Annotated in this window: 415 protein-coding genes, 6 tRNA genes, 3 pseudogenes and 1 riboswitch (2 of these 425 cut by a window edge); of the genes and pseudogenes, 219 read left to right on the forward strand and 205 right to left on the reverse strand. The window is 67.5% G+C overall.

The window, feature by feature from the left end; genetic code table 11:
- Positions 1-215 carry the 3' end of a TM2 domain-containing protein gene (locus tag SPI01S_RS00245; RefSeq protein ID WP_066716421.1) on the forward strand. Its footprint begins 217 nt before the window's first position, so only the last 215 of its 432 coding nucleotides appear in the window; its start codon lies off the left edge, out of view; its stop codon occupies positions 213-215.
- Here the strand turns inward: SPI01S_RS00245 and SPI01S_RS00250 are convergent, their stop codons facing one another.
- From SPI01S_RS00250 to SPI01S_RS00260, 3 genes are read right to left on the reverse strand one after another with little or no spacing between them, the layout of a single operon-like run.
- Complete coding sequence (locus tag SPI01S_RS00250) at positions 216-1,457, reverse strand: adenosylmethionine--8-amino-7-oxononanoate transaminase (RefSeq protein WP_066716425.1); 1,242 nt, start codon at positions 1,455-1,457, stop codon at positions 216-218. It abuts the gene before it with no gap.
- On the reverse strand, positions 1,457-2,083 hold the full coding sequence (bioD, locus tag SPI01S_RS00255) for a dethiobiotin synthase (RefSeq protein WP_066716427.1): 627 nt from the start codon (positions 2,081-2,083) through the stop codon (positions 1,457-1,459). The genes SPI01S_RS00250 and bioD overlap by 1 nt, the downstream gene beginning before the upstream one ends.
- Positions 2,080-3,222 carry an 8-amino-7-oxononanoate synthase gene (locus SPI01S_RS00260; protein ID WP_066716430.1) on the reverse strand — a complete coding sequence of 381 codons (1,143 nt, stop codon included), beginning with the start codon at positions 3,220-3,222 and terminating at the stop codon, positions 2,080-2,082. The genes bioD and SPI01S_RS00260 overlap by 4 nt, the downstream gene beginning before the upstream one ends.
- Positions 3,223-3,555: 333 nt before the next feature.
- On the opposite strand from SPI01S_RS00260, the gene SPI01S_RS00265 reads away from it, so the two are divergent.
- A complete protein-coding gene (locus SPI01S_RS00265) occupies positions 3,556-4,926 on the forward strand; it encodes a class II 3-deoxy-7-phosphoheptulonate synthase (RefSeq protein WP_174539058.1) in 1,371 nt (456 codons plus the stop codon).
- Positions 4,927-4,960: 34 nt separating this feature from the next.
- On the opposite strand, the gene SPI01S_RS00270 is transcribed toward SPI01S_RS00265, so the two are convergent.
- Together SPI01S_RS00270 and SPI01S_RS00275 are read right to left on the reverse strand one after the other, a co-directional pair.
- Positions 4,961-5,476, reverse strand: a complete 516-nt coding sequence (locus SPI01S_RS00270) for a PilZ domain-containing protein (protein WP_066716442.1) — start codon at positions 5,474-5,476, stop codon at positions 4,961-4,963.
- Between the two features lie 228 nt (positions 5,477-5,704).
- Positions 5,705-6,184, reverse strand: coding sequence for a DUF488 domain-containing protein (locus SPI01S_RS00275; RefSeq protein WP_066716444.1), 480 nt, complete (start codon positions 6,182-6,184; stop codon positions 5,705-5,707).
- 129 nt (positions 6,185-6,313) lie between these two features.
- Here SPI01S_RS00275 and SPI01S_RS00280 point away from each other — a divergent pair, with 129 nt between their 5' ends.
- From SPI01S_RS00280 to trmFO, 3 genes are read left to right on the forward strand one after another with little or no spacing between them, the layout of a single operon-like run.
- Positions 6,314-6,853, forward strand: a complete 540-nt coding sequence (locus SPI01S_RS00280) for a GbsR/MarR family transcriptional regulator (protein ID WP_373278287.1) — start codon at positions 6,314-6,316, stop codon at positions 6,851-6,853.
- Positions 6,854-6,881: 28 nt separating this feature from the next.
- Complete coding sequence (locus SPI01S_RS00285; protein WP_066717556.1) at positions 6,882-7,895, forward strand: SRPBCC family protein; 1,014 nt, start codon at positions 6,882-6,884, stop codon at positions 7,893-7,895.
- Between the two features lie 53 nt (positions 7,896-7,948).
- Positions 7,949-9,265, forward strand: coding sequence for a methylenetetrahydrofolate--tRNA-(uracil(54)-C(5))-methyltransferase (FADH(2)-oxidizing) TrmFO (trmFO, locus tag SPI01S_RS00290; RefSeq protein WP_066716447.1), 1,317 nt, complete (start codon positions 7,949-7,951; stop codon positions 9,263-9,265).
- Positions 9,266-9,397: 132 nt separating this feature from the next.
- Here the strand turns inward: trmFO and SPI01S_RS00295 are convergent, their stop codons facing one another.
- The 4 genes from SPI01S_RS00295 to SPI01S_RS00310 are packed head-to-tail and all read right to left on the reverse strand — an operon-like array spanning position 9,398 to position 14,919.
- On the reverse strand, positions 9,398-10,894 hold the full coding sequence (locus tag SPI01S_RS00295; protein ID WP_066716450.1) for a Ppx/GppA phosphatase family protein: 1,497 nt from the start codon (positions 10,892-10,894) through the stop codon (positions 9,398-9,400).
- Positions 10,895-10,898: 4 nt separating this feature from the next.
- Positions 10,899-13,070, reverse strand: a complete 2,172-nt coding sequence (locus SPI01S_RS00300) for an RNA degradosome polyphosphate kinase (RefSeq protein WP_066716453.1) — start codon at positions 13,068-13,070, stop codon at positions 10,899-10,901.
- A complete protein-coding gene (locus SPI01S_RS00305; protein WP_066716456.1) occupies positions 13,067-13,681 on the reverse strand; it encodes a P-loop NTPase family protein in 615 nt (204 codons plus the stop codon). The genes SPI01S_RS00300 and SPI01S_RS00305 overlap by 4 nt, the downstream gene beginning before the upstream one ends.
- Positions 13,678-14,919 (reverse strand): hypothetical protein, encoded by a 1,242-nt coding sequence (locus SPI01S_RS00310; protein WP_066716459.1) that lies wholly within the window; start codon positions 14,917-14,919, stop codon positions 13,678-13,680. Before SPI01S_RS00310 ends, SPI01S_RS00305 begins: the two co-directional genes overlap by 4 nt.
- 63 nt (positions 14,920-14,982) lie before the next feature.
- On the opposite strand from SPI01S_RS00310, the gene purM reads away from it, so the two are divergent.
- The 14 genes from purM to SPI01S_RS00380 all read left to right on the forward strand — a co-directional run bounded on the left by purM (position 14,983) and on the right by SPI01S_RS00380 (position 27,073).
- Entirely contained in the window at positions 14,983-16,089 is a 1,107-nt protein-coding gene (gene purM / locus SPI01S_RS00315; protein ID WP_066716462.1) for a phosphoribosylformylglycinamidine cyclo-ligase, read from the forward strand.
- The gene (purN, locus tag SPI01S_RS00320) at positions 16,082-16,675 is read left to right on the forward strand and encodes a phosphoribosylglycinamide formyltransferase (RefSeq protein WP_066716465.1); all 594 of its coding nucleotides are present in this window, start codon (positions 16,082-16,084) and stop codon (positions 16,673-16,675) included. The genes purM and purN overlap by 8 nt, the downstream gene beginning before the upstream one ends.
- 69 nt (positions 16,676-16,744) lie before the next feature.
- The gene (locus tag SPI01S_RS00325; RefSeq protein ID WP_066716468.1) at positions 16,745-16,942 is read left to right on the forward strand and encodes a hypothetical protein; all 198 of its coding nucleotides are present in this window, start codon (positions 16,745-16,747) and stop codon (positions 16,940-16,942) included.
- Between the two features lie 41 nt (positions 16,943-16,983).
- Positions 16,984-17,676: an endonuclease/exonuclease/phosphatase family protein gene (locus SPI01S_RS00330; RefSeq protein WP_066716471.1), complete on the forward strand. Its 693-nt coding sequence runs from the start codon at positions 16,984-16,986 to the stop codon at positions 17,674-17,676.
- Complete coding sequence (locus tag SPI01S_RS00335; RefSeq protein WP_066716474.1) at positions 17,676-19,952, forward strand: patatin-like protein; 2,277 nt, start codon at positions 17,676-17,678, stop codon at positions 19,950-19,952. The genes SPI01S_RS00330 and SPI01S_RS00335 overlap by 1 nt, the downstream gene beginning before the upstream one ends.
- 64 nt (positions 19,953-20,016) lie before the next feature.
- Positions 20,017-20,340, forward strand: coding sequence for a LapA family protein (locus SPI01S_RS00340; RefSeq protein ID WP_066716476.1), 324 nt, complete (start codon positions 20,017-20,019; stop codon positions 20,338-20,340).
- Positions 20,337-21,011 (forward strand): orotidine-5'-phosphate decarboxylase, encoded by a 675-nt coding sequence (gene pyrF, locus SPI01S_RS00345; RefSeq protein ID WP_066716479.1) that lies wholly within the window; start codon positions 20,337-20,339, stop codon positions 21,009-21,011. The genes SPI01S_RS00340 and pyrF overlap by 4 nt, the downstream gene beginning before the upstream one ends.
- 50 nt (positions 21,012-21,061) lie before the next feature.
- The gene (locus SPI01S_RS00350) at positions 21,062-21,568 is read left to right on the forward strand and encodes a GNAT family N-acetyltransferase (protein ID WP_066716482.1); all 507 of its coding nucleotides are present in this window, start codon (positions 21,062-21,064) and stop codon (positions 21,566-21,568) included.
- 17 nt (positions 21,569-21,585) lie between these two features.
- The gene (locus SPI01S_RS00355; protein WP_066716485.1) at positions 21,586-22,224 is read left to right on the forward strand and encodes a phosphoribosylanthranilate isomerase; all 639 of its coding nucleotides are present in this window, start codon (positions 21,586-21,588) and stop codon (positions 22,222-22,224) included.
- The gene (gene trpB, locus SPI01S_RS00360; RefSeq protein ID WP_066716488.1) at positions 22,221-23,450 is read left to right on the forward strand and encodes a tryptophan synthase subunit beta; all 1,230 of its coding nucleotides are present in this window, start codon (positions 22,221-22,223) and stop codon (positions 23,448-23,450) included. Before SPI01S_RS00355 ends, trpB begins: the two co-directional genes overlap by 4 nt.
- Positions 23,447-24,259 carry a tryptophan synthase subunit alpha gene (gene trpA, locus SPI01S_RS00365; RefSeq protein WP_066716490.1) on the forward strand — a complete coding sequence of 271 codons (813 nt, stop codon included), beginning with the start codon at positions 23,447-23,449 and terminating at the stop codon, positions 24,257-24,259. The genes trpB and trpA overlap by 4 nt, the downstream gene beginning before the upstream one ends.
- A complete protein-coding gene (gene accD, locus SPI01S_RS00370) occupies positions 24,256-25,116 on the forward strand; it encodes an acetyl-CoA carboxylase, carboxyltransferase subunit beta (protein WP_066716493.1) in 861 nt (286 codons plus the stop codon). The genes trpA and accD overlap by 4 nt, the downstream gene beginning before the upstream one ends.
- Before the next feature lie 129 nt (positions 25,117-25,245).
- A complete protein-coding gene (locus SPI01S_RS00375) occupies positions 25,246-26,562 on the forward strand; it encodes a bifunctional folylpolyglutamate synthase/dihydrofolate synthase (protein ID WP_066716496.1) in 1,317 nt (438 codons plus the stop codon).
- 79 nt (positions 26,563-26,641) lie between these two features.
- The gene (locus SPI01S_RS00380; RefSeq protein WP_066716499.1) at positions 26,642-27,073 is read left to right on the forward strand and encodes a DUF6628 family protein; all 432 of its coding nucleotides are present in this window, start codon (positions 26,642-26,644) and stop codon (positions 27,071-27,073) included.
- A 4-nt stretch (positions 27,074-27,077) separates the two neighbouring features.
- On the opposite strand, the gene SPI01S_RS00385 is transcribed toward SPI01S_RS00380, so the two are convergent.
- A complete protein-coding gene (locus SPI01S_RS00385) occupies positions 27,078-28,400 on the reverse strand; it encodes an MFS transporter (RefSeq protein ID WP_373278295.1) in 1,323 nt (440 codons plus the stop codon).
- A 460-nt stretch (positions 28,401-28,860) separates the two neighbouring features.
- Between SPI01S_RS00385 and SPI01S_RS00390 the strand changes: the two genes are divergently transcribed.
- Both SPI01S_RS00390 and SPI01S_RS23200 read left to right on the forward strand, forming a co-directional pair.
- On the forward strand, positions 28,861-30,054 hold the full coding sequence (locus tag SPI01S_RS00390) for an aromatic ring-hydroxylating oxygenase subunit alpha (protein WP_066716501.1): 1,194 nt from the start codon (positions 28,861-28,863) through the stop codon (positions 30,052-30,054).
- 27 nt (positions 30,055-30,081) lie between these two features.
- Positions 30,082-30,213: a hypothetical protein gene (locus SPI01S_RS23200; protein WP_281179408.1), complete on the forward strand. Its 132-nt coding sequence runs from the start codon at positions 30,082-30,084 to the stop codon at positions 30,211-30,213.
- 6 nt (positions 30,214-30,219) lie between these two features.
- On the opposite strand, the gene SPI01S_RS00395 is transcribed toward SPI01S_RS23200, so the two are convergent.
- Complete coding sequence (locus tag SPI01S_RS00395; RefSeq protein ID WP_066716503.1) at positions 30,220-30,651, reverse strand: response regulator; 432 nt, start codon at positions 30,649-30,651, stop codon at positions 30,220-30,222.
- Here SPI01S_RS00395 and SPI01S_RS22050 point away from each other — a divergent pair.
- The 3 genes and pseudogenes from SPI01S_RS22050 to SPI01S_RS00410 all read left to right on the forward strand — a co-directional run.
- Positions 30,623-31,504 (forward strand): annotated as a pseudogene (locus SPI01S_RS22050) (pseudouridine synthase); the annotation flags it as partial. The gene SPI01S_RS00395 and the pseudogene SPI01S_RS22050 overlap by 29 nt on opposite strands.
- 998 nt (positions 31,505-32,502) lie before the next feature.
- Positions 32,503-33,042: a 16S rRNA (guanine(966)-N(2))-methyltransferase RsmD gene (gene rsmD / locus SPI01S_RS00405; protein ID WP_066716509.1), complete on the forward strand. Its 540-nt coding sequence runs from the start codon at positions 32,503-32,505 to the stop codon at positions 33,040-33,042.
- Positions 33,043-33,070: 28 nt separating this feature from the next.
- On the forward strand, positions 33,071-33,694 hold the full coding sequence (locus tag SPI01S_RS00410) for a GNAT family N-acetyltransferase (RefSeq protein ID WP_066716512.1): 624 nt from the start codon (positions 33,071-33,073) through the stop codon (positions 33,692-33,694).
- On the opposite strand, the gene SPI01S_RS00415 is transcribed toward SPI01S_RS00410, so the two are convergent.
- Positions 33,691-34,953, reverse strand: a complete 1,263-nt coding sequence (locus SPI01S_RS00415) for an MFS transporter (RefSeq protein ID WP_066716515.1) — start codon at positions 34,951-34,953, stop codon at positions 33,691-33,693. The genes SPI01S_RS00410 and SPI01S_RS00415 overlap by 4 nt on opposite strands.
- A 125-nt stretch (positions 34,954-35,078) precedes the next feature.
- On the opposite strand from SPI01S_RS00415, the gene SPI01S_RS22555 reads away from it, so the two are divergent.
- Complete coding sequence (locus tag SPI01S_RS22555) at positions 35,079-35,252, forward strand: hypothetical protein (protein ID WP_169804434.1); 174 nt, start codon at positions 35,079-35,081, stop codon at positions 35,250-35,252.
- 53 nt (positions 35,253-35,305) lie between these two features.
- On the opposite strand, the gene SPI01S_RS00420 is transcribed toward SPI01S_RS22555, so the two are convergent.
- Together SPI01S_RS00420 and SPI01S_RS22055 are read right to left on the reverse strand one after the other, a co-directional pair.
- Positions 35,306-36,946 carry an inorganic phosphate transporter gene (locus SPI01S_RS00420; RefSeq protein WP_084253190.1) on the reverse strand — a complete coding sequence of 547 codons (1,641 nt, stop codon included), beginning with the start codon at positions 36,944-36,946 and terminating at the stop codon, positions 35,306-35,308.
- Between the two features lie 62 nt (positions 36,947-37,008).
- Positions 37,009-37,200: a hypothetical protein gene (locus SPI01S_RS22055; protein ID WP_157084500.1), complete on the reverse strand. Its 192-nt coding sequence runs from the start codon at positions 37,198-37,200 to the stop codon at positions 37,009-37,011.
- A 168-nt stretch (positions 37,201-37,368) separates the two neighbouring features.
- Between SPI01S_RS22055 and SPI01S_RS00425 the strand changes: the two genes are divergently transcribed.
- The gene (locus SPI01S_RS00425; RefSeq protein ID WP_066716521.1) at positions 37,369-39,678 is read left to right on the forward strand and encodes an ATP-dependent helicase; all 2,310 of its coding nucleotides are present in this window, start codon (positions 37,369-37,371) and stop codon (positions 39,676-39,678) included.
- A gap of 9 nt (positions 39,679-39,687) precedes the next feature.
- Here SPI01S_RS00425 and SPI01S_RS00430 read toward each other — a convergent pair whose 3' ends face one another.
- A complete protein-coding gene (locus SPI01S_RS00430) occupies positions 39,688-40,011 on the reverse strand; it encodes a WYL domain-containing protein (protein WP_245653409.1) in 324 nt (107 codons plus the stop codon).
- A gap of 195 nt (positions 40,012-40,206) precedes the next feature.
- Here SPI01S_RS00430 and SPI01S_RS00435 point away from each other — a divergent pair, with 195 nt between their 5' ends.
- From SPI01S_RS00435 to cysK, 5 genes are all read left to right on the forward strand, one after another.
- Positions 40,207-40,728 carry a glycine zipper 2TM domain-containing protein gene (locus SPI01S_RS00435; RefSeq protein WP_066717575.1) on the forward strand — a complete coding sequence of 174 codons (522 nt, stop codon included), beginning with the start codon at positions 40,207-40,209 and terminating at the stop codon, positions 40,726-40,728.
- Positions 40,729-40,967: 239 nt separating this feature from the next.
- A complete protein-coding gene (locus SPI01S_RS00440; protein WP_245653410.1) occupies positions 40,968-41,162 on the forward strand; it encodes an HP1242/YdcH family protein in 195 nt (64 codons plus the stop codon).
- Between the two features lie 231 nt (positions 41,163-41,393).
- The gene (locus SPI01S_RS00445) at positions 41,394-42,788 is read left to right on the forward strand and encodes an MFS transporter (protein WP_066716526.1); all 1,395 of its coding nucleotides are present in this window, start codon (positions 41,394-41,396) and stop codon (positions 42,786-42,788) included.
- 65 nt (positions 42,789-42,853) lie between these two features.
- Positions 42,854-44,176, forward strand: a complete 1,323-nt coding sequence (locus tag SPI01S_RS00450; protein WP_066716528.1) for an MFS transporter — start codon at positions 42,854-42,856, stop codon at positions 44,174-44,176.
- A complete protein-coding gene (gene cysK, locus SPI01S_RS00455) occupies positions 44,173-45,093 on the forward strand; it encodes a cysteine synthase A (RefSeq protein ID WP_066716530.1) in 921 nt (306 codons plus the stop codon). The genes SPI01S_RS00450 and cysK overlap by 4 nt, the downstream gene beginning before the upstream one ends.
- Positions 45,094-45,231: 138 nt before the next feature.
- Here the strand turns inward: cysK and SPI01S_RS00460 are convergent, their stop codons facing one another.
- Both SPI01S_RS00460 and SPI01S_RS00465 read right to left on the reverse strand, forming a co-directional pair.
- Entirely contained in the window at positions 45,232-45,867 is a 636-nt protein-coding gene (locus SPI01S_RS00460) for an OmpA family protein (RefSeq protein ID WP_066716532.1), read from the reverse strand.
- Entirely contained in the window at positions 45,864-47,681 is a 1,818-nt protein-coding gene (locus tag SPI01S_RS00465) for a cation:proton antiporter (RefSeq protein WP_066716534.1), read from the reverse strand. The genes SPI01S_RS00460 and SPI01S_RS00465 overlap by 4 nt, the downstream gene beginning before the upstream one ends.
- A gap of 163 nt (positions 47,682-47,844) precedes the next feature.
- Here SPI01S_RS00465 and SPI01S_RS00470 point away from each other — a divergent pair, with 163 nt between their 5' ends.
- Positions 47,845-49,179, forward strand: a complete 1,335-nt coding sequence (locus SPI01S_RS00470; RefSeq protein WP_066716536.1) for a cell wall hydrolase — start codon at positions 47,845-47,847, stop codon at positions 49,177-49,179.
- On the opposite strand, the gene SPI01S_RS00475 is transcribed toward SPI01S_RS00470, so the two are convergent.
- The 5 genes from SPI01S_RS00475 to hisI form a co-directional block, all read right to left on the reverse strand.
- Positions 49,176-50,978: an acyl-CoA dehydrogenase C-terminal domain-containing protein gene (locus SPI01S_RS00475; RefSeq protein ID WP_066716539.1), complete on the reverse strand. Its 1,803-nt coding sequence runs from the start codon at positions 50,976-50,978 to the stop codon at positions 49,176-49,178. The genes SPI01S_RS00470 and SPI01S_RS00475 overlap by 4 nt on opposite strands.
- A gap of 26 nt (positions 50,979-51,004) precedes the next feature.
- On the reverse strand, positions 51,005-51,433 hold the full coding sequence (locus SPI01S_RS00480; protein ID WP_066716546.1) for a MerR family transcriptional regulator: 429 nt from the start codon (positions 51,431-51,433) through the stop codon (positions 51,005-51,007).
- A 43-nt stretch (positions 51,434-51,476) separates the two neighbouring features.
- Complete coding sequence (locus SPI01S_RS00485; RefSeq protein WP_066716549.1) at positions 51,477-51,845, reverse strand: hypothetical protein; 369 nt, start codon at positions 51,843-51,845, stop codon at positions 51,477-51,479.
- Between the two features lie 72 nt (positions 51,846-51,917).
- Positions 51,918-52,418 carry a hypothetical protein gene (locus tag SPI01S_RS00490; RefSeq protein WP_066716552.1) on the reverse strand — a complete coding sequence of 167 codons (501 nt, stop codon included), beginning with the start codon at positions 52,416-52,418 and terminating at the stop codon, positions 51,918-51,920.
- Positions 52,415-52,777, reverse strand: a complete 363-nt coding sequence (hisI, locus tag SPI01S_RS00495; RefSeq protein WP_066716557.1) for a phosphoribosyl-AMP cyclohydrolase — start codon at positions 52,775-52,777, stop codon at positions 52,415-52,417. Before hisI ends, SPI01S_RS00490 begins: the two co-directional genes overlap by 4 nt.
- Before the next feature lie 88 nt (positions 52,778-52,865).
- On the opposite strand from hisI, the gene SPI01S_RS00500 reads away from it, so the two are divergent.
- Positions 52,866-53,789, forward strand: a complete 924-nt coding sequence (locus SPI01S_RS00500; protein ID WP_066716560.1) for a hypothetical protein — start codon at positions 52,866-52,868, stop codon at positions 53,787-53,789.
- A gap of 27 nt (positions 53,790-53,816) precedes the next feature.
- On the opposite strand, the gene SPI01S_RS00505 is transcribed toward SPI01S_RS00500, so the two are convergent.
- Positions 53,817-54,065 carry a DUF7218 family protein gene (locus SPI01S_RS00505; protein WP_066716563.1) on the reverse strand — a complete coding sequence of 83 codons (249 nt, stop codon included), beginning with the start codon at positions 54,063-54,065 and terminating at the stop codon, positions 53,817-53,819.
- A 132-nt stretch (positions 54,066-54,197) separates the two neighbouring features.
- Between SPI01S_RS00505 and purF the strand changes: the two genes are divergently transcribed.
- Together purF and SPI01S_RS00515 are read left to right on the forward strand one after the other, a co-directional pair.
- A complete protein-coding gene (purF, locus tag SPI01S_RS00510) occupies positions 54,198-55,661 on the forward strand; it encodes an amidophosphoribosyltransferase (RefSeq protein WP_066716565.1) in 1,464 nt (487 codons plus the stop codon).
- Between the two features lie 4 nt (positions 55,662-55,665).
- Positions 55,666-56,376: an SDR family NAD(P)-dependent oxidoreductase gene (locus SPI01S_RS00515; RefSeq protein WP_066716566.1), complete on the forward strand. Its 711-nt coding sequence runs from the start codon at positions 55,666-55,668 to the stop codon at positions 56,374-56,376.
- Positions 56,377-56,380: 4 nt separating this feature from the next.
- Here the strand turns inward: SPI01S_RS00515 and SPI01S_RS00520 are convergent, their stop codons facing one another.
- Both SPI01S_RS00520 and SPI01S_RS00525 read right to left on the reverse strand, forming a co-directional pair.
- Positions 56,381-56,872 (reverse strand): EF-hand domain-containing protein, encoded by a 492-nt coding sequence (locus SPI01S_RS00520; RefSeq protein ID WP_066716569.1) that lies wholly within the window; start codon positions 56,870-56,872, stop codon positions 56,381-56,383.
- A gap of 59 nt (positions 56,873-56,931) precedes the next feature.
- Positions 56,932-57,612, reverse strand: coding sequence for a squalene/phytoene synthase family protein (locus SPI01S_RS00525; protein WP_066716572.1), 681 nt, complete (start codon positions 57,610-57,612; stop codon positions 56,932-56,934).
- A 75-nt stretch (positions 57,613-57,687) separates the two neighbouring features.
- Between SPI01S_RS00525 and SPI01S_RS00530 the strand changes: the two genes are divergently transcribed.
- From SPI01S_RS00530 to SPI01S_RS00540, 3 genes are read left to right on the forward strand one after another with little or no spacing between them, the layout of a single operon-like run.
- The gene (locus tag SPI01S_RS00530) at positions 57,688-59,631 is read left to right on the forward strand and encodes a TadE/TadG family type IV pilus assembly protein (protein WP_066716574.1); all 1,944 of its coding nucleotides are present in this window, start codon (positions 57,688-57,690) and stop codon (positions 59,629-59,631) included.
- The gene (locus SPI01S_RS00535; protein WP_066716577.1) at positions 59,628-60,203 is read left to right on the forward strand and encodes a TadE/TadG family type IV pilus assembly protein; all 576 of its coding nucleotides are present in this window, start codon (positions 59,628-59,630) and stop codon (positions 60,201-60,203) included. Before SPI01S_RS00530 ends, SPI01S_RS00535 begins: the two co-directional genes overlap by 4 nt.
- Entirely contained in the window at positions 60,200-60,934 is a 735-nt protein-coding gene (locus SPI01S_RS00540; protein WP_066716579.1) for a TadE/TadG family type IV pilus assembly protein, read from the forward strand. The genes SPI01S_RS00535 and SPI01S_RS00540 overlap by 4 nt, the downstream gene beginning before the upstream one ends.
- Positions 60,935-60,994: 60 nt before the next feature.
- On the opposite strand, the gene SPI01S_RS00545 is transcribed toward SPI01S_RS00540, so the two are convergent.
- From SPI01S_RS00545 to eno, 4 genes are all read right to left on the reverse strand, one after another.
- The gene (locus SPI01S_RS00545; protein WP_066716582.1) at positions 60,995-62,377 is read right to left on the reverse strand and encodes a pyruvate dehydrogenase complex E1 component subunit beta; all 1,383 of its coding nucleotides are present in this window, start codon (positions 62,375-62,377) and stop codon (positions 60,995-60,997) included.
- A 1-nt stretch (position 62,378) separates the two neighbouring features.
- A complete protein-coding gene (pdhA, locus tag SPI01S_RS00550; protein ID WP_019367919.1) occupies positions 62,379-63,428 on the reverse strand; it encodes a pyruvate dehydrogenase (acetyl-transferring) E1 component subunit alpha in 1,050 nt (349 codons plus the stop codon).
- Positions 63,429-63,575: 147 nt separating this feature from the next.
- Positions 63,576-63,878 (reverse strand): FtsB family cell division protein, encoded by a 303-nt coding sequence (locus SPI01S_RS00555; RefSeq protein WP_066717578.1) that lies wholly within the window; start codon positions 63,876-63,878, stop codon positions 63,576-63,578.
- A 75-nt stretch (positions 63,879-63,953) separates the two neighbouring features.
- Positions 63,954-65,234 (reverse strand): phosphopyruvate hydratase, encoded by a 1,281-nt coding sequence (gene eno, locus SPI01S_RS00560; RefSeq protein WP_066716585.1) that lies wholly within the window; start codon positions 65,232-65,234, stop codon positions 63,954-63,956.
- A gap of 114 nt (positions 65,235-65,348) precedes the next feature.
- Between eno and SPI01S_RS00565 the strand changes: the two genes are divergently transcribed.
- The 5 genes from SPI01S_RS00565 to SPI01S_RS00585 all read left to right on the forward strand — a co-directional run bounded on the left by SPI01S_RS00565 (position 65,349) and on the right by SPI01S_RS00585 (position 67,256).
- Positions 65,349-65,954, forward strand: coding sequence for a hypothetical protein (locus SPI01S_RS00565; protein ID WP_066716587.1), 606 nt, complete (start codon positions 65,349-65,351; stop codon positions 65,952-65,954).
- 18 nt (positions 65,955-65,972) lie between these two features.
- The gene (locus SPI01S_RS00570; RefSeq protein WP_066716590.1) at positions 65,973-66,314 is read left to right on the forward strand and encodes a phage holin family protein; all 342 of its coding nucleotides are present in this window, start codon (positions 65,973-65,975) and stop codon (positions 66,312-66,314) included.
- On the forward strand, positions 66,311-66,640 hold the full coding sequence (locus tag SPI01S_RS00575) for a DUF3618 domain-containing protein (RefSeq protein WP_066716594.1): 330 nt from the start codon (positions 66,311-66,313) through the stop codon (positions 66,638-66,640). The genes SPI01S_RS00570 and SPI01S_RS00575 overlap by 4 nt, the downstream gene beginning before the upstream one ends.
- A gap of 4 nt (positions 66,641-66,644) precedes the next feature.
- A complete protein-coding gene (locus tag SPI01S_RS00580) occupies positions 66,645-66,950 on the forward strand; it encodes a hypothetical protein (protein ID WP_066716597.1) in 306 nt (101 codons plus the stop codon).
- A 75-nt stretch (positions 66,951-67,025) separates the two neighbouring features.
- Positions 67,026-67,256 (forward strand): DUF4170 domain-containing protein, encoded by a 231-nt coding sequence (locus SPI01S_RS00585; RefSeq protein WP_066716599.1) that lies wholly within the window; start codon positions 67,026-67,028, stop codon positions 67,254-67,256.
- Positions 67,257-67,384: 128 nt separating this feature from the next.
- Here the strand turns inward: SPI01S_RS00585 and SPI01S_RS00590 are convergent, their stop codons facing one another.
- Positions 67,385-67,696: a hypothetical protein gene (locus SPI01S_RS00590; RefSeq protein WP_306305011.1), complete on the reverse strand. Its 312-nt coding sequence runs from the start codon at positions 67,694-67,696 to the stop codon at positions 67,385-67,387.
- Positions 67,697-67,833: 137 nt separating this feature from the next.
- Positions 67,834-69,435 carry a phosphoenolpyruvate carboxykinase gene (locus SPI01S_RS00595; protein ID WP_066716604.1) on the reverse strand — a complete coding sequence of 534 codons (1,602 nt, stop codon included), beginning with the start codon at positions 69,433-69,435 and terminating at the stop codon, positions 67,834-67,836.
- 206 nt (positions 69,436-69,641) lie between these two features.
- Between SPI01S_RS00595 and SPI01S_RS00600 the strand changes: the two genes are divergently transcribed.
- The 7 genes from SPI01S_RS00600 (at position 69,642) to SPI01S_RS00630 (ending at position 75,005) form a co-directional block, all read left to right on the forward strand.
- A complete protein-coding gene (locus SPI01S_RS00600) occupies positions 69,642-70,352 on the forward strand; it encodes a response regulator transcription factor (protein WP_066716607.1) in 711 nt (236 codons plus the stop codon).
- On the forward strand, positions 70,321-71,895 hold the full coding sequence (locus SPI01S_RS00605; protein ID WP_066716610.1) for a sensor histidine kinase: 1,575 nt from the start codon (positions 70,321-70,323) through the stop codon (positions 71,893-71,895). The genes SPI01S_RS00600 and SPI01S_RS00605 overlap by 32 nt, the downstream gene beginning before the upstream one ends.
- 38 nt (positions 71,896-71,933) lie before the next feature.
- Complete coding sequence (gene rapZ, locus SPI01S_RS00610; protein WP_066717581.1) at positions 71,934-72,866, forward strand: RNase adapter RapZ; 933 nt, start codon at positions 71,934-71,936, stop codon at positions 72,864-72,866.
- 1 nt (position 72,867) lies between these two features.
- A complete protein-coding gene (locus SPI01S_RS00615) occupies positions 72,868-73,272 on the forward strand; it encodes a PTS sugar transporter subunit IIA (RefSeq protein ID WP_010544989.1) in 405 nt (134 codons plus the stop codon).
- Positions 73,269-73,541, forward strand: coding sequence for an HPr family phosphocarrier protein (locus SPI01S_RS00620; protein WP_064312097.1), 273 nt, complete (start codon positions 73,269-73,271; stop codon positions 73,539-73,541). Before SPI01S_RS00615 ends, SPI01S_RS00620 begins: the two co-directional genes overlap by 4 nt.
- Positions 73,542-73,714: 173 nt before the next feature.
- Entirely contained in the window at positions 73,715-74,518 is an 804-nt protein-coding gene (locus SPI01S_RS00625; RefSeq protein WP_066716613.1) for a TrmH family RNA methyltransferase, read from the forward strand.
- Entirely contained in the window at positions 74,511-75,005 is a 495-nt protein-coding gene (locus SPI01S_RS00630) for an META domain-containing protein (protein ID WP_245653412.1), read from the forward strand. Before SPI01S_RS00625 ends, SPI01S_RS00630 begins: the two co-directional genes overlap by 8 nt.
- Position 75,006: 1 nt before the next feature.
- Here SPI01S_RS00630 and SPI01S_RS00635 read toward each other — a convergent pair whose 3' ends face one another.
- Positions 75,007-75,903 carry a LysR family transcriptional regulator gene (locus SPI01S_RS00635; RefSeq protein WP_066716617.1) on the reverse strand — a complete coding sequence of 299 codons (897 nt, stop codon included), beginning with the start codon at positions 75,901-75,903 and terminating at the stop codon, positions 75,007-75,009.
- Here SPI01S_RS00635 and SPI01S_RS00640 point away from each other — a divergent pair.
- Positions 75,890-76,948, forward strand: a complete 1,059-nt coding sequence (locus SPI01S_RS00640) for an NAD-dependent epimerase/dehydratase family protein (protein ID WP_245653413.1) — start codon at positions 75,890-75,892, stop codon at positions 76,946-76,948. The genes SPI01S_RS00635 and SPI01S_RS00640 overlap by 14 nt on opposite strands.
- 58 nt (positions 76,949-77,006) lie before the next feature.
- Here SPI01S_RS00640 and SPI01S_RS00645 read toward each other — a convergent pair whose 3' ends face one another.
- The 3 genes from SPI01S_RS00645 to recR all read right to left on the reverse strand — a co-directional run bounded on the left by SPI01S_RS00645 (position 77,007) and on the right by recR (position 79,815).
- Positions 77,007-78,410 (reverse strand): DNA recombination protein RmuC, encoded by a 1,404-nt coding sequence (locus SPI01S_RS00645; protein ID WP_174539059.1) that lies wholly within the window; start codon positions 78,408-78,410, stop codon positions 77,007-77,009.
- 252 nt (positions 78,411-78,662) lie between these two features.
- Positions 78,663-79,187, reverse strand: a complete 525-nt coding sequence (gene def / locus SPI01S_RS00650) for a peptide deformylase (protein ID WP_066716621.1) — start codon at positions 79,185-79,187, stop codon at positions 78,663-78,665.
- 31 nt (positions 79,188-79,218) lie between these two features.
- A complete protein-coding gene (recR, locus tag SPI01S_RS00655; protein ID WP_066717590.1) occupies positions 79,219-79,815 on the reverse strand; it encodes a recombination mediator RecR in 597 nt (198 codons plus the stop codon).
- 54 nt (positions 79,816-79,869) lie between these two features.
- Between recR and fmt the strand changes: the two genes are divergently transcribed.
- A complete protein-coding gene (gene fmt, locus SPI01S_RS00660; RefSeq protein ID WP_066717593.1) occupies positions 79,870-80,772 on the forward strand; it encodes a methionyl-tRNA formyltransferase in 903 nt (300 codons plus the stop codon).
- Positions 80,769-81,515: a tRNA pseudouridine(38-40) synthase TruA gene (gene truA / locus SPI01S_RS00665; protein ID WP_066716623.1), complete on the forward strand. Its 747-nt coding sequence runs from the start codon at positions 80,769-80,771 to the stop codon at positions 81,513-81,515. The genes fmt and truA overlap by 4 nt, the downstream gene beginning before the upstream one ends.
- Here truA and SPI01S_RS00670 read toward each other — a convergent pair.
- The 9 genes from SPI01S_RS00670 to SPI01S_RS00710 all read right to left on the reverse strand — a co-directional run bounded on the left by SPI01S_RS00670 (position 81,505) and on the right by SPI01S_RS00710 (position 91,837).
- Positions 81,505-82,695 carry a class I SAM-dependent RNA methyltransferase gene (locus tag SPI01S_RS00670; RefSeq protein ID WP_174539054.1) on the reverse strand — a complete coding sequence of 397 codons (1,191 nt, stop codon included), beginning with the start codon at positions 82,693-82,695 and terminating at the stop codon, positions 81,505-81,507. The genes truA and SPI01S_RS00670 overlap by 11 nt on opposite strands.
- Complete coding sequence (locus tag SPI01S_RS00675; protein ID WP_066716627.1) at positions 82,692-84,095, reverse strand: bifunctional ADP-dependent NAD(P)H-hydrate dehydratase/NAD(P)H-hydrate epimerase; 1,404 nt, start codon at positions 84,093-84,095, stop codon at positions 82,692-82,694. Before SPI01S_RS00675 ends, SPI01S_RS00670 begins: the two co-directional genes overlap by 4 nt.
- On the reverse strand, positions 84,092-84,403 hold the full coding sequence (locus SPI01S_RS00680; protein ID WP_066716629.1) for a hypothetical protein: 312 nt from the start codon (positions 84,401-84,403) through the stop codon (positions 84,092-84,094). The genes SPI01S_RS00675 and SPI01S_RS00680 overlap by 4 nt, the downstream gene beginning before the upstream one ends.
- A 10-nt stretch (positions 84,404-84,413) precedes the next feature.
- A complete protein-coding gene (gene ilvD, locus SPI01S_RS00685) occupies positions 84,414-86,135 on the reverse strand; it encodes a dihydroxy-acid dehydratase (RefSeq protein WP_066716631.1) in 1,722 nt (573 codons plus the stop codon).
- A gap of 11 nt (positions 86,136-86,146) precedes the next feature.
- Positions 86,147-86,878 (reverse strand): N-formylglutamate amidohydrolase, encoded by a 732-nt coding sequence (locus SPI01S_RS00690; protein ID WP_066716633.1) that lies wholly within the window; start codon positions 86,876-86,878, stop codon positions 86,147-86,149.
- The gene (locus SPI01S_RS00695) at positions 86,875-87,609 is read right to left on the reverse strand and encodes an enoyl-CoA hydratase/isomerase family protein (RefSeq protein WP_066716635.1); all 735 of its coding nucleotides are present in this window, start codon (positions 87,607-87,609) and stop codon (positions 86,875-86,877) included. Before SPI01S_RS00695 ends, SPI01S_RS00690 begins: the two co-directional genes overlap by 4 nt.
- Positions 87,610-87,767: 158 nt before the next feature.
- Positions 87,768-88,604, reverse strand: coding sequence for a 4-(cytidine 5'-diphospho)-2-C-methyl-D-erythritol kinase (locus tag SPI01S_RS00700; protein WP_066716638.1), 837 nt, complete (start codon positions 88,602-88,604; stop codon positions 87,768-87,770).
- A gap of 19 nt (positions 88,605-88,623) precedes the next feature.
- Positions 88,624-90,210: a tetratricopeptide repeat protein gene (locus tag SPI01S_RS00705; RefSeq protein ID WP_245653414.1), complete on the reverse strand. Its 1,587-nt coding sequence runs from the start codon at positions 90,208-90,210 to the stop codon at positions 88,624-88,626.
- Positions 90,185-91,837: an electron transfer flavoprotein-ubiquinone oxidoreductase gene (locus SPI01S_RS00710; RefSeq protein WP_066716640.1), complete on the reverse strand. Its 1,653-nt coding sequence runs from the start codon at positions 91,835-91,837 to the stop codon at positions 90,185-90,187. The genes SPI01S_RS00705 and SPI01S_RS00710 overlap by 26 nt, the downstream gene beginning before the upstream one ends.
- A 131-nt stretch (positions 91,838-91,968) precedes the next feature.
- Here SPI01S_RS00710 and SPI01S_RS00715 point away from each other — a divergent pair, with 131 nt between their 5' ends.
- Genes SPI01S_RS00715 through moaB form a run of 3 tightly spaced genes read left to right on the forward strand, consistent with a single transcriptional unit; the run spans position 91,969 to position 95,130 of the window.
- The gene (locus tag SPI01S_RS00715; RefSeq protein ID WP_066716643.1) at positions 91,969-92,691 is read left to right on the forward strand and encodes a uracil-DNA glycosylase family protein; all 723 of its coding nucleotides are present in this window, start codon (positions 91,969-91,971) and stop codon (positions 92,689-92,691) included.
- Positions 92,688-94,613 (forward strand): lytic transglycosylase domain-containing protein, encoded by a 1,926-nt coding sequence (locus tag SPI01S_RS00720; RefSeq protein WP_066716646.1) that lies wholly within the window; start codon positions 92,688-92,690, stop codon positions 94,611-94,613. Before SPI01S_RS00715 ends, SPI01S_RS00720 begins: the two co-directional genes overlap by 4 nt.
- Entirely contained in the window at positions 94,603-95,130 is a 528-nt protein-coding gene (gene moaB / locus SPI01S_RS00725; protein ID WP_066716649.1) for a molybdenum cofactor biosynthesis protein B, read from the forward strand. The genes SPI01S_RS00720 and moaB overlap by 11 nt, the downstream gene beginning before the upstream one ends.
- A gap of 137 nt (positions 95,131-95,267) precedes the next feature.
- On the opposite strand, the gene SPI01S_RS00730 is transcribed toward moaB, so the two are convergent.
- Complete coding sequence (locus SPI01S_RS00730) at positions 95,268-95,603, reverse strand: VOC family protein (RefSeq protein WP_066716651.1); 336 nt, start codon at positions 95,601-95,603, stop codon at positions 95,268-95,270.
- A gap of 56 nt (positions 95,604-95,659) precedes the next feature.
- On the opposite strand from SPI01S_RS00730, the gene SPI01S_RS00735 reads away from it, so the two are divergent.
- A complete protein-coding gene (locus SPI01S_RS00735; protein ID WP_066716653.1) occupies positions 95,660-96,730 on the forward strand; it encodes a PA0069 family radical SAM protein in 1,071 nt (356 codons plus the stop codon).
- 132 nt (positions 96,731-96,862) lie between these two features.
- Here SPI01S_RS00735 and SPI01S_RS00740 read toward each other — a convergent pair.
- Together SPI01S_RS00740 and SPI01S_RS00745 are read right to left on the reverse strand one after the other, a co-directional pair.
- A pseudogene (locus tag SPI01S_RS00740) lies at positions 96,863-97,201 on the reverse strand (DUF3470 domain-containing protein); the annotation flags it as partial.
- A gap of 67 nt (positions 97,202-97,268) precedes the next feature.
- Positions 97,269-98,495 carry an SGNH/GDSL hydrolase family protein gene (locus tag SPI01S_RS00745; protein ID WP_157084502.1) on the reverse strand — a complete coding sequence of 409 codons (1,227 nt, stop codon included), beginning with the start codon at positions 98,493-98,495 and terminating at the stop codon, positions 97,269-97,271.
- Positions 98,496-98,631: 136 nt separating this feature from the next.
- On the opposite strand from SPI01S_RS00745, the gene SPI01S_RS00750 reads away from it, so the two are divergent.
- Positions 98,632-101,244 (forward strand): M1 family metallopeptidase, encoded by a 2,613-nt coding sequence (locus SPI01S_RS00750; RefSeq protein ID WP_066716659.1) that lies wholly within the window; start codon positions 98,632-98,634, stop codon positions 101,242-101,244.
- Between the two features lie 209 nt (positions 101,245-101,453).
- On the opposite strand, the gene SPI01S_RS00755 is transcribed toward SPI01S_RS00750, so the two are convergent.
- From SPI01S_RS00755 to SPI01S_RS00780, 6 genes are all read right to left on the reverse strand, one after another.
- Entirely contained in the window at positions 101,454-103,046 is a 1,593-nt protein-coding gene (locus SPI01S_RS00755; RefSeq protein WP_174539055.1) for a long-chain fatty acid--CoA ligase, read from the reverse strand.
- A gap of 297 nt (positions 103,047-103,343) precedes the next feature.
- Positions 103,344-106,823, reverse strand: coding sequence for a DNA polymerase III subunit alpha (gene dnaE / locus SPI01S_RS00760; RefSeq protein ID WP_066716664.1), 3,480 nt, complete (start codon positions 106,821-106,823; stop codon positions 103,344-103,346).
- Positions 106,824-107,022: 199 nt separating this feature from the next.
- Complete coding sequence (locus SPI01S_RS00765) at positions 107,023-107,505, reverse strand: glutathione peroxidase (protein ID WP_066716666.1); 483 nt, start codon at positions 107,503-107,505, stop codon at positions 107,023-107,025.
- The gene (locus SPI01S_RS00770; protein WP_066716668.1) at positions 107,502-108,185 is read right to left on the reverse strand and encodes an ABC transporter ATP-binding protein; all 684 of its coding nucleotides are present in this window, start codon (positions 108,183-108,185) and stop codon (positions 107,502-107,504) included. Before SPI01S_RS00770 ends, SPI01S_RS00765 begins: the two co-directional genes overlap by 4 nt.
- On the reverse strand, positions 108,178-109,428 hold the full coding sequence (locus SPI01S_RS00775; RefSeq protein WP_066716671.1) for a lipoprotein-releasing ABC transporter permease subunit: 1,251 nt from the start codon (positions 109,426-109,428) through the stop codon (positions 108,178-108,180). The genes SPI01S_RS00770 and SPI01S_RS00775 overlap by 8 nt, the downstream gene beginning before the upstream one ends.
- A 539-nt stretch (positions 109,429-109,967) precedes the next feature.
- Positions 109,968-112,340, reverse strand: a complete 2,373-nt coding sequence (locus SPI01S_RS00780) for a TonB-dependent receptor (RefSeq protein WP_066716673.1) — start codon at positions 112,338-112,340, stop codon at positions 109,968-109,970.
- Positions 112,341-112,564: 224 nt separating this feature from the next.
- Between SPI01S_RS00780 and SPI01S_RS00785 the strand changes: the two genes are divergently transcribed.
- Positions 112,565-113,035 carry an Hsp20 family protein gene (locus SPI01S_RS00785; RefSeq protein ID WP_066716676.1) on the forward strand — a complete coding sequence of 157 codons (471 nt, stop codon included), beginning with the start codon at positions 112,565-112,567 and terminating at the stop codon, positions 113,033-113,035.
- An 89-nt stretch (positions 113,036-113,124) separates the two neighbouring features.
- Here SPI01S_RS00785 and SPI01S_RS00790 read toward each other — a convergent pair whose 3' ends face one another.
- The 4 genes from SPI01S_RS00790 to secG all read right to left on the reverse strand — a co-directional run bounded on the left by SPI01S_RS00790 (position 113,125) and on the right by secG (position 117,910).
- Positions 113,125-114,972, reverse strand: a complete 1,848-nt coding sequence (locus SPI01S_RS00790) for a HAMP domain-containing methyl-accepting chemotaxis protein (RefSeq protein ID WP_157084503.1) — start codon at positions 114,970-114,972, stop codon at positions 113,125-113,127.
- A gap of 178 nt (positions 114,973-115,150) precedes the next feature.
- The gene (locus SPI01S_RS00795; protein WP_066716678.1) at positions 115,151-115,810 is read right to left on the reverse strand and encodes a peptidylprolyl isomerase; all 660 of its coding nucleotides are present in this window, start codon (positions 115,808-115,810) and stop codon (positions 115,151-115,153) included.
- Between the two features lie 4 nt (positions 115,811-115,814).
- Positions 115,815-117,446 (reverse strand): CTP synthase, encoded by a 1,632-nt coding sequence (pyrG, locus tag SPI01S_RS00800; RefSeq protein ID WP_066716681.1) that lies wholly within the window; start codon positions 117,444-117,446, stop codon positions 115,815-115,817.
- Positions 117,447-117,553: 107 nt separating this feature from the next.
- Positions 117,554-117,910, reverse strand: coding sequence for a preprotein translocase subunit SecG (gene secG / locus SPI01S_RS00805; protein WP_066716683.1), 357 nt, complete (start codon positions 117,908-117,910; stop codon positions 117,554-117,556).
- Positions 117,911-118,134: 224 nt separating this feature from the next.
- Between secG and SPI01S_RS00810 the strand changes: the two genes are divergently transcribed.
- The 8 genes from SPI01S_RS00810 (at position 118,135) to eda (ending at position 125,909) form a co-directional block, all read left to right on the forward strand.
- Positions 118,135-118,503 carry a MarR family transcriptional regulator gene (locus SPI01S_RS00810; protein ID WP_066716685.1) on the forward strand — a complete coding sequence of 123 codons (369 nt, stop codon included), beginning with the start codon at positions 118,135-118,137 and terminating at the stop codon, positions 118,501-118,503.
- Between the two features lie 43 nt (positions 118,504-118,546).
- Complete coding sequence (locus SPI01S_RS00815) at positions 118,547-118,813, forward strand: SH3 domain-containing protein (protein ID WP_245653415.1); 267 nt, start codon at positions 118,547-118,549, stop codon at positions 118,811-118,813.
- Entirely contained in the window at positions 118,810-119,748 is a 939-nt protein-coding gene (gene argC / locus SPI01S_RS00820; protein WP_066716687.1) for an N-acetyl-gamma-glutamyl-phosphate reductase, read from the forward strand. Before SPI01S_RS00815 ends, argC begins: the two co-directional genes overlap by 4 nt.
- Before the next feature lie 241 nt (positions 119,749-119,989).
- Positions 119,990-121,450, forward strand: a complete 1,461-nt coding sequence (zwf, locus tag SPI01S_RS00825; RefSeq protein WP_066716689.1) for a glucose-6-phosphate dehydrogenase — start codon at positions 119,990-119,992, stop codon at positions 121,448-121,450.
- Positions 121,451-121,667: 217 nt separating this feature from the next.
- Positions 121,668-122,375, forward strand: a complete 708-nt coding sequence (gene pgl, locus SPI01S_RS00830) for a 6-phosphogluconolactonase (protein WP_066716692.1) — start codon at positions 121,668-121,670, stop codon at positions 122,373-122,375.
- Entirely contained in the window at positions 122,376-124,199 is a 1,824-nt protein-coding gene (gene edd, locus SPI01S_RS00835) for a phosphogluconate dehydratase (protein WP_066716695.1), read from the forward strand. It begins immediately after the preceding gene.
- 127 nt (positions 124,200-124,326) lie between these two features.
- Complete coding sequence (locus SPI01S_RS00840; protein WP_066716698.1) at positions 124,327-125,295, forward strand: glucokinase; 969 nt, start codon at positions 124,327-124,329, stop codon at positions 125,293-125,295.
- A 29-nt stretch (positions 125,296-125,324) separates the two neighbouring features.
- Positions 125,325-125,909, forward strand: coding sequence for a bifunctional 4-hydroxy-2-oxoglutarate aldolase/2-dehydro-3-deoxy-phosphogluconate aldolase (gene eda / locus SPI01S_RS00845; RefSeq protein ID WP_066717603.1), 585 nt, complete (start codon positions 125,325-125,327; stop codon positions 125,907-125,909).
- A gap of 53 nt (positions 125,910-125,962) precedes the next feature.
- On the opposite strand, the gene SPI01S_RS00850 is transcribed toward eda, so the two are convergent.
- A complete protein-coding gene (locus tag SPI01S_RS00850) occupies positions 125,963-126,730 on the reverse strand; it encodes a hypothetical protein (protein ID WP_245653416.1) in 768 nt (255 codons plus the stop codon).
- Positions 126,731-126,962: 232 nt separating this feature from the next.
- Here SPI01S_RS00850 and SPI01S_RS00855 point away from each other — a divergent pair, with 232 nt between their 5' ends.
- The 5 genes from SPI01S_RS00855 (at position 126,963) to SPI01S_RS00870 (ending at position 128,732) form a co-directional block, all read left to right on the forward strand.
- A complete protein-coding gene (locus SPI01S_RS00855) occupies positions 126,963-127,169 on the forward strand; it encodes a ParD-like family protein (RefSeq protein WP_066717606.1) in 207 nt (68 codons plus the stop codon).
- Between the two features lies 1 nt (position 127,170).
- On the forward strand, positions 127,171-127,938 hold the full coding sequence (map, locus tag SPI01S_RS00860) for a type I methionyl aminopeptidase (RefSeq protein WP_066716702.1): 768 nt from the start codon (positions 127,171-127,173) through the stop codon (positions 127,936-127,938).
- A 126-nt stretch (positions 127,939-128,064) separates the two neighbouring features.
- Complete coding sequence (locus SPI01S_RS22560) at positions 128,065-128,235, forward strand: hypothetical protein (protein ID WP_169804435.1); 171 nt, start codon at positions 128,065-128,067, stop codon at positions 128,233-128,235.
- Positions 128,235-128,510: a hypothetical protein gene (locus SPI01S_RS00865; RefSeq protein ID WP_066716704.1), complete on the forward strand. Its 276-nt coding sequence runs from the start codon at positions 128,235-128,237 to the stop codon at positions 128,508-128,510. Before SPI01S_RS22560 ends, SPI01S_RS00865 begins: the two co-directional genes overlap by 1 nt.
- Before the next feature lie 42 nt (positions 128,511-128,552).
- Positions 128,553-128,732, forward strand: coding sequence for a hypothetical protein (locus SPI01S_RS00870; protein ID WP_066716708.1), 180 nt, complete (start codon positions 128,553-128,555; stop codon positions 128,730-128,732).
- A 19-nt stretch (positions 128,733-128,751) separates the two neighbouring features.
- Here SPI01S_RS00870 and SPI01S_RS22935 read toward each other — a convergent pair whose 3' ends face one another.
- The 11 genes from SPI01S_RS22935 to fabD form a co-directional block, all read right to left on the reverse strand.
- Complete coding sequence (locus SPI01S_RS22935) at positions 128,752-129,435, reverse strand: PEPxxWA-CTERM sorting domain-containing protein (RefSeq protein ID WP_066716711.1); 684 nt, start codon at positions 129,433-129,435, stop codon at positions 128,752-128,754.
- A gap of 149 nt (positions 129,436-129,584) precedes the next feature.
- The gene (locus SPI01S_RS00880) at positions 129,585-130,055 is read right to left on the reverse strand and encodes a YaiI/YqxD family protein (protein WP_066716713.1); all 471 of its coding nucleotides are present in this window, start codon (positions 130,053-130,055) and stop codon (positions 129,585-129,587) included.
- A gap of 194 nt (positions 130,056-130,249) precedes the next feature.
- Entirely contained in the window at positions 130,250-131,827 is a 1,578-nt protein-coding gene (locus SPI01S_RS00885) for an alginate export family protein (protein ID WP_157084504.1), read from the reverse strand.
- A 149-nt stretch (positions 131,828-131,976) separates the two neighbouring features.
- Positions 131,977-133,848: a methyl-accepting chemotaxis protein gene (locus SPI01S_RS00890; RefSeq protein WP_066716715.1), complete on the reverse strand. Its 1,872-nt coding sequence runs from the start codon at positions 133,846-133,848 to the stop codon at positions 131,977-131,979.
- A 180-nt stretch (positions 133,849-134,028) separates the two neighbouring features.
- Entirely contained in the window at positions 134,029-135,642 is a 1,614-nt protein-coding gene (locus tag SPI01S_RS00895; protein ID WP_066716717.1) for a S10 family peptidase, read from the reverse strand.
- A gap of 78 nt (positions 135,643-135,720) precedes the next feature.
- Entirely contained in the window at positions 135,721-136,737 is a 1,017-nt protein-coding gene (mltG, locus tag SPI01S_RS00900; RefSeq protein WP_066716718.1) for an endolytic transglycosylase MltG, read from the reverse strand.
- Between the two features lie 4 nt (positions 136,738-136,741).
- Positions 136,742-138,001, reverse strand: coding sequence for a beta-ketoacyl-ACP synthase II (gene fabF / locus SPI01S_RS00905; protein WP_066716721.1), 1,260 nt, complete (start codon positions 137,999-138,001; stop codon positions 136,742-136,744).
- Between the two features lie 136 nt (positions 138,002-138,137).
- Positions 138,138-138,386, reverse strand: a complete 249-nt coding sequence (locus tag SPI01S_RS00910; RefSeq protein WP_010543822.1) for an acyl carrier protein — start codon at positions 138,384-138,386, stop codon at positions 138,138-138,140.
- Positions 138,387-138,486: 100 nt separating this feature from the next.
- Positions 138,487-139,020, reverse strand: coding sequence for a hypothetical protein (locus SPI01S_RS00915; RefSeq protein WP_066716724.1), 534 nt, complete (start codon positions 139,018-139,020; stop codon positions 138,487-138,489).
- Between the two features lie 33 nt (positions 139,021-139,053).
- Positions 139,054-139,794 (reverse strand): 3-oxoacyl-[acyl-carrier-protein] reductase, encoded by a 741-nt coding sequence (fabG, locus tag SPI01S_RS00920; RefSeq protein WP_064312943.1) that lies wholly within the window; start codon positions 139,792-139,794, stop codon positions 139,054-139,056.
- A 13-nt stretch (positions 139,795-139,807) separates the two neighbouring features.
- The gene (gene fabD / locus SPI01S_RS00925; protein ID WP_066716727.1) at positions 139,808-140,743 is read right to left on the reverse strand and encodes an ACP S-malonyltransferase; all 936 of its coding nucleotides are present in this window, start codon (positions 140,741-140,743) and stop codon (positions 139,808-139,810) included.
- A 748-nt stretch (positions 140,744-141,491) separates the two neighbouring features.
- On the opposite strand from fabD, the pseudogene SPI01S_RS23330 reads away from it, so the two are divergent.
- The 5 genes and pseudogenes from SPI01S_RS23330 to SPI01S_RS00950 form a co-directional block, all read left to right on the forward strand.
- Positions 141,492-141,617: pseudogene (locus SPI01S_RS23330) on the forward strand (PEPxxWA-CTERM sorting domain-containing protein); the annotation flags it as partial.
- A gap of 150 nt (positions 141,618-141,767) precedes the next feature.
- Positions 141,768-142,142 (forward strand): 30S ribosomal protein S6, encoded by a 375-nt coding sequence (rpsF, locus tag SPI01S_RS00935; protein ID WP_066716733.1) that lies wholly within the window; start codon positions 141,768-141,770, stop codon positions 142,140-142,142.
- A gap of 14 nt (positions 142,143-142,156) precedes the next feature.
- Complete coding sequence (rpsR, locus tag SPI01S_RS00940) at positions 142,157-142,381, forward strand: 30S ribosomal protein S18 (RefSeq protein ID WP_010543816.1); 225 nt, start codon at positions 142,157-142,159, stop codon at positions 142,379-142,381.
- A gap of 11 nt (positions 142,382-142,392) precedes the next feature.
- A complete protein-coding gene (gene rplI / locus SPI01S_RS00945; protein ID WP_066716740.1) occupies positions 142,393-142,986 on the forward strand; it encodes a 50S ribosomal protein L9 in 594 nt (197 codons plus the stop codon).
- 137 nt (positions 142,987-143,123) lie between these two features.
- Positions 143,124-145,082, forward strand: a complete 1,959-nt coding sequence (locus SPI01S_RS00950; protein WP_373278288.1) for a potassium transporter Kup — start codon at positions 143,124-143,126, stop codon at positions 145,080-145,082.
- A 60-nt stretch (positions 145,083-145,142) separates the two neighbouring features.
- Here SPI01S_RS00950 and SPI01S_RS00955 read toward each other — a convergent pair whose 3' ends face one another.
- The 4 genes from SPI01S_RS00955 to SPI01S_RS00970 form a co-directional block, all read right to left on the reverse strand.
- Positions 145,143-146,654 (reverse strand): SulP family inorganic anion transporter, encoded by a 1,512-nt coding sequence (locus SPI01S_RS00955; RefSeq protein ID WP_066716743.1) that lies wholly within the window; start codon positions 146,652-146,654, stop codon positions 145,143-145,145.
- Positions 146,651-147,346, reverse strand: coding sequence for a carbonic anhydrase (locus SPI01S_RS00960; protein ID WP_066716751.1), 696 nt, complete (start codon positions 147,344-147,346; stop codon positions 146,651-146,653). The genes SPI01S_RS00955 and SPI01S_RS00960 overlap by 4 nt, the downstream gene beginning before the upstream one ends.
- Positions 147,347-147,447: 101 nt before the next feature.
- Positions 147,448-148,773 (reverse strand): ATP-binding protein, encoded by a 1,326-nt coding sequence (locus SPI01S_RS00965; RefSeq protein ID WP_066716752.1) that lies wholly within the window; start codon positions 148,771-148,773, stop codon positions 147,448-147,450.
- Positions 148,770-149,501, reverse strand: coding sequence for a response regulator transcription factor (locus SPI01S_RS00970; RefSeq protein WP_066716757.1), 732 nt, complete (start codon positions 149,499-149,501; stop codon positions 148,770-148,772). The genes SPI01S_RS00965 and SPI01S_RS00970 overlap by 4 nt, the downstream gene beginning before the upstream one ends.
- 125 nt (positions 149,502-149,626) lie before the next feature.
- On the opposite strand from SPI01S_RS00970, the gene SPI01S_RS00975 reads away from it, so the two are divergent.
- From SPI01S_RS00975 to pncB, 15 genes are all read left to right on the forward strand, one after another.
- Positions 149,627-150,085: a hypothetical protein gene (locus SPI01S_RS00975; protein WP_157084505.1), complete on the forward strand. Its 459-nt coding sequence runs from the start codon at positions 149,627-149,629 to the stop codon at positions 150,083-150,085.
- Between the two features lie 55 nt (positions 150,086-150,140).
- A riboswitch (cobalamin riboswitch) is annotated at positions 150,141-150,339 on the forward strand.
- 160 nt (positions 150,340-150,499) lie between these two features.
- Positions 150,500-151,516, forward strand: a complete 1,017-nt coding sequence (cobT, locus tag SPI01S_RS00980) for a nicotinate-nucleotide--dimethylbenzimidazole phosphoribosyltransferase (RefSeq protein WP_066716762.1) — start codon at positions 150,500-150,502, stop codon at positions 151,514-151,516.
- Positions 151,513-152,079 (forward strand): histidine phosphatase family protein, encoded by a 567-nt coding sequence (locus SPI01S_RS00985; protein WP_066716764.1) that lies wholly within the window; start codon positions 151,513-151,515, stop codon positions 152,077-152,079. Before cobT ends, SPI01S_RS00985 begins: the two co-directional genes overlap by 4 nt.
- Positions 152,076-152,798: an adenosylcobinamide-GDP ribazoletransferase gene (locus SPI01S_RS00990; protein WP_066716767.1), complete on the forward strand. Its 723-nt coding sequence runs from the start codon at positions 152,076-152,078 to the stop codon at positions 152,796-152,798. The genes SPI01S_RS00985 and SPI01S_RS00990 overlap by 4 nt, the downstream gene beginning before the upstream one ends.
- Positions 152,795-153,772, forward strand: a complete 978-nt coding sequence (locus tag SPI01S_RS00995; protein ID WP_066716774.1) for an aminotransferase class I/II-fold pyridoxal phosphate-dependent enzyme — start codon at positions 152,795-152,797, stop codon at positions 153,770-153,772. The genes SPI01S_RS00990 and SPI01S_RS00995 overlap by 4 nt, the downstream gene beginning before the upstream one ends.
- On the forward strand, positions 153,765-154,697 hold the full coding sequence (cbiB, locus tag SPI01S_RS01000) for an adenosylcobinamide-phosphate synthase CbiB (RefSeq protein WP_066717618.1): 933 nt from the start codon (positions 153,765-153,767) through the stop codon (positions 154,695-154,697). The genes SPI01S_RS00995 and cbiB overlap by 8 nt, the downstream gene beginning before the upstream one ends.
- The gene (locus tag SPI01S_RS01005; protein WP_066716776.1) at positions 154,685-156,139 is read left to right on the forward strand and encodes a cobyric acid synthase; all 1,455 of its coding nucleotides are present in this window, start codon (positions 154,685-154,687) and stop codon (positions 156,137-156,139) included. The genes cbiB and SPI01S_RS01005 overlap by 13 nt, the downstream gene beginning before the upstream one ends.
- Positions 156,139-156,645, forward strand: a complete 507-nt coding sequence (cobU, locus tag SPI01S_RS01010; protein WP_066716779.1) for a bifunctional adenosylcobinamide kinase/adenosylcobinamide-phosphate guanylyltransferase — start codon at positions 156,139-156,141, stop codon at positions 156,643-156,645. Before SPI01S_RS01005 ends, cobU begins: the two co-directional genes overlap by 1 nt.
- A 68-nt stretch (positions 156,646-156,713) precedes the next feature.
- Positions 156,714-157,892: a dipeptidase gene (locus SPI01S_RS01015; RefSeq protein WP_066716780.1), complete on the forward strand. Its 1,179-nt coding sequence runs from the start codon at positions 156,714-156,716 to the stop codon at positions 157,890-157,892.
- Positions 157,893-157,998: 106 nt separating this feature from the next.
- The gene (locus SPI01S_RS01020; RefSeq protein ID WP_084253226.1) at positions 157,999-158,409 is read left to right on the forward strand and encodes a MarR family transcriptional regulator; all 411 of its coding nucleotides are present in this window, start codon (positions 157,999-158,001) and stop codon (positions 158,407-158,409) included.
- Positions 158,406-160,451 (forward strand): FUSC family protein, encoded by a 2,046-nt coding sequence (locus SPI01S_RS01025; protein ID WP_066716800.1) that lies wholly within the window; start codon positions 158,406-158,408, stop codon positions 160,449-160,451. Before SPI01S_RS01020 ends, SPI01S_RS01025 begins: the two co-directional genes overlap by 4 nt.
- Entirely contained in the window at positions 160,448-160,663 is a 216-nt protein-coding gene (locus tag SPI01S_RS01030; protein ID WP_066716802.1) for a DUF1656 domain-containing protein, read from the forward strand. Before SPI01S_RS01025 ends, SPI01S_RS01030 begins: the two co-directional genes overlap by 4 nt.
- A complete protein-coding gene (locus SPI01S_RS01035; RefSeq protein ID WP_066716804.1) occupies positions 160,660-161,619 on the forward strand; it encodes an efflux RND transporter periplasmic adaptor subunit in 960 nt (319 codons plus the stop codon). The genes SPI01S_RS01030 and SPI01S_RS01035 overlap by 4 nt, the downstream gene beginning before the upstream one ends.
- Positions 161,620-161,621: 2 nt before the next feature.
- Positions 161,622-163,019, forward strand: a complete 1,398-nt coding sequence (locus SPI01S_RS01040) for an efflux transporter outer membrane subunit (protein ID WP_066716808.1) — start codon at positions 161,622-161,624, stop codon at positions 163,017-163,019.
- Between the two features lie 10 nt (positions 163,020-163,029).
- Positions 163,030-164,334 (forward strand): nicotinate phosphoribosyltransferase, encoded by a 1,305-nt coding sequence (pncB, locus tag SPI01S_RS01045; RefSeq protein ID WP_066716810.1) that lies wholly within the window; start codon positions 163,030-163,032, stop codon positions 164,332-164,334.
- On the opposite strand, the gene SPI01S_RS01050 is transcribed toward pncB, so the two are convergent.
- From SPI01S_RS01050 to SPI01S_RS01060, 3 genes are all read right to left on the reverse strand, one after another.
- Complete coding sequence (locus SPI01S_RS01050; RefSeq protein ID WP_066716812.1) at positions 164,331-165,374, reverse strand: DUF2332 domain-containing protein; 1,044 nt, start codon at positions 165,372-165,374, stop codon at positions 164,331-164,333. The genes pncB and SPI01S_RS01050 overlap by 4 nt on opposite strands.
- 106 nt (positions 165,375-165,480) lie before the next feature.
- Positions 165,481-167,343: a methyl-accepting chemotaxis protein gene (locus SPI01S_RS01055; protein ID WP_066716815.1), complete on the reverse strand. Its 1,863-nt coding sequence runs from the start codon at positions 167,341-167,343 to the stop codon at positions 165,481-165,483.
- A 518-nt stretch (positions 167,344-167,861) separates the two neighbouring features.
- The gene (locus SPI01S_RS01060; RefSeq protein ID WP_245653419.1) at positions 167,862-168,077 is read right to left on the reverse strand and encodes a hypothetical protein; all 216 of its coding nucleotides are present in this window, start codon (positions 168,075-168,077) and stop codon (positions 167,862-167,864) included.
- Positions 168,078-168,194: 117 nt separating this feature from the next.
- Between SPI01S_RS01060 and SPI01S_RS01065 the strand changes: the two genes are divergently transcribed.
- The gene (locus SPI01S_RS01065) at positions 168,195-169,349 is read left to right on the forward strand and encodes an aminotransferase (RefSeq protein WP_066716819.1); all 1,155 of its coding nucleotides are present in this window, start codon (positions 168,195-168,197) and stop codon (positions 169,347-169,349) included.
- A 4-nt stretch (positions 169,350-169,353) separates the two neighbouring features.
- Here SPI01S_RS01065 and mtnA read toward each other — a convergent pair whose 3' ends face one another.
- The 4 genes from mtnA to SPI01S_RS01085 are packed head-to-tail and all read right to left on the reverse strand — an operon-like array spanning position 169,354 to position 172,222.
- Positions 169,354-170,400 (reverse strand): S-methyl-5-thioribose-1-phosphate isomerase, encoded by a 1,047-nt coding sequence (gene mtnA, locus SPI01S_RS01070; protein ID WP_066716829.1) that lies wholly within the window; start codon positions 170,398-170,400, stop codon positions 169,354-169,356.
- On the reverse strand, positions 170,397-171,029 hold the full coding sequence (gene mtnC / locus SPI01S_RS01075; protein ID WP_066716831.1) for an acireductone synthase: 633 nt from the start codon (positions 171,027-171,029) through the stop codon (positions 170,397-170,399). The genes mtnA and mtnC overlap by 4 nt, the downstream gene beginning before the upstream one ends.
- Positions 171,030-171,050: 21 nt before the next feature.
- A complete protein-coding gene (locus tag SPI01S_RS01080; protein ID WP_084253195.1) occupies positions 171,051-171,608 on the reverse strand; it encodes a 1,2-dihydroxy-3-keto-5-methylthiopentene dioxygenase in 558 nt (185 codons plus the stop codon).
- A complete protein-coding gene (locus tag SPI01S_RS01085) occupies positions 171,596-172,222 on the reverse strand; it encodes a methylthioribulose 1-phosphate dehydratase (RefSeq protein WP_066716834.1) in 627 nt (208 codons plus the stop codon). Before SPI01S_RS01085 ends, SPI01S_RS01080 begins: the two co-directional genes overlap by 13 nt.
- Before the next feature lie 321 nt (positions 172,223-172,543).
- Between SPI01S_RS01085 and SPI01S_RS01090 the strand changes: the two genes are divergently transcribed.
- Positions 172,544-173,206 (forward strand): murein L,D-transpeptidase catalytic domain family protein, encoded by a 663-nt coding sequence (locus tag SPI01S_RS01090; RefSeq protein ID WP_084253196.1) that lies wholly within the window; start codon positions 172,544-172,546, stop codon positions 173,204-173,206.
- Between the two features lie 244 nt (positions 173,207-173,450).
- Complete coding sequence (locus SPI01S_RS01095) at positions 173,451-175,502, forward strand: NAD(+) synthase (protein WP_066716838.1); 2,052 nt, start codon at positions 173,451-173,453, stop codon at positions 175,500-175,502.
- Between the two features lie 6 nt (positions 175,503-175,508).
- On the opposite strand, the gene SPI01S_RS01100 is transcribed toward SPI01S_RS01095, so the two are convergent.
- The 3 genes from SPI01S_RS01100 to fdhD all read right to left on the reverse strand — a co-directional run bounded on the left by SPI01S_RS01100 (position 175,509) and on the right by fdhD (position 178,460).
- Positions 175,509-177,110, reverse strand: coding sequence for a response regulator (locus tag SPI01S_RS01100; RefSeq protein ID WP_066716841.1), 1,602 nt, complete (start codon positions 177,108-177,110; stop codon positions 175,509-175,511).
- Positions 177,111-177,183: 73 nt separating this feature from the next.
- A complete protein-coding gene (gene mobA, locus SPI01S_RS01105; protein WP_066716843.1) occupies positions 177,184-177,714 on the reverse strand; it encodes a molybdenum cofactor guanylyltransferase in 531 nt (176 codons plus the stop codon).
- The gene (fdhD, locus tag SPI01S_RS01110; RefSeq protein WP_066716845.1) at positions 177,711-178,460 is read right to left on the reverse strand and encodes a formate dehydrogenase accessory sulfurtransferase FdhD; all 750 of its coding nucleotides are present in this window, start codon (positions 178,458-178,460) and stop codon (positions 177,711-177,713) included. Before fdhD ends, mobA begins: the two co-directional genes overlap by 4 nt.
- 66 nt (positions 178,461-178,526) lie before the next feature.
- Between fdhD and SPI01S_RS01115 the strand changes: the two genes are divergently transcribed.
- Positions 178,527-180,788, forward strand: a complete 2,262-nt coding sequence (locus SPI01S_RS01115) for an FdhF/YdeP family oxidoreductase (RefSeq protein ID WP_066716846.1) — start codon at positions 178,527-178,529, stop codon at positions 180,786-180,788.
- Positions 180,789-180,891: 103 nt separating this feature from the next.
- Complete coding sequence (locus tag SPI01S_RS01120) at positions 180,892-183,111, forward strand: beta-glucosidase family protein (protein WP_066716848.1); 2,220 nt, start codon at positions 180,892-180,894, stop codon at positions 183,109-183,111.
- Between the two features lie 46 nt (positions 183,112-183,157).
- Here the strand turns inward: SPI01S_RS01120 and SPI01S_RS01125 are convergent, their stop codons facing one another.
- The 3 genes from SPI01S_RS01125 to SPI01S_RS01135 all read right to left on the reverse strand — a co-directional run bounded on the left by SPI01S_RS01125 (position 183,158) and on the right by SPI01S_RS01135 (position 185,703).
- Positions 183,158-184,177: an oxidoreductase gene (locus SPI01S_RS01125; protein WP_066716849.1), complete on the reverse strand. Its 1,020-nt coding sequence runs from the start codon at positions 184,175-184,177 to the stop codon at positions 183,158-183,160.
- A gap of 93 nt (positions 184,178-184,270) precedes the next feature.
- Positions 184,271-184,783, reverse strand: coding sequence for a GAF domain-containing protein (locus tag SPI01S_RS01130; protein ID WP_066716851.1), 513 nt, complete (start codon positions 184,781-184,783; stop codon positions 184,271-184,273).
- Positions 184,780-185,703 carry a GGDEF domain-containing protein gene (locus SPI01S_RS01135; RefSeq protein WP_245653420.1) on the reverse strand — a complete coding sequence of 308 codons (924 nt, stop codon included), beginning with the start codon at positions 185,701-185,703 and terminating at the stop codon, positions 184,780-184,782. The genes SPI01S_RS01130 and SPI01S_RS01135 overlap by 4 nt, the downstream gene beginning before the upstream one ends.
- Positions 185,704-185,873: 170 nt before the next feature.
- Here SPI01S_RS01135 and SPI01S_RS01140 point away from each other — a divergent pair, with 170 nt between their 5' ends.
- The 4 genes from SPI01S_RS01140 (at position 185,874) to SPI01S_RS01155 (ending at position 189,280) form a co-directional block, all read left to right on the forward strand.
- Entirely contained in the window at positions 185,874-187,334 is a 1,461-nt protein-coding gene (locus SPI01S_RS01140) for a UxaA family hydrolase (RefSeq protein WP_066716853.1), read from the forward strand.
- A 126-nt stretch (positions 187,335-187,460) separates the two neighbouring features.
- Entirely contained in the window at positions 187,461-187,691 is a 231-nt protein-coding gene (locus tag SPI01S_RS01145; RefSeq protein WP_066716854.1) for a hypothetical protein, read from the forward strand.
- A 5-nt stretch (positions 187,692-187,696) separates the two neighbouring features.
- Complete coding sequence (locus SPI01S_RS01150) at positions 187,697-188,221, forward strand: gamma carbonic anhydrase family protein (protein WP_066716855.1); 525 nt, start codon at positions 187,697-187,699, stop codon at positions 188,219-188,221.
- Positions 188,222-188,335: 114 nt separating this feature from the next.
- On the forward strand, positions 188,336-189,280 hold the full coding sequence (locus SPI01S_RS01155; RefSeq protein ID WP_066716858.1) for an NAD(P)H-dependent flavin oxidoreductase: 945 nt from the start codon (positions 188,336-188,338) through the stop codon (positions 189,278-189,280).
- A 4-nt stretch (positions 189,281-189,284) separates the two neighbouring features.
- Here the strand turns inward: SPI01S_RS01155 and SPI01S_RS01160 are convergent, their stop codons facing one another.
- Together SPI01S_RS01160 and SPI01S_RS01165 are read right to left on the reverse strand one after the other, a co-directional pair.
- Positions 189,285-189,746 (reverse strand): DUF1465 family protein, encoded by a 462-nt coding sequence (locus tag SPI01S_RS01160; protein ID WP_066716861.1) that lies wholly within the window; start codon positions 189,744-189,746, stop codon positions 189,285-189,287.
- 73 nt (positions 189,747-189,819) lie between these two features.
- Positions 189,820-190,017 (reverse strand): YdcH family protein, encoded by a 198-nt coding sequence (locus SPI01S_RS01165; protein WP_066716864.1) that lies wholly within the window; start codon positions 190,015-190,017, stop codon positions 189,820-189,822.
- 161 nt (positions 190,018-190,178) lie between these two features.
- Here SPI01S_RS01165 and SPI01S_RS21645 point away from each other — a divergent pair, with 161 nt between their 5' ends.
- Positions 190,179-190,331 carry a YdcH family protein gene (locus tag SPI01S_RS21645; protein WP_084253228.1) on the forward strand — a complete coding sequence of 51 codons (153 nt, stop codon included), beginning with the start codon at positions 190,179-190,181 and terminating at the stop codon, positions 190,329-190,331.
- 147 nt (positions 190,332-190,478) lie between these two features.
- Here the strand turns inward: SPI01S_RS21645 and SPI01S_RS01170 are convergent, their stop codons facing one another.
- From SPI01S_RS01170 to SPI01S_RS01180, 3 genes are all read right to left on the reverse strand, one after another.
- On the reverse strand, positions 190,479-190,853 hold the full coding sequence (locus SPI01S_RS01170) for a PilZ domain-containing protein (protein WP_066716867.1): 375 nt from the start codon (positions 190,851-190,853) through the stop codon (positions 190,479-190,481).
- Between the two features lie 114 nt (positions 190,854-190,967).
- Positions 190,968-191,435, reverse strand: a complete 468-nt coding sequence (dksA, locus tag SPI01S_RS01175) for an RNA polymerase-binding protein DksA (protein WP_066716870.1) — start codon at positions 191,433-191,435, stop codon at positions 190,968-190,970.
- A gap of 312 nt (positions 191,436-191,747) precedes the next feature.
- Positions 191,748-192,257: a host attachment family protein gene (locus SPI01S_RS01180; protein WP_066717627.1), complete on the reverse strand. Its 510-nt coding sequence runs from the start codon at positions 192,255-192,257 to the stop codon at positions 191,748-191,750.
- A 94-nt stretch (positions 192,258-192,351) separates the two neighbouring features.
- Between SPI01S_RS01180 and serS the strand changes: the two genes are divergently transcribed.
- The 4 genes from serS to SPI01S_RS22065 are packed head-to-tail and all read left to right on the forward strand — an operon-like array spanning position 192,352 to position 194,991.
- Complete coding sequence (gene serS, locus SPI01S_RS01185; protein ID WP_066716873.1) at positions 192,352-193,683, forward strand: serine--tRNA ligase; 1,332 nt, start codon at positions 192,352-192,354, stop codon at positions 193,681-193,683.
- Complete coding sequence (surE, locus tag SPI01S_RS01190) at positions 193,683-194,450, forward strand: 5'/3'-nucleotidase SurE (RefSeq protein WP_066716875.1); 768 nt, start codon at positions 193,683-193,685, stop codon at positions 194,448-194,450. The genes serS and surE overlap by 1 nt, the downstream gene beginning before the upstream one ends.
- Positions 194,451-194,456: 6 nt before the next feature.
- Positions 194,457-194,807, forward strand: coding sequence for a DMT family protein (locus tag SPI01S_RS01195; RefSeq protein ID WP_373278290.1), 351 nt, complete (start codon positions 194,457-194,459; stop codon positions 194,805-194,807).
- Positions 194,808-194,850: 43 nt separating this feature from the next.
- Positions 194,851-194,991, forward strand: coding sequence for a hypothetical protein (locus tag SPI01S_RS22065; protein ID WP_157084506.1), 141 nt, complete (start codon positions 194,851-194,853; stop codon positions 194,989-194,991).
- Between the two features lie 100 nt (positions 194,992-195,091).
- Here SPI01S_RS22065 and SPI01S_RS01200 read toward each other — a convergent pair whose 3' ends face one another.
- Genes SPI01S_RS01200 through SPI01S_RS01215 form a run of 4 tightly spaced genes read right to left on the reverse strand, consistent with a single transcriptional unit; the run spans position 195,092 to position 198,983 of the window.
- Positions 195,092-195,853: an SIMPL domain-containing protein gene (locus tag SPI01S_RS01200; protein WP_084253197.1), complete on the reverse strand. Its 762-nt coding sequence runs from the start codon at positions 195,851-195,853 to the stop codon at positions 195,092-195,094.
- Positions 195,854-195,912: 59 nt separating this feature from the next.
- Entirely contained in the window at positions 195,913-197,739 is a 1,827-nt protein-coding gene (locus SPI01S_RS01205) for a M2 family metallopeptidase (RefSeq protein WP_066716881.1), read from the reverse strand.
- A 58-nt stretch (positions 197,740-197,797) separates the two neighbouring features.
- On the reverse strand, positions 197,798-198,559 hold the full coding sequence (locus SPI01S_RS01210; RefSeq protein WP_066716884.1) for an alpha/beta fold hydrolase: 762 nt from the start codon (positions 198,557-198,559) through the stop codon (positions 197,798-197,800).
- Entirely contained in the window at positions 198,540-198,983 is a 444-nt protein-coding gene (locus tag SPI01S_RS01215; RefSeq protein WP_066716887.1) for a GFA family protein, read from the reverse strand. Before SPI01S_RS01215 ends, SPI01S_RS01210 begins: the two co-directional genes overlap by 20 nt.
- Positions 198,984-199,140: 157 nt before the next feature.
- On the opposite strand from SPI01S_RS01215, the gene SPI01S_RS01220 reads away from it, so the two are divergent.
- Positions 199,141-200,991, forward strand: coding sequence for a methyl-accepting chemotaxis protein (locus SPI01S_RS01220; RefSeq protein ID WP_066717633.1), 1,851 nt, complete (start codon positions 199,141-199,143; stop codon positions 200,989-200,991).
- A 697-nt stretch (positions 200,992-201,688) separates the two neighbouring features.
- Here the strand turns inward: SPI01S_RS01220 and SPI01S_RS01225 are convergent.
- From SPI01S_RS01225 to SPI01S_RS01245, 5 genes are all read right to left on the reverse strand, one after another.
- Positions 201,689-202,045: a tetratricopeptide repeat protein gene (locus SPI01S_RS01225; protein WP_066716890.1), complete on the reverse strand. Its 357-nt coding sequence runs from the start codon at positions 202,043-202,045 to the stop codon at positions 201,689-201,691.
- Positions 202,046-202,503: 458 nt separating this feature from the next.
- Positions 202,504-202,929 (reverse strand): ExbD/TolR family protein, encoded by a 426-nt coding sequence (locus SPI01S_RS01230; protein WP_066716893.1) that lies wholly within the window; start codon positions 202,927-202,929, stop codon positions 202,504-202,506.
- A gap of 26 nt (positions 202,930-202,955) precedes the next feature.
- Positions 202,956-203,435, reverse strand: coding sequence for an ExbD/TolR family protein (locus SPI01S_RS01235; protein ID WP_066716896.1), 480 nt, complete (start codon positions 203,433-203,435; stop codon positions 202,956-202,958).
- An 83-nt stretch (positions 203,436-203,518) separates the two neighbouring features.
- Positions 203,519-204,322, reverse strand: coding sequence for a MotA/TolQ/ExbB proton channel family protein (locus SPI01S_RS01240; protein ID WP_066716905.1), 804 nt, complete (start codon positions 204,320-204,322; stop codon positions 203,519-203,521).
- A 60-nt stretch (positions 204,323-204,382) separates the two neighbouring features.
- Positions 204,383-205,060 (reverse strand): energy transducer TonB, encoded by a 678-nt coding sequence (locus SPI01S_RS01245; protein ID WP_066716908.1) that lies wholly within the window; start codon positions 205,058-205,060, stop codon positions 204,383-204,385.
- A 380-nt stretch (positions 205,061-205,440) separates the two neighbouring features.
- On the opposite strand from SPI01S_RS01245, the gene SPI01S_RS01250 reads away from it, so the two are divergent.
- A complete protein-coding gene (locus SPI01S_RS01250; protein ID WP_245653421.1) occupies positions 205,441-206,124 on the forward strand; it encodes a hypothetical protein in 684 nt (227 codons plus the stop codon).
- Between the two features lie 21 nt (positions 206,125-206,145).
- Here the strand turns inward: SPI01S_RS01250 and SPI01S_RS01255 are convergent, their stop codons facing one another.
- Positions 206,146-206,517, reverse strand: a complete 372-nt coding sequence (locus tag SPI01S_RS01255; protein ID WP_066716911.1) for a dihydroneopterin aldolase — start codon at positions 206,515-206,517, stop codon at positions 206,146-206,148.
- Between the two features lie 181 nt (positions 206,518-206,698).
- Here SPI01S_RS01255 and SPI01S_RS01260 point away from each other — a divergent pair, with 181 nt between their 5' ends.
- Genes SPI01S_RS01260 through SPI01S_RS01275 form a run of 4 tightly spaced genes read left to right on the forward strand, consistent with a single transcriptional unit; the run spans position 206,699 to position 209,653 of the window.
- Positions 206,699-207,220: a GNAT family N-acetyltransferase gene (locus SPI01S_RS01260; protein ID WP_066716914.1), complete on the forward strand. Its 522-nt coding sequence runs from the start codon at positions 206,699-206,701 to the stop codon at positions 207,218-207,220.
- Between the two features lie 38 nt (positions 207,221-207,258).
- Positions 207,259-207,825, forward strand: coding sequence for a DUF1285 domain-containing protein (locus SPI01S_RS01265; RefSeq protein ID WP_066716917.1), 567 nt, complete (start codon positions 207,259-207,261; stop codon positions 207,823-207,825).
- Positions 207,822-208,418 carry a CoA pyrophosphatase gene (locus SPI01S_RS01270; protein WP_066716920.1) on the forward strand — a complete coding sequence of 199 codons (597 nt, stop codon included), beginning with the start codon at positions 207,822-207,824 and terminating at the stop codon, positions 208,416-208,418. Before SPI01S_RS01265 ends, SPI01S_RS01270 begins: the two co-directional genes overlap by 4 nt.
- A complete protein-coding gene (locus tag SPI01S_RS01275; RefSeq protein ID WP_066716922.1) occupies positions 208,406-209,653 on the forward strand; it encodes a CCA tRNA nucleotidyltransferase in 1,248 nt (415 codons plus the stop codon). The genes SPI01S_RS01270 and SPI01S_RS01275 overlap by 13 nt, the downstream gene beginning before the upstream one ends.
- On the opposite strand, the gene SPI01S_RS01280 is transcribed toward SPI01S_RS01275, so the two are convergent.
- Complete coding sequence (locus SPI01S_RS01280; protein WP_066716924.1) at positions 209,593-211,191, reverse strand: putative bifunctional diguanylate cyclase/phosphodiesterase; 1,599 nt, start codon at positions 211,189-211,191, stop codon at positions 209,593-209,595. The two genes, SPI01S_RS01275 and SPI01S_RS01280, sit on opposite strands and share 61 nt — an antisense overlap.
- Before the next feature lie 181 nt (positions 211,192-211,372).
- Positions 211,373-213,613 (reverse strand): DNA topoisomerase IV subunit A, encoded by a 2,241-nt coding sequence (parC, locus tag SPI01S_RS01285; protein ID WP_066716926.1) that lies wholly within the window; start codon positions 213,611-213,613, stop codon positions 211,373-211,375.
- Positions 213,614-214,071: 458 nt separating this feature from the next.
- On the opposite strand from parC, the gene SPI01S_RS01290 reads away from it, so the two are divergent.
- From SPI01S_RS01290 to purQ, 4 genes are all read left to right on the forward strand, one after another.
- The gene (locus SPI01S_RS01290) at positions 214,072-214,905 is read left to right on the forward strand and encodes a DUF4349 domain-containing protein (protein ID WP_066717637.1); all 834 of its coding nucleotides are present in this window, start codon (positions 214,072-214,074) and stop codon (positions 214,903-214,905) included.
- A 142-nt stretch (positions 214,906-215,047) separates the two neighbouring features.
- The gene (gene purC / locus SPI01S_RS01295) at positions 215,048-215,827 is read left to right on the forward strand and encodes a phosphoribosylaminoimidazolesuccinocarboxamide synthase (protein ID WP_010543438.1); all 780 of its coding nucleotides are present in this window, start codon (positions 215,048-215,050) and stop codon (positions 215,825-215,827) included.
- A 218-nt stretch (positions 215,828-216,045) separates the two neighbouring features.
- Positions 216,046-216,276: a phosphoribosylformylglycinamidine synthase subunit PurS gene (purS, locus tag SPI01S_RS01300; protein WP_066716929.1), complete on the forward strand. Its 231-nt coding sequence runs from the start codon at positions 216,046-216,048 to the stop codon at positions 216,274-216,276.
- Positions 216,273-216,938, forward strand: a complete 666-nt coding sequence (gene purQ, locus SPI01S_RS01305) for a phosphoribosylformylglycinamidine synthase subunit PurQ (RefSeq protein ID WP_066716933.1) — start codon at positions 216,273-216,275, stop codon at positions 216,936-216,938. Before purS ends, purQ begins: the two co-directional genes overlap by 4 nt.
- 55 nt (positions 216,939-216,993) lie before the next feature.
- Here purQ and SPI01S_RS01310 read toward each other — a convergent pair whose 3' ends face one another.
- Together SPI01S_RS01310 and SPI01S_RS01315 are read right to left on the reverse strand one after the other, a co-directional pair.
- Positions 216,994-217,773: a sulfite exporter TauE/SafE family protein gene (locus SPI01S_RS01310; protein ID WP_084253200.1), complete on the reverse strand. Its 780-nt coding sequence runs from the start codon at positions 217,771-217,773 to the stop codon at positions 216,994-216,996.
- A gap of 108 nt (positions 217,774-217,881) precedes the next feature.
- Positions 217,882-218,625, reverse strand: a complete 744-nt coding sequence (locus SPI01S_RS01315; protein WP_066716936.1) for a queuosine precursor transporter — start codon at positions 218,623-218,625, stop codon at positions 217,882-217,884.
- 62 nt (positions 218,626-218,687) lie between these two features.
- Between SPI01S_RS01315 and SPI01S_RS01320 the strand changes: the two genes are divergently transcribed.
- Positions 218,688-218,764: transfer RNA gene (locus SPI01S_RS01320), tRNA-Arg, on the forward strand.
- 193 nt (positions 218,765-218,957) lie between these two features.
- Here the strand turns inward: SPI01S_RS01320 and SPI01S_RS01325 are convergent.
- The 4 genes from SPI01S_RS01325 to SPI01S_RS01340 all read right to left on the reverse strand — a co-directional run bounded on the left by SPI01S_RS01325 (position 218,958) and on the right by SPI01S_RS01340 (position 225,087).
- Entirely contained in the window at positions 218,958-220,256 is a 1,299-nt protein-coding gene (locus SPI01S_RS01325) for an MFS transporter (protein ID WP_066716941.1), read from the reverse strand.
- A 234-nt stretch (positions 220,257-220,490) separates the two neighbouring features.
- Positions 220,491-221,324 (reverse strand): shikimate dehydrogenase, encoded by an 834-nt coding sequence (gene aroE, locus SPI01S_RS01330; RefSeq protein WP_084253201.1) that lies wholly within the window; start codon positions 221,322-221,324, stop codon positions 220,491-220,493.
- Positions 221,325-221,376: 52 nt separating this feature from the next.
- Entirely contained in the window at positions 221,377-224,310 is a 2,934-nt protein-coding gene (locus SPI01S_RS01335; RefSeq protein WP_066716947.1) for a TonB-dependent receptor domain-containing protein, read from the reverse strand.
- A gap of 84 nt (positions 224,311-224,394) precedes the next feature.
- A complete protein-coding gene (locus SPI01S_RS01340; RefSeq protein ID WP_066716950.1) occupies positions 224,395-225,087 on the reverse strand; it encodes a TetR/AcrR family transcriptional regulator in 693 nt (230 codons plus the stop codon).
- 162 nt (positions 225,088-225,249) lie between these two features.
- Between SPI01S_RS01340 and SPI01S_RS01345 the strand changes: the two genes are divergently transcribed.
- Genes SPI01S_RS01345 through SPI01S_RS01360 form a run of 4 tightly spaced genes read left to right on the forward strand, consistent with a single transcriptional unit; the run spans position 225,250 to position 230,733 of the window.
- Positions 225,250-226,227, forward strand: a complete 978-nt coding sequence (locus tag SPI01S_RS01345) for an alpha/beta hydrolase (protein WP_066716953.1) — start codon at positions 225,250-225,252, stop codon at positions 226,225-226,227.
- Positions 226,224-227,807, forward strand: a complete 1,584-nt coding sequence (locus SPI01S_RS01350) for a carboxylesterase/lipase family protein (protein ID WP_245653422.1) — start codon at positions 226,224-226,226, stop codon at positions 227,805-227,807. Before SPI01S_RS01345 ends, SPI01S_RS01350 begins: the two co-directional genes overlap by 4 nt.
- A complete protein-coding gene (locus tag SPI01S_RS01355) occupies positions 227,804-228,874 on the forward strand; it encodes an SMP-30/gluconolactonase/LRE family protein (protein WP_157084507.1) in 1,071 nt (356 codons plus the stop codon). Before SPI01S_RS01350 ends, SPI01S_RS01355 begins: the two co-directional genes overlap by 4 nt.
- Positions 228,871-230,733: a bifunctional sugar phosphate isomerase/epimerase/4-hydroxyphenylpyruvate dioxygenase family protein gene (locus SPI01S_RS01360; RefSeq protein ID WP_245653423.1), complete on the forward strand. Its 1,863-nt coding sequence runs from the start codon at positions 228,871-228,873 to the stop codon at positions 230,731-230,733. The genes SPI01S_RS01355 and SPI01S_RS01360 overlap by 4 nt, the downstream gene beginning before the upstream one ends.
- Positions 230,734-230,737: 4 nt before the next feature.
- Here SPI01S_RS01360 and SPI01S_RS01365 read toward each other — a convergent pair whose 3' ends face one another.
- The 6 genes from SPI01S_RS01365 to SPI01S_RS01390 all read right to left on the reverse strand — a co-directional run bounded on the left by SPI01S_RS01365 (position 230,738) and on the right by SPI01S_RS01390 (position 246,572).
- Complete coding sequence (locus SPI01S_RS01365) at positions 230,738-232,027, reverse strand: MFS transporter (RefSeq protein ID WP_066716960.1); 1,290 nt, start codon at positions 232,025-232,027, stop codon at positions 230,738-230,740.
- A gap of 479 nt (positions 232,028-232,506) precedes the next feature.
- Positions 232,507-240,732: a hypothetical protein gene (locus SPI01S_RS01370; RefSeq protein WP_157084508.1), complete on the reverse strand. Its 8,226-nt coding sequence runs from the start codon at positions 240,730-240,732 to the stop codon at positions 232,507-232,509.
- A gap of 265 nt (positions 240,733-240,997) precedes the next feature.
- On the reverse strand, positions 240,998-242,182 hold the full coding sequence (locus SPI01S_RS01375) for a tetratricopeptide repeat protein (RefSeq protein ID WP_245653424.1): 1,185 nt from the start codon (positions 242,180-242,182) through the stop codon (positions 240,998-241,000).
- 8 nt (positions 242,183-242,190) lie between these two features.
- Positions 242,191-244,359 carry a tetratricopeptide repeat-containing sulfotransferase family protein gene (locus SPI01S_RS01380; RefSeq protein ID WP_066716967.1) on the reverse strand — a complete coding sequence of 723 codons (2,169 nt, stop codon included), beginning with the start codon at positions 244,357-244,359 and terminating at the stop codon, positions 242,191-242,193.
- Between the two features lie 60 nt (positions 244,360-244,419).
- On the reverse strand, positions 244,420-245,838 hold the full coding sequence (rfaE2, locus tag SPI01S_RS01385) for a D-glycero-beta-D-manno-heptose 1-phosphate adenylyltransferase (RefSeq protein WP_066716970.1): 1,419 nt from the start codon (positions 245,836-245,838) through the stop codon (positions 244,420-244,422).
- Complete coding sequence (locus tag SPI01S_RS01390) at positions 245,835-246,572, reverse strand: hypothetical protein (protein ID WP_245653425.1); 738 nt, start codon at positions 246,570-246,572, stop codon at positions 245,835-245,837. The genes rfaE2 and SPI01S_RS01390 overlap by 4 nt, the downstream gene beginning before the upstream one ends.
- Positions 246,573-246,809: 237 nt before the next feature.
- Here SPI01S_RS01390 and SPI01S_RS01395 point away from each other — a divergent pair, with 237 nt between their 5' ends.
- Complete coding sequence (locus SPI01S_RS01395) at positions 246,810-247,355, forward strand: D-glycero-alpha-D-manno-heptose-1,7-bisphosphate 7-phosphatase (protein ID WP_066716976.1); 546 nt, start codon at positions 246,810-246,812, stop codon at positions 247,353-247,355.
- Positions 247,352-248,428, forward strand: coding sequence for an AGE family epimerase/isomerase (locus SPI01S_RS01400; protein ID WP_066716979.1), 1,077 nt, complete (start codon positions 247,352-247,354; stop codon positions 248,426-248,428). The genes SPI01S_RS01395 and SPI01S_RS01400 overlap by 4 nt, the downstream gene beginning before the upstream one ends.
- A 69-nt stretch (positions 248,429-248,497) precedes the next feature.
- On the opposite strand, the gene speD is transcribed toward SPI01S_RS01400, so the two are convergent.
- From speD to SPI01S_RS01450, 11 genes are all read right to left on the reverse strand, one after another.
- Entirely contained in the window at positions 248,498-248,839 is a 342-nt protein-coding gene (gene speD, locus SPI01S_RS01405; RefSeq protein WP_157084509.1) for an adenosylmethionine decarboxylase, read from the reverse strand.
- Complete coding sequence (locus SPI01S_RS01410) at positions 248,836-250,446, reverse strand: FAD-dependent oxidoreductase (protein ID WP_066716981.1); 1,611 nt, start codon at positions 250,444-250,446, stop codon at positions 248,836-248,838. Before SPI01S_RS01410 ends, speD begins: the two co-directional genes overlap by 4 nt.
- Positions 250,436-251,983, reverse strand: a complete 1,548-nt coding sequence (locus SPI01S_RS01415; RefSeq protein WP_066716983.1) for a polyamine aminopropyltransferase — start codon at positions 251,981-251,983, stop codon at positions 250,436-250,438. Before SPI01S_RS01415 ends, SPI01S_RS01410 begins: the two co-directional genes overlap by 11 nt.
- Positions 251,976-252,188 carry a DUF350 domain-containing protein gene (locus SPI01S_RS01420; protein WP_066716985.1) on the reverse strand — a complete coding sequence of 71 codons (213 nt, stop codon included), beginning with the start codon at positions 252,186-252,188 and terminating at the stop codon, positions 251,976-251,978. The genes SPI01S_RS01415 and SPI01S_RS01420 overlap by 8 nt, the downstream gene beginning before the upstream one ends.
- A 10-nt stretch (positions 252,189-252,198) precedes the next feature.
- The gene (locus tag SPI01S_RS22070) at positions 252,199-252,375 is read right to left on the reverse strand and encodes a hypothetical protein (protein WP_157084510.1); all 177 of its coding nucleotides are present in this window, start codon (positions 252,373-252,375) and stop codon (positions 252,199-252,201) included.
- Complete coding sequence (locus SPI01S_RS01425; RefSeq protein ID WP_066716988.1) at positions 252,375-253,694, reverse strand: DUF4178 domain-containing protein; 1,320 nt, start codon at positions 253,692-253,694, stop codon at positions 252,375-252,377. The genes SPI01S_RS22070 and SPI01S_RS01425 overlap by 1 nt, the downstream gene beginning before the upstream one ends.
- Positions 253,684-254,358 carry a DUF4178 domain-containing protein gene (locus tag SPI01S_RS01430; RefSeq protein WP_066716991.1) on the reverse strand — a complete coding sequence of 225 codons (675 nt, stop codon included), beginning with the start codon at positions 254,356-254,358 and terminating at the stop codon, positions 253,684-253,686. Before SPI01S_RS01430 ends, SPI01S_RS01425 begins: the two co-directional genes overlap by 11 nt.
- A 7-nt stretch (positions 254,359-254,365) precedes the next feature.
- Positions 254,366-255,235 carry an SPFH domain-containing protein gene (locus tag SPI01S_RS01435; protein ID WP_066716994.1) on the reverse strand — a complete coding sequence of 290 codons (870 nt, stop codon included), beginning with the start codon at positions 255,233-255,235 and terminating at the stop codon, positions 254,366-254,368.
- 70 nt (positions 255,236-255,305) lie between these two features.
- On the reverse strand, positions 255,306-256,322 hold the full coding sequence (gene rtcA / locus SPI01S_RS01440; protein WP_066716997.1) for an RNA 3'-terminal phosphate cyclase: 1,017 nt from the start codon (positions 256,320-256,322) through the stop codon (positions 255,306-255,308).
- Between the two features lie 36 nt (positions 256,323-256,358).
- Positions 256,359-257,582, reverse strand: coding sequence for an RtcB family protein (locus SPI01S_RS01445; protein ID WP_066716998.1), 1,224 nt, complete (start codon positions 257,580-257,582; stop codon positions 256,359-256,361).
- 465 nt (positions 257,583-258,047) lie between these two features.
- Positions 258,048-259,595 carry a vWA domain-containing protein gene (locus SPI01S_RS01450; protein ID WP_066717000.1) on the reverse strand — a complete coding sequence of 516 codons (1,548 nt, stop codon included), beginning with the start codon at positions 259,593-259,595 and terminating at the stop codon, positions 258,048-258,050.
- A gap of 270 nt (positions 259,596-259,865) precedes the next feature.
- Between SPI01S_RS01450 and rtcR the strand changes: the two genes are divergently transcribed.
- Positions 259,866-261,464, forward strand: a complete 1,599-nt coding sequence (gene rtcR, locus SPI01S_RS01455; RefSeq protein WP_066717002.1) for an RNA repair transcriptional activator RtcR — start codon at positions 259,866-259,868, stop codon at positions 261,462-261,464.
- Between the two features lie 260 nt (positions 261,465-261,724).
- On the opposite strand, the gene SPI01S_RS01460 is transcribed toward rtcR, so the two are convergent.
- A complete protein-coding gene (locus tag SPI01S_RS01460; RefSeq protein ID WP_066717005.1) occupies positions 261,725-262,534 on the reverse strand; it encodes an oxidoreductase in 810 nt (269 codons plus the stop codon).
- Between the two features lie 80 nt (positions 262,535-262,614).
- Positions 262,615-264,075 (reverse strand): efflux transporter outer membrane subunit, encoded by a 1,461-nt coding sequence (locus tag SPI01S_RS01465; protein WP_066717012.1) that lies wholly within the window; start codon positions 264,073-264,075, stop codon positions 262,615-262,617.
- A gap of 81 nt (positions 264,076-264,156) precedes the next feature.
- Between SPI01S_RS01465 and SPI01S_RS01470 the strand changes: the two genes are divergently transcribed.
- From SPI01S_RS01470 to SPI01S_RS01480, 3 genes are all read left to right on the forward strand, one after another.
- Entirely contained in the window at positions 264,157-264,777 is a 621-nt protein-coding gene (locus tag SPI01S_RS01470; RefSeq protein WP_245653426.1) for a TetR/AcrR family transcriptional regulator, read from the forward strand.
- A 71-nt stretch (positions 264,778-264,848) separates the two neighbouring features.
- A complete protein-coding gene (locus tag SPI01S_RS01475; protein WP_066717016.1) occupies positions 264,849-265,931 on the forward strand; it encodes an efflux RND transporter periplasmic adaptor subunit in 1,083 nt (360 codons plus the stop codon).
- Positions 265,928-269,044 (forward strand): efflux RND transporter permease subunit, encoded by a 3,117-nt coding sequence (locus SPI01S_RS01480; RefSeq protein WP_066717018.1) that lies wholly within the window; start codon positions 265,928-265,930, stop codon positions 269,042-269,044. The genes SPI01S_RS01475 and SPI01S_RS01480 overlap by 4 nt, the downstream gene beginning before the upstream one ends.
- A 355-nt stretch (positions 269,045-269,399) precedes the next feature.
- Here the strand turns inward: SPI01S_RS01480 and SPI01S_RS01485 are convergent, their stop codons facing one another.
- The 7 genes from SPI01S_RS01485 to SPI01S_RS01515 all read right to left on the reverse strand — a co-directional run bounded on the left by SPI01S_RS01485 (position 269,400) and on the right by SPI01S_RS01515 (position 276,257).
- A complete protein-coding gene (locus tag SPI01S_RS01485; RefSeq protein WP_066717020.1) occupies positions 269,400-269,978 on the reverse strand; it encodes a PEPxxWA-CTERM sorting domain-containing protein in 579 nt (192 codons plus the stop codon).
- A gap of 1,017 nt (positions 269,979-270,995) precedes the next feature.
- Positions 270,996-271,403 carry a TadE/TadG family type IV pilus assembly protein gene (locus SPI01S_RS01490; protein ID WP_245653427.1) on the reverse strand — a complete coding sequence of 136 codons (408 nt, stop codon included), beginning with the start codon at positions 271,401-271,403 and terminating at the stop codon, positions 270,996-270,998.
- Complete coding sequence (locus tag SPI01S_RS01495; protein ID WP_066717024.1) at positions 271,403-271,906, reverse strand: TadE/TadG family type IV pilus assembly protein; 504 nt, start codon at positions 271,904-271,906, stop codon at positions 271,403-271,405. The genes SPI01S_RS01490 and SPI01S_RS01495 overlap by 1 nt, the downstream gene beginning before the upstream one ends.
- Positions 271,903-273,939 carry a hypothetical protein gene (locus tag SPI01S_RS01500; protein ID WP_066717026.1) on the reverse strand — a complete coding sequence of 679 codons (2,037 nt, stop codon included), beginning with the start codon at positions 273,937-273,939 and terminating at the stop codon, positions 271,903-271,905. The genes SPI01S_RS01495 and SPI01S_RS01500 overlap by 4 nt, the downstream gene beginning before the upstream one ends.
- Before the next feature lie 402 nt (positions 273,940-274,341).
- Positions 274,342-274,418, reverse strand: a tRNA-Pro gene (locus SPI01S_RS01505).
- Between the two features lie 59 nt (positions 274,419-274,477).
- Positions 274,478-274,553 (reverse strand) — tRNA-Ile (locus tag SPI01S_RS01510).
- An 81-nt stretch (positions 274,554-274,634) separates the two neighbouring features.
- Positions 274,635-276,257: a histidine kinase dimerization/phospho-acceptor domain-containing protein gene (locus SPI01S_RS01515; RefSeq protein WP_157084511.1), complete on the reverse strand. Its 1,623-nt coding sequence runs from the start codon at positions 276,255-276,257 to the stop codon at positions 274,635-274,637.
- Between the two features lie 181 nt (positions 276,258-276,438).
- Here SPI01S_RS01515 and SPI01S_RS01520 point away from each other — a divergent pair, with 181 nt between their 5' ends.
- Positions 276,439-276,912, forward strand: coding sequence for an Lrp/AsnC family transcriptional regulator (locus tag SPI01S_RS01520; protein WP_066717028.1), 474 nt, complete (start codon positions 276,439-276,441; stop codon positions 276,910-276,912).
- Between the two features lie 90 nt (positions 276,913-277,002).
- Here SPI01S_RS01520 and SPI01S_RS01525 read toward each other — a convergent pair whose 3' ends face one another.
- Positions 277,003-278,286 carry a hypothetical protein gene (locus SPI01S_RS01525; RefSeq protein WP_066717030.1) on the reverse strand — a complete coding sequence of 428 codons (1,284 nt, stop codon included), beginning with the start codon at positions 278,284-278,286 and terminating at the stop codon, positions 277,003-277,005.
- A gap of 257 nt (positions 278,287-278,543) precedes the next feature.
- Here SPI01S_RS01525 and gyrA point away from each other — a divergent pair, with 257 nt between their 5' ends.
- From gyrA to SPI01S_RS01570, 9 genes are all read left to right on the forward strand, one after another.
- Complete coding sequence (gene gyrA, locus SPI01S_RS01530; protein WP_066717032.1) at positions 278,544-281,288, forward strand: DNA gyrase subunit A; 2,745 nt, start codon at positions 278,544-278,546, stop codon at positions 281,286-281,288.
- Positions 281,289-281,291: 3 nt separating this feature from the next.
- Entirely contained in the window at positions 281,292-281,645 is a 354-nt protein-coding gene (locus tag SPI01S_RS01535; RefSeq protein WP_066717034.1) for a DUF952 domain-containing protein, read from the forward strand.
- A gap of 67 nt (positions 281,646-281,712) precedes the next feature.
- A tRNA-Glu gene (locus tag SPI01S_RS01540) sits at positions 281,713-281,787 on the forward strand.
- A 625-nt stretch (positions 281,788-282,412) separates the two neighbouring features.
- Entirely contained in the window at positions 282,413-283,387 is a 975-nt protein-coding gene (locus SPI01S_RS01545) for a CobW family GTP-binding protein (protein WP_066717037.1), read from the forward strand.
- Positions 283,387-284,418, forward strand: coding sequence for a WD40 repeat domain-containing protein (locus SPI01S_RS01550; protein WP_066717040.1), 1,032 nt, complete (start codon positions 283,387-283,389; stop codon positions 284,416-284,418). Before SPI01S_RS01545 ends, SPI01S_RS01550 begins: the two co-directional genes overlap by 1 nt.
- Positions 284,415-284,612: a DUF1289 domain-containing protein gene (locus tag SPI01S_RS01555; RefSeq protein WP_066717043.1), complete on the forward strand. Its 198-nt coding sequence runs from the start codon at positions 284,415-284,417 to the stop codon at positions 284,610-284,612. Before SPI01S_RS01550 ends, SPI01S_RS01555 begins: the two co-directional genes overlap by 4 nt.
- Positions 284,609-285,403 (forward strand): HoxN/HupN/NixA family nickel/cobalt transporter, encoded by a 795-nt coding sequence (locus tag SPI01S_RS01560; RefSeq protein ID WP_066717046.1) that lies wholly within the window; start codon positions 284,609-284,611, stop codon positions 285,401-285,403. Before SPI01S_RS01555 ends, SPI01S_RS01560 begins: the two co-directional genes overlap by 4 nt.
- A 35-nt stretch (positions 285,404-285,438) precedes the next feature.
- Complete coding sequence (locus tag SPI01S_RS01565) at positions 285,439-287,607, forward strand: TonB-dependent receptor (RefSeq protein ID WP_066717049.1); 2,169 nt, start codon at positions 285,439-285,441, stop codon at positions 287,605-287,607.
- Positions 287,594-289,123, forward strand: coding sequence for a PepSY domain-containing protein (locus SPI01S_RS01570; RefSeq protein WP_245653428.1), 1,530 nt, complete (start codon positions 287,594-287,596; stop codon positions 289,121-289,123). The genes SPI01S_RS01565 and SPI01S_RS01570 overlap by 14 nt, the downstream gene beginning before the upstream one ends.
- Here the strand turns inward: SPI01S_RS01570 and dmeF are convergent.
- Both dmeF and SPI01S_RS01580 read right to left on the reverse strand, forming a co-directional pair.
- Positions 289,038-289,970, reverse strand: coding sequence for a CDF family Co(II)/Ni(II) efflux transporter DmeF (dmeF, locus tag SPI01S_RS01575; RefSeq protein ID WP_066717053.1), 933 nt, complete (start codon positions 289,968-289,970; stop codon positions 289,038-289,040). The two genes, SPI01S_RS01570 and dmeF, sit on opposite strands and share 86 nt — an antisense overlap.
- A gap of 9 nt (positions 289,971-289,979) precedes the next feature.
- A complete protein-coding gene (locus tag SPI01S_RS01580; protein ID WP_066717055.1) occupies positions 289,980-290,255 on the reverse strand; it encodes a metal/formaldehyde-sensitive transcriptional repressor in 276 nt (91 codons plus the stop codon).
- Between the two features lie 98 nt (positions 290,256-290,353).
- Here SPI01S_RS01580 and SPI01S_RS01585 point away from each other — a divergent pair, with 98 nt between their 5' ends.
- Positions 290,354-292,327, forward strand: a complete 1,974-nt coding sequence (locus tag SPI01S_RS01585; RefSeq protein WP_157084512.1) for a M1 family metallopeptidase — start codon at positions 290,354-290,356, stop codon at positions 292,325-292,327.
- A gap of 24 nt (positions 292,328-292,351) precedes the next feature.
- Here the strand turns inward: SPI01S_RS01585 and SPI01S_RS01590 are convergent, their stop codons facing one another.
- From SPI01S_RS01590 to SPI01S_RS01625, 8 genes are all read right to left on the reverse strand, one after another.
- Positions 292,352-293,506: a CobW family GTP-binding protein gene (locus tag SPI01S_RS01590; RefSeq protein ID WP_066717057.1), complete on the reverse strand. Its 1,155-nt coding sequence runs from the start codon at positions 293,504-293,506 to the stop codon at positions 292,352-292,354.
- Positions 293,503-294,126, reverse strand: coding sequence for a DUF1826 domain-containing protein (locus SPI01S_RS01595; RefSeq protein WP_066717060.1), 624 nt, complete (start codon positions 294,124-294,126; stop codon positions 293,503-293,505). The genes SPI01S_RS01590 and SPI01S_RS01595 overlap by 4 nt, the downstream gene beginning before the upstream one ends.
- Before the next feature lie 314 nt (positions 294,127-294,440).
- Complete coding sequence (locus SPI01S_RS01600) at positions 294,441-295,628, reverse strand: PepSY-associated TM helix domain-containing protein (RefSeq protein WP_245653429.1); 1,188 nt, start codon at positions 295,626-295,628, stop codon at positions 294,441-294,443.
- A 2-nt stretch (positions 295,629-295,630) separates the two neighbouring features.
- A complete protein-coding gene (locus SPI01S_RS01605; protein WP_245653430.1) occupies positions 295,631-297,676 on the reverse strand; it encodes a TonB-dependent siderophore receptor in 2,046 nt (681 codons plus the stop codon).
- Between the two features lie 148 nt (positions 297,677-297,824).
- A complete protein-coding gene (locus tag SPI01S_RS01610; RefSeq protein ID WP_066717067.1) occupies positions 297,825-299,000 on the reverse strand; it encodes a hybrid sensor histidine kinase/response regulator in 1,176 nt (391 codons plus the stop codon).
- A 5-nt stretch (positions 299,001-299,005) separates the two neighbouring features.
- Positions 299,006-299,563, reverse strand: a complete 558-nt coding sequence (locus SPI01S_RS01615; RefSeq protein ID WP_066717069.1) for a chemotaxis protein CheB — start codon at positions 299,561-299,563, stop codon at positions 299,006-299,008.
- Positions 299,560-300,399 carry a CheR family methyltransferase gene (locus tag SPI01S_RS01620; RefSeq protein WP_066717657.1) on the reverse strand — a complete coding sequence of 280 codons (840 nt, stop codon included), beginning with the start codon at positions 300,397-300,399 and terminating at the stop codon, positions 299,560-299,562. Before SPI01S_RS01620 ends, SPI01S_RS01615 begins: the two co-directional genes overlap by 4 nt.
- A complete protein-coding gene (locus SPI01S_RS01625) occupies positions 300,396-303,842 on the reverse strand; it encodes a response regulator (protein ID WP_066717071.1) in 3,447 nt (1,148 codons plus the stop codon). The genes SPI01S_RS01620 and SPI01S_RS01625 overlap by 4 nt, the downstream gene beginning before the upstream one ends.
- A gap of 456 nt (positions 303,843-304,298) precedes the next feature.
- Here SPI01S_RS01625 and SPI01S_RS01630 point away from each other — a divergent pair, with 456 nt between their 5' ends.
- The 5 genes from SPI01S_RS01630 to SPI01S_RS22075 all read left to right on the forward strand — a co-directional run bounded on the left by SPI01S_RS01630 (position 304,299) and on the right by SPI01S_RS22075 (position 311,286).
- A complete protein-coding gene (locus tag SPI01S_RS01630) occupies positions 304,299-305,378 on the forward strand; it encodes a hypothetical protein (protein WP_218017568.1) in 1,080 nt (359 codons plus the stop codon).
- A 152-nt stretch (positions 305,379-305,530) separates the two neighbouring features.
- The gene (locus SPI01S_RS01635; RefSeq protein WP_066717078.1) at positions 305,531-308,254 is read left to right on the forward strand and encodes a TonB-dependent receptor; all 2,724 of its coding nucleotides are present in this window, start codon (positions 305,531-305,533) and stop codon (positions 308,252-308,254) included.
- A 109-nt stretch (positions 308,255-308,363) separates the two neighbouring features.
- Positions 308,364-309,728 (forward strand): MFS transporter, encoded by a 1,365-nt coding sequence (locus SPI01S_RS01640; RefSeq protein WP_066717081.1) that lies wholly within the window; start codon positions 308,364-308,366, stop codon positions 309,726-309,728.
- Between the two features lie 218 nt (positions 309,729-309,946).
- On the forward strand, positions 309,947-310,639 hold the full coding sequence (locus SPI01S_RS01645; RefSeq protein ID WP_066717083.1) for a VIT1/CCC1 transporter family protein: 693 nt from the start codon (positions 309,947-309,949) through the stop codon (positions 310,637-310,639).
- 65 nt (positions 310,640-310,704) lie between these two features.
- A complete protein-coding gene (locus SPI01S_RS22075) occupies positions 310,705-311,286 on the forward strand; it encodes a hypothetical protein (protein ID WP_157084513.1) in 582 nt (193 codons plus the stop codon).
- Positions 311,287-311,435: 149 nt separating this feature from the next.
- On the opposite strand, the gene SPI01S_RS01650 is transcribed toward SPI01S_RS22075, so the two are convergent.
- Positions 311,436-312,932, reverse strand: a complete 1,497-nt coding sequence (locus SPI01S_RS01650; RefSeq protein WP_066717660.1) for a replicative DNA helicase — start codon at positions 312,930-312,932, stop codon at positions 311,436-311,438.
- 82 nt (positions 312,933-313,014) lie between these two features.
- Between SPI01S_RS01650 and SPI01S_RS01655 the strand changes: the two genes are divergently transcribed.
- The 3 genes from SPI01S_RS01655 (at position 313,015) to dcd (ending at position 314,695) form a co-directional block, all read left to right on the forward strand.
- On the forward strand, positions 313,015-313,497 hold the full coding sequence (locus SPI01S_RS01655; protein ID WP_066717085.1) for a UPF0262 family protein: 483 nt from the start codon (positions 313,015-313,017) through the stop codon (positions 313,495-313,497).
- Positions 313,498-313,502: 5 nt separating this feature from the next.
- Complete coding sequence (locus SPI01S_RS01660) at positions 313,503-313,952, forward strand: cytidine deaminase (RefSeq protein WP_066717663.1); 450 nt, start codon at positions 313,503-313,505, stop codon at positions 313,950-313,952.
- 188 nt (positions 313,953-314,140) lie between these two features.
- A complete protein-coding gene (gene dcd, locus SPI01S_RS01665; protein WP_066717087.1) occupies positions 314,141-314,695 on the forward strand; it encodes a dCTP deaminase in 555 nt (184 codons plus the stop codon).
- A gap of 48 nt (positions 314,696-314,743) precedes the next feature.
- On the opposite strand, the gene SPI01S_RS01670 is transcribed toward dcd, so the two are convergent.
- From SPI01S_RS01670 to SPI01S_RS01685, 4 genes are all read right to left on the reverse strand, one after another.
- Positions 314,744-315,769, reverse strand: a complete 1,026-nt coding sequence (locus SPI01S_RS01670) for an aspartate-semialdehyde dehydrogenase (RefSeq protein ID WP_066717090.1) — start codon at positions 315,767-315,769, stop codon at positions 314,744-314,746.
- 224 nt (positions 315,770-315,993) lie between these two features.
- Entirely contained in the window at positions 315,994-317,343 is a 1,350-nt protein-coding gene (locus SPI01S_RS01675; protein ID WP_066717093.1) for a DUF418 domain-containing protein, read from the reverse strand.
- A gap of 74 nt (positions 317,344-317,417) precedes the next feature.
- Positions 317,418-319,280 (reverse strand): methyl-accepting chemotaxis protein, encoded by a 1,863-nt coding sequence (locus SPI01S_RS01680; protein WP_245653431.1) that lies wholly within the window; start codon positions 319,278-319,280, stop codon positions 317,418-317,420.
- Positions 319,281-319,408: 128 nt separating this feature from the next.
- Positions 319,409-321,586: a S9 family peptidase gene (locus SPI01S_RS01685; RefSeq protein ID WP_245653432.1), complete on the reverse strand. Its 2,178-nt coding sequence runs from the start codon at positions 321,584-321,586 to the stop codon at positions 319,409-319,411.
- Positions 321,587-321,977: 391 nt separating this feature from the next.
- Between SPI01S_RS01685 and SPI01S_RS01690 the strand changes: the two genes are divergently transcribed.
- The gene (locus SPI01S_RS01690; RefSeq protein WP_066717667.1) at positions 321,978-322,271 is read left to right on the forward strand and encodes a hypothetical protein; all 294 of its coding nucleotides are present in this window, start codon (positions 321,978-321,980) and stop codon (positions 322,269-322,271) included.
- 30 nt (positions 322,272-322,301) lie between these two features.
- Here the strand turns inward: SPI01S_RS01690 and SPI01S_RS01695 are convergent, their stop codons facing one another.
- Complete coding sequence (locus tag SPI01S_RS01695) at positions 322,302-322,694, reverse strand: GAF domain-containing protein (RefSeq protein ID WP_084253203.1); 393 nt, start codon at positions 322,692-322,694, stop codon at positions 322,302-322,304.
- 392 nt (positions 322,695-323,086) lie between these two features.
- Here SPI01S_RS01695 and SPI01S_RS01700 point away from each other — a divergent pair, with 392 nt between their 5' ends.
- The gene (locus SPI01S_RS01700) at positions 323,087-323,395 is read left to right on the forward strand and encodes a hypothetical protein (RefSeq protein WP_245653433.1); all 309 of its coding nucleotides are present in this window, start codon (positions 323,087-323,089) and stop codon (positions 323,393-323,395) included.
- A gap of 362 nt (positions 323,396-323,757) precedes the next feature.
- Here the strand turns inward: SPI01S_RS01700 and rplS are convergent, their stop codons facing one another.
- Genes rplS through SPI01S_RS01725 form a run of 5 tightly spaced genes read right to left on the reverse strand, consistent with a single transcriptional unit; the run spans position 323,758 to position 325,938 of the window.
- Positions 323,758-324,144: a 50S ribosomal protein L19 gene (gene rplS / locus SPI01S_RS01705; protein WP_066717104.1), complete on the reverse strand. Its 387-nt coding sequence runs from the start codon at positions 324,142-324,144 to the stop codon at positions 323,758-323,760.
- Position 324,145: 1 nt separating this feature from the next.
- Complete coding sequence (trmD, locus tag SPI01S_RS01710) at positions 324,146-324,880, reverse strand: tRNA (guanosine(37)-N1)-methyltransferase TrmD (protein WP_066717107.1); 735 nt, start codon at positions 324,878-324,880, stop codon at positions 324,146-324,148.
- Positions 324,877-325,254 carry a type II toxin-antitoxin system VapC family toxin gene (locus SPI01S_RS01715; RefSeq protein ID WP_066717110.1) on the reverse strand — a complete coding sequence of 126 codons (378 nt, stop codon included), beginning with the start codon at positions 325,252-325,254 and terminating at the stop codon, positions 324,877-324,879. Before SPI01S_RS01715 ends, trmD begins: the two co-directional genes overlap by 4 nt.
- Positions 325,247-325,516: an AbrB/MazE/SpoVT family DNA-binding domain-containing protein gene (locus tag SPI01S_RS01720; protein ID WP_066717112.1), complete on the reverse strand. Its 270-nt coding sequence runs from the start codon at positions 325,514-325,516 to the stop codon at positions 325,247-325,249. Before SPI01S_RS01720 ends, SPI01S_RS01715 begins: the two co-directional genes overlap by 8 nt.
- A gap of 56 nt (positions 325,517-325,572) precedes the next feature.
- On the reverse strand, positions 325,573-325,938 hold the full coding sequence (locus SPI01S_RS01725) for a PIN domain-containing protein (RefSeq protein ID WP_066717115.1): 366 nt from the start codon (positions 325,936-325,938) through the stop codon (positions 325,573-325,575).
- A gap of 55 nt (positions 325,939-325,993) precedes the next feature.
- Between SPI01S_RS01725 and SPI01S_RS01730 the strand changes: the two genes are divergently transcribed.
- The gene (locus tag SPI01S_RS01730) at positions 325,994-326,896 is read left to right on the forward strand and encodes an NAD(P)/FAD-dependent oxidoreductase (protein ID WP_066717118.1); all 903 of its coding nucleotides are present in this window, start codon (positions 325,994-325,996) and stop codon (positions 326,894-326,896) included.
- Between the two features lie 12 nt (positions 326,897-326,908).
- Here SPI01S_RS01730 and SPI01S_RS01735 read toward each other — a convergent pair whose 3' ends face one another.
- From SPI01S_RS01735 to ffh, 4 genes are all read right to left on the reverse strand, one after another.
- Entirely contained in the window at positions 326,909-328,300 is a 1,392-nt protein-coding gene (locus SPI01S_RS01735) for an aspartyl protease family protein (protein WP_169804438.1), read from the reverse strand.
- A 131-nt stretch (positions 328,301-328,431) separates the two neighbouring features.
- Positions 328,432-328,920, reverse strand: coding sequence for a ribosome maturation factor RimM (gene rimM / locus SPI01S_RS01740; RefSeq protein WP_066717124.1), 489 nt, complete (start codon positions 328,918-328,920; stop codon positions 328,432-328,434).
- 72 nt (positions 328,921-328,992) lie between these two features.
- Entirely contained in the window at positions 328,993-329,379 is a 387-nt protein-coding gene (rpsP, locus tag SPI01S_RS01745; protein ID WP_174539056.1) for a 30S ribosomal protein S16, read from the reverse strand.
- A gap of 48 nt (positions 329,380-329,427) precedes the next feature.
- Positions 329,428-330,909: a signal recognition particle protein gene (gene ffh / locus SPI01S_RS01750; protein ID WP_066717129.1), complete on the reverse strand. Its 1,482-nt coding sequence runs from the start codon at positions 330,907-330,909 to the stop codon at positions 329,428-329,430.
- 237 nt (positions 330,910-331,146) lie between these two features.
- Between ffh and SPI01S_RS01755 the strand changes: the two genes are divergently transcribed.
- Positions 331,147-332,745, forward strand: coding sequence for a putative bifunctional diguanylate cyclase/phosphodiesterase (locus SPI01S_RS01755; protein WP_066717132.1), 1,599 nt, complete (start codon positions 331,147-331,149; stop codon positions 332,743-332,745).
- Here the strand turns inward: SPI01S_RS01755 and SPI01S_RS01760 are convergent.
- Positions 332,720-333,244 carry a DUF924 family protein gene (locus tag SPI01S_RS01760; RefSeq protein WP_066717134.1) on the reverse strand — a complete coding sequence of 175 codons (525 nt, stop codon included), beginning with the start codon at positions 333,242-333,244 and terminating at the stop codon, positions 332,720-332,722. The two genes, SPI01S_RS01755 and SPI01S_RS01760, sit on opposite strands and share 26 nt — an antisense overlap.
- 53 nt (positions 333,245-333,297) lie before the next feature.
- Between SPI01S_RS01760 and mtaB the strand changes: the two genes are divergently transcribed.
- Genes mtaB through SPI01S_RS01780 form a run of 4 tightly spaced genes read left to right on the forward strand, consistent with a single transcriptional unit; the run spans position 333,298 to position 337,837 of the window.
- Complete coding sequence (mtaB, locus tag SPI01S_RS01765; protein ID WP_066717137.1) at positions 333,298-334,524, forward strand: tRNA (N(6)-L-threonylcarbamoyladenosine(37)-C(2))-methylthiotransferase MtaB; 1,227 nt, start codon at positions 333,298-333,300, stop codon at positions 334,522-334,524.
- Entirely contained in the window at positions 334,521-335,456 is a 936-nt protein-coding gene (gene ftsY, locus SPI01S_RS01770; protein ID WP_066717140.1) for a signal recognition particle-docking protein FtsY, read from the forward strand. Before mtaB ends, ftsY begins: the two co-directional genes overlap by 4 nt.
- Positions 335,449-336,072: a septation protein A gene (locus SPI01S_RS01775; protein WP_084253205.1), complete on the forward strand. Its 624-nt coding sequence runs from the start codon at positions 335,449-335,451 to the stop codon at positions 336,070-336,072. Before ftsY ends, SPI01S_RS01775 begins: the two co-directional genes overlap by 8 nt.
- 7 nt (positions 336,073-336,079) lie before the next feature.
- Positions 336,080-337,837 (forward strand): chloride channel protein, encoded by a 1,758-nt coding sequence (locus SPI01S_RS01780; RefSeq protein WP_066717142.1) that lies wholly within the window; start codon positions 336,080-336,082, stop codon positions 337,835-337,837.
- A 40-nt stretch (positions 337,838-337,877) separates the two neighbouring features.
- On the opposite strand, the gene SPI01S_RS01785 is transcribed toward SPI01S_RS01780, so the two are convergent.
- From SPI01S_RS01785 to SPI01S_RS01800, 4 genes are all read right to left on the reverse strand, one after another.
- Positions 337,878-338,501: a superoxide dismutase gene (locus SPI01S_RS01785; protein WP_066717145.1), complete on the reverse strand. Its 624-nt coding sequence runs from the start codon at positions 338,499-338,501 to the stop codon at positions 337,878-337,880.
- Between the two features lie 102 nt (positions 338,502-338,603).
- Positions 338,604-339,959 (reverse strand): family 43 glycosylhydrolase, encoded by a 1,356-nt coding sequence (locus SPI01S_RS01790; RefSeq protein WP_245653434.1) that lies wholly within the window; start codon positions 339,957-339,959, stop codon positions 338,604-338,606.
- Complete coding sequence (locus SPI01S_RS01795) at positions 339,956-341,494, reverse strand: alpha-N-arabinofuranosidase (RefSeq protein WP_084253206.1); 1,539 nt, start codon at positions 341,492-341,494, stop codon at positions 339,956-339,958. Before SPI01S_RS01795 ends, SPI01S_RS01790 begins: the two co-directional genes overlap by 4 nt.
- The gene (locus SPI01S_RS01800) at positions 341,494-344,745 is read right to left on the reverse strand and encodes a glycoside hydrolase family 2 TIM barrel-domain containing protein (protein WP_066717151.1); all 3,252 of its coding nucleotides are present in this window, start codon (positions 344,743-344,745) and stop codon (positions 341,494-341,496) included. Before SPI01S_RS01800 ends, SPI01S_RS01795 begins: the two co-directional genes overlap by 1 nt.
- 330 nt (positions 344,746-345,075) lie before the next feature.
- Between SPI01S_RS01800 and SPI01S_RS01805 the strand changes: the two genes are divergently transcribed.
- Complete coding sequence (locus SPI01S_RS01805; protein ID WP_066717153.1) at positions 345,076-346,440, forward strand: glycoside hydrolase family 27 protein; 1,365 nt, start codon at positions 345,076-345,078, stop codon at positions 346,438-346,440.
- Positions 346,437-347,921 carry a glycoside hydrolase gene (locus SPI01S_RS01810; protein ID WP_066717157.1) on the forward strand — a complete coding sequence of 495 codons (1,485 nt, stop codon included), beginning with the start codon at positions 346,437-346,439 and terminating at the stop codon, positions 347,919-347,921. The genes SPI01S_RS01805 and SPI01S_RS01810 overlap by 4 nt, the downstream gene beginning before the upstream one ends.
- 103 nt (positions 347,922-348,024) lie before the next feature.
- Here the strand turns inward: SPI01S_RS01810 and tig are convergent, their stop codons facing one another.
- The gene (gene tig, locus SPI01S_RS01815) at positions 348,025-349,632 is read right to left on the reverse strand and encodes a trigger factor (protein WP_066717160.1); all 1,608 of its coding nucleotides are present in this window, start codon (positions 349,630-349,632) and stop codon (positions 348,025-348,027) included.
- A gap of 58 nt (positions 349,633-349,690) precedes the next feature.
- Positions 349,691-349,775: transfer RNA gene (locus SPI01S_RS01820), tRNA-Leu, on the reverse strand.
- A 111-nt stretch (positions 349,776-349,886) separates the two neighbouring features.
- Between SPI01S_RS01820 and SPI01S_RS01825 the strand changes: the two genes are divergently transcribed.
- The 3 genes from SPI01S_RS01825 (at position 349,887) to SPI01S_RS01835 (ending at position 351,076) form a co-directional block, all read left to right on the forward strand.
- Positions 349,887-350,069, forward strand: coding sequence for a hypothetical protein (locus tag SPI01S_RS01825; protein ID WP_066717164.1), 183 nt, complete (start codon positions 349,887-349,889; stop codon positions 350,067-350,069).
- Between the two features lie 16 nt (positions 350,070-350,085).
- The gene (locus tag SPI01S_RS01830) at positions 350,086-350,274 is read left to right on the forward strand and encodes a hypothetical protein (RefSeq protein WP_066717167.1); all 189 of its coding nucleotides are present in this window, start codon (positions 350,086-350,088) and stop codon (positions 350,272-350,274) included.
- 82 nt (positions 350,275-350,356) lie between these two features.
- Positions 350,357-351,076 carry a Crp/Fnr family transcriptional regulator gene (locus tag SPI01S_RS01835; protein WP_066717170.1) on the forward strand — a complete coding sequence of 240 codons (720 nt, stop codon included), beginning with the start codon at positions 350,357-350,359 and terminating at the stop codon, positions 351,074-351,076.
- Between the two features lie 6 nt (positions 351,077-351,082).
- Here the strand turns inward: SPI01S_RS01835 and SPI01S_RS01840 are convergent, their stop codons facing one another.
- Positions 351,083-351,700, reverse strand: a complete 618-nt coding sequence (locus SPI01S_RS01840; protein WP_169804444.1) for a peptidylprolyl isomerase — start codon at positions 351,698-351,700, stop codon at positions 351,083-351,085.
- Between the two features lie 159 nt (positions 351,701-351,859).
- Between SPI01S_RS01840 and SPI01S_RS01845 the strand changes: the two genes are divergently transcribed.
- A complete protein-coding gene (locus tag SPI01S_RS01845; protein WP_066717179.1) occupies positions 351,860-352,495 on the forward strand; it encodes a hypothetical protein in 636 nt (211 codons plus the stop codon).
- A 50-nt stretch (positions 352,496-352,545) separates the two neighbouring features.
- Complete coding sequence (locus SPI01S_RS01850; protein ID WP_157084515.1) at positions 352,546-353,202, forward strand: hypothetical protein; 657 nt, start codon at positions 352,546-352,548, stop codon at positions 353,200-353,202.
- A gap of 44 nt (positions 353,203-353,246) precedes the next feature.
- Here the strand turns inward: SPI01S_RS01850 and gatB are convergent, their stop codons facing one another.
- On the reverse strand, positions 353,247-354,758 hold the full coding sequence (gene gatB / locus SPI01S_RS01855) for an Asp-tRNA(Asn)/Glu-tRNA(Gln) amidotransferase subunit GatB (RefSeq protein ID WP_066717185.1): 1,512 nt from the start codon (positions 354,756-354,758) through the stop codon (positions 353,247-353,249).
- Positions 354,759-354,995: 237 nt separating this feature from the next.
- Here gatB and SPI01S_RS01860 point away from each other — a divergent pair, with 237 nt between their 5' ends.
- Positions 354,996-355,955: a glycosyltransferase family 2 protein gene (locus SPI01S_RS01860; RefSeq protein ID WP_066717191.1), complete on the forward strand. Its 960-nt coding sequence runs from the start codon at positions 354,996-354,998 to the stop codon at positions 355,953-355,955.
- A 148-nt stretch (positions 355,956-356,103) separates the two neighbouring features.
- Positions 356,104-357,417 carry a hypothetical protein gene (locus SPI01S_RS01865; protein ID WP_066717193.1) on the forward strand — a complete coding sequence of 438 codons (1,314 nt, stop codon included), beginning with the start codon at positions 356,104-356,106 and terminating at the stop codon, positions 357,415-357,417.
- Positions 357,418-357,469: 52 nt separating this feature from the next.
- Here SPI01S_RS01865 and gatA read toward each other — a convergent pair whose 3' ends face one another.
- A complete protein-coding gene (gene gatA / locus SPI01S_RS01870) occupies positions 357,470-358,951 on the reverse strand; it encodes an Asp-tRNA(Asn)/Glu-tRNA(Gln) amidotransferase subunit GatA (protein ID WP_066717196.1) in 1,482 nt (493 codons plus the stop codon).
- The gene (gatC, locus tag SPI01S_RS01875) at positions 358,948-359,235 is read right to left on the reverse strand and encodes an Asp-tRNA(Asn)/Glu-tRNA(Gln) amidotransferase subunit GatC (protein WP_066717199.1); all 288 of its coding nucleotides are present in this window, start codon (positions 359,233-359,235) and stop codon (positions 358,948-358,950) included. Before gatC ends, gatA begins: the two co-directional genes overlap by 4 nt.
- Positions 359,236-359,380: 145 nt before the next feature.
- Here gatC and SPI01S_RS01880 point away from each other — a divergent pair, with 145 nt between their 5' ends.
- Positions 359,381-360,493, forward strand: coding sequence for a DUF3089 domain-containing protein (locus SPI01S_RS01880; protein ID WP_066717202.1), 1,113 nt, complete (start codon positions 359,381-359,383; stop codon positions 360,491-360,493).
- A gap of 3 nt (positions 360,494-360,496) precedes the next feature.
- Here SPI01S_RS01880 and SPI01S_RS01885 read toward each other — a convergent pair whose 3' ends face one another.
- The gene (locus SPI01S_RS01885; protein WP_066717205.1) at positions 360,497-361,558 is read right to left on the reverse strand and encodes a Glu/Leu/Phe/Val family dehydrogenase; all 1,062 of its coding nucleotides are present in this window, start codon (positions 361,556-361,558) and stop codon (positions 360,497-360,499) included.
- A gap of 128 nt (positions 361,559-361,686) precedes the next feature.
- Here SPI01S_RS01885 and SPI01S_RS01890 point away from each other — a divergent pair, with 128 nt between their 5' ends.
- The 5 genes from SPI01S_RS01890 to SPI01S_RS01910 all read left to right on the forward strand — a co-directional run bounded on the left by SPI01S_RS01890 (position 361,687) and on the right by SPI01S_RS01910 (position 366,391).
- A complete protein-coding gene (locus SPI01S_RS01890; RefSeq protein WP_066717208.1) occupies positions 361,687-362,148 on the forward strand; it encodes an Lrp/AsnC family transcriptional regulator in 462 nt (153 codons plus the stop codon).
- Between the two features lie 38 nt (positions 362,149-362,186).
- Complete coding sequence (gene ruvX, locus SPI01S_RS01895; RefSeq protein ID WP_066717211.1) at positions 362,187-362,648, forward strand: Holliday junction resolvase RuvX; 462 nt, start codon at positions 362,187-362,189, stop codon at positions 362,646-362,648.
- An 85-nt stretch (positions 362,649-362,733) separates the two neighbouring features.
- Positions 362,734-364,122, forward strand: a complete 1,389-nt coding sequence (locus SPI01S_RS23205; protein ID WP_066717214.1) for a flagellin N-terminal helical domain-containing protein — start codon at positions 362,734-362,736, stop codon at positions 364,120-364,122.
- A gap of 62 nt (positions 364,123-364,184) precedes the next feature.
- Entirely contained in the window at positions 364,185-365,174 is a 990-nt protein-coding gene (locus SPI01S_RS01905) for an aspartate carbamoyltransferase catalytic subunit (RefSeq protein WP_066717217.1), read from the forward strand.
- Entirely contained in the window at positions 365,171-366,391 is a 1,221-nt protein-coding gene (locus SPI01S_RS01910) for a dihydroorotase (RefSeq protein ID WP_066717220.1), read from the forward strand. The genes SPI01S_RS01905 and SPI01S_RS01910 overlap by 4 nt, the downstream gene beginning before the upstream one ends.
- Before the next feature lie 4 nt (positions 366,392-366,395).
- On the opposite strand, the gene SPI01S_RS01915 is transcribed toward SPI01S_RS01910, so the two are convergent.
- The 3 genes from SPI01S_RS01915 to SPI01S_RS01925 are packed head-to-tail and all read right to left on the reverse strand — an operon-like array spanning position 366,396 to position 368,706.
- Entirely contained in the window at positions 366,396-367,643 is a 1,248-nt protein-coding gene (locus tag SPI01S_RS01915; protein ID WP_084253208.1) for an SPOR domain-containing protein, read from the reverse strand.
- On the reverse strand, positions 367,640-367,996 hold the full coding sequence (locus SPI01S_RS01920) for a hypothetical protein (protein WP_066717227.1): 357 nt from the start codon (positions 367,994-367,996) through the stop codon (positions 367,640-367,642). The genes SPI01S_RS01915 and SPI01S_RS01920 overlap by 4 nt, the downstream gene beginning before the upstream one ends.
- Positions 367,993-368,706, reverse strand: coding sequence for an AAA family ATPase (locus SPI01S_RS01925; RefSeq protein ID WP_066717230.1), 714 nt, complete (start codon positions 368,704-368,706; stop codon positions 367,993-367,995). The genes SPI01S_RS01920 and SPI01S_RS01925 overlap by 4 nt, the downstream gene beginning before the upstream one ends.
- Positions 368,707-368,861: 155 nt before the next feature.
- Here SPI01S_RS01925 and SPI01S_RS01930 point away from each other — a divergent pair, with 155 nt between their 5' ends.
- Together SPI01S_RS01930 and SPI01S_RS01935 are read left to right on the forward strand one after the other, a co-directional pair.
- Positions 368,862-369,791 (forward strand): SPOR domain-containing protein, encoded by a 930-nt coding sequence (locus SPI01S_RS01930; protein WP_306305013.1) that lies wholly within the window; start codon positions 368,862-368,864, stop codon positions 369,789-369,791.
- A 14-nt stretch (positions 369,792-369,805) separates the two neighbouring features.
- On the forward strand, positions 369,806-370,597 hold the full coding sequence (locus tag SPI01S_RS01935) for a MipA/OmpV family protein (RefSeq protein WP_169804439.1): 792 nt from the start codon (positions 369,806-369,808) through the stop codon (positions 370,595-370,597).
- A 4-nt stretch (positions 370,598-370,601) separates the two neighbouring features.
- On the opposite strand, the gene serB is transcribed toward SPI01S_RS01935, so the two are convergent.
- Positions 370,602-371,480 (reverse strand): phosphoserine phosphatase SerB, encoded by an 879-nt coding sequence (gene serB / locus SPI01S_RS01940; protein WP_066717237.1) that lies wholly within the window; start codon positions 371,478-371,480, stop codon positions 370,602-370,604.
- Between serB and miaA the strand changes: the two genes are divergently transcribed.
- The 10 genes from miaA to SPI01S_RS01990 all read left to right on the forward strand — a co-directional run bounded on the left by miaA (position 371,479) and on the right by SPI01S_RS01990 (position 380,943).
- Positions 371,479-372,405 carry a tRNA (adenosine(37)-N6)-dimethylallyltransferase MiaA gene (miaA, locus tag SPI01S_RS01945; protein ID WP_066717684.1) on the forward strand — a complete coding sequence of 309 codons (927 nt, stop codon included), beginning with the start codon at positions 371,479-371,481 and terminating at the stop codon, positions 372,403-372,405. The genes serB and miaA overlap by 2 nt on opposite strands.
- A gap of 92 nt (positions 372,406-372,497) precedes the next feature.
- The gene (locus tag SPI01S_RS01950; RefSeq protein ID WP_066717687.1) at positions 372,498-374,243 is read left to right on the forward strand and encodes an acetolactate synthase 3 large subunit; all 1,746 of its coding nucleotides are present in this window, start codon (positions 372,498-372,500) and stop codon (positions 374,241-374,243) included.
- Positions 374,244-374,289: 46 nt separating this feature from the next.
- On the forward strand, positions 374,290-374,805 hold the full coding sequence (gene ilvN, locus SPI01S_RS01955) for an acetolactate synthase small subunit (protein ID WP_066717241.1): 516 nt from the start codon (positions 374,290-374,292) through the stop codon (positions 374,803-374,805).
- 50 nt (positions 374,806-374,855) lie between these two features.
- Complete coding sequence (gene ilvC / locus SPI01S_RS01960; protein WP_066717690.1) at positions 374,856-375,875, forward strand: ketol-acid reductoisomerase; 1,020 nt, start codon at positions 374,856-374,858, stop codon at positions 375,873-375,875.
- A 96-nt stretch (positions 375,876-375,971) separates the two neighbouring features.
- Positions 375,972-376,571 carry a YceI family protein gene (locus SPI01S_RS01965; protein WP_066717245.1) on the forward strand — a complete coding sequence of 200 codons (600 nt, stop codon included), beginning with the start codon at positions 375,972-375,974 and terminating at the stop codon, positions 376,569-376,571.
- Positions 376,572-376,635: 64 nt separating this feature from the next.
- Positions 376,636-377,235, forward strand: a complete 600-nt coding sequence (locus tag SPI01S_RS01970) for a TMEM175 family protein (protein WP_066717248.1) — start codon at positions 376,636-376,638, stop codon at positions 377,233-377,235.
- A gap of 80 nt (positions 377,236-377,315) precedes the next feature.
- Positions 377,316-377,936 carry a GTP cyclohydrolase I FolE gene (gene folE / locus SPI01S_RS01975; RefSeq protein ID WP_066717692.1) on the forward strand — a complete coding sequence of 207 codons (621 nt, stop codon included), beginning with the start codon at positions 377,316-377,318 and terminating at the stop codon, positions 377,934-377,936.
- Complete coding sequence (locus SPI01S_RS01980) at positions 377,936-378,709, forward strand: SDR family oxidoreductase (protein WP_066717251.1); 774 nt, start codon at positions 377,936-377,938, stop codon at positions 378,707-378,709. The genes folE and SPI01S_RS01980 overlap by 1 nt, the downstream gene beginning before the upstream one ends.
- Entirely contained in the window at positions 378,702-379,067 is a 366-nt protein-coding gene (locus SPI01S_RS01985) for a dihydroneopterin aldolase (RefSeq protein ID WP_066717253.1), read from the forward strand. Before SPI01S_RS01980 ends, SPI01S_RS01985 begins: the two co-directional genes overlap by 8 nt.
- Positions 379,068-379,176: 109 nt before the next feature.
- On the forward strand, positions 379,177-380,943 hold the full coding sequence (locus tag SPI01S_RS01990) for a methyl-accepting chemotaxis protein (protein ID WP_066717254.1): 1,767 nt from the start codon (positions 379,177-379,179) through the stop codon (positions 380,941-380,943).
- Positions 380,944-381,064: 121 nt separating this feature from the next.
- On the opposite strand, the gene leuA is transcribed toward SPI01S_RS01990, so the two are convergent.
- On the reverse strand, positions 381,065-382,723 hold the full coding sequence (gene leuA / locus SPI01S_RS01995) for a 2-isopropylmalate synthase (RefSeq protein ID WP_066717256.1): 1,659 nt from the start codon (positions 382,721-382,723) through the stop codon (positions 381,065-381,067).
- A 283-nt stretch (positions 382,724-383,006) separates the two neighbouring features.
- On the opposite strand from leuA, the gene SPI01S_RS02000 reads away from it, so the two are divergent.
- Together SPI01S_RS02000 and SPI01S_RS02005 are read left to right on the forward strand one after the other, a co-directional pair.
- Positions 383,007-383,402 (forward strand): BLUF domain-containing protein, encoded by a 396-nt coding sequence (locus tag SPI01S_RS02000; protein WP_066717259.1) that lies wholly within the window; start codon positions 383,007-383,009, stop codon positions 383,400-383,402.
- Between the two features lie 261 nt (positions 383,403-383,663).
- Positions 383,664-383,921, forward strand: a complete 258-nt coding sequence (locus SPI01S_RS02005; RefSeq protein WP_066717263.1) for an SWIB/MDM2 domain-containing protein — start codon at positions 383,664-383,666, stop codon at positions 383,919-383,921.
- A gap of 114 nt (positions 383,922-384,035) precedes the next feature.
- Here SPI01S_RS02005 and SPI01S_RS02010 read toward each other — a convergent pair whose 3' ends face one another.
- Complete coding sequence (locus SPI01S_RS02010) at positions 384,036-384,836, reverse strand: universal stress protein (RefSeq protein ID WP_066717695.1); 801 nt, start codon at positions 384,834-384,836, stop codon at positions 384,036-384,038.
- 80 nt (positions 384,837-384,916) lie between these two features.
- Positions 384,917-385,651 carry a Crp/Fnr family transcriptional regulator gene (locus tag SPI01S_RS02015; protein ID WP_066717265.1) on the reverse strand — a complete coding sequence of 245 codons (735 nt, stop codon included), beginning with the start codon at positions 385,649-385,651 and terminating at the stop codon, positions 384,917-384,919.
- Positions 385,652-385,819: 168 nt separating this feature from the next.
- Between SPI01S_RS02015 and SPI01S_RS02020 the strand changes: the two genes are divergently transcribed.
- Complete coding sequence (locus tag SPI01S_RS02020) at positions 385,820-386,494, forward strand: OmpW/AlkL family protein (protein WP_066717269.1); 675 nt, start codon at positions 385,820-385,822, stop codon at positions 386,492-386,494.
- An 897-nt stretch (positions 386,495-387,391) separates the two neighbouring features.
- Positions 387,392-388,615, forward strand: a complete 1,224-nt coding sequence (locus SPI01S_RS22080) for a hypothetical protein (protein ID WP_157084516.1) — start codon at positions 387,392-387,394, stop codon at positions 388,613-388,615.
- A 226-nt stretch (positions 388,616-388,841) separates the two neighbouring features.
- On the opposite strand, the gene SPI01S_RS22085 is transcribed toward SPI01S_RS22080, so the two are convergent.
- The 6 genes from SPI01S_RS22085 to SPI01S_RS02050 form a co-directional block, all read right to left on the reverse strand.
- A complete protein-coding gene (locus SPI01S_RS22085; RefSeq protein WP_157084517.1) occupies positions 388,842-389,252 on the reverse strand; it encodes a hypothetical protein in 411 nt (136 codons plus the stop codon).
- A 416-nt stretch (positions 389,253-389,668) separates the two neighbouring features.
- A tRNA-Arg gene (locus SPI01S_RS02030) sits at positions 389,669-389,745 on the reverse strand.
- Between the two features lie 34 nt (positions 389,746-389,779).
- Positions 389,780-390,217, reverse strand: coding sequence for a DUF1178 family protein (locus SPI01S_RS02035; RefSeq protein WP_066717275.1), 438 nt, complete (start codon positions 390,215-390,217; stop codon positions 389,780-389,782).
- Complete coding sequence (locus SPI01S_RS02040; RefSeq protein WP_066717276.1) at positions 390,214-391,038, reverse strand: carbon-nitrogen hydrolase family protein; 825 nt, start codon at positions 391,036-391,038, stop codon at positions 390,214-390,216. The genes SPI01S_RS02035 and SPI01S_RS02040 overlap by 4 nt, the downstream gene beginning before the upstream one ends.
- On the reverse strand, positions 391,035-391,292 hold the full coding sequence (gene grxC, locus SPI01S_RS02045; RefSeq protein WP_066717277.1) for a glutaredoxin 3: 258 nt from the start codon (positions 391,290-391,292) through the stop codon (positions 391,035-391,037). Before grxC ends, SPI01S_RS02040 begins: the two co-directional genes overlap by 4 nt.
- Positions 391,293-391,327: 35 nt before the next feature.
- Positions 391,328-392,074, reverse strand: coding sequence for a ComF family protein (locus tag SPI01S_RS02050; RefSeq protein ID WP_245653435.1), 747 nt, complete (start codon positions 392,072-392,074; stop codon positions 391,328-391,330).
- A 27-nt stretch (positions 392,075-392,101) separates the two neighbouring features.
- Here SPI01S_RS02050 and SPI01S_RS02055 point away from each other — a divergent pair, with 27 nt between their 5' ends.
- Both SPI01S_RS02055 and SPI01S_RS02060 read left to right on the forward strand, forming a co-directional pair.
- Positions 392,102-392,929 (forward strand): methyltransferase domain-containing protein, encoded by an 828-nt coding sequence (locus SPI01S_RS02055; protein WP_084253211.1) that lies wholly within the window; start codon positions 392,102-392,104, stop codon positions 392,927-392,929.
- A gap of 5 nt (positions 392,930-392,934) precedes the next feature.
- Complete coding sequence (locus SPI01S_RS02060; RefSeq protein WP_245653436.1) at positions 392,935-393,543, forward strand: class I SAM-dependent methyltransferase; 609 nt, start codon at positions 392,935-392,937, stop codon at positions 393,541-393,543.
- Here the strand turns inward: SPI01S_RS02060 and SPI01S_RS02065 are convergent.
- Positions 393,504-393,914: a (deoxy)nucleoside triphosphate pyrophosphohydrolase gene (locus SPI01S_RS02065; RefSeq protein ID WP_066717281.1), complete on the reverse strand. Its 411-nt coding sequence runs from the start codon at positions 393,912-393,914 to the stop codon at positions 393,504-393,506. The genes SPI01S_RS02060 and SPI01S_RS02065 overlap by 40 nt on opposite strands.
- 100 nt (positions 393,915-394,014) lie before the next feature.
- Here SPI01S_RS02065 and SPI01S_RS02070 point away from each other — a divergent pair, with 100 nt between their 5' ends.
- The 3 genes from SPI01S_RS02070 (at position 394,015) to SPI01S_RS02080 (ending at position 394,740) form a co-directional block, all read left to right on the forward strand.
- Positions 394,015-394,209 (forward strand): Flp family type IVb pilin, encoded by a 195-nt coding sequence (locus tag SPI01S_RS02070; RefSeq protein ID WP_066717283.1) that lies wholly within the window; start codon positions 394,015-394,017, stop codon positions 394,207-394,209.
- Positions 394,210-394,326: 117 nt separating this feature from the next.
- Entirely contained in the window at positions 394,327-394,491 is a 165-nt protein-coding gene (locus SPI01S_RS02075; RefSeq protein ID WP_066717285.1) for a Flp family type IVb pilin, read from the forward strand.
- A gap of 81 nt (positions 394,492-394,572) precedes the next feature.
- Positions 394,573-394,740: a Flp family type IVb pilin gene (locus SPI01S_RS02080; RefSeq protein ID WP_066717702.1), complete on the forward strand. Its 168-nt coding sequence runs from the start codon at positions 394,573-394,575 to the stop codon at positions 394,738-394,740.
- A gap of 61 nt (positions 394,741-394,801) precedes the next feature.
- On the opposite strand, the gene SPI01S_RS02085 is transcribed toward SPI01S_RS02080, so the two are convergent.
- From SPI01S_RS02085 to SPI01S_RS22565, 4 genes are read right to left on the reverse strand one after another with little or no spacing between them, the layout of a single operon-like run.
- Complete coding sequence (locus tag SPI01S_RS02085) at positions 394,802-395,749, reverse strand: acetyl-CoA carboxylase carboxyltransferase subunit alpha (protein ID WP_066717287.1); 948 nt, start codon at positions 395,747-395,749, stop codon at positions 394,802-394,804.
- Between the two features lie 10 nt (positions 395,750-395,759).
- Positions 395,760-396,671, reverse strand: coding sequence for a tyrosine-type recombinase/integrase (locus SPI01S_RS02090; RefSeq protein WP_084253212.1), 912 nt, complete (start codon positions 396,669-396,671; stop codon positions 395,760-395,762).
- A complete protein-coding gene (locus tag SPI01S_RS02095; protein WP_245653437.1) occupies positions 396,668-398,473 on the reverse strand; it encodes a hypothetical protein in 1,806 nt (601 codons plus the stop codon). Before SPI01S_RS02095 ends, SPI01S_RS02090 begins: the two co-directional genes overlap by 4 nt.
- Positions 398,454-398,591, reverse strand: coding sequence for a hypothetical protein (locus tag SPI01S_RS22565; protein WP_169804440.1), 138 nt, complete (start codon positions 398,589-398,591; stop codon positions 398,454-398,456). The genes SPI01S_RS02095 and SPI01S_RS22565 overlap by 20 nt, the downstream gene beginning before the upstream one ends.
- A gap of 74 nt (positions 398,592-398,665) precedes the next feature.
- On the opposite strand from SPI01S_RS22565, the gene SPI01S_RS02100 reads away from it, so the two are divergent.
- Together SPI01S_RS02100 and aroB are read left to right on the forward strand one after the other, a co-directional pair.
- Complete coding sequence (locus SPI01S_RS02100) at positions 398,666-399,205, forward strand: shikimate kinase (protein ID WP_066717290.1); 540 nt, start codon at positions 398,666-398,668, stop codon at positions 399,203-399,205.
- Positions 399,202-400,302 (forward strand): 3-dehydroquinate synthase, encoded by a 1,101-nt coding sequence (gene aroB / locus SPI01S_RS02105; RefSeq protein ID WP_066717293.1) that lies wholly within the window; start codon positions 399,202-399,204, stop codon positions 400,300-400,302. The genes SPI01S_RS02100 and aroB overlap by 4 nt, the downstream gene beginning before the upstream one ends.
- Before the next feature lie 25 nt (positions 400,303-400,327).
- On the opposite strand, the gene SPI01S_RS02110 is transcribed toward aroB, so the two are convergent.
- The gene (locus SPI01S_RS02110) at positions 400,328-401,296 is read right to left on the reverse strand and encodes a methyltransferase (protein ID WP_066717296.1); all 969 of its coding nucleotides are present in this window, start codon (positions 401,294-401,296) and stop codon (positions 400,328-400,330) included.
- A gap of 158 nt (positions 401,297-401,454) precedes the next feature.
- Here SPI01S_RS02110 and SPI01S_RS02115 point away from each other — a divergent pair, with 158 nt between their 5' ends.
- Entirely contained in the window at positions 401,455-403,332 is a 1,878-nt protein-coding gene (locus tag SPI01S_RS02115) for a M1 family metallopeptidase (RefSeq protein ID WP_066717299.1), read from the forward strand.
- A gap of 4 nt (positions 403,333-403,336) precedes the next feature.
- Entirely contained in the window at positions 403,337-403,480 is a 144-nt protein-coding gene (locus tag SPI01S_RS21650) for a DUF2256 domain-containing protein (RefSeq protein ID WP_084253213.1), read from the forward strand.
- Positions 403,481-403,534: 54 nt separating this feature from the next.
- Here the strand turns inward: SPI01S_RS21650 and SPI01S_RS02120 are convergent, their stop codons facing one another.
- From SPI01S_RS02120 to SPI01S_RS02140, 5 genes are all read right to left on the reverse strand, one after another.
- On the reverse strand, positions 403,535-403,936 hold the full coding sequence (locus SPI01S_RS02120; protein WP_373278292.1) for a hypothetical protein: 402 nt from the start codon (positions 403,934-403,936) through the stop codon (positions 403,535-403,537).
- Positions 403,891-404,232, reverse strand: a complete 342-nt coding sequence (locus tag SPI01S_RS02125) for a DUF423 domain-containing protein (protein ID WP_066717302.1) — start codon at positions 404,230-404,232, stop codon at positions 403,891-403,893. Before SPI01S_RS02125 ends, SPI01S_RS02120 begins: the two co-directional genes overlap by 46 nt.
- 15 nt (positions 404,233-404,247) lie before the next feature.
- Positions 404,248-406,029, reverse strand: coding sequence for a cation:proton antiporter domain-containing protein (locus tag SPI01S_RS02130; RefSeq protein WP_066717304.1), 1,782 nt, complete (start codon positions 406,027-406,029; stop codon positions 404,248-404,250).
- Positions 406,029-406,463 (reverse strand): iron-sulfur cluster assembly scaffold protein, encoded by a 435-nt coding sequence (locus SPI01S_RS02135; RefSeq protein WP_066717306.1) that lies wholly within the window; start codon positions 406,461-406,463, stop codon positions 406,029-406,031. The genes SPI01S_RS02130 and SPI01S_RS02135 overlap by 1 nt, the downstream gene beginning before the upstream one ends.
- 97 nt (positions 406,464-406,560) lie before the next feature.
- Positions 406,561-407,139 carry a CvpA family protein gene (locus SPI01S_RS02140; RefSeq protein ID WP_066717309.1) on the reverse strand — a complete coding sequence of 193 codons (579 nt, stop codon included), beginning with the start codon at positions 407,137-407,139 and terminating at the stop codon, positions 406,561-406,563.
- A 102-nt stretch (positions 407,140-407,241) separates the two neighbouring features.
- Here SPI01S_RS02140 and radA point away from each other — a divergent pair, with 102 nt between their 5' ends.
- From radA to SPI01S_RS02150, 3 genes are all read left to right on the forward strand, one after another.
- Positions 407,242-408,621: a DNA repair protein RadA gene (gene radA, locus SPI01S_RS02145; RefSeq protein ID WP_066717319.1), complete on the forward strand. Its 1,380-nt coding sequence runs from the start codon at positions 407,242-407,244 to the stop codon at positions 408,619-408,621.
- A gap of 259 nt (positions 408,622-408,880) precedes the next feature.
- Positions 408,881-409,669 (forward strand): PEP-CTERM sorting domain-containing protein, encoded by a 789-nt coding sequence (locus SPI01S_RS22570; protein WP_169804441.1) that lies wholly within the window; start codon positions 408,881-408,883, stop codon positions 409,667-409,669.
- Positions 409,669-410,292 carry a L,D-transpeptidase gene (locus SPI01S_RS02150; RefSeq protein ID WP_066717322.1) on the forward strand — a complete coding sequence of 208 codons (624 nt, stop codon included), beginning with the start codon at positions 409,669-409,671 and terminating at the stop codon, positions 410,290-410,292. The genes SPI01S_RS22570 and SPI01S_RS02150 overlap by 1 nt, the downstream gene beginning before the upstream one ends.
- A 98-nt stretch (positions 410,293-410,390) precedes the next feature.
- Here the strand turns inward: SPI01S_RS02150 and SPI01S_RS02155 are convergent, their stop codons facing one another.
- A complete protein-coding gene (locus tag SPI01S_RS02155) occupies positions 410,391-411,089 on the reverse strand; it encodes a CAP domain-containing protein (RefSeq protein ID WP_245653438.1) in 699 nt (232 codons plus the stop codon).
- Positions 411,090-411,316: 227 nt separating this feature from the next.
- Between SPI01S_RS02155 and SPI01S_RS02160 the strand changes: the two genes are divergently transcribed.
- Together SPI01S_RS02160 and SPI01S_RS02165 are read left to right on the forward strand one after the other, a co-directional pair.
- Positions 411,317-411,829: a GNAT family N-acetyltransferase gene (locus tag SPI01S_RS02160; protein ID WP_066717327.1), complete on the forward strand. Its 513-nt coding sequence runs from the start codon at positions 411,317-411,319 to the stop codon at positions 411,827-411,829.
- Positions 411,830-411,887: 58 nt separating this feature from the next.
- Positions 411,888-413,393: a S10 family peptidase gene (locus SPI01S_RS02165; RefSeq protein ID WP_066717329.1), complete on the forward strand. Its 1,506-nt coding sequence runs from the start codon at positions 411,888-411,890 to the stop codon at positions 413,391-413,393.
- A gap of 41 nt (positions 413,394-413,434) precedes the next feature.
- Here SPI01S_RS02165 and SPI01S_RS02170 read toward each other — a convergent pair whose 3' ends face one another.
- Entirely contained in the window at positions 413,435-413,653 is a 219-nt protein-coding gene (locus SPI01S_RS02170) for a hypervirulence associated TUDOR domain-containing protein (RefSeq protein WP_066717331.1), read from the reverse strand.
- 95 nt (positions 413,654-413,748) lie between these two features.
- On the opposite strand from SPI01S_RS02170, the gene SPI01S_RS02175 reads away from it, so the two are divergent.
- Entirely contained in the window at positions 413,749-414,897 is a 1,149-nt protein-coding gene (locus SPI01S_RS02175) for a glycosyltransferase family 4 protein (RefSeq protein WP_066717334.1), read from the forward strand.
- On the opposite strand, the gene SPI01S_RS02180 is transcribed toward SPI01S_RS02175, so the two are convergent.
- Positions 414,894-416,177 (reverse strand): ATP-binding protein, encoded by a 1,284-nt coding sequence (locus SPI01S_RS02180; protein WP_066717337.1) that lies wholly within the window; start codon positions 416,175-416,177, stop codon positions 414,894-414,896. The two genes, SPI01S_RS02175 and SPI01S_RS02180, sit on opposite strands and share 4 nt — an antisense overlap.
- A gap of 250 nt (positions 416,178-416,427) precedes the next feature.
- Between SPI01S_RS02180 and SPI01S_RS02185 the strand changes: the two genes are divergently transcribed.
- Positions 416,428-418,941, forward strand: coding sequence for a TonB-dependent receptor domain-containing protein (locus tag SPI01S_RS02185; RefSeq protein ID WP_066717339.1), 2,514 nt, complete (start codon positions 416,428-416,430; stop codon positions 418,939-418,941).
- Positions 418,942-418,997: 56 nt separating this feature from the next.
- On the opposite strand, the gene SPI01S_RS02190 is transcribed toward SPI01S_RS02185, so the two are convergent.
- The 3 genes from SPI01S_RS02190 to ubiM form a co-directional block, all read right to left on the reverse strand.
- Positions 418,998-419,321 (reverse strand): DUF2218 domain-containing protein, encoded by a 324-nt coding sequence (locus tag SPI01S_RS02190; RefSeq protein WP_066717713.1) that lies wholly within the window; start codon positions 419,319-419,321, stop codon positions 418,998-419,000.
- Between the two features lie 72 nt (positions 419,322-419,393).
- Positions 419,394-420,005, reverse strand: a complete 612-nt coding sequence (locus tag SPI01S_RS02195; RefSeq protein ID WP_066717342.1) for a PadR family transcriptional regulator — start codon at positions 420,003-420,005, stop codon at positions 419,394-419,396.
- A gap of 122 nt (positions 420,006-420,127) precedes the next feature.
- A complete protein-coding gene (ubiM, locus tag SPI01S_RS02200) occupies positions 420,128-421,297 on the reverse strand; it encodes a 5-demethoxyubiquinol-8 5-hydroxylase UbiM (protein WP_066717344.1) in 1,170 nt (389 codons plus the stop codon).
- 252 nt (positions 421,298-421,549) lie between these two features.
- Between ubiM and SPI01S_RS02205 the strand changes: the two genes are divergently transcribed.
- The 9 genes from SPI01S_RS02205 to SPI01S_RS22090 all read left to right on the forward strand — a co-directional run bounded on the left by SPI01S_RS02205 (position 421,550) and on the right by SPI01S_RS22090 (position 431,839).
- Positions 421,550-422,869 (forward strand): replication-associated recombination protein A, encoded by a 1,320-nt coding sequence (locus SPI01S_RS02205; protein WP_066717346.1) that lies wholly within the window; start codon positions 421,550-421,552, stop codon positions 422,867-422,869.
- Complete coding sequence (locus SPI01S_RS02210) at positions 422,862-423,209, forward strand: MmcQ/YjbR family DNA-binding protein (RefSeq protein WP_066717348.1); 348 nt, start codon at positions 422,862-422,864, stop codon at positions 423,207-423,209. The genes SPI01S_RS02205 and SPI01S_RS02210 overlap by 8 nt, the downstream gene beginning before the upstream one ends.
- On the forward strand, positions 423,152-424,066 hold the full coding sequence (locus SPI01S_RS02215) for a hypothetical protein (RefSeq protein ID WP_084253215.1): 915 nt from the start codon (positions 423,152-423,154) through the stop codon (positions 424,064-424,066). The genes SPI01S_RS02210 and SPI01S_RS02215 overlap by 58 nt, the downstream gene beginning before the upstream one ends.
- Before the next feature lie 45 nt (positions 424,067-424,111).
- Positions 424,112-424,852: a copper homeostasis protein CutC gene (locus SPI01S_RS02220; protein WP_066717349.1), complete on the forward strand. Its 741-nt coding sequence runs from the start codon at positions 424,112-424,114 to the stop codon at positions 424,850-424,852.
- Between the two features lie 60 nt (positions 424,853-424,912).
- Positions 424,913-425,962: an SIS domain-containing protein gene (locus SPI01S_RS02225; protein WP_066717351.1), complete on the forward strand. Its 1,050-nt coding sequence runs from the start codon at positions 424,913-424,915 to the stop codon at positions 425,960-425,962.
- The gene (nagA, locus tag SPI01S_RS02230) at positions 425,959-427,092 is read left to right on the forward strand and encodes an N-acetylglucosamine-6-phosphate deacetylase (RefSeq protein ID WP_066717363.1); all 1,134 of its coding nucleotides are present in this window, start codon (positions 425,959-425,961) and stop codon (positions 427,090-427,092) included. The genes SPI01S_RS02225 and nagA overlap by 4 nt, the downstream gene beginning before the upstream one ends.
- Positions 427,093-427,178: 86 nt before the next feature.
- Positions 427,179-429,656: a phosphoenolpyruvate--protein phosphotransferase gene (gene ptsP, locus SPI01S_RS02235; RefSeq protein WP_066717365.1), complete on the forward strand. Its 2,478-nt coding sequence runs from the start codon at positions 427,179-427,181 to the stop codon at positions 429,654-429,656.
- Entirely contained in the window at positions 429,653-431,374 is a 1,722-nt protein-coding gene (nagE, locus tag SPI01S_RS02240; protein WP_066717368.1) for an N-acetylglucosamine-specific PTS transporter subunit IIBC, read from the forward strand. Before ptsP ends, nagE begins: the two co-directional genes overlap by 4 nt.
- Before the next feature lie 42 nt (positions 431,375-431,416).
- The gene (locus SPI01S_RS22090; protein WP_157084518.1) at positions 431,417-431,839 is read left to right on the forward strand and encodes a hypothetical protein; all 423 of its coding nucleotides are present in this window, start codon (positions 431,417-431,419) and stop codon (positions 431,837-431,839) included.
- Positions 431,840-432,020: 181 nt separating this feature from the next.
- On the opposite strand, the gene galA is transcribed toward SPI01S_RS22090, so the two are convergent.
- Positions 432,021-434,906, reverse strand: coding sequence for a beta-galactosidase GalA (gene galA / locus SPI01S_RS02245; RefSeq protein ID WP_066717370.1), 2,886 nt, complete (start codon positions 434,904-434,906; stop codon positions 432,021-432,023).
- A 34-nt stretch (positions 434,907-434,940) separates the two neighbouring features.
- Complete coding sequence (locus tag SPI01S_RS02250; protein ID WP_066717373.1) at positions 434,941-435,678, reverse strand: GntR family transcriptional regulator; 738 nt, start codon at positions 435,676-435,678, stop codon at positions 434,941-434,943.
- A gap of 251 nt (positions 435,679-435,929) precedes the next feature.
- Here SPI01S_RS02250 and SPI01S_RS02255 point away from each other — a divergent pair, with 251 nt between their 5' ends.
- The 9 genes from SPI01S_RS02255 to SPI01S_RS02295 form a co-directional block, all read left to right on the forward strand.
- Entirely contained in the window at positions 435,930-438,251 is a 2,322-nt protein-coding gene (locus tag SPI01S_RS02255) for a beta-N-acetylhexosaminidase (RefSeq protein WP_066717375.1), read from the forward strand.
- A complete protein-coding gene (locus SPI01S_RS02260) occupies positions 438,248-440,836 on the forward strand; it encodes a beta-mannosidase (protein ID WP_066717377.1) in 2,589 nt (862 codons plus the stop codon). The genes SPI01S_RS02255 and SPI01S_RS02260 overlap by 4 nt, the downstream gene beginning before the upstream one ends.
- The gene (locus tag SPI01S_RS02265; protein WP_066717380.1) at positions 440,836-443,397 is read left to right on the forward strand and encodes a glycoside hydrolase family 3 C-terminal domain-containing protein; all 2,562 of its coding nucleotides are present in this window, start codon (positions 440,836-440,838) and stop codon (positions 443,395-443,397) included. Before SPI01S_RS02260 ends, SPI01S_RS02265 begins: the two co-directional genes overlap by 1 nt.
- The gene (locus SPI01S_RS02270) at positions 443,394-444,824 is read left to right on the forward strand and encodes a glycoside hydrolase family 125 protein (RefSeq protein WP_066717383.1); all 1,431 of its coding nucleotides are present in this window, start codon (positions 443,394-443,396) and stop codon (positions 444,822-444,824) included. The genes SPI01S_RS02265 and SPI01S_RS02270 overlap by 4 nt, the downstream gene beginning before the upstream one ends.
- On the forward strand, positions 444,824-447,145 hold the full coding sequence (locus tag SPI01S_RS02275) for a GH92 family glycosyl hydrolase (protein WP_066717719.1): 2,322 nt from the start codon (positions 444,824-444,826) through the stop codon (positions 447,143-447,145). Before SPI01S_RS02270 ends, SPI01S_RS02275 begins: the two co-directional genes overlap by 1 nt.
- Positions 447,145-449,346, forward strand: coding sequence for a hypothetical protein (locus tag SPI01S_RS02280; RefSeq protein ID WP_066717385.1), 2,202 nt, complete (start codon positions 447,145-447,147; stop codon positions 449,344-449,346). Before SPI01S_RS02275 ends, SPI01S_RS02280 begins: the two co-directional genes overlap by 1 nt.
- Positions 449,343-451,265, forward strand: coding sequence for an alpha-L-fucosidase (locus SPI01S_RS02285; protein WP_066717391.1), 1,923 nt, complete (start codon positions 449,343-449,345; stop codon positions 451,263-451,265). The genes SPI01S_RS02280 and SPI01S_RS02285 overlap by 4 nt, the downstream gene beginning before the upstream one ends.
- A gap of 256 nt (positions 451,266-451,521) precedes the next feature.
- Entirely contained in the window at positions 451,522-452,526 is a 1,005-nt protein-coding gene (locus SPI01S_RS02290) for a glycosylasparaginase (RefSeq protein WP_066717392.1), read from the forward strand.
- 24 nt (positions 452,527-452,550) lie between these two features.
- Positions 452,551-453,533, forward strand: the 5' end (the start) of a protein-coding gene (locus SPI01S_RS02295) for a TonB-dependent receptor (protein ID WP_066717720.1). The gene runs 1,786 nt beyond the window's last position; 983 of the gene's 2,769 nt are visible here — the first part of the coding sequence; it begins with the start codon at positions 452,551-452,553; its stop codon lies beyond the right edge, outside the window.

Consider the following 453,533-nt stretch of genomic DNA (forward strand, 5'->3'; position numbering starts at 1 on the left):
GCAACAAGGTCGTGGCGGCGGTGCTCGCCTTCTTCCTCGGCACGCTCGGCATCCATCGCTTCTATCTGGGCCGCACCGGTTCGGGCGTGGTGATGCTGCTGCTCACCTGTACCATCGTCGGCGCGCTGATCACCGGCATCTGGGCCTTCGTCGACGCGATCCGTTACCTGCTGATGAGTGACACCGAGTTCGCCCAGCGCTACCCGCGCCGCTGATCAGCGGCCGAGGAACGCCGGCACCAGCTCCCAGACCTGCGCCAGCTGTTCGCGCGTGATGCTGTAGGGCGGCATCACATAGACCGTATTGCCGAGCGGGCGGAGCAGCACGCCGTTTTCGCGCGCGAACGCCATCAGCCGAGGCGCGATGGCGGAGAGGTAGCCGTTCTCAGGCTGCTCGATCTCCAGCGCGGCGATCGTGCCCATGCGACGATGGCCGACCAGGCCGGGCAGGTCGGCGAGCCCGTCGAGCGCCGCCTGCTGCCACGCCCCGAGCCGGGAGATCCGCTCCAGCACCGGCTCGTCGCGCCAGATCGCAAGGTTCGCGACGGCCGCTGCGCATGCGATCGGGTTGGCGGTGTAGCTGGAGGAATGGAAGAACATCCGCGCCCGGTCCTCGGACCAGTGCGCCTCGAAGATCGGCGCGGTCGCCAGCGTCACCGCGAGGGGGATCGCGCCGCCGGTGATGCCCTTGGACAGGCAGAGGATGTCGGGCACCACACCGGCCTGCTCGCAGGCGGTGAGCGTGCCGGTGCGGCCCCAGCCGGTCATCACTTCGTCGGCAATGAACAGCACGTGGTGACGGGCGCAGATCGCGCGCATCTCGGCGAGGAGCGCGGGCGTGTAGAACAGCATGCCCCCTGCCCCCAGCACCAGCGGCTCGACGATGAACGCCGCGGCGCCGGCCCGGCATTCAGCCTCCAGCGCATCGAGTGTCGCCTGTTCCGTGCCAGCAACCGGAAACGGGATCGTGCCGACGTCGAACAGCAACGGCTGGTACGGCCGGTTGAACACGCCGCGCGCGCCGACCGACATGCCCCCGATCGTGTCGCCGTGATAGCTGTGTTCGAGGACCAGCAGGCGCTGCCGGTCCTCGCCGCGATTGTGCCAATAGCCGAGCGCCATCTTGAGTGCGACTTCGACCGCGGTTGAGCCGCTGTCGCTGAAGAACACGTGTTCGAGCGCGTCCGGCAGGATCGCGCGCAAGCCCGCGGCCAGCATTTCAGCCGGTTCGTGCGTCCAGCCGGCGAAGATGATCTGGTCGAGCTTGCCCGCCTGTTCGGCGATCGCCGCCATGATGCGCGGGTTGCAGTGCCCGTGCGTCGTCACCCACCAGGACGAGACCGCATCGATGAAGCTGCGGCCGTCGGCGGTGTGGATCACCGCATCCCTGGCGTGGCTGACCATCGGGATCGGCTCGCCCAGGCCATGCTGGGTGAAGGGATGCCAGACCGACGACATCAGGCGAAGTCCGCCAGATCGAAGGCATCGGCAAACGCCCGCGCCAGCGCGTCGGGTGTAAGATCAGGGAGCAGCGGCAGCCGGCCGAGCCGCCTGACCTTGCCGATCGCGGCGATCGTCGCCTCGCTGTCCTCGACGGCTTCGCCGACGAACGCGACACCGTGGATCGGAACGCCGCGCGCGCGCAATGCCTCGATCGAAAGCAGGCTGTGGTTGATCGTGCCGAGCGCGGTGCGCGCGACCAGCACCACCGGCCTGGACCAGCGGGCGAACAGATCGGCGTAGAGGATTTCGCGGGTGACCGGCACCAGCGCACCGCCGGCGCCTTCCACCACGAGCGGGCCTTCCACTACCGGCAGCATGAGGCGATCGGTATCGATGGCCACACCGTCGATTTCGGCCGCGCGGTGCGGCGAGCAGGGCGTGACCAGGCGATAGGCTTCGGGCAGGATGTGCCCGGCGGGCAGGCCGGAAAGCAGCGCGGTGCGCTCGCTGTCGCTGCCGTCGTCCACCCCCGCCTGGATCGGCTTCCAGTAGCGGGCGCCGAGCGCGCCGGCGAGCGCGGCGGCGAACACGGTCTTGCCGATGCCGGTGTCCGTACCGGTGACGATGAAGGTCTGGGTCATGCTGCAATGGGCTCGGTTGCGGGGATCAACGTTGCCAGCCGTTCCGCGAGCGCGGCGATGTCGGCATGCGAGACGTTGTTGGTGATCGATATGCGCAGGCGCGAGGTGCCCGCGGGCACGGTCGGCGGACGGATGCCGCGGACGTCGAACCCGCTTTCCTGCAGCGCCCCGGCAATCGCCATGGTGCGCACGTCGTCACCGAGGATCAGCGGCAGGATCTGAGTCTCGCCGGCGGACACGCCGAGCGGACCGAGCGCATGGCGGGCCATTGCGATCCGTTCGAACAACCCGGTGCGCAGCGCATCGCTCGCCGCGACGATCCGCAGCGCGGCGCGAACCGCAGCCGCCATCAACGGCGACGGCGCGGTCGAGAAGATGAAGGCGCGGCCCCGGTTGACGAGGAAGTCGCGGACGATCGCCGGGCCGGTGATCAGCGCCCCTTCGCAGCCAAGCGCCTTGCCGCAAGTGTGCAGCGTGATCAGGTTCGCAGTCGGGAGGCCATAAGCGAGCCCCTGGCCCTGCGGCCCGTAGATGCCGGTGGCGTGCGCCTCGTCGACCAGCAGGATCGCGCCCTCGGCCTCGGCGAGCGCCGCCAGCGCGGCAAGCGGGGCGACGTCGCCGTCCATGCTGTAGAGGCTTTCGACGGCAATCCACACGCGCCCCGTCCCGCCGTCGCGCCGCCAGCCGGCGATCGCATCGGCGAAGGCGCCCACGTCGTTGTGCGCTGCCTGCCGTATCTCCGCCCGCCCGAGCCGCATGCCCTCATGCGCACTGGCGTGGACGAGTGCGTCGAACAGGACGAGGTCGCCGCGCTGTGGCAAGGTCGCCAGCAACGCCGCGTTGGCCGCATAGCCGCTGGAGAAATACAGCGCTGACTCGCGACCGAAATACGCAGCGGCTTCGGCTTCCAGCGCTTCGTGTTCGGGATGGTTGCCGCGGAGCAGTCGCGATCCGCCCGATCCGATCGGCACCCCACGGGCAAGCGCCGCCTCCACCGCCGCGCGCAGCAGTGGGGAGTTGGCGAGGCCGAGATAGTCATTGGACGCGAAATCGGCGCCCTCACGGCTGATCAGCCGCCGTTCCCGGCCGCGCGCCGCCAGGCCTGCGAGGTCCTGCGCCTGTGCTTCGAAGTGCTGCATCGGCTCGCCCGCTACACCGCCCGTACACCCCGTGCAATTCGTGCGCGCAACGTTACCCCGACGGGGTAAGAATTCGCTTGCATCAATTTACCCCGCGCGGGTAAGGCCCTGCCCATGACGACGCTAGCTGCTTCCAAGATCCGCCTGTACCGCGAAGAACGTGCCCTTACCCGGGCCGCATTCGGCGCCTGGTTCGACACGCCCGGCTCCACGGTGCAGGGCTGGGAAACCGACGGCAAGCGCGCCAACACCAAGGTGATGAACCAGATTGCGGCGATGGGAATCGCCGATCATGCGGACTGGCACGTCGCCGTCCGCGACGTGGAGAGTGCAATGGCGAGCTGGACCCCCGATAGCTGGACGCGCGCCGAAGCGCGCCAGATGCCGCAATATCCCGACCAGGGTGCGCTCGACGCGGCGACGCGACAACTGAGCAGCTATCCCCCGCTGGTCTTCGCCGGCGAGGCGCGCGACCTTACCGGTGCGCTCGCCAAGGTGTCTCGCGGCGAGGCATTCCTGCTTCAGGGCGGTGACTGCGCCGAAAGCTTCGCCGAATTCCATCCCAACAACATCCGCGACACGTTCCGCGTGATCCTACAGATGGCGGTGGTGCTCACCTTCGCGTCGAAGCTGCCGACGGTGAAGCTGGGCCGCATGGCGGGCCAGTTCGCCAAGCCGCGCTCCGCCGATACCGAGGTGATCGATGGCGTCGAGCTGCCGAGCTACCGCGGCGACAACGTCAACGACATCGCCTTCACGCCCGAATCGCGGATCCCCGATCCGGCGCGGATGGTGCAGGGCTACAGCCAGTCGGCAGCGACGCTGAACCTGCTGCGCGCCTTCGCGGGCGGCGGCTATGCGAATCTGCACCAGGTCCACAAATGGACGCTCGACTTCATGGGCAAGAGCCCCTGGTCGGCCAAGTTCGCCGACGTGGCGGACCGGATCGGCGAGGCGCTCGACTTCATGGAGGCGTGCGGGATCAACCCCGATACCGTGCCGCAGCTGAAGCGCACCGATTTCTACACCAGCCACGAGGCACTGCTCCTCCCCTATGAGCAGGCGCTGACCCGGCAGGACAGTCTGACCGGCGACTGGTACGATACCTCGGCACACTTCCTGTGGATCGGCGACCGCACGCGTTTCGAGAATTCGGCCCATGTCGAGTTCCTGCGCGGCATCGGCAACCCGATCGGCATGAAGTGCGGGCCCAGCCTCGAGCCCGATGCGCTGCTGCGGCTGCTCGATACGCTCAACCCGGGTCGCATCCCCGGCCGGATGACGCTGATCACCCGCTATGGCCATGACAAAATCGAGGCGGGGCTGCCCAAGCTGGTCCGCGCGGTGAAGCGCGAGGGGCATCCGGTGGTGTGGAGCTGCGACCCGATGCACGGCAACGTCGTCAAGGCGGCGAACGGCTACAAGACGCGGCCGTTCGACCGTATCCTGGCCGAAGTGCGCGGCTTCTTCGCCGTTCACCGGGCCGAGGGCACCTTCGCCGGCGGCATTCATGCCGAGATGACCGGGCAGAACGTGACGGAGTGCACCGGCGGCGCGATCGCGATCACCGAGCAGGGGCTGGCCGATCGCTACCACACGCATTGCGATCCGCGCCTCAACGCGGGTCAGAGCCTGGAACTGGCGTTCCTGCTCGCCGAAATGCTCAACGACGAGATGGCCGAGCGCCGCAAGGCTGCGGCCTGATCCCCGGCGGGGCGTTCTCAGCGCGAGGCGTTGCTCAGCGGAGCAGCGCCCCCGCCAGCGCCCACAGGCCATAGCCCAGCGCGAACACCAGCATCCAGGCTAGCACCGCGCTACCGACGATGATCGCCAGGCGGGTGCGGACCGAGAATTTCTCCTCCTGGGCTGGCGCACGCCAGCCCTCGACCACCGGCGGCGTTGCCTGCGGCGTTGGCAACGGCGTCTTGGGAAAAGCGATCGGCGTCGCCACGGGCCCGGAGACGGCGGTGCGCAGGTCGGCGTCGGTTAACGGTGCCACGAATTCGCAGCCATAGATGCCGGCGGTACCCCACACGACCTTTGCCTCGCGCGTGCCGATGCCGGCGATCCCGAGCGCGATCGCGTCGCCCACCTTGAGCTCGGCGCCCGCGACGACGCGGAAGCCGCCATGCGACAGGTCCTCGATCGTCACGTCGACCGGCGCCCAGTCCGAATCGCGCAGCGTCGCTTCCAGCTCGACGGCGTGCCGTTCGGCCCAGCGTCCGTCCTGATACAGTCGTGCCGCGATACCCATAAGCGCTCCACTGGCGTGCATTGGGCCCCGCTTTGCACTCCCAGGCGTTGCGAGGGGGTAAACGCGACGGAAATTATCTTAAGATTTGATGGTTAACGAAGCCTTCCAGGGTCGGATGCCACAAATTTCCCGCGCAGCCGCAACGAAGCGACACGCGGTTGCAACATGGCGGCGGCAGAGGGACCGGGTCGGCGCGTTTTGTTCCCCCTCGCGTCGACTCTCCCCGAACTAGCGGGGCAGCCGTTTGCGGCTGCCCCGGCCTTTTTGGAGAGTCGGTCCGGCGTAGAGGTCGACCACCTCCGCCCCCGCGCCCTCCGCTTCGAGCAGCAGCGTGCGGTGGCAATGGCACGGATCGCGCTCATAGCAGAGCAGCGCGCTCCGCTTCTCGGCCGCGAGCGCGCGCATCCGGGCTGCCTGCGCCTGCGCCTCCGGCAGACCGAGCTGCACGTCATACACCTCCCGAAGCGTCGCTACGTCGCCCTTCTTCGCCGCATCGCGTCCCCGTTTCGGCGTGCCGAGCTGCTTGAGATGGACATAGTCGATCCCGGCATCGGCCAGACTCGCCGCGAGCGTCGATTTGGAGAAGCCGGGTCGCCGAGATAGCGGAAGCGCCCGCACGTCGATCACGCGCTCGACCCCGGCTCCGGTTAGCGCGGCGAGGAACTCGGCCATCGTCGTCGCTTCATAGCCAATGGTGAAGATCTTCATCGCAACTCCTTTTGGCGAAGAATGCATGGCGCGCGCGCTTCGCCGCAATCGCGCGTCGATCGCACGCGCCGCATTGACGTCGTTCCCGAATCATGTAATTTCTGAAATTACAGAAATAGAGGAAGCAGCGTGATCAGCGACCACCCCGATGCCAAAGCCTTCATCCTCCATTGGGGGGAGATGGGCACCCATTGGGGGGTCAACCGCTCGGTCGCGCAGATCCATGCGCTGCTCTATCTCTCCAACGCACCGCTGCCTGCCGAAGACATCGCCGAGGCGCTGGGTCTCGCGCGCTCCAACATTTCCACCGCGCTCAAGGAGCTGATGGCGTATGCCATTGTCAGGCGGGTCCATATCGAAGGCGATCGCCGCGATCATTTCGTCGCCGAGACCGACTTGTGGGAGCTGCTGCTGCGCATCTCCGCCGAGCGCAAGCGCCGCGAGATCGACCCGACGCTGGCGCTGCTGGCGGAGCTCTCCGAGCGGCTTGCCACGGATAAAACCGCCCCCGAGCAGCTCCGCGAGCGGATCACGCGGATGCACACGTTCATCACCACGCTCGGCGACTGGTATGATCAGATGCGCCAGCTACCCAAGCCCACCCTGGTCACGCTGATGAAGCTGGGCCGCAAGATCGCAACCTTCCTCCCCGGCAAGCGCGACGGATAACGCCCGGACGCGCCGAAAGGAGTTCATGATGACCGAACTGTCTCCACGTCGCCTTAGGGCGGCGATCAGGATCGCGTGCGCGCTCGCCGCGGGCCTAGCCTTCTGCCTCGCCGTCTATCTGCTACTGACCGCAGCCAATCCGAGCGGGCTGATCAGCTTCTCGTTCCTGGTGATCCTGCCCGCCGCGACGACTGCCTTCGTCCTCGGCCTTGCCGATCCGTTTCGCGAGCGCTCGCGTGCCTTCTATGTCCGCAAGATCCCCGTGGTCATGCTGGCTGCAGTGGTGTCGACCTCGATCGTGTTCCTGTACGAAGGTATCCTCTGCATCGTCATGCTCGCGCCGATCTGGTTCGGCCTCAGTACGCTCGGCGGGTATCTGGCATGGCGCTGCTTCGGCCCGCGCGACGACGATGCGGGACAGGGGTTGCGCTCCACCGCGCTGCTGATCGTGCCGGTGCTGGCAATGCAGGTCGAGCCCTATGTGCCGCTGCCGGTCGCCGAGGCGGTGGTGCGCCGATCGATCGTGGTGGCGGCGGATCCCGCGGCGATCTGGCCGCTGGCGCGGGGTGTTGGAATGGTGGCGCCCGACGAGGGCACCTGGAACCTCTCGCAGGACGTGATCCGCCTGCCCCGCCCGGTCAGCGCCAGGCTGGCCGGCACCGGGCGGGGCGCGATCCGCTATGTCCGCTGGCAGCAGGGGCTCTCGTTCAAGGAAGTGATCACCGACTGGCAGCCCGGCAGGCGGCTGTGGTGGCGCTTCCGCTTCGACAAGGACGAGATGGACGGCTGGAAGCTGCAGGACCGCCACCTGATGCCCGACAGTGCCTATTATCGAATTACGGACGGCGGATACACGCTGGAGCCGCTGGGGAACGGCCGCACGCGGCTGACGCTGACGACGCGCTATTGGGTTCGCACACCGGTGAACTGGTATGCAAGGCTCTGGGGTGAGCTGTTCCTTGGCGACGTCTCCGACAATGTGCTGGCGGTGATCGCGAAACGGGCGGAGGCCGCAGTCCCGGCGGCGGGGGTTGCGCGATGAGCCGCGGGGACTATGTCCGCCTGCTTCCCCATTGCAACAGCTAGAGTATGCCCATGCCCGGCCACGACATCCATATCATCGGCGGCGGCCTCGCCGGTTCGGAAGCCGCGTGGCAGCTGGCGCAGGCCGGGCACAAGGTCCGCCTGTCGGAGATGCGAGGCTCGGGCGAGATGACCCCCGCGCACCAGAGCGATCGGCTGGCCGAACTCGTCTGCTCGAACAGCTTCCGCTCGGACGATGCCGACAGCAACGCGGTCGGGCTGCTCCACCAGGAGATGCGCGCGCTCGGCTCGCTGATCCTGACCCAGGGCGATATCCACAAGGTTCCCGCCGGCTCGGCGCTGGCGGTGGATCGCGACGGGTTCGCCGACGGCGTGACCGCGGCGCTGGAGCAGCATCCCAACATCACCATCGTCCGCGAGCGCGTCGATGCGCTGCCGAGCGAGGGCCGCACCATCGTCGCGACAGGCCCCCTCACCGCGCCGATGCTGGCCGAGAGCATTGGTCGGGCGACGGGCAAGGACAGCCTCGCCTTTTTCGACGCGATCGCGCCGATCGTCCACCGCGAGTCGATCGACATGGACATCGCCTGGTTCCAGAGCCGGTGGAACAAGGGATCGGGCAAGGATTACATCAACTGCCCGATGTCGAAGGAACAGTATCTCGAGTTCCACGCCGCGCTGATGGCCGGCGAGAAGACCGAGTTCCGCGAGTGGGAGAACGTCCCATATTTCGAAGGCTGCATGCCGATCGAGGTGATGGCGGAACGCGGGCTCGATACGCCGCGCTACGGGCCGATGAAGGGCGTCGGGCTCGACGATCCGCGCACCGGCCGCTGGCCCTATGCGGTGGTGCAGCTGCGCCAGGACAATGCCAGCGGCACGCTGTGGAACATGGTCGGCTTCCAGACCAAGCTCAAATATGCAGAGCAGGTGCGGCTGTTCCGGACGATCCCGGGGCTGGAGAATGCCGAATTCGCCCGGCTGGGCGGGCTGCACCGCAACACCTTCCTGCGCTCGCCCGAGCTGCTGGACGGGACGCTGCGGCTGAAGAGCGCGCCGAACATCCGTTTCGCCGGCCAGATCACCGGCTGCGAAGGTTATGTCGAGAGCGCGGCGATCGGGATGCTCGCCGGGCGCTTCGCTGCCGCCGAGATCGCGGGCACCGAACTGCCGGCACCGCCGCGCGAGACGGCGCTGGGCGCACTCCTTTCGCACATCACCGGCGAGGCGGAGATCGAGACCTATCAGCCGATGAACGTCAATTTCGGCTTGTTCCCGCCGATCGAGGGCCGCACCAAGAAGGCCGATCGCAAGCGGATGTACACCGATCGCGCCCGGGCCGCGCTGAAGGATTGGCTGGCGGCGTAGCGGTCCGCCACTTCCTCCTCCCGTCATCCCGACGAAAGTCGGGATCCAGGCGCCTCGAGGCTCCAGATCGAGCCGAGACCGCCAGGGCATGGATCCCGGCTTCCGCCGGGATGACGGCTTAGAGCGTGGTCCTCACGTCTCCAGCACCGGCTCCTTTGCCATCGCCACCGCCAGCGCGCGGTGGCGCTTCTCCACCGCCTCGCCGTACAGCGGCTCGTCGCCGTCGGCGAGGCTGAGTACCAGCGACGGGCCCTCCAGCCGCAGCCGCGAACGCTTGAGCGGGCGCGCGACGCCGCCGCTCAGCCGCTGGCCGAGCCGCATCGCCAGGCCCCAGCGCTTGGCCTCGGCCAGCGCTTCGGGCGAAGCGAGGCGTTCGAGCGGCGCCGGGCTGTCGGTCGCGCCGCCCAGCGAGGTGTAGAGCGCCTGCGCCACGATCGCCCGACCGACGGCGTCGATGCCGACCCAGTTGCCGTGCAGCCCGATCTCCATGCCGCGTTCGGCGCGGAACTCGGGGTTCGCACGCCAGCCCACATCCGCCAGCAGGCACGCGGCATGGCGCAGCCGCGCCCAGTCCGGTCCGTCGCGGAACAGCGGCGCCAGCCAGGCATCGAGCAGATCGCCATGTTCGGGGAAGCGACCCGAGCGCTGGCCCTCCTCGCGTGCGGCGACGATCAGCGGGTCCTGCAACCGCTCTTCGGTCGACAGGCGCTGGAACAACAGGCCCTCGCGCAGCCCATAGGCCGAGACGATCGTCCCGCTGCTGCCGAGCTGCTTCGTCACCGCCACCAGCAATGCAGCGGCATCGGCCAGCGAGGGGATGCGCGCGCTCGACAGGTCGGGCACGGTCTTGAGATCGGCCTTGGTCGCGCCTTCGACGCGGCGGCCTAGTTCCTCCACCCGGTCGATCGCCAGCGGGTAGTGGTGAACGATCGGCAGCGGATAGTTGGTGAGGTGCATGTCGAGCTTGGCGAGCGAGCGCCAGGAACCGCCGACCATGTAGAAGGGCAAGCCCTTCCCCCGCCCCTTCCAGCCTGCCGTCTCGATCATGCGGGTGACGTCGCGCTCCAGCACGCCCTTGCCCCGCGCCCGGATCGCGCCGAGGCGGAGCACGCCGAGCGGGAAGGAGACGCGGTCGGTAACGGTGCCGGCGACGACACGCACCAGCTCGAGGCTGCCCCCGCCAAGGTCGCCGACCACGCCGTCGGCTTCCGGAATGCCCGAGAGGACGCCGAAGCCGGCGGCGGTCGCCTCCTCCACACCCGACAGCAGCTCGACCTCCAGCCCGCAGGCCTCCGCCATCGCCATCAGTTCGCCGCCGTTCGACGCGTCGCGCACCGCGGCGGTGGCGACGGTGCGGAGCTCGCTGACCTGCATCTCGCGGGCGAGCAGCGCAAAGCGGCCCAGCGCCGCCCGCGCGCTGGCGAGCCCGCCGGCATGGATCGCGCCGGTTTCGGCCAGCCCCTTGCCCAGCCCCGCCATCACCTTCTCGTTGAACAGGATCGCGGGCAGCCGCGCCGGGCCTTCGTAGACGACGAGGCGGATCGAATTGGAACCGATATCGATGATCGCCGTGCGCGGCCGTGCGCCGTCCGACTCGGCGCGCGGCTTGCGGAAAAAGGCTGTCGCCACCCGCTCAGCCGCCCTTCGCGGCGGCGAGGCGGCGCTTGCGCGGCGACAGCTTCGGCACCGGCTTGCGCGCGTCCACCGCGGCGCCGCGGCCGGAGAGCGAAGGATTGGTCATGAAATAACGATGCAGGTTGAATTCCCCTTCGTCGCTCGGGACGATCCGGTCGTAATGGCCGTCGGGCGCGAGCAGCCAGCTCTGTTCGTTGTCGAGCAGGTTGGCGACCATCACCTGGTCGAGCACCTGATCGTGCACGGTCTTGTTGAGCAGCGGCAACATGAACTCGACGCGGCGATCGAAGTTGCGCTGCATCCAGTCGGCCGAGGAGATATAGAGCTTGGCATCGTCGTTGGGCAGCGCCTTGCCGTTGCCGAACGCCCAGATGCGGCTGTGCTCCAGAAAGCGGCCGACGATTGATTTCACCCGGATGTTCTCGCTCACCCCCGCCACGCCGGGACGCAGGCAGCAAATGCCGCGCACGATCAGCTCGATCTGCACGCCGGCGGTGCTCGCCTGGTAGAGCTTCTCGATGATCGCGGGATCGACCAGCGAGTTCATCTTCGCCCAGATCGTGCCGGGGCGTCCGGCGCGGACATGCTCGATCTCTTCCTCGATCAGCGCGGTCAGCCGGCGGCGCAGGTCGCGCGGCGAAATGCCGAGCAGCTCGAGATGCTGCGGTTCGACATAGCCCGTGACATAATTGAAGATCTGCGCCGCATCGCGCCCCATCCGCGGATCCGCGGTGAAGAAGCTGAGATCGGTATAGATGCGCGCGGTGATCGGGTGGTAGTTTCCGGTGCCGAAATGGCAGTAGGTGCGATAGCGGTCGCCCTCGCGCCGCACGACCATCGAAACCTTGGCGTGGGTCTTCCAGTCGATGAAGCCGTAGACCACCTGCACGCCCGCACGCTCCAGCGCGGTTGCCCAGTAGAGGTTCTGCTCCTCGTCGAACCGCGCCTTGAGCTCGACCACCGCCGTCACCGATTTGCCCGCCTCGGCGGCCGCGATCAGCGCGTTGATGACCGCGGGCTGCTTGCCGGCACGGTAGAGCGTCTGCTTGATGGCGACCACGTCCGGGTCCGCCGCCGCCTGCTGGAGGAAGCTGAGCACCACGTCGAACGTCTCGTACGGGTGGTGGACGATGATGTCCTTGGCGCGGATCGCCGCGAAGCAATCGCCGCCATACTCGCGGATCCGCTCGGGGAAGCGCGCCGAGAAGGGCGTGAACTTGAGGTCCGGCCGGTCCTCGTCGACCAGCATCGAAAGGTCGCCGACGCCGAGGAAGCCGCCGGTCTCGGTGAGCAGCGCGTCGCTGCCGCCCAGTTCCTCCTTGAGCACCGCTTCGAGATCGGGGGCGATGCCCTCCTCCATCTCCAGGCGGATGACCCGGCCGCGACGGCGCCGCTTGATCGCCGAGCGGAAGGTGAGGACGAGATCCTCGGCCTCTTCCTCGATTTCGATGTCGCTGTCGCGCAGCACGCGGAAGGTGGCAGCGCTGATCATTTCATAGCCTGGGAAGAGCAGACCGTGGAAATGCTTGATCAGCGTTTCGATCGCCACATAGCGCGCGGGGCTCCCGGGCAGGCGCGCGAAACGCTTCAACGTCGTCGGCAGCATCACCAGTTCCTGGATCGGCTCGCGATCCGAGGTGCGGACGAGGTTGAAGATCACGCTCGATCCCTGATTCGGGATGAACGGGAACGGATGCGCGGGGTCGAGCGCCTGGGGCGTGAGGATCGGGAATATCTGCTCGCGGAAATGGTTGGCGAGCCATTCCTCGGTTTCGCCGGTGATCGCATCGGCTTCCAGCACGAAGATATTGGCGAGCGCGAGCTGGGCGCGAATGTCCACCCATACCGCCTGCTGCTCGTCCGCCAGCGTCGCGGCCTCGGCCGAGATCGCTTCCAGTTGCTGGGCGGGGGTAAGGCCGTCGGCCGAGCGCGTGTCGATGTTCTGGAGCTGCTGGCCCATCAGGCCCGCCACGCGGACCATGAAGAATTCGTCGAAATTGCTGCCCGAGATCGAGAGGAAGCGCAGCCGCTCCAGCAGCGGATGCGCGGGGTTGCAGGCCTCCTCCATCACGCGGCGGTTGAAGGCCAGCCAGGAGAGCTCGCGGTTGAAGTAGCGCGCTTCGGTGGGATCGGCGGGGGCGATGGTCGCAGGTGCGGCGGATTCGGTCATTCGCTCTCGCTATCGTCGGAATGCGTCAAAAGGCTTGCAGCCTGAAGTGTAGACTTCGCCACCGGGATCGACAAACGACCGTCGGTCTCCGTCTCCAGCACGTCGGCAACGCGCAGGATCGCGACATGGCTGCGCTCGATCCGTTTGGCGATCCAGGCGATCACCGCCGGTGTCGCGTGGAGCAGGTGCCGGGTGAAGGCGCGTTCGAGCAGCAGCGGGATCAGCGCATCGTCGGGCGGGCCGATCTCGAGCAGCGGCGAGGCGGCGAGGCGAGAACGCAGATCGGGCAGCGTCACCTCCCACAGCGGCGGCGCGGCATCGGCGACGATCAGCAGCGGGCGACGCTCGCCCTGGGCGCGGTTCCAGGCGTGGAAGATGCCTTCCTCGTCCGCCCGCTCGGCATCGTCGATGATCGTCGCGCCGTTCTTGGCGGCGAAGATGCGCGCGAGCAGGCTGCGGCCGGACTTGCGCGGGCCGACCAGCAGCGCGGCCATCACCGGCCAGGTGGCCCAATGTTCGAGCTGATGGACGGCGCGGGCGTTCGAGTCGCTGACCAGGAAGTCCGTCTCGCTCGCTTCGGGCAGGCCCAGCGGCAGGCGGAGCTGGCTCATTGTGCCTTGGGGGTCGGCGATGCCTGGGGCGAAGCGCCGCGGCGGATGCGAAGCACGCCGGGCCCTTCCTGCACGCTCCAGCCGCGCGACTCGAGCGCGGCGCGCAGAGCGGCCTGCGATCCGTCGAACGACACGCGCATCACCGAGATGCCGCCCAGCGCCAGACTGGTCGTGGTGGCGCTGCGCACGCCCGGTACGCCGCGCACGGCGCTTTCCGAGGCGTTGACGGCGGCGGCGTTGGGTGTTTCGACCTGCACCGACAGCGATGCGGTCGTGGCGGCAGGCGTGCCTTCGACACTCGGCAGCGGCGTGGGCAGCGGCGTCTCCTCAGACACAGGCGCGGCCGGCTGGGCAACCGGCGGCCGGGCCGCGAGCACGGCATCGGTATGCAGCCGGCCATCGGAAAGCGCCGCCTGATAGGCCTTGTCGATCCGCGCTACGGCGGTATCGAACAGCGTGTCGATCGCGTCGCCATTGTCGATCCGCAGCGCGAAGCTGGTGATCGGCAGCTTGTCCGGCCCGTGCGTCGCGGAGAAGATGCCGACGATCGGCCCGCCCGGATAGTCGCGACGCAGTTGCACCTCGGCGACGAGCATGTCGACGGCGCCGTACTGGTCGAGGATCGTCCGCCACCAGTTGCGGCCATGGCGCAGCGTCTGGCCGGTATTGACCAGCAGCCGGTCGGCGCCGGTACCGCGCAGCCGAATATAGTCGATCGTGCTGCCAGCGGCGCGCAGCCGGTTCCAGGCGCGCGCCCAGGCAGTGTCGCGCTCGAACACCTGGCCGACGCCGCCCGAATATTGCAGCGGCACCAAGAGCATCGGCGGCGAATGGGTAACCGCGATCGAGACACCGAGGATCGAGCCGGCCTTGGCGCGATCGAACTGCACGCCCAGGCTGGCGATGTAACGATTGGGGCCGATCTGCTCGCGCTCGACGACGATGCCGGTCACGATGGCGTCCAATGCCGAGTCGGAGAGCGCGCCGGGCTTGCCGGTAAGCTGCTGCGACAGCATCGACCAGCCCTTGCGCTGCGCGATCCGCCAGCCGCCCTGGCGTGCGATGTCGGCGCTCTTGCCTGACACGTCGACCTTCACGCCGCTCACTTCGAAGCTGCCGGCCGTGCCCGCAGGCGCCGCGGGCGCCCCGCCCTGCCCGCGTGCCGCCACGATGCCCGCACCGGCGAGCGCGAGCGCCGAAAGGGCGCCAAGGACGGTTTTGGGACGGCGAAACTGCATGCGGGCGCCCTTTTGGCGAACCGGGCGTGGAAATCCAAGCGCGTTGTGGCTAGGGCGTCGGCCATGAGCGAGACCAAGGCGGGCGACGGCCCTTACACCTATGCCCAGGCGGGCGTTTCGATTGCGGCAGGCAACGCGCTGGTACGCGCGATCGGCCCGCTTGCCCGTTCCACCCGGCGCGCCGGCGCGGACGCCGATCTGGGCGGCTTCGGCGGCATCTTCGACCTGAAGGCGGCGGGCTTCACCGATCCGCTGCTGGTCGCGGCGAACGACGGCGTCGGCACCAAGCTGAAGCTGGCGATCGAGCACAATCATCACGACGGCGTCGGCATCGACCTTGTCGCGATGTGCGCCAACGATCTGATCGTGCAGGGCGCCGAGCCGCTGTTTTTCCTCGACTATTATGCGAGCGGCAAGCTCGACAACGCGGTCGCCGAGCGCGTCATCGCGTCGATCGCCGAGGGCTGCCGCCAGGCCGGCTGCGCGCTGATCGGCGGCGAGACCGCCGAGATGCCGGGCATGTATGCCGATGGTGATTACGACCTCGCCGGCTTCTGCGTCGGCGCGGTCGAGCGCGACCGGCTGCTCGACGGCAAGAAGATCGCGCCTGGCGACGTGCTGCTCGGCCTCGCCTCGAACGGCGTGCACTCGAACGGCTTCTCGCTGGTGCGGCGACTCGCGGCGGACAAGGGCTGGAAGCTCGATCGTCCGGCGCTGTTCGATCAGGAGCGGTTGCTGATCGACGCGCTGATGGCGCCGACTCGGATCTATGTCGCCAGCCTGCTGCCGGAACTCCGCAAGGGCACGATCCACGGCCTCGCCCACATCACCGGCGGCGGTCTTCTCGAGAATGTCCCGCGCGTTCTGCCCGAGGGCACCCATGCGCGCATCGACGCGGGCGCCTGGCCGCAGTCGCGGCTGATGGCGTTCCTGCAGGCGCAGGGCAATATCGAGCCCGAAGAGATGGCGCGCACCTTCAACTGCGGTGTCGGCATGGTCGCGGTGGTCGCCGCCGAAGAGGCTGAAGCCGTGGCGGCGGCGCTGACCGCAGCCGGCGAGACGGTGTTCACTATCGGCGCGATCGAAGCGGGTGAGCGCGGCTGTACCGTGTACGGCGCGGACGAGACCTGGAGCGCCCGTGGGGCGTGGAGCGCTACCCACCATGGCTGAGGCGTCCGTTGGCGCCTCCAGCAAGAAGCGACTCGGCATCCTGATCTCGGGCCGCGGATCGAACATGGCCGCGCTGGTCGAAGCTGCCGGGGCGCCGGATTGCCCGTACACGGTCGCGCTGGTCGCCAGCGACAAGCCGGAAGCGGCCGGGCTCGCTTGGGCTGCCGAGCGGGGCGTGCCGACCTTTGCCCAGTCGCCCAAGGGCATGCCCAAGGCCGACTATGAAGCGAAGATCGACGCGGCACTGCGCGACGCGGGCGTCGAGGCGATTGCGCTCGCCGGCTATATGCGGCTGCTATCGGACGATTTCGTCTCGCGCTGGCGCGGGCGGATCGTCAATATCCACCCCTCGCTGCTGCCAAAGTACAAGGGCCTCGACACCCATGCCCGGGCGATCGAGGCCGGTGATGCGGAGGCCGGTGCCTCGGTCCATATCGTCACCGAAGAACTCGATGGCGGCGACGTGCTCGGCCAGGCCCGCGTGGCGATCCTGCCGGGCGACACTGCCGATTCGCTCGCGGCGCGCGTGTTAGCGGAAGAGCACCAGCTCTATCCGAAAACCCTCGCCGCATGGCTTTGCGGCTGAAATCCGAGGATATTTGGCCGCGATGCGGCGTTCTCCCCGGTCAATACTCCAGAACGGGAAGCGACGGACATGGCCAAGCACTCGGCGCTTACGCCGGAGGAAGTGGGCGGAATCGCCACCGCTGAGCTCGGCCTTGTGCTGCTCGATGGCCCCGACGGCGTCGCGGTGGCGATGACGCCGGAAGCCGCCGAGGCCACTGGCCGCAGCCTGCTCGCAGCGGCCGAAATCGCCGCCGGGCAGCGCGAGCGGGGCGAAACGGGTTATTGAGACTTGTGCTGCGATAATGCTCGCGCCGATAAGGGGCGCGGATGATCAAGGTCGCCAGCTACAACATGCGGAAGTCGATCGGCACCGACCGACGGCGCCGCCCGGAGAGGACGCTCGAGGTACTGCTCGAGGTCGACGCCGATGTGATCGCCTTGCAGGAGGCCGATCGACGCTTCGGTGCGCGTGAGGCGGTGCTTGCGCAACATCTGCTCGCCGAACACAGTCCGTGGAAAGCGGTGCAGTTCGGCATGCGCGCGCGGTCGATGGGCTGGCATGGCAATGCGCTGCTGGTCCGCAAAGAGGCCGAGATTCTCGCCTGCGCGGCGCTGCACCTGCCCACGCTCGAACCGCGCGGTGCGGTGATGGCGGACCTTCGGATCAACGGGCAGCCGCTGCGCGTCGTCGGCATGCACCTCGACCTGTCGGGCCTGTGGCGGCGGCGGCAGGCGCATGCGATCCTCACCCAGCTTGCCGGCTGCCCAGCGATGCCGACCGTGATGATGGGCGACCTCAACGAATGGAGCGCGGAGCGCGGTTGCCTGCGCGATTTCGCCCAGCATTTCGCCTTCGCGCCCACCGGCAAGAGCTTCCACGCACGCCGCCCGATGGCGCGGCTGGACCGGATCATGGCCTCGCCCGACCTGGCGATCGGCGACGCCGGGGTGCATCACAGCCTCGCGGCCCGCACCGCCTCCGATCACCTTCCGGTCTGGGCGGAGGTGCGGCACCGCTGATGCAGGAAGGGCAGGAAAAGGAACTGCGGCTGGCGCTGGTCTGCTATGGCGGGATCAGCCTTGCGGTGTACATGCACGGCATCACCAAGGAGGTGTGGCACCTCGCCCGCGCGAGTTGCGCCGAGCGCGAGGGAACGCCGCTCCACAGCGTCTATCGCGACCTGCTTGAGGAAATCCGCGAGCGCAGCGGCCTCAATTTGCGCGTGCTTGTCGACATCCTCTCGGGTGCCAGCGCCGGCGGAATCAACGCCGTATTCCTCGCCCAGGCGATCGCCACCGGACAGTCGCTCGATCCGCTGACGGCGATGTGGCTGGACTATGCCGATGTCGATGCGTTGCTCGCGCCCAGCCAGGGTCCGTCGCATCGCTTCGCCAAGGTGTGGGCCAAGCCGATCGCATGGATGGTCTCGAACCGATCGCAGGCGATCGACGAGACGGTGGAAGCCGGTGCCCGCGCAGAAGTGCGGGAGAAGCTGGAACGCTTCGTGCGCTCGCGTTGGTTCGAACCTCCCTTCGGTGGCGCGCAGCTGCTCCATACCCTGATGAACGCATTCGACGCGATGGCGAACGGGCCGGCCGAGCGCCGGCTGCTGCCCGATGGCCAGCCGCTCGACCTGTTCGTTACCGCCACCGATTTCCGCGGCCATGCGGAAACCTTGCGGCTCAATACGCCGCCCGAGGTGGTGGAAACCGAACACCGCCTGGTCTTCGGCTTCAGCGATCATGGGCGGGGGACCGGCGTGGCGCATCCGGCTGCGCTCGCCTTTGCCGCGCGGGCGACTTCCAGCTTCCCGGGCGCCTTCCCCCCACTGATGGTGGAAGAGCTCGACAAGGTGCTGGCAGAACGCAGCGAAACCTGGTTCGGGCGCGATGCCTTCCTCCAGCGCGCGCTGCCCGAGCAATGGTCGGAGAGCCGGGCGGAGAAGGCGGTACTCATCGATGGTTCCGTTCTCGCCAACGCGCCTTTCGGCCCGGCGATGGCGGCGCTGCGCGAGCGCCCTGCCCGCCGCCAAGTCGACCGGCGGTTCGTGTTCCTCGATCCCACGCCGGACATGCGGTTCGACTTCTACGGTCCGCGGCAGGAACGCCCCGGCTTCTTCTCGACGATCATCGGCGCCCTTTCCGAGCTGCCGCGCAAGCAGCCGATCCGGGACAATCTGGATGCCATCGCCGATCGTTCGGATCGCATCGAGCGCATGCTCGCCATCGTTGCCGAGATCCGGGCGGAGGTGGAGGCGCAGGTCGAGTCGCTGTTCGGCTATACGCTGTGGCTCGATTACCCCACGCCCAAGCGCCTCGCCGCGTGGCGCAAGCGCGCCCAGGTCGCCGCTGCCGCCAAGGCCGGCTATGGCCATACCGCGTACGCGCTGCTCAAGGTGGACGGTGCGGTAGACCGCACCGCGAGGCTGCTCCAGTCGCTGAGCGGCCAGCAGGACGGCCAGCGACTCCGCACGGTGGCGCGCCAGTTGCGCGACACCGTCCGCGTGCGGGGCGCCGACAGGTTCGGGGCTGCGCTGCCAGGCGGCGCATCGCCCGAAGCGCTGGATTTTCTGCGCGGCCATGATCTCGGTTTCCGCATTCGCCGCTTGCGCCTGCTCGCGCGGCGTCTCTCGGAAATGGAGCATTCGGCGCCGCGCGGCGCGATGCGGCCGATGCGAGACGCGATCTACGGCGCGCTCGCCGCCTATCTCGAGCTCAAACGCTCGGATACCTTTGCGGATCTGCGCGATCGCACCGGAGAGGACCGCGGCGCGCTGCTCGATGCCCTTGCGGAACGGATGCAGCTGCGCACGCTCGACCGGCAGACCGACGAGGCCCTCTCGGCCGGGTTCAGCGCGCTGTCGAAGGAGCTGCGGCGACCGATGCTGCTCGCCTATCTAGGCTTCCCCTTCTTCGACATCGCCACGCTGCCGCTGCTGCAGGGCGAGGGGATGGACGAATTCGATCCCATCCGCGTCGATCGCATCTCGCCGGAAGATGCCAGGGCGATCCGCACCGGCGGCGTCGCCGCGATGCTGAAAGGCAACCAGTTCAACAATTTCGGCGCATTCTTCAGCCGCGCCTATCGCGAGAATGATTATCTTTGGGGTCGCCTGAACGGCGCGGACCGACTGATCGACATCGTGCTGTCCACGCTTGATCCGGAAGCCCGGCCCGACGTCGAACATGTTGCAGCGCTCAAGCGTCGCGCGTTCCACGCGATCCTCGACGAGGAAGCACCCAGCCTCACCGCGATCCCCGGCTTGGTCGCCGAGTTGCGGGGCGAAATCGGCTGAGCCTTGGCAAGCGGGCCCGCTCGGGCCTAGAAGGCCGCTCAGGGTTTGCCAGGAAGGGAGCGGAATGCGGTTTCTGAAGGTGCTGTTGTGGCTCCTGCTCGGCGGCGTGATCGCCGGGTTCGTGATCTACAATGGCGAGCAGCGCGTGAGCATCCAGCTCTGGGGCGGACTCGTCGCCGATATCAGCCTGCCGCTCTTGCTGATCGTCGTGTTCCTCGCCGGTTTCCTGCCGATGCTGGTCGCGTATCAGACGCTGCGCTGGCGGATGCGCCAGCGTTTCGCCGGACTGGAGCGCGCACTGGCCGATCTGCGGTCGATCCCCGCCACAGCGGCGCCCCGCTTCGAGCCGGTGGCGGAAACGCCCGCGATCGAGGATCCGCGCGCATGAGCAGCCGGATCTACGTCGCGCTCGACACGCCCGAGCTCGAAAAGGCAAAGGCGCTCGCCCAGAGGGTCCGCCACCATGTCGGCGGCATCAAGCTGGGACTCGAATTCTTCATGGCGAACGGGCGCCATGGCGTGCACGAGATGGCGGAGATCGGCGTGCCGATCTTCCTCGACCTCAAGTTCCACGACATCCCCAACACCGTTGCCAAGGCGATCCAGGCACTGCGGCCGCTCAACCCGGCGATCCTAACCGTCCACGCCGCGGGTGGCCGGGCGATGCTGGAAGATGCCAAGGCGGCGGCACCCGAAGGCACCAAGGTCGTTGCTGTGACCATGCTCACCAGCCTGGATGGCAGCGACATGACCTCGATCGGCCTCAAGCCCGACCCGCACGAGCAGGTCATGCGCCTAGCGGAGCTGGCGCGCTCGGCGGGCGTCGACGGCATCGTCTGCTCGGGCGAAGAGGTGAAGGCGGCGCATGCAGCGTGGAAGGACGGCTTCTTCGTCGTCCCCGGCGTGCGACCGGCCGACGCGCATGTCGGTGACCAGAAACGCGTGGTGACGCCGCGAAGCGCGGTGGATGCGGGCGCATCGATCCTGGTCATCGGCCGCCCGATCACCCAGGCCGAGGATCCCGATCAGGCTGCCCGCGCAATCGCCGCGACCCTTTGACATAGAACGGCATTTCCCTCCTACAAGGGAGGGAAATGTCCGGAAGTTCCATGCCCCTCACCCTCCGTCCCGCCACGCTTGCGGAGCTGCCCGCGCTCCACCCCGTGATCGAACGCGCCTATCGCGGCGAGACCGCGCGCCAAGGCTGGACGCATGAGGCGGACCTGATTGAAGGCCCCCGCACCAGCCTGGAAACGCTGGCGGGCATCGTCGCAGATCCGCTCCAGGTGCTGCTGAGCGCGTGGGAGGGCGGCGTTGCGCTCGGCTGCGTCAATGTCGCCAAGCGGGGCGGTGGCACCGCCTATCTGGGCCTGCTCTGCATCGAGCCGCTGCGCCAAGCCAGCGGGCTCGGCCGCCAGCTGATTACCGCTGCCGAGGCGTATGCGCGCAACGTCTTCGGCTGCACGCGGATCGAGATGACCGTGATCGAGGAGCGCCGCAAGCTGATCGAATATTATGTCCGCCGCGGCTATGCCGAGACCGGCGCGCGCCGCGACTTTCCGATCCCGCTGGACCCGCCGCTGTTCATGACGGTGCTGGCCAAGCCGCTCGTCTAGCGCCTACAGGGCTGCCCATGCCCGCAACCGCAAAAATCTGTGGCCTGTCCACGCCCGAGACGCTCGATGCCGCCACCACCGGCGGGGCAAGCCATGTCGGTTTCGTCTTCTTCCCCCCCAGCCCCCGCCATCTGCCTTTCGAGAAGGCGCAGGGTCTTGCCGCGCGGGTGCCAGGGCATGTCGCGCGCGTCGGCGTGTTCGTCGATCCTGACGACGGGCTGCTGGACGCCGCGATTGTCGCCGGTCGGCTGGACGTGATCCAGCTCCACAAGGTCACGCCCGAACGCGCGGCCGCGGTGAAGGCGCGTACCGGTCGCGAGACTTGGGCCGCACTTGCGGTAAAGACCCGTGCCGATCTCGTCCCCGCCGCCGGCTTCCGAGGGGCGGTCGATCGGTTGCTCTACGACGCCAAGGCCCCGGATGGCGCGAAGGTGCCCGGCGGCACCGGCCTGCGCTTCGATTGGAACCTGCTCGACGGCTTCGCCCACCCCCTGCCCTGGATCCTGTCCGGCGGGCTCGATGCCGGCAATGCCGACGAAGCGATCCGGGTGACCGGCGCGCCGCTGGTGGATGTCTCTTCGGGCATCGAGACGGCGCCGGGCGTCAAGGATGTGGACAAGATCGCAGCATTCCTTAAAGCCGTTGCCCGATCATGAACGCACCAAACTCCTTCCGCGCCCAGCCCGACGACCGCGGGCATTTCGGCCAGTTCGGCGGCCGCTTCGTCGCCGAGACGCTGATGCCGCTGGTTCTCGACCTCGAGCGCGAATACACCGCCGCCAAGGCCGATCCCGCCTTCCAGGCAGAGTTCGACGACCTGCTCGAACATTATGTCGGCCGCCCCAGCCCGCTTTATTATGCCGAGCGGCTGACCGACGCCCTGCGCGAAAACGCGCCCGAGGGCATGGGCGCCGAGATCTGGTTCAAGCGCGACGAGCTGAACCACACCGGCGCGCACAAGATCAATAACTGCATCGGTCAGATCCTGCTTGCTCGCCGGATGGGCAAGACGCGGATCATCGCCGAGACCGGCGCGGGCCAGCACGGCGTGGCCACCGCCACCGTCTGCGCGCGCTTCGGGCTGCCCTGCGTGATCTACATGGGTGCTACCGACGTGGCGCGCCAGCAGCCCAACGTGTTCCGCATGAAGCTGCTCGGCGCCGAAGTGGTGCCGGTGACCAGTGGTGCTGCGACGCTCAAGGACGCGATGAACGAGGGCCTGCGCGACTGGGTCGCCAATGTCGAGGACACCTTCTACATCATCGGCACCGCCGCCGGCCCGCACCCCTATCCGGAGCTGGTCCGCGACTTCCAGTCGGTGATCGGCCGCGAGGCGCGCGAGCAGATGCTCAAGCGCACCGGCAAGCTGCCCGACCTGCTGGTCGCCGCGATCGGCGGCGGATCGAACGCCATCGGCCTGTTCCACCCGTTCCTCGACGATGCCGAGGTGCAGATGCTCGGCGTCGAAGCGGCGGGCGAAGGGCTGGAGAAGCGCCATGCCGCCAGCCTCGCTGGCGGCTCGCCCGGCATCCTCCACGGCAATCGCACCTATCTGCTGCAGGACGAGGACGGCCAGATCACCGAGGCGCATTCGATCTCGGCGGGCCTCGACTATCCGGGCATCGGCCCCGAGCACGCCTGGCTGCGCGACATCGGTCGCGTTGACTATACGTCGGTGACCGATACCGAGGCGCTCGACGCCTTCCAGCTGCTCTGCCGCACCGAGGGGATCATCCCCGCGCTCGAGCCGAGCCACGCCATTGCGGCGGTCGCCAAGATCGCCCGCACGATGCCGCGCGACAAGGTGATCCTCGCCAACCTCTGCGGTCGCGGCGACAAGGACATCTTCACCGTCGCCGAGGCGCTGGGAGTGTCGATGTGACCCGCCTCGCCAACGCCTTTGCCCGCGCCGCCGATCAGGGTCGCGCCGCGCTGGTGACCTTTGTCACCGCCGGTGACCCCATGCCGAGCGCGACCGCCGCGATCCTCGACGCGCTCGTCGCGGGCGGCGCCGACGTGATCGAGCTCGGCATGCCGTTCACCGATCCGATGGCGGACGGCCCGGCGATCCAGGCGGCGAATCTGCGCAGCCTCGCCGCCGGCACCACCACGGCGGACGTGCTCGCCATCGCCGCCGCGTTCCGCGCCCGCCACCCCGAGGTGCCGCTGGTGCTGATGGGCTATGCCAATCCGATGACGCGGCGCGGGCCCGAATGGTTCGCCAATGCCGCCCGCGACGCCGGTGTCGACGGCGCGATCTGCGTCGACATTCCCGCCGAGGAAGACGACAGCCTGGGCGAAGCGCTCCGCGCCGCCGGGCTCGGCAATGTCCGCCTCGCCACGCCCACCACCGATGCGGCACGGCTGCCGGCGGTGCTGGAGGGCGCGTCGGGGTTCCTCTATTACGTCTCGGTCGCCGGAATCACCGGGCTGCAACAGGCCGCCACGGCCTCGATCGAAGCCGCGGTGGCCCGCCTCAAGGCCGCCACCGATTTGCCGATCGCGGTCGGCTTCGGCGTTCGCACTCCCGAACAGGCCGCCGCCATCGGTCGCGTCGCCGATGGCGTGGTTGTGGGCAGCGCAATCGTCGAGCTGGTCGGCCGCCACGGTGCGGATGCGGCGGAGCCCGTCCGTGCCTATATCGATACGCTGAAGACGGCGCTGGTCGCCGCACGCAAGGAAGTCGCATGAGCTGGATTTCGCGCGTCCGTAACGCGCTCGCCTATGTCACCACCCGTGGTGAGGAAAGCCCCGACAATCTCTGGCACAAGTGCAAGGGTTGCGGGCAGATGGTGTTCATGAAGGAGTTCGAGGACAACCAGAATGTTTGTCCGCACTGCGACTATCATGACCGGATCGGCGCGACGAAGCGGTTCGAGCAGCTGTTCGACGACGGCGCGTTCAAGCTGCTGTCGAGCCCGAAGGTTGCCGAGGATCCGCTGAAGTTCCGCGATTCGAAGCCTTACACGGCGCGGATCAAGGCGGCGCGGGCGAACACCGGCGAGCAGGATGCGTTCCAGAACGCCAGCGGCACGATCCACGGCCATAAGGCGGTGATCGGCGTGCAGGACTTCGCCTTCATGGGCGGATCGATGGGCCAGGCCGTCGGCGAGGCGTTCATCGCCGGCGTCGAGACCGCGATCGCGTCGCGCTCGCCCTACATCGTCTTCACCGCCTCGGGCGGCGCGCGCATGCAGGAAGGCATTCTCAGCCTGATGCAGATGCCGCGCACCACCGTGGCGATCGAGATGCTGCATGACGCGGGCCTGCCCTATATCGTGGTGCTTACCGACCCGACCTCGGGCGGCGTGATGGCGGCCTATGCGATGCTGGGCGATGTCCAGATCGCCGAGCCGGGCGCCACGCTCGCCTTCACCGGCCGCCGCGTGATCGAGAACACGATCCGCGAGAAGCTGCCCGACGACTTCCAGACCAGCGAATATTATCGCGACCACGGCCTGGTCGACATGGTCACGCACCGCCGTGACCTGCGCGACACGCTGGGCCAGCTGATCGGCCTGCTGTGCGAGGCACGCGCGGCGGCGTGAATTTCAGCCTTCCTTAGCCCCTCCTCCTTGTGGGAGGGGTTGGGGTGGGGCCGTGTCTCGCCGAGACAAACGCACGTTCTGGAATCCCTCCACCCCAGCCCCTCCTCCGAGGAGGGGCTTGAGATCGCAATGCCCGACTTCGCTCGCTCCACCGATCCCGCCGTCCAGGCCCAGCTCGACCGGCTGACGCTGCTTTCCCCCGGCGCCGATATCCTTGGCCTGGAGCGCATCACCCGGCTGCTCGACCGCGTCGGCAATCCGCATCTGCGGCTGCCGCCGGTGCTGCATGTCGCCGGCACCAACGGCAAGGGATCGACCTGCGCGTTCCTGCGCGCTGCGCTCGAAGCGGCGGGCTTGCGCGTGCACGTCTATTCCAGCCCGCACCTCGTCCGCTTCAACGAGCGCATCCGCCTTGCCGGCACGCTGATCGACGACGCCACCCTCGCGCCCCTGCTGGCCGAGGTGCTGGACGCCGGCGGCGACATCGGTGCGAGCTTCTTCGAGGTAACCACCGCCGCCGCTTTCCTTGCATTTGCCCGCACGCCGGCCGATGCCTGCGTGATCGAAGTGGGCCTTGGCGGTCGGCTGGATGCCACCAATGTGGTCCCCGCGCCGATCGCTACTGCGATCGCCCAGCTCGGCATCGACCATCAGGCCTTTCTCGGCGACACGCTGCCGCAGATCGCCCGCGAAAAGGCCGGCATCGCCAAGCCCGGGGTGCCGCTGGTCACCATGCGCTACGACGCCGAGATTGCCGCCGTCGTCGCAGCCACCGGTTCGCCGGTGCTCGCGGAGGGCGCGGCCTGGAACTATGCCGTGGAAGGCGATCGCCTCGTCTATCACGACGCGAAGGGCACGCTGGCGACGCCGCTGCCGGCGCTCTCCGGCCCGCACCAGCCCGGGAACCTCGCGCTCGCCATCGCAATGCTGCGGCACCAGGCCGCGCTGGCGATCCCGGACGCGGCCTTCGCCGCCGCGGCAACGGGCGCGCGCTGGCCGGCCCGGATGCAGCGACTTGGCAACGGTACGCTGACCGCGCTGCTGCCCCAGGGAACGCCGGTCTGGCTCGACGGCGGCCACAACGCCGCCGCCGGGACCGCCATCGCGGACACCGTCGCGGCTGTCGCCGCCGACCGGTCCTGCCACCTCGTGCTCGGCATGCTGGCCAACAAGGATCCGGAGGGACTGCTCACCCCCCTCGCCGGGCGGCTGGCTAGCGTGACCACCGTGCCCATCCCCGGGCATGCCCATCACGCCCCTGTCGAACTCGCGGCGCTGGTCCGGCGCCTCGGCGTGCCGCTGGCAGGGACTGCCGAGGACGTGCCCGACGCCCTGCGGGGCATCGCCGCGCGTCTGGACGGGGCGACACCGAGTGCCGTCCTTATCCTGGGCTCGCTCTATCTCGCCGGGGTGGTGCTGGAGGCGAATGGCGAATTGCCCGACTGAGCGCACATCGCGGCTTATTGCGATTGACTATTAATAACAGAATGCGATGATCCTCCCGACGCCCATCGGGAGAATCGCATTGCAGCCGTCCGTCCAGACCCTCGTCACCGCCCTGCCCCAGCTCCAGCCCGAAGATCCGGGCGTGCGGCTGCTGCTGTTCGGCGTCCGCCAGACAGGCGGCAACGGACTGCACGATGCCAGCACCGCGCACGCCTTCCTCGTCGCGTTCGGCAAGGGCTTTCGTCGCCCCCTGATGCTGCTGCGCACGCTGATGCACGAGATGTCGGGCATGGCGACGGGGCCGGTGCAGATCGCCCCCTGGTGCTGCCCGCGGATGACCGCGGCGGAGGCGGCGCTGGTCGGCGCACTCGGCAAGGTCCGTACCAATCCGGAGGCCGCGGCGTTGCTGCTCGCCGACCTGATCGGGGTCCGCGACGCGACCGGCCTGCTGCCGACCGCGCACGCACTGGCGCAGAGCTTCGCCGATCTCGCGCTACCGCTGGAGCCTTGAGCGGCTAGCGTTCCTGCCCTGCGCTGCCGATCGAGCGGTCGACGAGGCCGCTGCGCATCATCCACCAGTAGAGCGCCACGCCGGGCAGCGCGATGACCGTCGTGAAGAGGTAGAAGTTCACATAGCCCATCGCCTCGATCAGGCTGCCCGCCGTCGTGCCGGTGATGAACCGGCCGACGATGCTCGCCCCCGCCGAGATGAGGGCATATTGGGCGGCGGTGAAGCGCAGATCGGTCAGTGCCGAGAAATAGGCGATCACCACCACGCCGCCGATGCCGCTGGCGATGTTCTCGAACCCGATCGCGCCGGCCATGCCGATATTGGAGTGCCCTGCCGCGGCCAGCGCCGCGAAGCTGAGGTTGGAAACCGCCATGAGGATCAGGCTGAGCATCACCGATCGCTTCATCCCCATACGCGCATACAGCACACCGCCGAGGAAGATGCCCAGCATATATGCCAGGAAGCCCAGCGAGACGTCGTAAAAGGCGATCTCGTCATTGGAGAAGCCGAGATCGTTGAACAGCAGCCGAAAGGTGAGGTTCGCCAGCGTGTCGCCGATCTTGTGGACGAGGATGAACAGCAGCACGATCAGCGCGCCTTCGCGGGCGAAGAACTGCACGAACGGCCTCCAGATGCCCGCCAGCACGGTGGCGATGCTCCGGCGTTCTGCGGGCGCACGGTGGCGCTCGGGCTCGCCGACGATCAGGCCGGTGAGGATCGCGGGCAGCGCGAACACGGCACAGGCGGCATAGCCCGCCGTCCAGCCCGCCTGCCCCGCCACCACCAGCGCGATGGCTCCGGCCGCGACCGAACCGATCCGCCAGCCATATTGCGACATGCCCGAGCCATAGCCGAGCTCGTGCGGTTGCAGCACTTCGATGCGATAGCCATCGATGACGATGTCATAGGTAGCGCCCGCTGCCCCCATCAGCACCGCGGCGGTCACCGTCGGCCAGATGTTGGACGGATCGGGCACGACCAGCGCCAGGTTGATCGTCGCCGCGACCACCAGCACGCCTGCGACGATCAGCCAGGAGACGCGCTGCCCCAGCCGCCCGAGCAGCGGGATCGGGACGCTGTCGACGATCCACGCCCAGAGGAACTTGAAGTTGTAGACCAGGATCGCGAGCGTGAAGGCGGTGACGGTCGACTTGTCGATGCCGGTCTGGGCGAGGCGCGTGGTGAGCGTCGCCCCGATCATTGCGAAGGGGAAGCCGGACGAGACGCCGAGCGCGAAGGAGGCCAGCGGTCCCTTCGCGAAATACGGCCGTACGCCATCAGGCAGGTCCGCACGCCAGTCGATCGGCGCGGCGGCACGGCCGAGCAGGAACGCCACGATCAGCGCGGCCAGCGCAGCGCCGCCGCCCCACGCGAGAGACAGCCCCGCCCCGCCGAGCGACTTGGGCGGCGAGAACAGCGTGAACAGCACCGCGAGCGCCAGCAGCGCCGCGCCGACCAGACTGCCCGCGATGATCAGGCTCGCCCCGCCCTTGCGCCGCCATGCGACGCTCATCGCCAGCGTGGCGCCCAGCGCGAGCAGGCCGAGCAGGAAGGTCATCGACGGCGCAAGTTTGGCGGCACCATCGCTCCATCCCGCCGCGAAGCCGAATCCCGGTAGCGCCGCGCCGTTCACGCGCATCCAGGGGGCCGTGAGCAGCACAAGCCCGCCGGCGAGCGCCAGCTGGGCGAGGACATAGAAAGTGCTGGCGCGGCCGCGCGCCGCGATGGGGGCTTGTTCGTTGGGCATGGAAGGCGGAAACTAGCCGAAAATTCGGGAGAGGATAGCCATGAACGCACCGACCCAGGGCCAGCGCGCGCTGGCGGCGATGCTGGCGCAGGGCGGCGACTCCGGCACGGGACCGATAAGTCGCATCGACGCAAGCGTTTACACCAGCCCCGAACGCTTCGCCGCCGAGCAGGCGCGCATCTTCGCACATGCGCCACTGGTGCTCGCACCGTCGGCGCTGCTGCCGGAGCCCGGCATGGCGGTGCCACATGACGGCTTCGGCAAGCCGCTCCTCATCACGCGCGACAAGCAGGGGCACGTGCATGTCTTCCTCAACGTCTGCCGGCATCGCGGCACGCGGCTGGTGGAAGGCTGCGCAGCGGTGAACGCCCCCCGGCTCGTTTGCCCCTACCACGCCTGGAGCTATGCGCTGGACGGTCGCCTCGCCGGCATCCCCCGCGCCGAGGCGTTCCCCGGCCTCGACAAGGCGGATTTCGCGCTTCGCCGCCTGCCTGCCCGCGAAGCAGGCGGGCTGATCTGGTTCGCCTTCGACGATGCCGCCGATTTCACCCATGCCGATGCGCTGGCGCAGGACTTCGCCGCCTTCGATCTCGCCGGCCAGCATTGCTTCCGCCGTCGTACCCACCGGGTGCCCGCCAACTGGAAGCTGGTGATGGACGCCTTCCTGGAAAGCTATCATATCCAGCGGCTCCATGCGGACAGCATCGCACCGTTCTTCCAGGACGGCATTTCCGCCGCCGACCGGATCGGCCCGCACCAGCGATCGGCCGTCGGCCGTGCCGCCAGCATCGCCGAACTCGAGTCGGACGACTGGCCGACGCTGCGCGGCGCGATCACCTATACCTACCAGATGTTTCCCGGCGCGGTGCTGGCGGTGAGCCCGGACTATATCAACCTGATGGTGCTGATGCCGCAGGCGGTGGACGCGGTGCTGGTCGAGGATTTCATGCTGATCCCCGGGCCCCCGGCCACCGAAAAGGCCCGCGACCATTGGGAGCGCAGTTGGGAGCTGCTCGACGGGGGCGTATTTGCGTCGGAGGATTTCCGCGCCTGTGCCCTTGCCCAGCAGGGGCTCGCGGCCGGCGCGATCGACACGGTGACGCTCGGCAATCTCGAACAGGGGGTCCGCGTTTTCCACGATGCGGTCGATGCGTGGGTTTCATGCGACGATGCGTCTGCAATCGGCGCGACTCGCCCCTTCGGTCAGGCTTCTGTTCAGGAAGGGGTGCTATAACACCGGCGTCGCACAAAGGAGTTCACCATGTCCCGTACCCGCACCCGCGCTGCCGTCGCCGCAAACCAGGCCTCGCCGTCGGAAACGGTCGCGCACCTCGCGGTGCTCGCCTCGGTGTTCGCCTGGGCCGGGGTGGTCGTTTCGCTGTTCGTCCACTGATCGGCGTCAGTCGCCGAGGAACAGGTTGAAGCTTCCGGGCAGGCGGCGAGGAACCTTGCCGCCTTCCAGCACGGCCTCGATCGCGTCGATCGCCTGCAAAAGATCACGCTGCGCATAGGGCTTGGAAAGGCATCCCGCCGCCAGCGCGCGCGCGTCTGCCGGGCAGGCACCCGTGACGAACAGCACCGGAACCCCGCGGCCGAACGCCGTTCGCGCCACTTCTATCCCGCTGCCGTCGGCCAGGTTGATGTCCGCAAGGACGAGGTCGAGCGCCTCCTGCCCGTCCAGGATCCTGGTCGCGTCCGCCACCGAATCGACCGTGGCGACGATGGTGAAGCCCGACTCGCGGAGGAAATGCTCGGTATCGAACGCCACCAGCGGCTCGTCCTCGACGACGAGCAGGTGTTCGATCCGCCGCTTCTTCCTTCCGAACAACATCCTGTTTGGGCCCCCGAATCAACCGCTTGGCAAAGCCCGTAACGCGCCAGTCACGAACTGGCACCGCATAAATTTTTGCCAGCCCCGCCATTATCGCTATAGCGCTGCAGTGTCTGACTCCAAGCCCCAGAAAACCGCCGGCGCGCCGCAGCGTATCGCCAAGCTCCTCGCCCGTGCCGGCATCGCCTCGCGCCGCGAGATCGAGCGGATGATCGAAGAGGGGCGTATCGCCCTGAACGGCACCACGCTCGATACCCCCGCAACCATTCTCACCTCGCTCCACGGCGTCACCGTCGACGGCAATCCCGTGGCCGAAGCGTCGCCGGCGCGGCTGTTCCGCTATCACAAGGCCGCAGGCCTGCTCACCGCCGAGCGCGACTTCACCGGCCGCCCGACCATTTATGATCGCATGCCCGAGGGCTTGCCGCGCGTGATGCCCGTCGGCCGACTCGACCTCAACACCGAGGGCCTGCTGCTGCTCACCACGGACGGCGAACTGAAGCGCGAGATGGAGCTGCCGGCGAGCGGCGTCGAGCGGACCTACCGCGCCCGCGCCTATGGCCAGGTGAGCCAGGAACAGCTGGAAGATCTGATGCTCGGCATCGAGATCGAGGGCGTCCGCTACGGCCCGATCAACGCGAACATCGAGCGGCGGACCGGCGCCAATCTCTGGATCGAGATGACGCTGACCGAAGGCAAGAACCGCGAAGTCCGCCGCGTGCTGGAATTCCTGGGCCTGCAGGTCAGCCGCCTGATCCGCACCCGCTATGGCCCCTTCTACCTGAACGACCTGCCTGCCGGCGACGTCGACGAGATCCGCCAGGCCGATCTGATCACCTTCCGCACCGTGTTGGGCAAGGCCGGCGGCGGCAAGGCGGCGTCCAACCTGCAGTTCGCCACCCGCCAGCGCGCGGTCGAGCCGGTGGAGAAGCCCGCCATGGTCGAACCCGCAGGCCGCCGCCGTCTGCCCAAGCCTGTGCCCGTCGCGAAGGGGCCGGTGTTCACCGCCCGCGCCACGCCCAAGGCGAAGCCGAAGGACGGCGAGGAACAGCCGCGCACCGCCGGCCGTCTCGGCGTGCGTGAGGGCAGCGGGGACGGCGTTGGCAAGCCCGCGCGTGCTGCCCGCGCCAAGTCCTTCCGCGATGGCCGCGAGCCGCGTGCCGGGGATCTGGTCGATCGGCCGCGGGGCCGTCGCGACGCACGGGGCGAACAGGGGGCCGAGCGCCCGCGCGCGCCGCGGGACGGTGAGCGGACTTGGTCGCGCGGCGGCGATGGCGGCGAGCGCGCGCGCACAGGCGGCCCGTCGCGGTTTGGCGGCACGGACGGCGATCGTCCGCGCGGCCCGCGCACGGCGCGACCGGGAGGAGACTCACCCGATCGCGGTCGTGCACAGCGTCCCTCGCGGTTCGGCGGAGACGAGGCCGAACGTCCACGCGGTCCGCGGGCAGCACGGCCCGGCGGCGACTCGTCCGAACGTGGTCGCACGCCGCGCCCCTCGCGGTTCGGCGGGGACGAGGCCGAGCGCCCGCGCGGTCCTCGGGCAGCACGGCCCGGCGGCGACTCGCCCGAACGCGGCCGCACGCCGCGTCCCTCGCGGTTCGGCGGGGACGAGGCCGAGCGCCCACGCGGTCCGCGGGCAGCACGGCCTGGCGGCGACTCACCCGAACGTAGTCGCACGCCGCGTCCCTCGCGGTTCGGCGGAGACGAGGCCGAGCGTCCGCGGGGTCCGCGGACCCCGCGACCGGGCGGCAACACCGCGTCGGATCGTCCGCGCACGCCGAGGCCCGGCGGCAGCGGTAATCGCCCGCAGCATCCCGGCGGCCCCGGCCGTCCGCCGCGGGGGCGCGGCTGATGCGGATCATCGCTGGAGAATGGCGCGGCCGTCCGCTGGCAGCGCCCAAGGGCGACACCACCCGTCCTACCGCCGATCGCACGCGCGAGGCGCTGTTTTCGATGCTTGCCTCGCGGCTCGGCAGCTTCGAGGAACTCGCCGTGGGTGATTTCTTCGCCGGATCCGGCGCGCTGGGTCTGGAGGCCCTGTCCCGCGGCGCGGCGTCGTGCCTGTTCGTCGAGCAGGATCGCGCGGCGCTGGACGTGCTCAAGGCCAATGTCGCCAAGCTCGGCGCCAAGGGCGCGGACGTGCGGCCGGGCTCGGTAATGGCGCTGGGGCCCGCCCGTGCGCCGCTCGACCTGATCCTGATGGACCCGCCGTACGGCACCGGCGCCGGCGTGGTCGCACTCGACAAGCTGGCGCGGCTGGGCTGGACCGGCCCTGGCACCTGGATCAGCATCGAGACCGCGAAGGACGAGGACGTGGCACTGCCCGGCTTCGTCGTCGATGCGGATCGGATCCACGGCAAGGCGCGGCTGCGCCTGCTGCGCGCCGAGTGACGGAGGCCGGGGCATCGGCGCGGACGCGATGACCCCCGCCCTGCTCCACGCCTGGCTGTCCGGCAGATCGCGCGCACGCGGCCTGCCGGCGCCGGTGGCGGACCGTGGCGGCTTTCGGGTGGATACGCGCTCCGACACCGAATTTTGCCGCTGGGTCTTCGCGACGCCGGGCTGGGAGATCTCCGATCTCGCGCGCGAGATCGAGCAGCCGGGGCGGCTGATCAAGCTCTGCGGCTCGCCCGGCAAGTTGCGGGCGCTGTTGCCGGCGCACTGGAACGTGGATCCACCGGCATTCTTCATGCAGGCCGGGCGCTGGCCTGCCCCGCGTCCGCTGCCGGTGGGCTATTGCTCCCGAACCTCGGGTGACGGGTCCGCGCTCTGCGTCACCATTGTCGACGAGACGGGCACAGCCGCTGCATCCGGTTTCGCTGCGGAAACCCCTGAAGCGTTCGTCTATGACCGCATCGTCACGGCACCCGGGCACCGGCGCAAGGGCCTGGGCGGCGCAGTGATGGCAGCTTTGCATGCCACCAAAGCCGGCCGCGACACGCCCGAACTGCTGGTCGCGACCGAAGCCGGCCGTCTGCTCTACGAGCGCCTGGGCTGGCGCGTCCTGTCGCCCTACGCGACGGCCTCGCTTCCGCCGGCCTAGCGCCGGCGGGTAAGCTGCAGGCCGATCAGGCTCAGCCCCGCGGCTCCGGCGAGGCACCAGCCGACCATGCCGATACCGCCGCGCTCGACCAGCGCCTGGGCGATCAGCGGGGTCAGTCCGCCGCCGAGGATGCCGCCCAGGTTGAAGGTCACCGACACGCCCGTGTAGCGGACCTGCGCCGGAAACAGGCTGGGGAGCCACCCGCCGAGCGGCCCGTAGACGAAGCCCATCACGAACAGTCCGGCGGCGAGCCAAAGGAATACGGCCGCCAGCGATCCCGGCACCAGCAGCGCCGGCATGGCGAGGCCGAGCGGGACCATGCCGATGCAGCCGAGCGCGAGGACCAGCGTCGCCCCGCGCTTGTCCGCCAGCCAACCGGCGACGCCGATGCCCAGCGCCATGAACAGGATCGCCGCAAGCTCGGCGCCGAGAAACGCGGCGCGCGGATAGCCGAGCGTCTTGGTACCGAAACCGATCGCGAACAACGTCGCAACATAGAACAGCGCGAAGCAGGCGACCGTGCCCAGCGTCCCCGCCAGCGTGGCGCCGAGATGCTCACGCAGCAGCACGCCCAGCGGCACCTGCGGCGGCGGCGCATGTTCTGCGGCCTCGACGAAGGCAGGCGTCTCGGCGATGCGCAGGCGCACCCAGAGCCCGAGCCCGACCAACGCAGCGCTCGCAAGGAACGGCAGCCGCCAGCCCCAGTCGCGGAAGGCCTCGTCGGTGAGGAAGGCACCCAGCAGCAGGAACAGGCCATTGGCGGCGATGAACCCCACCGGGGCCCCCAGCGGCGGGAAGCTGCCGTAGCGATAGGCCCATCCCTTGGGCGCATATTCCACCGCCAGCAGGCTCGCCCCGCCCCATTCGCCGCCCAGCCCCAGCCCCTGGCCGAAGCGCAGCAGGCAGAGGAGCAATGGCGCGCCCCAGCCGATCATCGCGTGACCGGGCAGGCAGCCGATCAGTACGGTCGAGAGCCCCATCAGCATCAGCGAGGCGACCAGCGTCGACTTGCGCCCCAGCCGGTCGCCGAAATGGCCGAACACCAGCCCGCCGAGCGGCCGCGCGAAAAAGGCGACGCTGAAGCTGGCATAGGCAGCCACCTGCTGCAGCCATGGCTCCTGCGCGGGGAAGAACAGCGGGCCGAACACCAGCGCCGTTGCTGTCGCATAGATGTAGAAATCGTAGAACTCGACCGACGTTCCCACCAGGCTCGCGAACAGGATGCGGCGGTGGGATGCGGGCGCGGCGGCGTTGGCCATGAGCGATCCTCCCGCCGCCTCCCTCGGGCCAGTTGTCGCCCCGGTCAAGCCGCGTTCAGCGGAGCGACAGTTTCGGCACGGTATCGAAGTGCTGCACTCGCTATACCGCAACGAGGGAGTCGGATATGCGCGAATCGCCCATCAAGCGCGTGGTCTATGCGGCCTTTTTCAGCCTGCTCGCGGGCGTGCTGGTCGCGGCCTACAACCCCGTGGAGCATGTGAAGGCGGATCTGCGCGCCGATACCAGCGGCGTGAAGGCCGGCCTGCACCTCGCGGTCCACGATCTGCTGCGCGGCTGACACGAATGGGCGGGACGTTCCTCCCGCCCCCGTGATCCCTGCAAGCGCGATCCCTACAGGCCGAAGATCCGCACCCCGTTCAGCATCAGCCAGTAGAGGCTGCCGGACAGCAGCATCGCGGCGGGCAGCGTCATCAGCCAGGCCAGCGCCATGTTGCGGATGGTCCGGAACTGCAGCCCTGCGCCGCTGCCCACCGAAGCACCCGCCACGCCCGAGGACAGGATGTGGGTGGTCGAAACAGGGACGCCGAGATGGTCGGCGCCCATGATCGTCGCGGCGGCGACGATCTCGGCCGCGGCGCCCATGCCATAGGTCATGTGCTGCTTGCCGATCTTCTCGCCCACCGTCACCACGATACGCTTCCACCCGATCATCGTGCCGAGCCCCAGCGCGATTGCGACGACGATCTTCACCCAGAGCGGAATGAAGCGCGTGCCGCCCTCCAGATCGTCCTGATAGGCCTTGAGCGCATCCCGCTCGGCCGGCGCGAAGCCCTCGGGCTTCTTCGTGGCGAGCCGGGTGGTGTCGAGCACCAGATACATGTCGTTGCGCACGTTGGAACTCGCCCGCGCCGGCACCTTGCTCAGCGAACCATAGCCCGAAACCTGCTCGATAAGATTGTTCGACAGCGAATCCAGCGCGGCATAGACCTTGGCGCCCTCTGCCTTGCGGTGCTGAAGCGCGTCGGTGAGCGTCGACCGCGCCTGCACCGGTGTCATGCTCAGGCCGTTGCCACGCGCATGGAACACCATATTGGCAGCGTGCGAGGTCTGGACGAACGCCGCGGTCGCGCTCGCCGGGAGCGTGCGATTAAGGGCATAGGCGGTGGGCGCGCAGCCGATCAGGATCAGCATGATCAGCCCCATGCCCTTCTGGCCGTCGTTCGAGCCGTGGAAGAACGAGACGGCGGTGCAAGTGCCGATCAACAAGGCGCGGATGCCACGCGGCGGCGGCGTGTTGCCCGCCGGGGCCTGGAACAGCTGCGGGCGCTTCAGGAACACCAGCCGCATCGCCAGCAGCAATAGCAGCGCACCCGCGAACCCGAGCATCGGGCTCCAGAGCAGCGCGGAGAAGACCTTGACCGCCTGGCTCCAGTCGACGCCGGCCGTGCCGCCGCGCGAGCCGCCGAGGATCAGCTGGTTGGCGAGGCCGACACCCAGCACCGATCCGATCAGCGCGTGGCTGGAGGAATTGGGCAGGCCGACATACCAGGTCGCGAGGTTCCAGAGGACTGCGGCGAACAGCAGGGCGAAGATCATCGAGAAGCCGGCCGCGGAGCCGACGTTGAGGATCAGGTCCACCGGCAGCAGCGTAATGATCGCATAGGCGACGGCGCCGCTGGACAGCATCACGCCCAGGAAATTGAAGAAGCCGGACCACACCACCGCGAGCTGTGCGGGCATCGAGTTGGTGTAGATCACCGTCGCGACGGCATTGGCGGTGTCATGGAAGCCGTTCACGAACTCGAACGCGAGCGCGATCACCAGCGCGAGGCCGAGAAACGCGAAGACGCCCAGCGCCATCTGTTCCCCCGCCGCACGCGTATCCACCAGGATGCTCCAGCCCGCAAAGGCCAGGCCACCGACCAGCAACGCCGCGAAGAGCAGCTTGGCGAGAGGGTGCGTTTTTTCGTTGAATCGAGGACTTCGCGGCACCTCTGCCGTCGAAGCCTGTTCCATTGCGAGCGTCGCCATGATGTTAGCGCCTTTGGGGTTGGCTTATGACAGGATAATGACAAGGGTGGTGGCGCATGCGATCAGCGCAGGCATTCGGTGTGCGTGATCCGCACGAGCTTGCCGCTCGCATCGCGTTCCTCGTGCCGCCCCGGCGTGCACGCACCATCACGCACCGGCGCCGAACGCCAGGCGACGACCGCCGCGATGATCGCGAGCGTCAGCACGACTGCAAGGCGCACCTTCAGTCGGCGGGAGGCTTTGGAACTTGTCATGGGTTGATCTCGCGGCACCCCATAGTCGCCCGGCGGATGGGAGGCAATGCGGGCCTCCGTAGTTTTCCGGTAGGGCGCCTGTCCCGAACCGGCATGGCGCGCGCGCCGGGCGCCCCCTCGGTCGCCTAGAGCTTGCGGGCGGCGGTATCGTTCCCTAGTTGTTCACGGATGTCGCTTGCCCCTTCTCCCCAGGACGCCCCCTATCTCCAGGGCCTGAACGACCCCCAGCGCGAGGCCGTGCTGACCACCGAAGGCCCGGTGCTGGTGCTGGCCGGCGCGGGCACGGGCAAGACCGCCGCGCTCACCGCGCGGCTGGCGCACCTGCTGTGGACTCGCCGCGCCTATCCCTCGGAGATCCTGGCCGTCACCTTCACCAACAAGGCCGCGCGCGAGATGAAGGAGCGGGTCGGCCGGCTGGTCGGCGACGCGGTGGAGGGGATGCCCTGGCTCGGCACCTTCCATGCGATCGGCGCGAAGATGCTCCGCCGCCATGCCGAGCTGGTCGGGCTGCAGAGCAACTTCACCATTCTCGATACCGACGACCAGCTCCGCCTGCTCAAGCAGCTGATCCTCGCCAACGACCTCGACGAGAAGCGCTGGCCCGCCCGCCAGCTCGCGGGCCTGATCGACGGGTGGAAGAATCGCGGCCTGATCCCGGCCGATCTCGATGCCGGCGAGTCCGAGCGCTACGCCAATGGCCGCGGCCAGTCGCTCTACGCCCAGTATCAGGAGCGGCTGCGGCTGCTCAACGCTTGCGACTTCGGCGATCTTCTCCTCCACATGCTCACCATTCTTAAGACCGATCGTGAGGTGCTGGAGCAGTATCAGAAGCGCTTCCGCTACATCATGGTGGACGAGTATCAGGATACCAACGCTGTCCAGTATCTGTGGCTTCGGCTGCTCGCGCAGGAACGGAAGAACATCTGCTGCGTCGGCGACGACGACCAGTCGATCTACAGCTGGCGCGGTGCGCAGGTGGAAAATATCCTGAAGTTCGAGAAGGACTTCTCCGGCGCTGTTGTAATCAAGTTGGAACAGAATTACCGCTCGACGCCGCACATTCTGGGCGCAGCCTCGGGCGTGATCGCCAATAATGGCGGGCGCCTGGGCAAGACGCTGTGGACCGAAGTCGATGTCGGCGAGAAGGTGAAGGTGCTCGGCGTGTGGGACGGGCCCGAGGAGGCCCGCCGCGTCGGCGAGGAGATCGAGGGGCTGCAGCGCGGCGGCCTCAGCCTCGACGCCACCGCGATCCTGGTCCGCGCCCAGCACCAGACCCGTGAGTTCGAAGACCGGTTCATCGCGATCGGCCTGCCCTATCGCATCATCGGCGGCTTCCGCTTCTATGAGCGGCAGGAAATCCGCGACGCGCTCGCCTATCTGCGCGTCGTCGCGCAACCAGCCGACGACCTCGCCTTCGAGCGCATCGTCAACGTGCCCAAGCGCGGACTGGGCGACAAGGCGCTCTCCAAGGTCCACCAATATGCCCGGTCCCAGGGCATTCCGCTGACCACTGCCGCCGCGCGCATCCTCGATACCGACGAACTGACCCCGCAGGCGCGGCGCTCGCTCGGCAACCTGATCGGCGACATGGCGCGGTGGCGCAGCATGGGCGACGACCTACAACACCCGGACCTTGCCCGCATCATCCTGGACGAAAGCGGCTATACTGCGCTGTGGCAGGCCGATCGCACAGCCGAGGCGGCAGGCCGGCTGGAGAATCTCAACGAACTCGTCCGCGCCATGGAGGAATATGAGAGCCTCTCGGCCTTCCTGGAACATGTCAGCCTGGTGATGGACAACGAGGCGTCCGCCGAGGAGCCCAAGGTCACGATCATGACCATCCACGCCGCCAAGGGGCTGGAGTTCGATACGGTGTTCCTCGCCGGCTGGGAGGAAGGCATCTTCCCGTCGCAGCGCGCGCTCGACGAAGGCGGGCTGGCCAGCCTCGAGGAGGAGCGACGGCTCGCCTATGTCGCGATCACCCGCGCGCGGCGCCGGGCGATCATCCTCCATGCCGCCAATCGCCGCATCTACGGCCAGTGGACGTCGAGCCTGCCGAGCCGCTTCGTCGGCGAGCTGCCCCCCGAGCATGTCGAATCGGAAAGCTCGATGACCGGCGGCGAGAGCCTGTGGCGGGCGAACTGGAGCGAGCGGAGCGACCCCTTCGCCGACGTAGCGCGCGGCGCCGGGCGCGGGCCCGGCTGGCAGCGCGCGGCGGGCGTCGATCCGAAGAACCCGGGCGGCGCGTTCACCGCCCGCACCTTCACCCGCGACCAGCCGCGCGTGCTGGAAAGCCGCGCCTCGGCGGTGAGCTTCGGCGCCAAGCCGCGGAGCGACCTCACGCTCGGCATGCGCGTGTTCCACCAGAAGTTCGGCTATGGCACGATCGCGGAGATCGAAGGCAACAAGCTCGAGATCGATTTCGAGCAGGCCGGCCGCAAGCGCGTGATGGACAGCTTCGTCAGCCTCAACGACTGACGGGGAAGCTCAGGCCTCGGGCTCGACCTTCATCAGCGTCAAGCCGACATATTTGTCGAGTTCCGGATCGAACAGCTCGCTGATCTCGAACGCGCGGTCGAGCACCGATACTTCCTTGAGGCCATCGACCTTGAAGGTGGCGATCTTCGGTTCGCGCGGCAGCATGCCCTCGCGCGACACGATGAACGCATCGGCGTAGAGCGACTCGTTGCGCGTGTAGAGGATGTGGGGCGCCACGATCATCCGGGTGCGGTTATACGTCACCTGCAGGCAGCGCAGGCGCACGATGCCTTCAAGGACGAACGGGGTGTTGTTCACAGGAGCTTCGGTCACGACAGCGCTAACGTTCATGGGACAAATATGATACCAATGCTGCAGAGCAGCAAGCGCAAAGCGCATATACCATGGGACACCCCTCTCCCAGTGTTGTTCAGAAGGCCAGCTTCGTTCAGCCGCGCTTCACGCGCAAGACCGGAAGAGGGCCGCGTTCCCGGCGGCAGCGCCGGCGTGTTGATGAAGGAGACTCGCATGAAGCATGTCCTGGCCCTGGTCGCCCTGGCGACCGCCGGCCTCTCGGTCGCCGCACCGGCATCGGCGCAGCAATATGCCTCGCCCGATCAGGAGCGCGCCCGGTTCGAGGCAGCGCGCGATCGCTTCGACCGCGAATATCGTCTGTTCCAGCAGGCGTCCGAGCGCTACGCCGATTACAGCGACTGGCTGGCACACGCGCCGCCCCCGCCGCGCGTGGACATCCGCGACGAAGGCGACTGGGAGCCCTCCCGCTATTATCGCCCCGGCAGCAACGAGCGCGTGCTGACCCGCGACGACCGCGTCTATCGCGGTGACGACGGCCGCTATTATTGCAAGCGCCCCGACGGCACGACCGGCCTGATCGTCGGCGCCGCGGCGGGCGGCCTGTTCGGCAACGTCATCTCCAGCCGCCGTTCCAGCACGGTGGGCACGCTGCTGGGCGCGATTGCGGGCGGCGCGATCGGCAATTCGGTCGATCGCAACAACCAGATGAACAACCAGGATGTGCGCTGCCGCTGATGCGCGCTTTCGGGGCTTCGCACCGTTCGTCGCGAAGCCCCTTGTACCCACGGCCGATGCGCCTATGTTGATGGGGCGGGACCGGGCCCCTCTGGCGGCGGCTTCATCTGAAGCGTCGTGATGTCGGACCGCATCGAGCGTGCTCGGTGCAGGATCGATGGTGTGTTCCCACCCCCCGCACCTCCCCGCGACACCGGGCCGCTCGATCGATGCACATCCATCGATTCGGAGCCATGACCATGACGATTGTTGAACGGTTGATCGCCACCCACCGGATGCTCGAGCGCGAGATCCGCAGCGAACTGCGCCGCCGCATGCCGGACGCATTTCGGGTATCGCAGCTCAAGAAGCACAAGCTGGCCGTGAAGGACCGGCTGCACCTGCATCTCCCGGCCCCTGCAGCGCGGCTGGCGCTGGTGCCCAGCCGCCGTTGACGCGGCCGTTGACGATGACCGGGGCCTGGCGCGCGCGCCGGACCCCGCCATCCTCAATGCCAGAACAGAAGCAGCAGGATGATGATCGGGATCGGAATGCCCACCAGCCACATCAGAATGCCCTTGCCCATCTCGTCCTCCCGGAAAGTGTCGTTTCGGTTTTGCCTAACCCTTAGGTTAGTCCGGTAGTTCCGACTGGGAACCGAGCGCGCGCTGATGCACTAAGCCGCGATGCAAACCGACGGCCTCCCCATGCCCCGCCGCCTGACCGCCATCGCCGCCGTGTCGTTCGGCACGGCGCTGGTGGTGATCGACGGCGCCATCGCCACCGTGGCACTTCCCACCATCGCGCACGACCTGCGCGTCGATTCCTCCGCCGCCGTGGCAGTGGTGACGGTGTACCAGCTGGTGCTGGTGATGCTGCTGCTGCCCTTTTCCGGACTGGGCAACCGGATCGGCCTGAAGCGGCTGTACCAATGGGGGCAGATCGTCTTCACCGTGGCGACGATCCTCTGCTTCTTCGCCAAGAGCCTGCCCTTCCTGCTGATCGTCCGCGCGGCGCAGGCCGCGGGCGCGGCGGCGGCGCTCAGCGTCTCCTCGGCGCTGGTGCGGCAGATCTATCCCGCGAAGCAGCTCGGCCGCGGGCTCGGCGTCAACTCGGTGGTGGTGTCGGTCTCCGCCGCGATCGCGCCGACATTGGGCGGGCTGGTCCTCGCGGTGGGCCCCTGGCCCTGGGTGTTCGCATCGGCCGTACCCTTCGCGATCGCCAGCCTGTTGCTCGGACGTTCGCTGCCCGACATTCCCCGCTCCAAGGCGCCGTTCGACGTGCTTGGCGCCGTGCTGTGCGCGGCGATGTTCGGGCTGGTCATCGGCGGCGCGGAAAGCGCGGTGCATGGCGACAGCCCGGTCGTGTCCGCCGCGGTGGTGCTTGCGGGCATCGCGATCGGGGTGCTCTTCGTCCGCCGCGAGCAGGGCGAGGCCGAACCGATCCTGCCGGTCGACCTGCTCGCCCGGCCGGTACTGGCGCTCTCCACCATCGGCGCCTTCACCGCCTTCATCGCGACGATGACGCTGCTCCTTTCGCTGCCCTTCCGGCTCCAGCACGGCTATGGCTTCGCGCCCTCCGAGGTGGGGGCGGTGATCGCCCCCTGGCCGCTGACGACGATGTTCGTCGCGCCGCTCGCCGGTACGCTGTCCGACAAATATCCGGCGGGCGCGCTGGGCGGGATCGGGATGACGATCGCGATCGCCGGCCTCGTCGCCCTCGCCTTCCTGCCGCACGATCCCAGCTATTTCGACATCGCCTGGCGCATGTCGCTGACCGGCGCGGGCTTCGGCATGTTCCTCTCGCCCAATGCGCGGCTGATCATCGGTTCGGCACCGGTCGAGCGCGCCGCGGCCGCCGGCGGCCTCATCTCCACCACGCGGATGGTGGGGCAGACCACCGGCGCGACTCTGGTCGCCGCGCTGCTGGCACTGGGCGTCGGCGCGGGCATGACCCCCGCCCTGGTCGCCGCCGGCCTGGCGCTGGTCGCCGGCCTGTGCAGCCTCGCCCGCCTGCGACCCTCCATCCGCAATCCCGGCAAGACGGAAGCGGATCAGGCCCAGCCAGCCCAGATGGGGTAAAGCTTTAGCAGCCCCAAATCATCGAAGCATTGCGCGGGGACCGACCGCGCGCCAAGAGCGGAAACATGGCCCAACATCCCTTCGCCATCGGCAATTTCCGCGCCTATTTCGTCGCCCGTCTCGCCGCCACACTGGGGCAGATGGCGATGGTGATCGTGATCGGCTGGCAGGTCTACGACATCGCCCGCCGCACGATGAGCATCAAGGAAGCCGCCTTCCAGCTCGGCATGATCGGCGTCGCGCAGTTCCTGCCGCTGCTGTTCCTGTCGCTGTTCGCCGGCTGGGTGGCGGACCGGATCGACCGGCGCTGGATCGCGCGCGCCGCCGTGGCGCTGGAGGCATTTTGCGCGCTCGCGCTCGCCTGGCTGACCTGGCGGCACACCATCACCCTGCCCGCCTTGTTCGGCATCGCCGCACTGCTTGGTGTCGCCCGCGCGTTCGTGAGCCCGGCGCTGGGCGCGCTGGCCCCGAATCTGGTGCCCAAGGCGGTGCTGCCCACGGCGATCGCGCTCAGCTCGCTCGCCTGGCAGAGCGGCACCGTGATCGGCCCGGCGATGGGCGGCTATCTCTATGCCGCGGCGTCGTGGCTGGCCTATGCCGTTTCGGGCGGGCTGTTCCTGGTCTCGTTGCTGATGCTGTTCCTGATCGGTCCGGTGCCCACCGCCGCGCGCAAGTTCACCGGCAGCCCGTTGTCGCAGATGGTCGACGGCCTCCATTATGTCCGCCGCAACCGGCTGGTGCTGGGCGCGATCTCGCTCGACCTGTTCGCGGTGCTGCTCGGCGGCGCTACGGCGATGCTGCCGGTCTATGCGCGCGACATCCTGCAGGTGGGATCGGAAGGGCTCGGGCACCTTCGCGCCGCGCCTGCGTTGGGTGCGGTGGTGACGGCCCTGTTCTTCTCGTGGCGCCCGCTCAGGACCAATGTGGGCGTGAAGATGCTGGTCGCGGTCGCGCTGTTCGGCGTGGCAACGGTGGTGTTCGGCGCGGCCGCCCCGCTGCTGGTGCCGGTGCTCGGCCCCAAGGCGGTCGGCACCGATCTCTCCCCCGCCGTGCTCGTCTCGCTCGCCGCTTTGTTCGTGCTGGGTGCTGCCGACATGGTCTCGGTCTATGTCCGCCAGTCGCTGATCCAGCTCTACACGCCGGACGAGATGCGCGGCCGCGTCGGTGCGGTCTCCACCCTGTTCATTTCCGGCTCGAACGAGCTGGGCGAAGCCGAAAGCGGCTTCCTCGCCGCGCTGATCGGCCCGGTCGCCGCGGTGATCGGCGGCGGCATCGGCGCGATCCTTGTCACGGCCCTGTGGGCGAAGCTATTCCCCGAACTCAAGCGGGCTCGAACCTTCGATCCCCCGGCCACCCTCGAAGTTCCTCCGAAGGAGATGACGACATGAAGGCCAATACGATCCTCGAAACGATCGGCAACACGCCGCACGTCCGTATCAACAAGCTGTTCCCCGGCGCCGAGGTGTGGATCAAGTCCGAGCGCTCGAACCCGGGCGGCTCGATCAAGGACCGCATCGCGCTGGCGATGGTCGAGGCCGCCGAGAAGGACGGCAGCCTCCAGCCCGGCGGCACGATCGTCGAGCCGACCAGCGGCAATACCGGCGTCGGCCTGGCGATGGTCGCGGCGGTGAAGGGCTACAAGCTGGTCCTGGTGATGCCCGAGAGCATGTCGCTCGAACGCCGCCGGCTGATGCTGGCCTATGGCGCCAGCTTCGACCTGACGCCGCGCGAGAAGGGCATGAAGGGCGCGATCGAGCGCGCACTCGAAATCGTCGAGAGCACGCCGGGTGCGTGGATGCCGCAGCAGTTCGAAAACGCTGCGAACATCGAGGTGCATGTACGGACCACCGCACAGGAAATCCTCAACGACTTCCGCGACACGCCGATCGACGTGATCATCACCGGTGTCGGCACCGGCGGCCACATCACCGGCGTCGCCGAGGCGCTGAAGAAGGAATGGCCGGACCTCAAGGTCTACGCGGTCGAGCCCGAGCTTTCGCCGGTCATTTCGGGCGGCCAGCCGGGACCGCACCCGATCCAGGGCATCGGCGCGGGCTTCGTGCCGAAGAACCTGCACACCGATGCGATCGACGGCGTGATCAAGGTCGATGCCGCCGTCGCCAAGGACATGGCGCGCCGCTCGGCCGCCGAAGAGGGCATGCTGGTCGGCATCTCCTCGGGTGGCACGCTCGCCGCCATCCTGCAGAAGCTGCCCGACCTGCCCGACGGTGTGCGCGTACTCGGCTTCAACTACGATACCGGCGAGCGCTATCTGAGCGTGCCGGACTTCCTGCCCGAGAGCTGATCGATACCGGGGTGGGGATGCCCCCACCCCCGTCATCCCGGCGAAAGCCGGGATCCATTCGCCACTCGGTTGTAGCAGGAGCCGTGACGCTGAGGGCAATGGATCCCGGCTTTCGCCGGGATGACAGTCCGTTGTTGCCTATTGCTGAGACTTAGGATCAACCGACGGAGCCTCGCCGGTTCCATTGTCCGGTGTAGCCTCTGGCGTCTCCTCAGAGCCAGGCAACGCCACCTGCACCTCGACCCGCCGGTTCTTCGCCCGCGCATCCGGATCGTCGCTGCCATCCGCTTTGGCATTCGGCACCAGCGCGCGGGTTTCGCCGAATGCAATCACCGTCATCCGCTCGGCCGGCACGCCCTTCGACAGCAGATAGTCGCGCACCGCTTCGGCCCGCTTGCGCGAGGAGACCAGGTTGTCGCGGTCGTTGCCGCGCGTGTCGCTGTGGCCGCCGATGGTGATCGGGCCGCCGGCGGCCATGGTCGCAGTGCCGAGCATCTCGTCCAGTGCCCTCCTGCCGGCATCATCCAGCTTCAGCCCCGAAACGCCGAACGGCACCACGAGATCCAGCGGCTTGAGCGCGCGCTTTTCGGGTTCGTCGGGCACGACCTCCGGCCGCAGGATCGACTTGGGCGCCTCGGCGGCGCTGTTGTTCGCGAGGCTGTCCTCCTCGGCAACGATGCTCTTGTTCTCGGCCGCCGCATTGTCGCGCGGGGCCTCACGGGCATCGCAGCCCGCCAGCAATCCCATGAGCGCCAGCATCGCCCATCTGCTCATGCAACCTCCTCCTGAAGCCGTCGCGCCGCCGGCATGGGGGGCACGTACGAGATGATCGTGTCGCCAGGCTGCGGCGTCGGCCGGCTGGCGTGCGAGAAGAAGCGGAGCAGCCCGCCCTTGCGCACCAGCAGCAGCATGTCCGCCGCGTCGGGCAGGTCGGCCTTGGCGGCGTCGAAGTCGAACTGCTCGGTCAGCCGCGTCTTGCGGAAGCTCCAGCCCTCGCTGTCGCGCGCGACGATCTCCTCGACGCCGTGCCCGCTGGTGAACAGCGCGCGGCCGCGGAGCGACTCGGGCAGCGCCCGCGCGTCCTCGTCGTCGCCGCCGCTGCCGAGCTGGTAGACATTGTCGCGGCCCATCTCATGGGCGAATTCGTTGCAGACCAGCGCGTTATACGCCTCGTTGTCGCTGGTCGCAGCGAGCACCTGGAACTGCGACATGTCCAGCCGATCCTCGGTCGCCTCGGCGAGGATTTCGCCGTGATAGGTGGAGATGCCGGCCGAGCGTGCAGGCCGCAGCCGTTGCCAGCTGGTGTCGCAGATCGTCACGGGTACCTCGATCTGGCGGAGTTGCTCGGCGAGCGCGAGGCTCCACGGCGTGCCGCCGACGATCAGCAGGCCGCGCTCCGTCGCACCGGTCACCTTGAGCAGCTTGGCGACGGGCCCGATCGAGAAGCCGTGCGCGACGATCGTCGCGACGACGACCGCGAAGGAGAGCGTTACCAGGATCGAGCCATCGCTATATCCCAATTTGTCGAGCCGCAGCGCGAACAGGCCGGAGATCGCCACCGCGACGATGCCGCGCGGCGCGATCCACGCGACCAGCAACCGTTCGTTCCACGGCACCTTGGTGAAGGCGAGGCTCAGCAGCACGGTGATCGGCCGCACGAGGAACAGCAGCGCCGCGAGGAAGGCGAGGAAGCGCCATTCGAAATGGCGCAGCACCTCGAAATCGAGCGAGGCGGAAAGCAGCACGAACACGCCCGAGATGAGGAGAACGGTGACGTTCTCCTTGAACGGATGGATGTCGCGCAGCGAATCGAGCCGCATATTGGCGAGCGCCACGCCCATGACGGTGACGGTGATTAGCCCGGTCTCCTGCTGGATCAGGTTCGATCCGACGAACACGCCGATCACGGCGACGAGCAGCACCGGCGCCTTGAGATACTCCGGCACATGCCCACGCTGGAAGGCCCAGCCGATCGCCCTGGCGACCACGAAGCCGATGAGCCCGGCGACAAGGCTGGCGGCAAGCAACGAGCCCAGCACGCTGATTAGCGTACCGCCGTCGCCCGCGCGGCGGAGATATTCATAGGTGACCAGCCCGCACAGCGCACCGATCGGATCGTTGACGATCGCTTCCCATTTCAGAATGGCGCGTGGCCGCTGCGCGACGTTGCTCTGGCGGAGCAACGGCAGGACCACCGTCGGCCCGGTGACGACCAGGATGCCGGCGAACAGCGTCGCCACCGGCCACACCAGCCCGGCAGCATAGTAAAGCGCCAGCGTCCCCAGCCCCCAGCCGATCGGCACGCCCAGCAGCACCAGCCGGGTCACCGCGCCGTCGGTGCGCCGCAGCTCGCGAAAGTTGAGGCTGAGGCCGCCCTCGAACAGGATCAGCGCGACGGCGATCGAGACGATCGGTTCGAGCAGTTCGCCGAACACTGCGTGCGGCTCGATCACTCCGGCCACCGGCCCGGCGAGCACACCGGCGACGAGCATCAGCGCGATTGCCGGCCAGCCGGTGCGCCAGGCGATCCACTGCGCACCGATGCCCAGCGCACCGATCAGCGCAATGACGAGCGCGGGTTGATGCATGCTAGAAAACCTATCTTCATTCGTTCGCAGGAAAACGTGCCCCGCCACAATACGGTTGCGGCACCGTATCGGTTCCGTTCAGCCGTCCGGCGCGCGCCTGTTTCCTTGGCCGATGCTTTGGGATAAGGGCGACCACCCTCGATCGAGAACGCCACAACCGCCTGTGACGCCCAGCAATTCCTCCGCTCCCACGCCTGCCTGGCTTCGCCTGGTACTCGGCATCCTCGCGCTCGCTGCGCTCGTGATCCCCACCTTGCTGGTGGTGAACGCGCCCAAAGTGTCGCATCGGCACCACCGCGTGCCGCCCGTGGCGCTGCCCAACCGGGTGGTGCCGAAGGAGGAGCTGCCGCCGGTCGAGCCGATCGCCATTGCCGATCTCACGCCCGACGATGCGCGCGCGTTCAACGAGTCGATCCCGTTTTCGACCGATCCCAACCCCGCCGCCCGGCCCTTTCACCTCGTCGGCGCGGCCGACAGCCAGGAGCGCGCGGTCGATTGCCTGGCCGCGGCCGAAGTCTATGAGGCGGGTGACGATGCGCAGGGCGAACGCGCGGTGGCGCAGGTCATCCTGAACCGTGTACGCCACCCCGCCTTCCCGAAGACCGTGTGCGGCGTGGTGTTCCAGGGATCGGAGCGCAGCACCGGCTGCCAGTTCACCTTCAGCTGCGACGGCGCCCTGCTGCGCTGGTCACCGACCCCCGCCGCCTGGGCGCGCGCCCGCGAGATCGCCACGATGGCGCTGCACGGCGCGGTGTTCCGTCCGGTCGGTCACGCGACCCATTACCATACCGATTGGGTGGTGCCCTATTGGAGTGCGAGCCTCGACAAGATCGTCGCGCTGCACACCCATCTGTTCTTCCGCTGGGCAGGCTGGTGGGGCACCCCGCCCGCCTTCAACCGCGCCTATTTGGCGAACGAGCCCAACATCGCGTTGTTGGGCAAGCTGTCGCCCGCGCACCAGGGCGAAGCGCCGCCGCTGGAGGAAGCGAGCAACCTGCCCGTGGATCTCGCAACCCGCATGGCGGCGATCCCGGCCAGTGCAGTTCCGGCGCCGGTGGCCGGCGACCCCAACGTGTTCCTGATCCTGCTCCCCAAGAGCGTAGCGGCGGAGAGCTTTCCGGCGCTGGCAATGAAGGCATGCGGCGAGCGGCCCTATTGCAAGTTCATGGCCTGGAGCGACCCCGCCAAGCGCCCGCCACGCCTTCCTCCGACCGGCGAGCAGGCCATGGCGATGAGCTTCAGCTATCTCCGCGACGACTCGGTGAAATATGCGAAGGCGCTTTGGAACTGCGAGCAGTTCCCACGTCCGGCCATCACGCAGTGCATGCGCCGGGCGCTCCCGCCGCTGCCCTCGCCCACGCCGACGGTCGCAGCGATCCCGGCGCCGAGCACGGAACCCGCACCGCTGGACGGCGTCCGCCGCAGGACACCGGCACAGAACAAGGCCGGCGCTGCGGCTCCCGCAACGCCGGCCTCGTCGAGCGCGAGCAGCGATTAGGCTGCCTTGAACATTTCGGGATCGAGCGCCATCACCGCCTCGCTGCCCGCCTCGATCTTGCGGCGCAGGCCGCTCGCATCGGGCAGGAACCGCTCGGCATAGAAGCGCGCGGTGACCAGCTTGGCCTCGAGGAAGGCGACGTCCTCGGCGCCCTGCTCCAGCGCTTCGGCAGCGGCCTTGGCCATGCGCAGCCACATCAGGCCCAGCGCCACCGTGCCGGTGAGCTGCATGTACGAATAGGCGCCAGCGCCGACCTCGTTCGGGTTCTTGAAGCCGTTCTGCGCCAGCCACATCGTCGCGCCCTGCAGGTGCCCCAGCGCCTTTTCCAGCGCCTCGGCGAAGCCGGCGAGCTTGGCATGGCCCTTGGCGACGGCGATTTCCTCGCTCACCACGCGGAACAGCGCCTGCACCGCGCGGCCGCCGTTGAGCGCCAGCTTGCGGCCGACCAGGTCCATCGCCTGCACGCCGTTGGTGCCTTCGTAGATCATCGCGATACGGGCATCGCGGACATACTGCTCCATGCCCCATTCGGCAATGTAGCCGTGGCCGCCATAGACCTGCTGGCAATCGGTCGCGACCTTGTAGCCGATATCGGTGCCGACGCCCTTGATCACCGGGGTGAGCAGCCCGATCAGGTCCCCGGCGAGCTGGCGCTCTTCCTCGGTCGCGGCGGCATGCTCCATGTCGACCTGGAGCGCACCCCACAGGCAGAGCGCGCGCAGGCCCTCGATCTGGGCCTTGGCCTCCATCAGCATGCGGCGGACGTCGGGGTGGACGAACAGCGTGTCGGCCTTCTCGGTCGGCTCCTTGGGGCCGGTCAGCGCGCGGCCCTGGCGACGGTCGCCGGCGTACTGGACGGCGTTCTGCATCGCGACTTCGGCGATGCCGAGGCCCTGCAGGCCGACGCCGAGGCGCGCGGCGTTCATCATGATGAACATGGCCGCCAAGCCCTTCATCTCGTCGCCGACCAGCCAGCCCTTGGCGCCGTCATAGTTCATCACGCAGGTCGAATTGGCGTGGATGCCCATCTTGTGCTCGATCGAGCCGCACGACACCGGGTTGCGCTCGCCCAGCGAGCCGTCGTCGTTCACCAGGAACTTCGGCACCACGAACAGCGAGATGCCCTTGGTGCTGTCCGGCGCGCCGGGCGTCTTGGCCAGCACCAGATGGATGATGTTGCTGGTCAGGTCGTGCTCGCCCGACGAGATGAAGATCTTGGTGCCGGTGATGCTGTAGGAACCGTCGGCATTGGGCTCGGCCTTGGTCTTGATCAGGCCCAGATCGGTGCCGCACTGCGGCTCCGTCAGGTTCATCGTGCCGCCCCATTCGCCCGAGACCATCTTGGGGACGTACTTGGCCTTCTGCTCGTCCGAGCCCTTGACCAGAAGGGCGGCGATCGCGCCGTGGGTGAGGCCGGGGTACATGGCGAAGGCCATGTTGGCCGATATCATGTACTCTTGGAACGCAGTGGAGACGACGTGCGGCATGCCCTGCCCGCCATATTCGGCCGGCGCGCTCAGCGTGCCCCAGCCGCTCTCGACGAACTGCTGGTAGGCGTGCCTGAAGCCTTCCGGCGTCGTCACGCTGCCATCGGCATGGCGGGTGCAGCCCTGCTGGTCGCCGCTATGGTTGATCGGGAACAGCACCTCGGCGACGAACTTGCCGCCCTCCTCCAGCACCGCATCGACCACGTCGGGCGTCGCTGCCTGGAAGTGCGGCAGGTTGGTATAGCGATCGAGCCCGATGACCCGATCCAGAACGAAGCGCGTGTCGCGCACGGGGGGCGTAAACTGCGGCATTTCAGGTTCCTCAGTGCTCGTTGGCTTTAGTGCTCGTTGTCTTTGCTTTTGATCAGGTCGACGAACTGCGCGAGCTCGGCAATGTGCGCATCGATGTCGCGCTTCTGCGCTTCCAGATGGGCGATGCGGTCCATGCAGCGCTCCACCGTCACCTGGCGCTGCACGCGCCTGCCGTCGCCCAGATCGTAGAGATCGATCATTTCCTTGATCTCGCCCAGGCTGAAGCCGACGCGCTTGCCGCGCAGGATCCAGGCGAGCCGGGCGCGATCACGATGCGTGTAGATGCGCTGGGTGCCGCGCCGCTCGGGCGAGATCAGCCCCTCGTCCTCATAGAAACGCAACGCGCGGGGCGTGACGGCGAACTCGGCGCACAGGTCGGAAATCGAAAAGGCGTCCCGGTCCGGACGCGGTTCGATCGGCGCCAGGGCCTCGATCGGAAAGGCAGCAGCGGTCATGCAGCCTTTGTAGTTTCCCTTTACGTGAACGTCAAGCGGGAGGCTATCTGCTTTTCGGTCGATTGCTGTCGTTGAAGCGGGCGCGCACGATATCCTCATGGAGCAGCATGGCGCGCGTGTTGAGCTCCGCCGCCTCGGACTCGGTGAGGCCGTCGCGGGAAAGACGCGACGCGATATCGGCGTTGACGGTAACGACCCGCCGCAGCTGCCGCGCCTCCCGGCGGGTGAGCTGGCCGCTCCGCTCCCCGGCGCGAATCTCGCTGCGCGCGGAGCGGGGCTGCGGCGCGACCTGGATGCCGCGACCGGCAAAGCTGCCGCCGGCGCCGGCGGGAACGGGACCACCCCAGATCTGGGCGGAACAAGGAAGCGCAGCCAGCAGACCGACCGCACTTGCAAGAACCAGCACCCGCATGGGCTCTCTCCTTCAGGGGCAAGCCGCGCCAGGGCGGCTGCCGAAGGAGGCTATCACATCCCTGCCCCGCGTCTACTCGCCGCAAAGCGCCTTGCCGTGCACATCGCGCATCGCCTGCGCCTCGGCGATCGATTCGCCCAGCCGAACGAACTGCGTGCCGGCCAAGGCAGCGCGACCGGTGCAGAGCTGCGAGCAGACCTTGGGCAAGGCGCCCGGCAGCGCGAGGTGATCGCCGTCATACCGGACAGCAAAGCGGCAGGCGCCGTCCGGGCCGAGCGTCAGTTCCAGCCCCTCCGCTGCCCGCCGGGCGGTGCCGGTTGCGCGGCAGCCATTGTCCTCGCCATAGTCGATGACGATGCCGATCCGGTGGCCGCCGCCGGCGGGCACGATGCAAAGCCGATCGGATCCGCGCGCGTAAGCGCCGGCAATGCTTCCACCGCGCGGGTCGCGCACCAGGCCCCGCTGGATCGCCGCTGCCTCGAGATCGACGGCGGCGCCGCCGCTCGGCGCCGGCGAGGGAGCGCCGCATGCAGCAAGCCCCAGCAGCAGCAGCGCCACCCCCGCCCGCTTCATGCGTCGCGCACCAGCACTCCGTTCTCGATCCGGCGGTAGAAGCAGCTCGGTGCGCCGGTGTGGCAAGCCGGACCATGCGGCTCCACACGCAGCCACAGCGCGTCCTGATCGCAGTCGATACGCGCCTCGACGACGTGGAGGAAGTGGCCCGAAGTCTCGCCCTTGGTCCACAGCCGGTTGCGACTGCGGGACCAGAAGGTGGCCTTGCCGGTTTCCAGCGTCACCGCCAACGCCTCGGCATTCATATGCGCGAGCATCAGCACCTCGCCGGTGGTGGCGTGGGTGGCGACGGCGGTGATCAGGCCGTTGGCATCATATTTCGGGTCGAGCGCGGCGCCCGTTTCGCGGAGATCGGTCACGGGGGCGCTGTAGCGGAGCCCGGCCGCCTCGTCATCTCCCGACGCAGGACCGCTTGCGTCGCAAGAAAAGGCATGCAAGCCTCCATGCATGAGCCTGCTCGCCGCACTGCTTCTCGCCCTTCACCCTCCGGTTCCGGCAGCATCGGAGCAGCAATGCACGCCGCCGGAAGGCTGGGAGGCAGTGGAGAAGCTGGATCCGAAGTTCGTGATCTTCGGCGAGATCCATGGCAGCGTGGAATCGCCCGCTTTTATCGGCGACGTTGCCTGCGGGCTTCTCGCGCAGGGCAAAAGAATATTAGTCGGCATCGAGTTTCATGCGACTCTGGACGGCCAGCTCCAGGCGGCTTGGCAGCTTCCTGATGTCGAGTTCCGCAAGCAGCTGTCGACGATCGGCTGGGCCGGCCGAACGGATGGGGTCGCGAGCCACGCCATGTTCGACCTGTTACTGCGGCTCCATTCGCTGAAGGACAAGGGAGCCGCGATCGACATCGTCGCGTTCAGCGGCCCGCGCGATATAGCCCAGCAAGTCCGCTTCGAGAGGCTTCCCCGCCAGGGCCCCCATGAAGCCGCACAGGCCGAGAACATCGCGAATGCGGCGAAGAAGGCCGCCTACGATGTGGTGCTGGTGCTTGTCGGGGATTTCCATGCCCGGCGACGCATGGTCGGCGAAGGACCGGATCAATTCGAGCCGATGGCATTGCGACTCGCGCCTTCAGGCCGACTGGTCAGCCTGCAACTGCGTCATGCAGGCGGCACAAGCTGGAATTGCCAGCTGAAGCCAGGCCTTCAGCTTCGCCCCGGCGACCCTGTTCCGGCCGATGCCATTGCATGCGGCGCATATCCGGTGGCGGGGAGCGCGGACCTGCACCACGCACCCTTCCTGCAGCTTGGCCCCGGTCCAGGCGATGCCGCCAGCGCCGACTTTGACGGCTTCTTCTGGTTGGGCCCTCTTACGGCGTCTCCGCCCCAGATACCGGCCGTCGATATGAGGGCTGCACCAGCAAGGAAGTGACATCGGGCGCCCCGCAGCGATCAGCCCTCAATGCTTGCGGATTGCCTTCACCAGCGCATCCTTGGCCATCTTGGAGCGCCCCTCGATGCCGATCGCCTTCGCCTCGTCATACAGCTCGGCCTTGCTGCGCTCCTCGAGCTTGCCGCCACCCGAATCGAGGCTGCCGTTCGCCTGTGCATTGGCGATCCGCGCCGCCTTCTCCTTCGAGGCGCCTTCGTCCCGCAGCTTCTCGTACACCGCGTCGTTCTTGATCTGGGCGCCGTGATCCTTGGCCATGATCACTCTCCTTTCTCAGGGGGTTAACCTGCAAAAAGGGTAAACGGTCCTTTTCCCTGTGACAGACCGGAGACAAAGCGGGATGAAGCGCCTATATGCCCGCTCAACCGTTGCCGTTCCCCCCGAGGGCCAATGCTTACCACACACCCGTTCGATGACGACAAGCTGCGCGAAGAGTGCGGCATTTTCGGCGTTTCCAACAGCGAAGGCGCGGCCGCGATGGTCGCGCTTGGGCTGCACGCGCTACAGCACCGCGGCCAGGAGGCGGCGGGCATAACCAGTTGGGACGGCCATCAGTTCCATTCGCACCGCGCGATGGGCCATGTCGCCGGCAATTTCGATCGCGACGACGTGATCCGTTCGCTCCCGGGCCTGGTCGCCTGCGGCCATGTCCGCTACGCGACCACCGGCGGCTCGGCGATCCGCAACGTCCAGCCGCTCTATGCGGAACTGGCCAGCGGCGGCTTCGCCATTGCCCATAACGGCAATATTTCCAACGCGATGCGGCTGCGGCGCGATCTCGTCCGCCGCGGCGCGATCTTCCAGTCGACCTCGGATACCGAGGTGATCATCCACCTCGTCGCCACGTCGCAGTATCGCACGCTGATCGATCGGTTCATCGACGCGCTGAAGCAGGTCGAAGGCGCCTATTCGCTGATCGTGATGACGCCCGAGGGCATGATCGCCTGCCGCGATCCGCTCGGCATCCGTCCGCTGGTGATGGGCCGCCAGGGCGAGTCGGTGGTCTTCGCCTCCGAAACCGTCGCGCTCGACGTGTGCGACGCCGAATATGTCCGCGACGTCGAGCCGGGCGAGCTGGTGATCGTCAAGGCCAATGGCGAGATCAGCAGCCACAAGCCGTTCGCACCGCAGGCCGCCCGCCCCTGCATCTTCGAATATGTCTATTTCTCGCGGCCCGATTCGATCAGCGACAATCGTTCGGTCTATTCGGTGCGCAAGGCGATCGGCGCACAGCTGGCGATCGAGTCGCCCGTCGAGGCCGATCTGGTCGTGCCGGTGCCCGATTCGGGCGTGCCGGCGGCGATCGGCTATGCCCAGCAGTCGGGCATTCCGTTCGAGCTCGGCATCATCCGCTCGCACTATGTCGGCCGCACCTTCATCCAGCCGGGCGACAAGGTCCGCCACCTCGGCGTCAAGCTGAAGCACAACGCCAATCGCGAGCTGATCGCTGGCAAGCGCATCGTGCTGATCGACGATTCGATCGTGCGCGGCACCACCAGCCTCAAGATCGTGCAGATGATGCACGATGCCGGCGCGAAGGAGGTGCATATGCGCATTGCCTCGCCGCCGACGCGCCACAGCTGCTTCTACGGCGTCGACACGCCCGAGCGCGCCAAGCTGCTCGCCGCGAAGCTGGACGTGAACGGCATGACCGACTTCATCCATGCCGACAGCCTGGCCTTCGTCTCGATCGACGGCCTGTACAAGGCACTGGGCGAGGCGCGCCGCGCCGATATTCATCCGAAATATTGCGACGCCTGCTTCACCGGCGACTATCCGACGACGCTGACGGACCAGGATGAACTGGCCCCGCCGCCGGACCAGCTGGCACTGCTCGCCGAGAAGGTCGGCTGAGCCGGTGAGCGAAATACCGCTCGCGGGACAGACCGCGCTCGTTACCGGCGCCAGCCGCGGGATCGGTGCGGCGACGGCGATCGCGCTGGGCGCCGCCGGTGCCCATGTCATCCTCACCGCCCGCACCGCGGGTGGGCTCGAGGAAGTCGAGGATGCGATCTTCCAGGCGGGCGGCAGCGCGACGATCGCACCGCTCGATCTGGCCGAGCATGACGCGATCGGTCGCCTCGCCAGCGCGATCGGCGAGCGCTGGCCGACGCTCGACATGCTGGTGCTCAACGCTGGGATGCTCGGCACGCTGAGCGCGGTGAACGCGATCGACTTCGCCGAGTTCGCCAAGGTGCTGACGCTCAACGTCGCCGCACAGGGCGCGATGCTGGCGGCGTTCGATCCGATGCTGCGCCGTGCGCCCTCGGCGCGGGTGCTCGGCATCACGTCCAGCGTCGGCCGGACGCCGCGCGCCTATTGGGGCGTCTACGGCGCGTCCAAGGCAGCGTTCGAGAATCTGCTGCTCAGCTATGGCCACGAGCTGGAGAATGTTTCCCAGGTTCGGGTCGGCATCGTCGATCCGGGCGCCACGCGCACCAAGATGCGCGCGCGTGCCTTTCCGGGCGAGGATCCGGCAAGCGTGAAGGCGCCCGAGGTGGTCGCCGAGCGGATTGTCGCGCTGATGGCAGGCAGCTTCGAACGCGGCCATTTCGAACGGGTCGGCTGACCGCCTAGTTGTCCTCGTCCTCGCCCTTGGCGGCGGGGGTCGGGGCCGGCGCGGGCTTGCCGCAGGCGCAGCGCGCGCTCGGCGCCCGGCGCGGCGGTGCCGTCGTCGTGAATTCGGTGCGGGTGAGCGTGCCCGACTTGTCGGCATCGGCGCCGGTGAACTTGGCAATCGACTTGGCCGCCCATTCCTCGAAGCTCAGCCTGCCGTCGCCGTTCGTGTCGAGCCTGGCGAACGCCTTGTGGCGCGCCGCAAAATACTCGTCGCGGCTCACTGCATCGTTACGGTCCTTGTCATAGCGGTCGAAGCGCTTCTGCTCGCGGGTCTTGGCATCGGCCTCCGGCGCAGCATCGGGCAACGGCGTGACCGCACCCGCCGTCGCCGGCGCGGGCTGCAGGACAGCGGCGAGCGGCGTCCGCGCCGGTCCGCGTCCGAACAGCAAAAATCCCCCGAACGCCAGCAACAGCGCCGCACCGGCGCCCACCGCATATCGCCACATGCCAAGCTCCCCCCGGAACGTCGCCCGAACCTACACCTTCAAGGCGGTGCAGCCAAGTCCTAACGGCCGCTGAGCCGATGCCAGAGCAGGCGCGCGACTCGACGGGGAGCGCCGATCGGCAGGAGCGCGTCGGCGGGCAGATCGAGATCCATCCTCGCCCGGTGCGCGAGCGCGCCCAGCGCACGGCCGTTCCGGCTCCAGCGCGCAGCCAACGCCTGGGCAAGGCGCGGCGCGGCCGCGCTGCGGGCCGCGTCAGCCTCCGCGCCGTCGCCCAGATGGCGGGCCAGATCCGCGAGTGCCCAGCCCTCGCCGCCCAGCACCAGCGGGTCGCCCTCCGCACCCAGCGCGGTGCCGGCCGCGACGAACAGGCTCCCCCGCCCCGCCGCATAGCGGGCAAGCGCCAGCCCATCGAGCGCCTCTTCCTCGACCAGCACTTCCCAGCCGTGCACGATCGGCACCAGTGACGCGCCGGTAACGCCGCGCGGCAGCACCTCGGCGGCGAGGCCGCGCAGCACCGGTTCGGCGGGCGGCGGCGCGGTGTCCAGCTTGGCCAGCGCCTCGCGCCACCAGGCGAGCCGCAACTGCCCCACCGCCGGCTGGCTGGTGGTCCGCAGCAACAGCGCCAGCGCCTCGTCCAGCGCGAGCAGGGCTGCGAGCGCGGGGCGGCCCGGGGCAGGCGCGTAGGACAGGATCAGCGCCCGCTCGGGGTCTTCGGGCGGCGTGTTTAGGGAAGCGTTCACCCGTTCCCTCTATGGCGGGAGGATCGGCGAAGGAAGAGCCGGCGCTTCCTCGCCAGGGGGTTTTGATCGATCGCGATGCGCAGAACGGTTCTCGAGCGGATTCAGCGATGCTTTCCCCGGCCCCGCGGCCGGGTCGGCCTGCTTGCCCGGCTGCGTGACAACCGCGCGGGCAACGTGCTGGCGATGATGGCGATCGCCCTGATACCCCTGCTGTTCATCGCCGGATCTGCCGTCGACACGGCGCGCCTGTACATGGTCAAGAACCGACTGCAGCAGGCCTGCGACGCGGGCGCGCTGGCAGGGCGCCGGTTCATGGTCTCGACCAGCGCGACCACGCTGGACAGCGCCGCCGTCACCCAGGCGAACGCCTTCTTCGCCAACAACTTCAAGGTCGGGCTGTTCGGCACCAAGGCGGTCGGCTTCACGCCGACCAAGACCAGCGAGAACCAGGTCGCCGCCACGGCCACCGCCACCGTGCCGATGACGATGACCAGGATGATGGGCTTTGGCGACCAGGCGCTGACGGTGACCTGCGAGGCGCGCTACGACGTGGCGGATACCGATATCATGTTCGTGCTGGACACGACGGGATCGATGGCCTGCACGACGGCAGACGGTACCGCCGGGTGCAGCCAGTCGGTCTATAACTATGTCCGGCCTGCGCCGGACGGCACGACCGGCTATGCCGTGACTGAAAAGTCCGGGTCTAAGATTGCCGGTCTGCGCCAAGCCGTGATCAACTTCTACACCACCCTCGCTGCCGCGGTCGATCCGGCGACACACCTCCGATACGGCTTCGTAACCTATTCCTCGACGGTGAACGCGGGCAAGGCAATCCGCGATCTTTCGCCGAGCTATATCGTCGACAGCTGGACCTATGACAGCCGGGTGTCGTACGATCTCAACGTCGGCAACGCCTCGTCCGCTTCCTACACCAACGAAACCAAAAGCACCTGCGATGCCCGCGGCGGCCGTTCGCCGGCAAGCGGCTACACCACTAGCGGCACGGCATCCAACGCCGACGCCAGCTGGGCCCCGAACAGCCCGAACGCGACGAAGGGAACATGCACGGTCTCGACGCAGCAGATTCGCGTCGCCTGGACCTACAAGCAGCGAAGCCTCGACACGAGCCAGTACAAGCTGGGCAACACCGTGCCGGACCCCAGCAAGATCACCGGTGCCACCTCGCGCTGGCAGGGCTGCCTCGAGGAACGCCGCACCAGCAAGACCCTGCCGATCGACTATCAGCACCTGCCAGCCGATCTCGATCCGGACCTGGTACCGATCAACGACGATACGCGCTGGCGGCCGATGTGGCCGGACGTCATCTACTACAGGGGCAGCAAGGCGAGCGCCAACGACAGCGGGAACAGCACCAATCCCTATGGCGACTATGTCCCCCCGAACGATCCCAATTACTCGCTCGCAGCGTTCACGCCGATGAGTTTCTACTACAACATCGCCAATGGCTGGGTTTCCTGCGGGAAGCCGGTACAGCGGCTCGACACGCTGACGGAGGCGCAAATTCGCGCCTATGTGAACGCGCCGGACTTCGTGCCGCAGGGCGGTACCTATCATGACACCGGCATGATCTGGGGCACGCGGCTGATTTCGCCCACCGGCCTGTTCGCCGCGGATACGGCGGCATGGCCGGGTCGCAATCCGCCCAGGCGCTACATCGTGTTCATGACCGATGGCGACATGTCGCCGAGCATGTGCCTCTACGGCATGTACGGGATCGAATCGTACGACCAGCGCGTCACCAGTTCCGGGGGCCTGTCGTGTGCGACCAACCCCGACCAGCTCACCGCGCACAATGCCCGCTTCGTCGCCGCTTGCGCGGCAGCCAAGGCGCGCAATATCTCGATCTTCGTCGTCGGCTTCGGGCAAACGCTGACCAAGCAGCTGACGGACTGCGCGTCCTCGGGCCAGGCATTCTATGCGGCGGACAACACGGCACTCAACGCCGCCTTCCAGACAATCGCAAAGCGCGTTGCAATGCTGCGGCTGAGCCGATGAAGCAGGCACTGGAACAGGACGAGAGCGGCGCGACGCTTGTGGAGTTCGCGATCCTGCTGCCGGTGCTGCTCGGCCTGCTGATGGGACTGATGGACCTGTGCTATCAGGCCTATGTCCAGGCGGTGCTCGAAGGCGCGGTGCAGAAGGCGGCGCGCGATGCCACAATCGAGGCCGCCAACACCACCACCATCGACGACCGGGTGATCGCCGCCGTCCGCCAGGTCGCGGGCAAGGCGACCGTCACCCCCAGCCGGCTCTTCTACGCCAGCTTCTCGGTGATCAAGCCCGAGGACTTCATCGACGGCAACGGCAACGGCAGATATGATCCCGGCGAGTGCTTCACCGACATCAACGGCAACGGCCAATGGGACATGGATCCCGGTCGCGCCGGCCAGGGCGGTGCGAGCGACGTGACGGTGTACAAGGTAAGGGCCAGCTATACGCGGATCTTCCCGGTCGCCCGGCTGATCGGTCTGAGCAACAATGTGGTGCTCACCGCCGCGACCCGGTTCAAAAACCAGCCCTACGCCACCCAGTCGATCCCTGCGCCGCAGCAGATTTCATGCCAATGAGCGCGCTCCCCCTGCTCCACCGCTTGCGCGCCGCCCGCTCCGGCGCTGTCCTGCTGGAATTCGCCCTCGGCCTGCCGATCGTGCTGACCGCCGGGCTCTGGGCGGCCGAGCTGACCAATTATGCGATCACCAACCAGCGGCTGAGCCAGATCGCGCTGGCGCTGGCCGACAATGCCAGCCGGGTCGGCGAGTTCAAGGGCACCGGCTTCACCCAACTGCGCGAGGTCGACCTCAACGACGTGCTGCTCGCCGCCAAGCAGCAGGGCACGCCGCTCAACCTCACCGCGAACGGCAGGATCACGCTCTCCAGCCTGGAGAATAGCGGCGGCACGCAGCGCATCCACTGGCAGCGCTGCATCGGCCTCAAGGGCGGCGCCAGCTACGACTCGCATTATGGCAAGACGGTAAGGGCGGACGGCGTCACCTACGATCCAACCGCCGGCGTGAATACCGCAAGCTCGGGCGACAACAGCGCCCAGCACCCCGGCACGCTCGCCCCCAGCGGCATGGGCGAGAACGGCGCGCAAGTGAACGCGCCCACCGACTCCGGCGTGATGTTCGTCGAGATCAACTATCTCTACACGCCGCTGGTGGGGAAAGGCTGGTTCACCAGTACCAAGACGATGCGCTACGTCGCCTCGTTCGTGGTCCGCGACAACCGCGATTACGGCCAGGTCTACAATCCCGCGCCGACCTCGAACCGCGCGACCTGCGATCTCTATTCCGCCTGACGAAAAAGGCCCGCCCGACAGGATGTCGGACGGGCCTGTTTTCTGCTCGGAAGCAGAAGATCAGCGATAGGTGACCTTCTTCACGACCGCCACGGCCTTGTCCGCCGTCACCATCGCGAGCTTCTCGAGGTTCGCGGCGTAGGGCAGCGGCACGTCCTCGTTGGTCACGCGCAGCACCGGCGCGTCGAGGTCGTCGAAGCCCTCTTCCATCACGAACGCGGCGACTTCCGACGCGATCGAGCAGGTGGGCCAGCCTTCCTCGACCACCACGATGCGGTTGGTCTTCTTCAGGCTCTCCAGCACCGTCTGCTTGTCGAGCGGGCGCAGCGTGCGCAGGTCGATCACTTCGGCGTCGACACCTTCGGCCGCCAGCTTCTCGGCGGCTTCGAGGGCCACGCCCACGCCGATCGAGTAGCTGACCAGCGTCACGTCCTTGCCCTCGCGCATGATGCGGGCCTTGCCGATCGGCAGGACGTAATCGTCGAGCTTCGGCACCTCGAAGCTGCGGCCGTACATCAACTCGTTCTCGAGGAACACGACCGGATCCTGGCTGCGGATCGCGGCCTTGAGCAGGCCCTTGGCATCGGCCGCGTCATAGGGCGCGATCACGATCAGGCCGGGGACGCTGGCATACCAGGGGGCATAGTTCTGGCTGTGCTGCGCGCCGACGCGGCTTGCCGAACCGTTGGGACCGCGGAACACGATCGGGCAGCGCATCTGGCCGCCGGACATGTAGTTGGTCTTGGCTGCCGAGTTGATGATGTGGTCGATCGCCTGCATGGCGAAGTTGAACGTCATGAACTCGATGATCGGCTTCAGGCCACCCATCGCCGCACCGGTGCCGACGCCGGCAAAGCCGTATTCGGTAATCGGCGTGTCGATGACGCGCTTGGGGCCGAATTCGTCGAGCAGGCCCTGGGTCACCTTGTAGGCGCCCTGATACTCGGCAACTTCCTCGCCCATCACGAAGATGCGCGGATCGCTCCGCATTTCCTCGGCCATCGCATCGCGCAGCGCTTCGCGAACCGTGGTCTTCACCATTTCGGTGCCGGCGGGCACGGCCGGATCAGCAGGACGGGTCTTCTCGACCGCGGCGGTCAGCTGGGCGGTGCCGGTTTCCGGAGCCTTGGCGGGCGCCGGGGTCGGCTCGGTCTGCTGGCTCGCCGGGACCGGCGCGGCGGCGGCGGTCGAGGCGTCCTCGCCCTCACCCGCGATCAGCGCGATCACGGTGCCGACCTTCACGTTATCCGTGCCTTCGGTCACCAGGATCTTGGCGACCGTGCCTTCGTCGACGGCTTCGAATTCCATCGTCGCCTTGTCGGTCTCGATCTCGGCGAGGATGTCGCCGGACTTCACGACATCGCCTTCCTTGACGAGCCACTTGGCGAGCGTGCCCTCTTCCATGGTCGGCGAGAGTGCCGGCATCTTGAGTTCGATCGCCATCTCAGTAGGTCTCCACCAGCACGTCGGTATAGAGTTCGGCCGGATCGGGCTCCGGCGTCTGTTCGGCGAAGTCCGCCGATTCGTTCACGATCTTGCGGATCTCGGCCTCGAGCGGCTTCAGCTGCTCTTCGGTGACGCCCATCGTCTCGAGCTCGCGCTTCACCGCCTCGATCGGATCGGACTTGTCGCGGACCGACTGGACTTCCTCGCGGCTGCGATACTTGGCCGGATCGGACATCGAGTGGCCGCGATAGCGATAGGTCTTCATCTCGAGGATGATCGGGCCCTTGCCGGCGCGCACCCAGGCGAGCGCTTCCTCAGCGGCACCGCGGCAGGCGAGCACGTCCATGCCGTCGACCTGGATGCCGGGGATGCGGAAGCTCTCGCCGCGCTTGTACAGCTGGTCTTCGGCCGAGGAGCGGTTGACGCTGGTGCCCATGGCGTACTGGTTGTTCTCGATCACGTAGATGATCGGGAGCTTCCACAGCTCGGCCATGTTGAACGATTCGTACACCTGGCCCTGGTTCGCGGCGCCGTCGCCGAAATAGGCCATGGCGACGCCGCCATCCTCGTTATACTTGTGCGCGAAGGCGAGGCCCGTGCCGAGCGAGACCTGCGCGCCGACGATGCCGTGGCCGCCGTAGAACTTCTTCTCGGTCGAGAACATGTGCATCGAGCCGCCCTTGCCGCGCGAGATACCCGCGCCGCGGCCGGTCAGCTCGGCCATGATCACCTTGGGATCGATACCATAGGCGAGCATGTGGCCATGGTCGCGATAGCCGGTGATCACCGAGTCCTTCTCGCCGTCCAGCGCCGACTGCAGGCCCACCGCAACGGCTTCCTGGCCGATGTAGAGGTGGCAGAAGCCGCCGATGAAGCCGAGGCCGTAGAGCTGGCCCGCCTTCTCTTCGAAGCGGCGGATCAGCAGCATCTGGCGATAGAATTCGAGCAGCTGTTCCTTCGACGCCTTGAACCGTTCCGGTTCGCTGGGCCGCTCGCGATTCGGTACGGCGGGTGGGGTCGGTGCGTTGCGTGCCGGTGCTTTGGCCACGATCAGATATTCCTCATCCGGGGAGGGGAAAGGCGGGTGCCTATACGCGCGTTTTCGCAAAGCTTGCAACCAACGCGCGGTCCAGGAACCGCGTTCATCCGCCCTAAGACGCTCGGCCGCGGCTGGCAACAGGTGCCGCCATGGCCCTCACTTCTTGTCGAGCGGGATGATCACTTCGTCGGGGCGGACGACGTTGAGCTGCTTGCGGGCAAGCTCGTCGACCATGTCGGGATCGGCGCCGTGCCGCGGATCGAGCAGGTCGACTCGATTCTTGAGCTCGGCACGCTTCTTGTCGAGCAGCGCATAGTCGCGCTGCTTGGCGGCAAGTTCGTGCTGCACTTCCTTGGCGGCGACGATCCCGTTGGGCCCCAGAACCGCGTTATAGGCGAAGAAGCCGATGGCGATCAGCGCCGCGGCGGGAAGCCCCGCGCGGCGCAGCAGCGTGGACATGGGCGAAGCGCGCTTCATGCCCGTGTTTTTCGCTGATCGATCGGCTCTTAGCAAGCTTGCGGTTCCTACCTAGGGTCAGGCGCGGCGCAGCACCGAACGGCCGGCATAGATCGCCGCGTCGCCCAGCTCTTCCTCGATGCGGATCAGCTGGTTGTACTTGGCGAGCCGGTCCGAGCGCGCGAGGCTGCCGGTCTTGATCTGGCCGCAGTTGGTGGCGACCGCGAGATCGGCGATCGTCGCGTCCTCGGTCTCGCCCGAACGGTGCGACATCACCGCGGTGTAGGACGAACGCTGGGCGAGGCTGACGGCCTCCAGCGTCTCGGTCAGCGTGCCGATCTGGTTGACCTTGACGAGCAGCGAGTTGGCATAGCCGCCCTCGATGCCGCGCAGCAGACGCTCGGGGTTGGTGACGAACAGATCGTCGCCGACCAGCTGCACCTTGTTGCCGAGCAGGTCGGTCAGCGCCTTCCAGCCTTCCCAGTCGTCCTCGGCCATGCCGTCCTCGATCGAGAAGATCGGGTAGCGCGCGGCGAGGTCCGCCAGGAACGCGGCGTTCTCGGCCGAGGAGAGCGTCTTGCCCTCACCCACCATCTTGTACACGCCGTCCTTGAAATATTCGGTGGCGGCGCAGTCGAGCGCGAGCATCACGTCGTCGCCGGGCGTGTAGCCGGCGGCTTCGATGCTGCTCATGATGAAATCGAGCGCTTCGGTGGTCGAGGCGATGTTCGGCGCGAAGCCGCCCTCGTCGCCCACGCCGGTCGCCAGGCCCTTTTCGTGCAGCTTCTTCTTCAGCGTGTGGAAGATTTCCGAACCGCAGCGCACCGCCTCGACGATGTTCTCGGCGCCGACCGGCACGATCATGAATTCCTGGAAATCGATCGGATTGTCGGCATGCTCGCCGCCGTTGATGATGTTCATCATCGGCACCGGCAGGACGTGGGCGTTGACGCCGCCGACATAGCGATAGAGCGGCAGGCCGCGCGCATCGGCCGCGGCCTTGGCGGCGGCGAGGCTGACGCCGAGGATCGCGTTGGCGCCCAGGCGGCCCTTGTTGGCGGTGCCGTCCAGCTCGATCATGGTCCGGTCGAGATCGGCCTGATCTTCGGCGTCGAGGCCGAGAACCGCCTCGGCAATCTCTCCGTTCACCGCATCGACGGCGCCTTCGACGCCCTTGCCCATCCAGCGCGACTTGTCGCCGTCGCGCTTTTCCACGGCCTCATGGGCACCGGTGGAGGCGCCCGAGGGCACGGCGGCGCGGCCGAAGCTGCCATCGTCCAGCAGGACGTCCACTTCCACCGTGGGGTTGCCACGGCTGTCAAGAATTTGGCGGGCGTGGACGTCGATGATTGCGGTCACGTGATGGTCTCCGTAACATGTCAGGAATGAGGCGCGCGGTGCCTCTAGCCGTTCCTTAGGGAACTCGCAAACGGGGCCGTGGTTGTTTCGACCAGGCATGGAGGCTTTTTGATCATGGCAGACGAAACGACGAGCATCGCCGGCGATCCGCTGGCGGGGAACATGGGTTCGACCGGCGCGGCAAGCGGCGGGACGGAGAGCGGCAGCGGTGCGGAAGGCGGCAGCTTCACCCGCAACGCCTCCGACACGATTCGCGAGGAAGCGTCCAAATACGCCGATCAGGCCAAGGAGCATATCCTGGGCTTCGCCGGCACCGGCAAGGAACGCGCGACCAGCGCGCTCGACGAAGTGGCCGAGATGATGCGCACCGCGGCCGGCGATGTCGATTCCAAGCTGGGCGAGCAGTACGGCCAGTACGCCCGCAGCGCGGCGGACGGCATCGCGGGCTTCGCGGAGTCGCTGCGCGGCAAGGAAGTGAACGAACTGCTCGGGGAAGCGACCGAGTTCGTGAAGAAGAGCCCGGCGATCGCCGTCGGCACGGCGGCCGCGCTCGGCTTCGTGCTGGCGCGGGTGATCAAGTCGGGCATCGAGGCGGCCGGCACCGACACCACCGGTACCACGGGCGCCAGCGGCAACACGCCGTCGACCGACGATCTCAAGGTCGAGCCGGTCGGCTTCGGCACCGGCCCGTCGGCATCGCCCGGCACGACCCAGAGCTAAGGACGGACGGCACAGGGCATGGACGCCCCCCGAATGGAAGACGCCGGCATCGGTGAGCTGATCGGCCAGCTCACCGAGGACGCCAAGGATTATGCCCGCGCAGAGGTCGACTATTTCAAGGCGGTCGCCGCGGCCAAGGTGGCCGAGGTCAAGGGCGCGGCGATCGCCGCCGTGCTCGCCCTCGCGCTCGCGCTGGCGGCGGCGATCGGGCTGATCGTCGGCGCGATCCTGACGCTGGCGACGCTGGTCGGGCCCGGCTGGGCGACGCTGATCGTCGTGGGCATCAGCCTCGTCGTGGCGGCGTTGCTCGGCTGGGTGGCGGCGCGCGGCATCCGCAAGGCAATGGGAACGCAAGCATGACGGTACCCCGCGATCCCGACGCCGCCCGGGCGCGCGCCCGTGCGGCGCGCGACAAGCTGATGGCGACGGTCGGCACCGTCCAGGAACGGCTGAAGCCGCGCAACATCGCGCACGAAGCCATGGAGAATGCCAAGCAGAGCGTCACGACCATCGCGCGCGAAGGCACCGAGGCCGTCCGCACCCGCCCGTGGCTCGCCGCGGCGGTGACGAGCGGCATCGGCCTGGTGCTCGCCCGCGGCTGGATCGTCGACATCTTCCGCAAGGGCAAAGACGAAACCGAAGGACCCACCAAGGGTTCGGAAAAACCAGACAGCACAGAAGGATGACGCCATGAGCACCGAAACCGAAACCGGATCGCGCCTCACCGAAAACCCCGCGCTGCTGCTCGCCGGCGGCGTCGCGGTGGGCGTGCTGATCGGCATGCTGCTGCCACGCTTCGACCGCGAAAAGGCGGCGCTGGAGCCGATCGGCCGCAAGCTGGCGGACGGCGCCGCAGCTGCGGTGCATGCCGCCAAGGAAAGCGGCCGCGAGCAGATCGAATCGCTGATCCCGAACAGCGATGCGACCAAGGAACGCGTCTCCGCGCTGTTCGGCACGGTGATCGACGCGGCCAAGGACGCAACCGCCAAGCGCTGAGCGGCCTATAAGGGGTTGAGTGCTATGCTGCAGTGCCGGTAAGGGCTGCAGCATATCCCCACCCCAGGAGGCCCAATGAGCAAGCTTCACCTGGTCTTCGGCGGCCGCGTGGCCGATCCGACGACCCTCGATTTCGTCGATCCCTCCAAGCTCGACGTGGTCGGCATCTTCCCCGATTATGCCAGTGCCGAAAAGGCGTGGCGCGCCGCCGCCCAGCGCACCGTCGACGATGCCGAGATGCGCTACGTGGTGGTCCACCTCCACCGCATGCTCGACCCCGACGTCGAGGCATCGACCAAGGCCTGAACCAGGGCTGCGACGCGGACGCTCGCGGGAGTTCGCGCTCGCCAACAACACAACCACCGTCATCCCCGCCTTCGCGGGGATAACGGTGGTTTGGGTATGCTGCAGTCCCGCCAGTCGGGCCGGAGCGCTCACGGCAACGGCGCCAGATCCGGTTCCACAAAGTCGCGCCGCGCCTCGACCGAGAAGAGCCGCTCCCTGCTGTAGAAGCGCAGCGGCCAGTCGCGCCGCCCCATCGGCGACTCCAGTAGCCCGTTCACCCGCGCCAGCAGGTCTTCTTCCGCCGCTTGCGCGAGATACCACCGTACGCCCGCGACATAAGCGCGCGTGATCGTCTCGTGATAGCCGTGATGATCGTCGTTGATACCGCCGACGCTTGCGTTGAAGCGCCGGATGATCCCGCCGATCTCCGCATCGACATCCACGTCCGGCCGCGCGCTCAAAAGATAACAGCAGGCCGCCAGATGCGCCTCGTGCGTCCAGTCCTCACGCGGCAGCGTGCAGGCGAGCAGCCCCTCCCCGATCCGGACGATCGCCGCGACGCTGGGAAAGCATCGCGGCGGAAGGGCTGCCGCTTCGGTCAGGCGATCGCCCGTACCTTGGGCGCCGCAGCGAGAACGCCGGCCTCCACATGGCCCTCGAACTGCGCAAAGTTCTCGACGAACTGGTCGACCAGCTTCTCGGCGGTCGCGTCATAGTCCGCCTTGTCCGGCCAGGTCTCGCGCGGATCGAGAATGGCCGAGTCGACCCCCGGCACCGCCACGGGCACTTCGAAGACGAAATTCGGATCGACCCGGAACTCGGCCTGGTTGAGGCTGCCGTCGAGCGCCGCGTTGAGCAGCGCCCGCGTCGCCTTGATCGGCATACGGTGCCCGACGCCGTATTTGCCGCCGGTCCAGCCGGTGTTGACCAGCCAGCAGGCGACATTGCCCTCGGCGATCCGCTTCTTGAGCAGATTGCCATAGACCGAGGGATGCCGCGGCATGAACGGCGCACCGAAGCAGGTCGAGAAGGTCGCCTCGGGCTCGGTCACGCCGATCTCGGTGCCCGCCACGCGGGCGGTATAGCCCGAGAGGAAATGGTACATCGCCTGTTCGGGCGTAAGCCGCGCGATCGGCGGCAGCACGCCGTACGCATCGGCGGTGAGGAAAATCATGTTCTTCGGCACCGGGCCGAGATTGTCGACCGAGGCATTGGGGATGAAATCGATCGGATAGGAGCCGCGGCTGTTCTCCGCCAGGGTCGCATCGTCGAGGTCGAGCGCGCGGGTGACCGGGTCCATCACAACATTCTCCAGCACCGTGCCAAAGCGCCTGGTGGTGGCGAAGATCTCCGGCTCCGCTTCGGCGGACAAGCGGATCATCTTGGCGTAGCAGCCGCCTTCGAAGTTGAAGACCGCCGTATCCGACCAGCCATGCTCGTCGTCGCCGATCAGCGTGCGGGAAGCGTCGGCCGAGAGCGTCGTCTTGCCGGTGCCCGAGAGGCCGAAGAAGATCGCGGTATCGCCCTGCGGACCGATATTGGCCGAGCAGTGCATCGGCATGATGCCCTGTTCCGGCAGCAGATAGTTGAGCAGGCCGAACACGCTCTTCTTCATCTCGCCGGCATAGGCGGTGCCGCCGATCAGGATGAGCTTGTCGGTGAAGTTCACCGCGATCACCGTCTCGCCGCGCGTGCCGTGGCGCGCGGGATCGGCGCGGAAGCTCGGCAGGTCGATGATCGTGTATTCGGGGATGAAGTCCGCCAGCGCCTCGGCCTCGGGCCGCACCAGCAGCGTGCGGATGAACAGATTGTGCCAGGCAAGCTCGTTGATCACGCGGACCCGCACGCGGTGCTCAGGCTGTGAGCCGCCGTACAGGTCCTGCACGAACAGTTCGTCGCGCTTGCCCAGCTCGGCGAGTAAATCGGCCTTGAGCGCAGCGAAATGCTCGGGCGTCATCGCCTGGTTGGTCTTGCCCCACCACACGCTGGTATTGGTCTCGGCGTCACGGACGATGAACTTGTCCTTGGCGGAGCGGCCGGTGTGTTTCCCGGTAGCAACCACCAGCGGTCCGTCGGCGGCAAGGCTGCCCTCGCCACGACGGATCGCGTGCTCGACCAGCGGCGCGGTAATCAGGTTCCAGTGCAGGGTCGCCGACGTGGCAATCCCCTGCTCGCCCAGACCATGGCGCGATTGACGCATGCTCACTACACCCTCCTCAAAGTCTATCGCGCTATTTATATGACAAAGCAGATGATTGCTTTGACGCGCAACTTTATTTCCGATCTTCCCTCGCATGGCGATGCGAAGGGGGTCAATCCGGGTAAGCGTTGTCGGTCGGTTGAGGCGGAAGAAACTTTGGTCTAACGGGTGGTGATGCTGATTTTGCGCCAGCCCCGGGTTGCCGGATGACCGCCACGATCGCGCTGGTCGACGACGACCGCAACATCCTCACCTCGGTATCGATCGCCCTCCAAACCGAAGGCTTTCTCACCCGCGTTTATTCGGACGGCGAGAGCGCGCTGAAGGCGCTGATCGAGAACCCGCCAGAGCTGGCCGTGCTCGACATCAAGATGCCCAAGATGGACGGACTGGAACTGCTTCGCCGCCTGCGCGAGAAGAGCCAGATCCCGGTGATCTTCCTCACCAGCAAGGACGATGAACTCGACGAGGCGCTGGGCCTCGCCATGGGCGCGGACGACTATATCGCCAAGCCCTTCTCGCAGCGCCTGCTGATCGCCCGCATCCGCGCCATCCTGCGCCGCACCGAAACGCCCGCGCCGGTCGTGGAAGGCGCCGCCCCGGCCGAGCCGGCCGAAGCGCTGGAGCGCGGCCGCCTCAGCATGGACCCCGCCCGCCACAAGGTCACCTGGGGCGGCGTGAACGTCACGCTGACGGTCACCGAATTCCTGATCCTGGAGACGCTCGCCCAGCGCCCCGGCATCGTCAAGACGCGCAACCAGCTGATGGACGCCGCGTACCAGGACGACATCTATGTCGACGACCGCACGATCGACAGCCACATCAAGCGCGTCCGCCGCAAGTTCCGGCAGGTAGATCCGGAGTTCGACGCGATCGAGACGCTGTATGGCGCCGGATACCGCTTTTCGGATGAATGACGAGCGCGACCTGGCGCTGCGATGGTCGGGCCGGGTCAGCCTCACGCCGCGGATCCTCGCGGTCAACATCTTCGCGCTGGCGCTGCTGTGCGGCGGGTTCTTCTATTTGGACAGCTATCGCAGCCGCATCGTCGACAGCCGCGTCGAGCAGACCAGCCGCGAGGTGCGGCTGATCGCCCAGGCACTCGCCTCGGCCACCGACAAGCGCCGCGACCTGCTGGTCCTGAGCCTTGCCCGCGACATGGGCACGCGCATCCGCCTCTACGACCCGCAGGGCAAGCTGCTGAGCGACAGCCGCGAGCTCGGCCTGCGCAACCTGGTGCTGCGCGATCCGGACAAGGATCCGGTCGGCCAGACGATCGCGCGCTTCCTCGATGCGGTGATCGACAAGGTCGCCGGCGCCGATCGCGCCCCGCTGTATCGCGAACGCCCGCGCGATGCCGGGCTCGACTGGCCCGACGTGCGGACCGCGCTGGAGACACACGCCGCCGCTGCTTCGGTGTGGCGCGCACCCGATCGTACCCCCGTGATCACCGCCGCCGCGCCGATCACCGGCCTGGGCGTGGTGCTGACCGCGTTCAACGCGCGCGACATCACCCAGACGGTGCGGATCGAGCGCTATCGGCTCGGCGTGGTGCTCGCGATCGTCTCGCTGGTATCGGTGCTGCTGTCGCTGTTTCTTGCCCGCACCATCGTGCGGCCCTTGCGGCGGCTGGCGCTTGCGGCGATCCGCGTGCGGCTGGGCCGCGCCCGCGAAGTGGTGGTGCCCCGCCTGCCCGAGCGCGGCGACGAGATCGGCATGCTCGCCCGTGCGCTGTCGGACATGAGCGGGGCACTCCGCGCCCGCATCGACGCGACCGAGACCTTCGCCGCCGACGTCACCCATGAGCTCAAGAACCCCCTCGCCTCGCTCCGCTCCGCCGTCGAGGGGCTGTCAAGCGTCAAGGATCCGGCCTTGCGCGACCAGCTGCTCGACATCGTCCGCGACGACGTCCACCGGCTCGACCGGCTGATCACCGATATTTCGGAGGCCTCGCGCATCGATGCGCAGCTCAGCCGCACCACCTTCGAGGCGTTCGATCTGGGCGGGCTGATCGCCGCGCTGATCGGCCAACGCGAGACGCGCGGCGTGCCGGAAGAGATCCGTCTCCGCTTCGATCGCCCCCGCGGGCTATCGATGGAGGTGATGGGCGACCCCACCCGGCTCGAGCGCGTGTTCGAGAATTTGATCGAGAACGCCCTGTCCTTCTCGCCCCCCGGCGGCCTGATCGCGATTTCGGCCGAGGAAGAGGACGACACGCTCGCCATCTGGGTCGAGGACGAAGGCCCCGGTGTTCCCGAGGAGGCGCGCGAGGCGATCTTCCGGCGCTTCCACTCGGTGCGCCCCTCCAGTGAGGCGTTCGGCCAGCATTCGGGCCTCGGGCTTGCCATTGCCCGCACCATCGTCGAAGGCCATCAGGGAAGCATAACGGTGGAATCGCGGGAGGATCGATCGCAGGGCGCACGCTTCGTGGTGCGGCTGCCGCTGGCGGCCCGCGCATGACCGCCCCCGTCGACCCGACCGCGCGAAGCGAGAACAACATGCAACGGCGTCGCCCCAAACATATCCTGCTCGTCACCGGCATGTCCGGCGCCGGCAAGTCGACCGTGCTGCGCACGCTCGAGGATCTCGGCTGGGAGGTGGTCGATAACCTGCCCCTCCTCCTCCTCAACCGCCTGCTCGATACTGCCCCCGGCGCCGATGGCGGCGACGACGAGCGGCCGCTGGCGCTCGGTCTCGGCACCCAGACGCGCGGCTTCGACGCCGAGAGCATCGTCCAGCGCATCAAGAAATTGCGCGAGGAGCAGGGACTGGATGTCGGCACGCTGTTCCTCGAATGCAGCGGCGCCGAACTGCTCCGGCGCTTCTCCGAGACGCGCCGCCGCCACCCGCTCGCGCAGGACCGCCCTGCCGAGGACGGCATCGCCCGTGAACGCGAGCTGCTGGGCCCCCTGCGCCGCTGGGCCAACCGGCTGATCGACACCACCGACATGAAGTCGAACCAGCTGTCCCAGGCGATCCGCCAGATCTTCTCGGCGGACGGCGGCAAGACGACCTTCAGCGTCACCTCGTTCGGATTTTCCCGCGGGCTGCCGCGCGATGCCGACCTCGTCCTCGACATGCGCTTCCTGCGCAATCCGCACTGGGACACGCAGCTTCGTCCCGGCACGGGACTCGATGCCGACGTCTCGGCCTATATCGCCGCCGACCCGGCCTATGCTGCCGCGATGGCGCAGATCGAGTCGCTGCTGCTGCTGCTCCTCCCCCGCTATCAGGCGGAGGGAAAGGCCTATGTCACGATCGCGTTCGGCTGCACCGGCGGACGGCATCGCTCGGTGCATGTCGCCGAACGGATGGCCGCCCGGTTGCGCGACGAAGGATTTTCGCCCACGGTGACACACAGAGATTTGCAGACCGCGCCACAGGACTCCCTGGAGGGGGCGCCGGTGTCCATGGCTAGGGGCGGAGAATAGAATGATCGGGTTGGTGCTCGTGACGCACGGACGACTCGCCGAGGAGTTCGTCGTCGCGATGGAACATGTGGTGGGGAAGCAGGAGCAGGTCGCCGCGATCTGCATCGGCCCCGAGGACGACATGGAAGGCCGCCGGGCCGACATCGCCGCCGCCATCGGCGCGGTCGATTCGGGCGAAGGCGTGATCGTGCTGAGCGACCTGTTCGGCGGCACCCCCTCCAATCTCGCCATTTCGCTGATGAAGGCGGGCAAGGTCGAGGTGATCGCCGGCATCAGCCTGCCGATGCTGATCCGCCTGGGCAGCGCCCGCAAGACCATGTCCGTCACCGACGCGGTGCTCGCCGCGCGCGACGCCGGCCGCAAGTACGTGACGGTCGCGTCGGAAATGCTGGGGCCGCCGCAATGAGCCGGGTGTCGCGCGAGGTCCTGATCGAGAACCGCCGCGGCCTCCATGCCCGCGCCAGCATGGCGTTCGTCACGCTCGCCAGCACCCAGCCCTGCGAACTCACCGTCGAGAAGGACGGCAACAGCGCCGCCGGCACCTCGATCCTCGACCTGATGATGCTCGGCGCCGCCAAGGGCGACACGATCACGATCTGGGCCGAAGGCGACGGTGCCGAGGGCGCGGTGCAGGCGCTGGTCGAGCTGGTCGAGGCGCGGTTCAACGAGGAGTGACGCCCTTCTCTTAAGCCCCTCCCCTTCAGGGGAGGGGTTGGGGTGGGGCAGTGTCTCACAGAGACCAGCAGACGTTCTGGAATCCCTCCACCCCCAACCCCTCCTCCAAGGAGGAGGGGCTAAGCAAGGCGGCCAATCTAGCCCCCGTCCCCATCCGGCCCTATAGCGCCGGCATGCCACGCGAAATCACCGCCTATTCCAACCCCCTCATCAAGCGCATGCGCAACCTGCGCGACAAGCGCCACCGCCGCGAAGAGGGGCTGTTCCTCGCCGAGGGCCTGCGCATCCTCACCGAAGCGCGCGAGGCCGGGCGGATCCCCGAATACCTCTTCTACACCGCCGAAACCGCCCGCCACCCGCTGGTCGTCGCCCTCGTCACCGCCACCGAGCGCCAAGGCGGCGAGGCGATCGAGACCAATGCCGACATCCTCTCCAAGCTCTCCGGCAAGGACAATCCGGGCGCGGTCGTCGGCGTCTATCCCGAATTCGCGCTGGAGCTTTCGGCCATCGACCGCAGCACCGCGCCGATCTGGCTGGTCGCCGAGCGCCTGCGCGATCCCGGCAATCTCGGCACCATCCTGCGCACCGGCGACGCGGTGGGCGCCGGCGGGCTGATCCTGCTCGACGACTGCGTCGACCCCTTCTCGGTCGAGGCGGTGCGCGCGAGCATGGGCGCCTTGTTCACCGTGCCCGTCGCCCGCGCGCGCTGGGAGGAATTCGAGCCCTGGCTGCGCGCCGGCCCCGGCCAGCTCGTCGGCCTCAGCCTCGATACGGACCACGACTATCAGGCCCCGCGCTACGCCGCGCCCGTCTTCCTGCTCACCGGCAACGAGGCGCAGGGCATGCCGCCGCATATGGAAGCCGCCTGCGATCTTCTGGTAAAGATCCCCATGCTCGGCAAGGCAGACAGCCTCAATGCGGCAGTGGCAACGGCGGTGATGGCCTATGAAGTACGCAACCAGTTCCGGAATGCTTGAGCGGACGCGCCGCGCCGCCGCGACCCTCGCGCTGGCCTGTGCCTTGGGCTGGGCGCTGGGCGCCGCCCTCCCCGCCGCGGCGCAAGCGCCCGAGCCGCTGCCGCCCCGGGAACAGCCCCGCGCCGAGGCACCGCCGCTCGACGCCGAGGAACAACTGCTGCTGGGCGACTGGCGCGTGACCGGTATCGACGGGCATCCGGTGGTGACCGGCAGCCGCGCCCGGCTGAAGCTGGAGGGGCTGCGGATCAGCGGCTATACCGGCTGCAACGCGCTGGGCGGCAACTACCGGGTTGAGCGCGGCTACCTCACCACCGGCGGCGTGATCACCACCCGTCGCGCCTGCTCGGCGGCGCTGATGCGGCAGGAAAAGGCGCTGCTCGCGCTGCTCGACCAGCGCCTGGCGGTCCGCCAGAGCCATCGCGGGCGGCTGCTGCTGACGGGGCGGGATGGGACGACGCTGGTGCTGGTGCGAGCGGTGGCTAGCTGAGCTAAACGTCCGCTTCCGCGACGCCCTTCAGCCCTTCCGCAAGGGCGTCGAACACCACCCGGTAGCGGGTGCTGCGGCGCAGATCCTCGTGCATCACGATCCAGATCGGCAGCTGCAGATCGAACGCATCCGGCAACACCCGGATCAGTGCCGGATCGCGACGCGCAACGACCGTCTGGCAAATTCCGATGCCGAACCCCGCACGCATCGCCTCGAACTGGGCCGCATCATTGTCCACCCGCAGCGCGAACATCGATCGATCCAGGTCCGGCAGCGACCGCATCGCCGCGCGGGTGAACGCCGTCTCGACATCGAAGCCGATCACGTCGTGCGCGGCGAGATCGCGCAGCGACCGCGGGACGCCGCGCCGCGCCAGATAGGCCTGATGCGCGTGGAAGCCGATCTGCACCGAACCCACACGCTTCGCCACCAGCGCCTTCTGCACCGGCTCAGTCATCCGCACCGCAACGTCGGCACGACGCTGCAGCAGGTCGTCGATCTGGTCCGAAAGCGCCAGTTCGAAAGCCAACGCCGGATGCGCCTGGCGCAGGCCAGCCAGGATCGGCGGTAGATGCACCACGCCCACCGTCTGGCTGGCGCTGATCCGGACCACACCCTCGGCCTGGTGCGGCCGGCCTCTCCCACCCCGTTCCAGCGCCGCCGACGCAGCCACCAGCGCTTCGGCATGCGGTTGCAGAACCAGGGCATGCTCGGTTGGGGACAAGCCCCGCTGCGAGCGCACGAACAGGTCCTCCCCCAGCGAGCGCTCCAGCGCGTCGATATGCCGCGCAATGCTCGGCTGCGTCATGCCGAGCAGCCGCGCGGCACCCGACAGCGTTCCTGCCCGCAGCACGGCAGCGAAACTTCGATAGACGTCCCAGCTGATGTTCGAGTTCATCTATTTTCGTATAGACAATATCCGCTTTTATGCAATTTTCGTTGATCTTCCAAAGGGCCATTCCGGTGCGACGCAAGCTAGAGAATGGAGACACAGGATGACCAATCGATCTGCCCTGATACTGGGCGCTACCGGCGGCATTGGCGGAGCCGTGATGGAAACCCTGGAAGCCAGGGGCTGGCACGTGAAGGCATTGCTCCGCAGGCCAGACGCAAAGCTGGCCGGGGCATGCGAGCGGATCGCCGGCGATGCGATGGATCCGAACGCGGTGGCGGCCGCGGCCAAGGGTGCCGATGTGATCGTCCACGCCGTCAACCCGCCGGGCTACCGCGACTGGGACAAGCTGGTGTTACCGATGCTGGAGAACACGATCGCGGCTGCGCGGGCGACGGGTGCCCGCATCGTCCTGCCCGGCACCGTCTACAATTTCGGACCGGATGCGTTCCCGACTATCGACGAGGAGGCACCGCAACGGCCCTTGACCCGCAAGGGCGCGATCCGCGTCGAAATGGAACGACGGCTCCGCGCCGCCGCCGATGCCGGAGACGCGCGGGTGCTGATCGTCCGCGCCGGCGATTATTTCGGCCCCAACGCTGCGAACAACTGGTTCTCGCAAGGCATGATCGTAGCGGGAAAGCGCCCGTCGATCGTCCGCCAACCGGGCCTCGCCGGCGTCGGACACCAATGGGCTTATCTGCCCGACGTGGCCGAAACCATGGTCCGGCTGCTTGAACGCCCTGCGTTGCCGGACTTCGCCCGTTTCCATATGCAGGGGCATTGGGATCCGGATGGCCGCCAAATGGCCGAGGCGATCACTGTTGCACTCGGCGCCCCCGCCACCCCGATCCGCGCGCTCGCTTGGTGGCAATTGCGTCTGGCCGCCCCGTTCCTGGTCACCGCGCGCGAACTGATGGAGATGCGCTATCTGTGGAAGGTGCCGCTCCGCTTGACGAACGACCGTCTGGTCGCCGCGCTCGGCACCGAGCCGCACACTCCCTTGGCGGATGCCGTCCGCACGACACTCGCAGGGCTTGGCTGCCTGTGAAGAGGATGGAAGCGATCGCGATCGGCAAGGTGGAGGGCTTTCGGCCCTCCGGCCCCCGTCACTCCGCCGCAGCCGCTTCCTCCACCTCGCCCTCACCCGGCGCCGGCAGTTCCGCCGTCGGCGCCCGCGCGATCACGTCGACCGTGTCGATCGCGTCCAGCGCGCTGTTGCCGGTATCCACGTTGAGCGCCTGGAAGCGCCGCGCGGAGACCATCACCCGGCCTTCGAAGCTCGCGACGAACTTGTTGTAATTCTCCACGGCGCTGTTCAGCCCGCCGCCGACGCGCTTGAGGTGGCCCGCCGCCGTCGCCAGCCGCTCGTACAGTTCCTTGCCCAGCTTGCCGACTTCGCGGGCATCCTCGGTCAGCTTCTGCTGGCGCCACATCGCCGCCACGGTGCGGGCGAGCGGCAGGAAGGCCGAGGGGCCGGCGATGATCACCCGGTTGCGCGCCGCGCGCTCCCACAGCTCCATGTCCACTTCCAGCGCGCTGGACAGGAAATTGTCGCCCGGAATGTACATGATCACGAAATCCGGCGCCTTTTCGAACTGCGCCCAATAGGCCTTGCGCGACAGCGCGTCGGCATGGGTGCCCATTGCCCTGGCATGGGATTTCAGCGCGGCGGCGCGCTCCTCCGCCGTCACCGCCTCGGCCGCCTGGAGATAGCCGTCGAGCACGCACTTCACGTCGACGATCAGCTGCTGGTCGCCCGGCAGGCGGATGATGAAGTCCGGCCGCAGCATGCCGTCCTCGGTGGTCACCGAGACTTCGGACGCGAAATCGACATGGCCGGACAGCCCGGCGATCTCGATCAGGTTGCGGAACTGCTGCTCGCCCCAGCGGCCGCGCGTCTTGGGCGCGGCGCGGAGTGCGTTGACCAGCTTGGAGGTTTCGTCGCGCGTCTCGCCCAGGCTGGCATGGACGGCGGTGATCGCCTCGCGCAGCTGGCCATAGCTGTCGTGGCGGTCCTTCTCGACGCGCTGCAGCCCTTCCTCATAGCGCTTGAGCGTGGTGTCGATCGGCAGCAGCAGCGTGCGCAGCCGCTCCTCGTTCTTCTCGCCCGCCTGGTGGAAGCGCGCCTCGGCGCGTTCGAGGAAGGCGCGCTGCGTCTCGTCGAGCATCTTGGCGGCGGATTCGCGGAACTGACCGGCCATCATCTCGCGCGCGTTGACGAATTCGGTCAGCCGCTCCTCGAACGACCCCGCCTTGGCCTTGAGCTCGGCGAGCTCGATCCGCGCGGCGTCGCGCTCGTTGCGGAGCATCGCGGCTTCCTCGCGCAGCCGGGGGAGCTGGGCGACGCGTTCCTCGGCCATGGCGAGATCGGTGATGGCAGCCTTGAAATCGGCCTCGCGCCGGGCGCTCTCCGCCCGCGCCTCGCTCGTGCCGCGCGCACCGATCAGCCAGCCGACCACCACGCCCGCCACCAGGGCCACCATCACGAAACCAACGACGAACGGATCCAACACCACATCTCCCGGGAACAGGACGCGAACTTACCTCCCGGCGGACGGCGCCGCAAGGGCGGTAGCGGTCGGTTCGGCGCGGGTTGGGGCGCGTTCGGTGGATAAGTGGCGGACGTCCGTCGCCCCAACCATCGTCATTCCGGCGAAAGCCGGAATCCATTGAGGTCGCCGTCTTGGTTTCGGCCGCGACGTGGTGGCGAATGGATCCCGGCTTTCGCCGGGATGACGGCAATTAGGGAGTGCGCGCCGCCCTCAGGCCGCCTTGCGCGCCTTGTTGAGCTTCTTCAGCAGCATGTCGCGCTTCAGCCGCGAGAGATGGTCGAGGAACACGATGCCCTCCAGATGGTCCATCTCGTGCTGGATGCAGGTGGCGAGCAGACCCTCGAAGACCTCGTCATGGGCCTCGCCCTTCTCGTCGAGCCAGGTCACGCGGCAGCGCGCGGGGCGCTCGACATCGGCGAACTGGTCGGGGACGGACAGGCAGCCCTCGGTATAGACCGAATAGTCCTCGGCGGGCTCGTGGATCTCGGGGTTGATGAAGACGCGCGGGTGCCGGATCGGCTTGCCCTCCTCATCCTCTTCCTCCTGCAGGTCCATCACGATCAGCCGCTTGGGCACGCCAACCTGGATGGCGGCGAGGCCGATGCCGGGGGCATCGTACATCGTATCGAACATGTCGCCGATCAGCGCGCGAACGTCGTCATCGACGTTTCCGACAGGGGTGGAGACGAGACGCAGACGCGGATCGGGTACTTCGACGATAGGAAGGATGGCCATCGCCCAAATTTAGGAGCGCGGCCCCAAGGCGTCAAGCAACCGGGCGGCGCGCACGGAGCGCCTGGGCGAGCGTGCCTTCGTCAAGATAGTCGAGCTCGCCCCCCACCGGCAGGCCGTGCGCGAGCTGGGTGACGCGGATCGGGAAGGACTCCAGCCGTTCCGAGACATAGTGCGCGGTGGTCTGGCCCTCGAGCGTGGCGTTCATCGCCAGGACGACCTCGTCGATGCCGCCCGCGCTCACGCGGCGGACCAGCGCATCGATGCGCAAATCCTCGGGCCGCACCCCGTCGAGCGCGGAGAGCTTGCCGCCGAGCACATGGAAGCGGCCGGGGAACAGCCGCGCACGGTCGAGCGCCCAGAGGTCGGCAACTTCCTCCACCACGCACAGCGACCGGTCGTCGCGGCGCGGATCGGCGCAGATCGCGCACGGGTCGTGCGTGTCGACATTGCCGCAGATGTGGCACGTCGTGAGCTTCTGGCTGACCGCGCTCAGGGCGGCGAGCAGCGGGTCGAGCGTCGTCTCGCGCTTCTTCAGGAGGTGCAGCACCGCCCGCCGCGCCGATCGCGGCCCGAAACCGGGCAGCCGCGACAGGGCCTGGGTCAAAGCTTCGATTTCGGGAGACGCCATCTGCATGACATAGGGGCTTGCATGCGCGCCTGCCAAGCGGTTGAGGGGGGCATGATGCGCATCGTCTTCATGGGAACCCCCGATTTCGCCGTGCCGGTACTCGACGCGCTTGTCGAAGAAGGTCACGAAATCGTCACCGCCTACAGCCAGCCGCCCCGCCCCGGCGGCCGGCGCGGCAAGGTACTGACCCCCTCCCCGGTCCACGCCCGCGCCGAGGCGCTGGGGATCGAGGTGCGCACGCCGCTCAGCCTCAAGGGCGCGGAGGAGCAGGCGGCGCTGGCGGCGCTCGATGCCGATGTCGCGGTGGTCGCTGCGTACGGCCTGATCCTGCCCAGGGCGGTGCTGGCGGCGCCGCGGCTGGGGTGCCTCAACGTTCATGGCTCGCTGCTCCCGCGCTGGCGCGGCGCGGCGCCGATCGAGCGCGCGATCCTCGCCGGGGATGCGGAGACCGGCGTCGGCATCATGCAGATGGAGGCCGGGCTCGATACCGGCCCGGTGCGGCTGGAGGGCCGTACGCCGATCGAACGCAAGACCGCCGGCGAGCTCCGCGCCGAGTTGAGCGCGCTGGGCGCACGGCTGATGGTGGCGGTGCTCGCCGATTTCGAGGGGCACCCGGCGCGGCCGCAGCCCGAGGACGGCATCACCTATGCGTCGAAGATCGACAAGGCCGAGGCGCGGCTGGATTTCACCCGCAGCGCGGTCGAGGTCGAGCGCGCGGTGCGGGCATTCAACCCGGCGCCGGGTGCGTTCTTCGAGCTGAACGGCGAACGCTTCCGCATCCACGCCGCCGATCTGGTGGACGCGAGCGGCCCGGCGGGCGTCGTGGGTGAAGACCTGCTGATCCATTGCGGCGAGGGTGCGATCCGGCCGACGCTGATCCAGCGCGCCGGCCGCGGCGTGATGACGGTCGCCGAGCTGTTGCGCGGCTTGCCGATCCCGGCGGGAACGCAGCTTTGACCCGCTTCGCCCTGACGGTGGAGTTCGACGGCCGCCCCTTCATGGGCTGGCAGCGGCAGGATCACGGCCCCAGCGTCCAGCAGGCGATCGAGGACGCAGCCTATGCGGTGACTGGCGAGGACGTGGTGGTCCATGCCGCCGGCCGCACCGATGCCGGCGTGCACGGGCTGGGCATGCGCGCGCATGTCGACATCGCCAAGCCGATCGCGCCGTTCCGGCTGATGGAGGCGCTGAATGCGCGGGTACGCCCCCACCCGGTGGCGATCCTCGCCTGCGAAGAAGTGCCAGACGATTGGCACGCGCGTTTCTCGTGCCTTAGCCGCCATTATGAATATCGGATCGTAATGCGGCGCGCGCCTCTCACCTGGGAAAAGGGGCTTGCCTGGCGCCTGTCCGGGCCGCTCGACCTAGCGGCGATGCAGGCGGCGGCGGCCTATCTGGTCGGCCGCCACGACTTCACCACCTTCCGCTCGGCGCATTGCCAGGCGGAGAGCCCCGTGCGCACGCTCGACCGGCTGGACGTGGTGCAGACGGGTGAGCGGATCAGCGTGTTCGCCTCGGCGCGCTCGTTCCTGCACCATCAGGTGCGATCGATGGTCGGATGCCTGTCGCTGGTCGGCCAGGGCAAATGGGCGCCGGAGGACGTGCGCGACGCGCTGGAGGCACAGGACCGAACCACGCTGGGCCTGAACGCGCCACCAGACGGCCTGTTTTTCCTTCGGGCAGAATATCCTAGCGCGTGAACTTCGCCGCCAGCTCGACATGGGTAGACCAGCGGAACTGCCCTACCGGCTGGACCCAGTCGAGCCGATAGCCGCCCTTGCACAAAACCTCCGCATCGCGCGCGAAGGTGCTGGGATTGCAGGAAACATAGGCGATGATCGGCGCCTTGGAAGCTGCCAGTTCGCCCACCTGCTCGCGCGCCCCTGCCCGCGGCGGATCCAGCACCACGGCGTCGAACCGGTCCAGCTCCGCGCTCGTCACCGGCCGCCGGAAAAGGTCGCGGTGATCGCCGAATACTTGCCGCCCCGCCGCCCCGGCCGCCGCCTTGAGCGACAGGATCGCGTCGCGCGCCGCCTCGCCGGCATAGACCCGCGCCTTGTCCAGCGCGAAGGTGAAGGTGCCGAGGCCGGCGAACAGATCCGCCACGGTCCGGGCCTCGCCGACGATGTCGCACACTGCCGCCACCAGTGCCGCCTCGCCCTCGGGCGTGGCCTGGAGGAAGCTGCCGCTCGGCATCGGTACGGCAACGCCGCCCAGCGTGATCGTGACCGGCACCGGCTCCCAGCGCGCGGTCGGGCCGAAGCCCTCGTCGATCGCGAAGCGTGCCAGCCGCTCGGCCTGCGCGAACGCCGTGATCGCCTCCGCCGCCGCCAGTCCCTCGGGATCGATGCCCTCGACCAGCACGTCGCGACCCTGGTCGCTCAGCGCGAGGTGGACGTTCACCCGCCGCGCATCGGGCAACAGCGTCGCGAACAGGCGGCGCAGCGGCGCCAGCAGCGCGAACAACTCGGGCGCCAGCACATGGCATTCGGTGAGGTCGATCAGCTTGTGGCTGCCCGCTTCGGTAAAGCCGATCCGCACCTGCTTGCCGCGCCGCTCGGCGTGGAGCGTGGCCCGGCGGCGCGTGTGCGGCGGCGAGAGCAACGGCGTGCGGATCTCCGTGTCGAGCCCTTGCGCGGCAAGCGCGGTACCGATGCGTTCGCCGAGGAAGCGGCTCCACGCCGCATCGTCGAGGTGCTGGAGCTGGCAGCCGCCGCAGCTCGGGAAGTGCTGGCAGGGGGGCGTCTGGTGATGCGGGCCGAAGCGGATCGCGCCGTTCTCGCCCACCCAGTCGCCCGGCGCGGTGAGGGGGAAATGCCGGCCGTCGCTGGTAACCCCATCGCCTCGCGCGGCGACGCGCACCACTTCGACTTCGCTCACAGACATTCCGAACACGCTTCCGCCAGTTGAGCGACGAGCTGATCGGCGAAAAAGGCCGGGCCCGCAAGCTGCGCCGCGCGCCCGTGCAGCCAGACTGCCGCCGCCGCGGGTTCGACGCCGCTGCCGCCCTGCCCGATCTGCGCCCCCAACACTCCGGCGAGCACGTCGCCGGTCCCCGCCGTCGAGAGCCAGGAAGAGGCGCCGGCAAGCACGCGGACGCTGCCGTCCGGACCCGCAATCACCGTGTCTCCGCCCTTGTGGATCACCGTTGCGCCGCTGGCCGCTGCGGCCTGGAGGGTGCGATCGATCTTGCTGCCCGATCCGCCGAACATCCGGTCGAACTCGCCGGCATGCGGGGTGATCCACACCGGCGCCTCGCGCGCCGCCAGCGCTGCGGCGGCACCGGTGCCGAGCAGACTCAGCGCATCGCCGTCCAGCACCATCGGCTTGTCGGCAGCGAGCCCGACGCGCAGGAACGCCTCCGCCCGCCGATCACGGCCCAGGCCGGGGCCGAGCACCACGGCATCGATCCGGTCGCCGGCGAGGAAGTCGGCAAGGTCGTCGGCATCGTCGATCGTCCGGCGGACCAGCGCGTCCGGCGCCGGCCCGGCCGGCTCAGGCCCGGCGAGCATCACATAGCCTGCGCCGCTTGCCATTGCCGCGCGCGCCGCGAGCCGCCCCGCTCCGGGCATCGCGCCTTCGACCACGGCGACGAGCCCCCGGCTGTACTTGTGGCTCTGCGGTCCCGGCGTCGCCAGTTTCGGCCTGCAGACGGTGCGCCAGCCGGATTCCACGGGAATGCCGATATCAGCCAGCAGCACATGGCCGCAGCGCGACAGCCCGTCGTCCAGCACATGCGCCGGCTTGAGCGCGCCGAGCGCCACCGTCGCATGCACTCCGCGCGGCGCGCCGAGTTCGGCACCACTGTCGGTATCCATGCCCGATAGCAGGTCGATCGCGAGCGTGAAGTCGGCGCCGCGCACCAGTTCGGCAAGGACGGCAGCGATGCTGCGCTCCAGCGGCCGGGTGATGCCGATGCCGAACAGCCCGTCGATCACCACGGGCCGCACCGGCGCGCCGTAGAGCGACGTGGTCGGCCCGTCCCAGCGCGCGTGCATCCTTTCGGCGGCGCCGGGCTTGGGCGATCCCGACGCGGCAACCAGCACGTCGAGCCCGGCTTCCTGCAAATATCGAGCAACGACATAGGCGTCGCCGCCATTGTTGCCGGGCCCTGCGAGCACCAGCACCGGGCGCCCCATGGCAAAGCGCAGCGCTTCACGGGCGACGGCGGCACCGGCGCGCTCCATCGCTTCGTCCTGGGACATGCCGCGCGCGAACGCAGCCTCCTCGGCGGCACGCATCGCATCGGCAGTAAGGATCGGGGCGTCGGGCGGGATCATCGCCCCGCTGTACCGGGCTTTCCCGGGAGTCGATAGCGCATCCCGCCGATCGTCACCTCGATCGCTGCCGCGCGGCGCGCAACCGTCGCCACCTCGGCACCATCGGCGGCGGAAATCAGGTTGCCCTGCAGCTGCAGCCGGCGAAAGCCCCCGTCGGGGTGGTGGAGGATCAACAAGCCGCCCGCTTCGCGCTCGACGGTGCAGACCGGCAGCAGCGTCTCGCCCACCGGCCCGCACGACACCGTCTCGCCCGCTTGCGCAGCGGGCTGCGACGCCGGATCGGCACCGCAGCCCGCCACCCCAAGCATCAAGGCAAGACTAGATATCCGCGTAGACATGGCGCTCGGCCTTGGCGCCCGGGTGCGTCACCGCGCCCTGATAGGCCGGGCCGACATTCTGCGCATAGCGATAGAGCGCGCCCGACTGATAGTCGTTCACCCGCGGCTGCCACCGCGCGCGGCGCTCGGCCAGCACGTCGGCTTCGACCAGGATGTCGATCGTGCCGGCTTCGGCGTCGATACGGATGGTATCGCCATTCTCGACCAAAGCGATCGGGCCGCCCTCGGCCGCTTCGGGGCCGACATGGCCGATGCAGAAGCCGCGCGTGCCGCCCGAGAAGCGGCCATCGGTGATCAGCGCCACCTTCTCGCCCATGCCCAGGCCGTAGAGCGCCGCGGTGGTCGACAGCATCTCGCGCATGCCCGGTCCGCCCTTGGGACCCTCGTACCGGATGATGATCACCTCGCCCTCGTTGATCTGGCGGTTCTCGACCGCCTGGAAGGCATCCTCCTCGCAATCGAACACGCGCGCCGGGCCCTCGAACTGGAGCCGGTGCATGCCCGCCACCTTCACGATCGCACCCTCCGGCGCGAGCGAGCCGCGCAGGCCGACGACGCCGCCGGTGGGCGTGATCGGGGTCTTCACGTCGTAGATGACCTTCTGGTCCGGGTTCCAGGTGACCTCGTCGATATTCTCGCCCAGCGTCTTGCCCGTCACGGTCATGCAGCTGCCGTCGAGCAGACCGTTGGTCAGCATCGTCTTCATCAGCATGTAGACGCCGCCTGCCGCGTGCATGTCCTTGGCGACATACTTCCCACCCGGTTTCAGGTCAGCAATGTAAGGCGTTGATTTAAAAGCCTCGGCGACGTCATGCAGGTCGAAGTCGATCCCCGCTTCGTTGGCCATTGCCGGCAGATGCAGCGCGGCGTTGGTCGAACCGCCGGTCGCCGCCACCACGCGGGCGGCATTGATGAAGGCGGCGCGCGTGGCAATGTCGCGCGGACGCAGGTTCATCTCCAGCAGGTTCATCACTTGGTGGCCCGCCGCGATCGCGATCTCTTCACGGCTCTTGTACGGAGCGGGAACCATGTTGCTGTTCGGCAACGACAATCCCATCGCCTCTCCGACGCAGGCCATCGTGTTGGCGGTGAACTGGCCGCCGCAGGCGCCGTGCCCGGGGCATGCGACCTTTTCGAGCGCGGTCAGGTCCTTGAGCGGGCAGTTGCCGGCGGCGAACTTGCCGACTGCCTCGAACACGTCGACCACGGTGACGTCGCGGTCCTCGAAGCGGCCCGGCAGGATCGAGCCGCCATAGACGAAGATCGACGGGATGTTGAGGCGCAGCATCGCCATCATCATGCCGGGCAGCGACTTGTCGCAGCCGGCGAACGCGACCAGCGCGTCATAGCAGTGCCCGCGGACGCTAAGCTCCACCGAGTCGGCGATCACCTCGCGGCTGACGAGGGAGGATTTCATCCCCTGGTGGCCCATGGCGATGCCGTCGGTCACCGTGATGGTGTTGAACCGGCGCGGCATGCCGCCATTGGCGATCACGCCCTGGCGGGCGGCATCCGCCTGGAAATCGAGCGTGGTGTTGCACGGCGCGCTGTCGTTGCCGGCGCTGGCGACGGCGACGAACGGCTTGGCGATATCCTCCTCGGGAATCCCCATGGCGTAGTAATAGCTGCGGTGCGGCGCGCGCTCGGGCCCCACGGAGACGTGGCGGCTGGGGAGCTTGGACTTGTCGAATCGGTTGGTCATGGCGCGCAAGCCTATGTCGCGAGAACACCCTTTCGCGCAAGAGTGTTGCGCAGAAAAAGCACAAGCGCGTGCAGCTGTGCTGACCAACGCGCCACACCGGTGGCGTCGCGGATCAGATCGTTGCGGATCTCGATGGCGATCGAGGGAATGCCTTGCGCCTCGGCATGGCGGTTGAGCGTCGCGTTCAGCAGGCGGCCCGAATAGGGCTCGTTGTCGCCGGTCACGATGCCCTGCGCGCGAAACCAGGCGACGGCCGGATGCGCGGCGCGCGCGTCGCGATTGTAGAGGATGCCGACCTCCCAGGGGCGCGACAACCCGCCCTGCTCCAGCTTCGGCGTGAAGCTGTGGATCGAGAGTATCAGCGCAGGCCGCTGGCGCCGCACCTGGGCGCGCAGCAGGCGATGATAGGGCGCATGGAATCGGGCGATCCGCTGCGCCCGATCGGCATCCACGTTGCCGGGCACCGGGTGGCCGTCGCTGGTCGCGGGGATCAGCCCGGCATGGTCCGGCTCCCGGTGCAGGTCGATCACCAGCCGCGATACCGTCGCGAGGATCGCCGGCGCATCCAGGGTCGCGGCGAGCGCGCGCGTCACCTCGGCCGCGCCGATATCGACGCCGATGTGCAGATCCAGCAGCCGCGGATCGATGCCGAGGTCGATATCCGCGGGCACGGCGTTGGACGCGTGGTCGCACAACAGCAGCACATCCTGCGCACTTCCGGAGAGGATTTCGGCCCCGCTCACGGGAACACCGGCCGCCGGCGGCCCTGAAAGGCAGCAAGCCCCTCGGCGAGTTCGGTACCCCCGAACGCCGCTTCGAACGCGGCATCGAGCGCGGTATCGGCTGGATGATGCAGCGCGCGCTTGAGCTGGCGGACGGCGTTCGGCGCGTTCTCGGCGATGCGCTGGGCAAGCGTGAGGGCGGCAGGCGCGGCCTGAGGCGCACGACGCTCCACCAGGTTGATGCCCGCGGCGGCGTCGGCATCGATCGTCTCGCCGGTGAACAGCAGCGCGCCGGCCTGCCCGTGCCCGACCTGCGCCGCGAGCCGGGCGACGTCCTCGCGCGGATAGCCGAGGCCGAGCCGCGCCGGGGTGACGGCGAACTGTGCCGCGTCGCCTGCGATGCGAAGGTCGGCGGCCAGGATCAGCGCAACCGCCGCGCCGAAACAGCCGCCATCGACCGCGGCGAGTACCGGCATCGGCAGCGCCGCCACCGCGTCGATCGCCGCGCGCATGCCCATGCGAAAGCGGGACCGCGCGGCAGGATCGGTTTGCAGCTGGGCGAATTCGCCAATGTCGGCGCCGGCCGAGAACATCGCCGGCATGGCCGATCGCAGGATCACCACCCGTGCATCGCGCAGATCGGCAGCGTGCGCCGCAAGTCGTTCCCACCCGGCGACCGGCACCGCGTTGCGCGCCGAGCCCCGCGCGAGCGCGATCGTGGCGATCGGCCCATCCCAATCAACGTCGATCATGTGGCAGCTGTGCCCGATCCGCGCGGCCAAGTCACGCGATGGCGCGCGGGGGGACTTCCGGCAAGGAAGCGCCCCCGCGGGCCAAGGACGGACGTTCGCGTCGCGCCAGATCCGTCGACACCGAAATGTCCCGAAACGGTAAAGATTCGATTACCTGCTCATCGCAAATGTGTCGCGGCAAGCCACCAGCCGCGGCCTTCCAGCGCCGCCGCCGCCGCGTCGCGAGCGACTTCGGTATCGAAGAGCCCGAAGCAGGTCGCCCCGGATCCGGACATGCGCGCGAACACCCCGCCCGGTTGGGCCGCCAGCGCCGCGAGCACCGCATCGATTTCGGGAGCAAGCACGCGCGCTGGCGGCTCGAGATCGTTGCGGCCCGCGCGCGCCACGGCGAGCAGGTCGCCAGTGCCGATCGGGCCGCGGTCAACACCGTCCCAGCCCTTGAACACCGCTGCGGTCGAGACGCCGATACCCGGATTGACCAGCAGTGTCGGCATGCCCGCAAGTCCCTCCAGCGGCGCCAGCTGTTCGCCCCGGCCGCGCCCCAGCGCGGTGCGTCCGAGCAGACAGGCGGGCACGTCCGAGCCCAGGCCGTCGGCAATGGCGAACAGCCTGGGGTCCTCCAGCGCCACCCCGTGGAGCGCGGCCAGGGCGCGAAGCGTAGCCGCCGCATCCGCCGAGCCGCCACCGATGCCCGAAGCGACGGGCAGGTGCTTCTCGAGCGCAATCGCATGCGCGCCGCCGCCGAACACGTCGCGAAACCGGGCGGCCGCCCGTGTGACCAGATTGTCCCCCTCGCCCGCCAGCACCCCCGCGAAGGGGCCGGTCAGCGTGAACCGGTCCGCGTCGGCCGTTGTCACGCGCACCAGGTCGCCATGCTCGACAAAGGCGAACAGCGTCTCCAGTTCGTGATAGCCGTCCGGCCGACGATGGCGGACGTGCAGCGCGAGGTTGAGCTTGGCGCGGGCGGGTTCGATGACGGTGCGGAGATCAGGCATCGCCGCCGCCCTAGCGCGTTCAGGAGGCGCGCGTCAGCCCCTCGCGCAGCTTGCGGGCGATCCGCTCGGCATCGGCCGGCGCGGCGTGGATCGCCGCTGCCCGCCAGGCATAGCGTGCCTCGAACTGGCGGCCGAGCTGCCAATAGGCATCGCCCAGATGCTCGTTGGCCGTGGTGCCGGCCGGATCATCACGCGCAGCGGTTTCCAGCAACAGCGCGCCGCGCGCGACCTCGCCCTGGCGCACATAGGCCCAGCCCAGTGCGTCTGCGACCTCGGCGTCGTCGGGCGCGACCTTGCGGGCGCGTTCCAGCAGGCGCAGCGCTTCCGCACCATCCCCGCCGTGCGCGATCAGCGCCGCGCCCAGCGTGCGGAGCGCATCGGCCCGATTGGGTGCGAGCGCCACCGCCTTGCGGAGTTGGGGCAGCGCCTCCTCCCAGCGATCCGCCCTTTCGAGCGCCAGCCCGAGATCGAGATGCAGGTCCGCGCTGCCCGCGCCGCCTCGGCGGATGGCATCGGCATAGGCGCGCGCCGCAGCATCGTGCCGACCGGTATCGCTGAGGAGCCGGGCATAGCGCTCCACCTCGATCGGCGTAGCGCCGCGATCCTCGGCGAGCGCCCTGGCATCTGCCAGCGCCGCATCGGCACGGCCGGCATCCCGGAGCACGCCGATGCGCGCACCGGCGGCACGGCGGGCGAACGGGCTGTCCTTCGGGATCGCCGCCAGCGTCTGCAGCGCAAGATCCGCCGCACCATTGGCGTCGAGCGCCTGGGCGAGCAGGATCCGCGAACGCGCCTCGGCAGGATCGAGGATCAGCGCGCAACGACTCAGCACGATCGTCAGCGTCGCCATCCGGTCCCCGCCCAGATCGGCGGCCAAGGCGCGGAACATACGCGAGAGCGCATAGCCGATCGTTACCGTTTGCGGGCCTCCGAGCGACCGCGCCACCGCCTCCAGCTCGGAGTCCCCGCCGTCGAGCAGGAAGCGCCCGCCATCGCGGCCGCGCACGGTCGCCAGATCGATGCGCATGTCGGCATCGCCGTCCCCGGCAAGCGCCGCCATCGCGCCGAGCGCGGCGGAATCGTCCTTGCCCTGTGCCATCAGCATCAGCGCACGCTGGGGCGCGGCATAACGGCGGGCGAGCGCGCCCATGTCGAGGCTGTCGATCACCGCCACGCCGTCCAGGCCGCGCGCCTGTGCCAGCCAGGCGGTGAAAATGGGCATCAGGAAGTCGAACGGGGTGCCCTTCAGCCGCTTCACGGCGTCGGCGGCGCGGGGCTGGTCGCCGGCGGCGAGCGCCACCGCCATGTCGACCAGCGCCGCATCGGGCGGCGCGACGCCGGCCTTTTCCATCACTGCCGCCGCACGGCTGGCGAGCGGCATGTCGCCCACCATCAGCGCCTGGCGATAGGCGCGCAGCGCGATCACCGGATCGTCGGGCGTCACTGCCAGCGCGCGGCCATAGCCCTGCGCCGCCACGCCCGCCGCCCCTGCCGCATCGGCGGCGCGGGCGCGGACATAATCGGCCAGGTCGGCCGTCTGCGCCGCTGCGGGCACCGCCAGCAGCAGCGCGAGCGCGGCGCTACATGTTCGGATAATTGGGGCCACCCCCGCCTTCGGGCACCACCCAGTTGATGTTCTGGGTGGGATCCTTGATGTCGCAGGTCTTGCAGTGCACGCAATTCTGCGCGTTGATCTGGAACCGCAGATCATCGCCTTCCCCTACGACCTCATACACACCCGCCGGACAATAACGCTGCGCAGGCTCCGCGTACATCGGCAGATTGTAGCCGATGGGAATATCCTTGTCCTTCAGCGTCAGATGGACCGGCTGGTCCTCCTCGTGATTGGTGTTCGAGACGAACACCGACGAGAGCCGGTCGAAGGTGAGCACGCCGTCGGGCTTGGGATAGTCGATCTTCGGCGCCTGGTCGGCACGCAGCAGTCCCTCGTTATCGGGCTTGTGCTTCATCGTGATCGGCCAGCGCAGGCCCAGATGCTCGCTCCACATCGCCACGCCCGAGAGCAGAGTGCCCCAGGTATCACCGAACTTCTTGACGAGCGGCGCCACGTTGCGGACGCCGCGCAGCTCCTTGTACACCCAGCTCGCTTCGTACGCTTCCGGATAGGCGGTGAGTTCGTCGCTCGTGCGCCCGGCCTGCACGGCCGCGAACGCTGCCTCTGCCGCCATCATCCCGCTCTTCATCGCGGTGTGCGTGCCCTTGATCCGCGGCACGTTCAGGAAGCCGGCCGAATCGCCGATCAGCGCCAGGCCCGGCGCGACCAGCTTCGGCACGGACTGCCAGCCGCCATCGGAAATCGCGCGCGCGCCGTAGGAGACGCGCTTGGCGCCCTTCAGCAGCGCGGCGATCTCGGGGTGCGTCTTCCAGCGCTGCATCTCCTGGAAGGGCGAGAGCCACGGGTTCTTGTAGCCCAGCCACACGACGAAGCCGATCGCGACCTGCCCATCCGCCTGGTGATAGATGAACCCGCCGCCATTGGCGCCGTCGGTCAGCGGCCAGCCCTGGGTGTGGATCACGCGGCCCGGCACATGCTTGGCGGGATCCACGTCCCACAATTCCTTGATGCCGATGCCATAGACCTGCGGCTGGCACTCGGCGTCCAGCGCGAACTGGCGGATCATCTGCTTCGACAGGTGGCCGCGGCAGCCTTCGGAGAGGAAGGTGTATTTGGCGTGGATCTCGAGGCCCGGCTGGTAGTCCGGCTTGTGCTCGCCGTCCTTCGCCACGCCCATGTCGCCGGTGGCGACGCCCTTCACGCTGCCATCGTCGTTGTACAGGATTTCGGCGGCGGCGAAGCCGGGGAAGATCTCCACGCCCAGCTCGCCGGCCTTCTCGGCCATCCAGCGGCAGAGATTGCCGAGGCTGCCGGTATAGGTGCCCTTGTTGTGCAGATAGGGCGGCGTGAGGAACTCGGGGTACGCGGACCTGCCGGTCTCGCTCAGCACCCAGTGACGGTTCTCCGTCACCGGCGTGCGCGCCAGCGGGCAGCCGTCGTCGCGCCACGTCGGCAGCAGCTCGTCGAGCGACTTGGGATCGACCACCGCGCCCGACAGGATGTGCGCGCCGACCTCGGAGCCCTTCTCCAGCACGCACACCGAAAGCTCGGCGCCGGCTTCGTTCGCCAGCTGCTTCAGCCGGATCGCCGCGGAAAGACCGGCAGGCCCCGCGCCGACGATCACGACGTCATAGGGCATCGACTCCCGTTCGCTCATCCTTGTTCCCCTAAGTCCTTCGTACTAACACGGCCCTCGCGGCCACCTGTCGTCGCGCGCGCGCAACGTTCTGTCTATCCGGCGATGAAGCCAGATTGACCCCGCCGTCAACTGGGATTCAAAGAATGGGTATGGGGGTAGAACCAGACAATAGCTGGCACAAGTCGCTCGCGAGCGCGCTCGAATGGTGGGATGCCGCCGGGGTCGACGTGCTGGTGGAAGACGAGGTGCGCGACTGGTTCGCCAAGCCCGCGCCGCTCCGCGCCGAGCCGCTGCCCGAGCCTGCCGTAACGGCCGCGCCTGCTGCCTTGCCCCAGACGCTGCCGGAATTCCTCGGCTGGCGCACCGGCGAAGCGGCGCCCGAAGCCGGGTGGCACACCCCCGTCATCGCCCCTGCGATCGTCGCGGATCCGGCCTGGACGATTTTTGTCGACATGCCCGAGCCCGAGGACACCGACACGCTGTGGAGCGGCCCGGCAGGCGCCCTGCTCGACCGGATGCTTGCGGCGGTGGGCCTCTCGCGCGACTCGGTGCAGCTGGTGCCGCTGTGTTTCGCCCGGCCGATGACCGGCCAGGTGCCGGCCGATGCAGCGCCCAAGCTGGTCGAGCTCGCCACCCATTTCCTGTCGTTCGTCCGACCGAAGAAGCTTCTGCTGCTCGGCCATGCGGCGACCCGTGCGGTTCTCGGGCCGGAAGCCTGGCCGCCGGAACTTCGTTCGCACGACGTTAACCGCTATGAGACGACAACGCAGGTGGTGGCGACCTATCACCCGCGCTCGCTGATCGAGCGTCCGGCCGCCAAGAGCGAAACCTGGAAACATCTGTTGCTGCTGAGCCGGGGACCGAGCCTTTGACCTTGCGCATCCTGCTTGCCGCCACACTGATGACGGCGCCGATCGCCACGCCGGCCCTGGCCGCGTTGCCCGACGACACCAGCCCGGCGGTCATCGACGAGGACGCCCCCGCCCCTGCCAACGCCAAGCGCGCCGGCGAAGGCATCCCGCCGCAGCTCGATGCCGACCAGCGCGCCGATTACCGGTTCGTGTTCGATGCGATCCGCACCGGCCGCTGGGTCGATGCCCAGATCAAGCTCGATTCGATGAAGCCGGGCCCGCTCCACGCGATCGCCCGCGCCCAGCTCTATACCGCGAAGGGCTCGCCCCGCGTCGAGGCCGACCAGCTGGTCGCGCTGATCACCGAAGCGCCCGAGTTGCCCCAGGCCGAACAGCTCGTCCGCCTCGCCAAGACGCGCGGCGTGAACGACCTGCCGATGCTGCCGGTGGCGCAGCGGCTGATCTGGTTCGACGGCGCCCCGATCCGCAAGCGTGCCCGCTCGATCCGCAGCGACAATGCCGCGACCGAAGTCGCGATCCTGATGTCGCCCTACGTCAAGACCGACAACGGCCCCGCCGCCGAGGCCGTGGTCGCGCGTTTCGCCAATGATCTGACGCCCGAGGCGCTGACCGAATGGCAGCAGAAGGTGGCGTGGATCTATTATGTCGCCGGCGACGACGCCAACGCCCGGCGCATGGCCGCCAAGGCCGAGCAAGGCATGGGCGAATGGGCGGCGCAGGCCGACTGGGCCGATGGCCTCGCCGCGTGGCGCCAGCAGGATTGCGCCGGTGCCACCGCCGCCTTCGAGCGCGTCGCCACCCGCGCCAGCGACACCGAACTGCGCTCCGCCGGCCTGTTCTGGGGCTCGCGCGCCGAGATGGCGTGCGGCCGTCCGGACCGCGTCGCCGCCAAGCTGCGCGCCGCCAGCCAATATGGCGAGACCTTCTACGGCTTGCTCGCCCGCTCCAGCCTCGGCATCGAGGAGAAGCGGCTCGAGGGCGACCGGATGATCAGCAAGGATTGGGCGGCGCTCGAACGTCGTCCCAATATCCGCGTCGCCGCCGCGCTTGCCGAGATCGGCGAGACGTCGCTCGCCGACCAGGTGCTGCGCCATCAGGCCAAGTTCTGCACGCCGGACGATCACGGCGCGCTCACCCGCCTCGCTGCAGAGCTGAGCCTGCCGCAGACCGAGCTTTGGCTCGCGCATAACGGCCCGGCCGGCGCCAAGCCGATCGTCGAGGCACGCTATCCGGTGCCGAACTGGTCGCCCGACGGCGGCTGGCGGGTCGATCGCTCGCTGGTGTTCGCGCACACGTTGCAGGAGTCGAACTTCCGCACCGAAGTCCGCAGCGCGGCGGGCGCGATGGGGCTGATGCAGGTGAAGACAGGTGCTGCGATCGACGTCGGCCGCCGCCGCGGCGTGACCTATGCAGCGTCCGACCTCACCAAGCCGTCGGTCAACATGGAGATCGGCCAGTCCTATCTCGAGCAGCTGCGCGACATGCCGCAGACGCAGGGCCTGCTGCCCAAGGTGATCGCCGCATACAATGCCGGGCCGAGCCCTGTGGACGCCTGGAACAAGGCCTCACGCGACAGCGGCGATCCGCTGCTCTATATCGAGAGCATCCCCTATTGGGAGACACGCGGCTATGTCGTGACGGTGCTGCGCAACTACTGGATGTACGAGCTGCATGACGGCAAGCCCTCGCCGAGCCGCGTCGCGCTGGCCGGCGGCATGTGGCCGCGCTTTCCCGGCATGGCCGGCGCCAAGGCGGTCAAGCTCAGTACCCGGCGCGCGCCGGCGCTCAGCTTCCCGGCACCGCAGCCGATCGTGCCGCCGCAGCCCTCGCCGCTCCAGCAGCAGCTCCAGCTGCCGGGCACCGGCACCAGCGTGACGATCAGCGCCGCCAAGCTGCCGAGCGAGGTCGCGCGTGGCAATTGACGAGAGCATCGCCTTCCGCCCCGTCCGCATCGCCGTCCTCACCGTCTCCGACACCCGTACATTGGCCGACGACCGTTCGGGCGACCGGCTGGTCGAGCGGCTGACCGAAGCCGGCCACCTCCTCACCGACCGCATGATCCTGCGCGACGATGTCGATGCGATCGCGGCGCAGTTCGAAGCATGGATCGCCGCGCCGGGCATCGAGGTGATCCTCGCAACCGGCGGTACCGGCGTGACCGGCCGCGACGTCACGCCCGAGGCACTCGCCCGCGTGTGGGACAAGGAGATCCCCGGCTTCGGCGAGCTGTTCCGCTGGCTGAGCTACGCCAAGATCGGCACCTCGACGATCCAGTCGCGCGCCACCGCCGGGGTTGCGCGCGGCACCTATATCTTCGCGCTGCCGGGTTCGACCGGCGCGGTCACCGACGCGTGGGACGGCATCCTCGCCACCCAGCTCGACATCCGCCACAAGCCCTGCAACTTCGTCGAGCTGATGGGGCGGCTGCAGGAGCGCTGAACGCCCAGCCCAACTTGCGTGCCCCTGCGGTCCCGTGCCCCTGCGAAAGCAGGGGCCCAGGGTAGGATAGGACGTCGCGCGTGGCCCTGGGCCCCTGCTTTCGCAGGGGAACGGGTACTTCGATCACCGCGAGAAGTTCACTCCTCCATCACCCACGCCGCCAGCTCATGCCCCTGCGGATCGCGGAAGTGGAACCTGCGCCCACCGGGAAAGCCGAAGATCGGCACCGTGACCGTGCCGCCCGCCGCTTCCACCGAAGCCAGCGTCGCCTCCAGATCGTCCACCGCGATCACCGGCAGCAGCTGGGTGCGCCCCAGCGCATCGCCATCGAGCCCGACATCGGTGTCTCCGCTCATCGTCGACGCATAGCTCGGCCCGAACTCGGTGAACTGCCAGTCGAACACCTGCCCGTAGAATGCCTTGAGCGCGCCCATGTCACCCACCGGCAGTTCGAGATAGTTCAATCGCGCCATAGGTGTTCCCCTTCAATGTTCTTGCTTCGTTCTACTTTGCCGCCTAGCATCGCGCAATGGCAAAGAGTCGCCCTGTCCGCGGTGCCACGTTCAACGATGCGAGCGCGCGCTTCAACCTCCCCGCCCGCGAGGCCGATGGCGACTGGCTCGACGCGCAGGAAGTGATCGACGGCGCCCCGCCGCCGCTGCGCACCACGGTGACGGTGGAGACGCCGCGCACGATCATCAGCCGCAACCAATCGCCCGACATCAGCTTCGAACAGTCGATCAACCCCTATCGCGGCTGCGAGCATGGCTGCATCTACTGCTTCGCCCGACCGAGCCACGCCTATCTCGATCTCTCCCCCGGCCTCGACTTCGAGAGCAAGCTGTTCGCCAAGCCGACCGCCCCCGACCTGCTCCGCGCCGAATTGGGCAAGCGCGGCTATGTCTGCAAGCCGATCGCCTTCGGCACCAATACCGATCCCTATCAGCCGATCGAATCGACCTGGCGGATCACCCGCGGCTGCCTCGAACTGCTCGCCGAGTGCCGGCATCCGGTGACGATCACCACCAAGTCGAACCGCGTGGTGCGCGACCTCGATCTGCTCGCGCCGATGGCGGCGCAGGGGCTGGCGGCGGTGATGCTGTCGGTCACCTCGCTCGACCCGAAGATCGCGATGACGGTGGAGCCGCGCGCGCCCCATCCCGAGCGCCGGCTCGCGGCGATCCGCACGCTCACCGATGCCGGCGTGCCGGTCTTCGTCTCGATGTCACCGGTGATCCCGCACGTCACCGATCACGAGATGGAACACATCCTGGAACGCGCGGCCGAGGCGGGTGCGCGCGGCGCCTTCTTCCTGCCGGTGCGGCTGCCCTGGGAAGTCGCGCCGCTGTTTCGCGCCTGGCTCGACGCGCATTTCCCCGATCGCGCCGCCAAGGTGATGGCGACGATCCAGTCGATCCGCGGCGGCAAGGACAATGACCCCGGCTTCTTCACCCGGATGCGCGGCCAGGGTCCCTGGGCCGAGTTGCTCCAGACCCGCTTCGCCCGCGCGGTGAAGCGCTACGGCCTCGACGGCGAACGCATGCGCCTGCGGACAGACCTGTTCCGCCCGCCGGCCGGACCGCAGGGCGAGCTGTTCTAGCGGCGGGATCACGGAGACGCCTCAGCCCGTAGCGCCGAACAAGCGCCGGAGCGCCTTGCGCCAGCGATCCAGCAGCGTCTCCCCGCGGCAATGGGCGCATGCAGCACGAATAGCTGCAACGCGGTCGGCCGGGTCGCCTGGGCCGGGAGCAGCCGAGAAATAGCGCGGATATTTATCGACTATGTGGTGGAAGTCCGCCGCATCCGCAGGGGTCTGGCCCGCCTTGACCGTGACGTTGGGCCAAATCTCGGAATAGGCAGCGTTGAGGCCCAGCCAGGGCGCGGCTCGGGGTTCGGTGTCGAACACGATCGCGTCGATCGGACACGCCTCGATACAGCAGCTGCAATCCACGCACTCGCGCGGATTGATAACCAGCATCGTTTCGCCTTCGTAAAAGGCATCGACGGGGCAGACCTCCACACAATCCATGTGTTTGCACTTGATGCACGCGTCCGTGATCACCCCCGTCATGGTGCAACCGCCCTCTTTACGCTCTCGGGCAGGGAGGTTGCACATGCCAAGCGTGTCGGCAAGCTGGCTAGCGCAGCAACGCCAGCGGCACCGCCTGCGCCATCGCCGCATAGCCGGCAACCGAGGGATGCAACCCGTCGCCGCTGTCATAGTCCTTGCGCAGCCGCTTCGGATCGGCCGGATCGCGCATCGCCGCGTCGAGATCGATCACCGCATCGAAATTGCCGGGCGTGCGGATCCAGCGGTTCACCGCCTGGCGATCGGCCTCGTTCTGCGCGTCCGGATGGTAATAGCCCGAACCCGCATACGGCATGATCGTCGCGCCCAGGACCTTGATGCCGCGGGCATGGGACCGGGCAATGATCTGGCGATAGGCGTCGATCATCCGCGCGACCAGCGCGGCATGCGCCTCGGGCGGCACCGGCGCCTCGCGGGTAAGCGTACCGAGATCGTTTACGCCCTCCAGCACGATCAGGTGGGTCACCCCCGGCTGGCCGATCACGTCATGGTCGAACCGGGCAAGCGCATTCGGGCCCAGTCCGTCGTTGAGCAGCCGGTTGCCACCGATCCCCGCGTTGAGCACCGCAACCGCGCCCATCCCCGGCACGGCACGCAGTCGGCGCTGGAGAGCATCGGTCCAGCGGGCATTAGTATTGGCTTTCACGCCGTAGCCGTCGGTGATCGAATCGCCGAACGCCACGACCGCCCGCGCCTTCGCCGCGACCGCTTCGATCCCGGCGATCTGGAACCAATGGTCCACCGTCTTCGCGCCCGGAAGGTCGGCGTCGCTGCCATGATCGCCGTGCACGACATAGGAAGTCGCACGCGATCCGGGGTGCCCGGTCTGCTGCGCGGGCGGCTGGGCGATATGGAGCGAGATGGCAAGATCGGTGCCCGGCGCCGCCCGCAGTTCCACCGGATCGCTCCAGTAATCCGCACCCGCCGGGATCGTCACGGACGTCGCCCCGCCGAACCGCAGCGGCCGGAGCGTCGATGGATCGATCCTTGCGCTGGCGGCATCGACTGCGCGGGCGACGGTGGCCCCGTCTAGGACAAAGGGCGCTGTCCCGAAGCGATTGGAGAAGCGCACCCGTAGCCGCGTCGCCGGCCCCTGCAGCCGCACCACCTGGCGCAGCGTCGCGTCGGTCAGGTCGGCCGCCGGCAGCGCATTCGCGCCCTCGAGCGCGAGTTGCGACGTCCACCAGGCCGTCGTCCAGCGGTCGCCCGGCGTCGCCTGCGCGGTTGCCGCCGCCAACAGCCCAGCGGCAACCCAGTGCAGCATGCGTCGTGCCATCCGATCCTCCCCAAGCTTGTCGGTGTTACCCTGACGGCGCGTACGGCCAAGGGCAAGCACTCGCCAGCTTGAGTGTGCTATTGCAGCAAGGCAGCGGCCGACCTAAGCATCCCGCATCCTCGATCAAGGAACCTCGATGCGCGCGCTTCTCTTCGCTTCCTCTGCCCTGTTGCTGCCTGTCGCTGCCCTCGCCCAGACGCCCGCGCAGCCGACCGGCAAGCTCTCCGACGCCGCCACCCCGATCGCCTATCGCCTGGACTTCACCATCCTGCCCGAGAACGAGCGGTTCAACGGGCATACGGAGATCGACATCGAGCTGAAGGCGCCCGCGCGCAGCATCTGGATGCACGGGCGCGACCTGCACGTCGCCAAGGCCGTGGCGCGCACGGGCAGCAAGGCCGTCGCCGCCACCTTCACGCAGAAGAGCCCTACTGGCCTGGCCCAGCTCGACTTCGGCAAGACGCTCCCCGCCGGCCGCGTGACGCTGGTGTTCGACTATGATGCCGCGTTCGGCACCGGCACGCAGGGGATCTACCATGTGAAGGTCGACGATGCCTGGTACAGCTGGACCCAGTTCGAATCGATCGAGGCGCGCGCCGCCTTCCCGTCGTTCGACCAGCCCGGCTACAAGACGCCGTTCACCGTCTCGATCACGACCAAGCCCGGCTTTACCGCAGTAAGCAATGCGCCCGAGAGCGGCACCAGCAAGGCAGGCGAACTGGTCCGCCACCAGTTCGCAGCCACCAAGCCGCTGCCCACGTACCTGGTCGCGCTGGTCACCGGTCCCTTCGCCACCGCCGCGACGATGATCCCGCCGACGCCGCAGCGTGCGCAGCCGATGCCGCTCGGCGTGATCGGCACCAAGCCCAATGCCGGCCAACTCGATTTCGCGCTGAAGGAATCGGGCAAGATCGTGTCGCTGCTCGAGAATTATTTCGGCCAGCCCTTCCCCTTCCCCAAGCTCGACCAGATCGGCTCGCCGATCATGCCGGGCGCGATGGAGAATGCCGGTGCCGACATCTATGGCGACGGCATCCTGTTCCTCGACGAGAAGGACAGCAGCGAGCGCAAGCAGGCGTTCGGCATGGTCGTCGCGCACGAGCTGGCGCACCAGTGGTTCGGCGATCTCGTCACGCCCGCATGGTGGGACGACATCTGGCTCAACGAGAGCTTCGCCAACTGGATGGGCTATCGCATCGGCAACGAATGGCGGCCGGGCCTCCAGATCGAGCTGAACGCGATCGAGGAAGGCTTCGACGCGATGGACCTCGACGCGCTTGCCGCCGGCCGGCCGATCCACCAGCCGATCCCGAACGACGGCGACATCGACGCCGCGTTCGACCAGATAACCTATGGCAAGGGTGGCCAGGTCGTCGCGATGATCGCCGCCTATATGGGCGACGAGGCCTTCCGCGACGGCGTGCGGCTGCACATGAAGCGGCATGCCTATGGGAATGCCAGCACCGACCAGTTCTTCGCCTCGCTGGCCGATGCGGCGCATGATCCGCGCGTGCTCGCCTCGCTGAAGAGCTTCGTCGACCAGCAGGGCGTACCGGTGGTGACGCTGCACCGCGATGGGACCACGCTCACCGCTACCCAGTCGCGCTACGGCTTCTTCGGCGCCAACCTGCCCGCCGAGCAATGGGTCGTGCCGCTGTGTCTCCGCCAGGGCGAGACGAAGAGCTGCGCGCTGCTCGACAAGCCGAGCATGACCGTCTCCGCCAAGGGCAGCGGCGCGATCGTGCCCAATGCCGGCGGCTGGGGCTATTACCGCTTCGAGCTGGATCCGGCCGATTGGGACGCGCTGATCGCCGCCACGCCCAGTCTGCCTGCCGCCGAACTGCTCGCCATCGACGACAGCGCCTGGGCCAGCTTCTATGCCGGTCGCAGCCCGGTGACCCGCCCGATCGCACTGACCCGCGCGACCGCGACGCACGGCTCGACCAAGATCGTCTTCGACAATGCCCATCGCCTGCGTGACCTGGAGAAGCGCGGGCTGATCAGCGCGCAGGCGCTGCCCGCCTATCGCAAGCTGTTCGTCGAGCTGTACGGGCCGATGCTGGCCAAGATGGGCTTCGATCCGGCGGCCGGCGCCTATGCCAAGGAGGAGGCAGACCAACGCGAGCTGCGCAAGGATCTGGTCAATCTGGTGGCGGTGACCGGCCATGATGCGGCGCTTCGCGGGAAGCTGACCGCCGCGTTCGACGCCTTTGTCGCCGGCGACGACAAGGCGCTCGATCCCGAATATCGCGGCGTCGCCGCTGCGATTGCGATCAACGAACGGGGCGTACCGCTGGTCGAGCAGCTGGTCACGAAGGCCAAGGATCGGCCGGCGCTGTTCCAGGCGCTGGGCCAGGGCGTGACCGGCTCGGGCAACCCGGAGGTCGCGCGCTGGTTCCTCAACGACTTCAAGGATCCGCGCATCAACGCCCGCCAGCGGCTGTTCACCGTCGCCGGCTTCCTGAAATCGCCCTACACGCGCGATGTCGCCAGCGACTTCATGATCACGCACTTCGACGAGTTCGTGAAGAATGGCGGCGGCGGGGGCGTGTTCTCCGGTCGCGCGGCGCAGATGTTCGGCGCGCTGTGCTCGAACGCGCAGGCGGACGCGGTGGACGCCAAGCTGCGACCAACGACGAAGGGCAGCACGCTCAGCCTCGATCGCGCGATCGAGACCATCCGCACCTGCGCCCGCTTCCGCGACGCGAAGGCCGACGAAGTGAGCGCGGCGATCGCAGCGGGCAAGTAAACACGATGGGGGTGGGGGCCGACCGCCCTCCCCCTACCGTCATCCCGGCGAAAGCCGGGATCCATTCGCCCCTCGCTATCACCAAGAGCCGATGCGGAGGCCCCAATGGATCCCGGCCTCCGCCGGGATGACGGCTCAATGGGTGTGTCCGCCTTCTTGTTCGAGCGGCTCGGCAGATGGATCGCCGACGCAATTCCGGGCGCGGGCCCTCACGCCGCCTTGAGCGCATAATCCTTGTAGCGCTTGCGGATTTCCATCTTGAGCAGCTTGCCCGTCGCCGTATGCGGCAGGCTGTCGACGAAGTGGATCTCGTCGGGCAGCCACCATTTGGCGACATGCTGCCCCAGATGGGCGAGGATCTCCGCCTCGCTCACCTTGCTGTCGGGCTTGCGGACAACGAGCAGGATCGGCCGTTCCTCCCAGCGCGGATGATAGACCCCTATTGCCGCGGCCTCGGCGACGCCCTCGCAGCCGACCGCGCAATTCTCCAGCTCGACGGAGCTGATCCATTCGCCGCCGGACTTGATCACGTCCTTCGCCCGATCGGTGATCTGCATCACGCCGTCGGGGTGCAGCACCGCGACGTCGCCGGTGTCGAACCAGTTGTCGGCATCGACCGCGGGCTGTTCCTCCCGATAATATTGCCCGATCACCCAGGGCCCGCGCACCTGCAGCCGGCCGGACGTCTTGCCGTCCCGCGGCAGAAGGTTGCCTTCCTCATCAACCGTGCGCAGCTCGACGCCGTACGGCACCTTGCCCTGCTTGCTCACCTGATCGACCTGCGCCTCGAAGCTCAGTTCGTCCCAATCGGCCGACGGCGCACCCATGGTGCCGATCGGGCTGGTCTCGGTCATGCCCCAGGCGTGGTTGACCCGCATGCCCATCCGCATCAGCCGCTCGATCATCGCGCGCGGCGCCGCCGATCCGCCGATGGTGACGATCTTGAGATACTTGGGCGTCTCGCCGGTCGCGTCGATATGCTGGAACATCGCGAACCACACCGTCGGCACGCCGGCCGAGTGCGTCACCTTCTCGCGGTTCATCAGCTCGCACAGGATCCTGGGATCGTTGAGCGCAGAGAACACCATCTTCGCGCCCACCGCCGGCGCCGCCCAGGGCAGGCCCCAGCCGACCGCATGGAACATCGGCACGATCGGCATCGCGACGGACTGGGTGGACAGATCGAACTCGGCCGGCTGCAATTCCGTGAGCGCGTGAATCACCGTCGAGCGGTGCGTGTACACCACGCCCTTCGGATTGCCGGTGGTGCCGCTGGTATAGCATAGCATCATCGGCTCGCGCTCGTCACCGGTCACCCAGGCATAGTCGCCGTCCTCGTCGCCGATCCACGCCTCGAACCCGTCGGGGCCGAGATCGTCGAAGCAGATATAATGCTCGATCGTCGTCCAATGCGGCTTCAGCCGCTCGACCACGGGCGCGAACATCCGGTCGTAGAGCAGCACCCGATCCTCGGCATGGTTGCCGATAAAGGCGAGCTGGTCGTCGAACAGTCGGGGGTTGATCGTGTGGATCAGGGCGCCCATGCCGGTCACGCCGTACCAGGCGACCAGATGGCGGCTGTGGTTCATCGCCAGCGTCGCGACACGATCCCCTTTTTGGATACCGAGCCGTTCCAGCGCCTGCGCCATTCGCCGCGCGTCGTGCGCGATGCCCGCCCAGTTGGTCCGCGTTTCGCTGCCGTCCGCCCAGCGGGTGACGATCTCACGCGGACCGTGTTCCCGCGCCGCGTGATCGAGCAGGGTGGATACCCGAAGCTCGAAATCCTGCATGCCGCCCAGCATATGCCTCTCCATTGCGTGGCTGTTTGGCGGCAGGATACGCCTTCAACGACCGAAGTCGAGAGGTGGAGGCGTTACATCCTGTTGCTGCAGCTTTGCGACATACCTGTTCGTCGATCAGACGGGCGCCCCCTCCACCACGCTGCTGGCGCAGCGCGCCCCCTCCCCCGGCTTCGCCGAGGGAGGAGACGCTAGAGGGCGATGTGGTAAAGCGTTTCCTCCCCCGGAGCATGGCTCCAGGGGAGGGGGACCATGCGCGCCAGCGAATGGTGGAGGGGGCCCTTTCCCCAACCCAAAAACTCAGGCCGCCGCCGCCAGCTTCATGCTCGCCGGCATCAGCGACGCCGCCTTCACGCCCGGCATGCTCTCGATCTGCGCCGCCAGCTCGGTATCGAGCCGGAAGCCCCGGCCGAGCATCACCGTCGCCTCGCCCTCCTCGATCGGCGCGTGGAGCAGGATCTCGCCCCGGCCCCCGCCGCGCAGCTCACCGACCAGCGCAGCCAGTTGAGCCGGCACCGTCGGATCCTCGATGCGGATCTCCATCACCAGCTGGGTCGTGCCCGCCAGCGTGTCGAACGGCTGCACGCGCTTCACCGCCGCGCGCGGGGTATCCTCGCCGGGCCGCTTGTCCAGCTCCAGCGTCAGGATCGCGCAGCCGGTGCCGGCGGCGCAGGCTTCCATGTCCTTGGCGATCAGCTCCTCGAAGCACGAGGTCTGGATCTGTGCGCTGCGGTCCGAGATCGTCGCCATCAGATAGCGATTGCCGCGCGCCGAGGTGCGGTAGCGGCAATCCTCGATCAGCGCGGCGATCTGCGCGTTCACCCGCGCCCCCTCCGGGATCTGCATGTCGGGCAAGGTCCCGATGTCGCGCACGCCCTGGCCGCGGAACAGATGCTCGTAGCGATCGAGCGGATGCGCCGAGAAATAATAGCCAAAGGCATCCTTCTCGGCGTTGATCTTGTCGGACATCGACCAGACCGCGTCCTTCGGCACGGTGATCCCGCCGCCCGCCGGCTCGGCATCGCCGAACAGCCCGCCCTGCCCGCTCATCCGGCTGGCATGGTCTCGCTGGGCGACCGCGAGGATCGTCTCCGCCGCGGCATGCACGCCGGCGCGGTTCGGCTCGATGCTGTCGAACGCGCCGGCCGAGGCGAGCGTTTCCAGCTGCCGCTTGTTGAGCACGCGCGGATCGACGCGCTTGGCGAAATCGTCGAGGCTGGCGAAGCGGCCGTTCGCCTCGCGCTCCTCGACCAGCAGCTCCATCGCCCGCTCGCCCACGCCCTTCAGCGCGCCGAGCGCATAGCGCACCGCCAGGCCTTCCTCGTGCGCCTGCACGGTGAAGTCGGCCTCGCTGGCGTTGATGTCGGGCGACAGCGCCTCGATGCCGAGGCGCCGCATGTCGTCGGCGAATACCGCCAGCTTGTCGGTCTGGTGGATGTCGTAGGCCATCGATGCGGCAAAGAATTCGTGCGGATGGTGCGCCTTGAGCCACGCCGTCTGGTACGCCAGCAAGGCGTAGGCGGCCGCGTGCGACTTGTTGAAGCCGTACCCTGCGAACTTGTCGATCAAGTCGAACAGCTCGTTCGCCTTGGCGGCGGAGATGTCGTTCACCTCCTTGCAGCCCTTCACGAAGATGCTGCGCTGGGCATCCATCTCCGCCTTGACCTTCTTGCCCATCGCGCGCCGCAGCATGTCTGCGCCGCCGAGCGTATAGCCGGCGAGGATCTGCGCGGCCTGCATCACCTGTTCCTGGTAGACGAAGATCCCGTAGGTCTCGCCCAGGATCGGCTCGAGCAGATCGTGCGGATAGACGATCGGCTCGCGCCCTGCCTTGCGCGCGCCGAACATCGGGATGTTGTCCATCGGGCCCGGGCGATAGAGCGAGACGAGCGCGACGATGTCGCCGAAATTGGTCGGCCGCACCGCGGTCAGCGTCCGGCGCATGCCTTCGGATTCCAGCTGGAACACGCCCACCGTGTCGCCGCGCTGAAGCAGGGCATAGACGCCCTCGTCGTCCCAATCGAGCCGATCGAGGTTCACGTCGATGCCGCGCTTGGCGAGCAGCACCACCGCCTTCTTCAGCACCGACAGCGTCTTGAGGCCGAGAAAGTCGAACTTCACCAGCCCCGCGCCCTCGACATTCTTCATGTCGAACTGGGTCACCGGCATGTCCGAGCGCGGATCGCGATAGAGCGGCACCAGCTGCGCCAGCGGCCGGTCGCCGATCACCACGCCGGCGGCGTGGGTCGAGCTGTGGCGCGGCAGGCCTTCCATCCGCATCGACAGGTCGACGAGGCGCTTCACATCCTCGTTGCCGGTATACTCGGCATGGAATTCGCTCACGCCGTTCAGCGTGCGCTCCAGCGTCCAGGGGTCGGTCGGGTGGTTCGGGATCTGCTTGGCGAGGCGATCGACCTGGCCATAGCTCATCTGCAGCACGCGGCCGACGTCCTTGATCACCGCGCGCGCCTTCATCGTCCCGAAGGTGATGATCTGCGCGACGTGATCGCGGCCGTATTTCTCCTGGACGTAGCGGATCACTTCGCCGCGCCGGGTTTCGCAGAAGTCGATGTCGAAGTCGGGCATCGAGACGCGTTCCGGATTGAGGAAGCGTTCGAACAGCAGGCCCAACTTGAGCGGATCGAGATCGGTGATGGTCAGCGCCCAGGCGACCGCCGAGCCCGCACCCGAACCACGGCCCGGCCCAACCGGAATGTCGTTCGACTTGGCCCATTGGATGAAGTCGGCCACGATCAGGAAGTAGCCCGGGAACCCCATCTGGATGATGATGTCGAGCTCGAACTGGAGGCGCTGGTTATATACCTCCACTTCGGCGGGATCGGTGATGCCAGCGAAATCGAGTCGGTCCTTCAGCCCCGCCCAGCTCAGGTCGCGCAGCATCTTCGCCTCGCCCTCGCGGTCGCCGGCGAGGCTGGGCAGGATCGGCTTGCGCTTCGGCGCGGCATAGGCGCAGCGTTGGGCGACGACGAGCGTGTTCTCGATCGCCTCGGGCAGGTCGGCGAAATCGGTCTTCATCGTCTCGGCCGGCTTCAGCCAGGTCTCGGGCGAGGAGCGCGGGCGATCGTCGGTTTCGAGATAGGTCGAGTTGGCAATGCACAGCATCGCATCGTGCGCACTGTAGAAATCGGCTTCGGCGAAGCAGGCCGGGTTCGTCCCCACCAGCGGCAGGTCGCGCGCATAGGCGAGGTCGATCAGCTTCGCTTCCGCGCGCGTCTCGATGTCGTTGTTGCGGCGGGCGATCTCGACATAGAGCCGCTCCGGGAACAGCGCCTCGAGCTGTGCGACATAGGCCTCGGCGGTCTTGTCCTGTCCGTCGGCATAAAGCCGGGCGAGCGCGCCCTCGGCCCCCGCGGTGAGGCAGATCAGACCGTCGGTATGGCCGGTGAGTGCCGCGAAGGGGACATGCGCATCCTCCTCGATCGGGCGATCGAGATGCGCCTGCGACACCAGATGGCAGAGATTTTCATAGCCGGTCTGGTCCTGCGCATAGAGCGCCAGCCAGTCGATCGGCACGTTCAGCCCCTCGGCCAGGTTCGAGCGCTTCACCGCCAGCAGCGTGCCGACGATCGGCTGGACGCCGGCCTTCTTTGCGGCATCCGAAAAGCTCATCGCGGCGTAGAGGCCGTTGCGATCGGCGACGGCGATAGCGGGGAAGCCGTGGTTCTTGGCGTGCTTGGCAATCGCCTTGGGGTCGATCGCCCCTTCGAGCATGGTGTAGCAGGAGAAAACCCGAAGCGGGACGAAACCGGAATGCGCCATGCCCGAACCTAGGAGCGCCCGGGGCGAATTGCCAACCCGGCGCGGCGCTTCTCCACAGCTTTTGCGTTCGGTCGAGAGATCCCGCCGAAACGGACCCATCCAAACCTGCAACGATACGCAGATATGGTAAACGAGAGGTGCGGCCGGGACATCCACACACCTCCCGTTCCGGCCGTGCTTTTTCCTACATCGCCGGGCTTCAGAGCAGTGCTTCGATATCCGCGCCGATCGCGCTCGGCGCAGTCGTCGGCGCGTAGCGCTCCACCACCTTGCCGGCGCGGTTCACCAGGAATTTGGTGAAGTTCCACTTGATCGCCTGGGTGCCCAGCACCCCCGGGGCCTGCGCCTTCAGCGCTTGGAACAAGGGTGCGGCGTTGCTGCCGTTGACGTCGACCTTCGCGAAGATCGGGAAGCTGACGTCATAGCTGAGCGAGCAGAAACTCGCGATTTCCTCGGCATTGCCGGGTTCCTGCGCGCCGAACTGGTTGCACGGGAAGGCCAGCACCGCGAAGCCGCGGTCGCGATAGGCGCGCCACAGCTGCTCCAGCTCCTTGTACTGGGGCGTGAACCCGCATTTGGACGCGGTGTTGACGACCAGCAGCACCTGACCGGTGAACTGCGACAGGTCGCTGGTGGTGCCGTCCGGCAGCGTCACCGGAAGCTGCGTGATCGCGTCGCTCATGCCAATTCCTCCAGTCGTCCCTCGTGCAGCCGCACCACGCGGTCCATCCGCGCCGCCAGCCGTTCGTTGTGCGTGGCGACCAGCGCCGCCGAGCCTTCGTTGCGGACGAGGTTGACGAACTCTCCGAACACGCGGTCGGAGGTCGCCTCGTCGAGATTGCCGGTCGGCTCGTCCGCCAGCACCAGCGGCGGGCGGTTGGCGAGCGCGCGCGCCACCGCCACACGCTGCTGCTCGCCGCCCGACAGCTGGTTCGGCCGGTGCGTCAGCCGGTGGCCGAGCCCGAGCTGGGTGAGCAGCTCGGTCGCCCGCGCCTGCGCCGCCGGCCGCGTCGCGCCGTGGATCAGTTGCGGCAGAACGACATTCTCGGTCGCGTCGAAATCGGGCAGCAGATGGTGGAACTGGTAGATGAAGGCCAGCTTGTCGCGCCGCATCGCAGTCCGCCCCCCGGCCGGCAGCTTCGCCGCCTCCTCGCCGACGATGCGGATCGATCCCTCGAACCCGCCTTCGAGCAGGCCCACCGCCTGCAGCAGCGTCGACTTGCCCGAACCCGAGGGGCCGAGCAGCGCGACGATCTCGCCCCGCTGCACGTCGAGGTCGACGCCGCGCAGCACGTCGATCCGCACCCCGCCCTGCTCGAAGCTGCGGCGCAGGTCGCGCGTCTGGAGAACCGGTTCATTCATAGCGCAGCACCTGGACGGGATCGGTGCTCGCCGCCTTCCACGCAGGGTAGAGGGTGGCGAGGAAGGTGAACAGCAGCGCCGTCGCGCAGATCGCGAAGGTCTGCAGCGGATCGGTCTTGGCGGGAAGCTCGGTGAGGAAGCGCATCTGCGGGTCCCACACCTTCTGGCCGGTCACCGCGCCGATCGCCCATACCACCTGCTCGCGGAAGGTGATGAAGAAGAAGGCGAGCACGCCCCCTGCCCCCACGCCCAGCGCGCCGATGGTGGTGCCGACGGTTACGAAGATGCGCATCAGCCCGCCGCGCGTCGCGCCCATCGTCCGCAGCACGGCGATGTCGCGCGTCTTGGCGCGCACCAGCATGATCAGCGACGAGATGATGTTGAACGACGCCACGACGAGGATGATCGACACGATGGTGAACGAGACGATCCGGTCGACCGACAGCGCCTCGAACAGTTCGCGGTTCATCTGCCGCCAGTCGGTGATCTGGCCGATATTCGCCACCTTGTCGGCAAGCGGGCGGACGACCTCGTCGATCTTGTCGGGATTGTTGGTGTCGATGCGGATCATCTGGACGCTGTCGCCGAGCAGCAGCAGCGTCTGCGCATCCTCCATCGGCATGAAGATATAGGCCTTGTCGTAATCGTAGACGCCCACCTCGAAGATCGCGGCGATGCGGTACTTCACGATCCGCGGCATCGTGCCGAACGGCGTGGCCGAGCCCTGCGGGTTGATGATCGAGATCTCCGACCCGATCGAGGCCCCCAGCGATTCTGCCAGCCGCGAGCCGATCGCGATCTGCTCGCCGCCCGGCTTGAGGTTCTTGAACGAGCCGAGGATCTCCTTGCCCTTCAGCGTCGGGTTGCCGAGGATGTCCTCCATCCTCAGGCCCCGCACCAGCGCGAACTCCACGCGGCCGTTATAGCTGGCGAACAGCGGCTGCTCGACCAGCGGCGTCGCCGCGGTGACGCCGGGGATCGCCTTGGCCTCGTCGGCGATGCGGCGCCAGTCGCGCAGCTGGCCGTTATAGCCTTGCACCACCGCATGGCCGTTCAGCCCGGAGATCTTGTCGAACAGTTCGGCGCGAAACCCGTTCATGATGCTCATCACCACGATCAGCGCGGCGACGCCGAGCATCACGGCGACCAGGCTGAAGCCGGCGACGACGGCGATGAAGGCTTCGCTGCGCCCGGGCAGCAGATAGCGGCGGGCGATCATTCGCTCGTAGCGAGAGAGTAGCATGGCGATCCTCTAGGGCCAGTCAGGCGGCGTGGGAAGCGTTCTGTTGCCGATTCGACACAGGCTTGCCGCAATCTGCTGACGCGAAGCTGTCGACCGGTGACAAAGGCCGTCCAGCCTTCTACCAAGAAACCGTCGAAGCGCAGGCGCAAAAAGGCCACGGTTCGGGGAGGTTCCCAGCTCCACATGCGAACAAACGCAAGTGTTTGAAGCGGGATCCTATCAAGGGGGCTGACGAGCATTCGTCACGCAGGCGCCCGGGCCGGCAACGGTCCGGGCGTTTTCGTTTTCGGACTGGTTGTCGTGGCCGACCCGCCCGGCTTCAGCTTGCCCTTACTTGGTTTTCAGCCAGTCGGTCTGCAAGGCGTGTGCTCCCGCGCCCTACGCCGATCCGTCATTCCGGCTTTCGCCGGGATGACAAACTGGAAGAGGTATTCCTGTCGGTACGGCTTGGCCTTCCCACCGCTATCGGGCGGAGCGGGTCGCCCCACCCCGCCCGCCAACCTCCCCCGGCCATGGCGGGAGGCCAGCCCGTGCCACGATCAGAACGAGCCGCTGATCGTGAAACCCCAGGTACGCGGATCGCCCGGCTGGCCGATGATCAGGCCGGTATTGCCCGACTGGACCGAGAGCAGCTCGAAATAATGCTGGTCGAACGCGTTCCGCACCCAGGCGAAGGCGTTCACCTTGCCCTTGCGATAGCCGAGCCGGAAGTTGGACAGCGCATAGCCGTTGATCCAGGTGTAGGCCGAGGGCGACGGGTTGGACGAGAAGCGCGACCGCCAGCTGCCGTCATAGCCGAGATAGACCTGCCCGCCTTCGACCGGGGCATTGACCTCGCCGCCGAAGCCGAGCGCCCATTTGGAGATGCCCGGCAGCACCTGGCCCGAAATGTCGCAATTGGCCGGGCTCACCCCGCCCGGCGTGCCCGGCGCGCTCGGCGTCGCGCCGGTGCTGCCGCCTGCAAGCTCGGGCGGGCACGGCGCGTCGCGGAAGCGGACGTACTTGGCATCGGTATAGGCGCCGTTGACGTAGAGCTTGAAGCGGTCGGTCGGCTGGAAGTTCGAATCGAACTCGACGCCGCGCACCCGCACCTTGTCGGCATTGGCGAGATAGCCGCGGATCACCCCCAGCTGGCCGTTGGTCACGGTCGCCTGATAGTCCCTCACCTCGGTCCAGAAGCCCGCGAGGTTGAAGGTCGCGCGACGATCGAGGAACTGCGTCTTCAGGCCCAGCTCGAAGTGATTGACCTTCTCCGGCTTGACCGAGGCGGCGCCGAGGATCGGATTGTTGTTCGCATCGAGCGGCAGGCCGGACAGGTTGATGCCGCCCGACTTGAAGCTGCGCGCATAGGTCGCATAGCCGTGCACGTCGCGGTCGAAGTCATAGGAGAGCGTCGCGTCGCCCGAGACGTTCCAGTCGCTGAACCGCGCCGAATAATTCTGCGGCGCCAGCACCCCGCGCTGGTCGGCGGTGAGCGTTGTGCTCCCAGCGCCGTTGGTGACGACCGCGAGGTACGACCCGGTCTTCTTGTCGTAGTTCAGCCGCAGGCCGGGCTGGAACCGCAGCTTCGGCACCACTTCCCAGTTGAGCTTGCCGAACACCGCGAAGCTGGTGTTGTCGAACCCGATCGTGTTCTTCGAGGTCAGCCCGTTCAGCGTCGCCGGGTTGTTCGCCGCAGCACTGGTCGGGTTGAGCAGCCAGCGGCTCGCCGCCGATCCCTGCACCTGCGAGCCCTGGGTGTCGATGGTCTGGTGAAACACGAACACGCCGGCCGTGTAGTCGAGCTTGTTCTTGCCGTTCGACGCGATCCGCAGCTCCTGCGTCACCTGCTTCTGCTGCGACGGGTTCTGCGAGACGGTGGTGATCGGCAGGCCGATAAAGTCTCGGTCGTTGGCCGGCTGCCAGTCCCAATAGCGCCAGGCGCTGACCGAGGTGATCGTCGCCGCCCCCAGATCCCAGTTCGCCACCAGCGAGGCGCCGCCGATTTCCTGCCGCGAATTGATGTCGGCATCGAGGTCGGTGCGGCGGTCGAACGGGTCGGTGCTCGGCGGCGTGTAGCCGAACGCCGCGGCGAGCGCGGCATATTGCCGGTTGAGCGGCCGCTGGGTGGCACCGGTGCGGACGTAATATTGCACGCAGCACAACGGGTTCTGCAGGTTGAAGTCGCCCGAAAGGGTCAGGTCGAGGTTCGGCGCCGCGCGCCACAGCAGCTGGCCGCGCACCCCGTAATTGTCGAGCCGGTGGAGGTTGGTATCCGACCGCGTGTTGTAGATCGTGCCCTGGCGATTGGTAATCGAGGTCGAGATCCGCACCGCCAGCGTGTCGTTGGCGATCGGCGCCGAGGCGGAAGCCTTGAGCTGGAGGAAGTTGTAGTTGCCGGCGCTCGCCTCATAGCGGACCTCCGGCGTGAAGCTCGGCTTGCGCGTGGTGATGTTGATCGCGCCGGCCGTGGTGTTCTTGCCGTAGAGCGTGCCCTGCGGTCCGCGCAGCACCTCCACCCGCTCGACATCGACGAAGTCGAAGGTCGAGGCGCCGACACGGCCGATATAGACGCCGTCGACATAGAAGCCGACGCCCTGCTCGATCCCGTCATTGGTCAGGCCGAACGGCGCGCCGAGGCCCCGGATGTTGATCGCGGTGTTGCGCGGGTTGCTCGAATAGAATTGGAGGGCCGGCTGCGACTGCTGGATGCGGGCGACGTTGAACGCCCCGGCCTCGGCCAGCGTCGCCCCGCTCAGCACCGAAATGGCCACCGGCACTTCCTGGACCCGCTCCTCGCGCCGCCGTGCGGTCACCACGACGTCGCCGTCCTGGCGCTGCGGCTCCTCGGCGACGGGCTTCGGCACCTCGGGATCGGGTGCGGCGGGCATCGCACTGGACAGCAGCAACAGCGGAATCAGCGGCAGGCTCATGATGTTCCCCTAGATCGTTGCGGCAATCTCCACTGTATCGATGGGTTTTAGCTAGGAAGGAGATGTTTAGCGGGGGCTAGCCCGGATTGGGGCACCTCTTGAAACGCTCAACCGCAACACCAGATGAAGGGAGCGAGGCGCCGAACGGGCTTCGCACCGGTGCCGCGGCAGTTGTCCGGGCTCCGAATGTTAGACGTTCAAATTGCTCACAGGAGGATCTGAAGATGCGTCAGTTAGACTTTGCACCCTTCCGTCGCTCGGCGATCGGGTTCGACCGGCTTTTCGACTTGCTCGAAGCCAGCGCCCGTCAGACGAGTTCGGAAAACTACCCCCCCTTCAACCTCGAGCGACTTGCCGAGGATCGCTATCGCATCACCATCGCGGTGGCCGGCTTCAAGGCGGACGAGATCGACATCACCGCGCAGCAGAACCTGCTGCTGGTCGCCGGCAAGAAGGCCGGGGAGAATGAGAACAATCAGGGCAATTACCTGCACCTGGGCATCGCCAATCGCAGCTTCGAACGCCGCTTCGAACTCGCCGACTTCGTGCGGGTGGAGAATGCGAACCTGGCCGACGGCCTGCTGACGATCGAGCTGCTGCGCGAAGTGCCCGAGGCGATGAAGCCCAAGAAGATCCAGGTGGGGTCCGGCAGCGTGGCCGAAGCGATCGACCATCGCACGGCGGACGCGGCCTAACTCACCAAGAGCTCGCGGCGTCTCCCTCCCTTTGGCGCAGCGACGGGGCGCTCGGGCTTCGGCCCGGGCGCCTTTTTCTCATGGCGACGTCAGAAGGAGGCCCAGTTGTCGGCGGTCGCCGATGCCGGCACCGGGGCCGCCAGCGGCTTGACCGGCGAAACATAGCCGTCAGCGCGCTGGGCTGGAGCGACAGGCCGCCGTGCCGGGCTACCACTCGTCCGCGCACCGACGTCGAACTTCGATGCCTGATCGATCAGGGCCTCGACCTCACCGGTCAGGTTCCGCGCTGCGGCGGACGTCTGCTCCACCATGGCGGCATTCTGCTGCGTGGACTTATCCATGGTGCTGACGGCTACCGCAATTTCCGTGACGGTGCTCGACTGGGCGTGATTGTCCTTTGCCATGCTTGCCAGCAATTCGTGTACGTCGTGCACATCGGTGGCGATGCCGGCCAGTGCGCCGTCCACTTTCTGCACCATGTCCACCGCGGCAACGATATCGGTCTGCGTCGCGGTGAGCTGATCACGGGCGCGGCCCGCTTCCTCCTCTGCACGCATCGCCAACGCGGAGACCAGATCGGCAACCACAGCAAAGCCGCGACCCGCTTCGCCCGCGCGACCGGCTTCGACGGCAGCGTTCATCGCGAGCACCCGCGTCTGGAACGCGATCTTGTCGAGGCCTTCGATCACGCTGTCGATGCCCTTCGCGCTGTCTGCAACCCGGGTCATCGCCTGCACGGCAGCGTCGGTGACGGCACGCCCGCCCTCCACCGTCACGCTTGCGCCATCGGCGCGGCCCACCGTCTGCCCAGCCGACGACGCCGTCGCCTTGAATCGCTGGTCCATCTGGGTGATGGCAGCGGCAGTCTGTTCCAGGCTGGCGGCATTGGCTTCGGTGCGCCGCGCCAGATCTTCGGACGCGCGCGCGATCTGGCCGGAGCCGCTGCTGATCGAAGCAGCACTCTCCAGCACCGCTCCGATCAACGCGCGCAGGCTGTGCAGCACCGCGTTGAAGTCCTGCCGCACCGGTTCATAGTCTGTCGGAAAAGGATCGCGGATGTCCTTGGTAAGATCGCCCGCCGAGATGGCCGAGATTGCCCCCCGCAGCGCGCTCGTCACCTGCACCTGGGTGGCGGCATTCTCTTCCTCCGCACGTGCCCGATCGGCCGCGGCAAGCCGGAAGATTTCGCACGCGCGCGCCATGCGGCCGATCTCGTCGATCTGTCCGGTATAGGGGATCGAGACCTCCTGTGCGGCGGCCAGCGACTCCATCGTATCAGCCAGCGTGCCGATCGGCCGTATGATGCTCTTGCGCGCAATCTGCAGTGCGAACAGCCAGACCGCCGCCACCACCACGGCAATGGCCAGCGCAACCCATCCGACCCAGCGGTTCACGGCGCCGGCATCGGTAGTCACCTGTTCCGAAATCAGGATCTGTTCGGAAGCCAGGGCCGACATGGTATCCGAAACCGGGTCGATTGCCGGGTACAGCCGATCGATGACGAAGCGGTCCAGCGCCCCACGATCGCCCCGCTTCAGAATGGCTTCCAATGCCTCCACCTGGGCATCCGCCGTGCGCATCCGCACTTCGGCCTCGCTCGCCAACTTCGCCTCGTTGCCCTCGATCAACGTTGCGCGATAGGCTTTCCAGCTCTGGGCGATCCGCGCGCGTCCCTCGGCGATCTGATGCGCCGCGTCGGCGAGCGTAATGTTGCCGTTGCGAGCCTTGTGCGAGGCATCGACGATGCTGACGGCATAGGCGTCCGCGATCGTCTTGATGTCCCGAAGCGGCTGGATCCGATCGATCAACAACGTATTGAAACTGGCCCGGTTGGAACGAACGCTGAGGTTCAACGTAGCAATCGTACCGACGAAAGCGGCTGCAAACAGCACAAGGCAGAACATGAGCTTCGCACGGATGGTGTAGCTGAGCAGCATGCGATCGATTTCTCCAACACGCGCAGTTATGCCTTGACCCGGCGGCATCTACGGCAGTGATTGGAAACGTTATAGACGGAGGCATGTCGAACCAGCTGATCCGGCCCGGGATTAACCTCTATCTTTGCGCAGAAAGTATTTTTACGGAGGCCGGTGGCCCCTGTCCTGCCTGGATCGTCTACGTTGCCGGTTTCAACCCCAGCAACCACGGCTTCACCCGCCCCGTCGGCTTGGCAACCCCGTCCAGCCGCTCGGCCCGCACGATCGTCACCGGTTTGAGGATCATCTGGCCCTTCATCACGTCGCGCCCGCCGCCGCTGGGCAGCGCGAGGATCCGCTGGACCACGTCCATGCCGCCCACCACCTGGCCGAACGCCGCGAACCCCAGGTTTTGCCCACGTGCGTCGAGCCCCGGATTGTCGCCGACCATGATCGAGAAATTGCCGTTGGCCGAATTGGGGTTCGGCCCGTGCGCCATCGAGATGGTGCCGTTCAGGTGTTTCAGCCCGGTCTTGCTGGTCGGCTCCAGCGGCAGCGGATCGAGCATCCGGCGCGCGTCGGTGCCGACGCCGCCCTGGATGAAGCCCCGGGTCGGCTCGGTCTTGCGCCGCGCGGTGCGGTAGAAATCGGTGCCCTCCAGCCGCCCGTCATCGACATAGGCGAGGAAGTTGGCGACGGTCTTGGGCGCGCGCTTCGCATCCAGTGCGAGGGTGATCGCGCCCATGCTCGTCACCAGCCGCACGCGGACCTGGCCGGGCGCCGGCCGAGGCTGCTGCGGTGCGGGCGCTGCGGACACCGCCAGCAGCGCCAGCCCGGCGACGAAAACCCGCCGCAGCACGCGCCTAGACGAGCCGCGAATGCTTGACGGCGGCTTCGATGAAGCCCGCGAACAGCGGGTGCGGATCGAACGGCTTGGACTTGAGCTCGGGGTGGAACTGCACGCCGACGAACCAGGGATGGTCCGGCCGCTCCACGATTTCGGGCAGCGTGCCGTCGGGCGACATGCCCGAGAAGACCAGCCCGCCCTCTTCGAGCACCGGCTTGTAGGCGGTGTTCACCTCATAGCGGTGGCGGTGGCGTTCGCTGATCGAATCGGTGCCGTAGATCGACGCGACGACGCTGTTGCCGCCCAGCTTCGCCGGATAGGCACCGAGCCGCATCGTGCCGCCCAGGTCGCCGCCGGCTTCGCGCTTCTGCAGCCCGTCGGAAGTCATCCACTCGGTAATCATGCCGACCACCGGCTCTTCCGTAGGGCCGAACTCGGTGGTCGAGGCATTGGCGACGCCCTGGGCGCGGACGCCCTCGATGCACGCCATCTGCATGCCGAGGCAGATGCCGAAGAACGGCACGCTCCGCTCGCGCGCGAAGCGGACGCCGGCGATCTTGCCCTCGCTGCCGCGCTCGCCGAACCCGCCGGGCACGAGGATGCCGTGCATCGGCTCCAGCATCGCGGCGACTTCGGCCTCTTCCTGCTCGAACAATTCGGCGTCGAGCCAGCGGATGTTGACCTTCACCCGGTTGGCGATTCCGCCATGCACCAGCGCCTCGGTAAGCGACTTATAGGCGTCGGGGACGCCCATATACTTGCCGACCACGCCGATCGTGACTTCGCCTTCCGGATTCTCGAGCCGCTCGACGATGCCGCTCCAGCGGCTGAGGTCGGGCGACGGGCCCGGCTCGATACCGAACGCCTTGAGCACTTCGCCGTCCAGACCCTCGCCGTGATACTGCAGCGGCACCGCATAGATGCTCTTGGCGTCGAGCGCGGGGATCACCGCCGAGGTCGGCACGTTGCAGAACTGCGCGATCTTGGCGCGCTCGCCGGCCGGCAGCGGCCGCTCGGAGCGGCATACCAGCACGTCTGGCTGCACGCCCAGCGCGGCCAGCTCGCGCACGCTATGCTGGGTAGGCTTGGTCTTCAGCTCGCCCGCGGCGGCGATGTAGGGCACCAGGGTCACGTGGATGCTGACGGTCTGGCCGCGGCCGAGATCGTTGCGGAGCTGGCGAATCGCTTCGATGAACGGCAGCGACTCGATGTCGCCCACGGTGCCGCCGATCTCGCACAGCACGAAATCCAGATCCTCGGTTTCCGCCTGGGCGAACGCCTTGATCGCGTCGGTCACGTGCGGGACGACCTGCACGGTGGCGCCCAGATAGTCACCGCGGCGCTCGCGCTCGATGATCGTCTTGTAGATCCGGCCCGAGGTGACGTTGTCGGCCTGGCGCGCGGTCACGCCGGTGAAGCGCTCGTAATGGCCGAGGTCGAGATCGGTCTCGGCGCCATCGTCGGTGACGTAGACCTCACCATGCTGGTGCGGCGACATCGTGCCGGGATCGACGTTGAGATAGGGATCGAACTTGCGGATGCGGACTCGATAGCCACGGGCCTGGAGCAACGCCGCGAGGCTCGCTGCCATGAGACCCTTGCCGAGCGAGGAGACCACGCCGCCGGTGATGAAGATGTACCGCGCCATGGGAGAAAACGCCTAACGTCAAAGGGCGCAGACCGGCAAGCGTAAGAATCCGCCGGTTGCGCAAATTTTACGGTTAATCCGCCGCAAGCGCGGCGAACTACGGATGCTTACTGGCTGAACGGAACCGCGCTGTTGCCGGTCGGGGCCGTTTCGTTGCCGACCGGCGCGGGTACGCTCGGGATCGCGAGCGGGGCGACGGCGGCGGGCGCCTTCTGCAGGCCTGCGTCGATCTTGGTGGAGTGCCGGGTCGCCGCGAGGAAGGCCAGCACGATGCTCATCAGGATGAACGCGGTTGCGAGGATCGCGGTGAGACGCGTCAGGAAATCGGCCGCGCCGCGTGCCGACATGAGACCGGCCGGGCTGCCGCCCGTGGTGAGGCCGCCGCCCTCCGACTTCTGAACGAGGATCACCCCCACCAGCAGGGCAGCGATGATGAACTGTACGACGAGGAGGAAGGTGAACATGAAATCCGGTGCCCGTTAGCGAAGCCGGCGACATAGGCGAGGCCGCCCGTGCAATCAACCGCCTGTTCCGGCTCCGACTCCAACGCGTGCGGGCAAACCCATGCGCCGTCAGCATTTTCATCGCGCTTTTCGCACAACATTTCGCCCGCGCACTGAAACCTAGTTGCAAAATGCGCGTTTGTTTCATCGGTTCGATGCCGTGCCGGGCCTGAAACGAACGAGTGATGCTTGTGAACGCTATGTCCGAACAGACCCTGTGGGGATGGAAAAATACGCTGATCGATTATGTGCGCTCGGGAGAACCCGATCTCACCAATCGGCAGATGGCGCTGCTGATGCTTGTATATCTGGACCCCGGCCCCCATACGGTGCGCGGTCTGGCACGAGCGCTCAACGTCTCGAAGCCGGTGGTCACGCGCGCCTTGAATCGACTGGGCACGCTCGGCTATCTGCGCCGCCAGCGCGACGACACCGACAAGCGCAACATCTTTGTAGCGCGCACCGCGGAAGGGGCAGAGTTTCTTGCAGAGTTCGGGCATTTCCTCGCTGGCAACACCATCAGCGAGCCAGTCCCAGAGCGCGCCGACGCGTAAGCGTCTGGCGCTTGGCGGCCGATCGGTCGCGATTGATCCACGGGTGGACGCGGTCCGCCCCGACATCGCCGATATCCGCCTGGCCGGCCGCGTCTTCGCGCCGCATTATGCCGCGCCGATGCCCCGGGTGATCCATTTCGAGACAGCGCTGCGCGTCTCCGCCAAGGGCGACGAACCGGCGCTGGCCACCCTGCAGAAGGGGGACGTCTTCGAGGTGCTCGAAGTAGCGGGGAGCAACGCCTGGGGAGTCGCTCCGGGCCCAGGACTGGTCGGCTATGTCGACGCATCGGCCCTGGGGGAAACCGAATGATCGCGCGCGTCTTCATCGACGGCGCCGCCGGCACCACCGGCCTCGAGATTCGGGAGCGCCTCGCCGGCCGCTCCGAGATCGACGTGATGGTCCTCGACGACCAGGACCGCAAGGATCCGAAGAAGCGCGAGGAGGCGCTGAACGCCGCCGATTTCGTCATCCTCTGCCTGCCAGACGACGCGGCGCGCGAGGCGGTGGCGATGATCCGCAACGACCGCACGCGGGTGATCGATGCCTCGACCGCCTACCGCACCGCGCCCGACTGGACCTATGGCTTCGCCGAGCTCGAACCCGGCCAGGCGGCGGCGATTGCCGAGGCGGCGCGGGTCAGCAACCCCGGCTGCTACCCCACCGGTTTCCTCGCACTGGTCCGCCCGTTGATCCGCGCCGGGCTGATCCCGCATGACTTCCCGCTCAGCGTCAACGCGGTGTCCGGCTATTCGGGCGGCGGTCGCGCGATGATCGCCGAGTTCGAGGGCAATGGCCCTGAGGCGACGGAAACCGCCTTCCGTCCCTATGGCCTCTCGCTCGCGCACAAGCATGTGCCCGAGATGCAGAAGCATGCCCGCATCGAGCATCCGCCGATCTTCCTGCCATCGGTCGCGCGCACGTATCGCGGCATGATCGTGGAAGTGCCGCTGCCGCTGTTCGCCTTCACCCGCAAGCCCTCGGTAGAGGCACTGGAGACGGTGCTGCGCGACGCCTATCGCGACTCGCCGGTCGTGCAGGTGCTGCCCGCCGACGTCGCGACCGTATCGATCGAGGAAAATGCCGGTACCGATCGCCTGTCGGTCCGCGTGTTCGGCAATGACGAGGCGCGCCAGGCGCGGCTGATCGCCACGCTCGACAATCTCGGCAAGGGTGCGGCCGGTGCGGCGGTGCAGAACCTGAACATCATGGCCGGGCTGGACCCCACCGCCGGGCTGGTGCTGTAAGCGGCTTCCCATTCCCCGACCACTCGCGGGAGCGGTCGGGGAAGGATGTGGCGTGGCGGCGCTTCCTTCCACGATATCACGCGCGAACGCCACACACCTCCTCTGCCTCCTCCCCGCAATCGGGAGGGGAATTCCGGGAACAATCCTTCAAATTTTCCCGCTTCCGCATACCTATTCACCCCCTCCGGCTTGATCTTTCGATCGCATTGGTGTCTCGCGGGGCGAACCAATCGAGAGGGAAATGATGCAGCAGCCTGTCGGCAAATTGCTTCTGTTCGGTGCCACCGGTGATCTGGCGCAGCGTATGCTGCTCCCCTCGCTGTATGCGCTGCACGCCGATGGCCTGCTTCCCGATGGCCTCACCATTACCGGTACTGCCCGCTCCGAGCATGACGACGAGGGCTACCGCGCCTTCGCCGCCAAGGCGCTCGACCAGTTCCTGCCGGCCGATCGGAAAGACGACAGCGCTGTCGCCAGCTTCCTGCAACGCGTCCATTACCAGACGCTCGATGCCTCGCAGACCGAAGGCTATGCCGCGCTGAAGGACAAGCTGGGCGACATTTCCGGCGGCCTCGCCATCTTCCTGTCGACCGCGCCCTGGCTGTTCGGCCCGACCATCAAGGGCCTCGAATCGGCCGGCCTGGCGGGCGAGAATGTCCGCATCAGCCTGGAGAAGCCGCTCGGCCGCGACCTCGCCTCCAGCCGCGAGATCAACGACATCGTCGCCGAAGCCTTTCCGGAAGAGCGCACCTTCCGCATCGACCATTATCTCGGCAAGGAGACGGTGCAGAACATCCTCGCGCTGCGCTTCGGCAATTCGCTGTTCGAGCCGGTGTGGAACGCCCGCGGCATCGACAGCGTGCAGATCACCGTCTCCGAGACGGTCGGCCTCGAAGGCCGCGCCGGCTTCTACGAGGATACCGGCGCGCTGCGCGACATGGTGCAGAACCACATGCTCCAGCTCGTTGCGCTGATCGCGATGGAGCCCCCTGCCCGCTTCGACGGCACCTCGATCCGCGACGAGAAGGTCAAGGTACTCCGCTCGCTCCGCAAGATCGCGGCGGCGGATGCGCCCAACCTCACCGTGGTCGGCCAATATGGCGGCGGCGCGGTGAAGGGGCAGATCGTCCGCGACTATGCCACCGATCTCGGCAAGGACTCGCGCACCGAGACCTTCGTCGCGATCAAGGCGCATGTCGACAATTGGCGCTGGCAGGGCGTGCCCTTCTACCTGCGCACCGGCAAGCGCCTCGCCGAGCGCCGCTCCGAAATCGTCATCCAGTTCAAGCCGGTGCCGCATTCGATCTTCGCCGAGCGTGGCGGCATGCTCCAGCCCAACGCGCTGGTGATCCGCCTCCAGCCGGAGGAATATGTCCAGCTGCTGGTGATGGCCAAGCAGCCCGGGCTCGACCGCGAGGGCTATCGCCTGCGCGAAGTGCCGCTCAACCTCAGCCTCGACGCCGAATTCGCCGGCACCACGCGCCGCATCGCCTATGAACGCCTGCTGCTCGACCTGATCGAGGGCGATCCCACGCTGTTCGTGCGCCGCGACGAGGTGGAAGCGCAGTGGGAGTGGATCGATGCGATCCGCGCCGGCTGGGACGCCAACGATCTCAAGCCCAAGCCCTATGCCTCGGGCAGCTGGGGCCCCTCGCTCTCGATCGCGCTCACCGAGCGCGACGGGGTGCACTGGCACGAATGAACGGGGCGAGCGCCTTTTCTACACACGTCACCCCGGCGAAAGCCGGGATCCATTGCCCTCACCGTCCCGGCTCCATCCCCAGCGCCGCTGTGAAACGGATCCCGGCTTCCGCCGGGATGACGGTTGAAGGGCGAGCGAACCCGCAAACCATTTCCTATATCGGACCCGCGCGGCCGCCCGGCCGCCGCCCCGGTCCCACCAAACCCAAGGAGCTGACATGACGACCGAAATCGAATGGTGGGACTATGACGACACCGCCGAGATGGGCGACGCGCTCGCCGGCGACGTCCAGTTCATCATCGAAAGCGCGATCGACGCGCGCGGCGCCGCGGTCATCGCGCTCGCCGGCGGTCGCACCCCCGGCCCGATCTACGCCAAGTTGAGCAAGGCCAAGCTCGACTGGAAGCGCGTGACGATCATCCCCACCGACGATCGCATCGTGCCGATGGGCGATCCGATGTCGAACGTGACCGGCCTCGCCAAGGTGTTCCTGCCGCTCGGCGCGCGGGTAATCCCGGTCGTCAGCGAGAAGGCCGACGACTACAAGGCCGCCGGCCGCGCCGCCGATGCGCGTCTCCAGGACTTCCACTGGCCGCTCGACCTCTGCCTGCTCGGCATGGGCGCCGATGGCCACACCGCGTCGATCTTCCCCGGCCCCGACCTCGCCGAGGCGCTGACCGGCCGCAAGGAGCGCCGCGCGCTGGGCGTGATGCCCGATCCGCTGCCCCCAGAGGCACCGGTCCCGCGCGTCTCGCTGTCGCTTGCCGCCATCGTGTCGGCGCGCGCGCTGATGATCGCGATCACCGGCCAGGAAAAGAAGGACGTGCTGGAGCGCGCTATTTCCGAAGGCGCCGGCTCGACGCTGCCGATCGGCCGCGTGCTCGCCGAAACCGAACTGCCCGTCGACATCCACTGGAGCCTGTAAATGGCCAATCTGCACGCCGAAATCGCAGCCGTCACTGACCGGGTGATCGAGCGGTCCAAGGCGGGCCGCGCTGCCTATCTCGACCTGATCCGCCGCGAGCGCGAATCGGGGAATGACCGGCCGAAGCTCGGCTGCGCCAACCTCGCCCATGCCTATGCGGGCACCGAGGAACAGCGCGAGCAGCTCAAGACCGGTGCGCGGATGAACATCGGCATCGTCACGTCGTACAACGACATGCTGTCGGCCCATGCCCCCTATTACCGCTACCCCGAGCAGATGAAGATCTGGGCGCTCGAAGCCGGCGCCACCGCGCAGGTCGCGGGCGGCGTGCCCGCGATGTGCGACGGCGTGACCCAGGGCTATCAGGGCATGGAATTGTCGCTGTTCAGCCGCGACACCATCGCCATGTCCACCGCCGTGTCGCTCAGCCACCGCGTGTTCGAAGGCGCGGCACTGCTCGGCATCTGCGACAAGATCGTGCCGGGCCTGCTGATGGGCGCGCTGCGCTTCGGGCATCTGCCGATGGTGCTGATCCCCGGCGGCCCGATGCGTTCGGGCCTGCCGAACAAGGAAAAGGCCGCCGTCCGCGAACGCTTTGCCGAGGGCAAGGCGACCCGCGAGGAACTGCTCGAGGCGGAGATCGCCGCCTATCACGGCAAGGGCACCTGCACCTTCTACGGCACGGCGAACTCGAACCAGATGATGATGGAGGCGATGGGCCTCCATGTCCCTGGCTCGGCCTTCGCCAATCCGGGCACCAAGCTGCGCCAGGAACTCACCCGCTACGCCGTCCACCGCCTGACGGAGATCGGCTGGAACGGTGACGATTATCGCCCGATCGGCCATGTCGTCGACGAGAAGGCGATCGTGAACGCCGCGATCGTGCTGCTCGCCACCGGCGGCTCGACCAACCACCTGATCCACGTCCCCGCCTTCGCGCGCGCGGCCGGCATCGTCATCGACTGGGACGATTTCGATCGCCTGTCGCGCGCGGTGCCGCTGATGACCCGCGTCTATCCGAACGGTTCGGCCGACGTGAACCAGTTCGAGGATGCCGGCGGCCCGTCCTTCGTTATCAAGGAACTGCTCCGCGCCGGTCTGATGCACGGCGACGCGCTCACCATCGCCAAGGACGGCATGGCCGCCTATGGCCGCAAGCCCGACATCGAGGGCGACGCGCTGGTCTGGACCGAGCACGGCGAAAAGAGCAACGACGAGAGCATCGTCCGCACGGTCGAGACCGCCTTCTCCCCCGAGGGCGGCTTCCGCATCCTCAAGGGCAATATCGGCCGCGCCTGCATCAAGGTCTCGGCGGTCGAGCGCGAGCGCTGGGTCATCGAGGCCCCGGCCCGCGTCTTCGCCGACCAGTCCGAAGTGCTCGCCGCGTTCAAGGCCGGCGAACTCGAGCAGGATGTCGTGGTCGTCGTCCGCTTCCAGGGCCCGCGCGCCAACGGCATGCCCGAGTTGCACAAGCTCACGCCCCAGCTGGGCGTCCTGCAGAACCGCGGCTTCAAGGTGGCATTGGTCACCGATGGCCGCATGTCGGGTGCCAGCGGCAAGGTGCCGGCGGCGATCCACCTCTCGCCCGAGGCGCTGGGCGGCGGCCCGATCGGCAAGGTGCGCGACGGCGACATCATCCGCCTCGACGCCGAGAACGGCGTGCTGGAGGCGCTGGTCCCCGCCGACGAGTGGGACGCGCGCGAGCATGCCGTCGCTCCGCCGCCTGCCATCGGTACCGGCCGCGAGCTGTTCGCCATGCTGCGCCATCATTGCGACGAAGCCGAAAAGGGCGCGTCGGCGATGCTGCACGAAGCGGGCCTGTGAGACTGTAACACCTGTAAATCATACCCGGTGGCGCCGCGCGGACTTTACTTCCGCGCGGCGGACGGGAAGAAGGACCGCCGCCCACTGGCAACGTTGACAGGGGCTGCAGAGAGAGGATCGAAATCGGATGGAAGTCGTCGCCGTCGACATCGGGGGGACCCACGCGCGCTTCGCCGTAGCGGAGGTCGCGGAAGGTCGCGTCGTCTCGCTCAGCGAGCCGATCACCCAGAAGGTGGCCGAACATCCCAGCCTGCAGCTCGCCTGGCGCGCGTTCGGCGAGCAGCTTGGCCGTCCGGTGCCCAAGGCCGCGGCGATCGCCGTCGCCTCGCCGATCAACAACGATCTGATCAAGCTTACCAACAATCCCTGGATCATTCGCCCGCAGTTGATCCCCGATCGGCTGGGCGCGGACACCTGGACCCTCGTCAATGATTTCGAGGCGATCGGCCACGCGGTCGCCCAGTTGGAAGACGAAGCCTTCCTCCACCTCTGCGGACCCGACACCGCGCTGCCGGGCAAGGGCTCGATCACGGTCTGCGGCCCGGGCACCGGGCTCGGCGTGGCTCAGGTGTTCCGCCATGGTGGTGGCTACGACATCATCGCTACCGAAGGTGGCCACAGCGACTTCGCGCCACTCGACGCGATCGAGGATGCGCTGGTCAAGCGCCTGCGTCGCACCTACCAGCGCGTCTCCAAGGAACGCATCGTAGCCGGCCCGGCGATCGTCTCGATCTACGAGACGCTCGCCGATCTGGAGGGCGTGCCCGTCCCCCGGCTTGACGACAAGGCGATCTGGACGCTGGCGCTGGAGGGCAAGGACAGCCTGGCGGTCGCCGCGCTCGATCGCTTCTGCCTCAGCCTCGGGGCGGTGGCGGGCGACCTTGCGCTCGGCCATGGCCCCGCCGCGGTGGTGATCGCCGGCGGTCTGGGCTTGCGCCTGAAGGACCATCTGCTGCAATCGGGCTTCGGCGAGCGATTCGTCGCCAAGGGGCGCTTCCGCTCCCTGATGGCGACGATCCCCGTCAAACTGATCACCCATCCCCAGCCGGGCCTGTACGGCGCAGCCGCCGCCTTCGCCCAGGAGCATGCACAGTGAGCGACACCCGCCCTTCGATCGAAGCCATCATGCGCACCGCACCCGTCATCCCGGTGCTGGTGATCGACGACGCCGCCAAGGCGCGTCCGCTTGCCGAGGCGCTGGTGAAGGGCGGCCTGCGCGTGCTCGAAGTGACGATGCGCACGCCTGCCGCGCTCGACGCGATCCGGGAGATGAAGCAGGTGCCCGGCGCGATCGTCGGCGCCGGCACGGTGGTGAACACCGCGCAGTTCGAGCAGGTGATGAAGGAGGATGCCGAGTTCATCGTCTCCCCCGGCCTCACCGATCGCCTGGGCGACGCGATCGTCAAGAGCGGCGTGCCGTACCTCCCGGGCATCGCCAATGCCGGCGACATCATGCGCGGGCTCGACCTGGGCCTCAGCCACTTCAAGTTCTTCCCGGCCGAGACCTCGGGCGGCCTCAAGGCGCTGAAGGCGCTCGCCGCGCCCTTCTACCAGGCGAAATTCTGCCCCACCGGCGGCATCAGCCTGGCGAGCGCGCCCGAGTGGCTCGCCTTCGATCCGGTGCTCTGCGTCGGCGGCAGCTGGATCGCCAGCGGTTCGCTCGAAGAAGTCGAAGCCAAGGCACGCGAGGCCGCCGCGCTGCCGCGGTAATCGTTACGCTTCATCCCCTCCTCCGAGGAGGAGGGGATCAGCCGGTGCATCCCTCAAAACTTGTTGCGGCTTCCGCTCCAATCGCCCTGGTCGCAGCTGCCGCGAAACTTCTCGATGCCATCGATCGCGATGCGCCCGATCCGCCGGTCGATATCGACCCGCGGCTTGTTGAGCCCGTTCAGCCGATATTGCGCGGTGATCCGGTCCCGCGTCATCCGGACATCGTCCAGATCCCACCAGCCATCGCGGCCGCCCGAATGGATCGGCGGGATCAGCTTGCCCGCCAGTCGGATGCGTCCGCCATCGCCCCACAGCTCCACCTGCACCGTCGAATCGAAACGCTGGGTACCGCTCTCGACGGCACTGTAGGATTCGTAGCGATGGGTCCGGTCGTTCCACACATAGCCCGAGCGGTAGCTGCTGCCCGGTTTTTGCCCTTCGCCCCAGCAGATCAGCGTCAGTTGCTCGCGCGGGCGCTCTCCCAGCGGCGGGCCACCCGGGCGCGGCCGGTTTCCGGCCTCCTGGCCACCGCTCGCGCAGGCCGAAGGCGGGCTCGCCACGATCGCGGCATAGCGCCCATCCTTGGTGGTGATGGTCGCACAGCTGCGGGTGCCGGCGTTCCACCAGCTGCTCCACTTGCGGTCTGGTCCGCTTTCGGTGCGCACCCACGCATAGCCGCGCCGCCCGAGCTCGGCTTCCGCCTGCCCACCGCGCGCGCCGACGAGATCCTGCAAGTCGCGCGGCGTATCCTGCGCGGCCGCCGGATACGGGCCGATCCCGCACATCAGGACCACCACTGCCGACGTAAATCCATGGCGCACGACACATCTCCCCCGTAGATACGATGCCACCCATCTTACAGCGACCCTTATGCCATGAGGAGCGATGCGAACCAATACTGCTCCAATGGCTAAGCTTTCTTGGCAATGAGGAGCAGCAACATGCTGATGTTGCACATCTCACTGGCGCGATATCGCGACCGGTGCGACAACGGTTGACGCGTTCAACATACGAACCATATACGCTTCACTTGCAAAGCAGATGGAGCAGCAGATGGGCATCGTGAAAATCGCCGACGACCTCCACGCGGAGGCCCGCCGCGCCAGTGCCGTGATGTGCCGTTCGATCAATGCCCAGGCCGAATATTGGATGAAGATCGGCATGCTCGCCGAGGCGAACCCCACCCTCGCCTTCCACGAGATCGTCCGCCGCCAGCTCGCCGAAGCGCAGGTCGGCACCGCCGCGCTCGAGGCTGCCTGAGATGGTCAAGACGCCCGCAGAACTCGATCTGATGCGCGAAGCCGGGCGGCTGCTCGCCCAGGTGTTCGCCATGCTCGATCGCCAGCCGCTCGCCGGCATGTCGACGCTGGAAATCGACACGCTGGTCGACAACTACATCACCCATGATCTCGCCGCCCGCCCCGCCAGCAAGGGGCAATATGGCTATGGCTTCGTGCTCAACTGCTCGATCAACCATGTCGTCTGCCACGGCGTGCCCGATGCCGAGACGATCGTCCGCGACGGCGACATCATCAACCTCGACATCACGCTGGAAAAGAACGGCTTCATCGCCGATTCGAGCAAGACCTACATGGTCGGCAGCGTATCGCCCCAGGCCCGCCGGCTGGTGCAGGTGACGCAGGAGGCGATGTGGAAGGGCATCGCCCAGGTCCGCCCCGGCGCCACGCTTGGCGACATCGGCGCGGCGATCGAGCGGCATGCCAGGCAGCACGGCTATGCGGTGGTGCGCGATTATTGCGGCCACGGCATCGGCCGCAAGATGCACGAGGAGCCCTCGGTGCTCCATTTCGGCCGTGCCGGCACCGGGATGAAACTGCGCGAAGGCATGACCTTCACGATCGAGCCAATGCTCAACCAGGGTACCCGCAAGGTGACGACGCTTGACGATGGCTGGACGGTGGTCACCAACGATCGCAAGCTCTCCGCCCAGTTCGAGCATACCGTCGCGGTTACCGCCGACGGCGTCGAGGTGCTGACGCTGCGCAATGACGAGCGCGTGCCCGCCTGACGCCGGTGGCGGGGCGGTTGCGAAACGAGCGGGCAATCCCCATCTTGTAACCATCGTCGGCTTTCAACCCGTAAGCGCCGGCGGCTGGGTCCGTGATGTTCTCGCTTGCACCGCAGGGGTGTCCCCATGGACCTCGACTATTTCGTCTCGCGACATCGCGAATCGCTGCTCCGCGCAGGCAATGCCCCGTGCGTGTCCTCGCGCGCTTCGCACCGCGCGCTCGCAGCCGGCTATGCCGAGCGGATCCGCCAGTTGCGCGAGGCATCCGTAACCGCCACCCTGGCGATTGCCGCCTGATGGGGGCGATTACCCGGATCGCCGTCGGCGCAACGTCCGACGAACTCGACCGCAAGCGCTTCCGCGGCGCAGCGCGAACGAAGCTGGCGCCCGACGTGATCGCCCGGCAGTCGCGTATCGCGCTGCTCGCCTTCCAGTGCCTGCCCGACCGCGAGACCGCGCTGGCATTCCTCAACAATGTCGACGAGACCCTGGGCGGCCGCCCGGTCGACATTGCCAGCACGAACGAGGAAGGCGCGGAACGCGTCGCTGCCGCGTTGCGCGCACGCGCCTGATCCCCCCATGTTCCAAACGACGAAGATCGACTAAGCAGCGCCATGGCCGAACGCTTTGAACGACATCGCCAGCCGTGGCGCCCCGACGAGCTGCAAAAGCTCCACACCCTCGCGAAGAAGGGGATGCCGCTGCGCGCGATCGCCAAGGCGCTCACCCGCAGCGAGGAATCGGTGAAGGAACGCGCCAAGCTCGACGGGCTGGCGATCGCCAAGCTGCACTGAGCCGGGCGGGTCGTCCCGCTCAGGCGTAGCGGACGGTGGTCCGCCGCCGCCGCGCGCGGAGCGCGCCGCCCATCAGCCCGAAGCCGCCGAGCATCAACGTCCAGGCCGCTGGCTCGGGCACGGCGCTGGCGGTCAGACGCGCGCCGACGGTGAAGGGGCCGACGCCGTAATAGGCAGCGTTGATCGCATCGACGCCGGCCTGGTTCAGGTCGATCGTGTAGCCCGCAGCCGCGCCGTTCACGGTGATCTTGCCGAGCACAATGCCCGATCCGAGATCGTCGAAGATCCCCTTGGCACCATTATATTGCTGCAGCCCCACGATCGAGCTGGTGACGTCGTACAGCGTCAGCTCCAGCGGCCGCCCCATATCGTTGCCATAGCCGGTAGCGAGCGCGTTGCCGATGGTCAGCGATGCGCTGGTGACCGGCCCGATCGGAAAGAAGCTGAAGAACGAGCGATACTCGGTCGTCGTGCCCCAGTTGGTGAGGCTGCCGGTGAAGTAGTTGGTCCAGGCGTTATAGTGAGACCCGTTGCTGTCGAACCAGCCGGTCTGGAACGCCGCGATGCTGGTGCCGCCGTTGACCGTGAGCTTCGTGGATCCGGTCGGCGAATCGTTGAAGAGGTAGAAGTCCGCCGCGATGGCAGGACTGGTACAAGCAACCGCCAGCAGCATCGCCGCACCCGACAAGAACCGGTAGTTCATCGCGATACTCCCCCTCTATGCACCCCAATGCATTGATAGTTAACGCTGGATTAGTATCAGCTGCTCGCGAGTCAAGGGACCTCCCCGCGCGGCACTGTCTCCCTATTGGGCACTTCCGAAGCACATCGACACAGGAATCGCCCGTGCCGTTACCCTGCGAGCGCGCGCTTGGCCTGTACGAGCGCCGTATCGAGCGCGGACAGGAAGCGCGAACGATCTTCCTTCGCGAAGGGCGGCGGCCCGCCGATCCGGTCGCCGCCAGCGCGCAGATCGGCCATGATCGCCCGCACCGCCACCGCACTGCCGATCGAGCTGGTGGTGAACGGCTTGCCGGTGGGCGCGAGCACCGCCGCCGCGCCGGCCTTCAGGCAGCGATCCGCCAGCAGGATGTCGGCGGTGATCACCACCGCCGCCGCGTCGGTATGCTCGGCGATCCAGTCGTCGGCGGCGTCGAACCCGTCGCTCACCACCACGCGCGTGATCAGCGGGTGCTGGGGAACGCGCAAATGGGCGTTGCTCACCACCGTCACCGGCACCTCCAGGCGCCAGGCGACCTTGTAGATCTCGTCCTTGACGGGGCAGGCATCGGCATCGACGAGAATGTGCGGGAGGATCGGCATCCTGCTGCCCCTGCCACAGCTTCCACCGAAAAGCGAAATCAGCGCCAACGCCGCCCGCTTCGCCCGCGCCCAGCACGCGGTAGCGATGCAGCGCTACGAACACCCAGCGGCGGCGGCATGCACACCGGAGCCCCCTCGTCACCGCTGGACTTACGCCGGTGGCGCGATCCCGCAACCTCGCAGCTCTCGCCCCATCAGAAGCGGACGCTGATCCAGCCGGCGAGAAAATGCGATCCCTTCGACCCCACCGCCTTCAGCACCGCACCGGGTTCGAAATACTCATAGCGGCCGACCACCGAGATGCGGGGGCTCACCTTCCACGTCGCCTGCAGCCGCGCCGCGTCGCCGACATGCGCGCCCTTCACCAGCTGGGTGCCGGCATAAGCGGTGCCCGCGCCGCGATACACCGCGTCATTCTCGTTCACCCGCAGGCTGTGCTGCAGCTCGGCGGTGAGGTCGATCGACTTGCTCGGCGAGATCGTCAGGTTGGGCGAGACCTGGAAAAGGTTCGTCAGGTTGAGCACCAGCTGATAGCTGTAGGCGATCGAGCCGGCGGTGACGACACGCGTGTTGCGGATCGTGCCGGTGCCATAGGCCCCGCCGCCGCTGCCAAAGTCGAAATGGATGCCCGGCTTCGGCTTCAGCCCCTTGTTGCTCAGGCTGTAGGTCTGCGCCGCCTGGAGGAACCAGGCGTCGATCGGGCGGCCTGCGAAGTCGCCGCCCTGATGGTTGACCAGCCAATCGAAGGTCAGGCGATCGATGCTGCCCCACAGCCGCGCGCCGTAATAATGGCGCACCTCCAGCCCGGTGGTCTTGCCCCATTTCAGGGCGTCGTTGCGTTCGCGCCAGAAGAACGGGTCGAAGAAGATCTTGCGCTTGGGCGCGTTGGCGAGGACGGCGCCGAAGGTGACACCCGAAAAGCGGGTGCCGTCGTCGATCCGGTCGTCGCCGCCGCCGCCAATGCCGAGCGTGGTCTGCTTGAAATCGAAGACGTCCGCTCGGAACTGCGCGAAGGACACCCAGGCGCGGGCGCCGTTGAGCTCGGTATGCAGCGAGTTGTCGTCCTTCACCGAGATCAGCCCCGGCGCGCCGTCGGTGAATTCCTGCCGGCCGTACCGCACGCCAGCGGCCAGGCCCGGCGCGATGGTGCCGCTCAGCTCGGCGAAATACTGCTGCACGAACAGGTCGTTGCGGGATTTTCCCGCCGGCGTACCGATATTGTAGCCAGCAAGGCCGCCATGCGCGAGCTCACCATAGACCCGCAGCGGGCCGACATGCGCGTCGGCTCCCGCGAAGATACGCAGCAGTTGCTCCTGGCGATGCGGCCCCACCGCGAGGCCCGGGTGCGACAGGTAATTCTCCCGCAGCCGTATCTCGCCCGAGAGCGTGACATAGGCAACGCCGTCGGCATCGATCGGGAGATATTTCAGCCGGTCGAGCGGATCGTCGCGCTTCTTGGGATTGCGCATGCCGCGCCAGTCTTCCGCCCAGCGCGAGGTGTTGTAGCCACCCAGCTTGATGCCGAAGCCGTCTGCTTGCGACGGGTAGGTGAACGTCGCCGGAGACGACGGCGCGCGCGGCGTCACCGCCTCGGCCGGCGGCGTGGACCTTTGCGGCGGGATGTTCTGCTGGGTGCCGTCCTGGGACCTGCCGGCGATGACCAGCAGCGCGGCGGGTTCGATCTGCTCCTGCGTCTGCGCGGCGGTCGGCGAAGCGGCGAGCGAAAGACCCAGGCTGGCGAGCAGGGGCAGGAACAAGTGGGTACGCGACATGACGATGGTCCATGCTGGCAAGGCGCTGCGGTGCCCCGCCCCTGTCCCTGTGAACGGAGCAACGCCGAGCCTTGGGAAGGAAGTCCGCCTTCCTTCCGGAATTGATGTGAAGGTGGCGGGCGGGCCGAACCGGCGCCGCCCGCGGCCACTCAGAAGCTGGACCACTCCTCCGCGGCACCTGCCATGGCGGGCGCTGCCCGCGGTGCCGGTGCGGATCGCGAGGGGGCCCCCGCAGTTCGCACGGGCGACCGCATCGGCGAACCATTGTCGATCTTGAACCGCGCCGCCTGGCGGGTGAGGCCGTTGACTTCGCCGGCCAGGTTACGCGCGGCGGCGGAGGTCTGCTCCACCATCGCGGCGTTCTGCTGGGTGGAATGGTCCATCACCCCCACCGCGGTGGCGATCTCGCTGATCGCGGTCGACTGGGCGCGATTGTCGACCGCGACCACTTCGACGAACTCGTGGACCTGGCTGACGCTGGTGGTGATGTTGGCGAGCGCCGCATCGACCTTCTTCACCGAATCGACCGCGACGACGATGTCGGCTTGGGTGGTGGTGAGCTGTTCGCGGGCGCGGCGGGCCTCCTCTTCGGCGCGCATCGCCAGTGCGGAGACAAGGTCGGCGACGACGGCGAAGCCCCGCCCCGCCTCGCCTGCCCGCCCCGCTTCGACGGCGGCGTTCATCGCGAGAACCCGGGTCTGGAACGCGATCTTGTCGAGGCCTTCGATGACGTTGTCGATGCCGCGGGCGCTTTCGGAAACACGGTCCATCGCCGAGGTCGCCTCGGTTGCCGTGGTACGGCCGGAGTCGACGATGCCGATCGCCTCCTGGGTGAAGCCCACCGTTCGGTCGGCAGCGTCGGCGCTCGACTTCAGGCGATCGTTCATCTGCTGGAGCGCGGCCGAGGTCTGCTCGAGGCTGGCCGCATTGCTCTCGGTGCGGCGGGCGAGATCGTCCGATGCAGCCGAGATTTCGGTCGAGCCGGTCTCGATGCTGCGCGAGGCTTCCGACAGCACGCTGATCAGTTCGCGCAGATTGTCGAGCGCGGTGTTGAAGTTGTCGCGGAGCGTACCATAGGCGGGCGGCACCGGCGTGGTGATCGAACTGGTCAGATCGCCTTCGGACATCGCATGGAGCTTCTCCGAAAGCAGCTGGACGATCGCCTGCTGGTCGGCGTCGGCGGCCGCCTTCGCGACCTCTGCGTGCAGCTTCGCCTCGGCATTCTGGCGGAAGACCTCCAGCGCGCCGGCCATGCCGCCAATCTCGTCCTTGCGGTCCGAGCCCGGGATCGTCGCCGCGGTGTCACCGCCGGCGAGGCTGCGCATGCGGCCGGTAATGGCTGCGAGCGGCACCGTGATCGAGCGGCTGACGAAGAGCACCGCCGCGGCAAGGACCAGCACGATCAACACCACCGCCATGCCGAGCTTGATCTCGGCATCGCGCACTGCCGCCTGGATTTCCTCGTTATACACGCCGGTGACGACGATCCAGCCCCAGGGCTTGAAGGCACGGACATAGGAAATCTTCGGCTTCACGCCCTTGCCGCCGGGCACTTCATAGTCATAGGAGACGAGACCGGCCCCTTTGTCGACGGCCGTCTTCACCATGTCTCGATAGTGGAACTTGCCCGCAGCATCGGTGCTGTCGAAGGTGGACTTGCCCACCTTCTCCGGCTTGACCGGATGCATCACCATCATGTGGTTGTTGTCGAGAAGGAAGAAATAGTCGAGCTCGCCGAAGCGCATCGAAGCGATGACCTTCTTGGCCGCAGCCTGTGCGTCGGCCTGGTTCATCCGGCCGGCGCGCTCCTCGCCCTCGTAGAACTCGAGCTGGCTATAGGCGATGTCAACCGCTTGCTTGGTACGCGCAGCAAAGCTTTTATTGAGCGAACTATTCAGCTGGCTCACCGAAAGAAGAATGACCAGCACCAGGCCAACCAGAGATGCCGCGCCAATGATAAACAGTCGTTTACCAATGCTGATGTCATTCAATAAACGCACTACGACCTCCGGTAAATCCATTCCGGAATGTTATAGAACATTGTCAGGCCAAATTTTCGGTTCGTCGCACGTTTATCTTCGCGACGCGGCACGCGGATTGACGTGCATGAACATCCTAAGAATGTTCAAATTGGATGCTAGGTGCATGTCCCTAGGCGACCATCCGGGGGTGAAGCGAGGGATCGCTCCACCCCCGCGGCATCAGTTCTGCGCAGCCTTCGCCTCTGGTCGCGCCGGCGGCCGGCTCGAGGCTGCGGCACGCAAGGCATCGTCGTACCAGGCCGCAAGGTCGCGGTGCATCTGCGGCATGGTCGACGGGTTCAGATACACCATGTGCCCGGCGTCATAATAGGTGAAGCGGATGTTCTTCTGCAGTTGCGGGTCGAGCAACATGTGGTTCACGTCGAACTCGGCGCCGTAGAAGGGCGTCGCGAAGTCGTAATAGCCGTTCATGAAGAGCACCTTCAGATACGGGTTGGTCCGCATCGTATAGGCAAGGTCGGCGGCGCTGTTCGGCATCAGATGCGTGCCGCTGCCGTCGGGCGCGCGGTGTTTCCAGTCCCAATCGAAACCGGGGCCGCGCGCGGTCATGCGATAGGGCATGTCGGTCTTGTAGCCGAGCACGCGCGTCGCATAGTCCTGGAACGTCGCGACGAAGGCGCCGGTGACCGCGGTCGACGCCGGATCGTCGCTCGGGCTGTCGGCATTGGCATCGGTGACGTTCAGCAGATAACGCGAGTCCAGCCGCCCGACCGCCAGGCGCCGATCGCGCAGCAGTTCGGTCTGGAAGCGCGGAAGCGTGAGGCGCAGGTCGGCGCGCAGGATATAGGCTTCGCTGATGCCCGTATATTCCGACATCTTCCTGGCGATCGCCGCCTTTTCCTCGGCCGAGATGGTCGAGCCCTTGGCCAGCGCCGCGGCATAGGGCCCGCTGGTGAACGCACGGACTTCGGCGAGGAAGGCCGGCAGATCGGCTGGGCGGTTCTGCAGCCGGTTATGGTACCAGGCGGTCGCCGCCATGGTCGGGAACAGCGTGAGGAAATTCTGGTCGTAGCCGGGCTGGCGCACGCCATAGTTCATGATCGTGGAGAACTGGACCATGCCGTTCAGGCTCAGCCCGGCATCCTCCAGCTTGGCGGCGACCACCGGGTTGCGCAGCGTGCCATAGCTTTCGCCGAACAGGAATTTCGGGCTGGGCCAGCGATCGAACTTGCTGGTGTAGCGCAGGATGGCGCGGGCGAAGCCGTCGGCATCCTGGTCGACCCCCCAGAAGTCCTTGCCGGTCTTGTCGCCCAGCGGGCGCGACCAGCCGGCCCCGAGCGCATCGATGAAGACGAGGTCGCTCTTGTCGATCAGCGAATCCGGATTGGGACCAAACCCATAGGGTGCGGGACGGATATATTCCGGGTTGGCGGTGGTGACGCGCACCGGCGCGAAGCTGCCCATGTGCAGCCAGATTGTCGGCGACCCCGGCCCGCCATTGTAGAAGAAGGTCACCGGGCGCTGCTCGCGCACCGAACCGTCGCGGGTATAGGCGGTGTAGAAATAGGAGGCGGTCGGCTTGCCGTCGTCGTCGCGAATGGTCAGCGTGCCCGCCGTGGCGGTATAGGCGATGCGCTGGCCGGCGACCGTGACCGCGCCGTGGCTGACGGCCGCTGCTTCCTCGACCGAGGGCTTGGCCCAGGCGGCCTCCGCTTCGGCCTTCATCTGCTCGCGATGATCGCCCTTGGCAGCCGCTTCCTTCGGCTTTTCCTGAGCCCAGGCCGGGCCGGCGGTAGTGGCGAGCAACAGGCACAACAAGGCGGCACGGCGCATTCAATCCCCCTGGATTTTTGGATCAGGGAGACTTTGTTACATGCCAAAGACGTCGAAACAAGTCGGGAAGCGGAAGGACTACATCTCTCCGCGCGCACGGCGGATGGCGTACCATTTCGCCACGTTCGCCTGGTGCTGCGCGTAAGTCTCGGCGAACACATGCCCGCCGCTGCCGTCCGCGACGAAGTACAGCGCCTTGGACTGCGCCGGGTGCAGCACCGCGTCGATCGAGGCGCGGCCTGGATTCGCGATCGGGCCTTCAGGCAGGCCGCGCATCGCGTAGGTGTTGTAGCCGTTCTTCGCGCGCAATTCCGATTGCAGGATGCGGCGGCCGAGCGGCTTGCCTTTGGTGATCGGATAGATGATCGTGGGATCGGCCTGGAGCGGCATCCCTGCCTTCAGCCGATTGGCATAGACGGCGGCAACGGTGGTCCGCTCGGCCGGCTTGCCCGTTTCCTTCTCGACGATCGAGGCCAGGATGACCGCTTCGCGCGGGGTGGTCACTACCAGCCCCTTGTCGCGCATGCCCCAAGCCTTTGCGAGATACTCGGTCATCGCCTTCTGCATCCGCGCCAGCACGGCCGCACGCGGCTCGTCGCGCAAATAGGCATAGCTGTCCGGCAGCACGGAGCCTTCTTCCGGCACCTTCGCCTCGCCGGTCAGCCCCGGCGCCTTGGCCAGCGCCTCGGCCACGAGGATCGCGGGCATGCCCTCGGGCACCGTCACCAGCCGCTGCAGCGTCTTGCCGTCCTGCAGCATGGCCAGGATCTGCCGCGCGCTGGTGCGCGGCTCGATCCGGTACTCGCCGGCCCGGATGGTGCCGCCGCGACCGAAGACCCTGGCAAAGGCGAGGAAAGTCTGGCGCGAATGGATCGCCCCCGCCTTTTCCAGCGCCCCGGCGGCGCGGGAGAGCGTCGCCCCCTCCGGCACCACCACGCTCAGTTCCTGTGCGGCCGGACCGGGCCCCGCCCACAGGAACCAGCCGCCGCCAAAGGCGGCGACGACCAGCAGGGCAATGATCAGCAGGACGCGCGGCCCCCGGCTCCGGCGCTTGGGAGCGCGGGTGCGGGCACGGGAGCGCGCGTCCTGCGGCATGGCCTCAGAGCGCCTTCATCACCAGGCTGGCATTGGTGCCGCCGAAGCCAAACGAGTTGTTCAGCACGGCCTTCACCTTCCGCTCCTTGGCGACGTGCGGCACGAGGTCGACACCCGCGCAATTCTCGCTCGGATTGTCGAGGTTGAGCGTCGGCGGCACGATCTGGTCGCGCAGCGCCAGGATGCAGAAGATGCTCTCCACCGCACCGGCGCCGCCGAGCAGATGCCCGATCGCCGACTTGGTCGAGCTCATCGACAGGCTGCCGAGCGCATCACCGAACAGGCGGCGGACCGCGCCGAGCTCCAGCTCGTCACCCATCGGCGTCGAGGTGCCGTGCGCGTTGATGTAATCGATGTCTTCAAGCGTGAGGCCCGACTTGCGAACCGCCATCTGCATCGAACGGAACGCGCCCGAACCCTCGGGGTGCGGCGCGGTCACGTGATAGGCGTCGCCTGACAGGCCATAGCCGACCACTTCGGCATAGATCTTCGCGCCGCGCGCCTTGGCATGCTCATATTCCTCGAGCACGACCACGCCCGCGCCCTCGCCCATCACGAAGCCGTCGCGGCCCTGGTCCCAGGGGCGGCTCGCCTTGGTGGGATCGTCGCGGAAGCCGGTGGAAAGCGCGCGCGCCTGGCCGAAGCCGGCGATGCCGATCGGGCAGACGGTGCTTTCCGCACCACCCGCGAGCATGATGTCGGCATCGTCCATAGCGATCATCCGCGCGGCGTCGCCGATCGAGTGGGCACCGGTCGAGCAGGCGGTGACCACCGCGTGGTTCGGACCCATCAGGCCGTACTTGATCGAGACCTGGCCCGAGATCAGGTTGATCAGGCGGCCATGGACGAAGTGCGGCGAAACCCGCTTGGGGCCCTTTTCGGCGAGGACGAGCGATTCGCTCTCGATGCCCGGCAGGCCGCCGATGCCCGAACCGATCGAGCAGCCGGCGCGGAAACGCATTTCCTCGGGCATGTCGAGCAGGCCGGCATCCTCGATCGCCTGGCCCGCGGCGTCGATGCCGTAGACGATGAACGGGTCGACCTGGCGCTGGATCTTGTGATCGACGCGCTTGCCCGCATCGAAGCCATATTCATGGCCGGCAGGCTTCACTTCGCAGGCATAGTTGCTCTGGAAATCCGTCGCATCGAACTTGGTGATCGTGCCCGCGCCGGACTTGCTGGCGAGGATGTTCTTCCAGGCGGTTTCGACATCGGCCCCCAGCGGGGTGACGAGGCCCAGGCCGGTCACGACTACGCGGCGCATGGCAGTTCTCCAGTCAATTTCAGTTCGGTTCGTTCGTAATACAAAACGGCTCCCCGTCCGCATCGCCAGAGGCACGGGACGGGAAGCCGCCTAGTCGCAATTCCGGCCCATCTGGGCTGGTATCGCCGTTCGAGCGTCAGCCCTGCTGATGCTCGGAGATGTAGGCAACGGCGTCGCCGACGGTGCTGATCTTCTCCGCGGCGTCGTCCGGGATCTCGACCCCGAACTCTTCCTCGAAGGCCATCACCAGCTCGACGATGTCGAGGCTGTCCGCGCCGAGGTCATCGGTGAAGCTCGCGGTCGGCACCACGTCCTTGGCGTCGACGCCCAGATGGTCGACAACGAGCGCCTGCACGCGGGTGGTGATCTCTTCCTGGTTGGCCATGGTCCCTGTTTTCCTTTGTGATGGGGCTCTGAATCCGTTTTCCCGCACCTAGAATGCCGCCGTGGCGGTTGCAAGAGGGAGCCGCAAGGGCCCCGTCCCGCTATCGGGAAAAGTCGGCTGAAGCATATTCCAGCGTGTTGAGAAACGCAAAATATTGCGCAAGCAGTTCCGCATTGGCGCGGGTCTGCTGCGCCTCGTCGGTCACTGCGGCGCGGATCAGGTCCTGCGTCGCCTTGGGGGTCAGTGGCTTGCGGCGCACCTCTTCCGGCAATGCGGCAAACTGCTGGTCCAGCGCGGCGGGATCGAATCCCTTCGCCTGCACCACCCGCTTGGCGACCGGCAGGCCGACCGCCGCCAACGCATAGACGCCCGAGGCCGCGGCAGCCGGACCACTCCAGCCACGCTCGTTGGCGCAGGCGGTGGTCGCATCATTGAGACCGCGGGTGACCGCCGAAGAGTATTTCGGCCGCTCGCCCGGCGTGCCGAGGTTCCGCTCGACATCGGCCGCAAGCTGGGCCTTCACAGCGGCGTCGAGCTTCTGCCCGACACAACCGATCGTGACGGGATCCGCCGGCGCAGCGAGCGCCGGGGTTGCGGTGGCGAGTGCAAATGCTGCGGCAAGGACCAAACGCATATTCTTCCTACTCCACGCCCCCGGATTCTCGGCTCAGAGCATCGCCATCCCGCCGTTCACGTGCAAGGTCTGGCCCGTCACATAGGCCGCTTCCTTGCTGGCGAGATAGACGACCGCCGCGCCGATATCCTCGCCCTCGCCCAGCTTTCCGGCAGGAATACGGCCAAGCAGCGCCTCTTTCTGCGCATCCGGCAGAACGTCCGTCATCGCCGACCGGATGAAGCCCGGGGCGACGCAGTTGACGGTGATGTTGCGGCTGGCGAGTTCCTGCGCCAGTGCCTTGGACATCCCGACCAGGCCCGCCTTGGACGCGGCATAGTTGGCCTGGCCCGGATTGCCGGTGGCGCCGACCACCGAGGTGATCGAGATCATGCGGCCGAAGCGCGCCTTCATCATCGGCTTGGCCGCGGCGCGCATCAGGCGGAACGCGGCTTCCAGATTGACCTGGATCACCTGCTCCCACTCCTCGTCCTTCATCCGCATCGCAAGGTTGTCGCGGGTGACGCCGGCATTGTTGACGAGGATGTCGAGCTTGCCGCCCAGCGCTTCCACCGCCTGCGGCACCAGCGCGTCGACCGCTGCGCGATCGGAGAGGTTGCAGGTCAGCGCGACATGCTCGCCCCCGAGACCGGCGCGGAAGGCTTCCAGCTTCTCGGCATTGGAGCCCGACACCGCGAGCTTCGCGCCCTGTGCCGCGAGCGCCTTGGCGATCGCCGAACCGATACCGCCCGAGGCGCCCGTGACGAGCGCAGTCATTCCCGTAAGATCGAACATTTCCCGTATCTCCTCAGAGCGCCTTCACGAGCGCTTCAATGTCATCCATCGTCACCACGCTGGTCACCGTCGCATCGGGGCTGATCCGCTTGACCATGCCGCCGAGCACCTTGCCGCCCAGCTCGACGAACCCATGCACGCCGCCGTCGAACATCGCCGACACCGATTCGCGCCAGCGGACCATGCCGGTCACCTGCTCCACCAGCAGCGTGCGGATCGTTGCCGGGTCCGTGACCGGCGCGGCGGTGACGTTGGCATAGATCGGCACCAGCGGCGCCTGGATCGCGACGTCGGCGAGCGCGGCGGCCATCGCGTCCGCCGCGGGCTGCATCAGCGGGCAGTGGAACGGTGCGGACACCGGCAGCAGCAGCGCGCGCTTCGCACCGTGATCCTTGGCGATCGCCACCGCACGCTCGATGGCGCCGCGTGCGCCGGAGATCACCACCTGGGTGGGGTCGTTGTCGTTCGCCACGGTGCACACCTCGCCCTCGGCTGCGGCATCGGCGATCGCCTGCGCCTTGACGAGGTCGGCGCCGAGCAGCGCCGCCATCGCCCCCTCGCCTACCGGCACCGCCGACTGCATCGCGTCGCCGCGCTTGCGGAGCAGCTTCGCCGTGGTGGACAGGTCCAGCGCGCCCGCGGCGCAGAGCGCCGTATATTCGCCGAGCGAATGGCCTGCGACAAAGTCCGCCTTGTCGGCGAGACGAACGCCGCCTTCCTTCTCGAGCACGCGCAGCACGGCGATCGCGTTAGCCATGATGGCTGGCTGCGCATTGGCGGTGAGCGTCAGATCGCCCTCCGGGCCCTCGCTCATCAGCTTGAACAGGTGCTGACCCAGCGCCTCGTCCACCTCCTGGAACACTTCGCGCGCAGCCGCACTCGCTTCGAAAAGCGCCTTGCCCATGCCGACAGCCTGGCTGCCCTGGCCTGGAAAAATGAACGCGCGCATACATGTCTCTCCTGCGAAAGCGCCGTGAATGGGCGAGCGCGTTACGGCGAGACATGGCCCCGACGCAAGCCTGCCGCTCGCTATGCCGGAAACCGGCTCGGCAACGACTGAAATCCATCGCTCAAGTGAAACTTCAGATCCGGCTGAGTTCCTTGCCGCGTCAATATGGAACAGATGACCGCATTTGACACAGTTAACCTAAACCGTTGTCATTGTTGAACTTCCCGGCAACTCGTACCTTCCCTTCAAGTCAATTGATCTACGAGTGGGAGGACGTGGGATGAATTTGAAGACGATTCTGGCCGGAGCGACCATCATGATGGCGGCGGCACCTTGCACGGCAAATGCCTCCATCATCGTGATCGGAAAGTGCAGCTCGGTCGCGTCACCGAGCGGCTGCCTGTTCCTGGGAAACATCAACGGCAACGACAATGTGTTCAACTCCAACAGCTACAAGCAGGCGGAGCTGGTGTACAACGTCTACAACAATTTCGTGCCGAGCGCCGGTCCGAACATCACGCTCAACTATCTGTTCGACACGAACACGACCGCAGGCCTGATTAACGGTGCCGGGACCGCTTCGGGTAGCTGGGCGACCCCGGGCTACGTGATCGACTATATGGCGGTGAAGGCGGGCAGCTATTTCACGCTCTACAAGGTCGCCGATCTGAGCAGCGGCAGCTGGAGCACCTTCGACATCCCGCATGGCAGGAACGCCAAGGACCTGTCGCACATCGTGTTCTTTGGCTCGGAGGCCGCGGCCGGGGTGCCGGAGCCGGCGACCTGGGGCATGATGATCGCCGGTGTCGGCATGGCGGGCGGCGCATTGCGGCGTCGTCGCGCCCGCCAGCAGGTCCGCTTCGCCACGGCCTGATTGCGCTTGCATTCCGCCCCTACCTTGCAGTAAGGGCAACCGATCGGAGCGGAGCAGCAATGCGTCCGCTCCGTTTGCTTTATCGAGACGACAGCCGGAGGGGCGACCGCATGGGGCGGCGTCAGCGATCGGCCAACAGGAAGAGAACCTATGGCTCTGTACGAGCATGTGTTCCTTGCGCGCCAGGATTTGGCACAGGCGCAAGTGGACGCGCTGGCGGAAACCGCCACCAAGATCATCGAAGACAACAACGGCAAGGTCGTCAAGACCGAGACCTGGGGTCTTCGCAGCCTCGCCTATCGCATCGCGAAGAACCGCAAGGCGCACTACGTGATGCTCGAAATCGACGCGCCGGCCGGCGTGGTCGCCGAGCTCGAGCGCCAGACGCAGATCAACGAAGACGTGATCCGCTACATGACCGTCAAGGTTGACGGCCACGAGGCAGGTCCCTCGGTGATGATGCGCAAGGGCGACCGCGAGCGCCGCGGCCGTCGTGACCGCGATGGCAATTTCGAAGGCGAATAAGGAGCGTATAGACCATGGCACGACCCTTTTTCCGCCGCCGCAAGAGCTGCCCGTTCTCCGCGAAGGACGCCCCCCGGATCGACTATAAGGACGTCCGGCTGCTGCAGGGCTTCGTCTCCGAGCGCGGCAAGATCGTCCCCTCGCGCATCACTTCGGTGAGCGCGAAGAAGCAGCGCGAGCTGGCCCAGGCCATCAAGCGCGCCCGTCACCTGGGCCTGCTGCCCTACATCGTCAAGTAAGGAGCGGATCCATGGAAGTCATTCTGCTGGAGCGCGTCGAGAAGCTCGGCCACATCGGCGACGTGGTGAAGGTGAAGGACGGCTTTGCCCGTAACTTCCTCCTGCCGCGCAAGAAGGCGCTGCGCGCCAACGAAGCCAACCGCAAGGTCTTCGAAGCCAATCGCGAGCGCATCGAGTCCGAGAACGCGACCCGTCGCGTCGAGGCCGAGAAGGAATCGAAGACGCTCGAGGGCGTTTCGGTCACCCTGATCCGCCAGGCGTCGAACGTCGGCCAGCTGTACGGCTCGGTCGCGGTGCGCGACCTGGTCGACGTGCTGACCGCCGAAGGCCACAAGGTCAACAAGGCGCAGGTCGTTCTCGACCGTCCGATCAAGGCGATCGGCGTGTACGAAGTCCGCGTCGCGCTGCACCCGGAAGTCGCGGTGACCGTCAAGGTCAACGTCGCACGTTCGCCGGAAGAAGCCGAGATGCAGGCGCAGGGCGTCGACGTCATGACGGCGATGTTCGAGCGCGAAGAGACCGGCTTCACCGAGGAGTACGATCCCAACGCCGAGCCGGGCGAGATCGCGACCGAAGCCCCCGCCGCGGAAGACGCGCAGGGCTGAGTCGACCGACTCCGACCAAAAGGCAGGGGCCGTACCGAGCGATCGGTGCGGCCCTTTTCTTTCGTGCGCGAGCAACTGCGCCACACCTGTCCTGAAATCGCCAAACCGGCCTGCCGCCCTGCACCGAAGCCACTGGCATGCGGAAATACGCAGGCGTACCGCGTGGCACCCCGAATCGGTCGGGACGGAGACCTGTAGTGGAGCAGTTGGCGAGCGACGGGGATGTCCCCGCGCATGCGCATGAAGAGCGGTTCGCCGCGCTGGCGATCGGCGCGATCGGCGTCGTGTTCGGCGACATAGGCACCTCGCCGCTCTATTCGCTCAAGGAAAGCTTCATCGGCCACCACCAGCTGGCCCTGGATCCGGCGCACATTTACGGGGTGCTCTCGCTGATCTTCTGGACGATGACCTCGATCGTCACCGTCAAATATGTCGCGCTGATCCTGCGCGCGGACAATCGCGGCGAAGGCGGCAGCCTGGCGCTGCTGGCGCTGATCACCCGGGTGATGGGCAACACGCGCTGGCGGGTGGCAATCACCATGACCGGCGTGATCGCCACGGCGCTCTTCTATGGCGATGCGATCATCACGCCGGCGGTATCGGTGCTGTCCGCGGTCGAGGGACTGACGACCGTCGAGCAGGGCTTCGCGCCGCTGGTGCTGCCGGTGACGGTCGCTATCCTGGTCGCGCTGTTCGCCATCCAGTCGCGCGGGACGGCGGCAGTCGGCAAGCTGTTCGGGCCGGTGATGCTGGTCTATTTCGCCGTGATCGCGGTGCTTGGCATCGGCGGGATCGTCGCCGCGCCCGAAATCCTCTGGGCGCTCAATCCCTGGTACGCCCTGAAATTCTTCCTGCTCGATCCCGGCCTCGCCTTCCTGGCGCTCGGCTCGGTGGTGCTCGCCGTCACCGGCGCGGAGGCGCTCTACGCGGACATGGGCCATTTCGGGCGCCGCGCGATCATGGTGTCGTGGCTCTACATCGCATTCCCCTGCCTGATGCTCAATTATCTGGGACAGTCGGCGGCGATCCTGCGCAACCCGGCGATGATCGAGAACCCGTTCTTCCTGATGGCACCCGAATGGGGCCGCCTGCCGCTTGTCATCCTCGCCACCATGGCGACGGTGATCGCCAGCCAGGCGGTGATCTCGGGCGCCTTCTCGGTCTCGCAACAGGCGGTGCAGCTCGGCTTCCTGCCACGCCTGCGCATTCTCCACACCAGCGCCAAGGCGGCGGGGCAGATCTATGTTCCGCTGGTCAACTGGGGCCTGCTGGTGATGGTGGTGCTGCTGGCGCTGGGCTTCCGCAGCTCGAGCAACCTCGCCTCGGCCTATGGCATCGCGGTGACGGGCACGATGTTCATCACCGCCTGCATGCTGGGCGTGCTGACCTTCGCGGTGTGGAAATGGCATCCGCTGCTCGCAGGCTCCGTCACCGGCATCTTCCTGCTGATCGACGGCGCCTATTTCGCGTCGAACCTCACCAAGATCCCCGATGGCGGCTGGTTCCCGCTGCTGGTCGCCGCCGTGGCGTTCGTGCTGCTGACCACCTGGTCGCGCGGGCGCCGGCTGGTGCTGGCACGGTTGCAGGAAGGCGCGATGCCGATCGCCTTGTTCATCCGCTCCGCCGCGCAGTCGGCAACGCGGGTGAAGGGCACCGCGGTGTTCCTTACCTCCACGCCGGACAGCATTCCCCCGGCACTGCTCCACAACCTCAAGCACAACAAGGTGCTGCACGAGCGGATCGTGTTGCTGACCGTCGCGATCGAGCAGGTCCCGCATGTCCGCGGTACCGAATGCACCACGATGGAGCCGCTGGGCGACGGCTTCTTCCGCGTGGTGCTTCACTATGGCTTCATGGACGAAGTCGATGTGCCCGCCGCGCTCGCCGCGATCCAGGACTGCGGCGCGCCGTTCCGGCCGATGGAAACGAGCTATTTCCTCGCGCGGCAGACGCTGCTGCCCTCGTCGCGACCGGGCATGGCGATCTGGCGGGAGAAGCTGTTCGCCTGGATGGTGCGGAATGCCGAAAGCGCGATGGAGTTCTTCAAGCTTCCCACCAACCGCGTGGTCGAACTGGGCAGCCAGCTGGAAATCTGAGCAAAAAAATGGGGCGGCTTCCGCAAGGAAAGCCGCCCCAGGTCTTCGGGGTGTGCCCGTTCAGCCGGCTAGGACCGCGGTCTTGCCGCTGGCGCCCTGAAGCTCAACCGGCGAACCGCCTGCGCGACGACGCTGCAGCCAGTCCTTCAGCAGTTCGGCGCAGCTGTGGTCGACCGCGTCCAGGCGGGAGACGTCGAGCAGCACCGACTTGCCGCCCGGCACCGACTCCAGCCGATCCGAAAGCTTCGGCAGCGTGATGAACGTAGCCGAACCTGCCAGCGCGATGCGGTGCGCACCGGCTTCCTCCTGCTGATCGACCTTGAGGCCGAGGCGACGGAGGTTCGGCACGAGTTCGAGCAGCGAAAGCGCGATGCCGACGAGAACGCCGGTCAGCAGGTCCTGGGTCACCACCAGCGCGCAGGTGACGGCCCAGATCGCCGCCGGAAGCACGCCGTAATGGGCAAACAGGTGGCGGACATGCTTGAGGTTGACCAGCTTGGCGCCGGTAACGACCAGCACCGCACCCAGCGCCGCCATCGGGATCTCGCGCAGCAGCCAGGGCAGCAGTGCCACGAAGCCGAGGATCCAGGCGCCGTGCAGGACAGCGGACCAGCGGGTCTGCGCACCAGCCTGGACGTTGGCCGAGCTTCGGACGATCACGCCCGTCATCGGCAGCGCACCGGCGACGCCGCACAGCAGGTTGCCGATGCCCTGCGCGCGCAGTTCCTTGTTGTAGTTGGTGCGAACGCCGTCGTGCATGCGGTCGACCGCGGCGGCCGACAGCAGCGTCTCGGCGCTGGCGATGAAGGCGAGTGCGATCGCTGCGGTGATCACGCCCGGGTCCATCCACTTGGCGAAGAAGCCGTTCTCCGGCAGCGCGATCGCCGAGACGATGTTCGAGGGGACGGTCACGCGGGTCACGTCGAGCCCGAGGCTGAACGCCACCAGCGTTGCCGCGACCACGCCGACCAGCGCGCCGGGGACGAGCTTCACCGCAGCGGGCTTGAACTTGTCCCAGCCGAGCATCGTCGCGATGGTCAGCAGGCCGAGACCCAGCGCCATTTCGGCGGCGGCGAGGTCGGTCGAAAGGCCAAACAGGCGGCCCGGCATGGCCGCGACGTTGGCAAGACCGCTCGACAGCGGCTTGGCGTCGAACAGCACGTGATACTGGCCGACCACGATCAGGATGCCGATGCCGGCGAGCATGCCGTGGACGACCGCCGGGGAAATCGCACGGAACCAGCCGCCGACCCGCAGCACGCCCGCGACCACCTGGATGGCGCCGGCGAGCATCAGGATGGGGCCAAGCGCCGACAGGCCCTGCTCACGGACCAGCTCGAACACGATGACGGCAAGACCCGCCGCCGGGCCGCTCACCTGGAGCGGCGAACCGGCGAGCAGGCCGACGACCAGGCCGCCGATGATGCCGGTGACCAGGCCCTTTTCGGGCGGAACGCCCGAGGCGATGGCGATGCCCATGCAGAGCGGCATCGCCACGAGGAACACGACGATCGACGCCGTGAAGTCGCGCACGAAGCTCTTGGGCTTCGGTGCTTCAGCGACCGTGCTCATTCGGCGGCCTCCGCATATTCGATGTCGCGCGCAAGCCGCTGGCCGTGCGGCAGCGCCACCGGCATCGGGCGATCCTCGCGGATCGGCACGAAGCGACCGCTCTCGCCGTCGAGGCCGAGCACCATGCCGGCGCCGATATCGACGAACCAGCCGTGCAGCGCGATCTCGCCGCGGGCGATACCCGCCGCGACCGACGGATGGGTGCGCAGATGGGCGAGCTGGACGACGACGTTCTCGAGCGCGGCGGTGCGCACCGCATCGGCGCCTTGCAGATTGTCATAGCCTCCGTCGACGACGCACTTGGCGGCGTGGCTGTGGCGCAGCCAGGCAGTGACGTTCGGCATGCCTTCGAGCATTTCCGGGTTCATCAGCGCCTTCATCGCGCCGCAGTCCGAATGACCGCAGACGATGATGTCGCGCACGCCAAGCGCCGCCACGGCATATTCCACCGTCGACGACACGCCGCCATTCTGCGTGGCGAAGGGCGGCACGATGTTGCCGGCGTTGCGGCAGACGAACAGGTCTCCCGGGTTCGCCTGGATGATGTGCTCGGGCACCACGCGCGAATCGGCGCACGAGATCATCAGCGCCTTCGGGCTCTGCCCATCCGCGGCGAGCTTGGAATAAAGGGCGTGCTGGTTCGGGAAGACCTGCTTCTCGAAATCGACGACGCGTCCGATCACTTCGTTCACGGCTTGCTCCTGTAACAGACCCGCGGCGCGGGCATCTCTTCAGGATCGCAAACTACGGACCGGCAATTGCTGCATCGCGGCGCATTCGTAAGAAAACGTTGCTAAGCCGCTGTATCGCCCATCGGCAGGAGGATTTCGGCGCACAGGCCCCCGCCCTCGCGATTGGCGAGCCGGAAGCTGCCGCCCTCCGCCTCCGCCGCGCGTGCGACGATCGACAGGCCCAGCCCGAATCCCACCGTGTCGCGCGAGCGTGCGTCGTCCAGCCGGACGAAGGGCTGCATCACCCGCTGCAGGTCCTCCTCGGGAATGCCCGGCCCCTTGTCCTCCACCCGAATGGCGACGGCATCGCCCTCGGGCACGAGCCGAATGCAGCACTGGCCGGCATAATGGACCGCATTGTCGACGAGGTTGTTGAGCGCGCGCTTGAGCATCAGCGGCCGCAGAACATGCTCGAAATGGTCCGGGCCGTCATATTCGACGTCGCGGCCGTGATCGGCGTTGTCGTCGGCGATGGTGGCGCACAGCACGGCAAGGTCGACGCGCGCCGGCATCTCCTTGTCCCCTTCCCCGCCCAGGAATGCGAGCAGCGAGGAAATCATCGCTTCCATCTCGGTGATGTCGGTTTCCACCGCGGCGTGGACCTCCGGATCGGCGATGGCATCGGCGCGGAGACGCAGTCTGGCAAGCGGCGTGCGCATGTCGTGGCCGACGGCGGCAAGCGCCTGGGTACGGTCGGCGATGAGCCGCTGGATACGCGACTGCATCCGGTTGAAGGCACTGATGACCCGGCGCAGTTCCTTCGGGCCCGCTTCCTCCACCTCCAGGATGCCGCCCGTACCGAAGCGATCGGCGGCAATCGCGAGCCGGCGCATCGGCAGCAGCATCCGCCGCAGCAGGATCCCGCTGATGAGGATGAGCGCGAGCGCGGGCGCCAGTGCGAGCAGGATGCGGGAGAGGCCCAGATCCGCTGCGTGAACATGCTCGCGCGTTCGGAAATACATCCAGCTGCCGTCGGGCATCGGCACCGCACCGAGGATCAGCGCCTTGCTCCCCTGCGAGGTCAGCCGAAGGCGCAGTCCGTCGGACGCGAGCGTCGGCTCCCACAGCACCACCTGCTCGTACAGGCGGTCCAGATCGGGCTGCTCGCGCAGGCCGTTGGGCAGCTGGGCCATCCAGCGCACTTCATAGCGCGAGGTCGTGAACTCCAGCGCGAGATCCTCGCGGCGCGCAGGCGGCTGTTCGGCGAGCAGCTTGCGCGCGATCACCAGATGCTCGGCCAGCCGCCGCGCCTCGTCGTCGCGCACGGCGAACTGGCTGGCGCGCTCGTAGAGCAGGGTCGACACGGCGAATTCAATCAGGATGGTCAGCAGCAGGATCGCGAAGACCTGCCCGATCAGCCCGGAGGGACGCTTCAGAAACGCCCTCAACTGCGCGTCACGGGCACGTTGAGCGTGTAGCCGATGCCGCGCACCGTCACGATCGGCGCCTGATGGCCCGCATCGGAGAGCTTGCGCCGCAGCCGGCTGACCAGCACGTCGATACTGCGATCCGAACTGTCCCCCAGCCGCGTCCGCGACAGTTCGATCAGCCGCTCGCGCGAGATTACCCGCCCCGAATGGTCGCACAGCGTGACCAGCAGGTCGAACTCCGCCCCGGTGAGGTCGACCACCGCGCCGGTCGGCGACAGCAGCTCGCGACGCGGGAGATTGACCGTCCAGCCGTCGAACTGGATTTCGCCCTTGGGGCGCTCGGCGGTATCGCGTTCGCCGGCGCCGCGGCGGAGCACCGCGCGCACCCGCGCGACCAGCTCGCGCGTGCCGAACGGCTTGGGGAGATAGTCGTCGGCGCCCAGTTCGAGGCCGACGACTCGATCGGTCTCGCTGCCCTTGGCCGAGATGAAGATGATCGGCACCGAGCTCTTCTGCCGGATGGCGCGGCAGAGGTCGATGCCACTGGTACCGGGCAGCATCACGTCGAGCAGCACGAGGTCGACAGGGCCCTGTTCCAGCGCCAGCCACATCTCCGGGGCAGAAGAAGCGGGACGCACCGTATAGCCGTTTTCCTGGAGCGCGCGGGCAGTCAGCGTGCGCAGCTGGGGATCGTCCTCGACCAGTACGATCGTGGGAAGGCTAAGCGTGGGTTCACCGGCATACATCGCACGGAAACCTAGGGACGACGATCCGGAGGGTCAACGGCATCGCCGCCGCGCGCGGCGTGACGGGCGTCACGGCCGGTGCGGTACGCGCACGGTACAAGGCAGCATATCGTGGGGGAGTTACCATGCAGATGCCGCGCCTCAATCGTTCCGTTCTGCCCGGACGCTCGCGTGCGAATCGCGGCACGCTGGCAGCCATCCAGCTCGACGGCCTGGCGCAGGACCTCGCGCCCGCGCCGGGGGATGCAGCCTTCGGCCCCCGCCACCTGCTCGCGGCGCTCGACGGCCTTTCCGCAGCCGTGATCGAAGCGACGGGAAGCTGGGCGTTCCTCACCGCCGAGCGCATCCAGCTGATCGACGCGGCACACAAGCTGGCCTGGCTGCTGGTGCGGGTAAACCGGAACGAATCGATGATGGTCCGCGCACCCGATATCGCCGGCACCACGCGCGCGGTGGTTTCGGCCACCTATCAGCTGCGCGCGGTACAGGAGCTCGGCGAGGGCGGCACGGCGATCCAGCCGCTGTTCGACCTGATCGTCCGCATCGACCAGCTGCTGCCGCGCACCGCCCAGCTCTACCAATAAGCCGCGGCGGCTCTGGCGTACCGCCGCCGCCGACGCTAGAGCGGGCGCGAAGGTTCACCTTCAAACCCATGCCGGTGCCCGTTCGCGGGCGAAAAGGGAATGCGGTGCGGGCGCTTGCGCGTCCCATGCCGCAGCTGCCCCTGCAACTGTATGCGGAGAGCGGCCGGACAAGCGCCATTGGGAGCGATCCCGAGAAGGCGTCCGGATCGCGGCGACCCGCAAGCCAGGAGACCTGCCGGCACGGGGTCGCTCACACCAGGTCCAGGGTGCGGCCATGGTGCGGTATCGTCCGTTCGAGCGACAGGAAAGCGGGCCGGGCGTGCAATCGCGCGTCCGGGCCGATTGTCATTGCGGGACCGCGGAGCAACCAGACGTGCATTTCATTCTTCCTTTCAGCGGCCGGAAAGCCGGGGCATGATCGATCTTTCGAGCGTGGCAGCGTTCGATCGCGCCCTTGCCGCATTGCCTGCCGCCGACCCGGCAGCCGCCGAGGCCGCGCGGGTGCGGCAGCAGCAGCTCACCAAGCCGCCGGGGTCGCTGGGGCGGCTGGAAGACCTCGCGATCTTCCTGGCGAGCTGGCAGGGCAGCGCGCGTCCGTCGCTCGCGGCCGCACGGGCGGTCATCTTCGCGGGCAACCACGGCGTCGCCGCGCAGGGCGTCAGTGCCTTTCCGCCGGAAGTGACGGCGCAGATGGTCGCCAATTTCGCCGCCGGCGGCGCGGCGATCAATGCCCTGACCGATGCGATCGGCATGCCGCTCGAGGTGGTCGCGCTCGATCTGGAGCGGCCGACCGATGATTTCACCACCGGCCCCGCGATGGAAGCGGAAACATGCCTCTCCGCACTGATGCGGGGCGCCGCGGCCGTGACGCCGGATACGCACCTGCTGCTGCTCGGCGAGATGGGAATTGCCAACTCCACGGCGGCGGCGGCGCTGTGCCTGCGCAGCTTCGGCGGAAGCGCCGCCGACTGGGTTGGACCCGGCACCGGGCTCGACCCTCACGGCGTCAGCCACAAGGGCACGGTGATCGAACGGGCCATCGCGCTGCATGCGTCGGCGCCGATGACTCCGTTCGAGACGCTCCGGCGGGTCGGCGGACGCGAGCTGGCGGCGATCGCCGGCGCCGTTCTCGCGGCGCGCCACGCCGGGGTTCCGGTCCTGCTCGACGGCTTCATCTGCTGCGCTGCGATCGCACCGCTGGCGGCAGCGGCGCCGGGGATCGTCGACCATTGCATCGCCGGCCATTGCTCGGTCGAACCGGGCCATGCCCGCCTGCTCGCGCGGCTGGGGCTGGAGCCGCTGCTGCGGCTTGGCATGCGCTTGGGCGAAGGCAGCGGGGCGGCGGTGGCGGCGGCGGTGATCCGCTCGGCGCTCGCCGCGCACAACGGCATGGCGACCTTTGCCGAAGCGGGTGTCGCCGGCAGCGCATGAGCGGAATCGTCCTGCACCTGCTCCGCCACGGCGTCACCGAAGCCGAGGGCCGACTGATCGGTCGCACCGATGCGCAGCCGCTGGCGAGCGGCGTGGCGGCGTGCGTCGCGCGCAGCGCCGGACTGGCGGTCGAGGCGGTACGCAGCTCGGACCTGGTCCGCGCGCGCGCGCCGGCGCGGCAGATCGCAGAGAGGCTCGCGCTCCCCGTGGACGAGGACGCGCGCTGGCGCGAGCTCGATTTAGGCAGCTGGGACGGCATGGCGATGGATGCAATCGACGCGGACGCGCTCGCCGCATTCCAGGCGGATCCTGCCCGCCACGTCCCCCCCGGTGGCGAAGCCTGGCCAGCGCTGGTTGCCCGGGTGACGGCCGCGCTGGACGCCGTCGACCGCCCTACCCTGGTCCTCACCCATGCCGGTGCGATGCGGGCGGCGCTCGCCAGCCTGTGCGCCATCGATTTCCCCCAACTCTGGAACATCGCCTTGCCCCACGCCGCGCTGCTCAGCGTACGCATCTGGCCCGGCACCCCGCGCGTCGGCCAGATCATCGGACTTTTGACATGAAAGAACTGCTCCTCGCCCTCCAGTTCCTGACGCGCCTGCCGCTGCCGCCGGTCGTGGCGGACGACGCGACCTTCGCGCGTTCGATGCGCTGGTTCCCGGCCGCGGGACTGGCCGTGGGCCTGGTCCTGCTGCTCGGCCTGTGGCTGGGCAGCCTGCTCGATCCCTGGACCGGCGCACTGCTCGGGCTGGCGGCGTGGGTGGGCGTCACCGGCGCGCTGCATCTGGACGGGCTGGCCGACCTCGCCGACGCAGGCGGCGCGCTGCACAAGGGGCGCGAGCAGCTGCGGGCGGTGCTTGCCGATCCGCATGTCGGCAGCTTCGGCGTCGTGGCGCTCGGCGTGCAGCTGCTCGCCAAGCTGGTGCTGCTCCACGCACTGCTTGCCGTTCCGGGCTGGTGGGTCGTGCTGTTCGTACCGGCCGCGGCACGCTTCGGGCCGCTGGTCTGGACACGCTGGCTGCCGCCACTGCATGAGGGACTGGCGAGCCGCTTCCGCAACGCCGTCCGCCCGGCGGATCTGATCGTCTGGCTGGTGATGCTCGCCTTCACAGGCCTGCTGGCAGCGCCTGCACTGCTCGTGGCGCTGCCGCTGATCGCGGCCTGGGGATGGCGCGTACGCCGTCTGCTCGGCGGCATCTGCGGGGACGCGCACGGCGCCGGAATTGAACTGGTCGAGACCGGACTGCTGCTGGCGCTCATGATCGCTCCGCGTCTGGGATGAGCGATCCGCTGCGCCACCATGGCGGCAACCTCGCCGCCGCCCGCGCCCGCTTCGGTGAAGGACCGTGGCTGGATCTTTCGACCGGCATCAATCCGGTCGCCTGGCCGGTGCCGGCGGAGCTGACGGCCGATCTCGGCCCGCTGCCCGATCCTGCCGCGCTGGCGCAACTCGAAGCAGCGGCGGCGGCGCATTTCGGTGTGTCCCCCGCGCTGGTCTGCGCGCTGCCGGGCAGCGAGATGGGGCTGCGGCTGCTCGGGCCGCTGCTGGGGGGGCTCGCCTGCCACCGCGTGCCCGGCTATCGGACGCATGGCGCAGCCTTTGCCGACAGCCTGCCCCTGTCCCCCGCCGCGCCGGTGCCAGGCGATGCCGCCCTGCTGCTCGCCAACCCCAACAACCCTTGCGGCACGCTGCTCGATCGAGCGGCGCTCGCGGCGCTGCTGGCGGAACGCACCGCTGCCGGCGGCTGGCTGATCGTCGACGAAGCCTTTGTAGACGCCCATCCCGAGGCGAGCATCGCGCCGCTGGTAGGCGATGGACGACGGCTGATCGTCTTCCGCTCCTTCGGCAAGTTCTTCGGGCTCGCCGGGCTGCGGCTGGGCTTCGTGATCGCGCCCCCGGCGCTTGTGACCCGCTATCGCGCCCTGCTCGGCGACTGGCCGATCGACGCGACGGCGCTGGCGATCGGCACCCGTGCCTATCGCGACTGCGCCTGGATCGAAGCGACCCGCGCCGCGCTGGCCCGCCGCGCGGCGGCATTTGACGCGCTGCTGCGTCGCCACGGCCTTGCGCCCGAGGGGGCGTCCCCGCTGTTCCGGCTGGTCGCGCACCCGAATGCCGCGGACATCTTCGAGCGCATGGCACGCGCCCATATCCTTGCCCGGCCGTTCGACTATGCCCCGCGCTGGCTTCGTTTCGGCGTACCCGCCGATCCGCAGGTGCTCGACCGGCTCGATCGTGCGCTTCGCCATGGCTGAGCCGGTGGCGCTCGCCGCGCTGGCGCTGGAGGCGGCATTCGGCTGGCCAGGCTGGCTCTACGCCCGGATCGGCCACCCGGTCGGAGGCTTCGCGCGGCTGATCGCGGCGTGCGAGCGGCGATGGAACCGGACCGACCTGCCCGAGCATCGCCGCCGCATCTTCGGGGTGGTGACCGTGGCGCTGCTGCTGTCCGTCGCGATCGGCGGCGGCATCGCAATCGAAGCGGTCGCTGCACGCGCCTCAACGGGATGGCTGGTGCTGGCGCTGGCCGCCGTCCCGGGGCTCGCCCAGCGCAGCCTGTACGTGCATGTGCGGCCCGTGGCATCGGCGCTGGCCCGCGGCGATCTTGCCGCGGCGCGTGTGGCGGTCGGCTATATCGTGGGGCGGGATACGGCGCGGCTGGACCCGCCCGGCGTGGCCCGCGCCGCCATCGAGAGCCTCGCCGAGAGCTTTTGCGACGGCGTCGTCGCACCGCTGTTCTGGCTGCTGGTCGGCGGCGTTCCAGGACTATGGGCGTACAAGGCGATCAATACCGCCGACAGCCTGATCGGGCACCGCGAGCCACGCTGGCGCGCGTTCGGCTGGGCGGCGGCACGCACCGACGATCTCCTCAACCTGGTGCCCGCTCGCCTCTCCGGCCTGTTGCTGTGCCTGGCGGCCGGGCGTGGCTGGCGAACGATGTGGCGGGATGCCGGCAACCACGCCTCGCCCAATGCCGGCTGGCCCGAAGCGGCGATGGCGGGTGCGCTGGGGCTGCGTCTCGCCGGACCGATCGCCTATGACGGCGCGGTGCACGACAAGCCCTGGATCGGCGACGGCCGCCCCGATGCCGCCGCGCGCGACATCCGGCAGGCGCTCGCCATCTATGTCGGCGCCTGCGGGCTGCTATGGCTGATCGCGGGAGGAGTCGCATGGCTGCGCTGATGCTGCAGGGGACCGGGTCGGACGTCGGCAAGTCGGTGCTGGTCGCCGGGCTCTGCCGCGCGCTGTCCAATCGCGGCCTGAACGTCCGCCCGTTCAAGCCGCAGAACATGTCCAACAACGCGGCGGTGACCGAGAACGGCGGCGAGATCGGCCGCGCCCAGGCACTGCAAGCGCTCGCCTGCCGGGTCGCGCCCCACACCGACATGAACCCGGTGCTCCTCAAGCCGCAGGCCGATCGCACCTCGCAACTGGTGGTCCACGGCAAGGTGCGGGGCACGCTTCACGCAGGCAATTACCGTGAAGCCCGCAAGGCGCTGCTCGGGGACGTGATGACGAGCTATCGCCGCCTCCGAGCCGGGTGCGACCTGGTGCTGGTGGAAGGCGCGGGCTCTCCGGCCGAAATCAACCTGCGCGCGGGCGACATCGCCAATATGGGCTTTGCGCGTGCGGCGGACGTGCCCGTCATCCTGGTGGGCGACATCGATCGCGGCGGCGTGATTGCGGCGGTGGTCGGCACCCGCGCGGTGCTGGATCCGGCGGACGCCGCAATGATCCGCGGCTTCCTCATCAACAAGTTTCGCGGCGATCCCGCGCTGTTCGCCGATGGCTATGCCCAGATCGAGGAACGTTCCGGCTGGCGCGGCCATGGACTGATCCCATGGCTCCGCGACGCCGCGCGGCTGCCAAGCGAGGATGCGGTCGTGCTCGAACGGGGTCTGCCGGGGCACGGCGGCGGCAAGCTGATCGCCTGCCCGATGCTGCCGCGTATCGCCAATTTCGACGATCTCGATCCGTTGAAGCTCGAACCCGGCGTGACGGTGGCGATGATCCCGCCGGGGCAGCCGCTCCCCGGCGATGCCGCGCTGGTGATCCTGCCGGGTTCCAAGGCGACGATTGCCGATCTCGCGGGCTTGCGGGAACAGGGTTGGGACATCGACCTGCTCGCCCATCACCGGCGCGGCGGCGCGATCCTGGGGATTTGCGGCGGCTACCAAATGCTCGGCCGCACCATCGCCGATCCCCACGGGATCGAGGGTCCGCCGGGCAGCGCGGCGGGCCTGGGCCTGCTCGACGTGGAAACCGAACTCACCCGCAACAAGGCGCTGCGACCCGCGCAGGGCATGGCGCTGGGGGCGGAGATCAGCGGGTATGAGATGCACATGGGCGTCACCACCGGCGCCGACACCGCCTCGCCCTTTGCACTGCTGAACACCGGCCCGGACGGCGCAGTGGCGCCTGGCGGACGCGTGCTCGGCACCTATCTGCACGGCCTGTTCGCCAGCACCGGCCTGCGGCGCGCCGTGCTGGACCGGATCGGCGTCGCTTCCACCGGATCCGATTACGCCGGGGCGGTCGACGCCGCGCTCGACGCGGTTGCCGGCGAGCTCGAAACCCATGTCGACATTCCTGCACTGATCGCCCTCGCCCAGGAGGCATCTTGATGACCAGCCTGCTCGTCCTCGGCGGTGCCCGTTCGGGAAAAAGCCGCTATGCCCAGGCACGCGCGGAGTCCCATGCCGGTGACTTGTTCTATCTCGCCACTGCGCAGGCCTTCGATACCGAGATGGAGGATCGCATCGCGCGCCACGTCGCGGATCGGGGTCCGCGCTGGTCGACGCTGGACGTGCCGCTGGATCTTCCCGCCGCGATCCTCGCCCATGCCGCGCCGGATCGGGCGCTGCTGGTCGACTGCCTGACGCTGTGGACGTCCAACCTGATGTTCGCCGAGCGGGACCTCGATGCCGAAACCGAGGCGCTGGCACAGGCGGTGGTGCAGGCGCATGGCCCCGTGATCCTCGTCGCCAACGAAGTCGGCCTCGGCATCGTGCCGGACAACGCCCTAGCCCGCCGCTTCCGCGACGAGGCGGGCCGGCTGAACCAGGCGATCGCCGCGGCGGCGGACGAAGTGCAGTTCATCGCCGCAGGGCTGCCGCTGCGGCTGAAATAGCCGTTGGTTGACGCCGGGGGGCGGGCGGACGACGCTGGGGGTACGCAACGCCTCCGGGAGCCTCGCCGATGAAGCCGATCCTCGCCCTGCCCCTGCTGCTCGCGATCGCACCGGTGGAGGATGTCACGCCCGCCGATCGCCTCGCCCATGAACAGATGCTGGTGCTCGACACCCATCTCGACACGCCGGAACTGTTCGAGCACCCCGGCTGGGACTTCAGCCGGTGGCATGATCGGGCCTTCGACGGCAGCCAGGTGGACATCCCCCGCATGGAACAGGGTGGCCTGGATGGCGGGTTCTTCGTGATCTACACGCCGCAAGGGCCGCTGACGCGCGAAGGCTATGCGGCCGCCCGCAACGCTGCGCTCACCCGCGCCACCTGGATCCAGCGCGTCGTCGCTGCCCATGCCGACAAGCTGGAACTGGCAACCACCCCCGATGACGCCCGCCGCATCGCCGCCAGCGGCAGGAGGAGCGTCTTCCAAAGCATCGAGAACAGCTATCCGTTGGGCGAGGACCTCGGCCTGCTCGCCCATTTCCACGATCTGGGCGTGCGTCTCGCCGGGCCGGTGCATTTCCGCAACAACCAGTTCGCCGATAGCGCCACCGATACGCCGCGCTGGCACGGGTTCAGCCCGCTCGGCAGACAGTGGGTGGTGGAGATGAACCGGCTGGGCATGGTGATCGACGTCAGCCATGCCTCCGACGCGGTGTTCGACCAGGCGCTGGCCCTCTCCAAGACGCCCATCCTCGCCTCGCACTCCGGCCCCAGGGCGATCTTCGATCATCCCCGGAACCTCGACGACGCCCGGATGCGCAAGCTGGCGGCTGCCGGCGGCGTATTGCAGATCAATAGCGTGTATCTCGCACCCTCGGCATCGGTTCCCGGCGGCGAGGCGCTGGGCGAGCGGCAGCGGCGATGGTGGGTGCTGCCGCCTGCGGAGCAGCGGCGGCTGATCGCCGACATCGCCGCCCTCGGTCCCCGGGAGGGCACCGCCGACTTCGAGCTGTTCGCGCGTAGCCTGCTGCACGCCATTCGGGTGATGGGCGTCGATCATGTCGGCATCGGCGCCGACTGGGACGGCGGCGGCGGGGTTCGCGGCATGGAGGACATCACTGCCCTGCCCCGCATCACCGCCCGCCTGCGTCGCGAAGGCTTCAGCGATGCCGATATCGAGAAGATCTGGAGCGGCAACGCGCTGCGGGTACTCAAGGCCGCGGAGGACTGGGCGGCAGCACATCGCTGAAATTTCCGGGGCGGCGTAGCGGAAGGGCTTGATCGATTTAGTTAGCGTCCTAACTAAACGCACCATGGTCGATCGGCACTCCCTGGAACGCGCGCTTGCGACGCGGATGAACCCGACATCGCGGGCATGGCAGCGGCTGGCCGATGCCACGCTCGCCTCGCTAGACATCTCCAACTCGACCGGATGGGCGCTCGTCTACCTCCAGCGGCTGGGGGAGGAGACGCGCCAGGCCGATCTCGCCCGGGCGATCGGCGTGACCGAAGCGTCGCTCGTCCGCACGCTGCACGCGCTGGAAGATGCCGGGCTCGTCCAGCGGGTCGTGGACGCGCAAGATCGGCGCGCGAACCGGCTGCGGCTCACCCATTCCGGTGTTTCGCTGGCGTTACGGATCGACACCCGGCTTGCTACGTTGCGCAGCGAGTTGCTCGATGGGGTGAGCGACGCGGCGCTGGAGACGACCTTGCAGGTACTGGATCATCTGGCTGCGCGCCTCGCCGAACGGCGGCCCCAGTCATGAAGGACCGCTGGGGCATCGATGCAGCCGTCTTCTCGCTGAAATCCTATGCGGCGGGCATGCTCGCCATCTACCTCGCGCTGTCGATCGGGCTGGACCGGCCCTATTGGTCGTTCCTGACCGCCTATATCGTCGCGCAGCCGCTGGCAGGCGCGGTCTTCTCCAAGGCGCTGTTCCGCGTGATCGGCACCGTCGTCGGCGCGGCCGCCGCCGTGGCGATGGTGCCGCCGCTGATCAACACGCCGGAGCTGCTGGTGCTCGCCATTTCGGGATGGCTGGCGCTGTGCGTGTTCGTCTCGCTGCTCGATCGCACGCCCCGCTCCTACATGTTCGTGCTGGCCGGTTACAGTGCCGTGCTGATCGTGCTGCCCAGCGTGGATGCGCCGGGTTCGATCTTCACCGTGGCGAGCCTGCGCGTACAGGAGATCACGCTGGGCATCCTGTGCGGCAGCCTGGTGCACGGCATCGTCCTGCCTCGCTCGGTGGCGGGCTTCCTGCTCACCCGTGTTTCGACGATCCTCAAGGACGCCGAGCGCTGGTCGCATGACTCGCTCTCGCTGGAACCGGTGCCGGGTGTCGATGCGGAGCGCCGGAGACTGGCTGCCGACATCACTGAACTGCACCAGCTTTCCATCCATCTCCCCTATGAGACCGCGCGCACCACCCCGCGCGTACGCACCGTCCGCGCGTTGCAGGACCAGCTTTCGCTGCTGATGCCGCTGGGCGCCGCCGTCGATGATCGTACCGTCGGGCTCCAGGCGCATGGCGGCCTCCCGGACGAGGTGGCGACGCTGCTCGCCGACACTCAGGTCTGGCTCAAGACACTGGACGGGGAACGCGACGCGCGCGCCGCAGAGGCCGCGGCGCTGGAGGCGCGCTGCGCGGCGCTGGAGCCGGACATTCATGAGGGCAGTTCGTGGCACGATTTGCTGCTGCTCAGCCTGCTCTCGCGGCTCGCGACCCTGATTGCCGCGCACCGCGACTGCCGGGAGCTCGCCGAACAGCTCGCCACGCTCGACCGTCGGCCGGTCAGCCCTCGCGTCGCCGAACTGCTGGAAGGTCGCCGTGGCCGCGAGCTCCACATCGACTGGGTGGGCGCGATGCGCGGCGCCATCGGCGCCTTTCTGACGCTCGCGGTCGGCTCGGCGATCTGGATCGCCAGCGGCTGGGCCGACGGCTCGACGGCAGTGATGCTGGCCGGAGTGTTCCTCGCCTTGTTCGCCGCCGCCCCCGATCCACTGCTGCCGCTGCGCTCCTTCTTCTGGGGTACGCTGGTGGCAACGATCCTGGGCGCGATCTATGGCTATGCGATCATGCCGCGGCTCGACGGGTTCGGCCAGCTCGCCGCAGCGATGGCGCCGCCGCTGCTGATCCTCGGCGCGATGATGCACTCGCCGAAATGGATGGGGCTGGCGCTGCCGACCCTGCTCGGTCTCGGCAGTCCGCTGCTGATTTCGGCCCGCTACACCAGTGCCTTCGCCAGCTTCGTCAACGGCGCGATCGCACAGCTGATGGGGGTGGCCTTCGCGATCCTGATGGCGCGGCTGCTGCAGTCGGCAGGCATCGAACAGGCGATTCGCCGGACCGTCCGCGCGGGCTGGGCCGATATTGCCGAAAGGAGCAACCTGATGACCCCGCCCGACGTCCGCGGCTGGATCAACCGCATGCTGGACCGGATCGCGCTGCTCGCGCCACGCCTGGCCCTGGCCGGGCGCGCGCCGGGCAAGCCGCTCTACGACGCGCTGCGCGACCTGCGCACCGGCGTCGCGATCGGCGAATTGCGGGCGTTGCGCCTCGAACTCCCGCCCGAGCGTGCCGCCCCGCTCACCGACGTGTTGCGCGACGTGGGCGACTATTACCGCCGCCTCGAACCGGACGCCGAGAAGCCCGACGACCCCGTCCTGCTCGCCCATATCGACCACGCTTTGCACGCCATCGCGCGGGACGACGACGCGGCCGTGCGTCGCACCGGCGCGCTCGGCCTGCTGGGGTTGCGCCGCAACCTCTTCCCCAATGCCGATCCGGCGCCGGAGGCCGTGGTATGACCGGGGAAGTCGCCATCGACGGCGTCTATGTGCCGACGATGCTGCTGCTGGGCGTGATCGCCATGCTGCTGACCATCGCGCTCGCGCGGCTGCTCAACGCCTTCGGCCTCTACCGCTTCGTCGCCTATCGCGCCCTGGTCGATCTCTGCCTGTTCATCCTCCTGCTGGGCTTGCTCGCCTGGGCCACCCCCTCGATCGGATTCCACCCATGAAACGCTACCTCCCCGCCCTTGGCCGCAGCGCCGCGACGATCCTGATCGTGGTCGCCGCCGCTTTCGTCGCGATGTGGTTGTGGCAGCATTACGCGCGCAGCCCGTGGACGCGGGACGGCCGCGTTCGGGCGGACGTGGTGCGGGTGACGCCCGACATCGGCGGCCTGGTGACGGCGGTGGCGGTCCACGACAACCAGCAGGTAAAGGCGGGCGACCTGCTCTTCGTGATTGACCAGCCGCGCTACTCGCTGGCGCTCGCCCAGGCCCGCGCCGGCGTGGAAAGCGCCCGTGCCACGCTGACCCAGGCGCAGCGCGAAGCGCGACGCGATCTCGCGCTCGGCAACCTCGTCGCCGCGGAGACGCACGAGCAGAATGTCGCGCGCGTGGCCACCGCACAGGCGGCGCTCGCCCAGGCCCTCACCTCGGTGCAGAGCGCCGAGCTGAACGTCTCGCGCACCCGGGTGAAGGCGTCGGTCAACGGCACGGTGACCAACCTCGATCTGCATCCAGGCGACTATGTCGCGGCGGGCCAGCAGGCGATGGCGCTGGTCGACGCGGACAGCATTCGCGTGGAGGGCTATTTCGAGGAAACCAAGCTCCCCAGCATCCGGATCGGCGCGCCGGTGACGGTGGAACTGATGGGCGAGCCCCGCATGCTCCAGGGCGTCGTCGAGAGCATCGCGGCGGGCATCAACGACACCACGCGGAGCAACGCCGGAAACCTGCTGCCGAATGTCGACCCGACCTTCACCTGGGTACGCCTCGCCCAGCGCATTCCGGTCCGCGTGAAGTTGACCCGGGTGCCGCCCGACATCCGCCTGATCGCCGGGCGTACCGCGACGGTGACGGTGCAGCCGAACGCCGCCGCGCAACCGGCCGCAGCCCGCCCGGTGGCCACGCCGTCGTCGACGCCCGTCACGGCCCCGGCGCCAACCCCGTCTGCCAAGGCCCGCTGATCATGCGCCGCCTCCCGCTCCTCGCCGCGCTTGCGCTCGTCGCCGGCTGCACCCGCGCCGGCCCGGACTATCACCCGCCGGTCAGCGGCCCGGCGAGCGCGCCGTCGGCCACCGGCAGCTTCCTGTCCGCGCAGAATCCCGCCTTTTCCGACGCGCCGCTGCCGGACCATTGGTGGCGCCTCTATGCCGATCCGCGGCTCGACACGCTGGTCGAGCAGGCGCTCGCCGCCAATGCCGACCTGCGGGCCGCCGATGCCAATCTTCGCCGCGCCGAGGCCGTCGTCCGCCAGGCCGAGGCCTCGCGTCAGCTGACGACCGATCTGTCCGGCGGCAGCACGCTGGCCCGCCCCGCAGGCACCGGGGCCGCCTTGCCCGGCACGCTCGGCTACAATCTGGGCATCTCGGTCGGCTATCCGCTCGACGTGCGCGGCAAGATCGCTCGCGCGATCGAGGCGAGCCTGGCGGACCGCGACGCCGTAGCCGCCGCCCGCGACGCCGTCCGCATCAGCGTCGCGGCCGCCACCGCGCGCGCTTATGCCGATGTGTGCGCCGCCAATTTCCGCCTCGCTGCCACCCAGCGGATCGTGACGCTCCAGCGCCAGACCTTCGGCGCCACCCAGCGGCTGCAGCGTGCCGGGCGCGGCACTGCCTTCGACGTCAGCCGCGCCCAGGCCGCGGTGCAGACAAGCGAGGCGAACCTGCCGCTCTTCGCTGCCCAGCGCCGGGCCGGGCTCTACACGCTTGCCGCGCTGCTCGGCCGCCCCGCCGCCGAGTATCCGCGCGAAATCGAAAGCTGCGCGGCACTTCCCATCCTGCCCCGCCCGATGCCGGTGGGCGACGGTGCCGCACTGATCCGCCGCCGGCCGGACATCCGCCAGGCCGAACGCGTGATCGCCGGCGACACCGCCCGAATCGGGGTCGCCACCGCGGACCTCTATCCGCAGATCAGCCTGGGCGGCTCGGCCGGGCTCAGCGGCGCGCTCGACAAGCTGGGCAGCCCCAGCTCGTTCGGCTTCAGCCTCGGCCCGCTGATCAGTTGGAGCTTCCCGAACCGCCCCGCCGTACGAGCCCGGATCGATGCGGCCGGCGCACAGGTGGATGCCGACATCGCGAGGTTCGATTCGACGGTGCTCGGCGCGCTGCGCGATACCGAGACCGCGCTTGAAACCTATGCGCGAGACCGCGATCAGGCCGAAGCGCTCCGTCAGGCACGCGACAGCGCGGCGCTGGCTGCGGACCAGGCCGGCAGGCTGTTCCGCTTCGGCCGCAGCGATTTCCTGGCGCTGCTCCAGGCGCAGAGCAGCCTCGCCCAGGCGGAGGCGAGCTATGCCAGCGCCCAGGCCCGCCTGCCTGACGACCAGATCGCGATCTTTCTCGCGCTCGGCGGCGGCTGGGAATAAGAGCACGCCCATGACCTTCACCGATATCGCCAGCCGGACCTACAATCATAATTTCCGGCTCGATCCGATCGTCCGCAGCCTGCTCGATACGGATTTCTACAAGCTGCTGATGCTGCAGATGATCCGGCGGCTCCATCCCGAGACGCAGGTCACCTTCTCGCTGATCAACCGGACGAAGTCGGTTCGGCTGGCGGACGTGATCGACGAGGGCGAACTGCGCGCGCAGCTCGATCATGCGCGCTCCCTGCGCTTCGCCAAGAAGGAGCTGATCTGGCTGGCCGGCAACAGCTTCTACGGCAAGACCCAGATGTTCGCGCCGGACTTCATCGCCTGGCTCGCCGATTTCCAATTGCCGCCCTATGAGCTGGAGCGCCGCGACGGCCAGTTCGTGCTCCATTTCCACGGCCCCTGGACCCACACGACCATGTGGGAAATCCCGGCGCTGACCATCGTCAACGAACTCCGTTCGCGCGCGGCGATGCGCGGGCGCGACCGGTTCGCGCTGGACGTGCTCTATGCTCGTGCCAAGGCCAAGCTGTGGGACAAGGTCGAGCGGCTGCGCGGACTGCCCGATCTGGTGCTGTCGGACTTCGGCACCCGCCGCCGTCACGGCTTCCTGTGGCAGCGCTGGTGCGTCGAGGCGCTGAAGGAAGGCCTGGGCCAGCGCTTCATCGGCACGTCGAATGTGCTGTTGGCGATGGATGCGGATCTGGAGGCGATCGGCACCAATGCCCACGAACTGCCGATGGTGGAAGCCGCGCTCTCCCCCGACGATGCCAGCCTGGCGGATGCGCCCTATCGCGTGCTCGAGCAGTGGCGCGCGCATTATGGCGGCAACCTGCTGATCGCGCTGCCCGATGCGTTCGGTACCACCTCGTTCCTTGCCCGCGCGCCGGACTGGGTTGCGGACTGGACCGGCTTTCGGCCGGACAGCGCGCCACCCATCCCTGGCGGCGAGCAGATCCTGCGCTGGTGGCAGGACCATGGCCGCGACCCGCGCGAGAAGTTGCTGATCTTTTCCGACGGCATGGACGTCGAATCGATCGAGGCTAGCTATCGCCATTTCAACGGGCGGGTGCGGATGAGCTTCGGCTGGGGCACCAACCTCACCAACGATTTCCGCGGCTGCGATCCCGATGGCGAAGCCGGGCTGGAGCCGATCTCGCTGGTCTGCAAGGTGGTGGCGGCGAACGGCCGGCCCGCGGTCAAGCTCTCCGACAATCCGGCCAAGGCGACCGGCGAACCGGCCGAGATCGCACGCTATCTGCGGGTGTTCGGCGATGCGGGGCGGACCGAACAGGCGGTGCAGGTCTAGCCGCGCCAGTGCACCGAATTGCCGTAGGGATGGCATGTCGCCAGGATGCGGCGCTCTTCCCCGCCGGGGAACCAGCTGAGCGACAGGCGGACTTCGCTGCGCGTTTCGGTCCATTCGAAGCCGACCCAGGCGAGCGGCCGATCCGGCGTGGCATATTGCCCGGCATCGTGGATCATCGCCACCACCGCCGCGCGGTTGCGGGGCGGCAGATATTGCAGCACCATCGAATGCATGATGACGCGGCAGACGCCCTCCTGCTGCGGCTGGGCAAGCTGGTGGGCCAGCCATTCCGATGCATCGCCCTGCTCCACCTGCGGCGGGTGGCGGCGCGCCATCCCCAGCGCCTCCTCCAGCCGGTGCAGCCGCAGCGGCTGGTCGGCGAAGATATAGGCCATCAGCCGTTCGCAGGTCGCGGGATCATCGGCGCTGAGCGGGTTGAGATCGACACCGCGCGCGGAAATCACCTCCAGCGGCGCAGGCAGGGGCGCCGGGCCATGCCACTCGGGCGCCACCTGCACTGGTGAGTGCCGGTCGCCAGCGAGCACGCCGCCAAGATCGAAGCCGTAACGCCCGAGGTTGAGATTGAGGCCGCAGCTGGACCCGATCTCGAGCAGCTCGAACGGCAGCCCGAAGCGTCGGCGGACCTGCATCAGCGCGGCGACCATCACGCCGGAGCGGCCGACTTCGTTGGTCTGCGGCGTACGGCGAAGGAAGCCGGCGATCAGATCGTCCTGGGCCGCCAGCGCCTCGCCGATCGCGCCGTCGAAATCGTCATGCTCGTGGCGGTAGAGCGCGGCCAGTGCCGGCGGATTGCCGCGGCGGGCGAGGAAGTGGAGCGCGGCATTGAAGCGCATCGCCAGCGCTGCCGAAGCAGGATCGCCTTCCCAATGCGTGATCACCGCCTGGCAGTGGGGGCCGCGGCCCAGCTGCCGCAGGCCTGCGGCAAGCACCGCGCCGATGAAGGGTGATCCGAGGTCGATGGCGACCCGCGCCATGCGCGAGATCTCCGCAATACCCGTCCGGGGAGCGATCATGTTCATTACCATTTTCCCGGGCAGAAACCGCCGCGTCGGATCTTGTCGCCGGGGGCCGTTCGATTCGCAATCGGATCGAACGGCCATGCCGGGGTATCGGGCACTTCTGGGATCAGAAGCTCTGCCAGTCGTCGTCGGCGCCGCCGTTGCTGCGCACCAACGCCGAGACCGCGGCGGCCGGAAGCGGCTTCACGCTGCCGCCATTGAACCGGGCCGGGGCCACGCGCGAGGTCGCCATCGGCATGCCGCCGCCGCTGCCCACATTGAAGCGGCTGGCCTGCTCCGAAAGGACGCTGACTTCGCTCGCCAGGTTGCGGGCCGCGGCCGAGGTTTCTTCCACCATCGCGGCATTCTGCTGGGTCGACTGGTCCATCGAGCCGAGCGCGGCGCTGATCTCGGTGACGGCGGTCGACTGTGCGCTGTTGTCCGATGCCATGTTGCCGAGCAGCTGGTGCACTTCGCCCACGCCGGTGGAGATATCCGCCAGCGCACCATCGACACGCTGCACGGCCTGCACCGCGGTAACGATGTCGCTCTGCGTCGCGGTGAGCTGGTCGCGAGCGCGGCCGGCTTCCTCTTCAGCGCGCATCGCCAGCGCCGAGACGAGGTCGGCAACGACCGCGAAGCCGCGGCCCGCTTCACCTGCACGACCTGCTTCCACCGCCGCATTCATCGCGAGAACGCGGGTCTGGAACGCGATCTTGTCGAGGCCTTCGATGACGCTGTCGATGCCCTTGGCGCTGTCCGAAACGCGGGTCATCGCCTGCACTGCTTCGTCCGCGGTGCTGCGGCCGTTATCGACCGTGGCCATCGTGCCGTCGGCGCGCTCCACCGTGCGGCCGGCAGCGGCGGCAGTGGCCTTCAGGCGCTGGTCCATCTGGGTGACGGCGGCAGCCGTCTCTTCCAGGCTGGCCGCGTTGGCTTCGGTGCGGCGCGCGAGATCCTCGCTCGCCTGCGCGATCTCGTTGGAGCCGGTGCGGATCGACGTGGTCGCCTCGATCACCGACGCGATCAGCTCGCGCAGGCTCGACAGAGCGTTGTTGAAGTTGGTCTTGACGACGCTGTATTCGCCCGGGAATTCGGCGTTGATCTGCGCGGTCAGATTGCCCTGCGCCAGTTCGGCGAGGTGCGAGGAGACGGTCTCGACGACCATCTTCTGCGTCGCCTCGGCCTTGGCGTTGGCGGCGTCCGAGGCTTCCTTCGCGAGTGCGGCGTCACGGAACACCAGCACGGCACGGGCCATGTCGCCCAGTTCGTCGCCGCGGGTCGTCGCCGGCACTTCGACATGATTCCGGCCGGCAGCCAGATCCGCCATGGTGCGGGTCAGCTGGCTGATCGGACGCGCGATGATGCTGCTGAGCATGACGGCGAGACCGATGGCAATGCCGATCAGCGCGATCGCGCCGATGATCAGCACGGTGGTTGCCGTGCTGATGGCGCTTTCCTGGCGGGTGCCGTTCTTTTCGATGGCTTCGGCCTGGGCGTCCTTGATCGAGCGCAGCGGCAGCACGGCGGCGGAGACGAGCACTGCCTTGCCGGCGCCGCGAACCTGCGCCTGTGCTTCCTCGCGCCGGCCCGCCTTCACGTCGGCAATCAGGCGGTCGCCCCACTTCTCGCGCCAGGACAGCGTCTCAGCGCGCGACTTGCGCAGCGCGTCGAGCAGCGCGGGATCGACCAGCAGCTTCTCGAGCTCGGCAGAGGTCTCGTCATATTCCGTGCGACCTTCGTCATACGACTTCAGGTAGGTCGGATCGGCGGTGACCAGGAAGCCGCGCAGCTGGCTGTTCTGGCGCAGCAGCGCCGTTTCGAGCGTCAGCGTCTTCGAGTGGATCTGCTGGCTGAGATTGTTCTGATCGGTCACCGAACGGATCATCGAGATGTTCATGAAGAACACGAGCATCACGATCGCCGCCGACGCGCAGATCAGCAGGAACGACAGTGCGAGCTTCCTCGGAATTTTCATCGATGCAATCATTGCTGGTCTTTCCGATACCTTTTGGCGCGCCCGAACGTGCTGGTGTCGATCGCGGCCTGCGCTGGGGCCGAACCGATCGCCGAAATGAAGGGAAGGGAAAGGATCACGCGCGTCCCGGGACTGCTGCCAGCCGCAGGACCATGGCGGCGGAAAGAGCCGCCGAGCTGCTGGCAATGGCAAGAAACCGATGACTCATGCGTATTCCCAATCCCGTTCCCGGTCTGTGGTTCATCGCATTATAGGAACGATCTCTTACCGATCGGTCACCGGGCGCAGAAACAAATCCCCCGTAGAACCGCGTAAAGGGCTACGGGAAAACACCAGCTTCAGCATGCAACCGGCGGCATCAAGGGGCGCCGATGTCCGGTAGACCTTCGCGCTAAGACGATAACGAAGGGGGTTGTACGTAGCGGCGCAGACGTTCTGCGCGCCATCGCACCGCGCTTCTGCCGCGCGGCGCGGAACAGCCAGCGTGGCAGCGGTCTCGCCGCCCCACGCTGCCAGACCGGATCGACAGGTTACTTGCGGTCCTTGCGACCGCCCTTCCAGTAAAGCAGCCCCGCGACGATCGCCGCCGAGCCGATGCCGATCGCGGCGCCCATGCCGATCTGGCGCGTGCTCGGCCCGCGCCGCCGCGCGGCGTCGGCCATCTCCTTGGCGACGGCCAGAGCCTCCCCTTCCCCTCCATGCGGCGCTTCGGCAATGGGATAGGGCGACTGCGATTCAGCGGGCACAGGCGGTTTCTTGCTCATCTTCTTCCTTCGACACACGCGGTCATCAACCGCCCTCACCATGCGGCGATTGCCCCTTGGCTTGCAAGGCGCATCCATCCTCCGCATTAGCGGTATGCGATGAACCCGATCTATTCTTCGATGGGCACCACCATCTTCGAAGCCATGTCCGCGCGCGCGCGGGCGAACGGCGCGATCAACCTCGGCCAGGGTTTTGCCGACGGCCGCGGGCCGGAGGCAGTGCTTGCGGCAGCAGCGGATGCCGTGCTGCAAAAGTCGAACCAATATCCGCCGATGGCAGGCCTGCCGGAGCTCCGCCAGGCGGTGGCGGACCATTATGCCCGGCACCAAGGACTGAACCTCGCCGCCGAGGAAGTGATCGTCACCTCGGGCGCCACCGAAGCGCTTGCCGCGACGCTGCTCGCGCTGATCGAGCCTGGCGACGAAGTGCTGTGCTTCCAGCCGCTCTACGACGCCTATGTACCGCTGATCCGCCGCGCAGGCGGCATACCGCGCTTCGTCCGGCTCAGCCCGCCCGAATGGCGGATCGAGCGCGCCGCGCTGGAGGCGGCGGTGACGGCGAAGATCCGGCTGATCCTGCTCAACAACCCGCTCAACCCCGCCGCCACGATGACCAGCGCCGAGGATCTCGCGATGCTCGCCGATTTCTGCGTGGCGCACGACCTCGTCGCCATCTGCGACGAGGTTTGGGAGCATGTCACCTTCGACGGTTTGCGCCATCTGCCGCTGATCGGCTTCCCCGGCATGCGCGAGCGCACCGTCAAGATCGGCAGCGCAGGCAAGATCTTCGCGCTCACCGGTTTCAAGGTCGGCTGGATGTGCGCGGCGCCGGCCATCGCCCGCGTAGTGGCCAAGGCACACCAGTTCCTTACTTTCACCACCCCGCCCAACCTGCAATGGGCGGTGGCCGAGGGACTGGCGACGCAGGATGGCTGGGTGCAGGACGCCCGTCACCGCTTCCAGGCAGGCCGCGACCGGCTCGCCACCGGCCTGCGCGCCGCAGGCTTCGCGGTACTGCCGAGCGCCGCCACCTACTTCCTCTCGGTCGACCTCGCCGCTTCGGGCCTGGCGATGGACGACGTCACCTTCAGCGAGCGTCTGGTGGATGAAGCGAAGGTCGCGACGATCCCCGTGTCCGCCTTCTACGCCGAGGACCCGGTGACCAACGTGGTCCGCTTCTGCTTCGTCAAGGAAGACGCGGTGCTCGACGAGGCAATCGTGCGGGTGAAGGCGTGGCGCGAGCGCGTGGCCTGACGCTTCAGATGCAGTCGAGCACCCCGCGCTCGGTGATGTAGCCCGTGACCAGCCGCGCCGGCGTCACGTCGAACGCGGGGTTGAGCGCGGGCGAATCCGTCACTCGGATCGTCGCGAGGCGGCCGGTCTCGTCCGGCCCCGTCAGCCGCGTCACTTCCTCGGCCGCGCGCGCCTCGATCGGGATGTCGGCGCCGCTCGTGGTCGCCGGATCGAAGGTCGTGTTGGGCAGCGCGACATAGAAGGGCACGCCATTGTCGCGCGCCGCCAGCGCCTTGAGATAGGTGCCAATCTTGTTGCAGACGTCGCCATTGGCGGTCACCCGGTCGGTCCCGACGATCACCGCGTCCACCTGGCCCTGCATCATCAACAACCCGCCGGCATTGTCGGCTATCACGGTGTGCGGCACGCCGTGGTTGCGCAGTTCGAACGCGGTTAGGAGGGCGCCCTGGTTGCGGGGGCGGGTCTCGTCTACCCAGACGTGGATCGGAATGCCCCCGTCATGGGCGAGGTAGATGGGTGCGGTGGCGGTGCCATAGTCCACCGTCGCCAGCCAGCCGGCGTTGCAGTGGGTGAGGATGTTGAGCGGCCGCCCCGGGTTTTGCGCGTGCAGGTCGCGCAGCAACGCCAGGCCATGCTCGCCGATCGCACGGCAGAGCGCCGCATCCTCGTCGCAGATCGCATCGGCGCGGGCGAAGGCAGCGTCGGCACGCGACGCCTCCGGCAGGTCCTGGACGGCAGCGCGCACCTGATCGAGCGCCCAGCGCAGGTTGATCGCGGTGGGCCGGGTCTCGAGCAGCGTCGCATAGGCCGCATCGAGCGCCGCATCGCCCGCATCCGCCGCCAGCGCCATGGCGAGCCCATAGGCAGCCGTCGCGCCGATCATCGGCGCACCGCGGGTCCACATCTCGCGAATGGCGACCGCTGCGGCATCCAGATCGCGCAGTTCGACCCAGCGGATTTCCCACGGAAGCTGCCGCTGGTCGAGAATGCGGATCCCCTGCCCATCGGCGGTACGGGCGATCGAGCGGGTGGGCCGGCCTTCGAGGATCACAGGCGAATCTCCGCGAGCGAGTGAATGTCGGCAGGTCCGCCCTTGCGATCGATCAGCAGGGCGCCCAGCCCTGCCGCGCGCGCCGCATCAACCTCTGCCCGGACATCCGATACGAACAGGATTTCCTTGGCATCGAAACCGGTTGCGGCCGATATCTTGGCATAGCTGTCAGCTTCGCGCTTCGGACCCGTGGTGGTGTCGAAATAGCCGGAGAGCATCGGGGTAAGGTCGCCGGCCACCGAGTGGCCGAAGATCAGCTTCTGCGCCGCCACCGATCCCGAGGAATAGATGTAGATCGCCACCCCGGCGGTATACCAGCGATGCAGCGCCTCCGGCGTGTCGGGATAGACATGGCCCTGCAGCGTACCATCCGCATAGCCCCGCGCCCACACGAGCCCCTGCAGCGTCTTGAGCGGGGTGGCCTTGCGATCCTCGGCGATCCAGTCGAGCAATGTCGCCACCTTGTCCTCGCCCGGCACATCGGCGAGGATCGGCGCCACCGCCTCCGAATGATCCGCAATATAGTCAGCCAAGTGATTGGCTGCATAAGGAAAAAGCACATCAGCCACGAACGCGATGCTGCTTGTGGTCCCCTCGATGTCGAGCAGGACGGCCTTGGGCTGGGTCATGGTGTCTCTCGGTGCGCCGCGTCAGGCGGTGACGGGCTCGTGGCGCGGAAAGCGATCGGCGATGGTGTCGCCGGTGAACTGCGCGATCCAGCCGTCCGGGTTGGTGAAGAGCCGAATCGCGGTGAAGCGCGGGCGCGGCCCCATGTCGAACCAGTGGGGCGTGCCGGCCGGCACCGAGATCAGGTCGCCTGCACAACAAAGAACAGCATAGACGCGATCATTAAGATGCAGTGTGAAGAGCCCCTCCCCTTCTACGAAGAAGCGCACCTCATCCTCGGCATGGCGATGTTCCGACAGGAATTTGGTTCGCAGCGCCTCCTTTTCGGGATGATCGGGGACCATCCGGATCACGTCGACCGAGCCATAGCCCTGCTCGGCCTTCAGCCGCGCCACTTCCGGCGCGAAGGCGGCAAGCACGGCGTCCTGATCGGCATCGGCGGCGATCGCACGCGACGGCCAGCGTTCGAAGCGCACGCCGCGCATCGCCAGCTCCTCGGCGATCGTGATCGGGTCGGCGGTTTCGAGCAGCGGCGTCGCGCCGTTCTCGGCGAAGATACGAAGTCTGCTCATCGTGCCCATGCCTGCCTGAAACCGGCTTCGGCGAGCTCGGCGGCGATCATCCATTCGGTCGCCTCCAGCACGCGCTCGGCCTCGTCCACATCCTTGCCCCAGGCATAGAGCCCGTGGCTGCGGATCAGATACGCCGGAATGGCCCCGGGCGCCAGCAGCGCCGGGCGGATCGCGGCTTCGATGACCGCCATGTCCTGGCTGTTCTCGACGATCGGCAGTTGCACTTCGGCTTGATGCGTCGCGTGGCCGGGATAGGCCTTGAGCATCTCGTGCCCGGCCAGCGTCCAGGCGGCGGCATCGGTCGCGCGGCTGAGCCCCACCGCCTGCGGCGAATGGCCATGCAGCACCGCCCCCACTTCCGGGAACAGGCGGTAGATCGCCAGATGGAGGTCGGTTTCGGCCGAAGGCTTGCCCGCGGTGAGCGGTTGCCCGTCCAGGTCCACCCGCATGATGCCGTCGCCGGCCAGCCGCCCCTTGTGCCGGCCCGAGACGGTCAGCGCGATGCTGCCATCGTCCAGCCGCGCCGAATAGTTGCCGGACGTGGCAGGCGCCCAGCCGCGCGCGTCGAGGCGCCTGCCGGCCTCGATCAGCGCCGCGACGGCCTGTTCATAGGACATGGTCATGCGCGCGCCTCTAGCGCTTCGCACGCCGCGCGCGACACCAAATTTTTCCGCATGGCAGAGAAGCAAAGGATGTGCCCTGCACCGCCCCCGCGATTCGCAATCGTGAAGACCGCCCGTCCCGAAACGACATGACACCTCGGCGAACCGGGCAGCAGGTGCGCCGAAACGCACCATAACCGGGCAGAACCGGGACCATCGTTAACGCTGCTTCTGCTATACGGTTTCCGGGCAATGACAGAAATTTGCGGGCGCAGAACAAAGATCATGGATTCGAACGCTTCGGTACAATCGCGTCGAGCTTTGCTTAAATCGGCGCTGGTAATGGCGAGTGGCGCGGCCGTTTCGGCCTGCGCCTCACGCACGATCGGGACCACGCTGGCCGCCGCGCCGCCGCCACCGCGCATTCAGCCTGCCCCGGTCGCCTCGCTGACCCCGGCACCGAAGGTTGCCGCCCAGGCGCGGATCGTGCCGGCAGGCATCCGACCCGAACTGTTCAAGCGCGCGACTGCGGCGCTGGATCGCCACTCCATGCATGTCGACACGCATGACCGGATCGCCATCGCCGACTTCTCGCTGCCCTCGTCGCAGCCGCGCTTCTTCCTGGTCAACATGGGCACCGGCGAAGTCGAGCCGCTGCTCGTCGCGCACGGCATCGGCTCCGATCCCGGGCATACGGGCGTGCTCCAGCGCTTCTCGAACCAGATCAACTCGGAGGCGACCTGCGAGGGCGCGTTCCTCACCGCCGATTATTATGTCGGCAAGCATGGGGATTCGCAGCGCCTGATCGGACTGGATCCCACCAACAACAACGCGCTTGCCCGCGCCATCGTGGTCCACTCGGCCTGGTACGCCAACCCGGACATGGTTTCCAAGCACGGCAAGCTGGGCCGCAGCCAGGGCTGCTTCGCGGTCGGCGAACGGCAGCTGGCCAAGGTGTTCGACCGCCTCGGCCCCGGCCGCCTGATCTACGCGACCAAGGCGTAAACGCGCCTTAGTCCGCCCCTCCTGGGAGCGTCAGGTGGACCGCGCCCCGCGCGGTTCAGGTCATGCCGGGGGCATGACCGACCTGACGCTGGGTTGGGGTGTGGCCGTAGCGCACCGACACGGGCGGAGATCCCGGATCCCGCCACCCCGCCCCTCCGTCCAGGAGGAGGAGCTTGACGGTTTCCCCGGATACATCGGGCCCTCTCGGGGTTGGCAGGCCATGGTCCTCGACATAGGAACAGGCATGGCCGATCCACACCCGTTCTTCGCCCTCCATCGCCACGGCATGATCCGTGCGGGCGTCTGCACGCCCGTCGGCACCGTCGCCGATCCCGCCGCCAATGCCCGCGCGACGATCGCGCTGGCACGCCAGGGCGATGCCGCCGGCGCGGACATCCTGGTCTTCCCGGAACTCAACGTCACCAGCTACGCGATCGACGACCTGCACCTGCAGGATGCGATCCTGGCCTCCACGCTGGCGGGCATCGCCGCCATCGTCGAGGCGAGCCGCGACCTGAAGCCGGTGCTGCTGGTCGGCGCCGCGCTGCAACGGAACGGAAGGCTCTACAACTGCGCCGTCGCCATCGCCCGCGGCCGCATTCTGGGCGTAGTGCCGAAGACCTATCTGCCCAATTACCGCGAATATTACGAGAAGCGCTGGTTCGCTTCGGGTTCGGGCCTGCGCGATCTCAGCATCACGGTTGCCGGGCAGACGGTGCCCTTCGGCCCCGATCTGCTGTTCGCCGCCGAGGACCTGGCGGACTTTGTCTTCCATATCGAGATCTGTGAGGATTACTGGGCACCGCAGCCCCCCTCCACCGAAGGGGCGATGGCCGGCGCGCTGGTGCTGTGCAACCTTTCCGCCTCGAACATCGTGATCGGCAAGGGCCGCGAGCGCGAACTGCTTTGCGCGTCGCAGAGTTCGCGGACGATCTCGGCCTATCTCTATTCCGCTTCCGGGCCCGGCGAGAGCACCACCGATCTCGCCTGGGACGGCCAGGGCCTGATCTATGAGTTCGGCGAGAAGCTGGCCGGCTCGCAGCGCTTCGAGCTGGCCGACGCGATCACCTATGCCGATCTCGACCTCGAGCGGCTGCGGCTGGAGCGGATGCGCGACGGCACGTTCAACGACAATGCCCGCAACGCCGGCATGCCCGAGACGCGCTTTCGCCGGATTGCCTTTGCGCACCAGCCCGATTTCGCCGATCGCGGCCTGATGCGGCCGCTGCGCCGCTTCCCCTTCGTGCCCAATACGCCGGCAGCGCTGGAAGAGGATTGCTACGAGGCGTTCAACATCCAGGTGGAAGGCCTGCGCCAGCGCCTCGCCTCGACCAAGAGCAAGACGCTCGTCATCGGCATCTCGGGCGGGCTCGATTCCACCCATGCGCTGATCGTCGCCGCCAAGGCGATGGACCGGCTGGGCCGTCCGCGCACCGACATTCTCGGCTACACCATGCCCGGCTTCGCGACGAGCGAGGGCACCAGGTCCAACGCCTGGGCGCTGATGCGCGCGATCGGCATCACCGCCGCCGAGATCGACATTCGGCCGACCGCGCGGCAGATGCTCGCCGATATCGGTCACCCGTTCGCCAGCGGCGAGCCGGTGTATGACGTGACGTTCGAGAACGTCCAGGCGGGCCTGCGCACCGATTACCTGTTCCGCCTGGCCAATCGCAACAGCGGCTTCGTGCTCGGCACCGGCGATCTTTCGGAGCTCGCGCTGGGCTGGTCCACCTACGGCGTCGGCGACCAGATGAGCCATTACGGCGTCAATGCCGGTGTGCCGAAGACGCTGATCCAGTATCTGATCCGCTGGAGCTTGGAGAGCGGGCAGTTCGACGGCGAGGCCGCGACGGTGCTGCTCTCGATCCTCGATACCGAGATTTCGCCCGAACTCGTCCCGGCCGATGCCGACGGCAAGATGCAGAGCACGCAGGACCGGATCGGCCCGTACGAACTGCACGATTTCTTCCTGCACCACATCGCGCGCTTCGGGCTCAAGCCGTCCAAGGTGGCGTTCCTCGCCTGGCACGCGTGGAAGGATGCCGAGGCGGGGCTGTGGCCGATCGGCTTCCCGGCGGAAGGGCGCAACGCGTACGCGCTGGAGACGATTGCGAAGTGGCTGGAAACCTTCCTGTTCCGCTTCTTCCAGATCAGCCAGTTCAAGCGCTCGGCGCTTCCCAACGGGCCGAAGGTTTCGGGCGCTGCCGCGCTCAGCCCCCGCGGGGACTGGCGCGCGCCGTCGGACAGCGTCGCGACCGCCTGGATCGAGGAACTACGCGCCGCCCTGCCCTGAGCGCGCTCAGCGGCGGGCGACCGCGCGGATCCTGCGCAGCAGTTCCTGCGATTCGAACGGCTTGCGCAGCACGGTGACGTTGGGCGTGGCGATCGCGTCCAGCTTGTTCGAATCCGCGAAGCCGGTGATGAGGATCACCGGCAGCTGCGGATCGGAGGCCGCGACCTGGGTCGCGACTTCGCTGCCGCTCAGCTCGGGCATGGCGAAATCGACGACCAGCGCGTCGAAGCGCCTGGTCTGCACCAGCGCCACGCCGGCGCTCCCGTCGGCGGCTTCCTCCACCGTCGCGCCCGCGGTCCGCAGCATTTCGGCGAGCGACGCGCGGACATGGGGATCGTCATCCACCAGCGCGATCGTCTTGCCCGCCAGGCTGACGCGTTCGTCACGAGCGGCATCGTCCTGCACGTCGCGGCGCGGCTCCATCGTCGCGAGCGGCAGCAGCAGGGTGATCTCGGTGCCCTGGCCGGGTGTGCTGTCGATCAGCAAGGTGCCGCCCGATTGGCGCAGCACGCCGAACGCCATCGAAAGCCCCATGCCGGTGCCCCGGCCGACGCCCTTGGTGGAGAAGAACGGCTCCACCGCGCGCGCCGCCACCTCCGGCGGCATGCCCAGGCCCGTGTCGGCGACCCGCAGCGCCACATAGTCGCCCATCGGGAGCTCGGGTGCGACCTTGCCGCTGCGCAGCTCCGCCGAAATCGTCAGCACGCCGCCTTCCGGCATCGCATCGCGGGCGTTGAACGCAAGGTTCAGTACCGCCAGCTCGAGCTGCAACGCATCGGTCTGGACGTTCCACACCGGGTCGATCCGGTCGATGCGGACGCGGCTGAGCGGCGCGACGGCGCGCTCGACCAGTCCCGCCATGCCGTCGATCAGTTCCGCCAGCCGCACCGACTTCACGTCCAGCCGCTGCTTGCTCGAAAAGGCGAGAAGCTGGCCGGTGAGCTGGCGCCCGCGCTCTACCGCATCGAGCGCGCTGGACGTCCAGCGGATGACGCGATCGGCATCGTCGGGCTTGCGGGCGACCAGCTCCAGATTTCCCGCGATCGCCTGCAGCAGGTTATTGAAATCATGCGCTATTCCACCAGTGAGCTGCCCTACCGCCTCCAGCTTCTGCGCCTGCAGCAGCGCCGCTTCGACATTCTCGCGCTGGGCCACCTCGGTCTTGAGCTCGGCAAGGGCGGCGTCGCGCTCGGCGACCATCGCGGCGAGCTCGCCATTGGCTTCCTTGAGCTTTTCCGACGAGGGGATGCGCACCAGCAGCGGCAGCAACGGCCAGAGCAGCGCCGCCGTCGTCACCGATGCGACCGCCGTGGCCAGCTTGATCACCGCCTCCAGCCCGTAGAGCGGATAGAACAAGGTGACCACGCCCATCACATGGGTCATCCCGCAGGCGAGGATGAACAGCGCGAAGCACCAGAACACCCAGCCGAAGGCAAGATCCCTGCGACTGCGCACCAGCGCCACCAGCGCGATCGGAATGGAGAAATAGGCCAGCGCGATCAGCGTGTCGGCGATGACATGGGTCCACAGCAACTGCGGCTGCCACAAGAGGCAATAGCCGTGCGGCGAGTAATTGCCGCTCCAGAAGGCTGCAAACAGGCTTTCCATCCGTCCCCCTGCCGCCGGCCGCTAGCCGACAGAAAATTACGCTTTCACTAGCCCATGCGAATGAGAAGCGGAACTAAGGAAAAAACCCGGTAAGGCCCGAAAGATCGTCGGGAGAGTTGATGTTCGCGATCGGCGGCGCCCAATCGATTGCCGCAGCGCCGGCATGGGCCGCCCACGCCTGCATCGATGCGCGCGCGCCCGCCGCGAAATAGGCGTCGCACACCGGGGCAAGCACTGCTTCCCAGATGCCCAGCACGGGCAGTTGCGCGACGAAACACGACCCCGCGCTCCCCGCCAGCCTTGCCAGCAGCGCCTGCGGCAACAACGGGGTGTCGCACGGTGCCAGCAGCACGCGCGCCGCGCCCCGCGATGCCGCCGCGTGCAGCGCCGCGTTGAGCCCGCCGAGCGGCCCCAGCCCGCCCCGCGGCCGATCCGGCACGCCGCCCTCGCCGGACCGCCCGCACAGGATCAAGCCGTCGCAATGGGGCGCAAGCTGCGCTGCCACATGGTCGATCAGCGCGCGGCCGTCGAAGCGGGCCAGCGCCTTGTCCGATCCGAAACGGCGGGCCTCCCCGCCCGCCAGAATGGCGCCCAGCGGCTTCATGGGACCAGCTGCAACAAGGCGTCGGACCGCACCAGCGCGGCGAGGCGCAGCCCGGCCCCGCGTGCCCGCTCCGCCGCCAGCGCCGTCGGTGCCGAGATCGCGGCGAGCAGCGGGCAGCCGGCAAGCACCGCCTTTTCCACCAGTTCGAACGAGCAGCGCGCGCTGATCAACGCAAACCCCCCGTCCCAGCCCAGCCGCTGCCGCGCCATCGCCCCCACCAGCTTGTCGAAGGCGTTGTGACGGCCGACGTCCTCACGCACCAGGCGGATGTCTCCATCCGCCGAGCAGAGCGCCGCTGCATGGGCCGCGCCCGTCGCGCGATTGAGCGGCTGGTGGTCGCGCAGCGCCCCGGCGGCCCGGAAGATCGCCGCAGGGGTCGCGATGCTCTCCACCTGCACCGTCGGCAGCGGTCGCAATGCCGCTTCCAGATTGTCGATACCGCACAAGCCGCAGCTGGAATCCGTCGTCCGATGGCGCACGCGCTCGATCACGGTTGCCGGGTCGGCGAGCGTCACCCGCAGCACCACGCCGCGCTCGACCTGGTGGCTATCTACCTCGACCGCCTCCCCCAGCCGCTCCGCCGCGACGAACCCGGTCGCGAAATCCTCCAGGTCGGTGGGCGTCGCCATCATCACGGCATAGCCCAAACCGTTGATTTCGATGGCGACCGGCACTTCCGCGATCAGGCTGCGTTGAAGCCGGGTCTCCGACCCGTCGGGCGTCACGCGATCGAACCAAATTTCCATGGGTTCAGGATAGGCGGGCGACTTTCGCGGGTATAGGGAAAAGGCAAGGTTTGAAGGAGCGTGGCGATGGCCCGGGCGAAAGACGGAACGATCCATTATGCAGGGGCCGAAGGCGGCTGGGGCTCGATGCGCGGCATGGCGCTCGTCGCCGGCGCCGAGCGCCCGAGCGCCGACGCGCTGAAGACGCTCGCCCGCCAGAACAAGCCCGGCGGCATGATGTGCACCTCCTGCGCCTGGACCAAGCCGGCCAAGCCGCACATGTTCGAATTCTGCGAGAACGGCGCCAAGGCGACCCTGTGGGACCTCACCACCCGCCGCGCGACGCCCGAGTTCTTCGCCCAGCACACCCTCACCGAGCTGAAGGGCTGGAGCGACTACGATCTCGAACAGGCCGGCCGCCTGACCAATCCGATGCGCTACGACCGCGCGACCGACAAATACCTCCCCTGCACCTGGGACGAAGCCTATCACGCGATCGGCAAGAAGCTGCGCGGCTATGATCCCAAGCGCACGATCTTCTACGCATCGGGCAAGGCCAGCCTGGAGACAAGCTATGCCTGGGCGCTGTTCGCCCGGCTGTACGGCCACAACAACCTGCCCGACAGTTCGAACATGTGCCACGAGACGACCTCGGTCGCGCTCAAGTCGACCATCGGGGCGCCGGTGGGCACCTGCCTGCTCGAGGATTTCGAGCATTGCGACGCGATCTTCTTCTTCGGCCAGAACACCGGCACCAACAGCCCGCGCTTCATCCACACGCTGACCGCGGCGCGGAAGCGCGGCGCCAAGATCGTGACGTTCAACCCGATCCGCGAAAAGGGCCTGCTCGAGTTCCGCAACCCGCAGAGCATCCAGATGGTCACCGGCGGCAAGACCAAGATTTCGGACCAATATTACCAGCTGAAGCCGGGTAGCGACATCTCCGCCATGCTCGGCATCGCCAAGCATGTGCTGGCCGAGGAGGATCGCCGCGGCGGCGTGCTCGATCATGCCTTCATCGCCGAACACACGCATGGCTTCGAAGCCTTCGCCGAGAAGGTACGCGCCACCAGCTGGGAAACGATCGAGGCCGAGACCGGTCTGCCACGCGCCGACCTGATCGCCGCGGCGGAGGTATATATCGGTGCCGAGAGCGCGATCGGCATCTGGGGCATGGGCCTCACCCAGCATGTCGGTGGCTATGACAATGTCGCGGGCGTGGTGAACCTGATGCTGCTGCGCGGGAATATCGGCCGGCTGGGCGCGGGCGTCTCGCCGGTGCGCGGCCATTCGAACGTGCAGGGCCAGCGCACCGTCGGCATTTCGGAAAAGCCGGAACTGGTGCCGCTCGACCAGTTGTCCGAGCAGTACGGCTTCCAGCCGCCGCGCGACGAGGGGCACACCACGGTCACCGCGTGCGAGGCGATCGCCAAGGGCGAGATCGACGCATTCCTGGGCCTGGGCGGCAATTTCCTGCGCGCCATTCCTGACCATCGCGTGATGGAGAAGGCATGGACCGGCATGGGCCTCACCGTCCAGATCGCCACCAAGCTCAATCGCGGCCATCTGTTCTGCGGCGACACCGCCTATCTGCTCCCCACCCTCGTCCGCTCCGAGCGCGACGTGCGCGACGGCAGCCCGCAGGTGGTGACGATGGAGGACAGTCTCAGCTGCATCCACGGCTCGATCGGCGAGGCCAAGCCTGCCTCCCCGCACCTCCAGCCCGAGATGGCGATCGTCGCCGGGATCGCCGAGGCAACGCTCGATCCGAACCCCTATGTCCCCTGGGATGCCTGGGCAAACGACTATGCGCTGGTCCGCGACGCGATCGAGACGACCTATCCGGACAAGTTCAAGGACTTCAACCAGCGGCTGTTCACGCCGGGGGGCTTCTTCAAGGGCAACAGCGCCCGCGACCGCAACTGGCAGACCAAGAGCGGCAAGGCCGAGTTCACCGTGCCGGCGCACCTCAACGCCACCGGCTTCGCCGATGCGGACGGCGTGTACCGGCTGATGACGCTGCGTTCTAACGACCAGTTCAACACCACCGTCTACGGCTATTCGGACCGCCTGCGCGGCATCGAGGGCAAGCGCGACGTGCTGCTGATCAGCCCTAAGGAGATGGCGCGCGCGGGCCTGAAGGAAGGCCAGCGGGTGACGCTGGTAGGCGACGAATCGGACGGCGTCGACCGCAGGGTCGAGGGGCTGGAGGTCCTGCCCTTCAACCTGCCCGAAGGCTGTGTCGCCGGCTATTATCCGGAGCTCAACCCGCTGATCGCGCTGCGCCATCACGACAGCGCCTCCAAGACGCCGGCGGCGAAATCGGTGCCCGTGCGCATCCGCGCCTGATATAGAAGCCGGGCAACAAACACGGTCGCCGGCTCTTGTCGGAGGCCGCGCTTGTGCTTAGGCGACGACAACGTTGACAAACGATCCGGGAGGAGAGGACGACATGAAGCGACGTACCCTGGCCCTTGCCGCGCCGCTGCTGGCGCTGGCCGCAACCACCGCCATCACCGCACCCGCGCTGGCCCAGCAGCAGGCATCGCGCCCCTGGACCAACGCCAAGCTTTCGCCCGATGCCCGCGCCAAGGCGATCCTCGCGCAGATGACCGAGGACGAGAAGCTGACGCTGGTGTTCGGCCTGTTCGGCACCGATTTCGCGCCGAAGAACTTCAAGACGCCGGCAGAGGCGCGCCCCGGCTCGGCCGGCTACATTCCCGCCATTCCGCGCCTCGGCATCCCCGCCCAGTGGCAGACCGATGCCGGCGTCGGCGTTGCGACGCAGGGCAGCGCGGTGAACAAGCGCGGTCGCACCTCGCTTCCCTCGGGCATCGCCACCGCCGCGACCTGGGATCCGGCGCTTGCCTTCAAGGGCGGCGCGATGATCGGCGCGGAAGCGCGCGCCTCGGGCTTCAACGTGATGCTCGCGGGCGGGGTGAACCTGCTGCGCGAGCCGCGCAACGGCCGCAACTTCGAATATGGCGGCGAGGATCCGCTGCTCGCCGGCACGATCGTCGGCGCGCAGATGGCGGGCATCCAGTCGAACCACATCATCTCCACCGTCAAACACTATGCGATCAACGACCAGGAGACCGATCGCAACAAGATGGACGCGGTGCTCGATCGCACCGCGGCGCGGATGAGCGACCTGCTGGCCTTCAACATCGCCATCGAAAAGGGTGATCCCGGCTCGGTGATGTGCAGCTACAACAAGGTCGACGGGCTCTGGGCCTGCGAACAGCCCTGGCTGCTCACCGACGTGCTGCGCCGCGACTGGGGCTGGAAGGGCTTCGTGATGTCGGACTGGGGCGCCACCCACTCCACCGTCGCCGCCGCCAATGCCGGCCTGGAGCAGGAATCGGGCTGGCCGTTCGACGAGCAGCCCTATTTCCGCGAGCCGCTCAAGGCCGCGATCGTCAAGGGCGAAGTGAGCAAGGCGCGCCTCGACGAGATGGCGCACCGGATCCTCCGCTCGATGTTCGCGCACGGCCTGTTCGATCACCCGATCACCGCCGCACCGCTCGATCTCGCCCCGGCGATGCTGAAGGCGCATGCCGACGTCACCCGCGCCGATGCAGAGGCGGGCATCGTCCTCCTTCAGAACAAGGGCGACGTGCTGCCGCTGGCAGCCACCGCCAAGCGAATCGTCGTGATCGGCGGCCATGCCGACAAGGGCGTGCTGGCGGGCGGCGGCTCGTCGCTGGTCTATCCGGTCGGCGGCAATGCGGTACCGGGGCTCGAGCCGAAGATCTGGCCTGGCCCGGTGATGTACCACCCCTCCTCGCCGGTGGAGGCGCTGCGCCGCCAGCTGCCGGGCGCGCAGATCAGCTATGTCGACGGCACCAATCCCGCCGCCGCAGCCGCTGCGGCGAAGCAGGCCGACATCGCCGTCGTCTTCGCCACCCAGTGGGCGGGCGAGGCGTTCGACGTGTCGCTGAGCCTCACCGACAACCAGGACGCGCTGATCGACGCGGTCGCAGGCGCCAATGCCAAGACGGTGGTCGTGCTGGAAACCGGCGGGCCGGTGCTCACCCCCTGGGCGGACAAGACCGCCGCGATCCTCGAGGCCTGGTATCCGGGCACGGCCGGCGGCGAAGCGATCGCCAACGTGCTGACCGGCAAGGTGAACCCCTCGGGCCACCTGCCCGCCAGCTTCCCGCGCAGCGTATCGCAGCTGCCCAAGCCGAGCGCCCCGAACGAGGGCGAGACCCGCTACACCGAAGGCGCGGCGGTCGGCTACAAATGGTATGACGCGAAGGGCGACAAGCCGCAGTTCGCGTTCGGCCATGGCCTGTCCTACACCCGCTTCGCCTATTCGGGCCTGAAGGCCACCGCGCCCAAGGGCCAGGTGACCGTCAGCTTCACGCTCCGCAACACCGGCAAGCGCGCCGGCGCGGACGTGGCGCAGGTCTATGTCTCGGGCGCGGGCTGGGAAGCGCCGAAGCGGCTGGGTGCGTTCCAGAAGGTGTCGCTGGCACCGGGTGCCTCGAAGACCGTCTCGGTCACCGTCGATCCGCGCCTGCTCGCGGTGTTCGACGGCGCGGGGCACCAGTGGAAGATCGCCGGCGGCAGCTACAAGGTGCTGCTCGGCCAGTCGGCCGAGGACATCGTCGCCACCACCACCGTCACCCTGCCCGCGCGCACGCTGCCGGTGAGCTGGCACCCCTGATCGCCGCCTCCCCGCACGCCTTCACAGGGCGTGCGGGGAGCGACCTTCAACCGATTGAAATCCTGCGGCCTTCCGCGGCACTCCGCCGCGCCAGCTCGATCAGCCTCAGCCCGGCCAGCGCATCCGCCGCGGCCACCGGCGCAGCCGCTCCCTCGCGGATCGCCGCCGCCACTCCCGCATAGAAACGCCGATAGTCGCCCCGTTCGGAGGGGATGCAGTCCTGCGTTCCGTCGGGCAGCGTCAGCACGCCGTGCTGGGCCGGATCCTCCAGCCCATGCGCGGGATCGCGTAGCGATCCGCCGGCACGCATCGCCGCCTCCTGCGGATCGAGCCCGTACTTCACGAAGCTGCCGCCGCGCCCGTGCAGGGCGAAGCGCGGCCGCGCCGCCGCGATCATCCGCGAGCTCGCCAGCACCACCCGGCGTACGCCGTAGAACAGCGTGACGGCGAAGTAATCGTCGACCGGGCTGTTGCCCCGCTGGCCCACGACATCGCCCTGCACCGCGTCCGGCATGCCGAACAGCACCAGCGCCTGGTCGAGCATGTGCGGCCCCAGGTCGAGCAGCTGCCCCGCCCCGTCCGCTTCCTTCCAGGCCTGGGAAAGCTCGGGGCGGAACCGGTCCCAATGCGCCTCGAACAGCAGGATCTCGCCCAGCCTTCCGCTGTCCAGCAGCGCCTGCACCGCCAGGAAGTCGCTGTCCCAGCGGCGATTGTGAAAGGGCACGAGCAGCCGCCCTTGGCTCTCGGCAAGCGCGATCAGCGCCTCGGCTTCGGCGGCAGTGGGCGTCAGCGGCTTGTCGATCACGACATGCTTGCCCGCCCTCAGCGCCGCCTGCGCCAGGCTGAAATGGGTCGGGTTCGGCGTGGAAACCACCACCAGCTCGATCGTGGGATCGGCGACCAGGGCCTCGGCTGCTACCGCCGGAACGCCCGGATAGGCCGTCGCCACCGCCTCCTGGCGCGAGGTGCCGACGGCTGCCAGTTCGAACCCGTCGACCGCCTCGATCAAGGGTGCGTGAAAGGCGGTGCCGCCTAGGCCGAAGCCGATAAGGCCGGTGCGGATCATGCGGTTCTCCCGTTGCCGTGAGGCCGCGACCTACCGGCAACCCGCTGCCTTTCCAAGCAACGCCCGCTCGCCCGGTACGAAAATCCGTCGAGTTCAGTCGAAGTCCGGTCCGGCACCGATGCGATCGGCGACGGCGGTGGCGAGCCGGCGCAGCTCCGCCCGCTGCCGGAACGAGGCGGGCCCGTGCGGCCGCAGATCGACGCCGCAGAGCGCGCCGATCGGGAACGACCCGATCCGCACCGCCGCGCCGGTATAATGGCGCGCGCGGGGTCCGCCGGTCACCAGCGGGTTGGCGCGGAAGCGCGGATCGGCGCGCAGGTCCGGCACGCTCAGAAATTCCTCCGATGCCGCGATGGTGTGCGAGCAGAACGCAACCGAGCGGGGCAGCGACATCGGCTCGATCCCGATGGCATCGACGATGCGCTGGACGTCGCCATCGGTGAGGGTGATCATCGCGATCGGGGTGCGCAGCACGTCGCAGGTCGCCGCCAGCAGCGCGCGCAGCACCGGATCGCCGGCCCGGATGGACGGGAGGCCATCGACCACGCGCTGGCGCCCCCCTTCGTCCTCGGGCCGGAAGGCGGCGGAGAAGAAATGCAGCGTCATGCCGCCCGCCGCACCGCGTCCGGCGTATCGAAGGCGATCCGAATCGCGTTCTTGCCGTTGCGCTTCACTTCCAGCATCGCCTCGTCCGCCAGTCCGATCATGCGTTCGGTATCGTGCGCGGCCGCCGCATCGATCACCACCGCGCCCATGCTGCAGGTCACGGCATGGCCGGTCGAATGCAGCGCCTCGCTCAGCCGCGCATGCAGGCTCTCGGCCACCTGCTCCGGCGCGACGCCCCGTTCGATGGCGAGGAAAGCGCAGAATTCGTCGCCGCCCAGCCGGGCGAACAGATCATCGGGGCGCATCCGGGCGCGCGCCTCGTCGGCAAAGCGCCGCAGCACCGTGTCGCCCGCGGCATGGCCATGCCGATCATTGACCGCCTTGAAGCCGTCCAGATCCATGTACAGCAGCAAGAGGGTCGAATTTCGCCTGCGACCGACCTGCGCCATGCGATCGATCTGGCTGCGGAAGGCGCCGCCGTTCAGGGAACGGGTGAGATAGTCGGTGGAGGCGCGCCACAGCTCGCCATCGATGGTATGCCGCAGCGTCGCCACCATCAGCACGATCATGATGGCGCCCGCCGCGCGCGTCGTCGTGTTCCAGATCGCCACCGATGTCGAAAGGCCATTCTGCTCCACGGCCGGAATCGTGCCGAACCCGTTCACGACCGACCCCAGCGCAATCGACGCCAGCACGATGCCGATGCCGGCACGCTCGCGCAGCGTCCACGCCGCCAGGACGTCGACGAAGAGATAGCCGATGGTCATCGAGACCTTGGGGCCGCTGACCCAGTCGGCGAACACGGTGGTGAACATCGCGGCACACACCACAACAGCGGCCTGCGCGGTGGTCAGCCGCATCGTCCAGCGGAAACTTCGCATCATCGTCTTGATCAAAGCCGACTTCGGCGGCGGTGCCATCACGCGATCCAACTCCCCCACTCCCTGGATACCCCCTAGCGCCCAATGGCTTAACACCCCCGAAACACAAGCTGTCGCAACTCGCCGCTCCGGAAAACTACGGGCAGGGCAACTATTCCACCGCGCGGGCCCTCTAGGAGCAGCTGGCATACGCGCGTATACCGGCCGCGATGACCGCAGCCTTGTTCCAGATCGATCCGCGCGACCCCGTGGCCACCGCGCTCCGTCCCCTGCCTGCCGGTGAGCATGCGCTCGGCGTCACCGTCGCGGCCGACATTCCCCAGGGCCACAAGGTCGCGCTGCGCCCGATCGCCGCGGGTGAGGCGGTCCACAAGTTCGGCTTCCCGATCGGCCGCGCGACCCGCGCGATCGCGCCAGGCGAGCATGTTCACACCCACAATGTCGCGACGGCGCTCGAGACGAGCGGCAGCTATGCGTATCGTCCGGCCGCCGAAGCGACCGAACCGGCGCGGCAGGCCACGTTCCTCGGCTATCGTCGCGCGGACGGCCGGGTCGGCACCCGCAACGAAATATGGATTCTCCCGACCGTCGGCTGTGTCGGTCGAACCGCGCAGAAGATCGCGGAACGGGCTGCACAGCGCTTCGCCGGTCGCGTCGACGGCATCCATGCCTTCGCCCATCCGTTCGGCTGCTCGCAGCTCGGCGACGACCTGCAGGGCACGCGCGCGATCCTCAGCGCGCTGGCCAACCACCCCAATGCCGGCGGCGTCCTGCTGGTCGGCCTGGGCTGCGAATCCAATCAGATGCGCGACATGCTTGCCGGTATTTCGCAACCGAACCTGCGAACGATCGGCGCCCAATCCGCCAGCGACGAGATCGAAGAAGGAATCGCCCTGATAGAAGAGCTTGTCGCACATGCCGAACAGTCGGTGCGAACATGCGAGCCGATGTCCGAGCTCGTGCTGGGGGTCAAGTGCGGTGGTTCAGACGGATTCTCAGGATTGACCGCCAACCCCCTCGTAGGCCGCATGAGCGACGCGGTTACCGCATCGGGCGGCACCGCGATCCTCACCGAAATCCCGGAGATCTTCGGCGCCGAACAACTGCTGATGGCGCGCGCCGAGAGCGAAGCCGTGTTCGAGCGCATCGTCGGCATGGTCAACGGCTTCAAGGCCTATTTCACCCGGCACGGCGAGCCGGTTTCGGAAAACCCCTCCCCCGGCAATCTCGCGGGCGGCATCACCACCCTGGAGGAAAAGTCGCTGGGAGCCGTCCAGAAGGCCGGCCACGCGACCGTGACCGACGTTCTCGACTATGGCGACCGCGTCCGGCACCGCGGCCTGGCCCTGCTCGAAGCACCGGGGAACGATGCCGTCTCCAGCACGGCGCTCGCGGCGGCGGGGGCAACGGTGATCCTGTTCACCACCGGGCGCGGCACACCGCTCGGCTTTCCGGTACCCACCGTGAAGATCGCCTCCAACAGCGATCTCGCCGCGCGCAAGCCGGGCTGGATCGATTTCGATGCAGGCCAGGTATTGGCAGCGAGCATGGACGAGGCGCGCGACGCGCTGCTCGATCGCATCCTCGTCATCGCCTCCGGCGCATCGACGGCTGCAGAGCGCAACGGCGAACGCGAGATCGCGATCTGGAAGCGCGGCGTCACGCTTTGAGCCCGGCTTTGTTCCCCGCCGATGCGGCCAATGCATGCTGCATCGCGGCGATCCGCATTTCCCCTGGATTGATGCCCCAACCTGAACGGGTTAGGCCTTGAAGCGGGCAGAGATCGGGTGGATGCAATGGCTGAATTCTTCGTGTTCCTGTATGCAATGGCTTCCGGCTTCGTGCTGCTGACGATGCAGCGCAACCGTCGCGAACAGCGCGCCGATGCGCCGATCGTGACCATGGTCGGCTGGGGGCTGTTCTCGCTTTCGTCCACGCTGGCGCTGCTGCTGGGCGCCGTCGCGCTTGCGCTCGCGCTCGGCATGCAGATGCCGCTGCCCGCGGGCTTCGAGAGCTTCGCGCTCTAAACCGCATGCCGCTTTATGCCTTTGGCGGGAAGGCCCCGCAGGTCGCCGCCGATGCATGGGTGGCGCCGAGCGCCGAACTGATCGCCGACGTTCAGCTGGCAGCCGGAGCGAGCATCTGGTTCGGCGCGGTAGTGCGCGCCGACAACACGCCGATCCGCATCGGCGCGCGCAGCAACGTTCAGGAAGGCGCCGTGCTCCATTCCGATCCCGGCGCACCGCTGACGATCGGCGAGGAGGTGACGGTGGGCCACCGCGCGGTCCTCCATGGCTGCACGATCGGTGACGGCACGCTGATCGGCATGGGCGCGATCATCCTCAATCGGGCGGTGATCGGGCCCGAGTGCCTGGTCGGCGCAGGCGCGCTTGTCACCGAAGGCAAGGAATTCCCGGCCGGCCACCTCATCGTCGGCAGCCCCGCCCGCGCCGTGCGCCCGCTGGACGCGGCGCAGCGCGCGCTGCTCCGCGCGAGCGCCGCACTCTACGCCGCCAAGCAGCGCGACTATGCGACGGGGCTGGCGCGAATCGACTGATTCGCAGATTTTCCGGGATCGAGTTGCTCGATCCGCCCTCCCCCGCTGGCCGATGCCGTAGCGTCGCCGACACCCGCCTAGACAGGCTTCGTAGCTGCGGTATCACTGGCAGCCATGGCGCTACCGGCACTTTTCGATCGTCTGCGGCTTCCCGTCATCGGCTCGCCGCTGTTCATCATCTCCGGCCCCGAGCTGGTCATCGCCCAGTGCAAGGCGGGAATCGTCGGCTCGTTCCCGGCGCTCAATGCGCGGCCGCAGAGCCAGCTCGACGAGTGGCTGCACCAGATCACCGAGGAACTGGCAGCCTGGGACCGCGACCATCCGGACACCCCCGCCGCCCCCTACGCGGTCAACCAGATCGTCCACCGCTCCAATCCGCGGCTGGAGGAGGATGTCGCGAGCTGCGCCAAGTGGAAGGTGCCGATCGTCATCACCTCGCTCGGCGCCCGCCCGGAGCTGAACGATGCGGTGCATGGCTGGGGCGGGATTACCCTCCACGACGTCATCGACGATCGCTTCGCGCACAAGGCCGTCGAAAAGGGCGCGGACGGGCTGATCCTGGTCGCGACCGGTGCCGGCGGCCATGCTGGGCGGCTGAGCCCGTTCGCGCTCGTCCAGGAGGTCCGTGAGTGGTTCGACGGGCCCGTCGCACTGTCGGGCTCGATCGCCACCGGCGGCGCCGTGCTGGCGGCCCAGGCCATGGGCGCGGACCTCGCTTATATCGGCTCCCCGTTCATCGCCACCGAGGAGGCGAATGCCGTCCAGGCCTATAAGCAGGCGATCGTCGACGGCCGGGCGGACGACATCGTCTACTCGAACCTCTTCACCGGCGTGCATGGCAATTATCTGCGCGCCTCGATCGTCAACGCGGGGCTCGATCCGGAGAACCTCCCCGAAAGCGATCCTAGCGCGATGAATTTCGGCGGCGCCAAGGCGTGGAAGGATATCTGGGGATGCGGCCAGGGTATCGGCGCCGTCCATGCGATCGAGCCGACGGCAGCCCGCATCGCGCGCCTGCAGGCGGAATATGCGGCGGCGCGGGCGCGCCTGGCGCTCTAGCCGTTCAGAAGGCGCCGGCGAGCCGGTCCAGCATGCGGCGCGCCGGGCTCGGCACCGCCACGACCGGCACGTCGAACGCGGAGTCCAGTCGCGCGACGCGGCGGTACAGATCCATGCTCGCCCGCACGATCGCCACGGCCTGGAGCGGCATGTCCTCCAGCAGCGCGGCATCGGTATCGGGCGCAGGACCGAGCCGCCGGCCCGGCGCCCGCGCATCGTCGAGGTGCAATTCGCCGGCGTCCACCGCGCGCTGGGTGAGCAGCCAGGCGATGACATGCATCAGCCGCGTCGTCACCTTCAGCGACTCGCACGAGAAGGCCACCCTGCTCAGCGCCGCCAGCGCATCGCGCTCGTCGCGGCCGAGCTGGTCGAAATAGCCGCGCGCCTCGTCCGCCAGCACCATCGCCTCGACATAGAGCGAGTCGACCAGGCGGCGGTGCAAGGTAATGGCGTCCTGACCCTTCATGCCCCTCTAGCTGCCACAGGAGCCGGCTCGGCGAAAAGCCGGAAGTGCAGCGCAGTGCAACAAAACGGAACAATCATGCAATGATGTCCGGGATGAGCTGGTCCTCGAGCTGCGAAATCTCGTCCCGGAGCTTGAGCTTGCGCTTTTTCAGCCGGGCGATCTGCAGCTGGTCCCCCGGACCGGATTCGATCAGGGCTGCGATGGCGGCATCCAGATCGCGATGCTCGGCGCGCAGTGGCTCCAGCCGCCGCCGGATCTCGCCTTCGTCCATTCCCTGCCCCCAGTGCACCCGACTCGCCAGGCCTTTGCCCGGCACACGAACCATCGCGGCTTTTCCGCCATCTGTCGATCAGTGACGATTCTGCACGCGACACGGGGAGCAAAACATGATGTAGTTCGCTCCCCTCAGATTCATTGAAGGAGGACTGCTTCATGCACACCGGGCATTTTTCGGCACTTAACGCCAAGCATTCACAGCTGGACCAGCGAATCGCTTCCGAAACGCAACGCCCCCTCCCCGATCAGATGCTGATAGCGCAATTGAAGAAACAGAAACTGCGCGTCAAGGAAGAGATGCAGCGCTGACTGTTTCATCCACAGATTATTTACCCTGAACTTGGACTCGCGCGACGCAACCTGTCGCGCGAGCCCGGGTCAGGTGCGACCGCCGGGAGCGCAATGCCAGCGGCGCGGGCGCTCCATGCGCGAGGATTCGGAGATTGGCGCCCCGGTTCAGCGGCGCGTGAAGATCGGCTTCACATAGACCGGCGTCTGGGTGCCGCCGCCGACCGGCTTGCGGGCCAGCTTGGGATCGATTTCGGTATCGAACGCGACGCCGACGCGACCCTCGGCCGCCCAGGCGATCTTGCCCTTGATCCAGCCTACGCCACGGACCTCGATCTCGACCGCAGTGCGCAGGCCCACCGGCCCCGCATATTCCGCCATCAGCCCGCCCGCGGAAAGATTGCGCACTCGAACGGTGCCGACGTCCTCGCCTTCCACGCGGAACTGGGCCGTCAGCAACAGGCTGTCGCGGACACCACTGCGCTTCCCCGCAAAATCATCGGCGGAAAGCGTGCTGGCGGAAATGTAAGACTGCTGGTCCATTGTTGGCTCTCAAACGCGGATTCGCACCCGAAGGGAGTAGACCAACAACTCTTAACGAAAGGATTAACCGGAATCCGCCCCAGGGAAATGCCGGAGCGGATTCCAACGTAGATTTCACTCGTCCCGGCTGATCTTCTCGTTTCGTTCGTGCCGCTCCTGCGCCTCGACGGTCATCGTTGCGGTAGGACGGGCTTCAAGACGGCCCAGCGGGATCGGCTCGCCGGTCACTTCGCAATAGCCATATTCGCCTTCGTCGATGCGGCGGAGCGCGGCATCGATCTTGGCGATGAGCTTGCGTTGCCGGTCGCGGGTGCGCAGTTCGATCGACCAGTCGGTCTCGCTGGAGGCCCGGTCGGTAAGGTCCGCCTCGCGCAGCGGTTCGGATTGTAACTGGTTCAGCGTCCCCGCCGCCTCGCGATAGATCGCGTCTTTCCAGGCGTTCAGCTTGGCGCGGAAATACTCCTGCTGCCGCGGGTTCATGAAAGGTTCGTCGTCGCTCGGCCGGTACCCGTCGTCGCCGTCGTTCGCGGCCGGAGGAACGTCTTTATCGTGCTCGTCAAAACGGCCCAAAACAGTTGCCATTCCCACTCTCCACACCAGTCCCCCGGTGGCGTGCCGCCAGGAGACCGCATTGCCCGCAGGCGCTATACTTTCGCAAGCTGCCGTTAACAAGCCAATGCCGCGAAAGCTTTTTGGCGGGAATTCCCTATAGTTCGGTAGAAATTAGCCCCGCCTGAACCACCTGCACTTTTTTCGGTTTCGGGTCGAGATAGATACGGCAGATCGGGTGTCCCGCGACGAGCCTTGTCCTGAATTCGTACAATGGCCCGCGCATGAAGCGACTATTCGAGCGTCGGCGGCGGACGAAACGGCCTGCCTCGTCCGCCGGGACGTTCAGGCGGCCTGCAATGCCTTCTCGATCTCGGGGACCGGGTGGTCGGTCAGATCCTTCGCCAGTTCGCCCTTCAACCGCTCGCTGACGCTGGCGTGATAGTGTTTGCGCAGTTCTCCCAGCGTCTTGGGCGGCGCGATGATGATCAGCGACTCGAAGCCGTTGCGCAGCGCCTCCTCCTTCAACATGCCCGCGACTTCGGCCGCGAAGCGATCCTCTTCCAACTGGTGGAAATCGGTTTCGCCCATCGTGCCTCGCGCCGGCGCGAACCGGGCACCGCCGCCCTGCGCGTGCATCGACCCGCCCTGCGCCACCGCCGGCGCGCCGGGCCCCGATTGGCTGGACGACGAGCGGCCCGACGAATCGGTCTTCTGGTCGGAGTCCTTCGGATTCGGGTGGAGCTCCTTCCGGACCACTTCGAGGTTGAGATATTCGGCGTCGCCCTGATTGCGCAGCATCAGCAGCTTGCGGCCATCGGCGACCACCACCATCGCATCGTGGGGAACCAGCATCGCGCTCTCCTTCAACCTGTTGGATCAGGTACCACCAACGGGCGGGCGGCGGCGGGGTTGCGTGGGGAACGGGCCCCGGCCATAGGCTCGTGCCATGCACGATATCCGCTTCCTCCGCGAACATCCCGAAACCTTCGACCAGGGCCTGGCCAAGCGCGGCCTGGAACCGCAGTCGGAGGCGCTGCTGGCGCTGGACGAGCGCCGCCGCGCGCTGGTGACCGAGCTGCAGGCTGGCCAGGCCCGCCGCAACGAGGCGTCGAAGGCGATCGGCGCCGCCAAGGCCAAGAAGGACGAGGAAGCCGCCGCCGCGTTGATGGCGGAAGTCACGATCCTCAAGGAACGGCTGCCGATGCTCGAGGCAGAGGAAAAGGCCCTGGGCGAGGAACTGGAAGGCCGGCTCGCCGCCCTGCCCAACCTGCCCTATCCGGACGTGGCGCTGGGCGCGGACGAGAACGACAATGTGTTCGTCCATGAGCGCGGCACCGTGCCTGCCTTTGCCTTCGCACCCAAGGAGCACGACGCAATCGGCCCCGCGCTCGGGCTCGATTTCGAAACCGGCGCGGCAATGTCCGGCGCGCGCTTCACCTTCGTGCGCGGCGCCGCCGCCCGGCTCCACCGCGCGCTCGGCCAGTTCATGCTCGACACGCTCACCGGCAGCTACGGCTATGAGGAATGCGTGCCGCCGCTGCTGGTGCGCGACGAAGCGCTGTTCGGCACCGGCCAGCTGCCCAAGTTTTCCGAAGACCTGTTCCAGACAACCGACGGCCGCTGGCTGATCCCCACCGCCGAGGTGAGCCTCACCAACGCGGTGCGCGAGAAGATCCTGAGCGAGGAGGAACTCCCCCTCCGCCTCACCGCGCTTACCGCCTGCTTCCGCTCCGAAGCAGGGGCGGCTGGCCGCGACACGCGCGGCTTCATCCGCCAGCACCAGTTCGAGAAGGTCGAGATGGTGTCGATCACCACGCCCGACCAGTCGGAGGCCGAGCATGAGCGGATGACCGCCGCCGCCGAGGACGTGCTGACCAGGCTCGGCCTCGCCTTCCGCCGCATGAAGCTGTGCAGCGGCGACATGGGCTTCACCGCCGCGCGCACCTATGACCTTGAAGTGTGGCTGCCCGGCCAGGACCGCTATCGCGAGATCTCGTCCTGCTCGACCTGCGCCGACTTCCAGGCGCGCCGGATGAACGCGCGCTACCGGCCGTCTGAGAATAAGGCGACTAGCTTCATGAAAGCCGGCACGCATCCGACCCACGCGGGTAAGGGCCCCCTACCCTTCGTCCACACGCTCAACGGCTCGGGCCTCGCGGTCGGCCGCACGCTCGTTGCGGTGCTGGAGAACTACCAGCAGGAAAACGGCGCGGTCGCGGTGCCGGCGGTGCTCCAGCCCTATTTGGGCGGCCTCACGCTGCTCGAACCGCGCGGCTGATGCGGATCCTCCTCACCAACGACGACGGCTACCACGCCCGCGGCCTGGGCGTTCTGGAGCGGATTGCACGGACGATTTCCGACGACATCACCGTCGTCGCGCCCGCCGAGGAGCAATCGGGCAAGGGGCGCTCGCTCACCCTGACCGAGCCGTTCCGCGTCCGCCGCCACGGCGACAATCGCTATGCGGTGAAGGGCACGCCGACCGACTGCGTGATGTTCGCGCTCGCCGAGGTGATGAAGGACGCCAAGCCCGACCTGATCCTGTCGGGCGTCAATCGCGGCGGCAACCTCGCCGAGGACGTCAGCTATTCGGGCACCGTCTCGGCGGCGATGGAAGGCGCGCTGGCGGGCATCCGCTCGGTCGCGCTCAGCCAGCGCTATGCCCGCAGCGGCATGGGCGATGCGGTGCCCTTTGATACCGCCGAAACCTGGGGCGAACGCGCGCTGCGACCGCTGCTCGACATGGAGTGGGCACCGCGGACGATGGTGAACATCAACTTCCCGCCGATCGAGGCCGATGCCGTACAGGGCATCAAGGTCGTGGCGCAGGGCCTGCGCGACTATGGCCGGATGGCGCTCGACAAGCGGCTCGATCCGCGCGGCTTCCCCTATTACTGGCTCGCCATGGGGCGGATGCCGCACCAGGCGGCACCCGATACCGATCTCGACGCGATCGAAGCGGGCTTCGTCACCGTGACGCCGCTGCATCTCGACCTTACCCACCGCGAGTCGATGGATCGGCTGCGCGGTGCGTACGCCGGCTGAACGGGCATGCCGATGCTGGACCGCCTGCTGCCGATCGGGCTGCTGTTCGTCTCCAATATCTTCATGACCTTCGCCTGGTACGGGCATCTGAAGTTCAAGAACGCGCCGATCCTGCTGGTCATCGTCATCAGCTGGGGCATCGCGCTGATCGAATATTGCTTCGCGATTCCCGCCAACCGGATGGGCAGCGCGGTCTATTCGGCGGCGCAGCTGAAGGGCATGCAGGAGGTGATCACCCTCACCGTCTTCGCCGGCTTCTCGGTGCTGTATCTGGGGCAGAAGATCACGCTCAACCACCTGATCGGCTTCGCGCTGATCGCAGCCGGCGCCTTCTTCCTCTTCCGCACGCAGAGCTGAACCGGGACGCCCCCTGCGCGTTTCTTCCGTAGAGGAGAGCGCCATGAACCCCGAACCCACCCGCGAAACACCCGAAACCGAGCAGGGCACCGCCCATCAGCCGGACGGCACCGACAGCTCGGACGAATGGAACGCCGGGATTGCCGACGAGAACATGATTCCCGATCAGGATCCGGAAGAGTGACGGCACCGGCCTGACTACGAAGCCCGCCGCCGCACGGCCACGGCAACGGTGCCGTGGCCGGTGGGGTAGCGGCGTCTTGGCTTGGCGCCTCTACACTCGATCAGCGGCTCAGTTCGAACTCGACGACCAGGCCCTTTTCGACGGTAACCGTGCCCGGACCGGGCTTGAACATGCTCGCCAGCAGTTGCGGGCCCTTGCTGATTGCGGTTGCGATCTTGGCCTGGAAGCCCGGCAGAAACAGCCCGTTCCCTGCTTCGCTGATCCGGACGATTCGATTGACGCGCAACCCCATCTCCTTGGCATAGACCTCCGCATCCGCACGCGCCGTGCGAAGTGCCTTTGCTTTCGCCTCACGCTGCGCGGACGCAAGGCTTGCTTCGTCGAGATCTGCGGCCTCCGAACCGATCATCACGCCGATCTTCTTGAGCGCCGCCTTGATCGCGGTGGCCTTCGCCGATGACCCGACGGTCAACGTCTTGGCCCATAGGGTCGAAAAGGTCGGACGCTTTGAAACTGGATCCGCCTCTTCCCCGCTGCCGGCAACGGGCCCGACTTCGATGGTGGTGATCGAGAGGGGAGGTTCACCGTCAGGCACCGGCGAAAGCACGCTCGGCGCGAGCCCCTGTTCCTGCAGCGCCTGCTCGATCCGGGCAATCTTCGCGTCGCGGGCCTTGTCGGCGGCCGCTTGGCTGGATCCCGTCTCGGTGAAGCTGATGGTCATGGTCAACTTCGTCGCGGGCACCTCCAGATCACCGGAAGCTACGATCTCCACCGCAACGGGCTGATTGGTACTTGTAACCTGCGCAGCTGCAAGCGCCGGGGACAGCAACGCGAGCGCTGCTGCAGACGTGATGATTCGCATGGATTCTCCCTCCGTTTCGCCATGTACATGCACGAAACGGAGGGAGAAATCCCATAACCTTACCAGCCCTGCGGCTGGCCCTTGTTCTGTTCGTCGAGCCACTTCTTCAGCGGTGCGAAATACTCGACCATCGCCTTGCCGGAGATTTCGCGGCTGCCGGTGAAGGTCTGGAGCGCATCGGGCCAGGGCTTGGAGGCGCCCATCTCGAGCATCTTGTTCAGCCGCGCGCCGACTTCCTTGTTGCCGTAGAAGGAGCAGCGATGCAGCGGGCCCTTCCAGCCCGACTGGTCGCACGCCGCCTTGTAGAACTGGAACTGCAGCAGCCGGGCGAGGAAGTAGCGCGTATAGGGCACGCTGCCCGCGACGTGATACTTGCCTCCGGCATCGAACTTGGTCTCGTCGCGCGCCACCGGCGGCACGATGCCCTGATATTGCAGCCGCAGCTTGTTCCAGCCCGCCTCATACTGGTTCGCCGGGATGGTGCCGTCGAAGATCTGCCAGCGATATTTGTCGACCAGCAGGCCGAACGGCAGGAACGCCACCTTGTCCATCGCCTGCCGGAGCAGCAGGCCGATATCCTTGTCGGCGCTCGGCACCTGGGCGCGATCGAGCAGGCCGATCTGCACCAGATATTCGGGCGTGATCGAAAGTGCGACGAAATCGCCGATCGCCTCGTGGAAGCCGTCGTTCGCGCCGTTGCGGTAGAGCGCCGGCTGCGCCTTGTACGCACGCTGATAGTAATTGTGGCCGAGCTCGTGATGGATCGTGACGAAATCGTCCGAATTCACCTTGATGCACATCTTGATCCGGATGTCGTCCTTCTCGTCGATGTCCCAGGCCGAGGCGTGGCACAGCACTTCGCGGTCGGCCGGCTTCAGGAACAGCGAGCGCTCCCAGAACGTCCCCGGCAGCGCCGCGAAGCCCAGCGAGGAGTAGAAGCCCTCGCCGGTCTGGACCATCTTCTTCCAGTCGTAGTTCTTGGCCTTGAGCAGGTCGCCCACGTCATAGCCGAGGTCGCCGGCGCCCTTGGGTGCGACCACGTCGTAGATGTTGCCCCATTCCTGCGCCCACATGTTGCCGAGCAGATCGGCACGGATCGGGCCGGTCCTGGCCTGCACCGCGTCGCCGTACTTCTCGTTGAGCTTGCGGCGGACATAGGTGTGGAGCGCGACGTAGAGCGGCTTCACCTCGTTCCACAGCTTGTCGGTCATCGCCGCGAACTCTGCCGGCGGCATGTCATAGCCCGAGCGCCACAGCGCGCCGGTGTCGGCGAAGCCCAGCTCCTTCGAGCCCTGGTTGGCGATGCCGACCAGCTTGGTATAGTCGGGACGCATCGGTGCGCCGACATTGTCGTTCCAGCTGACCCACATCTCCTTGAGCTCGTTGGGGTCGCGGCTCTCGCCCATCGCGGCTTCGATGTCGCTGCCGTTGATCGGCTTGCCGCCGCGCGTGCCCTTGCCCTTGGCGTAGAAGGAACCGAGCTTGGTCGAGAGGTCGCTCAGCGTCTGCGCGGCACCCGGCGTGGTCGGCGCGGGCAGGACCAGCGCGGCGCGGAGCATGGTGAGCTGGCGCTGCTGCTCGGCGGTGAGGCCCGGCGCCTTCTGGAGTCGTGCGGCGTCCAGCGCGAAGCGGACCGCCATCTCGGTGCCCTTGGCGCCGTAATCGGCGGCCAGCGCATCGGTATCGTCGGTGATGTAGGTGGCGTTCACCCAGGCGACGCGCGAGGAGGTCAGCGTGAAGGCCGCCATCTCCTGCTGTGCCCGGGTCAGGAAGGCGGCTGCGTCGGCGGCGGTCGGCGCGGGCGCCGTGCCGTTGGTCTGCTGCGACTGGGCGGGCGCCGCCAGCATCGCGGCGAGCGCCGCGAGCGAAAGGCCGGTACGGATCATGATGCAAGTCCCCGGAAAGCAAGAAAGGCGCGACCCTGCCGCGCCTTCCCTGCCCCCGTCAACCTGCCAGAAAGTCGACCAGCGCGTCGCCGAGTTCCGGCCGGGTGACCGCGCTCATGTGATTGCCGGGAATCTCGACGAACAGGCCATAGGGAAGCAGCTCCGCCACCTCCTTGGCCGAGCCATTGTCATAATCCTCGGCGCCCGAAATCACGGCGGTCGGCTGCGCGATCGCCGCGATCTCGTCGCGCGGGGTATCGACGAAGGTGTCGAGGATGCGGAGCAGCGCGACCGGATCGCCCTTGGTGGTCTTGAGGAACGCCTCGGTCAGCCATTCGGAGCTGCCGCGCTGGAAGCTGCCGAGATTGGTGAGCACCCGGTGGAAATAGGCGCCGCGACCCTTGGTCGCGACCAGCCCGTCCAGCCCCATGCCCGAAAGCACGACCTTGTCCGGCGTCGCGCCGTTGGCCAGCATGCGCACCACCGTCCGCGCACCCAGCGAATAGCCGCCCAGGTCGTACTCGGTGAGGCCGAGATGTTCGATCAGCGCGAAATTGTCGCGCATCAGCACGTCGGGCGGATAGGCGGCGGCGTCATGCGGCTTGGCGCTGGCCCCGTGCGCGCGCAGGTCCGGCATGATCACCCGGCGGCCGCGCGCGGCGAGCTTGGCGGCATGGCCGTATTTGATCCAGTTGACCTCGGCAGTGGAGAAATAGCCGTGGATCAGCACCACGGGTCGCCCCTCCCCCATTTCGGTCCAGGCGATCTCCTGCCCGTCGAAGCTGGCGAAGCGGTGCGTTTCAGTCGGGTAGTCGGCCAATGCTGTCCATCCATCGTTTGACGACGTTCGGGTTGTCCTCGGTCCGGTATCGAGGCAGCGCGGTCGTGTCGAGCCACTGTTCGTGCATGCTCTCCACCGCATAATTGTGGCGCGGCTGGAAGCGGGCCGGTGCATCGAAGCTGCCGATCGTCAGGTCCATATTCTCGCCGTCGAGGAACTCGAAGGTCAGCGGCGTGCCGCATTCCCGGCAAAAGCCGCGCTCGGCAATCGGCGAGGAGCGATAGCGATCGGGTTCCCGCTCCCAGGTCACGTCCGCCTTGGCCACGCCCTTGAACGCGATCGAGACGCCGCCGGTCGCGCGCTGGCACATCCGGCAATGGCAGAGATAGGCGTCGTCATTGTCGATCCGCACGCGGTAGCGGATCCGCCCGCACTGACACCCGCCGGTGACGTCCTCGTCCATCCCCAAACTCCTCTCCATAGTAGACATTCCTGCCTCCGTAGATGCCCTGATATGCAAGCGCCCTGCGCGCGCACCGGGTTTCTTTCCCTATAATGAATACGGAGATTACCGCATTGAGGCGCGCAAGGCGTCGCGGGGCCATTGTCACAGGATGAACATGCTCAAGCGATTCACCAACCTTTCGCTCGCCTCGAAGACGACGATCCTGACCGTGGGCGGCATGATGCTGCTGGCGATCGCGACGTTCTTCGTCGCGGACCATGCACTGACGCAGCGCGCGGCGCAGACGGCGGCGGAGCGGCAGGAAGTCAACATGCGCGTCGCCTGGAGCGTGCTGCACCATTATGGCAACGCCTTCCGCCTCGACGGCGAGGATCTCTATGTGGGCGACCACAAGCTCAACAATTGGGACGAGCCCGTCGACGAGGTGAAGCGCCTGGTCGGCGGCACCGCCACCATTTTCCGCGGCGACATGCGCGTATCGACCAACGTCATGAAGGAGAATGGCAGCCGCGCGGTCGGCACGCCGCTCGCGCGCAATGCCGCCTATGAGACGGTGCTGGGCAACGGCCAGACCTATCGCGGCAAGGCGGACATCCTCGGCAAGCCCTTTTTCACCGCCTATGACCCCATCAAGGACGGGTCGGGCAAGACGATCGGCATCCTGTTCGTCGGCATTCCCGAAAGCGACGTGATGGGTGCGATCGGCGGCGCGCGCTGGGTGCTTGCGCTGTCCGCCGCCGTGATCTCGGTGCTCGTCGCAGGCGCCGCCTGGTACGCCGGCCGCCGCATGTTCTCGCCGCTGGTGCAGATGACCGAGGCGATGCGCGCGCTGGCCGCCGGGAAGGTCGACATCGCCATTCCGGCGCACACCGCCACCGACGAGATCGGCGCGATGGCCGAGGCGCTGCAGCATTTCCGCACCTCCGAAATCGGCCGCCAGCAGGCCGAGGCCCGCGACCGGCAGGCACAGGCCGAACGCGAGCAAGCGATGGAAGCGCTCGGCCAGGCCCTGGCGAAGATCGCCGGCGGCGACCTCACTGCCGATATCGGGCAGGATTTCCCCGCCGACTATGAGAAGCTCGCCACCCATTTCCGCACGGCGATCGGCAGCCTGCGCGAGCTGATCGGCACGGTGCTGGAAGGCACGAGCTCGATCCGGACCGGCTCGCAGGAAATCGCCAGTGCCTCGGAGGATCTGGCGCGCCGGACCGAGGCCAATGCAGCGAGCCTCGAACAGACCGCCGCCGCGATCACCCAGATGAACCAGCGGATCGACGCCACGGCCACCGCCGCCGGCGTGACGGTGGAGCGCGCCGACCAGGCGATCGGCGTCGTCGGCTCGGGCCGCTCGACGGCCGACGAGGCGGTGCAGGCCATGTCCCGCGTGTCGGACAGCGCCAAGGGCATCGACAGCGTCATCGAAGGCCTCGACAAGATCGCCTTCCAGACCCGGGTTCTCGCGATGAACGCCGCGGTCGAGGCCGGCCGTGCCGGGGAAGCGGGCCGTGGCTTCGCCGTGGTGGCGGACCTCGTCTCGGCGCTCGCGATGCGCGCCGAGGAGGAAGCAAAGCGGGCCCGCGACCAGCTCACCGTCACCCAGTCCGAAGTGGTAGTGGCGCGCGGCGCGGTCGAGCGTGTCGACAGCGCGCTCGCCGAGATCGTCGACACCGTCGGCGAGGTCCACCAGCTGCTCGGCAGCATGGCGGCCGACAATCGCGCCCAGTCCACCGCCATCCGCGAGATCAGCACCGCGATCGGCGAAATGGACCGTGCGACGCAGCAAAATGCGGCGATGGTCGAGGAAACCTCGGCCGCGGCGCGCCAGCTCACCGATCAGGTCGCCCGCCTCGACGCGCATGCCTCGACCTTCCGCACCGGCGGGCAGCAGGCGCCGCTCCGCCGCCCCGTGCTGCGTTCGCAGGGCAGCGCCGCAGCCGATACCGGCACCACCCGCGCGGTGCCGGTGCAGGCGATGGCCGACAGTGGCGACTGGGCGAGCTTCTAGGCTCCAGGGGCGTATGCGGACGGTCCGCATGCGCCCGCGCGCCGTCGTTTGGCGGAACTAGCCGTCGCCTCCTGCGCAGTCGCCCATCATCGTCCCTCGGCCTGGCTCTTTCTAGCCGACCGCACGAGCCCGTCGTCGAGCCATCCCGCGCTCGCGCTTGCCGGCCAGGAAAAGGCCGCCGCGAACATTGCTGCGGCATCGCGTGGTGCGACTTGGGAATGCCCTCGCCGGCGATCGGGGCAGTGACCGCAAGGTCACCGGGATACAGGTCACAGACCGCGCGCGGAGACCGCGCAACAACGTTCGCGGTCAGCGCGGAAAGCCGATTCGGACCGAAGCGCTGGCCGACCAGCACCCGACACGCGCCGCAGGACAACTGATCCAGTGGCTCGATCCAAGCGGGTGCCACGCGCATTTGCCGAACTGTCGCCCGTCGATGCCGACAAGGGCATGGCAGGCGCGCCTGGGCGGCAGGAGATCAGACAAGCGAGCCGAGCCCTGTGTCGATCATCGAGCCGTCCTGCCAGGGCCCTGTCCGCCTGCCAGGCCGACCTCGGGAGCCGCACCGTGCCGCCCGCAATTGCCGCTGCCCCTGCGCCCTGCTCGAAAAGGAAAAGCGCGCCGGCAGGGCCGCGCGCGCTTTTTCTGTTCCGTCAGGATGGGCGCGGACCGGTGAACGATCCGCATCCCCCAGGGCTCAACGCGAGGCGAGATGCTGGCGCTGGCTCAGATAGCGAAGACCGGCCTGCGCGATGGCGTGCGAGCCTGCGGTGCGATCCGTGGTCACCGTCATCAGCACGTCGTCCTTCTGGAGCACCTGCTCATACAGCGAACGCGCCTGCTCGGTGCGGCCGGTCGCATAATAGACGGCGGCGAGGTTCAGCTGCACTTCCGGGCGCTGATCGGAGCGCAACTGGGTAAGGAGCTTCTGTTCGGCCCTGGAATAGGATCCGGTCATGATTTCGCGGGCCGCGAGGCTCGAGTCCTGCGCCATCGCCGGCGCGGCCAGGCTCAGAAGCGACACCGCGGCCGCTGCCACAAGTTTGATCGACATAACGCTCTCCTTCTTGTCGTTACACCAAGGTTGCACTTTTATGACACTTGGATGACGAAGAAGTGACATGTTCGCGACAAGCCCGCAACCCCGCATTTGAGCCTAGGCTAAAGTGACGGACGCGATCGATCGGCCGTGAGGCTCACAGTCCTGATCGGCGCGCGCGGGGACCGGCAGATAGCGGCACGCACAGCCCGGGCCGCCCGAATGCTACGAACCCCGGCCGCGACCGCTTCCGAGCGGGCAAAGGGGATGCTGCGCCTCCGCGCCACGGGGGCATTGCCCGTCAGCACGCGCAGGACCAACGGCCGATCCACGCCGAGGCCGACGCGGGCGGGCCGCCGCGACCCGCTGGCCCGCGGCCTGGCGCGCCGTCCTCCCGTCCGCATCGGCGACACGCACAAAAAAAGGCGGCCCCGAAGGGCCGCCTTCCCGAGATACTCTGACCGCGCCGCGGATCAGAAATCGTTGCGGTACTGCTCGTTGCCGACGAAGCCGAGCTTCGTGACGTTCGCCCGCTTGATGATCGCCAGAACACGGTCGACCACGTCGTACTTCGCCTGCGGATCCGGCTGGAAGTGCAGCTCGGGCTCCGGCGAGCGCTGCAGCGACGCGTCCAGATACTGACGCAGCATCACGTCGTTGATCGGCATGCTGTTCCAGAACACCTGGCCCTGCGCGTCGATATAGACCTTGTTCTTGTCCGGCTCGACGGGCGGTGCCGCGTTGTTGCTCGGCTGGGGAAGATCGACCTTCACCGCATGCGTCTGGACCGGAATGGTGATGATGAACATGATAAGGAGCACGAGCATGACGTCGATCAACGGCGTCGTGTTCATGTCCATCATCGGCTCGCCGTCATCACGGCCTGCGCTCATTGCCATTGTCGTAACTCCTTAAGCGAGGCCGTTCAGAGCCGGGCGTTGTTCGAACCGGGCTCCGGTTCCGAAATGAAGCCGACCTTCACGAAACCCGCCATCTGCATCGTGTAGATGGTGCCGCCGATGCAGCGATAGGGCGTGTTGACGTCGCCGCGGATATGAACTTCGGGAAGTTCGAGACCAGCAGCGTTCGGGCCGCCCTGGCGGTCGATCTCAGCCTTCAGCTTGGCAACCGCGCGGTCGAGCAGCTCGGTGTGATTGACCCGGGTCAGACCCCAATAGATCTCACAGCCTTCCGGTCCACCCTTGACCGAGAGCGAGACGTTCTCGGGCTTGGTGGTCGTAACCTCGTACTGCACCTTCGGCAGCGCGAGATCGATCGTCTGGACCACAACGGGAACGGCGATGAGGAAGATGATCAGAAGAACCAGCATCACGTCGACGAGCGGCGTGGTGTTGATGTCCGACATCGGTGCGTCGTCGCCGCCGCTGCCTGTGCTAATCGCCATTGGGCGCTATCCTATCCTCTTGTGCGCCGGATCGCGATCCGGCGGCAGGGCTACGCGACGTGCGCAGCCCTGCGACCTTGGTCTTACGGGCGGGTCGGGGTGCCGCCGGTCTGGCCAGCGGTCGTGGTCGCCGGCTTTGCAGCAGCGACAGCGGCCGGCTTCTTCGCGGCAGCGGCGGTGGCCGGCTTCACGCGGCCGTCCGAGGCCAGGTAGCCGAGGACGTCGTTCGAGAACGCGTTCAGGTTCTCGGCGATCGACTTGTTGCGACGCTGCAGGAAGTTGAAGGCGAGCACGGCCGGCACGGCGACGACGAGGCCGAGTGCGGTCATGATGAGCGCTTCACCGACCGGACCGGCGACGGCGTCGATCGAAGCCTGACCGGCCGAGCCGATCTTGATGAGCGCGCGGTAGATGCCGATAACGGTACCGAACAGACCGATGAACGGCGAGGTAGCGCCGACGGTCGCGAGGAAGGCGAGACCGCCGCCCAGCGCCGAGTTGATCGAGCCTTCCGAACGGGCCAGCGAGCCGTGCAGCCAGTCATGCGCTTCGACCGGATCGGTCAGCAGCTTGTACTGCTCCTGGGCTTCCAGGCCGTCGTCGACGATCTGGCGATAGGCCGAGTTCTTCTCGAGCTTCGCGGCGCCCTCGCGGAGGCTCGTCGAGCTCCAGAAGGTCTGACGCACGCGCTTCGACTGGTTGATGATCTTCTGCTGCTCGAACACCTTGGTGAAGAGGATGTAGAGCGACACGAAGAGCATGAGCACGAGGATGGTGAACACCGACTGCGAGATCAGGCCGCCTTCCTTGAGCGCCTGCTGGAGGCCGTAGGGGCTTTCGCCGCCCTTAGCTGCGGCGGCACCGGCAGCGAGAATGGTCGTGAGCATTGTCGAATCTTTCCCTTGCAAGAATATCTATCGTGGCTGGCGCGGCCAGCCGGCGCTGCATTACTGATCCTGGAGACGCCAAGTGAAACGGAGCGTCTTCCGACCACCGGAAACCGGGTTACCCGCGGCATCGAGCGCTGGCGTGTAGCGACCACGACGGGTTACCAATCGACAGGTCGTCTCGTCCAACAGTCGCGAGCCGGACGACGAGGTCACCTGGCAATCCGCGATACGCCCGTCGGGCCCAATCGAAAACGTGACGCCGGTCGTACCCTGCTCGCCCGCACGCTGCGACGAAGGAGGATAATCGTCCGGGGTCACCCACGAAGCGGGGTTGCCCTTCGCAGCCGCGGCCTTGCTGATCGTCGGCGCGACCGGTGCCGGCGGAGCCGGCGGCGCGGGGGGCGCCGGCGGATTCACGGGCGGGGCCGGTGGGATGATCGGAGTATTCTGGATCGGCGGCGCCGGCGACTGGCTCTGCACGATGGCCGGCGGCACCACGACCTGGGTCGGGGGCGGCGGCACCGGCGTGTCCGGCGGCGGCGGCGGCGGCGGAATTTCCTCCGGCGGGGGCGGCGGCTCTTCGACCTCGAAGGTCTTGAGCTCTTCCGCCTTCTTCTTGATATATTGGTATGCCAGACCTGTGACGAAGGCATAACCCATGCCAGCCACGATGATAGCGACGATTACGATCGCTACCACACGACTGCCACTTACATTCCGGTCAGCGTAAGCCATTCGGCAACGTCACTCCCTCTAATCCTGCTTGCGACCCTGGCCGGCTGGCAGCCGCGCACAAGTCCGCTCGCCTCGGGTCACACTGCGCCCCTGATGGCGAGAGCACCGAGTCTGTATCGTGGCCCTTCCGACGACGCAAACTCTTTGTCGGACGAATTGGTCGTACAACGCGCCCATGGCAGAATTATTTCTGTATAAGATCGGCACAATCCGGTACCGGCTCGGGCATGAAATACGCCCTACATCTGCTGTTTTGTTGCGCTGCGGCATTCCCGGCGCTTGCGCAACCCGCTCCGCAAACCGCGCAAATCCGCCAAGAAGCGCGAAGTGGCTTACCCAGTTATGCCACCGTTGCCACGGCCATTGTCCAGGCCCCGCTGGTGATCGACGCGCGGATCAGCGACATGATCCGGATCAAGGAAAATGCCGCCCCCGGTCTCGCATCGGGACGGGCCCGCATCTACGTCACGGCCGACGTTCTGGCACTGATTCGCGGTAGCAGCGCCCTTCCCACCCAGATTTCGTACCTGGCGGACGTGCCGCTCGATTCTCGCGGCAAGCTACCCAAATTGAAGAAGCAGCGCGTCCTGCTGTTCGCGCGGCCGGTCGGCGACAAGCCCGGCGAGGTGCAGCTGACCGGCATCGACAGCCAGTATCTGTGGACGCCGGAACTGGATGCGCTGACCCGCGGCATCACGCGCGAGGTGCTGGCCAGCGATGCGCCGCCGGCGATCACCGGCATCGGCAATGCCTTCCACGTCCCGGGTGCGCTGCCCGGCGAAGGCGAGACGCAGGTCTTCCTGAAGACCACCAACGGCGCGCCGATTTCCCTGCAGATCCTGCGGCGACCCGGCGAGAAACCGCATTGGGGCGTATCGCTCGGCGACATCGTCGATCCCAACGCCGGGGCACCCAAGCGCGATACGCTGGCCTGGTATCGGCTCGCCTGCGGGCTGCCCAAGGCCCTGCCGGACGACGCGGTCAATGCCGAGACGCCCGACAATGCCGAAGCCGCCCGCCAGGACTATCAGCTGGTGCTGCGCGACCTCGGGCCCTGCGCCTGAGGCCGGCCCCGCCGCCGGCGCTCAGCGCCGGTGGCGGACCAGCGTGATGCCGATCGATTCGTCGGCCTCCGCGATCGCCAGCTTGACGATCCGCACCTCGACCCGGCGGACCCGCGCATCGGAAACGAACAGCGTCTCGCAGATATGGTCCGCAACCGCCTCGATCAGCGTGAAATGCACGTCCTTGGGCAACGCGTCGGTCGCGGCATGCTTCAGGTCGATATAGCTTTTGGAGGCGCTGAGCGGGGTGTCCGGCAGGAATCGCTCGGGCAGATCCAGATCCGCGATGACGGAGATGCGCAGCGGCTGCGGCAGATGCGTCTCCTCCGAATACACTCCGGTGAGCACTTCCACCTCGAGGTCCATGACCTGAAGCTGCAATGAATCGGGCAATCCAACGGCCTTTCGTGGGGCAAACAGGCGGGCGCCATAGCAGATCGGGCCGCCCGGAAAAGCCCGGGGCTTCCCGTGCAGATTCTGCATGTCCAACGTTGCATTCCGCGCTTGCGCTGCGCGCCAGCCACGCTAAGGCGCGCGCCTTTCGACATGGGGTCGAGGCGGGGAAGGATTCGTGGTGGTTCAGATCGTTGCGCTCGATGCGGTCGACCCGCACGCCGTCGAGGCGCTGCTCGATCGCGCCTTCGGGCCCGACCGGCACCTGCGGACCGCCTATCGCATCCGCCAGGGCACCCAGCCGATTCGCCCCTTCAGTTTTGCCGCACTGGCGGAGGATGGCAAGCTCGCCGGCACGATCCAGAGCTGGCCGGTCGCGCTGGCCAGCGATTCGGGGCCGATGGTGCCGCTGGTGATGGTCGGCCCGGTGGCGGTGGACCCCGCGTTGCAGCAAGGCGGCATCGGCCGCCGGCTGATGCAGGAAACGCTCGATGCGGCCGACGTCAGCGCCCTTCCCGGCGCGGAAGGGCTGATGCTGATCGGCGACCCCGAATATTATGGTCGCTTCTTCGGCTTCGATGCCAGCCGCACCACCCGCTGGCGCCTGCCCGGCCCTTTCGAGCCGCGCCGTTTGCTCGCACGCGGTGCCGCGGTGCCGAACTGCTCGGGCATGCTCGTGCCCCGGCTGCGCAAGGTCGCCTGAGGGTTCGACAAAGCCGCGCGGCGCGCTAAGGGAGAGCCATGCCGAACACGCCACCCCCCGATTTCGCCAGCCTGTCGCTCGCCGAGATCGCCCGGCTGGCCGAGGAACATCGCCTGCCGCCGGTAGAGAGCTGGAACCCCGCACATTGCGGTGACAGCGAGATGCGCATTGCCCGCGATGGCACCTGGTTCCACCAGGGCAGCCCGATCGGCCGGCCGGCGATGGTCCGGCTCTTCTCCACCATCCTGCGCCGTGAAGCCGATGGCCGCTTCGTCCTGGTGACGCCGGTCGAGAAGCTGGACATCGCTGTAGAGGATGCCCCCTTCGTCGCGGTGGAGGTCAAGGTCGAAGGCGAAGGCGAGGCCATGCGGCTCGCCTTCCGGCTGAACACCGGCGACCTGGTCGTGGCCGGCCCGGAGCACCCGTTGCGGATCGAGGCGCGCGACGACGGGCCCCATCCCTATCTTGCGGTGCGCGGCGCGCTCGATGCGCTGATCGCACGCACCGTATATTATGAGCTCGCCCAGCTTGCCCTGGCGCGAGAGAATGTGCCGCCGGGCGTGTGGAGCCAGGGCATGTTCTTCCCGCTAGAGCCCGCTGCATGAGGCTTGCCGACCAGCTCCGCCGCGCACTGGCGAGCCGGCCGGCACAGGCGACGACTCTGCTGCCGGGCGACCATGCCATCTTTGATCCGGCACAGGTGCCGAGCGCCGCGGCGGTCTTGCTCGCGGTCACCGATCGCGAGACGCCCGGCGTGCTGCTCACCCGCCGCAATGCCAATCTGCGCCGGCATGCCGGCCAGATCGCCTTTCCGGGCGGGCGCATCGACCCGGAGGACAAGGACCCCGTCGACGCGGCCCTCCGCGAAGCCGAGGAGGAGATCGCCCTGCCCCGCCGCCTTGTCGAGGTGATCGGCATGGTGGAGGAGTATCGCACCGTCACCGGCTATCAGGTGACCCCGGTGATCGGCGTCGTCCCGCCGGACCTTCCGCTCGTCCCCTCGGAAGCGGAAGTCGCCGAAGTGTTCGAGGTGCCGCTCGCCTTCCTGCTCGACACGGCGAATCACGAAAAGAAACACGCGCTCTACCAAGGGCATGAGCGCCATTATTACGAGATAATGTGGAACGATTACCGGATTTGGGGCGCCACCGCGGCGATGCTGGTCAACCTGTCGCGGCGAATGGCATGGCCACGCTGACGCTGCCGGAAACCGACTGGCGCCATCGCCCCGGCCTCGACGCGCTGAACCGGGTGCTCGGGGCCGAGGATGGGCTTTCGCGCTTCGTCGGCGGCGCGGTGCGCGATGCCCTGCTCGGCACCCAGGTCGCCGATCTCGACATCGCCACCTCGCTGCCGCCGGAGGAAGTGCTGGCGCGCCTGCGGGCTGCCGGCATCCGCGCAGTACCGACCGGGATCGAGCATGGCACGATCACCGCGGTGCTGGAAAGCGGCCCGGTGGAGGTGACGACGCTTCGCCGCGACGTCTCCACCGACGGACGCCACGCCACCGTCGCCTTCACCGACGATTGGCGCGAGGATGCCGCCCGGCGCGATTTCACGATCAACGCGCTCTATGCCGATCCCATGACCGGCGCCCTGTTCGACTATTTCGGCGGGCTGCAGGATCTGGAAGCCCGGGCGGTCCGCTTCATCGGCGATCCGCTGCAGCGCATTGCCGAGGATCACCTGCGCATCCTCCGCTTCTTCCGCTTCCTCGCCCGCTTCGGCGACACGCCCGACGCCGCGGGACTGGACGCCTGCACCGCGCGGGCCCGCGACCTGATGGCACTCAGCCGCGAACGCATTCGCGACGAGCTGCTGAAGCTGCTGGTGGCGCGGGATGCGGTGGGCGTGGTGGCGCTGATGCTGGCGCGCGGCATCCTCGCGCCGGTCGTGCCGGAGATCACCAGCGCCGAAGCGCTGGGCCGTCTGGCCGCGCGCGAGGCAGAACTGGGCGTCGCGGCCGATCCGATCCGTCGCCTCGCCGCGCTGCTCCCCCGGGATCCGGCGCTGGGGGACCAGATCGGCGCCCGGCTGAAGCTTTCCAACGCCCAGCGCAAGCGCATCGTCCTGGCCTTGACCGACGGGGGCACCGAAAGCGCCCGGGCGCTTGCCTATCGCATCGGTCGCGAGGGTGCCGAGGATCGCCTGCTGCTCGCCGCGGGCGACGAAACCCTGCTGGGCCAGGGCTGGCGACAGCTCGCCGGCTGGGACATTCCCCGCCTGCCGCTTTCCGGTGGCGCGCTGGTCCAGCGCGGCCTGGCCAAGGGGCCGGATGTCGCCCGCGCGCTGCGTGCCATCGAGGAGCAGTGGATCGCGGAAGCCTTTCCCGATGCGGCGCGGGTCGATGCGATCGCCGACGCCGTCGTGGCTCAGGCCTTGAACGCCTCGATCAGCGCGAAGGCGGCGTCGCCGGGTACCGGCCGCGAGTAATGATAGCCCTGGCCGTAGGTGCAGCCTAGCGCCCCCAGCGTCTGGGCAAGCTCGGGGGTCTCGATGCCCTCGGCGGTGGTCTGCATGCCCAGTGCATAGGCGAGGCTGAGGATCGCGCGGATGATCGCCACCTTGTCGCGATCGGCGAGCATGCCGGTCACGAAGCTGCGGTCGATCTTCAACACGTCGATCGGCAGCTTCTGCAGATAGGCGAGATTCGAATAGCCGGTGCCGAAATCGTCCATCGCCAGCGTGGTGCCGAGGTCCTTCAGCGCCGACATGGTCTGCGCGATGCGATCGGGGTCGCTGACGATCGCGCTTTCGGTCAGCTCCAGCGTGAAGCGCGAGCCGGGCATGTTGTGGCGATCGAGCGCGTTCTTCACCATCGCGCCGATCTGGTCGCGCTGGAGCTGGATCGCCGAGAGGTTGACCGCGATCTTCACGCCGCAATCGCCGCCGGCCCGCGCGTCCCACGCGGCGAGCGTGCGCGCCGCCTCCTCCATTGCCCAGCGGCCGAGCGGCACGATCAGCCCCGATTCCTCTGCAACGGGAATGAAGGCGTTGGGCGAAATCAGCACGCCGTCGTCGTTGGTCCAGCGGGCCAGCGCCTCGAACGAGGTGATGTGACCGGTGCCCAGATCGCAGATCGGCTGGAAGTTCAGCGTCATGCAGCCGTTTTCGATGGCGCGGCGGAGCTCGGTCTCGATCGCGAACTGCTCGCGCGCAAGGTCGAAGGCACGGGTGTGGTAGAATTCGGTGTGGCCGCTCTTCTTCGCCCGGCGGACCGCCAGTTGGGCGTTGCGCACCAGATCCTCGGGATCGCCGTCGATGTCGCGGCCCAGCGCGATGCCGATCGAACAATCGACGCGGATCTCGAAATTGGAAAGCCGGAACGGGTTGGTGAAGGCGGCATGCACGCGCTTCGCCACCTGCACGGCGTCGTCAGGGCCGTCGTCCAGCGCCATGAGGACGCCGAATTCGTCGCCACCGATGCGCGCCAGCATGTCCCGTCCGCGCAGTGCGCCCTTGATTCGGCGGGCAACCGAAATCAGCAGTTCGTCGCCCGCCAGTGCCCCCATGCAAGCGTTGACGCGGCTGAAGCGATCGAGATTGATCACCAGCACCGAATAGCCGGCGGCATCCTTCTCGCCGATGCTGGTTTCCAGCTCGTCGGAAAAGCCGGCGCGGTTCGGCAGGCCGGTCAGGCTGTCGGTCGCCATTTCGCGACGGAGGCTCTGCTCGGTCCGCAGCTCGGAGGTCTGATCGACCAGGGTGATCAGGCAGCGCGGCTCAGCGGGCGAGCGGCGCGCAAGCATGACGCGGAAGTGGCGGCTGTCGACTTCGCCGCCGAAGCGCCAGGCGATTTCCTCCCGCTCGCTTTCGGAGGCAAGGAACTGCCCGATTCGCGCGCCGAGCAGCTGGATCACCGGGGATTCCTGCGCGGTACAGCCGAGCCCGGACACCCGAAATTGCGCGTTGACCGCGGCGAACACGTAGCGGCCGTCGCGGATCTCCAGCACGGCGGCGGGGATCGGCATGAGCTCGAGAAGACCATCGGTGCCGGGCGGCAGCGGGAAGGAAGGGTCCTCCGCCGCTGGAGCAGGCTCCACCGTACGCACACTGAAAGCCCGGACCCTACGAAACGCCATCCCCTTCGGTGTAGCCGCAAACTAGTTAAGGCGCTCTGAAGGGCGGGCGCGCCTCACAGGGTTTTGACGATCAGAACTTGTTATCGCGCGGGAAGCCGGTGGGCGGCATCCGCCCCGCCGCGCCGCGCGCGGCACGCCACGGCATCACGTCGGGTTCGGAGCGATAGCGCGCCTGCTCGCCGCCCATCCGCCAGCGCAGGCCATCGGCGAACTTGAAGGTGATCACGTCGGACAGGCCGCCGTCGCGATAGCGCTGCAGCTGCACGCCCTGCCCGCGCGTCATCTCCGCCACTTCGGAAAGCGGGAAGACCAGCATCTTGCGGTTGTCGCCGATCGCCGCGACGAAATCGTCCTCCGCGCCGATCGGGCGGACCAGCTTGAGATGCGCGCCCGGCCGCGGCGCCATCACCTGCTTGCCCTTGCGCGTCTCCGCAATCACTTCCTGCGTGCTGACGACGAAGCCGCGGCCGTCGTTCGCCGCGACCAGCAGCTTCGGCGCGGCGCTGGCGGGCAGCAGCGTGACGATGTGCCGCTCGGCCTCCAGATCGACCAGCAGCCGCACCGGCTCGCCGAAGCCGCGGCCGCCGGGCAGCTTGTCCGCCCCCAGCGTGTAGAAGCGGCCATTGTCGGCCGCGAGCAGCAGCTTGTCGGTGGTCTGGGCGTGGAAGGCAAGGAAGGGCCCGTCGCCTTCCTTGAACTTCAGCGCCTCGCCGCCAAGGTCCTCGACATGGCCCTTCATCGCGCGGATCCAGCCGCGCTGCGAAAGGATGACGGTGATCGGCTCGCGCTCGATCATCGCCTCCAGCGGGATCTCGCGCGCGGGCGCCATCTCGATGATCGCGGTGCGGCGGGCGCCGAGCGGCGTCTCCTGGCCGTAGCGCGTGATCATCTTGCCCAGCGCGCGCTTCATCCAGGTGCGCTGGCGGGCCTCGGAGCCGAGCAGCGTCTCCAGATCCGCCTGCTCCTTCTCCAGCTTGTCCTGCTCGCGGCGGAGCTCCATTTCCTCCAGCTTGCGCAAGGAGCGCAGGCGCATGTTGAGGATCGCCTCGGCCTGGCGATCGGTCAGTTCGAACTCGGCCATCATGATCGGCTTGGGCTCGTCCTCGCCCCGGATGATCTCGATCACCCGGTCGAGGTTGAGATAGGCGGTGATGTAGCCGCGCAGCAGCTCCAGCCGATCGGCGATCTTGGCCAGCCGGTGCTGCGACTTGCGCTGCAGCACCACGAACTGATGCTCCAGCCAGCCGGCCAGCGCCTCGCCCAGGCTCATCACCCGCGGCGTGCGGTTCTTGTCGAGCACGTTGAGGTTGAGCGGCACGCGCACTTCGAGGTCGGACAGGCGGTAGAGGCTGTCCATCAGCGTGTCGGCGTCGACCGTGCGGCTGCGCGGTTCGAGGACGATACGGATGTCCTCCGCCGATTCGTCGCGCACGTCCCCCAGGATCGGCAGCTTCTTGTCGTTGATCAGCGCGGCGATGCCCTCGATCAGCTTGCCCTTCTGCACGCCGTAGGGGATCTCGGTGACGACGAGGTGCCAGCCCCCGCCCTTTTCGGTCACCTTCTCGATCCTGGCCCGCACGCGGAAGCTGCCGCGGCCCGTGGTATAGGCCTCGGCGATCGCGGCGGGGCTGTCGACGGCGATGCCGCCGGTCGGGAAGTCCGGGCCCTTCACATAGTCGAGCACGTTCGCCTGCGGATTGTCGATCAGCGCGACCGCGGCCTGCATCAGCTCGGCGGCGTTGTGCGGCGGGATGCTGGTCGCCATGCCCACCGCGATGCCCGCGGCACCATTGGCCAGCAGGTTCGGGAACAAGCCCGGAAACAGCTCGGGCTCCTCGTCCTCGCCGTTGTAGGTGGGCCGGAAATCGACGGCATTCTCGTCGAGGCCGTCCATCAGGTCGATCGCGACCTGGGTCAGCCTCGCCTCGGTGTATCGGTACGCAGCAGCGTTATCGCCGTCGATATTGCCGAAATTGCCTTGCCCGTCGACCAGCGGATAGCGCAGCGCGAAGGTCTGCGCCAAGCGCACCATCGCGTCATAGACCGAGGCATCGCCATGCGGGTGATACTTACCGATCACGTCGCCGACAACGCGCGCGCACTTCTTGTAGCCGCTCGCCGGATCCAGCTTGAGCAGCCGCATCGCCCAGAGCAGCCGGCGATGCACCGGCTTCAGCCCGTCGCGAACGTCGGGCAGCGAGCGCGCGGTGATCGTCGACAGCGCATAGACGAGATAGCGCTCGGACAGTGCGCTGTCGAAGGGGACGTCGGAGGCGCCGGAAGGTTCGGAAACGTCGGTGTCGAGGGTCATCGCAGACTGGATAGCAGGCACCAGGGGGAAACGCCAAGGGCGTTCCCCTTATGATCCGCATCCTCCGTCAGATTGTTTCGGGATCAGCCCACCAGATGGCGGAAGAAGCTGCGGTTCCTGCCGATCGGCACGAGCAGCGAGAGCATGCCCCGGCGATTGGCCGGCGGTGTTCCCCGCGTCCCCCCTTCTCCGCCAGCACCACCCCTGCGCCGGTCGATCGCTGGATCGAATCCAGTTCTTCGTCGCGGAAATGCCTTGCCCAAGCGGGTCATCGTCCGTCCCGCCGCAAAACCGGTGTCCCTTCCCATTTCAGGACGCTTCAGGCGCGACCGGGCGGATCGCCAACTTTGGCGAGCAGCAAAGTTCGCCGCATTTTTGCCGCAATTGCGGCAGCAATGTGGCTTGACTTTGTCCTAGCGGGGTGATGGGATTTGCGCTCCACCATCAAGGGGATGTCGATGCGCAAGGTTCTGATGCTCGGTTGTGCGGCACTGCTTGCCGCCTGCTCCACCAATGACGGCACCGGCACCGGCGAGGCGCTGCAGGAGACGGCGGAGAGCACCCCCGGGCCCGGGGCAGATCCGCTCAAGGTGAGTCTGCCGCAACTTGCCTATCGCTACTCGCTCAGCTTCCTGCTGCCGGACGCCCACCTCGCCCAGATCCAGGAAGAGCATCGTGCCCTCTGCGAACGCCTGGGGCCGGCGCGGTGCCAGCTGGTTGCGCTGACCCGCGACGACGCCGAAGGTCGCGCCGGCAACGCGCTGCTGAAGCTGCGGGTCGCGGCCGCGGACGCTGCCTATTTCACCGGCGAAGCGGCGCGACGGGTCACTGCGGCCGGCGGCAGCGCGCTCGATACCAACGTCACCGGCGATGACGTGTCGAAGGACCTCAGCGACACCGCGGCCCGCATCCAGCAGCGCGAATTGCTGGTCGCCCGGCTGACCGAAACATTGCGGACCCGCAAGGGCTCCGTCGGGGAACTGGTGGAGGCGGAACGCAGCGTCGCCGCGGCGCAGGAAGAACTCGACAAGGCGCGCGCGTGGCAGCGCGAATTGCGGGGGCGCGTGACCATGGCGGAGGTGGAGATCCGCTACCGGCCACTCGCCGCGCCCGCCTCCGGCGCCAGCGTGGGTGCGGCTCTGGGGGAAGCGGTGCAGGGATCGGCTTCCGCCTTTGCCTGGGGCATGCAGCTGCTGCTTTCGCTGGCGATCTACCTGCTGCCCTGGGCCGCAGTGTTCGGCGCCGGCGTGGCGGTCGCGACGCTGCTGCGAAGGCGCAACCCCGCGGCGTGATCCGACGCGCCGCTTTGAGAGCTACGCCGCATTGCACCCTCGCCCCCCTTGCGGTATAGCGCGAGGCCTTCCAGAGCCCCGGCGATCACGCGGAGAAATCCCGTGGAGCCGGGGCAACGCATTTCCAAGGGACTAGGCCGACATGGCACGCCGCCGGCAAATCTACGAAGGCAAGGCTAAGATTCTCTATGAGGGTCCGGAGCCGGGCACGCTGATCCAGTATTTCAAGGACGACGCAACGGCCTTCAATGCCCAGAAAAAGGGCACGATCAACGGCAAGGGCGTGCTCAACAACCGCATCAGCGAGCATGTCTTCACGCTGCTCGGCGGCATCGGCATCCCGACGCACTTCATCCGCCGCCTCAACATGCGCGAGCAGCTGATCCGCCAGGTCGAGATCGTGCCGATCGAGGTCGTGGTGCGCAACGTCGTCGCCGGCTCGCTGGCGAAGAAGCTCGGCATCGAGGAAGGCACCCCGCTGCCCCGCACCATCGTCGAATATTACTACAAGGACGATGCGCTCGGCGACCCGATGGTTACCGACGAGCACATCCTCGCCTTCGGCTGGGCCGCGCAGGAAGAACTGCACGACATGGCCGACATGGCGATCCGCGTGAACGACTTCCTCTCGGGTCTGTTCGCCGGCATCGGCATCCGCCTGGTCGACTTCAAGCTCGAGTTCGGCCGGATCTGGGAAAACGAATATCCCCGGATCATCCTGGCCGACGAGATCAGCCCCGACGGCTGCCGCCTGTGGGATATCACCACGGGCGAGAAGCTCGACAAGGATCGCTTCCGTCGCGATCTCGGCGGCGAAGTCGAGGCCTATCAGGAAGTGGCGCGCCGCCTCGGCCTGTTCCCCGAAGGCGACGCTTCCGACGTGCTCGACCTCGAAACGCACCGCAAGAAGCGCGGCAAGTAACTTAGCATTTCCTCCCCCGGAGCATGGCTCCGGGGGAGGAGGACCATTCGCAGAGCGAATGGTGGAGGGGGCCTCGCCGCGTGCGGGGCCCTTGTCGTTTCCCCCTCCACCACGTCGCTGCGCAGCGCGGTCCCTCTCCCCCGCTTCGCGGCGGAGGAAACGGATCCACCCACGATTTCCGATTGCGACTTTGGCCCTACCGCGCCATAGGCGCGCCCATGAAACTCCGCATCATCGTCACCTTGAAGAACGGCGTGCTCGATCCGCAGGGCAAGGCCATTCAGAACGCGCTCGGCGGCCTCGGTTTCGAGGGCGTCGAGGATGTCCGCGCCGGCAAGATCTTCGAACTGGAGGTCGCCGACTCGACGAGCGACGCCGCCATCGACGAGATGTGCCGCAAGCTGCTCGCCAACACGGTGATCGAGAACTACCGGGTCGAAACGCTGTGAAGACCGCGGTCATCGTCTTCCCCGGCTCCAACTGCGATCGCGACATCGCGGTCGCGCTGGAGAGCGTGACCGGCACCAAGCCGCACATGGTGTGGCATGGCGACAGCGAGCTGCCCCAGGGCCTGGGCCTGATCGCCCTGCCCGGCGGCTTTTCCTATGGCGACTATCTCCGCTGCGGCGCCATCGCGGCCCGCTCGCCGGTGGTCAAGGCGGTGGTGGAAGCCGCAAATGGCGGCACGCCGGTGATCGGCATCTGCAACGGCTTCCAGGTCCTCACCGAAACCGGGCTGCTGCCGGGGGCGCTGATGCGCAACGCCGGCCTCGATTTCGTCTGCCGCGACGTGCCGCTGAAGGTGGAGAACGCGCAGTCGATCTTCACCAGTGCCTATCAGGCGGGCGAGGAACTCTCGATCCCGGTTGCGCACCATGACGGCAACTATTTCGCCGATGCCGAAACGCTGGATCGCCTCGAAGGCGAGGGCCGCGTGGCGTTCCGCTATGGCCAGAACATCAACGGTTCGGCGCGGGGCATCGCCGGCGTGGTGAACGCCGCCGGCAACGTGCTCGGCATGATGCCGCACCCGGAGCGCAAGATCGAAGCCGCGCATGGCGGCAGCGATGGCCGCCGGCTGTTCGAAGGCCTGCTCGCCGCGGTCGCCTGACCGCTACAGACTCCCAAAATAAGGTCGCGGTCGCCTGACCGCGGCCTTTTTTGTTTCAGAAGAGCATCTTCAGCCCCACCACGGCCAGCGTGGCGGCAAGGATCGGCACCAGCACCTTGTCCGACGTGCGCGTCGCCAGCAGGCTGCCGAGGATGATGCCGGGGATCGATCCGGCGAGCAGCGACACCAGCAGCGCGCCGTTCACCGATCCCAGCCACCAATGGCCGAGCCCCGCGAGCAAGGTCAGCGGCACGGCATGGGCGATGTCCGAGCCGACCAGCCGGTTCACCGCCTGGTGCGGGTAGAGCATCAGCAGCGCGGTCATCCCCAGCGCACCCGCGCCTACCGAGGTCAGCGACACCAGCAGCCCCAGCACCGCGCCCAGCGCGATCGTGACATAGCCGATCCGCGCCTCGCCCAGCCGCTCGAACTTCGGCGCCATGAAGGTGACGAGCCGGCCCCGGAAGAAGGTGGCGATTGCGGTCACCAGCAGCGCGATGCCAAGCGTCACCGTGATCAGCCCGCCGCTGTTCTTGGCATGCTCCTGCGCGTTCGACAGGAACAGCAGCGTCAGGATCGTCGCCGGCACACTTCCATAGGCAAGGCGCCGCACGACCTTCCAGTCGATCGTGCCGTGCAGGCCGTGCACCCCTGCCCCGACGGTCTTGGTGGCGGAAGCGTAGAGCAGGTCGGTGCCCACGGCGGTGGCCGGATGGAAGCCGAAGGCAAGCACCAGCAACGGCGTCATCAGCGAGCCGCCGCCGACACCGGTCATGCCGACCAGCAAGCCGACGAGCACCCCGGCGATGGAATAGAGCGGATTGATCGCGAGCACGGGAATCCTTGAACCGATTTCCCACCAGCATGCGGGGATTTCCCGCGAACGCCAGAAAGATTTGGTTTCAGCCCTTCGCGGCGGTCCCCGCTTGCGGCCGGCCGATGCTCAGACGCGGGTGGCGAAGGGCGTGAAGTCCGTGCCCTCGTCGAACACGTCGACGCCTTCGGCGCGCTTCAGGAAACCGACGACGACATAGGTCAGCGGCGTCAGCAGCACTTCCCAGGCGACCTTCAGGAACCATTGGGTGAACAGAACCTTCACGACGAGCGCATCGGTCCAGCCTTCCGCGCGCAGGAAGGCGAGCGGGTAGAAGATCAGGCTGTCCATCGCCTGGCCGGCGATCGTGGAGCCGATCGTGCGCGTCCACAGCATCCGTCCGCCGGTCCACAGCTTCATCCGGGCAAGGACATAGGAATTGACGAACTCTCCCGCCCAGAAGGCGCAGACCGAGGCGAGGACGATGCGCGGCACCTGTCCGAAGATCACCGCATAGGCCGCCTGGTTCTTCCAGTCGGGCGCGGGCGGCAGCTTCACCACCACCCAGGCCATGAAGGCCATGAACAGCACCGCCGCGGTGCCCGCCCAGATCACCCGGCGCGCACGGGCGTACCCATACACCTCGGTCAGCACGTCGCCGATGATGTAGGAAATGGGGAAGAACAGGATTCCCGCCCCGAACGGCCAATAGCCCACGCCGGGAAGCCAGATCTGCGCCACCTTGCCCGCGCCGATCACGTTCGACAGCAGAATGATCGCGACGAACGCGGCCATCACGAAGTCGAAATAGCGGAAATGCCCGCCGGCGAGGCTGCGGGCGGTGACGTGCGTGGGGCGGGACGACATGTTCATTGCACCGCACTATGCGAGGCGTTTGCCCCGCGCGCAATCTGCGCCTAAAGGCATCTCCGCGCGCGCCCGTAGCTCAGTTGGATAGAGCACGAGCCTTCTAAGCTTGGGGCCGCTGGTTCGAATCCAGCCGGGCGCGCCATTTCTAAAGGACCAGTTCGTTCAGCGCAAACGCGTCAGGCATACGTCAAACACACGCGTTGAGATTGCTCCCGGCGCATTCCCGATTCGGATTGTCGTGCGCGTGCCGAACGCGAAGCGCGCCCGCGCCGCTGTGCGCGCTCGACCCTGCCGCGCAACGTCAGGCAGGGGGTAGCTTGTGCGAGCAAGCGATCTCACGCCCGTTTCAAACCAAGCAACGCCAGCGAAGCGATGAGCGACCCAATTGCCATCGCCGCTGCCACGCCCTGCAGCTGGAGGTTCAACGAAAACAAGATCCCCGCGAGGATCGGTCCCAGCGCCGCTCCGCCCCGGCCCACACCGATCACGAATCCGGTACCGGAACCACGAGCATGGGTGGGAAAACTCTGCGCGATCAGCGCATACATGCCGACGACACCGGCATTGGTGCAGAAGCCGGCGATCCCGGCGATCCAGGCGAGGCCGGCCAAATCGTGCGCGCCCTGCCCAAACAGCGTCACCATCGCCGTCGCGGCAATCAGGGCGACGACCAGCAGACTTCGCAGCGGCACACGCCAGCTCAGCACGCTGAGCAGCACGGCGCCGAGCAGTCCGCCGACATTGGCCCAGACCAGCACGCCTGCCGCCTGCGACGCGGGATAGCCCATGTCCACGACGATCTTCGGCAACCATTTCAGGATGAAGTAGAAGGTCATGATGTGGCAGAAATAGGCAATGGTAAGCAGGATCGTCGTCCGCGCGAGCGGGGCTGCGAACAGTTGCGCCAGGGGCAGCTTGCTGCTGCTTTCGCCGACGGGCGGCAGCGCATCGAGCGGCGGGCGGCCCATGCGGGACAACAGCGAATTGACGCGGTCCAGCGCGCCTGCCGGCTGGCGCTGGATCAGATAGCGGATCGATTCCGGCATCAGCCACCATGCAATCGGCAGGAACAGCGCGGTCATGCCGGCACCGAACAGAAAGACGTGTCGCCACTCGCCCCCCGCCAGCAGCGTCGCGGCGACCGAGCCGCCGACGATGGCACCTACCGGATATCCCGAAGCCATCAAGCCCACCGCGATACTGCGCGTCCGCGCGTTGGCAAGCTCCGCTACCATGGCATTGGTGCATGCTAGCATTCCACCGATACCCAGGCCGGTAACCAGCCGGAAGGCGGAGAGCGTTTCGACATCCCCGGCGAAGGTCGCCGCGAGCATCCCGATCGCCATCAGGACCAGGCACGACAGGATGGCCGGGCGACGTCCGGCGCGGTCCGCATAGGCGCCCAGCACGACCGAGCCCACGGCCATGCCGATCAGTTCCATCGACAGCACCAGCCCCAGCGCTGCTCGATCGATCCCCCATTCCGCCGCAATGCCAGGAGACGCGAAACTGATCGCCAGCACGTCGAACCCGTCCAGGGCGTTGAGCAGCAGGCAGAGCAGAATGCCCAGCAGCTGGGTGCGGCTCAGCGGTGCCTCATCGAGCGCGTGATGCAGTCCTTGCGATTCCGTCATGCAACCTCCCCGCAGGGACTTTGCGGCCCCCTTTTTGAAACGACGGACGCTGTTGTCGCCTCGCCATTGTTATGCCGCATAGCATTCTTCTGGCCGTTGGCAAAGCGATCGACGACGCCCGGCCCCCGCGCGAACAGGCTGGCCGGGCCGACCCTCGGCCCTGGCGTCGAAGGCGTGCAGCAGGAGGAAGAAGCGGCCCGCAGGGGACACGCGCCGCGGTGCCGAATCGGTCCCTCAGCTGCGTTCGAACGCTGTATTCATGCGCGCGACATCGGCCCGGTGGCCGGTGATGATCTCGAACGCTTCGGCCGCCTGGCGGATCACCATGCCCGTCCCGTCCAGGACCGAGCAGCCGGCCGCGCGCGCCTCGCGCAACAACTGGGTCTCGCGCGGGAAATACACGATGTCGGCAACCCATTGCTCGGCCCGCAGGGCTGCGGTCTCGATCGAGGTGCCCGGCTTGGACGTCATGCCGATCGGCGTCGCGTTGACGATGCCGTCCACCGCGTCGAGGTTGAGCCGGTCCGCCGCGACGATATCGATGACGGCATCGAGGAAGTGCCCCCGCAGGCGCTCGGCCAATTCGCGTGCGCGATGTACGTCCACGTCCGCAAGCCGAAGGCGCCGCACGCCCAGGGAGAGCAACGCATTCGCTACCGCCGCGCCGGCACCGCCCGCGCCGACCTGCAGAACATGATCCAGCCGTGCTTCCGGCAGTCCGCTGCGCAGGCTCTCACGGAAGCCGATCATGTCCGTATTGTGCCCGGTCAGCCGCCCGTCGCGGATCGCCACGGTGTTCACCGCTCCCACGATCCGCGCGCTTTCCGCAAGATCGTCGAGCAGCGGCATTACCGCCTGTTTGAACGGGTAGGTCACGTTGAAGCCGTGATACCCCTCGTCCCGCATCCGGGCGAGCTGGTCGCCCAGCGCGGAATCGGGAAGCGACAGGGCATCGAAGTCGACCAGCGTGTAGCGCAGGGCAAGCCCTTGCGCGCGCGCTTCCTCCTCATGAAGCCAGGGCGATCGCGACGCCTGGATCGAACGGCCGATCAGCCCGGATTTCATCATCGCTCTCACTCTCGAAACACGGTCCGGGGGCGGCGTGGTCCGCCCCCTTTCCTCAGAATCCAAACCGTACGCCCGCATAGAAGGACCGGCCGATCGCATCGTACAGCGCCACGTCGGTCCCGTTCTGCGAGCTGGCCACGAAGGGCAGGCTCTTGTCGAACAGGTTGTTCACGCCCAGCCGGAACTCGAAGCCCTTGGCCGCCTTGATCGTCGCGAACGCATCCCAGATCGAATAGGCGGGCACCCCCACCTGCGCGGTCGCCGGCGTCAGCACCGAGCTGATGTCGCGCAGCTTGTCCTGGTAGCGCCAGCGCAGGCCGACGCTGCCGCTGTCCGAGCGGACCCCGAACGACGTGAGCGACCGCCATTCCGGCGTCGCACGCGGGGGCACGCTGGTCGGCAACGCACCGCCGTTGCTGATGCCGGTATAGTTGAGGAACGCGGCGCCGGGCAGCAGCTGGACCTTGTAGTTTCGCGTCCAGTCGACCCCGACATTGGCGAACAGCCGCGTCGACGAACCGAGGAACGCCGCCGGCACGCTCCAGTTGACCTGGAACTCGACACCGTCGGTGCGCAGCCCGCCGATGTTCAGATAAGGCGTGTTCACCGTGACGATCTGCCCGGTGGTATCGCGCTGGATCAGCCCGCAATAGGCGTTGGCGGCATCATAGTTCGGGTTGGCGCCATCGAGGTTGAAGCATTTCGACAGCACGGTCAGGCCCGGCACGGTCGAGATCACGTTCGACACCTTGATGTTGTAATAATCGACCGAGACCGTCAGCTCGCCGAGCGCACCCGATCCCGGCGTGTTGAACACGAAGCCCAGATTGTAGGTATCCGCCTTCTCGGGGGTGAGCCCCTTGTTCCCAGCGATGGTCTGCCCGGTGGCCGTGGTCGGGAAGGTATAGGAACCGATCGCCGCACCCGGTACGCCCTGTGCGACGCAGAGCGCGGCAACACGCGCGCCGTTGGCGCCGGTGCGAGCGGTCGAGCGGACGTCGCACGGATCGCCGAGCGAGCCCGGCGGCGTGCCGATCACCAGCTGCGTGCCCGAGGCCGGCGTGAACAGCTCGCCGATATTGGGTGCGCGGACCGCGCGCTGATAGCTGCCGCGGATCAGCAGCGGCTTGATCGGCCGCCAGCGCAGGTCGCCCTCATAGCTGGTCACGCTGCCGGTAACCGAATAGTCGGAGACGCGCACCGCGCCGCCGATCCCCAGCTCGTGGAAGAAGGGCCGGTTGGCGAGCAGCGGCACATCGACCTGCGCTGCGAACTCCTTGACCGAGATCCGGCCGTTGGCGGCAGCGGAGGCGATCACCGACTCGATGTTCTGCGCGGCGAGATCGCTGTCCGGCGTGAAGTCATAGCTGTTGCGGCGATAGCTGCCGACGAACGCCACCTGCGCCGGCCCGGCCCCCAGATCGAACAGCTTGCCGTTCACCTGCAGCTGCGCCTGGGTCTGGGAGAGGTTCTCCTGCGAGAAGGCGGTCTTGGTGATATAGGCGCGGCACGCCGCCGAAAGCCCGCGGGCGTTGGCATCGCCGAAGATGTTCAGCCCGCCGGCGCAGGCCGAAGCGCCCCCGTCGGGCGCGTTGAGCAGCGTCTGCACGCGGCTCTTCAGCACGGCGTTGTTGATCTTCTGGTCATGGAGCGATTCGTCGTAGGAAACGAAGGCGTCGAAGCTCCAGCCCGCCGCGATATCGCCGCGCAGCCCGGCGAGATATTGCTGAATCGTATAGTTTTCGTCGAAGCTCTTGTACGGCACGCCGACATAGCGGCCGTTCCAGCTGAACGGCGCAGATGCATTTGGCCGCGAGGCGAGGATCGTCCGCAGCGCCGCCGGGACGAACGGGTTTGTGACCGGCACCGTTGTCAGCGCGCCGAACTGGGTGAGGCTACCTCCGCTGGCGGTATGGACCTTGAGGTCGACATACATGAACTGGCCGTATGCGGTCAGGCCGGGCCGCACCTCGTAGTCGGCCTTGAGGAACGCGGTCTTGCGGTTCATCGCGTTCTGGAAGTCGATCTGCTGGCCAACCGGCATGCGGACATTGTTGCCGACGATCAGATAGCCCTGATTGTTGGTCGGCCCGCGATAGTTGATCGCGCCGGTCTGCACGAACAGCGTGCCGTCATTGTTGAAGCCCAGGTTCAGCAGCGGGTTGATCGTGCCAGTGGTGCCGTATCCGGCGAACACGCCGTTCACCGCAGCGGCGCTCGGCGCATTGGTCGCGCTCGGCACGAAGGTTCCGGTGCTGATGAACGAGGACGGCGTCTTGTCGTTGAAGAAGCTGCGGCTGCTGCCGTTGACCGGATCGGCCTTGGCATAGCTGAACGCGGCGACGACATGGCCGCGATTGTCGGCGAAGTTGCTGCCGAACGCGACCGAGCCGTTGAAACGATAGGAGTCGCCCCGCTCCGAGATGCCGTTCTGCAGGTCGACGCGCACCCCTTGCAGGCTGCGCACCGTCCTGAAATTGACCACGCCGGAGATAGCGTCCGAACCGTACACCGCCGAAGCACCGCCGGTGATCACATCGACGCCTTCGAGGATCGCATCCGGCAGGATGTTGATGTCGACATTGCCGTTTACGTCCGACACCGGCAGGCGGCGCCCGTCGAGCAGCACGAGGTTCCGGTTGGAGCCGAGACCGTGCAGGTTGACGGTCGAGCGGCCACCCTGGCCCTGCCCGCCGGTGCTGCCGTTGCCGGAGACGGTGAAGCTCGGAATCTGGTTGAGCGCGTCGACCACATTGACCGTGCCGGTTTGCTTCAACGCCTCGGTGCTGACCGAGGTGATCGGGCTGGCGGAACTGTCGTTGGGGCGGCGGATCAGCGATCCGGTGACGATGATCTCCGCCTCCTGGGCATCGGTCGACGCTGGCGGCGCGCCTGCCATATTCTGTGCGGCGGCGGGAAGTGCCGCCGTGCCCAATGCCAACATGGATGCAGTCAGCGCCAACCGCGCGCGCGCATTGCCCTTCATAGCCTCTCTCCCGATGCGCTGGACTTTTCGCCGGCGTCGGGAGCGATTTAGTGTTACGAACTCGTTCCTGTCAAATAAATTGGATCAAGGGGTGGCAGGCCCGGCGGCGCCGACCCATGCAAGCAGGATGTCGCCCACCTGCCGCGCCCGCCGCTCGATCGCCTCGGGGCTGTGCATGTCGACGCCGAAATTATGCGCGAAGGTGAACTGGTTGGAGACGTTGTAGAAGGCCAGCGCGGTCATGTTCATGTGCAGGTCGACCGGGTCGATGCCGGCGCGGAACACGCCCTCCGCTTCGCCGCGGGCGAGGATGCGGGCGAGCAGGTCGATCACGCGGCGATTGTTCGTCGGCAAGCCCTCGATCTGCTTCAGATGCTCGGCCCGGTGGATATTCTCGTTCATCACCAGCCGCACCAGCTCCGGGTGCTGCGAATGGTAGCGGACGTCATGCTCGACCAGCCGGCGCAGGGCATCGGCGGCGCTGCCGCTGTCGATATCGACCTCGCGCTCGCTGGCACGAACACGGCGATAGGCGCGCTCCAGCACCGCGCGATACAATTCGTCTTTGCTGCTGAAATAATAGTAGATCTTGCGCTTGGTGGCGCGGCCCGCAATTTCGTCGATGCGGGCGCCGGCCAGCCCCTTCTCCACGAATTCCTCGGTGGCGATGTCGAGAATGGCGTTGATCGCCTCCTCGCGCGCCTGGGCACGCGTGCGAGGCGCGCGGGACCCTTCGGCTTCGGGCAGGGCGTCGGCTGCGGTTTCTGCGTCGGACATGCGGTTTTCCTATCCCGCGCAGTTCTGGACGCAATGACATTCCACCAAGCCGCACAAAATTAGTGGTACGAACTCGTTCCTCTTTTTTCTTGCAGCAGGCCTGCAAGCTGGTAAGCCTTGGTCCCAAAGCGGCCAAAGCCGTTGAAATGAGGGAGAGGCTGGATGAAGAGAACCATCGCGCGGATCGCGCTCCTGTTGTCGGCGACGGCCGGCGGCGGCGCCGCGCACGCCCAGACCCGCACCTTCCCCGTGGCGCCCGCGCCCGTGCTGGAGGACAAGTTCCCGGTCGTTCCGGTCGCCTTCTCGGGCGGCGTGAAGGCCTATCGCGACATCGTCTATCAGACCCTTCCCGGCTACCGGCCGCAGATCGTCGACATCTACGTCCCCGCCACGCCGGGCCCGCATCCGCTGGTGCTCTACATTCACGGCGGCGGCTGGATGGCCGGCCACACCCGCCATTCGGGCGCGCTCGCTGATTTCCCCGCCGTGCTCGCCGCGCTAGCGGCCGAGGGATTCACCGTCGCCAGCCTGGAATATCGCCTCTCCGGCGAAGCGAAATTCCCCGCGCAGCTGCAGGACGCGAACGCCGCGCTTCGCTTTCTTCGGGCCCAAGCGGGCGCATATCGCATCGACCCGGCGCGCGTCGGCATATGGGGCGGATCGGCGGGCGGCCACCTCACCGCGCTCACTGCGCTGACCTGTCGCGACACCACGCTCGACCCCGCTGCCGGCAAGGATGGCTGCGTGCAAGCGGCGGTGACCTGGTACGGCGTGTTCGACTTCTCCAGCATGGCCCAGAACAACGACGGCAATGCCGCGGGCGGGCGGCTGCTCGGCTGCGAGGGCCCCTGCCCCGCCGACCGCCTGCGGGCCGCCAGTCCGATCACCTATATCGATGCCAAGGATCCACCCTTCCTGCTGATCCACGGCGAGGCGGACAAGACGGTGCCCGTTGCCCAGTCGCACCTCGGCGAGGCCGCCCTGCGCCGTGCCGGCGTGCCGGTGGAGGCGATCTACATCCCGGGGGTCGACCACAGCTTCATCGGCGCCACGCCGGAAGCGACGCGCGAAGCAACGCTGCAGGCGACCAACGCAACGTTCGATTTCTTCCACAAGGTGCTGGGAGTGCCCCGGAAGTGACGCTAAGCCGCATCGCTGCCGCTGCAGCCGCCCTGGTGCTGCTGAGCGGCCAGCATGCGGCGCCCACGGCACCGTCGGTTCAGGTGGAGCAGGGCCGCATCGAAGGCATCGCCCTGCCCTCCGGCGTCGATGCCTTTCTCGGCATACCCTTTGCCGCTCCGCCCGTGCGCGACCTGCGCTGGAAGCCGCCCCAGCCACGCGCGTCATGGGCGGGCATCTATCATGCCGAACGCTTCGCGCCGGAATGTCTCCAGCCGCTGCGCGGATCGCAGCAGAACCATTATTTCGGCGAAGGGGCTACCAGCGAGGACTGTCTCTACCTCAACATCTGGAAGCCCCACGCCGCGCGCAAGGCGCCGGTGCTGGTGTGGATCTATGGCGGCGGCTTCAACATCGGGTCCGCCAGCATGGCGAACTATTCGGGCGAGCCGCTGGCGCGGGATGGCGTGATCCGCGTCAACATCGCCTATCGGGTGGGCCCGCTCGGCTTCTTCGCGCATCCCGAGCTCAGCCGCGAATCCGGCTATGGCGGCTCGGGCAATTACGGGCTGATGGACCAGATCGCGGCGCTGCAATGGATCCGCCGCAACATCGCCCGCTTCGGCGGCGACCCCGGGAACGTCACCATCATCGGCCAGTCGGCTGGATCGATGTCCGTCTCACTGCTCCAGCAAAGCCCGCTCGCGCGCGGCCTGTTCCAGCGCGCGGTGGGAATGAGCGGCAGCAGCTTCGGCGGCATGCTGGGGGCGGCGCAGCTCGCCAGCGCCGAGCAGCAGGGCGTTGCGCTGGCGAAGGAACTGGGCGCCACCACGCTCGCCGAGCTGCGCGCGCTGCCCGGCGACAAGGTGGCGGCCGCCCAAAGCCCCCGCGCCGCGATCGTGCTCGACGGGCATGTGCTGACCGGCACCGCGGAATCCATGTTCGCCGCGCACCGCCAGAGCGACGTGCCGGTGCTGATCGGCTACACCCAGGACGAGAGCTTCCGCCCCTTTGGTCCACTCCCGGACCGGACGGCGCTGGCGAGCGCGCTGCGCGCCCGCTTCGGCGACAAGGCGGAGGCGATCCTTGCCGCCTATCCAGGCGACGACATCGCCCGTACTTCCGCCGATATTGCACGCGATTCCACCGTCGGCGCACAGATGGCGGATTGGGCGCGCTACCAGCTGCGGTACGGCACCCAGCCGGTCTATGCCTATCTCTTCACCCGCCGCCACCCCTATGCGCCGGGCATCACCTTCAGCGATCATGATCCGGTGAAGGCGGGTGCCTATCACACCGGCGATGTGCCCTATTGGCTGCGGACGCGCGATTCGCTGAACCTGTTCCGCGTCACACGCAACTGGGAACCGGGAGACGTGACGCTGGAGCGCGACATGGCAGAGGCACTGCTCCACTTCGCGCGGACCGGCACGCCCAGCAGCGCCTCGATCGGCCGCTGGCCGGCGGCCAGCCTCGACGCCCCGCGCCTTGTGCGCCTGGCACCCGCCAGCACCGTGGTCCCTTGGCCGCACTTTACCGACATGCCGCTGTTCGAAGGGGCGACCTCTCCCGCCGAGCCGCGGGCGAAACCGCGCGATTGAGTCCGCTGCTCGCCTTGGCCGGGATGCTGGCGGCAGGTCAGAACACCGCGCTCGCCTGCCCGCCCGATCCGCCGCTCGCGTATGTCTGTGGCGCCGAAAAGCCGGAGGACGTGCTGGTAGTTCCGGGCACGCCCTGGCTGGTCGCGAGCGGCTTTTCGCCCGGCGCCGGGCTGAAGCTGGTCGATCGTCGCGATCGACGGCTGACTCGCTGGTTCACCGGCGCAGCCGAACAGAGCCTGCCTGATCCGGCGCTGACCCGGTCCTGCCCAGGTCCCCTCGACCCCGCGCTGTTCAATGCCCGCGGCCTCTCCCTGCGGCGGCTCGACGCCAAGCGCTGGCGGCTCCTCGTCGTCAACCATGGCGGGCGCGAGTCGATCGAACAGTTCGATATCGCGCTCGGCGACGGCGCACCAAAACTGACCTGGCGCGGCTGCCAGCCCATGCCGCCGGGACAAGTGGCCAATGCCGTTGCCAGCTTCGCCGACGGAACCATCCTCGCGACGGTGCTCACCCGGCCCGGCACGAGCATCGCCGATTTCGTGCAAGGCCGGGTGACCGGCGGCGTCTGGCGCCTGGCCGCCGGCGACCCCGCCTTCACCCTGCTGCCGGGCACCGAACTCCCCGGTAACAACGGCCTTGAAGTCGACCCCGATCAGCGCCGTTTCTACGTGATCGCGTTCGGCTGGCACGCGGCGATGGTCTATGACCGCACCGACACGCGGGTGCCGCTCGCCCGGATCGACGCGCCAGACTTCATGCCCGACAATATCCACTGGACCGATGGCCGCCTGTTGCTCGCCGGCATGCGTCTGGACGAGCCCGCCTGCGGCGGTCTGCGGCGGGTGATCGACGGCGTCGCGGATCCGATGCGCTGCCACCGCGGCTGGGTGGTCGCCGAGCTCGACCTCGCCCGACATCGCCTCGCGACCGTCGCCTATGGCATGCCCGCCCCCGGCTTCAACGGGCTCTCGGCGGCAGCGCTGGCAGACGGCGAATTGTGGCTCGGCTCGTTCCAATCCGATCGGCTGGCGGTGCTGCCGCTGCCGCACCCAAAGGAAGCACCATGACTGCGATGAACGCGATCGCGACCGTCTCGCTGAGCGGCACGCTGGAGGACAAGCTGCACGCCGCCGCCACGGCGGGTTTCCGCGCGGTGGAGATCTTCGACACCGATTTTGTCGCCTCGGCGCTGTCGGCGGAGGCGGTGCGCGCGCTGCTCGATGCGCTTGGGCTCGCCTGCGTTCTCTATCAGCCGCTGCGCGACGTGGAAGGCATGCCCGAGCCGCATCGCTCCCGCGCGCTCGCTCGCGCCCGCCAGAAGTTCGAGGTGATGCGTACGCTCGGCTGCGACCGGCTGCTGCTCTGCTCGAACACCTCGCCGCTGGCCGCAGGCGATCGCGCCCGGATCGTCGCCGATCTCCGCGCCGTTGCCGACATCGCCGCCGAATACGGCATCCTGATCGGCTATGAGGCGCTCGCCTGGGGCCGGCATGTCCAGGATCACCGCCAGGTATGGGAAATCGTGCAGCAGGCCGATCACCCCAACCTCGGCATCCTGCTCGACAGCTTCCACTCGCTCGCCCGCAACATTCCCAGCGAGTCGATCCGCGCGATCGACCCAGCGAAACTCGTCTTCGTCCAGCTCGCCGACGCACCGCGGATGGACATGGACTATCTCTATTGGAGCCGGCACTTCCGCAACCTGCCCGGCCAGGGCGGGCTGGACCTGACGGGCTATGTCGCCGAGATTCTGCGCATCGGCTATCAGGGCCCGCTCAGCCTCGAAATCTTCAACGATCGTTTTCGCGCCAGCTCCGCCGAGATGGTCGCAAGGGACGGGTTGCGATCGCTGGACGCGTTGCGCGACGCCGCCGCCCGCAAGCTGGGCCGCGAGACCCGCATGCCCGCCCGCGCGATCATCGACCGCGTCGAGTTCGTCGAGTTCGCCGTGGCGGAGGAGGATCGCGCGGAGCTGGGCGCGATGCTGCACGGCGCCGGCTTCGATCGGATCGGCCGCCATCGCACCAAGGCGGTGGAACTGTGGCGCGCCGGCACGGCCAGCTTCGTCCTGAACTTCGAGGAACAGGGCTTCGCCGCGGCCTATCGCACCATGCACGGCACCGCGATCTGCGCGATCGGGCTGGTGGTGAAGGACGGCCCGGCGGCCATGGCTCGTGCCCGCGCGCTCGGCGTGGCGCAGCATGCCAGCGACCTGCCCGCGATGCCGGCGCTGCGCGGGGTGGCCGGCAGCCTGGTCTATGTCGTCGATGCCGAGGCGATGGATGCGATCTGGGCGGACGAATTCGTGTTCGACGCCGCACCTAGCGCCCCGAGCGTCGATATCCAGGCGATCGATCATCTCGCCGCAACCGTCTCGAACGACGAGTTCCTGTCGTGGCAGCTTTATTGGCGATCGCTGTTCGACGTCGAGGTGCAGATGCCGCAGGACGTCATCGATCCCAACGGGCTGGTGCAGAGCCAGGCGATCCAGAACCGCAGCGGCAGCTTCCGCATCACGCTCAACAGCACCGATGCGCGCGAGGCGCTGTCGGCGCGATTCCTTCACCAGTCGTTCGGCGCAGGCTTCCAGCATATCGCGCTGCGGGTGGGCGACATGGCCGCAGCGGCGCCGATGCTTGCCGAGCGAGGACTCGAACCGCTGCCGATCCCAGCCAATTATCACGACGACGTCGCCGCCCGCTTCGGCTTGACCGTTGCCGAGGATGCAGACGCCCGGCGCTACGGCATCTTGATTGACGAGGAAGCACCCGGCCGGCGGTATCGCCAAGTCTATAGCCGCGCCTTCGCCCGCACCTTCTTCTTCGAGTTCGTCGAGCGGCACGACTATGGCGGCTATGGCGCTCCGAATGCGACGATCCGGCTGACGGCGCAGAACCGCTTCCGGCCCGCGCCGCCGCTCGACTGAAGGGTCAGTCGAGCACGATCCGGCGGACGTCGCCGAGGATGAAGATGTAGGAAAAGGCGCCGAGCAGCGCGACGCCGCCGATAAAGGCGAGCGCGTAGAAGAAGCTGCCGGTCGCCGCCACGATCGCGCCTACCACCAGCGGCGTGACGATCCCGGCCAGGTTCGCGGCGAGATTGAACACGCCCCCGGTAACCCCGAGCATCCCTTCGGGCGCGAGGTCCGACACCAATGTCCAGCCGAGCGCCGCCATGCCCTGTGCGAAGAAGGCAAGGCTGAGGATCGCGATCACCAGCGTGTCGCTCTGCACGAAATTGGCTGCGACGATGCTCGAGGCGAGCAGCAGGCCGAGGATGATCGGCAGCTTGCGCGCAACGTTCGGCGAATGGCCCCGCGCCAGCATCCGGTCCGACCACCAGCCGCCGAACAGCACACCCACCGACGCCGCGATGAACGGCGCGACGGCGAAGAAGCCGATCTTCAGCCAATCCATGTGGCGCTCGTTGGCGAGATAGGTCGGGAACCAGGTAAGGAAGAAGACGAGCGTGGAGTTGCCGGCGAACTGGCCGAGACAGATGCCCCACATCTGCCGCGTCTGCAGCAGGCGTCCGGCCGCGTTCCAATCGAAGCGCTGGCGCAGCGGCTGGTCGAGCAGCGCGCCGCCCGCCACGATCGCGTCGAGTTCGGCCTGGTTGGCACGGCTCTCGCGCGGATCACGATAGTGTTTCCACCAGATCAGCGCGAAGCCCAGCCCGACCGCACCCGCGCCCACGAACAGCGAGCGCCAGCCGAAATGCGCAATCGCCGCGAACAGGAGCGGGCTGAGAAAGGCGAGGCCGATATACTCGCCCACGGTATAGACACCGGTGGCGAAGGCCCGCTCGTCGCGCGGGAACCAGGTGGCGACGACGCGGCTGTTCGCCGGGAAGCAGGGACTCTCCGCCACGCCGAGTGCCAGCCGCAACCCGATGAGCCCGGTAATGCCGGAAACGAACGCCTGGCATAAGGTGAACAGCGACCAGAAGCCGACGGAAAGGACATAGGTCAGCCGCGTTCCGAACCGGTCCAGAAAGGCGCCCCCCGGCACCTGCGCAGCGGCGTAGGACCAGCTGAAGGCCGAAAAGATCACCCCCATCAACGCGGCGTTGATGCCCAGTTCGCGGGTAAGCATCGGCGCCGCGACGCCGAGGATGGTGCGATCGAGATAATTGATGAGGGTGCCGCAAGCGATCAGCCCCAGCATGGCGTACCGCACGCGCGTCGGCCGGACACCGCTCCCCAGTTGGGACGAAACCATAGCCGCTACTTCCTCTCCCGGCGCGCTCCTGCTGAAGCGTCGATTTCGCTATAGGGACTAGTTCGTACCAAAATCAACCGGGTTAGATGTTGAGGTCTGGGGATCCTCCCACGGACATGCGGTTGCGGCTATGACAGCATCCCGCTTCGCCGTTGCCGCAAGAGATAGCAACCTCGATCGGACGGGAGCCCCACATTGAGGCTTCCACTCCACGACAATCCCGCCCCAGACCATCGCGACGGTCTCGATGAAGCGGCGCTTCCAATGAAGATTTCCCAATGATCCGAGTGCCCAGCGCTTTCACCTCGGGCGTCATTCTACCTCCAGGGACCGTCCCCTGCATGCCGCAGGCGGGGTCGCGCACACACCGGATGCGTCGGCTGCTGTGACGGCAGGTGGCACCATGCCGGCGCCCCGCCTGGCGAAGGCGCGGTGCCGACGCTTCCGATCGCAGGCAATCGATCGAAAGCGCCGTCGCCTCAGAAATTGATCGTAAGCTTCACCGTTCCCGAATGGCTCTGGAACGCGTTGCGCAGTTCGCCATCATATTGCACGCCGATCCGAAGGCGATCGGTCCGCATGAACGACAGACCCGCGCCGATCAGGGCACCGTCTCTCGGGCCGCGCGTCGAGGTGCTGGTGAAGGTCACGCCACCCAATACCGCGCTCAGCGGTATCGGGCCGTTCTTGTAGTTATGCGTCCAGCCGATCTTCAGCGACGGCGCAAAGCGGCCCGAGGCGGTTTCGAAGATCGCCGCGCCCTGCACACCCACCTCGTGGTTGAACGAGTCGACCGAGAGCTTGCGCACCTGCATGTTCGCGGCGCCCGCACCGCTTTCGGTATAGCCGTCATTGTCGAGGTGGACCACGCGCGCCCCGGCAAAGGGCGTCAGCGAGGCGGTATCGCTGAGCGGCACCGTATAGCTCACGCGCAGGCCACCGAGATACTGCTTCCCGTTATACGACGCCTCGGCGGTCCGGCCGAGATAGTCGATCCGGCGCTGCTGGCGATAGTGGTTGAACCCGAAGCCGAGCTGGCCATCGATCGCGAGCCCGCTCTTTTCCGGATCGCCCGGCTGCCAGGTGAAATAGGCGGTTCCCTGGAAGCTGTTGAGGCGGGTGCGGCTGCCGGTCAGGTCGGAACGGCCGTTGGCGGTGCTGCCTACCCAGCTCAGCGCGCCGCCGACGACCAGGTTGGTGGTGCCGATCAGGTCGACGCCGGCCATGACGCCGAAGCTGTTGGCCGCATAGGGCGAGGCGCCGCTCGCTTCCCCGCGCTTCGCGGCGTTGACCAGGATCTGTCCCCACACGCTGCCACGCTGGCCCTGCGAGCCGGCGGCCATGCCGCGCTCCTCGCGGCCGCTGGCGTTCGCTGCCAATACTTCCTGGTGCTGGATGATCGCGTTGACCGCCGGCGATACCGCGATGGCCACGACCTGCGGCGTCAGCTGCGTCGGCGAAAGCTGGACGATCGCGCGCTCCTGCTCCGCGATCGGCAGCGCGGCGAGCGGCAACAGCACCTCGTTGATCACGGGAAGCGCCGCCGCGCTGCCCGTGCCGTTGCCTGCGGCGACGATGGCGTCCAGCGCGGCCCCAGTCCCGACACCGGAGCCGCCGGCCGAAACGCCGGTCGGGGCGAACTGCGTCGCCGGAACGGTGTTCAGCACCGTCAGCACCAGATCGGAGGTGCCGCCGCCGGTGGCGGTGGAGAACCTGCCGTCAAGGCCGCTGATCGAGGCGGTCAGCCCGCTATAGGTCAGCGCGCCACCCGCCTTGACCACCGTGAAGGCGGACCCGGCCGAGACGCTGGTGCCGCCCAGCGCGATGAGCCGCACGTTCGTGCCGGTAAGGCTTGCCGACCCGCTGACCTGGAGCTGGCCATAGACGCTGGTGGAGGTCACCCCGATCAGCAGCGCACCGCCCGTCTGGGTGTAGTTGCCGGTCACCCGCACCACATTGTTCAGCTGCAGCGCGGCGCTGCTGACCAGGCCCCGGGTGCCGAGGTTGATCGCATCGTTGAGCACGAGGTTGCCGCTGAGCACCAGATTGCTCGCAAGGTTGGTGATCGTGCCCTGGCTGCCCGCCGCAAAGCCGGTCAGCGTGCCGAAGCTGGTCCCGCTGCCGCCGGCGATGCGCAGATCCGTGCTCGACACATTCTGGATGTTGCCCGCGATGACGCCGCTGTTCGTGATCGGGCCCAGCGTGCCGGCATTGGAAATCGCCACCGGCGCCGCGATGGTGCCGCTGTTGGCGATCGCGCCGATCGTGCCGTTGTTGACCAGGCCCGTGGTGGCGGTGACGGTATTGCTGTTCGTCAGCGTGCCGATCGAACCCGTCCCCGCGACGTAGATGGCGGTCCTGGCGTTGAGCGCGCTGGTGTTGGTCAGCGCCGCGAGCGTCCCACCGACATAATTGTTGGCGACCTGCGCCACGAGATTGGTGCCCTGGGTGGCGCCGCCGACCTCGATGCCGGCGATGTTCGCGGTGTAGGCCAGGCCGCCATAGCTCGAGCCCGCCCCGCCCTGCACCAGTGTGCCCCCGCCGGAGCCGGCCAGATAATTGCCGGTAGCGGAGAAGCCGTCGAGCGCGATCGTGCCGCCGCTGAGCGCGGCCGTGCCACTGACGATCAGCGTGTCGGTGCCTGCCGTCATCTCCAGCGTGCCGCCGGTCTGGCTGAAATTGCCGGTGACGTTCACCGCTCGGTCGAGCCGCACGGTGGCGGCGCTGTTGGTCAGGCGGTGGCCGGTCACCACCACCGCATCGTCGAGCAGGATCTTGCCCGATGCCAGTACGACATCGGCGCCGGTGCTGGTGATCGTACCCTGGGCGCCGCCCTGGCCGGAGAAGGTGCCATAGCCGCTGGTGCCGCCGATCAGCGTCATCGCGCTGGCCGATTGGTTGCGCACGTTGCCCAGCATTGCGCCGCTGTTCGCCACCACGCCGATACCGCTGGCGGCGACCAGCGCATTCGGCCCCTGGATCAGGCCGCTGTTCGACAGCGTGCCGATCGAGCCCTGTGCCAGCACGCCATTGGCGCTGCCGGTAAGCGTGCCGCTGTTCGACAGGACGCCCACCGTCGCACCGGACGCCACATAGACCGCCGTCGCGGTGCTGAGCGTACCGGTGTTGACCAGCGAACCTTGCGAAGTGCCGATATAGTCGTTGGTGACCGACAGCAGCAGGTTGGTGCTGCCGCCGATGGTGGCGACCGAGGTCGTCACGCCGAGACCGCTCACGCCCGTCGAGGCGAAACTTGCGCCGCTGTAGGACGAACCCGCACCGCCCTGGATCAACGTATAGGACGTGCCCGCCAGATAGGTGCCGGAGCCCGACAACGCCGCGACGATGGAGCCGCCGGACAGCGTGGCAATGCCGCTCACCGCCAGCCCGCCGACGCCGGGGTCGAGGATCAGCGATCCGGCCGACTGGGTGTAGTCGCCGGTGATGCTCACCATGCCCGGCAGCGTCAGCGCCGCGCCGGTGTTGAGCACGCTGTGGCCGGTCACGTCGATCGCCGCGTTCAGCGCGAGGTTGCCGCCGCTGAACACCAGATTGCTGGCGGTATTGACGATGCTCGTCTGGCCGCCGACGCCGGTGATCGTGCCGATGGTGCTGCCGCTGCCGCCGGCGATCGTCAGGTCGTTGGCGGAATTGTTGACGATCGCGCCGAGCATCACGCCGCTATTGGTGATGCCGCCGATACTGCCGGTGGTGAACAGCGCCGTCGCACCGCCGATCGTGCCCTGGTTGTCCAGCTGCGCGATCGTGCCGCCATTGTTGTAGATGCCGAGATTGTTGCCGATCAACCCGCTGTTGGTCAGCGTGCCGATGCTGCCGGCATTCTGCAGCCCGGTGCCGAAGGCGTCGTTGGTCGTCTTGATCGTGCCGGTGTTGACCAGCGCCGTGATCCGGCCGGTGGCGGCGTTGGAGAGGCCGGGGTTGCCGCCCTCGATCAGGCCGGCATTGCTCAGCAGCGCCACCTGCCCGGCGTTGAACACGCCGCTGTCGGTTCCCGACAGCGTGCCGCTGTTGCCCAGCGTTCCCAGGTTGCCGGTCGCGGCGATGTACACTGCGTTGGCCACGCCGCCGATGCTGCCGCTGTTGTCGAGGGACGCGAGCGTGCCGCCGACATAGTCGTTGCTGATGCCCAGCACGAGGTTGGTGCCGCTGGTCGTCGCTGCGGCGAGCAACCCGGAGACGCCGGCCACACTGATGCTGGCGCCGGTATAGTTGGATCCCGCGCCGCCCGAGACGAGCGTGCCCGCGTTCGTGCCGGCGGTATAGTTGCCGGTGCTCGACAGGCCGCTGACCGCGATGGTGCCGCCGGTGATGCTGGCGGCCTGGCTCACGACCAGACGGCCGGTGCTGCCCAGATTGAGCGTGCCCGCGGTTTGGGTGAAATTGCCGTTGATGTTGACGATCGTCGAAAGCGAAATGTCCGCGCCGGTATTGCTCACGGTCAGCGCGCTGGCGGCGATGCCGACCGCGGTGATCGTGTCGTTGAGCAGCAGCGACCCCGCGGCGAAGGTGAGGTTGCCGCTCGCGCCGATCGTGCCCTGTGTGGTGCCGGTCGCGCCGGTAAACGTGCCGACGGCGCCGCCCGAACCACCGATGATCGTGCCGATCACGCCGCCGCTGGCGTTGATGTTGCCGCGGATCAGGCCGGCGTTGATGACCGTGCCGAACGTGCCGGCCAGCGCGGTCTGGCCCGACATCGTGCCGCTGTTGTTGACGACGGCGATGACGGCGTTGTTCTGGATCGCGACCCCGGCGCCGGTGATGACGCCGCTGTTGGTCACGGTGCCGATCGTGCCGCTGTTCAGGATCGCCCAGCTGCTGTTGGTGATCGTGCCGGTATTGACCAGCTGGCCGATGCTGCCCTGGTTCCACAGCGCGGTGAAATTGACGTTGGTGATGCGCCCGGCGTTACTCAGGGTGCCGATGCTGCCGCGGTTGTTGACGCCGAACTGCATGCCGCCCAGCGTGCCGGTGTTGGACACCGTGCCGATGGTACCGGTCGTTGCAACATACAGGCCGGTGGCGGCGCTGGTGAGCGATGCCGCGTTGGCCAGCGTCGTGAGCGATCCGCCGACATAGTCGTTGGTAATCGCCAGCAGCAGGTTGTTCCCGCTGATGCTCGACGAACTCGCCAGCCCGATGACGGTCCCGGTCGAAACGGTAGCGCCGGAAAGCGACGAGCTCGCGCCGCCGGAGACCAGCGTATAGCTGCTCGCCAGGTAATTCCCCGTGCTGGACAGGCTGGCGGCGACCGTACCGCCGCTCAGGTTCACCGCACCGCTGACGATCAGGCTGCTGGTGCCCGGGGTCAGGCTCAGCGTGCCTGCCGACTGGCTGTAATTGCCGGTGATGCTGATGTTGCTGGTCAGCGACAGGCTGGCGCCGGTGTTGCTCACGGTGCGGCCGGTCGCGATGATCCGGTCGTTCAGCAGCAGATTGCCCGACGCGAACACCACATTGCTCAGCGTGTTGTTGATCGTGCCAATGCCCGACGTGCCGGTCAGCGTGCCGATCGTGCCCGCCGCGCCGCCGGTGATCGTCAGGTTGTTGGCGGTCTGGTTGTCGATCCGGCCCTTGATCACGCCGCTGTTGGAAAGCCCGCCCAGGCTACCAGACACGTAGATCACGTTGTTGCCGCTGAGCGTGCCGCCGTTCTGGTTGATCAGCGTCGCAAGCGAGCCGGCGACGTTCACCGCGTTGGTGGCGTTGCCGATATAGCCGCTGTTGACCAGCGCGCCCAGTGTGCCGCTGACCTGGACGGCGCTCTGCCCCGAAGTGATCGTGCCGCTGTTGTTGATCGTGCCGGTGTTGCTGTTGCCGTCGAGATAGATGCCCTGCGGCCCGCCGTTGATGCTGCCGCTGTTGCTCAACAAGCCCAGCGTGCCGTAATTGGCGAAGCCAGCCGAGCCCGAGGAAATCAGGCCGGCATTGGTGAGCGTGCCCATCGAAGTATCGTTCTGCAGCCCCGCGGCGGTTCCGCCCAGGATCGTGCCCGTCGATGTGTTGGTCAGGTTGGTGATCGTGCTCTGGTTGCCCAGGCCCTTTTGCCCACCGCTGATCAGGCCGCTGTTGGACAGGCTGCCGATGCTGCCATTGCTGCTGAGGCCATCATTCAGGCCGGTCAGCGTGCCGCTGTTGATCAGGGTACCGATCGCGCCGGTATTGGCGACGTAGAGCGCCCAGGTAACGCCGCTGATCGAGTCGCTATGGTTGATCGAGGCCTGCGTATCGCCGACATAGATGTTGTTGGCCGCCAGCAGCAGGTTGGTGCCGCTGGTCGCGCTGCCAAAGGCCAGGCCGGTAAAGCCGCCGCTCGACACGATACTGACGCCTGCGTAGCTGGAGCCGACGCCGCCGCTCACCAGCGTGCCGCCGGTCGCGCCCTTGATATAGGTGGCGGTGGCCGAGAAGCCGTTGGCACCGGTGGTGATCGTGCCGCCGGTGAACGTCGCCGCCTCGGTTACGGCCAGCTTGCCCGCATTGCCCAGGTTCAGCGAACCGGCGCTCTGGCTGAACTTGGCATTGACGTTGACGATCGTCGAAAGCGTGATGTCGGCACCGGTATTGCTGACGGTGACCCCGCTGGCGGCGACGTTCTTCACGGTGATCGTATCGTTGAGCAGCAGCGCGCCCGACGCGAAGGTCAGGTTCGCATCGACGCCCAGCGTGCCCTGCACCGTGCCGTTGAAGCCGGTGAAGGTGCCGACGGTGCCGCCCGACCCGCCGATGATGGTGCCGATCGTGCCGCCATTCCCGTTGACGTTGCCCAGGAACAGGCCGCTGTTGCGCACCGTGCCGAAAACGCCGGCGATGACGTTTCCGCCGCTCCCGCCCGACATCGTGCCGCTGTTGTCGATCAGCGTCATGACCGCGTTGTTCTGGACCGCGTTGCCCGCGCCCGCGATGACGCCGCTGTTGGTCAGCGTGCCGATCGTGCCGCTGTTCAGGATCGCCCAGCTGCTGTTGGTGATCGTGCCGGTGTTGACCAGCTGGCCGATGCTGCCCTGGTTCCACAGCGCGGTGAAGTTGTTGTTGGTGATGCGGCCCGAATTGCTCAGCAGGCCGATCGTGCCGCGGTTGTTGACGCCGAACTGCGCGCCGCCGAGTGTGCCGGTGTTGGAGAATGTGCCGATGCTGCCCGTCGTCGCGACATACAGGCCCGTGGCGGAGCTGGTCAGCGCCGCGGCATTGGTCACAGAAGCCAGCGAGCCGCCAATATAGTCGTTGATGACGGTCAGCTGCAGCGCCGTGCCGCTCGTGCTCGACGATCGGTCCAGGCCGGTGAGACTGCCGATCGTCACCGTCGCGCCGGCCAGGTTCAGGCTGGAGCCGCTGAGCAGCGTGTAGGTGCCCGCCAGGTAATTGCCGGTGCTGACGAAGTTCGACTGGACCGTGCCGCCGCTCACCGTCACCGCGCCGGTCGCAATCAGGCCGCCCAGCGGGTTCACGTCGAGCGTGCCCGTCGTCTGGGTATAGGCGCCGGCAAGGTTGATGCTGCTGTTGAGCACCAGGTTCGCGCCGGTATTGCTGACGGTCCGTCCGGTCGCGTTGATATTGTCGTTCAGCACCAGGTTGCCGGATGCGAACACCAGGTTCGCCAGCGTGCTGGTGATGCTGCCCTTGTTCGTCAGCGTGCTGCCGGTCAGCGTGCCGAAGGTGGCGCCGGTGCCGCCGGTGATCGTCAGCGCGTTGGCGCTCAGGTTGTTGATGTTGCCGGCGATCACACCGCTGTTGCTGATGTTGGGCACGGACACGCCCGATGCGAGATACAGCGCGATGGCGCCGCTCAGCGTTCCGCTGTTGATCAGCGAATTGAAAGCGCCGCTGCCGATCGAAATGCCATAGCTGCCGCCGCTGATCGTGCCGCTGTTGTTGATCGTGCCGATCGTGCCGCTGGTATGGAAGACGCCGGCCTGGGCACCGATGATCCGCCCGGTATTGGTGACCTGGGACATCGTCCCCGAATTCCAGAGGCCGCCGGTCGCGCCGCTGATCAGGCCGCTATTGGTGATCTGACCGATCGAGGAGCTGGTCTGGTTGTTGCCGATGCCGCTGCTGGAACTGCTGATGATCGTGCCGGTGTTGATCAGCGTCAGGATCGAGCCGCCATTGTTGGCGATGCCGCCCGCGGCACCCGCGGCCCCTGCGGCCACGGTAATCGTGCCGGAATTGTTGAGCGTGCCGATCCTGCCCGTGGCGGCATTCTGAATACCGCGGGTCGTGCCCGCAATCACGCCGGTGTTGCTGAGCGATCCGATCGATCCGGAATTGGTGACGGCGGTGCGCCCGCTGATGCGCCCTGCGTTGGTCAGCACACCGATCGTACCGACCGCATTCACGAGGATTCCCGTCGTGACCGCCGAGATCGTGCCGGTCGCTGCGTTGTTCAGCGCAGCGACGCTGATCGTGTCGGTACCGGTCGTGCCCACGCGGATCGCGACCCCGGACCCCGCCGTGTCGTTGACCAGGCCAGCGTTCGACAGCGTGCCCACCGCCGCCCCGGCCCCGCCGGTGATGGTGAGGGCGCTCGGGTCGGCAGTGTTGATCGTGCCGATGGAGGTAATTGTAAAATTACTGCCCGGCGATACCGCCCCGCTCCACGTCGTTCCGGTAGTGACCGATGTCGCGATCGTAGTATCTTGTGCCAGCACTGGCGGCGCAGCAAGCGCCACCCCCAACACCAGCATGGAGGAACTTGCCAGGATTGCCCGGTCGCGATTCGAACGCATAGATCATGCCCCAAAATGCTGCGCACCGGAATCTTCGGTCAGTTCACAAGGACCATGACAAGCCAGGGACATGATTTATTCCCTGAACCGCATGCATCCCATTGAAATCCAGACCGAAACAAAACCCCTCCGACGCAAGTTCCTAATCTAACGATTCTTGTCATCATAGATTAACCTGAATTTACCCTGAGCTTCGCTACGGGAGGAGTCAACTACCACTGTATTATCCCGTAGCCTTGCCACATAGAGCGCGGGGGGCGACCTTGAGGTCCGCGAGCGCTGCAGCAACACGTGCGATCACCTGGTCCCACCGCCCCCACTCGGTCTGGCGGAACAGCCGCACCGAAGGATACCAGGGCGAGTCGTCGCGGCCCTGCAGCCAGCGCCAGTCGGGCAGCAGCGGCAACATCACCCAGGCAGGGCGCCCCAGCGCGCCGGCGAGATGGACCGGCGAGCTGTCGATCGAGATCAGCAGATCGACTTCGGAGAGGATCGCCGCCGTATCCTCGAAGTCGCGGATCTCGGAACTCAGGCTGACGAGGTTCATGCCCGGCGGCGGCCGCAGGGCATCGCCCTCGGTGGGGCCCTTCTGGATCGAAAAGAAGGTGATCCCCGCCTGCCCCAGCGGCGCCAGCGCCGCCAGCGACATCGATCGGTTGGCGTCGTTCAGGTGCGTCGGCCGCCCCGCCCACAGGCATGCGACCTTCAGCCCCGAATATTGCGCCAACCGCGCCCGCCAGGCCGCCCGCCGGTCGGGCAAGGCGGTGATATAGGGCATCGGATCCCCCGGAAGATCGCCGAGCTTGAGCCCCATCACCATCGGCAGGCTCATCATCTCGCAGTGCGCGTGGAATGGCGGCGGCAGCTCGCCGCGCAGCGTGACGGCATCGAAGCCGGGCATCCGCCGCGCGATGCTCGCCATTTCGTGGTTGATCTCGAGCACCACCTGCGCCTGGCTGCGCTGCTTCGCCCAGGCGACCATCCGCAGGAACTGGAACGTGTCGCCATAGCCCTGCTCGTCATGGATAAGCAGCGTCTGGCCCGGCATCGGCCGCCCGTCCCAGCGCGGAAGCTGCACCTTGCGCTCGATCCGCGTGGTGTGCGCCAGGCTGTAGCGATAGCTGTACTCGCGCCAGCCGCGCTCGAAATCGCCGAGCAGCAACAGCGTCTCCGAAAGGTCGAACCGGGTGGGAAGATGCCCCGGCAGGGCATCGACCAGCATTTCCTGGATCGGCCGCGCCTCCGCCACGCGCCCCTGCACGCGATAGGACTGGGCCAGCAGCGCCCACAGCGCCACGGGGCCGCTGCCGCCGGCCAGAAGCGGCCGCAGCATCGCCTCCACCTCGGCGCCGCGCCCGGCTGCCAGCAGTGCCTGTGCCTGCCCCTCCAGCGCCTTGGTGTCCGTCACCGCGCCGCTCAATGCGCCGCCACCGGCTTCTCCGCGCGCTTGGCCGAGGCCTTGCCCGCACGTTTCGCCCTGGCGGCCGCAGGCGCGTCCGGCACTTCGGCCGGATCGATGCCCAGCGTTTCGAGCAGCGGCCCGAGATGCTCGGCATAGTCGCGCCAGCGGCCGATGCTGCTGCTGTATAGCGGGCGCCGCACCTGGTTGACGCTGGCCGTGCGGATGGTGCGCGCGGTGGCGTGGAAATCGACGCAGGCGGGGTTCCAGTCGAGCCCGCAGAACGCGATCAGGCGCCGCGCCTCCGGCTCGATGTCCGCCACCACATCCTCGTAGCGTAGCTCGAGGAACCGGTCCGCCGGCAGCACCGCGCGCCAATGCGCCATCAGCCGTTCATAGCTGCGGTAGAAGCGTGCCAGCTCCACCTGATCATAGCTGAACAGCTGCTCGCGGCTGAACAGCTTGGTGTAGCAGGACAGGCAGGTATCCACCGGATCGCGGCGCACATGCACGATCCGCGCCTCGGGCAGGATGCGGTGGATCAGCCCGGCGAACAGGAAGTTCGACGGCATCTTGTCGACCAGCCGGCGGTGGTTGCCCGCCATCGGCCGGATCGCGTCCAGATACTGCTGCCCCAGCGCGGCTTCGGTTTCCGCCGTGAGCTGCCGGGCGATCGCCGGATAGCCGCCGCCCTGCTGGACCAGGCGCTGCAGGGTCGAGAGTTCGCCCGCGCCGGCGATCGCGGGATGCGACGCCAGGATCTGCTCGATCAGCGTGGTGCCCGAGCGGGGCATGCCGAGCACGAACACGGCAAGGTCGCTGCCCGCGGTCGCCGCGCGCGGCCGGGCAAGCAGCTCGGCCGGAAAGGCGGCGATGATGTCCGACATCCATTGGTCGATGGCGCCGGCATCATAGGCGAAGGTCGCCCGCTTCTCCCGATTGCCTGCATCCAGATAGGTGAAGGCGCGCTCCGCATCGCCGACATCCATCCACGCCTTGCCGATCGCGAACTGCAGCGCGGTGCGATCCGACTGCACCTGCACGCCGCCGGGGGCGAGCAGCGCCTCCATTGCCGGGATCGCGGGATCGCCGGGTTCGAAGCGCTGCAGGTCGGCGATGTTGAACCAGGCGGCGGCGGAGCGGGGGAACTGGGCCAGCACCTGCTCGAACGCCGTCTTCGCCCCGGCGCGGTCGCCCTGCTCCATCAGCAGCACGCCGCGGTTGATGAGCGCCTTTTCCCGGCCGAAGCCGGGGAGCTGGGCAGCCCGATCGAACGCCGCCAGCGCCTCGTCGGTCCGGTTCTGCGCCTGCAGCACCTCGCCCAGGATGTTCTGCGTCTCGCCGTTCTCGGGCGCTGCGGCGACGGCCCGGCGGGCATCGGCCGCCGCCTCGTCCAACCGCCCCAACCGGCGCAGGATCGTCGCCCGCACGCCCAGCCCGCCGACATGCATCGGCACCGAGATCAGCAGCGAATCGATCCAGCGCAGCGCGTCCTCGTAGCGGTCGCGCGCCACTTCCACCGCGGCGGCGTTGATACAGGCGTCGGACAGGCGGGGATTGGCGTCGATCGCGCGGCGCGCATGGGCCAGCGCCTCGTCCGGCAGGCCCAGATCGTTGAGCAGATGGCTAAGGTTGCTCAGCGCCTCGGCATAGCTGGGCACCAGCGCCAACGCGCGTTCGTACTGCGTCCGCGCCTGGTCCAGCCGCCCCAGCCGCTTCAGCGTGTTGCCCAGATTGTTGTGCGCCTCGGCATAGTCCGGCTGCAGCGCCACCACCCGCTCGAGGCAGGTCAGGCTCTCTTCCAGCTTGCCGGCTTCCTGGAGGACGATGCCGAGGTTGTTCCAGCCGGCAACCAGGGTGCTGTCCATCGCCACCGCCCGGCGCCCGGCCTGTTCGGCCTCGGCCAGCTGGCCGGCCTGGCGGCACATCTCGGCCAGGTTGCTCAGATAGATGGCCGGCGCGCGCGGTGCCTGGCAGGCGCCGCGGATGTGGTCGATCGCCAGGTCCAGATTGCCATAGGCATGCGCCATCAGCCCCATCAGGTGGAGGGCGTCGGATTGCCCGGGCCACATCGCCAGCACCTGCTGGCAGAGCCGTTCGGCCTGATCGGCCTGTCCGGCATTCCAATGGGCGTTGGCCTGGGCCAGCGCCTGCTCGACGGTCAGGTTCTGCGTTGGCGTGTTCATGGGTGCGGTTTCTTCATCCGATGGAGGCGTTGCAGATCAGGTGGGCGTGGCATGGCGCGATCATGGGCCGATGGCCGCAAGCATCGCGGTGGTCGATCGTCCCGCGAGCAGGGGGGCGATGACCACCTCCCCGCCGGCATCCCGGACGAGATCGGCGCCGACGATGGTCTCGGCACTATAGTCGCCACCCTTGACCAGAATGTCGGGCCGGATCGCGCGGATCAGGTCGAGCGGCGTATCCTCCTCGAACGCCACGACATGATCGACCGAGGTCAGCGCGCTCAGCACCTCGGCGCGGTCGGAAAGTCCGTTGACGGGCCGCGCACCGCCTTTCAGCCGACGCACCGACGCATCGGCATTGAGGCCGACGACCAGCAGGTCGCCCTTGCGCCGGGCCAGCTCCAGCAGGCGGACATGGCCGGCATGCAGCATGTCGAAACAGCCATTGGTGAACACGATCCGCGCGCCGCCGGCCCGGGCCTGATCCAGCCGGGCAAGCAGCAGCGGCAGGGACACCAGCTTGCTCGCGCCGTGGCTGCGCCGGTCCAGCCGCTCTTCCAGATCGGCGCGGGTCACGACATAGGTGCCCGGCCGGGAAACCGCGATGCTGGCGGCAAGGTTCGCCTGGTCGATCGCCGCGGCCATCGGCAGACCTTCGGCGATGCCGGCGACGAGCGCGGCGATGATCGTGTCGCCCGCACCGGTCACGTCGAACACCTCCAGCGCCTCGGTCGGGTGCTCGACCACGTCACCGTCGCGGGACACCATCAGGATGCCCTTCGCGCCGCGGGTGACGACGAGATAGTCGAGATCCAGTTCGGCCAGCGCCTGCTGCGCGCGCGCCGCGATCCGATCCTCGGGGCATGCGCCGAACAGCGCGTGAAACTCGCGTGCGTTGGGCTTCAGCAACGAGGCCCCGGCATAGCGGGCGGGATCAGGCGCCTTCGGATCGACGAAGCTGGGCACGCCGCGGCGCCGGGCAATGGCGATCAGCGTCGGCAGATCGGCAAGCGTCCCCTTGTCATAGTCCGAGAAGATGACCGCGCAGACGCCGTCCAGGCTCCGCTCGAAGCGGTTCGCGAGGTCGGCCCGCGCCGCCGGCCCGGCGGTGCTGTCCTGGTCGATCCGGGCAATTTGCTGCACGCCGGAGATCAGCCGGGTCTTCTGCGTGGTGCGCTGGCCGGCCTCCACCACGGCATCGAGCGCAACGCCGTGATCGGCCATCAGCCGGGCGAGGTCCGCGCCCGCGGCATCGTCGCCGCAGATCGTCAGCAGGCTGCATCTCGGGCCGAGACCGGCAACATTCGCGGCCACATTGGCGGCACCGCCGGCGCGTATCTCCTCGCGGCCGGCACGCACCACCGGCACCGGCGCCTCCGGCGAGATGCGGTGCGTCTCGCCGATGATGTAGCGGTCGATCATCGCATCGCCGACCACCAGCACATGGGGGCGATCGGCCGGGGAAAGGTTCCAGGTCATGGCTTCACGCTCCCCCAGCCCGGAACCCGCGCAAGATCGTCGCGCATGGCCAGCAGGGGCCATTGCCCGGCCCAGCAGCAGCCATGGTCCTGGCCGGCAACCGTGACGATCGCCACGGGCGCACCCGCCGCCATCTTTCCCACGAAGCCGCGGGCGATGGCCGGGGTGACATTGCGATCCTCCGCGCCCACGAAATGCACCTGCGGCAGCCGGGACAGGCGCGCCGCGTCGGTGGCGGGATCGACCGAACGCGACAACGGCGTCAGACGATGGGCAGCGGTCCATGCGCCGAGATCGAGATTGGCGGCGACCGTCACCAGCCCGACAACGTCGTCGCGCCGCTCGGCCAGCAACGCCGCAAGGGCGCCGCCGCCCGAATAGCCGACCAGGATCAGTCGCGATGCGCCGGCATCGGCCTTGAGCCGGTCGAGCGCGGCACCGGTGCCGTCGATCACTTCCGGCGCGTACCGCGCAACGCTCCAATAATCGCTTTGGCAGTTCCGGGCGCGGGGGCCGTATTGGCAAGGGCGCGCGAGCCAGGCGACTGCGCCGCCGCCAGGATGGCGCAAGGCCAGTCGAAGCGCCACCGGGTCGGTCGGCGTCGGGTCCATCGCACGGCGGCCCGGCGCGGCATAGGAGAAGCCGTCGCCCTCTATATACACGGTCAGCACGTCCGGGCGCGCGATGCCGGGACGCCGCGCCACGGCCAGATCGAAGCCACCGGCCGGAATCACGGACCATTGCCAGCCTGCATCGCGCGCCAGGGCAACGGCGGAGACCCGCGCGGCCGCAGCATGGCCGGAACAAAGGGCAAGAAGGAGGACAAATATCCTCAGTATACGCATTAATACGTAACCCGCGATCTTTGGATCATCGACATCGTATCCCCACCGCTTGATTTGCGAATGCGATCACCTTGTCTAACAGGGACCGGGTGGGTTATTCAACCGAGCAGCCGCTATGAATTCGAAATGACACCAACCGCACCGCAAGACACCGCATCGAAAGACGACGCGCTCGCGCGCGCGGCATTCTTCGATCGGGACGGGGTGTTGATCGTCGACACGGGATATCTGTCGGAACCGAAGGACATCGTCTGGGTCGATGGCGCACAGCGCGCGCTGGCCAGGCTTGCCGCATGCGGGTACCGGCTGTTCGTCGTGACCAACCAGTCGGGCGTGGCGCGGGGCTATTTCGAGGAAGCCGCGGTCGAGCGCGTCCATGCCGCGATGCAGGCCGCCCTGCCCGCCGACGCACGGATCGACGAGTTCGCCTATTGCCCGCATCATCCGGATGGCAGCGTGGCGGCATATGCGACCGCGTGCGATTGCCGCAAACCGGCGCCCGGCATGCTGAACCGGCTGATCGCCCGCCATCGCATCGATCGCGCCAGCAGCTTCCTGATCGGCGACCGAGCCAGCGATCTGGCGGCGGCGACCGGGGCTGGGATTGCCGGCTTCCTGTTCCCTGGCGGCGATCTCGACGGGTTCGTGGCCCGGCTTCTGGCCGGCACGTGACACCCGCAGATCCCGCCTTCTGGACCGACTGGCTGCGCCGGCAGGCGCTGCCCCTGTGGAACGATGCGGGCCAGGATGAGAACGGCTTTGTCGAACGCCTTGCGCTGGACGGCAGGCCGCAGCCGGATGTGCCGCGCCGGCTAATGGTACAGGCGCGGCAAATCCATGTGTTCGCGACCGCCGCGCGCCGCGGCTGGTTCCCGGGCGGCGACGATCTTGCCCGGCGCGCCGGCGAAACCATGATCGCCCGCTACTGGCAGGCCGACGGGCGGCCGGGCTGGGTATTTTCCTGCACCCGGCACGGCGACGTCGCCGCCGACGGTCGTCGCGATCTCTACGCCCATGCCTTCGTTCTGCTGGCACTGGCGGCGCTGATCCGGGTGGACCCTGCGCCGCGCCTCATTGCCCTGGTGCATCGGACGCTCGGCTTCCTGGACCAGGCGCTGGCGCATCCCGCGGGAGGCTATGCCGAGGCCTGGCCGGAAACGGTCCTGCCGCGGCGACAGAATCCGCATATGCATCTGCTCGAATCGCTGCTGGCGCTGCAGGAGACGGGGGCGTGCGGCGACCTCGCCCCGCGCATTGCCGCGCTGATCGCATTGTTCGATGCGTGCTTTCTATCTGTCGCCGACGACGTACTGACCGAGGAATTCGCGGCGGACTGGACGCCGATGAACGCCGCCCGCGCCTTCGAACCGGGCCACCACTTCGAATGGATCTGGCTGCTCGAACGCACCGCTGCCGTGACCGGCCTCGCTATGGGCGACAGGGCGGCGCGACTCCTGCGGCAAGGCCTGCGCGGCATTGCCGCCGATGGGCGCATCGTCGACCGGATGGGGCCGGACGGCGTGATCGCGGCAAATTGCCGGCTGTGGCCCGCGATGGAAGGGGCAAGGGTGTTGCAGGGTGCGGCGCGCGACCTGGTCCTGGAGGCGGCATGGCACCGCTTCCTTGCCCCAGCGCATCCGGGCGGGTGGATAGATCATGTTGATCCAGCGGGCGATCCCTTGGTCCCGTACATCCCCGCCAGTTCGCTCTACCATATCTGCGCGGCGATGGATCACATTGGCTGATTGCGGCCGAGTTCCTCAACGTCGGCCGCCTCGTTCATGTTGGAGGGCCCAGCATGCCGCGCACACGGCTCACCGGCCGAACCTCCGCTCCACCACGGTGCAGCCGGCAACCTCGGCGTCGAGCAGCGCTACGATCGCATCCAGGCCTGCCTGAAGGTCCTGCGTCTTCGCGCACAGGAAAATGTCGACACAGGCAGTGCCATGTTCCGGCCAGGTGTGAATGGAGATGTGCGATTCGGCGAGCATCGCGACACCGGTCACGCCCTGCCCGGGCCCGAAGCTGTGCAGGCGAACCTCCAGCAGGGTAGCCCCCGTGGCCGCGGCGGCGGCGATCAGGCATGCCTCGACATGGGTCACGTCGGTAAGCCGCTGCGCATCTTGAAGATCGGCGATGAGATGACGACCGATCACAACAAGCTCACATGGCGATGCTGCAGAAATGCCATCGCGGCCTCGGCGGCGAGCACGCCCTGATAGTGCGCCTCTTCGAACAGTGACAGTCCGCTCAGGTCGGAATGGGCCAGGAACAACGGCGGCTGCGGCCGCACCGCGGCCCCCCGCGCGAGAAAGCCCGGCGTCGGCCGGATCATCGCATGGCCCCAGCGCCACAATTCGATGCCCCGGATCGCGTCGGCCAGCTCGGGATGCATCGCCAGCAGATCGTCCCGGACGATCGCCTTCCACTCGTCCGCCGAGCGCTCCAGGAGGAGGCGCCGGGCGACGGCCGGGGGCATGTCCGACAGCGGCAGATACCAGGTGAGCACGGTCGATCGGGGAAAGGCATCCGGCGCCTGGTGGGTGGCGACGACGTAGCCGAGCGCGTTGCTGGTGCTGGAAACATTGTCCCAGGCGAGCGGCACGCCACGGCCGCCGGGCAGGCGATCGACGGTGACATTGGCGACAAGCCAGGGGGCGTAGCTGAACGCCTCCGCCGCGCCGACCGACGGGCATACCCGGCGCGCGAGGAATTGCGGCATGGCGAGGATCGCCGCGCGTGCCCGCGTGCGCACCGTCACCTGGGCCGCGACATCGAAGCTGTCCACCAGGACCGCCGCGCCCTCCTGCGCGACGTGATGGACGATGTGCCCCGCCGCGATCCGATCCGGAAAGAAGCCGGCGAGTCCGCGCGCCAGCCTGGCATTGCCCTCGGGCCAGGTCAGTTCGTTGTCGCCGGCGCCGTCCACCGTCCAGCCACGCCGGCCGGCGAAATAATGCACGCCCGCCCAGGCGGATACCTCGTGCGGCTCGGTGCCGTAATCGTCGCGCATCGCGTAGCGGACATGGGCACGCAGCACCGGCGAGCGCCAGCCCTGCTGGTCCAGCCAGCTGGCGAAATCGAGCCGGTCGAGCGTCACCAGATCCGCATCGCGCGAGCTATACGCCATCGGCACCGCAAAGGCTGGCTTGCCGTCGCTGCCGATCCGCGTCGAATAGGCGGCCATCGCCCGCTCGAACGCCGCGAGATCGGCGCGGTCCTGCGCGCTGAGGCCGGTGCGCGGCACCAGCCCTTCCTGCCAGCGCCCCTGCCACAACAGCCGTTCCTGCAGATCGGCGCAGAGCTGCTCCGGATCGTACACCGGCACGCCGTCCCGCTCGCCGGTCAGGATGCCCAGCTGGCGGAGCAGGTGCCGCACCGCCTTGGCCTCGCGGTTGGGCACCGGCAGGTAATGCGCGCCCAGCGGATAAGCGGAAACGGCGTTGCGACCGCCACGGGCATTGCCGCCCACCTGATCCTCCAGCTCGAGCAACCGGAAGCGGGTAAAGCCCGCATCCTGCAGCCGCCAACCGGCGGACAAGCCCGCGATGCCGCCGCCGGCGATCACCAGATCGACCTCCTCGAACCGGCTTGGCGCCGGAAAGCCGCCGTCGCGCAGGCGGTGCCCGCGCGCCAGATCGGCGCCGCCCAGCCCTCCCGGCGGCAGTGGCTCACCGCGATCCAGCGCCGCTGCGAGCCCGGCGCCGGTCACGGCCACCGCGCCGGCGCCCAGCCCCAGCACCGTACGCCGATCAGCCTTCATAGCGGCTCCAGGCATCGGCGAACTCGCGGACGAGCACCTGGTTGTCGAGCCGGTTCACCGGCGTCGGCCGGCGCGCCATGTCCGGCGGGAAATCGAACAGCGCGCGGTCGCCCGCGGGCGTGAGGAAGCGCCCGCCGGCCGGGATGCGCGCCTGCTCCGGGATCGGCCGCGCGGCGGCGAGCATGAAGCCCCATTCGCCGAAGCTCGGCACATAGACGTGGTAGCCGCGCGTCTGCAGCCCGGCCGCCTCCAGCGTCGTTGCCACCGTCCAATACGCCATCGGGGCGATCAGCGGCGAGGTGCTCTGCACCACCATTGCGCCGGCGGGCGCCATCAGACGACGCGCGGCGCGGTAGAAGGTCTCGGTGTAGAGCTTGCCCACCGAATAATCGACCGGATCGGGGAAATCGACGATGATCGCGTCGAACGACCCGGCGCGCGTCGCCGCCGCCTCGCGCGCCCAGCGAAAGCCGTCGGCGTTGATCACGGTGATGCGCGGATCGGTCAGCGCGCCCTTGTTGAGCGCGGTCAGCATCGCCGTCTTGGAGAACAGCCCGGTCATCTCGTCATCGAGATCGACCAGGGTGAGGTGCCGCACCTCGGGATGCCGCAGCACCTCGCGCGCCGCGAGCCCGTCGCCGCCCCCGAAGATCAGCACATTGCGCGGGTTCGCCACGCGCCCCAGCACCGGCTGCACCAGCGCCTCATGATAGCGATACTCGTCGCGCGACGAGAATTGCAGGTTGCCGTTCAAGTAAAGGCGCAGATCGTCTTCGCGGCGGGTAAGCACGATGCGCTGGTACTTGGTGCTGACCGCGTAGATCACCGGCTCGCCATAGCTGGCCACTTCGGCCCAGCGCTGCAGCCGGTCCGACGCAGCGAAGCCGGCGGCGAGCGCCAGCAGCACCAGCACGGCGGAAACGGTCTCGCTGCGATACCGGCTCGCCCGCGGCAGCGCCAGCAGCACCGCCAGCGCCACGCCGGCGTTGAGGATGCCGAACAGGAAACCGGTGCGGATCATCCCCAGATGCGGCATCAGCAGCAGCGGAAACAACAGGCTGGCGACCAGCGCACCGACATAGTCGAAGGTCAGCACGTTCGACACCGTCTCGCGGAAATCGAACCCGCGCAGGATGCGGATCAGCAGCGGAATCTCGAGCCCGACGAGGAAGCCGATGCCCAGCACCAGCCCATAGAGCGCCACCCGGAAATGCTCGACGAGCGGAAACAGCGCGAACAGCGCCGCCGCCGAGGCGCCGCCCAGCACCGCGATCAGCAGCTCGACGCGGATGAACAGGCGCAGTTCGTCCCTCGTCACATAGCGCGAGCACCAGCTGCCCAGCCCCATCGCGAACAGATAGGTGCCGATCACGGTGGAGAACTGGGTAACGCTGTCGCCGAGCAGATAGCTGGCCAGCGTGCTGGCGAGCAGCTCGTAGATAAGCCCGCAGGTGGAAACGACGAACGCAGAGGCAAGCAGCGCGGCAGCGGGTGCCGACGCGCGGTGTTTCGGTCGTGCGGGATCGCCCTCAGCCATGAATGGCGGCGGCGACGATGATCGCGAGCCCGATCGCGACCGCGCCCGAGAAGATGGCGACGGCGACGTTCTGCTTCTCGCGGATCTCCTGCCACAGCTTCCCAGGCGTCAGCAGGTCGAGCACGACGAAGCCGACGACGAAGACGAGGATGCCGACAACGGCATAGAGCAGCGTGGCGAGCAGCGCCGGAAGCGTAGTGACCATGAACGTCCTCCTATTTGTGGTGTGGGCCGTAATAGCCATAATGTCCGCCGCCGGTGCCGCCACCGCCGCTGCCACGGCCGGCACGCCCGCCTTCGGCAAAGGGCGACCAGCCGAAAATGGCGGCGATCATGAACAGGCCGAGTACCACCAGGCACCAGAGCGCGTAGAAAAAGCTGCGTGTCGCCATCAGTCGTCTCCCGCTGGCGCGAAATCGCTTTCGCCCTTGCGTGCCTTTTCGAAATTGAGGTGCAGGATCAGCCCGATCAACCACGGCAAAGCGAGCAGGATAGCCGCGATCACCACGCTGGAGAGATAGAGCGTGCCCGTGCCCACCTGGACGGCGATCTGGGGCTGGTTGGTTGGCTCCATCCAGCCGCCGTCCGGGTTGCCGGTGCCGAACTGGCTCCAGCGATTGCCCTTATAGTCGACGATCAGGTCATACTCGCCCGCAGGCACGCTGGCGATCGACACGTCGGAGTTCCGCGAACCTTCGCTCCATGCGCCATCGGAATCGGCCCCCTCATAGCGCTCCGCCGCGCCCGATGCGGCATAGACTTGCTGGGTCTTGCGATCGACCAGACGGTAATCGAGATCGACCCAGCCATTTTCCAGGCGGGGCACGTCGGCGCGGATCTGGACCCGCTGGTATCGGCCTGTCAGCGTGACAGGCCCCAGCCTTGCGGTCTGCTCGCGCCCATCCACCGCTACCGGCAGCACGCCGGAGGTCGTCCAGCGCGTTCCCCCCAGAACGACGCACAGGATCAGCAGGAATGCGAGTGCCATGCCGCCGATCTTCGCACCTGCCAGCAACCATTCGCCCCAAGGCGAAGGCTGGTGCGGCAAAGGCGGCCAGATTTTGCCCGATGGCGACACGCCGAACGCGCGGATCACGTCCTTCTCGGCAATCAACCGGTTGAGCGTCCAGCTCTCCTCGCGGTCATCGGCCTCGCGGGAGAGCATGAAGCCGGGGCGCACCCAATCGCCGGTCTTTACTTTCTCGCCGACAGCAACGCGCCAGTAGAATTCGCCGATGACGCGATCAACCTGCGCCTCTCCGGCGAAAAATCGGGTGTAACCGGCGCCATCTAGCTCGTGTATTTCGTGCGTTCGCCGCACAGGTGTCCGCGTCAGCATCGTGCCGAAGCTCCAGCCGCCGCGTGCGTTCACCAGCCAGCGATAGCCGTGATAGGGATTGAACAGCAGATATTCGTCCCAGCGATACGCGCCGTTCTGCGAGCGCTGGAGCGTGCCGATCGCCTCCCATTCGATACCCTCCAGCGTACCGCGCGTACCGAGCGGGATTTCCAGGTGCGCCTGTGCCAGATGCGCCTGGGTGATCAGCTTCACCAGGCCATCGGTGGTTTCCAGGATGGAGCCGCAATATTGGCAGCCGACATGGACGGTATAGCCGGCCGCGCGCAGTTCGACGGTGCCGCCGCAATTCGGGCACGAAAGCGCGCGGACCGCCGGGGCGGGCGCGGGTGCGAGGGGGACCTCAGGCTGCATAATCGGGCAGCGCCCATCCTTCGATCACCCGCATTCCGCGCGGCGCCAGTTCGGCGAGCGTGACGTAACGGCCCTGGTAGAAGCTCACGCGGGCGCCATCCCGCTGCAGATTGGCGCATTCGCCCGCGGCCCCGCGCAGATCGACGCTATAGACCCGCCAGCCGCTGGGTGCGGTGAACGGCAATTCGCCCTCGGCGGTGACACACAAGGCCCAGCGCGCGTCTGAGACGGTGAGCTTCCGACCATCGATCTGCACGTCGTGCCCCAGCTTCGGGGCCTCGCCTTTCATCACGTCTTTTACCGTTCTGGAGCGAACCTCGGCGAACGGGCGCTCGCGCAGCAGCATGAACTGGCCCATCGCCTCGCCCAGCCATGCCGTGCCGCCGTCCTCGAACAGCAGCAGCCACTCGTTCCAGGCACCGTCGGTCCAACTCCAGCGCACCCGGCCGATCACTTCGAACGACGCGCCGTCGTCGGTGCCGCGCATGCCGATCTGCACCGGGCTCACGTCGAACGGCAGCACGGCCGCGATCCCGAACTGGGCAATGCCGGCGTCGCTGCGCACCAGCATGGTGCGGCAGCTGTCGCACACCCGGCTGGGCAATGCAGGCGAGCGGAAGACGACATCGGCGCCGCAATGGGGACAGGGAAGATGCAGGCTCATCTCGGGTTCAGCGGATGCGACCGAGCAGTTCGGACTTCTTGGCGTCGAATTCCTGCTGGGTGATCGCACCGATGGTGAGCAACCGGTGCAGCTTCTCGATCTGGGCGGTGGCGTCCTCCCCCGACGAGCCGGCAGCCGCCTGGAAGCGCGCCAAGGTGTCGACATCGCCCGCCACCCGCATCGCGCTGGCCTTGTCGAGCATGGCCTGCACCTCCTCGGGCAGCGACAGGCTCTCGATATAGAAACTGGTGCAGGCCAGCCCCCATTGCGCGAAGGCCGGGTCGATAGCGGATTTGAGCCGTTCCGACAGCGCCGCCTGGTTGGCGGCGAGATCGATGAATGCAATCTCGCCCGTCCCCAGCGCCGATGCGAGCGCAGTGCCGATCGCCGCGCGCAGCTGCGGCTCGATGTCGGCCACGGTCACCCGCTCCTGCGATCCCATCAGTTTCACCGCAAAGGCGGCCACCTGCTCGATGCGGAAGCTGTAGCTGCCAAAGGCGCGCACCCGCAGCGGGCCGAATTCCGGATCGCGCACGGCGATCGGCTGGGTCGTGCCCCATTTCCGCCCCGTCTGTTCCTTCTGGCTGAAGAAGGTGATGTCCGCCTTGAACGGGGATGCAAAGCCCTTGTCCCAGTTCAGCAGCGCGGTGAGCACGGGAAGGTTGCCGGTTTCCAGCGTATGCAGGCCCGGATGAAAGGCGTCGGCAAGCTGGCCTTCCCGGTGGAACAGGGCGATCTGGCCATCGCGCACCGTCAGCTGGGCGCCATTCTGGATGGCGCGCCCCTGCATCGGGTGCCGAACGGCAAGCGTGCCGGGCTCGTCAACCCAGTCGATCACGTCGACAAACTGCTTCGACAGAAACCCGAATAGCCCCATCACCTGCCCCCTATCCCACGCTATACGCGAAGCGCCGACGGCAACACAAGAAAGGGCGAGCCGCAGCGTTCTAGCCGCACCGGGCCCGATGGCACCCGTTCGCTTGCTGCTCGAACGCCCAGCGCCGGCCGGTGAAGCGTTCGATGATGTCGCACGCGGTCAGCGCATGCTGGCTCGGCTTCACCGTGGTGAAGCTGCCGCCGCCGGCGAGCGCGAAGGGCAGCAGCAGCTGGTCCGCCAGATACGGCCCCGCGAACGCCTCCGACGCGAGGAACCCGGCCATGCGATGCGCCGCCGTCTTGGCGAGCGATTCCGCCGACACGCCCAGTCGACCGAAGCCGCTGACGATCTCGGTCGCGTGCTCGAATTCGGCTTCCAGCAACAGCACATTGCCCGGCCCCTGCTCATCGGGAAGCTGGTGCACGGCGAACGTGTCTTCCGGCCAATCGGGCAGCAGTCGGCGTGCCGTCGCAATCTCGCGTTCGACGATGTTGAACGGCAGTCCCGCGAACAACGCGGTGGCGGACACCGACCGAAGCGCGCCGCGATCGAGGCACTCGATCGGCGTCAGCGTGCCCGGCTGGATATCCACCTCGATCCGCCCGCCACCGCGCGGGTAGAAGCCGTGGCGCACCAGCCGCAAGTCGATCTGCGCGCCCATCCGTCGCAGCACCGGCACGAATGCCCTGGCGACGAATTCGAACGGCGGCGCGAGCATATTGTGCGTGCCGCCTTCGAGCACGAGCCGCGATGGCCCGTCTGCCAGCAGCAGCGGCATCAGCAAGGTCTGGAGCACCAGCCCCGTGCTGCCGGCAGTGCCGACCGCGAAACGATAGTCGCCCGGCACGACCTTGCCCGGCGTAAAGCTGAACTCGGCCGCACCGACCGCCACGCCCTCGCAGGCCGCCCCGCCGATCGCGCACGCGGCCTCGATCGCGGTGACGTGCTGGCGCATCAGCCCCGGCTTCTCGCGCTTGCCGCGCGCATTGGTGATGCGGAACGGCTGGCCGGTGACGAGCGACAGCGCGCACGCATTGCGCACCACCTGCCCCCCGCCCTCGCCTTCCGATCCGTCGATGATGATCATGATATTTCTTCTTTCGTTGGCAATGCGCGCGAAGGGTTACCCCTTCACGCACACCACCTGCTTCAACGTATGGACGATCTCGACCAGATCGGCCTGGGCGGCCATCACGGCTTCGATCGGCTTATAGGCCTTGGGCGTCTCGTCGATCACGCCTTCGTCCTTGCGGCAGGCGACGCCCGCCGTGTCGGCGATATGCTCGTCGAGCGTCACCAGCTTCTTGGCCGCGGTGCGCGACATCACGCGCCCCGCGCCGTGGCTGCAGCTGTCGAACGATTCCGGGTTGCCCAGCCCGCGCACGATGAACGACTTGGCGCCCATCGAACCCGGGATGATGCCCAGCACGCCCTTCGCCGCGCGCACCGCCCCCTTGCGGGTGACCAGCACATTCTCGCCGAAATGGTTCTCGCGCGTCACATAATTGTGGTGGCAGTTCACCGCTTCCATCTCCGCATCGAACGGCTTGGCGATCTGCCCGCGCAACGCGGCGATGACGTTGGTCATCATCATCCGCCGGTTGAGCGCGGCATAGTCCTGCGCCCAGCCGACCGCCTCGACATAATCGTCGAAATGGTCGGTCCCTTCCGGGAAATAGGCGAGGTCCTGATCGGGCAGGTTGATGTGCCATTTGCGCATATCCTGCTTCGCCAGTTCGATGAAGAACGTGCCGATCGCGTTGCCCACGCCGCGCGAGCCCGAATGGAGCATCACCCATATCCGCTGCGCCTGGTCCAGGCACAGTTCGATGAAGTGGTTGCCCGTGCCGAGCGTGCCCAGATGCGTGAGGTTATTGGTGTTCTTCAGCCGGGGATATTTGTCGGTGATCCGCTCGAAGCAGGCGGCAAGCGTTGCCCAGGCCTCGACGATCGCCGTCGGCGGCGCGCCCCACGATCCGTGATCGCGCTGCCCGCGCCCGACCGAACGCCCGTGCGGCACCGCCTGCTCGATCGCCGAACGGACGCCCTCGAGGTTGTCGGGCAGGTCGCTCGCCATCAGCGAGGTGCGCGCGGCCATCATGCCGCAGCCGATATCGACGCCCACCGCCGCCGGGATCACCGCGCCCTTGGTCGGGATCACCGATCCCACGGTCGCGCCGATGCCGACATGCACGTCGGGCATCGCCGCCACGTGTTTGAACACGAACGGCATCTGCGCCGCGCGGGTAAGCTGGGCGCGCGCGCCATCTTCCACCGGCACGCCGCGCGTCCACATCTTGATCGGCACGCCGCCTTCGACGTGCTGATAGTCATAGCTCGTGGTCATGCTGACCTCCTTGAATATCTTCCGGTGCCGGCGACGAGGCGTGGCGAGACATTTCCCTGAGCTATCCGGTTGCCCGGAGGCGGAGTTGGACCGCCGACCTCCCACACTGCTGCGGGTGCTCTGACCTGTAGTCCCGCCGGCATTCGCCAGCATTGTTCGTCACGGCGACGAGAACTGGAAAAGACTGCCCCAATGGGCCGGTGCTCTAACCAGACTGAGCTACCGCGCCTTTCGGCACGGGCGGGAGTTGAACCCGCGACCTCCGCATTAAAGATGTAGTCCTTCCCGGCATTCGCCGTGTCGTTCGGTTGGGGTCGTGGCGACGAGAGCGGCGAGACGCGGCCCTTAAGCTACGTGTCGGCGGCGGGGTTCGAACCCGCATCTCCCGCTTGCGCGGGCGCTTTAACTCGTCGGGCCTTCTCTGGTGACATGTAGTCCCACCAGCATTCGCCACGACCCTGTTCCTTACACCTCCACCCCTTCAACGATGCTCACCCAGTCACGCGCGTCGCCGGCGGCGAAGCGTGCGATCCCGTCGAACACCGCATCGGAGAAGCCCCCGATGTTGAGGATGTCCGCCCGGCTCTGCGCCTGCGTCGTGCCGTACGGCGCGATGTCGACGCAGACGAGCTTCGCCCCCGGGCAGCGCCGCTTCAGCCGATCCCATTCGCGCAGCGTCGCCGTGGCGCCGCCGCGCGTCGCATCGACCCAGGACTCGTTGTCCGAGACGATCACGACGAGATCGACCTTCTCGCCGAGCATGTTCAGCAAGGCGAGCGGCGCCGAGACATTGGTGCCGCCCCCGCCCACCGCGGCAAGCTTCGCGGCATTCACCGCAACGCGCGCCTTGGGATCGAGCGTCAGCTGCACCACGCTCCGTTCGAACGGCAGCACCCGGGCATCGCGGTTGGTCCGCAGCATCGCCGCAGCGACCAACGCCGCAACATCGATGCACCGCACCTTCGACGAAGCGCCCTTGCGGCCCCCCGTCGCCGGCGAGGCCATCGACCCCGACACGTCGGGGCAGACGACCACCCGGCCCGCCACCGCCGGCACCCGCGCCAGCGATTGCTCAAGCGCATCCTCCAGTGCGGCCTGCACGGTCAGCGGCACGGCCTCGTCCGCCGCCGCCAGCGCCATCTGGAGCTGGTACGGCATCGGCTTCACCCGGGCGATCGCGGCGGGATCGCGCAGCCGTTCGGCCACCCGCCCCGTCACCCCTTCGACGTCGAACGCACCGTTGCGCGCCAGCGTGTTGAGGTTCATCCGCAGCGCCTGCCAGCCCATCGTCATGGCGAGCTCGCCCCACTGCGCGGCCGTCAGTTCGAAGGCAGTCAGCCATGCGAACGGCACCGGCGGCAGCGGCCGCGAACGATCCGCCTTCCACGCCTCAAACGCGGCGATCTCCGCCGGCAACGCCAAGACGTCATAGGGCTTGCCGATCAGCCAGCCATAGAAAGCGCGCCGCTCGGCATCGGCCGGCTTGGGGTGCACCATCTTGACGATGTCGGCGAGGCTGGGGTCGTTGCCCGTCGCCGCGGCCATCAGGTCGCGGATCGAGGCGCGTTCCAGCCAGCCCTGCACCAGCCGCTTGGGCCGCGTGCCGAGCGAGGTCCGCCCGACCTGGCCGGAGCGCAGGATCTGCACATAGCTGCGCAGCATCCGGCCATTGTCGATCACGCGCCCGAAGACACGCACCGCCAAATCCGGCTCGGCGACCGTCAGATAGGCCGCGAGCAGCGCCGGCATGTCCTTCATCGTGCCGCTGGTGCGGGCATAGACCGCCGCCTTGGCGACGAACGCCGGATCGCATGCCTGGGCAGCGGCAATCACATCGGCCAACTGCGCATCGGCAGAGGCATAGAAGGTATCGCTGAGCGTGCCGGTGGCGGCCAGCTGCGCGAGCTTCGCCTGCGGCCCATAGGCATAGGCCGGGGCGCCTTGGTGATTGCGCGTATCGGCCGCCGGAAGCAGCTTCGCGATCGCCGAAGCGAAAAGACCCTTGTTTGCCATTGCCATCAATCCCTTCTGCGGATCGGGGGCGGCCAGCCTATTCCAGCCGCCCCGCTCTTCCGCGCTACCGGATCCAGGAAATGCCCGATCCGATGCCACCAACGTTGCAGAAGGCGTGCCAAGTCGCGGACCGTCGCTTCAAAATTCTGTTATATCGCTGTTCTATATAGACAATCGTCTCAGATTCCGCAGCCTCGCTCGTCAGCTGCCACATGGACGGGTTGGTAAATTGCTATCGATATCGATAGGATTTTATCCTATGGGATAAGAATGAAACCTATCACCGTCATCGGCTTTCTCGGCTCGACGCTCGATGCCAGCAAATTCGGGCCCTCGCGCTGGAGCAAGTGGCGGCCCACGGTCGCGCTCACGATGCACGAGGATCTCCGCGTCGATCGCCTGATCCTGATCCATGGATCGCAGCACCGCCGGCTGGCCGAATATGTCGCCGAGGATGTGGGCTCGGTGTCCCCGGAGACGAAGGTGGACCTGCGCCTGCTCGATTTCCGCGATGCGTGGGATTTCGAGGAAGTGTACGGCAAGCTGCTCGACTTCGCGCGTGCGGAGCCGTTCGATCCGGAGGCGGAGGACTATCTGGTCCACATCACCACCGGCACGCACGTCGCCCAGATCTGCCTCTTCCTGCTGACCGAGGCGCGCTATCTGCCCGGCCGGCTGCTCCAGACCCAGCCCGCCAAGCGCGCCGAGGATGGCGGCGCCCCGGGGCGCTGGACCACGATCGATCTCGACCTGTCGCGCTACGACAGCATCGCCACGCGCTTCGCCGTCGCTGCGCAGGAGAGCGCGTCGTTCCTCAAGTCCGGCATCGAGACCCGCAACCCGGCCTTCAACCGGATGATCGACGAGATCGAGCGGGTGGCGCTGCGCTCCAAGGCGCCGATCCTGCTCACCGGCCCCACCGGCGCCGGCAAGAGCCAGCTGGCGCGGCGCATCTACGAACTGAAGCGGTTGAAGCACCAGATCGCCGGCCCGTTCGTCGAGGTGAATTGCGCGACCCTGAAGGGGGACGGTGCGATGTCGGCGCTGTTCGGGCACCGCAAGGGTGCCTTTACCGGCGCGGCCGCCGACCGGCCGGGGCTGCTGCGCGCCGCCGACAAGGGGATGCTGTTCCTCGACGAAATCGGCGAACTGGGAGCGGACGAGCAGGCGATGATCCTGCGCGCCATCGAGGACAAGCGCTTCCTGCCCGTAGGCTCGGACCGCGAGGCCGCATCCGATTTCCAGCTGATTGCCGGCACCAACCGTGATCTCGGCGCAGCCGTTGCCGGCAGCAACTTTCGCGATGATCTCTATGCCCGGTTGAACCTCTGGACCTTCCAGCTCCCGAGCCTTGCCGAACGGCGCGAGGATATCGAACCGAATCTCGACTATGAACTCGATCGTCATGCCGAGCGCGAGGGAGACCGGGTGAGCTTCAACAAGGAAGCTCGCCAGCGCTACCTGGCATTCGCGATCGGTCCCGAGGCACGCTGGCCGGGCAATTTCCGCGACCTTGCCGCGAGCGTCACCCGCATGGCGACGCTCAGTCCGAAGGGGCGCATCGATACCGACTGCGTTGATGCAGAAGTACGGCGGCTGGAGCGCCTTTGGTCGGGACAACGCCCGGACGAACGCGACATTCTGGCAGAAGTGCTGACGCCGGAAGCATTGGCGGCGCTCGACCCCTTCGATCGGGTGCAGCTCGCCGCGGTCGTCGATACCTGCCGACGCAGCCGCTCGCTTTCCGAAGCCGGGCGAACGCTGTTCGCGGCATCGCGCGCACGCAGAACCTCCGCCAACGATGCCGATCGGCTCCGGAAATATCTGGCTCGGTTCGCACTGGATTGGTCAGCCCTTACCGAGCGCTGATACCGGCTCGAAATTGGCCATGGGGTACGCGCGATGTCGGTGCGGTTCCGTTCCAAGCCGGATGCCCCGATGATCTGCGTACCCGGCATTCACCTCGGGTACGCCATACGTCCTGAGGAACGGTCTTCCGCCATTCTCGAAATCAACCGAGCGGGAACGGATCGGCACCGTCACGCTTTGCGCCGTGCGGAGCGAGCGCGTTGCCACTGCCTTGATGGAGTCAGTGGACGGCTCGCCCGCAACGGCCCTGCTCTACAAGATCACAGCCCCAGTTGCTTGCGCAGGCTCTTGTCGAACGCATCCTCGGGCACGAAGCGGCGTAGCAGGCTGAACTTCTTGCCCTTGCCCGCAGGCCAGCGGAGACGGGGCTTGCTCGACAACGCCGCCGCCACGACCGCGTCCGCCACGACACTCGCCTCGTCGCCCGTCTCCATCATGCCCTTGAGCATGAAGTGGACCATCGGGCGCGTCGTCGCATAGGCATCGATATGATGGTCGCCATAGGCGAGATTGGCGTCGAACGCCGTCCTGGTGTTCGCCGGCTCGACGGCGATTGCCCGGATGCCGAAGCCGCGAATCTCGTGATCGAGCGACTGGGAATAGCCTTCGACGGCATGCTTGCTTGCCGCATAGACGGCCATGTACGGCGCCGGCATGAAGCCAAAGGCCGAGCTGATGTTGATGATCCGTCCCCGGCGGGCTTCCCGCATGTGCGGCAGCACGGCCTGGGTCATGCGGATCAGGCCGAACAGGTTCACCTCGAACAGCTGGCGGGCCTGCTCGAGCGAGGTTTCCTCCGCAGCCCCCGCCATGCCGAACCCGGCATTGTTCACCAGCAGATCGATCCGCCCTGCCCGTTCCAGCACGGCGGCGACCGTCGCCGCGACAGACACGTCATCGGTGACATCGCAGGCGAGCATGGTGATGCCATCCCTGGTGGATCCGTCCGCCCGGCGACCGGTTCCGAATACCCGGAAGCCTGCGCCGCGTAGCGCCTGTGCGGTCGCGAGCCCGATGCCCGACGACGCGCCGGTCACGAGCGCGACCGGCATTGTCTCGATTGTAGCCATTGCTTGGTTTCCTCAGATCACCCGCGACGCGGGGTTGGTTTCATGCGTTTGAAAGCGGTGCGGCGGCAAATGCCGGCGCCTCAGTTGCTCGCCGTGCGAGGCCCGGCCGGATCCCAGCCGCCGCCCAATGCGCGGAATGATGCGACCGCGCCGCGGCTCGCCGCTGCCCGTGCCTGTACCACGCCGTCTCGCGCCTCGAGCAGACGCCGGTCGGCATCCAGCACTTCGACAAGGCTGACCGCCCCGCCCTTGTATGCGGCGAACGAAGCGCTTCGGGCCCGCGCGAGCGACGCTTCCGCCGCCGCGAGCGCCTCGGCACGGGCCTCCTGCTGCACCAGGGTGGAGAAGGCATCCTCCACATCCTGGGAGGCGCGCAGTACCGCCTGGCGATAGGCCGCCAGCAGCTCGGCATGGCGCCCCTTGGCCGCGCGGATCTCCGCGTCCACCCGGCCAAAATCGAACAGGCGCCAGCGCAGGCCGAGCACGCCGGTCGCCTGGGTCGCGCCGCTGCCGAACAGACCGCCCGGCGTCGTCGTGGCGGTACCCAGCAGGGCGCTCAGCGAGAATTTGGGATAATATTCCGACATCGCTGCGCCGACCCGCGCATTGGAGGCGGCCAGCGACCGTTCCGCCGCGATGATGTCCGGTCGGCGGCGCAGGAGCGCCGCCGGACCGCCCACCGAAGCAAGGGATGGTGCCGTCGGCACCGCCGCTTCGGCCGCGAGCATCCCTCTCGCGGTCCCCGGCTGCTCCCCCACCAGCACGTCGAGCGCGTGCATCGTCAGGTCGAGCTGGTTCTGCAGCGCCGGAATCGCGGACTGCAACTGACCCAGCGCGCCTTCAGCCTGGCGAAGCTGCAATTCGGCCGCAACGCCCTTTTCGAACTGCAGCCGGACGAGATCGGTGAGGCCCTGCTGCACCTTGAGCTGATCGCGCGCGATGGCGAGGCGCCCCTGCAGTGCGCGAACCGCGATATAGGTGTCGGCGGTCTGCGCGATCACCGAAAGCCGCGCAGCCACCGCCCCTGCGGCCGAAGCCTGCCAGTCCGCGCGCGCAGCGTCGCGCGCGGCATCTCGCCCGCCGAACAGGTCCAGTTCCCAACTCGCGCCGACGCTCAACTCATAGCTCTCTGTCGAACGCTCGAACTGGGGAAAGGCGCTTGCCAACCGGCCGATCGGCGTTTCCTTCGACTGGTAGATCTCCCCGCCCTGCCCGTTCACCTGACCGACCGGCAGCAGCGCGGCATTGGCCCCCTTCAGCGCCGCGCGTGTCTGGGTGACACGCGCAACCGCCTGCTGAAGATCGAGATTTTGCGCCAGCGCGCGCTCGACCAGCGCAGAAAGGGTCGGATCGCGAAACGCACCCCACCATTCGGCCAGCTCGGCACGCTCGCCTCCGGCACCGCGCGCTTCCACTGCCGGGCCATAGGCAAATTGCGACGGCGCCGGCGTTGCCGGAACCGCATAGCGCGGCCCCACCGCGCAGCTGCTCAGCAGGGTCGCGGCTGCGGCGAGGGAATAGGTAGATCGCGATGGGCGCATGGCATCACCTGTTTGGAACTCTCTTGTGACCGATGTATTGATTGGTCACAGTTTGTCAATCCAAGTACGAGTGCGTATCTGATGCCCATGACCGAGAATCCTGCTGCACCTCCCGCTCGCGGCCCTGCCGAACATGCCGTCCGCGACCAGATCATCGACGCGGCGAACGAGTGTTTCGCTCGTTACGGCTATGCCAAGACGACAGTTGCCGATCTCGCTCGGGAGATCGGCTTCTCCAAGGCGTATATCTATCGCTTCTTCGAGTCGAAGCAGGCGATCGGCGAGGCCATCTGTAGCGCCAGGCTAGAGCGCATCGTGAACGCAGCAAGGATCGCTATCGGTGAAGGCGAAAGCGCGACAGATAAATTTCGGCGCTTCTTCAGGGGCATAACGACGCTCAGCGTCGACCTCTTCTTTGATGATCGCAAGATATATGAGATCGCGGCCTCTGCGGTGTCGGAGAACTGGGAATCGGCGCGCGCCTACAAGGAAACCCTGCGGACCATGGTCACGGACATCGTCCGCGAGGGCCGCGAGAAAGGCGAGTTCGAGCGGAAGACACCGCTCGACGAAACCTGCCGTGCGATCTGCTACGCCATGATGCCCTTCGTCGACCCGCTTCACCTCGAGCGCAACCTGGACCTGTTGCCGGACGCGCAAACCGAGCTGACGGGGCTCATTCTCCGCAGCCTGGCCCCGTGATCGAATAGTGACCCATTGACAATTTAGTCACATGGCAACATCTACCCTCCGACATGTTGGAGGATTCGTAGGTGTCGGATCATTTTATCGATCGCCGCGGCAAGGTCGTCGCTGGTTCACTTCTGCTCGCGCTCGCGGCCTGCTCCCAGAGCGAGCCGGATCCTCGCACCGAACCTCCGATGGTGCGGACGATGGCGCCGCTTGCGGCACAAGGCGCCACCCGCGAATTCACCGGGATCGTCGCCGCACGCGTGCAGAGCGATCTGGGTTTCCGGGTAGCCGGCAAGATCACCGAGCGCCTCGTCAACGCGGGCGACGTCGTCCGCCGCGGGCAGCCGCTGATGCGGCTGGACATCACCGATCTCGCGCTCGCCACCCAGGCGTCGAACCGTAACGTCGAGGCGGCACGCGCCGCCGCCCAGCAGACTGCGGCCGACGAACGCCGGCTGCGCGATCTGGTCGCCGCGGGCGCCATCTCCGCCTCCGCCTATGACAAGGCCAAGGCGGCAGCCGATGCTGCGGCTGCGCAACTGAGTGCAGCCCAGGCCCAGGCCGGCATCGCTCGTAACGGCACCGCCTATGGCGTGTTGCTGGCGGACGCGGACGGCACGGTGGTTGAGACACTCGCCGAACCCGGCCAGGTCGTCGCCGCCGGCCAGGTGGTGGTCCGCGTGGCCCGCTCCGGCCCGCGCGAGGCACTGGTCCAGCTCCCCGAGGATCTGCGCCCGGCCATTGGCTCCACCGCAGCGGCCCGCACCTATGACGGCGGAAGCGGCGCGGCGTCGCTGCGCCAATTGTCCGACGCGGCCGGCCCGGCCGCGCGGACGTTCGAGGCCCGCTATGTGCTGAACGGCAGCGCGGCGCGGGCACCGCTCGGCGGAACCGTCACCATCACGCTCGACGCAGGACGCGCAGGCGCGGCTGCCGAGGTACCGCTGGGTGCGATCCACGATGCCGGGCATGGCCCCGGCGTCTGGCTGCTCCGCGCCGGCAAGCAGCAGACGGTGACCTGGCGCCCCGTGCGCATCGTTGCGCTGGGTGAGGAGACCGCGCGGCTCGCAACCGGCTTCCAGCCCTCCGATCGCATCGTTGCGGTGGGCGCGCACCTCCTCCACGAAGGTGAAGCGGTCCGCGTCGAAGGAGCGGCCAAGTGAGCGGCGGCGAACCCGAGAAGCGCGGCTTCAATCTCTCCGCGCTCGCCGTGCGCGAACGCTCCGTCACGCTGTTCTTCCTGATCGCGATCATCGCGGCAGGCACGATCGCGTTCCTCAAGCTCGGCCGCGCGGAGGATCCGGGTTTCACGATCAAGGTGATGACCGTCGTTACCGCGTGGCCCGGCGCCACCGCGCAGGAGATGCAGGACCAGGTCGCCGAGCCGCTTGAGAAGCGGCTGCAGGAGCTGCGCTGGTATGATCGCAGCGAGACCTTCACCCGCCCCGGCCTCGCCTTCACCACGCTTACCTTGCGCGACACGACGCCGCCGGCCGAGGTGCAGGAGGAATTCTACCAGGCGCGCAAGAAGATCGCGGACGAGACGGCGAAGCTGCCGCGCGGCGTGGTGGGCCCGTTCGTCAACGACGAATATGGCGACGTCACCTTCGCGCTCTATGCGCTCAAGGCCAAGGGCGAGCCGCAGCGCAACCTCGCACGCGAGGCGGAGACACTGCGCCAGCGGCTGCTGCACGTGCCCGGCGTCAACAAGATCAACATCGTCGGCGAACGGCCGCAGCGCATCTTCGTCGAGTTTACCGAGCAGCGCCTGGCGACGCTCGGCGTGTCGGTGCGCGACATCTTCGCGGCGCTGGCAAAGCAGAACCTCGTCACCCCCGCTGGCTCGATCGAGACCAAGGGACAGCAGGTCGCGATCCGCCTCGACGGCGCGTTCGACGACCTCGCGAAGATCCGCGACCTGCCGATCGTCGCGGGCGGCCAAACCCTGCGCCTTTCGGACATCGCCAAGGTCGAGCGCGGCTATGAGGATCCCGCCACCTTCCTGATCCGCAACGGCGGGGAGCCCACGCTGCTGCTTGGCGTCGTCATGCGCGAAGGCTGGAACGGCCTGGATCTGGGCAAGGCGCTGAACGCCGAAGTGGCGACGGTCCAGAAGGAACTGCCGCTCGGCATGACCCTGACCCCGGTGACCGATCAGTCGGTGAACATCCACGAAGCCGTCGACCAGTTCATGCACACCTTCCTCGAGGCGCTGGCCATCGTGATGATCGTCAGCCTGATCAGCCTGGGCTGGCGGGTGGGCCTGGTGGTGGCCGCCGCGGTGCCGCTCACGCTGGCGATCGCCCTTGTCGTGATGTGGGCGACCGGCCGCGTGCTGGACCGCATCACGCTCGGCGCGCTGATCCTCGCGCTCGGCCTGCTCGTCGACGATGCGATCATCGCGATCGAGATGATGGTGGTGAAGATGGAGGAGGGCTATGACCGCATCCGCGCTTCGGCCTATGCCTGGAGCCACACCGCAGGCCCGATGCTGGCAGGCACGCTCGTGACGGTGATCGGCCTGATGCCGGTGGGCTTCGCGCAATCGACTGCGGGCGAATATGCCGGCAACATCTTCTGGGTCGTCGGGTTCGCGCTGATCGCGTCGTGGTTCGTCGCGGTGATCTTCACGCCCTATATGGGCGTCAAGATGCTGCCCCACATCAAGCCGGTGGAGGGCGGCCATCACGCCATCTACCAGACGCCCCGCTATCAGCGTGTCCGGGGCATCATCGCCTGGGCGGTACGCCGCAAGAAGCTCGTCACCCTGATGACCCTCGGCGCGTTCCTGGTCGCCGGCGCGGGCATGGCACTCGTCAGGAAGCAGTTCTTCCCTACCTCCGACCGGCCCGAACTGCTGGTCGAGGTCCAGATGCCGAAAGGCACGGCGCTGGCACAGACCAGCACGGCGACGGCCCAGGTCGAGGCGTGGCTGCAGCAGCAGCCGGAGGCGAAGATCATCACTGCCTATATCGGCCAGGGCGCGCCCCGCTTCTTCATGTCGCTGTCGCCCGAGCTCCCCGATCCGTCCTTCGCGAAGGTCGTCGTCCGCACGCCCGACGAGGCCGCGCGCGACCGGCTCAAGCTGAAACTGCGCCAGGCGGTCGCCAACGGGCTTGCTCCTGCCGCGCGCGTCCGGGCAACCCAGTTGGTGTTCGGCCCGCCCTCGCCCTTCCCCGTCGCGTTCCGGGTGGCCGGTCCCGATCTGTCCGTCGTCCGCGGCATTGCCGAGCGCGTGCAGAAGGTGATGCAGGCCGATCCGATGATGCGCACCGTCAACAGCGACTGGGGCGACCGTGCCCCGGCGCTCCACTTCGTACTCGATCAGGACCGGCTGCGCGCCTTCGGCCTCACCTCCAGCGACGTCGCCGACCAGCTCCAGTTCCTGCTGAGCGGCGCCCCGGTCTCCCAGGTGCGGGAGGACATCCGCTCGGTGGAGGTCGTCGCCCGCTCCGCCGGGACCGATCGGCTCGACCCCGCCCGGATCGGCAATTACCAGCTGATGGGCGCGAACGGCCAGCGCGTGCCGGTGAGCCAGATCGGCAAGATCGAGGTGCGCATGGAGGATCCCATCCTGCTCCGCCGCGACCGCCTGCCGACCATCACCGTCCGCGGCGATATCGCCAATGGCCTGCAGCCGCCCGACGTCTCGACGGCGATGCTCGCCAAGCTGCAGCCGATCCTCCAGAACCTGCCCAGCGGCTACCGCATCGACATGGCAGGCTCGATCGAGGAAGCCGGAAAGGCAAACAGCGCGCTGGCGCCGATCTTCCCGATCATGATCTTCCTGATGATGATCGTGATCATCCTGCAGGTGCGGAGCCTGTCGGCGATGGGGATCGTGCTTTCCACGGCGCCGCTCGGCCTGATCGGCGTGGTTCCGATCCTGCTCGTGACCGGCCAGCCCTTCGGCTTCAATGCCATCCTCGGGCTGATCGCGCTCGCCGGCATCCTGATGCGCAACACGCTGATCCTGATCGGGCAGATCCACGACAACGAGAAGCTCGGGATGACGCCCTATGACGCGGTCGTGGAGGCAACCGTGCAGCGCTCGCGCCCGGTAATCCTGACCGCGCTGGCGGCGGTGCTGGCGTTCGTGCCGCTGATCAAGTCGGTCTTCTGGGGTTCGATGGCCGTCACGCTGATCGGCGGCACCCTGGGCGGCACGATCCTGACGCTGGTGTTCCTGCCCGCGCTCTATGCACTGTGGTTCCGCATCCGCCCGGCGAATGCTGCGCCCGGAGACGGCGCCAGCGTGGCGCATGCTCCCGCCTGAACGGACAAGCCGGACGTGTGGAGGTTGATGATCGGGCGAAGATCCGATTGGCCGACCTGGCGCGCGTGCGCGCTGCAATGGCCCGATGACGGCATTTTCCGAGCCGTTGACCGTAAACGGTCAACTTGAAAATACTCTCTAGGGGCGGCGTGGCGCGCGCGAAGGCGATCCCGCCTGAATGTCCCGCCGCGGCAGATCAGATTGCTGCAGGCAACAACGCCGCCCGGTCCAGCCTTCATCGTCCGCACGCGTTCAGTAAGGCCGCCCTGCCGCGCAGGCATCGACGTCCGCCTCGCATGCAAAAAGGGCGGCGCCGTTGCCGGCGCCGCCCTTCTGGAAGCAAGTCCGACGCCAATTAGGCGGCGGCAACCTTCGTGCTGGCGCGACGACGACGCACGGCAGCGCCAGCCATGGCGGCGCCCGCGATCATCATGCCCCAGGTTGCGGGCTCGGGGATCGGGCTCGGCGGCGAAGCGAAGCTGAAGCTGCCCGAGATGTCCGAACCAGCGCCACCGGCCTGGTTGAACGTGAACTGCACCGAGGCCTTGCCGGCCTCGTAGCCCGAGAGCGCCGCCGGGGTGAAATCACCCAGCGTGTAGATGGTGACGAAGTTCGTGCCGGTAGCGATCGAAGCGACCTTGCCGCTGAACGAACCGAACACCGCGTTGAAGGTCACCGCCGCACCCGAGGTCGCGGTGACCGACGAGGTGAGGAAAGTGGTGAACAGGCCGATCGACGACAGGTCGCCGCTCGAACCCAGAACGGCGCTGCCGCCGTTGCTGAACGTGCTGTTGGCGCCGATCGACGCCGTGCTGCTCGTAACGTTGACGAGGCCGGCCGAGAAACCGCCGATCACGGTTGCCGCCGAAGCGGTAGCCGGGGCTGCAACCGCGACGGTCGCAGCAGCCAGCAGGGTGAGAACACGAGTGCGCATAAAACCCCCTAAATGGTTAACAGACCGACGGGATGCCGGCTGCGCCCTACTCCACGGAAATCACGCGACCGTCAATGATAATATAGCTACAAACAAAGACGACGAAACACGCAAGCGGCTATCCACCTCATTTTGCAGGATATGGCTAGTCAGCCCGCAAATTTCTCATTGAAATTGCGGTATATTACCAGCGAGAATAGCCTGTAATAGGAAACCTTCACGTTTGTGAAGATTACTTATACTCTCGGCTGCTTTGACATAGTTTTACCTGACGCCAATATCACTTCACACCTGAGACCATGGACGCAAAGTATACATAGGGCCTGCGAGCACTCTGCTGACATAAAGCTGCAACAGCACTCCTTAACAGTTTTTTAACCATTAAGTTCCCGCACTGCAGCAAGGCCCGAAACGGTAGGTGCAAAAATAATGGCTGCGCTTGTTTTATGATTTTCAACACATTTGCGACCACTATATACATGAGCAGCCGCAATCGAATTAAAGTTCGCGTTCAGAGCGGCGATAAACACGCGGATCTCGCAATATATATTGGTAGTTTCACATCATATTGCGCGAGATGTTGGAAATATGCAGATACACATACCTTGCGCTATTGCAGAATTCACTTGCGCCATAAAACTCTATCTCGATAAGCGAACTCCGCCTCAACTATCGTTTCGACGTGAAGTTCACGAATAAGGTCACGCGAACAACCGCCGCGTTCCCTCCGCAGGCGATTTAGGGCACTTGCAGCGCCTTGAATTTGCTGCCCAATTCGGCGGAGCAGGTGGTGATTGGGCGGGCATTGCCAGAAGACTGCAAATCAACGCGCTTTGCCGCTGGCCAGTACACTGAAGGTTCTAATCCTTGATACCGTCCTTGCAGCTGCGACGTAGACAGCTGTGGCACCGGTGCTGATAGCGCGGCTTGATGCAGGCATCGCCGCGGGGATCTGTCTCAAATCGAGACGCCGGCGAGGTGCGGAGGATGAAGAAATGGAGCGGCCATGCGCCGCGATCAGGACAGCTTGGGAAAACACCCATGCGCCTGCACATCTTGCGGCAGTGCAGCGATGAAGCCAGACAGCGGCGAAGCGAAGGCGTAGCGAATCGTCACCTGCACGCTGCCGGCATTGCCGTCGCAGGTCGCGGCAGCGGCATAATCTATCAGGCTGGCGTCGATGCGAATGCCCCAGCGCGCGCCCCGCGCCGCAGCGAAGCTCCGGATGTCGCCCTGCGTCTTGCAAGGCGATGCGAGGGCGCCGCACCGGGCGGCACTATAGGCGGTCTCCGTCAGCACCTGCTTGACCCAGAGGAGCCGGCCCATTTCGATCAAGCCGAACAGCAACAGCAGGAACACCGGCGCGAGAAGCCCGAATTCGATCGCGGTCGCGCCGCGGCGATCGGCAAGAAGGCGCGGTCGCATCATTCCAGCCGCACCGTCACCGACTGCGTGATCGGCGTGCCGTTCAACATCCCGTTCGGCAAGACCATCGCCCGATACTGCGACGAGGCCGTGATCTGCATATAATAGCCTGCCGTCGAATTGGGCGTGGTGCCGGCCGGGCAACTGCTGCCACAAACGGCGCTGCTATAGCCGCCCGCCTTGGAAAGGCAGGCACAGCTGCGCCCAGTGTTGACGCAGCCATTGGCCACGCCGTTGCATCCGATGCGCACCTGCGGCGCGCTGGGCAGTCGTGCCGCGTTCTGGATGTAGCCCGGCAGGCTCTGATAGGGCACAGCCGAGCGGTTCGCGAAGGCGGACATGGAGCCGGCCGACACCGCCTGGGCGAGCTGGCTGCGCTGGACGTAATAGCTGGCGACGTCGAGTGTCAGCAGCGCCGACAGGAAGAAGAAGAGAGTCAGCAGCGCGAATTCGATCGTCGCCGCCCCTTCTTCCGAGGACGGTAAGGAAGGTTGCGCGATCATCGCACCAGTCCGATCGTGCTGTTGCCGCCGCTGCCGCTGCCAGTGCCGATGATGCTCGCACATGCCGAACCCGCAGCGGCGCCGCCGCTGGCGGTGATCGTGCGCGCGATCAGCATGAAGCACTGGCCGTTCGACAGGGTGCTGCTGCCGCCGGACATGGTCAGGTCCGAATTGGGCAGGTGGACGGCGCCGACGAAGAGGTTCTGCGCGCCTGCCGCCCAGTCGGTGCTGCTCCCGGTTAGGCTGTCGATCAGCAGGTCGGCGATCGCCCCACCGGCGACACTGGTGCTGCTTGCGATCAGCTTGGTGTACGCGCCTCCGGCGAGGTTGACCGTGCCCGACAGCACGAACGACACGTTGATCCCGGCCATGTCGTAGCCGGTGACATCGACCCCCTCCAGGGTCCGGCCATAGGTTTTGCCGGTGATCGCCGTGTCGTCATAGGGCCACTTGGCGCCGCCGGTGCCGTTGGTGAGATTGCCCGCGATCGTGTAGCGGCTGGTGGCGAACAATGCCGATCCGGCGACCGTCAGGTTGCCCTTGATCAAATGGTTGGCCGTTCGGCCGAAGACGATCCGGCTTCCGCCGGCAGTGGCAATGTCGCCGCCCGCGCTGAACGGCCCGTCGCCCATGAGGAAGACGGCGCTGCCGGACAGCTTGATGGCCGTACCGCTCGCGTCGGGGCCGATCCGGTAGCTCCCCGCCCCGGCCGCCAGCGTCGATCCGCCGCCGACCGCGATCCCGGCGCGCACGTCGAGGTCACCGGCGCCCAGGATCATCGAGCCGCCGCCCGATAGGTCGATCGCGCCGAAGCCGTGGTTGCCCACCCCGAGCGTCAGCTTCGAGCCGCCGCCGAGCGCAAGCGTCCCGTTGATCGTCACGGGGCCGTTGCCGAAGCTGCTGGTTCCCTGGAAATTGATGCTGCCCCCGCCGATCGCGAGGCTTCCATCGCCCATCGTCACGCCCATCGTGCCGCTGTCGAAGCCGCCGTTCACGGAAAGCGCGACGTCGCCGAACGCCACGGACGATCCGCCGCCGATCGCCAGGCCGTTGGCGATGGTGATCGTGGATCCGCTCTGGAACTGCACGTTCACGCCGCCATCGATCGTCAGCCGGCCGATCGTGTACTTGCCCGCCGGGATGACGAAGTTTCCTGAGTTGCCCTTCCGGAACGCTTCGACGTTGCTGGAGGGAGACCAGCCGATCACCCAGTCGGCGCCGACGGGGGTGGCAGGATTGCCGATCGCCCGCGGCGCGACGCTGGTGCCGATCGCCTGGCGCGCGGTCGCGAGATCGGCATTGTCCGCCAGCGGATCGGTGATCGTGGTCGCCGCGTTCACCCGCTTGTCGGCGGACGGCACATTGGCGTTCCAGGACGGGTTGGTGAAGCTGCCGGCATAGCGCAGCAGCGACGTGGTCAGCGTTCCCCAGTCGTTGAGCACGTTGCCAGCGCCCGAGACGATGTTCTTCGCCGCGATGCGGGTGCCCCGATTGGCGATATCCGCCACCGCCACCACCGAACAGTCCGGCGTGTCGATCGTCGCTCCGCCGCTGGTGCTGATGCCGGTGCCGGTGGGGGCGAGCGCCAGGATGCACGGCGGCGCGATCGCGCTGGGGGCGCTCAGCGAGGCATAGGATGTCGCGCCCACCGCATAGCTGCCGCGATAGCCGAGTGCGGTCGCCATCGCATAGGTCACCGGCGTGGAGAGGGTAACCTTCACTGCCTTGGCACCGGCGGTCGGCACGTCGTTCACCACGGTTGCGGTCACCGTGGCGTTCGTCAGGCCGTTGGCGACGGCGAGATCCTGGGCCGTGGGCAGCAGGATGGCCGCGTCCGCGTTCGCGCGCTGATAGGCGAGCGCCGCACTGAGCGCGGCGGCGTCTGCCGCGCGCTGGTTGCTGATCAGCTGGCTATATCCCCGCGCCAGATCGACCGAGATTGTTGCCATCCCCAGCAGCGTCGTGAGGGCAAGCGCGCCGATGACCGCCACCGCGCCGCGCACATCGGCACACAGCGAAAGCTGCGGACGCATTGCGCAAGGAAGCGGCGTTGGGCACATCGTGCCTCGCTAGCCGACAAGCATCGATAATTGCTTAACCTTTATGTCCGAACTTGCCGCAGCCGCGACGCTCGCCGCCGCTTGGTTCCGGATACCTGCGCCTCGCTACCGCTTCCACGCGAAAAGCTGGGAGCCCGCACACGCCACTGCGGCGGAGGGCCGCCTCGCATACGTCGCTCGCCCCGCGGCTAGGCGTGGCGGTGGCATCCGCGGCCGGTCAAGGCTCAGCGATAGCGGGGCGGCGACGCGGAATCGGAACAAAGCCATCAGGCCATATTGCGAGCGGGAAGATACTGCGGTTCGTAGCTGCGATGTGCAAAAACCGGATTATCGGACCGCGCAAAGTGGCGGATTTCCGTCGTTTTCACGATAAAGTGGTCGGGGAGACAGGATTCGAACCTGCGACCCTCTGGTCCCAAACCAGATGCGCTACCAGACTGCGCTACTCCCCGACGAGCCGCCGCCCTTAGAGCGTCCGCGCCGCCGACACAAGGCAAAGCGACATGCACACTGGTGGGCCCGGCAGGACTCGAACCCGCAACCTAGCCGTTATGAGCGGCCAGCTCTAACCATTGAGCTACAGGCCCCCCAGCGCCCGCCTGCCCTAGCGGACCCCCAGCCTCCGCTGCAAGCCCAAGCTGCCCCTCACTCGATCCGCCCCGCGTGCTTCAGTTCCGGTTCGCCTGCTCCCGCGTGCCCGGCGCCGCAGCCGGCAGGCGCAAGGTCAGGACGTCGGGAGCGATGATCAGGCTGCCGCCCAGTTCCCGTGCCAGGTTCCGGGCAAGCCGCAGCGCGAAGCCGGTGCCCAGCAGCGTGCCATCCTCGTCCTGCTCGTCGTCGATACCCAGAACCGCTTCGCCAGGATAATGCCCCAGCGCCCGCGGCCGGTCGATGGCGATGGCGACACGCTGTTCGCCGTCCTGTGCGAAGCGAATCTGCAGCCGTTCCCCAGCCGCCGTGGCGGAGACCAGCGTCGCCAGCAGGCGCGCCAGCAGGCGCTCCACGGCACGTCGGTCACCGGAGACGGCCACGTCTTCGGAAGGCAGGAGGATCGCCGAGCCCCGCAGCGTCAGCAATTCATCCAGATCCGCGACGATGCCGGCGAGCAGCGGCCGCAGTGCCACCCGCCCCTCCCCCAGCGACAGCGCCGCGCTTTCGATTCGCGCGGCAAGATCGAGATCATCGATCGCGCCCAGCAGGTCGCGGGCCTGGGCACGAATCGCTGCGGCCCGGTCGCGATAGGGCTCGGGAACCGGCCCGAGCATCTGCGTCTCGATCATTTCCGCGAACCCGGCGATCGCATTGGTCGGCGTACGCAGCTCATGCACGATCTGGCGGAGCGCATCCGCTTCGATCGGCGCTCGCGCCGGCTCCGCACGTTCGTCCGCGCGCGGACGGCGGGCGGTGCCGCGATAGCCCATGAAACGCCCGGTCACCTGCTCGAACGCCGGCAGCGCGGAAACCAGCCAGTCACCAGCCGCGTCCGATTCGCCTTCGATCGTGAGCCTGGCATTGGTGAAACCGGCGCGTCGGCGGAACGCGCCCGCCGCCACCCCGTCCAGCCGGCTGCCGCGCGCGAGCCCCTGCAGGTCCAGCGAAAGCCCGATGACCGGGGCCCGGCTCACTCCCTCGACCCAGCGGACGACCCCCGCCGCATCGGTTTCGAACCGGAAGCTCCGCGCACGTTCGCCGGCGCGCTCCACCGTCTCGGCGGCGTCGCGCTCGCGGTGATAAGCCTCGATCCGCGCCACGAGATCGGAGACCGCGAACAGTCCTTCTCCGGCATCGTCTTCGCTCGGCGACGGCGCCGCGAGGGGCTGGGTCCCGATGTCCTCGGCGATCGCCTGGGCCGAACGATGGTCCGCAAGCACGAAGTCCACCGGTCCGAAACTCTCCAGCGCGCGGAGTACGCCGGGCGGCAGGTCCCGGCGGTTCCGCAGCACATGGCGGGCGCCCGGCGCCAGCACCGGCAGCAGGTCCACCCATTCCTGTTCCGCGAGATCGGCGCTGCGCAGCACCGGCAGCGCGACCATCAGATCGTCGGTTGCCAGCAGCCGCACCAGCGCGGCAGGCGGCGTTGCCCCTTCCAGCGCCCGCGCGCTCGCGGCGCGAACGTCCAGCGCCACCGCCGGACGAAGCGATTCCAGCAGGTTCAGCGCGCGCGCTTCGACCGGCACGCGCTGCCGCCCCAGCAGATCGACCAGCTGCCGCCAGACCAGGGGCGCCCCCGTGGGCGAGCGCAGGTCGCCAGCCAGCACGGTTTCCAGCGTATCGTCAAAGCGCAGCGGCAAAGCCGTCGTCCCCCGAGGTTCGTTCAATTGTTCGTACGTCTACCTCATACCGTGCGGCAACACACGGAGGGAACAGTCCATTTCGGCACGTCGCAATGTGGGACAATTGCGTTGAAGCGTAATTTTATTATGCTAACAAGCAGCTAGAAGAAACGAACCCACGCAGGAGCCCCAGAAAAAAATGCGATTCGACGAGATCGACGTCCGGATCCTAGGATTACTCCAGGAAAATGGCCGCATGACCAATGTCGAGCTTGCCGAAAGGGTCGGGCTGACGGCCCCGCCCTGCCTCCGCCGCGTCCGCGCGCTGGAGCAGGAAGGTGCGATCAAGGGATACCACGCAGCGCTGGATCCCGGCGCGCTCGGATACAATCTCACCGTCTTCGCGATGGTAAGCCTGAAAAGTCAAGCCGAAAGCGACCTGCGCGCCTTCGAGCAGCTGGTCGCCGAGATTCCCGAAGTCCGGGAATGCCATATGCTGAACGGCGAGATCGACTTCATCCTGAAGATCGTCGCGCCGGATCTGCAGAGCTTCCAGACGATCCTGACGACCCGGCTGACCACGGCCCCCAATGTGGAGCACGTCAAGACGTCGCTCACCATCCGTACGGCCAAGGCGCTGCCGGGCGTGCCGGTGCCGGAATTCAAGGACTGAGCGGACGGACAGTCCCGCTCTGCGCAGAAGACATGAAAAAGGGGCGGTCCCGCAGGACCGCCCCTTCTTTGTTGCGCCGTCTGAGGCGGATCAGGAAAGCGTCGGCAGGTCCAGCGCCACGGTCCAGAGCGCGGCGAGATCCAGCGCCGGCGACGCCTTTACCTGGCCGAAGCCGGTGCGCGCCTCGTCCTTGCGGCCAAGGTTGTAGAGCGCGATCCCGCGATGCAGGTTGACGTCGTCGGTTGCGACGCCGCCCTTCTGCAGCGCGACATCGTACATCTCGACAGCCTTGGCGTAGTCGCCCGAGGCGAGGAACGCGTCGCCCGTCTGCGCGGCCATCTTGCCGTTGGCGGCGGCCTGCGACTGCTTGACCAGCGGCGCCAGCGAGCCTTCCGCCTTCGACTTGGCCTGCGCCGAGGTGTAGACGCGGCCGATGTCCGCGTTGCCGGCCGGCAGCTTGCCCGCCGCGCGGCCCTCGTCGATCACCGCCACGGCTTCCCAGGGAAGGCCTACCGCGTTCACCGATTCGGCATAGTCGAGATAGTCGTTCTGGTCCGCCAGCACCTTGGTGGTGCGCAGCAGGCGATAGAGGTCGATCCGCTGTGCCGAAGTGAGGCGACCACCCGACTGGTCTGCGCTGCCGCGCATCACCAGCACGCCCCAGCGCCAGTTCTGCTTGGTCGGATATTCGGCGATCATCTTCTTCATCCAGTCCGCTGTCGCGGCGCGGTTGCCCGTGGCGTACACACGCGGGATCGCGAACTGGTACCAGGCGACCGGCGGCTTCTGGCCCGTGGCCTTCACCGTCTGGATCGCGCGGTCGACTTCGGCGACCGACTCGTTGGGCTTGCCGGACTGCGCATAGGCGTTGGCGAGCGCGATCGAGACGTCGAAGTCGTTGTTGCCGGCTTCACGCGCCTTGGTCAGCCCGTCGATCGCTTCCGCATACTTCTTCTCGGTCAGCGCCTGGTTGCCGATGATCGTGTAATATTGGCGCTTGTAGATCGGCAGCTCGTTCGCCGGGGTGCGCGGGCTGGCGATCAGCACCGGCAGCGTCTTGGTGAGGCCGGCCATGTCGTTCTGGCCGATCTGGACGCGCGTGCGGAGATAGGCGGCGTAATATTTCTCGTCGTCGTTCTGCGCGACCGGATCGAGTGCGTCCAGCGCAGGGATCGCTGCCGCCCAGTTCTTCGCCTGCACGGCCTCCACTGCCGGGGCAGCCGCCTTGCGAAAGGCGTCGCCCACCTTCAGCGCGTTCGGATCCTCCTTCGCGGCACCCTTCTTGTCCTTCTGGGCCAGCGCCGGCGTCGACACCAGCGCGGTGGAACCCAGCGCAAGCATTGCAGTCAGCGCAAGCTTCGAAACAAACTTCATGTGAAACTCTCCTCGTCGGCCAGGCGGCGTCGTACGTTCCTCTAAAGGCGCCCTGTACACCATTCAAGCGCGGTTGCCGTGCGGGAAGCGCGCTGAACGTGCATTGAACAAGCGCCATTGCGGAGCGGAAACGTTTGGGTCCGGACTTGGCTCCCATGCTCCCCACGCGCGCACGTACGCGCGGGCGCGGGGTTGGCAGGAGGCATGCGGGCGGCTAGAGCCATCACAGCGTAACAAAAACCCGAAAGTCTGTTGCATTGACCGACGAGACCATGCTCGCCGACCCTTCCGACATTACCCCGATCTCGATCGTCGACGAGATGAAGACCTCGTACCTCGATTACGCGATGAGCGTGATCGTGGCGCGCGCCCTGCCCGACGTTCGTGACGGCCTGAAGCCCGTCCACCGCCGCATTCTCTACGCAGCGCAGGAAGGCGGCTATGTCGCCGGACGGCCGTACCGCAAGTCCGCCCGCCTCGTCGGTGACGTGATGGGTAAGTATCACCCGCACGGCGACAGCTCGATCTACGACGCGATGGCCCGCATGGCGCAGGACTGGGCGATGCGCGTGCCGCTGATCGACGGCCAGGGCAATTTCGGCTCGATGGACCCCGATCCACCCGCCGCGATGCGCTACACCGAAGCGCGCCTCGCCCGCGTGGCGACGGCGCTGCTCGACGATATCGAGAAGGACACGGTCGACTTCGTGCCGAACTATGACGGTTCGGAAAGCGAGCCGTCGGTCCTCCCTGCCCGCTTCCCCAACCTGCTGGTAAACGGCGCCGGCGGCATCGCGGTCGGCATGGCGACCAACATTCCGCCGCACAATCTCGGCGAAGTGATCAACGCCTGCCTGGCGTACATCGACAACGGCGCGGTCACGCTCGAAGAGCTGATGGAGCTGGTCCCCGGTCCGGACTTCCCGACCGGCGCGGTCATCCTCGGCCGCTCGGGCTGCCGCTCGGCCTATCAGACCGGGCGCGGCTCGATCCTGGTGCGCTCGCGCCACGAATTCGAGCAGCGCGGCGAGCGCCGTTCGATCGTGCTGACCGAAATCCCGTACCAGCAGGGCAAGAACGCGCTGGTCGAGAAGATCGCCGAGGCCGCCAAGGAAAAGCGGATCGAGGGTGTCAGCGACATCCGCGACGAAAGCTCGCGCGAGGGCGTGCGCATCGTCATCGACCTGCGCCGCGACGCGACGCCCGAGGTGGTGCTCAACCAGATCTGGCGGAACACGCCGGCGCAATCGAGCTTCCCGGCCAACATGCTCGCGATCCGCGGCGGCCGTCCGGAACTGCTCAACCTGCGCGACATCATCGAGGCCTTCGTCAAGTTCCGCGAGGAGGTCATCACCCGCCGCTCGAAGTTCGAGCTGGCCAAGGCGCGCGACCGTGCGCACATCTTGCTCGGCCTGGTGATCGCGGTCACCAATCTGGACGAGATGGTGAAGATCATCCGCGGCTCGTCCAGCCCGGCGGCCGCGCGCGAAGCCCTGCTCGCCCGCGAATGGCCGATCGCCGAGATCGCGCCGTATATCCGCCTCGTCGAGGCGGTAGACACCGAAGTGACCGGCGACACCTATCGCCTGTCCGACACCCAGGTCCGCGCGATCCTCGACCTGCGCCTGCACCGCCTCACCGCGCTTGGCCGCGACGAGATCGGCGACGAGCTCAAGGAACTCGCCGATTCGATCGCCGAGCTGCTCGAGATCCTCGGCAACCGCGCCAAGCTCTATGCCGTGCTGCGCGGCGAGCTGGTTCTGATCCGCGACACCTATGCCACCCCGCGCAAGACGGAAATCGCCGCTGCCGCCGACGGCATCGACGACGAGGATCTGATCGAGCGCGAGGACATGGTCGTCACCGTGACCGTCCAGGGCTATATCAAGCGCACCCCGCTCGACGCCTTCCGCGCCCAGGCGCGCGGCGGCAAGGGCCGCGCCGGCATGGCGACCAAGGACGAAGACGCGATCACCGAGCTGTTCGTCACCTCGACGCACACGCCGGTGCTGTTCTTCTCCACGCTCGGCCGCGTCTACCGGATGAAGGTGTGGAAACTGCCCGAGGGCGGGCCCGCCACCCGCGGCCGGCCGATGATCAACCTGCTGCCGCTGGCCGCTGGCGAGACCATTTCCACCGTGCTGCCGCTGCCCGAGGACGAGGAGGAATGGGCAAATCTCCACGTGATGTTCGCCACCTGCAAGGGCAATGTACGCCGTAACAGCATGGATCTGTTCACGAACGTGCCCTCGAACGGCAAGATCGCGATGAAGTTCGAAGGCGAGGACGAGGACGATCGCCTGATCGGCGTCGCGCTGCTCAACGAGGGCGACGACGTGCTGCTTGCCACCCGCGCGGGCAAGGCGATCCGCTTCCCGGGCGAGGATGTCCGCGCGTTCCAGAGCCGTGCCTCCACCGGCGTGCGCGGCATGCGGCTGGCCGACGGCGACCAGGTGATGTCGCTGTCGATCCTGCACCGCTCGGGCGCCAGCCAGGAAGAACGCGACACCTATCTCCGCTTCGCCCCCTGGAAGGGCGAGCGCGAGGGCGAGCACGACCTTGCGCCGGAAAAGTATGAGGAGATGAAGGACCGCGAGCAGTTCATCCTCACCGTCTGCGCCAATGGCTATGGCAAGCTCAGCTCGGCCTATGAATATCGCCGCACGGGTCGTGGTGGCCAGGGCATCACCAACATCGACAATATCGGCCGCAACGGGCCGGTGGTGGCGAGCTTCCCGGCGACCAAGGGCCATCAGTTGATGCTCGTCACCGATCAGGCGAAGATGATCCGCATGTCGCTGGGCGATCTGCGCGTGATCGGCCGCAACTCGGCGGGCGTGCGGTTGTTCAACGTCGCGCAGAACGAACATGTCGTCTCGGCGGCACGCATCGAGGAAACCGAGGAGGAGGCCGAGGTGAACCTGGGCGACGGCGCAGTGGCGGGCGAAGCGACGCCGGACGCGGTGTCGGGCGAAGACCTCGCCGACGGCGGCGAGGCCTGAGCCATGGCCGAGATGCCCCTCACCGCCTACAAGATCCTGACCGCGGACCAGATGGACACGCTCGAAAAGGAGCGTGTCTTCCTCGGCGCGCCGATCGATCTGCAGGACGGCTACATCCATCTCTCCACATCGGAGCAGGTTCGGGAGACGCTGGAGAAGCACTTCGCCGGCCAGACCGGGCTGTGGCTGGCCGCAGTAGACCTATCTGCGCTGGCCGATACGGTGCGCTGGGATCCGTCGCGCGGCGGCCAGCTTTTCCCGCACATCTACGGCCCGCTGCCGCTCGACGCGGTGACGGCGTACAGCGAAGTACACTACGAACCGGACGGCAGCCTGCGCCTGCCGGTGGCGGGTTGAAGAAAGTGTAAAACAACGCTTGACGGAGCCGGCCCCGGAACGTAATTGGCCGCCTCTGCCAAGCACTGGCCCCTTCGTCTAGCGGTTAGGACGTCGCCCTCTCACGGCGAAAACACGAGTTCGATTCTCGTAGGGGTCACCAGCGATTTCAATTGCTCAGCTGGTGGATGGCTGCACGGTCGGGCAATTTGCTGTGAATTTAGTGCTAGGTCCCGGCTGCAAACCTGCGGACAATCACGGATCGTTGTGACAATCGGGACGTCGCCGCCCAGTCGCAGGATCTCAGCCGATTAGCTGATTCGCGCTCTCATTTCGGTTGTCCACAGCACCTGGATGGCGACCCGCGCCTGCGCTGGATCAGATGCTGCCCATGGATCGAACACGTTCGCCGTGATCCACGCTCCGCCGCCAGGTTCTTGCCGCGGTGCTTCCGATCAACAAGGCGGCGACAATTAGCGCAAATGCTGAGGTCGGAAAGACAGGTGACCGAGACTTCAACCCTGTCTGCAATGGCTGCTTCCGCGTGATGCATCTCAATCGCCCGCATCGTCACATGGACAGGGTATTTTTCTGCCTTTGGACCACATTCCTCACATCATGGATCCCAGGAAGAGCCGTGATGACGCGCCGCTTCGCCTTCGCGAGCGCAGGGCGGCGCGCGTCCGCCATTGGCAGATCATCGCCTCTTCTCGCTTGGAACGGAAGCAGTTGATTCCTGCGACGACATCCGCAATGATGGTATGATACATCATATCATGTGAGCAACCATGGCCCCCTCTCCCACCATTCCCGTTACCGTGCTCACCGGCTATCTCGGTGCGGGCAAGACCACGCTGCTCAACCGCATCCTCAGCGAAAATCATGGTCGCCGCTATGCCGTGATCGTCAACGAGTTCGGCGAGATCGGTATCGACAACGACCTGATCGTCGATGCCGATGAGGAAGTGTTCGAAATGAACAACGGGTGCATCTGCTGCACCGTTCGAGGCGACCTGATACGGATCATCGAGGGGCTGATGAAGCGCAAGGGCACGTTCGACGCCATCGTGATCGAGACGACCGGCCTCGCCGATCCCGCGCCGGTCGCGCAGACCTTCTTCGTCGACGACGAGGTGCGCGCCCGCGCCAGCCTGGATGCGATCGTCACGGTGGTCGACGCCCGCCACATCCTTCTGCGGCTGGAAGACAGCCACGAGGCGGAGGAGCAGATCGCCTTCGCCGACGTGATCCTGCTCAACAAGACTGACCTCGTCGATGCGCAGGAACTCGAGCGGGTTCGCCAACGGATCCGCACGATCAACGCACAGGCGACGCTGCACGAAACGCAGAACTGCGTCGTGCCGCTGGAAGACGTGCTGGAGCGCGGCGCCTTCGATCTCGGTCGCATCCTGGAGATCGAGCCCAACTTCCTGTCCGAAGACGATCACGAGCACGACGATGCGATCACCTCCGTATCGCTGCGTTCGGAAGCCCCGATCCGGCCGGAGCTGTTCATGCCCTGGCTGCGCAGGCTGACCGCCGAGCAAGGACAGGACATTCTACGCCTGAAGGGCGTGCTCGCCTTCCCGGGTGAGGAGCAGCGCTATGTCGTCCAGGGCGTCCACATGCTGCTCGACGGCGATCATCAGCGCGACTGGAAGCCGGACGAGGCGCGCACCAGCCGCATGGTGTTCATCGGCCGCAACCTCGATCGCGCCATGCTGCAGGCGGGATTCGATGGCTGCGCGGTACGGGCGGCCTGATGCCGGTGGCAGAGGCGGAGGCTGCGCTGATTCACCGCTATGGCCGCCACGTCGCGCTCAATGCGGCGCCGACCGCGCTGCTCTGGCTCGGCACCACCGCCGCCGTGGCGCTGGGCGACGGCAGCGTTTGCTGGATAGGGGACGGCGCGGATCCGCAGGCGATGCCGGTCCATGGCGGCGCGATCCTCTCGGCCTGCCGGTCTCCCGATGGGGCGGAGATCGTCACCGGGGGCGACGATGGGCGCGTCTGCCGCATCTCGCCCGGCGGCAAGGTGGCCGAGCTCGGCGTCTTCGCGCGGCGATGGGTGGAGCATCTGGTCGTGAGCCCGGCCTCCGGCCTTCTCGTCGCTGGCGTCGGCAAGGAAGCGGTCGTCTGGGCCAAGGGAGCCGGCGCACCGTCGCATCGCTATGCCGTCGGCTCGACGATCGGCGGCCTGGCGCTGGACGCGAAGGGCAAGCGGCTGGCCATCACCCATTACAACGGCGCGACCCTGCTCTACGGCACCAATCCGGAAAGCGGCCGGGTGGCGCTCGCCTGGACAGGCTCGCATCTCGCCTGCACATTGCACCCACAGGGTCGCTTTCTACTCACCGCGTTACAGGAAACCGGGCTGCATGGCTGGCGCCTCGCCGACCTGCGGGACATGCGGATGGGCGGCTATACCGCCAAGACCCGCTGCTTCTGCTGGGATCGCAAGGGCAGATGGCTGGCCACCAGTGGCGATGCCGCAGCGATCCTCTGGCCGTTCGACGGGAAGGACGGGCCGATGGGCAAGGCGCCGCTGCTCCGCGCCGGGCGCAAGAACGCGCGGGTGACGCAGGTCGCGTTCCACCCCAAGGACGATGTGCTGGCCGTCGGCTATGACGATGGCGTCGTGGCGCTCGCCCGCCTGGCGGACGAGAACACGCTGCTGCTCGACACCGAAGGCGACGCGGTCACGGTCCTCGCCTGGAACGACGCCGGCACCCGGCTGGGCTGGGGCGGTGAGGATGGGCGGATCGGCCTGCTCGCCATGGACGCGCGCGCATGAAGAGCCCGTGCATCAGCATCTGCCGGTTCGATGGCCGCACCGGCTGGTGCGTCGCGTGCGGGCGCACCCTGCCCGAATGCCGCGAATGGAAGAAGGCGCCCCGCCCCCGGCTGCTGGCGATCAGCAAGGCGTTGCCGGCGCGGCTGGCCAAGCTCGACACGCGCGGCGTGCGGGTGACCGAGGAAGAGGCATGATCGAATTTTCTGCGCTCTGGCTGATCTTCGTGCTCGGGCTGCGACACGGACTCGACCCCGATCATGTAGCAGTGATCGACAATATCGTGTTTCGCACCGTCGAAGCGCGGCCGCGGCTGGCGCGGTGGGTCGGTACGCTGTTCGCGCTGGGACACAGCCTGTCGATCGCCACCGTCGCCATTGGCGTGTCGCTGGCGGCGGGCGCCTTCGTTCCGCCTGCCTGGACGGCACCGACGATCGACCTCGCCGTGATCGGCCTGTTGCTGATCGTCGGCACGCTCAACCTGCACGGGTTGCTGACGCAGGCGCGCTATACGCCGGTCGGCTGGCGAAGCGGGCTGGTGCCGAAGCGGCTGCGAAACAGCACGCATCCGCTAGCGATCGTCGCGGTCGGGGCCATCTTCGGGCTCGTGTTCGATACCGCCACCCAGGCGGCCGCCTGGGGCGCCGCGGCAACGGCGAAGGGCGGGACGATGGCCGCGCTGGCGATCGCGGCCACCTTCGCCACCGGCATGATGCTTGCCGATACCCTCGACAGCCAGATCGTCGCTCGGCTGCTGCGCACCCGCAGCCACGCCACCGCGACCGTGCAGCGCTATCGCCGCGCAGTGGGCTGGCTGGTGGTCGCGCTCAGCTTCGGCACCGCTGGTTATGCGCTGGCCGAGTTGGCAGGGCTGGACGTAGCCCTGTCCGACGGGGCATTCACCGCGATCGGCGTCACCGCCGCAGCGACGATCATTCTTCTGCTGCTCGCCAGCCGCTTGCGGGCAACTGCTGGCAAGCGCGCCTGAGCACCAATCACAAGATTTCCAAGGGGGATTTCGACATGACCATGAAGGTGCGGCGCATGCCGCGCATGGCGCTGGCTGCGCTCGCCGCCACCGCCGCGACGCCTGCCCTGGCCCAGAGCACGGCACCGGGCGGCGCGGGCGACGAGATTACCGTCACCGGCTGGCGCCTCCGCCAGCTCGACACGATCGTGCCGACCGGCAGCCGCCTCGATTTGTCGATCCGCGAAACCCCCGCGACGCTGGACCGGATCGGCGCCGACGAGATGCTGACGCGCGGCTTCCGCACGGTGGAGGAAGCGACGGACAGCCTGCCCGGCATCATCTCCGGCGGCTCGCCGGGCAACCCCACGCTGTTCTCGATGCGCGGCTTCACCGGCGAGCAGATCACCATCCTGCACAACGGCCTGTATCTGGGGCCCGCCAACATGATCAACCGGCCGGGCAACAGCTTCAACCTTGCCGGCATCGACGTGCTGAAGGGCCCCGGCTCAGTGCTCTACGGCCAGGGCGCGGTGGGCGGCGCGGTCAACATCGTCAACAAGCGCCCGGATTTTCAGGGCAATAGCGGCCAGGCGCTGGCTTCCTATGGTGACTTCGATACGGTCAGCCTCGGCCTGGGCGGCAACCGCGTGCTCAGCGATACGCTCGCCGCACGGGCCGATCTGAGCTATCACCGCTCGAGCGGCTATGTCGACGATACCGGGCCGCATTCGTTCAACGCGACCGGTGGGCTCCTGTACCGGCCGTCGAGTACCCTCTCGGTCGAGCTCAGCGTCGACTATCTCCGCGATCGGCTGTCGACCTATTACGGGACCCCGCTGCTCCCTGCCACCGCCACAGCGGATCCGATCGCCGGCATCCTCGCAAGCGCGAGCGGCGCGGCGGTCGATCGCCGCACCCGCTTCGTCAACTACAATGTGGCGGACAGCCGGGCGAACAGCTGGCAGGTCTGGCCGCGGCTCGCCGTCACCTGGTCGCCCTCGGACGCGGTGACGCTCGCCAACACCGCCTATTATTTCCACGCCGATCGCCAGTGGATCAACGCGGAGACCTTCGCCTACAATGCCGGCACCGGCCGGATCGATCGCGATCGGTTCTTCGTCTTTCACAAACAGGATCTGGTGGGCGACCAGGGCAGCGCGACCTTCCGGCACAGCCTGGCCGGGCTTTCGAACAAGCTGGTGATCGGCTTCGACTACAGCCATCTCGATTTCGTCCGCAGCCGCGGCTTCCCGGACGGCGACAGCGTCGATCTGCTGCGGCCGGCGCGCGGCAGCTTCGGCCCGCTCGATCGGCGGGTGAGCCCGACCCGCTGGGACCAGTTCGCGCTGTTCGCCGAGGATGCACTCGATCTGACGCCCAGGCTCAAGCTGGTCACCGGCCTGCGCGCCGAGCGACTGTACCTGACGCGCGAGAACTTCAACCTCGACGGCAGCTTCAACGCCGGCTCCAGCTTCCGCCGCGTCTACAAGCCGTTCAACTGGCGCACCGGCCTCGTCTATGACGTGACGCCGGCGGTGACCGCCTATGCCTCGGTCAGCACCGGTCAGGACCCGGTCGGCTCGAACATCTTCCTGGTCAATGCGGGGCAGAATTTCGCGCTGTCGAACGCGCGCCAGCTCGAAGCAGGCGTGAAGGCGGCGCTGCTGAACGGACGCGCGTCGCTGACGGCGGCGGTCTATGACATCGAACGGCGCAATATCCTGACCCAGGTGGCGATCGATACGGTGAGCAATATCGGCCGGCAGCGCTCGCGCGGGATCGAGATTTCGGGCGAGGCGCGGCTGACGCGGCACTGGGCGGTCACCGCCAGCGGCACCTATGTCGATGCCCGCTACGGCGACTTCGTAGACCCGAACTACGGCGTCGCCGCATCGGGCAACCGGCCGCCGAACGTGCCCGACTGGACGGCCAATGTGTGGACCAGCGTCCAGAAGATCGCCGGGCTGCCGCTGGAAGCGGGCGGCGGGGTGAAATATGTCGGCCGGCGCTTCGGCAACACCGCCAACACGCTGGTGCTGCGCCCCTATGCGACGGGCATCGTCTATGCCAGCTGGGCGCTCACCCCACGCCTGTCGCTGACCGGGCGGATCAACAATGTGTGGAACAAGACGTTCGTGCAATGGGCCGACATCTACTACCCGGCACAGGTGATGCTGGGCGAGCCACGCCGCGCGGAGGTGAGCCTGCTTGCCCGCTTCTGAGACGCGCCTTTCGCAGCGCCTGCTGGCGATGCTGGTCTGGTTCCACCGCTGGATCGGCATCGCCACCTGCCTGATCTTCGCCGCATGGTTCGCCAGCGGCGCGGTGATGCTGTTCCAGCCCTTCCCGTCCTTGCCCCACGCCGCGCAGATGGCGCTGCAGGCGCCGATCACGGCGCCGGCGGATTTGATGGCGCCCGCGCGGGCGGCAGCCACGGTGTCTGGCGCAGAGACGCTGCGTCTGGTCCAGCGCGCCGGACGCCCGGCCTATGTGGTGGAAGGCGGCGGTGCGGTGCAGGCCATCGATGCCAGGACGGGCGCACTGCTCCCACCGCTGTCGCGCGCGCAGGCGCTCGCCGAGGCGCGCCGCCTGTTCGGCCCAACCGCAAGCACAACCGCGCCGTTCGAGCATGACCAATGGGTGGTCCACAACAGGTTCGATCCGGCGCGGCCCTTCTACCGCCTCGATGCCAACGACGCGCAGGGTACGCAGCTCTACCTGTCGGCGCGCTCGGGTGAACTGCTCCAGCGCACCAGCCGCAGCACACGGGCTTGGAACTGGCCGGGGGCCGTGCTCCACTGGGTGTATGTGACGCCGCTACGCAAGGACTGGCGCGCCTGGGATGCCAGCGTCTGGTGGCTCTCGCTGGTCTGCATGCTCGTCGCCATCGCGGGCATGGTCCTCGGGATCGTCCGCATGGTCGCGGCACGGCGCCTCCATCCGCCGCGCATCAGCTTCTTCCGCCGCCGCTGGCTACGCTGGCACCACCTGCTCGGGCTCGGCGCGGGCGTGTTCGTGCTGGGCTGGATCTTCAGCGGCTGGCTGTCGATGGACCATGGCCGCCTGTTCTCGCGCGGCACGCCCACCGGCGCGCAGGCGCAGGCCTATGCCGGCTGCTCGCTGGCACAGCTGCTCCGGCAGGTGGACGCCACGCGACTGGTCGCCCGGCCGGTGCCCGAGATCAGTGTGACCCCGCTTGCCTGCCGCCCGGTACTGACGCGCTCCGCCGCCGACGGCAGCGTCGAACGCGTCGACGGCGCAGGACGCCGGATCGACGACGCGACGATGCGTACGCTGGTGCTGCGTGCCGTTGCTGCCGGCTGGCCGCAAGCATCGGCGGCGGGGGTCCAGCCGGTCGATCCCGATGCGACCTATGCGCTGGCCGAAGGCTGGCCCCGCTCGGCCTGGCGGATCGCGTTGGCCGCACCCGCTGCACCGGACCTCTATGTCGATGGCAACAGCGGCCGCCTGCTGACGGTGATGGACTCGAGCCGCGCGGCCTATGCCTGGGTCTATTACGCGCTGCATACCGGCAACGTGCCCGGCCTGAGCACGCGACCCACGCTGCGCCGCCTCCTCCTGCTGCTCCCGCTGGCCGCAGGATTCCTGTTCAGCGTCACCGGCGTGGTGCTCGGCTGGCGACGCCTGCGCGCTACCGCGTTTCGATCGTCAGATGGGCGAGTTCGTGGACGGGCGCCAAGCGCTGCCGGACCAGTTCCGGGTTCGAAACGCCGGTGACGCTGACGATCGCCGCGCGCGCGGCGGGGCCGACGCGCCAGACGTGAAGATCGGTGATCCGGACATCGCCCGGCGCTTCGACCAGCGCGCGTACTTCTTCCGCGACATGGTCATCGGTCGCGTCGAGCAGCATGGCGGCAGTGTCACGCAACAGGCTCCACGACCAGCGCGCAATGACCACGGCACCCACCAGCCCCATCGCCGCATCCATCCACAGCCAGCCGAGATAGCGCCCCGCCAGCAACGCCGCGATGGCGAGGATGGAGGTCAGGGCGTCGGCCAGCACATGCACATAGGCCGCCCGCAGGTTGTTGTCGTGCTGATGCCCGTGGTGATCATGGCCATGGGCGTGCCCGTGATCATGGCCGGGATGGTGGTGCTGGTGATGCCCGCCGCTCAAAAGCAGCGCACTGACAAGGTTCACCAGCAGGCCCAGTACCGCGATCCAGGTCGCCGTGCCGAAATCGACACGCGTCGGCTGGAACAGCCGCCATGCCGACTCGCCGGCGATCCCGGCAGCGACGAGCCCAAGCACAAGTGCGGACGCGAAGCCGGCGAGATCGCCGACCTTGCCGGTGCCGAAGCTGAACCGCCCGCTCGCGGCATGGCGCCGGGCAAAGGCATAGGCCCCCGCCGCCACCGACAGCGCGCCCGCATGCGTCGCCATGTGGAAGCCGTCCGCGAGCAGCGCCATCGAACCGGTGGCATAGCCTGCGGCGATCTCCCCCACCATCATGCCGGCGGTGAGCAGCACGACCCACTGCGTACGCCGCGCGTTCGCATCATGCGCGGCACCGAGGAAATCGTGGCTATGGGTCAGCGCGGCAGCGTTAGAATCCGTCATCATGGCAGCGTCCTATTTGGAGTAGCGGCGGATCACCGCCAGCAGGTCGGCGGCGCCTTGCGCACGCGCTTCGTCGGTCAGCCCCGCCCCCGCGACATGCGCTTCGAGATGCTCGGCGATGATCTCGTCGACCAGCCCGTTCACCGCGCCCCGCACGGCCGCCACCAGGTGAAGCACCTTCGCACAGGGCGCGCCGGCGACCAATTCGCGTTCCACGGCAGCGACCTGTCCCGCGATGCGGCGCACGCGCGCAATCAGCTCCGGATTGGCATCGGTCAAATGACTCATAGGGATACCCCCTACCCCTATATGCGCGTGATCCGCAAGAGGCCAAACGCCGCCTGTCGGGCCGCACCAAATCGGTGGACGGTACGACACATCTTCCTATGCTTGCCCTTCGAGACAAACGGAGCCCTCCGCTGAAACATCCGGCCTATCCTCTTGCCGGGGCGCTTGCCCTCGCTGCCCTGCCCGCCGCCGCACAGACGCGCTACGATCCCGCCGTCGCCTTCGCGCCGCTTGCGCTGCCCAGCGCCGCCACCACGATCCGCAGCGCGAACGGCATGCCCGGTCCGGCCTATTGGCAGAACCGGTCGGACTACCAGATCCACGCGACGCTCGATCCGGCCGCCAAGCAGATCCGCGGGACGGCGACGATTACCTACACCAACAACAGCCCCGACCGGCTCGACTATCTGTGGCTCCAGCTCGACCAGAATCTCTACCGACCAGGGTCGCGCGGTGCGGTGGCGAGCGGGCGCGTGCCCGGCGGCACCACCGACGGCATGGTGATCGAGGCGGTCGAGCTGCTGTCCGCCGGCAAGACGATCGCCGTCACGCCCGTGATCTCGGACACGCGCATGCAGGTGCCGTTGCCCGCGGCATTGCCCTTGCACGGCAAGCTCACACTGCGCATCCGCTACCATTTCACCATTCCGGGCGAATGGGGTGGCCGCATGGCCTGGGGCAAGGCGCGGGACGGCGAGGTCTACAACATCGCGCAATGGTATCCCCGCATGGCGGTCTATGACGATCTGCGCGGCTGGGACCCGCTCCCCTATCTCGCCCAGGAATTCTACCTCGACTATGGCGACTTCGACTATTGGGTGACGCTGCCCGCAAACATGATCGTCGCCGGATCGGGCGAATTGCAGAACCCGCAGGACGTGCTCACCGCCACCCAGCGGGCGCGGCTCGCCAAGGCGCGGACCAGCGACGCGACCGTCGAGGTGATCGCGCCCGGCGAGATCGGCACCCCAGCCTCCCGCCCCCGGCAGGACGGCACGCTCACCTGGCATTTCCGCATGGAGAACAGCCGCGACGTCGCCTTTGCGGCCTCGTCCGCCTTCGCCTGGGATGCCGCGCGGATGAACTTGCCGGGCGGCCGAACCGGCCTGGCCATGTCGGTCTATCCGGCGGAGAGCCAGGGGCCCGACAAATGGGGCCGCTCGACCGAATATCTCAAGCACGCGGTCGAGGAATTCTCGCGCCGCTGGTATCCCTATCCCTGGCCGAACGCGGTCAACGTCGCCGGCATCGCGACCGGCATGGAATATCCCGGCATCGTGTTCGACGGGATCGAGGATACCGGCAAGGAGCTCTTCTGGATCACCGCACACGAGATCGGCCATAGCTGGTTCCCGATGATCGTCGGCTTCGACGAGCGGCGGGATGCCTGGATGGACGAAGGCTTCAACACCTTCATCGATGTCTACGAATCCGATGCCTTCAACCACGGCGAATATGGGCCAAAGCGCGACAGCGAATATGCCGAAGGCGGCCGCAATCCGGTGGACGAGATCCTGCCGGTGCTCGCCGACCCGAACGCGCCGCCGATCCTTTCGCGCGCGGACACGGTGACCGAGAAATACCGGCACGCGGTGACCTATTTCAAATCGGCGCTGGGCCTCACCCTGCTGCGCGAGCAGATCCTGGGGCCCGATCGGTTCGATCCCGCCTTCCGCCGCTTCATCGCCGCCTGGGCCTTCAAGCATCCCAAGCCCGCCGACTTCTTCCGCGCGATGGAGGATGCCAGCGGCGAGGACCTCAGCTGGTGGTGGCGCGGCTGGTATGTTCACAACTGGACGCTCGACCAGGCAGTCACCCGGATCAGCCCGGCACGCGATGGCGCAGGCTCGCTGGTGACAGTCGAGAACCGCGACCCGATGGTGATGCCGGCCACGCTGCGTGTCACCTTCGCCGACGGTTCGAAGCGCGACATCGCCTTGCCGGCCGAGACGTGGATCCGAACGGCCAGCACCGACGTCTACGTTCCCGGCCCGCAACGCGTGGTGCGGGCGGAAATCGATCCCGACCACAAGCTGCCCGACCGCGACCGGAGCAACAACGCGGCGCGGTAGCGGAGCGCCACGGGGCGGCCGCCGTCAGGCCCGGCCGCCCCCCATCATGCCGCCTGCGATCCCCGGCGTCGGGATCTGCTCCACCAGTCCCTGCAGCCCGAAGCGCTCGAGCCCGATCGTCATCAGCGACAAGGTCCCGCGCAGCTGATCGGCGGTGATGTCGCGGGTGATGAACACCAGCCGCGTCCGCCGATCGTCGGAGGGCCAGCCGTCCAGCTCCACCGGCGGGTGGAACAGGTGCTGCACCCCGTGCACCACCACCGGCCTGGGATGATCGCGCAGGTGCACGATCCCCTTCACGCGGAGGATGTCCGCGCCCTTCAGGCTGGTGAGGATGTCGATCCAGCGCTCGAACGCCTCGGCACGCAGCGGCGCGTCGAAGGTCAGGCAGGTCGCGCGGATACGATCGTCATGACGATTGACGTCGTGCGCGTGATGGTGGCCATGCGCCTCGTGATGCGCATGGTCATGCCCGTGCGCGGTGTCATAGGCCTCGGCCTGCAGCCAGCGCCGTACGTCGTTGCTCTTGGTCGCCGGATTGTACAGGCCGGCATCGAACAGCCGGTCGGGCTCGACCACGCCCTGGAGCACCGGCACGATCGGCGCCGCCGGGTTGATCGCGCGCAGCCGCGCCTCGACCGCGCGGCGCGCGTCGCTGGACAGGAGATCGATCTTGGTGAGTACCAGGCGATCGGCAACCGCCGCCTGGCGCACCGCCTCTTCCTGCGTGTCTAGCGTCGCCATGCCGTTGAACGCATCCACCGTGGTGATCACGCCGTCGAGGCGATAGAGCGTCCGCAGCTCCGGATCGGTCATCAGCGTGTGCAGGATCGGCGCGGGATCGGCGAGGCCCGTCGTCTCGATGACGACGCGGTCGAACCAGCAGCGGCCTTCGCGGGCGAACCGCCAGGGCGCGTCGCGCAGGGTGGCGCGGAGGTCGCCGCGGATGGTGCAGCACAGACAGCCGCCCATCATCTCGACCACCATGTCCTCGTTCGATCGTGCGATCAGGTCATGGTCGAGGCCGATCGCACCGAACTCGTTGATGATCACCAGCGCCCGGCGCAGTTCCGGCATCCGCACCAGGTGGTTGAGCAGCGTCGTCTTGCCGCTGCCGAGAAACCCGGTGAGCACGCTGACCGGGATCAGCGCCTCTTCGCCCGCCATTACGCCGCTCATTCCGGCAGCCTCGGCGCGGGAGCCGGATCGATCGCGAGCAGCAGGCGCGTCTCGCCCGTGTCGCCGATCGGCGGCGAGCGATGGAGGATCGCCGGGACCTCTGTCGCAAGCCGGCCCTTGAAGATGGCGACGTCGCCGGTGCGCATCTGGCGGATCGGCGTGTCGCAGTCGGCGTCACCATGGATCCACTGCGTGCCCGATCCCACCAGCGTGGTCAGCAGCCGCGCCGTCACATGATCTGCATGGAATTTGCGGCAGCCGTCCGTCTCGATCACTTCGAGCCGGATGTTGAGGGAATCGACCTTCAGGATCGCGGCGAAGCGGCGGGCATGGCCGACGATTTCCTCGGCCAGCGCGTCACCGCGGGCGCCCGCCGGGTAGCCCGCCTCCGCGAGCCCCTCGCCCACGTCCGCGTCCAGCGCGTCCAGCGTCGTCGCAAAGTCGAGATCGTCGATCTTCGTCCAGTCGAGCTGCGGCAGCCAGGCGAGCGCAAGGGGAAGCGGGCGGTTCCACACCGCCAGGTGCACCTCCGGTCGCGCCACGGCATCGAGCACGGTGGGATCGCCGCGCTCGACCGCAACAGCGGGCGCCGCAAAGCGCTTCTCCGCCGAAGCGCTCATGCCGCCGGCTCCCCTTCCGGCACGAAATCGGGAAGCGCGTGGTGACGCACGGCCTTCTCGCTTCGTACCGGGAAAGCCCGGCTTAGCCCTGGAGACTTCAGCGCGCGGCCGTAACCGGCAGAGTTGATGGACACCAACCAACGTTCCTCGCAAAATGATATGATGTATCATCACTATCGGCATAGGCGTTAAAGCTCAAGCCGCGACGCGTCGGAAAAGGCAGGAAGGGAGCACGACGATCGACGCGCATCGGCGCGGCGGCAAAGGATCGAGCACCGTCCTCACCACGATGCCATCATACCGCGCCGCAGACGTCAGCTTCCGCCGGCGATCGCGCCCGGGGTCAGCACCAGCGCCAGCAGTACCAGCCCGAGCCCCAGATAGCCCCAGGCGCCCATGCCGGCCCAGGCGATGCGGCCGGCACCGCGCCGCTGCGGGTCCGCCCTTGCGAGGCGCTTCGCGTAGATGATCGTGCCGGTCACCGAAAGGCCGGTCAGGATCATCCCGAACAGGAACCAGAGCATCTTGGTCGCCAGCCCGCCAAAGGTCCCGAAATGCAGCGGATCCGCCATTTCGGAGATGCGCTGGTGCACGTCGAGACTGCGCCCGTCGAGGGAGGTCAGGACGGCGCCGGTCGCTGCGTCGATCGCCACCACGTTGGCGCGATCGCGTACCAGCCACGCATGGTCCTGGCCGAGCAGGAGGATCCCATTCCGCTTCGTGAACCGGATCTCGCGGATGTCGAGCGACGGACGCGCGCGCAGCCCGGTCGCCACCAGGCGGTCGAGCGCAGCGCCGGTCGGCACCGGGGCGGTGGTTGTCGATTGCGGCAGCTTGGGGACGGCAGCGTTGCCGCCCAGGCTTTCCACCAGATACCACAGACCCGTGACGGCGATGAGCGTGACGAACCAGAGGCTCCACAATCCGCCCAGCCGGTGCACGTCCCCGCTCAGCCGACGGAGGTCCCCGCCCCGGGGCAACCGGAAGAACCCCCGCCACCACTTCTTGTAGGTCACCAGCCCCGTGATGAGCGACGCCAGGAGCAGCAGCGATAGCGTGGTCACGATCGGAACGCCGATGCGCGTCGGCAGCATGAGATGGCGATGCACCTGCCGAAGGAAGCGATGCACGTTGGCCCAGCCATGCGTACCGGTGACGCGGCCGCTCCAGGGATCGACATAGACGCGCGTCGGCGCGCCTCTCCCCAGGTCGACCCAGGCCTCCGCCGTGAACCAAGGGTCGATGGGCGCGTACAAGACCTGCAGCCTGCCCGAGGGCTCGGCGCGAGCGGCGGCCGCGGCCAGCGTGCCCCAGCTTGCCGTAGGGCGGGACTGCGGCGTTGCCCGCATCGCGGGCGTCACCAGCCAGTCGATCTCGTGCGCGAAGACCGCCAGGGTGCCGGTGGCGAGGACAAAGGTCATGAACAGCGCCAGCTTCAGCCCCGCCCAGCTGTGCACCCGCCACCACAAGGAGCGCGGCTTTTCCTTGCCTTGTCTGGCCACGATCAGAAGCGGAGGCGCAATTCGGTCAGGAAGGTCTGCGGCTCGCCGGGGAAGTGCCCGCTCTGCGCCGAAAAGCCAGATGCGGCGTAGACCGTGTCGAACAGGTTGTCGACGCGCAGCAGCAGCTCGGCAAAGCCCAATCCCTTGGTGATCGAGGCGTCGAACACCGTATAGGGCTTCACCGTCTGGCCGGAGAGGCTGATGCGGCGGGAGACATGCTCGCCGCCGACGGCGAACGCTGCCTTGATCGCCGGCACCTGATAGCGCGTCCAGAAACCGAGCTGGTGGCGGGGCGCGTTGGCAAAGCGGTCTCCAACGGCGTTGGTGATTGCCTGGCCGGGTGCGGTCCCGGTGATGCGGGTGTCGTTATAGCCGTAATTGGCCATCAATACCCAGTTCGGCGTGAGATCGGTGGTGAGATCGAGCTCGAACCCCTTGCTGGTCACCGCGCCGATCGGCGCGAGCGGATCGACGCCATTGACCGGGGACCGGGTAGGATCGACCTGGAGGATGTTCCGGCGGAGGATGCGATAGGCCGCCGCATTCGCCTGTAGCCGCCCCCCGAACAGCTGGGTCTTCACGCCGCCTTCCAGCTGGTTCCCCGTCACCGGCGCAAACGGGCCGCCCGCGTTGCGATCCTGATCGGCGGCCGCCTGCGGCTCGAAGCTCTGCGACCAGCTCGCATAGAGCGACACGTCCTTGCGCGGCTTGAAGATCGCGCCGCCGCGGAACGTCATATCGCCATCGGCATAGTGGGATCGCCCGGAGACGGTGGCGCCGGTGCTCGTGGTGACCCCGTCCTCGAACCGGTCGTACCGCACGCCGGCGACGAGCAGCAGGGCATCGGTGAGGCTGATCTGGTCCTGCAGGTACGCGCCCTTGCGGCGGCTGCGGGTATCGGTGACGGTGAAGGGCAAGGATGCCGCGCGCGCCGCGTCGCCGGCAGCGGCGCCGTAGACCGGGTTGCTCAGGCTGAGCGACGTCACCCCTGCACGCAGGATCCGCGAGCGCAGGATGCTCGTCTCGCGATACCAGTCGGCCCCCGCCTGGAACTTGTGCTCCACCCCCAGCAGCGCCACCCGGGCGGTCAGATTGGCCATGAAGGACAGGCCGTCCACCGGGCGGATCTGGTCGCGGAATTCGCGGCGGACCAGATCGGGGTTGGCGGGATCCAGCCCGCGGGGTTCGTGATATTGCTGCGTCTCGGTCGCCGTGAAGTAGCGGGCGCCGACGTCGAACGTCACCCGGTCGCCGATCGCGGTCGCGTAGCGCGCCTGGTAGGCCTCGGACCGCAGGTGAAGGAAATCGGTCTTCTCGTTGGCGTTCCAGTCGATGCCGGCCAGGAAGTTGCCGTCATTGTCCACCAGCACGCCGCGCAGGCGATTGGCCTGGTAGCGGCTGTCGTACACCGTGGCCTGCAGGGTGAGCTTGCCGCCCGGATGGGTCCGGATCGCAAGGCCGCCGTCGCCGATGCGCGACTTGTTCTGGGTGTTGCGACGATAGGGATCCATCGACTCATAGAAGCCGCCCAGCCGGTAGGTGACGATCCCCCCTGCATCGACCGGTCCGGTCGCCTCGGCCGAAATGCCGATGCGGTCATAGGTGCCGCCGGTCACCACCGCGCGCATGCCGGTCCTGTCCGCGGGGGTCTTCGACACATAATTGATGATGCCGCCGGGCGATCCGGGTCCGAAGAACAGACCGGCAGGCCCTTTCAGCACCTCCACACGCTCGATGTTGAACAGCTGCGGGACCGAAAACCCGATGAACGGATTGCCGCGCTGGCCATCGTAGAAGGACTGGTCCTGGCGGAATCCCCGGAAGGTGACACCGGCATAGCTGAACGCCGTGACGCCCGAGATGTTGCGGTAGATATCCGTCGCGTCCCGCGCGCCCTGGTCCGCGAAAAGCTCCGCGTTGATGACCTGGACAGCCTGGGGGATGTTCATCGGGTCTTCGGCGGCCTTGCCGACGGTCGTCTCCGTTACCCTGTACAGCCGCTGCGCGCGCCCGGTGACGGTGATCTCGTCGCCCTCACCCCGCTCCACAGGGCCTTGCTCCTGCGCAAGGGCCGGACTGGAAACCAAGGCGATGGTTGCGGCCAACGCTGCTTTCAAACGCGACACGATACCCCCTTATATGCGAATCAATCGCAACAGCGAGTAACGTCCCAGCGATCGTTTGCAATGCTTATTGCTAATTATTCGCGCTAGCGGCTCCAGAATCATCCTCTTTGGGAGGATCCTCGCAGGGGAGCCGCACCAGAAACGTCGAGCCCTGCCCCACCACGCTTTCCTTCAGCGCGATCGTGCCCGCATGCAGCGTCACCAGCTGGCGCACCAGCGCAAGCCCGATGCCGAGACCGTCGGGCTGCTCGCCGCCGCGCTCCACCTGCGCGAACAGGTCGAACACCCGCGCCTGCATCTCCGGCGGGATGCCGACCCCGGTGTCGCTGACCTCGATCGCAACCTGCGCGCCCTCGCGCCGCGCGACGAGGCGGATGGCGCCGCCCGGCAGCGTATACTTGGCCGCATTGGCGAGCAGGTTGCTCACCACCTGGGCGATGCGCGCGGCGTCCGCGTACAGCCAGACGGGCGGTTGCGGCAGCTCGATCGTCAGCCGATGCTCGCGTGCCTCGATCTGCGGGCGGCTGATCTCCACCGCCAGCGCCACCGCGTCGGCCAGATCGATGCGATCGGCGCGCAGCACGATCTTGCCCTGGTCGATCCGCGCCACGTCGAGCAGGTCCTCGATCAGCCGGGTCATGTGATCGATCTGACGCCCCATCTGGCCGCGCACCTGCTCGGCTGCTTCTCCAGTGCGGTTGCGATTGAGCAGATGCAGCCCCGCGCCCAGCGCCATGATCGGGTTGCGCAGCTCGTGCCCGACCATGCCGAGAAACGCGTTCTTGCGCCGGTCGGCGAGCTGAAGGCTTTGGGTCATCTGCTTCAGCGCGTCGCGCTGGGCGGTGATCTGGCGGCGCTGCTCGTAGAGATCGAAGAACACGTTGCTCTTCGAACGCAGGATCGCCGCATCGACCGGCTTTTGCAGGAAGTCGACCGCCCCGGTCTCGTAACCGCGGAAGCGACGCTGGGCGTCGGCACTGCCGGCGGTGAGGAAGATGATCGGGATGTGCCGGGTCCGCTCATTGGCGCGCAGGAACTCGGCGAGTTCGAACCCGTCCATGCCGGGCATCTGCACGTCGAGCAGCGCCAGCGCGACATCGTGGACGAGCAGCAGCTCGAGCGCTTCTTCGCCCGAGCGCGCCTTCAGGCATTCAAGGCCGTCGCGCCGCAGCAGCGCTTCCAGCGCCAGCAGGTTCTCGTCGAGATCGTCGACGAGCAGGAACTTCACGGGATCAGGGGCGGACATGCGGCTCAGGCCAATCGAAGGAGGTATGGGGCAATGGCGTCGATCGCCAGGCGGGTAGCTTCCGGGCACAGGGCGAGGCCGGCGGCGGGCATGGTCGGCACCCGCGCGGTTTCGGGATCCTCGACAATCGCGGCGCCGCCCGCACGGAAGACGGCGCGGAGCCCCTCGGCGCCATCCTGGTTCGCTCCGGTGAGCAGCACCGCGATCAGGCGGCTGCGCAGCGCGTCGGCGGCGCTTTCGAGCAGCAGGTCGATCGCGGGCCGGCTGTGGTTCACCGGATCGTCGGCCGACAGCGCCATGCTGCCATCGGGCTCGACCAGCAGATGGTAGTTGGCCGGCGCGAAATAGATGGTGCCGGGCTCGGGCACCTGCTTGTCCTCGGCCTCGCAGACCTGCATCGCGCACCCCGCCTGGAACAGCGTCACCAGACCGTGGTCATGATCGGGCGGCACATGGACGACGATCAGCACCGGGCGCGCGAAGTCTGCCGGCAGCGCGGGCAGCAGCGTCAGCAGCGCCTGCACCGCCCCTGCCGATCCGCCGATCACCACCGCGCCGTTCATCGGTCGCGCCGCTGGTAGATCTTCTCCTCCCGGACGAAGTCGCTGAAGCCGGCGGCATGATCGGAAAAGCGCAGGCTCTCCTTGCGGCCGAGCCCCAGGAAACCGCGACGCACCAGCGACTCCTCGAACAGCCCCACCGCGCGTTCCTGCAATCCGCGATCGAAATAGATCAGCACGTTGCGGCACGAGATCAGGTGCATCTCGGCGAACACCGAATCGGTCGCCAGGCTGTGATCGGAGAAGACGACGTTGGCGCGCAGGCTGCTGTCGAAGATCGCCCGGTCATAATCAGCGACATAGTAATCGGACAACGAGGTGCGCGCGCCCGATTTCTGGTGGTTCTCGGTGAACTTGCGGATCTGGTCGAGCGGGTACACCCCCGCCTCCGCCGCCTTGAGCGCCTTGGGGTTGATGTCGGTGGCGTAGAACAGCGTCCGCTGCTCCAGCCCCTCCTCGCGGAACAGGATGGCCAGCGAGTAGACCTCTTCACCGTTGCTGCACCCGGCGATCCAGACCTTGAGCGACGGGTAGGTCCGCAGGTGCGGGATCACCTTCTCGCGCAATGCCCGGAAATAGCTGGGGTCGCGGAACATCTCGCTCACCTGCACGGTAAGGTAGTTGAGCAGCTTGGCCAGCATCTCCGGATCGCGCAGCAGCCGTTCCTGCAGCGCGGAGAAGCTCGTCATACCCAGCCGCCCGCGCGCCTGGATCAGTCGCCGCTTGATCGAGGCGCGGGCATAATGGCGGAAGTCGTAGTGATAGCGCCGGAACAGCGCCTCGAGCAGCAGCTCGATCTCGATATCGTCGATATCGGGTTCGGGCGTCTCCTTGCTCATCGCGGCATCCAAACCCGGACCAGCGACAGCAGCTTGTCCACGTCGATCGGCTTGGCCATGTAGTCGCTGGCGCCGGCCTCGATACAGCGCTCCTGGTCGTCCGGCATCGCCTTGGCGGTGAGCATGATGATCGGCAGCCTGGCCCAGCGCGGATCCTTGCGGATCTCGCGGGTGGCGGTGAGACCGTCCATCACCGGCATCATCACGTCCATGAGCGCCAGATCGACGGCCTGGGCCGGATCCGCCGCAGCCGCTGCCAGTGCGTCGAGCGCCTCCTGTCCGTTCCGCGCGATGCGGACCAGGACGCCGCGCGGCTCCAGAACGCTGGTAAGCGAGTAGACGTTGCGCACGTCGTCCTCGACAATCAGCACCCGCCGCCCTTCCAGCACCGCGTCGCGGCGGCGCGCGGCATGGATCATTTCCTGCTGCGCGCTCGGCAGCTCCGAGACGACCTGGTGGAGGAACAGCGAAACCTCGTCGAGCAGCCGTTCGGGCGACTTCGCGCCCTTGATGATGATCGAGCTCGAATAGCGGCGCAGCTTCTGCTCGTCATCGGCGCTGAGGTCGTGGCCGGTATAGACGATCACCGGCGGAAAGCTGTGGGCGCCATCCTCCTCGCTCAGCGTCTCGAGGAGCGAATAGCCCGAGGCATCCGGCAGCGAGAGATCGAGCACCATGCAGTCGAAGGTCTGGCTGCGCAGCATCTCCAGGCACTCGGCGGCGGTGCTGACGCCGACGGTCTCGACATCGTCGGTCTGGAGCAGCCTGGCGACCGCGTCGCGCTGGACAGGATCGTCCTCCACGATCAGCACCCGGCGCATGCGGCTGGCGGTGCGTTCCTGCAGGTTCTGGAGCACTTCCGCCAACAGCTCGCGCTTGATCGGCTTGATGTGATACCCGACCGCGCCAAGCGACAGCGCCGTCTGGCTCTGGTCCGCCGCGGAGATGACGTGGATCGGGATGTGCCGTGTCGCGTCCTCCTGCTTGAGCTGGTCGAGCACGATCAGCCCCGACTGGTCGGGCAGGCCGAGATCGAGCACCACCGCGCTGGGCCGATAGGTCCGGGCAAGATGCAGCGCCTCGTCGGCGGTGTTGGCGATCAGGCACTGGAAGCCCAGTTCGCGCGAAAGGTCGCAGACGATCGATGCGAAGACCGGATCGTCCTCGATCACCAGCAGGTGACGCCCCCCCGGGGTGAGCGCGTCGCGATCGTCCCCCAGGGCCCAGTCGGCAGCGGGCGCGGCGCGCCGGGGCGGCGCAGCGAGGGCCATCGGCGCGGGCTCCGGCACCGGCGCGGCAAGCGCATCGGCGGCGGGCGGCGCCTGGCGCGGGGCCACTTCGGCGGGATCGTAGCTGGCCGGCAGGGTCAGCGTGAAGGTGCTGCCCTCGCCCGGACGGCTCTCCAGCGTGATGCCGCCGCCGAGCAGCCGCGCCAGCTCGCGCGAGATCGACAGGCCCAGGCCGGTACCACCATAGCGGCGGTTGATCGTGCCGTCGGCCTGGTGGAAGGCCTCGAAGATCATCCGCTGCTGCTCCGGCGAGATGCCGATGCCGGTGTCGCGGACCGCAAAGGCGATCCGGTCGCCCAGCGCCCGCACCTGCAGCCGCACCGAGCCCTTCTCGGTGAACTTGAGCGCGTTCGACAGCAGGTTCTTGAGGATCTGCTCCAGCCGCACCCGATCGGTCTCGATCCCGCGCGGCGCCGCCTCGTCGAACACGATCTCCAGATCGAGCCCGCGCTGTTCCGCCACCGGCTGGAAGACCTGGCGCAGATCGGTGCCGAGCCGCACCAGGCTCACCGGCTCGGGGCGGATGTCGACATGGCCTGCCTCGATCTTCGACAGGTCGAGAATGTCGTTGATCAGGGTGAGCAGGTCGTTGCCCGAGGATTCGATCGTGCGGGCGAACTTGACCTGCTCGGCAGTGAGCGTGGCGGGCCCGTTGTCGCCCAGCAGCTTGGCGAGGATCAGCAGCGAATTGAGCGGCGTGCGCAGTTCGTGGCTCATATTGGCGAGGAAGTCGCTCTTGTACTGGCTGGCCTGTTCCAGCTCGCGCGTCTTGACGAGCAGCGCGGCGCTGCCGCGCTCCAGTTCGTCACGCTGGCTTTCCAGCGCCTGGGCCTGCTCCTCCAGCTGGCTGTTGGTCTGCTCCAGCTCGACCTGCTGCTGCTCGAGCATCGCCTGCGATTCGCGCAGCGCACGGCCCTGCTCCTCCAGTTCCTCGTTGTTGACCTGCAGCTCCTCGCTCTGGGTCTGCAGCTCGGTGGCCTGGCGCTGGGTCTCTTCCAGCGCGTCCTGCAGCCGGGCGCGGAAGCGCGCGGAACGCAGCGCCACGCCGATCACCGGCGACGCCCGCTCCAGCAGCTCCAGCATCAGCGGATCGGTCGGGTAGAAGAAGCCCAGCTCGAGCACCGCGTTCACGATGTCATCGGCCTTGGCGGGCACGATCAGCAGGTGGCGCGGCTTGTCGCTGCCGAAAGCCGAGCCGATCTCCAGATAATGATCGGGAACGTCGTCGAGCAGGATCGGCACGCCTTCCGCCGCGACCCGCCCCAGCAGCCCCTCGCGCAGCCCGAACGCCTCGGGCACATCGGCATCGCCCGGTACGCCGAGCGTCGCGACCCGCTCGAAATGCCCGGCCTCGCCCTTGAACAGCGCGCCCGCCTGAAACCCGAGCTTGTCGGCAAGATAGCCGAGCACGGACTCCGCGATGTCTTCGACCGATCGGTCGCCGCGCACCGCGGCCGAAATGCCCAGCAGGCCGTTCTGCAGCCACTCCTCCCTTGCCCGGGCGCGAAGATTGCGACGGAGCAGCACGAAGATGATCAGCGTCAGCGCAGACCCGATCAGGCTCGAGATCACCCCGCTGGCGATGGCCGCGCGCGACGCGCTGGCCATGTCTTCCAGACGCTCCTGGCGGAGCCGCCCCTCTTCCTGCGCCATGACCGCGAGCTGGGCGCGAATGGCGTCCATGCTGTTCTTGCCGCGATCCGTCGTCACGATCGCAAGTGCCTCGGCCAGGCCTTCCTTGCGCCGGGTCTCGATGGTTTCGCGCAGCTCGCCCAGCTTGGCGTCGAGCTGGCGGCGCAGCTGCACGATGTTGCTCTGCTGCACGTCGTTGTCGCTGACCAGCTTCTGCAGTCGCGCCAGGCGCAGGTCCAGCGTTTCGGTGGCCCTGGTATAGGGTTCGAGATAGCTTTGCCCGCCGGTGAGCAGATAGCCGCGCTGACCGGTCTCCGCATCCTGGACCGTCGAGAGAAGCTCGTCGAGCGCGATCAGCACCGTGTGGCTGTGCCGGATGGCAGCATCGCTTTCCCCCAGCGCGACCACGTTGCGATAGGCCAGCCCGCCGCTGACGAGGAAGAAGGCCAGCCCGATGACGAGCCCGACCGTCATCCAGGCAGACCTGCCGCCGGACTCTCGCAACAAATTCCGACGCTTCATGCACTTGATCCCGAAAATGGCCCCGCGTTGCGCATACCGCGCCGCCGGGGGAGAGCAAGCACCCTGTGGGACAGGAACACCGGTCTTCTCCACGATGCAGTCCAGCAGCGCGCTCGGGCCAACAGCGCAGATGCCCCGCAATGGAGGATTCCGAAATCCGGCGGGGACGCAGCTCCGGAGCCTGAAAATCGCGCCTCACGAGAGGCACGACAACAGGTTCGAAGGGCGTCGCAGAGCGTACACCTCTCCGTTCCGGACCAGCTTCCCCATTTCAAAGCGGCACAGGCTGCGCGATGCATGCCCCGAACATTGCAGGAACGCGCGATCATCGGCTGAATCCCTAACCGGCGTGCCGGTTGCGGTGGCCTCGTCCTCGGCGGTGCGCGTCGGAAAGATGCTGGAGGGGGTGCGATGCACATCTGCGGACCGAAAGCGCCCGAGCAGTCCCGGCCCCCGTTGGCCGCGACGCCGGATCGGGCGGGATGTGCAAGCGAGGCGGCCACGCGCCTCCACGCTCGCTCCTGCGACCCCGCCCTGTCCGCAGCACCGTGCAGCCCTGCACCGCGCGAGCGGATCGCACGGCGCGCGGTCGCCGAATTGCTCGAGGGCGGCGCGCGTCCGATCGAAGAAGCGCCGCATCGCGGCCTCGGCGGGGATGCGTTGCCGGTCGCGACGATGCGGGCCGATGCTGGGGGCCTGTTTGTCGACACCATGATCGCGGACGCTCTGCTCGACGCCGGGGTGGAGCCCCAACATCCGCGGATCGCTCGTACGATCCACGCCATCTTGCAGCGCTACCCGGCAGAGGACACGGCGCGGGCCGGCGTTGCAACCCGTCTGCGCGATGCGCCTGATGACGTGGCGGCACTCGCGCAGGCCCTGCTCCTGCTCGCCCGGCTCGGCAGGCGCGACCTGATCGTCGCCCATTGCACACCGCCGCTGGCGATACTGCTCGCCTATGCCGAGGCAGACGGCGCGATCCCCGCCTGGGCCTTGCCCGACGATGCGTCGCCCGAAGCGGTGGAGGCAATCGCAAGCCTCGTCTACGGGCTGGCGCGCTGGGATGCGCGGCGCTTTCTCGGGATGGTCGTGGCGGGTGCCCGCTGGGTGGCCGAACGGCAGCAGCCGGACGGACGCTGGGCCGGGGGCGACGGCCTTTACGGCAGCTGGCAGGCATTGCGGCTGCTCGGGGCGGTAATGCCCAACCATCCGGCCGTGGCCCGCGCCGCCGGCTTCCTGCACGACAGCCGCCGGGCAGATGGCGGCTGGGGCGTGGACGGCAGCGATCCGCTTACCACGGCGTTGGCGGCGCTCGCGCTGGTCGCGACCCGCACCGCGATTCCCGAAGGCCTGCCCGAGCAGGTCCGCGCACTGCTCGCACCCGGCAGGTCCGGCTGGCCGGCAAGCGCATTCCCGCGCCCCGCACGGGCAGCTTTAGGAACACCGGCACGTGTCGACCCGGGCAGCCCCGCGGTTACGGCACTGTTCGCACTGAAGGCCAGCGAGGCGCTCGCGGCCGATACTCCGCGCCGCTGATCCGGATCCCGGCCTGCCGGCCGGGTAGCGTACGCGCGTGTAATAAGCCCCCCCGTCGAAAACCCGAGGAGACGTTCACCGAAATTTATGGCTCTTTCGGCAAATCAGGCAATCAAACCAAAGCAAAAGCTTGGGAAAAGAGAGGAGCCGACATGTCGAAATGTGCGTTCTTGCTGTCCGCCGGGGTTTTCGCACTTGCCACACCGGCCGCGGCGCAGGATCTGCGCGGCTCGGCGGCCAACACGCCTGCCGAAGCCGAGGAATCGCCCAACACGGCCGACATCGTCGTGACGGCAACGCGCCGTTCCGAACGCCTTTCGAACGTTCCGATCGCGGTTTCGGCGTTCGGCCAGGCTGCCCTCCAGAATTCGGGCGCAACCGATATTCGCCAGATGACGCAGATCGCGCCGTCGCTCCTGGTCTCGTCCACCGGCTCGGAGGCCAATGCCTCGGCGCGGGTGCGCGGCATCGGCACGGTCGGCGACAATCCCGGCCTCGAAAGCTCGGTCGCGGTGTTCATCGACGGCATCTATCGCAGCCGCACCGGATCCGGCCTCAACGACATGGGCGAGATCGAGCGGATCGAGGTGCTGCGCGGGCCGCAGGGCACCCTGTCCGGCCGCAACTCCTCGGCCGGCGCGATCAGCATCTACACCAAGCTGCCCGAGTTCAAGTTCGGCGGGTTTGCCGAGGCGACCTATGGCAATTTCAACGCCGTGCGCCTGTCAGGCGCGCTGACCGGCCCGGTGGTGAAGGACCTCGTCGCCTTCCGCATCGACGGCGTCTATTCGAAGCGCGACGGCTATCTGCACGACGTCGTCAACAACACCGATTACAACGACCGCAACCGCTATTTCGTCCGCGGCCAGCTGCTGTTCACGGTCAATCCCGATCTCGGCATCCGCCTGATCGCCGACTATACCCACCGCAACGAGAAATGCTGCGGCGCCGTCTATATGGACACGCGCGAGAAGCTGGATCCCACGCCCGGCGTGCCCGGTGACTTCGCGATCAACCCGGCAGGCAACCGCATCACCGCGATCCTGCGCAGCATGGGCGGCGTGCTGCCGAGCGAGAACGCGCCCTATAACCGCCAGATCGCGCTCACGCCCGGCCGCGCCTATGCCAATCTCACCACCGATTACGGCATCTCGGCACGCGTGCGATGGAACCTCGGCGCAACCCAGCTGACCTCGCTTACCGCCTATCGCGAGTACAAGTCGGCGGGTGCCGGCGACATCGACTATGGCAATGTCGACATCGCCTATCGCCCCAACGACGGCAACGCGTACCGCCAGTTCCACACCTTCAGCCACGAAAGCCGCTTCTCGGGCACGATCCTGGGCGACAAGCTCGACTGGCTGGTCGGCGGCTATTACGCGCATGAGAAGCTGCGCGTGGCCGACAATTTGCGCTTCGGCACGCAGTATGGCGCGTTCGCCGCGTGCCGCATGGTGGCGACGATCAACCCCGCGGCAGCGCTGCGCGACCCCAGCCGCCCCGGCTGCCTCAGTGCCGCCGGCCGCGCCGTGCTCACCCCGGCGGTGGGCCCGCAGATCATCGGCGGCATCGACCGGCTGAGCACGCTCAACGACCGGGGCTCGACGCTCGACCTGTACGACCAGACCAGCGAGAACTGGGCCTTCTTCACCCACAATATCTACAAGCTGACCAAGTCGCTCAGCTTCACGCTCGGCGCGCGCTACACGCACGAGAGCAAGTCGCTGCAGGCGGCGTTCAACAACAACAACACCGTGTGCCCCGCACAGCAGGCGGCGATGGCGCCGCTGCTCGCCAGCACCAACGCCACGCTGCAATCGCTGGCCGGCGGCATCGTCACGCTGACCTGCACCGGCAACTCGACCTCGGCGCTGACCGGGGTGCCCTTCTCCGACAAGTTCAAGGAAGGCCAGCTTACCGGCACCGCGGTGCTCTCGTGGAAGCCGGCCGAGAGCACGCTCTTCTATGCCTCGTACGCGCGCGGCTACAAGGCGGGCGGCTACAATCTCGATCGCTCGGACCTGTCGACGACGGTGTTCGCCACCCCCCGCCAGTCGGCGGTCAACAACCTGCGCTTCGACCCCGAGACGGTGAATGCCTTCGAACTGGGCGCGAAGTACAGCTCCCGGCACGTCACCGCCAACGTGGCGCTGTACCGCTCGGAATTCACCAACTTCCAGCTCAACACCTTCAACGGCACCAGCTACATCGTCCAGAACATCGGCGGCTGCAGCACCGCGCTGAACGGCGCCGACCGCGACAACAGCACCGCGACGGGCGCCTGCACCGGCAGCGTCGGCAAGGGCGTGGTGACGCAGGGCGTCGAGCTCGAGCTCGGCTTCTACCCCACCTCCAACTTCACGGTGAACCTCGGCTACACGCTGGCCGACGCCAAGTACCAGCACGACCTGGTCGGCTCCAGGGCGGGCGAGCCGCTCAATTCGGCACTGTTCCTGCTCCCCGGCAGCCAGATGTCGAATGCGCCGCGCAACACCGTCACCAGTGCGGTCACCTGGACGCCGTCGATCGGCAGCGACGGGATGACCGGCCTGCTCTATGTCGATGGCCGCATGACCAGCGACTACAACACCGGGTCGGACCTGTTCGTCGAGAAGCTGCAGGACGGGTTCGTCACGATGAACGCCCGTATCGGCGTGCGCGGGCCGGACGAGAAATGGGCGGTGGAGCTGTGGGCACAGAACCTGCTCGATACCGACTATCAGCAGGTCGCGTTCAACCTGCCCTTCCAGGGCGCGGGCAGCCGTTCGCAGGTCCAGGCATTCGGGGCGCCGAGCTTTGCGGCCGGGAACGCGATGTTCGGATCGTTCCTCGCCGAGCCGCGCACCTATGGCCTGACGCTGCGCACGCGGTTCTGACCCTCCGCTGATCCTCCCCCGCCAGGGGGAGGATACTACCCTGCCGACACCCGCTGGCCCTCCCTCCCCGCCCCCGCTACAGCGGCGCGATGCAGAGCCTCCCCCGCCGATGAGCGACACCGCCCCGTCCGCCCCCCGCCATGGCGGCTGGATCATCGCGGCGTGCATGTGCGCCTCCAGCCTCGCGTTTCTCGACGGATCGGTGACCAACGTCGCGCTGCCCACCATCGGCAAGACCCTTGCCGCCGATCCGGCGACCCTGCCCTGGATCATCAACGCCTATCTCCTCCCGCTTTCCGCGCTGCTGCTGTTCGGGGGTGCTACCGGCGACTATTTCGGCCGACGCCGGATGCTGATCCTCGGCGTCGTCGTCTTCGCGATCGCCTCGCTCGGCTGCGCGCTGTCGAAGGGCACCGACCTGCTGCTCGCCTCGCGCGCGTTGCAGGGGATCGGTGCGGCGATCCTGATGCCCAACAGCCTCGGCCTGCTCGGCAGCAGCTTCCACGGCGAGGCGCGCGGACGGGCGATCGGCACCTGGGCCTCGGCCGGCGCGATCGCCTCCGCCGTCGGCCCGCCGCTCGGCGGCTGGCTGGTCGACGCGGTCGGCTGGCGCGCGATCTTCTACCTGAACCTGCCCGTCGCAGCCGCCGCGATCGCCATCGCCTGGCGCTATGTGCCCGAAAGCCCGCGCGGCAAGGGCGGGCTCGACTGGCTGGGCGCGGCCCTCGCCACCGCCGGGCTGGGAAGCCTGACCTGGGCGCTGACCCTCTGGTCGAGCAGCCATGCCGTCTCCACCGAGGCCGCGATCGGCCTGGTCGGCGGCGTCGCGCTGCTCGTGGGCTTCGTGCTCCACCAGCACCGGCTGGGCGAGCGCGCGATGATGCCGCTGGCGCTGTTCGGATCGCGGCCGTTCGTCGGCCTTACCGTGCTGACGCTGCTGCTCTACGGCGCGCTGGGCGGGCTGATCCTGCTGCTGCCCTATCTGCTGATCGTCGGCGGCGGCTATCCGCCGGCACAGGCGGGGCTCGCGCTGCTGCCCTTCTCGATCGTGATCGGCGTGTCGTCGCGCTTCGCCGGGCGGCTGGCGGCGCGGATCGGCGGGCGGCTGCCGCTGTCGATCGGGCCGATCGTCACCGGGCTGGGCTTCTGGCTGCTCTCCGGCGCCGATCCGCAGGGGAACTACTGGACGAGCATCCTGCCGGGGATGCTGGTGCTGTCGCTCGGCATGGCGGGCGCGGTGGCGCCGCTGACCACGGCGGTGCTCGCCTCGGTCGACGATCGCTTCACGGGCACCGCCTCGGGCTTCAACAGCGCGATCGCGCGGACCGGCGGGCTGGTCGCAACCGCGCTGGCCGGCGCGGTATTGTCGCAGACCGGCGCGGCGCTGGTCGGCGGGTTCCACGTAGCGGCGCTGGTGTGTTCGGGGCTTGCCGTCGCGGCGGGCGTGGTGGCGTTCCTGACGCTCAGGGATTGAGCCGAGGCCCCCGGCCCTCAGCCCTCAGCCGTCATCCCGGCGCAAGCCGGGATCCATTGGGGTCGCCGCCTCGGCTCTTGCTGCGCCCTAGTGGCGAATGGATCCCGGCTTTCGCCGGGATGACGATGGAGAGGGACGCCCCCGCCCCACGGGAACTCCCCCATTGCCCCGCGCGCGCCGCCGCCCCATCCTCCCGCCACCAACGCCGGAGGAACCCCATGCGACCGCACCGCGAACAGCATCTCGTCGCCCGGATCGGCTGGCTGCGCGCCGCCGTGCTGGGCGCGAACGACGGCATCGTCTCCACCGCCAGCCTGATCCTCGGCGTCGCCGCCTCGGGCGCCGGGCGGCCCGCGCTGCTGGTCGCGGGCGTGGCGGGGCTGGTGGCGGGGGCGATGTCGATGGCGGCGGGCGAATATGTCTCGGTCAGCTCGCAATCCGATACCGAACGCGCCGACCTCGCCCGCGAGCGGCAGGAACTCGCCACCACGCCCGAGGCAGAGCTGGCCGAGCTGACCGCCATCTATGTCGGCCGCGGCGTCGATCCCGCGACCGCGCGCACGGTAGCCGAGCAGATGATGGCGCATGACGCGCTGGAGGCCCATGCCCGCGACGAGTTGCACATCACCGAGATGACCACCGCCCGCCCGGTGGTCGCCGCGCTCACCTCTGCGGCGACCTTCACGGCGGGCGCGGCGCTGCCGCTGCTGCTGGCCGCGCTGCTGCCGATGCGCTGGATGGCAGCAGGCGAAGCGGCGGGATCGATCCTGTTCCTTGCCCTGCTCGGCGCGCTGGGCGCGATCACCGGCGGCGCGAAGCCGCTCAAGCCGGTGATACGGGTGGTGTTCTGGGGCGCGCTGGCGATGGCGCTGACCGCGGGGATCGGAAGGCTTGTGGGGACGAGTGTTTGATATCCTTACAGACATCGACGTTGAACGATTTATACCTCCTCGCACCTCTCAAGGAGAACTAAGAATTGTCGTGCAGCTTAGGTACCATTCACTGGTGCCAGTTCGACTGGCAATCCTTCTCGACGCTTACGACAGGGTTAGCCGCAGTGCTAGGAGCTTCGATCATCGGGCTTAAGCAAGCGGGCATAGCCAAGCGACAGGCAGACATATCTGAAAAGCAATCAGAAGTCTTGAGTCGACAGGTTGAACTCGAAGAATCAAAGCTGCGAGCAGATCTATTCCAAAGGCGCCTCGAAACTTTCGAAGTTACGACCGAATTTCTGATCCATATCACGGCTTTACCAGATTCCGACTTAGGCGCAGAGGAGCGCATAAGATCATTTGGAACAAAGATGCGTGAGAGCCAGTTTCTCTTCAGCGATCCTAAAGTTTATGAAAATCTAGTAGGCTTTTGGAACAAGGGAAACGCTGCTCGAGCGGATAGAGCGATCGCCATGGCTGCGCGAAGTGAGGGCCTCAAGCCAGATCCAGATCAGCTTAGAAGGTTGCTGGATTATCCAGCCTGGTCACTCAAGACTCTTGAGACCTTACCAGAGCTCTTCCGTGTGGACCTGTCGATTATGGTCCCGCCTCGAAACGAAGGCTAATGAAGCAGCCTGCTAAGCCCCTCCCCTTCAGGGGAGGGGTTGGGGGTGGGGCATGACCGGGAAACGAATCCCGCGCTCCAAGTGGTGTCCCCCACCCCAACCCCTCCCCTGAAGGGGAGGGGCTTGGCAGGCTGCTCCGCTAGTCCTTCTCAATACCCCTCCGGCGCCAGATCGCTGAACTTGGTGAACTGCCGGTCGAACCGCATATGCACCGAGCCCGTGGCACCATGGCGCTGCTTGGCGATGATCACCGTCGCCTTGTTCGCCACTTCCAGCTGCTTGGCCTGCCATTCCTCATAGGCCATGCGCTCCTCGGCGGTCTCGGTGCCGTCGGGGACCTTCGTCGGCGCCTTGAAGTCGTGATAATATTCGTCGCGATACACGAACAGCACGATGTCGGCGTCCTGCTCGATCGAGCCGGATTCGCGAAGGTCGGAGAGCTGCGGGCGCTTGTCCTCGCGGCTTTCCACCGCGCGGCTCAGCTGGGAGAGCGCCAGCACGGGCACGTGGAGTTCCTTGGCCAGCGTCTTCAGGCCGCGCGAAATCTCCGAGATTTCCTGCACGCGCCCGTCGCCCGAGGCCTTGGCCGAACCGGTGAGCAGCTGGAGATAGTCGACGATCACCATGCCGATCTTGTGCTGGCGCTTCAGCCGCCGCGCGCGGGTGCGAAGGGCCGCGATGGTGAGGCCCGGCGTATCGTCGATGAACAAGGGCAGCCGTTCCAGATCGCCCGCGGCGCGCGCGAACTTCTGGAACTCGGCGTTGCTCAGCTGGCCGGTACGCAGCTTTTCCGAGACGACCTCGGCCTGCTCGGACAGGATACGCATCGCCAGCTGGTCGGCCGACATTTCGAGGCTGAAGAACGCCACCGGCGCGCCGATCGACTTGTCCTCGGCGATCCCGGCGTCGAGATCGTCCATGTAGCGCTTGGCGGCGTTGAACGCGATGTTGGTGGCGAGCGAGGTCTTGCCCATGCCCGGTCGGCCGGCGAGGATCAGCAGATCCGATCGGTTGAAACCGCCGGTCGAGGCGTTGAGGTCGCTCAGCCCGGTGGTGATGCCCGAGATGCCGCCGCCCGAGTTCATCGCCTTTTCGGCCTGCTTCACCGCCAGCGTCGCGGCGCGGGTGAAGGACTTCACGCCCGCATCGGTATCGCCCTGCTCGGCGACCTGGTAGAGCTTGAGCTCGGCCTGCTCGATCTGCTTGGAGGGATTGATGTCCTGGCTGGTGTCGAGCGCGCCCTCCACCATGCCGCGGCCCACATCGACCAGCGCGCGCAGCTGGGCGAGATCGTAGATCTGGTCGGCGAAGGAGCGCGCGCCGATCAGGCTGGCCGGGTTGCCGGTCAGCTGGGCGAGATAGGCCGGGCCGCCCAGCTCCTTCATCGCCACGTCGTGGGCGAAGAGCGGGCGCAGCGTCACCGGGGTGGCGAGGCGGTTGTCGCCCACCAGCACCGTGATCTGCTCATAGATGCGGCCGTGCAGCGGCTCGAAGAAATGTTCGGGTCGCAGCTTCTGGAGCACGTCCTCGGCGACTCGGTTGTCGATCATCATCGCGCCGAGCAGGGCTGCTTCGGCTTCGACATTTTGCGGGAGACTCAGGCCCTCTTGGGGCTCGGGTGCAGGAAAGGGAATCGGCTGTGCCATGCGTTCCTCATCGGCCACTGCGGGGGGTACGGCAACCGGCATGGCTTGTGGAAAACGGGGAATGCTTCCAAAGCTGCGGCCTATGGCCGATCCGCGGATCATCGACGTGACCCTCGACGAGCGCACCATCCTGTGGCGCTCGGCCGATATCGAGCAGGAACGGCGGATCGCGATCTACGATCTGCTCGAGGACAATCACTTCGCCTCCCAGCGTGCGCATGCCGATGGCTATGCCGGGCCGTACAAGCTGCACCTCAGCGTGGAGGAAGGCCGGCTCGCGCTTTCGATCAAGCGCGCCGACGACAGCCTGCTGGAGACGATCGTGCTCGGCCTCGCCCGCTTCCGCCGGCCGATCCGCGACTATTTCGCGATCTGCGACAGCTATTACCAGGCGATCCGCGCATCGACGCCCGCGCAGATCGAGACGGTCGACATGGCCCGGCGCGGCATCCACAACGACAGCGCCGAGCTGCTCCGCACCGCGCTGGAGGGGAAGATCGATATCGATTTCGATACCGCGCGGCGGCTGTTCACGCTGATCTGCGTGCTTCACATCAAGGGATGAGTTTCATGACCACCGACACCCGCGCGCTGATCGCAGCCGCCCGCACCGCCGCGCGCCATGCGCACGCGCCCTATTCGAACTTCGGCGTCGGCGCGGCGGTGCTGCTGACCGACGGCACGGTGGTGACGGGCGCCAATTTCGAGAATGCCAGCTACGGCCTGTCGCTCTGCGCCGAGACGGTGGCGCTGGCGACGGTCTCGGCGCAGGGTCGCCTGCGCGACGTGGCGGAGATCGCGGTGATCGGCGGGCCGATCGGTCCGGACGGGGTGCCCACGGGCCTGACGCCGGTCAGCCCCTGCGGCCGCTGCCGGCAGGTGATCAACGAGGCAGCGCAGCTCGGCAAGCGCGACCTGCCCGTCCATTGCGGCGCGGCCGAGGGCGACGCGGTGGCAAGCTACCGCCTGTCCGAGCTGCTGCCGCACGCGTTCGGGCCGGGCGATCTGGGGATCGTTTGAAGGGGAGCCATCGCTCTTTAGGAAGCCGTCATCCCGGCGAAAGCCGGGATCCATTCGCCACTCGGCTGGAGAAAGGGCCGCGACGGAGACCTCAATGGATTTGGGCTTTCGCCGTAATGACGATGGGGGAGAGGTGCCGGCCGCCCCCAAACTTGACGCCGCGCCCCCTCCCCCGCACTACCCGCGCCATGTCCATTCTATCCGACCGCTGGATTCGCGAGCAGGCGCTCAACCACAACATGATCGAGCCCTTCGTCGAGAGCCAGCGGCGCGAGGGCTGCATCAGCTACGGCCTCTCCTCCTACGGCTATGACGCGCGGGTGGCGGACGAGTTCAAGATCTTCACCAATGTCGACAGCGCGGTGGTGGATCCGAAGAATTTCGACGCGAACAGCTTTGTCGATCGCAAGACCGATGTCTGCGTGATCCCGCCGAACAGCTTCGCGCTGGCCCGCACGGTGGAGTATTTCCGCGTGCCGCGCGACACGCTGGTGATCTGCCTCGGCAAGTCGACCTATGCGCGCTGCGGGATCATCGTGAACGTGACGCCGCTGGAACCCGAATGGGAAGGCCATGTGACGCTGGAGTTTTCCAACACCACGCCGCTGCCGGCCAAGATCTACGCCAACGAAGGCGCGTGCCAGTTCCTGTTCCTCAAGGGCGAACAGCCCTGCGAGACGAGCTATGCCGACCGCGCCGGCAAATATATGGGCCAGCGCGGGGTGACCCTGCCGCGGCTGTGAGAAAAGCATCTCCTCCCCCGGCTTCGCCGAGGGAGGAGATGCGAAAGATCACGCCTTCTGCAGGTGCCGGCGGCCGAGCAGCTCCGCGATCTGCACCGCGTTGAGCGCGGCGCCCTTGCGAAGGTTGTCGGACACGCACCACAGCGACAAGCCGTTCTCCACGGTCGAATCCTCGCGGACGCGGCTGACATAGGTGGCGTATTCGCCGACGCACTCGATCGGCGTGACGTAGCCGCCATCCTCGCGCTTATCGACCAGCATGATGCCCGGCGCCTCGCGCAGGATGTTCTGCGCTTCCTCGGCCGAGATCTCGTTCTCGAACTCGATGTTGATCGCTTCCGAATGGCCGACGAACACCGGCACGCGCACGCAGGTCGCGCTGACCTTGACCTTGGGATCGAGGATCTTCTTGGTCTCGGCGACCATCTTGAACTCTTCCTTGGTCGAGCCGTCGTCGAGGAAGCTGTCGATGTGCGGGATCACGTTGAAGGCGATCTGCTTGGTGAACTTGGACGGCTCGACCTGGTCGCCGACGAAGATCGCGCGGCTCTGGTTGAACAGCTCGTCCATGCCCGCCTTCCCGGCGCCCGACACCGACTGGTAGGTCGCGACCACCACGCGCTTGATCTTCGCGGCGTCGTGCAGCGGCTTCAGCGCCACCACCATCTGCGCGGTCGAGCAGTTCGGGTTGGCGATGATGTTGCGGACCTTGTAGCCGTCGATCGCCTCCGGGTTCACTTCCGGCACGATCAGCGGCACGTCCGGGTCCATGCGGTAGAGCGAGGCATTGTCGATCACCGTGCAGCCGGCGGCGGCGAACTTCGGCGCGTACTTCGCGCTGCCTTCGGAGCCGATCGCGAACAGCGCCATGTCCCAGCCGGTGGGATCGAAATGCTCGATGTTCTGGACCTTGTACTGTTTGCCGGTCTCGCCGAAGTCGACCATGTCGCCGGTCGAGCGCGACGACGCCAGCACGGCGAGATCGTCGATCGGGAATTCCCGCTCGGCCAGGATGTTGAGCATTTCGCGACCGACATTGCCGGTGGCGCCTGCGACGACGACACGGTAGCCCATTTGTACCTCTTTCCTCCGAACGCCGACGTGAAGCGGCGTGCGTGCTCTTTAGTGGGGATGGAAGATGGAATGCACCAGCATTCCGCTGCTTCGCTGCACAAGCGCAGCTATCGCGCCCGGATTACGGGCGCGGGGTAATTCGCGTGGATTTGGCGCGTTTTCGAAGCATCGCGGCCGCCACTAGCAGAAACAAAGCTGCGTGGCGAGCCTCTTTTTGCGCAACTTCATGCCGCAGCCCATCCTGGCTCCGGCCCTGCCCCACGGCGCCGTCGGAACGGCTGCCACTGCACATAGGCGAGCGAACGCCACGCCCATTCCATCGGTCCCATCGCAAACGCCCGCAGCCACAGATTCGCGACGATCACCTCGAACACCAGCACCGCCAGCACGATGCCATACAGTCCGCTCCAGCTGAGCTTGCCCCAAAGCCCCGGTCCCCAGGGCGCGAACAGGATGTAGATGGCGATGAACTGCTGGAGGAAATAGAGCGAGAAGGCCGTGCGCCCCGCGGCCTTGAACGGCGCGAGCACCGCCTGCCCCACCCCGCTGCGCACCATCAGGTTGACCAGCGCGACATGCCCGATCGAGACCAGGATCCGCGCCGGCTCCTGCGTGATCCAGTAGCTGTGGACGATCGGCACGGGCGACAGGGCCTCATGCGCGCCGATGGCGCGTGCGATCAGGCCGGGCACATAGCAGCCCAGCAGCAGGATCACGTAGAAGCGCGTGCTGCGTCCGCCCTGCACCACCCGCCACTTCCACAGCGCGATACCCACCAGCATCATGCAAAAGGCCTCCGCGATACTGAGCCCGATCTGCGGCGCCATGAACTCGAAGTAGAATCCGATATACATGCCGGCATAGGCAAGGAAGCTGCCGCTATGGCCCTGCTTTTCCATCTCGCGGACCTTCTTCACCTCGGCGCCGCCGGTCGCGCGGCGTTCCAGCAGCTTTTGCCAATCCTTCTGCTTGGCCTGCTCGTCCTTCGTCAGCGGCTGGTGCGCGGCGACCTTCTTCTCGATCACCGGAACCGCGGCTACCAGTTCGGCCCGATCGAGATAGATCGGCACGCCGCTCACCGCCATGCCGAGCGCGAACAGCGATCCCAGCGCGAGCAATAGGCGCGGGCCCAGCAGCCGGAACGGAAAGAGGAACAGCGCCGCTAGCGCATAGATGTGGAGGATGTCGCCGGTCCACAGGAACACGAAGATGTCGAGCAGCCCGAACCCCAGCAGCCACAGGTTGCGCCGCCAATACAGGTCCGCAACGGCAACGGGTCCGTCCGGCCGCATCGCGCGCGATGCCAGCACCATCAGGCCGCAGCCGAACAGAATCTCCAGCACACCGCGCTGGGTGCCTTCCAGTGCAACCTGAACAATGGCCCAGCTCCATTGGTCCAGCGGCGCCCAGCCGATCATTTGCATGCGGTTGAACATCACCACGGTCGTCTGACCTTCGAACGGTATGTTCATGAAAAAAATGCCGAGAATGGCGAGACCACGCAAGATGTCGAGAATGTCGATCCGCGCCTTGCTTTGTACCGGCGCAAGTTGCGCCGCTGCTTCCAATGCCATGGCTCGCCCCCGTCGTAAGACGAAGGCGAGCCTATAGTTTGGTTAATGCCACGTCGAGTCGGAAGAATCGGGCCTCAGAAGCTGGCCCATTCCTCGACTTCGGCACTGGTCTGGCGCACGGCGGTAACGGTGGCGACGTGCGGCGCGTTCGACGCGACCGGCAACGCATGGACCTTCGACCGGGCCGGCTTGCGGTGGCTGCGGTCGCCGGCGTTGAAACGCGAGGCCTGCTCGGTCAGCGCGTTGACTTCCGAGCTCAGGTTGCGCGCGGCGGCCGAGGTCTCTTCCACCATTGCCGCATTCTGCTGGGTCGTCTGGTCGATGCTGTTCACCGCCGTCGCCACCTGGGTAACCGCGGTCGCCTGGACCTGGTTATCCCGGGCCATCGTCTCGAGCAGCGAATGGACCTCGTTGACGTCGCCGACGATCGCGCCGAGCGCGCTGTCGACGCGGCGAACCATGTCGACCGCGGCGTTGATGTCGGTCTGCGTCGCGGTCAGCTGGTCGCGGGCGCGGCCCGCTTCCTCTTCGGCGCGCATTGCCAGGGCCGAAACGAGGTCGGCGACGACCGCAAAGCCGCGGCCCGCCTCACCCGCACGGCCGGCCTCGACCGCCGCGTTCATCGCGAGAACGCGGGTCTGGAAGGCGATCTTGTCGAGGCCTTCGATCACGTTGTCGATGCCCTTGGCGCTTTCGGACACGCGGGTCATCGCCTGCATCGCCTCGTCCGCGACGCTGCGGCCCGAATCCACGACGCCGATGGCGCCGGTCGCGCGCTCGACGGTCTTAACCGAGGCGGTAGCGGTCGCCTTGATCCGCTGATCCATCTGGCTGACGGCGGCCGAGGTTTCTTCCAGGCTGGCGGCGGCGCCTTCGGTGCGGCGGGCAAGATCCTCGCTGGCCTGCGCGATCTCGGCCGAGCCGGTCGAGATCGTCTCGGCGCTCTCGATCACCGCGGTGATCAGTTCGCGCAGCGAGTTGACGGCGGCGTTGAAGTTCTGCTTAAGCCCTTCATATTCGGGGTCGAAGCGCGTTTCAATCGACGCGGTCAGGTCGCCGCTGGCGAGCTTGCCGAGGCGATCCTCGAGCGTCTCGACGACGATCTGCTGCGCTGCATCGGCACGCTTCTTGGCCTCGGCCAGCTCTTCCTGGCGCATCGCGGCTTCCTTGAAGACGAGCACCGACTTGGCCATCGCGCCGACTTCGTCGCCGCGCTGGGTGCCGGGCACCTCGACATGGTTGTTGCCGCTCGCAAGGCCCCGCATCGAGTCCTGCAGCCGTTCCAGCGGACCGGAGATCTGAGAACGCGTTACGAAGACGGCCAGGCCCATGGCGCCGACGATCGCGATCACGGCAATGCCCAGAAGCATCCAAACCGAGCTGGCGACGGTGGCGCTCATGGAATCGGACTGCGCCTTGCCGTCCGCGACGCGGCGATCATTGTACGCCCGCGTTTTTTTGGTAAGCGCTTCCGCAATGCCGTCGGCCTTTGCGAGTTGCACCTGCGCCGCCGCGTTGTTGTTGGCAAGGCCCATCTCGACGGCCGGCAAGAGCACCGACTGCAGCTCGTCCAGCACTGCTTCGATCGCCTGAACTTCGGCGGCTGCATCCTTTTCGGTGGCGGCCACTTCGTCCAGATATTGCTTGGCCTGCTTGTACGCGTCGAGCTCGTCCGCTGCCGCCTTCTTGGCCTGCGACGAGGCGCCGTCATAGGCGAGCGTCTTGTAGCCGCTGTACATCATCGCGAAGCCGAGGCGGTTCACCCGGATCAGCTTTGCGGTGTCCGGCATCTTCACGTCGGTCAATTGCGAATAACCGTCGTCGATCGACCGCATGACGCGCCCGCCATACCAGGCGACGCCCAAAGTCACGATGCCAAGTAGACCCAGCATCATCATGATCTTGAACTGAATTTTGAGATTGGCCAGGATTTGCACGCTCAGTTCCTCCTAGGCGCCCCAGGAGGGGCGCAGATCTCCCATCCGCGCATTATAGAAGAAGGGGCGCGCCGCTTTGCCGCGACGCGCCCCCGGACTTTTACGTATCCGTGTGCGTTCCTAAGGCCTTACTTGGTCAATGCGCGATCAAGGAAGCCAAGGATCGTGTTCCACAGATGCTCGCTGATGCCCGGGCCGCCTACCCGGTGCGTCTGGCCGGGATAGAGCATCATTTCGAACGGCACCTTCTGCTGCTGCAGCGCCGCATACATGGCGGTACCGTTCTCCAGCACGACATTGTCGTCCGACATGCCGTGGATCATCAGCAGCGGATCGGTGATCTTCGCCGCATCGCCCAGCGTGCTCGACGCCTTGTAGGCCTCCGGCACCTGGCGCGGATCGCCCATGTAGCGTTCGGTATAATGGGTGTCGTACAATTCCCACCTGGTCACCGGCGCGCCCGAAATGCCGGCGGCGAAGGTACCCGGCGCCGCCTCCAGCATCTTCAGCGTCATGTAGCCGCCATAGGACCAGCCATAGGTGGCGATGCGCTTCGCATCGACGAACGGCAGCGTCTTGAGGTAGTTGGCGCCGGCCAACTGGTCCTGCACTTCCACGCTGCCCATCGCGTGCCAGATCGCACTCTCGAACGCGACGCCGCGATTGGCCGAACCTCGATTGTCGATCTGGAACCAGATATAGCCGTGCTGCACCAGATATTGCTGGAGCGAGCCGCCCCAGGCGCGGCTGACCGTCTGCGAATGCGGCCCGCCATAATGCTGGAAGAACACGGGGTAGCGCTTGCCCGGCTCCAGCTTGGGGGTGATCATCTCCCAATGCAGGTCGGTGCCGTCGGGCCCCTTGATCGTGCCGAAGGTCCGCTCCCGATGCGCCGCCAGATAGGGCTGGTAGGGGTGTTTGGGATCGCTGACCGCATTTTCCTGCACCCAGGCGATCCGCTTGCCGTCGGCATCGGCCAGATAGACCTGGCGCGGTTGGTTGGGATTCGATCGGCTGACGATCGCGCGGGTGCCGCTGGCATCCATGCTGGCGCCGTTCCACCAGCCGCGCTCGGTCAACCGGGTGATCGCGGCGGGCTTGCGATAGTCGATCCAGTAGAGGTGCCGCTCCAGCGGATCGTCCTTGTTGCCCTGGAAATACAGGCGTCCGTGCTTCTGATCGACGCTGATGCCGTCGGGCGCTACTTCCCACGGGCCCTTGGTCAGCTGGGTGAATTTGCCCGCCTGCCAGCGATAGAGATGGCCGTGGCCGTCGCGCTCGGACCACCAGATCAGGCTGCCGTCGTCGAGCGGCTTGAGGCCGTAGCTGAGGTTGATCCAGCTTTTCGGGGCAGCCTTCTCACTGAACAGCACGCGCGCCGCGCCGGTGGCGGGATCGACCGCGAGCAGATCGAGCTGGGTTTGCGCCCGGTTCTCGCGCTGGACATACAGCGTCTTGCCGTCCGCCGCCCAATCGACGCGCGCCAGATAGATGTCGGGATCGGCGCCCAGATCCACCTTCACCCGCTTCTGCCCGTTCGGATCGACCACATAGAGTTCGACCAGGGCATTCTGCGTGCCCGCCTTGGGGTAGCGCTGCTGGACGATGCTGGTGCCCTCGGTGCCGATCGCTGCGCGGGTGACGATGCCCACGGGCGCCTCGTCGAACCGCTCGACCGCGACATAGGCGTCGTTCGGCGCCCACCAATAGCCGTCGCTGCGCGCCATCTCCTCCTGCGCCACGAACTCCGCCTCGCCCCAGTGCACGGTGCCGGCGCCGTCGGGCGTGACCCGGGTCGCCTTGCCGCTGTTCAGGTCCATGACGACGAGGTTCTGGTCCTGCAGGTAGCTGGCGAACCTGCCCGCCGGACTCAGCGCCGCGTTGAGCTTGGGCCCCGCAGCGGCGGGCAGCTTGTCGACCTCGCCCGTCAGCCGCGCGCGGAAAAGCTCGCCGTCCAGCGGGACCAGGATCGAACGCCCGTCGGGCGCCCAGTCATAGCTGACGATGCCCTTGGTGCCGCCGATGCGCGCCCGCTCTCGCTGCATCTTCTCCGCTTCGGACAATTCCGCGCCGGAGCCGAGCTTCTTCGAATCGACCAGCATGCGCCACTGGCCGTTCGCGGTATCCAGCGCCCAGAGATCATAGCGCTCGCGGTCATCGTCGCGGTTGCGCAGCAGCGTCAGATACTTGCCGTCGGGCGACAGCTGCACCGCCCGGGGGGCGGGTCCATCCAGCGCAGGGCTGCCGAAGAGTCGCTGCAGCGTGAGCGGCTGCGCGGACTGCGCCTGCGCCGCGGCCTCAGTCATGCTCACCCCCATTGCGATCGCCGCCCCGGCAACGCCCAGCATCCATTTGCGCATCCAACACTCCGCCACGCCGGCACCCATTGGCCCGGTGGCGATGGTTTATCGCCGGAACCCGCCGCGTAAAGGCCCCGCGCATTATCGCGGCAGATGAAACGCCCTCCGCATCCAGCCCCGATGCGATGCAGCCCAAACGCCCTCAAACGCCGCCGCAAGTCGCTTATATGCCTCACAAAAGCATAGTCGAATGAAAGACCTTCACCAACGCGAATAAACAGCCTCGACGGCAGACTAAATTATGTTAATATGCCATTCACGTAAGTTGCGGGAAAGACCGCAGCCTCCGGTGGAGGCGCGGAGTGAGGTGCGCTCAACCGATCAGGAGAAGTACCGCATGTCGGTGGATCGTCTTGCCAGGATGCGTACGGGTGCTCCGGTAGAATGCGCCACACGGTTGCTGCAAGAGCATTGGCCCCGTTCTACCTTGTTGACGCCGGCCGATGTCGGACTCGGCGGCCAGGAGACGGGTGCCGCTGACTTTCTGGGCCTTGTCGAATGGCTCAGCGATGCGGGATTTCTGAGCTACGAAGCCCTGGTCTTCAACAGCGACGGACCGATGCTGGTCGATGCGACCCTCACTGCACGGGGCCGCGCCATGCTTGCCCGCGAGGGCGATCGCGCCAACTGAACCGCGCCGGCCGGCAGCCGCTTCCGGCAGTCAGTGAATGCTGCACACGGCGCGGTCCAGGCACCCGGCAAGGGCCCGGAGCAGAGCGATATCCGCGTCGTCGAAATCGCGCTCGTTGCGGCCGAGCACGGCCAGGGCACCGATCCTGCGCCCATCGCGCCACAAGGGCACCGAAAGCTGGCTCCGGTACCCAAGGGCAAGCGCCTCTACCGGGTCTGCCAGTCGCCGCGCCGACTCTTCGGGATCGACACCGTCGGCCGCGGCAAGCACGATGCGCGCGCCGGCCTTGAGAACGGCCACCTCCGCGCGCAGCAGCGCCACCGCTGCCCGTACGATCCGGCTCTCTTCCGCCCCGATTTCGGCATCGACGTCCTGCGCGGACCGATTCGCCGACGTTGAACCGGCCAAACTCCAACTCGACATAGACATACCCTGGTGAAAACGGTTGCACCGTATGCGACTCGCGCACTTTGGTGCAGTACGGGAATGTACCATCGGCTTTTGCACCAGGATCGAGCGGCCACCCTGTTCCAGAACGAGACGGCACGAAGGAGTTATCAACCGGTAAATTCGTTTCGGACCTAAACCACATCTAGGCAGATTTTGCCTAGCAGCGTAAATGATGCGCCACAGCACGCGTGCGAATACGGAAAAGCCGATTCGCACCGCGGGCGGGTTAGGAATGTTGCGGAACCGGCCAAGGGTCGATGGCGTGGTTCTGATACATGCAGTTTCGAGCACCTCGTCGGGTAGAGCCATTTCGGCTCTTCCGTGCAGCCGAACGGCATGCGGACCATGTTGTTGAGGAGAACCTGATGTCGATGAGCGGGGAAGCCGGCGAGGCGCTTGGCGCACTCGATACGCGCTGCATCGCCGCGATCGCCGGCGTGCTGCAGCGCAGCTGGCCGGGAAGCGCAACCCTGACGCCGACGGCACTCAACCTCGGCGCGTCGCTGGATCATCACCACGCGTTCATCGCCGCCGTCCAGGGTCTCTGTGATCGTGGCCTGCTTGCCTATGAGGCGCTGCTGATCGGTATCGGCGGCCCGGAGGTTCGCGACGCGGCCCTTACCGCGCGCGGTCGGGCAGTCCTGCAGAACCAGAGCTTCCGCGCAGCCGCGTGAACGGCCGCCCCTTTCCCTTCCACATCGATGCGCCGGGACGGAATCGTCTGCGGCGCGTTTCTGCATCGCGGTGGTGCCGGCCAGCACCGGGGCGATGGCCCTCTATGCGCTGAAGATCCTGTGTCCTCAGCCCGCGCGCCGCTCGGCGCCTTCCCTGCCCCGTCACCATGCTGCTTCGACGAACACGGACTGCGGCCCTAGGGGAACCATGGGCCTCGACCGCGTCCGCCGCCGACTTGGCGACGGCTGGCCCGACGCGGGGTCCGCCCACCCCCCCCTGGAGCCGCGCTCCGGGATTGCATATGAAAAGGGCGTGCGAACCAGCCGGTCCGCACGCCCTTCGCGTCCTGGGAAGGCCGGCCTTATTCGGCGGCCTGCGCCTCGGTGCGGGTATCGCGGCGCTCGGCGATACGCGCCGACTTACCGGTACGACCACGCAGATAGTAGAGCTTCGCACGACGCACGACACCGCGACGCACGACCTCGATCGAATCGATGTTCGGCGAATAGAGCGGGAATACGCGCTCCACGCCTTCACCGAACGAGATCTTGCGGACGGTGAAGTTCGAACCCATGCCCTTGTTCGAACGAGCGATGCACACGCCTTCGAAATTCTGCACGCGGGTGCGCTCGCCTTCGACGACCTTCACACCGATGCGGACGGTATCGCCCGGACGGAATTCAGGAATCTTCTTGGCTTCGGTGAACTTGGCAATCTGCTCTGCTTCGAGCGTCTGGATGATGTTCATCTCAGTCAGTCCCATGTTTGCGCCGCGCGCCAGAGGGAGACTGGACCCGAGCGCCCTCGTGGCGCTCCCACAGATCCGGCCTCCTTAGCCGTGTATCGGTCTCCGCCATGGCGCGACGCCAGGCCTCGATCCTCGCATGATCCCCCGATCGCAGCACTTCGGGGATCGTGCGCCCTTCCCATTCGACAGGTCGGGTATATTGCGGATATTCGAGCAGCCCCGTTTCGAAGCTCTCGTCCATACCGCTGGAAGCCGCGCCCATTACGCCGGGAACGAGCCGAATGCAAGCATCGAGCAGCGTCAGCGCCGCCATCTCGCCACCAGAAAGGATATAGTCACCGATCGAGACTTCCTCGATGCCGCGGCCTTCGAAGACGCGCTCGTCGAATCCTTCGAACCGGCCGCACAGCACGATCGCGCCTGGACCTGCGGCGAGATCGCGCACCCGGTCCTGGGTGAGCGGTCGTCCGCGCGGTGTCATCGCGAGCAGCGGCCTGCCCTCGCGCGCGACGCTGTCGATCGCCGAGGCGAGCACATCGGCACGCAGCACCATCCCCGCCCCGCCGCCCGCCGGGGTATCGTCGACCGAGCGATGCTTGTCGGTGGCGAAGTCGCGGATCTGCACGGTGTCGAGCGTCCACAGCCCCTCGCGCAGGCTCCGCCCGGCAAGCGAAATGCCGAGCGGCCCGGGGAACATCTCGGGGTACAGCGTCAGGATGGTGGCAGCGAAGGTCACAGCGTCCAGTTCTCGAGTTTGAGGTCGGGGATGTCGGCGAAATCCCGTTCGTTGTTGGTGATCAGTGTCAGTCCGGCGGCCAGCGCCTGCGCGGCGATCAGCCGGTCCAGCCGCGCGCGGCGGAACGGCAGCCGAGCAAAGGCCTCGGCGGCGGCGGCGTCGAACGGCAGAAGCATAACGTCGCGCAGGAACGATGCGAGCGCCTGTTCCGCTCGCGCATCGCGAACGCCAAGTCGGATTTCCGCATAGCTGATCGCGGATAGCGCCAAGCTGCCCCTGGCCTGCGCACGAACGCGGGCGTTGAGCCGATCGAGCCCGCCCTGGAGCAGATAGATGCAGATATTGCTGTCGAGCAGAAAGGCCGGGTCAGTCATCGCGCCGTAGCTTGCGCATATCCCAATCGAGCTCGCGCGTTTCGAGTTCGCGGTCTTCCGGCGGAATTGGCTTCAGCCACGGTAGCGCACCGATCCAGTCACCCCCGATCGTCTCCTCGCTATCCACCGGCTCGACCGAGAAGCCCCGGCGCTCCTCGCGCAGCACCACTTCTGCGCCTTCCTTCAGGCCCAGCGCCTTGGGCAGGCGCAGCGCCAGCGAGTTGCCCGACTTGAAGATCCTGGCGCGATATTCCTCGCCCATGTGCTGCCTCCGTATATACATCCCGTATATACAATCACCGCGAAACCGCAACGCGGTCAGAACCAGTCCTCGATCCGCAGCCCCGGCACCGCCCGAAAGTCCCGCACGTTATGCGTGACGAGCGTCGCCCCCAGCGCCAGCGCATGCGCCGCGATCAACCGGTCATGCCGGCCACGGGCAGCGCGGGCAGCCGGAAAGGCACGCGCCGCTGAAGCATCGAACGCCAGGACGGGTAACTGGGCCAGCAGCGCATCGAGCGACGCGCCCTCTCCGCCCCCATCCATCAACTCGGCAAGACTGATCGCAGAAAGCGCAATTGCACCGGGCACCGCCGCAGCGATCCGCCGCGCGACCGGCGCACCGCCGCCCCGCAGCAGGCGGATGCAGACGCAGGTATCGAGCAGATAGTCGGGCGCGGCCATGCCCTGCCCTACACCGGATCGCGGAACCTGTCGCAAGCCCAAGCGCTGGCGCGCGATGGACGATTGCATCATCATCGGCGGCGGTCCGGCGGGGCTTACCGCGGCCATCTATCTCAGCCGCTACCTCCTGAAGATCCGCCTGTTCGATTGCGGATCGAGCCGCGCCGCGCTGATCCCCTGCACGCACAACCATGCCGGCTATCCCGAAGGCATCTCCGGCCTCGACCTGCTCGCCGCGATGCGCGCCCAGGCCGAGAAATACGGCACCGTGCGCGAAGCGGCGAAGGTGACGGGACTGCGCGTGCTGGAAAACGGCTTCGCGGCGACGGTCGGCGCCCGCGAGATTGGCGCGCGTTCGGTATTGCTCGCCACCGGCGTCATCAACCATCGCCCGCCCATGCCCGATGCACTTCACGATGCCGCGCTGGCGCAAGGCCGGATCCGCTACTGCCCGGTCTGCGACGGCTATGAAGTCACCGACCGGCGTGTCGCCATATACGGCACCGGCGAACATGGCGCGCGCGAGGCACTGTTCGTGCGCAGCTTTACCCGGGACGTCACGCTGATCGCCCCCGATCGCCACAACCTACCGCCGGACCAGCTGGCGCAGCTGGCGGCAGCCGGCGTCGCACTGGTCGACGGCCCCGCCACTGGCTGGGCGATCGAAGGCGACCGGCTCGCGCTTTCGACCACAGCCGGTCGCATGGCCTTTGACAGTCTCTACCCGGCGCTGGGCTCGCACATTCGCTCCGAACTGGCGGTGGAAGCGGGCGCACGTGCCGACGACAGCGGCTGTCTCGAGGTGGACGACCACCAGCGCACCTCGCTCCCCGGCCTGTTCGCGGCGGGCGACGTCGCCAAGGGACTCGACCAGATCAGCCACGCGATGGGCGAAGCAGGCGTGGCGGCGACGACGATCCGGAACATGCTCAATGCGGAGACGCCGCTGTGGCGCTAGAGGCTTCCGACCTCATTGTCCGGGGCCGGCAAGGCCGGGCAACGCCGCGCTCCGCCGCGCCCGAGCCATGCTTTTCCAGAAGGCGCCGATACCGGGCGCGTTCAGCACGATGGAACAGGCATCGGCAGCATCGCGACCCGACGCCGTGGTGCACCGATCGAATGCTTCCGTCACCCGCCCGGCGCCGACCGGCTCGACGGCCGGCAGCGGTGGCGCAGACGCAAAGCGCGCCGAGAGTTCGGCAGCACCGAGATAATCCCGCGCGACGATCGACACCGTTTCCCCGCCGCAGATGCGGACCTGCACCGTCTGCCCGACGGGCGGATTGATGGCGCCATACCGTCCCTTGAGCTCGGCGATGGTACGGCCGTTGAGCGCGCAGATCCGCTCCCCCGGCTTCAAGGTCGTCTCCGACGCCGGGGAGCCCAGCATCAGATGGGTAATCCGCAATCCGTCGAGATCCTTGCGGAACTGGATCCCGATATGGCTGGGATCGAGCACGTCTGCGGCTCGATCCTGCCCATAGAGGAGCAACCCACCCCCGCCTGCGTCGAGCACGAAGCTGGATCGCCGCAACACACCATATCCGACCGATGCAGCGAAACCCTGGCCGGAAAGCGGCCCGCCCGCCGGATCGATCGAGGCGAAAATCGGCCCGCGCCGGACTCCGCCGATCCCGATCGACGGGATACTGACCCAGCCTTTTATCAGCGGGCCGCCGCTGCCGACGCTTCGAATATCGCTTCGCTTGTGCACGCAGCTCTGCAACTCCTCACGCTCCGGCACGAGGTGAAGGTCGCTGTCGGTGCCGCTGTCGAGCACCGCCCTGACGGTCACGCCGCAGATCGTCGCGTCGAGCGTTGCAAAGCGGCTTTTGGGATCGATCCGGACCGGGATCGTCGCCGCGCCCTTCGGAAGATCGCCCCCGATGAGAAACCGCGCCCGACGCTGCTGCCACTCGACCTGCAGCGCCCATTTGCGGAGGAATTCGATTCCGATCGAAGCTTGGACCCGCTCGTCACGTCCGAACGGCTGGTCCGTCACCGTGACAGGCTCGTTCTTCAAGTGGATACCGCCGATGGTCAGTTCGGCGATGCGCGCCCTGGGATAATATTGTCTGCCGCCATAAGCTTCGGTGACGACCGGCTTCCCGCCCTCGGCCTTTTCCGCCTCGCTCAGCAATTTGGACGAAAGCAGCAAGCTGCCCGGCAGGGTCGATCCCGTATCGACATCTGCATAGGTCCTGTGACCGTTGACGATGATCGGCAGGATCAGGCCATCGCCTTCATCTGCGTCGAGCGGCATCCATTGGAGCGCCGCGTGCGCGTCGAAGCTGAGCGAGGGGAGATCTTCCGCCGTTGGATCCTGGGCACGCGCAGCGGGGGCAAAGGCCAGGGCAGCCATCACGAAAACCACGGAAAGAACGGTACGCATCTACCTGACGCCATTTCGATTCGAACGGACAACGACAGGAAAAAGGTAACGGCGAACCATTTCGGCACAATGGCGTGATGCTAGGGGAGACGCCCCCGCTCCTACTCGACGAACGCGGCCACCACGACGAGCCGGGTCTCATCCCACACCGGCACCGCCTCGGGCCGCATCGGCACCATGAAGCGCTTGCCGTCGGGCCGCTCGATTTCGATCACGTCGCCCGCGCCGTAATCGTCGATCGCGACGACGCGGCCGATCGCGGCACCGTCCTCACCCAGCACGGGCAGGTCGAGCAGGTCGATATGGTAATATTCGCCCTCAGCCAGCGGCGGGAGGGCGGAACGCGGCACCGTCAGTTCGGTGCCGCGCAGCGCCTCGGCGGCGTTGCGGTCGGCAACTTCGGCGAAGCGGGCGATCACACCATTGGATCCCCCGCGCACCGATTTCAGCGTCAGCGTGCCGCCGTTGAAGCTTTTGTGCGCCGCCAGATCCTCCGCAAAGACCTTCAGCCGCACCTCGCCGGCAACGGCGTGCGCGCCGATTACGACGGCAAGCGTCACCGGGCGGTCGCCGCGGTTGGAGATGGGCATAGGTTCAGCCATGGCGCAGGAGAGCGACGCAGGAAGCATCCCTCCCGCACGCGGCGGGAGGGACGTTCAGCCTCAAGCCTCGGCGGTCTCTTCGGCCGGGGCGGCAGCGGCTTCGGCGGCTGCCTTGGCCTTCTCGGCACGCTCCTCGGCGCGCTCCTTGGCCTTCTCGCCCGGAACGGCCTTGTTCGGGTTGTTGCGGGCCGCACGCTCCTTGACGCCGGCGACGTCGAGGAAGCGGAGGACGCGATCGGTCGGCTGCGCGCCGACGCTCAGCCAGTACTTGGCGCGCTCGCCGTCCAGCTTCACGCGCTCGGGCGAATCCTTGGCGAGCAGCGGGTTGTAGGTGCCGATCTTCTCGATGAACTTGCCGTCGCGGGGCGCACGGGCGTCAGCAACGACGATCCGGTAGTACGGGCGCTTCTTGGAGCCGCCGCGCGACAGACGCATGGAGAGAGCCATTCTACTTCACTTCCTTCTAGAGATACGATTGAAACAGGTTGAACTAAGTTACTTCTTCTTCAGCAAATTCTCGAAACCCGGCGGCAGCTTGGCGCCGCCCGGCAGACCCGGCAGGCCGGCGCCCACCTTGTCCATCATCTCGCCCATCTCGGCGCCGCCCAGCGCGTTGCCGATGCCGCCCATGCCGCCGCCCGGACCGCCCTTGGCGAGCATGCCCAGCATGCCCTTCAGGCCGCCCATCTTCTTCAGGCGCTTCATCGCGGTCTGCATCTCCTGATGCATCTTGATGAGCTTGTTGACGTCCTGCACGGTCAGACCGCTGCCCTTGGCGATGCGGATCTTGCGCTTGGCGTTGAGCAGTTCGGGCTTGGCGCGCTCCTTCGGCGTCATCGAGCTGATGATCGCGTCCATGCGCAGCAGCACCTTGTCGCCGCCGACCTGGTCGACCGCGGCCTGCGCCTTCTTCATGCCGGGGATCATCCCCGCCAGCGCGCCGATGCCGCCCATCTTGCGCATCTGCGCCAGCTGGGAGCGCAGGTCGTTCATGTCGAACTGGCCCTTGGCGAGCCGGTTCGCCATGCGCTCGGCGTCTTCCTGGTCGATCGCCGCCGCGGCCTTTTCGACGAGGCTGACGACGTCGCCCATGCCCAGGATGCGGCCGGCGACCCGCTTCGGATGGAACGGCTCGATCTGGTCGAGCTTCTCGCCCATGCCGGCGAACTTGATCGGCTGGCCGGTGACCGCGCGCATCGACAGCGCCGCACCACCGCGCGCATCGCCGTCCATCCGGGTCAGCACCACGCCGGTCAGCGGCACCTGCGCCGAGAAGTTGCTGGCGACATTCACCGCGTCCTGGCCGGTGAGCGAGTCGACGACGAGCAGGATTTCTTGGGGGCGCGAGATGTCGGCCACGGCCTTCATCTCGTCCATCAGCGCCTGGTCGACGTGGAGACGACCGGCGGTGTCGAGCATCACGACGTCGAAGCCCTGAAGCTTCGCCGACTGGAGCGCCCGGCGGGCAATATCGACCGGCTGCTGGCCGGTGACGATCGGCAGCGTCGCCACGTCGGTCTGCGTACCGAGGACGGCGAGCTGTTCCTGCGCGGCCGGGCGATTGACGTCCAGCGACGCCATCATCACCTTCTTGCCCTGCTTCTTCAGCAGCTTGGCAAGCTTGGCGGTGGTCGTGGTCTTGCCCGAGCCCTGCAGACCGACGAGCATGATGACGGCCGGCGGGGTAACGTCGATGTGCAGTTCGGCGGTATCGGCGCCGAGCATGTCGACCAGCGCGTCATGGACGATCTTGACGACCTGCTGGCCCGGCGTGACCGAACGCAGCACCTGCTGGCCGACGGCCTGCTCGGTGATCTTGTCGACGAACTCGCGGGCCACGGGCAGCGCGACGTCCGCTTCCAGCAGCGCCACGCGCACTTCGCGCATCGCGGTCCGGACATCGGCCTCGCTGAGCGCGCCACGTCCGCGCAGGCGCTCAAAGACGCCGCCCAGCCGATCGCTCAAACTCTCGAACATGATGCCCAGGTCACTCCAAATTCAGCCTCTGTCCCGCCAAACGCAAAACACGCCGGCGGACGAAACCTCGTCGGCCGGCGTCACCCCTTGGGGTGGCATATGTCTCGCGTCCACGGAGGAACGGTGGATCCCCTTAGCGGCAGCGGCGATGAAACGCAACCTCTACGGATTTAACCCGATCTACACGCCTCGCATGGGAAAACATGTCTTCGTTAGTATGAGGGGCGTAGTGCGTCGATGACGCGGCAACAGCATCAGGAGCGGCATCGACCGCGGAGAGATCGCACTGCTGCGATATTCAACGGACTGTGCGTCGTGTCCGCGCTGCTCGGCCTGGCGATCGGTGCGGGGATCGCATTTGATCTTATCGAGCAGTTGGTGCCCAGCCTGTGGCTGCTCGGCGGCCAGGCCCTCAATCTCGTCCTGATCGTCCTGTGCGGGCGCCGACTGGCAGCGCGTGCCATGCGACGCGCGGGGAGCGAGCGCGCGCACAGCCTTGCCAGCCGCGATCCGCTGACCGGCTTCCTGAACCGCAACAGCCTGACGGAGGAAGGTGCGGCGATGTTCGCGCGCGCCCATCGCCGCAGCCAGGCGGTGGCGATGCTGGTGTTCGACCTGGACCGGTTCAAGGCGATCAACGATTTGCACGGCCATGCCATCGGCGACGCGCTGATCGGCAAGGTGGCGCAGGAAGTCGCCCAGGCGCTGCCGCCGATGGCACTGGCCGGGCGGCTCGGCGTCGATGAGTTCGCCTGCGCCTTCCCGTTCGATCCGCGCGAGTCCGCGGCCGTGGAGCGGGTCGCCGAACGTATCGTCACCCGGCTCGCCCAGCCGTTCGAGGTCGACGGCCTTTCGCTGCACATCAGCTGCTCGCTGGGTATCGCAAGGTCCGACTTCGATTGTCCGAGCATCGACGCGCTGCTGCGCGCCGCCGACATCGCGGTGCATCAGGCGCAGAAAGCGGGGAAGAACCGCTTCGCCTGGTTCGATCCGGCGATGGAACGCGCACTGCAGGTCCGCAGCGCGCTCGAAAGCGGCCTGCGCGTCGCAATCCCGCGCGAGGAGATCACCCCCTATTTCGAGCAGCAGGTCGATCTGGCGAGCGGACGCCTGCATGGTTTCGAGGTGCTGGCACGCTGGGAGCATTCCACGCACGGCATGATCCCGCCCGATCGGTTCATCCCGGTCGCCGAGGAAACCGGGCTGATCGGTGACCTTTCGCTGTCGATCATGCGCCAGGCCTTTCACGCTGCGCGCGATTGGGATCCGGGTCTCAGCCTGTCGGTCAACATCTCGCCGGTGCAGCTGCGCGACGCATGGCTGGCCCAGAAGATCATCAAGGTGCTGACCGAAACCGGCTTCCCAGCCAGCCGGCTGGAGGTGGAAATCACCGAAAGCGCGCTGTTCGACAATCTGGCCCTTGCCCAGTCGATCGTCGGCAGCCTCAAGAACCAGGGGGTGCGGCTGGCGCTCGACGATTTCGGCACCGGCTATTCGTCGCTGGCGCATCTGCGCGCGCTGCCGTTCGATCGCATCAAGATCGACAAGAGCTTCATCCTCTCGCTCAACCAGAGCCCGGACTCCGCCGCGATCGTCAACACCATCCTGCGGCTGGGCGAGAGCCTCAACCTGCCGATCACCGCCGAGGGCGTGGAAGACGCCGCGATCGAGGAACGGCTGCGCGCGATCGGCTGTGCCAAGGCGCAGGGATGGCTCTACGGCAAGCCGCTGTCGATTGCCGGTGCGCGCCGGCTGCTCGCCGAGCGGCGGCTGATCCTGCAACCGGGTCCGCGCCTCGAGGCCGGCGATGCTACCAGCCAGACCCAGGCTGGCTGAGATAGTCGACCTCGTCGGGCATGGAAATCCGCCCCAGCGCCTCGTTCCGGCCCGGAAAGCGGCCGAAACGGCGGAACACCTCGGCATGATCGCGGGCATAGGCCAGCAATTCGTGATCCTCGAGACGCCCGAAGCAGTGCAGGCTGAGCGCCTGGAGTTCGGCATCCTCGGCATGCTCGAACGGCATATACAGGAATTGGCGATGCTCCTTCGGCATCCGCGCGTCCCAACCGCGTGCCACCGCCAGTCGCGCCAGCCGCTGCGCCAGCGCGTCGCCGGCGAACGCCTCCGCCTGCCCGCGATGCATGTTGCGCGAGAACTGATCGAGCAGGATCACCGCAGCGAGCAGCACTTCGGGGTCTTCGTCCCACCCGTCGGCGTCGCAGGCCAGCACCTGATCGCGCAAGTCGCCGAACAGATCCGCGATCTCGCGATCGACCCCGGCGGACCTCAGGAACCAATGTTCGGGCAGCAGCGCATCGAACCAGAACGCCAGCACTTGCCGGGCCCGGTGTTGGACTTCTGCGGTCGGCGTCCTTAGATCGCTGGCCAATGTCCCTCTCCTCGCCCCTTATCCTTAACATGGGTTGCCGGCTGAACCTAGCCGAAGGCGAGTCGATCCGTGCGCTGCTCACCGGGCGGGATGCGATCGTGGTGAACAGCTGCGCGGTGACCAACGAGGCGGTGAAGCAGACCCGCCAGGCGATCCGCCGCGCCCGTCGCGAACGGCCCGAGGCGGAGCTGGTCGTCACCGGCTGCGCAGCACAGATCGATCCGCAAGCCTTCGCCGCCATGCCGGAGGTCGATCGCGTGATCGGCAATGCCGAGAAGCTGCTGCCCGAGGCCTGGGCCTCGGACGCCAGGGTGCAGGTGCAGGACATCCTGGCCGTGCGCGAAACCGCGCCGCACCTCGCCGCGAGCTTCTCCACCCACGCCCGCGCCTTTGTGGAGGTGCAGAATGGCTGCGACCATCGCTGCACCTTCTGCGCGATCCCCTTCGGTCGCGGCAACAGCCGCTCTGTGCCCGCCGGCGCGGTGATCGATCGGATCGCGATGCTGGCCGAGGCGCATGGCGAGGTGGTGCTGACCGGCGTCGACCTCACCAGCTATGGCCATGATCTGCCGGGGGCCCCGAAACTCGGGTCGCTGGTCGAGCGCGTCCTCCGCCACGTGCCGAAGCTCCAGCGGCTGCGGCTTTCCTCACTCGACGGGATCGAAGTCGACGACCGGCTGTTCGCGCTGCTAACCCAGGAGCCGCGCGTGATGCCGCACATCCATCTTTCGCTGCAGGCCGGCGACGACCTGATCCTCAAGCGGATGAAGCGCCGCCACAGCCGCGCGCAATCGGTGGCGCTGGCCGAGCGGCTCCGCGCCGCGCGGCCCGAAATCGCCATCGGCGCGGACCTGATCGCCGGCTTCCCGACCGAAGACGATACGATGTTCGAGAACACCCGTGCCCTCCTTGCCGATTGCGGCGTGGTGCATGCGCATATCTTCCCCTATAGCCCGCGCGCCGGCACGCCCGCCGCGCGCATGCCGCAGGTGGCGCCCGCCACCATCCGCGACCGCGCCGCCCGGCTGCGCGCGGCGGCAGCGGAACAGCGGGCGCGCTGGCTGGAAAGCCTGGTCGGCAGCCGCCAGCGGGTGCTGGTCGAGCGCCCGGGCGACCGCGGCCATGCCGAGAATTTCGCCGAGGTGCGGCTGACCGCATCTCAGCAGACTGGAGAAACGGTGAACGTGACGATTGCACGCGTCGAAGACGGAAAGCTGGTCGCATGAGCGCGCCGAGCTGGCACGAGAAGCTGCTCGGCGGCTTTCGCAAGACGTCGGATCGGCTGCTCGGCAACCTCGCCGGCCTGTCGCTCGCCCGGCTGGACGAGGCGACGCTGGACGAGATCGAGGAGGCGCTGATCGCCTCGGACCTCGGCCCGGCCACCGCCGCCAAGGTGCGCGCGCGGCTGGCCGAGGGGCAGTTCGAGCGGAACATGGAAGAACTCGGCATCCGCGTGATCGTCGCCGAGGAAGTCGCCAAGGTGCTCGAGCCGGTCGCCAGGCCGCTCGAGATCGAGGCGTTTCCGCGCCCGCAGGTGATCCTGGTCATCGGCGTCAACGGTTCGGGCAAGACCACCACGATCGCCAAGCTCGCCAAGCAGCTCGTCGACCAGGATTACAGCGTCATGGTCGCCGCCGGCGACACCTTCCGCGCCGCCGCGATCGGCCAGCTGCGCACCTGGGCCGAGCGGATCGGCGTGCCGATCGTCTCGGGCGCCGAAGGCGGCGACGCCGCCGGCATCGTGTTCGAGGCGGTGAAGCGCGCGACCGAGATCGGCACCGACGTGCTGATCGTCGACACCGCCGGCCGCCTGCAGAACAAGCGCGAGCTGATGGACGAGCTGGCCAAGGTCCGCCGCGTGCTCGGCCGCCTGAACCCGGCGTCGCCGCACGACGTGGTGCTGGTGCTCGATGCCACCACCGGCCAGAACGCGCTCAACCAGATCGAGGTGTTCAAGGAAGTGGCGGGCGTCACCGGCCTCGTCATGACCAAGCTCGACGGCACCGCGCGCGGCGGCGTGCTGGTCGCGGCGGCGGAGAAATACGGCCTGCCGATCCACGCGATCGGCGTTGGCGAGAAGGTGGACGACCTGCGCGGGTTCGACGCGCAGGAAGTGGCCCGCATCATCGCCGGCGTGGAGGAACTGACCCATGGCTGAAGCCGCCCCCCGCCCCAAGACCTCCGCCGGCCTGCGCATGGCGCTCGATTACGGCCCGCTGATCGTGTTCTTCGCGGTCAACAGCCTCGCGCCCGGCATCCAGCTCCAGCGCATCCTCACCGCCACACTCGCTTTCATGATCGCGATGGCGGTGGCGATCGCCGTTTCGTGGTGGAAGACCCGCCACGTCTCGCCCATGCTGTGGATCACCGGCGTGCTGGTGCTCGTGTTCGGCGGGCTGACCCTCTATTATCACGACCAGACCTTCATCCAGGTCAAGCCGACCATCGTCTATGCGATGTTCGCCGTGATCCTGGGCTACGGCCTCGCGACCAACAAGCCGCTCCTCCAGACGATGCTCGAATCCGCCTATCCGGGGCTCAGCGCCAAAGGCTGGCGGCTGCTGACGATCAACTGGACCGTCTTCTTCGTCGCGATGGCCGTGCTGAACGAAGTGATGCGCCACCTGCTCGATTGGGACCGCTGGATCTCGTTCAAGACGTGGGTGGTGATCCCGCTGACGCTGGTATTCGCCATCGCCAATATTCCGATGCTGCTGCGCCACGGCCTGCAGCTCGACAAGCCCGAGGATGCACCCGTACCGCCCGAGGGCTGACCGCGCGATGGGCCTGCCCCGCCATCCGGCCACGTTCCACGCGGTACGCGCCGCGAACGGATTGCGGCGGCAGATTCGCTCGAACACGCTGCTGTTCCTGCTGCTTGCCATCGGCGTGGGGGCCACGGCGAGCCTCGCGGCGATCGCCATCGGCCAGACCGCCCGGGGGATGCAGCGGGTGCTGTTCGGGCTGGCGATCGGCGAGCATCTCAGCGCCGCCAGCCATATCGCGCCGCTGCGGCTGCTGGCGCTTCCGGTCGGCGGCGCGCTTCTCGGCCTGACGCTCTGGCTGCTCCGGCGCCGCAAGACCATCGACGTGGTCGAGGCCAACGCCCTCCACGGCGGCCGCATCCCCGCACGCGATACCGCGACCGTGGTCGGACAGACGCTCCTCTCCAACGGCTTCGGCGCTTCGGTGGGGCTGGAGGCTGCCTATGCGCAGGCCGGCGGCGGGCTTGCCTCGCTGCTCGGACAACGGCTCAAGCTGCGCCGCGCCGACCTGCGCACGCTGATGGGCGCCGGGGCCGGCGCGGGCCTGGGGGCCGCGTTCGGCGCACCGCTCACCGGCGCCTTCTACGCGTTCGAGATCGTGCTGGGTGCCTACACCCCGGCGATCGTCGCCCCGGTGGTGCTCGCCTCGCTGACCGCCGCTACCATCGCCCGCACGCTGGGCATCCACCCCTATGTGATCAGCGCGGGTGCCGCGCATCCGATCGGGACGGCGGATTACCTCCTGTACGCGCTGCTCGGCATGCTCTGCGCCGGCTTCGGCATCGCGCTGATGCGGCTGGTGGCGCTGGTGGAAGCCGGGGTGCGCCGCAGCCCGATCAGCCAGGCCTGGGCGCCGCTGGTCGGCGGGGTGCTGATGATCCCGCTGGCCCTGCTTTCGCCGCAAGTGCTGTCGAGCGGGCACGGCGCGCTGGACATCAACCTCGCCGCGCAGGCCACGCTCGCCTCGCTGGGCGTCGCGATCCTGCTCAAGCTGCTCGGCTCGGCGGTGTCGCTCGGCTTCGGCTTTCGCGGCGGGCTGTTCTTCGCCTCGCTGTTCCTCGGCGCGCTGCTCGGCCGCTTCTACCAGCTCACGCTCGCCGAGATCCCCGGCCTCCACCCGCTGGCGGCAGACGACGCCGCGGTGGTCGGCATGGCGGCGCTGGCGGTGGCGGTGGTCGGCGGGCCGATGACCATGTCGTTGCTGGTGCTGGAAGTGACGCACGACTTCAGCATCACCGGCGTCACCATCGCCGCCACGCTGATCGCGAGCACGATCGTGCGCGAGCTATTCGGCTACAGTTTCTCCACTTGGCGGCTGCACCTGCGCGGAGAGACGCTGCGCAGCGGCCGCGATGTCGGCTGGGCTCGCGCGCTCACCGCCGCGCGGATGATGCGGCGCGACGTGGCGACGGCGTCTGCCGACACCGACATCGCCAGCTTCCGCGCCCGCTTTCCGCTGGGCTCGACCAAGCGCGTGGTGCTGCTGGACGGCAAGAATCAATATGCCGGGATCGCCGAGACCGCAGCGCTATGGAGCCCGTCGGCCGAACAGGCAGACCGCGTCGGCAGCCTGGCGAAGTTCGTGGATCGCGCGCTGTCGCCGGACATGACGATCGCGGAAGTGCTGGAAGCTTTCGACGCGAGCGTGGCGGACGATCTGGCGGTGCTCGCCCCCGACGGCGCGGTACTGGGGCTGATCACCGAGAGCCATGCCCGCAGACGCTATGCGGAAGAGCTGGAGAAGGCCCAGCGCGACCTGTACGGGGAAAGTTGATCCCTCCGCCCGGCAGTTCGGGCGGAGGGATCGACAGGGCTCAGCCCTGCTGGTCGGCGCGGGCAGCGCCTTCGCCGTCGAGGTTCTGGGCGACGAAGTCCCAGTTCACCAGCTTGGTCAGGATGGTGTCGACGAACGACGGACGCGCGTTGCGATAGTCGATGTAGTAAGCATGTTCCCACACGTCGATCGTGAACAACGGCTTCACGCCGTGCGCGACGGGCGAATCGCCGTCATGGAACGAGGTGACCTTCAGCGTGTCGCCGTCGAGCACCAGCCAGCCCCAGCCGCTGGCGAAGTGGCCCACGGACTCTGCCTTCAGTTTCTCGATCAGCGCGTCGTGGCTGCCGAAATCGCGGGTGATCATCTCGGCCAGCTTGCCGGTCGGCGCCGCATAGTTCGGCGTCAGGCACTGCCAGAAGAAGCTGTGGTTCCAGATCTGCGAGCTGTTGTTGAACAGGCCCTTGATCCCCTTGTCCTTGGCATAGGCGATCACCTCGGTGAGCTTCGCGCCCTGGAGCTCGGGGATGTCGGCGACCAGCTTGTTGCAGTTGTCGACATAGGCCTTGTGATGCTTGCCATGGTGGAAGTCGAAGGTCTCGGCCGACATGTGCGGCGCAAGCGCGTCCTTGGCGTACGGCAGTTCGGGAAGTTCGAAGGCCATGTCTTGCTCCTCTTGGGATTGGAAAGCTTGTCCGCCCGCCTAACGCATGGGAACGCGGCGCGCCGCAACATTTTTTGTTTCGCCCCTGATCGACAATCCCGATCAGAAGAGTTGCCACTCCCACACGCCTGCCCCGGCCGGCACGCGCAGCCGGAGATAGCGCGTCGAGACGTTCAGCGGGAGGACGATCGGCGAGCCACTGGCCCCCTTCCGCACAGCAGCGGGCCACCAGTGCAGGCCGTCGGACGAGGAATCGATCACAAGGTCATAGGCGCGGCTGGCATATTCCATGCGCAGCCGGACCTCGGACAGCCGACGGGTCTTGCCGAGATCGGCTACCAGCAACGGCTCGGCGCCGGGTGCGGGGCGCCATAGCGTCGCGTAATTGTCGTCCCCTGCCCGCCCGGCATCATGTGCTGCGTCCACCGCGTCACCGCGCAGCGTTACCGGAAGTCCGCGCGTACGGCGATTGGCGAACCCCGTCACGCCGCTGCCATGGCTTGGGGTGACCCGCGCGATGGTGCCGTCGTCGCGGATCGTCAACGGATCGACCGCGATCTGGCGGAGCGTGGCGTCGTCCCCTGCACGCGGCCAGGGCAGCGATTGGCGGTGGTAGAGGATGTAGGGCTGCTTGCCGACGCGGAAGATCGCGTGATGGCCGGGGCTGATCACGTCCCGCCCCCTGTCGGTGGACAGGATCGGGCTGTCCGGCCTCTCACGGAACGGACCGAACGGCGTGTCGCCGATGGCGTAGCGGACCTTGTACGTATCCTCCGTCGTCTTGCCGTCGCTATAGGTCAGCACATAATGGCTGCCCGCCTTCACCAGGAAGGGACCTTCGAAATAGTTCGCGGGGGTGACGTCTTTGGGTTCGCCGTCGAAGCTGACCATGTCCGGTTTCAGCTTCACGACGAAGCAGTGGCCGTTGGTCCAGTTGAGCCCCGAGCCCCAGTAGAGATAGGCGGTGCCGTCGTCGTCGACGAACGCCTCGGCGTCGATCATGTGATAGGCCGGTGCGAAGCTCTTGGCGATCAGCGGTTTGCCGCCGTTCGCGTCGGCCCAGGGCCCGGCCGGGCTCGGCGCGCTGCCCACCCACACTTCGGAGCCGACCGAGACATACATGTACCAGCGCCCGTTCGCCGCCTTCACCACCGAGGGGGCCCAGACCTTCGAGTCTCCCGACGTAGGGCTGGTTGCAGCGGCCTTGGTCGGCCAGGCCGGCGTCGAGAAGGTCCAGTCGCGGCCGTTGGAGGAGGTCCACAAGGCCAGCCGGTCGTCGCCCCATGGGTCGATCGTGGCGTAGAGGTACCATTTGCCGCCGTCGCGCACGATCGAGGGATCGGCGAAATAGCCGGGGAGCAGCGGATTGCCGTCCCCCGGCGTATCCCAGCGCGGAGCAGGGGCGTCTGCGGCGGCGAGCAAGCCCGCCGCCACCATCAGAAGAACCGCCTTGCTCACTTGATGTCGAGCATCACGATCGCCTTGGCCGGTACCTGCACCGTCAGCGTGCCGCCCGACAGGGTCGCGCCGGTGAACGCCGCCGGCCGGATCGCATCGGGCGCCTGGAAGTCGTTATGCGCGTCCACCGTGGCGCCGGTCAGGATCTTGCCCGTCACCTGCGCGCCGGTCACGCCGTCCAGCTTGACGGTGACGCTCGCCGGCTGGTTGGGATCGACGTTGACGAGGCCGACATGGACCACGCCGTCGCTGCCGCGTACCGCGCTGGCACTCACCGCGCGCATCGTCCACTGGTCCTTGTTGTACCAGCGGGACTGTACGTCGACCGGCAGCACCGTGCCGTCCATATAGTCCTTGTACAGGTCGAAGGCCCAATAGGTCGGCGTCTTCACCATCTTGGCACCGTCGGTCAGCAGCATCGCCTGCAGCACGTTGACCATCTGGGCGATGTTGGCGCCGCGCACGCGGTCGGCATGGGCCGCGAAGATGTTGAAGTTCAGCGCCGCCACCATCGCGTCGCGCAGGCTGTTCTGCTGGTAGAGGAAGCCCGGATTGGTGCCCGGCTCGACATCGTACCAGGTACCCCATTCGTCGACGAGCAGCGCGATCCGCTTCTTGGGATCATATTTGTCCATGATCTTGCCATGCTCGGTCAGCAGCTCTTCCATCTTGAGCGTCTTGGAGAGCGTACGCGCCCAGCTTTCCTCGTCAAAGCCGAGAGCCGGCCCCTTCTTCTCCCACGGTCCGGGCACGGTGTAGTAATGGACGCCGATGCCATCGATGGTGCTGCCCGCCTTGCGCATCATCACGTCCGTCCAGTTATAGTCGAACGAGTTGGCACCGCTGGCGATCTTCATCAGATTCTGCCCTTCCGGTACCTTGACGAAGGTGGCGTAGCGGCGGGTTACGTCGGCGGCATATTCCGGATGCATGTTGCCGCCGCAGCCCCACAGCTCGTTGCCGATGCCGAACATCGGCAGCTTCCACGGCTTGTCGCGGCCATTGGCGCGGCGCTGGTTGGCGATCGTCGAGTTGGTCGGCGAGGTCATGTACTCGACCCACTCGGCCATCTCGCTGGGCGCCGCGGAGCCGACATTGCCGGAGACATAGGCTTCGGCGCCCACCACTTCGGTAAAGTCCATGAACTCGTTAGTGCCGACGGCATTGTCCTCGGTCACGCCGCCCCAGTTGGTGTTCACCTTCACCAGCCGCTTGGACTTCGGCCCAATGCCTTCCCGCCAGTGATATTCGTCGGCGAAGCAACCGCCCGGCCAGCGGATCACCGGCACCTTGATTGCCTTCAACGCGTCGATCACGTCGCGGCGGAAGCCCTTCACGTTCGGGATCTTGCTGTCGGCGCCGACATAGAGGCCGCCATAGATGCCCGTGCCGAGATGCTCGGCGAACTGGCCGAACAGGCGCTTGTCATATTTCGCGCCGGGCTTGTCGCCGTGCACGGTCACGGAATCGCCGCTGGTCTGCGCGAGCGCAGGCATGGCAGCGATGAGCGCGATCGCGCTGATAAGGCTTCGCATCATTCTTTCTCCGTCGCGCGCGCCGGGCGCGCCTTGGCTGGGGTAGTGCCCTGGCCCGTGAAGGGCGTGAGGCGGAAATGGATCGAGGTGGGCACCAGCTGGGTGCGGTACTTCTGGAGCGGCTTGCCGAATTCGCTCCACTGGGTGTCGCCGCCGACGCCCCATTGCGCGGCGTCGATCAACAGCGTGCCTTGGGCCTTGGGCACCACATCGGTGCTCTTCCAGCTGCCGGGCACGTGCCGGTCGAGATCGGCATAGGGGAAGGCGAGCGCGTTCATCATCAGCGGCGCGTCGCCTGCCACGCGCAGGCCCGATCCTGCGCCAACCAGCTCCATCCAGCGGACATCAACCTTGTTGCCGGTCTCCTGCGGGCGGATGTAATCATGGTTCTGCTCGGCGATCGCGCCGCGCCACAGGCCGATCGGCGCCGAGGTCTTGCGATCGACATAGCTTTCGTGCGGACCGCGGCCATACCATTCGACCGTCTTGAAGCTGCCCGGCGTGGTGAAGGCGAGGCCGATGCGGAACGGCGGCGGCAGCTGCTTGGAGACCGGCTCGAACTTGCCATCGACCACAACCGAACCGTCGCTGGCCATCCGGTACACGCTGGTGAAGCGCACCGCCCCCGCGCCCATGGTGTAGGCGACGCGTATCTCGGCGCCGTCCGCGCCCAGATCCTGCACCTGCACCGCGTCGATGGTGCGGGTCTCGCTCATCTGCTTCCAGGCGGCGAGCTGCTTGGCCGTGCCGATGCCGATGTCGTTGTCGGTCACCGCCCGCCAGAAATGCGGCGCGCCGCCGCTGAGCAGCGTCTTGCCCTTTGCCGCATAGCGATCGACCAGCCCGGTCGCGCGGTTCACCACCAGCGTCGCCCCACCGGCCGAGAGGGTGATCGTCCCCTGCCCGTCCTGCGCCGTCACCCGCCCCTTGGGCACCGCGACCTCGGCGGTGCGATAGGCGGGATCGAGCGCGAACTGCTCCCAGCCGATCACCGTGCCGCCCGGCACCAGCGGCACTGCATCGGCCTTGGCCCGCGCGCGGATCGTGACGAAATACTCGGCGCCCGGCTTGCGCGTGAGGCCGGCGAGCGGCAGCACGATCGTGCCCGCGCCGTGCGCCGCCACATCCGGCGTCGCCAGCGTGCCGTTGGCCACCGCAACGCCGTTCTCCTGCACCTCCCAATCGAAGGTGAAGCCCGACAAGTCGCGGAAATCATGCCGGTTGCGCACCGTCACCGTACCGCCCGCCGCATCGAACCCGTCGAACTGGACCGGCGCATAGACCTTGCGGAGCTCATACAGCTGCGGGTTCGGCGTGCGATCGGCCTGGAGCAGCCCGTCGCCGAACTCGATGTCGCCGCCGGGGTTCGGACCGTACTCGCCGCCGTCGCCCCAGTAGCGCTTGCCGTCCTTGGCATAGCGGTACATCGACTGGTCGACCCAGTCCCACGCGAAGCCGCCCTGCAGCTTGTTCGGATGGGCGTAGATCGTGTCCCAATATTCCTTCAGATTGCCACCCGAATTGCCCATCATATGGGCATATTCGCACTGGATCACCGGCTGCTTGAAGTTCCAGTTGGTGGCGTAATCTTCCAGCTTCACCGCCGGATCGTACATCGGCGCGTAGATGTCGGCGTAATAGTTGGGCCGGTGGTCCTGGATACCGTCCCACGTACCCCAGCCGAGATAGGAGACCAGCCGGCCCGGATCGACCGCCTTTGCCGCTGCGGCCGCGGCCTCGAAGTTCGGGCCGATCCCCGCCTCGTTGCCCAGCGACCAGAAGATCACCGAGGCGTGATTCTTGTCGCGCTGTACCATGTTGACCACGCGGGAGACGTGCGCGTCCTTCCACGCAGGGTCGAAGCCGACCTGCAGTTCGGCCCGCCGCTCGCCATGCTTGTTGGCGTAATCCATGTAGGCGTGGCTCTCGATATTGGCCTCGTCCATCACATAGAGGCCGTAGCGATCCGCCAGCTCGTAGAGATAGGGGTCGTTCGGATAGTGCGAGGTGCGGATCGCGTTGACGTTCGCCCGCTTCATCAGCTGGATGTCGTGCTCCATCGACGCGCGGCTGACGACGTGGAACGTCTCCGGATCATGTTCGTGGCGGTTGACGCCGCGGATCGTGATCGGCTTGCCGTTGACGCTGACCAGGCCGTTCCGGATCTCCACCGTGCGGAATCCGATGCGCTGCGGCGTGGCCTGCACCACCTTGCCCTCGGTATCGACCAGCTCGACGAGCAATGTGTAGAGGTTGGGCGTCTCGGCGGTCCACGGCCGCACGCCAGGCACGTCGGCGGCGAGCGTCAGCTTCTGCGCCGGGCCGGCGGCGACCGGCGTCTCGCGCACCAGCACGGCCTTGTCGCCATCGAGCAGCGTCATCCGCGCGGTGAGCGGCGAAGTGCGATCGGTAAGCGTCAGTTCGGTCGAAAGCCTGCCGTCGCGGTAGGCGGCATCGAGCCCGGCATGGACGAACAGGTCGGCCACGCGCGCCTTCGGCACCGCCGCCAGATAAACGGAGCGCTCGATCCCCGAGACGCGCCAGAAATCCTGGTCCTCGAGGTACGATCCGTCCGACCAGCGATGGATCTGGATCGCGATGGTGTTGCGGCCGGCATGGACCAGCTTCGTCACGTCGAATTCGGACGGGAGCTTCGAATCCTCCGAATAGCCCGCTTCGACGCCGTTCACCCACACGCGGTACGCCGAGCCCGCCGCGCCGATATGCAGGATCACGTCCTGGCCCGACCAGGTCGCCGGCAGCTGCACGTCGCGGCGGTAGGAGCCGACCGGGTTGGTGCCATGCGGAATCAGCGGGCGATTGGCCGGGAACGGATAGGTAATGTTGTTGTAGCGCGCCTGGTCAAACCCTTCGGTCTGCCAGTCGGCGGGCACCTTGATGCGCTTCCACTGGGCGACATCGTACTCCGGCTTCTCGAACCCGTCCGGCACCGCGTCCGACGAGGGCGAGAAGTGGAACAGCCACTGGCCGTCGAGCAGCAGGTAGCGGTTGGACCTGGCGGGATCGCCGGCCAGCGCGGCGGCGCGGCTCTCATAGGCGAAGTGGGTGGCGTTGGCGGGCATCTTGCCGCGCGCGAACACCGCCGGGTTCTCCCAATCGGGGCGGCGCGGATCGACCTGCACCGGCTGGACCTGCGGCGCATCGCCGATCTTCGGCCCGTCCTGCGCCAGTCCCATGCCGTAAGTAAGCGCCAGCGTCGCGCCGGCAGCCAGCAAGCGGACCTTGCTCACGCGACACGCCTCACGGCGGCGGCTTGCAACTCGCCACTCGAAAGCGCACGATTGCACAATAGTTGCGGAACGCGCGTCGCCTGCATTTCCCCTCCCCCTTTGGGCGCTGCAATTTTGTCAGACAAACATACTGGTCGAAGGCGTGGAGGCAAGCCGCTTCCGCTCGCGGGGCAATGTAATTTTTTGTGACTGGACGCGGATCGTCTGCATTAGGTTGGCGAGGCCCGATGCCGCCTTCGCCCCACCTCCGGATCGCGCGCAGCACGCTACGGCATCATTGACCCCTCCGCTCCCCGTTTCTAGTCTGACAATATTCGAGGGGAGAGTGAGATGCCTGATTTCCGAAACGACAGCGCGGGGATCGGCCGACGCGCGTTGCTGCAGGGCGCCGCGGTACTTGGCGGCGTTGCCGCAACCGCTGGGCGCGCGACGGCACGACCTGCCTCGCTCGCGCCCACGCCGCCGATGGGCTGGAACAGCTGGAACAGTTTCGCCACGACGATCACCGAGGCGCAGGCGCTGGAGACCGCGGCGATCCAGGCGCGCGAGCTGCTGCCGTTCGGCTACGACATCTTCACCATCGACATCCAGTGGTATGAGCCGGAAGCGGCCAGTTACACCTACAACGCAAAGCCGGTGCCGACGCTGGACGGCCATGGGCGCCTGCTTCCTGCGCCCAACCGTTTCCCCTCGGCAGCGAACGGCAAGGGCTTCGCGCCGATCGCTGCCAAGGTCCACGCGCTCGGCATGAAATTTGGCGTGCACCTGATGCGCGGCATCCCACGGCTGGCGGTGGAGCGTAACCTGCCGGTGCTGGGCGCGAACGGCATCGGCGCGGCCGATATCGCCGACACCTCGAGCATTTGCCCGTGGAACCCCGACATGTACGGCGTCGACATGCGCAAGCCGGGTGCGCAGGCCTATTATGACAGCGTGTTCGCGGTGCTCGCCTCCTGGGGCGTCGACTTCGTCAAGATGGACGACATGAGCCGCCCCTATGACGCCCATGCGCCCGAGATCGAAGCCGCGGCAAAGGCGATCAAGGCGAGCGGTCGGCCGATCCTGCTCAGCCTTTCGCCGGGTGAAACCCCCGTTCCACGGGCCGAGCACGTCGCGCGGCATGCTCAGATGTGGCGCATCTCCGACGACTTCTGGGACGACTGGAAGATGCTGGAGGCGCAGTTCACCCGGCTGGAGAATTGGAGCCCCCATGCGCGCCCTGGCGCCTGGCCCGACGCGGACATGCTGCCGCTGGGCCGCCTCGCGCTCGGCCAGCGCGACACCAAGTTCACACCCGACGAACAGCGCATGCTGATGTCGCTCTGGTCGATCGCGCGCTCGCCGCTGATCATGGGCGGCGACCTGCGCCACCTGGATGCGCCCACCCGCGCGCTGCTCACCAACCGCGAGGTGCTCGCAGTCAACCAGGCGAGCAGCGAAAACCGACCCTGGTTCGTCGCCGACGATCGCCGCGTCTGGACCGCGCGCGCTGCCACGGGCGGACATTATGTCGCGCTGTTCAATACCGGCGACAAGCCGGGCGAGGCGGCATTCGACCTAGGGCTGCTGGGCGCCAAGGGCGCGGTGCAGGTGCGCAACCTGTGGGAGGCAAAGGACGAGGGCCCCGGTCCGGTCCGCCTCGCCCGCACACTGCCGCCGCACGGCGCCGGGCTGTACCGGGTGACGGCGGCATGATCCGCGCGCTCGGCCTGTCGCTGCTGCTCGCAGCCTCCCCCGCTGCGCTCGCCCAGACCAGCGCACGCCCGCCCGTTACCGAGCCGGCGGTCACGCTCACGCTGCGGCCGGATCTCCAGCGGCCCGGCCAGCCCTTTGAAGGCTGGGGCACCGCGCTCGCCTGGTTCGCGCACGTCACCGGCGGCTATCCTGATCCGGTGCGCGAGAAGCTCGCCGACCTTTTCTATGGACCGGATGGGCTCGGCTGGACGATCGCGCGCTACAATATCGGCGGCGGCGATGCGCCCGAGACCAAGCCCTATCTCCGCCCCGGCGCCGACGTGCCCGGCTTCTGGCGCCGCCCGGCGGGCGCTGCCGGCACGGACTGGTGGAACCCCGCCGATCCGGCGATGTGGGACTGGTCCGCCGATGCTAGCCAACGCTGGTGGCTGGATGCGATTCGGCACCGCGTGAAAGCGCCGATCTTCGAGGCCTTCTCCAACTCGCCGCCCTGGTTCATGACCGTCAGCGGGCGCGTGTCGGGCGCCGAAAAGGGCACCGACGACAATCTCCGCCCGGGCCAGGAGGCGCGCTTCGCGGAATATCTGGCGACAGTGGTGGAGCGGCTGCAAAAGGCACATGGCATTGCCTTCCGCACGCTCTCCCCGGTCAACGAGCCGAACACCCCTTATTGGTTTGCCGCCAACACCCAGGAGGGTGCGCACTGGAGCCCGGCACGACAGGCGATGATGATCGACGCCGCCGATCGCGCGCTCAAGACGCATGGGCTGAAGACCGTGATCGCTGCGCCGGACGAGACCAATTCCCACCTCTTCGTGCGCGACTGGCAAGGCTACCCGGCGGCGACACGCGCGCGAATCGGCCAGCTGAACGTCCACAGCTACGGCACGGTGCACCAGACGGCGGTGCGCGACATCGCACGGGCGCACGGCATCCGCCTGTGGATGAGCGAGAACGACACGCCGCTCGACAAGGACCCTGAGGATTTTAACGGCATCGCCACCCCGCTGACCTTTGCCGAGCATGTCGTCCACGATCTCAAGCAGCTGGAGCCGGTCGCCTGGGTGTTCTGGCAGGCCGTGGAGCGACGGGGCGACGGCAGCGGGGACGGCACCGGCGGCGGCAGCAACTGGGGGCTGGTGAAGATGGCCTACACGCCTGCCACGGCGGCCGAGCATCCGATCCACGTCACCCGCAAATACTGGGCGATGGCGCAGTTCAGCCGCTTTATCCGGCCGGGCTATCGGCTGGTACCGGTGGACGATGCCGATACCGTCGGTGCGGTATCGCAAGACGGCAAACGGCTGGTGCTGGTCCATGTCAACGCCGGCGTGGTGCCGCGACGGCTGATGATCGGTGTGGCCGGCGCGAAGGTGGTGGAGCGGGTCGTCACCGATGCGACGCGAAACGCGGCCGCGGTAGCCGCGCAGGCGCTCGCCGAACCCGAGGCGATCACCACGCTGATAGTGGCGCTGCGCTGACGGTTCGGGTGCGGCCTTCGACTCAAGCGAGCGCTCCCCTCCCGCCTGCGAAAAGGGGATAGATAGCAAAAGGGCCGGAACTTTCGTTCCGGCCCTTCTCAAATCACTCCGCGTCGGTCTTCTTCTTGGCCGCTGCCTTTTTCGGCTTCGGCGCGGCTTCCTCGCCTTCGCCTTCAGCCTTCGCGGCCTTCTTGGTCGCCTTCTTCACCGGCTCGGCATCGCCCTCGGCGGCCGGAGCCTCCTCAGCCTTGGCCTTCTTAGCAGCCGGCTTCTTGGCGGGCTTCTCTTCACCGGCCTCGTCCGAAGCGTCGGCCTTCTTGCCGGCCTTCTTCTTCGGCTTGTGGTTGTCGTGGTCGTGGACGTGGGTGCCCGACGAGAAGCCGTCTTCGCTCTCGATCGCGGCTTCCAGCTCTTCCTTGGTCACTTCGCGATCGGTGATCTCGGCCTTGTCGAACAGGAAGTCGACGACCTTGTCCTCGAACAGCGGCGCGCGCAGCTGGGCAGCCGCCATCGGCTCCTGCTGGACATACTGGATGAAGCGCTGGCGATCCTGCGGGCCGTACTGCTGCGCGGCCTGCGCGATCAGGCGGTTCATTTCCTGCGCGGTCACTTCGACGCCGTTGGCGGTGCCGATCTCGCTTAGCAACAGGCCCAGGCGCACGCGGCGCTCGGCGATCGCACGATATTCGTCGCGCTCGCCTTCGAGCTCGGCGAGGGCCGCAGCCGGATCTTCCTCATGCTCGGTCTCGTGGACGAGCTGGTGCCAGATCTGGTCGAACTCGGCTTCCACCATCGACGGCGGGACCGGGAAGTCGTGGCCGGCGGCGAGCTGGTCGAGCAGCTTGCGCTTCATGTGGGTGCGGGTCAGGCCGTTGAGCTGCTGCTCGATCTGGCCCTTCAGCAGGCCGGTCAGCTGCTCCAGGTCCTGGAGGCCGAACGCCTTCGCCATGTCGTCGTCGATCACGGTCTCGCCGGCGGTCTGCACCGCGGTCACCTTGACGTCGAAGGTCGCGGCCTTGCCGGCCAGGTCCTTGGCGCCGTAATCGTCCGGGAAGGTGACGTTGAGCTGCTTCTCGTCGCCGACCTTCACGCCTTCGAGCTGCTCCTCGAAGCCCGGGATCAGGCGGCCCGAGCCGAGCTCGACAGCCATGCCCTCGCCGGTGCCGCCATCAAAGGCGACGCCGTCGACCTTGCCGACGAAGTCCATCACCACCTGGTCACCCGTGGTGGCGGCATGGCCCTCGGCCGCGTCGTCCCAGCGCTTCTGCTGGTCGGCGAGCTGCTTGAGCTGCTCCTGGACCTCATCGTCCTGCACCGGCACCGTCAGGCGCTCCAGCTTCAGGCCGTCGATCGACGGAGTCGGCACGTCCGGGAGCACTTCCAGCTCGACCTTCACTTCGGCGTCGCCGCCGGGGGCGTATTCGCCCTCGAGGCTGACCGAGGGCTGCATCGCGGGACGCAGCTTGTGGTCGGCGATCAGCTTCTGGATGCCTTCCTGGATCGAGCTGTTCAGTGCGTCCTGGGTCAGCGCCTCGCCGTGCATCTTGCGGACGAGGTTGATCGGCACCTTGCCGGGGCGGAAGCCGGGCATGCGAATCTGCGGAGCGACCCGCTTGACCTCGGCATCGACCTTCGAATCGATGTCCTGGGCGGTGATCTTCAGCGTGAAGGCGCGCTTCAGGCCCTCGTTCAACGTCTCGACAGTCTGCATTCTCACGCCTTCTAATAGAATCGGAATTGCGGTGTACCACACATCAGTCGCGAAGGACTGGTGCGGGCGAAGGGAGTCGAACCCCCACATCTTTCGATACTGGAACCTAAATCCAGCGCGTCTACCAGTTCCGCCACGCCCGCAGGGGACACCGCCGGTCGGCGGGCTCTATAGCAGTCATGGGGTTCGGGGCAAGCACGAAGCAACGATTGGGCGCCGCAAGGCGTTGGGGCTGAAACGAACAGGAGATCCCCATGCCGGTAGAGCCCCCCATCCAGCCGACAACGCCGCCGTCCGAAGTGCCGGCGCCCGATCCCGGCCAGCCCGGCGGCCCGCCGCCGGAGATCGAGCCGCCCGGCCCCGACATCGACGTCCCCGCGCCCGAGACCACGCCGAGCATCGATCCCGGCATCACCCCCGGCCAGCCCGTCGCCTGAACCTGGAGAAGACACCATGCCCGATATCACGAACGACCGCGAGGATCCCCGCTCCGACCTTCAGCAGGCGGTGGAAGCCCGCTCGGATGCCGCCGATGCCGCCGCCAAGGAAGGTACACCGCTCAAGCGCGCGGTGCCGCTGGGCGCCGGTGGCGAGAACGGCGCCGACGGGGTCGTGAAGAACCAGGACCTCAACCAACAATAGCCCCCACCCCGAACCTGCGACGGCGGCTACCGCATTTTTACCCTGGTGGCGCCGCCGCCATCCGCTGGAGCCATAACCCGCAATGATCGAACGTCACCTGCTGAAACTCCGGCTCCGCGACACGATCGACGCAGCGGAAGAGGCTGCGCTGCGCGAGACGATCGTGGATACGGTGAGCCATCCTGCCGGCCGCACGATCGTCCGCGCCGGCGAGGAACTCAACTATTCCACCTTGCTGCTCGACGGGCTGATCGGACGCTACAAGGATCTCAAGAACGGCCAGCGCCAGATCACCCATGTCCATGTCGCGGGGGATTTCGCCGATCTGCACGGCTTCACCCTGAAACGGCTCGACCATTCGCTGCTGGCGCTGACGCCCTGCACGATCGCGCGCGCCGCACATACGCGACTGCGCGAGATTACGGAGAAACATGCCCATCTCACCCGGGTGATGTGGTTCTCCACCAATGTCGACGCGGCGATCCACCGCGAATGGGAAGTGTCGCTCGGCCGCCGCTCGGCAATCCAGCGCGCCGCCCACCTGTTTTGCGAGCTGCATGTCCGGCTCGGCACCGTCGGCCTGGCGGACGCAGAGGGCTACAAGCTAGCGATCAGCCAGGCCGAGCTGGCCGAGTGCCTCGGGCTCACCCCGGTGCATGTGAACCGGGTTCTCCGCGAGCTTCGGGAACGCACGCTGGTGGAGTTCCGGAACGGCAGGGTGTCGTTCCAGGATCTCAGCGGCCTCAAGCGACTCGCCGAATTCGATCCCGGCTACCTCTATCTGGACCCGCATCCGCTCTGACCCGCCCTAGGATGCGATCCGGCGGGCCGAGACGATCTTCACCGGCGCTTCGGGCACCTCGCCCTTGAAGCTTCCCATCAGCGTCTTTGTCGGCGAGGTCGGCGCATCGAAGATCTTGAGCAGCGCGTCCTGTCCCTCGATCACCCGGCCGAACGCGGCATAGCCCAGATTGTCTCCCGGCTTGCTCATATCCGCATCGAAGGACGGCTGGTCGCCGATCATGATCGTGAATTCGCCGCGAGCGGTCCCCGGCGCGAGGCGCGGCAGCGACAGCGTTCCGTCCAGATGCTTGATGCCCGTCTCGCTCGTCGGTTCGTGCTTGATTGCGGGGAACATCTTGGTCTGGGCATTCTGCACGCCGAACTGGACGAATCCGAAATGCTCCGCAGGCTTCACGGTGCGGTAGAACACGACCCCGTCCAGCCGCCGCGCGTCGACATAGCGCAGGAAATTGCGCGCGGAGACCGGCGCCTTGTCGAGATACACCTCCACCACCATCCGGCCGGCGCTGGTCTCGATCGCCACCCGGGGATTGGCTGCGGGAGCGGCCGGTGTGGACCCGGTCTGCGCCGCAGCAGGCAACGCCAGCGCGACCGCCATCATCCAAGCCAGCATTCTCGACATCATCGCTTGTCTCCGCTTCTTCGGTGGGAAGATGCGAAGCTGCGCCCTCCTTGGCAAGCGAGCATTGCTCGCTCGTCTTTCAGAAGGTTGTTTCGCATCGGCAATCATCCTATGCTCCTCACAGCGGACGGAGACCGCGTGGAGAGGGGGAATTCTTACGTGATCGGATCGCATTCCTTGCGTCTGGCGGCTGCCGGAGCGCTGGTCTTTTCGGTGCAGGCACATGCGCAGACGGACGCGGCATGCGAACTCCATGTCTGGCCGGCAACGATGCCGATGAACCTCTATCTCGGTTTCGGGCACGGCGGCATCATCGACGGGAGCACCAAGGGTCGCGAGGGCTATCCCGCCGCACCGGACAATCCGCTGTCCGCCGAGCGCCAGGCGCAGCTGCTGTCCGAGGCGGGTCTACCCGATCTGCTGAAGCTGCCCGGCTATCGCGTCACCCTGCACCCCCAGCCGCTCGATAGCCGGACCATCCGCACCACGCGCGGTCGCATCGCGGAGAGCACTGCCCCCTGCTATGCCGAGCTGATCGTCGACGATCTGATCCTGAACCAGAACACGATCAGCGGCAGCAACGGCCTGCGCGGGTCGTTCCGCTTCCGCACCTTCGGTACCGCACCGGAGCCGAGCCGCGCATTCGGCACCTGGACGCTCGTCAAGCTCACGGCCTTTCCGCCCAAGCCGGGGGATGCCCCCGACAAGGGTGTCGCCGAGCTCGTCCAGGCCTTTCGCACCAGCCTTGTCCAGTTCGCCGAGGCCGTGAACAAGCCGCCGCGAACGAAGCGCTGAGCGCCCGGCGGCAACCGTATTTCAACGCGTACCAACAGGGGAACACAAGCATGTCGAAAAAGGGAATGCTGGCCGCCGCCGTGGCAGCCAGCCTGTGGATCGGTGCGGGCACCGCAGCAGCACAGACGGCGCCGTGCGAACTGCACGTCTGGCCCGCGGAACGGATGGTCTCGATGACCAGCGGACTTCTGGGCGGCGGCCTGCTCGATGCGGCGCTTCACGGCAAGAAGGATGCCCGTAACAAGGCGCAGCTGGCGAGCGCGCTCGACAGCCCGACCCAGCTGGACTCGCTGCAGTCGCTGGACCTGAAGGCGCTGCTGTCGCTGCCCGCCGACACGCAGATCGTTCGCCATGAGCAGCCGCTCGAGCGCCACAGCATGAACAAGGTGAAGACGCGCCGCTCGGATTCGAAGGCTGCGTGCTATTCGGAACTGATCGTCGCCGACGTGTTCTACCAGAAGGCCGCGATCTACGGCCGTTCGCTCAAGACGCTGTTCATGGTCCGCGACTTCGGCAACGACGACAAGATAGACTTCGAATACAAGGCCTGGGGCGGCAACGGCCTGAAGCTGTTCCCGCCGAAGGAAGGCGAGGACGCAATCGCCGCGCTCGATGAGCTGGGCGTCGTGTTCAAGAAGAATTTCGAGGAATTCGCCAACAACGAACGCAAGGCGGTTGCCGCCCGCCGCAAGGTCGCTGCGAAGTAAGTCGGACGGGTTCCCGGCGACAACGCCGCCGGGAACCCCTTCTCTCAGCTCAACGCCTTCTTCAGCAGCTCGTTGACGACCGCCGGGTTGGCCTTGCCAGCCATCGCCTTCATCGTCTGGCCAACGAAGAAGCCGAACAGCGCCTCCTTGCCGGCGCGATACTGCTCGAGCTGGTTCGGGTTCTTGGCCAGGATATCGGCGATCACCGCCTCGATCGCGCCGGTGTCGCTGGTCTGCTTCATGCCCCGCTCTTCGACGATCTTGCCCGGCGCATCGCCGGTCTCGAGCATGATCTCGAACACCTGCTTGCCCAGCGTGTTGGAGATCGTCCCGTCGGCGACCAGCGCGAGCAGCTCGGCGCCCGCCTCGGGGCTGACCGGGCTCTCGTCGATGCCCTTGCCCAGGCGGTTGAGCGCCCCGTACAGGTCCGAGAGCAGCCAGTTGGCCGCGGCGCGCGCGACTTCCTGCTCGCCCTTCTTCTGGATCCGCGCGCTTTCGGCGAGCAGCGCCTCGAACCAGCGCGCCGTCTCCGCCTCGGCGGTCAGCACCGCGGCGTTATAGGCGGACAGGCCCAGCGACTGTTCGTAGCGCAGACGCTTGGCGTCCGGCAGCTCGGGCAGGCTCTGGCGGCATTCCTCGAGGAAGGCGTCGTCCAGCTCCAGCGGCAGCAGGTCGGGATCGGGAAAATAGCGATAGTCCTGCGCATCTTCCTTCGAGCGCATCGACCGGGTCTCGCCCTTGTCCGGATCGAACAGGCGGGTTTCCTGGACGATGCGGCCGCCGCTCTCCAGCACCTCGACCTGGCGCCGCGCCTCATATTCGATCGCCTGCATCACGAAGCGAACCGAGTTGACGTTCTTGGTCTCGGTGCGCGTGCCCAGCGGATCGCCGGGCTTGCGGACGCTGACGTTGACGTCGGCGCGCATCGACCCCTGGTCCATGTTGCCGTCGCAGCTGCCGACATAGCGCAGGATCGAGCGCAGCTTGGCCAGATACGCCCCGGCTTCCGCCGGCGAGGCCATGTCGGGCTTGGACACGATCTCCATCAGCGCCACGCCGGCGCGGTTGAGATCGACATAGGAGCGCGTCGGATGCTGGTCGTGCATCAGCTTGCCGGCATCCTGCTCGACATGGATGCGCTCGACGCCGATCGCCTTCACCTCGGCCTCGGGATCCTTCTCGTCGAGGCTGATCGTGATCTGCCCCTCGCCCACCAGCGGATGGTAGAGCTGGCTGATCTGGTAGCCCTGGGGGTTGTCGGCATAGAAATAGTTCTTGCGATCGAACCGCGACCATTTGTTGATCACCGCACCGATCGCCATGCCGCTGCGCACCGCCTGGCGGATGCATTCGCCGTTCAGCACCGGCAGCATGCCCGGCATCGCCGCGTCGACCAGGCTCACCTGGCTGTTCGGCTCGGCCCCGAACGCCGTCGCCGCGCCGGAGAACAGCTTGGCCTGCGACGTGATCTGCGCATGGACCTCGAGGCCGATCACGACCTCCCATTCGCCGGTGTCGCCCTGGATTCGGTAGCTCGATGCAGTCTTGGTCGCCATGTGCTCTTCACAAGGTAATGGGAATATGCGTGGCCCTGCCTATCGCGCGTCACGGCGTTCAGGTCCAGCGGGCAATTGAAACCGCCATGCCGCGACCCCGTCGCGCTCCCGCGGCGCCTTGAATCCGCGTCGATCTGGGCCGAGGCGCCGTCCGTTCCGCATTGCACAACGATGCCCAATCCACTACCCAACCGGGCAACATTGGACCTTTGCACGCGAATATTGGGGGGTAGCATCATGTCGCCGCAAGACACCACAGGCACCGGGCGCTTCGCCGGGCTGAAAATCGCCGTGCTGCTTCCTTGTTACAATGAAGAAGTCGCTATCGGCAGGACTGTCGCAGCCTTCAAGGCGGCGCTTCCGGAAGCAACTGTCTATGTGTACGACAACAACAGCCGCGACCGGACTTGCGAAGTTGCGGCCGAGGCAGGTGCCATCGTCCGCTCGGAGCGAATGCAAGGCAAGGGCAACGTCGTCCGCCGCATGTTCGCCGATGTAGAGGCGGACGTGTATGTCCTCTCCGACGGCGACCTGACCTATGACGCCGACGCCGCACCGGAGCTGGTCGATCGCCTGATCGACGAGCAGCTCGACATGGTCGTCGGCGCGCGCAAATCGGAGATCGAACTCGCCTATCGCCGCGGCCACCGCTTCGGGAACGCGATGCTGACCGGCATGCTGGCCCAGCTGTTCGGCCGCAGCTTCACCGACATCCTGTCGGGCTATCGCGTCTTTTCGCGCCGCTTCGTTAAGAGCTTCCCGGTGCTGTCGGCGGGCTTCGAGATCGAGACCGAGATCAGCATCCATGCGCTCGAACTGCGCATGCCGGTATCCGAGATCGTAACCAACTATGCCGCGCGTCCGGAGGGTTCGACCTCCAAGCTCTCCACCTACCGCGATGGCTGGCGCATCCTGCGGACGATCGTGAACCTGTTCCGCATCGAGCGCCCGGTGCTGTTTTTCGGCATTCTCGGCGGCATCGCGCTGCTGCTCGCGATCATCCTGGCGATCCCGCTGGCGATCACCTACGCGCAGACCGGCCTCGTGCCGCGCTTCCCAACCGCCGTGCTCGTCACCGGCCTATCGATCGTCGGCCTGCTGAACATCTTCACCGGCCTGATCCTCGACACCGTGGTGCGCGGCCGGCGCGAAATCCGGCGGCTCGCCTATCTCGGCGTGCCGGCGCCGCGCGCCTGACGGATCGGATCTTCCCCGCCGCGCCGCGCCGATCACAAACCGGAGCGGGTCGCGGCGGCGGGTTTCGACGTTAAGCGCCGCGGGCGACGGACTTCGCCGACAAGCGCGCACCGTCTGAACGAAGGGGATCTACAAGGGGGATGACGTCGTGAATCTCAAGGCATTGTCGGAACACCGCTACGCCCGCTTCCTGCCGGCGGCGATCTTGGCGCTCGGATTCTTCATCCGCCTCTTGAGGCCGCTGACGAAGGGTGTGCAATATGCGATGGGCGAAGCGCCGAACGCAGCCCTGTCCTGGGCACGCGACGGCACCATCGCCGACGTGTTCGCGCGCGGCAGTGGTCTCACGACGCATATCAACCCCATATTGCCGATGTTCGCCGGCACCATCTATCGGCTGTTCGGCGTCCGCAGCGCGCCGTCCGAATGGATCCTCGCCCTCATCGCGATCAGCATTGCCATCGGCACCGCTGCGCTCTTCTACCGCGCGGCCGCGTTATCCGGCATTCCGCGGCCGCCGCGCCTGGCCGGATTAGCCATCTTCGCGTTGATCCCGATTTATCCCGATCTGGAAACCACCGTCTTCCGTATCTGGGAGGGCGGGCTGGCGATGCTGCTCGGTACCGTCGTGTTGCTGCTCACGCTGCGCGCCGATGCCGGAGGCCAGCTGACGTACCGTAGCACCTTCTTCCTCGGTCTCACGGGCGCGTTGCTGTTCTTCATCAATCCGGCGCTGGGCCTGGCGGGATATGCGATGATCGGGCTGCTGCTGCTGCGCAAGGCGCCGCTGCGGAGCTGGATCGCCCATGGTGCACTGCTCGCCGCGCTGCTCGTCGCGGTACTCGCGCCGTGGACGATCCGAAACTATGAAGTGTTCGGTCGCTTTCTACCGCTGCGCGGCAATTTCGGCCTCGAACTGGCGATCGGCAACCATCCGGCGGCGCTGGGCTCTCAGGATCGCGAGATCTTCACGAGCCGCCTGCGCACCATCCACCCGCTCGAAAGCCAGGCGGCGTTCGACCGGATGCAGGCAATGGGCGGCGAGCTCGTCTATGCCAACGCGATGGGCGATGCGGCAAAGGCTTGGATCCGCGCGCATCCCGGCGACTTCGCGCGTCTCTGCGTCAAGCACGCCTTCCAATATTATTTCCCGCCCCGCTGGCAGTGGGCAATTTACACCGAGAAGGTCGAGCGCAGCGTCCCCGTCCGCCAGGCACTGCTCTGGACGTTCACCGCGCTCGGCCTCGTTGGCGCGTTCGCCGCCCTGTTCACCTGGCGCACGCGACTGATCTACCTGGCGGCGATGGCGGTGGTGCCAGTGCTGCCGTACATCGTCACCCAGCCGGTGCCGCGCTATCGCTATATCGTGATGCTGCCGCTGCTCTTCCTGGGCATGGACATGGCGTACAAGCTGTACCGCAAGCTGCGGCCGGCGCCCGCCGAGACCGTCACGGTCGGCTGACGCAAAAAAAGGCGGGGCGACGGCTGCGCCGTCGCCCCGCCCTCCCTGTTTCTTACCACCAGGCCTTGGGACGCGCGGTGAAGCCCGCGCGCTGCTCGATCGCCAGGCCGGCGTTGAGCACGCCCTGCTCGTCGAACGGCTTGCCGATGATCTGCAGACCCAGCGGCAGACCCGAGGCGTCGAGCCCGCCCGGCACGCTCATCGCCGGCACCCCGGCCAGGCTCGCCGGCACGGTGAACACGTCGTTGAGGTACATCGCCAGCGGATCGACCTTCTCGCCCAGCCCGAACGCCGCGCTCGGCGCGGTCGGGGTGAGCAGCAGGTCGCACTGGCTCCAGGCATTGTCGAAGTCGCGCGCGATCAGCGTGCGCACCTTCTGCGCCTGGGTGTAATAGGCGTCGTAGAAGCCTGCCGAGAGCACATAGGTGCCGATGAGGATGCGGCGCTTCACCTCGTCGCCGAAGCCGGCGGCGCGGGTGGCGGCGTACATGTCCTGCAGGTTCTGGCCCTCGGCCAGTTCGCGCAGGCCGTAGCGCACGCCGTCATAACGGGCGAGGTTCGACGAAGCCTCGGCCGGCGCGATGATGTAATAGGCCGGTAGCGCATATTTGGTGTGCGGCAGGCTGACCTCGACGATCTCGGCGCCCGCGTCCTTCAGCCAGTCGATGCCCTGCTGCCACAGCGCCTCGATCTCGGCCGGCGTGCCGTCCATCCGGTATTCGGCCGGGATGCCGACGCGCTTGCCGCGCAGATCGGCGGAGAGACCCGCCTCCCACTGCGGTACGGGCATGTCGAGCGATGTCGAATCCTTCGGATCGAACCCGGTCATCGCCTCGAGCAGGATCGCGCAGTCGCGCACGTCGCGCGCCATCGGCCCCGCCTGATCGAGCGAGGAGGCGAACGCCACCACGCCCCAGCGCGAGCAGCGGCCATAGGTCGGCTTGATGCCCGAAATGCCGGTGAACGCCGCCGGCTGGCGGATCGAGCCGCCGGTGTCGGTGCCGGTCGCCGCCGGGCACAGCCGCGCGGCGATCGCCGCCGAGCTGCCGCCCGAGGAGCCGCCGGGCGCGAGCGGCGTGGTGTCGCCCTCGCCCCGCCGCCACGGCGAGATCACGTTGCCGAAATAGCTGGTCTCGTTCGACGAGCCCATCGCGAACTGGTCGAGGTTGAGCTTGCCGAGCATGCCGGCGCCGGCTTCCCACAGCTTGTGCGAGACGGTCGATTCATAGACCGGCGTGAAGCCTTCGAGGATGTGGCTGGCGGCGGTGGTCTGCACGCCCTTGGTGGCGAACAGGTCCTTCATGCCGATCGGCACGCCGGCCAGCGGCTTGAGCGTCTCGCCCGCGGCGCGCGCCTTGTCGGCGGCGTCGGCGGCAGCGAGCGCGTGCTCGGGAGTCTTGACGATAAAGGCGTTGAGCGCGTCGGCGCCGGCCACGGCGGTGTTGAACGCCTCGGCGACCTCGCGCGCGGAAAACTCGCCGTCGCGCACGCCGTTGCGGATGGCGGCGACGCCCAGATCGGTCAGCGTGCTCATTCCACCACCTTCGGAACCGTAAAGAAGCCGTGGTCGCCCTGCGGCGCGTTCGCCAGCACCGCGTCGCGCTGCTGGCCATCCGTGATCACGTCCGCCCGGAGGCGCAGCGTGTTGGGCATCACGGCGGTCATCGGCGCGACATCCTTGGTGTCGACTTCGCCGAGCTGCTCGATCCAGCCCAGGATGTTGTTGAGTTCGGGCGCGAGGCGCTCGGCGTCGGCGTCACTGATCGCGATACGCGCCAGGTTCGCCACTTTCTTCACGGTTGCGGTGTCTACGGACATGACTTGCGCCTATCAGCCGAGCCGCGCCCCTTCAAGCGCCCCGATCACGCTTCGGCACTTGCGGTCGCATCCTTCGCACGCGACACTGGCGGGACGCGATTGCGTCGCCGCCCGTTTACGCTGCATTGCACAATGGAGAGGCCGATTGGCCCGGAAGTTTCTTTATGCGGTTGCGATCCTGATCATGCTCGGCGTTGCATCCCTGTTCGCCTATCGCCTCTACGGCATCCAGCTGATGCGCCAGTTCATGGTGCCCACCGGCGATGCCTCGGATCTCCCGCCCGCCACCCCGCGTGATTATGCCAGGGCGGAAATGTGGATCGCGCGGCCGGACAAGCCGGGTAACCCGGCCTTGTGGACGCCGGCAGGCCAGACGGCTGCCGCCGCCCCGCGCGCCGCGCTGTTCTTCATCCACCCGACGTCGTTCCTCGACACCAAGCAGTGGAACGCGCCGCTGAACAACCCCGACGCCAACGCCCGCGCCGAGCTGTTCCTGCGCGGCCAGGCCAGCGCGTTCAATGCAAGCGCCGCGATCTGGGCGCCGCGCTATCGCCAGGCGACGTTCGGCGCGTTCCTGACCAGCAAGGCGCAGGCGCAGAAAGCACTCGATCTCGCCTATCGCGATGTGGCCGCGGCGTTCGAGGCGTTCCTGCACGAAGCCGGCGACCGGCCAATCCTCCTCGCCGGGCACAGCCAGGGCGCGCTGCACCTTGCCCGTCTGCTTGCGGAGCGAATCGCGGGCACGCCGGTCGCGAAGCGCGTGGTCGCCGCCTATGTCGTCGGCTGGCCGGTCTCGCTCAGCGCGGACCTGCCGAAGATGGGTCTTCCCGCCTGCACGGGGCCGGATCAGGCGGGCTGTATCCTGTCCTGGCAGAGCTTCGCCGAGCCTGCCGACCCGGCCCTGATCCTCGACACGTTCGATGCGACCACCGGCTTTACCGGGCAGCCGCGCGCAGGCACGAAGATGCTGTGCACCAACCCGATCACCGGCAAGCCGAACGATTCGGCGCCGGCGAGCGCCAATCTCGGCGCGCTGATCCCGGACGCGAACTTGCAGTCCGCGCATCTCGAGCCCCGCCGAGTCCCTGCGCGCTGCACCGGGCGCGGCATTCTCACGATCGGTACCGCCCCGCCGGACTTTGGCCAGTATGTGCTGCCGGGGAACAACTATCACGTGTTCGACTACAGCCTGTTCTGGGCCAATGTCCGTGCGGATGCGGGGCGCCGCCTCGCGACGTTCGAGCAGCGGCCCGGCTGAGCCTCAGGCGGGAACCCGGGCACGCACGCGGCCCGTAGCGATCGCGGCCCGCGCCAGGCTGTCGGCGGCGACATGCGGCGGCATGCCCTTTGCTTCGGCATGGTCGAGCACGGCGGCGAGACGTTCGCCGGTCGACTCGACCCGGAACGCCACCTCCTCCGATGCCCAGCCGAGATACTCGCCGGCGACGTTGATGATCCCGCCGGCGTTCACGACATAGTCCGGGGCATAGAGGACGCCGCGCCGGGCCAGCCGCTCGCCGTCCGCCGGAGTCGCCAGCTGGTTGTTCGCCGCACCGCAGACCAGCGGGGCGCGCAGCACTTCCACCGTTTCCGCGTTCAGCACGCCGCCCAGCGCGCAGGGTGCGAAGATGTCCGCCTGTGCCGACAGGATGCGCGCCGTCGACGCGACTTCCGCGCCGGTCTCCACCGCCACCCGCGCCACCCGCGCCGAATCGACGTCGGCGACGATCAGCCGCGCGCCCGCGCCGTGCAGCAGATGGGCCAGTGCCTCGCCGACATGGCCGACGCCCTGGATGGCGACGGTGCATTCGCCGAGCGACCGCCCGAGCCGGCGACGGGCGGCATGCTCCATCGCCACGAAAACGCCGAGTGCGGTATGCGGCGACGGGTCCCCGCCCGGCCGCCCGGCCCGCTGCGTCAGACCGGCGACATGGCGCGTCTCGCCCGCCACCACTTCCATGTCGGCGACGCTGGTGCCGACATCCTCGGCAGTCACATAGCGCCCGTCCAGCCGCGCGACCGCCCGACCGAAGGCGCGGAACAGCGCGGCCCGGTCGAAATCGCCGTGCGGCCGCCGCAGCACGGCCTTGGCGCCGCCCAGCGGCAGCCCGGCCATCGCGTTCTTGTAGCTCATGCCCTCGGCCAGCCGCACGGCGTCGGCAAAGGCAGCCTCGCCATCGGCATAGTGCCACAAGCGGCACCCGCCTGCCCCCGGCCCGAGCACCGTGGAGTGGATCGCAACCACGCCGTCCAGCCCGGACGCGCTGTCCTTCAGCATCACCACTTCGTCGACCAGGCTATTGCCCTCCACTTGCAGCACCATCTCGCTCACTCCCTGATTTCGATGGCGATCAATCTGACAGGGCGGCACGGGTGATGCTTGCCTCAATGACGCGGCGTGGATGCAATTCTGGGTGAATCTTTTCGAGAATGACGATAGATGCGCAAAATATGACCACCCTGGATCCGTATGAGCGCAAAATTCTCCACGAGCTGCAGCGCGACGCCAGCCTGACGACTGCGGAACTGGCGGAACGGATCGGCCTGTCACCCTCGCCCTGCTGGCGCCGGGTGGACCGGTTGGAGCGCGAGGGCGTGATCCGCAAGCGCGTGGCGCTGATCGATCGGCGCAAGGTGGGGTTGAACGCCCATGTCTTCGCCCAGGTTAAGCTGAACGCGCATGGCCGCGCCAATCTCGACGAATTCAGCGCCGCCATCCGCGGCTTCCCCGAGGTGCTCGACGCCTATGTGTTGATGGGTACCATGGATTTCATGCTGCGGATCGTCGCCGAGGACATCGACGCCTATGAACGTTTCTTCTTCGACAAGCTGAGCAAATTGCCCGGTGTGCAGGAAATTAATTCGATCGTGGCGCTGTCCGAGATCAAGTCCACCACCGAATTGCCCATCTGACCCTCGCGCCCGGCGGAGGACGCGGGTATAGCCCGCGCGTGATTACTACCGTTCCCAGCGACTTTCGCGCCGTCCTGCCGGAGGGCGGGCGCCTGATCGGCCTCGATGTCGGCACCAAGACGATCGGCACCGCGCTCTGCGATGCCGGCTGGAGCTTCGCCAGCCCCGCCGAACTGATCCGCCGCACCAAGTTCAGCAAGGACAAGGCGCGGATGGTTGAGCTGATCGCCGCCCAGCATGTGCGCGGCATGGTGATCGGCCTGCCGCTCAACCTGGACGGCACCGACAGCCCGCGCACCCAGTCGACGCGCGCCTTCGCCCGGAACTGCGAGGACTTGGGGCTCCCGATCCTGATGTGGGACGAACGCTGGTCGACCGTCGCGGTGGAGCGTACGCTGATCGAACAGGATGCCAGCCGCGCCAAGCGCGCCGAGCTGATCGACAAGATGGCGGCCGCCTATATTCTTCAAGGCGCTATCGATGGTCTCGTAAACGCCTGACTTTTTCTTACTTCAACCTGCCTTGCTACACGATCCGTTTACCCTGGTTCAGCTACGATGCGCGATCAGCAGGGGGAATCGGAAGATGCTGTCGATTTTGACCAACACCGGCGCAGCGGATGCGGTACGTGCGCTGAACGCCGCCACCGCCGACGTGCAGGTGCACCAGGAGCGGGTGGCGACCGGCAAGCGCGTTAACGGCACCAAGGACGACAGCGCCGATTACGTGACCGCGCAGCAGCTGCGCAGCGATGCCGATGTGCGCCGCGCAATCGGCTCCAGCATGGCACGCGCAGGGTTCGCGCTCGACGTCGCCAATATGGGTGCCGAGCAGATCAGCAACATTCTCAACAGCATCCGCGAGAAGGCGCTAAGCCTGAGCGGCAATGACGCCGGTTCGAAAACTGCGCTCTCAAGCGACCTCAAGGCGCTGGTCGACCAGATCGACACCATTGCCAAGAACAGCAATTTCAACGGCATCAACCTGCTAACCGGGCGACCGGCGACCGTTACCACGACAAGGACGACGACGACCCTGTCGCCGTCCCGGTACGCCCCCCCGGCCCTGCCGACGATGGCAGCCCTCCCGCCGGGCTCCACGCTCACGCCCAGCGGCACCGGCAGTGTGGTGGAGACGATCACCACCGGCGATCCGCTGCCGAGCTCGGGCGATCCCGAGCTGGCCGCGAAGACGCTGGGCACCCCGCCGGAAAATGCCAGCGCCAGCTACACCGTATCCGGCGGCACCCAGGCCGGCCGCATGGATGTCGCGTTCAATGCGTTCGGCGGCGGCGACGTGATGGAGGTGTGGCAGAACGGCGCGCGGATTGCCGCCACCGGCCAGGCCTATGCCGCCGGCGGCGGCGCGGTATCCGCCGGCAAGGCGGTGCGCGGCGAGAACATCGTCAGCTTCGACTATGATCCGAACAAGGGCGACCTCAGCTTCCGCTTCAATCCGGGCGGCGCCGATGCCGGGACCGCCTGGGCAGTGACCGGGATCGCGCTCAACGACACCGGCGCGCCGATCGCCAGCAGCTCGACCAGCTCGACCACTAGCCAGGCGAACGGCGCGGTGCCGTTCAGCTATACCGTGATGACGGGCACGAACGGCGAGAAGATCAGCATCGGCTCTCGCGACCTCTCCTCCAAGGGGCTGGGCCTTGGCGCGGTCGACTGGCTCGGCGCCCTTACCGGCGCGATGGGGGCGGTGGACGGCGCGAAGGGCCGCGTGAACGAAGCGCTCAGCCATTTCGGCAGCAAGGCCCGCGCCTTCGGCATCGCCAGTCTGTTCAACACCAAGCTCGGCGACGTGCTCGACATTGCGGTGGGCAACATCGTCGATGCCGATCTCGGCGTCGAATCGGCCAAGCTCCAGTCGGCGCAGATCAAGCAGCAGCTCGCCGCCAAGGCGCTCTCCATCGCGAACGATCAGCCCAGGATCCTGCTCTCGCTGTTCGACAAGAAGGCCGCTTGACGCGCGCGGAGCGGAGTCGCAGCCTTGCCTTGGGGCCGCCCCCGCTCTAGGCGGCGGCTTTAATGCACACCTCCGATCATCGCCCCGGTGCCCAGATACAGGGCAGCGCCGTTTTCCCGCACCGGCACCTCACCGGCATTTCGGGACTCCAGCCGCACGAGATCATGTTCCTGCTCGACGAAGCGGAACAATGGGTCGACGCCAATCGCAGCCGCGCCAAGAGCGACAAGCGCCTGGAAGGCCTCACCCAGATCAATGCCTTTTTCGAGAATTCGACGCGCACGCTGCTGTCGTTCGAGATCGCCGGCAAGCGGCTGGGCGCCGACGTCGTCAACATGCACGCCGCGCAGAGCAGCGTGAAGAAGGGCGAGACGCTGATCGACACCGCCGTCACGCTCAACGCGATGCGCGCGGACGTGATCGTGATCCGCCACGCCAGTTCCGGCGCGGTGCGGCTGATCGCCGACAAGGTCGATTGCCCGGTGCTCAACGCCGGCGACGGCTGGCACGAACACCCCACCCAGGCGCTGCTCGACGCGCTCACCATCCGGAGACGTCGTGGGAACGTGGCAGGTCAACGCGTGGTGATTTGTGGCGACATCCTCCACAGCCGCGTCGCCCGCTCGAACATCCTCGCGCTCACCGCGCTGGCCGCCGAGGTCCGCGTCGTCGCCCCCTCGACGCTGATGCCGCCTGCGATGGACCGGATGTTCGTCACCCCCTTCACCGATTTCGACGCCGCGCTCGAAGGCGCCGACGTGGTGATGATGCTCCGCGTCCAGAACGAGCGCATGGACGGCGGCTACATCCCTTCGACTCGCGAGTTCCACATGCGCTACGGCCTCACCCCCGAACGCCTCGCTAGGGCCAAGCCCGATGCGCTGGTGATGCACCCGGGCCCGATGAACCGCGGCGTCGAGATCGATTCGATCGTCGCCGACCATCCCGAGCGCAGCGCGATCACCGAACAGGTGGAGATGGGCGTGGCGGTCCGCATGGCCTGCCTCGACGTGCTGACCCGACGATCGCGCGGCGTGGAGGGCTGGGCATGAGCAGCATCCTCTTCCGCAACGCCAGGCTGGTATGTCCCGAGGGGGGCCTGTCCGAGGGCGACCTGCTGGTCCAGGGCGACACCATCGCCGCCGTCGGCCAGGTAGATGCGCCTGCCGATGCCGAGATCGTCGATGTCACCGGCAAGATACTTGCCCCCGCGCTGATCGATCTCGGCGTGTTCGCGGTCGACAAGGGTGCCTGCCGCTTTGGCGGCATCGCCCGCGTCGGCCTGATGCCCGATCAGTCGCCGGTACTCGACGATCCCGGCATCGTCCGCCGTGCCGCCGTCTCGGGCAAGCCGCAGCTCTGGGTCCACCCGCTCGCCGCCGCGACGCAGGGTCTCAAGGGCGAGGATCTCGCGGAGATCGCGATCAACGCCTCGGCCGGCGCGCGCGCCATCGCCACCGGCCGCCGCTGGATCGCCAACGCCGGCACGATGCGCAAGACGCTGCTCTATGCGCGCGACCTCAACCTCACCGTCGTCACCCATGCCGAAGATGGCGGGCTGGCCGACGGCACCGTCGCTACCGCCGGCGAGACAGCCGCGCGGCTGGGCCTGCCGAGCGCGCCGGCGATCGCCGAGCCGCTCGCCATCGCCCGCGACCTGATGCTCGCCGAGGAAACCGGCGCCAAGCTCCACTTCCGCCAGGTGACGACGGCGGCAGGCTTCGACCTGATCCGCGCCGCCAAGCGCCGCGGCGTGCAGGTCACCTGCGGCATCACCCCCGCGCACCTGCTGCTGTCGGACATCGCGATCAGCGACTTCCGCACCTTCGCCCGCCTGTCGCCCCCCTTGCGCGACGAGAGCGATCGCCAGGCGGCGCTGGCGGCGGTGGCGGATGGCACGGTGGACGTGATCGCCTCCGGCCATGATCCGCGCGGCCCGGAGGCCAAACGCCTGCCCTTCGCCGATGCAGAACCCGGCATGGCGGGTGCCGAGACGCTGCTGGCCCTGTCGCTCACGCTGGTGCGCGACGGCAAGCTCAGCCTGGACCGGCTGTTCGCGCTGCTGGCGGCCAACCCGGCGAAGATCCTGGGGCTGAAGAGCGGCGCGCTCAAGCCCGGCCTGCCGGCGGACCTGATCGTCCTCGATCCGGAAACGCCCTGGGTGATCGATGCGCGCAAGATGAACGCGCGCGCCGGCAACACGCCGTTCGATCGCCTGCCCACCCAGGGCCGGGTACTGCAGCTCTACAAGGGCGGCGCGCTGGTCTGAGCGATCAGCGCGCGGCGACGCCGATGCGGGAGGCGGGCTTATACCAGCTCGCCACCGCGTCGCCCGCCGCCATGCGCACGAAGCAGCTGCCGCCGCCGGTCTTCACCGCCCGGCACAGCGAATCGGCATCCGGGCGGGCAAACCCGCCGACCGACAGCCGGTAGAGGCTGGTGGCTGCGCTCGGCACCGTCGCACCCTGCGGCTTGTGGCGGCCAAGCGCGGCAACGCGGCCGCTCAGCTTCTGCCATGCATCGCGCGCGGCGCCGGCGTTGGCAAAGGCGCCCAGCTGGACGACATAGGGTCCCGCTACGACGCGTACCGGCGCCGGCTTCGGCGGCAACGGCTTCGCAGGCCTGGCAGCGGCCACCCGGACCGGTGCGGGACTAAAGACGGGCGTCGGCGCCGCATCCTGCGCCGGCATGATTGCGGGCTCGACCTGGGGCTCGGGTTGCGGCTCCGGCGCAGCCAGCGGTGCCGGCGCAGGCGCAGGCGTCAGGGCCGCAAGGTTGGGCTGCCGCGCCAATGCAAGCGCAACGGGCTGGCCACCGTCCTGCACCGCCTGGACGCCGAGCAGCGCGGCCACCTGGTCATAGGCATTGGCTGGTCGCGCGAAGTTCGCCCATTGCAGCATGCGGGCATTGAGCTGGTCCGGTGCGACATCCATCGCCGCCACGGCTTTCGCTTCGCCCCAGCGGCCGGAGAGCGCCAGCGCCAATGCGAAATTCTGCCGGGTACGCGCGGTCGCATCGGGCGCACGCACGGCCGGGGCCAGGATCTCGACAGCGGCATTCGGGTTCCCCGCCAGCGCAGTAGCGAGACCCAGGTCGGTGGCCGGGATGCGCGCCGCATGGGCCTGAAGCAGATTGCGCGCGCCGCCCCAATCGCCGGTTCCGATACTGGCAAGCGCAAGGCTCAGTGCCGCGCGGCCATCCTCCGGGTTGAGCACCAGCGCATCGCGAAGCGCCTCGGACGCCGAGGCGAAGCGGCCGGCAAGCAGATAGGCCTGGCCCAGCAACGCGCGATAGTCGCCGCGCTGGGGGTCGTTCGCCACCGCCTGCTCGGCATGGGCAACGGCCGCCGCCGCCTTTCGTGCGGCAAGTGCCTTCTGCGCCGAACGGGCTTCACGCGCGGCCTTCTGCGCGTTCGGCGCCGCCGTGGCGAAAGCGGCCCCGTGCACCGCCATCCCGGTGGCGCCCGCACTGCCGAGCGCGAGCAGCACGGCGCCGATCGAAAGCAAACTACGCGACTTCATATCTGGCTTCGTCCTTCGATCGCGGCGATTCGGCGCACGAGCGGTTCGAGCTCGGCCATGTCATCCAGCATCATGTCGATCGCGTCGGTCACCAACTGCTGGGCCGAGCGTCCCGTAACCGCGGCGGCCAGCCGCAGCCGCAGCCGGCGCTCCGCATCCAGCCGCAGGGTGAATGCCGCCCTGCCCTTCGTCGCACGTGCGGTGCGGACGAGCCGCTCCGCCAGCGCATCGGACGGCGCAGCAGCGTCGTCCTCGACAAGGGCGAGCACCGGCCTGCGTGCGATCCCCTTGCGGGCGAGCAGCCCTCCGCTCAGCGCGGCGACGGGCCTGGGAAGGTCGTCGGCCGGCTTCACGGCACCACCCGGCGACCGAAGCCGCCCACCGGTCGCGCTGCCGCGAAGGTCGCAGCAGCTGCAGGCGCCGCGAACACGGTGCGTCGGAAATTCTTTTCGAGCCGGTCCGACACATAGGCCCAGAGGCCCTCCACCTCGGCGGCGGACTTGCTGCCGGCGTCCACCTCCATGACCGTCCGCCCGTCGATCATCGATCCGGCGAAATCGGTGCGGTGGTGCAGCATCATCGGCGCGACCGTGCCGTGCTGGGAGAGCGCCAGCGCGGCCTCGGCGGTGATCCGCGCGTTCGGCGTGGCGGCGTTGACGACGAAAAGGAGCGGCTTGTGCGCCCGCTCGCACAGCTCCACCGTGGCCCCCACCGCGCGAAGGTCGTGCGGGCTTGGCCGCGTGGGGATGACGATCAGTTCGGCGACCTGGATGACGGTGAAGATCGCCGGCGTGATCGCCGGCGGCGTGTCGATCACGACCAGCCGGAAGCCCTGCTGGCGCAGCACCTCGATGTCGGCGGCCAGACGCGCGATCGTCGTCTGGGCAAGGGCAGGAAGCTCGGCCTCGCGCTCGTTCCACCAGTCGGTCAGCGAGCCTTGCGGATCGAGATCGATCATCGCGACCGGGCCGGCGCCGCTGCGCTGCGCCTGCACCGCCAGATGGCCGGACAAGGTCGTCTTGCCCGATCCACCCTTTTGCGAAGCCAGCGCCAGAACGCGCATCCACCCTCTCGAAATCGACGGAAACTCGCGCAATGCTTGGCACAAGCGCGGATAAGATCGAGTTAACGGGGGGACGCTAAGCGGCTAAGCCACGGAGCGCCGTACAAAAGGGCGAACGAACAGGGGATTATTACGTCATGCGCATGGCTGCCGCATTGCTTCTTCTTGCTGGTCTGGGCGTTCCAGCCGCCGCCCGTGCGCAGGACGCCGCCGTGAAGGCCGGCGTGGAGGCCTATGACCGCGGCGACTATGCCGGCGCGATGCGCGCCTGGCGATCCGCGGCGGAAAAGGGCGATGCGGACGCGCAGTACAATATCGGACAAATCTACAAGCTGGGCCGCGGCGTGCCCGTCGATATGGTGGAAGCAGAGAAATGGTACCGGCTCGCCGCGCTCCAGGGCCATGACCTGGGCGAGGCGAATTACGGCATGATGCTGTTCGAGAATGGCAAGCGCGAGGCCGCGGTGCCGTGGCTCGAGCGTGCCGTCGGCCAAGGAGAGCCGCGCGCGCAATATCTGCTGGGGGTGATGCTGTTCAACGGTGACGGTATCGCGAAGAACTGGGTCCGCGCCTATGCGCTGATGCTGCGCGCCTCGGCCGGGGGGCTGGAGGCTGCCACGCGCACCATCGCCCAGATGGACCAGTTTATTTCGGCCGCCGATCGCCAGGCCGGGCGCAGCCTCGCGCAACGGTATGAAAACGACGCCCGCATGGCGGCGAAGCCTGTTCCTGCTAGCGCTTCCGCCCGGCATGGCCCGGCCGCTCCTGCGCCGGCAAGCGCGTCGAAGGCGCCTCCTGCCCCCGCCGGTGCGCGAACGCCCCAACCGGCAGCTTCGACCGCGCCCAAGGCCGCGGGCCCCGTACCGCGCGCAATCGGCAACTGGCGCGTGCAGCTCGGCGCCTTCGCGACCCCGGGCAACGCCGAACGGCTCTGGGGCCAGATCCGCGCGCGCTTTCCAGGGCGCCAGCCCTTCTACCCCAAGTCCGGCCAGATCACCCGCCTGCTGGTGGGACCCTTCGCATCGCAGGCCGAAGCCCAAAAAGCCTGTGGCGCTATCAAGCCCTGCATGGCAGTCCGGCCCTGACAGGGAGACAGATGATGCAGCGATCCATCCTATGCGCGGCCGCTCTGCTGGTGTTCGCCGCGCCGGCGCACGCCCAATCCGAGGGCGAGAACGCGCCGCGGCGGTATCGCATCGCCATCGGCGCGCAGGTCGTGCCGAGCTACCCGGGCGCCGACCACAATGCCGTGCGGCCGCTACTCGACTTCGCCACGGCGCGCGGCGATGCGCAGTTCAAATATGAAGCGGCCGACGAAAGCCCGAACATCTCGCTCTACGATCGCGGCGGCTTCGAGGCCGGAATCGCGGTCGGGCTGCAGAGCGCGCGTACCCGGCAGCGTGTCGGCGCCGATCTCAGCAAGGTCGGCTTCTCGGTCGAGCCGGGGATCTTCGCCAGCTATTATCTGGCCCCGCAGATCCGCGCCTATGGCGAACTCCGCCAGGGCGTGAGCGGGCACAAGGGCGGCGTCGCCATGCTGGCGCTCGACTATGTGCAGCGCGATGGCGATCGCTGGCTGCTCGCCATCGGCCCGCGCGTGAACCTGTCGGACGCGAAATATCGTCGCGCGTATTTCGAGGTCACGCAGCGCGACGCGACCGCGGCGGGGATTCCGGTCTATAAGGTCGGCGACAATGTCGTGCACAGCGCGGGCCTTGCCGCCACCGGCACCCGCCAGCTGACGGCGCGCTGGGGCCTCTACGGCTATCTCGGCTATGAGCGGCTGACCGGCGACGCTGCCCGCTCCCCGGTGACCCAGCGGCTGGGTTCGAAGAACCAGTTCTCCGGCGGCCTGGCGCTCAGCTACACTTTCGGGCGCGGAGTGCGCTGAGGCCTCAGCCGGTGACCCAGTCGGCGCGGGCGATGCCCTGGGCATAGAGCAGCGCCGTCAGGTCGCCATGGTCGATCCGCGCACCGGCGGCCGCTGCGACGATCGGCTTGGCATGATAGGCGACACCCAGCCCCGCCTTGCGGATCATCGCGAGGTCGTTGGCGCCGTCGCCCACCGCCATGGTCTGCTCCGGCGCGAGGCCCAGCTCCGCCATCGCGCCGAGCAGCGTGGTCTCCTTGGTGCCGCTGTCGACGATCGGCCTGGTCACGGTGCCGGTGAGCTTGCCGTCCTCGATCTCCAGCACATTGGCGATCCGCCGGTCGAAGCCGATGCGGGTGCCGACCGGCTCGGCAAAGCGGGTGAAGCCGCCCGAGACAAGGATGGTGTGGGCGCCGCGCGCGCGCATCGTCTGCACCAAGACCTCTGCACCCGGCATCAGCCGCACACGTTCTTCGAGGCAGCGATCGATCGCGCTCTCCGGCAGGCCCTTGAGCAGCGCCACGCGGGCATCGAGTGCCGAGGCGAAGTCCAGCTCGCCGCGCATCGCCCGCTCGGTCACCTCGGCGATCTGCGGCTTGATGCCGGCATAATCGGCCAGCTCGTCGATGCATTCGACGGTGATCATCGTCGAATCCATGTCGGCGACGAGCAGCCTTTTCGTGCGATGGGCCTCCACCTGCACGATCACGTCGACACCGGGGAACGCGCCCTCCAGCGCCGCACGCGCCGCGTCGGGCTGCGCCGCAAAAGGAAGATCCGCCGAGACGCCCTCGTCGAGCCAGCGACAGCTACCGGGTGCGCACCCCGCTGCCACGAGGCGATCGGCGGCCGTGTCCAGCTGCCCTGACGAAAGACCTTCTGCTATCAGCGTCGCAATGAACATGATTTCCCCTGGGCTACCGCGCGTCGCGCTCATTGCAGGGCCGACGGCCAGCGGCAAGTCCGCGCTGGCACTCGCGCTCGCCGAAAAGCATCGCGGCACCGTGATCAACGCGGATTCGATGCAGGTCTATGCCGATCTCCGAATCCTCACCGCCCGCCCGCCGCAAGAAGAGGAAGCTCGCGCCCCCCACCGCCTGTTCGGCCATATCGACGGCGCCGAGGCCTGTTCCGCCGCCCGCTGGGCCGCCGAGGCCCGCGCCGCGATCGCCGAGGCGCATGCCGAGGATCGCCTGCCGATCCTGGTCGGCGGCACCGGGCTCTATCTGCGCACGCTGATCGAAGGCATCGCGCCCATCCCCCAGATCGACCCCGAAATCCGCGCGGAGGTCCGTGCCCTGCCGGTCGCCGAGGCGCATGCCGCGCTCACCCTTGCCGACCCGGCCGCAGCCGCACGATTGAACGCCGCAGACACCACGCGCGTCGCCCGCGCGCTCGAAGTCGTCCGCTCGACGGGGCGCACGCTCGCCGACTGGCAGGATCGCCGCGAAGGCGGCATCGGCGATGCGATAGAGCTCGCCGCGTTGATCCTGCTGCCGGATCGAGCGTGGCTGGGCGAGCGCATCGACCGCCGCTTCGCCATGATGCTCGCCAGCGCGGAGGACGAGGTTCGCGCGCTGCTCGCCCGCACCGACGTGCCGGACGACGCACCGGTACTCCGCGCCATCGGCGTGCACGAGATCGGTAAGGTTCTTGCCAGCGAATGGAGCGAGGAAACCGCCCTGGCTGCGGGCGCGACCGCCACCCGCCAATATGCCAAGCGGCAGTACACCTGGTTCCGCCGCCAGACTCCAGGGGGGGCGGAGCTGACGACGGAGACAGATACGTACGAAAACTTAGCGCGAATTGAAAGGAAATTATTTCCTTAGGGGTTGACCTATCATATTCGTGCGGTTAGCAGCCCCTCTCCGACGGGAGCTTTCCGTTGTGTAACCCATTTTACGATTGCGTGGAGGCAAAGGTGACCGAGAAGAGCGGCGCAGACATCCTGATCGAGGCACTGACCGACCTCGGGGTGGAAGTCGTGTTCGGCTATCCCGGCGGTGCCGTGCTCCCGATCTACGACGCCCTGTTCAAGCAGGACAGGATCAAGCACATCCTGGTCCGCCACGAACAGGCCGCGACCCATGCGGCGGAGGGCTATGCCCGCTCGACCGGCAAGCCGGGCGTCGTCCTCGTCACCTCGGGCCCGGGTGCCACCAATGCGATCACCGGCATCACCGATGCTCTGATGGATTCGATCCCGATGGTCGTCATCACCGGCCAGGTCCCCACGGCACTGATCGGCACCGATGCGTTCCAGGAGGCGGACACCGTCGGCATCACCCGCCACTGCACCAAGCATAATTATCTGGTGAAGCGGCCGGAGCTGCTCGGCGCGACCGTCCACGAGGCGTTCCATATCGCCACCTCGGGCCGCCCGGGCCCGGTCGTGATCGACATCCCCAAGGACGTCCAGGTCGCCACCGCACGCTACGAGGCGCCGGGCCCGATCCAGCACAAGACCTATCGCCCCCAGACCGAGCCCGACGCGGCGAAGATCCAGGAAGCGGTCGACATGCTGGCGGCCGCCGAGCGCCCGATCTTCTATACCGGCGGCGGCATCATCAATTCGGGCCCCGAAGCCACGCGCCTGCTGCGCGAACTGGCCGCGCTCACCGGCGCGCCGGTCACCTCGACGCTGATGGGTCTGGGCGCCCTGCCCGCCTCGTCGGACCAGTGGCTCGGCATGCTCGGCATGCACGGCACCTATGAGGCCAATATGGCGATGAACCAGGCAGACCTGATCATCGCCGTCGGATCGCGGTTCGACGACCGCGTCACCGGCCGGCTCGACGCGTTCGCGCCGAACAGCCGCAAGGTGCACATCGACATCGATCGTTCGAGCGTGAACAAGAATGTCCGCGTCGATCTGCCGATCATCGCCGACTGCGCCCGTGCGCTCGACGCGATGGTCGAAAGCTGGAAGGCGCGCGCCCATCCCAAGCCGGATCTCGGCGAATGGTGGAGCCGCATCAAGGGCTGGCGCGCCAAGCAGTGCCTCGACTTCCCCGAATCCGGCGAGACGATCATGCCGCAGCGCTCGATCCGCGCGCTGTACGAGGCGACCAAGCATCGCGCGCCGATCATCACCACCGAAGTCGGCCAGCACCAGATGTGGGCCGCCCAGCATTTCGGCTTCGAGGCGCCGAACAAGTGGCTGACCAGCGGTGGTCTCGGCACGATGGGCTATGGCCTGCCGGCGGCGATCGGCGCGCAGCTTGGCAATCCCGATGCGCTGGTTATCGATATCGCGGGCGAGGCCTCGATCCAGATGAACATCCAGGAACTTGCGACCGCTACGCAATATCGGCTGCCGGTGAAGATCTTCATCCTCAACAACGAATATATGGGCATGGTCCGCCAGTGGCAGGAGCTGACCTACCAGTCGCGCTACTCCGAGAGCTATTCGGACGCCCTGCCCGATTTCGTGAAGCTGGCCGAGGCCTATGGCTGGAAGGGCATCCGCATCGAGAAGCGTTCGGAGCTGGACGACGGCATCCAGGCGATGCTCGACCATGACGGCCCGGTGCTGGTCGATTGCCGCGTGGCAAAGCTGGCCAACTGCTTCCCGATGATCCCATCGGGCGCCGCGCACACCGAGATGCTGCTCCAGGCGAGCGAAGTCTCCGGCGAGATGGACGACGAGGCCAAGGCGCTGGTTTGACCGGATTTTGGATCCTCCCCGAACGGGCAGGATCGAAGGGGTAGAAATGCACATCAAGGAAGAAGCCATCGAGCGCCACACGCTGGCGGTCATCGTCGACAACGAACCCGGCATCCTCGCGCGGATCGCCGGCCTGTTCACGGCGCGCGGCTACAATATCTCGTCGCTCACCGTTTCCGAGGTCAGCGACGACGATCTGATCAGCCGCATCACCATCGTCACCTTCGCATCGGCACCGGTGATGGAGCAGATCATTGCCCAGCTCGATCGGCTGGTGCCGGTCCACAAGGTGGTCGATCTCACCGCCAAGGGCGAGCATGTCGAGCGTGAGCTGGCGCTGATCAAGGTCGTCGGCACCGGCGATCACCGGATCGAGGCGCTGCGGCTCGCCGAGGTGTATCGCGCGCGCGTGGTCGATGCGACCATCTCCAGCTTCGTGTTCGAGGTGACCGGCACGATCGACAAGATCGACAAGTTCGTCGAACTGATGCGCGAAGTGGGGCTGATCGAGGTCGCCCGCACCGGTATCGTCGCGATCTCGCGCGGCCGCGAAGCCGCCTGAACTTTTCCGCGCACCCGCGCACCGCAGATTTGAAAGGGAAGAACAACAACATGCGTGTCTATTACGATCGCGACGCCGATCTGAACCTGATCACCGACAAGAAGATCGCCATCCTCGGCTATGGCAGCCAGGGCCATGCGCACGCGCAGAACCTGCGTGATTCGGGCGTCAAGGACGTCGCGATCGCACTTCGCCCGGGTTCGGCCTCGGCCGCCAAGGCCGAAGCGGCGGGCTTCAAGGTGCTGCCGAACAAGGAAGCGGCCGCCTGGGCCGACATCCTCATGATTCTGGCGCCCGACGAGCACCAGGCCGCGATCTACGAGAACGACCTCAAGGGCAACCTGAAGCCGGGCGCGGCGCTCGCCTTCGCGCACGGCCTCAACATCCATTTCGGCCTGATCGAAGCGCCGGCGGACATCGACGTGATCATGATCGCGCCGAAGGGCCCGGGCCACACCGTGCGCAGCGAATATGTCCGCGGCGGCGGCGTGCCCTGCCTGATCGCGATCCATCAGGACGCCTCGGGCAACGCGCATGACGTGGCGCTGGCCTATGCTTCGGGCGTCGGCGGCGGCCGTTCGGGCATCATCGAGACCAACTTCCGCGAAGAGTGCGAGACCGATCTGTTCGGCGAGCAGGCCGTGCTGTGCGGCGGCGCAACGGCGCTGGTGCAGGCCGGCTTCGAAACGCTGGTCGAGGCGGGCTATGCCCCCGAAATGGCCTATTTCGAGTGCCTGCACGAGCTCAAGCTGATCGTCGACCTGATGTATGAGGGCGGCATCGCCAACATGCGCTACTCGATCTCGAACACCGCCGAGTACGGCGACATCAAGACCGGCCCGCGCATCATCACCGAAGAAACCAAGAAGGAAATGAAGCGCGTGCTCGCCGACATCCAGTCGGGCCGCTTCGTCAAGGACTTCGTGCTCGACAACCGCGCCGGCCAGCCCGAGCTGAAGGCCAGCCGCATCGCCGCCAAGCGCCACCCGATCGAGCAGGTCGGCAGCGAACTGCGCGCGATGATGCCGTGGATCGGCGCGAACAAGCTGGTCGATCAGTCGAAGAACTGATCACGGGCGGAAACTTTAGGTTGCCGGCTGCGCACTAGTATTGCGCGGCCGGCGGCCGCATTACGGGAGCGACGCAACCACCCGAAGGGATCCATCATGCGCGCTCTTATTGCCCTCGCTCTTTTTGCGACCGCCCCGGTCGCCTTCGCCCAGGAACTGCCCGGCCAGGCCGACGCTTCGCGCGTTCCCGCCGGCACCTATGTGGTCGACACCGGCCACACCCAGGTCGATTTCCAGGTCAACCATTTCGGCTTCAGCCAGTTCACCGGCCAGGTCGGCGGCACCACCGGTTCGCTGACCATCGATCCCGCCAAGCCGAACGACGCCAAGCTCGACATCACGATCCCGACCAGCGGCATCGTCACCACCTCCACGGCGCTCGACAAGCATCTGGCGTCGCCGGACTTCTTCGATTCGGCCAAGTACCCGACGATCCGCTTCGTCTCGACCAAGGTCGTCGTCAGCGGCACCAAGGCGCAGATCACCGGCGACCTGACGCTGCACGGCGTCACCAAGCCCGTCACGCTGGACACGTCGCTGGTCGGCGCCGGCACCAACCCGATGATGAAGAAGCTGAACTTCGGGTTCGAGGCGACCACCACGATCAAGCGCAGCGAGTTCGGCATGGACAAGTACGTCCCCTTCGTCTCGGACGAAGTGAAGCTGCACATCAACGCCGCATTCTCGGCCAAGTAACCCTTGGTCTAGTTGCCCTGCCCTCCTGCCTGCGCCACCACCGGCGCCAGGCAGGAGGACGGACATGCAGGACCAGGAAGGCCGCGATGGCGCCAAGCGCGTCGAGGCGTTTTCGGATGGCGTGATCGCCATCATCATCACGATCATGGTGCTGGAACTGCACGCCCCCGAGGCTCCGGGTTTCGGTGCGCTGGTGCGGCAATGGCCCGTCTTCCTCGCCTATGGGCTCAGCTATGCCTATGTGGCGATCTACTGGGTCAATCATCACCGGCTGTTCCAATTCGCCACCCGCGCCGGCAACGCGCTGCTCTGGTCGAACATCCTGCTGCTGTTCACGCTGTCGCTGATCCCGTTCGCTACCGCCTATCTCGGCGAACAGCATTTCGGGGGCGAGGCGACGCTGCTCTACATGCTGGTGATGCTGCTCCCCTCCTTCGCCTATAACTGGCTGCAGCGCGTGATCCGCCGCACGGGCGCCGTCTCGGCAGAGGCGCAGCGCTATCACCGCCGCACACTGCGCAAGAGCGCCCTTGCGTGCGGCCTGTATCTCGCCGGCCTTGCCGTCGCCATCGCCTCGCCGGCGGCGGGTCTCGCCTGCGCGGCGCTGGTCGCCCTGCTCTGGTGCCTTGCGGACGGCCCGCTCGATAGCCTGTTCGAACGCTGATCCTCCCGCGGCTTGCGCCGCCCCGTACTTTGCTGTTTCTGCGGTCCGACCCGCCCTGTGCGGTGAAAGGACAGACCGACATGCACGATCATCACGATGGCCCCGAAGACGGTGACATCGTCGCCCCCCCGCCGAAAATTCCGGTGCCGGACCATGTGGCGGAAGCCATCCGCACGCTCATCCGCTGGACCGGCGACGATCCCGATCGCGAAGGCCTGCTCGATACGCCGCAGCGCGTCGCCCGCGCCTGGCGGGAATATTGCGCCGGCTATGGCGACGATCCGTCGCACCACCTCTCCCGCGTGTTCGAGGAAGTGGGCGGCTATGACGAGATCGTGCTGTTGAAGGACATTCCCTTCCAGTCACATTGCGAGCACCACATGGCGCCGATTACGGGCAAGGCATCGATCGCCTATCTGCCCAGGAACCATGTTGTCGGCATTTCCAAGCTCGCGCGCGTCCTCCACGCCTTTGCCCGTCGCCTGCAGGTGCAGGAACGGCTCACTGCGGAGGTGGCCGACTGCATCTGGAACCACCTGCACCCCCAAGGCGTCGCGGTGGTGATCGAGGCGCAGCATGGCTGCATGACCGGCCGAGGCGTGCGCACGCCGGGCGTCGGCATGGTCACCAGCCGGATGATGGGCGTGTTCCGCGAGGACGAGCGAAGCCGGGCCGAAGTGCTCAAGCTGATGGGCTATTGATGCCGGGACGGGTGCTGGTGACGGGCGGCGCGCGGCGGATCGGTGCCGCGATCAGCCGGGGCCTGGCCGCGCGCGGCTGGGCTGTGGCGATCCATCACCATCACTCGCCGGAGGAAAGCGAAGCATTCGCCGCCGAGCTGCGGGCGACCGGCGCGAGCGTGGCGATCGTTTCCGCCGAGCTGGCCGATCCCGCTGCGCCTGGTGCACTGATCGACGCCTGTCGCACCGCGTTCGGCGCGCCGCTCGATGCGGTGGTCAACAATGCCTCGCTGTTCGCCTATGATCAGGCGCCGATCGCCTACCATGCGCTGCTCGACCGGCACATGCATGTGAACCTCGCCGCACCGGTCGGCCTCGCCATGGCGCTCGCGGCGCAGCCGGATCTGGCCGAGGGCGCGGTGGTGAATTTGCTCGACCAGAAGGTTGGCAATCTAAATCCCGACTTCTTCAGCTACACCTGCTCCAAGCTGGCGCTGCACGGCGCGACTCACATGCTGGCGCAGAAGCTTGCCCCGCGGGTGCGGGTGAACGCGGTTTCCCCGGGCCTTACCCTCCCCAGCCTCGACCAGACCGAGGCGGAATTCGCCCGCACCGGCACGCAGAACCTGCTCCGCCGGCCGGTCGATCCGGCCGACATCGCCGCTACCGTCGCGCACCTACTCGAATGCCGCAGCATCACCGGGCAGAATGTCTACGTCGATTGCGGCCAGCATTTCCTCGCGCGCGACAGCGACGTGATGTTCGAAGGGCGAGAGCACCGACCCGATGCCTGATTATGTGATCCATCTCGAAGCGCTCGAAGTCTCGATGGGGCTCGGCATCCATCCGGAGGAACGCGCCGCGCCGCAGCGCGTGCGGATCGACGTGGCGATGACCTGCCGCTACCCCGCCGTGCCCGAGGACCGGATCGATGCGGTGGTCGATTACGACTTCCTGCGCGCAGGCATCCATGCCCTTGTCCGCTCGCGACATTTCGAACTGCAGGAAGTGCTGTGCGAGGAGGTGGCGGCACTGGCCATGCGCGATCCTCGCGTGATCGAGGTCCGCGTTCGCTCCGCCAAGCAGGATGTCTACCCGGACGCTCGTGTCGGTTGCGAAATCATCCGTATTCTTACGAATATGCAGCAATAATCCCGAGTCGGGGCACTCGCCGCCGCCCTCTCCCCTATAATCTACGAAGCGGCCTTCTCCCGCGAAGGCCGGCCAAGGGGTACGTGCGCCTGTCGCCAGAGGATCGTCGATGTCGATTGCAAGTTTCGTTCGCAACAGCGCGTTGGCCATGATGGCCCTTCTGGTCGCGGGCGGCCTGCTGGCGGCCTGGCGGCTGGACCGCATTCGCATGGGCGGCGACGTGCAACTGCATCAGCAGGTCAACGCGGACCTCATCGCGGACATCCTTCCCCCGCCCGAATATATCATCGAGCCCTATCTCGAAGCCACGCTGATCGCCCGCGCGCCCGATACGGTGAGCGCGCATGCCGAGAAACTGGAAGGCCTGCGGAAGCTCTATGCGGAGCGCAACAGGTTCTGGCAGACCGCGCGCATCGACGAGAACCTCCGCACCCAGCTGCTCCAGCAGGCGCATCCCGCCGCACAGGCGTTCTGGAGCGAGCTGGAACAGGGTCTTGTTCCCGCCGCCCGCAAGGGCGACCGCGCGGCCGTTGAAGCCAGCTATGGCAAGCTGACCGGCCTGTACGGCCAGCATCGCGCGGCGGTGGACAAGCTGGTGGGAATGGCGCGCAGCGAACAGCAGCGCATCGAGGCGAACGGCGCGTCGGAATTCTATCTGGCGATCGGCATCGTCGTGGTGCTGGCGCTGGTGGTCGGCGGCCAGGCCGCGCACTTCTACCTCACCATGTATCGCCGGGTTCTCGAGCCGGCGGGCACGCTGTCCGCCCTCACCGACCGGCTGGCCCGCGGCGAAGTGGCGACCATCCCCTACCAGGATCGCACCGACGAGATGGGCCGCATCGCCTGCGGCCTCGAGCATTACCGCGCCGCCGCCGCCGCGCAGAGCGAAGCCGATGCGCGCAAGCTGGCCGAGCAGCGCGAAGTCACCGAAGTGCTCGGCAACGGCCTGCTGGCGCTGCGCGAGGGCGACCTCACCCGCACGATCGACCGGCGCTTCCCTGCCGAATATGAAGTGCTGCGGCAGAACATCAACGAAGCGATCGCCTCGCTGCGCGCACGGGTCCAACTGGTCAGCGACAGCGCCGACAACATCCGCAACACCTCGGCGGAAGTCGCCCAGGGCTCGGAAGACCTGGCGCATCGCACCGAGAAGAGCGCCGCCAATCTGGCCCAGGCTACCGAGGCCTTGAGCAAGATCGAGGAGCGCCTCCGCGCCACGATGATCGCCGCCGACACCACCGTGAAGCGTGCGGGCGAGGCGACCACCGCCGTGCGCGACGGCCGCGGCACGACCGCGCGGGCCGTCGAGGCAATGGATCGGGCGAGCGGCAGCGCCAAGAATATCGACGGCGTGATCGAAGGGCTCGACAAGATCGCCTTCCAGACACGCGTGCTTGCGATGAACGCCGCGGTCGAGGCGGGCCGCGCAGGGGAGGCCGGTCGCGGCTTCATGGTCGTGGCCGATCTGGTCGCCGCGCTGGCACTGCGTGCCGAAGACCAGGCCAAGCAGGCGCGCGACATGCTGACCGAGGCACAGGCGGACATCATCCAGGCCGCCGACGCCGTGCACGAGACGGACACCGCGCTCGACACCATCTCCGGCGACGTCGAGGCTGTCCACAACCTGATCTCCGCAATCGACCATGACAATCACGCCCAGTCGGCGGCGGTGAGCCAGGTCTCGACGGCGATGAAGGGAATGGACCTGGTGACGCAGCAGAATGCGGCGATGGTCGAACAGACCTCGGCGGCGATCCGCAATCTTTCGAGCGAGGTCAACGCCCTCGCCCAGCGCGCCGGCGCGTTCCGCTTCGACCGCAGCGGCGGCACGCGGCAGGCAGCCTCGTCCGAGCGGACGCTCGCCTCGGTCCACTAGCCCCCTGCCTTCGCGCCGCGGGAGGAGCTGAGTCCAGACATGAAAAGGGGGAGCGAAGCACACCGGTGCTCCGCTCCCTTTCTCGTTTGCAACAGTCCGGCGCAGCCTGCGCCGGCACGATTTACGCCCGGTTGGCAGCGCTCAGTACCGCGCGCACCGACGCGGTCGCGATGTCTGCATCGACCCCCACGCCGAACACGGTGCGCCCGTCCTCGGTGCGGCATTCGACATAGGCCGCCGCCTGGGCATCCGCGCCGCCGCCAATGGCGTGCTCGCTGTAATCCACCACGTCGAGGCGCGGGCCGGTCGACCCCGCCAGCGCATCGACCACGCCCGAGATCAGGCCGTTGCCGCGTCCCGAAATCGACTGCGCCGTGCCGTCGATCGAAATGCGGCCGACGAACACCCGGCTGCCCGCGCCGCCGGTTTCCTCGTAATCGACCAGCGCGATCCGATCCTTGTCACCGGGCAGGTACACGCGCTCGAACAGGCTCCAGATGTCGACTGCGTTCAGTTCGCGGCTGGTCTCGTCCGCCAGCGCCTGGACGTGCTTGGAGAACTCCGCCTGCATCCGCTTGGGCAGCTTCAGCCCCTTGTCCTGCTCGAGCACCCAGGCGACACCGCCCTTGCCCGACTGCGAATTGACGCGGATCACCGCCTCGTAATCGCGGCCGAGATCCTTGGGATCGATCGGCAGATAGGGTACGTCCCAGACCTGGTCGTTGCGCGCCGCCTGCGAGGTAAAGCCCTTCTTGATCGCATCCTGGTGGCTGCCCGAGAAGGCGGTGAACACCAGGTCGCCGGCATAGGGGTGGCGCGGGTGGACCGGCAGCTGGTTGCAATATTCGACCGTCTGAATCACCTCGTCGATGTTCGAGAAGTCCAGGCCGGGGTTCAGCCCCTGCGTGTACATGTTGAGCGCCAGCGTCACGAGATCGACATTGCCGGTCCGCTCGCCATTGCCGAACAGGCACCCCTCGACGCGGTCTGCACCGGCCAGCAGGCCCAGTTCCGACGCCGCGACGCCGGTGCCGCGATCGTTGTGGGTGTGGAGGCTGATGACGACGCTCTCACGATTCCGGATGTTGCGGCAGAACCACTCGATCTGGTCGGCATAGACGTTGGGCGTCGCCGCTTCCACCGTAGCCGGCAGGTTGAGGATCAGCGGGCGCTCCGGCGTCGGCCGTAGGATGTCCATCACCGCCTCGCAGACCTCGACCGAGAAATCGAGTTCGGCGGTGGAGAAGGTTTCCGGGCTGTACTCGAAATGCCAGTCCGTGTCGGGCTGCTTGGCCGCCTCGTCGCGGAGCACCTTGGCGCCCTCGATGGCGATCTGGCGCACTTCGTCGCGGCTCATGTTGAACACGATGCGGCGCCACGCCGGTGACACCGCGTTGTAGAGATGGACGATCGCCTGCTTGGCGCCCTTCAGCGACTGGAAGCTGGTCTCGATCAGGTCGCGGCGCGACTGGGTGAGCACCTGGACGATCACGTCGTCGGGCACCTTGCCCTCGCGGACCAGCCCGGAGATGAAATCGAATTCGGTGGCGCCCGCGCTCGGGAAGCCGACTTCGATCTCCTTCAGGCCCACCTTCACCAGCAGTTCGAAGAAGCGGGTCTTCTTCTCGCCGTCCATCGGATCGATCAGCGCCTGATTGCCGTCGCGCATGTCGGTCGAAAGCCAGCGCGGTGCCTTGGTGATGGTGCGGCTGGGCCACTGCCGATCGGGCAGATCCACCTGCGGGAAGGGACGATATTTGACGCTGGGGTCGCGCAACATGTGCCGTGTCTCTCTTCAAGGTCTGGCCGCGCCTAGCGCAGCCGTGATGCGATAGGGAAGGTCCAGTTTGCCCTTAGGGGAGACGCGCGCGTGCGAAATCGGCCCCTAAGGGCGGATAAGTCGCAGGGTAAGGCGCAGGGCGTCGATCACCCCGCTGTAGTGCCGCAATTATACGATCTTGTCCAGCTCGGACTAAATATCTGCAAAATAAGGGAGCTTTCAACATGTTGATCTGTTATTAACCCCCATACGCCGAAGAAGCGTGCTCGCAGGAGAGGAATTCATGCTGCAGCTCGTCTATATCAGCTCCGCCAATCCGGCCGCGCCCTGCCCGACCCAGGACATTCTCACGGTCTCCCGCCGCAACAATGCGCGCGATCGGATCAGCGGCCTGCTCTACGCCGATGGTGGACGCTTCCTTCAGGCGCTGGAGGGTCCAGAGGACGCCGTGGAGGCCGCCTACGCCCGGATCGCGCGGGACGCGCGCCACCGCGCCATCGTGCTGCTGTCCCGCAGGACCGTCGATCGTCGCGAATTCGGCCATTGGGAAATGGCGCACCGCGCCCCCGGCGCCGACGCGGCCAGCTTCCTGGCGGATGTGCAGCGGCTGACCGCCGACGCCGCCCCCGACGTCCGCGGCACGTTTGACGGGCTTGTGCGCACCCGCGCCCTTGCCTGAACGCGCAACTTTACTACGCCGCTGTGCCAAAGTGTTGCGCCACTGCACCACCGCAGCGCCGCAAAGTGACGGTTCGGCGTACTTAGGTGCGGTCTGCGCTGGACAGAAGCCCATTCCCGCGATCAAAGGCGTACAGGGGCGTGCATCACCGCACGAACCGCAGTACATCGTTGGTTGCGACAAGGGGGAGGAAGCCTCTCGATCCCGAGGCGCTGACGAAGGAATAGCCCCACTAAGGGGTACGAACAGGAGTTAGACACGATGGCCGAGACCAAAGCACGCGGTGGCATTGCCAAGCCGGTTACCCCTTCGCCCGAACTGGCGAAGATTGTGGGCACCGCCGATCTGCCGCGCAGCGAGATCGTCAGCAAGGTGTGGGAATACATCAAGAAGCACAATCTGCAGAACCCGGCGAACAAGCGCGAGATTCTGGCCGACGAGACGCTGAAGCCGATCTTCGGCGGCGACAAGGCCACCATGTTCGAAATGAACAAGCACCTCGCCAAGCACGTCAAGTAAGCGAGGTCGTCGCGGTCTTTTCGGGCCGCGCGAACAACAAAAGGGGCAGGCATCCACGATGCCTGCCCCTTTTTGCTGCCCGCACCCATCCGGGTGCGGTACGATTCGCGCCGATCAGTGGGCCAGAACCAGCGGCACCGGGCTTTCGGCCAGCATCCGCCGGGTAACGCCCCCGAACGCCGCCTCCCGGAAGCGGCTGTGGCCGAACCCGCCCATCACCAGATAAGCTGCCTTCAGCGCATTGACGACGGCCAGGATCGCATCGCTCACCGTGTCGGTTTTGGGAACCACGCGTACTTCCGGCCGGATGCCGTGGCGCGACAGATACCCCGCGGCCTCTGCCGCCGGCAGTCGCAACTGCCCCTCGTCCACCACCAGCAGGGTCACCGTGCCCGCATGCTTGAGCAGCGACACCGTCGCCTGGAGCGCAGCCTCGGCAGTGCGCGAACCGTCCCACGCCACCACGGCATGCCCGTACAGGTCGAAGCCCAGCGTCTTCTCCGGCACCGCCACGATTGGCTTGCCGGTCTTGAGGATCGTGTCGCAGATCAGGTCGCGCATGTCGGGATAGTCGATCTTGTCGAGCTCGCGGTTGAGCACCACCAGGTCCGCGAGCGCGCTGGCATCGCGCAGGCATTCGCGCGCGAAGCCGGTGGCATCCACCCAGTCATAGGGCACGTCCTCGCCCTTCAGCCGGCCTTCCATGCGCAGGCGATTGGCGGCCTCGCGGGTCTGCTCGTCGGCAAGCAGCGCGGCGCCACCGCCGAAGTCCACATAGTCGCCGACATAGGCCGGCACGATCGCGACATCGATACAGCGAAGATGCCCTTCCAGCCCTCGGGTCAAGTCGACAGCCGCCTGGAAGCGCGCTTCCTGCCCGGCGTCGTCATGCATCAGAACGAGTATATTCTTCATGGTCGCCTCCATCGGATCCAAGTCTTCTTACCGGATGCGTACAGGCTAGGCAGATGCACTGGAGACCGACATGCGGTTAGTTACGGAGTCTCGGCGGCAAGTGTTGCAAGTGCATCAGCGTCCAGAATGACGAAGCTGCGCAGGTCCGGCAGCGCGATCACCCCGTCCCGCTTCATCGCGGTGAGCTTGCGGCTGACCGTCTCGATCGTCAGTCCCAGCAGTTCCGCCATTTGCTGGCGCGTAAGCGGCAATGAAACCGGCGCGCCCGGGCTGCAGGTGCCGCGTGCCGCGAATTGCAGCAACAGGCTCGCCACCCGCTCTTCCGCCGACTTGCGCCCGAGCAGCAGCATCCAGCGACGGAGCTGGTCCAGCTCGTCATAGGCGCGGGTGAGCAGCGCCTGGCCGATCTCCGGATGCGCCTCGACCAGCGCCGGGAGCGCGCTGCGCGGAAAGACGCACAACTCGGTTTCGGTGAGCGCGGTGACGCAGTGGCTCGACGGCCGCTCGCCGATCGCGCCGACGAAGTCCGCCGGGAAGGCCAGGCCCAGCATCTGCTCGCGGCCGTCCTCGAGCGAGGCCGAAAGCTTGACCAGGCCATGGTGCAGGATGCCGACCTGTTCCGCGACATCCCCTTGCCAGATCAGCGCCTCGCCCCGGCGCAGCACGCGCTTGCGACCGATGCGATTAAGCGCCTCCAGCGCCGCCGCCGGGATTCCGCCGCACAGCGATGCCATCCGCACGCCGCAGGCAGCGCAGCGCGTCGGCAGCGACCATTCCGCCGCGCCCAGATCCGGCTGGTTTCGATCCATGTACATATCCGCCTCCGCACGCTGCATGCCCCGCGCGCGCGTAGCCTGTCGTTACGTATAGGTCCGCAACGCCCCCCTGGGAACATTACCTACGCGGAACGTTGCGCCCGATCAAAACGGCGCGCGGATCTTGGGCGTACCCGGTGCCTCGTCGAACACGAGGAGAAATGAACCATGCGTACTTCGCTTTTTGTCGGCCTGGCCGCTGCCGGCCTGCTGGCCTCGACCGCGAGTGCCCAGGCACAGGACAAGGCGGGCATTGCGGCCGGTGACTGGCTGGTCCGCCTGCGCGGCATCGTCGTCGCCCCCAATGAATCGTCCGGCGGCATCACGCCCGGCATCCCCACCGGCAAGGTCGGCGTGGGCAATGCGGTGATGCCGGAAGTGGACTTCACCTACATGGCCACCGACAATATCGGTGCCGAGCTGATCGTCTCCAGCACCCGCCACGACCTCCAGGGCCGCGAGGCGATCTCGTCGCTCGGCAAGGTCGGCCACACCTGGGTGCTGCCGCCGACGCTGACGCTGCAATATCATTTCATGCCGAAGGCGGCGGTGCGCCCCTATGTCGGCGCGGGCGTCAACTACACCACCTTCTATTCGGCGAAGACCAGCGACTCGCTGAACAAGGCGCTGGGCAAGACCAGCCTCTCGCTGAAGGACAGCTTCGGCTATGCGCTGCAGGCGGGCGTCGACATTGATTTGAACAAGAAGTTCTTCCTGAACCTCGACGTCAAGTACATCGACATGAGCACCACCGCCCGGCTCGATACCGGCGGCGTGATCAACCAGACCAAGGTCGACATCAACCCGCTGGTGTTCGGCTTCGGCGTGGGCACGCGCTTCTGAGGCCGAATTTCCTCCGCCTGTGATGCCTCACCCCTCCGGCGGGGGAAGCGACTGGGGAGCCGCGATCGAGGGTTGCGGTTCCCCTTTTCTTTTGAAGTCCAGTACGCCGTCGATCATCGGGTGGGCGCCTCAGTAGCTCTTGCGTTTTAGGTGATGGGCTATCAGCATCTGAGAAGATCTCGGGGAAATCTCCATGCTCATCACACTGCTTTCTCTAGCTCAGATTGGTGCCATGCAGCCTTCGACTGCCGCACCAGCGCTTCAAGATGAGATCACGGTCATAGGCAGGAAGCTTCGAGACTGGCGGGTTCGTTGACGACGAAGGCTGGTACGACACGCTGCGGCACCAAGAGATCGACCAGCGACCGCGACATCGACAAGATCGCTTGCGACGCGATGATAGCGTGCATCCCTCAATATGAGCGCGAATTCAAAGCCGTACTTTCCGCTCAAGGCGATAATCTCGCACGGGATCGTATTAACGCGGACATCAACCAACGTCTTTCGGCTTGCGTCGAGAAACGTCACGAAAAGTTTACAGAGGCTCTTGCGGATCGGCGAGCGGCAGAGCGTTCCCGGTAACGGAAGCCGACACGGTTGCAGTGCCATAAGGCGATTTCTTTTCTTTGGAAGCCAATTGCTCGAAGCCACGCTACCAATAACCCTCGCGGGTGCCGCAGAAGCTGATCTTCAGCATCGCCCCCCTTATCACGCCCCGGAAGTTCGCACACAATACGGGTCAGGGCGGACGCTTACGTGCCAGATTCAGCAGCTCTTTAGACAGCAAGCCCCTCAAACCTCACAAAAGTAGCATCTAATTCGCAGTAATTTTAGGAAAAATGCGACTTTACAGAAGCAGGATTGACTCACCGTCAGAATAATCGAGATTAGATCTAAGTGCTGCGTACAACATCATCAGTTGTAGGAGTTACTATGATTCGGAGGATTTCGGGGACCGTTGCGCTGGCAGCGCTTCTCTCCAGTTGCGCCGGCGGCGGGGCTGGCCCGCTCGGATTAGGCGCAATATTCGGAAAGCGCACCCTCGCCGCCGCTGAGCCGCTATTCAGTCACGAAGAAGTAAAATGTTTGAATAGCGCCAACGGCCTACTGTCCGCTACTTTTCAATCTCATGGGACCGATGGATCCGAATGTGGAGGAGTGTTCACGGCGATCAAAGCACTGGCAACGCCAAGTACTAAATCAGCCAGCGCCATTGGATACGATAAGCGCGCGCGGAACGAAATTATCGACGGGCTAATAGCAACCTCAAATTATAAATGCGGAGAGTACACCTCGTTACTAAAGAATGCTGATGGCGCGGTAAATGTCTCACTGAGTATTGGCTCAATACTTACTGGTGGCTTGGGAGCTTTTGTAGGAGGACCCGGGGCAGCAAAGGCACTATCGGGGTCAGCGGCGATCCTCAGCGGATCCCGAGCCGCAGTCAACGAGGTCTACCTAACCAATCAAACCATACACGTGTTGACCGCCGCTCTTGAGAAAGCCCGAGCCAAACAACGCGATCGCATTACAGACCTCGAGGACTGTCCAGAGGACAAATACACTCTTATGCGCGGGATTGAAGATGCCTTCGCGTACCATAACTCCTGCTCACTGGTAACAGGGCTCGCTGAAACTGTTCTGGCAGTAGAAAGAACTGATAACCCTGGCCTTGATGCCATGCGGAAGTCGCTTGCCGACTACGCATTGCTGATTCGCCAAGCCAATGACGTCGCGAGTGGCGCAATGCCGACTCCAATGACGGGCAACTCTGCGGTGGGTGATGTCGGAGCGCTCAAAGCTCTCACTGAAAAAATCACACTGGCTCAAACCGATCTTGCGAAGCGGACAGAGACTCGCCTTCAGACGGAAGCCGCGATTGCAACAAAGACCGGATCCTTGGCCGCGATCGAGGACGTCGCCCAGAAGACCGCCTTAGAAAATACAATCAAAAATCTTAAGAATGATTTGCATGCCATCGTCGAAAACGAAACAAACGCTAAATGGCTCGTCGTCGGCCTTGAAGGAGAACTCCAGAGAACTTTGCAGCTGATGGCAAGCAGGGTTAGCCCTGCAAGCATTCAATCTCGACCGGAATCTCGTAAGTGCCCCTACGCCTGATATATCTTCATGAATTCTTTTGTACGTTAATTTTGCATCGTCTGGTTTTATTGAATATCGGTGAAGCCAGCAAAATTGATATTTATAGATCGAACCAATAATGAGATTGGGCGGGGCTCACGAGGCCATATCCACCATTATCTGCTACCCCATGCTCTATTACCGCTTACTTCAAATATAGCAGGATATCAGTTCGCCTGCCCCTAAGCCGCGTCGCGCGTAGCCTTCACTTCAGCCCACTATCGCTGCCAGCCAAGGAACCCGGCGGTGTTCCGTTCGGCTTACGCGAGGAAGGCAAGAACTTCGTCACACGCGGCGGCAAAGTTATCGCGGCAGGAGGAGTCGGAATTTTCGGCGACTCGCGCCGCGCCGCAACCACCTTGATCGGCTTGGGCCGCTGCAAGTTCGCGCAGGCGCTGAGCAGCGAGAGCGCGGGAAGCGACCAGCTCAGCCTGGACGCGATCGTGTTTGGCGAGAACATCGGACGAAACCTCCTGGTTGATGCGCGTGTCGTTGCGCTCGACGGAAAGGGCGTGGTTGCTGTCGGCCAGCGCAGCCTTGATCTGCGCCTTGCGGGCGTCGTCGACGGCGCGACGGCGTTGCCGAGGATGGCGATCTGCGCGATCGCGGCGCGCACGCCGGTCAGCGCGCGAGGAGGTTCATCACAGCCGGGGTGGCTGGGTTCGCTGTGCAGTCTCCACCTCTCGATTCCTCGAGGCTCTTGCGGCAGGAGCCACCGGCAGCGGGGACGATTGATGTTAGATACAAATCGCGCGCGCCTGGCGGTGGCGCTCTCCGTGGCATACTCGCCGTCAGTTCAGCCGGGATTTGGGTATCTCTCGATCGGGAGAGCGCACAGTGGCATGCTTCGTGGGAAGCAAAGTTCTGCGAGCCTTTGGTGCAGGATGACATCGTGGGGAACGGCGACCGGCAGAGCTTCCTCGACCGACGGCATGGCGGAGGCAGTGCCACCATGATTTGTCTAACCTCGTCGCTTCACGTTTGCGCAACCGCGAAACAAAGCTAATTAAAACAGCATCATAGGCAAGTAGATGGTGACCCGGAGAGGATTCGAACCTCCGACCTCTCGATTAGGAATCGCTTGCTCTATCCTGCTGAGCTACCGGGCCACGGAAACGCTCGTACCGGCCTGCGCCGACCAAATCAATTGCGCGCCTCGGGTGGGACGACGGGAACCAGCAGCGGCGCAACCGGAACCCCCTCCTCCACCAGCGCCTTCGCCTCCTGCAGCGTCGCCTGGCCGTGGATCGGCGCCTCGGGCACGTCGCCCTGGTGCATCGCGCGCGCCTTTTCCGCGAAGGCCTTGCCGACCCATTGCGAACTTTCGAGCTGCTTGGCCTGGAGCTGCGCCATTGCGGCGAGCGCCGCCTTGAACGCCTCGGCGCCGGGGGGCGCCTTTTCCACGCCCTGATTGCCCTTGGCCGCGACCGCGGGCGCCATCACCGCCTTGGTCACCGCCACATCGCCGCAGAAGGGGCAGGCGATCAGACCCTGGGCCCGCTGTTCCTCATAGGCCCCGCTCGACTTGAACCACACCTCGAACACATGATCGCCGCTGCACTTCAGGTCGAAGACGATCACGCCGCCGTCGCCTCCGGAATGGCACGGCGATGGCGCAGCACCGGCACGCGCGTCCGCACGTCGGCGATCCGCGCCGGATCGACGTCCGCGAAGCCGAGGCCCGCGGGCGCCCCCATGTCGAGCAGGACCTCGCCCCAGGGATCGATGGCGAGGCTGTGCCCGTACGTTGCGCGACCGTCCGCATGCTCGCCGGTCTGCGCGGCGGCAAGGACGAAGGCCGCCGCCTCGATGGCCCGCGCCCGCAGAAGGACGTGCCAGTGCGCTGCACCGGTCGGCCGGGTAAACGCAGCCGGCACGGCAAGGAGGGTCGCGCCGGCATTGCTGAGGGTCCGGAACAGGTCCGGGAAACGAAGGTCGTAGCAGATCGCCAGGCCCAGCATGCCCAGCGGCGTCTCCACCACCACCGGCGCTTCGCCTGCCGTGTAGCTGTTCGATTCGCGCCAGCTTTCGCCCGTGGGCAGGTCGACGTCGAACAGATGCATCTTGTCATAGCGCGCGCGGACTGCGCCGCTGTCGTCGATCACGAAGGCGCGGTTGGCGAGTTTGCCATCGCCGCGCAGCACCGCAAGGCTGCCCAGATGCACCCAGGTGCCATGCTTCGCCGCGGCGTCGCGCACCGCAGCGAGCACTCGATCCTCGTCCTCGGCCCGATAGTGCGGACGGGCGCGCACACGGTCGCCGTCGAGCAGGCCGGACATTTCGGGCGTGAACAGCATCGCCGCCCCGCCCGCTTTTGCCTGCGCCACGGCATCCACCAGCGTAGCCGCATTGGCAGCGGGATCGACCCCGCTCGTCATCTGGAGCAGCGCGGCGCGGCTCATGCGGCGAGCAGCGGGTCCAATCCACCCTTGCGATCGAGCGCGGCGAGATCGTCCGAGCCGCCGATATGCTGGCCGTCGATGAAGATCTGGGGAACCGTGGTGCGGCCCGGCGCCCGCTCCAGCATCTCGGCGCGCTTCGCGCCGCCCATGGTGATGTCATATTCCTCGAACGCCGCGCCCTTGCTGGCGAGGAGCTGCTTGGCGCGCGTGCAATAGGGGCAGAACGCCTTGGTGTAGATTTCGACCTTTGCCATAATGTCTCCAGAGGTGTGCGCGGGGCCCCGGCTTGTCAATCCGCGGGATCGTCCGCAAGAACGCGTGCCCAGCAAAGAAGGACAACGCGCGAAGCCCCGCCGCGTTTGAGCAGCCGGGCGCAGGCATCCCCCGTCGCACCGCTGGTATGGACGTCGTCGACCAGCAGCACCGTCCGCCCGCGCAGTCGCGCAGGTGCATCCGGCGCCAGCGCGAAGGCGCCCGCCACCGCCCTGGCCCGGGCACGCCGCCCCAGCCCCTGCAGCTTGGGCGTGGCCTTCACGCGGCGCAGCAGATCGGTCTCGAGCCGCAGACTGCGCTGCCTTGCCACCCCACGCGCGATCAACACGGCCTGGTTGAAGCCGCGCGACCAGAGCCGCCAGCGGTGGAGCGGCACCGGCACCAGCAGATCCACGCCTTCCGGCACCAGCCGCGCCATCGCCCGCGCCATCGTCTCCGCCGCCGCCAGCCGACCGCCATATTTGAGCTTGAGCGCCAGCCGCCGCGCCACCTCGCCATAGGCGACCGCCGCCCGCACCCCGTCATGGGGCGGCGGATGCGCGAGACAGTCGCCGCAGCGCGCGCCCTCTCCGCGATCATAATCGAACGGCAGGTGGCAGCCGGCGCACCAGGGCGGCCCCAGGAAGTGCAGGCTGTCCCAGCAGCCAGCGCAGAAACGGTGGTCGGCCTCCACGATCACGCCGCACCCCGGGCAGCGCGGGGGCAGCGCCAGGTCGATCAACCGGAGGAAGGGCGCGCGCGGATCCACGCCCTCTTGTTCCAAGCCCCGCGCCGCTGCACAAGCGCGCGTGTGTCCGAATCCGAAATCTTCGACCGCGCGCTGCGCCGCAAGCGCCGGGATCGCGCCGCGCGCAGCTACGAAAGCTTCCTGCGCGACCATATGCTGGACGGCCTGTACGAACGGCTGGAAGGCGTGAAGCGCACGTTCCGCACGGTGCTCGACCTCGGCAGCGCCGATGGCAGCTTCGTGTGGCCCGGGGCGACGATCACGCGGCTGGAGGCCGGCGCCGCCTTTGCCGCCACCACCGGGGCGATCCACGCCGACGAGGACATGCATCCGTTCCCGGAAGGCAGCTTCGACCTGGTGATTTCCGCCGGGGTGCTTGACACGGTGAACGACGTGCCGGGGGCGCTCGCCCTGGCACGACGCGCATTGAAGCCCGACGGCCTGTTCCTTGGCGCGTTCCTGGGCGGCGGCAGCCTCCCGACGCTGCGCGCCTGCCTGCTGGCCGCCGAAGCCGACCGGCCGGTAGCGCGTTTCCATCCGCAGATCGACGTACGCGCCGCCGGCGACCTGCTGTCCCGCGCCGGCTTCGCGTTGCCGGTGGCGGACGTGGAGACGCTGACGGTACGCTATGGCGGGTTGGGCGGCCTGATCCGCGACCTTCGCGGCATGGCGGCGACCAACCTGCTGCCCGACACCCCGCCGCTCCGCCGCGAGACGCTGCTCGGCACCGCCGCCGCCTTTGCGGAGCGGGCCGATCCCGACGGTCGCACGCCCGAGAAATATTCGATCGTCTACCTTACCGGCTGGGCGCCCGACCCTTCGCAGCCCAAGCCCGCACGGCCGGGCAGTGCGACGGCGTCGCTGATCGATGCGCTGAAGCTGAAGGACTAGGATCGGTGCCATCGGCGCCTGACGGGGAAGAAGACGCCTCTGCAGGCTGGGACGCCATTGCCGATCGCTTCATGGCGGTGCGCTCGCCCGCCGGTGCCGATATGGTCCTGCGCTGGTCCCGATGCCTGCCGCCGGGCGGCACGATCCTGGATCTGGGCTGCGGCAGCGGCGTGCCGATGGCGACGGCGCTGGCAGCACGCGGGTTCGTGCTGTTCGGGGTCGATGCATCGCCCCGCCTGCTCGCAGCGTTCCGCCAGAACCTGCCCGGCGCGCTGGCGGCCTGCGAGCCTGCCGAGCGCAGCAGCTTGTTCGGCCGGCGCTTCGATGGCGTGCTGGCGATCGGGTTGCTGTTCCTTCTGCCCGAGACCGCCCAGACCGAGCTGATCGCGCGAGTCGGGCTGGCGCTGATCGACGGCGGCCGCTTCCTGTTCAGTGCCCCGCACGCGCCTTGCGCCTGGCGAGACACGCTGACGGGACGCGAGTCGCGATCGCTAGGCGAGGAACGCTATGCCGCGCTGATCGCCGGCGCCGGGATGCAGGTCGTCGCTACCTTCCTCGACGAGGGCGGCAACCATTATTTCGATGCCGTCGCGCTGCCCCGGGCGGCGGCTTGAGCCGGCTCCAGGATGCGCTCCAGCACCTGGAGAAACGGCAGATCTGCCGGCGGCATGGGCAGTTCGCGCAGCATCGCCAGATCGGCCCAGGCGAGCGCGCTGGCGTGGCGGGGCTCCGGCACGCCTTCCCACCGGTCCAGCCGGTAGAGCAGCAGCAGCAGGTGCCGATCGGTCAGCGGCTCGCTCGCGAAGGTGAGCGGCGTCAGCGTCGCCGGGTCCACCCGCACGCCCAGTTCCTCCTCGAGCTCGCGGACCAGCGCCGCCTCCGGGCTTTCGCCGGGCTCGATCTTGCCGCCGGGAAACTCCCACAGCCCGGCCAGCGCGGTGCCTGCAGGGCGTTGCTGCACCAGCACCCTCCCCTCCTCGACCATCGCTGCCGCCACTACCAACAGTATCGCGCGTCCTTCGCTAATCACTTCGCAACCAAATCCTGAGAAAATCCAAGCCGCTTTTGTATGAGATTGGTTGACGATGCGAGCCCTGATCCACGCCTTGCGCGCGCTCCGACGCGCTGATCGCGGTGCTACTGCCGTGGAATATGGCCTGATCATCGCACTGATCGTGCTGGCGATGGTGGGCGCGCTCAGCGTCTTCGGCGGCACCACTTCCTCGATGTGGAACAATGTCTCGCAACAGGTCCAGCAGGCTGGCCACGAGACGCCGTAAAGCTTTCGCTAAGCACGGGATTTAGCCGGTTCTTAACCGGTCTTCTCTAGGGTCGCCGTGCTGCGTCGGAGTGCCGACCGGCCGGTGTTTGAAGTTTCTGGGACGATGGAGACGGCTATGCTTAAGATTCGCAAGTTCATCAAGAATTCCAAGGCCGCGACGGCCATCGAGTACGGCCTGATCGCCGCCCTGATCGCCGTCGCCGCGATCGCCGCCATGCGTGGTCTGGGCAGCAGCCTCAACACCACCTTCAGCAACGTCAGCTCGAACATGAAGGGCTAAACCACGGTTCGCCGATTTGCGTTGACGGAGGCGCTGCCGGGCATCTCCGTCATCCTGGTTTTCGAAGAGGAGACGTTTCGCATGAGGATGATTCGCAAGCTGGTAGCGAACCGCAAGGCCGCCACCGCAATCGAATATGGCCTGATCGCCGCGCTGATCGCCGTTGCCGCGATCGCCGCCATGCGTGGTCTGGGCAGCAGCCTGAACACCACCTTCAGCAACGTCAGCTCGAACATGCAGCCGTCCTGACGGACGCTTTTCCTGCTGGCTAAAAAAAGGGGCTGCGCATCGCGTCAGCCCCTTTTGCGTGTCAGATGCGGCCCATCGCCAGGAACTTGGCGCGACGCGCCTGGCGCAGCGATTCCGGCGACATGCCGGAAAGCCCTTCCAGCGCCTTCTCGATCGCGTCGCCCAGCGCCTGCACCGCCTGGCCCGGCGCACGGTGCGCGCCGCCCATCGGCTCCGGCACGATGCCGTCGATCACCTTCAGTTCCTTCAGATGCTGCGCGGTGACCTTCATCGCCTCGGCGGCGTCGGCCGCCTTGTCGGCGGTGCGCCACAGGATCGAGGCGCAGCCTTCCGGCGAGATCACCGAATAGACCGCGTGCTCCATCATCAGCACCTGGTTGCCCGCTGCCAGCGCCACCGCGCCGCCCGAACCGCCTTCACCAAGGATCGAGGCGACCAGCGGCACGCCGAGCGCGAGGCATGCCTCGGTGGAACGGGCGATCGCTTCGGCCTGGCCGCGCTCCTCGGCCTGCACGCCGGGGAATGCGCCCGAGGTGTCGACCAGCGTGATCACCGGGATGCCGAAGCGATCGGCCAGCTTCATCAGGCGGATCGCCTTGCGATAGCCTTCGGGCTTGCCCATGCCGAAATTGTGCTTGAGCCGGCTGGCGGTATCGTCGCCCTTCTCGTGGCCGATCACCATCACCCGGCGCCCGCGGAACCGGCCCAGACCGCCGATGATCGCATTGTCGTCGGCAAAGGCGCGGTCGCCGCCCAGCGGCATGAAGTCTTCGATCAGGCCGGCGACGTAATGCTTGAAGTGCGGGCGCTCGGGATGGCGGGCGACCTGCGTCTTCTGCCACGGGGTCAGCCGCGCATAGGTGTCGAGCAGCAGCTTGTCCGACTTGGCCTGGAGCGGGGCGATTTCGGCGGCAATGTCCACTTCGCCGCCCTGGGCGGCGCTGCGCAGCTCGTCGATCTTGCCCTGGAGCTCGGCAATCGGCTTCTCGAAGTCGAGGAATGTCGTCATGCGCGTGGCGCTACGCGGAGCCGCGCTTCGCGTCAACGAGGGCCTCGCCCAGCGGGTGTCTCTCGTTGACGAGTTCGACCAGCCGGCGGCTGTCGACATGGGTGTAGATCTCGGTCGTCGCGATATCCGCATGGCCGAGCATCGCCTGGAGCGCGCGCAGGTCCGCCCCGCCTTCCAGCAAATGGGTCGCGAAGGCATGGCGCAGGACGTGGGGACTCACCCGTTCGGGCGGGATGCCGGCGATCCCAGCGAGCGCGCGGACGATCTGGTAGAGGCGGACGCGCGTCAGGTGCTTCTTGCCCGAGGGGAACAGCCAGGGGCTGTCCGGCGGCACCTGCCCGCGCCAGACCGCGACGGCAGCGCGGGCGCGGTCCGAAATCGGCACCAGCCGCTCGCGTCCGCCCTTGCCCTTCAGGATCAGGAACGGGCGATCGGGATGAATGGCGTTGCGGGGTAGCGAGACGAGCTCGGTCGCGCGCAGGCCCGAGCCGTAGAGCAGCTCGATCAGCGCGGCGAGCCGCAGGTCGAGCGGATCGGGCGGCACCCGCGCCTGGCGCTCGGCGATCGCGGCGAACATCGCGTCGACATCCGCCGTGCTGAGAATCCTGGGCAGACGGCGTGCCGTGCCGGGGCGCGGCAAGGCGTTGCCGGGGTCGTCGGCGCGGTGCCCCTCCTCCGCGAGGAACGCGAAGAAGCGGCGCAGCGCCGCCGATTTGCGCGCGACGGTGGACCGGGCGAGCTCCGCCCAGCCGCCCGCAAGCCGCTCGATCTCCTCCCGGCCGGCACCCGCCAAGTCACCGCCGAGTGCCTCGGACGCGAGCCGCAGGTCGGTACCGTACGCCGCCACCGTGTTCGCCGCCGCACCCGCCTCGGCGCGGAGCATCTCCAGGAAACGCTCGATCAGGTCGCGATCGGCGCTCACGCCGCGCGCGTAACCGCTTCCACGGCAATCATCCGGGCATAGTTCGCCATCCCCGCCGCCCGCATCGCCGCGACGATGTGGTAGAGCGCCTCGGGCGTCACCTGGTCCCAGCGCGGCGACTGCATGCCCACGCCCGCCAGCAGCGCCACCATGCCGGGCTGGTTGCGCGCGCCTGCGCGATCGATCGCCTGGGTCCAGCTGTTGACGCCCCCGATCGACACCTGGGTTGCCGCGGCGCCGCGCTGCGCATCGGCCGGCGACAGCCGCCCCAACCCCGCGAGGCCGGCCAGCAGCATCGCCGCCTTGCGCGGGCTTGCGGACCCGGCATAGCGCTCGAAATCGCCATATCCGATCGTGCCCGAAGCCTCGGCCAGCGCGAGCAGCGCCCAGCCCTCCCCGCCCGGCGCAACCACGCCGCGCCATTGCAGCGCCGCCGAATCATAGCCGGCGGAAAGCATCGAGGCGATCAGCCGGTCGGGCTCGGCCGCGTTCTTGTTCGCCGGGATCCAGGCGGCAGCCTTGGCGGTCAGCACCAGTCGGGCATAGCGCAGGCGCGGGCTTTCGGCCGCGTCCCACAGGCCCTTCATCGCCTGCACCCGTTCGGTGGCCGAGCCGGTATAGGCGCTGCGCAGATCGCGCACCGTCTTCTGCAGCGGATCGGGCACGTCGCTCGCCTGGTCGAGCTCGGCATAGAGGTCGACCAGCGCGGCATTGGACAGCACGCCCGCGGCTGCGGCCAGTTCCGCCGCCCCGACGCGGTTCACCGGCGACACCGCCGGCGACAGCGCCTGCCAGTAGCGGAATTCCGGACCGACCGTGGCGAACAGATTGTCGGGGATGTCCACGCCCGCCGCCGTCGCCATACCGAAACGCCACGCGGAGAGCGCCGGCACGCCGACCCAATCGATCGTCACCGCACGGCGCGAATCGGCGCCCAACCCCACCACCTTGGTGGCGAGCAGCGTGTCGAGATCGTTGCGCGGCCTGCCCTTGCCCGCGGCATCGAGCCGCTGGTCGGCCTCGCTCGGCTTGCCGGCAAGCCCGGCGCAGATCGCCTGGGCGAGCGACCAGCCCCGATCGGGAATGGCGGAAGCGGCGTCGTCGACGATCGGGCAGACGGAGGCGGGATCGCCAGTCGCGAGTGCGACCTGCATCGCCACCCGATCGAGCGCATTGGTATAGTCGTCGATATCGACATAGCTGACCAGCCCGCGCGCAGCGGTCGCCTCGCCCATGCGGAGCAGCAGCCAGGCGCGCTCGGCGGCATAGTCGGCACCGTCCAGCCCGCGCGGCGTATCGAGCGGCGACATCAGCGCGCGGCGGAGCGCGATCGACACCCAGCGCGATGCGACCGGCGCATCGAGCCGGCGCATCAGCGTCACCTGCGTGGCGCCGGATACGTCGCCGAACGCATCGGCCGGAAACGGCGCATTGCCCGCAGCGAGGATGCCGACGCGGTTCAGCGGCCGGCGCGCCCCCTTGGGCAGATCATATTGCGAGAGGTCGATCGCCGGTGCCGCGACGACGCTGGCGGTGCTCTCCTCCACGTCGAAGGCATCCGGCCCCATGTCGCCGCCGACGGGCGCCACGTCACCGCTTGGTGATGGCACGGCTGCCGGCGCGGCGCTGGGCGTCGGGCTCGGGCGCGGCGAGGGCTGCGGTCGCGGTGCCGGCTGGTCGAAGCCGGGCGGCAACAGCGATTCGGGCGCTTTCTGCTGCTGGCTGAACGCGGGCACGCCGATCGCAGCGAGCAACCCCGCCGCGATCGCGAGCCGGGACGCCCTAGTTGGCGAGGTTTTCAAGCGCGACCGCCTTCTCCATGCGCACCGGCTCCTTGACGGTGTTGCGGCCGGCCAGGGCGAACATGCCACCGATCAGAACCACCAGAATCACGAGCAACACGACAAGCATACGCGGCATGAAAAACAGTCCAATCCTTGAGCGGTAAGGGCCTTTTGCCCGAGACGGTCCCTCGCTGTATAGCCCTTCGCACGATGTTACAAACGCATGCGCAACTTCCACACTGGACCGGCAAGCCGATCGTATTGGTCGGGCTGATGGGGGCCGGAAAAACCACGGTAGGGCGCCGCCTTGCCCAGCGCCTGCGGCTCCCCTTCGTCGACGCGGACGCAGAAATCGAATCGGCGGCGGGCATGTCGGTCTCCGACATTTTCGCCAAGTTCGGCGAACCGCATTTCCGCGACGGCGAACGGCGGGTAATCGCCCGGCTGGTGGACGGCACGCCCAAGGTGATCGCCACCGGCGGCGGCGCGTTCATCAACGACGAGACGCGGGCGCTGATCCTCGGCCAGGCGATCTCGATCTGGCTCGATGCCGAGCCGGCGGTGCTCGCCGATCGCGTGCGGCGGCGAGACACGCGGCCGCTGCTGCGCGGCAAGGACCCCCTGGCGACGCTGACCGACCTCGCCAAGGCGCGGAACCCCTATTACGCGCTTGCACAGATCCGCGTGCCCAGCGTAGCCGCACCGCACGAAACCACCGTCGAAGCGATCCTGAAGGCTCTCCGCAAGTGACCACCATCTCCGTTGCCCTGGGCGCACGCAGCTATGACGTGCGCATCGAACCCGGTTTGCTGGCGCGCGCGGGCGAAGTCCTGGCGCCCCTGTCGCGCGGGCGCCCGATGCCGATCGTCACCGACACGAACCTGGCCGCCCATTGCGAGACGCTGGTCGCCAGCCTCGCGGCCGCCGGTGTTTCCGCGCCGGTCCTCACGCTGCCAGCGGGCGAGAGCACCAAGAGCTGGGCACAGCTCGAAGCGCTGACCGACTGGCTGCTCGCGCAAGGCGTGGTGCGCAGCGATCACGTGATTGCGCTGGGCGGCGGCGTGATCGGCGATCTGGTCGGCTTCGCGACCAGCATCCTCAAGCGGGGCTGCAACTTCGTCCAGATCCCCACCACGCTGCTCGCACAGGTCGACAGCTCGGTCGGCGGCAAGACGGCGATCAACTCGAAGGCCGGCAAGAACCTGATCGGCGCATTCCACCAGCCGGCGGTGGTGCTGATCGATCCGCAGGTGCTCGACACGCTGCCCCAGCGGGAGCTGCGCGCGGGCTATGCCGAGGTCGCGAAATACGGGCTGATCGACGATGCGGGGTTCTTCGCCTGGTGCGAGGGCAACGCCGCCGCGCTGTTCGCTGGCGATCCGCAGGCGCGCGCGCACGCGATCGGCCATTCGGTCGCCGCCAAGGCGCGCATCGTCGCCGCCGACGAGCGCGAGACCACGGGCACCCGCGCGCTGCTCAACCTGGGCCACACCTTCGGCCATGCGCTGGAAGCGGAGACGGGCTTTTCCGACAAGCTGCTCCACGGCGAAGCGGTGGCGGCGGGCATGGCGCTGGCCTTCGCCTTCTCGGCCGAACAGGGCCTGTGCCCGGCCGAGGATGCGGCGCGGGTGGCGGCGCATCTCCGCGCCGTGGGTCTGCCGGACGGGCTTGCAGCAGCCGGCGTGACCGCAGACGGCGCGACGCTGGTCGGCCATATGCTCCACGACAAGAAGATGGAGGGCAGCACCCTGCCCTTCCTGCTCGCGCGCGCGATCGGACGGACCTATCTGGACAAGACCGTGGACCTGGAAAAGGTCGCGGCATTCCTGGACGGGCAAACCGCTTAAACGCCTCCCCGGCACGGGGAGGCGTTTAGGGGAGCCGCTCGATCACCGCGGTCACCAGCGCGATGCGCTCGACATCGGCATAGGCCGCCGTCTCCAGCTCCTCGCCGAACACGTCGGGATCGATTTCCTCGTAGCGCAGGCGGCAGCCCTCCGCGGCGGCCAGCTCCATCAGGCGGCCGCGCAGCGCATCCGCGCCGCCTACGATCGCGCTGCCGGTGTAGAGCAGGAACCGACCACCCGCCGACAGCCGCGGCACCGCCTCGCGCGCCATCGCCAGCGCGACGCCCGCGCCGTGCAGTTCCCCGCCGTCGCGATAGGCGCGGCCGGCAGGGTCGATGATATAGGGCGGGTTGGCCAGCACCAGATCGAGTGCGCCTGAAATCCCGGACAGGTCGTCGCCCTGCACGAACCGCGCGGGGACACCCGCCGCCTGCGCGTTGACCCGCGCGAGCCGCAGCGCCGCAGGGTTGATGTCGGTCATCACGATGTCGACCTTGGGGCAGCAATGCGCGGCGGCGATCGCCCCTGCTCCGGCGCCGGTGCCGATGTCCACCAGCGTCGCACCTTCGCGCTCGGGGCAGCAATCCAGCTCCGCCGCGATGAAGCGGGCGAAGCGATAGCTGTCGGGGCCGAAGAACACCGCATCTCGCTCGTCCGTGGGATAGGCGGAATGCACGAGCAGGTCCGGGCCCAGAGTCGAGACGCGCACCTTGCTCCGCAGCGCTGCCCCCGTCCTCTCGACCAGGTCGGCGGCTTCGAGCGCATCGCGCAGGGATGCGTCGAGCAGGCCGGCGTCGAAGGGAAGGCTCCAGCCGAAGATGTCGCGCAGATCGGCCGCACGCTGCCGGTCCGGCCGCGCGAGCACGCGCGCATGGGTCGCTGGCGTCGGGGTGATGAAACGATAGTCCCGGGCCTTGAGGAAGGCGATCAGTTCGTGCAGCGCCGCCCCGGCGTCCGCCGCTGCAGCAGGTCGTTCCGCCACCAGCAATCCCATGCATATCCCCGATTGTTTGACCTTCGATCAACGCGGGAGGAGCGATGGAAGCTCCACGGCGGGCGGCGGTTAAGTGACTGATCCAGGGCAAGCGTTCGTCCGGGGCAGGCGTGCGCCCTCCCCTTGCCCCCCGCCGCGCCAGGGCCTAGCTCGATGCCATGCGCATCCTGACCCTGGCTCTCGCCGCTTCGACCATGCTCGTCTCTCCCACCCTCGCCCTGCAGACGGCACACGCGCCGATCCTCACCACGCCCGAGGCGAAGGACGTGTGGACCTATGCCCGGCCGGAAGTCGCCCGCGTCACCCATGTCGCGCTGGACCTGCGCGCGGACTTCGCGACCAGGACGCTGCGCGGCACCGCGACGCTCGACATCCTCGCCGCGTCGGGCGCGGCGGAGATCGTGCTCGACGATGATGGGCTGGTGATCGCCAAGGTCACCGATGCGGCGGGCAAGCCGCTGCCCTTCACGGTCGGCGCGGCCAAGCCGGATCTCGGCGCGCCGCTGACCGTGCAGCTGCACGGCGCGCACAAGATCGTCGTCCATTATGCCACCGCGCCGGGGGCGTCGGCGCTGCAATGGCTGGCGCCCGCGCTCACCGCCGGCAAGAAGAAGCCGTATCTGTTCAGCCAGGGCCAGCCGATCAACAACCGCAGCTGGATCCCCACCCAGGACAGCCCCGGCATCCGCCAGACCTGGTCCGCGACCCTCACCGTTCCCGCCGACCTCGTCGCGGTGGCGAGCGGCACGCGGCTCGATGGCGCCAAGGGCGTGCCCGCGGGCAAGGGCTGGCACCGCTTCCGCTTCCGCATGGACAAGCCGGTGCCGCCGTACCTGATCGCCTTTGCGGTCGGCGACCTCGCCTTCCAGCCGGTAGGCCCGCGCGCCGGCGTGTGGACCGAACCGAGCATGCTCGCCGCCGCGGCACGCGAAGTCGCCGATGTCGAGAAGATGATCGACGCGGCGCAGGCGCTCTATGGCCCCTATCGCTGGGGCCGTTACGACATGCTCGTCCTGCCGCCGAGCTTCCCCTATGGCGGCATGGAGAACCCCACCCTCACTTTCCTGACGCCGACGATCATCACCGGCGACAAGTCGAACGTCGACGTGGTGGCGCACGAGCTGGCGCACAGCTGGTCGGGCAATCTCGTCACCAACGCCACCTGGTCGGATTCCTGGTTGAACGAGGGCTTCACCACCTATTTCGAAAACCGCATCATGGAAGCGGTGTACGGCAAGGAGCGCGCCGCGACCGATGCCGATCTCGAATGGGACGGCCTCCAGCGCGACATCGCCGATGCCGGGGGCATGGAGGCAGCCACGACCCGCCTGCACGGCGATCCGGGCGCGACCTTCGGCCAGCTCGATTACTTCAAGGGCTCGACCTTCCTGCGCACGATCGAACGAACGGTGGGGCGTGCGCGGTGGGACGTGTACTTACGCGGCTATTTCGACCGGCACGCCTTCCAGCCGCAGACCACCGCCGGCTTCCTGGCGGACCTGCGGGCAAACCTGGTGAAGGGCGATGCCGGGCTCGAGGCCAATCTCCAGCTCGACAAATGGGCCTATGCCGCAGGCCTCCCGAACAATGCGGTGCACGTGCAGTCGGCGACGCTCAAGGCGGTCGATGCGCAGCTGGCGGCGGTCAATGCGGGCGGGCCGGTCTCGGCGGTGCATCCGCAGGGCTGGGCGACCCAGCAATGGCTGCGGTTCCTGAACGGCCTCGACCGCAAGCAGACTCCCGCCCGGCTGAAGGAATTGGACGAGGCGCTGGGGCTGTCCGCATCGAGCAACGCCTATGTCCGCTCGGCCTGGGGGGAATTGGCGATCGCCAACCGCTACGACCCGGCGGTGCCGAGCATCGGGAAGCTGGTCGGCAGCGTCGGGCGGGGCTTGCTGATCTATCCGATCTACAAGGACCTGATGGCGCAGGGCGACTGGGGCAAGCCGATCGCACGGCGCTTCTATGAGGCGTCCAGGGCGAGCTACCATCCCACCGTGGCGGCGAGCGTCGCCAAGATCGTCGGGGTGGAGTGAGCCCGTGCCGCGCGGCGTCGCCAAGCGGGACCTGCCCACCAAGACCTGCCCGGTCTGCCAGTGGCCGTTCGCATGGCGCAAGAAGTGGGAGCGGGACTGGGAGAATGTGGTCTACTGCTCGGACCGCTGCCGGCGGGCGGGGAAGTAGAGCCACGCGATCCAATCCCCTCCCCTGAAGGGGAAGGGGCCCGCGGCATGCCCCTTACTGATACCGCAGCGTCTTGCCGAACCCCGTATTCGTCTTCGTCATCTTGGCGAGCTTGCGCAGATAGGCCTTCACCTCGCGCTCGAACCGCTGCTCGCTGCGCACACCGGCGCGGTAGAAATCGTCCTTCGCCAGCAGCGCCTTCAGCGCCTCGCCGAGCCTGGCCTGATCGTCCACCGCATCGCTGTGCCGGAACTGTTCGCAGACCCATTCCTCGGCCGCGGCCTTGTCATAATCGTCCTCGCGGTCGCGGCCATAGCGATCGGCGACGTCCTGGTCCGAACGCGCCGCCTTGATCCGGCGCTCCAGCCACATGCGGACCTGCGCCGGGTTCCAGTCTTCCTGCGCCCCCGTCACAGGCGAACCTTCGATGCCAGCGCCCAGGCCAGCCACAGCCATCCGGCGATCATCGCCGCTCCGCCGATCGGCGTCACCGCGCCCAGCCAGCGCGGCAGGCCAAGCGCCATCAGATACAGCGTGCCCGCGAACACGAAACCGCCGCCGACGAACAATGCCGCCGGTCCGCGCGCGCCCAGTTGCAGCGCGACCAGGGCCGCCACGGCATGCACCAGCTGATAGTGACCGCCGGTCTTGAGCCACTCGACGGCCGCCCCTTGCGCGCCGTGCGCGCCAAAGGCGCCTGCCGCCACCGCCATCGCGCCCGACAGCGCCGCCAGCACTGCGATCCAGTTCATGCCCCTGCTCCCAACTCAGCCATCCCCCCGGTCCTGCACCGCAGCCGCCGCGGCGGCCGACTGGCTGAACATGCCGTCGCGCCCTGCGTAGAGGTCGCCGGTCTCCTTCTGCTGCTTCAACCGCTCGATGTCCCGGCGGCGATACTCCGCCTCGGTCTTGTCGATCTCGGCGCCGTCGACGCCCACCGCGTCCATCGCGCGGCGCGCCATCACCACCGCGCTTTCCATCACTTCGCGCACAACGCCCGCGATCGGTGCGCCCTTCAGCTTCATGATGCTGCGGCGGTCATACGCCCGCGCGAAGATGCTCGCATTCGGGAAGGCAGCATGCACGCCCTCCATCATCTCAGTGTCCATGCCGTCGCCATCCTGGCAGAAGAGCAGCAGCTCAGCCTGCCCCGCTCCTGCCTGGCGCAGCAGATCGATGCGGGTGCCGTCGCCATAATAGACCTTCATGCCGAAGGTGCCGGCCGTCTCGATCATCTCCACGTCGCGATCGATGATGGTGACGGGAATGCCCTGCGCGATCAGCATCTGCGCGACCGTCTGGCCAAATCGGCCATAGCCGACCACCACGGCATTGGCGCCTTCCTGTCGCGGCCCGTCCGGAAGCGCGCCTTCGCGGAGCGGTTCCGTGCGCAGGCGCCGGGTTGCCATTATCAGGAAGGGCGTGGTCGCCATCGACACCGTGACGATCGCGCTGAACACGCTGGCCGCCTGCGGCTCGACCAGCAGCGCCTTCTGGGCCTGGGCGAACAGCACGAAGCCGAACTCGCCGCCCTGGCTGAGCAGCACGCCCAGCGCGAACGCGCCGCGCGGCTTCATCCCGAACAGCAGCGCCAGCCCCATGATCAGCACCGTCTTGGCGGCGATCAGCGCTAGCGCCATGCCGGCCACGAAGAAGGGACGCTCGGCGATGGCGTGCAGGTCCAGCGTCATGCCCACGGCGACGAAGAAGAGCCCGAGCAGGATCGAGCGGAACGGCTCCACATCGGCCTCCAGCTCGTGGCGGAAGGGCGAATCGGCCAGCATCACGCCCGCGATGAACGCCCCCAGCGCGGCGGAGAGGCCCAGCGCCTCCATGACCGCGGCGCTGGCGGTTACGGTCAGCAGCCCGGCGAAGACGAACATCTCGCGCTCGTCCAGGTTACCGATCAGCCGGAACAGCGGCCGCAGCAGGAAGCGCCCCGCCAGGATGAGCCCGACGATCGCCCCGACGGTGTAGAGGCCCAGCAGCCATCCCGGCGGGCCGCCCTGATCGGCCGGGTTGCGCGACATCGCCGCGACGATGGTGATCAGCGGCACGATCGACAGATCCTGGAACAGCAGGATCGCGAAGGCGCGCTCGCCGAACGGGGTGCGCAGTCGACCGGCCGACTGCAGGAGCGGCAGCACCTGCGCCGTGGAAGAAAGGCCCATCGGCAACCCCAGCGCCAGTGCCGCGCCGAGGGTGGAGCCGGTCGCGAACCAGACGATCGCCGCGATCGCGACCCCGCACAGGCTCACCTGCAGAAGGCCGAGCCCGAAGATGTCCCGCCGCATCCGCCACAGGCGCGACGGGCTCAATTCCAGCCCGACGAGGAAGAGGAGGAGCGCGATGCCCAACTCGGCAATGCCCATCTTGCCCTCGGCATCGCCGACCAGGCGCAGCACGTGCGGGCCGACCAGCGCGCCGGCGACGAGGAAGCCCAGCGTCGCGCCCAGCCCGAGTCGTCGGAACAAGAGGACGAAGAACAGCGCGAAGCCGAGCATCGGCACCGCATCGGCGAGCAACGAACCGTCTGCCGCATGCGCCATCAGCCGCGCGCCCCTGCCGCCTGCGCGGCCGCTTCGGCCGCCGCCTCGAACGCCAGCCGGATCGAGGCATGCCTGCCCCGATGCGGCAAGGCCGGGACGAACAGCGCCATGCCGGGCCAGTCGGGTGGTGTCTCGCGCTCGCCGGCGAGCCACGCGGTCAGCGCATCGCGGGCGGTGGCGAGCTCCGCTGGCGTGCGACCGACGATCGCCTCGCCCAGCAGCGCCGCCGATGCCTGCCCCAGCGCACAGGCGCGGACCAGCATCCCCACCTGCTCGACACGCCCCGACTCGTCGACCGTGATGTCCACCGTCACCCGGCTGCCGCAGACCGGCGAGCGTTTCTCGGAAGTGCCGCCGGGCTCCGCCAGCCGCGCATGATGGGGGATGGCCGCTGCCAGGCGCAGGATTTCCATATTGTAGAGCGGGGCATTCATACTCCCGATCTAGGGTAGGCGCCCGGCAGTTGCGAGCGCGAATTACCCTTCCATGGTATGGGTTGCGCGCGGACCCATACTCTCGGCACGGCGAGAATCAGTCCGCCTTGCGCCGGCGCGGGAGGCCCTGGTCCGTTCCCGCCCCGTCCGCGCTGGCATTGTCTCCGCCAAACACCGGCTCGCCCTTGCGCCGCCGATCGACGAAGTCGCCGATCGCGGCGCTGGTGGTGTCGAGCAGCGGATAGGTGACCGACCTGGTGATCCACTTCGGGCGGTGCGCCCGCCCACCCTCGAAGGTGTCGAGCACCAGCATCAGCACCAGGAAGCCCATGCTGACCAGGATCAGCCCCTTGGCGACCCCGAAGCCGACGCCCAGCGCACGATCGATCGGCCCCAGCATCGAATTGCGCATCTGCCCGCCAAGCGTGTTGGCGATCAGCCGCCCGCCAAAATAGCTTAGCCCCGCGAGCACCGCGAAGGCGAGCACCGCCGCCCCGCCCTCGGTGCCGATCATCGGCGCGAGCAGGGCGGTGAAGCCGGCGTGGAAGAACTTCACCGCCACGACAACCAGGATCCAGGCGAGGAACGCCAGCACCTCGGTGGTGAAGCCGCGCAGGAAGCCGAGGATCGCCGCGCCGGCGATGATGAGAAGCGTGAGGATGTCGAGCCCGGTCATATGCGCTCCATAGCAGCGTGGCGACGGCGGAGAAGAGGCGCCGTGCGCGCGACTTGCAAGGACCACGTTCCCTTTTCGTTTCCACTTTGCTACGGCCCGCGCATGGCAAAACTCCAGAAGCGCTATGTCTGCCAGGCCTGCGGCTCGGCCACCTCCAAATGGGCGGGGCAATGCGCCGATTGCGCGGAATGGAACACGCTGGTCGAGGAAGCCGGCGGCGCGCCTACGCCGTTCCAGGCCAAGCATCATCTGCAGTCGGGCGGCCGCATGATCCTGCTCTCGGGGCTCGACACCGAAGTCGCGTTGCCCGAGCGGATGCCGAGCGGCATCGCCGAATTCGATCGGGCGCTGGGCGGCGGCTTCGTAGAGGGTTCGGCGACGCTGATCGGCGGCGATCCCGGCATCGGCAAGTCGACGTTGCTGCTCCAGGCGGCCGCGAAGATCGCCACCCGCGGGCTATCGGTCGCCTATGTCTCGGGGGAAGAGGCGGCGGACCAGGTGCGGCTGCGCGCGCGGCGACTAGGCCTTGGCAACGCGCCGGTGCAGCTCGCCGCCGCCACGTCGGTTCGCGACATCCTGACGACGCTGAGCATGGCAACGCCGCCCGACCTGCTGATCATCGATTCGATCCAGACCATGCACTCCGATCTGATCGAGGGCGCGCCCGGCACGGTGAGCCAGGTCCGCGCCAGCGCGCAGGAGCTGATTCGCTTCGCCAAGGAACGCGGCACCGCGCTGGTGATGGTAGGGCACGTCACCAAGGACGGGTCGATCGCCGGGCCGCGGGTCCTGGAGCACATGGTCGATACCGTGCTCGCCTTCGAAGGCGAACGCAGCCATCTCTACCGCATCCTGCGGGCGGTAAAGAACCGCTTTGGCGGTACCGACGAGATCGGCGTTTTTGCGATGCAGACCGAGGGGTTGGCCGAAGTGGCCAACCCCTCCTCGCTCTTCCTGACCCAGCGGGACGAGAGCGTGACCGGCACGGTCGTCTTCCCGGCGCTGGAAGGAACCCGCCCGGTGCTGGTGGAAGTGCAGGCACTCACCGTACGGCTGGGATCGGGCGCGACGCCGAGGCGATCGGTGGTCGGCTGGGATTCGGCGCGCCTGTCGATGGTGCTGGCGGTCCTGGAGGCGCGCTGCGGCCTCAGCTTCTCGGCGTGCGAAGTATATCTGAACATCGCCGGCGGCTACCGGGTCCAGGATCCAGCTGCCGATCTGGCAGTCGCGGCCGCGCTCGTATCCGCATTGTCGGAGCGGCCGATCCCCGCCGATGCCGTGGTTTTCGGCGAGATCGCGCTTTCCGGCGAAGTACGCCCCGTCGCCCATGCCGCCCTGCGGATGCGGGAATCCGCGAAACTGGGCTTCGAACAGGCACTTGCGCCTGCGTCCCCGCACGCTAAGGGCGGCGAGGCTCCGCCGCTGCGGGTGGCGGATTACCGAAATCTCGGCGCGTTCGTAGAACAGCTGCTGGGGAGATAGCTCCATATCTGCATAAATGCGTATTTATGCTGGCATGCGCAGCGTCGTTTTGATACATGCGGTACATATCTGGAGGGCCAGGTTTGCAGCTTAGTCGTTGCTGCAATCCACCCCCGGGAACTATTCGATGACCTTCACGGTTTAATCGTGTTAAGTATTTTCCTGGATTGCGAATAGTTAACACATGCTGGTTATCCCAGCGAAATGGGGCGGGAGCACTGACTTGAAAGTGGGAAAGGACTCTCTGGGGAGACACCCCTTGGGCAAGCTGGGCGTTGCAGCAGCGGCTGTTACCCTGCTCTCGGCGACCTCTGCGGGAATCGCGGTTCCGCCGGTTGCCGCTGCGGTGCAGGAAGTCTCCAAGGCCCTTTCCGTCCTTACGGCACGATCGCCGGGTAAGCGGGAAGCCGGTGCGCACAGCCTTAAGGGCAAGCGTAAATATGGCTCCGTCGCCAAAAAGGGCCCGCGTGACGGGATGACGCCCGACTCGCTCGCGAACAATGGCGTGGCCTACCCCAAGGCCTTCGATCTTTCGGCGGATCAGGCTCCCGTGCCGGCTTCGCTGCCGCTGCCCGCCGACGTTCCGCTCGACGGAATGATGGCGCTGGCCTCGAGCTTCGACACGCTGTCCCCGTTTGCGGACATTGTTCCCGCGCCAGGGCCGGCCAGCTTCGGCGGCAACTCCATCGTACCGAGCGGCATGGGCGGGGGCGGCGGTGGTGGCGTGCCACCGATCGGAATCGCGACACCGGAGCCGACGCCCACTCCGACTCCAACGCCGCAGCCGACGCCGACGCCGACGCCGACGCCGCAACCCACTCCGACGCCGACACCGACACCGCAGCCAACACCAACGCCGCAGCCCACTCCGGAGCCGACGCCGCAGCCAACGCCGACTCCGCCGCCCCCGCCGCCGCCCCCGCCGGCTACGCCGACGCCGGTGCCGCCAGGGGTTCCGGAGCCTTCGCAGTGGCTGATGCTCGTCACCGCGTTCGGTATCGTGGGCGGCATCATGCGCCGGCGGAACCGGAGCGAAGCCTCGGCCTGATGCGGGTGCGGCCTCAACTCGGCCTTTGGATCTCGTTGGGCGCATCCTCGCTGCTGCTGGTTACGCTCGCGGCCAAGGCGTTCGTGCCGAAACCCGTGAAGCAGCATGCTGCCGCGAGCAGGTCCGTCCAAGGGCCAAGTAGCGACCGCATCCGCTTCTCGGATGGCGATCAGCAGCAGCTACGGCTCGGCGACGGCAGTACGCGGGTGGTGCGCAGCCTCCTGCAGGTGCCGAATCGCATGCAGTTCGGCGAGTTTGTCTGGAATGACGCGGGGGTTCCCCCGGGGAGGATCTGGCTGCGCATAGACCTGTCGCGCCAGATCCTCTCGGTGTTTCGCGGCGAAGACGAAATCGCCACCAGCGTCATCCTGTACGGTCAGGACGAAACGCCCACCCCTATCGGCAACTTCCCGATCCGCGGGATGGAACGGAACCATCGCTCGAACGCCTACGACGCCATGATGCCGTTCACGCTGTGGCTGACCAGCGACGGCGTCGCGATCCACGGCAGCAACGTCCGCCAGGGCCTGGCCACCCATGGCTGCATCGGTGTGCCGGAGGCATTCGCCCAGCGCCTGTTCGGGGTGGTGAAACGCGGTGACCTGGTATCGGTGGTGCGCTGATCGTCGGGGCTTTTGGTCGTTGACCGTCAGGGCTCGAGCGCACTGACCGCCGAGGCTTTTGGCGCGTCGCCACGCAGTGGACGGTGCGGTGACGCTCCTCAGCGTTTGCCCGTCGGGAGCGCAGCACGCTCCTCGTTCTGGGCGAGGGCGGCGTAGACCGACATCCCATTGCGGGTGCGGGCGACATCGATGACGCACATATGGCCATAGGCGCTGTGGCTGCCGCAACCGACGCCAGCATAGCGAAGTTCGCGGTTGAACAACAGCTCCCGGTGGCCGCGGTCCGGCACGCCATCGTCGATCACCAACTGGCGGACGACGTCGTCGGCATCGGCATAGCCGTAGGAAATATCTTCTCCCACCAGCCTGCCGCCGCCCCGCCGCTCGACGCGATCCCCGGGCGATGCGCCGTCCGGCGAGAAATGGCCCCGCGTGCCGAGCGCGCCCTGCACCACGACATGATCGCGCGCCGCCAGCCCAAGCAATTCGCCGCGGCTCAAGGGCGGCAGCGGCGTCTGCAGTTCGAGGAACGCAATTGCTTCCTCCACGGCATCGACGCCCTCGCGGGTGATCTGCCCACGCGCGCGGCCCGGCAGGTACAACGTGTTCCCGCGAAAATGCGCGCGAAGTTGGCGCAGGCGCTCGGCATAGGCGGCGGGATTCTGGCGAAGATGGTTGATACGCTCCAGAACCTGATCTTCAAGGCTCGGCACATCACTCGCCGCAATCAGGAGGAACGCGCCACTCGCCAAGATGGCGCGCAATACCATACGCACACCAGCCACAGGAAACTCCACGTATTTCGACCGTGGTTCGGCCGAACAGATGGGCCTCTTGTGCGGGAGGGCGGACAAACATCTGGTTTAGGGTCTTGGTTATCGAGGGTGGATAACCGCTTGTTAACCGTATATTCTTGGGCTGTTACGGTAGATTAGGCACGGCATTCCGGAATTTCCCCATGCCGCCGCCCGTCGCATTCGGACGAGGCTGTTCCTGGCGCCGTCTCGATGGCAGAGCATCGGGCATGTCGCCCCCCGCCCCCGCCCCGTTCCAATCGCGTCACCTCGCGCAGGCCCTTGCGCTCCAGTCCCGGGCGTATCCGGCGTTCCTCGTCGAGCCTGAGCCCGCCTTTGCGAGCCGCCTCCACGTGGCAGCCCCCTTCAACCTGGTCGTCGAACGGGACGGCCACCTGCTGGCCTATCTCCTCGCCCATGGCTGGCCGCGCGAGTCGCCGCCCCCGGTCGGCGCTGTGCTTGACCCGATGCGGACCGGAGACACGCTCTATCTGCACGACCTCGCCGTCTCCCCTAACGCCCGCGGGATGGGGATCGGCCAGGCACTGGTGGCGCATTGCTTCGCCCTTGCCGCGGCCGGCGAGCTGGAGCGGGCCGAACTGATCGCCGTGGAAGGCGCAGCCGACTTCTGGCGGCGGCTCGGCTTCCGCGCGGAAACCCCCTCGCCGGCGCTCGCGACCAAGGTCGCGCGATATGGTCCGGCCGCGCAGTGGATGTGGCGACCGCTGGGACCTGCAGGATAGTGGATTTGGCCGGCGCGTGGCGCTAGGCTGGCCTACCAACATTTCGGGGGATCCATTCTTGCGCCACCGCATCGTGATCGCGGCATCGTTCGCCGCCATTCTTCTCGCGCCGCCGGCCCTCGCACAGGACAAGAAGGCGGACGCTGCCGCGGAAAAGGGCGATGACAAGGCCGACAAGGCCGAACTGCCGCCGCTGCCCGCCGACAAGACGATCGGCCAGACCGCCGTGATCGGCGGCAAGGCGATCCGCTACCAGGCGACGATCGGCAAGCTGCCGGTCTATGATTCAAAGGGCAAGAAGATCGGCGAGGTGGTCTATACCGCCTATGTCGTGCCCGGCGGCGGACCGCAGCGGCCGGTCACCTTCGCGTTCAACGGCGGGCCCGGTGCCTCCTCGGTGTATCTCAACCTGGGTGCCGTGGGACCGAAGCGCGTCCAGTTCGGCGACAAGGGCGATGCCCCCTCGGACGCGCCGCTGCTGGTAGACAATCCCGCCAGCTGGCTGGACATGACCGACCTGGTGTTCATCGATCCGATCGGCACCGGCTTCAGCCGCAGCCTGGTCGACGAGGAAGCTACCAAGAAGGCCTTCTACGCCAACGAACCGGACGTGAAATACCTGTCGCGGATCGTCTATGACTGGCTGGTCAAGAACGAGCGGCTGCGGTCGCCGAAATTCGTGATGGGCGAAAGCTATGGCGGCTATCGCGCACCGCGCATCGCCTATGAACTGCAGACCCAGCTCGGCGTGGGCGTGAACGGCATCGTGATGGTGTCGCCCTATCTCGATCCGGCGGCCACCGCCGGCTCGGATGCGCTGTCGCCCCTCCCCTGGATGATCGCCCTGCCGTCGATGGCTGCCGGGCATCTGGAACGCCAGGGCAAGCTTACCCCCCAGGCGATGACGGGCGTCGAGGCCTATACGCGCGGCGCGTTCGCGACCGATCTCCTCGCCGGCCGATCAGACCCGCAAGCCACCGCGCGGCTGAGCGATAAGGTGACAGAGCTCACGGGCCTAGACCCCAAGCTGGTCCGCCGCCTCGATGGCCGGATCGACGAGGGTACCTATCTGCGCGAAGTCCACCGCGAGGACGGCAGGATCGGCAGCGTCTATGATTCGAACGTCGATGCGTTCGATCCCTTCCCCAATTCCGCCGAGCGCAAGTCCGGGGATCCGATCCTGGAAGGCATTATCGCGCCGACCACCAGCGCCATGGTCGACTTCATCACCCGCGAGGTCGGCTGGAAGACGGAAGCGCGCTACAATGCGCTTTCCTTCTCGGTCAACGCGGCGTGGGACCGCGGCACGCCCGACGACGCGCCGGTCAGCGAACTGCGCAAGGCCGTGGCCAACGATCCCAAGATGGGCGTACTGATCGTGCACGGCTATAACGATCTGTCCTGCCCCTATTTCGGGTCCAGGCTGATCATCGATCAGCTGCCGCGCTTCGGCGTGGAGCAGCGCGTGAAGCTGGGCGTCTATCCCGGCGGCCACATGTTCTATTCGCGCAAGGCCAGCGCCGAGGCGTTCAAGGCCGATGCGCGGGTGCTGTATACGCGGTGATAGGTATCGGGCTCCTCCCAGACGGGAGGAGCTCTCCAGCCTCAGTCGGCGTGCAGCTCGCTTTCCAGCTTGAGCGCCCTGCCCCCGTCTTCCTGCTCCACCAGATAGGCCGGATTTTCCTTCGTTCCGTTGCGCACGATCTTTTCGCCCTTGATCGTGCGTTGCACGCGACGCTCGAACCGCTCGGCCACCTTGCCATGCGCCTGGTTGCCGCCCCAGTTCCAGCGCACCGCGGCGCCTTTCGCGAAATGCTTGCTCATGCAGCGACAATCGCGCGAGTTAGGACGGTGTTCCGGGACCGGGACACGTCGTCCGCTTGCCGGGCCCGCTTCAGCCGATTAAGGCCCGAAGCCAAATGCAGCCCTCCGATCTTCGCGTCGCGCTCTTCAGCGGCAATTACAACTATGTTCGCGACGGTGCGAACCAGGCCCTGAACAAGCTCGTCGGCTTTCTCCTCGATCAGGGCGTGACCGTTCGCGTCTATTCGCCGACGACCGATACCCCTGCCTTTCCGCCCACCGGCCACCTGGTGAGCGTGCCGGCATGGCCGGTGCCCGGCGGCCGCGCCGAGTACAGGTTCGCCACCGGACTGCCGAAGAGCATCCGAGCCGACCTGGCCGCGTTCGCGCCGAACATGGTGCACGTCTCGGCCCCCGAATTCCTTTGTCACGGCGCGGTGAAATGGGCGCATGGCAACGGCATCGCCACGCTGGCGTCGCTCCACACGCGCTTCGAAACCTATCCCGCCTATTACCATCTCGGCTTCGTCGAACCGTTGCTGATCAAGATGTTGACGCGGTTCTACAATCGGGTTGACCAAGTGGTGACACCCGGCAACTCCACCGCAGAACTGATCCGCGGCTGGGGCGTCACCACGCCGATCCGCATCTGGTCGCGCGGCGTCGATCATGATCGCTTCAACCCCGCCCGCCGCAGCCTCGAGTGGCGCCGCTCGCTGGGCATCGGCGATCAGGAATTCGCGGTTGGCTTTCTCGGCCGCCTCGTCCTTGAAAAAGGGCTCGATATCTTCGCGCAGGTCTGCAACCGGCTGACGGAGCGCGGCATTCCGCACAAGGTGCTGGTGATCGGCGAAGGGCCGGCACGGCAGTGGTTTGCCGAGCATGTACCGGGCGCGATCTTCACCGGTTTCCAGCGCGGCGACGATCTTGCCCGTGCCGTCGCCTCGATGGACGTACTGTTCAACCCGTCGGTTACGGAGACGTTCGGCAACGTGACGTCGGAAGCGATGGCCTGCGGTGTTCCCATCGTCGCAGCGCGCGCGACAGGCGCGATCGACCTCGTCGAAGAGGGGGTGAACGGGTTCCTGGTACCCCCGCGCGACGTCGATGCCTATGCCGGTGCGATCGGCCGATTGATCGCGGATCCGGCGCTCGCCGCATCCGCGGGCGCGGCGGGGCACGAAAAGGCGCAGGCCTATGTCTGGGACCGCGTGAACCGCGCGGTGCTGGACAGCTATCTGGAAGTACTCGCTCGGCGCGCCTAGACGCACGCGTCCCGAACGGCGAGGACGAAGCGGAGCTTGGACCCGCCCTGCTCGCCGGTTTGGAGGTCGAGCGCCGTCTGGTGCGCCTCCAGAATGCGCCGGGTGACCGTTAGGCCGATCCCCTGCCCGCCGCTGCTTGAGCTCCCACGCTCGGGAAAGGCGCCGCCGGGGAAGCCCGGCCCATTGTCGGCGACAGCGATCTCGACGCCGTCGCCCACCGCACGGGCGGAAAGGACGATCCTCGGTTGCTCGACATCGCCCAGCGCCTGGGCGGCATTGCGCAGCAGGTTCGCGAGCACCTGGCCGATCTGCACCCGGTCGGCAAGCAATGCCCCCAGCCCTGCTTCGATCTCCACGTCGATCATGGGCGCCGGACCGGTCCAGGCCGCCTGGAACAGCTCCAGCGCCTCCTCGAACAGCATTTCGGCCGCCACGAACTCGGCATGGAGTTCGCCGCGTTCGACCAGCGTTCGGGTCCGTGCCACGATCTCCGACGAGCGACTGATCTGCGCCCGTGCCCGCGCCAGTTGCCGGAGGACATCGGGCCCGCCGGTGCCGCGCAGCGCCATCTCCACCGTGGCGATGTAGTTCGATGCCGCCGATAGCGGCTGCACCATCTCGTGCGCGAGCATCGCGGCGGTCGCGGCCTCCTCTTCGACGGCGCTGCGCGAGATGCTGCCGATCAGCGCCCGCTGCGCCTTTTCCAGGGCGTCGCGCGCCTTCATCGCCGCGAGCATCTCCGCCTCCACCAGCAACCGGTTTTTGGCGACGGCGACATAGCTGCAGATCGTGCGGAGGAACCGCAGTTCGATTTCGGTGAAGGGCACGCCGCTGCGACGCCCGAAGCCCAGCGTGCCGAGCAGCACCTCCCCGTGCAGCAGGGGCGTGCAGGCGTAGCTGTCCAGCCCCACGTCGCGGATGAAGTTGGTCATCGGGTTCTCGCTGCCCTGCACCTGGGCGACGACACGCGGCGTCCGATCGCGGGCGACCATGCCGCACACCGCCTGCCCGAACTGCAAGCGCGCGCCAGCCGCCTTCTGCGCTTCGGTGAGCCCGCCGCACGCTTCGAGAACCAGAAGGTTGTCGGGTTCGGCACGGTAGTGGAAATAGACGTCGAGCAGCAGTTCGTCGCGCACCATGGCGAACAGATAGTCGATCATCGCGGTGGGATCGGACGCGCCCAGCATCTTGCCCGCGCAATCGGCGAGCAGGCCAAGCAGGCGCACCTCCCGCCGCTCGCTTTCCGTCGATTCGCCTTCCGCAATTCGCAGTTCGATCACCTGCCCACTCCTGGCTTCGGCTGTATCCGCCTTCCTTTTGAAGCCATCATAACGATAAATCGTTATCGACTAAACAGATCCTGCCGTGTCTTCACAAGGCGAATGGCAAACGATTCCAGCCTCCGTCTGGTAAATGCGCGCCTGCGGATCGGTACGCAGATCGTATTTGTACCTACGCTCAGGATTTCAATCTCTTAAGGTGCCTCGCGCCATTCGACTCCCCGACACACAAATCAAAGAGGGGTTCCCCATGTCGCATCGCCTTCGCCTGACGCTCGCCGCCTCGTGCGCGCTGTTCGTCGTTCCCGCCCATGCCCAGGAGGTCGCCAAGACCCCCGCGCCGACGACGCGCGATGCAGCGCCCGCCACCGCGCCGGCGCCCAAGCAGGCCTTCACCACCGGCGTCGCCAAGGGCCGCGACCTGCTCGATTCGGCGATTTCGGCGAGCTCGATCGACGAAGACCAGATCCAGAAGATCGGCACCCGCTCGATCGCCGAAGTGCTGGGCAACATGCCGGGCATCCGCGCCGAGACCGCCGGCACCGACGGCCTGACCGCCGTCACCATCCGCGGCCTGCCGATGGCGGCGGACGGCTCCAAGTTCCTGCAGATCCAGGAAGACGGCCTGCCCGTGCTGGAGTTCGGCGACATCCATTTCGCCTCGACCACCGCCTTCCTGCGCACCGATCTCAGCCTGTCGCAGGTGCAGGCGATCCGCGGCGGCTCGGCCTCGACCTTCGCGTCGAACTCGCCGGGTGGCCTGGTCAATTTCATCTCGAAGACCGGCGAAGAAGACGGCGGCACCCTGCAGCTCTCGTCGGGGATCGACCATGAACTGGGCCGCGCCGACTTCAACTATGGCGGTCATCTCAGCAAGACCGTGCGCTTCAACATCGGCGGCTTCTACCGCCAGGGCGAGGGCCCGCGCGCGACCGGCTACGACGCCTTCAAGGGCGGCCAGATCAAGATGAACGTCACCAAGACGTTCGCCAGCGGCTATATCCGCGTCTACGGCAAGTATCTCGACGACCGCGAGCCGAACTATGCGATGGTGCCGGTGGCGGTGCGCGGCACCAATGCCGATCCGACGTACAGCACCATCCCGGGTTTCGATCCGCGCAAGGACACGCTCTATTCGCGCTACAAGTCGTCGATCCTCGCGCTCGACGGCAACAACAAGGTGACCAATGTGGATCTGCGCGACGGCAACCGCAGCAAGGTCGCCTCGATCGGCCTGGAGGCGCAATTCGACATCGCCGGTTGGACTTTCAGCGATCGCATGCGCTATGCCGCCATTTCCGGAACGTACAACGAGAGCAGCTCCATGGCGTTGCTGCCTGCCGCCGCGCTTGCTCCGGCCTTTGCCGGGCCGGGTGCCACGCTGCGCTACGCCACGGGGCCGAACGCGGGCAAGGCGATCGCCAACCCGGCGACGCTGAACGGCAACGGGCTGCTGATGTACGGGCTGGAGATTCACTCGGATCTTGAGAAGCTCGACAACTTCACCAATGATTTCCGCGGCAGCCGCGTGTGGAACGTCGGTGACGGCAAGCTGACCACCACCGCCGGCTTCTACGCATCGTCGCAGGCGATGGCGCAGAACCTGCACCTGCTGACCGACGTGTTCGACATCGCCGGCGGCGGCAACTCCGCTTATGTCGACGTGCTCACCGCTGGCGGCGTGCCGGTCACCCAGGGCGGCGTGCTGAACTACGGGATCCGCGGCAGCGCGGGCTATCGTCGTCGCTACGACCTGCAGTACCGCGTGTTCGCACCCTATGGCTCGGTGAACTACCAGATCGGCGCGCTCTCGGTCGGCGGCAGCCTGCGCTATGACTTCGGCAAGGTCAGCGGCACGCTGTACGGTGCCGATCTGGGCGGCGGCCGCGTCGGCGTCGCCCCGGTCGACATGGACCGCGACGGCACCCTTTCGCTGCCCGAGCGCAGCGTCGCGGTCCTGCCGCTGTCGCAGCCGGGCCAGGCCGATTACAGCTACCGCTACGCGTCCTACTCGGTGGGCGTGAACTATCGCATCGCCGAGCCGCTATCGGTGTTCGCCCGCTACAGCCGCGGTGCGCGTGCCAGCGCAGAGCGCCTCTATTTCTCCCCGGCGGTGAACCCCGCCTCGGGCGCGCTGACCGATCCGGCCATGGCCTATGGCCCGGTGAAGCAGGCCGAAGCCGGCGTGAAGTTCCGCAAGGACGGCGTGACGCTATTCGCCACCGGCTTCTGGGCCTCGACCTCGGACAAGAACCTGCAGATCGGCGCAGACGCCAGCGGTGCCACCGTGGTGCTGCAGATCGATCGCGACTACAGCGCCAAAGGCGTGGAAGTCGAAGGCCTGTTCGAGCACGGCCCGCTGAGTCTGCGCCTGGGCGCCACCTACACCAAGGCGAAGATCGACGCCGACAAGGCGGACAAGACGCTGGTCGGCAATACGCCGCGCCACCAGCCGGACCTGATCTTCCAGGCAACCCCGCAGTTCGAAGTGAAGCGCTTCACCATCGGCACGAACCTGATCGGCACCACCAGCAGCTTCGCGCAGGACGGCAACCTGTTGAAGCAGCCTGGCTACACCATTGTCAGCCCGTTCGTGCAGTTCCGTCCGGTGAACGGCCTGCAGCTCGGCCTGAACGTCTACAACGTGTTCGACAAGCTGGCCTTCGTCTCGGTGAACTCGGCAGCGGTCCCGGCTTCGGGCGTCGCCACCGCGCAGACGCTGACCGGGCGCACCATCACGGCTTCGGTCCGCTTCAGCTTCTGATCCGGACGACCGAAAAGGAAGGGGCGGGAACCGCGTGTTCCCGCCCTTTTTCGTGCCTATTGCCAGTCGAACTGCAGCTCGCCCTCACGGAAGGCGAAGCGGTCGAGGTGCCGGGCGACCGCGCCCTTCAGCCCTTCCAGCTGCTCCTCCGAGGTTGCGTCGATCCGCACCTCGAGCCCGGTTTCGGCGACGTCGAACGTCACCACCGCATCTCCCGGATGGTCCGCACCGCGCGCATCCTTGGGGAAGATCACCGTGCCGTTCTCGGGCGTGAACTCCACCTGGAGATTGTGCTGCCAGTGCTTGCACAGCTGCTGAAGGTAGCGGCTGGCATGCTCGGTAGGGACGAGCGCGTGGCTGGTGTAACGGGCAATGGTCATTCGTTTCTCCTTGGCGGCGGCGGGGGCGAGGCCCAGACGCCGGCGTAACACCTCGATCCGGGGCATCGTTGCCTAGAGCCGCTCGATCTTGCGCGCGGCTTCGTCGAGGATCTCGGCGATCGCGTGCAGCCGCTCGGGATCGACTTCCTCGTCGAACACGCTGGCGGCGAGCACGGTCTTGAGGTTGTGCATCGCCCGCCGGACCGGCCCGCCGCTGGTACGGGCATGGCGCTCGCCCAGGTCGGCCAGCCGCTGGAACAGCGCTTCGACTTCCGCGGCATTTTCCGCGAGGTGCGCGGTGCCGGCCTCGGTGATCGCGAACTGCTTCTTGGCGCCCTCGCTCTTGTGCTCGGCGATCAGGTCCATGTCGTCGAGCATGGTCAGTGTCGGATAGACGACGCCCGGGCTCGGCGCATAGGCGCCGTTCGAGCGCGCCTCGATCTCGCGGATCAGGTCATAGCCGTGGCGCGGCGCCTCTTCGATCAGCTTGAGCAGGAGCAGGCGCAGCTCGTCGCCGCCGAACATTCGGCGCCCGCGCCCGCCCTGCCCGCGCTCGCCCATCGCGAAGGCCATTTCGAAGCCGCCGGGAAAGCCCCCGCCCCAGCCGCCGCGCCCGCGGGGGCCGGAATGCCGTTCATGGTGGCGATGACGGCTATGGCCGTGATGTCCAAAGTGGAAAAACATGCAAATTCTCTTTCTCGTGTGAGTCGTGATGCGCACAAGATATATCTTGAAAGAGATCATGCAAGAGGGTTCCCGACCTTTTCAGCCCCTCCCCCTTTTTTGAGGAGGGGCTCAAGGCCGGATCAATGGGTCAGCATCGCCCGCACCGTGGGACGCACGAAGGGCAGCCCGGCCCCCAGCCGCAGCATCGCGTGCCGCATCGCCCGCGCCGGCAGGCGCTCGTCGGTGAACAGCCGCACCAGCAGGTTCGTCCCCGTATAGAGCGGCTTGCACGCAGCGCGGTGGCCGTTCTCGAACCGGCGCAGCGCCGCGGGCAGCTCGGGATCCATGCTCCGCCGCACCGCATCGCACACCTCGGCCGCGAGCAACGCCTGGCCACTCAGCCCCAGGTTGAAGCCATGCGCGGTCACCGGGTGCATGCCCACGGCCGCATCGCCGATCAGCGCCGCGCGGCCGCTGACGAACTGGTGCGCCCAGGTGGTGACGAGCGGATAGACGTTGCGATCGCTCACCACCTCCATCCGTCCAAGCCGTTGACGGAACCGGCGGGTGAGGTCGCGGCCGAGCGCGGCGTCATCGAACGCCGCCACGCGCCGCGCCGCGTCTTCGGGGAGCGTCAGCACCGCACCGGCAAGGTTGCCGTTCAGCGGCAGCAGGGCAAGCGTCTGGCGGTGATCGAACCATTCGAGCGCGGTCGCGCCGTGCGGCAGTTCGTGCCGGACGCGCACGACCATCATAGACCGACCCAGCGGATTGATGTCCGCACCGATCCCCAGCGCCTCGCGCGTCGTGGAGAGGCGCGAATCGGCGACTACCAGCAGGCGGGCGCGCACCACCTCCCCCGAGGAAAGCAGCACTTCGGCGCGCGACCCCGTCGCGCCGGAGCGGGCATGCACCACCTCCGCGCCGGTGATCAGCCGCAAGCCGGGCTGGTTCCGCGCGGCATCGTACAGCGCCGCACGGATGCGGTGGTTCGGCACGAGATAGCCAAGCTGTGCCTCTCCCTCGCCCGCCGTGAAGTTTAGCGAGAAGGGAGAGTCGCCGTTCACCACCTTCGCCGCGTGCATCGGCGCAATTTCGTCCGCCGGCAGCCGGTCCCAGGCGCCGAGCTGCTCGAGGATGCGCTTCGAGCCGTGGGTGAGCGCTATTTCCCGCCCGTCGAACCGGGGCGTCGCCAGCGCTTCCAGCGGCGCGCGTTCGAGCAGCACGATGCCCAGCCCGCTGTCTTCCAGCGACCGCGCGAAGGCGAGACCCGCCGGCCCTCCCCCGACGATGACGACGTCGCAGTCCATGTCCGATCCTCCGCTACTCGCCCCTCCTCGCCTTGACGCGGTTGAGGGGCCGCTTCACCCCACCCGCCGTCATCCCGGCGAAAGCCGGGATCCAGACGCTTCACCGCGTCGGCTCCTGCTGCACCGGAGGGGCAAATGGATCCCGGCTTTCGCCGGGATGACCAGCGGTTTGGCGGGGCAGACGCCGCCGAGCCTTGCGTCCGATCAACCGCCGGGATGCAAATTGCGTCGCGTCCGCCTATCTTGCAGCCGATGGCCGACCTTTTTGCCGCGCACGAGCCGCCCGCTTCCGATTCCACGCCCGCCGGCGGACCGCTGGCCGATCGGCTGCGCCCGCAGCAGCTCGACGAGGTCGTCGGGCAGGAGCATCTGACCGGCCCGCAGGGCGCGATCGGCCGGATGGTGGCGGCGGGGAAACTCAGCTCGATCATCTTCTGGGGGCCGCCGGGCACCGGCAAGACCACCATCTCCCGGCTGCTCGCCGATGCGGTGGGGCTGCGCTTCGTCGCGATCTCCGCCGTGTTTTCGGGCGTCGCCGACCTCAAGAAGGTATTCGCCGAGGCGCGCGATCATGCCCGGATCGGCAAGCGCACGCTGCTGTTCGTGGACGAGATCCACCGCTTCAACCGCGCCCAGCAGGACGGCTTCCTGCCTTATGTCGAGGACGGCACGGTTACGCTGGTGGGTGCGACCACCGAGAACCCGTCGTTCGAGCTGAACGCTGCGTTGCTCAGCCGCGCGCAGGTGCTGATCCTCCACCGGCTGGGGCACGAGGCGCTGACCCAGCTGCTCGACCGCGCCGAGGCGCTGGAAGAACGCCCCCTCCCCCTCACCCCCGAAGCCCGCGACGCGCTGGTCGCGAGCGCCGACGGCGACGGCCGCTTCCTGCTCAACCAGGCCGAGACGCTGTTCTCCGTCCAGTTCGAGGAACCGCTCGATCCCGCCGGGCTCTCCGCCTTTCTCCAGCGCCGGGTCGCGGTGTACGACAAGGATCGCGAAGGGCATTACAACCTGATCTCGGCGCTGCATAAGTCGGTGCGCGGCTCTGATCCGCAGGCCGCCCTCTATTATCTCGCGCGGATGCTCACCGCCGGCGAGGAGCCGCTGTACCTGCTGCGCCGCCTCGTGCGCATGGCGGTGGAGGATATCGGCATGGCCGATCCCAATGCCCTGGTGCAGTGCATGGCCGCCAAGGACACCTATGATTTCCTGGGCTCCCCGGAAGGCGAGCTGGCGATCGTGCAGGCATGTCTCTACCTGGCGACAGCACCCAAGTCGAACGCGGCCTACAAGGCGCAGAAGGCGGCGTGGAAAGTGGCGAAGGAAACCGGCTCGCTGATGCCGCCGCAGAACATCCTGAACGCACCGACCAAGCTGATGAAGCAGATCGGCTATGGCAGCGGCTATACCTATGACCATGACGCCGAGGGCGGCTTCTCGGGCGACGATTACTGGCCGGCCGAGATGGAGCCGCAGACCTTCTACACGCCTACCGATCGCGGGCACGAGAAGCGCGTGTCCGAACGGCTCGCCTGGTGGGCCGCGATGCGGGAGCAACGGCGCGATGGATGACTGGGAGGACGCCTGCGCCTTCGCGCTCGGCCTGCCGGGCGTGGAGATGGCGTCCTGGTGGGGCAATCCCTGCCCGAAGATCAATGGAAAGGGGCTGATCGCGCCGAGCCGGGAACCCGGCAGCTTCGGGCTGATGATCCGGCAGGACGAAAAGTCGCTGCTGCTGGAGACCGATCCCGAGACCTTCTGGCAGACCGACCATGACCGCAACTATCCGATGCTGCTGGTCCGCTACGGCACCCCGGCGCGCGAGCGGATCGCGCTGTACATCCAGCGCGCCTGGTGGGAGCGCGCGAAGAAGCCGCAACGCCTCGCCGCCGGGATGGGGACGCGGCCCTGAGCTTTACCGATTTCATCGCGATCGACTGGTCCGGCCAGGCCGTCGAGCGGCCCAAGGGCCTCGCGGTAGCGCATGCCCGATTCGGCGATGTCGCCCCGGTGCTGATCGATCGGCCATGGTCGCGGGCGGACATTCTAGCCTTTCTGGACGCGCTGGCCCGGGCGGGGACGCGGGCGCTGATCGGGCTCGACCTTTCCCCGGCCTTTCCCTTTGCCGATGCCGGCGCCTATTTCCCTGGATGGGAGGCGAGCCCGGCCGACGGGCCAGCGCTATGGGCGCTCGTCGATCACCTCTCCGCGGCCGATCCGCACCTGGCCGCGACCAGCTTCGTCCAGCACCCCCAGGCGCGCCGGCATTTCCGCCAGATGGGCGATTGCGGCGATCTTTTCCCCGGCGGGCGCGGCCGTTTTCGGGTCTGTGAGGTGGGGCAGGAGACAATGGCGCTTTCGCCCTACAGCTGCTTCAACCTGGTGGGGGCCAGCCAGGTGGGCAAATCGAGCCTGACCGGCATGCGCGTGCTGCACCGGCTGCGCGGGCGGATCGGCCTGTGGCCCTTCGATCCACTGCCGGAGAGCGGGCCGGTGCTGGTGGAGATCTACACGTCGCTCGCCGCGCGGCTGGCAGGGATGCGCAAGGGTATTTCCAAGATCCGCGACGCCGCGACGCTGGATGCCATGCTCGCCGCCTTCGGCTCGGCGCCCCACGCCCCCCTGCCGCGCTATGACGATCATGCCACCGATGCGATCCTCAGCGCGGCCTGGCTGCGGGTGGCGGCGCGGCAACCCGGCCTGTGGGAGCCCGCCGCCCTCACCCCCGAACTGGCGCACACGGAGGGCTGGACGTTCGGCGTGCTCTGAGGAATAGGACTTTTCTAGAACCTTCCGTACGAGGCCGAATACCGCATGCGTCGATTGCTCGAAGTCTGTGTGGAAGACGTTGCCGGAATCGAGGCGGCGGTCGCCGGTGGCGCGCACCGCATCGAGCTGTGCGCGGCCTTGGCGGTGGGCGGACTCACGCCGCCTGCGTCGCTTATCGCCGTCGCGTCGCAGGCGCCGATCCCGGTCCATCTGCTCGCCCGGCCGCGCGACGGAAACTTCACCTATACCGCCGCCGAAGCGGCGCTGGTCGCCGCCGACATCCACGCGGCCGCGGAGGCCGGGCTCGCCGGCGTCGTGATCGGTGCCAGCCGCGCCGATTACCGGCTGGATGCCACGATGCTCTCCGACTGGGTAGCGGTAGCCCGCGGAACCGGGCGTCCGCTGTCGCTGACCCTGCACCGGGCGTTCGACCTGTGCCCCGATCCCCTGGCGGAACTAGAAATTGCGATCGGCCTCGGCTTCGACCGAATCCTCACCTCCGGCAGCGCGCCGAAGGCGATCGACGGACGCGAGACGCTCGCGGCGCTTGTTCGGGCAGCCGGCAATCGCCTGACCATCCTCGCCGGCAGCGGGATCGACGCGACGACGCTGCCGCCGATCCTGGAGACCGGCGTGCGCGAGGTCCATGCGTCCTGTCGCAGCGCGCAGGAGAGCGCCGGTGCGCGCGAAACCGCCTTCAGCTTCCAGGCCGGCCCGCGCCTCGCCACCGATGCGGCGAAGGTTTCCGCGCTGTGTAAATTGCTCGAAACGCAACCTAGCGCTTGAACAATACCAATATGTAACTTATCCCTGACTCGGTCATAGCCAGTGGAGGCAGTGGGGGACATGATCGCTGAAATCGAAAAGCCCGCGGGCGGTGCGACGCTGATGGCGTCGGAGGCTGCCGAAGCCGGTGCAGCGGTCCGCCGCCTGCTCGACGCCAACGGCCCAGCGATCGCCGCGCTCGCGCGCGAGCTGCGCGCCAACCCGCCGGCGCTGGTCGTCACCTGCGCCCGGGGTTCGTCGGATCATTCGGCGACCTATGGCAAATATCTGATCGAGACGATGATCGGGGTGCCCGTGGCATCCGCGGCGCCGTCGGTGGCGTCCGTCTTCGCGGCGCCCGTCTCCACCGCCCGCGCGCTGTGCATCGCGGTTTCGCAGAGCGGCCGCAGCCCGGACCTGCTGGCCACGGTGAAGGCCTATCAGCAGGCCGGTGCCCGCGTGGTGGCGTTCGTCAATGACGAGGAGTCGCCGCTCGCCGAGATGGCAGACACCACCATTGGCCTGAAGGCCGGGCCCGAGCGCTCGGTCGCGGCGACCAAATCGTACATCACGGCCCTTGCCGCCTTCGCCGCGCTGGTCGCCGAATGGGCGCAGGACGAAGCCTTGGGCGCGGCCCTGACAGCGCTGCCCGAACAGCTGGAACAGGCGCGCGACTTCGACTGGAGCCCGGTCGTGGACACGCTGCGCGACGCAACCAACCTGTTCGTGATCGGCCGGGGCTACAGCTTCGCCGTCGCGCAGGAAGCGGCGCTGAAGTTCAAGGAAACCTGCAGCCTGCACGCCGAGGCATTCAGCGCCGCGGAGGTCCGCCACGGCCCGATGGCGATCGTCGGCGACGGCTTCCCCGTACTGGCCTTCGGCACGTCCGACGCGGCCGGCGACAGCGTCCGCGAAGCGTCGGCCGAGTTCGCCGAGCGCGGCGCCCGCGTTTGCCTCGCCGACGCCAAGGCGGGCGATGCCTCGCCGCTGCCGGTGATCGTCGGCCACCCCGCACTGGAACCGATCCTGATGGTCCAGAGCTTCTACCCGATGGTCAACGCGCTGTCGCTCGCGCGCGGCAACAATCCCGACGCACCGCTGTATCTCCGCAAGGTGACCGAGACTCGATGAGCAGTTTCCGCTTCGTCAACGGCCATATCGTCACCGCTGCCGGCACGCTGCCGGAGGCGGTTATCGAAGTCGATCAGGGCCGCATCGTCTCGATTTCTCCGGACGGCGCCGGCACCGACACGATCGACCTCGACGGCGGCTGGATCGTCCCCGGCTTCATCGACGTCCAGGTCAATGGCGGCGGCGGCGTGCTGTTCAACGACGCCCCTACGGTGGAAGGCATTGCCGCGATCGGCGCGGCGCATGCCAAGTTCGGCACCACCGGCTTCCTGCCGACGCTGATCAGCGACGTGCCCGAAGTGATCGGCAAGGCGCTCGACGCCGCCGATGCCGCGATCGAAGCCGGCGTGCCGGGCGTTGTCGGCGTGCATATCGAGGGCCCGATCCTCAACAAGGCGCGCAAGGGCATCCACGATGCCGACAAATTCCGCGGCCTGGATAGCGCGATGGTCGAGCTGCTCAGCCGCCCGCGCCGCGGCAAGGTGCTGGTGACGCTGGCGCCCGAGATGGTCGACCTTGCCAATGTCCGCCGCCTGGCGGAGGCGGGCGTGCTGCTCGCGATCGGCCATAGCGACGCCCCCTATGAAACTGCCGTGGCAGCGTTCGATGCGGGCATGACCGGCGTGACCCATCTCTACAACGCGATGTCGCCGCTGCTCCACCGCGCGCCCGGCGTCGTCGGCGCGGCGCTGGAGAACCAGACCGCCTATTGCGGCATCATCCCGGACGGCTTCCACGTCCATGACGCGGCGCTGCGCATAGCCCTCGCCGCCCGCCCGCACGATCGCTTCCTGCTGGTCACCGACGCGATGCCCAATGTAGGCTCGGACATGACGTCGTTCGACCTGCACGGCCAGCATATCCGCGTCGAGGGCGGCCGTCTGCTCGGCGTCGACGGCACGCTGGCCGGTTCGGCGCTCGATATGACGGGTGCGTTCCGCCACATGGTCACCCGCGTCGGCACCTCGCCCGAGGACGCCGCGATGATGGCCGCCGCCAGCCCCGCCGCCTTCCTCGGTCTGTCGCACGAACGCGGCACGCTTGCCCCCGGCCAGCGTGCTGACTGGGTGCAGATGACCCGCGACTTCCAGCCCGCCGGGTGCTGGATCGGCGCAACCCGCTTCCCCTGAGCCCTCGGAGACCCGCCCTGAGCACGATCGCGCCGCCCTCTTCCCATGACGACGCCACGGCCGGGGCCATCGCCATCGGCGCGCCGATGGCCGGCTGGCTGATGCCGCTGGAAGAGGTTCCCGACCCTGTCTTCGCCCAGCGCATGCTGGGTGACGGCGTGGCGATCGACCCCACCGAGGGCTGCCTCTACGCGCCCTGCGACGGCGAAGTGACGGTGCTGCAGCCCACGGGCCACGCGATCACCCTGCGCGCCGGCGACGGCGTGGAACTTCTGATGCATATCGGCATCGATACGGTGCAGCTGGCCGGCGCAGGCTTCGATCCGCAGGTGAAGGTGGGCGATCAGGTGCGCGCGGGCGACGTGCTGATCCGCTTCGATCTCGACGCGGTGGTATGCGGCGCACCTTCGATCGTGACGCCGGTGCTGCTGATCAGCCAGGACGGCCTGAACCTCACGGCCAAGCGCGGCAGCGGCCTGGTCGCGCCCGGTGAGCCGATCTTCACGATCCAGCGCAGCGTCGTGGCGACCGAGGCGGCCACCGACATCGTGGGTGAAATCGCGACGCGCACCGTGATCGTCCCGCTCGCGCACGGCATCCATGCCCGCCCCGCCGCCAAGCTGCGCGAAGTGCTGGTGCCCTTCGCCGCCAAGGTGACGATCAGCAAGGGCGATCAGCGCGCCGACGCGCGCAGCCCGGTGCGGCTGATGACGCTGGGCATCAAACTGGGCGACACGATCCGCATCACCGCCGAGGGCGGCCGCGCCGACGAGGCGGCGGCGACGCTCGCCGCGCTGATCGAGAGCGGCATGGGCGAGAAGGCCGACCCGGCTGCCGTGCCGGCGCCCGCCGCCGCGATTCCGGTCGCCGCGCCGGTTTCCGACGAGCCGGGCCTGCTGGCGGGCGTCCCCGCCGCGCCCGGCCTGGCGATCGGCACCGCCCGCTTCTTCCGGCTGCCGGAACTCACCATCGATCCGATCGGCAAGGGCACAAGCCTCGAGCGCGCCCGGCTGGAGGACGGCCTTGCCCGCGTCGTCCGCGCGATCGAAGCCGATCTGAGCCATGCCGCCGGGCCGATGCGCTCGATCCTCGCCGCGCACCGCGCGATGCTCGACGATCCGGAGCTGCTGGAAGCCGCACGCCAGGCGATCGTCGATGGCGCCAGCGCCGGCCAGGCGTGGCGCAAGGCGCTTCGTCCGCAGGCCGAGCTGTTCCGCCAGAGCGGCGACGCGCACCTCGCCGAGCGCGCCGACGACATGGTCGATCTGGAGCGCCGCGTCGTCTCCGCCATCGAAGGCGTGCAGGACGCGCCGCTCGTCTTCCCCGACGGTACGATTCTCCTCGCCGACGATCTGCTGCCGTCGCAGGTCACCGCACTCGATCCGGCACAGGTACGCGGATTCTGCACCGTGCGCGGCGGTCCGACCTCGCACGTCGCGATCCTCGCCGCGAGCCTGGGCATCCCCGCGCTCGTCGCGATGGGGTCGCCGCTGCGCGCCATCGAGGAAGGCGAGACGCTGATCCTCGACGCTGGTGCCGGCACGCTGCGCGTCGCGCCCGGCGAGGCCCAGCGCGCCGAGGCGCAGGCCCGCGTCGACGCCCGTGCCGCCGCGCTCGCGGCCGCCCGCGCGGCCGCAGGCGCCGAGGCCAAGCTCGCCGACGGTACCCGCATCGAAGTGTTCGCCAATCTCGGCTCGGTCGGCGATGCCGAGCGCGCCGTGGCCGCGGGTGCCGAGGGCAGCGGGCTGCTGCGCACCGAATTCCTGTTCCTCGATCGCGAGACCCCGCCCAGCGTCGCCGAGCAGACCGCCGAGTATCAGGCGATCGCCGACGCGCTGCAGGGCCGCCCGCTGATCATCCGCCTGCTCGACATCGGCGGGGACAAGCCCGCGCCCTATCTGCCGATCGCGGCGGAGGAAAACCCGGCGCTGGGTCTGCGCGGCATCCGGGTCGGCCTCGCCCATCCCCAGGTGCTGGAGGACCAGCTCCGCGCGATCCTCGGCGTGCGCCCGATCGGCGTCGCCAAGATCATGCTGCCGATGATCGCCAGCGTCGGCGAGCTGCGTGCCGTCCGCGCGGTGCTCGACCGATTGCGCGGCGAGCTCGGCATCGAGGAGAAGGTGGAGCTCGGCATCATGGTCGAGACGCCGGCCGCCGCCGCGACCGCGGATCTGCTGGCGGCCGAGGCCGACTTCCTGTCGATCGGTACCAACGATCTGACGCAATACACGCTGGCGATGGACCGCGGGAACCCGGCAGTTGCCAGCGGCATCGACGGGCTGCACCCGGCGGTGCTGCGCCTGATCGCCGACACCTGCCGCGGCGCCGCCGCCAAGGGCCGCTGGGTCGGCGTGTGCGGCGGCCTCGCTTCCGATCCGCTGGCGGTGCCGATCCTGATCGGCCTTGGCGTTACCGAGCTTTCCGCCACTGTCTCGGTGGTGCCGGAGGTGAAGGCGCTGCTTTCCACCCTCACGCTGGAGCGCGCCCGCGCCCATGCCACCGCTGCGCTGGCCTGCGCCACCGCTGCCGACGTCCGCCGCCTTGCTCGGGAATTCACCGCATGAAGCAGATCCTCGAAACGCTCCAGCCGCTCGGCCGCGCGCTGATGCTGCCGATCGCGGTGCTGCCGGTGGCCGGCCTGCTGCTGCGCCTCGGCCAGCCCGACCTGCTCGACATCGCGTTCGTCAGCGCCGCCGGCGACGCGCTGTTCTCGCATCTGGGCCTGCTCTTCGCGATCGGCGTGGCGACCGGCTATGCCAAGGACGGCAACGGTGCCGCCGCACTCGCCGGCATCGTCTGCTTCCTCGTCTCGACCGAGGCGGGCAAGAGCCTGCTGGCCGTGCCTGCCGATGTCGGCGCCGGCCTCGCCAAGGACCAGGCGGCGCTCGCCGTCGCGGCTTGGAAGGCCAAGGCGGTCGCCCGGCTGGACGTGCCGATCGGCATTGCCTCCGGCCTGATCGGCGGCGTGTTCTATAACCGCTTCTCGGCGATCAAGCTGCCCTCCTATCTCGCCTTCTTTGGCGGCCGCCGCTTCGTGCCGATCGTCAGCGGGCTCGCCGGCCTTGCCATCGCGGTGGTCGTCGGCGTCGGCTTCCCGCACATCAGCGCGGGCGTCGACGGGCTGAGCCGCGGCATCTCGGGTGCGGGAAGCTTCGGGCTGTTCGCCTTCGGCGTGCTCAACCGCGTGCTGCTGGTGACCGGCCTGCACCACATCCTCAACAACGTGTTCTGGTTCGTGCAGGGCGATTATAACGGCGCGACGGGCGACCTGCGCCGCTTCTTCGCGGGCGACCCCAGCGCGGGCGCGTTCATGGCCGGGTTCTTTCCCGTCATGATGTTCGGCCTGCCCGCGGCCTGCCTCGCCATGTACCGTGCCGCGCTCCCGGAGCGTCGCAAGGCGGTTGGCGGCCTGCTGTTCAGCCTCGCGCTCACCTCGCTGCTGACCGGCGTTACCGAGCCGATCGAATACAGCTTCATGTTCCTGGCCCCCATCCTCTACGTCGTTCACGCGGTGCTGACCGGCGTGGCGATGGTGGTGATGGATCTGCTGGGCGTGAAGCTCGGCTTCGGCTTCTCGGCCGGCCTGTTCGATTATGTGCTGAACTTCGGCAAGGCGACCAAGCCGCTGCTGCTGCTCCCCGTCGGCCTGGTCTATTTCGCATTGTACTACGGCATCTTCGCCTGGGCGATCCGCCGCTTCGACCTGAAGACGCCCGGCCGCGAAGCCGAGGCACCGGTGGCCGTGGAAGCCGCCAGCGGTGCCACCCCCTCCAGCCGCGGGGAAGCATTTGCCCGCGCGCTCGGCGGTTCGGCCAATCTGGTGGAAGTGGGCGCCTGCACGACGCGCCTGCGCCTGATCGTCGCCGATCAGGGTACGGTCGACGATGCCGCGCTCAAGGCGCTCGGCGCCCATGGCATCCTGCGCCCCTCGGAGCGCGCGCTGCAGGTGGTGCTGGGCCCGATCGCCGATGTGGTGGCGGTCGAGATCCGCGACGCGACCGCGCGCGGCGGCGTGGCGGCACCGGTTGCCCCGGTTGCAAAGGCGCCGGCGCAGGACCTGCCGATGGCGCTGCAACCGGCGGCGCTGGCAGCGCTGGGCGGAGCGAGCAACATCGTATCGGTGAGTGCCCACGACCATCGCCTGCGCATCGAGCTGACCGATCCGGCGGACGTCGATGGCGACGCGCTGCTGGCACTGGGCCTGCGCGGGGTTGCCCGCCCCACGGCGAAGGTACTGCACCTGCTGGGCGACGAGGCGGCGCTGGCGGCGCTGCGGGGGTGATCGGCCGGTCCGCGCCACTGCCGATGAGGCGGAGCGCGGACCTTGCTGCGCCCGCTCACGCTGCTACGCTTCTTCACAACCAGTTTCTGGAGAAGCCGGATGCGTACATGGGTGGGCGGCGTTGTGGTGGTCACGCTTCTTGCTGCCGTCGCGATATACGCAGCCTTTCCGCACCCGGCCCATGATCAAGCGGAACTGCGGGCCATCGCTGCGGAATCCCGACATCTTCTGGCACGCTACACAGACCGTCCGGGAGCCGTCCCGAAAAGCCAATGGCCGCACGAGATCGCAGCGCTGCACCCCGCCAATGTCATTGTGCGGGAAGGAGCGGTTGAGATCACCACCAAGCGATATTTCGACGGCGGCTCGGGGTATGGTTTCGCACCGGATAAGCGGGATCTTGGGATGCTGCCCGCCTGCTGGTCATCGCTGGGGCAAGACATGTACTGGCACGGGCCCTGCTGATCGTAGCTAGGGCAAGATAGGTCATCGGCACAGCGCAAGTCTCTGCACGCGCGCGCCTTCCACCACGCTCGAAGCGACGGCGACGGAGGTAGGAAACGCGACGCCAGCGTTCGCGCATCCTCCCCCTCCGCGCCGCTGTGCGGCACACCTCTCCCTGGCGGGGGAGGATATACCCGTCCACTTACCGCGGCGTCAGCGTCACCTTGCCGAGCAACCCGCTCGCCTGCCCCGCCGGCGCCTCGACCATCAGTTCAACCGTCCGCTGCCCTGCCCCGGCCGGGAACGCGGCCTCCAGCGGCGCCGGGGCCGGATCGGTCTTCTCGGCGAGCTTCTTGCCATCCACCCACAGTTCCGCGCGGCCGCCGATGCCGGCGAAGCGCAGCGTTCCGCCCTCGGCCGCGATGCGCTTCCAGGGAGTGAGGCGGTTGTTGTAGACGCGCCAGCCCGGCTGCGGCTCGGCGGGTGTCGGCATGGCGCTGCGCAGGAACGCCCAGCTGTTGTTGTCGGGCACGAGGCCAGGCCTGGGCTTCTCGGCCGTCACCGCGGAGCGCCGCCAGTCGCCCAGCACCATCAGCGGCGGCGTCACGCCCACCTGCGCGCGCGGCGCGATGTCGGCGCGGTCGATCGTCAGCAGCGCCGGCTTCAGCCCCTCGGCGGTCGCCCGCACGGCGATCTTGCCGCGACCGGTGCCAGCCTGCACCAGGATCTGCGCAAGGCCGTTGAACAGCGAGCGGGCGTTGCCCTTCTCGGGCTCGTGGCAGTTCGGGTCGCCATTGCCCACGCCGATGATCGCAGCGCCATCGACCGTGAAGTTGGTCATCAGATTGGCCGTCGGCACATGCCGGCCCTGTGCATCGACCGCGTCGATGGTGATCGGCTGCACGTCCTCGTCATCGCCCGCCATCACGGTGCGGGCAGGCGTGAGCCGCAGCGCGACCGGCTTGCCGGCGGTCTCGTGCACCATGCGCGCCACGACCTTGCCGCCGCGCATCGCCTGCGCCTCCAGCCGGCCCGGCGCATAGGGCACCTGCCATTCATTGCCCTGCAGCCGATCGACCTTCTGCGTGCCGATCACCTTGCCGTTGAGCAGCAGCGTCACGCTATCGGCGTTGGAGGCGACGAACACCTTGATGGTCTGCCCTTCCCTGCCCGGCCAGGTCCAGTGCGGCGCCAGCCACACCACCGGCGCATCGTCGATCCAGGCGGCGCTGTGGATGCCGAACGCGGTCTTGGGGAAGCCGCACAGGTCCATGATGCCGAAGAAGCTGGCGATGGTCGGCCATTCATAAGGCGTCGGCTCGCCGTGATAGTCGAAGCCGGTCCACACGAACCCGCCCGCGATGAACTCGCGCGATGCGATCAGCTGCCACGCCTTGCGATGGGTATTGCCCCACGGCGCCGGCTCTTCGTCGTACGAGGTGATGACATGCGCGGCGGGATCGCTGGCGAAGGCGCCGCGCGTCTCGAACGCGCTGGTATCCTCGGAACTGGTGCTGGGCCGCGCGGGGTTCAGCGCGTGCCACTTGTCGTACTCGCCCTGGTAATAGTTGAAGCCCATCACATCGACGACCGAGGAGACGTTCGACGGATTGTAGAACGACCCGTTCATCGCCGAGGTCACGGGCCGGCTGTCGTCGAGCTTGCGCACCGCGGCTTCCATGCGGCGGACCATCTCGATGCCGGATTCGGTGCCCTGCATCGGCTCTTCGTTGAACACCGACCACAGGATCACGCTGGGATGGTTGCGATCCCGCCGCACCATCCAGGCAAGCTGGGCGAGGTAATCGGGCGCCGGGTTGAAGTGGCGGTTCTCGTCCATGACGAGGAAGCCCATCCGGTCGCACCAGTCGAGCAACTCGGCCGTCGGCGCATTGTGCGACATGCGGATCGCGTTGCAGCCCATCGCCTTCAGCCGCTCGAGCCGCCAGCCGAGCAGCGCATCATACTGCGCCACGCCGGTGCCGGCATGGTCCTGGTGGATGCACACGCCCTTTAGCTTGACGGGCTTGTCGTTGACGAACAGCCCCTTGTCGGCATCGAACCGCACCGTGCGGAAGCCGATCTGCGTCCGGCGCTCGTCGACGAGCTTCGCGTCGCGCAGCAGCCGGGTGTGGACGGTGTACAGCGTCGGCGCCTCGACCGACCAAAGTTGCGGGTTGCCCGCCGGAATCGTCAGCGAGGCCTCGACATGGTCGAGCACCAGCGCAGTGGCGGCGGTGGTGGCAATCGCGACGCGCTTGCCCGCCGGATCGAGCAGTTCGGCCTCGATCGTCACCCCCACCGGCGCTCGCTCGATATTGCCGAGCGTGACCGTCACCGGCACCTGCCAGCCATTGTCGGTCTTGCGCGGGTCGCAATGTACCCCGTCGGTGACGATTGACACCGGCGCGCGGCGCACCAGCCAGGCATGGCGATACAGGCCTGCGCCTTCGTACCACCAGCCTTCCATCGCCTCGGCATCGACGCGGATCGCGATCACATTGTCCTCTTCGCCGAAGCGCGCGAACGGCGTCATGTCGATCAGGATGCTGGCGTAGCCGGACCAGCTGTGCGCGACGACGCTGCCGTTCACCCACACGGTCGCGTTGGTCGCGACCCCATCGAGATGCAGCTCGATCGTCTTGCCGTGATCGGCGGGGTCGAGCGTCAGGCGGCGGCGGTACCAGCCGATGCCGCGCTTGCGATAGCCCTGCGAGACATTGGCGGTCTTCTCGAAGGGCTGGAACGAGGCCCAATCGTGCGGCAGCCGCACCTCCGGCCAGTCGCTGTCGTCATAATCGCGCGCAGCGGCACCGCGGGCATTGCCGGCCTTCACGCTGCCATAGGTATCGTCGTGGTCCTTGAGCGGCGCCGGCGCGACATCGCCCTCATGAAAGCGCCAGCCGCGCTCGATGCGGGTGCGCGTGGGGTCGCCGTCCGGCAGGCGCGGCAGCAGCGCGGTCCCAGGCGCGGGCATCGGGAAGCCGTCGCCCTCCACCGCGCGCGCGGCCGCCTCGGCCTCGGGCATGCCCATCGAGGCAAGCACCCCCAACCCCGCGCTGCCGAGCAGCAACTGGCGACGATCCATGCAGCAATCTCCAAATCAGGCTAGGTGGGCAAGCTCAGACGTCGCTGAGTTCCGCCACAAAATCATAGGCATCGCCCCGGTAATAGGAGCGGGTCACTTCGGCCGGGCGGCCGTCGCGCAGGAAGGCGCGACGCTCGATCAGCAGACCGGCATGGCCCGGATCGACGCCGAGCATCTTGGCGTGCTCGCCGAGGAACGGCACCGCGCGCAACCGCTGGAGCGCGCGCACCGGACGGTTCCCGGCGGCTTCGAGCGCGGTGTAGAGCGAGTCCCCCACCGCATCGACCGAGGCGAGGCAGTAGCCGGCGATGGTCGAGAATTCGAGCGCCATCGGCTCACCGTCGGCGAAGCGGATGCGCGAGAAGCGCAGCACGCCGGCGCCCGGCGACAGGCCCAGCGCCATCGCCTCTTCGGGCGTCACCTGGCCTGCCGAGCGCGCAATCCAGCTGCTGCTGGCCGCGCGGCCGCGCGCGGCCATGTCCTCGGTGAACGACGACAGCTTCGAGAAGCTCTTCTCCACGCGTTCGGCAACGAAGGTGCCGGCCCCGCGGCGGCGGGTGAGCAGGCCATCCTCGACCAGCCCGCCGATCGCCTTGCGCACGGTGATGCGCGACACGTCATATTCCACGGCGAGGTCGCGCTCCGGCGGGATCGCATCGCCCTGGCTCAATATCTTGCTGCTGATCGCCTCGCGGATCAGTTGCTGCAGCTGCAGATAGAGCGGCGACGGATTGCCCTCGCGAAACCGGCCGATCTGATCCGAAAACGTCATCAGTCCTCCCCCCTTGCCTGACACCGGTGCCCAGCCGGAGCAGCCGTGCCTAGCGCAAGTTTCCCGCAGCGCAAACGTTCGCCTACGGACCTACATTGGTACGATGATACCAACAGCCTCAAGCGACTTGGTCAAGGGGTTAATTGCAAAGAACTATGTCGCCCCGCGCAAGCCTGTTGCCCGATAGGATCTAAATTGGTTACACCCTTGCTCCGGCCCCGTTCGGCGGCCGTACGAGAGGGGAGTTTCCGATGCGCGCGTTTCTGAAGCAGGCAAGGCATTCCGGCTGGGCAGCGTTGCTGCTGTCCTCCACGGCGATCGCCCAGACCGTGCCGCCGCTCACCCCCCTCCCCGCCAGCGTGACGCTGGGCAAGGGCAGCTTCACCGTGGCGAATGGCGCCGCCATCGCCGTACCGGCAGGCGACACCGCCGCCGCCGCCGCGGCAAAGCTCCTCACCGCCCATGTGAAGGTAGAGCGTGGTCTTACCCTGGGAGCACCCGGCGAGAGCGGCGCGATCCGCTTCGAGCGTGACGCCGCGATCAAGGGCGACGAAGCCTATCGGATGACCGTCGACGCCAAGGGCGTACGCATCGCCGCCTCGGGCGACCGCGGCCTGCTCTACGGCGCGATGACCCTGGCCCAGTTGCTCAGCCCCGATCACGGTTTCGGAAAGCCGGTCAAGCTGCCCGCGCTGAACGTGGAGGACGCCCCCCGTTTCGGCTGGCGCGGCTTGATGCTCGACATCACCCGCCACTTCCAGCCGATCGCGTTCGTCTACGGCGTGGTCGACCAGATGGCCTCGGTGAAGCTCAACACGCTGCACCTCCACCTCACCGACGACCAGGGATGGCGCTTCGAGGTGAAGCGCTACCCGAAGCTCACCGAAATCGGCGGCTGGCGCACTCCGCCGAGCACCGGCGGCGCGCCGGGTCCGAAGGTCGGCGGCTTCTACACCCAGGAGCAGCTCAAGGCGCTGGTCGCCTATGCCGCCGAGCGCGGGGTGACGATCGTGCCGGAGATCGACCTGCCCGGCCACGCCCAGGCGCTGGTCGCCGCCTATCCCGAACTCGGCATCTTCGGCGACCAACCCGAAGTGTCGCACGACTGGGGCGTGAACCCCTATCTGTTCAATCCCGGCCCCAAGGGCATCGCCTTCGTCAAGGAAGTCCTTGACGAACTGATGGCGGTGTTCCCCGGCACCTACATCCATCTCGGCGGCGACGAGGCGGTGAAGGACCAGTGGGAGCGCTCGCCGGAGGTGCAGGCGCAGATCAAGGCACTGGGCCTGAAGGACGAGAACGGGTTGCAGAGCTGGATGATCGACCAGTTCGGCGCCTATCTGGAGCAGCATGGCCGCCGCCTGATCGGGTGGGACGAGATCCTCGAAGGCGGTCTGCCGCCCTCGGCTTCGGTGATGTCGTGGCGGGGCGAAAAGGGTGCGGTGGAAGCGGCCAATGCCGGGCATGACGTGGTGCTTTCCCCGGCACCGACCCTCTATCTCGACAGCCTGCAGAGCGACCGCCGCGACGAGCCGCCCGGCCGCCTCTCGATCCAGACGCTGGCCGATGTGTACAAGTACGAGCCGATGCCGGTCGGCATCAATGCGGACAAGGCGAGCCACATCCTCGGCGCGCAGGGCAATGCGTGGAGCGAGTATCTGATCACGCCGTACCAGGTGCAGCACGTGCTGTTCCCGCGCGCGGCGGCGATCGCCGAGATCACCTGGTCGGGCAAGGAGAAGCGCGACTTCACGTCGTTCGTCAGCCGCCTCCAGCCGCAGATGGCACGCTGGCGCCGCTCGGGCATGGAAGTCGCCGACAGCGCCTTCGCCATCGACTACAAGCTGCAGGGCACGCGCGGCGAGGCGCTGCGGGCGAACCAGGCCAAGGTGGCGCTGTCCACCCAGACCGGCTTCGGCACGATCCGCTACACGCTCGACGGCAAGCAGCCGACGGCCAAGTCGCCGGTGTACAAGGCGCCGCTGACGCTGAAGCCCGGCACGACGATCACCGCCGCGGCCTTCGATGCGTCGGGCGTGACGACCGCGACGCCGCGCACCTTCGACACCAGCCGCGCCGCGCTGCTCACCCGCACCAGTTCGGACATGGTCGCCTGCCCCAGGGGCGCGCTCGGCCTGCGCGTGCCGCTGAACGCCGAGGCGCAGGAGAATGCGCCGGTGTTCAACGTCAACCTGTTCGACACCTGCACCGCCTATCCGGCCGCGCCGCTGGACGTGGCGACCGGCTTCACGGTGGATGTCGCCCGCACGCCGCGCAACTATGGCCTTGCGCACGACTTCAACAAGGTGCGCGCGCACTACAACGTCAGCACCTATGGCGAGCTGATCGTCAGCGCCCGCTGCATCGCCGCGAGCAAGGACAAGACGATCAAGCCGATCGTCGTCGGCACCTTCCCGTTGCCGGATCCCGCGCATTCGCCGCAGCAGTTCCGCTTCACCGGCACGCTGCCCAAGCTGAACGGCGACGAGGATCTGTGCTTCCAGTTCACATCCCCGCTCAGTGATCCGTTCTACACGGTGGAGCGCGTGGTCCTGACGGAGGCGGCCAAGTGAAGGCTCGCTCGCTCGCCCTCCTTCCACTGCTTGCCCTCGCCGCCCCGGCATGGGCCGATCCGCGCCAGTCGCTGTCGCTCGACGGCGCGTGGGAAGTCCGCATCGACCCCAGCGATGCCGATGCCGCCAAGGCGCATCCGAAGGAAGCCGTCTGGTTCCCGGCCAAGGTTCCCGGCAGCGTCCAGCAGGACCTGATCGCAGCGAAGCGCGTGCCCGATCCGTATAAGGGCATCAACGAGGCACCGATCCAATGGGCCGGCCTCACCCGCTGGCAGTTCCGCCGCACGCTCACCGTCACGCCCGCGATGCTGGCGCGCGACCATCTCGACCTGGTGTTCGAAGGGCTCGACACCTTCGCGACGGTGACGCTGAACGGCCAGAAGCTGGCTGAGACCGACAACGCCCATCGCCGCTGGCGGGTGGACGCCAAGGATGCCCTGAAGGCCGGCGCGAACGAGCTGGTCGTCACCATCGCCTCGCCGATCAAGACGCTGCAGCCGATGGTGCTGGCGGAGAAATTCCCGCTCCCCGGCGAATATGATTCCGCCTTTGGCGACGAGCCCAAGGGCAAGCAGACCTCGCCTTACATCCGCAAGCCCAAGTACGATTACAGCTGGGACTGGGCGCCGCGCCTCGTCAAGATCGGCCTGTGGCGGCCGGTGCGGCTGGAGGCATGGGACGATGCCCGCATCGACGGTTTCCGCGTCGATCAGGAAGCGCTCAACCCCGCCGAGGCGCGCCTCGTCGCGCGGTGGAAGCTGCTCGGCGACCGCGAACGCGCGGTTACCGTCCGCACGCGCGTCACCGGCCCCGACGGCCAGACCGTCGAGGCGAGCCGCACCCTCACCATCGGCGCGGGCGAGAACGCCGTCAGCGTGCCGCTCACCCTGCCCAAGCCGCAATTGTGGTGGCCCGCCGGCTATGGCGCGCAGCCGCTCTACAAGGTCGAAGCCACGCTGGAGGAAGACGGTGCCGTCAGCGACCGTGTTGCGCAGCGCATCGGCCTGCGCACCGTCGAACTGATCACCCAGGGCGGCGGCTTCGGCTTCCGCATCAATGGCTTGCGCATCTTCGCCAAGGGCGCAAACCTGATCCCGTTCGACATGTTCCCGACCGCGGTGACCGAAGCGCGGATGCGCCGGATGCTCACCGATGCGCGCGACACCAACATGAACATGATCCGCGTCTGGGGCGGCGGCTATTATCTCGACGACGCCTTCTACGCCGCCGCCGACGAACTCGGCCTGATGGTGTGGCAGGACTTCATGTTCGGCGGTTCGATCACCCCGCCCGATGCGGCGTTCCGCGAGAATGTCCGCATCGAGGCCGAGCAGCAGGTCGCCCGGCTCCAGCCGCATCCGTCGATTATCGGCTGGAACGGCGGCAACGAGATCCTGTCGGGCTGGGAAAACTGGTCCGATCGCAAGGCGTTCAAGAAGAATGTCGGCGCCGACGAACAGGAGCGGATCGGCGCGGGCATGGCCGTGCTGTTCGATCGCACCCTGCGCCAGGCGGTCGAGAAGGAAGCGCCCGGCACCACCTATTGGCCGGGCTCGCCGTCCACCGATTACACCGGCCCCACCGACACCGACGCGAACGGCGACCGCCATTTCTGGGACGTCTGGTCGGGCTCCAAGCCGGTCGAGCGCTATCTCGATAGCTGCACGCGCTTCATGTCCGAATACGGCTTCCAGGCGATGCCGAACCTGTCGACGATCCGCGGTTTCGCGGGCAACGGAGCGCTGGCGATCGACAGCCTGGTGCTCAAGGCGCACCAGAAGTTCCTGGCCGGCGAAGGCAATAGCCGCCTGCAGCTCTATCTCGATGCCCGGCTGCGCAAGCCCGCGGATTTCGCCGATCTGGTCTACCTCACCCAGGTGAACCAGATGCAGGCGATCGGCATGGCCGCGCGCCACCACCGCGCCTGCGCGCCGATCACCATGGGCTCGCTCTACTGGCAGCTCAACGATGCCTGGCCGGCGATCAGCTGGGCAAGCATCGACTATGACGGCCAGTGGAAGCTGCTCCAGTATGAGGCGCGCCGCTTCTTCGCGCCCCAGGCGATCGTCGCCGAACACAAGGATGGCGCCACCCGCCTCGCCGCGGTATCCGACGCAACGAAGCTGATCGCCGCCGAATGGCGCGTGCGCGGCTTCGCCATGGACGGCAAGCCGCTGGGCGAAAAGGCGGCGAGGTTCGATCTCTCGTCGGGATCGCTCGAACTCGCGAAGATCGCCGATGCCGATCTGTTCGGCGCCGCCGCGCCAGCGCAGAGCTATGCCGTTGCCGAGCTGTGGATCGACGGCAAGCCGGTCTCGCGCCAGATCGTCGAGCGGCTCGCCCCCAAGGACATGGCCTATCCCGCCCCGCGCCTGTCGGTCCGCTGGCAGGGCAAGCAGGTGACGGTCACCGCCGGCGCGCTCGCCCGCGCGGTGATGCTCGATTTCGGCACCACTGTCGCACAGCCGAGCGACAACGGCTTCGACCTGCTGCCCGGCGAAAGCCGCACGCTCACCGTCACGTCCGAGGCGAACGCCGCTGCGCTCGCCCGCGCCCTCACCCTTCGCACGCTGGGACCCCGTTGATGCCCCTCCTTCCCCTGCTCCTCCTCGCCGGCGATCCCGATCCGGTTACCGACGCCATCGCCAGGATGACGATCGAGCAGAAGGCCGCGCAGCTGCAGAGCACCGCGCCCGCCGATCCGGTGATCGGCCTGCCCGCCTATGACTGGTGGAACGAGGGCCTGCACGGCCTCGCCCGCGACGGCTATGCCACCGTGTTCCCCCAGGCGATCGGTCTCGCCGCGACCTGGGACGTGCCGCTGCTCCACAAGGTCGGCGACACCGTCGCCACCGAGGCGCGCGCGAAGTTCAATGCGCGACCGGTGACCGCCGATCGCAAGATCTATGAAGGGCTCACCATCTGGTCGCCCAACATCAACATCTTCCGCGATCCGCGCTGGGGCCGCGGCCAGGAAACATACGGCGAGGATCCGTTCCTCACCGGCCACCTCGCGATCGGCTTCATCCAGGGACTGCAGGGGCCAGACCCGGCGCATCCCAAGGTGATCGCCACGCCCAAGCATCTCGCGGTGCATAGCGGCCCCGAGGCCGGCCGCGACGGCTTCGACGTCGATCCCAGCCCGCAGGATCTGGAGTCTACCTACACCCCCGCCTTCCGCCTCGCGCTTACCGAGGGCAAGGCGCAGTCGGTAATGTGCGCGTACAACTCGATCCACGGCACGCCCGCCTGCGCCTCGGGTGGGCTGCTCAACGATCGGCTGCGCAAGGATTGGGGCTTTACCGGCCTCACCGTGTCGGACTGCGACGCGGTAGCGAACATCCACCTGTTCCACCATTTCAGCCTCGATGCCGCCGAGGCATCGGCCGCCGCGATCAAGAACGGCATGGATCTGAACTGCGGCACCACCTATGCCGCGCTTCCGCAAGCGGTGAAGCGCGGGCTGGTGAGCGAGGCGGAGATCGACGTGGCGCTGAAGCGCGCGCTGGATGCCCGCCGCGCGCTGGGTATCGCCTTCGGCGGCGCCAATCCCTGGGGCAAGATCAAGCCCAGCCAGCGCAGCACGCCTGCCGCCCGCGCGCTGGCGCTGGAGGCCGCGCGCAAGGCGATCGTACTGCTCAAGAACGACGGCGACCGCCTGCCCCTGACGCCGGGTGGCCGCATCGCGGTGATCGGCGCCAATGCCGACGATATCGGCGTGCTGGAGGGCAATTACCACGGCACCGCCAAGGATCCGGTGACCCCGCTGGACGGCATCCGCCGCCAGTTCGGCGCCGACAAGGTGGTGTACGCACAGGGCTCGCAGCTGGCCGAGGCCGGCGCGGTGATCATGCCCGAAACCGCCTTCCGCGCCGACGGCAAGGCTGGCCTGAAGGCCGAGTATTTCGCCAGCCCGACGGTAAGCGGCACGCCCGTAGCCACCCGGCAGGACCGCCGCATCGACTTCAACTACACCCGCGCCGCGCCGCTGCCGGGGCTGAACCCTACCGGCTTCGCGGTGCGCTGGAACGGCGAATTCACGCCCCCGGGCGCGGGCGAGTACGAGTTGGAGATCGACATCCCCGCCTGCTGGAAGGACTGCACCACGCACGACGCGGTGCGGCTGTGGGTCGATGGCAAGCTCCTTCACGATGGCCCGCTCGGCAAGGCGCGCGTGGCAGTGAAGCTCGCCAGCGACGGCCGTGCGGTGCAGTTCCGCATGGAGATCGACCATCGCAGCGAAGATGGCGGCGTGCGCCTGATGTGGCAGCCCCCGGCCGAGCCGATGCTTGCCCAGGCGCTGGCGGTGGCGAAGGACGCGGACACGATCGTCGCCGTGCTCGGCCTGTCGCCCGATCTGGAGGGCGAGGCGCTCAGCGTCTCGATCCCCGGTTTCGTCGGCGGCGACCGGACCGACATCGCCCTGCCCCGCCCACAGCTCGAGCTGCTCAAGGCGCTGCGCAAGACCGGCAAGCCGCTCGTCCTCGTCCTCACCAGCGGCAGCGCGGTGGCGGTCGATCCGGCGCTGGCCGATGCGATCCTCGAAGCATGGTATCCTGGCGAGGAAGGCGGCACCGCGATCGCCGAGACGCTGGCCGGCAAGAACAACCCCTCGGGCCGCCTGCCGCTCACCTTCTACGCCTCGGTCGACGACCTGCCGGCGTTCGTGGATTACGGCATGAAGGAGCGCACCTATCGCTACTTCACCGGCAAGCCGCTCTGGGGCTTCGGCCATGGGCTGAGCTACACGAAATTCGCCTATGGCGACGTGGCGGTGAAGGCCGCCGGCATCGGCCAGCCGGTGCAGGTCAGCGCGAAGCTCACCAATGCGGGCAACCGCAGCGGTGAAGAAGTGGCCCAGGTCTATGTCGTCACGCCGGATGCGGGCAAACCAGGTGGGTTCACCACCCCGGTACTCCAGCGCCAGCTCGCCGGCTTCCAGCGCGCGAGCCTTGCGCCGGGCAAGTCGGCCAGCCTGTCCTTCACGCTCGATCCGCGCAGCATCAGCAGCGTCGCGCGCGACGGCACCCGCCGGGTGCTGCCGGGCACGTACCGCGTCTGGATCGGCGGGGGTCAGCCGGGTGACGGCGCCGGTGGGTGGGCCGAATTCAGCCTGAACGGCGACGCGCAGGTGCTGCCGAAATGATCGATCGCCGCACCCTGCTCGGCTCGGGCCTGGCGCTCGCCGCGACGCCCGCCTTTGCCACCGCCGGGAAGCCCGACCTTGTGAGCAAGCGCCCCGCGCCGGCTGACCGCCGCTTCGTCAGCAAGGCGGTCGAGCGTGAAATCGCACGCGTTTCCAAGCAGATCGCCGATCCCAAGCTGCGCTGGATGTTCGGCAACTGCTATCCCAACACGCTCGACACCACGGTGAAGATGGGCGTGGTGGACGGCAAGCCCGATGCGTTCGTCATCACCGGCGACATCGATGCGCTGTGGCTGCGCGACAGCTCGGCGCAGGTGCGACCCTATCTGCATCTTGCGAAAGACGACGCGGATCTGCGCCGTCTGTACCAGGGCCTGATCGCCCGGCAGGCGCGGTGCATCCTGCTCGATCCCTATGCCAACGCCTTCCTTGAAGAAACCAATGCCCGCACCGAACTGAGCTGGGCGCTGCACGACAAGACCGAGATGAAGACCGGCGTTGCCGAACGGAAATGGGAGATCGACAGCCTCTGTTATCCCATTCGCCTGGCACACGACTATTGGAAGGCGACCGGCGACACCACGCCGTTCGACGCGCAATGGGCGGAGTCCGCGCGCACCATCCTCCGCACCTTCCGCGAGCAGCAGCGCAAGGACGGGCCCGGCCCGTACCGCTTCCTGCGCAGCAGCGACCGGCCGACCGAGACGCTGATGCTCGACGGCTATGGCCCGCCCAGCCGTCCGGTCGGGCTGATCCATTCCGGCTTCCGCCCCTCGGACGATGCCTGCGTCTATCCCTTTCTGATTCCGTCCAATTACTTCGCCGTCGCGACGCTGCGGGAACTGGCCGTACTGGCGATCGCGGTGCGGCAGGATGCAGCGCTGGCGAACGACGCCAAGGCACTGGCCGACGAGGTTGCCGCGGCACTCCGCGACTATGGCACGATGCGGCTGCGCGACGGTCGCGAGGTGATCGCGTTTGAAGTGGACGGCTTCGGCAACGCCATCTTCATGGACGACGCCAATGTGCCGTCACTCTCCAGCCTGGCCTATCTGCGCTGCGTCGATCGCGACGATCCCTTGTGGCAGCGCACGGCAGCCGCGGCGTGGAGCGATGCCAACCCCTATTGGTCACGCGGCAACGTGGTCGAGGGGATCGGCGGGCCGCATGTCGGGTTGGGGCACGTCTGGCCCATGTCGTTGATCATGCGCGGTTTCAGCCATGACGGCGATGTGCGAACGCTTCGCAATATCTTGCGAATGCTTAGCAATAGCGATGCAGGCACCGGCTTCATTCACGAGGCGGTGGACCAGAACGACCCCGCCAAATTCACCCGCGACTGGTTCGCCTGGGCCAATGGCCTGTTCGGCGAACTGCTCCTCCATCTGGCTGCGGTCCAGCCCAAGCTTCTTCAGGAAACGCTGTGATCCTCTCCCGTCGCCGCCTGCTCGCCACCAGCGCGATCGGCCTTGCCGCTGCTGGCGTTCCGCGAACCGCCTTGGCGAAATCGGCCGGCAGCACCACACCCAATCTGTTCATCGGCACCGGCGGGACCGGCCATACCTATCCGGGCGCGACCCTGCCGTTCGGCATGGTGCAGCTCAGCCCGGACACCGGGGTAGAGCGCTGGGAAACCTGCTCGGGCTATTATCACAGCGACGGCTCGATCCTCGGCTTCTCGCACACCCATCTGTCCGGCACGGGCATCGGCGACATGCTCGATCTGCTGGTCGCCCCCGGGCGCGGCCCGGTGATGCTGCAGCCGGGCACGCGCGAAAAGCCGGAAAGCGGCTATCGCCAGCGCTACCAGGACGAGCATGCAGAACCCGGTTATTACCGGGTCGCGCTGGCGAACGGCGTGCAGGCAGAACTGACCGTTACCGAGCGAACCGGTTGGCATCGTTACACTTTCCCGGCCGGTGCAGGCCATTTGCTGCTTGACCTGTCGCATCTGGTACTGGACAGTTCGGACAGCCCGCCGCTGATCGCGGACGCAATGATGGAAGTGGCGCCGGACGGCACGATCACCGGTCAGCGACAAGTCTTCCGCTGGGCAAAGGGGCGCAAGATCTTCTTCGCGCTCCAGCTTTCGCGCCAGCCGGATCGCATCACCTTTTACGGCGATGACGATGCCGCGCAGCCCGCGGGCAGCAAGAAGGTCACCGGGCGGCGATTGAAGGCGGTGCTCCACTATTCGGATGCCGGAAACGGCCCGATTCTCGTGCGTTGCGGCATCTCCGGGGTGGATGTCGCCGGGGCGCGCGCCAATCTGGTCACCGAAGCGAGACATTGGGACTTCGATCGCACCCGCCGCGAAGCCACCGCCCGGTGGCAACCGGCGATCAACGCCGTCCGCGTCGAAGGCGGCACGGCCGACCAGCGAACCATCCTCACGACCGCGCTGTACCATTCCCAGCTCGCCCCGACGCTGTTCTCGGACGTGGACGGCCGCTATCTCGGCATGGACGGGCAGATCCACACGGTGCCGAAGGGCGGCGCGGCCTACAGCAGCTACTCGCTGTGGGACACCTACCGGGCGCTGCACCCGCTGCTCACCCTGATCGCGCCGGATCGCACCAAGTCGCTGGTCGACGACCTGATCCGCCAGACCGCCCAGTCCCCCTATGGCCCGCTCGTCTGGCCGCTGCAGGGCAAGGAAACCGGCACGATGATCGGCTGGCACGGCGTGGTGCCGCTCGCCGAGGCGCAGGCCAAGGGCATCGCGGCCGATTACGCCGCCGCGTGGCCGGCGATCCGCCGCCGCAGCTTCGATTTCACCGCGCCGGACAAGGACAACAGCAAGGGCCGCGATCTCTACGATCGCATGGGCTATGTGCCTGCGGACAAATGGTTCGAGAGCGTCAGCCGCACCCAGGAATATGCCTATGACGACTGGGCATCGTCGCATCTCGCCGCGGCGATCGGCGAAAAGGGCGATGCCGATCGGCTCGCCAAGCGTTCGGGCAACTGGCGCAACGTGATCGACGGCAGCATCGGCTTCGCGCGCCCGCGCTTCGCCGACGGCAGCTGGTGGGCGCCCTATGATCCGATCCAGCTCGGCCACATGCCCAAGCCCTGGTGGCGCGACTATACCGAGGCGAATGGCTGGCAGGCGACCTTCCTCAACCAGCACGACGTCTATGGGCTGATCGCGCATATCGGCGGCGACCAAAAGTTCGAGGCGAAGCTCGACGCGCTGTTCAACGCGCCCTCGACGCTGCCCGACAATGCCCCGCCGGACATTTCGGGGCTGGTGGGCCAGTACGCCCATGGCAACGAGCCGGACCAGCACGCCGCCTATCTCTACGCCTATGCCGGCGCACCCTGGAAGACGCAGGCGATGGTGCGGCGGCTGTGCACCGAGATGTACAAGAACGATCCGGACGGCATCATCGGCAACGACGATTGCGGCCAGATGAGCGCGTGGTTCGTCTTCTCGGCGCTGGGCTTCTATCCGGTCGATCCGGTCCAGGCGGTCTATGTGTTCGGCTCGCCGCTGTTCGAGCGGGCGGAAGTAACCGTCGGCGCGGGCAAGAAGCTGGTGATCGAGGCGCCCGGCAACCGCGCGGACACGCCGTATGTCGCCGCGGTCACCTGGAACGGCAAGCCGTGGCGCAAGAGCTGGATCGCGCACGCCGATCTGGTGAAGGGCGGTACGCTGCGCTTCACCATGTCGGACAAGCCCAACCCGGCGTTCGGGCGCGCGCCGGCGGACCGTCCGCCCTCCAACGGCCGCACGCCGGCCTGATGCTGCTCGCCGCCGCGCTCCTGTCGACGGCGCCCTGCGTCGCCGCCGGCGCCGGTGGCGAGGTGGCGGCCGAACTGCTGCGCACGCGGCTGGCCGAGCGGCAGGCGCCCTGCGCGCGGGTGCTGCTCGCGCCGCTGGCAAAGGTGGAAGCCGCCCTCCCCGCGTCCCGCCGCAAGGCCTGGCGGACACTGGCCCCGCAAAAGCTGCCCCGCGAAGGCTTCGCCGTCCGCAGCCTGGGCGACACGCTGGTGATCACCGCCCGGGGCACACGCGGGCTGGTCTATGGCGCCGGCTGGTATCTGCGCACCGGGGCCCGCCCGCTGCGCTATGACAGCGCGCCGGCGCGGCCCGTGCGGCTCACCCAGATCGGCTATCGCGCCAAGAACAACAGCTACGATGCCTGGACGCAGGCGATGTTCCGTCGCCGCGTCGAGGATTTCGCGCTGTGGGGCGCCAGCGGCGTGCAGGTGATTGCCCCGGTTTCCGACGACGACGCCACCAGCCCGCTCTTCCCCGCCCCGCCGCTGGAAACGCTGCGCGGCATCGGCGCCATTGCGCACCGGCTGGGGATCGACTTTGCGCTCTATTATCCGAACCTCCACGACTATGCGACGCAGGCCGAGCGCGATGCGGAACTCGCGCGCTTCCGCACGCTGCTGGACGAATTGCCGCGCGTGGATGCGCTCTACGTGCCCGGCGGCGATCCCGGCCATGCGGCCCCCCCCAACCTCTTCCCGCTGGTGGCAGCGCAAGCCGCGGCGCTGCGCACGCGCAATCCCGCCGCCAGTGTGTGGATCTCCACCCAGGGCTTCGATGCCGCAGGGCTGGACGCCTTCTACGCCCAGCTCGCCCGCCGCCCCCGCTGGCTGACCGGCATCTTCGCGGGACCGCAAACGCGCGATCCGGTGGCCGTCCAGCGGCGGCATCTGGCCGCCGGCTACCAGCTGCTGCTCTATCCCGACATCGCACACACGATGCACGCGCAGGTGCCGGTCGATCGCTGGAGCCCCGCCTTCGCGCTCACCGAGGGGCGCGAGCCGATCAATCCGCGGCCTCGCGCGATGACCGCGCTGTTCCGGCATCTCGATCCCGGCACCAGCGGCTTCGTCACCTACTCCGAAGGGGTGAACGACGATGCGAACCAGTTCCTGTGGTTCCGCCTCGGCTGGGACCCGCAGGTCACGCCGGAGGCGTTCGCGCGGGACTATGCGCACGACTTCCTCGGCGATCCCGCAGGTGCCCGGACCCTGTTCGCACTTGAGGACAATTGGATCGGCGATCCCGCCGTCAATGCCGGGATCGACGCGACGCTGGCGCTGGTCGACGGTCTCAAGCCCGCGCCCTGGGCCGATTGGCGGATCGACGCGCTGCGCTACCGGGCGGTGTATGACGCCATCGTCCGTCACCGCCTTATCTCCGCGCGCGCCCGCGAGGCCGCGGCGCTGGCAGCGCCCGACGCCGCCGCTGCCCGTGCGCTGCTCGCCAGGCCCGATCCTGCCCCCGCGCCTGCGCTCCGCACCCGCCTGTTCGCGCTGGCGGACCGGCTGTGGCAGGGGGCACGGCTGCAGCTCAGCGTGAAGCTGTACGGCGCCTCCAACATCGAACGCGGCGCCAATCTGGATCGCGTGGATGTCGATCTCAACGACCGCGTCTGGATCGAGCGCCAGCTCGCCACCCGCACGCCGGCGCAACTGGCGGACCATGAACGCGCCCGCGAAGGCGCGCTGTACGACGATCTCGGCGACCCAGGACACGCCCCGCACCTCGTGCGCGGCAGCAGCCCGATCAACGATCCGCTGCGGTTCGACGGCGCCGTGGAAGGCATCGCCGACCGCGTGCCGAACGACGGCTGGCGGATGTCATGGATCAGCTATGCCGAGAGCCTCTACGACGCGCCGCTGCGGCTTCGGTACACCGGGCTCGACCGCAAGCGCCGCTACCGCCTGATCGCCACCTATGCCGGCGAGGACTATTGGCTGCCGATGCGCCTCGTCGCCAATGGCCGCATAGAGATCCACCCGCCGCTCGATCGCACGACCAACCCGATGACGGTGGACTTCGCCATCCCCGCCGCCGCCACGCGCGGCGGCACGCTCGATCTCGCCTGGACGCGGCCCCCTGGCATGGGTGGCAGCGGCCGCGGCCATCAGGTCGCCGAGACCTGGCTCATTCCCGAACCCCTCTCCGGAGAACGCAAATGACGACCCTTTCCCGCCGCGCGCTCGTCGCCGCCAGTCTCGCCACCCCGGCGCTCGCCCAGGCGGCCACCACCGCCGCTGGCAAGACGCCCGCGCCCAAGCCGTTCGGCGCCACCCCGTCGGCGCGCCAGTGGAAATGGCACCAGCGCGAGCAATATGCCTTCATCCACTTCTCGATGAACACTTTCACCGACAAGGAATGGGGCTATGGAGACGAGGATCCCAAGACCTTCAATCCCAGCGACTTCAACGCCGACCAGATCGTCGCGGCGGCCAAGGCGGGCGGGCTGAAGGGCCTGATCCTGGTCTGCAAGCACCATGACGGCTTCTGCCTGTGGCCGACCACGCTGACCGAGCACTCGATCCGCAACAGCCCCTACAAGAACGGCCAGGGCGACATCGTCCGCGAGATGTCCGATGCCTGCGCCCGTGCCGGGCTGCCGTTCGGCGTCTATCTCTCGCCCTGGGACCGCAACCATGCGGAGTATGGCCGCCCGGGCTATATCGCCTATTACCGCGCGCAGCTCACCGAGCTGTGCACCCGCTATGGCAAGCTGTTCGAAGTGTGGTTCGACGGCGCCAATGGCGGCGACGGCTATTACGGCGGCGCGCGCGAGACGCGGAAGATCGACGCCCCGGCCTATTACAACTGGCCTTCGATCGTCGCCCTCGTCCACCAGCTCCAGCCCGATGCCTGCACCTTCGATCCGCTCGGCGCGGATATCCGCTGGGTCGGCAACGAGGACGGCGTGGCGGGCGATCCCTGCTGGCCGACCATGCCCAACCACCCCTATGTGCAGAGCGAAGGCAATTCGGGCGTGCGCGGGGGCGCGCTCTGGTGGCCGGCGGAGACCGATGTGTCGATCCGCCCCGGCTGGTTCTATCACGCCGACGAGGATTCGCGGGTGAAGAGCCCCGAGCGTCTGGTCCAGCTGTACGACGAATCGGTCGGTCGGGGCACCAATCTGAACCTCAACCTGCCGCCCGATCGCCGCGGCCGCATCGCCGACCAGGACGTGAAGATCCTGAAGAGCTTCGGCGACGCGATCCGCGCGACCTTCGCCAAGGATCTCGCCAAGGGCGCAGTCGCCCATGCCAGCGCCACGCGCGGGCCGGGCTTCGAAGCCGCCCGCGTGCTCGACGGCAATCGCGAGACCTATTGGACGACGTCGGACGGCGCCGCCACGCCGACGCTGACGCTGGACCTCAAGCCCGGCACCCGCTTCGACGTGATCCGCCTGCGCGAATATCTGCCGCTGGGCGTGCGCGTCACCCGTTTCGCGGTCGACGCCGAGATCGACGGGAAATGGCAGCAGCTCGCCGAGAAGGAATGCATCTCCGCCCAGCGCATCCTCCGCCTGCCTCAGCCGATCGCGCCGCGTCGCGTACGCCTGCGCATCCTCGATGCACCGGCCTGCCCGGCGATCAGCGAGTTCGCCCTGTTCCGTTCGGTCGCGCCGGTACCGGTCGCGCCGATCGTTTCCTCGGACCCGACCGTGATCGACACCCGCAACTGGAAGATCGCCGCCGCCCCCGCGCCCGGCGCCGAGAAGCTGCTCGATCGCGACCCGGGCACGATCTGGACGGTCCCCGCGCCCAAGGGCGGCGCGCCGGTGGAGGTGACCATCGACCTCGGTGGCGAAACCACACTTGCCGGGTTCAGCCTCACGCCGTCGCGGCATGTGATGACCGATTCGGCCCCGCCCAAGGGCTATCAGGCCGAGACGAGCCAGGACGCGACGCGGTGGGAGCCGGCCGCCGACGGCGAGTTCGGCAACATCGCCTATGCGCTGTCGACCCAGCGCATCGCCTTCACGAACGCCCGGCCCGCGCGCTATCTGCGGCTGCGCTTCGCCGAAACCGCGCTCCCCCAGCCGAAACTGGCGATCGCCGAGATCGGCGGGTTCACCGCACCGCGCTGAGCCCGGGACCACGCTGGCTGACCGGTTCGCGCCGGGGCTCGCATCCGCCGAGCTCCGGCGCGTTGCGTTTCAGCAACAACCTGGAAAAAAAGCGGAGCCGATGAGACCATAGGCTACCATATGTAAAACCAGGTTCTCTATTTGGTATTGTATACCGATGGGACCTATGACAGCATCCCTTCGAAGCGGTGACAGACATATGACGCGCCGCCTTCACTGAGGAGAGCGGCGCAGCGCGCCACATGGGGATGCATCGATGGGACTGGATCGACGCGAAGCATTGAAACTGGGGTTGGCCGGCGCAGCTGCGCTGCCGGCCGGAGCGGCGCTGGCACGCGCCGAGACGCCACGTGCCCTCATCGTCTCCACCTGGGACTTCGGCGCAGCGGCCAACGCCGCCGCCTATGCCCAGTGGAAGAAGACCGGATCCCTGATCGACGCCGTTGAGGCCGGCGGCTGGGTACCCGAGGCGGATGCCGAGAACCACTCGGTAGGCCTGGGCGGATATCCCGATCGCGACGGCCATGTCACGCTGGACGCGATCATCATGGACGATCGCGGCAATGTCGGCGCGGTGGCGGCGCTGGAGGACATCCTCCACCCGATCTCGGTGGCCCGCCGCGTGATGGAAAAGACCCCGCACACCTTCCTGGTCGGCGAAGGCGCACGCCAGTTCGCGCTCGAACAGGGCTTTCCCAAGACGCGGCTGCTCACTCCCGAGGCGGAAGCGGCGTGGCGCGAATGGCTTAAGACTGCCCGGTACAAGCCTGTAGCCAATATAGAAAATCAGCGCGGCTCGGCGCTGGACCATGACACGATTGGTATTGTCGCCTGTGATGCCAATGGTCGTCTTGCCGGCGCCTGCACCACCTCCGGCATGGCGTTCAAGCTGCGCGGCCGCGTGGGCGATTCGCCCCAGGCCGGCTGTGGGCTGATGGTCGAGCCCGGTGTCGGCGCGGCGACCGCCACCGGCGTGGGCGAGGAAGTGACGCGGATCGCCGGTTCGGCGCGCGTCGTCTCGTCGATGCGCGCGGGCATGGACCCGATGGCGGCCTGCCGGGAGGCGGTGCTGCACATCGCGAAACTGCGCGGCGATGCGGTGAAGGACGCCCAGGTCGGGTTCCTCGCCATCGACCGCCACGGCCGGGTCGGCGCCTATGCGCTGCAGCCGGGCTTTACCTATGCGGTTACCGACCTCGTCGGGAAGACCTCCGTAATTCCCGCGCAGAGCCTGCGGCCTGCAGCGGGCCACGCACAGTAAATCAAAAAAGGGATGTCCAGCATCATGCGTACTAAGCCGATCACGTTGAAGAATTCCTCCTGCGCAGCGGCCCTGCTCGTCGCTGCATTCACCGCGCCTGCGTTCGCGCAGGACGCCGCGCCGCAGCCGGCGCAGAGCAGTGCCGACACCGCCAGCGGCGGCGACGAGATCGTCGTCACCGGCATCCGCGGCAGCTTGCGCCGCGCGATCGAAGTGAAGCGCAATGCCAACGCGGTGGTCGACGTTATCTCCTCCGAAGACATCGGCAAGTTCCCCGACCGTAACGTCGCGGAATCGCTGTCGCACATCCCCGGCGTCAGCATCGATCGCCGCTTCGGCGAGGGTGAAAAGGTCGCGATCCACGGCACCGATCCGGCGCTGAACCGCATGCTCCTCGATGGCCACGGCGTCGCCTCGGCCGATTGGGGCGGCAACGACAACGACCCCAGCAGCCGTACCTTCAACTATTCGCTGCTCGCGCCCGAACTGGTCGAGCGCCTCGAAGTCTACAAGTCGCCGGAAGCCCGCCTGGAAGACGGCAGCATCGGCGGCAGCGTCATCGTCCGCACCCGCCGCCCGCTCGATCTCAAGGCGAACACGCTGTTCGGCTCGGCCGGCTATTCGTACAATGATCGCGCCGAGAAGGGCAACATCCGCGGCTCGGGCCTGTACAGCTGGAAGAACGATTCCGAGACGTTCGGCATCCTTCTCGCCGGCACCTATGACAAGCAGAACCTGGTGCGCGGGGGCGTGGAATTCTTCGGCTACTCGTCGGGCAAGGACTTCTTCCAGACCGATGCGAACGGCACCGTCCTGAACGACGCCAGCGGCCAGCCGCTGCTGAAGAACCCCAACGCGACGATCAACGGCGGCACCCGCCAGGACCTGCTGAACGCGCGCTATCCGTTCGGCATCAACCACGCCTTCTTCCAGCAGGAGCGCGAGCGCACCAGCCTCTTCGGCGCGGTCGAGTACAAGCCGACCCCGAGCACCCGCATCACGATCAA

Source organism: Sphingomonas pituitosa NBRC 102491 (assembly GCF_001598435.1).
Taxonomy (GTDB): Bacteria; Pseudomonadota; Alphaproteobacteria; order Sphingomonadales; family Sphingomonadaceae; genus Sphingomonas; species Sphingomonas pituitosa.

Bases quoted from the DNA above. Each gene is read 5' to 3' on its own strand.
- SPI01S_RS00480 (WP_066716546.1), bottom strand. From the start codon at position 51,433: ATGACCGCTGCTGCCTTTCCGATCGAGGCCCTGGCGCCGATCGAACCG.
- rsmD (WP_066716509.1), top strand. From the start codon at position 32,503: ATGCGGATCATCGCTGGAGAATGGCGCGGCCGTCCGCTGGCAGCGCCC.
- SPI01S_RS01860 (WP_066717191.1), top strand. From the start codon at position 354,996: ATGTCGCCGCAAGACACCACAGGCACCGGGCGCTTCGCCGGGCTGAAA.
- SPI01S_RS01615 (WP_066717069.1), bottom strand. From the start codon at position 299,563: ATGAACGGCGCGGTGGTGATCGGCGGATCGGCAGGGGCGGTGCAGGCG.
- SPI01S_RS01315 (WP_066716936.1), bottom strand. From the start codon at position 218,625: ATGAACATGTCGTCCCGCCCCACGCACGTCACCGCCCGCAGCCTCGCC.
- SPI01S_RS01265 (WP_066716917.1), top strand. From the start codon at position 207,259: ATGCCGAACACGCCACCCCCCGATTTCGCCAGCCTGTCGCTCGCCGAG.
- SPI01S_RS02205 (WP_066717346.1), top strand. From the start codon at position 421,550: ATGGCCGACCTTTTTGCCGCGCACGAGCCGCCCGCTTCCGATTCCACG.
- SPI01S_RS00625 (WP_066716613.1), top strand. From the start codon at position 73,715: ATGCCACGCGAAATCACCGCCTATTCCAACCCCCTCATCAAGCGCATG.
- purS (WP_066716929.1), top strand. From the start codon at position 216,046: ATGAAACTCCGCATCATCGTCACCTTGAAGAACGGCGTGCTCGATCCG.
- pyrG (WP_066716681.1), bottom strand. From the start codon at position 117,446: ATGGCGCGGTACATCTTCATCACCGGCGGCGTGGTCTCCTCGCTCGGC.
- SPI01S_RS01890 (WP_066717208.1), top strand. From the start codon at position 361,687: ATGACCACCCTGGATCCGTATGAGCGCAAAATTCTCCACGAGCTGCAG.
- SPI01S_RS00915 (WP_066716724.1), bottom strand. From the start codon at position 139,020: ATGCGTTTGGTCCTTGCCGCAGCATTTGCACTCGCCACCGCAACCCCG.
- SPI01S_RS00990 (WP_066716767.1), top strand. From the start codon at position 152,076: ATGAAAGAACTGCTCCTCGCCCTCCAGTTCCTGACGCGCCTGCCGCTG.
- ubiM (WP_066717344.1), bottom strand. From the start codon at position 421,297: ATGGACTGCGACGTCGTCATCGTCGGGGGAGGGCCGGCGGGTCTCGCC.
- SPI01S_RS00995 (WP_066716774.1), top strand. From the start codon at position 152,795: ATGAGCGATCCGCTGCGCCACCATGGCGGCAACCTCGCCGCCGCCCGC.
- cysK (WP_066716530.1), top strand. From the start codon at position 44,173: ATGAAGGCCAATACGATCCTCGAAACGATCGGCAACACGCCGCACGTC.
- rpsP (WP_174539056.1), bottom strand. From the start codon at position 329,379: ATGGCTCTCTCCATGCGTCTGTCGCGCGGCGGCTCCAAGAAGCGCCCG.
- SPI01S_RS00955 (WP_066716743.1), bottom strand. From the start codon at position 146,654: ATGAGCACGGTCGCTGAAGCACCGAAGCCCAAGAGCTTCGTGCGCGAC.
- SPI01S_RS00950 (WP_373278288.1), top strand. From the start codon at position 143,124: ATGCGGAAATACGCAGGCGTACCGCGTGGCACCCCGAATCGGTCGGGA.
- SPI01S_RS01085 (WP_066716834.1), bottom strand. From the start codon at position 172,222: ATGACCATGTCCTATGAACAGGCCGTCGCGGCGCTGATCGAGGCCGGC.
- SPI01S_RS01135 (WP_245653420.1), bottom strand. From the start codon at position 185,703: ATGGCACCGCCGCCGAAGTCGGCTTTGATCAAGACGATGATGCGAAGT.
- SPI01S_RS02020 (WP_066717269.1), top strand. From the start codon at position 385,820: ATGCGTACTTCGCTTTTTGTCGGCCTGGCCGCTGCCGGCCTGCTGGCC.
- SPI01S_RS22555 (WP_169804434.1), top strand. From the start codon at position 35,079: ATGCGCGAATCGCCCATCAAGCGCGTGGTCTATGCGGCCTTTTTCAGC.
- SPI01S_RS01905 (WP_066717217.1), top strand. From the start codon at position 364,185: ATGCACACCTCCGATCATCGCCCCGGTGCCCAGATACAGGGCAGCGCC.
- SPI01S_RS02085 (WP_066717287.1), bottom strand. From the start codon at position 395,749: ATGACGACATTCCTCGACTTCGAGAAGCCGATTGCCGAGCTCCAGGGC.
- SPI01S_RS01040 (WP_066716808.1), top strand. From the start codon at position 161,622: ATGCGCCGCCTCCCGCTCCTCGCCGCGCTTGCGCTCGTCGCCGGCTGC.
- SPI01S_RS01130 (WP_066716851.1), bottom strand. From the start codon at position 184,783: ATGACGCTGCATTTCTTCTCCGCCGCCTTCCGGCCCGAGGACGAAGGG.
- SPI01S_RS01140 (WP_066716853.1), top strand. From the start codon at position 185,874: ATGACCGCAGCCTTGTTCCAGATCGATCCGCGCGACCCCGTGGCCACC.
- def (WP_066716621.1), bottom strand. From the start codon at position 79,187: ATGGCCATCCTTCCTATCGTCGAAGTACCCGATCCGCGTCTGCGTCTC.
- radA (WP_066717319.1), top strand. From the start codon at position 407,242: ATGGCAAAACTCCAGAAGCGCTATGTCTGCCAGGCCTGCGGCTCGGCC.
- SPI01S_RS00885 (WP_157084504.1), bottom strand. From the start codon at position 131,827: ATGTCGCGTACCCACTTGTTCCTGCCCCTGCTCGCCAGCCTGGGTCTT.
- SPI01S_RS01910 (WP_066717220.1), top strand. From the start codon at position 365,171: ATGAGCAGCATCCTCTTCCGCAACGCCAGGCTGGTATGTCCCGAGGGG.
- SPI01S_RS01335 (WP_066716947.1), bottom strand. From the start codon at position 224,310: ATGAAGGGCAATGCGCGCGCGCGGTTGGCGCTGACTGCATCCATGTTG.
- SPI01S_RS01325 (WP_066716941.1), bottom strand. From the start codon at position 220,256: ATGACGGAATCGCAAGGACTGCATCACGCGCTCGATGAGGCACCGCTG.
- SPI01S_RS01100 (WP_066716841.1), bottom strand. From the start codon at position 177,110: ATGGAAAGCCTGTTTGCAGCCTTCTGGAGCGGCAATTACTCGCCGCAC.
- SPI01S_RS02175 (WP_066717334.1), top strand. From the start codon at position 413,749: ATGCAGCCCTCCGATCTTCGCGTCGCGCTCTTCAGCGGCAATTACAAC.
- SPI01S_RS01655 (WP_066717085.1), top strand. From the start codon at position 313,015: ATGGCCGATCCGCGGATCATCGACGTGACCCTCGACGAGCGCACCATC.
- map (WP_066716702.1), top strand. From the start codon at position 127,171: ATGGTCAAGACGCCCGCAGAACTCGATCTGATGCGCGAAGCCGGGCGG.
- rtcA (WP_066716997.1), bottom strand. From the start codon at position 256,322: ATGATCATCATCGACGGATCGGAAGGCGAGGGCGGGGGGCAGGTGGTG.
- SPI01S_RS00410 (WP_066716512.1), top strand. From the start codon at position 33,071: ATGACCCCCGCCCTGCTCCACGCCTGGCTGTCCGGCAGATCGCGCGCA.
- SPI01S_RS01235 (WP_066716896.1), bottom strand. From the start codon at position 203,435: ATGGCGATTAGCACAGGCAGCGGCGGCGACGACGCACCGATGTCGGAC.
- SPI01S_RS01020 (WP_084253226.1), top strand. From the start codon at position 157,999: ATGAACCCGACATCGCGGGCATGGCAGCGGCTGGCCGATGCCACGCTC.
- SPI01S_RS01125 (WP_066716849.1), bottom strand. From the start codon at position 184,177: ATGATCCGCACCGGCCTTATCGGCTTCGGCCTAGGCGGCACCGCCTTT.
- SPI01S_RS00970 (WP_066716757.1), bottom strand. From the start codon at position 149,501: ATGTATGCCGGTGAACCCACGCTTAGCCTTCCCACGATCGTACTGGTC.
- SPI01S_RS02065 (WP_066717281.1), bottom strand. From the start codon at position 393,914: ATGGTCGAGGAGGGGAGGGTGCTGGTGCAGCAACGCCCTGCAGGCACC.
- SPI01S_RS00595 (WP_066716604.1), bottom strand. From the start codon at position 69,435: ATGCGTCAATCGCGCCATGGTCTGGGCGAGCAGGGGATTGCCACGTCG.
- SPI01S_RS01670 (WP_066717090.1), bottom strand. From the start codon at position 315,769: ATGGGCTACCGTGTCGTCGTCGCAGGCGCCACCGGCAATGTCGGTCGC.
- SPI01S_RS01435 (WP_066716994.1), bottom strand. From the start codon at position 255,235: ATGGGGCTATTCGGGTTTCTGTCGAAGCAGTTTGTCGACGTGATCGAC.
- SPI01S_RS01415 (WP_066716983.1), bottom strand. From the start codon at position 251,983: ATGGCTGAGGGCGATCCCGCACGACCGAAACACCGCGCGTCGGCACCC.
- SPI01S_RS00635 (WP_066716617.1), bottom strand. From the start codon at position 75,903: ATGAACTCGAACATCAGCTGGGACGTCTATCGAAGTTTCGCTGCCGTG.
- SPI01S_RS01030 (WP_066716802.1), top strand. From the start codon at position 160,448: ATGACCGGGGAAGTCGCCATCGACGGCGTCTATGTGCCGACGATGCTG.
- mobA (WP_066716843.1), bottom strand. From the start codon at position 177,714: ATGAAGCCGCTGGGCGCCATTCTGGCGGGCGGGGAGGCCCGCCGTTTC.
- SPI01S_RS01595 (WP_066717060.1), bottom strand. From the start codon at position 294,126: ATGAGCGCTTCGGCGGAGAAGCGCTTTGCGGCGCCCGCTGTTGCGGTC.
- SPI01S_RS01585 (WP_157084512.1), top strand. From the start codon at position 290,354: ATGCTTGCCCTTCGAGACAAACGGAGCCCTCCGCTGAAACATCCGGCC.
- SPI01S_RS01560 (WP_066717046.1), top strand. From the start codon at position 284,609: ATGATCGAATTTTCTGCGCTCTGGCTGATCTTCGTGCTCGGGCTGCGA.
- SPI01S_RS01780 (WP_066717142.1), top strand. From the start codon at position 336,080: ATGGGCCTGCCCCGCCATCCGGCCACGTTCCACGCGGTACGCGCCGCG.
- SPI01S_RS02160 (WP_066717327.1), top strand. From the start codon at position 411,317: ATGTCGCCCCCCGCCCCCGCCCCGTTCCAATCGCGTCACCTCGCGCAG.
- SPI01S_RS01885 (WP_066717205.1), bottom strand. From the start codon at position 361,558: ATGGTGCTGCAAGTGGAGGGCAATAGCCTGGTCGACGAAGTGGTGATG.
- SPI01S_RS01635 (WP_066717078.1), top strand. From the start codon at position 305,531: ATGTCGAAATGTGCGTTCTTGCTGTCCGCCGGGGTTTTCGCACTTGCC.
- SPI01S_RS00710 (WP_066716640.1), bottom strand. From the start codon at position 91,837: ATGAGCGAACGGGAGTCGATGCCCTATGACGTCGTGATCGTCGGCGCG.
- SPI01S_RS02280 (WP_066717385.1), top strand. From the start codon at position 447,145: ATGCTGCTCGCCGCCGCGCTCCTGTCGACGGCGCCCTGCGTCGCCGCC.
- SPI01S_RS22055 (WP_157084500.1), bottom strand. From the start codon at position 37,200: ATGACAAGTTCCAAAGCCTCCCGCCGACTGAAGGTGCGCCTTGCAGTC.
- mtnC (WP_066716831.1), bottom strand. From the start codon at position 171,029: ATGACCCAGCCCAAGGCCGTCCTGCTCGACATCGAGGGGACCACAAGC.
- SPI01S_RS00335 (WP_066716474.1), top strand. From the start codon at position 17,676: ATGCAGGAAGGGCAGGAAAAGGAACTGCGGCTGGCGCTGGTCTGCTAT.
- SPI01S_RS22065 (WP_157084506.1), top strand. From the start codon at position 194,851: ATGAACCCCGAACCCACCCGCGAAACACCCGAAACCGAGCAGGGCACC.
- SPI01S_RS01625 (WP_066717071.1), bottom strand. From the start codon at position 303,842: ATGAAGCGTCGGAATTTGTTGCGAGAGTCCGGCGGCAGGTCTGCCTGG.
- bioD (WP_066716427.1), bottom strand. From the start codon at position 2,083: ATGACCCAGACCTTCATCGTCACCGGTACGGACACCGGCATCGGCAAG.
- SPI01S_RS23205 (WP_066717214.1), top strand. From the start codon at position 362,734: ATGCTGTCGATTTTGACCAACACCGGCGCAGCGGATGCGGTACGTGCG.
- SPI01S_RS02290 (WP_066717392.1), top strand. From the start codon at position 451,522: ATGGGACTGGATCGACGCGAAGCATTGAAACTGGGGTTGGCCGGCGCA.
- pyrF (WP_066716479.1), top strand. From the start codon at position 20,337: ATGAGCAGCCGGATCTACGTCGCGCTCGACACGCCCGAGCTCGAAAAG.
- SPI01S_RS00350 (WP_066716482.1), top strand. From the start codon at position 21,062: ATGCCCCTCACCCTCCGTCCCGCCACGCTTGCGGAGCTGCCCGCGCTC.
- SPI01S_RS01935 (WP_169804439.1), top strand. From the start codon at position 369,806: ATGCAGCGATCCATCCTATGCGCGGCCGCTCTGCTGGTGTTCGCCGCG.
- SPI01S_RS01365 (WP_066716960.1), bottom strand. From the start codon at position 232,027: ATGGTTTCGTCCCAACTGGGGAGCGGTGTCCGGCCGACGCGCGTGCGG.
- SPI01S_RS00570 (WP_066716590.1), top strand. From the start codon at position 65,973: ATGGACGCCCCCCGAATGGAAGACGCCGGCATCGGTGAGCTGATCGGC.
- trpB (WP_066716488.1), top strand. From the start codon at position 22,221: ATGAACGCACCAAACTCCTTCCGCGCCCAGCCCGACGACCGCGGGCAT.
- SPI01S_RS02185 (WP_066717339.1), top strand. From the start codon at position 416,428: ATGTCGCATCGCCTTCGCCTGACGCTCGCCGCCTCGTGCGCGCTGTTC.
- SPI01S_RS00675 (WP_066716627.1), bottom strand. From the start codon at position 84,095: ATGATCCCGCCCGACGCCCCGATCCTTACTGCCGATGCGATGCGTGCC.
- SPI01S_RS01230 (WP_066716893.1), bottom strand. From the start codon at position 202,929: ATGGCAATGAGCGCAGGCCGTGATGACGGCGAGCCGATGATGGACATG.
- folE (WP_066717692.1), top strand. From the start codon at position 377,316: ATGCACGATCATCACGATGGCCCCGAAGACGGTGACATCGTCGCCCCC.
- SPI01S_RS01555 (WP_066717043.1), top strand. From the start codon at position 284,415: ATGAAGAGCCCGTGCATCAGCATCTGCCGGTTCGATGGCCGCACCGGC.
- SPI01S_RS01840 (WP_169804444.1), bottom strand. From the start codon at position 351,700: ATGTCGAGAATGCTGGCTTGGATGATGGCGGTCGCGCTGGCGTTGCCT.
- SPI01S_RS02170 (WP_066717331.1), bottom strand. From the start codon at position 413,653: ATGAGCAAGCATTTCGCGAAAGGCGCCGCGGTGCGCTGGAACTGGGGC.
- SPI01S_RS00895 (WP_066716717.1), bottom strand. From the start codon at position 135,642: ATGCGCCGTGCCGCCTTGTTGTGCCTGTTGCTCGCCACTACCGCCGGC.
- SPI01S_RS01835 (WP_066717170.1), top strand. From the start codon at position 350,357: ATGATCGAACGTCACCTGCTGAAACTCCGGCTCCGCGACACGATCGAC.
- purC (WP_010543438.1), top strand. From the start codon at position 215,048: ATGGCACGCCGCCGGCAAATCTACGAAGGCAAGGCTAAGATTCTCTAT.
- trmFO (WP_066716447.1), top strand. From the start codon at position 7,949: ATGCCCGGCCACGACATCCATATCATCGGCGGCGGCCTCGCCGGTTCG.
- dksA (WP_066716870.1), bottom strand. From the start codon at position 191,435: ATGGCAACTGTTTTGGGCCGTTTTGACGAGCACGATAAAGACGTTCCT.
- SPI01S_RS00870 (WP_066716708.1), top strand. From the start codon at position 128,553: ATGGCCGAACGCTTTGAACGACATCGCCAGCCGTGGCGCCCCGACGAG.
- SPI01S_RS01850 (WP_157084515.1), top strand. From the start codon at position 352,546: ATGTCGAAAAAGGGAATGCTGGCCGCCGCCGTGGCAGCCAGCCTGTGG.
- rtcR (WP_066717002.1), top strand. From the start codon at position 259,866: ATGAAACCTATCACCGTCATCGGCTTTCTCGGCTCGACGCTCGATGCC.
- SPI01S_RS00890 (WP_066716715.1), bottom strand. From the start codon at position 133,848: ATGGATTTACCGGAGGTCGTAGTGCGTTTATTGAATGACATCAGCATT.
- SPI01S_RS01395 (WP_066716976.1), top strand. From the start codon at position 246,810: ATGACACCAACCGCACCGCAAGACACCGCATCGAAAGACGACGCGCTC.
- SPI01S_RS00865 (WP_066716704.1), top strand. From the start codon at position 128,235: ATGGGGGCGATTACCCGGATCGCCGTCGGCGCAACGTCCGACGAACTC.
- SPI01S_RS00375 (WP_066716496.1), top strand. From the start codon at position 25,246: ATGCCCGACTTCGCTCGCTCCACCGATCCCGCCGTCCAGGCCCAGCTC.
- SPI01S_RS02190 (WP_066717713.1), bottom strand. From the start codon at position 419,321: ATGACCATTGCCCGTTACACCAGCCACGCGCTCGTCCCTACCGAGCAT.
- SPI01S_RS00880 (WP_066716713.1), bottom strand. From the start codon at position 130,055: ATGCCGATCCTCCCGCACATTCTCGTCGATGCCGATGCCTGCCCCGTC.
- SPI01S_RS01345 (WP_066716953.1), top strand. From the start codon at position 225,250: ATGAAGAGAACCATCGCGCGGATCGCGCTCCTGTTGTCGGCGACGGCC.
- SPI01S_RS02100 (WP_066717290.1), top strand. From the start codon at position 398,666: ATGTTACAAACGCATGCGCAACTTCCACACTGGACCGGCAAGCCGATC.
- SPI01S_RS00755 (WP_174539055.1), bottom strand. From the start codon at position 103,046: ATGCTGGGCGGCATGCAGGATTTCGAGCTTCGGGTATCCACCCTGCTC.
- SPI01S_RS01430 (WP_066716991.1), bottom strand. From the start codon at position 254,358: ATGAGCCTGCATCTTCCCTGTCCCCATTGCGGCGCCGATGTCGTCTTC.
- SPI01S_RS00355 (WP_066716485.1), top strand. From the start codon at position 21,586: ATGCCCGCAACCGCAAAAATCTGTGGCCTGTCCACGCCCGAGACGCTC.
- SPI01S_RS00520 (WP_066716569.1), bottom strand. From the start codon at position 56,872: ATGTGGCGATATGCGGTGGGCGCCGGTGCGGCGCTGTTGCTGGCGTTC.
- SPI01S_RS00275 (WP_066716444.1), bottom strand. From the start codon at position 6,184: ATGAAGATCTTCACCATTGGCTATGAAGCGACGACGATGGCCGAGTTC.
- SPI01S_RS00855 (WP_066717606.1), top strand. From the start codon at position 126,963: ATGGGCATCGTGAAAATCGCCGACGACCTCCACGCGGAGGCCCGCCGC.
- SPI01S_RS00270 (WP_066716442.1), bottom strand. From the start codon at position 5,476: ATGGGTATCGCGGCACGACTGTATCAGGACGGACGCTGGGCCGAACGG.
- SPI01S_RS01520 (WP_066717028.1), top strand. From the start codon at position 276,439: ATGCGATTCGACGAGATCGACGTCCGGATCCTAGGATTACTCCAGGAA.
- SPI01S_RS01925 (WP_066717230.1), bottom strand. From the start codon at position 368,706: ATGCGCGTTCTGGCGCTGGCTTCGCAAAAGGGTGGATCGGGCAAGACG.
- SPI01S_RS00790 (WP_157084503.1), bottom strand. From the start codon at position 114,972: ATGCTGCTCAGCTACACCATCCGTGCGAAGCTCATGTTCTGCCTTGTG.
- SPI01S_RS00505 (WP_066716563.1), bottom strand. From the start codon at position 54,065: ATGGCCAAGGATCACGGCGCCCAGATCAAGAACGACGCGGTGTACGAG.
- SPI01S_RS00500 (WP_066716560.1), top strand. From the start codon at position 52,866: ATGAGCCTGCTCGCCGCACTGCTTCTCGCCCTTCACCCTCCGGTTCCG.
- zwf (WP_066716689.1), top strand. From the start codon at position 119,990: ATGATGCAGCAGCCTGTCGGCAAATTGCTTCTGTTCGGTGCCACCGGT.
- SPI01S_RS22935 (WP_066716711.1), bottom strand. From the start codon at position 129,435: ATGAACTACCGGTTCTTGTCGGGTGCGGCGATGCTGCTGGCGGTTGCT.
- SPI01S_RS00390 (WP_066716501.1), top strand. From the start codon at position 28,861: ATGAACGCACCGACCCAGGGCCAGCGCGCGCTGGCGGCGATGCTGGCG.
- ilvN (WP_066717241.1), top strand. From the start codon at position 374,290: ATGCACATCAAGGAAGAAGCCATCGAGCGCCACACGCTGGCGGTCATC.
- grxC (WP_066717277.1), bottom strand. From the start codon at position 391,292: ATGGCAAAGGTCGAAATCTACACCAAGGCGTTCTGCCCCTATTGCACG.
- SPI01S_RS01290 (WP_066717637.1), top strand. From the start codon at position 214,072: ATGCGCAAGGTTCTGATGCTCGGTTGTGCGGCACTGCTTGCCGCCTGC.
- SPI01S_RS01155 (WP_066716858.1), top strand. From the start codon at position 188,336: ATGGCGCTACCGGCACTTTTCGATCGTCTGCGGCTTCCCGTCATCGGC.
- SPI01S_RS01035 (WP_066716804.1), top strand. From the start codon at position 160,660: ATGAAACGCTACCTCCCCGCCCTTGGCCGCAGCGCCGCGACGATCCTG.
- SPI01S_RS00460 (WP_066716532.1), bottom strand. From the start codon at position 45,867: ATGAGCAGATGGGCGATGCTGGCGCTCATGGGATTGCTGGCGGGCTGC.
- SPI01S_RS01360 (WP_245653423.1), top strand. From the start codon at position 228,871: ATGACTGCGATGAACGCGATCGCGACCGTCTCGCTGAGCGGCACGCTG.
- SPI01S_RS02125 (WP_066717302.1), bottom strand. From the start codon at position 404,232: ATGAACTGGATCGCAGTGCTGGCGGCGCTGTCGGGCGCGATGGCGGTG.
- SPI01S_RS02015 (WP_066717265.1), bottom strand. From the start codon at position 385,651: ATGTACATGGATCGAAACCAGCCGGATCTGGGCGCGGCGGAATGGTCG.
- gatA (WP_066717196.1), bottom strand. From the start codon at position 358,951: ATGAGCACGCTGACCGATCTGGGCGTCGCCGCCATCCGCAACGGCGTG.
- SPI01S_RS02195 (WP_066717342.1), bottom strand. From the start codon at position 420,005: ATGTTTTTCCACTTTGGACATCACGGCCATAGCCGTCATCGCCACCAT.
- ftsY (WP_066717140.1), top strand. From the start codon at position 334,521: ATGAGCGCGCCGAGCTGGCACGAGAAGCTGCTCGGCGGCTTTCGCAAG.
- SPI01S_RS00640 (WP_245653413.1), top strand. From the start codon at position 75,890: ATGTTCGAGTTCATCTATTTTCGTATAGACAATATCCGCTTTTATGCA.
- mtaB (WP_066717137.1), top strand. From the start codon at position 333,298: ATGTCCCTCTCCTCGCCCCTTATCCTTAACATGGGTTGCCGGCTGAAC.
- SPI01S_RS21645 (WP_084253228.1), top strand. From the start codon at position 190,179: ATGCACACCGGGCATTTTTCGGCACTTAACGCCAAGCATTCACAGCTG.
- ilvC (WP_066717690.1), top strand. From the start codon at position 374,856: ATGCGTGTCTATTACGATCGCGACGCCGATCTGAACCTGATCACCGAC.
- rfaE2 (WP_066716970.1), bottom strand. From the start codon at position 245,838: ATGACCTGGAACCTTTCCCCGGCCGATCGCCCCCATGTGCTGGTGGTC.
- SPI01S_RS01990 (WP_066717254.1), top strand. From the start codon at position 379,177: ATGTCGATTGCAAGTTTCGTTCGCAACAGCGCGTTGGCCATGATGGCC.
- SPI01S_RS22560 (WP_169804435.1), top strand. From the start codon at position 128,065: ATGGACCTCGACTATTTCGTCTCGCGACATCGCGAATCGCTGCTCCGC.
- SPI01S_RS00530 (WP_066716574.1), top strand. From the start codon at position 57,688: ATGCGCAGAACGGTTCTCGAGCGGATTCAGCGATGCTTTCCCCGGCCC.
- SPI01S_RS00555 (WP_066717578.1), bottom strand. From the start codon at position 63,878: ATGTCCACGCTGCTGCGCCGCGCGGGGCTTCCCGCCGCGGCGCTGATC.
- SPI01S_RS01805 (WP_066717153.1), top strand. From the start codon at position 345,076: ATGCCTGATTTCCGAAACGACAGCGCGGGGATCGGCCGACGCGCGTTG.
- SPI01S_RS01205 (WP_066716881.1), bottom strand. From the start codon at position 197,739: ATGATCCGTACCGGCCTTTCGCTCGCGGCGCTCGCCGCGATGCTGGCG.
- SPI01S_RS01370 (WP_157084508.1), bottom strand. From the start codon at position 240,732: ATGCTGGTGTTGGGGGTGGCGCTTGCTGCGCCGCCAGTGCTGGCACAA.
- SPI01S_RS00425 (WP_066716521.1), top strand. From the start codon at position 37,369: ATGTCGCTTGCCCCTTCTCCCCAGGACGCCCCCTATCTCCAGGGCCTG.
- SPI01S_RS02005 (WP_066717263.1), top strand. From the start codon at position 383,664: ATGGCCGAGACCAAAGCACGCGGTGGCATTGCCAAGCCGGTTACCCCT.
- SPI01S_RS00770 (WP_066716668.1), bottom strand. From the start codon at position 108,185: ATGAATGAACCGGTTCTCCAGACGCGCGACCTGCGCCGCAGCTTCGAG.
- SPI01S_RS00475 (WP_066716539.1), bottom strand. From the start codon at position 50,978: ATGCCGCAGTTTACGCCCCCCGTGCGCGACACGCGCTTCGTTCTGGAT.
- SPI01S_RS01545 (WP_066717037.1), top strand. From the start codon at position 282,413: ATGGCCCCCTCTCCCACCATTCCCGTTACCGTGCTCACCGGCTATCTC.
- SPI01S_RS01055 (WP_066716815.1), bottom strand. From the start codon at position 167,343: ATGATTGCATCGATGAAAATTCCGAGGAAGCTCGCACTGTCGTTCCTG.
- SPI01S_RS01170 (WP_066716867.1), bottom strand. From the start codon at position 190,853: ATGGACCAGCAGTCTTACATTTCCGCCAGCACGCTTTCCGCCGATGAT.
- ilvD (WP_066716631.1), bottom strand. From the start codon at position 86,135: ATGACCAACCGATTCGACAAGTCCAAGCTCCCCAGCCGCCACGTCTCC.
- fabG (WP_064312943.1), bottom strand. From the start codon at position 139,794: ATGTTCGATCTTACGGGAATGACTGCGCTCGTCACGGGCGCCTCGGGC.
- secG (WP_066716683.1), bottom strand. From the start codon at position 117,910: ATGTTCACCTTCCTCCTCGTCGTACAGTTCATCATCGCTGCCCTGCTG.
- SPI01S_RS01980 (WP_066717251.1), top strand. From the start codon at position 377,936: ATGCCGGGACGGGTGCTGGTGACGGGCGGCGCGCGGCGGATCGGTGCC.
- SPI01S_RS00575 (WP_066716594.1), top strand. From the start codon at position 66,311: ATGACGGTACCCCGCGATCCCGACGCCGCCCGGGCGCGCGCCCGTGCG.
- SPI01S_RS00615 (WP_010544989.1), top strand. From the start codon at position 72,868: ATGATCGGGTTGGTGCTCGTGACGCACGGACGACTCGCCGAGGAGTTC.
- SPI01S_RS01495 (WP_066717024.1), bottom strand. From the start codon at position 271,906: ATGATCGCGCAACCTTCCTTACCGTCCTCGGAAGAAGGGGCGGCGACG.
- edd (WP_066716695.1), top strand. From the start codon at position 122,376: ATGGCCAATCTGCACGCCGAAATCGCAGCCGTCACTGACCGGGTGATC.
- SPI01S_RS23200 (WP_281179408.1), top strand. From the start codon at position 30,082: ATGTCCCGTACCCGCACCCGCGCTGCCGTCGCCGCAAACCAGGCCTCG.
- SPI01S_RS00730 (WP_066716651.1), bottom strand. From the start codon at position 95,603: ATGGCGCGATTGAACTATCTCGAACTGCCGGTGGGTGACATGGGCGCG.
- SPI01S_RS02135 (WP_066717306.1), bottom strand. From the start codon at position 406,463: ATGAATGCCCCGCTCTACAATATGGAAATCCTGCGCCTGGCAGCGGCC.
- SPI01S_RS01340 (WP_066716950.1), bottom strand. From the start codon at position 225,087: ATGTCCGACGCAGAAACCGCAGCCGACGCCCTGCCCGAAGCCGAAGGG.
- SPI01S_RS01180 (WP_066717627.1), bottom strand. From the start codon at position 192,257: ATGCTGGTTCCCCACGATGCGATGGTGGTGGTCGCCGATGGCCGCAAG.
- SPI01S_RS00910 (WP_010543822.1), bottom strand. From the start codon at position 138,386: ATGGCCAACCAGGAAGAGATCACCACCCGCGTGCAGGCGCTCGTTGTC.
- SPI01S_RS02220 (WP_066717349.1), top strand. From the start codon at position 424,112: ATGCGTCGATTGCTCGAAGTCTGTGTGGAAGACGTTGCCGGAATCGAG.
- SPI01S_RS01580 (WP_066717055.1), bottom strand. From the start codon at position 290,255: ATGAGTCATTTGACCGATGCCAATCCGGAGCTGATTGCGCGCGTGCGC.
- SPI01S_RS01200 (WP_084253197.1), bottom strand. From the start codon at position 195,853: ATGCGAATCATCACGTCTGCAGCAGCGCTCGCGTTGCTGTCCCCGGCG.
- SPI01S_RS02115 (WP_066717299.1), top strand. From the start codon at position 401,455: ATGCGCATCCTGACCCTGGCTCTCGCCGCTTCGACCATGCTCGTCTCT.
- SPI01S_RS01120 (WP_066716848.1), top strand. From the start codon at position 180,892: ATGAAGCGACGTACCCTGGCCCTTGCCGCGCCGCTGCTGGCGCTGGCC.
- fmt (WP_066717593.1), top strand. From the start codon at position 79,870: ATGCGCATCGTCTTCATGGGAACCCCCGATTTCGCCGTGCCGGTACTC.
- SPI01S_RS01715 (WP_066717110.1), bottom strand. From the start codon at position 325,254: ATGACTGACCCGGCCTTTCTGCTCGACAGCAATATCTGCATCTATCTG.
- SPI01S_RS00785 (WP_066716676.1), top strand. From the start codon at position 112,565: ATGCGTCAGTTAGACTTTGCACCCTTCCGTCGCTCGGCGATCGGGTTC.
- rpsR (WP_010543816.1), top strand. From the start codon at position 142,157: ATGGCACGACCCTTTTTCCGCCGCCGCAAGAGCTGCCCGTTCTCCGCG.
- mltG (WP_066716718.1), bottom strand. From the start codon at position 136,737: ATGCCGCAGGACGCGCGCTCCCGTGCCCGCACCCGCGCTCCCAAGCGC.
- SPI01S_RS00485 (WP_066716549.1), bottom strand. From the start codon at position 51,845: ATGCGGGTGCTGGTTCTTGCAAGTGCGGTCGGTCTGCTGGCTGCGCTT.
- SPI01S_RS01425 (WP_066716988.1), bottom strand. From the start codon at position 253,694: ATGCAGCCTGAGGTCCCCCTCGCACCCGCGCCCGCCCCGGCGGTCCGC.
- SPI01S_RS01460 (WP_066717005.1), bottom strand. From the start codon at position 262,534: ATGGCTACAATCGAGACAATGCCGGTCGCGCTCGTGACCGGCGCGTCG.
- SPI01S_RS00585 (WP_066716599.1), top strand. From the start codon at position 67,026: ATGAGCAAGCTTCACCTGGTCTTCGGCGGCCGCGTGGCCGATCCGACG.
- SPI01S_RS00415 (WP_066716515.1), bottom strand. From the start codon at position 34,953: ATGGCCAACGCCGCCGCGCCCGCATCCCACCGCCGCATCCTGTTCGCG.
- SPI01S_RS00840 (WP_066716698.1), top strand. From the start codon at position 124,327: ATGGAAGTCGTCGCCGTCGACATCGGGGGGACCCACGCGCGCTTCGCC.
- SPI01S_RS02040 (WP_066717276.1), bottom strand. From the start codon at position 391,038: ATGAGCCGCGCCGCGCTGCTCCAGATGACGAGCGGGGTCGATCCCGCT.
- SPI01S_RS00775 (WP_066716671.1), bottom strand. From the start codon at position 109,428: ATGCTACTCTCTCGCTACGAGCGAATGATCGCCCGCCGCTATCTGCTG.
- SPI01S_RS00765 (WP_066716666.1), bottom strand. From the start codon at position 107,505: ATGAGCGACGCGATCACGCAGCTTCCGGTGACGCTGCCGGACGGCACC.
- rplS (WP_066717104.1), bottom strand. From the start codon at position 324,144: ATGAACATCATCCAGACGCTCGAAGCAGAGCAGATTGCCAAGTTCACC.
- SPI01S_RS00715 (WP_066716643.1), top strand. From the start codon at position 91,969: ATGGGGGTAGAACCAGACAATAGCTGGCACAAGTCGCTCGCGAGCGCG.
- dnaE (WP_066716664.1), bottom strand. From the start codon at position 106,823: ATGGCGCATTCCGGTTTCGTCCCGCTTCGGGTTTTCTCCTGCTACACC.
- nagE (WP_066717368.1), top strand. From the start codon at position 429,653: ATGAAGCAGATCCTCGAAACGCTCCAGCCGCTCGGCCGCGCGCTGATG.
- tig (WP_066717160.1), bottom strand. From the start codon at position 349,632: ATGCAGACTGTCGAGACGTTGAACGAGGGCCTGAAGCGCGCCTTCACG.
- gatC (WP_066717199.1), bottom strand. From the start codon at position 359,235: ATGTCCGTAGACACCGCAACCGTGAAGAAAGTGGCGAACCTGGCGCGT.
- SPI01S_RS01675 (WP_066717093.1), bottom strand. From the start codon at position 317,343: ATGGCATTGGAAGCAGCGGCGCAACTTGCGCCGGTACAAAGCAAGGCG.
- ffh (WP_066717129.1), bottom strand. From the start codon at position 330,909: ATGTTCGAGAGTTTGAGCGATCGGCTGGGCGGCGTCTTTGAGCGCCTG.
- SPI01S_RS01720 (WP_066717112.1), bottom strand. From the start codon at position 325,516: ATGGGCGAGGAATATCGCGCCAGGATCTTCAAGTCGGGCAACTCGCTG.
- SPI01S_RS01225 (WP_066716890.1), bottom strand. From the start codon at position 202,045: ATGTCGATCAAACTTGTGGCAGCGGCCGCGGTGTCGCTTCTGAGCCTG.
- SPI01S_RS01080 (WP_084253195.1), bottom strand. From the start codon at position 171,608: ATGGGCACGATGAGCAGACTTCGTATCTTCGCCGAGAACGGCGCGACG.
- SPI01S_RS01915 (WP_084253208.1), bottom strand. From the start codon at position 367,643: ATGAAGTCGCGTAGTTTGCTTTCGATCGGCGCCGTGCTGCTCGCGCTC.
- cobT (WP_066716762.1), top strand. From the start codon at position 150,500: ATGATCGATCTTTCGAGCGTGGCAGCGTTCGATCGCGCCCTTGCCGCA.
- SPI01S_RS01830 (WP_066717167.1), top strand. From the start codon at position 350,086: ATGCCCGATATCACGAACGACCGCGAGGATCCCCGCTCCGACCTTCAG.
- SPI01S_RS00735 (WP_066716653.1), top strand. From the start codon at position 95,660: ATGGCAAAGAGTCGCCCTGTCCGCGGTGCCACGTTCAACGATGCGAGC.
- SPI01S_RS00745 (WP_157084502.1), bottom strand. From the start codon at position 98,495: ATGGCACGACGCATGCTGCACTGGGTTGCCGCTGGGCTGTTGGCGGCG.
- SPI01S_RS00330 (WP_066716471.1), top strand. From the start codon at position 16,984: ATGATCAAGGTCGCCAGCTACAACATGCGGAAGTCGATCGGCACCGAC.
- SPI01S_RS00620 (WP_064312097.1), top strand. From the start codon at position 73,269: ATGAGCCGGGTGTCGCGCGAGGTCCTGATCGAGAACCGCCGCGGCCTC.
- SPI01S_RS02075 (WP_066717285.1), top strand. From the start codon at position 394,327: ATGCTTAAGATTCGCAAGTTCATCAAGAATTCCAAGGCCGCGACGGCC.
- gatB (WP_066717185.1), bottom strand. From the start codon at position 354,758: ATGGCGACCAAGACTGCATCGAGCTACCGAATCCAGGGCGACACCGGC.
- SPI01S_RS00630 (WP_245653412.1), top strand. From the start codon at position 74,511: ATGCTTGAGCGGACGCGCCGCGCCGCCGCGACCCTCGCGCTGGCCTGT.
- surE (WP_066716875.1), top strand. From the start codon at position 193,683: ATGCGGATCCTCCTCACCAACGACGACGGCTACCACGCCCGCGGCCTG.
- SPI01S_RS00285 (WP_066717556.1), top strand. From the start codon at position 6,882: ATGACCGAACTGTCTCCACGTCGCCTTAGGGCGGCGATCAGGATCGCG.
- SPI01S_RS01090 (WP_084253196.1), top strand. From the start codon at position 172,544: ATGGCGAGTGGCGCGGCCGTTTCGGCCTGCGCCTCACGCACGATCGGG.
- SPI01S_RS01690 (WP_066717667.1), top strand. From the start codon at position 321,978: ATGTCGGTGGATCGTCTTGCCAGGATGCGTACGGGTGCTCCGGTAGAA.
- SPI01S_RS02285 (WP_066717391.1), top strand. From the start codon at position 449,343: ATGACGACCCTTTCCCGCCGCGCGCTCGTCGCCGCCAGTCTCGCCACC.
- SPI01S_RS01795 (WP_084253206.1), bottom strand. From the start codon at position 341,494: ATGCGAAGCCTTATCAGCGCGATCGCGCTCATCGCTGCCATGCCTGCG.
- SPI01S_RS01270 (WP_066716920.1), top strand. From the start codon at position 207,822: ATGAGGCTTGCCGACCAGCTCCGCCGCGCACTGGCGAGCCGGCCGGCA.
- SPI01S_RS00600 (WP_066716607.1), top strand. From the start codon at position 69,642: ATGACCGCCACGATCGCGCTGGTCGACGACGACCGCAACATCCTCACC.
- SPI01S_RS01640 (WP_066717081.1), top strand. From the start codon at position 308,364: ATGAGCGACACCGCCCCGTCCGCCCCCCGCCATGGCGGCTGGATCATC.
- SPI01S_RS00975 (WP_157084505.1), top strand. From the start codon at position 149,627: ATGCAGATGCCGCGCCTCAATCGTTCCGTTCTGCCCGGACGCTCGCGT.
- SPI01S_RS00810 (WP_066716685.1), top strand. From the start codon at position 118,135: ATGCTTGTGAACGCTATGTCCGAACAGACCCTGTGGGGATGGAAAAAT.
- SPI01S_RS02210 (WP_066717348.1), top strand. From the start codon at position 422,862: ATGGATGACTGGGAGGACGCCTGCGCCTTCGCGCTCGGCCTGCCGGGC.
- SPI01S_RS01470 (WP_245653426.1), top strand. From the start codon at position 264,157: ATGCCCATGACCGAGAATCCTGCTGCACCTCCCGCTCGCGGCCCTGCC.
- rplI (WP_066716740.1), top strand. From the start codon at position 142,393: ATGGAAGTCATTCTGCTGGAGCGCGTCGAGAAGCTCGGCCACATCGGC.
- purM (WP_066716462.1), top strand. From the start codon at position 14,983: ATGAGCGAGACCAAGGCGGGCGACGGCCCTTACACCTATGCCCAGGCG.
- SPI01S_RS00535 (WP_066716577.1), top strand. From the start codon at position 59,628: ATGAAGCAGGCACTGGAACAGGACGAGAGCGGCGCGACGCTTGTGGAG.
- SPI01S_RS01525 (WP_066717030.1), bottom strand. From the start codon at position 278,286: ATGAAGTTTGTTTCGAAGCTTGCGCTGACTGCAATGCTTGCGCTGGGT.
- aroE (WP_084253201.1), bottom strand. From the start codon at position 221,324: ATGATGAAATCCGGGCTGATCGGCCGTTCGATCCAGGCGTCGCGATCG.
- SPI01S_RS00260 (WP_066716430.1), bottom strand. From the start codon at position 3,222: ATGCAGCACTTCGAAGCACAGGCGCAGGACCTCGCAGGCCTGGCGGCG.
- SPI01S_RS01700 (WP_245653433.1), top strand. From the start codon at position 323,087: ATGTCGATGAGCGGGGAAGCCGGCGAGGCGCTTGGCGCACTCGATACG.
- SPI01S_RS02150 (WP_066717322.1), top strand. From the start codon at position 409,669: ATGCGGGTGCGGCCTCAACTCGGCCTTTGGATCTCGTTGGGCGCATCC.
- SPI01S_RS01465 (WP_066717012.1), bottom strand. From the start codon at position 264,075: ATGCGCCCATCGCGATCTACCTATTCCCTCGCCGCAGCCGCGACCCTG.
- SPI01S_RS00450 (WP_066716528.1), top strand. From the start codon at position 42,854: ATGGCCCAACATCCCTTCGCCATCGGCAATTTCCGCGCCTATTTCGTC.
- SPI01S_RS00395 (WP_066716503.1), bottom strand. From the start codon at position 30,651: ATGTTGTTCGGAAGGAAGAAGCGGCGGATCGAACACCTGCTCGTCGTC.
- SPI01S_RS00300 (WP_066716453.1), bottom strand. From the start codon at position 13,070: ATGACCGAATCCGCCGCACCTGCGACCATCGCCCCCGCCGATCCCACC.
- pncB (WP_066716810.1), top strand. From the start codon at position 163,030: ATGACCTTCACCGATATCGCCAGCCGGACCTACAATCATAATTTCCGG.
- SPI01S_RS01490 (WP_245653427.1), bottom strand. From the start codon at position 271,403: ATGCGACCGCGCCTTCTTGCCGATCGCCGCGGCGCGACCGCGATCGAA.
- SPI01S_RS01165 (WP_066716864.1), bottom strand. From the start codon at position 190,017: ATGGACGAAGGCGAGATCCGGCGGCGGCTGGAGCCACTGCGCGCCGAG.
- SPI01S_RS01005 (WP_066716776.1), top strand. From the start codon at position 154,685: ATGGCTGCGCTGATGCTGCAGGGGACCGGGTCGGACGTCGGCAAGTCG.
- SPI01S_RS02010 (WP_066717695.1), bottom strand. From the start codon at position 384,836: ATGAAGAATATACTCGTTCTGATGCATGACGACGCCGGGCAGGAAGCG.
- SPI01S_RS01015 (WP_066716780.1), top strand. From the start codon at position 156,714: ATGAAGCCGATCCTCGCCCTGCCCCTGCTGCTCGCGATCGCACCGGTG.
- fdhD (WP_066716845.1), bottom strand. From the start codon at position 178,460: ATGGAAATTTGGTTCGATCGCGTGACGCCCGACGGGTCGGAGACCCGG.
- SPI01S_RS00465 (WP_066716534.1), bottom strand. From the start codon at position 47,681: ATGCATCAACCCGCGCTCGTCATTGCGCTGATCGGTGCGCTGGGCATC.
- SPI01S_RS01380 (WP_066716967.1), bottom strand. From the start codon at position 244,359: ATGAACACGCCAACGCAGAACCTGACCGTCGAGCAGGCGCTGGCCCAG.
- SPI01S_RS01565 (WP_066717049.1), top strand. From the start codon at position 285,439: ATGACCATGAAGGTGCGGCGCATGCCGCGCATGGCGCTGGCTGCGCTC.
- eda (WP_066717603.1), top strand. From the start codon at position 125,325: ATGCGCACCGCACCCGTCATCCCGGTGCTGGTGATCGACGACGCCGCC.
- SPI01S_RS01620 (WP_066717657.1), bottom strand. From the start codon at position 300,399: ATGAGCAAGGAGACGCCCGAACCCGATATCGACGATATCGAGATCGAG.
- nagA (WP_066717363.1), top strand. From the start codon at position 425,959: ATGAGCAGTTTCCGCTTCGTCAACGGCCATATCGTCACCGCTGCCGGC.
- SPI01S_RS00305 (WP_066716456.1), bottom strand. From the start codon at position 13,681: ATGAGCCAGCTCCGCCTGCCGCTGGGCCTGCCCGAAGCGAGCGAGACG.
- SPI01S_RS00545 (WP_066716582.1), bottom strand. From the start codon at position 62,377: ATGGCGATCGAACTCAAGATGCCGGCACTCTCGCCGACCATGGAAGAG.
- SPI01S_RS01025 (WP_066716800.1), top strand. From the start codon at position 158,406: ATGAAGGACCGCTGGGGCATCGATGCAGCCGTCTTCTCGCTGAAATCC.
- SPI01S_RS01685 (WP_245653432.1), bottom strand. From the start codon at position 321,586: ATGACTGAGGCCGCGGCGCAGGCGCAGTCCGCGCAGCCGCTCACGCTG.
- SPI01S_RS01150 (WP_066716855.1), top strand. From the start codon at position 187,697: ATGCCGCTTTATGCCTTTGGCGGGAAGGCCCCGCAGGTCGCCGCCGAT.
- SPI01S_RS22565 (WP_169804440.1), bottom strand. From the start codon at position 398,591: ATGCCGCGTATGCTTGTCGTGTTGCTCGTGATTCTGGTGGTTCTGATC.
- rpsF (WP_066716733.1), top strand. From the start codon at position 141,768: ATGGCTCTGTACGAGCATGTGTTCCTTGCGCGCCAGGATTTGGCACAG.
- accD (WP_066716493.1), top strand. From the start codon at position 24,256: ATGAGCTGGATTTCGCGCGTCCGTAACGCGCTCGCCTATGTCACCACC.
- SPI01S_RS02000 (WP_066717259.1), top strand. From the start codon at position 383,007: ATGCTGCAGCTCGTCTATATCAGCTCCGCCAATCCGGCCGCGCCCTGC.
- rimM (WP_066717124.1), bottom strand. From the start codon at position 328,920: ATGCCCATCTCCAACCGCGGCGACCGCCCGGTGACGCTTGCCGTCGTA.
- recR (WP_066717590.1), bottom strand. From the start codon at position 79,815: ATGGCGTCTCCCGAAATCGAAGCTTTGACCCAGGCCCTGTCGCGGCTG.
- SPI01S_RS01145 (WP_066716854.1), top strand. From the start codon at position 187,461: ATGGCTGAATTCTTCGTGTTCCTGTATGCAATGGCTTCCGGCTTCGTG.
- SPI01S_RS01160 (WP_066716861.1), bottom strand. From the start codon at position 189,746: ATGAAGGGTCAGGACGCCATTACCTTGCACCGCCGCCTGGTCGACTCG.
- dcd (WP_066717087.1), top strand. From the start codon at position 314,141: ATGTCCATTCTATCCGACCGCTGGATTCGCGAGCAGGCGCTCAACCAC.
- SPI01S_RS00605 (WP_066716610.1), top strand. From the start codon at position 70,321: ATGGCGCCGGATACCGCTTTTCGGATGAATGACGAGCGCGACCTGGCG.
- SPI01S_RS01660 (WP_066717663.1), top strand. From the start codon at position 313,503: ATGACCACCGACACCCGCGCGCTGATCGCAGCCGCCCGCACCGCCGCG.
- SPI01S_RS01115 (WP_066716846.1), top strand. From the start codon at position 178,527: ATGGCCCGGGCGAAAGACGGAACGATCCATTATGCAGGGGCCGAAGGC.
- purN (WP_066716465.1), top strand. From the start codon at position 16,082: ATGGCTGAGGCGTCCGTTGGCGCCTCCAGCAAGAAGCGACTCGGCATC.
- SPI01S_RS01725 (WP_066717115.1), bottom strand. From the start codon at position 325,938: ATGGCCGCGCCCGACTATCTGCTCGATACCTGCGTCTGCATCCGCCTG.
- dmeF (WP_066717053.1), bottom strand. From the start codon at position 289,970: ATGATGACGGATTCTAACGCTGCCGCGCTGACCCATAGCCACGATTTC.
- SPI01S_RS01590 (WP_066717057.1), bottom strand. From the start codon at position 293,506: ATGAGCGGCGTAATGGCGGGCGAAGAGGCGCTGATCCCGGTCAGCGTG.
- SPI01S_RS00435 (WP_066717575.1), top strand. From the start codon at position 40,207: ATGAAGCATGTCCTGGCCCTGGTCGCCCTGGCGACCGCCGGCCTCTCG.
- SPI01S_RS00700 (WP_066716638.1), bottom strand. From the start codon at position 88,604: ATGCCTGATCTCCGCACCGTCATCGAACCCGCCCGCGCCAAGCTCAAC.
- SPI01S_RS02225 (WP_066717351.1), top strand. From the start codon at position 424,913: ATGATCGCTGAAATCGAAAAGCCCGCGGGCGGTGCGACGCTGATGGCG.
- SPI01S_RS00750 (WP_066716659.1), top strand. From the start codon at position 98,632: ATGCGCGCGCTTCTCTTCGCTTCCTCTGCCCTGTTGCTGCCTGTCGCT.
- SPI01S_RS01610 (WP_066717067.1), bottom strand. From the start codon at position 299,000: ATGTCCGCCCCTGATCCCGTGAAGTTCCTGCTCGTCGACGATCTCGAC.
- SPI01S_RS02130 (WP_066717304.1), bottom strand. From the start codon at position 406,029: ATGGCGCATGCGGCAGACGGTTCGTTGCTCGCCGATGCGGTGCCGATG.
- galA (WP_066717370.1), bottom strand. From the start codon at position 434,906: ATGGATCGTCGCCAGTTGCTGCTCGGCAGCGCGGGGTTGGGGGTGCTT.
- SPI01S_RS00565 (WP_066716587.1), top strand. From the start codon at position 65,349: ATGGCAGACGAAACGACGAGCATCGCCGGCGATCCGCTGGCGGGGAAC.
- SPI01S_RS01695 (WP_084253203.1), bottom strand. From the start codon at position 322,694: ATGTCGAGTTGGAGTTTGGCCGGTTCAACGTCGGCGAATCGGTCCGCG.
- SPI01S_RS01095 (WP_066716838.1), top strand. From the start codon at position 173,451: ATGGCCGATCCACACCCGTTCTTCGCCCTCCATCGCCACGGCATGATC.
- SPI01S_RS01965 (WP_066717245.1), top strand. From the start codon at position 375,972: ATGCGCGCTCTTATTGCCCTCGCTCTTTTTGCGACCGCCCCGGTCGCC.
- SPI01S_RS02265 (WP_066717380.1), top strand. From the start codon at position 440,836: ATGCCCCTCCTTCCCCTGCTCCTCCTCGCCGGCGATCCCGATCCGGTT.
- serS (WP_066716873.1), top strand. From the start codon at position 192,352: ATGCACGATATCCGCTTCCTCCGCGAACATCCCGAAACCTTCGACCAG.
- SPI01S_RS00420 (WP_084253190.1), bottom strand. From the start codon at position 36,946: ATGGCGACGCTCGCAATGGAACAGGCTTCGACGGCAGAGGTGCCGCGA.
- SPI01S_RS02080 (WP_066717702.1), top strand. From the start codon at position 394,573: ATGAGGATGATTCGCAAGCTGGTAGCGAACCGCAAGGCCGCCACCGCA.
- SPI01S_RS01065 (WP_066716819.1), top strand. From the start codon at position 168,195: ATGAACCCGATCTATTCTTCGATGGGCACCACCATCTTCGAAGCCATG.
- SPI01S_RS01280 (WP_066716924.1), bottom strand. From the start codon at position 211,191: ATGCCGATCCCCGCCGCCGTGCTGGAGATCCGCGACGGCCGCTACGTG.
- SPI01S_RS00440 (WP_245653410.1), top strand. From the start codon at position 40,968: ATGACGATTGTTGAACGGTTGATCGCCACCCACCGGATGCTCGAGCGC.
- pgl (WP_066716692.1), top strand. From the start codon at position 121,668: ATGACGACCGAAATCGAATGGTGGGACTATGACGACACCGCCGAGATG.
- SPI01S_RS01730 (WP_066717118.1), top strand. From the start codon at position 325,994: ATGGACGATTGCATCATCATCGGCGGCGGTCCGGCGGGGCTTACCGCG.
- cbiB (WP_066717618.1), top strand. From the start codon at position 153,765: ATGGCTGAGCCGGTGGCGCTCGCCGCGCTGGCGCTGGAGGCGGCATTC.
- SPI01S_RS01775 (WP_084253205.1), top strand. From the start codon at position 335,449: ATGGCTGAAGCCGCCCCCCGCCCCAAGACCTCCGCCGGCCTGCGCATG.
- SPI01S_RS00445 (WP_066716526.1), top strand. From the start codon at position 41,394: ATGCAAACCGACGGCCTCCCCATGCCCCGCCGCCTGACCGCCATCGCC.
- SPI01S_RS01220 (WP_066717633.1), top strand. From the start codon at position 199,141: ATGCTCAAGCGATTCACCAACCTTTCGCTCGCCTCGAAGACGACGATC.
- SPI01S_RS00680 (WP_066716629.1), bottom strand. From the start codon at position 84,403: ATGCTTGGGGTGGCGGGCTGCGGTGCCGATCCGGCGTCGCAGCCCGCT.
- SPI01S_RS00250 (WP_066716425.1), bottom strand. From the start codon at position 1,457: ATGTCGTCGGTCTGGCATCCCTTCACCCAGCATGGCCTGGGCGAGCCG.
- fabD (WP_066716727.1), bottom strand. From the start codon at position 140,743: ATGCGCGCGTTCATTTTTCCAGGCCAGGGCAGCCAGGCTGTCGGCATG.
- SPI01S_RS02270 (WP_066717383.1), top strand. From the start codon at position 443,394: ATGATCGATCGCCGCACCCTGCTCGGCTCGGGCCTGGCGCTCGCCGCG.
- SPI01S_RS01550 (WP_066717040.1), top strand. From the start codon at position 283,387: ATGCCGGTGGCAGAGGCGGAGGCTGCGCTGATTCACCGCTATGGCCGC.
- leuA (WP_066717256.1), bottom strand. From the start codon at position 382,723: ATGTTGCGCGACCCCAGCGTCAAATATCGTCCCTTCCCGCAGGTGGAT.
- miaA (WP_066717684.1), top strand. From the start codon at position 371,479: ATGATTTCCCCTGGGCTACCGCGCGTCGCGCTCATTGCAGGGCCGACG.
- SPI01S_RS01445 (WP_066716998.1), bottom strand. From the start codon at position 257,582: ATGACCACGAGCTATGACTATCAGCACGTCGAAGGCGGCGTGCCGATC.
- argC (WP_066716687.1), top strand. From the start codon at position 118,810: ATGATCGCGCGCGTCTTCATCGACGGCGCCGCCGGCACCACCGGCCTC.
- SPI01S_RS02070 (WP_066717283.1), top strand. From the start codon at position 394,015: ATGCGAGCCCTGATCCACGCCTTGCGCGCGCTCCGACGCGCTGATCGC.
- parC (WP_066716926.1), bottom strand. From the start codon at position 213,613: ATGACCCTCGACACCGACGTTTCCGAACCTTCCGGCGCCTCCGACGTC.
- serB (WP_066717237.1), bottom strand. From the start codon at position 371,480: ATGTTCATTGCGACGCTGATAGCAGAAGGTCTTTCGTCAGGGCAGCTG.
- purF (WP_066716565.1), top strand. From the start codon at position 54,198: ATGCTTACCACACACCCGTTCGATGACGACAAGCTGCGCGAAGAGTGC.
- SPI01S_RS01410 (WP_066716981.1), bottom strand. From the start codon at position 250,446: ATGAAGGCTGATCGGCGTACGGTGCTGGGGCTGGGCGCCGGCGCGGTG.
- SPI01S_RS01970 (WP_066717248.1), top strand. From the start codon at position 376,636: ATGCAGGACCAGGAAGGCCGCGATGGCGCCAAGCGCGTCGAGGCGTTT.
- SPI01S_RS01450 (WP_066717000.1), bottom strand. From the start codon at position 259,595: ATGGCAAACAAGGGTCTTTTCGCTTCGGCGATCGCGAAGCTGCTTCCG.
- SPI01S_RS01645 (WP_066717083.1), top strand. From the start codon at position 309,947: ATGCGACCGCACCGCGAACAGCATCTCGTCGCCCGGATCGGCTGGCTG.
- SPI01S_RS01535 (WP_066717034.1), top strand. From the start codon at position 281,292: ATGGCCGAGATGCCCCTCACCGCCTACAAGATCCTGACCGCGGACCAG.
- SPI01S_RS01195 (WP_373278290.1), top strand. From the start codon at position 194,457: ATGCCGATGCTGGACCGCCTGCTGCCGATCGGGCTGCTGTTCGTCTCC.
- SPI01S_RS01240 (WP_066716905.1), bottom strand. From the start codon at position 204,322: ATGCTCACGACCATTCTCGCTGCCGGTGCCGCCGCAGCTAAGGGCGGC.
- SPI01S_RS01215 (WP_066716887.1), bottom strand. From the start codon at position 198,983: ATGGACGAGGACGTCACCGGCGGGTGTCAGTGCGGGCGGATCCGCTAC.
- SPI01S_RS00265 (WP_174539058.1), top strand. From the start codon at position 3,556: ATGGCGAGCTGGACCCCCGATAGCTGGACGCGCGCCGAAGCGCGCCAG.
- SPI01S_RS01785 (WP_066717145.1), bottom strand. From the start codon at position 338,501: ATGGCCTTCGAACTTCCCGAACTGCCGTACGCCAAGGACGCGCTTGCG.
- SPI01S_RS00780 (WP_066716673.1), bottom strand. From the start codon at position 112,340: ATGAGCCTGCCGCTGATTCCGCTGTTGCTGCTGTCCAGTGCGATGCCC.
- SPI01S_RS01420 (WP_066716985.1), bottom strand. From the start codon at position 252,188: ATGGTCACTACGCTTCCGGCGCTGCTCGCCACGCTGCTCTATGCCGTT.
- SPI01S_RS02255 (WP_066717375.1), top strand. From the start codon at position 435,930: ATGCGCGCGTTTCTGAAGCAGGCAAGGCATTCCGGCTGGGCAGCGTTG.
- SPI01S_RS00580 (WP_066716597.1), top strand. From the start codon at position 66,645: ATGAGCACCGAAACCGAAACCGGATCGCGCCTCACCGAAAACCCCGCG.
- SPI01S_RS00985 (WP_066716764.1), top strand. From the start codon at position 151,513: ATGAGCGGAATCGTCCTGCACCTGCTCCGCCACGGCGTCACCGAAGCC.
- SPI01S_RS22070 (WP_157084510.1), bottom strand. From the start codon at position 252,375: ATGGCGACACGCAGCTTTTTCTACGCGCTCTGGTGCCTGGTGGTACTC.
- SPI01S_RS02250 (WP_066717373.1), bottom strand. From the start codon at position 435,678: ATGACGTTTTCGGATCAGATCGGCCGGTTTCGCGAGGGCAATCCGTCG.
- SPI01S_RS02140 (WP_066717309.1), bottom strand. From the start codon at position 407,139: ATGACCGGGCTCGACATCCTCACGCTTCTCATCATCGCCGGCGCGGCG.
- SPI01S_RS01650 (WP_066717660.1), bottom strand. From the start codon at position 312,932: ATGGCACAGCCGATTCCCTTTCCTGCACCCGAGCCCCAAGAGGGCCTG.
- cobU (WP_066716779.1), top strand. From the start codon at position 156,139: ATGACCAGCCTGCTCGTCCTCGGCGGTGCCCGTTCGGGAAAAAGCCGC.
- SPI01S_RS00490 (WP_066716552.1), bottom strand. From the start codon at position 52,418: ATGAAGCGGGCGGGGGTGGCGCTGCTGCTGCTGGGGCTTGCTGCATGC.
- SPI01S_RS00695 (WP_066716635.1), bottom strand. From the start codon at position 87,609: ATGATCGACGTTGATTGGGATGGGCCGATCGCCACGATCGCGCTCGCG.
- SPI01S_RS01485 (WP_066717020.1), bottom strand. From the start codon at position 269,978: ATGCGCACTCGTGTTCTCACCCTGCTGGCTGCTGCGACCGTCGCGGTT.
- SPI01S_RS00325 (WP_066716468.1), top strand. From the start codon at position 16,745: ATGGCCAAGCACTCGGCGCTTACGCCGGAGGAAGTGGGCGGAATCGCC.
- SPI01S_RS00340 (WP_066716476.1), top strand. From the start codon at position 20,017: ATGCGGTTTCTGAAGGTGCTGTTGTGGCTCCTGCTCGGCGGCGTGATC.
- SPI01S_RS01500 (WP_066717026.1), bottom strand. From the start codon at position 273,939: ATGCGTCCGCAGCTTTCGCTGTGTGCCGATGTGCGCGGCGCGGTGGCG.
- SPI01S_RS01810 (WP_066717157.1), top strand. From the start codon at position 346,437: ATGATCCGCGCGCTCGGCCTGTCGCTGCTGCTCGCAGCCTCCCCCGCT.
- SPI01S_RS00540 (WP_066716579.1), top strand. From the start codon at position 60,200: ATGAGCGCGCTCCCCCTGCTCCACCGCTTGCGCGCCGCCCGCTCCGGC.
- SPI01S_RS02120 (WP_373278292.1), bottom strand. From the start codon at position 403,936: ATGGCTGTGGCTGGCCTGGGCGCTGGCATCGAAGGTTCGCCTGTGACG.
- SPI01S_RS01050 (WP_066716812.1), bottom strand. From the start codon at position 165,374: ATGAACATGATCGCTCCCCGGACGGGTATTGCGGAGATCTCGCGCATG.
- ptsP (WP_066717365.1), top strand. From the start codon at position 427,179: ATGGCCGGCTGGCTGATGCCGCTGGAAGAGGTTCCCGACCCTGTCTTC.
- SPI01S_RS01825 (WP_066717164.1), top strand. From the start codon at position 349,887: ATGCCGGTAGAGCCCCCCATCCAGCCGACAACGCCGCCGTCCGAAGTG.
- rapZ (WP_066717581.1), top strand. From the start codon at position 71,934: ATGCAACGGCGTCGCCCCAAACATATCCTGCTCGTCACCGGCATGTCC.
- SPI01S_RS01985 (WP_066717253.1), top strand. From the start codon at position 378,702: ATGCCTGATTATGTGATCCATCTCGAAGCGCTCGAAGTCTCGATGGGG.
- fabF (WP_066716721.1), bottom strand. From the start codon at position 138,001: ATGCGCCGCGTAGTCGTGACCGGCCTGGGCCTCGTCACCCCGCTGGGG.
- SPI01S_RS00310 (WP_066716459.1), bottom strand. From the start codon at position 14,919: ATGCAGTTTCGCCGTCCCAAAACCGTCCTTGGCGCCCTTTCGGCGCTC.
- SPI01S_RS01735 (WP_169804438.1), bottom strand. From the start codon at position 328,300: ATGGCTGCCCTGGCCTTTGCCCCCGCTGCGCGTGCCCAGGATCCAACG.
- SPI01S_RS01245 (WP_066716908.1), bottom strand. From the start codon at position 205,060: ATGGCTTACGCTGACCGGAATGTAAGTGGCAGTCGTGTGGTAGCGATC.
- SPI01S_RS01755 (WP_066717132.1), top strand. From the start codon at position 331,147: ATGACGCGGCAACAGCATCAGGAGCGGCATCGACCGCGGAGAGATCGC.
- SPI01S_RS01275 (WP_066716922.1), top strand. From the start codon at position 208,406: ATGGCCACGCTGACGCTGCCGGAAACCGACTGGCGCCATCGCCCCGGC.
- SPI01S_RS02110 (WP_066717296.1), bottom strand. From the start codon at position 401,296: ATGGGATTGCTGGTGGCGGAACGACCTGCTGCAGCGGCGGACGCCGGG.